The sequence below is a fragment of the Pseudomonas sp. 32A genome (assembly GCF_052682255.1).
The window spans coordinates 858,748-1,318,635 of sequence record NZ_JBQYLY010000001.1 but is presented as its reverse complement, the minus strand read 5'-3'; the positions used below and the strand labels follow the sequence as shown (position 1 = coordinate 1,318,635).

Here is a 459,888-nt window from a genome sequence, read left to right as displayed (position 1 = left end):
GTCGTAAATATTCGCTGCGGCCTGTTGGGCTTTATCATGGGCGTATTGCCGGGCGCGGGTGCAACACTGGCCTCCGCCGTGGCCTACATGACCGAAAAACGCCTGGCCGGTGCCAGCGGTAAATTCGGCCAGGGCGACATGCGCGGCCTGGCAGCGCCGGAAACCGCAATCGGTGCTTCCGCCTGCGGCGCCCTGGTGCCGATGCTCACCCTCGGCGTACCCGGTTCGGGCACCACGGCGGTGATGATCGGCGCGCTGTCGCTGTACAACATCACCCCCGGCCCACTGCTGTTCCAACAGCAACCGGACATCGTCTGGGGCCTGATCGCCTCGTTGTTTATCGCCAACATCATGCTGGTGATCCTCAACATCCCGATGATCCGCATCTTCACCCGCATCCTTGCCGTGCCGAACTGGGCGCTGGTGCCGGTGATCGCCATCATCACCGCAATCGGTGTGTACGCGGTTCACGCCACCACCTTCGACCTGTTCCTGATGGTCGGCATCGGCATCTTCGGCTACATCCTGCGCAAGCTGGATTTCCCGCTGTCGCCGGTGCTGCTGGGCTTTATCCTCGGTGGTTTGATGGAACAGAACCTGCGTCGTGCGCTGTCGATTTCCAACGGTGAACTGCAGATCCTCTGGTCGAGCCCGATCACCTTTGGCGTATGGGTACTGACGGCCTTGATGCTGTTGTTCCCGCTGGTGCGCATCTGGCGCAAGCGTTCCCTGCAGCGCCGTGCCGTGGCCGATGTCTGAGGCCACGTTTAAAAACTGGTGGGCAACACCGCTGGTCGGTCTGCTGGGCGGGTACCTCGCCAGCCAGATCGGCTGGCCACTGCCGTACATGGTCGGCTCGTTGCTGGCGATCATCCTCGTGCGCTGCCTCACACCCTGGCAGCTGGCAGAAATTCCCGGCGGCCGCAAATGCGGCCAATGGGTGGTGGGCATCGGCATCGGCCTGCACTTCACCCCGGTGGTGATGGAACAGGTGATGAGCCACTTCGGCCTGATCTTTTTCGGCGCACTGGTCACCAGCCTCTCGAGCATTGTGGGCGTGTGGTTGATGCGCCGTAGCGGTGAAGACCGCGCCACGGCGTTTTTCTCGAGCATGCCGGGCGGGTCGGGGGAGATGGTCAACCTCGGTGCACGCAATGGCGCGGTGCTCAGCCGCGTTGCCGCAGGCCAGAGTTTGCGGGTGTTGGTGGTGGTGCTGTGTGTGCCGGCGGCGTTCAAGTACTTGCTGGGGGAAGGTGTTCCGCAGTTTCATCCGGCGACCGTCGATTGGGCCTGGCTGGCGGTGCTGTTCCCCGTCGGTGCTTTGGTAGCCTGGGGGTGGCAGCGTTTGCGTCAACCAAACCCTTGGCTGTTCGGGCCGCTGCTGGTCAGTGCCGCCGTCAGTATCACCTGGGACTTGCACATCGGCCTGCCAGACGGTGGCAGCCAGATCGGCCAGTGGCTGATCGGCAGCGGCCTGGGTTGCCACTTCAACCGGCAGTTCTTCCGGCGCGCGCCATTGTTCATGGGGCGTACCTTGATCGGTACCGCATTGACCATGTTGATCGCGACGCTGGCGGCGGTGGGCTTGAGTGCCCTGACGCATCTGGATCTGCGCTCACTGACACTGGGCATGATGCCCGGGGGGATCGCCGAGATGAGCCTGACGGCAGAAACCCTGCAACTGTCGGTGCCATTGGTAACGGCGATGCAGGTGATGCGCCTGTTGTTTGTGTTGTTTCTGGCGGAGCCGTTGTTTCGGCATTGGAACCGGCAACCAGACAAAATCTAACGCCTAAGAGACGTTCAATTGTGGGAGCTGTCGAGCCTAAGCGAGGCTGCGATAGCGGTGGGTCAGGCGGCATTGATGCTGACTGTGCGGCCGTCTTCGCAGCCTCGCTAAAGCTCGACAGCTCCTACATTGGATCTATGTCAAACCGGCGGCAATCGCCACTCGATCGGCGTCTCGCCATTCTGCTCAAGAAACTTGTTAGCGCGGCTGAAATGTCCGCAACCAATAAACCCTCTATACGCCGACAGCGGCGACGGATGCACCGACGTCAGCACCAGGTGCTTGGTGGCGTCGATCAACTTCTGCTTGCCCTGCGCGTGGGCGCCCCAGAGCAAGAACACCAGGTGCGGCTGATGCTCGCTCACCACTTCAATAATCCGATCGGTAAAGAACTGCCAACCCTTGCCCGCATGGGCGTTGGCATTCGCGCGCTCCACGGTCATGGTGGTGTTGATCATCAACACGCCCTGGTCAGCCCAGCTTTGCAGGTAGCCGTGGTTGGGGATGTCGATGTTCAGGTCGCGCTTGAGTTCTTTGTAGATATTGACCAACGACGGCGGCGCTGGCACGCCCGGCTGCACCGAGAAGCACAAGCCGTGGGCCTGGCCCGGGCCGTGGTAGGGGTCCTGGCCGAGGATCACCACCTTGACCTTGTCCAGCGGCGTTGAGTTGAGCGCGTTGAAGATCATCGGGCCCGGCGGGTAGATTTCCTTGCCGGCCGCGTGCTCCTGGCGCAGGAATTCCCGCAGCTGGGCCATGTACGGCTGGTCGAACTCGTCACGCAGGGCGTGTTTCCAGCTGGGTTCGAGTTTGATACGGTCGTCGGAGGTCATGGTTGCATCCAGAAAAAACAATGGTGCGAACCCTAGGAAAGCCCACCCTGCTTGTCAATTGATCTGACGCAGAACCGGCACTTTCCCGCGAAGCGATCATACTGAACCTTCACTTTCTCGATTGAGGTCATGATGAACCTGCACTTCGAAGAGCTGATTGGCACCGGCGGCGCCCGCATTGGCATCGCCAGCCTGGACGCGGAAAAATCCCTCAACGCCCTGTCCTTGCCGATGATCCAGGCCCTGAGCGAACGCCTGGACGCCTGGGCCAAAGACCCGCAAATCGTCTGCGTGCTGCTGCGCGGCAATGGCCCCAAGGCCTTTTGCGCCGGTGGCGAAGTACGTAGCCTGGCCCAGGCCTGCCTCGAGCATCCCGGAGAAGTCCCGGCGCTGGCCGCGCAATTTTTCGCCGCTGAATACCGTCTCGACTACCGCCTGCACACCTACCCGAAACCGCTGATCTGCTGGGGTCACGGCTATGTGCTGGGCGGCGGCATGGGCTTGCTGCAAAGTGCCGCGGTGCGCATCGTCACCCCGAGCAGCCGCCTGGCCATGCCGGAAATAAGCATCGGCCTGTACCCGGACGTGGGCGCCAGTTGGTTCCTGTCCCGCCTGCCCGGCAAGTTGGGTTTGTTCCTCGGCCTGACCGGCGCCCACATGAATGGCCGCGACGCCCTGGACCTGGGCCTGGCCGACCGCTTCCTGCTGGATGAACAACAAGACGAGCTGCTCGAAGGCCTGCTGCAACTGAACTGGCAGGAACAGACCGACATGCAACTCAACAGCCTGCTCAAGGCCCTGGCCCAGGAAGCCATCGGTCAGTTGCCCGAAGCCCAATGGCTGCCGCGCCGGGCGCAGATCGACGAGTGGTTGGATGTAGGCGATGTGCGCTGCGCGTGGCGCGCCTTGAGCCCGTTGCGCGACCACACCGACCCGCTGTTCAGCCGCGCCGGCAAGACCCTGAGCGAAGGCTGCCCGCTGACCGCACACCTGGTATGGGAGCAGATCCAGCGGGCGCGGCACCTGTCCCTGGCCCAGGTGTTCCAGATGGAATACACCTTGAGCCTGAACTGCTGCCGTCACCCGGAATTCAGCGAAGGCGTGCGGGCGCGGTTGATCGACAAGGATCAACGGCCCCACTGGCATTGGCCGGATATCAACTTGATCCCCGAGGCCGTGGTGCAGGCGCACTTCCACAAGGTGTGGGAAGGGCGGCATCCGCTGGCGGACTTGTCGGACTATTGAACGCCCGTCAGCGTTTTGCCGCCTCGAACGTGAAGGCACAATTATCGGGTTGACGGTCTTCGCACTGGAATGTGGGTTGCCCGAAAACATCAGTACCCGGTTGCCAGTGCGTGGTCTCAGCCAGCGACATCGTGCCCTCGCCCCGGGCCGGGCCGAACCTCAAGGCAACCGTGTTACCGCGGACGGTTTTATAGATGCACTTTTCCAGGTAGCCACGTTTGCGCTCACCCGACTCCCGAGGGATAAAAATCGCGCCCACAAAAGTTTCCACAAGGTCTTGGCCGCTCATTGCCTGGCTTACCCAAGTGGACTCTTTATCAGCTCCCTGAAAGTGGCCATCAACGTAGCGCACGGTACTCGGGTAAGGACAGCCCTGCGCCGCCGCCAACGTGCTGAAGCCTGAAAGAATAAAAAAGAACAAGTAAAGCGAGCTGACTCGCATGGTATGGGCTCCGCCAGTCGATGCAGGAAACAACACGCCAGATAGCGTCCGCCCCCAATTAACTACAGTCGTAGCCCATAGAATAGCTGTCAAATATGACAGTACCGACCAACGGTCAGCAAAAACGGCGCCTGAGCGCCGTTTTTCCAATTAATACGATCAGCGATGCCCGCCACGGCCTCCACCCTGGCCACGCCCGCCACCATTACCCCAGCGGCCGTTGCCCCAACCCTGATTGGGGTAAGGCCGGTAACCGGCTCGCGGCCCCGCAGGGTAATAGCGAGGCGCCGGCTGGTAATAACGCGGCGACGGGTAATAACGCTGCGGTGGCGGGTAGTAACCCTGGCGGTAATGATAATAAGGACCGCCTCCGTAGTAATACGCCGGCGCGGGCGCCGTGTAGACCTCGGAACCGTAGTAGGCCTGGCCGCCACCGTAATAAGGCGCGCACGCAGAAAGGGTCAAGCCGAGCAAAGCGATAAGAAGCAGTCGACGATACATGGCGGCCTCCTGGACCGCGGAAGAGCACACCCAGCGACGCTGGGGGGCGGCAAACAGCTTTCACTGCCTGACGAAATATCTGACATCAAAAAGCGAATCTGGTGCGATTTGGTAATAGCTTGATACATGTAAATCCCTTCCCTTACCTCGCCTCGATGACAGCCCTGCCGTGAAAACCAACTCCCTGGATGGATTTTAATCGGCATTGAAACTTCAATAATCCGAATGATGTCATTATGATTCCACGCAATGGCACGGACGCTCTAGTGCGGTCATCCTATCGTCATCAAATCGGATCTCAGCCATGAAACTCTCAACCAAACTGCTGCTTTCGTTCGTACTGTGCGCCTTCATCACGCTGGCAGTGGGGACATTGGGTATCAAGGGGGTCAGCCGGCTGGCAACCGCCCTTGATTTAGCTTTCTCCAACAATCTGGTATCCGTCAGTAATACCAATGCCACCCTGAACGGCCTTGTTGCCCACAACCGGGGTCTGTATCGCTTGCTGGATGCCAGCAATGGCGGTGTTTCCTCACAAGACCTCGACCGGGTTCGCCAGGACATCGCCAATGAGTTAAAGCGCAGCCAAACGGCCTATGCGACTTACCGCGCGACGCCTCTCGAGGACGACGAGCGGGCGGCGGGAGACACCCTGGACCAGGTCTGGCCAAACTACGTGGCCAGCTCCGGGCAAATTATTTCAATGATTGATGCCGGTCACGCCGATCAAGCGCGCGCACTGCTCAACACCAACAACAATGCGCTATTCAGGCAGTCCCGCGACCTGCTCAAAATCATGGTCGATTCCAATAATCGCCAGATCAAGGAAGGCGCAGAAGCGGCGGATGTTTTGCGTAGCGATGCCTTGCAATGGATGATCGGCGGTATCGTCCTGGCATTTATTGTCGCGATCACCATCGGCCTATTGATCACCCGCCTCATCATCCAGCCCCTCGCCCAGGCGGTGCAAAGCGCACAACGTGTCGCACAGGGCAACCTGACGCAGGCCATCATCACAGATCGCAAGGATGAAGCCGGGCAGTTGCTGATGGCGTTATCCGACATGCAGTGGGGCTTGAAAAGTACCTTGCTGGAAATTTCCAACGCCTCTGACCAACTGGCCTCCGCAGCGGAAGAACTGAGCGCGGTGACCGACGAAAGTACTCGCAGCCTGACCCGCCAGAACGACGAAATCCAGCAAGCCGCCACCGCCGTGAACCAGATGACCGCAGCGGTGGACGAGGTAGCGCGTAATGCGGTGTCTACGTCCGAGGCCTCTGGCCAGGCGACTGCTGAAGCGGATGATGGCCGCCTGCAAGTGGACCAGGCCGTGTCCGGGATGAGTTCGATGGTCAGTGAGATCAATGATTCCACCCAGGCCGTGGTTGATCTGGCCGCCCAGGTTCGGGAAATTGCCAAGGTGGTGGATGTGATTCGTGGCATTGCGGACCAAACCAATCTGCTGGCCCTCAATGCGGCGATTGAAGCGGCGCGTGCCGGCGAGCAAGGCCGAGGCTTTGCCGTCGTGGCGGATGAAGTCCGGGCGTTGGCCCATCGCACGCAATCTTCCACCGTCGACATCGAAAACATGATCGGCACCGTGCAGCTAGGGGCGGATGGCGCCGTTACGGCCATGAACAAGAGCCTTACCTGGGCCAACAACACCCAGACAATGGCGCAGAATGCGGGCGAAGCATTGCAGCGCATCACCCACAGCGTGGCGAAGATCAACGAACGCAACCTGGTGATTGCCTCGGCCTCCGAAGAGCAAGCCCAGGTGGCGCGGGAAGTGGATCGCAACCTGCTCAATATCCAGGACCTGTCGACGCAGACCGCTGCCGGCGCCCACCAGACCAACGCCTCGAGTCAGGAGCTGTCGCGATTGGCCACCTCGTTCAATACCCTGGTGGCCAAGTTCCAGCTCTAGAAAAACCGGGTGATCCATCGGGCCCGGGGGTTCGCTTCATTGCAGTGCAACCACGCACCAGCGCAATGCATGAACACCCGGCGCCACGCCTCCATGCCTGTCGGCAGGCCTGTAAATCCGCGCCATCTCTCACTTGGCACGACTCTCGCTTTACCTCTCCCGTGCAAGAGTCATCACAGGTTCGCGGCACCACAATTTGCAATGGCTGACTAGGGTTCCGGCTCGCTAAGGCGAGTGGCTGGTCCGAGAGTTGGCGACCTCCAGTTGAGGTTACACGGCGGGATAAAAGCCCGGGAGACAAGCCACCGTTTACGGTGCCGCGTTGCTCCTGCTCGCCCTTGATCAACTGGAGAAGCATCCATGCCCTCGATACGTTTACCCGCCCTGCTCGCCGCCGCCTTTGCCGCCGTGGTGAGCTTTTCCGCCCAAGCCGCCCCCAAAGACCATTTCAGCGTGTGCTGGACGATTTATGCCGGCTGGATGCCGTGGGAGTACGCCGGCAGCCAAGGCATCCTCGACAAGTGGGCCAGGAAGTACGGCATCAAGATCGACATGGTGCAGCTCAACGACTACGTCGAATCCATCAACCAGTACACCGCCGGCCAGTTCGACGGCTGCACCATGACCAACATGGACGCCCTGACCATCCCCGCCGCCGGTGGCGTGGACAGCACCGCACTGGTGGTCAGCGACTTCTCCAACGGCAACGATGGTGTGGTCATCAAGGGCATCGGTAAGACCGTCGCCGACCTCAAGGGCATGAACGTCAACCTGGTGGAACTCTCGGTGTCCCACTACCTGCTGGCCCGTGCCCTGGAGTCGGCCAACCTCACCGAAAAAGACCTGAAAGTGGTCAACACCTCCGACGCCGATATCGCCGCCGCCTTCAACACCGACCAGGTCAAGGCCGTCACCACCTGGAATCCGATGCTCTCGGAGATCAAGGCCAAGCCCGGCGTCACTGAAGTGTTCGATTCCAGCAAAGTGCCCGGCGAAATCATGGACATGATGGTGGTCAACACCCAGACCCTCAAAGACAACCCCAAGCTGGGCAAGGCGCTGACCGGTGCCTGGTTTGAAGTGGTCGCCTTGATGAACGCGAAAAACGCCGCCAGCACCGACGCCCTGGCACACATGGCCAAGGCTTCCGGCACCGACCTCAAGGGCTTCCAGTCGCAACTGGACACCACCAAGCTGTTCGCCACGCCCCACGAAGCCCTGGCCTTCGCCACCAGCGCGCAGTTACCCGCCACCATGGGCAAGGTCGCCGAGTTCTCGTTTAAACACGGCCTGCTCGGTGAAGGTGCCAAAGACACCAACGCCGTGGGCATGAGCTTCGCCAACGGCGTGACCCGCGGCGACACCGCCAACCTCAAGCTGCATTTCGACCCCAGCTACGTACAGATGGCCGCCGACGGCACGCTGTAAGAGGACCCGGCCATGCGCCTGATCAACCGCCACCCGGAACGCTCCAGTCGCCTGCTGTTGGTGCTGCTGCCCTTCGCTTTGTTGCTGTTCGCCTACTTCGTGGGCTCGGCCGAGCGCCTGGCAGACAACCCCAACGACAAGCTGCTGCCCAGCGCCGCACAAATGGGCGACGCGGTGAAACGCCTGGCCTTCAGTGCCGACGCCCGCACCGGTGAATACGTGCTGTGGCAAGACAGCGCCTCAAGCCTGCGTCGCCTGGCGATAGGGCTTGGTATCAGCGCCCTCGCCGGCCTGTGCCTGGGCATCGCTGCCGGGACCTTGCCGCTGTTTGGCGCACCGTTGTCGCCCTTGCTGACGGTGCTGTCGATGGTGCCGCCGCTGGCGATCCTGCCGATCCTGTTCATCGTGTTCGGGCTGGGGGAATTGTCAAAAGTGATGCTGATCGTGATCGGCATCACTCCGGCCCTGGCGCGGGACCTGGAACAGCGGGCGCGGGAAATTCCCGTCGAGTTACTGGTGAAGGCGCAGACCCTCGGCGCCTCGACCTGGACCCTGATGCTGCGGGTGGTGCTGCCGCAATTGCTGCCGCGCTTGCTGATCTCCCTGCGTTTGATGCTGGGCTCGGCGTGGCTGTTCCTGATCGCGGCCGAAGCCATCGCCTCCACCGACGGTTTGGGCTACCGGATCTTCCTGGTGCGCCGCTACCTGGCGATGGACGTGATCCTGCCCTACGTGGTGTGGATCACCCTCCTCGCCTGGCTGATGGACTGGGGCCTCAAGGCCCTGACCCGGCGCGCGTTCCCCTGGTACGAAGGAGCACGGGCATGAGCTTTATCAGCGTCAACAATGTGTGGCAGCGTTATGGCGATCAGGTGGTGTTGGAGCGCCTGAACCTGCACGTGGCCGAAGGCGAATTCTGCACCTTGGTCGGCACTTCGGGTTGCGGCAAATCGACCTTCCTGCGCCTGTTGCTGGGGCAGGAAAGCGCCAGCCATGGCGAGATCCTGCTGGACGGTAAACCTCTGGCCGCCGAACCCGACGCCAGCCGTGGCGTGGTGTTCCAGCGCTACTCGGTGTTCCCGCATCTGACGGTGCTGAACAACGTTGCGCTGGGCCTTGAATTGCCGCGCTCGCCGTTGCTCGGGCGCCTGTTCGGCAACGCGAAAAAACAGGCGCGGGAACAGGCCGCAGCCCTGCTGCATAAAGTCGGTTTGGGCCATGCCCTGGACAAATACCCGGCACAGCTTTCCGGCGGCATGCAACAGCGGCTGGCCATCGCCCAGGCACTGATCACGAAGCCCCGCGTGCTGCTGCTGGACGAACCCTTCGGCGCTCTCGACCCGGGCATTCGCAAAGACATGCACCTGCTGTTGCTGGAGCTGTGGCGCGAAACCAGGCTGACGGTGTTCATGGTCACCCACGACCTGAGCGAAGGCTTCAGCCTCGGCACCCGCTTGCTGGTATTCGACAAGGTGCGCCTCGACCCGCACGCCCCCGGCGCTTACGGCGCCCGCATCACCTACGACATCCCTTTGAACAGCGAGCGCCGCAAGGCGATCGCCGCCGAACTTGGAGCCACTTCCAAATGACCGACTCGACTCAATTGTTCCCACCCTTCGCCGAGGAAATGCTCCCCGGCGGCGGCCACCGCTCCTTCGTGCTCAAGCGCGGCCAACTGCTGCGCCTCACCGACATTCGCGGCGGCGCCAACGTCAGCCTGACCCTGCTCAATGCCAATGAAAAAACCGAGCGCCTTAACCTGCCCGACAGCCTCAAATGCCAACACACCGCCAAGCTCACCAGTGGCCATTGCCTGTACTCGGACATGGGCCGCGTATTGGCCGCCATCACCGCCGACACCTGCGGCTGGAGTGACAGCATCGGCGGCGTGTTATGCGCCTCCGAGGTCGCGGAAAAATACGGCAAAGGCCGCTATCAAGAGCTGCGCAACGGCTTCTACCGCAACGGCACCGACAACCTGCTGGTGGAGTTGGGCAAGTGGGGCCTGGGGCTGTCCGACCTGCTGATGACCCTCAACCTGTTCAGCAAAATCACCGTGGATGACGCCGGCACGCTGCACTTTGCCGAAGGTCATTCCAAGGCCGGCGACTACATCGAACTCTACGCACCGATGGACACACTGGTGGTGCTCACCGCCCTGCAACACCCCATGGACCCGAACCCCGAATACGCGCCGCAGCCGCTGAAACTCAGCTGGATGAACGCCGACCCAAGCGTCGCCGAACACTGCCGCACCTCGCGCCCGGAAAACGAGCGCGGCTTTATCAACACTGACCGTCTGTTCGCCTGAGGACCTGCCATGTCTATCGCACTCGCCAACCAACCGGACGCAGCCGTGTACCGCGCGACCATCCCCGCGGGCGAACCCTGGCTGATGGAAGTCAAGGCTGGCCAGACCTTGCGCATCCTTGACCTTGAAGGCAACCAGGCGGTCGACACGCTGTTCTACAGCCTGAAAAACCCCAAGGAACGCTACGACGTGCAGCGCACCTTGCGCCGGCAAAACAGCGTGTACCTGAGCACCGGCAGCGTGCTGTATTCCAACCTCGGCCAGCCGATGCTGACCATCGTCGACGACACCTGCGGGCGCCACGACACCCTCGGCGGCGCCTGCGCCCAAGAGAGCAACACCGTGCGCTACGCCTTGGAAAAACGCTACATGCACAGCTGCCGCGACAACTACCTGCGGGCCTGCGCCCACGATGGCCGGCTGGGTAAAAGCGACATTGGGCCGAACATCAATTTCTTCATGAACGTGCCGGTGACCGCCGAGGGCGGGCTGACGTTTGAAGACGGTATTTCCGCCCCCGGCAAATACGTCGACCTGCGGGCCGAGATGGACGTGATCGTACTGATCTCCAACTGCCCGCAACTGAACAACCCGTGCAACGGCTACAACCCCACCCCGGCGGAGTTACTGGTATGGAACTGAAAATGAAGCGGTTGCGTCAGTGGTTATTCGCCCTGTGCCAGGCTCGCGCCGGGCAGTGCCTCAAAAAGCGCTGAAGATCAACTGTGGAAGATGACCTGTGGGAGCTGGCTTGCCTGCGATAGCGGTGGATCAGCCAACATATGGGGTGACTGACACACCGCCGTCGCGGGCAAGCCCGGCTCCCACAGTTGATCTCCATTGGTGTTGAAATTTGCGCTCCGGACGACCGCAGCGCCATCCACATTTGCGGGACGGCCCGCATCCCAGGACAAGGCCGAGCATGCATCGGCCTGCGGGGTTTTGCCATGTTCGAAAAACTGTTGATCGCCAACCGTGGCGCCATCGCCTGCCGCATCCTGCGCACCTTGCGCGAGCTTTCGGTCAAGGGCGTGGCGGTGTATTCCGAAGCCGATGCCGCCAGCCTGCACATCCAGCAAGCCGACGAGGCCTACAGCCTGGGCGAAGGCGCGGCGCCCGGCACCTATCTGTCGGTGGAGAAAATCCTCGCCACGGCCAAGGCCTGTGGTGCCACCGCGATCCATCCCGGCTATGGCTTTCTTTCGGAAAACGCCGCCTTCGCCGAAGCCTGCGAAACAGCGGGCATTGCCTTCGTCGGCCCGACGCCGGAGCAGCTGCGAGTGTTTGGCCTCAAGCACACCGCGCGCGCGTTGGCCAGGCAGCACGACATCCCGTTGCTGGAAGGCACCGAGCTGCTCAACAGCCTAGACGCTGCACTGCTGGCCGGCGAAAGCGTGGGCTATCCGATCATGCTCAAGAGCACGGCGGGCGGCGGCGGTATCGGCATGCGCGTGTGCAACAGCGCCGATGAATTGCGCGACTGTTTCGAGGCAGTCAAACGCCTCGGCCAGAACAACTTCAGCGACGCCGGCGTGTTTATCGAAAAGTACATCCAGCACGCCCGGCACCTGGAAGTGCAGGTGTTTGGTGATGGCCGTGGCGAGGTGATTGCTCTCGGTGTGCGCGATTGTTCGGTGCAGCGGCGCAACCAGAAAGTGCTCGAGGAAACCCCTGCGCCGAACTTGCCCGACGGGATGGCGGATGAGCTGTGCCACGCCGCAATCACCCTGGCCAAGGCCGTGAACTATCGCAGCGCCGGTACCGTGGAATTTATCTTTGATAGCGCCGATGGCCGCTTCTATTTTCTGGAAGTGAACACCCGGTTGCAGGTGGAACATGGCGTCACCGAGCAAGTGTGGGGCGTGGACCTGGTGCGCTGGATGGTGCAATTGGCCGCCGGAGAAATGCCGCCGCTGAGGGAGCTGGACTTGAAGCCCCACGGCCACGCGATTCAGGCGCGCCTGTACGCTGAAGACCCGGGCCGGGATTTTCAGCCGAGCCCGGGGCTTCTGACCTGTGTGGATTTCCCGGTTGCTGAAGGCCTGCGCATCGACACCTGGGTGGAGGCCGGTTGCGAGATCCCGCCCTATTTCGACCCGATGATCGCCAAGCTCATCACCTGGGCGCCGAGCCGCGAACAGGCGCGCCTGGATCTGCATCAGGCGTTGAGCAACAGCCAGCTGTACGGCGTGGAAACCAATCGCGACTACCTGCGCCAGATCCTGCTCGCCGCACCGTTCGCCAATGGCCGGCCGTGGACACGCTGCCTTGAGGATCTGGTCTACCGCGCAGATACGTTTGAGGTACTCAGCGCCGGTACGCAAACCAGTGTTCAGGACTATCCGGGGCGCCTCGGTTACTGGGCTGTGGGCGTGCCGCCGTCGGGGCCGATGGACAGTCGCGCACTGCGTCTGGGTAACCGCCTGCTGGGCAACGCCGAAGGTTCTGCCGCGCTGGAAATCACCATGAGCGGGCCAATGTTGCGCTTCAACTGTGCGGCGGTGGTGGCGGTGACCGGGGCGGACATTGCGCTGCGGTTGAATGATGAAGTGGTGCCAATGAACACTGCGCTGCTGGTGCCGGCGGGTGCGACCTTGAGCCTGGGCACCATCGCCGGGGCCGGTGCGCGCAGCTACCTTTGCCTGCGCGGCGGGCTGCAGGTTCCGGATTATCTGGGCAGCAAAAGTACCTTCACGTTAGGACAGTTTGGTGGGCATGGCGGACGGGCTCTGCGGGCGGGTGACGTGTTGCACGTGCTGCCGTTGGTAGACGTCAGTTGCGGCAACACGTTAGTGCCTGAACCGCTTGCCGAAGTGCGAACCCTGCGGGTGATCTACGGCCCTCACGGCGCGCCGGAATACTTCAAGCCTGAGTACATCGAGACGTTCTTTGCCACCCAATGGGAAGTGCATTTCAACTCCAGCCGTACCGGTGTGAGGTTGATCGGGCCGAAGCCATTATGGGCGCGTACGGATGGGGGTGAGGCGGGATTGCACCCGTCCAACATTCACGACAATCCTTATGCGATCGGAGCGGTGGATTTTACCGGAGACATGCCGGTGATCCTCGGCCCCGACGGCCCGAGCCTGGGTGGGTTTGTGTGCCCGGTGACGGTGATCGAGGCGGACTTGTGGCAGCTGGGCCAGCTCAAGGCGGGTGACAAAATCCGCTTCACTCCCGTCGACATCAAGACCGCCCGCGACCTCGCCTTGAAATGGGATCGTTCCCACGCTCTGCGTGGGAATGCCGCCTGGGACGCTCCGCGTCCCGCTGTCGAAGCAATGACGCAGAGCGTCACAGGATGCATTCCCACGCAGAGCGTGGGAACGATCATGTCGCCTGTTGTTCTGGACATCGGCCAGGCCGACACCCGCCTGGTCGCCCGCCTCGCTGGCGACACCCACCTGCTCCTGGAAATCGGCGCCCCTGAACTCGACTTGGTCCTGCGCTTTCGCGCCCACGCCCTGATGCAAGCCTTCGAAACCCGAGCCCTGCACGGCGTCATCGACCTGACACCCGGCATCCGCTCCCTGCAAATCCACTACCAGCCCGAACAACTGCCCCTCGCCGACCTCCTGGCGTTGATCACCACCGAATGGCACGCCGTCTGTGCCAGCCAAAACCTGCAAGTGCCGTCGCGCATCGTCCACCTGCCACTCTCCTGGGACGATCCGGCCTGCCAACTGGCCATCGAAAAATACATGACCACCGTGCGCAAGGACGCCCCGTGGTGCCCGAGCAACCTGGAGTTCATCCGCCGCATCAACGACCTGACCGACCTCGACGAAGTGCGCCACACCGTGTTCGACGCGAGCTACCTGGTGATGGGCCTGGGCGACGTCTACCTCGGCGCGCCTGTAGCCACGCCGCTGGACCCGCGCCACCGCCTGGTCACCACCAAGTACAACCCGGCACGCACCTGGACCGCCGAAAACTCCGTGGGCATCGGTGGCGCCTACCTGTGCGTGTACGGCATGGAAGGCCCCGGCGGGTATCAGTTCGTCGGGCGTACCTTGCAGATGTGGAACCGCTACCGGGAAGTCGACGCGTTCGATGGCAAACCGTGGTTGCTGCGCTTCTTCGACCAGATCCGCTTTTACCCGGTGAGCGCCGATGAGTTGGTGCAGATACGCCGGGATTTTCCCCTTGGGCGGTTTGAACTGAGTATCGAACACAGCCAGTTGAACCTGACGGACTACCAGGCCTTTCTCGCGCAGGAAGCTGAGAGCATTGGCGCGTTTCGCGGGCAACAACAGCGCGCGTTCAACGCCGAACGCGAACGCTGGATCGCCAGCGGCCAGGCGCATTTCGACAGTGAGGAACTCGCGGCGCCATTGGGCGAAGACACACCGTTGCAGGCCAACGAATACAGCATCGACAGCCACATCGCCGGCAATCTCTGGCAAGTGCAGGTGAGCGCGGGTGAACGCGTGGAAGCGGGTGATGTGCTGGTGATCCTGGAGTCGATGAAAATGGAAATCCCGGTACTCGCGCCGTTCGCTGGCACCGTGCGGGAAATTCCCGTGCAGCCAGGCAGCGGCATTGGCGCCGGGCAACGGGTGGTCGTGCTGGAGCGTGATTTGCAATAACGCCTCGGGGCTGTATCGTGCAAGGCACACCGGGTTTCACCGGGACCTTGTCCGATACAGCCTGAACCGACCGATGACCACGCCAACCCTCTGCCCCGCCTGCGGCGCCCGCAACGATTGCGCCCTGGCCGACCCGCGCACTGCCGACCACGCGTGTTGGTGCTACAGCGTCAGCATCGACCCTGCGGTGCTTGAAGCCTTGCCGCCGGAACTGCGCAACAAGGCCTGCCTGTGCCCGCGCTGCGCCCAGGTGGACGAACAACTGCGCGGCACCGAGCCGACGTAATGCGTGTCGACCGTTTTCTCAGCAACCTGCCCCGATTCAACCGCAAGCAAGTACGCCTGTTGCTGGTGGAGCGGCGGATTACCGTCGATGGCCAATTCGTCAGCGATCCGCATCACCCGGTGAGCGAGTTCAGCCGTGTGCTACTGGATGACGAAGTGCTGCAAGCGGGCAAACCTGCGCGCTACTTCATGCTGCACAAACCCCAGGGCTGCGTCAGCGCCACGTCCGACCCGCAACACCCCACCGTGCTCGACCTGTTGGATGAGCCGGACAAGCACGAGTTGCACATCGCCGGCCGCCTGGATTTCAACACCACCGGCCTGCTGCTGATCACCAACGACGGCCAGTGGTCGCGCCGCCTGACCCAGCCGCAAACCAAGTTGCCCAAGGTCTACTACGTCGAGACCGAGCAGGACATTGGTCCGGAATACGCCGCCACCTTCGCCGCCGGCCTGTACTTCGCGTTTGAAGACCTCACCACGCAGCCGGCCGAATTGGAGCTATTGGGCCCCAGAACGGCGCGCCTGAGCATCATTGAAGGGCGTTATCACCAGGTGAAGCGCATGTTCGGGCACTTCGACAACAAAGTGACCCGCCTGCACCGCGAGCGCATGGGGCCACTGGCATTGGACTCAGCCCTTGCCCCAGGCCAGTACCGGGCGCTTACGGACGCTGAAATCCAACAGGTCTGATGACCGTTCAGCCGATGATGGCAAAAAACCACGCCGTCGACTGGCGAACTGGCATCCCTGATGCTTGAATCAACCCAGCCAGCCGCAAACTGACTGGTGAGTCACCCCTACCTACAAGAAACACTTTGCCCGCCCGCACGCTTGATCTGCGGGCACCTCACGGCAAATTGCCCGCCATAACAACACCCGTCGACCAGCCAGTACCGGATCGACATGGGCCCTCACTTCCAGGCGTATGCCTACCTGTCACAAAGCTCGTGCAGAGTGATCTGCGCGCATTACCCGCTTGCCAGGAGTCTTACGACATGAGGCCAGAAATCGCTGTGCTGGATATACAGGGTCAGTATCGGGTTTACACGGAGTTCTATCGCGCGGACGCAGCTGCCAAGACCATCATTCTGGTCAACGGCTCAATGGCCACCACTGCGTCTTTCGCCCAGACCGTGAAAAGCCTGTACCCGACGTTCAACGTAGTTTTGTACGACCAGCCCTACGCCGGTCGCTCAAAAATCCACAACCGCCACGAGCATATGCTGACGAAAGAAGTCGAGGGCCAGATCCTTCTGGAGCTCATCGACCACTTCACCGCCGAACACGTGCTGTCCTTTTCCTGGGGCGGCGCCGCGACCCTCGTCGCCCTCGCCCACCGCCCGCGGCGTGTGGAAAAGGCCGTGATCAGCTCGTTCTCTCCGGTAATCAACGCCCCGATGCGCGACTACCTGGAGCGCGGCGTCGACTACCTCGGCAACCTCGACCGCGACCGCGTGGGCCACCTGGTCAACAGCACCATCGGCAAACACCTGCCGTCGCTGTTCAAACGCTTCAACTACAAACACGTGAGCAGCCTGGCCGAGCATGAGTATGGGCAGATGCACTTTCACATCAGCCACGTACTCAACAGCGACCGGCTGTGCTACCTCAAGGCGGCGAAGCAGATTGATATACCGGTGTTGTTTTTGAACGGTGAATGGGACGAGTACACCAGCGCCCAGGATGCCAAGCTGTTTGGGCAACATATTGCGAAAAGCAGCTTCGGCACGATTCAAGCGACCGGGCACTTTCTGGATATGGAGCACAAGGCCGCGTGCCGGGATAGCCGGGAGGCGTTGATGGGCTTTTTGAGACCGGAGCAGCAGCCAAGCCGGTTGCGGTACCACGCGTCACAGCCACAGCATGCGTTTGCCGTATGAGCGGTGGGGTTGTGGGTGGGCTGGATTTTCCAGGGGATCCGCCTGCCCACGACCGACCGTTGGCACGTAAAACACAGAATTTTCGAAGAAAAACTTCAAATCCTTGAGCACATCTGGTACAAAGTCAGCCGCTCTGAGCGGGTATAGTTTAGTGGTAGAACGAAAGCTTCCCAAGCTTTAGATGAGGGTTCGATTCCCTCTACCCGCTCCACTCAGATTTTGGTCCTGCGTCAGGCTGGTTTGACGGGGGATGTGTAAAAAAACCGGTCTTTGGTGGCCGGTTTTTTTATGCTCGAAATTTGAGAGGGCTGCCGATCACCGAACAACCTTGAAATAGACAAGCTCCGGATCACCCTCATCCAGATTCTCAATAACGCCACTGCGCAAGAATCCAGCCTTGGACATGAGTTGCTGTGAAGCGACGTTTGAGCGGTTCGTTGAGGTGAAGAGCTTGTCCGTCTTACACGCGGATTCGGCGGCAACAAGCAGCAGAAGCGCGATACCTTTGCGCTGATGTGCAGGAGAGATAACCACCAGTGAAACAAAGCCATTCCCGAAGAAATCGTGGGTAAGTACGAGATAACCGACGACGCTGCCGGACTCTACTGCAACCAGACATTGACGCCTCTCAACGGCCTCGCGAATAAGCTCGCCACGGCTGATATTCGATTTCGCGAAAGCGTCGAGTTCAACCATTGCTCTCACGTCTTCAAATGTTGCCTCTCGGGTCGACGGGGCTGTGCTTGTCTCGCTGTTCCGGGTCATCGGTACTGACTCCCAACACGTCAAAATCGGCTGCCCTTCCCTTGGTATGTGCGGCCTGGAAGGGAAAGCCTTTTATAGAATCAAGAAACCCGATCCACTCGGTCCTGCACGGCTTCTACCAGTAAAAGCCCCAGCTCAATCATTTGCTGAATTGCCAATGCCAAACAGCGATGCTCGTCTGGCAGGTTATCGGCAAATTCGTTGGTCATTGCGCCAGCGCCGGCAATGGTTTCGTAGGCGTTGGCGAGCAATGCATCGGTGCCGATTTCGGGACGTACGCTGAATATTCTTACGGGTGAGTTATACGAGTCAGTACACATCTGTTGATCCTCGGTTAGGACCACCTTCCAGAGCTACTAAACAAAGGGTGGCGGCTATACGCGGGTTAGTAGACCGGTTGATCAACGAAACCGGCGCGCCCAAAGGCGCCCCGCGTACAGCCACCATAAAGACCAGACATTCAAACGTCTGAGAAATGGCACAGCCATACGCCGTTGATCAAATCGGGCTACTAAACCCGACCGCTGATGGGCAGCGGCTGACGAACCTTAAAGAGGTCGCCCAAGGCGTACAACCGGGACGATTCTGATGGTTGTGTAGGCAAAGCCGCAAGATTCATCACTGCTTGCTCGCCCAAATAAGCCCGTAATCTCTGGCAACAAGAAAGCAGCCGCTAGCGTTTGAACTAGCCACCTCACTCAGATCATTCTCCGGAACCTCATCGCACCAACGGGTGAAAAACCAGCCACGAAGAATTGATCATGAACCAAACACTTACGGCATTTGATATGACGACACTGCTGGACACTGACGAAGCCATCAACGAGTACGTTTCTCAGGTTTTGGCTGACGGCGACAATGGGGAATTTTTCAGAGCGGTCAGCTACGTGACCGAGACTCGCAAAAAAGCAGAAACCTTCCATATTTCCAAGTTTGAACCATGAAAGACGCATACGATTTCAGCACCGGCAAACGTGGTGCCATCGCCAGCAAAGTGGGCAAGGAGCAGATAACGATCATGCTGGATGAAGCAGTGATTTAAGCTATCCGCAAACGCGCTGAAAGCTCTGGGACCGGAAATCAAACGGTGATCAACACCCTTCTGCGGCAAGCACTAATTCCTCTGGATGGGCAGTGATTTTTAGTGGCACTCAAGCAAGCCCATCGCAACCTCGCTAAAGCTCGACAACTCCCACATTAGAGCGGCGCACTCCCCAATTTGGAATGCACTCCCTGTGGGAGCCGGGCTTGCCCGCGATGCAGGCGGCGCGGGCTGCCAGGTACACCGCAGCGATCCCATCGCAGCCTCGCCAAGGCTCGACAGCTCCCACAAGGGACTGAATTCACCATCAGAACAGACGGCTATTTCTCGAGCACCACTCCCCGCTGCACCACCCACGCCAACGGCAACGTCAGCAACAACATCCCCGCCAACACCATCACCGCCACCGGCACGCCCATCGAGTCCCCCAGCCCGCCAAACAGCACCGGCGCCAGTGCGCCGCCGCCGATGGTGCCGGTGTAGAAAACCGCAAACGCCTGCTCGCGTTTACCCGCGCCGGCCAGGTCCGGCACCGCGCCGTAAAGCACCGACGACGTGCCATTCAGCGCCAGCCCCAACACCGGCAACATCACCATCAACCCGCTCAACGGCAGGTACACCGCCGCGACGATCAACAGCGCTGTGCTGGTCTCCGTCAGCCACACGGTTTTCATCATGCCGATGCGTGCGCCGAGGTAGCCGCAGAGCAGTTTGCCGAAGGCGCCGCCGATAAACAGCATGGTCAGCGCGAGACCTATGCCCGCAGTGCCGGCGCCTTTAGCTTGCAGAAGAAAGGGCAAAAACGTGAGAAAGCCCATGCGCACGGCACTGTCGAGAGTGCCCGTAACGATCAGCGCACGCAGGCCGCTGACCGAGCCACTTCCTACCAGTGTCTTGGCGGTTTTCCCGGAAGTGGACGCCGCTGCCTGCGCTGGGATCAGCCACCACAGCAACCCCGCCGCCGCCAACCCCAGCAATCCAAGCAGCGTGACGCTCGCGCGCCAACTGATGACGGTCAGCAACAGGCCAATCAACCCGGGAACCAGGGTTTTGCCAATGTCTCCGGAGAAGTTGTATTGAGACAGCGCTTCCTTGACCCCACCACCGTTCTCGTAGGTATCGGTGATCATTGAAGAAGCCAGCGGATGCTGAGTACTCGCCCCCAGCCCGCCCAACAGCAGCGCCAGCAATAACATGCCCAACCCGGTCGCCTGCCCCACCAACAGATAAGCAACACCGGCAAGCGCCGTGCCGCCTACCAGCATTGGCGTGCGTCCCCAGCATTTGGCGGCGCGGCTGGCCATGAGTTGAAACACCGCCATCATCCCGGAGTACGCCCCACGCAGCAGGCCGATCTGGGCGTAGGTCAGGCCGAACTGCGCTTGCCAGATCGGCAGCAGCACGTAGATCACATCGGTCAGGCCATCATGAATGGCGTGGGCGCTGCAGCCTGCGATCAACGAACGGCGGCGGGCGGAAGTCTCGGGCACGGGCAAGGCAACGGCGTCGTTCATGAGGTCTTGCTCAGTTCAGGTTGGAGGGGCTTCCAGCCCGTCAGGGCGATCAGCAGTGACAGCAACTGGAAACCGATGATCAGCGCTACGCATCCCGTCCAGCCCCAGCGCCCCCAGATCAGCGCCGGGACGATGGCGCCGAAGCTGCCTCCGAGGTAATAGCAGGTGAGGTACAGGCCCACGGCGCCGGCCTTGTTGTGGCGGGCGGTGGCGGTGGTGAAGGCGCTGGCGGCGGCCTGGGCGAGGAATACGCCGGTGGAGCTGAGGGCCAGGCCCAGTACGATGCACCACAGGGACGGCAGCAAGGTCAGGCCCGAGCCACAAACGCCAAGCACCGCAGCGGCGGTCAGCAGTTCGGATTGCGGGCGGGATTTGCTCAGGCGCCCGGCAATGGGGATCACCACCAGGGCCAGCAGGAACACCATGTAGATCGTGCCCAGCGCCGCCGGGCCAAGGTCGAACGGGGCTTGGCTGAGGTAAAGGCCCGCGTAGGTAAAGGTCGCCACTTGGGAGAACAGCACGCAAAACCCTACAGCGTAGGCAGCCAGCAGCGGAGTGCCGAGTACATCGCTCCAGGTGGTTGCAGGTCGGGCAACACGGGGAGGATTGTCCGGCAGCAGGAACTGGATAAACCCGCCCACCATCAGGCTCAACACCGCCAACAGCTCAAAGGCTTCACGCCAGCCGACATACTCGGTCATCACCCCGGTGACGAAGCGCCCGGCAAACCCGCCGAGCACGGTGCCGGCCACGTAGAGGCTGGTGACTTCGGTCACGGTGCCGCCGCGCCAGCGATCGCCGATGTAGGCCACGCTGGTGGCAAACACTACCGGAATCAGCATGCCTTCGATAAAACGCCACACCAGCAGTTCGGCGAAACTGCTGGCATAGGCAGTCATCAGCGCCGGCAACGCCAGCAACAGCGCAGCAGCCGAGATCACAGTGCGTTGCTCAAACCGCCCGGTCAGGCGGCTGACAAACGGCGCGGTCAGCGCCACCGCCAAGGTGGTGACGGTAATGCTCCAACCAGCCGCCTTGGCGCTCACTTCAAAGTTGACGGCAAGCGTCTGCAAAATGCTCTGGGTGGCGTAGAGGTTGAGAAACGCCGCGCAGCCACACAGGAACAGGGCAAGACGGGCACAATGCAGGCGCGGTTTCATGAAACCTCTCGTTTTATTATCTGAGGCCTTTATAGAATGACCCGCACACCCGAGACCAATACCGATTTCGGACCGATCAATACCCTGGGGCCAGGATGCTCGACCTACGCAAGCTGCGTTACTTTCTGGCCGTCGCCGAAGAATTGCACTTCGGTCGCGCCGCCATTCGCCTGCACCTGGCCCAGCCACCGTTGACCCGGCAGATTTCCGCGCTGGAGGCTGAATTGGGGTTTCGCCTGTTCGACCGCACCAGTCGCACGGTTTCGCTCACGCCTCAGGGCCGCTCGTTCCTGCCCTACGCACGGGCGGTGCTGGAGCAGGTCGACCTCGCCGAAGTCATCGCCGGCAAACTGGCCGCAGGCGCCGCCGGGCAACTGGCGCTCGGTTACGTGAGTTCCATAGCCCTCTCGGACTTGTTCAGCCAGGCGATTCAGGCCTTCGCCCAACGCTTTCCCGATGTGCAATTGACGCTGGTGGAATGCGCCTCCGGGAGCCTGGGCGCGCAGGTGGCTGATGGGCGCCTGGATATCGGCCTGAGCCGTCTACTGCCCCAGGACGGTCAGACTGAGGTACAAGCCTTGTCGTTGGGTGAGGAGCGGCTGGTGGCGGCGGTGTCCAGCGACAGCCCGTTGGCCAACCAGGCCGAGGTCAGCCTGGCGCAGTTGAGTGGGTATCCGTTGATTCTGTTTCCAGCCGATTATGGCTCCGGGCTTAACCAGTCCATTGAACAGCTATATCGGCATAAGGGTTTGCCATTGCGGGCCGGGCCGTCGGGGCGGCAAATTACCTCGATCATTGCACTGGTGGCGGCGGGCCAAGGTGTGGCGCTGGTGCCGGAATGTACGCAGAGTTTGATGAACAAGGGCGTGACGTATCGGCCGTTGGTGGATTCAGATGCGTACGCGCAACTGCTTGTTCTTACGCGTGCTGATGGGCGGAGTTTAATGGTCACGGCATTTCTGACCGTGATTGATGAATTGTTACAAGCTCGTAAAGATGCCTAATAGCTCCAACCAGTAAGTACCCAGTACATTTCCTACCCCTCAGCGGGAAAAGTCGGCCGTCTCAAATGGTAGGTACGGCGTTGAGAACTCAAAATTGGTGGTTATAGTGAACACCCTTTTGAGGACAACAAACATGCTGTACCCAATCGCAATTTCAACCGGTGACGAGGACCATGCCTGGGGTGTGGAAGTCCCGGACATTCCCGATTGCTTCTCAGCTGGAGATGATCTGGACGACGCCATGGCCATGGCCCGCGAAGCGATCGAAGGCCACTTCGAGATCCTCGCAGAAGACGGTGCGCCCATTCCTACAGCGCAGAAAGTCACCCTCCATGCTGCCAACCCGCAATATGCCGGCTGCACTTGGGCTGTGGTGGATATTGATGTCACCAAGTACCTGGGCAAGGCACAGAAACTCAACATCACGTTGCCCGGCTACCTGCTGAACCGCATTGACGAATACGTCCTGCATCATCCGGAAGAAAAAAGCCGCTCGGGCTTTCTTGCGTCTGCTGCGCTCAAAGTGTTGCAACAAGACCGGTGACGGCACTTCAAGGAACCGTTCAATGCTCCCTCCCGCACAACACACTCCAAAACCCGTACTGCGCAAAGTACTGGGCTGGGTACTGATCGCGCCTCTGCTGCTCTCGTTTCTCAGCCTGCCCTTTCCGCTGGGACTCGTGTTGGTGCTGGCGTCCATCACGGCCTCCGTTTATGGCGCCCGGTTTGCCCAACTGCATGCCAGCCAACGTGTAACCGTATTTGCCGTGATCATCACGCTGCTCAACATCGCTTCATTTTTTGTCATCGGCACGGCATCGGTACTCAAGGCGCTGTACTGGTTCTCGTGGTTTTATTGGTATCCGTATTACGCCGATTGGGTTTACTGGAACTTCTGAGTCGTTCGCGAATTCGACCGCAAGAAACGTAGTTCCACCCTAGGCCGCCCTATCTACAGTGGAGCCATACACCCTCAAGGAGCCCGACCATGTCCTATGAATACAAATACATGCCCTCCCCCGTCGGCCAACTGACCCTCGTGGCCCGTGACGGAAAACTCACCGCCATCCTCTGGGAAAAAGAACGCCCCAACCGTGTTCGCCTGGGTGCCCTGCAAGAGGCCAATAACAGCCCGGTGCTGGAGGAAACCGAGCGGCAGTTGAAGGAGTATTTCGCCGGTACCCGCAACCGTTTCGAGCTGGAACTGGATTTCGCCGGCACCGACTTCCAAAAGAAAGTCTGGCAAGCGCTGCTGACCATCCCGTTCGGGGAAACCCGCAGCTACAGCCAGATCGCCGCGCAGATTGGTAGCCCCAAAGCCGTGCGTGCCGTCGGCGCAGCCAACGGGCGCAATCCGATTTCGATTGTCGCACCGTGCCATCGGGTGATTGGCGCCTCGGGCGGGCTGACCGGGTTCGCCGGCGGACTTGAGGCCAAACAGTATCTGCTGGAGCTTGAGGAACACGCCTGAAGCCCCGCAAAAATTGTATAACCTTGTTCAATCCCTCAATTGTAAAAAGAAATTTCAGCGCACGCCTGCGGTCAGTATTTTCATCACCCACCCTTTAAGGAAAACGGTCATGAAATTCTCCGCCATCTCACAATCCCTGTCCCGCTGGGCAGGCAGCGCCCGCACGTTCTACGCGGCGGTGGCGTTGATCCTCCTGTGGAGTTTGAGCGGGCCTTATTTCCACTACAACGACACGTGGCAGCTGATCATCAACACCTCCACCACCATCATCACCTTCCTGATGGTGTTCCTGATCCAGAACACGCAAAACCGCGACAACGACATTTTGCATATCAAGATCGACGAACTGCTGCGCGCCACCAAAGACGCGCAAAACGCGGTGCTAAGCCTTGATGGCCTTGATCGCAAGCAGCTTGAGAAGTTGCGCAAGGAATACAAGACCATGGGCGACAGCGAAGAAACCATCACCGTTACCACGCTGACGACTGAACGTGCACAGCCCAAGACCGACCTGAATCAGGCGTAAAAAAACGGCGGTTGGAGCTTATCCAACCGCCGTTTTTTATGAACGACTCAACGCAATCAACCGTCGCCCTGGTGCCCTTTACCGTAAGTCGAGGCCAGCGCCCGGGCTTTCTCCAGGCGCTCCTCCAACTTGGGCAGAGTCTCATCCACCAAGGCCTTTATTTCCGGGATGTCCGACTCGGCGCCTTCCTGCTTGAACAAGGCGATCGCGTCTTCATTGGCCTTGATCTGCTGGGCGGTGTAGGCGGCGTCAAACGAATCGCCGTCCTTGAGCTCGGGCATCAGCGATTCGGCCTTGTCGACGATCTTGTCCCGTGGGGCCACCGGCAAATCGAGCTTCTTGGCGATGGCCGCCAGGTGCTGATTGGCCAGGGTGCGCTCATTGATGACTTCGATGGTGTAGTCCTTGATCTCTTGGGACGAAGTCTTGGCGTGTGCCATGCGGCTGGTCTCGATATCGGCCATGCCCTTGGCCGAAGCCTGCTCGATGAAATCGGCAGGCGACTGGGCGAAAGCACTGCTGGCGCCGAGGCCCAGCAGCATCGCGAAACTGGCGGTGCGTAACCGGATAGCCATGCGGCTCATGATGGGTTCCTCCAGGTAATAAACAGGTGCAGGGAAACGACCCCCGCCCTGAATCTGAATTTTCAGGGCGGTAAAGGTTTAGAAAAAACTTGTTAGTGCGACGAACGGTCGTCATGCCCTGCTGCCAAACAGGCCCGGTAACAAACACGGTATTTATCAACCGCGCTCAGACAATACGCCCTGCACCTGCCCATTCAACCACTGCAACGCCGGGTCTCCCCCCCGCCGCGAATGCCATGCCAGCACAAACGCAAACGACGGGATATGAAACGGCGGCGGCACGGCCAATAGCCGTTCGTGATCAATATTGAGCAGCCCGCGAGACGACACGGTAAGCACCAGGTCCGTGCCCTGGATCAACTGCGGCGCGACACCCCAATGAGGCAAGCTGATAGCCACGTGTCGGCGCTCGCGAATCGCCGTCAGCGCCCGTTCGATTTCCGGTGTTCCGCTGCCACGCATTTCCAGTAACACGTGGGGCCGCGCCAGGTAGGTGGGCAGGTCAAGCACGCCGTTGTCAGGCAGACTGTCACGGTCCACCAGGCACACGTAATGCTCTTCAAATAACGGCGTGCTGCGCAGTTCGGCAGGCATGTCGGGAAACACCCCGGCTGCCAGATCAATGTCGCCATTCAGCACGCCATCCAGCATCCCTTCGCGACTGGCCTGGATAATCTGCAAATCAATCCCCGGCGCTTCCCGGCGCAAGGTGCGCACCAGCCCCGGCAAGAATATCGCTGCACTGTAGTCCGACATCGCCACCCGAAAGGTGCGTTTGGCCGAGGTCGGATCAAAGCGATTGGGTGCCAGCAACGCCTGCACCTGGGCCAACGCCTCCGCCAGCGGCATTGCCAGCTCCAGGGCGCGCGCAGTGGGCACCAACGAACTGCCCTGGCGTACCAGCAACGGATCACCGAGCAAATCCCGCAACCGCGCCAAGGCGTGGCTTACCGCCGGCTGGCTCAAGTGCAAACGCTCGGCGGCACGGGTGACGTGCTGCTCGCTCAGCAAGGCGTCGAGGATCACCAGCAGGTTAAGGTCAATGCGTCGAAGATCATTCATCAGCTGCATGTTCTGCATAAGAACTTGGAATTTAAATTTGCGCGACGAATAGCCTAGAGTCCAGCAAAACCTTTGGGAGATTGATCATGACAACGTTGCATTGGGTAGGTTTGTTGCTGTTGGCTGCGTTCGCCGGGGCAGTGGTGCCGTTTCAAAGCGCGATCAACGCCAACCTGGGACGCGGCCTGGGACATCCGTTGTGGGCCACCCTCGCCTCGCTGCTGGTGAGCATTATCGTGCTGCTGCCGGTGATCCTGGCCCTGCGCCTGCCGCTGCCCAGCCTTGGCTTTATCACCAAGGCACCGCTGTGGATGTGGAGCGGCGGTGCGTTCGGCGTGTGCTTTATCTCGCTGGCACTGATCCTGATGCCCAAGCTCGGTGCTTCAGGGTTTATCGCCCTGGCGATGGCCGGGCAGATCATCGCTTCGTTGATGCTGGATCACTTCGGCCTGTTCGGGCTGGTGGAACGCCAACTTACCGCGCCCCGGTTGATCGGGGCGTTGATGTTGATCGGTGGCGTGGCACTGATTCAGTTCAGCGCCACGCCCACCCGATCGCTGGTGACCGCCGGCTGATCAGCGCTTGTCGAGGGTGCGCAGTTTCTGCGGCAAGCCCCACAGCAACAGCGCCGCCGCCAGCAGCGCACACACGCCGATGACATACAGCGCCGGCGTGGTGCTGCCGGTCAGGTCCTTGATCCGGCCGACCATCACCGGGCTGACGATGCCGCCAAACTGGCCCAGGGTGTTGATCACCGCAATTCCGCCCGCCGCGCCCGCCCCGGCACCGGCCAACAGCTTCGGCGGCAAGGTCCAGAAGGTCGGGATCGAAGCGATGATGCCCGCGCCCAGCAAGCTCAAAGCGACGATCAGGAACGTGGTGTGATCGGCAAAGATCCCCGCACAAAAGAACCCCACCGCGCCCAGCGCCACCAGGCCGCTGACAAACTTGCGGCGCTCGCCGGTAGCGTCGGACAAACGCCCGATCACCACCATGCTGATGGCACCGCAGACATAGGGAATCGCCGTCAGCAGGCCGATCATCACCGGGCTCTGGGTGCCGGCGCTGCGGATCAGTTGCGGCGCCCAGAAGTTCAGGCCGTAGGACGCTACCTGGATCAGGAAGTAGATAAAGCCCAGCATCAGGAAACCGGGAATACGCAGTGCCGCGAGCAGCGAGCCACCGCTCTTGTGGGGTTCATGCACGGCAATGCGGCTGGCCAGTAACGTCTTCTCCGCCGAGGTCAACCAGTGGGCATCCTCGATGCGGTCCTTGAGCAACTTGAGCACCAGGAAACCCAGGCCAACGCAAGGCAAACCACCGAGCAAGAACAACCAATGCCAGCCGCGCATTTGCAGCACGCCATCGAGGTGTTCCAGCACCAGCCCGGAGAACGGCGCGCCCACCAGCCCGGCAAACGCCGACGCCAGGAACAGCATCGACGTGATGCGCCCACGGTAGTGCTGCGGGAACCACAACGTCAGGTAATACAACACGCCCGGGGCAAACCCCGCCTCCATCGCACCGATGATGAAACGCAGCACGTAGAACTGCCATTCGGCGGTGACGAACACCATGGCGGCCGTCGCCAGCCCCCACGACATCATGATGCGCGCGATCCAGCGGCGGGCGCCGACCTTGTACAGCATCATGTTGCTCGGCACTTCGAAGATCACATAGCCGACCACAAACAGCCCGGCGCCGAGGCCGTAGGCGGTGTCGCTCAAACTCAGGTCAGTCTGCAGTTGGAACTTGGCGAAGCTGATGTTGATACGGTCAAAAAATGCGAACAGGTAGCAGACCATGATCAGCGGCATCAGGCGCCAGGCGACCTTGCTGACCAGGGCTTTTTCGGCATCGTGCTCAGCGGCCGGGCGCACGCCGGCCTCCAACGTATTAAGGCTCATTGTTTCTCTCCAGCGGACTGCTCGCAGGCGTCCGATTGTTTTTGTTGTCTGGTGGCGGTTTACAAGGTGGCGATGTAGGCCGGTGGCGGATGCAGGTCGCAATTGCGCCCGGCCTTGGCCACCTGGCCCGGCAATTCATGGCCGAGCAAGGCCGGCAATTGCCGCGACATTTTCAGCAAGTGCGGCAGGTCGATGCCGGTGTGAATCCCGACTTCGTCGCATAGGTTGACCAGGTCTTCGGTGCAGATATTGCCCGACGCGCCCGGAGCAAACGGGCAGCCGCCGAGGCCGCCCAACGCCGCATCAAACCGTCGCGCTCCGGCCTCGTACGCGGCCAGCACATTGCACAAACCCAGGCCGCGGGTGTTGTGAAAATGCAGGGTCAGGTCGCTCGCCGGAATACGCTCAAGCACACGCGTGACCAGGCGCTCGACCTGACGCGGGTTGGCCATGCCGGTGGTGTCCGCCAGGCTGATGCCCTGGATGCCCAACTCGCGGTAGGCGTCGACCCATTGCAGCACACGGTCTTCATCAATCTTGCCCTCGAACGGGCAGCCGAAAGTGGTGGCGATGCTGCCGTTGAGGCGCACCGGATAGTCGGCAGCAAAACTCACGATGTCGCCGAACGCCGCCAACGAGGCCTCGCAGCGCATGCGCATATTCGCCAGGTTGTGGGTCTGGCTGGCGGACATCACCAGGTTCAACTCATCGGCCCGGGACTCGACGGCGCGCTGGGCGCCCTTGAGGTTGGGGATCAAGGCCACGTAGATAATCCCTGGATGACGGGTGATGCCCTGGAACACTTGCTCGCCATCGCGCAAGGCGGGAATGGCCTTGGGAGAAACAAACGAACCGGCTTCGATCCGGGAAAAACCCGCCAGGGACAGTTGGTCGATCAACGCGATCTTGTCGACCGTCTCGACCCAGGTCGGCTCGATTTGCAGGCCGTCCCGAGGCGAGACTTCCTGCACGATCAAGGCATCGGAATAGCTTTTCATTGCACCACTCCCGAGGTTTTCAGGCGTTGAATATCGGCCCCGCTCAAGCCCAGGTCGCCGAGGATTGCATCGGTGTGCTGGCCCAGGCTTGGACCCTGCCAGTTCACCGCGCCGGGGGTTTCCGACAGTTTGGGCACGATGCCGGGCATCTTCACCGTGAGGCCGCCGGGCAGGTCGGCGCTGAGCAACATATCGCGGGCCTGGTAGTGCGGGTCGGCGACGATATCGGCCACTGAATAGATACGCCCTGCCGGTACCTCGGCGGCTTCCAGGGCGCTGAGCACCTGGTCGATGGGCAGGCTGCTGGTCCAGTGGGTGATGGCGGCGTCGAGCAGGCCGCTCTTGGCGGCGCGGCCATCGTTGTGGGCAAACTCCGGCGCTTCGGCCAGGTCGGCACGGCCGATGGCGAGCATCAGGCGTTTGTATATCGGGTCGCTGTTGCCGGCGATCACCACATAGGCCCCGTCAGCGGTCAGGTAAGTATTCGAGGGTGCGATGCCGGGCAAGGCGCCGCCGCTGCGTTCGCGTACGTGGCCGAGCATGTCGTATTCCGGTACCAGGCTTTCCATCAGGTTGAACACGCTTTCGGCCAGGGACACGTCGACGATCTGACCGTCGCCCTGGCCGGTTTTGACCCGCAACAGCGACATCAGCGCGCCGATCACGCCGTGCAGCGAGGCCAGGGAATCACCAAGGCTGACGCCGACCCGCGCCGGTGGCGAGTCCGGGTTGCCGGTGGTGTAGCGAATCCCGCCCATGGCCTCGCCGATGGCGCCGAAGCCCGGGCGGTCGCGGTAGGGGCCGGTCTGGCCGTAGCCCGAGATACGCACCAACGTCAGCTTGGGATTGAGGGCGTGCAGCACGTCCCAGCCCAGGCCGAGTTTTTCCAGGCCGCCGGGACGCAGGTTTTCGATCAGCACGTCGGCGTCGCCCAGCAATTGTTTGACCAGGTCCAGGCCTTCTGCCGACTTGAGGTCCAGGGCCAGGGACTTCTTGTTACGCGATTGCAGGTACCACCACAGCGAGGTGCCTTCGTGCAGCTTTCGCCATTTGCGAAGCGGATCGCCCTGCCCCATGGCTTCGATCTTGATCACCTCGGCGCCAAACTCGGCCATCAGCCGGGCGGCGAAGGGCGCGGCAATCAGGGTGCCGATCTCGATCACCTTGATACCGCTCAGGGGAGCCGTCATGGGGTGTACCTCTTGTTCTTGGAATGTGGGCCAAGGCTAGAGGACACGGGCAGTAGAAATCCAACCGTCAGTTGGCAACGAGCGTTCGCGAAATGCGAAGGGTCGGGGATTTTGGGCGCTCTTTAAATCGCTATCGCGGGCAAGCCCGGCTCCCACAGGGGATCGATTTTTCCCCAAACAACTCGGTCAACTGTGGGAGCCGGGCTTGCCCGCGATGAGGCCTGCAGCGTTTCGCTCAGCCCTGCTCCCGCCGCAAGTAATCGAACAACAGCCGGCTGACCGGCGACAGCTGCGCTTCATCACGCACCACCAGGATCAGGCTGCGATCCGACCAGGCATCCGTCAGCGGCACCGCGTGCAAGCCCAGTGCCCGGCCAAACAACTCGTAGGCCTTTTGCGGCAGGATGCCGATGCCCATGTTGGCCTGGACCATCCGGCACATGGCATCAAAGCCCGGCACATGGATCCGCAGGCGCAGCACCTTGCCCGCCTCCCGCGCCGCCGCGTGGGTGCGCATGTTGATCGAACTGGCGGAATGCAGCCCCACGTAGTCGCTGTCCAGCGTCTCGGCGAACGCCAGGGTCTTGCGCGATGCCAACGGGTGATCCGCCGGCATCAGCACCACCAGCTTGTCCCGGCGATAGGTCACACCGGGCAGGCCTTTGGTATCGGTGTCGCTGGAACAAATGCCCAGGTCCGCCACCCCGTCAATCACACCCTGGACCACACCATTACTGGGCCGCTCTTCCAGGTCGGCTTTGACCTGTGGATGCAGCGCGGAAAAGTCGCGCAAATCTTCCGGCAGGAACTGAATGATTGCCGAGAGGTTCGCCAGCATCCGCACATAACCGCGCACGCCGTGGCTGTGTTCGCCCAGTTCCAGGCCCATCTTCTCGACGTTGAACAGCATCTGCCGCGCATGGTGCAGCAAGGTCTCACCCGCCGCCGTGAGCTGCATGCCCTTGGCCTGGCGCACAAACAGGCTCACGCCCAGCACCTGTTCCAGCTCCATCAACCGCTTGCTGGCGGCCGAGACCGCGATGGCTTCACGGGCGGCAGCGCGAGTCAGCGTGCCTTCCTCATGCACCGCCACAAACAACTGCAGCGTGATCAGATCAAGGCGGCGAACCAGGCTTTTGTGCAGCATCTAGGCGCGCTCGGTGGCCAGGCGATTGATCTCGGCCTGCTCCACCACCGGCAGAGGTGCGCCGTGCCGGACGGCCGAGAGCATCGCGCGGCCAACGGTTTCAGTGCTCACCACCCAGGCCGGCCGCACATGGCGCAGCAATGACAACAGCGGGCCGGTGACGGTGTAGAGGGATTGGTAGAGCGGGGTTTTCGAACGCACACCGTGCAACGGCTGGATCACCCCGGGACGGAACAGGTACACCGCCTTGAACGGCAGGCGCAGCAGGGCATTCTCGGTCTTGCCCTTGATTCGCGCCCACATGGTTTTGCCGGTTTCGCTGCTGTCGGTACCGGCGCCGGACACGTAGATGAAAGTCATCTGCGGGTTGAGCCGGGCCAGGGTGCTGGCGGCCACCAGGGTCAGGTCGTAGGTCAAATGGGTGTACTTGACTTCGTCCAAGCCCACCGAGGAAACGCCCAGGCAAAAGAAGCAGGCATCGAAGCCTTGCAGCAGATGCTCCAGGGGCTGGAAATCGAACATATCGGCATGCAGCACCTGATGCAGCTTGCCGTGTTCCTGGACCAGTGCGGTACGGCCGACGGCGACCACTTCCTGCACGTCACCGGCCAGCAGGCACTCGCGCAATACGCCCTGGCCGACCATGCCGGTGGCGCCGAATAATAGAACTCTCATAAGGTTGGTTCCTAAGCGACAAGCGGTTAGCTTCAAGCTGCCAGGTAGAGACAAACACACTAGCAGCTTGTAGCTTGCGGCTTGCAGCTTACTGCTCAACAGGATCTTTTGCCCCTTGAAAAGCACCACCACCCTCGCCATCGCCTGCAGCGCGGCCTTTCTGTCCCAGGTTGGCATCAGCAGCTATTTACCTGCCGTACCGGCGATTGCCCACGCGTTGCCAGCCGCCGAGGATCAGGTGGCACTGGCCCTGGCGGTGTATTTGATCGGCATGGCGTTGCCGATGCTGCTCTGGGGCAGCCTCGGTGAGCGCCTGGGCAGAAAGCCGGTGTTGCTGGCGGCGTTGGCGTTGTATGCACTGGCCAGTGCGGCGATTCCGGCCGCCTACAGCCTCGAATCGTTCCTCGGCCTGCGGCTGGTTCAAGGCCTCGGCGCGGGCGGTGTGTCGGTGATGGCGCGGGTGCTGGTTCGCGACAGTTTCAGCGGTGCGCTGTTGGCTAAAGGGTTGTCGTGGCTGGGCATGACGTTCGTGATCGCCTTGGGCATCGGGCAGTTTGTGGGCTCGCTGTTGCAAGTGGCGTTTGGCTGGGAAGCGATCTTTTATGGGCTGTCGATGGCGGCTGTCGGCTTGATGATTGCGCTGCAACGGGTGGTATTTCCGAGATTGGAAAAAGCCTCTGAACACGTCTCGGCCTGGCGCATCTACGGCACGATCCTGCGCCATCCGGCGTTCCTGCGGCCTGCGTTGGCGGGCGGTTTGGGTTATGGGGTGATCATCGCGTTCAACACCTGCGCACCGTTGATTTTGCAGGGCCATTTTCAGTGGAGCGCCACGCAATATGGCTGGCTCGGCTGGCCGATCAGCGGGGCGTATCTGGCGGGGGCGTTGATGGTCAATCGCCTGGTCGCCCGCACTGGGCGCCTGTCGATGATGAGTTGGGGCGTGGCGTTGGTGATGTGCGGCAGCGCGACGATGTTGCTGGGCAGCCTGTTTGCCAACGGGCTGGCGATCCTGCTGTGGCTGCCGTATTGCCTGGCGGTGTTCGGGCAGTCGATGAGTTATCCCATCAGCCTGTCGCTGGCCAATGATGAATCACCGGTGAGCGGCTCCTACGCCATGGCCTTGAGCGGTTTCATGCATCAGTTGATGGCGGCGGCGATCGGCGGCGTGGCCAGCCTGTTGGCGAGTCAGCAGGCCTGGCCGCTGGCGGTGTTATGCGTGGTGCTGGCGGGCGGCGCACTGCTGTGCGTCGCCCTGTCCAGGGCTGATCAGAACGCGCTGCGGAAGATCTCTTCAATCTGACGCTGATCCGCGCGCCGTGGGTTAGTCAGGCCGCAAGCGTCCTTCAGGGCGTTGGACGCCAGCAGCGGGATGTCCTGCAACTTGGCGCCCAGCTCCCGCAACCCGGCAGGAATTTCCACGTCCTGGGACAGGCTGCGAATCGCCGCGATGGCCGCCTGGGCGCCCTCTTCCACCGACGTCCCTTTGATTTCTGCGCCAAGGGCCCGTGCCACATGGCTCAGGCGTTCGGCGCTGACGCTGGCGTTGAAGCTTTGCACATGGGGCAACAGCACCGCATTGCACACGCCGTGGGGCAAGTCATAGAGCCCGCCCAACTGGTGCGCCATGGCGTGCACAAACCCTAGGGACGCGTTGTTGAAGGCCATGCCGGCAAGGAACTGCGCATACGCCATGTTCTCCCGGGCGGCCATGTCTTGGCCGTCGCGCACCGCAATCCGCAGGTTGGCGCTGATCAGTTCGATGGCCTTGATCGCGCAGGCGTCGGTGATCGGGTTGGCAGCCGTGGACACGTAGGCTTCGATTGCGTGGGTGAGTGCGTCCATGCCGGTGGCGGCGGTCAGGCCCTTGGGCATGCCGACCATCAGCGCGGGGTCGTTGACCGACAGCAGCGGCGTGACGTTGCGGTCGACGATGGCCATTTTCACGTGGCGGGTTTCGTCGGTGATGATGCAGAAGCGGGTCATTTCGCTGGCAGTGCCGGCGGTGGTGTTGATGGCCACCAGCGGCAGTTGCGGTTTGGCCGACTGGTCGACGCCTTCGTAGTCGCCGATGTGCCCGCCGTTGGTCGCACACAGGGCAATGCCCTTGGCGCAGTCATGGGGTGAGCCGCCGCCCAGGGACACCACGAAATCACAGGCACTCTGTTGCAGCAGCGCCAGGCCTTTTTCGACGTTCTCGACGTTCGGGTTGGGCTTGGCGCCGTCGTAGATCACCGAGTCGATGTCCTGCATCGCGAGCTTCTCGGCGATCATGCTGGCGACACCTGCCTTGGCCATCCCGGCGTCAGTGACGATCAGCGCCTTGCGAAAACCGTAGTTGCGAATCGCATTCATGGCTTCGTCGAGGCAGTCGATGCCCATGATGTTGACGGATGGAATGAAGAAGGTGCTGCTCATGGTGGCAAATCCTCGAAAGTCGTTATGCCTACAGCATCGACCTCGATTGCCTGCGGCATCTTGACCAGGATCAACGCCCGCTCGTGATAAAGTCACCGCCCAGCCGATTTTGAGTAGACCCGCCGCAATGAAGGATTCCCAGGATTTTGACGCCCACCTTGAAGACTGGAACGCCTTGCGCAGCAGTACCGCCTTCAGCGGGATCCTGATCGGCAACGGCGCCAGCCGCGCAGTGTGGGAAGACTTTGCCTACGACTCACTGTTCGAAAACGCCCGCACCGTGGAAGAAAAACCCCTGAGCCCGTCGGAACTCAGTGTGTTTGACGCGATGCAGACCCGCAGTTTCGAACAGGTGCTGGGCGCGCTGAAAACCACCAGCCGGGTCAACAAGGCCTTGGCGGTCAGCTCGGCGGCACCGCGTAATCGCTACTACGCGATCAAGGAAGCGCTGATCAACACGATCCACAGCGTGCATATTCCTTGGCGCCTGGTGAAGCCTTCGACGCTGGCGACGATTCATCAGGAGTTGGCGAGTTATCCGACGGTATTCACCAGCAATTACGACCTGCTCAACTACTGGGCGATCCTGCAGGCGCCGGGTATCGACGACCTGTTTCGCAGTGCGGATGCGAGCTTTGACCTGCGTAATACCGCCACCGACAGCACGCGCATTTTGTATTTGCATGGTGGTTTGCACTTGGTGCGTAACCTTGACGGTACGGCGCGTAAATTGCCGACCACTGACAGCACGTTGCTTAGCAGTTTTGCGATCAACAATACGATCAAGACGCTGGATGATGTGCCGTTGTTTGTCAGCGAGGGGAAGGTTGAGGAGAAGTTGAAGACCATTCGCAGTTCTGACTATTTGTCGTTTTGCTATGAGCAGTTGTTGAGTCATGAGGGCGCGCTTTGCATTTTCGGGCATCACCTCGGCGCGCAGGATGTGCATCTGGTGCAGGCGATTCGGCAGGCGAAGATCACGATGTTGGCGATTTCGGTGTTTGGGCGCAGTGCGGGGTTTATTCAGCAGCAGAAGCGGCGTTTTGCGGAGTTGTTTGAGGGGGTGGATGTGGAGTTGCGTTTTTTTGATGCGCGTAGTCATGCGCTGGGGGATTCGGGGTTTTCGGTGCCAGTGGAGCGGTGATGGTAGGTGGGGTGAGGTGTACATATCCGTTGCTGCGGTAACGGCCACTTATGGTTCCGCTCTTACAGCGGGTCACTTTTGGCAAACGCCCCAAAAGTAACCAAAAGGTCTTTGCCCCACCACTCGGTGCCTCGCCTAGGCTCGGCATGCCCGCACTCCGGCACGGCTCCGCGGGCCGCCGCGACGGGCCATCCATGGCCCGGCGCGGCTAAATCGGCTTCCCTGCCGATTTACCCGCTCCACCGTGCCTACTTGCGGCCATCGTGGTTAACGGGGCCCGCAGATCAAGATCAAAAGCAGATCTGCTTTTCTGTGGGAGCGGGCTTGCTCGCGAAAAACCTGAGAGCGCCGCGTTCATCCAGAATGCCCGCGTCATCGTTAACGACCTTCGCGAGCAAGCCCGCTCCCACATTTTTTGGACCGTGCCCGCTTTAGATTTTGATTTGGCTTTTGCTCTTCAACACTCAAGCCGGCCGGGAGGCCGCTGTGCTTTTGCTTTTGATCTTGATTTTGATCTTAGGCGCCCCGTTAAACCACGCTGGCCGAACGCAGGCTTTGGAGCGTGGGTAACCTGGCAGGACGCCAGGTTAGCCGTCCTGGGCCAAGGATGGCCCATGACGGCGGCCCACGGTCCAAAGCCGGAGTGAGGGCACACCGAGCCCAGGCGAGGTGCCGAGTGGTGGGGCAAGAGCCTTTTGGTTACTTTTGGGCTCCTTTCAAAAGTGACCCGCTGTAAGAGCGGAACCAATATCAAAATTCACCCAAAAAACGGATATGCCCCCACCCCCAGCATCACTCGTCCCCGCTATGCACCACCACCAAAAGCTGCGCCTGAACCTCCCCCACCGACCGAATCCGATGGGGCTTCTGCGCATTGAAATGCAACGCATCCCCCCGATTCAACACCACCCGCTCACTCATGAAGTCCACCTCAACCTGGCCCTCATGCACAAACAAAAACTCCTCCCCCAAATGCTCCTTGAAGGTCTTGTCGGTGAACTCCGCCGGCGGGTAAATGATAAACGGCAACAAACTGCGCTCACTGACCTGATGCGCCAGCACCGCATACCCTGGTGACGCATCGGTGCCCGACAACGCCTGCCGTTCGTGACTACGCACCAGGCTGTAACTGTCGAGACTGACGTTGTCTTCACTGAACAGCTCTTCAACCTTCACGTTCAACGCCTTGGCCAACTTCAGCGCCGCAGCAATCGAAGGCGTATTCAGCCCGCGCTCGACTTTCGACAGGTAACTCTTGGTCATCCCGGATTTTTCCGCGAGCGACTCCAAGGTCACGCCAAGTTTTTTTCTCAGTATTTTCAAACGGATAGACATGTGCAGCGGTTAATCCATTAAAGAGGCGATGATGAATGCTTGCCAATGACACTTTGTGTCATATAGTCTCTTTAGTGTCATTTGCGACGAACAAGGACACTGATATGGCCAAGACATTAGCACTCCCGAAAGACCAACTGGTCAAGCAAGCGCTGAGCCAGATGCAAAACACCCTGGCGGATAATACGTGGACCGACCGGCAAAAGCTGGCGTTGACCTGCCGGATCCTGTTCGAAAACGGCCACGACTCCGGCCTCGCCGGGCAGATCACCGCCCGTGGCCCGGCACCTGGCACTTATTACACCCAACAACTCGGCCTGGGTTTCGATGAAATCACCGCAAGCAACCTGCTGCTGGTCAATGAAGACCTGGAGGTGCTGGAAGGCCATGGCATGCCCAACCCGGCCAACCGTTTCCACAGCTGGGTGTACCGCGGTCGCCCTGATGTGAACTGCATCATCCACACTCATCCGACTCATATCGCTGCATTGTCGATGCTTGAAGTGCCGCTGCAGGTATCGCACATGGACCTCTGCCCTTTGTACGAAGACTGCGCGTTCCTAGAAGCCTGGCCCGGCGTGCCGGTGGGCAACGAAGAGGGCGAAATCATCACCGCCGCCCTGGGGGATAAGCGCGCGATTCTGCTTTCTCACCACGGCCAACTGTCCACCGGGGCGAGCATCGAGGAAGCCTGTGTGATCGCACAGTTGATCGAACGTGCCGCCAAGTTGCAGCTGCTGGCGATGGCCGCTGGCACGATCAAGCCGATCCTGCCGGAACTGGGCCGCGAAGCCCATGACTGGATTTCCAAGCCCAAGCGCCATGGCGCCGCGTTCAACTACTACGCTCGGCAGAACCTGCGTCAACACGCCGATTGCCTGAACTGAAACCCTTTTTCGACCGGAGACTTTTCCATGTCCAGCCCTTCTATTCACGGCATTATCGGCTACACCATTACCCCGTTCAGCGCGGACGGCCAGCGCATTGACCTGGACGCCCTGGGGCTTTCAATCGACCGCCTGATCGACAGCGGCGTGCACGCTATCGCCCCGCTGGGCAGCACCGGTGAAGGCGCCTACCTCAGCGATGCAGAGTGGGATGAAGTCGCCGCTTACAGCCTCCAGAAAGTGGGCAAACGCGTGCCGACCATCGTCAGCGTCTCCGACCTGACCACCGCCAAGGCCGTGCGTCGCGCGCAGTTTGCCGAAGCCCACGGTGCCGACGTGGTGATGGTGTTGCCGGCCTCGTATTGGAAACTCAGCGAGGCGGAAATCCTCGCTCACTATGCGGCTATCGGCGACAGCATCGGTGTGCCGATCATGCTCTACAACAACCCGGCCACCAGTGGCACCGACATGTCGGTGGACTTGATCCTGCGCATCGTTAACAGCGTCGACAACGTGACCATGGTCAAGGAAAGCACCGGGGATATTCAGCGCATGCACCAGTTGCATCGGCGCAGCGAGGGCCAAGTGCCGTTCTACAACGGCTGCAATCCGCTGGCACTGGAGGCGTTTGCCGCAGGGGCGAAGGGATGGTGCACGGCGGCACCGAACCTGATTGCGCAGCTCAACCTGGATTTGTATGAAGCCGTGTTGGCCAATGACTTGGAGAAAGCGCGGGAGCTGTTCTATCGGCAGTTGCCGCTGCTGGACTTCATCCTCAAAGGCGGCTTGCCGGCGACGATCAAGGCCGGTTTGCGGCTGACGGGGCTGGAGTCGGGTGACCCACGGTTGCCGGTGTTCCCGTTGGGTGAGGCTGGCCGTGTTCAGCTGCAAGCGCTACTGACCCTGTTGCGCTGAAACGCAATCCAAATGTGGGAGCGGGCTTGCTCGCGAAAGCGGTGGGTCAGGCAATTAATATGTCGACTGATTCACCGCCTTCGCGAGCAAGCCCGCTCCCACATTTGGTCCGCATCCCTGCGTAGAATTTCAATAGAGACAAATGACAATAATTCTCGATATCATTCGCGACTTTTCCACGTCGTGCTTCGTCAAGAAGGATATCCATGTCTCGTCTCAAGCCCGACCCGCTGTCGGCCGATGCCTTTCGCGGGTTTTATGCAGATATCCTGCATTTCCTGCGCAAGCGCACGGACAACGCCAGCGACGCGGCGGACATGACCCAGGATGTCTTCACCCAATGGCTGGACTACCGCGACCGGGCTCAGGTCGAGCAGCCACGGGCGTTTCTGTTCCAGATGGCGCGCAATCTGCTGCGCGATCACTGGCGCAAACAAAAGGTGCGGCACACCGTCCACCAGCAACAGGCCGAACTGGATGCCGAGCCTGTCAGCGACTCGCGAGACGATCCCATGGCCGCCGCGCAACGCCTGCAACGCCTGGAACAGTTGAAAGAAGTCCTCTCTGAACTCTCGCCCAGAAGACGAGAAGCCCTTATGCTGCATCGCTTCGAAGGCCTGAGCCAGGCGCAGATCGCCGAGCGCATGGGCGTCTCGGTCAGCATGGTGGAAAAGCACATCGCTTTTGCCCTGCTGCATTGCAAGCAGCGACTTCAACAAGACCAGGGCAAGGAGCAGCCAGAATGACCCGCCTGAGCGATATCGACACCTGTGACATCGAGGCCAGCGACTCCATCGATGCCCAGGCCGCCAGCTGGTTTGCGCGCAACCGCAATGACACGGGCCGCGCCGACCGCAAGGCGTTTGCCGCCTGGCAATCCGAGCCGGCCCATGCCCGTGCCTATGCCGAATTCGAACAGCTGTGGGCCGACCTGGCCCAGTTGCAGCAACTGAACAAACCCACACCGCTGCCCCTGCGCAAGACACCCGCCTGGCGCCCGGCCCTGGCGGTGGCTGCCGCCCTGGTATGTGCCCTGCTGACGAGCAACCTCGGCGCCCCGCGCGAGCTGTTCCACGCCCAGGTCGCGGCCCATGCCAAAGGGATGCGCACCTTGCATCTGCCCGATGGCAGCACCTTGTACGTCAACGCCAACACGCGCCTGCGGGTGGACTTCAGCAGTCACCAGCGCATCGTGCATCTGGATCAGGGCCAGCTGTATATCGAGGTGGCACCCGATAAGGAACGTCCACTGTACGTGCAGGCCGGCGAAGCCAATGTGCGAGTGGTCGGCACCGGCTTTGATGTGCGGCGCAGCAAGCAACAACTGGTGGTCAGCGTGGCCCACGGGCAAGTGGCGTTCGATCCGGATGCCAGGCTGCCGGCCACCCTGCTCGGCGCCGATCAGCGCGCTACGTTCAGTTATGCCAAGGGCACGCTGCAGCAGCAAACCCTCACTGCCGGCGAGGTCGCCGATTGGCGCGGCGGGCATGTGTCGTTTCGTAATCGCGAGCTGGCCAGCCTGATGGACGAGTTAAGCCTGTACCGGCCACAGGCGCCGTTGCTGGTGGACAGCGCGGTGGCGCAGTTGAAAGTCTCGGGCAATCTGGACGTGAATGATCCGGACGCCCTGCTCAACGCCCTGCCCGCCCTGCTGCCGGTAAAAACCGTGGCCCTGGCCGACGGCAATATCAGGATTGAGCCTCGAAAATAGTCCCTCGATACGCTCATTTGAGAATATTTTGCATTCGCATGTGAGGATTATTTTTCCTGCCGCGTCTTCCTCGGGTCTGCGTTTGATACGCACACCTTTCTGGCCATTTGGCTACTCCGGGGGATTACATGTTTCGCGCGCCTTGCCACGTTCAGCACCTGTTTCTTCGACCCACCGCCATTGCCGCCTGCCTGGCCTTCAGCCTGAGTGCCCAGGCTGAGTCGTTCAAGCTGCAATTGCCGGCCCAGTCCCTGGCTGCGTCCCTGAGCCAGGTGGCGCAGCAGGCGAAAATCCAGCTGCTGTTCGATGAAGCGCTGCTGAAAAACGTCCAGGCGCCGGCCCTCAATGGCGACTTCACACCGGAAGTGGCGATTCGCACCTTGCTCAAGGACGGCGAGTTCGTGTTGCTCAAGGTCGGCAGCACCTACGTGGTACGGCCCGAAGAAGGCAAGACCACCAACAGCAGCGCGATCCAGCTGGAGGCCCTGAGCGTGATCGGCACCGGTAACGAGGTGGACTCCACCACCGTCGGCCGTTCCACCCTGAGCCAGGCCGACATCGACCGCTACCAGTCCAATAACATCCCCAGCCTGCTGCAAACCTTGCCCGGTATCAGCCAGGGCGGCTCCCTGAAGCCCGGCGGCCAGACCATCAACATCCGGGGTTTCGGCGACGCCGAAGACGTGCCGCTGACCGTCGATGGCGCCACCAAAAGCGGCTTTGAGCGCTACCAGCAGGGCACCGTGTTTATCGAGCCCGAGCTGATCAAAAGTATCGAAGTGGAGAAAGGCCCCAACTCGCCCTTCAGCGGCAACGGCGGCTTTGGCGGTACCGTCAACATGACCACCAAGGATGCCCCGGACCTGCTCAAGGACGGCCGCAACAGCGGCGCCATGCTCAAATACGGCTACTCCAGCAACGACCATGAACAGGTCTATAGCAGCGCGGTCTACGGGCGTACCGATGACGGGCGCTTCGACGCCCTGGCCTACCTGACCCAACGCGACGGCGGCGACATGAAGCTGGCCGCCACCCTGCCCAACGACAACAACCAGTACCCGATCAACCCCAAGCGCCTGCCCAACAGCGCCCAGAATGTGGACGGCAAACTGTTCAAGTTCAATGCTCACTTCACCGATGAGCAAAGCCTTGGCCTGTCGTATTCGCGCTCCAACAGCCAGCGCTGGACGCCCTTCTCTGCCGCCAGCTACCCGACGCCGCCGACCCAGGCCAACATCGACCGCTATGGCTACGAAGCCGCGCTGAAACGCTTCCTGGCCAACCGCAATACCGTCGACACCACCTGGTCCGGCAAGTACGAATACCAGCCGATGAATAACCCGCTGGTGGACTTGACCATCAAGTATTCCGAATCCAATACCGATCAGACCGACGAGCGAGACGCCACGGCGTTTTTCCAGTTGGCCACTGGCGGGCGCAAGATGGACACCTCCTACAACGACAAGAACCTCGACGTACGCAACGTCAGCCTGTTTTCCACCGGTGCGTTGCAACACGCCGTGACCACCGGCGTACAGATCCGCAAGCACACCCGGGAAACCGAAATGTGGATGCCCGGCACCACCTACAACACCCCGAAATACAACTACGGGCACTTCCAGCCGGGCTTCATGCCCCACGGCAAGGTCGACACCAACAGCTTCTTTATCCAGGACGCGGTGACGCTGGGCGATGTGACCATTACCCCGTCGATGCGCTATGACCATGTGCGCAACCGCGGCGAAGCCAACGATGCGCCGTACTACAGCAACCCGGACCCGGCCATCGGCCACGACTACAGCGACCGCACCTACACCGGCTGGTCGCCACGCCTCGCGGCCTACTGGACCATCACCCCGAACGTGGCGCTGTTTGCCAACTGGAGCCGTACCTGGCGCGCCCCGGTGATCGACGAGCAGTATGAAGTCCAGGGCCTGGGCAGCCGCACCGCCACCAGCCTCGACCTAGACCCCGAGCGCATCACCTCCATCACCCTGGGTAACGTCACCAGCTTCGGTGACGTGTTCACCCACGGCGACAACCTGCAACTGCGTACCACGCTGTTCCACAACAAAGTCGAAGACGAGATCTTCAAGGCCACGGGCGTGGGCTGCCAGAACCAGGCGGTCAATGGCGGGACGATTTCCAGCGCCTGCCCGCCGGGAGCGATGTCCAACTACCGCAACATCGGCGGCATGACCATCAAGGGCTTTGAGGCCGAGAGTTTCTACGACTCCACCTACGTGTTCGGCTCGGTGTCCTTCGCCTATACCACCGGCAAACACGAAGGCGCGTACACCAACCCATGGGGCCCGGACGTCTGGGCACGGGATATTCCGCCGACCAAATGGGTGATCGTGCTCGGCACCAAGATCCCGAGCCTGGATGCGCAGGTGGGCTGGCAAGGGCAGTTCATCGGCGCCACCAGCCGCCTGCCAAGCGACAAGTATTCCGGCGGCCCGGGCACCAGCATCGGCGACCTGTTCTACGACCAGTACGGCAACAAGCGCTACAACACCCAGGGCCTGTTCGCCAGCTGGAAGCCGCAACAGGCTTACCTCAAGGGCACCGAAGTCAACTTCACCGTGGACAACCTGTTCAACAACAACTTCCGCCCGGCCCTGAGCGGCGACCGCGCCTACACTAAAGGCCGGGATGCCAAGATCAGCGTGACGCGGTTCTTCTGACCCTTCACCAGCATTCGGCTTGGAAACCCGATCAGTGTGGGAGCTGGCTTGCCTGCGATGCGGGCGACTCGGTCAGCCAGTTAAACCGAGGTTATGTCATCGCGGGCAAGCCCGGCTCCCACATTGAACGAGTTGCCACATTCAGATCTTCTGCGCGCCATTTCTTGTATTCACAAGGCTGAGCTCTGGGGCGTGAACCCGCTGCCTGCTCAGATACCGCGTGCAACTCACCCGCAAAAACGAAGCAAAATTCACCACTTCGCCGCGGTAGTCCATCACCTCTTCATACAGCTTGGCGATCAGCTGATTGGTGGTCATGCCATCCACTTCGGCGATTTCGCTGAGGATGTCCCAGAACTGGTTTTCCAGGCGCACGGTGGTCACCACGCCGCAGATGCGCAGGGAGCGCGAGCGGGATTCGTAGAGAATCGGGTCGGCCTTGACGTACAGCTCGCACATGGCGATGACCTCCGCTTTACAGGGTGATTTTGGTGCCCAGCAGCCCGAGGAAGCCCGCCAGCCAGTTTGGGTGCGCCGGCCACGCCGGTGCCGTCACCAGATTGCCTTGAACGTGGCTGTCGGTCACCGGGATATCGATGAACGTACCGCCCGCCAATCGCACTTCCGGCCCGCACGCCGGGTAAGCGCTGCACTCACGGCCTTCCAGAATGCCGGCAGCGGCCAGCAGTTGCGCACCGTGGCACACCGCAGCGATGGGCTTGCCAGCTTTATCGAAGGCCTTGACCAGTTGCAGGACTTTCTCGTTCAGGCGCAGGTACTCGGGCGCACGGCCGCCGGGCACCAGCAACGCGTCGTAGTCGGCGGCGTCGACCTTGGCAAAATCCGCGTTCAGGGCAAACAGGTGCCCGGGCTTTTCGCTGTAGGTCTGGTCGCCTTCGAAGTCGTGGATCGCCGTGCGCACGGTCTGGCCGGCGGACTTGTCCGGGCACACGGCGTGCACGGTATGCCCCACCATCAGCAGCGCCTGGAACGGCACCATCACTTCATAGTCTTCGACGTAATCGCCGACCAGCATCAGGATTTTCTTCGCGGCCATGGGACATTCCTCCGGTTGAACGGTTGGGCAGACAGGAGTAGCCAAGATAGACCTGTGCCGATGAGCCGGGTAATGGCCCGCTACTACATCATTGCGGACCGGCCCTCGGTAGGAGCGAGCTTGCTCGCGAAGCACGTTAACGATAACGCGGGGAGCCAGACAGTCCGCGACGCTCTCAGGTTTTTCGCGAGCAAGCTCGCTCCTACATAAACTGTACGGTCCAATCTGCACCCAGCTGTAAGCGCGCGTTTGCGGGGCTTTGTGGCTAGATGAACGTCCACTTCCGGCCCATTCGATTCTGGTTCCTTCCATGAGCTCCCGCGAAAATACCGGCATGGCCCTCGGCCTGCTCGGCGTCGTCATCTTCAGCCTCACCCTGCCCTTCACCCGTATCGTGGTGCAGGAAATCCACCCGCTGCTCAATGGCCTGGGCCGGGCGTTGTTTGCAGCGGTGCCGGCGGCGGCGCTGTTGCTATGGCGCCGCGAGCGCTGGCCCACCTGGCGCCAGATGCGCGGGCTGACGCTGGTGATTGCCGGGGTAATCCTGGGCTTTCCGGTGCTGTCGGCCTGGGCCATGCAAACCTTGCCCGCGTCCCATGGCGCACTGGTCAACGGTTTGCAGCCGCTGTGCGTGGCGCTGTATGCGGCGTGGTTGTCCCATGAGCGGCCATCGAAGGCGTTCTGGGCCTGCGCGGCGCTGGGCAGTGCGCTGGTGCTGAGTTATGCGTTGATCACCGGAGCCGGCAGCATCCAGGCGGGCGACCTGTTGATGCTCGGGGCGATTGCCGTGGGTGGCCTGGGTTACGCAGAAGGCGGCCGGTTGGCCAAGGAGATGGGCGGCTGGCAGGTAATCTGCTGGGCGCTGGTGCTGTCGACGCCGGTATTGATCGGACCGGTGGCGTACCTGGCGCTGCAACACGAAGGGCCGATTTCCATGCGCACCTGGTGGGCGTTCGGTTATGTGTCGCTGTTTTCGCAGTTCCTGGGGTTCTTTGCGTGGTACGCCGGATTGGCCATGGGTGGCATCGCCCGGGTCAGCCAGATTCAGCTGTTGCAGATCTTTTTCACCATCGCGTTTTCCGCGCTGTTTTTTGGTGAACACATCGAGCCGATTACCTGGCTGTTTGCCTGCGGGGTGATTGTGACGGTGATGTTGGGGCGCAAGACCAGCGTGAAGCCTGCGCCAGCTCCCAAACCCAGCGCAGTCTAATGTGGGAGCGGGCTTGCTCGCGAATGCGGTGGATCAGTTGATACATCAGGTGACTGACACACCGCTTTCGCGAGCAAGCCCGCTCCCACATGTTTGATTTGCGTCGTACTCAGGCGAGGTAACCGTCCGACCGCAGCAGGGTTTCGAGGCAATGTTCGGTGATGTTGTAGAACGCCTTGAGCTCCTGGATTTTCACCAGGAGTTGCGCGTTATCCACCGGTTCGGCGCGCTTCACGGCAAGGATCATTTTGTTCTTGTTGGTGTGTTCCAACGAGATGAACTCAAACACCTTGGTCTCATAGCCGCAGGCTTCGAGGAACAACGCACGCAGGCTGTCGGTGACCATTTCCGCCTGCTGGCCCAGGTGCAGGCCGTATTGCAGCATCGGCTTGAGCAGCGCCGGGCTCTGGATCTGCAGGCGAATCTGCTTATGGCAGCACGGCGAGCACATGATGATCGACGCACCGGAGCGGATGCCGGTGTGAATCGCGTAGTCGGTGGCGATGTCGCAGGCATGCAGGGCGATCATTACGTCCAGTTCGCTGGGCGCGACGCTGCGCACATCCCCGCACTTGAACACCAGCCCCGGGTGGTCCAGGCGGGCGGCGGCGTTGTTGCACAGGGTCACCATGTCTTCGCGCAGTTCCACACCGGTCACTTCACCCTCGGCGTTGAGGGTGTTGCGCAAGTAGTCGTGGATCGCAAACGTCAGGTAGCCCTTGCCCGAACCAAAGTCCGCGACCCGCACCGGCTGGTCCAGCTTCAGCGGGGACGTGGTCAGCGCATGGCTGAACACTTCGATGAACTTGTTGATCTGCTTCCACTTGCGCGACATCGCCGGGATCAGCTCGTGCCTGGCGTTGGTCACGCCAAGGTCGGCAAGAAAGGGCCGGGAGAGGTCCAGAAAGCGATTCTTCTCGCGGTTGTGCTCGGCAGACGGTGCTTCGCGCAATTGTTGCGGCTTGCTTTTGAACAGCGAGCTTTTGTTCTTCTTGCTGTATTCCAGCTGGGCTTCGTCGGTCACCGACAGCAGGTGCGCGTTCTTGAACGAGGCCGGCAACAGCTCGGCAATCGCCGCTACGCCGTCAGCCAGGGAGAAGTTCTTGGTGATATCGCGGGTCTTGTAGCGGTAGACGAAGGACAGGCAAGGCTGATCCTTGACCGTCAGCTGTTTGATGATCAGCTTCTGAAGATCAGGCTCGGTGCCGACGTACTTGGCCAGCACCAGCTTGATAAAGGCGTTTTGCTCAAGGCTCGCGCTCAGCAGTTCGAGGAACTGCGCGTGGTGATTCGGCGCGGGGCTGGCAGGTTTAGCGGTGGCAGACATGAACAAAAACGCCTCGGGCAGGGAATGCCGGGAATTTTACACTACTCCAACACCACCAACCGATTCGGCAGCTCATTGCGCGCGTGGGTCACCGGCACATGCTCCTTGAGCAACACCCCGCAGGCTTCAATGCAGCTGATAAACCCGGCCAACGTCTGGCCTTGCTTCACCTGCTGGGTGAACTGCCTGACGATCGCATCCCAACTGCTGTCATCCAGGCGACTGGAAATGCCCTTGTCCACCAGGATTTCCACATACCGCTCGGCCTCACTGACAAAAATCAGCACCCCGGTACTGCCCAGTGTGTGGTGCAGATGCTGCTCGAGAAACTGCCGCCGTGCCAGGTTGGACGCGCGCCAGTGGCGTACCGAGCGCGGAATCAGCCGCGTGGTGACCCTGGGCAACCGGAACACCAGGCACAGCACGACGAACGTGCCCCACTGCGCCAGCAGCAAGGTGTACATGGTCAGCCAGCCCGACAGGTAGTGAATGATCCCGGGCACCACCAGCGCCACCAGGCTGGCCCACAACAGCGGGATGTAGGCGTAGTCGTCGGCGCGGGCCGCGAGCACGGTCACCAGTTCGGCGTCGGTCTGTTGCTCGACCCGGGCGATCGCCTCGGCGACCTGGCGTTGCTCGTGTTGACTCAGTAATGCCATGGTTGTTGATGCTCTCTCGTTATTGTCATTACCAGCCGCCCGAGGCGCCACCGCCACCGAAACCACCGCCGCCGCCCCTGAAGCCACCGCCACCGCCGCCTCCCCCACCGCCGCGACCGCTGCTGCTGAGAATCGCCAGCAGGATAGCGCCAACGGGCAGGCCCATGCGATTGCACAGCCACAGCACCGCCAGCAACAGGATGAACAGACCAATGGAAATGCCCGGGTTTTGCTTGGCGAAGTTGGCCTCGGACACATGCGCCGGTACCGCCAGCGGATCGCCGCCCACCACCTGCAGCATCGCCGCCACGCCGTCGCTGATGCCCTTGCTGTAGTTGCCCGCCTTGAACGCCGGCGCAATCACCTGGTTGATGATCACCCAGGACTGCGCGTCGGTGAGTACGCCTTCCAGGCCGTAACCCACTTCGATGCGGATCTTGTGCTCATCCCGGGCGACGATCAGCAGTGCGCCGTTGTCCTTGCCCTTCTGGCCGATGCCCCACGCGCGGCCCAGTTGATAACCGAAGTCTTCAATGGGCACGCCTTGCAGGTCCGGCACGGTGACCACCACGATCTGGTCACCGCTGGTCTGCTCCAGCGCCTGCAATTGCTGGGTCAGCTGCTCGCGCACGGCCGGGTCGATCATCTGGGCGTTGTCGACCACCCGTCCGGTCAGGGCCGGAAAGTTAAGGGCGGCCTGGGCGGTCAGGCTAAAGGCCAGCAGCACCGCCGCCAGCAACCAAGCGCGCTTGCCCATCAGAATTTCACTTGCGGCGCTTTATCGGCATCGGCACTGGTGGCCTCGAAGTTGGCGCGGACCGGCAAGTCGCTGTACATCACGCTGTGCCACAGGCGACCCGGGAAGGTACGGATCTCGGTGTTGTAGGCCTGTACCGCCTGGATAAAGTCGCGACGGGCCACGGCGATGCGGTTTTCGGTGCCTTCAAGCTGCGATTGCAGGGCCAGGAAGTTCTGGTTGGCCTTCAGGTCCGGGTAACGCTCGGACACCACCATCAAGCGGCTGAGTGCACCGCTCAAGCCGTCCTGGGCTTGCTGGAACTGCTTGAGTTTTTCCGGGTTGTCGAGGGTGCTGGCGTCCACCTGGATCGAGGTGGCCTTGGCCCGCGCTTCGATCACGGCGGTCAGGGTGTCCTGTTCATGGGCGGCGTAGCCCTTGACCACTTCCACCAGGTTGGGGATCAGGTCGGCGCGCCGCTGGTACTGGTTCTGCACCTGGGCCCAGGCCGCCTTGGCCTGTTCATCCAGGGTCGGGATCTTGTTGATGCCGCAACCGCTCAGCACGGTGCTCACCAGTATCAATGCCACGGCCTTCCAGCCCCAACGGTAACCTTGTGCTGCTTGCATGGTGTTTCTCCTGCCAAACCTATGAAATGTACCGACTGACGCGTTAGCTACGGGCTTAGGGCATAATCCGCCACCACCCACTGGATTGCATCGAGCCAATCAGCTAAAAGATGCCCAGCGCCAATAAGAGTTCAGAAGTGTGCTGCATTTATCTGAACAACACCCGAACAACAATAGACGCTCTCCGGTCCCAAGGCTGCGAGAAAGGATTTTCATGAAGAAGCTGTGTTTGCTGGGCCTTGTTGTCAGTTTGGCCACTCATTCCGTATTTGCCGAAACAAAGCCCGCAGTACTCAAGGACAAAGACGCCTTCGTCAGTGACCTGCTCAAGCAAATGACCCTCGATGAAAAGATCGGCCAGTTGCGCCTGATCAGCATCGGCCCTGAAATGCCCCGCGAGCTGATCCGCAAGGAAATCGCCGCCGGTCGCATCGGTGGTACCTTCAACTCGATCACCCGCCCGGAAAACCGTCCGATGCAGGACGCGGCCATGCGCAGCCGGCTGAAGATCCCGATGTTCTTCGCCTATGACGTGATCCACGGCCACCGCACGATTTTCCCCATCAGCCTGGCCCTGGCCTCCAGCTGGGACATGGACGCCATCGGCCAATCCGGGCGCGTCGCCGCCCAGGAAGCCGCCGCCGACAGCCTCGACATCACCTTTGCACCGATGGTCGACATCTCCCGCGACCCGCGCTGGGGCCGTACGTCCGAAGGTTTTGGCGAAGACACCTACCTGACCTCGCGCATTGCCGAAGTCATGGTCAAGGCCTTCCAGGGCACCAGCCCCGCCAAGGCCGACAGCATCATGGCCAGCGTCAAGCACTTCGCCCTGTATGGCGCGGTGGAAGGCGGTCGCGACTACAACGTGGTCGACATGAGCCCGGTCAAGATGTACCAGGACTACCTGCCGCCCTACCACGCCGCGATCAAGGCCGGTGCCGGTAGCGTGATGGTTGCGCTGAACTCGATCAACGGCGTGCCGGCCACCGCCAACACCTGGCTGATGAACGACCTGTTGCGCAAGGACTGGGGCTTCAAGGGCCTGGCCGTAAGCGACCATGGCGCGATCTTCGAGCTGATCAAGCACGGCGTGGCCAAGGACGGGCGTGAAGCCGCCAAGCTGGCGATCAAGGCCGGCATCGACATGAGCATGAACGACTCGCTCTACGGCAAGGAATTGCCCGGCCTGCTGAAATCCGGCGAGATCGAGCAGAGCGATATCGACAACGCCGTGCGCGAAGTGCTTGGCGCCAAGTACGACATGGGCCTGTTCGCCGACCCGTACCTGCGCATCGGCAAGGCCGAGGATGACCCGGTCGACACCTACGCCGAAAGCCGCCTGCACCGCGCCGACGCACGTGACGTGGCACGCCGCAGCCTGGTGCTGCTGAAAAACCAGAACAACGCCCTGCCGCTGAAAAAGAGCGCGACCATCGCCCTGGTCGGCCCGCTGGCCAAGGCGCCGATCGACATGATGGGCAGCTGGGCCGCTGCCGGTAAACCCGCGCAATCGGTGACCCTGCTGGACGGCATGAATGCCGTGATCGGCGAAAAAGGCAAAGTGATCTATGCCCGTGGCGCCAACATCACCAATGACAAGAAAGTCGTCGACTACCTCAACTTCCTGAACTTCGATGCCCCGGAAGTGGTGGATGACCCGCGCTCGTCCCAGGCGATGATCGACGAAGCGGTCAAGGCAGCCAAAGACGCCGACGTAGTGGTTGCCGCCGTGGGCGAATCCCGTGGCATGTCCCACGAGTCGTCAAGCCGCACCGACCTGAGCATCCCACAGAGCCAGCGCGACCTGATCAAGGCCTTGAAAGCCACCGGCAAACCGCTGGTGCTGGTGTTGATGAACGGCCGTCCGCTGTCGATTGTGGAAGAGAACGAACAGGCTGACGCGATCCTCGAAACCTGGTTCGCCGGTACCGAAGGCGGCAACGCGATTGCTGACGTGCTGTTCGGTGACTACAACCCGTCGGGCAAGCTGCCGATCACCTTCCCGCGTTCGGTGGGGCAGATTCCGACCTACTACAACCACCTGAGCATCGGCCGGCCGTTTACCCCGGGCAAGCCGGGCAACTACACCTCCCAGTACTTCGATGACACCACCGGGCCGCTGTTTCCGTTTGGTTATGGCTTGAGCTACACCCGCTTCAGCCTTTCAGACATGGCGCTGTCGTCCACCACCCTGAACAAGACCGGCAAGCTCGACGCCACCGTGGTGGTGAAAAACACCGGCAAGGTCGATGGCGAAACCGTGGTGCAGCTGTACATCCAGGACGTGGCCGGCTCGATGATCCGCCCGGTCAAGGAATTGAAGAACTTCCAGAAGGTCATGCTCAAGGCTGGCGAAGAGCGCGCGGTGCACTTCACCATCACCGAGGAAGACTTGAAGTTCTACAACACCCAACTGAAGTTCGCGGCTGAGCCGGGCGAGTTCAATGTGCAGATCGGGTTGGATTCCCAGGATGTGAAGCAGCAGAGCTTCGAACTGCTCTAAATACACACCCCTGTAGGAGCGAGCTTGCTCGCGAAGGTGGTTAACGATGACGTTGGCGTTCTGAATGAACGCGGCGTCGTCAAGTTCTTCGCGAGCAAGCTCGCTCCTACAGTGACCTGCGTAGTCCTTAACCTCTTCGGTCCAGCAGGTTAACCACCAACCGATCAATCCACCCCCACACCCGCTGCTTCACCCGCCGCCACAATGGCCGCGACCGCCACGCCTCAAGGCTCACCGCCTGGCTCTGGGCAAAATCCCTCTCGAAACTCCCCGCCACCGCCAACGTCAGTTCCGGGTCCAGCGCCTCCAGATTTGCCTCCAGGTTGAAGCGCAGATTCCAGTGGTCGAAGTTGCACGAGCCAATACTCACCCAATCGTCCACCAACACCATTTTCAGGTGCAGGAAGCACGGCTGGTATTCAAAGATCTGCACCCCGGACTTGAGCAAACGCGGGTAGTAACGGTGCCCGGCATACCGCACCGACGGGTGATCGGTACGCGGCCCGGTCAACAGCAAGCGCACATCCACTCCGCGCCCCGCCGCCCGGCGCAGGGCACGCCGTACACTCCAGGTCGGCAGGAAATACGGGGTGGCCAGCCAGATACGCTGGTGGCCGCTGTTCAGCGCGCGGATCAGTGACTGCAAAATATCCCGATGCTGACGAGCATCCGCATAGGCCACACGCCCCAGCCCCGGTCCTGTCGCCGGCACCTTGGGCAAACGTGGCAGGCCAAAATGCGTGGCCGGTTTCCAGGCTCTACGATCATCGTTCGCCAGCCATTGGCGATCAAACAACGCCTGCCAATCCAGCACCAGCGGGCCACGAATCTGCACCATCACTTCGTGCCAGTCGGCGGCGTCTTCCCCGGGCGTCCAGAATTCATCCGTCACACCGGTGCCGCCGACCACGGCGACGGTCTGGTCGATCAGCAACAGCTTGCGGTGGTCGCGGTAGAGGTTGCGCATCCAGCGGCGCCAGCTCAAGCGGTTGTAGAAACGCAGGTCCACCCCGGCGTCGATCAACCGTCGACGCAGGCCCAGGGTAAACGCCAGGCTGCCATAGTCATCGAACAGGCAACGCACCCGCACGCCACGCTCGGCCGCCCCGACCAAGGCCTGAACCATCGCCTCGGCACACGCCCCCGCCTCCACCAGATACAGCTCCAGCGCAACCTGTTGCTCGGCCTGGGCGATAGCCTCCAACATGCGCGGGAAGAAACTCGGACCGTCGATCATCAACTCGAAACGGTTGGCGCTGCGCCACGGGAACACTGCGCCGCTCATGTCAGCGCGCCGTGAAAATCAGTACCGCGCCCACCGGTACCGACAGGCTGATCTGCGACAACCCGGCGGCCTTGCGCAACGCGGCCACACCCGGCAGCAAATCGAAATCCTCGGCATGCACCACCAACGGTTCCAACGTCACCACTTGAAAGCGTCGGTCATCCAGGCGGGTCGCCAGCAGCTCGGCGCTGTAGGTCTGGGTCTTGCCGTGGAGCGTCACCGACAGCGGCAGGCGCAGCTCGTATTGCGCGCCGGGGGCCAGGTCGTTGATCGGTTGCAGGTTGATTTGCGCGTTGATCACCGCGTCCGGGAAGGTCTTGATCTCGAACAGCTCATTGCGCATGCGCTCGTCGCGCAGCGGAATACCGCTGTTGATCGACTCCAGCTCGACTTCCAACTGCGCCGCGCCTTTGCTGTCGACCTTGCCATGCAGCACCAGAAAGCGCTGCACTTCGGCGATGTCGGTATTTTTGGTGGTGACGAACGACAGGCGCGAGGACTCGTTGTCCAGGTACCAGTCGGCGTGGGCAGGCACGGCGGCAGCGGCCAGCAACAGGAAGGCCAGGGGTTTGAGCAGGGACATAAAGACTCTTGGGGCAAAAAACCTGGGCGAACAGTAACAAAGACCTCCTGTAGGAGCGAGCTTGCTCGCGAAGGTTGCCAACGATGACGCGGGCATTCTGAATGAACGCGGTGCCTGTGAGTTCTTCGCGAGCAAGCTCGCTCCTACGGGGGAACGGTGGTCAGGCCAACGCCTGCTGCACATCGCGAATGGTCGATTCCAGGCTGGCCAGGTGCAGGCTCAGCACCCGCTCCACCGGAGCCTGATCCATCGGCCAATGCAGCGCCATGCTGCCCACCAACCGCCCATTGGCCCGCACCGGCAACGCCACCGCGCGAATCAGGAACGGCAGGCGCACCGGGTATTCCCAGTAGCCTTCGGTGCGCTGGCCAAAGCCCTGGTGCTGGGATTGTTCACATGCCCGGTATTGATCGTCCTCCGCCACCCGCTCACGGCCGGCCAGGCGCTGCACTTCATCCGTCGACAGTTGCGACAGGCACGCCTTGCCCATGGCCGAATGAAACAGGCTGGCGTGCTGGCCGACGATCTGGCAGTTGTTCGGGTAGAGCTTGCGCAGCACCGTGGGGATCGCGCTTTCCATCACTTCCAGGCGCTCGCCGTCGAAGCTCGACAGGTCCACCACCAGCCCGGTGCGCTCGCTGAGGTCCAGCAGCCACGGCGCGGCGCTTTCCACCAGTTGACGCTTGAAACGTTGCTGGGTGTCGCCAAACAGGCGCCGGGCCCGCAGGCGGTAACGGCGGTCGCTGAGGCCACGATAGATCCAGCCCTGTTCCTGCAAGGTCAGCAACATCCGCGAGACCGTGGCCTTGGGCAAGTGAGTCAGGTAGTGCAACTCTTCCAGCCCCAGCGCCTGATGCTCGCCGAGCAATTCGATGATCGCCAGTGCCCGCCCCACTGAGCGTACGGTTCCCGTCTCGGCGTCGCTGCCCATGTGTCGATCTCCTTGATGCCGATGGATGATCTGATTTCACAGCAAGATACAGGCCCGTCGCGACTCAGCCGGTCGTCGAGAGGCAAGCAGGCGGCCGCCGCTGCACCCACTGGGTCAATTGTTCGTGGGCGTATGCCAGTTGCAATACTGCCCTGTCCGCCTGGGCCGGGCCGATGATTTGCAGGCCCATGGGCAAGCCCTGGGGGTTGAAACCCACCGGCACGTTCATGCTCGGCAAACCGGCCAGCGTGGGGCCGATCACCACTTCCATCCAGCGGTGGTAGGTGTCCATCTCACGCCCTGCGACGAGGCGCGGCCAAGGCTGTTGTGCATCGAAAGGGAACACTTGGGCGGTGGGCAGCAACAGGAAATCGTAACGTTCGAACAGCTTGCCGAGGGCGCGGTACCAGTCGCTGCGGCTGACCGACGCCTGGTAAACGTCCGCCGCACTCAGCTGCAATCCGCCCTGCACTTCCCATTGCGCCTCGGGCTTGAGCAGTGAACGTTTTTGCGGGTCAGCGTAGGCCGCGCCGAGGGAGCCCTGGATCAGCCAATGGCGGTGTACCAGCCAGGTCTGCCACAGGCGCTCCAGGGAGAAATCCGGTTGGCAGTGCTCGACTTCGCAACCCAACGCGGCGAAGTCCTTGAGGGCCGATTCGCACAGGCTCATCACGCCATCTTCCATCGGCAGATAACCGTTGTAATCCCCGAGCCAGCCCAGGCGTGCCCCCTTGAAGTCGCGCTGCAACGGCTCACCCAATGCCGCCGGATCCTCCTTGAGCGACAGCGGCACCCGAGGGTCGTACCCCGCCTGCACACTCAGCAACTGCGCCACATCCGCCACGCTGCGCCCCATCGGGCCTTCCGTGGCCAGTTGCTGGACGAACAGCTCCGGCGCCGGCCCGTGAGGCACCCGGCCCTGGGACGGACGCAGGCCAAATACGTTATTGAACGCCGCCGGGTTTCGCAGCGAGCCCATCATGTCGCTGCCATCGGCCACCGGCAGCATGCGCAACGCCAGCGCCACTGCCGCGCCGCCGCTGCTGCCACCGGCCACGAGGCGCGGGTCATAGGCATTGCCGGTGGTGCCGAACACGCTGTTGTAGGTCTGCGAGCCCAGGCCGAATTCCGGTACGTTGGTCTTGCCGATGATGACCGCGCCACTGGCCCGCACCCGCGCCACGCTGATCGCATCTTCTTGAGGAATGTGCTCGGCAAACAGCGGCGAGCCGAGGGTGGTGCGCAGGCCCTGGGTGGCCGCCAGGTCCTTGATCGCCTGGGGCATGCCGTGCATCCAGCCACGGGATTGGCCTTGGTCCAACTCGCGATCACGCTGCGCCGCTTCGGCCAGCACCTCCTCATGGGAGCGCAGCGAGACCAGCGCATTCACCGTCGGGTTGAAGCGCTCGACCTGGGCCAGATACGCCTGCATCACCTCATGGCAAGACACCTGCCGCGCGTGAATCGCCCGTGACAGCTCGATGGCATCCAGTTCAACAATACTCAAGGTTTCACCTCGCTGGAAAACGGCGCCGGTCGTTTCGCCCGTGGCGCCTCATGCATGCAGTAAGTGCCCAGCAGCGTCAGGACGCAAGCGAACAGCACATAAAATGCCGGGGCTACCGGCGTGCCCAGCACCTTGCTGAGCCAGGTGACGATCAACGGCGCGAAGCCCCCGAATACCATCACCGCCACGTTGTAAGCCACAGACACACCCGTGGAGCGTACTTCGATGGGAAACTGCTCGGCCAGGGCCGTCGGTGCCGGGCCGAAAAAGCCGCCGATGGCCGTGCACAACATCACCTGCATCACCAGCAAGCGCTCGATGGATGGCGCCGCCGCGACCCACACATACAGCGGGTACACCATCACGAAAAACGCCAGGGTGAACGCCATCAATACCGGACGCCGACCCAGCCGATCCGACAACAGGCCGGACAGCGGAATCACCACGGTCATCAGCGCCACCGCGAACATCTGCACCATCAGCACCTGGTCCAGCGGCAGGCCGAGGTTCTTGTGGGCGAAGGTCGGCATATTCACCAGCACCACGTAGAACGACACTGTTGCCCCGCAGGCCAGGCCCATCGACACGAGGATGCTGCGGCGGTGATCGCGGATGACGTCCATCAAGCTCGGTGCCGCGCCCTTGGCCTGTTTGCGCGCCTCGATAAATTCCTCGGGATCTTCCATGTGCCGACGGATCCACAAACCCACCGGACCGATCAGCAAACCGAAGATGAACGGCAGACGCCAGCCCCATACTTCAAGGGTGTGCGGCTCGAAGAAGTGCGTGACCAACGCCACCATCGCCGCGCCGCCGAACACTGCCAGGCACTGCCCCACCAACTGCCAGGAACCGTACAACCCCTTGCGATGGGCCGGCGCGCTTTCCACCAGGAACGCCGTGGCACTGGCATATTCGCCGCCGGTGGCAAAGCCCTGAAGCATGCGCGCGACCACGATCAACATCGGCGCGCCCATGCCGATGGCGGCGTAGCTGGGGGCGAAAGCGATCAGGGCGATGGAGATGGTCATCAGCCGGATGATCAGTTGCATCGCAGCCTTGCGGCCTTTGCGGTCCGAATACATGCCCAGCAGAATCCCGCCCACCGGGCGCATGAAGAAGCCGACGCCAAACGTGGCCAGGGCCATCAGCAGCGAGGCGTATTCATCCTCCGACGGGAAAAACTGCCGGGCGATGATGCTGGCGAGAAAGCCGTAAACGATGAAGTCATACCATTCCAGCGCATTACCGATCACCGCCGCCACTACCTGGCGGGTGCGCGAAACGCCCTGCTTTGAAGTCTGCATGAGGAACACTCCATTCAACCTGTTGGGAAAGGGTCCAGCGGCAGAAAAAAGAGGTCGTCAGGCGGGCTTGAGCCAGCTCTCGGCCAGCGCGCCCCAGTAGGCGGCGCCGATCAACAGGATGTCGTCGTTGAAGTCATAGGCGGGGTTGTGGACCATCGGCCGCGAGACGCCGTTGCCGATAAACAGGTAGCTGCCGGGGCAGCGTTGCAGCATCCAGGCGAAGTCTTCGCTGCCCATCAGCTTGTTGGTGTTGCCATCGACAGCATCTTCGCCGAGCAAGGCGACGCCGACCTGGCGAGCGAATTCGGTTTCTTCGGGATGGTTGACCAGCACCGGATAGGCCGGCCGATGTTCGATCTGCGCGGTGCAGCCGAAGCTCGCGGCCTGGGTCAGGATGATCGCCTTGACCCGCTCCAGCATCAGCTCACGCACGTTCGCATCCAGGGCACGCAGGCTCAGACGCAACAGTGCTTGTTGGGGAATCACGTTGGCCGCCTGGCCCGCTTGCAACGCACCGACAGTCACCACGGCGGCTTCCTGGGCATTGATATTGCGCGCCACCACGGTCTGCAACGCCATGACCATACTGGCGGCGGCCACCAGCGGGTCCACCGTCAGGTGCGGCATGGAGCCGTGGCCGCCGACACCTTCGAGGGTCACGGTGAGCAGGTCCTGGGAGGCCATCATCGGCCCGACCCGCAGGCCCAGATGGCCGGCGGGCAAGCCCGGCATGTTGTGCATGCCGAACAGTGCATCGCAGGGAAAACGCTCCAGCAAGCCGTCGGCGAGCATGGCTTCGGCGCCGCCCTGGCCTTCTTCGGCGGGCTGGAAAATCAGGTTCAGGGTACCGTCGAACTGCCGGGTCGCGGCCAGGTAACGGGCGGCGCCCAGCAGCATGGTGGTGTGGCCGTCGTGGCCGCAGGCGTGCATGCAACCGGCGTGTTGGCTGCTGTAGCTGGCACCGGTGTTTTCGATGATCGGCAAGGCGTCCATGTCGGCACGAATCCCCAGCTTGCGCGCGCTGCTGCCATTGCGCAGCACGCCGACCACGCCGGTCTGGCCGATGCCGGTGTGGACTTCATAGCCCCAGCTTCTGAGAGATTGCGCCACGAGGGCGCAAGTGCGGTTTTCTTCAAAGCCCAGTTCGGGGTGGGCGTGAATGTCCTGACGCACGGCGTGCAGGTCGCTGGCGACATCGCTCAGCCAATCCAGGATGTGCTGGTGTGGGCTCATGGTGATTCTCCTCGCAGGCGGGTGTTCCCGTTCTTTTTCGTTGCACACCGCCAGATAACCGCGATGTGCGCAGGAGGACAATCAAAGGTGGTTCCACCCTGTGGAACCTCAGCACGGAACAATAGACCTGCAGCCGGTGAGACCCTTGTGGCGAGGGGGCTTGTCCCCCGTTGGGCTGCGAAGCAGCCCCATCAAAGCGACTCATTTTTTCAGGTAAGACGCGGCGACAGGTTTTGGGGCCGCTGCGCAACCCAACGGGGGACAAGCCCCCTCGCCACAGGAAGCGCGACAGCCTGTAAATCCGCGTATCAGGGCGTGAGGCGGCAGCCCTCGCGTTGGCCCAGCCATTGGGCACTGTGGGTACGGCCCAGGCCGCTGGCGGTCACCCGGTGTTTTTCCGGGTTGTCGGCGAAGGCGCTGGTGGGCACGTATTGCTTCACATAACCCAGGCAATAATCAGCAGGATTGCCTTCCACGTAACGGCAAGAGCAGTACTCCTTGGCGGTGTAGGCGGCGATGATGTCGGGGAAGGCTTGCAGGTTGACCCGCTCGTGCCAGACCCAGCCGAGCAACACGAGCAGCAGCAGGATCAACAGGCTGATGAAAGGATGACGGCGGATCATGGTTGCACCGCCGCAAGGACGCGTTTGAGGAGTTCGTTGTGGCGATAACTACCGTCGCGGTCATCACCGTAGCGCACGATCACCAGGTGTTCATCGGGCACCACGTAGAGGGCCTGGCCCCAATGGCCAAGAGCGGCGAAGGTGTCGGCGGGCGCGTCTGGCCAGGGTTTGGCGGCGCCTTGCACTTCGCGGTTGAGCCACCATTGGCCGCCGGGGACGGCTTCGTCCTGGCCGGGTTTGTAGCGGTCGAAGGGTTGGCGGTTGAACGTGACCCACTCCTTGGGCAGTAACTGGCGATCACCCCAGCGGCCGTCGCGCTGCATCAGCAGGCCGACGCGTGCCAGGTCGCGGGCGGTGAGGTAGGCGTATGAAGAGGCGACGAAGGTTTCGTCGGCGTCGCTTTCCCAGGTGGCGTTGCGGATGCCCAGCGGCTGGAACAGGGCGGTCCATGGGTAGTCGACGTAGGCCTTGTGGCCGAGCATGCCTTTTAGGGTGGCGGATAGCAGGTTGCTGTCACCGCTGGAATAGCGGAATGCCTGACCGGGGGCGCTGAAGGTGGCGGTGTCGGCGGTGAATTCAGCCATGTCGTGGCGGCCGCGGGTGTAGAGCATTGCGACCACCGAGGATTTCAGTGGGGCGAATTCGTAGTCTTCCTGCCAGTCGAGGCCTGAGGCCCAGTGCAGGAGGTCGGCCATGGTCACGCCGGGGTGTTGTTTCATCGGCGGGTAAAAGCGCGCGGCGGGGTCGGTGAGTTTGAAGCGGTTTTCGCCGAAGGCCACGCCGAGCACGGTGGCCATCAGGCTTTTGCTGATGGACCAGGTGAGGTGCGGGGTGTTGGCGGTGGTGGGGGCGGCGTAGCGTTCGTAGATGATCTGGCCGTCGCGGATGATCAGCAAGGCGTCGGTGCGGATGCCTTTGCGGGTGGTGTCGTCGCGGGGTGGGAAGGCGTAGTCATCCAGGGCCTTGGCGGCTGGGCCGGTCAGGGGCAGGCCTTGGGACCAATCCTTCTCCGGCCAGGGTTCGGCGTGGGCTGTCAGGGTGAACAGCAGCGCGGCGTAGAGCAGGCCTTTGAACATGGACTTTGAGACTCAGGACATTCGAGCCCGCGAGGCTAGCCCAGGGGGATGACGGTTTTGTTACGGGGCCCTTGGGGGGAGTACATATCCGTTGTTTAGGTAACGGCCGCCTATGGTTCCGCTCTTACAGCGGCTCACTTTTGAACAGCGCAAAAGTAAGCAAAACGCTCTTGCCCCACCACTCGGCTCCTCGCCTAGGCTCGGAGTGCCCTCACTCCGGCTTTGGACCGTGGGCCGCCGTCATGGGCCATCCCTGGCCCAGGACGGCTAACCTGGCGTCCTGCCAGGTTACCCACGCTCCAAAGCCTGCGTTCGGCCAGCGTGGTTTAACGGGGCGCCTAAGATCAAAATCAAGATCAAAAGCACAGCGGCCTCCCGGCCGGCTTGAGTGTTGAAGAGCAAAATCAAAAGCTAAAGCGGGCACGGTCCAAAAAATGTGGGAGCGGGCTTGCTCGCGAAGGTCGTTAACGATGACGCGGGCATCCTGAATGAACGCGGCGCTCTCAGGTTTTTCGCGAGCAAGCCCGCTCCCACAGAAAAGCAGAGCCACCCCGCCCGTAGCAGCTGTCGAGCACCAGCGAGGCTGCGTGCTTTTGATCTTGATCTGCTTTTGATCTTGATCTGCGGGCCCCGTTAACCACGATGGCCGCAAGTAGGCACGGTGGAGCGGGTAAATCGGCAGGGAAGCCGATTTAGCCGCGCCGGGCCATGGATGGCCCGTCGCGGCGGCCCGCGGAACCGGGCCGGAGTGCGGGCATGCCGAGCCTGGGCGAGGCACCGAGTGGTGGGGCAAAGACCTTTTGGTTACTTTTGGGGCGTTTGCCAAAAGTGACCCGCTGTAAGAGCGGAACCATAAGCGGCCGTTACCTAAATAACGGATATGTACTCACCCCCCCTGCAAACCACCACCAAGCCCCCTGTCATCTAAGCGTCACCGTAACTTCATGGAGATGACACCGGCCCTACATAGCCTGACATGGCACAAACAAGTCGACCGGCCGCAACCATGGCCGGCACTCGGAGACTCGCCATGACTCAGATCGCCCGCATCAGCGACACCGGCAATGAACGCCGCCTGCAAGCCGAACGCCTGATCGGCGCTCAGGCTTTGCAGGAAGCCCAGGCCCTGCGCTTCAACGTGTTCAGCGGCGAATTCCACGCCAAGCTGAAAGGCGCTGAACTGGGCCTGGACATGGATGACTATGATGTTCACTGCAGCCACATCGGCGTGCGGGATTTGAACAGCGGTCGACTCGTCGCCACCACCCGTTTGCTCGACCACCAGGCCGCCAGCACCCTGGGCCGCTTCTACAGTGAAGAGGAATTCAGCCTCCACGGCCTGCTGCACCTCAAAGGCCCGATCCTGGAAATCGGCCGCACCTGCGTCGACCCCGCCTACCGCAACGGCGGCACCATCGCGGTGTTGTGGGGCGAGTTGGCCGAAGTGCTCAACCAGGGCGGCTACAGCTACCTGATGGGCTGCGCGAGCATCCCGATGCACGACGGCGGCATCCAGGCCCACGCGATCATGCAGCGCCTGCGCGAACGCTACCTGTGCAACGAACACCTGCGGGCCGAGCCGAAAAAACCGCTGCCAGCGCTGGACCTGCCATCCAACGTCATCGCCGAAATGCCGCCCCTGCTCAAGGCCTATATGCGCCTGGGCGCGAAGATTTGCGGCGAACCGTGCTGGGACGAAGACTTCCAGGTGGCCGACGTGTTCATCCTGCTCAAGCGCGACGAGCTGTGCCCGCGTTATGCCCGCCACTTCAAGGCGGCCATGTGATGAGCCGCCTTCGGGTGTACGGGCGAATTGCCCGCGTGCTGGTGGTGGTGGCCCTGGGTTTGACCATGGCCAGTGTGTTTGGCGTATTTGAGCGTTTGGGGGTGGCCAACTCGATGGTGCGCCGGCAACGCTGGTCGCGGTTTTTCATGGCGCGGTTGACCAACGCCTTGCCCTTTCGCGTAACCGTTCACGGTGAGTTGCCGCAGCAGTCCATGCTGTGGGTCAGCAACCATGTGTCGTGGACCGACATTCCGCTGCTGGGAATGGTGGCGCCGATGTCGTTCCTGTCCAAGGCCGAGGTACGCACCTGGCCGGTGGCGGGCTGGTTGGCAGCCAAGGCCGGCAGCCTGTTTATCCGTCGTGGTTCAGGTGACAGCCAGTTGATCCGCAAACAGATGACGCGTCACCTGGAACACAAACACCCGCTGTTGATGTTCCCGGAAGGCACCACCACCGATGGCCGCACCCTGCGTACTTTTCATGGGCGGTTACTGGCCAGTGCGATTGATGCCGACGTGTCGTTGCAACCGGTGGCGATTCGTTACCTGCGAGACGGCAAAATCGACCCGCTGGCACCATTCATTGGCGATGATGATTTGCTCTCGCACCTGATGCGGTTGTTTGGCAATGATCAGGGCGATGTGGAAATTCATCTGCTCAAGCCGATTGCCTGCGCCGGGCAGGAACGTGCGGCGCTGGCGTTCCAGGCGCAGCAGGCGGTGCAGAAGGCGTTGTTTGGTGAAGTGGTGCAGCCGGCAGAACCGCGCCGAGCCGGAACCCTGGCCGCGGCCTGAACGCATACCCTGTAGGAGCGAGCTTGCTCGCGAAAAGCTAATAGGCGACACGGGCGACCGGGAGCACTGCGTTATCGTTAACGATCTTCGCGAGCAAGCTCGCTCCTACAGAATGTCTGCAAGATCGGGTAAAACACCCGGAAGTCCTCGCTCAACGGCTCATACAGCGCTCGCAATTCCTGCATGGCATGGCCCAGTTCTTCGGGCCGTGTCAGGCGCCGGCCAATTCCCCGCAGCACCTGCTCCATCACCGCAAATTCCCGATACGAACCCAGCCAGTCATCCGCCGCCATGTACGGCGCAATCTGCGCCAGCCGACCCGGCAGCGCCGGCTCTTCGGCGAGCACCCGGTAAACCCGGGAGGTAAAACGCTCCAGTGGCTGATCGGCGTACAACGCCCAATCCCGCGCCAGGCAGTGGTCGAAAAACACATCGAGGACGATCCCGGCGTAGCGGCGTCGGGTCAGTGTGAAGCGCGACAGCGCCTCCCCTATCAGTGGATGGCTGTCGGTGTAGCGATCAATTGAGCGGTGCAACTGAATCGCCGACTCGATTTGCGGGCTGAACTGGCCTTGCAGGCGACCTTTAACAAAGTCGCCATACAGGCTGCCGAGCAATTGAGCAGGAAGTTGGCCGCCAAGGTGCAGATGTGCGAGATAATTCATGGCGCGCAGTTTAGCACTGCTGCCAACGTATCGTTATAACCCGATATACCGATTTACCCTGGCTTAAGACCAAAATCATATTGGTGTATCGGGATATAACGATTTAAAGTTCGCCTCATCGCGATATAACGTTTTACAAACTTGAGCATCACTGCCATGTCCATCGACCTCGACGAAATAATAAAAGCCCTGGCGCACCCAGTACGGCGAGACATCCTCAACTGGCTGAAAGACCCGAAAGTGCAATTCCCCGAGCAGTTGCACAACCACGAATACGGCATTTGCGCCGGGCAGATCGACCAACGCTGCGGACTGTCCCAGTCCACCGTGTCGGCGCACCTGGCGAACCTGCAACGGGCGGGGCTGATCAGCAGCCAGAAGGCCGGCCAATGGCACTTTTTCAAACGCAATGAGGACGTGATCCAAGCCTTCCTCAAAGCGCTCACCGAAGAACTCAGCGCACCGCTGTAACAAGGACCCACCCATGCCTCTCTCGCTACTCATCCTGGCCTTAAGCGCCTTCGCCATCGGTACCACCGAGTTCGTCATCATGGGCCTATTGCCCGATGTGGCGGCCGACCTCGGTGTATCGATTCCCGGCGCCGGCTGGCTGGTGACCGGTTACGCCCTGGGCGTGGCCATCGGTGCGCCGTTCATGGCACTGGCCACCGCCAAGCTGCCGCGCAAGGCCGCGCTGGTAGCGTTGATGGGCATCTTCATCGTCGGCAACCTGCTCTGCGCCCTGGCCAGCGACTACAACGTGCTGATGTTCGCCCGTGTGGTCACCGCGCTGTGCCACGGCGCCTTCTTTGGTATCGGTTCGGTGGTCGCCGCCAACCTGGTGCCGGCCAACAAGCGTGCTTCGGCCGTGGCGCTGATGTTCACCGGCCTGACCCTGGCCAACGTGCTCGGCGTGCCGCTGGGCACCGCGCTGGGTCAGGAAGCCGGCTGGCGCTCGACGTTCTGGGCCGTGACAGTCATAGGTGTGATTGCGTTGATCGGCCTGATCCGCTTCCTGCCGGCCAAGCGTGACGAGGAAAAACTCGACATGCGCGCCGAACTGAGAGCGCTCAAAGGTGCCGGAATCTGGCTGTCGCTGAGCATGACCGCGTTATTCGCCGCCTCGATGTTCACCCTCTTCACCTACGTCGCGCCGCTGCTGGGGGATGTCACTGGCGTCTCGCCCAAAGGCGTGACCTGGACCCTGCTGCTGATCGGCCTGGGCCTGACCGTCGGCAACATCATCGGCGGCAAGCTGGCCGACAAGCGCCTGGCCGCCACCTTGATCGGTGTGTTCATCAGCATGGCGGTGGTGTCCACGGTACTGACCTGGACCAGCGTCGCCGTAATCCCGACTGAAATCACCCTGTTCCTCTGGGCCACCGCCTCGTTTGCCGCCGTACCGGCGCTGCAAATCAACGTGGTGACCTTCGGTAAAGCGGCGCCGAACCTGGTGTCCACCTTGAACATCGGCGCCTTCAACATCGGCAACGCCCTCGGCGCCTGGGTGGGCGGCAGCGTGATTGCCCACGGTTTCGGCCTGACCAGCGTGCCCCTGGCTGCTGCGGCACTGGCGGTGCTCGCGCTGCTGGTGACCCTGATTACTTTCCGTCAGACCGGCGATGCCGACCTGGCCCCCGCGACTAACTGATCAACTAAAGAGAAGGGTGTTATCCCATGACGACTATTTTCGATCCGATCAAACTGGGCGACCTGGAACTGTCGAACCGTATCATCATGGCGCCGCTGACCCGCTGCCGTGCCGATGCCGGTCGCGTGCCCAATGCGCTGATGGCTGAGTACTACGTACAACGCGCTTCCGCCGGTCTGATCCTCAGCGAAGCCACTTCCGTGACGCCAATGGGCGTGGGGTACCCGGACACCCCGGGCATCTGGTCCAACGACCAGGTGCGCGGCTGGGCCAATGTAACCAAGGCCGTACACGGCGCGGGCGGCAAGATCTTCCTGCAACTGTGGCACGTGGGCCGGATCTCCCACGAGTCGTACCTGGACGGCGAAGCACCGGTTGCCCCAAGCGCCATCGCGGCCAAGGGCCACGTCAGCCTGGTGCGTCCACTGGCCGACTACCCTACCCCGCGCGCCCTGGAAATCGCTGAAATTGCCGATATCGTCGACGCTTACCGCGTAGGTGCCGAGAACGCCAAGGCCGCCGGCTTTGACGGCGTGGAAGTCCACGGTGCGAACGGCTACCTGCTTGACCAGTTCCTGCAAAGCAGCACCAACCAGCGTACCGACAACTACGGTGGCTCCCTGGAAAACCGTGCACGCTTGCTGCTCGAAGTCACTGACGCAGTGATTGAAGTCTGGGGCGCCGGTCGTGTCGGTGTGCACCTGGCACCGCGTGCCGACGCACACGACATGGGCGATGCCAACCTGTCGGAAACCTTCACCTACGTCGCCAAAGAGCTGGGCAAACGTGGCATCGCGTTCATCTGCTCCCGTGAAAAGGAAGCAGGCGACAGCCTCGGCCCACAACTGAAAGCAGCTTTCGGCGGCCCGTACATCGCCAACGAACGCTTCACCAAGGACAGCGCCAACGCCTGGCTCGCCTCGGGCAAGGCGGATGCCGTGGCATTCGGCGTGCCGTTCATCGCCAACCCGGACCTGCCCGCTCGCCTGAAGGCCGATGCGCCGCTGAACGAAGCACACCCAGAGACGTTCTACGCCAAGGGCCCGGTCGGCTACATCGACTATCCAACCCTGGCACTCTGATCTTCTGAAACGAAAAAGCCCCGGCTTGCGAGAGCCGGGGCTTTTTTATGGGCGGCGGGACACATTCCCTGTAGGAGCGAGCTTGCTCGCGAAAAACGCCCAGGTGACGCGTTAATCCAGAATGCCTGCGTTATCGTTGACAATCTTCGCGAGCCAGCTCGCTCCTGCAGATGGCGCGGGTAACATTCCTTCACAGCCTTGCAACAATATTGCTACAAAATACTTAGCAAACTACCTATCAACCACCCGCTAGCCCGTATATAAAGTCACCCCACAAAATCAGGGAAAAGTCTGGTTGACCTCCCCTGGTCTTTATTGTTGACACAACTGGTCGCAATTACGCATTTTGTCTTAATTGCGCAGGCCAGGGCTCAAGCGCAGCATGTCCAACGCGATATCAACCCACCGCTCTGCGTCCTGGGCCAACTGAAAACTGTCGGGTACCAGCAGCCATTGGCCGAGAATTCCGTCGATATAGGCGTGCATGCACACCGCCGCACGTACGGTGTCGAGATTCTCCGGAAGCTGCCCGCGATGGACCGCGTTACGCAGGGTCAGCCCGATGCGCAGGTTGCATTCAAGGCTGGCGGTCTGCCGCTGACGGCGCAGATCACACATTTCATCGGTGAATTCGCACTTATGAAACAAAATCTCATTGATGCGCCGGGTCTTCGGGTCCAGGGCCACTTGATGGAACAGATGAATCAGCAGCTTGCGCATGCAACCCAGCGGATCAACCTCGTCCTCGCTCTCACTGGCCCTGGCCAATTCATCCAGCGGCTCGTGCAGCGTGTCGAGCATCGCCTGCACCAGGTCGGCCTTGTTGCTGAAGTGCCAGTAGATGGCACCGCGCGTCACGCCTGCCAGAGTGGCGATATCCGCCAGTGTGGTACGCGCAACCCCGCGTTCGTAAAAGGCTTGCTCGGCCGCTTCAAGAATCTGGCTGCGCGTTTCCTGAGCTTCCTCTTTGGTACGACGAACCATGGCAGTAAAACCTCAATCAGGAATCCTGGGGTGATAGGTAACGGCAATTCAGGAGCCGGTAACCATCATCTGAATAATTGTGGGACGACGCCTTCATGGGCGTCGAACGTACTAGAATCGAGGCTTTGGGCAGTGCTTTGTCAACATTCCGCGAAGCCTGTCAAGAGTTTACAAACAGCCATGAACGTAAGTATATTGCGTAGCAAGCTACTTATCTACTCAGTGCCTGTTTTTTACCCTTCCACACTTCTTGTGCGCACCCTGCGCGCCTGACCCGAGGATCTTCATGCAACTTAAGCCAGCTGTTACCGCCCTGGTTACTGCCGTCGCCCTGGCATCGCTGCTCAGCGGATGTAAAAAGGAAGAAGCGGCTCCGCCCGCTCAAACCCCTCAGGTCGGCGTGGTCACTATTCAACCTCAAGCCTTTACCCTGACATCCGAGCTGCCAGGCCGCACCACGGCCTATCGCATTGCCGAGGTTCGCCCTCAGGTTAACGGCATCATTCTCAAGCGTCTGTTCAAGGAAGGGGCCGACGTCAAGGAAGGCCAGCAGCTCTATCAGATCGATCCGTCGGTGTATGACGCTTCCCTGAAAAGCGCCCAGGCTAACCTCGCCCAGACCAAGTCGATTGCCGATCGCTACAAGCAACTGGTCGACGAGCAAGCCGTCAGCCGTCAGGAATACGACACTGCGGTGTCCAACCGCATGACTTCTGAAGCCAATCTGCAAACGGCCCAGATCAACGTGCGCTACACCAAGGTCTTTGCCCCGATCTCCGGGCGTATCGGCCGTTCTTCGGTCACCGAAGGCGCGCTGGTCAGCAACGGCCAGGCCGACGCCATGGCCGTGATCCAGCAACTGGACCCGATCTACGTCGACGTCACGCAGTCCTCCGCCGAAATGCTGAAACTGCGTCGCGACCTGGAAAGCGGCCAGCTGGAAAAAGCCGGCGAAAACGCAGCCAAGGTCAAGCTGACCCTGGAAGACGGCAGCGACTACAAGCTGGACGGCAAGCTGGAGTTCTCCGAAGTCTCGGTCGACCAGACCACCGGTTCCGTGACCCTGCGTGCCGTATTCCCGAACCCGGATCACACCCTGCTGCCAGGCATGTTCGTACACGCCCAGCTGCAAGCCGGCGTGAACAGCAAAGCCATCCTGGCTCCGCAACAAGGGGTCACCCGTGACCTCAAGGGTATACCGACGGCGCTGATCGTGAACAAGGACAACAAGGTCGAGCAACGTGTCCTGGTGGCCAACCGCACTTCCGGCGCCTACTGGCTGGTGGAAAAAGGCCTGGACGCTGGCGACCGCGTGATCACCGAAGGCCTGCAATTCATCAAGCCGGGCATCGAAGTCAAGGTCAAGGACGCTGACAACGCTAAACCCGCCGGCACTGCTGCAGCGCCTGCTGCCGATGCTGGTAAAGGGGAGTAATCCATGTCGAAATTTTTTATCGACCGTCCCATTTTCGCCTGGGTAATTGCCCTGGTGATCATGCTGGTCGGGGCACTGTCGATCCTGAAGTTGCCCATCAACCAGTACCCGGCCATTGCGCCAACCGCCATTGATATCCAGGTGACCTACCCGGGTGCGTCCGCACAAACCGTGCAGGACACCGTGGTGCAGGTCATCGAGCAGCAGCTCAACGGTATCGACAACCTGCGCTATGTGGCCTCGGACAGTAACTCCGACGGCAGCATGACCATCACCGCCACCTTCAACCAGGGCACCAACCCGGACATCGCCCAGGTTCAGGTACAGAACAAGCTCAACCTGGCGACCCCGCTGCTGCCACAAGAAGTACAGCAGCAAGGTATCCGGGTTACCAAGTCGGTGAAGAACTTCCTGATGGTGATCGGTCTGGTGTCGGAAGACGGCAGCATGACCAAGGATGACCTTTCCAACTACATCGTTTCCAACATCCAGGACCCGATTTCCCGGACCGCCGGTGTGGGTGACTTCCAGGTGTTCGGTTCCCAGTACGCCATGCGCATCTGGCTCGACCCGGCCAAGCTGAACAATTTCCAGCTGACGCCCGTGGATGTCAGCAACGCCATCTCGGCCCAGAACGTCCAGGTAGCCACCGGCCAATTGGGCGGTCTGCCTGCCCTGCCCGGCACCCAGCTGAACGCCACCATCATCGGCAAGACACGTCTGCAATCGGCTGACGAGTTCGGCAAGATTCTGATGAAGGTCAACACCGACGGCTCGCAGGTTCGCCTGCGCGATGTTGCGCGGATCGAACTGGGCGGCCAGAACTACAGCATCAGTGCGCAGTTCAATGGCAAGCCGGCGTCCGGTATGGCCATCAAGCTCGCCGCCGGTGCAAACGCACTGGATACCGGCAAGGCCATTCGCGCCACCGTGGCGTCCCTGGAACCGTTTTTCCCGCCTGGCATGAAGGCTGTGGTGCCGTATGACACCACGCCGGTAGTGACCGAATCGATCTCCGGTGTCGTTGACACCCTGGTCGAAGCGATCGTGCTGGTGTTCCTGGTGATGTTCCTGTTCCTGCAGAACTTCCGCGCCACCATCATTACCACCATGACGGTACCGGTGGTGTTGCTGGGTACCTTCGGGATCCTCGCGGCGTTCGGTTTCACCATCAACACCCTGACCATGTTCGGCATGATCCTGGCCATCGGCTTGCTGGTGGATGACGCCATCGTCGTCGTGGAAAACGTCGAACGGGTAATGGCCGAGGAGCACCTGTCGCCGAAAGAGGCGACGATCAAATCCATGGGTCAGATCCAGGGCGCCCTGGTAGGTATTGCGCTGGTACTGTCGGCGGTATTGTTGCCGATGGCGTTCTTCGGTGGCTCCACCGGTGTGATCTACCGGCAGTTCTCCATCACCATTGTTTCAGCGATGGCGTTGTCGGTACTGGTTGCCCTGATCTTCACCCCGGCCCTGTGCGCCACCATGCTCAAGCCGATCGACCCCGAGAAGCACGGCCAACCCAAGCGCGGCTTTTTCGGCTGGTTCAACCGCACCTTCGACAGCGGCGTACTGAAGTACGAGCGCGGCGTGGGCGCGATGATCAAGCACAAGATCCCGGCGTTCCTGGTCTATGCGCTGATCCTCGCCGGCATGATCTGGATGTTCACCCGGATTCCAAGCGCGTTCCTGCCCGAGGAAGACCAGGGTGTGATCTTTGCCCAGGTGCAGACGCCGGTCGGTTCTTCGGCGGAACGTACGCAGAAAGTCATCGACGACATGCGTGCCTTCCTGCTCCATGACAAGGAAGGCGAGCCTGGCGAAGGCAAGGCCGTGAAGTCGGTGTTTACCGTCAACGGTTTCAACTTCGCCGGCCGTGGCCAGAGTTCGGGCCTCGCGTTCGTGATGCTCAAGCCGTGGGACGAGCGTGATGCGTCCATGTCGGTATTCGAAGTGGCCAAGCGTGCCCAGGGTTACTTCTTCGGGGCCTTCAAGGACGCCATGGTATTTGCCATCGTGCCACCTTCGGTTCTGGAGTTGGGTAACGCCACCGGCTTCGACGTGTTCCTGCAAGACCAGGGTGGTGTCGGCCACGACAAGCTGATGGCTGCACGGAACCAGTTCCTCGGTGCGGCAGCACAAAGCAAGGTCCTGGCGGGCGTGCGCCCCAACGGCGTGAACGATGAGCCGCAGTACGAGCTGACCGTTGACGACGAGAAAGCCAGTGCCCAGGGCATCAGCCTGGCAGACATCCAGCAAACCCTGGCGATTGCCTTGGGTGGCAGCTACGTCAACGACTTCATCGACCGCGGTCGTGTGAAGAAGGTGTATGTACAAGGTGACGCCGCCAGCCGTATGTCTCCGGAAGACCTGGACAAATGGTACGTGCGCAGCACCTCCGGAAAGATGGTGCCACTGTCGGCCATTTCCTCGGGCAAGTGGATCTTCGGTTCGCCGAAACTCTCGCGCTACAACGGTGTAGCAGCGATGGAAATCCTCGGTACCCCGGCACCTGGCTACAGTACCGGTGATGCGATGGCGGAAGTCGAGCGCATTGCCAAAGACCTGCCGACTGGCGTTGGTTACTCCTGGACCGGTCTGTCGTACGAAGAACGTCTGTCCGGCTCCCAGGCACCTGCGCTGTACGCCTTGTCGCTGCTGGTGGTGTTCTTGTGCCTCGCGGCACTGTACGAAAGCTGGTCGATCCCGATTGCGGTGATTCTGGTTGTACCACTGGGTGTGATCGGTGCGCTGATCGCCACCAGCCTGCGGGGACTGTCCAACGACGTGTTCTTCCAGGTGGGCCTGTTGGTGACGGTGGGCCTGGCGGCGAAAAACGCCATCCTGATCGTGGAGTTCGCCAAGGAGCTTCACGAGCAAGGCAAAGGCATCGTCGAGGCGGCCATCGAGGCCTCCCGTATGCGTCTACGTCCGATCATCATGACGTCCATGGCGTTCATGCTCGGCGTACTGCCACTGGCGATCTCCACGGGCGCAGGTTCAGGCAGCCAGCATGCGATCGGTACCGGCGTAATTGGCGGTATGATCACGGCCACTGTCCTCGCGATCTTCTGGGTGCCACTGTTCTATGCAACCGTGTCCTCCGCTGGCGAGCGTAAAAAGACTGAAACCAAGCAAACTCCTAAAGAGGCTGGCCAATGAGCAAGTCGCTACTTTCCTTAGCCGTCACGGCATTCGTGCTCAGTGGCTGCTCGCTGATCCCGGACTACCAGCGCCCTGAAGCGCCGGTAGCCGCGCAGTTCCCCCAGGGGCCGGCGTATTCGTCGGCCCAGGCGCCGGGCCAGGCCGCTGCCGAGCAAGGCTGGAAGCAGTTTTTCCATGACCCTGCCCTGCAGCAGCTGATCCAGACTGCACTGGTGAATAACCGCGACCTGCGTGTCGCGGCCCTGAACATCGACGCGTATGCCGCGCAGTACCAGATCCAGCGTGCCGACCTGTTCCCGGCAATCTCGGCCACGGGCAGCGGCAGCCGTTCGCGCACCCCGGCCAAGCTGTCGCAGACCGGCGAAGCAGGCATCACCAGCCAATATTCGGCGGGTCTCGGGATCAGCTCTTATGAGCTGGACCTGTTCGGCCGCGTCCGTAGCCTGAGCGAACAAGCGCTGCAACAATACTTCGCCACTGAAGAAGCGCGTCGCTCCACCCAGATCAGCCTGGTGGCCAGCGTGGCCAACGCCTACCTGACCTGGCAGGCCGACAAGGAACTGCTCAAGCTCACCCAGGACACCCTCGGTGCGTTCGAACAGAGCTACAAGCTCACCTCGCGCAGCAACGAAGTCGGCGTGGCGTCGGCCCTGGACTTGAGCCAGGCCCGTACCTCGGTGGAAAACGCCCGGGTTGCACTGGCGCGCTATACCCGCCAGGTGGCTCAGGACGAAAACAGCCTGACCCTGCTGCTGGGCACCGGCCTGCCGGCGAACATCGCCAGCCGGCCATTGTCTGATAACCTGCTGAGCGAAGTACCGGCCGGCCTGCCGTCGGACCTGCTGCAACGTCGTCCCGACATCCTGCAGGCCGAGTACAACCTCAAGGCGGCCAACGCCAACATCGGCGCCGCACGGGCTGCGTTCTTCCCGAGCATCAGCCTGACCGCCAGCGCCGGCACCGCGAGCCCGACCCTGGGCGGCCTGTTCAAGGGCGGTTCGGGTACCTGGTCGTTTGCACCGCAGATCAACATCCCGATCTTCAACGCCGGTAGCCTGCGCGCCAGCCTGGATTACTCGAAAATCCAGAAAGAGATCAACGTCGCCAACTACGAGAAAGCGATCCAGACCGGCTTCCAGGAAGTCTCCGACGGCCTCGCCGCTCGCGAGACCTACAAGCAGCAACTGGACGCCCAACGTGGCTTCGTCGCGGCCAACCAGGATTACTACCGCCTGGCCGAGCGTCGCTACCGCATTGGTGTCGACAGCAACCTGACGTTCCTCGATGCCCAGCGCCAGCTGTTCAGTGCCCAGCAATCGCTGATCACCGACCGCCTGGCGCAGCTCAACAGCGAGGTCAACCTGTACAAGGCCCTCGGTGGTGGCTGGAACGAACAAACCGCGAAGAACGAACCGTTGAAAGAAGAAGCGCCGCCCTTGAAGCTGTTCTGATAGTGGCGCAGTAAACAAAAACCGCTTCCCTCACAGGAAGCGGTTTTTTTACGCCCACACTTTACGTTCGATCATCGCCCACAACCCGCCTTCCCCCACTTTCATCGCCCCCGCATCGCCCCGCACCATGGCCGCCACCTGCATAACCCCAATAACAACAGGTCCAACACCATGAGCACTTTCGCCCCGCGCCGGCTCCTGCTGGCAACCGCTGTCGCCAGCCTTGCCCTCCCCGTTGTCGCTGAAGAACACGGCTTTCTCGAAGACGCCAGCGCCAACCTCAACCTGCGTAATTTCTTCTTCAACCGCAATTACACCAACCCCACCAAAACCCAGGGCGGCGCACAGGAGTGGACGCAAAGTTTCATCCTCGACGCCAAGTCGGGCTTTACCCAAGGCACCGTAGGTTTCGGTGTGGATGTGCTGGGGCTGTACTCATTGAAGCTTGATGGCGGGCGCGGCACCGGTGGCACCCAGCTGTTGCCGCTGGACCACGACGGCCGCCCTGCGGATGAATTCGGGCGTCTGGGCGTGGCGTTCAAGGCGCGGATTTCGAAGACGGAAGTGAAGGTCGGCGAATGGATGCCGGTATTGCCGATCCTGCGTTCGGACGATGGCCGCTCCTTGCCGCAAACCCTGCGCGGCGGGCAAATCACCTCCAAGGAGATCGACGGCCTGACCCTGTACGGCGGCCAGTTCCGCGCCAACAGCCCGCGCGACGACAGCAGCATGACCGACATGTCGATGTTCGGGAAAACCGCGTTCACCTCCGACCGCTTCAACTTCCAGGGCGGCGAATATGCCTTCAATGACAAGCGCACCCAGATCGGCGTGTGGAACGCCCAGCTCAAGGACATCTACAGCCAGCAATACCTGAACCTGATCCACAGCCAGCCCGTAGGCGACTGGACCCTGGGCGCCAACCTCGGGTTCTTCTACGGCAAGGACGACGGCAGCGCCCGCGCCGGCGACCTCGACAACAAGACCTGGTCCGGACTGTTCTCGGCCCGATACGGCGGCAACACCTTCTACGTCGGCCTGCAAAAGCTCACCGGCAACAGCGCGTGGATGCGCGTCAACGGCACCAGCGGCGGCACCCTGGCCAACGACAGCTACAACTCCAGCTACGACAATGCCCAGGAAAAGTCCTGGCAAGTACGCCACGACTACAACTTCGCCGCCCTTGGTGTGCCGGGCCTGACACTGATGAACCGCTATATCAGCGGCAGTAACGTACACAGCGGCACGGTGACTGACGGTAAGGAATGGGGACGGGAAACTGAAGTGGCCTACGTTGTGCAGAGCGGAACATTGAAGAACCTCAATGTGCGCCTGCGCAATTCCAGCATGCGCAGGGATTACAACAACAATGAGTTTGATGAAAACCGGTTGATCGTCAGTTACCCGATAAGCCTGCTGTAAAGCCTCGACAGACTTGCTGTATGGTGCGCGCGTGTCATGGATGACCCGCCCCAGCAGCCAACGTCTTTCGAGTCCTCCATGAAACACTTTGCCATCGTATCGGCCGCATTAGCCTTGGCCCTGAGTCTAAGCGGCTGCATCGGTCCGCCCCTGGCGCTGACACCGCAAACCGAACAACGCCTGCAAACCGAAGCGCCGATCCGTTTTTTGCTGACCTTCGATGACGGCCCCAGCGCCTCGGGCTTCATGAACCCCAGCCGCTCGGTGATGGCGGACCTGGCGAACAACCCGATACAACCGGGAATCAAGGCGGTGTTCTTTCTGCAGACCGAGGCGCCCCGCTCCGGCGGCAACCCGCGAGGCCGCAAGACCATGGAACGCGAACACGCGGCGGGTCATATCCTGGGCTTCCACACCGCGACCCCATGGCACAGCAACCATCGCTCGCAGAATCCCGCTGAGCTGGAACACTACCTCAGCCTGGGCTCGTCGACCCTCGAATCCATCACCGGCCAGCCGCCCACGCTGGTACGCCCGCCGTTCTGGAATTACGACAAGCGCACCTTCGCCGCCTATCAGCAGCACGGCATGCATGTACTGCTGACAGACCTGAGTGCAAACGATGGGGTGATCTGGGTGTTCAATGGCAGCCCCCGCCGACGGGAGAACCTGATACGCCAACTGTCGGTGGTGCGCGAGCGCATTGCCCGAGGCGAATTACCGACGGTGGACGGCGTGATCCCGGTGGTGGTGACCTTCCACGACATCAACCGCTACACCGCCTGGCACTTGAAGGAATACCTGCAAATCCTGATGGACAGCGCGCGCATCAACGGCGTGCCGGTCGCCCAGCAGCCGTTCTATACCGACCGGGCAACCTTGCAGCGTGCCGCCATGGCCCGCACGGTGAAGAGCGCCGACGAAGTGGTGCATCTACCGGGGGTATGGAATTGGGTGTGGGACGCTGACACACACTAAACCACCTACCATGAGGAACTCGGGCTTCGACGCGGCCACCTATGGAAATTAATCAACAGTGAGATAACCGATATGTCATCGATGCCTGTCACACCGCTGCCCAATCCCCCCGTATCCCCGCCGAATACCTTGCCCACTGCATCAACACCTCAACCTCCCATTGTTATCTCGACCAAAGCAACGTGGTATTACGGACCCGACAGGCCTATTGATTTCCTTTATTTCTCTGCACACTCCAAGCTCATCCCGGAGCAGAATCGGTACGACAAAAGTTACAAGGTTTACACCAACACCGACATATTGCGTCACGACCAGAACGTGAAGATTTATCAGGAGATCACCTACGCCAGCAAAGACGGGCAACCTGTAAACGCTGGTGGCAATGAACTCGTAATCGAGACGGGCGATAGCGCCGACAAGGTACTCATCAAAAAAGGTCCGGATCGCAGTCTGATAGCCATCATCAACCGGAAGTCCTATCAACTGAACCTTGTTCCTCAATATGAAAATGAACCTCTTTCCTTGCGCATCAGGACCAAAGGGGGAGACGACCACGTACTGGTCGCCACAGATGTCGAAAATGACATTTGCATCGAGTTGGGTGATGGCAATGATTTGGCCCAGGCCGGAGCAGGTAGAACCCGAATATATGGTGGTGAAGGCAACGACCTGCTCAAGTTAGGGAGCGGCAATGGCATCGCGTTTGGTGGTAACGGGAATGACACGCTGATCGCAGGTTTCGGCAATGGAATTCTCAAAGGCGGAAATGGAAATGATCGTCTGCAAGCAGGCAAAGGCTTGCCCGGTCGCCGCCTGTTCATGGACGGTGGTGACGATCACGACTTTATGATAAGCACCCGTGGTAACAGCAAAAACCCGACGATCATTCACGGTGGCAAAGGTGACAACCTTATAGTCGCGCATGGCCCTGCCACGATTTATACCGGGCGCGATAGAAACATTGTCCGGTCGGATAGCGATGACACTGTGATTTATGCCAAGCCTACGGACGAGGTTCATCGCACGTCAGGGTCGACTCTCGTGCACTCAATACCCGACGAATCGGGCAAAAGCGGCTATATCGTAGAAGGATCACCCGAGTTCAAACAGAACTTAGAGGAGGATATGGAATTGCTGAGAATGTCCCCGCAAGGCAGGGTAATGCTAGGCACTGCGGACACCACGGCGCGGCGAAACGATTCGCCCGTCCATATCGTTGAACATATGGACGACGGCGCGGCTTATCAGTTTAGTAATACGACTGTGCGTGAGCACCTGGCAGCGGGTAAATCGGCAGATACTCTTGTACCAGAGGCCTGGGGCAACATCGCGCATAATCAGCGCGGCGCCGTGGCCACAGGCGCAGAGATACTCTACAACCCCTCCTTCGTACCTGAACAAGCAACGATCCCCGTCAATATCCTCTATCACGAAATGGCCCACGCTTATAATGGCGCAACAGGCACCAAACTCCAGGGGTCTACTGAAGGCGAACCCAACAGCGAGCGCCAAGCCGTAGGTCTGCCAACGAACGCCCAGCCTTTTGATTTTGACAACCACCGGGCAACCCCCCCGACAGCAGCCAATCCAAAGCCCTTTACAGAAAATGCGCTCCTGGAAGAAATGCGTCTTCCGTTACGTACCAAGTACTACGATAAGATCAGACCGGAGACCGATCAGGCCGGATAGCGGGACTCCACGCCCAACTCATCCCACACCGACTCAGCCAAATGAAACGTCGCATTGGCCGCCGGAATTCCGCAGTAGATCGCGCTCTGCATCAGTACTTCCTTGATCTCGGCGCGGGTCACGCCGTTGCTCGCGGCGGCCCGCAGGTGCAGCTTCAGCTCTTCGCTGCGGTTCATGCCGATGAGCATGGCGATGGTGATCAGGCTGCGGGTATGCCGAGGCAGGCCAGGGCGGGTCCAGATATCACCCCAGGCGTGGCGGGTGATCATTTCCTGGAACTCGCTGTTGAATTCGGTCAGGGCGTTGAGGCTGCGGTCGACATGGGCGTCCCCCAGCACTTCACGGCGCACTTGCAAGCCATCGGCATAACGTTGTTTCTCGTCCACAAAAAGCTCCTCATGCAACGTTGACGACAGGCACATAACCTGTGGCGAGGGAGCTTGCTCCCGTTGGGTCGCGCAGCGGCCCCAGTGAGGCCGCTGCGGGGTTTTACAAATAGTTCGGTTGCGGCTGCTTAGGGGCTGCTACGCAGCCCAACGGGAGCAAGCTCCCTCGCCACAGGGTTCAGCGATACTCAGCGGGCTAACAGAAATTCCAGCACACGATCGCTGAACGCCGCGCCGGCTTGTACGTTGGACAGGTGCGCGGCGTAGAACTCGGCGTACTCGGCGCCCTTCACGTGCTCCTGGATAAAGTGCCCACCAGACGGCGGCGTGACCGCGTCTTCGCTGCCGGCAATCACCAGGGTCGGCACCTTGATGGAAGACAGTTGCTCACGGAAATCCGCATCGCGCACGGCCGCGCAGTTTGCGGCATAGCCTTGGGGATTGGTCGTTGCCAACATGTCGGTGATCAGCTTGGCCTGGTCAGGATGAGCCTCGGCAAAGTCGGCAGTGAACCAGCGGGCAATCGACGCGTCACGCAGGGCAACCATCGCTGCCGCACCGTCCCGCAGGACCATTTCGATCCGAGGGTTCCAGATCTCGGGCGTGCCGATTTTCGCTGCTGTGTTGCATACCACCAGCCGGCGCAGGCGCTCACCGGCATTAATCCCCAGCCACTGGCCGATCAGGCCGCCCATGGACAGCCCGCAGAAATGCGCGCGTTCGATTTCCAGCGCATCCAGCAGCGCCAACACGTCACGGCCCAACTGCTCGATGCTGTAGGGACCTTCGGTGACCAGGGATTTGCCGTGGCCTCGGGTGTCGAAACGCAGCACCCGGAAGTACTTCGTGAACGCTTCGACCTGGATGTCCCACATGTGCAGGTCGGTGCCCAGGGAGTTGGACAGCACCAACACCGGTGCGTCTTCGGGGCCATCGAGTTGGTAGTTCAGTTCGCCATCGGCGAGTTGTACAAATCCCACAGCAGCCTCCTCAGGCAGTCAAAGCAAAATGTTCGGCCACGGCCCGGGTGACCCAGGTGTGTGCCTGGCCCAGGTAGTGCGCCGGGTCCAGCAGGCGGTCGAGTTCGGCTGCCGAAAGTTCGGCGGTCACTTGCGGTTCGTCACCCAGCACCGCCCGCAGGTGGCGCCCATCGGCGACGGCGCGCTTGCAGCATTGTTCCAGTAGATGGTGCGCGGTTTCGCGGCCCAGGCGTTGAGCAAGGACGATGCTGACGGCTTCGGCCAATACCAGGCCTTGGGTCAGGTCCAGATTCCGGGACATGCGCCCGGGGTCGACTTCCAGGCCTTCGCTCACCAGCAGCGCCTGATGCAACGCACCGGACACCAGCCGGCAAATTTCCGGCAAGGTTTCCCACTCGGCATGCCACAGGCCCAGGCTGCGTTCGTGCTCCTGGGGCATGGCGCTGAACATTGTCGCTACCAGGCCGGGCACGCGGGTGGCGGCGCTGATCAGCACGGCAGCGCCCACCGGGTTGCGCTTGTGGGGCATGGTCGAAGAGCCACCTTTGCCGGGGGCCGAGGGTTCGAACACTTCTGCCGCTTCGGTCTGCATCAGCAGGCTGATGTCGCGGCCCAGTTTGCCGAGGCTGCCGGCGATCAAGCCAAGCACCGAAGCAAGCTCCACCAGCCGGTCGCGCTGGGTGTGCCAGGGTTGTTCCGGCAGGCCCAGTTGCAACTCGGCCGCCAAGGCTTGCGCCACCGGCATCGCCTGTTCGCCAAGGGCTGCCAGGGTTCCGGAAGCCCCGCCAAATTGCAGCACCAGCAAACGCGGCTTGAGCTCACTCAGGCGCTGCCGACTGCGGGTGACGGCGCCGAGCCAGCCGGCGATTTTCATGCCCAGGGTGACCGGCGTTGCATGCTGCAGCCAGGTCCGGCCAGCCAGAGGAGTTGTCCCATAGCGCTGAGCCTGGGCGGCAAGAATGTCACCCAACCGCGCCAGATCGTGTTCGATCAACTCGACAGCGCTGCGCAGTTGCAGCACCAGGCCGGTGTCCATCACATCCTGGCTGGTAGCGCCCAGATGCACATAACGTTCGGCGCCGGCATCTTCGCTGGCGATCAACTTGCCGAGGGCCTTGACCAACGGAATCGCCGAATTGCCCGCCGTAGCAATCGCCTCGCCGAGGGCATCCACGTCGTAGAGAGAAGCCAGGCAGGCCTGGGCAATGGGCGCGACGGCCGCCTGCGGGATCAACCCGACCTGAGCCTCGGCCCGGGCCAGTGCCGCTTCGAAATCCAGCATGCCCTGCAAGCGCCCTTGGTCGCAGAACACTTCGGCCATGCTGTTGGCGGTGAAGTAGGCGTCGAACAGTTGGTTGCTCGTGCGCATCGTCATAAAACATCCCTAGGTGGCGCATACCCGACAATGGGCATGCGCCAAACGGTTACAGATCGTGGTGCAAGTACGCCGCCTGTTTGGGCAGGCGCAAGCTGAACAGGAACGCCACCGCCATCATCGCCGTGACGTACCAGTAGAAGGTGTTCTCCATGCCCATGGACTTGAGACCCAAGGCCACGTATTCCGCCGAGCCGCCGAAGATCGCGTTCGCCACCGCATACGCCAGGCCCACGCCCAATGCACGCACTTGTGGCGGGAACATCTCGGCTTTCACCAGGCCGCTGATAGAGGTGTAGAAGCTCACGATGGCCAGGGCCAGGGTGATCAACACAAAGGCCAGGAACGGACTGCTGACGGTTTTCAGGGTCAGCAGGATCGGCACGGTGCACAGCGTGCCCAGCGCGCCAAACCACAGCATTGAGTTACGGCGGCCAATCTTGTCCGCCAGCATGCCGAACACCGGCTGCATGCACATGTAGAAGAACAGCGCGCCGGTCATGATGTAGCTGGCGGTCTTGGCGTGCATCCCGGCGGTGTTCACCAGGTACTTCTGCATGTAGGTGGTGAACGTGTAGAAAATCAGCGAGCCGCCGGCGGTGTAACCGAGCACGGTGATAAACGCAGCCTTGTGATCGCGGAACAGCGCGGCAATGCTGCCGGCGTCCTTGTCTTCACGCGTTTCCTTGCTGGTGGTTTCTTTCAAGGTACGACGCAGCAACAGCGAGATCACCGCCGCAATGGCGCCGATCACGAACGGAATGCGCCAGCCCCAGGCACGCAGTTCTTCTTCAGTGAGGATCTGTTGCAGGATCACCACCACCAACACCGCCAGCAGTTGCCCGCCGATCAGGGTCACGTACTGGAACGAGGCGAAGAACCCGCGCTGGCCCTTGAGCGCCACTTCACTCATGTAGGTAGCGGTGGTGCCGTATTCGCCGCCGACCGACAGGCCCTGGAACAACCGGGCCACCAGCAGCAAGGCCGGGGCCCAGGCGCCGATGTCTTTGTAAGTGGGCAAAAAGGCGATGACCAGGGAGCCGGCGCACATCATCAGCACCGAGATCATCATCGAATTCTTGCGACCGTGTTTATCCGCGACCCGGCCGAACAGCCAGCCGCCGATGGGGCGCATCAGGAAGCCGGCGGCGAACACGCCAGCGGTGTTGAGCAGTTGCACGGTGGGGTCGTCCGACGGGAAAAACGCCGGGGCGAAATAGATGGCGCAGAAGGCATAGACGTAGAAGTCGAACCATTCGACGAGGTTGCCGGAAGAGGCACCGACAATCGCAAAAATCCTTTTGCTGCGTTCTTCTCCGGTGTAGTGGCTGGTTTTTGTTGTCATGTTTTTTCACTCAGTGGGAACGGTTATAGCCTAGACATACTTTGCAACAACCATGTTCCGCAAGCAGACTTTTGGATATTTGTTGCCTGTGCCGGCCTCATCGCGGGCAAACCCGGCTCCCACATTTGGAATGCATTCCCCTGTGGGAGCTGGCTTGCCTGCGATAGGTCCCCAGCCAACTCAATAATCGAAGAACACCGTCTCTTCGTCTGTCCCCTGCAAAATCACATTCCACTGATACACACCCGCCGCATCCGCCTTGGCGATCAACGTGCGCCGGCGCTCCTGCGGCACACACGCCAGCAGCGCGTCATCGCCATTCGCCGCCTCACCGTCAAAGTAAATCCGCGTCAACAGGTGCTTCACCAACCCACGGGCAAACACCAACACCACCAAATGCGGCGCCTGGGTCGTGCCCTTCAACCCCGGCACACTGCCCGGCTTGATGGTGGTAAAGCGAAAACGCCCTTCGGCATCCACCGGCACCCGGCCAAAGCCTTCGAAGTTCGGGTCGACAGGCTTGTCCTGCTCATCCTCAGGATGGTCGTACTTGCCGGCCGCATTGGCCTGCCAGACTTCCAGCATGGCGTCGTTGACCACATCGCCGTTGCCATCCACCACCTGCCCGGTGATCGCCACGCGCTCGCCGAGGGTTGCGGCAACGGTGAGGTCTTCACGGTTCAGCCAGGTCAGGCCGATGTGGTAATACGGCCCAACGGTGTGGGAAGTAGTCGCGTTGAGGCTCATCTTATTTCTCCATCGGCGTGGCGTCGCGGCCGCGCAGGACGATGTCCCAGCGGTAGCCGAGGGCATAGTGCGGAATGGTTTTTTCCAGGTCGAAACTGGCGATCAGGCGTTCCTTGGCGGACGTGTCCGGGACGCAGTTGTAGATCGGGTCGTACGCCAGCAGCGGGTCGCCGGGGAAATACATCTGCGTCACCAACCGCGTCAGCACACTCGGGCCGAACAGCGAGAAGTGGATGTGCGCCGGGCGCCACGCATTGTGGTGGTTGCCCCACGGGTAGGCGCCGGGCTTGATGGTCTGGAACTGGTACCAGCCGTCGGCGTCGGTGACGGTGCGCCCGGTGCCGGTGAAGTTCGGGTCCAGCGGCGCGTCGTGCAGGTCGCGCTTGTGGTTGTAGCGGCCGGCGGCGTTGGCCTGCCAGATTTCCACGAGGATGCCGGGCACGGGCAAGCCGTTTTCATCCAGCACGCGCCCGTGAATGATGATGCGTTCGCCCTGGGGCTCGCCTTCATGCTGGGCGGTCAGGTCGTTGTCCTTCTCGTTAATCCGCTCGGCGCCGATGGTCGGGCCGGTGATTTCCGACAGGGAATGGGGCAGGAACACCAACGGCTTGGACGGCGAACGCAGGTTCGTCGACTGGTAGGCCGGGTGCAGGTAATCAGGCTGAGTACCCGCTTGCGGGCGCCGGTATCCGGGCTTGTCACTCATGGAGCAATCCTCTTTCTTCTTGTGGGTCTCAAACGCGTTCGATCGCCAGGGCCAGGCCTTGGCCAACACCAACACACATGGTCGCCAGGCCTTTGCTGCCACCGGTTTTTTCCAACTGATGCAGAGCCGTCAGTACCAAACGCGCGCCGCTCATGCCCAGCGGATGGCCAAGGGCAATGGCGCCACCGTTCGGGTTGACCTGCGGTGCGTCGTCGGCAATCCCCAATTCGCGCAGTACGGCCAAGCCCTGGCTGGCGAAGGCTTCGTTGAGTTCGATCACATCAAAATCGGTGACTGCCAAGCCCAGGCGTTCTACCAGTTTGCGCACCGCCGGCACCGGGCCGATGCCCATGACCCGCGGCGCGACACCGGCACTGGCCATGCCCAGCACACGAGCGCGAGCGGTCAGGCCATGTTTTTTGACGGCTTCAGCGGAGGCCAGGATCAGTGCTGCGGCGCCGTCGTTCACACCCGAGGCGTTGCCCGCGGTAACGGTCTTGTCCGGGCCGTTGACCGGCTTGAGTTTGGTCAGGGCTTCCAGGCTGGTATCGGCCCGTGGATGCTCGTCGTGCTCGACCAGGGTTTCGCCTTTTTTGTGAGCGACACGCACCGGCACGATTTCTTCAGCAAAAAAGCCGGCAGCCTGTGCAACAGCAGTACGTTGCTGGCTGCGCAGGGCGAAGGCGTCCTGATCGGCGCGGGAGACTTTATAGTCGTCGGCCACGTTGTCGGCGGTTTGCGGCATAGGGTCCACGCCGTATTGGGCCTTCATCAACGGGTTGATAAAACGCCAGCCGATGGTGGTGTCTTCCAGCTTCATGTTGCGCGAGAACGCCGCATCGGCCTTGCCCATCACAAACGGTGCGCGGGACATCGACTCAACGCCACCGGCAATCGCCAGCTCCATTTCGCCGCTGGCGATGGCGCGGAAAGCCGTGCCGATCGCGTCCATGCCCGAGGCACACAGGCGGTTCAGGGTGACGCCGGGAATGCTTTCCGGCAGGCCGGCCAGCAGCGCTGCCATGCGGGCCACGTTGCGGTTGTCTTCGCCGGCCTGGTTGGCGCAGCCGAGGAACACTTCGTCCACCGCGTTCCAGTCCACCGATGGGTTGCGTTCCATCAGCGCCTTGATCGGCAGTGCCGCCAGGTCATCGGCGCGTACAGTGGACAAGCCACCGCCAAAACGGCCGATGGGGGTACGAATGGCGTCACAGATAAATACGTCGCGCATCAGGCTTCTCCGGGGGCTTGGCCGTGGGCCGCAGCAGTGCGTGCCTCAAGGTCGCGCAGGGCGGTCAGTTCAATCTCGGTGGGTTCGGCGCTGGTGGTCACCTGGTCGGCAAAACGAATCGCCCAACCGGTAGCGGCCACCACTTGCTCACGGGTCACGCCGGGGTGCAGGGCGGTGACGACAAACTCGTGGGTGCCCTCCTCCGGCTCCATGATGCACAGGTCGGTAATGATGCCTACCGGACCGGCGCCTGGCAGACCCAGGCGTTTACGCGAGTCGCCACCTTCGCCGTGGCCGACCGAGGTGATGAAGTCCAGCTTGTCGACAAACGAACGCGCCGACTGCTTGAGGATGATCAGCACGCTCTTGGCAGAACCGGCGATCTCCGGCGCGCCACCGGCACCCGGCAGGCGCACTTTGGGCTGGTGATAGTCACCGACCACGGTGGTGTTGATATTGCCGAAACGGTCGACCTGGGCCGCTCCGAGGAAGCCGACGTCAATGCGCCCGCCCTGCAGCCAGTAGCGAAAAATCTCACCGGTCGGCACCACGGTGTCAGCGGTTTCCGCCAGCTCGCCGTCGCCAATGGACAGCGGCAGCACGGATGGCTTGGCGCCAATCGGGCCGGACTCATAGATCAGCACCACATCCGGCGACGACGTCAGGCGCGCCAGGTTGGCGGCCTTGGAAGGCAGGCCGATGCCAACGAAGCACACCGAACCATTTTTCAGGCGGCGCGCGGCGGCGACGGTCATCATTTCATTGGTGGAGTAAGCCATTATTTGGCCTCCTGCGCGGTGGCCAGCTTGGCCTGGAATTCACTGAAGTTGGCGGTGCCGTGGATGTATTCGTTGATCCACGCAGTAAACGTCTCACGGTCCCGGGCAATCGGGTCCCACGCCTGGTAGAAGCGGTTGTCACGCTCGGTGTAACCGTGGGCGTAGGACGGGTGCGCGCCGCCTGGCACATGGCACACGGCGGTCAGGGCCCAGGTCGGCAGGACGCAGGCGTTCATCGGTGCGTTGAGGTCATCGACGATTTCTTCGACGGTGACGATGCAGCGCTTGGCCGCCAGGGCCGCTTCTTTCTGCACCCCGAGGATGCCCCAGAGCAGCACGTTGCCCTTGCGGTCAGCCTTTTGTGCGTGGATCACGGTGATGTCCGGGCGTACCGATGGCACGGCGGCCAGCACTTCTCCGGTGAAGGGGCACGTCACGGTCTTGATCAGCGGGTTGACCTTGGGCAGGTCGGAACCGGCGTAGGCCCGCAGCACCGCGAATGGCAGGCCGGAGGCACCGGCGACGTAGGCATTGGCCAGGTCGGCATGGCTGTGTTCTTCGATCTCCAGCGGTTGCGGCCATTGCTTTTCAACCGCGTCCCGCAGGCGATGCAGGGAGCCCACGCCCGGGTTGCCGCCCCAGGAAAAAATCAGCTTGCGTGCACAGCCGGCACCGATCAACTGGTCGTAGATCAGGTCGGGCGTCATGCGCACCAGCGTCAGGTCTTTCTTGCCCTGACGAATGATTTCATGACCCGCCGCCGTAGGGATCAGGTGAGTAAAGCCTTCGAGTGCAACGGTGTCGCCGTCATTCACGAACTGCTTGACCGCATCAGCCAGCGAAAGGATTTCAGCCATGGGGTTGGGCTCCCGGTATCGATCGAAAAAGGCGCTGGAGGCAGCGCCGAAGTGCTTGAAGATTAAGCCGGGGGTTGAGGCCAAACAATCCGATAATCGACTGAGTGTTCGATTATCGAACGGATTGTTTGCAAGCTATCTTTCCCTGTAGGAACGAGCTTGCTCGCGAAAAACTTGAAGACACCGCGTTCATTCAGAATGCCAACGTCATCGTTCAAGACCTTCGCGAGCAAGCTCGCTCCTACAAAAAATCGCTTCAGGTGGCGTCCGCGTGGCTGACCATGCCCTTGATCACCACCGCGGTGGTGGCCAATGCCGCTGGTATCACCAGGGCCGTCAGCACCTGTTCGAAGTTCCAGCCCAGGCCCAGCAAGGTCGCGCCCATCCATGCGCCGAGGATCGCGCCAAAACGGCCGATGCCGAGCATCCACGACACACCGGTGGCACGGCCCTGGGTCGGGTAGAAGCGTGCGGCCAGCGACGGCATCGCCGATTGCGCACCGTTGACGCACATGCCGGCGATCAGCACCAGGGTCGCCAGCAGCGTGATATTGCCCAGGCTCTGCCCCACCGCGTAGGCAAACACCCCGGCCAGCAGATAGAAGGTGCCGATGACCTTGTGGGGATTGAACCGGTCCATCGCCCAGCCCACGCCGACCGCACTCAATACGCCGCCAAACTGGAACAACGCACCGATAAATGCTGCCTGTTCCATGCTGGCGCCGCTGTCGCGCATCAGCGTCGGCAGCCAACTGGTCAGCAGGTAAACAATCACCAGGCCCATGAAGTAGGTCAGCCATAACAGTAAGGTGCCGGCGCTGTAGGTGCCGGAGAAGATCACCGCGAACACGTTGCGCGCCTTGACGGTTTTTTGCTCGGGTACGCTGAAGCTTGAGGCTTGGGCGACGATGCTGGGCTCGATGGGCGCGAGGGTCTTGCGCACCTTGTCGGTGCCGCGATTGCGCACCACCAGGTAACGCGCCGACTCCGGCAGCCAGAACAGCAACACCACCGCGAGGATCAACGGCAAGATGCCGCCGATCATCAGCAGGCTGTGCCAGCCAAAGGCCGGGATCAACTTGGCCGAGATAAACCCGCCACCGGCCATGCCCAGGTTGAAGCCGCAGAACATGCTGGTCACCAGCAGCGACTTATGGCGCTCCGGGGTGTATTCGGAGAGCAGCGTCGTGGCGTTCGGCATGCCGGCGCCCAGGCCCAGGCCGGTGAGGAAACGCAGAATCAACAGTTGATCGACGTTACTACTGTAGGCCGAGGCCAGGCTGAAGGCACCAAACACCAACACCGCTCCCACCAGCACCACCTTGCGTCCGAAGCGGTCGGCGAGCGGGCCGGAGCCAAGGGCGCCAAAGACCATGCCGATCAACGCGGCGCTCATCACCGGGCCGAGGCTGGCGCGGTCGATGCCCCAGTCCTGGGACAGCGCCGGGGCGATAAAGCCCATGGCGGCCGTGTCGAGGCCGTCGAGGAAGACGATGAGAAAACACAGGATCACCACTCGCCACTGATACCGCGACAGCGGCTGGGCGTTGATGAAGGACTGAACGTCCAGGCAAGTACCGACAGCAGGTGAAGGCTGATTCATTATTTTTATTTCCACACCGATGGGCGGGCGAACGACCTTGAGTCGTCATTATTATTGGGGCGGCGCCCTGAAGCGCTGCCGCACATTAATAAGCCTTGGGAAACACCGTCAATTCCTCCAACCGGGATCTGTGCGGTCACCGAACAGCTTACGCAAACAGCTGGGCACTCAGCTCCTGGCTGGCGCTGAGCATGCTCGGCAGGAAACGCTGCTCCAGTTCACTGCGGCTGACCCGCCCGGCATGGGTGCTGACGTTCAGCGCGGCGAGTACCTGGCCCGAGGCGTCGTATACCGGCACGGCGATGGAACGCAGGCCCTGTTCCAGTTCCTGGTCGACAATGCACCAGCCTTGTTGCCGCACTTCCTGCAGGCATTCGAGCAAGGCTTGCGGGGTGGTGAGGGTGCGGCTGGTCTTGGTTTGCAGGTCGGCGTGGTCGAGGTAGTCCTGCAGCGAGGCGTCATCTAGCGCCGCCAGCAGGATACGGCCCATGGAGGTGCAGTAGGCCGGGAGACGGCCGCCCACGGAAAGGTCGACGGAAATCAGGCGTTGGGTGGTAGCGGAGCGGGCAATGTAGAGGATGTCATCGCCTTCCAGGGTCGCCATGTTGCAGGCTTCGTGGAGTTGCTCGCTCATGCGGTCCAGGTAGGGCTGGGCGGAAACGGCAAGGGGCGTGGACGACAGATAGGCGTGTCCGAGGGTCAGCACCTTGGGCAGCAGCGAATAGGTACGCCCGTCGGTGGTGGCGTAGCCAAGTTTGATCAGCGTATGCAGGCAACGGCGCACGGCGGCGCGGGGAATTTCCGTGCGGTGGCTGATCTGGGCGATGGTCAGGTGACGCTTACGCTCCTGGAACGCCTGCACCACGGCCAGGCCACGGGCCAGAGAGGTCATGAAGTCCGGATCACCGGTAAACGCCTGGATGCGCTTGGCCGGTGATGCAACGATCGGCGGCGCCACTGATGCGAAGGAGTTGCGCAATTGATCGTTCATCTGGGGTCCTTTCTCTTATTTTTAACCGCTGCGGGGGTGAGCGCTATTACAAGCCGCCGCGTAATCGATACACAAGGCAAGGCGGGCAAGATTGGGCGATTATCGGACGGTCATTCGATTATCGCAATTAGTCACCTCACGCCGGCGGTCGGCCCAGGTTGGTCCACCTCTGATCGACTTTCAGAATCGTCTGATGTACGAGAGAACTTAAGGTTTATTTACCGCCTGTAGAACACGGCAAAAATTTATGACGTCAATAGTTGAGCAATTACCTCACGTGCTTGAGTAACAAAACCCTCACACAAAGTTGACGATTTTTAACTTGATGGTGATAGTGTTACTCAAACACATGGCTATAATGCATCCTGTGCGAGGCCGGCCCCGTTTCAAATCGCCGATCCGAGCTTGACCGGGCAACGCACCGCCTTTGCGCAGGCCTCGCCGCAAGTACCTGACACTCCTGCAAGATGCTGCCAATTACTTGCGATTGTAAAAAGAAACTGTTGCTACGACAGCTGTTCTTCTTCCGGTGCCGTGGCCGCATGCAATAAGGAAGTGATTGATCCTTCCCTGCATCGCGCTTCACTGGAATTAAACTCAACTCAATAAGGTAACAATGTGACGAAAGACGAACTGCGCGCGGAACTTGAGCGCCAGGAACAACGTTACAAGGATGTTTACGGCGGGGAAGTCACCACCTACGCCGCCCAACCAGAACCTGAACGCAAGCCATGGCGTAAACGAGCCAGTCTGCTCGACCAGGCCTTTGCCCAGGAAATCCAAAAGATTGAACAGGACCTCAAAGCCGGAGAGCCATAAGCGAGTCGGGTTGAGCATCCACGGTGCCATCTCTCTGCCAGCACCGCACTGGCAGGGAGAAGCTCTCTCATGGCGTCTTACCGAAATTTCATACAATTGTTTCAGAAGTTCCCTTCTGGCGGTTTAACCCGCGTATTTTCGCTATCTTCTTTATAAATCAAACACTTGCCAAAGCCCCGAAAACGCCGGGATGCGCCCCTCCCCCTCATTTTTTTTCGTTGAAGAATGTTACCGATGAGCAGCTAGTGCATTGATTACCGATGTTTTCTGGCATAATCGCGCCCCCTTACGACCGGGTCAGAAAACCTTCATGATCGATTTATTCAGCGGACTGGATGCTTGGGTTCTAGTGAGCCTGTTGCTCGCCCTGGCCTTTGTCCTCGCCTTCGAGTTCATCAATGGCTTTCATGACACCGCTAACGCGGTTGCCACAGTCATCTATACCAAAGCCATGCCTCCGCATCTGGCCGTGTTCTTCTCCGGGGTGTTCAACTTCCTCGGCGTGTTGCTCGGCGGTGTCGGTGTTGCATATGCCATCGTGCACTTGCTGCCGGTGGAGCTGCTGATCAATGTGAACACCGGCCACGGTCTGGCCATGGTCTTCTCATTATTGGCCGCGGCGATCACCTGGAACCTCGGCACCTGGTATTTCGGGATCCCGGCGTCCAGCTCCCACACCCTGATCGGCTCGATCCTCGGTGTCGGCCTGGCCAACGCCCTGATCAACGACATTCCGCTGGCTGACGGCGTGAACTGGCAGAAAGCGATCGATATCGGCGCCTCGCTGGTGTTTTCGCCGATGGCCGGCTTCGTGGTGGCAGCCCTGGTGCTGCTCGGCCTGAAGTGGTGGCGCCCGCTGTCGAAGATGCACAAGACACCGGACCAGCGCCGCAAGCTCGACGACAAGAAGCACCCGCCGTTCTGGAACCGCCTGGTACTGGTGATTTCGGCAATGGCCGTGAGCTTCGTGCACGGTTCCAACGATGGTCAGAAAGGTATTGGCCTGATCATGCTGGTGTTGATTGGTATCGTCCCGGCACAGTTCGTACTGGACCTGGGCAGCACCACTTACCAGATCGAGCGTACCCGCGACGCCACGCTGCACCTGAATCAGTTCTACCAGCGTAATCACGAAACCCTCGGTGAGTTCCTCGCTCTGGGCAAGAGTGTGAAAGATGATTTGCCGGGCAAGTTCCAGTGCAATCCGCAGCAGACTGAACCGACCATCAACGCCCTGCTGGATACATTGAAGGGTGTCTCTGACTACCATTCGTTGACTGCCGAGCACCGGATTGAAGTGCGTCGTTATCTGTTGTGCCTGGATGACACTGCGAAGAAGGTAGGCAAGTTGCCTGGCCTGGAAGCGCGTGAGAAGTCGGACCTGGACAAGTTGCGCAAGGATCTGACGGCCACTACCGAATATGCACCGTTCTGGGTGATCCTGGCCGTGGCGCTGGCCTTGGGCCTGGGCACCATGGTGGGCTGGAAGCGTGTGGTGTTGACCATTGGTGAGAAGATCGGCAAGCAAGGGATGACGTATGCCCAGGGCATGTCGGCGCAGATCACCACGGCCAGTATGATTGGTCTGGCTAACATCTTTAGCCTGCCGGTTTCCACGACCCATGTGTTGTCTTCGGGTGTGGCCGGGACCATGGTGGCTAACAAGAGTGGGCTGCAAGGCGGCACCGTTAAGACCATTTTGATGGCTTGGGTGTTGACGCTGCCGGCGACTGTGGGCCTTTCGGCTGGGCTGTTCTGGTTGGCTTCCAAGGCTTTGGGTAGCTGACAGGTCTTTGGCGTGTGAAGAAGGTGCGACCTGTGAGGGTTGCGCCTTTTTTTATGGCTGGGGTTTGGGTGTATATCCGTTATTTGGGTGATGGCCACTTATGGTTCCGCTCTTACAGCGGCTCACTTTTGAACAGCGCAAAAGTAAGCAAAACGCTCTTGCCCCACCACTCGGCTCCTCGCCTAGGCTCGGAGTGCCCTCACTCCGGCTTTGGACCGTGGGCCGCCGCGATGGGCCATCCTTGGCCCAGCGCGGCTAACCTGGCGTCCTGCCAGGTTACCCACGCTCCAAAGCCTGCGTTCGGCCAGCGTGGTTTAACGGGGCGCCTAAGATCAAGATCAAAAGCAAGAGCACAGCGGCCTCCCGGCCGGCTTGAGTGTTAAAAGCAAAATCAAAAGCTAAAGCGGGCACGGTCCAAAAAATGTGGGAGCGGGCTTGCTCGCGAAGGTCGTTAACGATGAGGCGGGCATTCTGAATGAACGCGGCGACCTCAGGTTTTTCGCGAGCAAGCCCGCTCCCACAGAAAAGCAGATTTGTTTTCGCTCTGGATCTTGCCTTTGCTTTTAACACTCAAGCCGGCCGGGAGGCCGCTGTGCTCTTGCTTTTGATCTTGATCTGACTGCCCCACTCAGCCCGAGGCCGAACGCAGGTATTGCGGAGCGGGTAAACCGGCAGGACGCCGGTTTAGCCGCGCCGGGCCATGGATGGCCCGTCGCGGCGGCCCGCGGAGCAATGCCGGAGTGAGGGAACGCCGAGCCCCAGCGAGGCGCCGACAGGCGGGGCAGAGCCCTTTGCTTACTTTGGGGCTTTTCCAAAGTGAGTCGCTGTAAGAGCGAAACCATAAGTGGCCGTTACCTAAATAACGGATATACACCCACACCCCACCACTAAATCCAAAACAAAAAAAAGGCGACCGAAGTCGCCCAAAATGCCTTGCGTGCTCATGTATCCCGAAAAGACCTAAGGCCTCTTACGCTTATTAGCGTCTTTCCAGATAAAAATTCCAAACCCTACAAAGAACATCACCATGAGGCCAACCGTCAGCACTCCGGCAAATACCACATTATCGAAAAACATGACCGGCCTCCTGCACTTGCCCTGTTGCGATAGGGCTAAGTTAACCAAGAAGACGAAAGAAGAAATTGACGAGGATCAATGTCGCCCGCGACGGGGCGTAAAGAAGGGAAATAACTGACCTGCATCAACTGATGCAGGCTATATCAACGCTTTTTCGGTTTGTTTTTCGGCTTTTTCTTAGGCTTACCCAACGGCATCGCCTGCTCAAACGCCTGGCGCACTTCATTCAGTCGCTTGTCATTCAGGTCATGAACACGTTTGGCCCGCTCGGCATTCAGGTCTATCAGTTTGTCATCGTCACTCATGGCTTGGCTTACGTAATGGCTTGGATGCCCCAATAATGCGTCCTGCGCCAATCCCGCGTAAACAAAATCGATGTCATCCCGCGCATTTGCCCGCAAAATCCCCCCACCCCAACCCTCACACAGAGCGCTCGACGTGGCACTGCACAAGGACCTTCCCCCACTCCTGGCCCTGCGCGCCTTTGAAGCCGTGGCCCGGCATCTGAGTTTTATCAAGGCCGCCGCCGAACTGTCGGTGACCCAAAGCGCCCTCAGCCATCAAGTGCAGAAGCTCGAACACCATCTGGGCAAGCCTCTATTTGTCCGACGCACCCGCGCCATCGATCTGACCGAAGACGGCCAACACTACTACGACCAAATCCGCCCCGCCCTCGACGTCATCGCCGCCGCTACCCGCCAGCAACAAACACCACCCGCCACCAGCGTGCTGCGCGTCGGCCTGCTCGCCTCGTTCGCTACCTTGTGGCTGGCGCCGCGCCTGGCCGGGTTTCTCAGCCGCTACCCGCACATCCAGGTGGAGTTGGTGCCCGCAATTCAACTGGCAGATGTCGCCGCCGCCGAAGTCGACCTGGCGATTCGCTACGGCAAGGGTGACTGGGCCGACGTGCAAGCCACGCGCCTGATGAGCGAAACCCTGTCACCGGTGTGCAGCCCAGCATTCAAGGCCAGCCAACTGGAGAACGGCCCGCTGTTGATGGCCACCTCGCACCGCCCTTTCGAGTGGACCGACTGGTCCCGGCATTACCAGGTGGATGTGGAGCATTACCCCAAGGCACTGTTGCACGACTACAACATCGTGGTCGAAGCCGCCGTCGCCGGCCAGGGCATCGCCATGGGCCGCCACCGCCTGATCGAGCGCAAGTTGAAGGACGGCTCATTGGTGGAAGCCTTCGACCAGCCGCCCTACCAGAGCGAGATCGGTTACTGGCTGATCACCCCGCAAGGCGATACCAGCCAAGCGGCCACCTGTTTCATTGAATGGCTGCGGGAAATCTGTGCTGACGCATAAGTTATTTAGATACGTCGAGTGAGATCTATCCGTTTGTCTGCCAAAACCACGCCGCCCATCCTGATGACTCTTCCCAAGAGGATTCAACATGAGCCACTCCATCTCGCAACGCGTGCAAGCCCTCGGCCTGAGCCTGCCCAATCCCAGCCAGCCGATCGCCAACTACGTCAATTTCGTGATCAGCCAGAACCAGCTATTCATCTCCGGCCAAATCCCGCTGCTGGACGGCAAACCGTCCTACATCGGTCGGCTCGGCGAGTCCATCAGCGAAGACGAAGGCGCTAAAGCCGCCGAACTCGCTGCGCTGGGCCTGCTCGCACAATTGAGCGATGCCCTGGGCGATGACCTGTCGCGGCTGGTGCGCATCATCCGCTTGGGCGTGTTTATCGCCAGCAGCGGCGACTTCCAGCGCCAGGGCGCAGTGGCCAATGGCGCCTCGAACCTGCTGGTCAACGCCCTTGGCGACAAAGGCCGCCATGTCCGTACTGCCGTGGGCGTCGCCAGTTTGCCGGGCGGCGTGGCAGTGGAGGTTGATGCCATTTTCGAGCTGCAGCCGTGACCGCGCTATCCCTGACCGAGGTCCGGGAGCTGCGGGACGAAACGCCGGGCTGCCAGTCCGGCATCGTCCACTTCAACCACGCCGGGGCCTCCTTGCCGAGCCAGGGGACGCTCGACGCAATCATTGACCAGTTGCAACGCGAAGCCCGTGACGGCCCGATGGAAGCTGGCGAGCACGGTTCGCTGCTGGCAGAAAAAGCCCGTCGCGCCGCCGCGCAATTGCTCAACGCCCCCGTGTCATCAATTGCCTTCGCCAGCAGCGGCTCGACCGCCTGGAGCATGGCGTTCCAGGCGCTGGGGCCGTGGAAACCGGGCGACCGCATTCTGGTGGGCCGCCACGAGTGGGGCGGCAACCTGGCCAGCATGCAGACAGCCGTGCAGGCGGGTGCGCACATAGAGGTGATTCCTTGCGATGAAACCGGCGCAGTGTCCGTCGCCGGCCTGGAAGCCATGCTCGACGCCCGGGTGCGGTTGATCGACCTGACCTGGCTCCCCGCCAACAGCGGCTTGATCAACCCTGCCGAAGCCATCGGCGCGTTGGCCAAGCGTCATGGCATCGCCTACTTCATCGACGCCGGGCAAGCCATCGGCCAGGTGCCGGTGGATGTGCAAGCGCTGCACTGCGATGTGCTCAAGGGCGCCGGGCGCAAGCATCTGCGGGGCCCGCGCGGGACCGCCCTGCTTTATGTGCGACCGGATTTTCTCGAGCATTTGAACCCGGCCCAGCGCGATGTATTTTCTGCGCCCTGGAGCCCAGCAGGTTTCGACTTGCGCAACGACGCCCGGCGCTTTGAAACCAGCGAAGTGTCATTCGCGTTGCTGGCAGGCCTGGGCAATGCGTTGCTGGAGCTCAATCGACTGGGCGTTGAGCGGATTCACCGGACGGTCCAGCTTCTAAGCGACACGATCCGCGAAGAACTACGCGGGATCAAGGGGATTACCCTGCATGATTTGGGCATTTCCGGAAACCAGTCAGGCCTGATCGCCTTCAACCTGGCCGGCTGGGACGCTTTTGAGCTGAAGCGGCGCCTGGGGCTCAAGCGAATCAACATCGGTGCCAACGGCGTACCCTACACCCCGCTGGACATGCAAGCCCGCGAGCTGGACAGCGTGGCGCGAATCTCCGTGAGCTACCTCAACACGGCGCACGATATTGGGCAACTGATCGCCGCCCTGCACGAACTGCGGGATTAAACCTCGACGTCCACCCACAAGCCTTGGCGTGGCGCATCCTCAATCAGCGGCACCACCGGCACGGTGTTGTCGGCGTTGAGTTCGTCACCGGGAACAGCCAGGTGCTCCTGCGGATCCTCATCGGCTTCGCGGCGGCGCTTTTGCTGTTCCTGCTGGCGGCGCTGTTCCTCGCGCAGCAACAGTGCCGCTTCCTCGGGGTCGCGCTTTTGCAGGTCGATGGTGCTTTCGTTGGAGCCTGGCTGAACCGGCACCACGGGCGGGATATCCGGTTTCTGGCGCACCGGATCAAGCTGCGACGTGACCGGCACAACACTCAAGGGCAGCATGGGTGGCAGCATATTAATAGTCTCCTGTTCAGCAGACTGTCGGCTGCGTGGGTGACGACTTGAGCGTCAAGGCGCCAACTTGTGAACCAATCGTCATCTATCCGACGAACATACAGCCCTTTTTCTTGCCGCTTGTAGCTTAAAGCTTGAAGCTGCACCTATTCCTTTTGGTCTGGAAGCCGTGTTCCGTTAGAATAGTCGGCTTTTTCACGGCGGGAGTCAGGCAGCATGGCGCAGCAGTATCAACCGGGGCAACGCTGGATTAGTGACAGCGAAGCAGAGCTGGGGTTAGGCACCGTTCTGGCACAGGACGGCCGCTTGTTAACCGTGCTCTATCCGGCCACTGGCGATACCCGCCAGTATGCGCTACGGAATGCGCCCCTCACTCGCGTGAGGTTTTCGCCGGGTGACACCATCACCCATTTCGAAGGCTGGAAAATGACCGTGCAAGAAGTCGACGATGTCGACGGCCTGCTGGTCTACCACGGCCTCAATGGGCAGAACGAGCAGGTCACCCTGCCGGAAACCCAACTCTCGAACTTCATCCAGTTCCGTCTGGCCAGCGACCGTCTGTTCGCCGGCCAGATCGACCCGCTGCCCTGGTTTTCCCTGCGCTACCACACGCTGGAACACACCAGCCGCCAGTTGCAGTCCTCGCTCTGGGGCCTGGGCGGTGTGCGTGCACAACCGATCGCGCACCAACTGCACATCGCCCGTGAAGTCGCCGACCGTATCGCGCCACGGGTTCTGCTGGCAGACGAAGTGGGCCTGGGCAAGACCATCGAAGCTGGCCTGGTGATCCATCGCCAGTTGCTGTCCGGTCGCGCCAACCGCGTGCTGATCCTGGTGCCGGAAAACCTCCAGCACCAGTGGCTGGTGGAAATGCGCCGCCGCTTCAACCTGCAGGTTGCGTTGTTCGACGAAGAGCGCTTTATCGAAAGCGATGCCACCAACCCGTTCGAGGACACCCAGCTCGCGCTGGTGGCCCTGGAATGGCTGGTGGACGACGAGAAGGCCCAGGACGCGCTGTTTGCCGCCGGCTGGGATTTGCTGGTGGTCGACGAAGCTCACCACCTGGTGTGGCACGAAGAAAAAGCCAGCCCCGAGTACTCGCTGGTGGAGCAACTGGCCGAAGTCATCCCGGGTGTATTGCTGCTCACCGCAACCCCTGAACAGCTGGGCCAGGACAGCCACTTCGCGCGCCTGCGTCTGCTGGACCCGAACCGTTTCCACGACCTGCACGCCTTCCGTGCCGAGAGCGAAAACTATCGCCCGGTGGCCGAAGCCGTTCAGGAATTGCTGGACAAGGGCCGCCTCTCGCCCGCCGCCCACAAGACCATCCAGGGTTTCCTCGGCAATGAAGGCGAAGCGCTGCTGACCGCCGTCAACGATGGCGACGCCGAAGCCAGCGCCCGCTTGGTACGCGAACTGCTCGACCGCCACGGCACCGGCCGCGTGCTGTTCCGCAATACCCGCGCCGCGGTGCAGGGCTTCCCGGAGCGCAAGCTGCACGCCTACCCGCTGCCGTGCCCGGACGAATACCTCGAACTGCCTTTGGGCGAACATGCCGAGCTGTACCCGGAAGTCAGCTTCCAGTCCCAGCCGGATGTGGATGAAGAACAACGCTGGTGGCGTTTCGACCCGCGCGTCGAGTGGCTGATCGATCAGCTGAAAATGCTCAAGCGCACCAAAGTCCTGGTGATCTGCGCCCACGCCGAAACTGCCATGGACCTGGAAGACGCCCTGCGCGTGCGCTCCGGCATCCCGGCCACGGTGTTCCACGAGGGCATGAATATCCTCGAGCGCGACCGCGCCGCTGCTTACTTTGCGGATGAAGAGTTCGGCGCCCAAGTGCTGATCTGCTCGGAAATCGGCAGTGAAGGCCGCAACTTCCAGTTCTCCCACCACCTGGTGCTGTTCGACCTGCCGTCCCACCCGGACCTGCTGGAACAGCGGATCGGCCGTCTGGACCGGATCGGCCAGAAGCATGTGATCGAACTGCATGTGCCGTACCTGGAAACCAGCCCGCAAGAGCGCCTGTTCCAGTGGTACCACGAAGCGCTGAACGCGTTCCTCAACACCTGCCCGACCGGCAACGCCTTGCAGCACCAGTTCGGCCCGCGCCTGCTGCCGCTGCTGGAAAACGCCGACGACGGCGAGTGGCAAGCACTGATCGACGAAGCCCGTGCCGAGCGCGAGCGCCTCGAAGCCGAACTGCACACCGGCCGCGACCGTTTGCTGGAGCTCAACTCCGGCGGTGCCGGTGAAGGTGATGCGCTGGTGGAAGCCATCCTCGAGCAAGACGACCAGTTCACCCTGCCGATCTACATGGAAACCCTGTTCGACGCCTTCGGCATCGACAGCGAAGACCATTCGGAAAACGCGCTGATCCTCAAGCCCAGCGAAAAAATGCTCGACGCCAGCTTCCCCCTGGGCGACGACGAAGGCGTGACCATCACCTACGACCGCAACCAGGCGCTGTCCCGCGAAGACATGCAGTTCATCACCTGGGAACACCCGATGGTGCAAGGCGGCATGGACCTGGTGCTGTCCGGTTCCATGGGCAACACCGCCGTGGCGCTGATCAAGAACAAGGCGCTCAAGCCGGGCACCGTGTTGCTGGAACTGCTCTACGTCAGCGAAGTGGTTGCTCCGCGTTCGCTGCAATTGGGCCGTTACCTGCCGCCGGCTGCACTGCGTTGCCTGCTGGATGCCAACGGCAATGACCTGTCGGGCCGCGTCTCGTTCCTGACCTTGAACGACCAGCTGGAAAGCGTGCCCCGGGCCAGCGCCAACAAGTTCGTCCAGGCCCAGCGCGACCAGCTGACGCCACGGATCAACGCCGGCGAAGAGAAGATTGCCCCGCGTCACGCCGAGCGCGTGGCCGAGGCTCAACGTCGCCTGGCGGCGGACACCGACGAAGAACTGGCGCGCCTGACCGCGTTGCAAGCGGTCAACCCGACCGTGCGTGACAGCGAACTGGTTGCCCTGCGCCAACAGCGCGAGCAAGGCCTGGCCATGCTCGACAAGGCGGCGCTGCGACTGGAAGCGATTCGGGTGTTGGTCGCGGGTTGATTACCGCCCTGCCCTGCTGAACAAAAAGGCCCGCGCAATGCGGGCCTTTTTTATGGGTATCGGTAACCTCCGTGGCGAGGGGGCTTGTCCCCCGTTGGGCTGCGTAGCGGCCCCAAAAGAGCGGGAGCGCTGCGCACTCCAACGGGGGACAAGCCCCCTCACCACAGGGATCATGTATTCAGGCAGTAACCGCCGTAGCCGGCACCTCCACCACCCCCAACCCATCCTTCATCCGCTTGGCATCGCGCACAAAACTGCGGGACGCCTGGAACAGAAACAGCATGGTCAGAAACAGCGCCACCGGAATCAGGTACATGGCATCGTGCAAGCCTATGGCTTTATAAGCCTCGGTCATCTGCTCCGCCCCCGCCGCATACATCGCCGAATGGGCAAAATGATCCGACAACCCGCCCACCACAATCGGCCCCATGCCACCCCCCAGCAAATACAAGCCGGCGAAGAACAACGCCATCGCCGTCGCCCGCAGGCGCGGCTCAACCACGTCCTGGATCGCCGTATAAACACAGGTATAGAAGTTGTAGGCAAACAACCAGCCGACACTGAACAACGCCACAAACACACCGATCTCGATCCGCCCGGCGTGCAACGCCCAAGCAGTGGTGACGGTCGAGATGATCAAGCTGCACGCCGCGAACAGCAGCCGGCCATTCGCGATGCGTTGATGGATTTTGTCGGCAACCCAGCCGCCCAGGGTCAGGCCCACCAGGCCGGTAATCCCGACGATAACACCGGTGGCGACTGCCGCATCCTGCAACGGCAGCAGGAAATAGCGCTGCAGCATCGGCACCAGGAACGAGTTGCAGGCGTAGGTCGCGAAGTTGAAGCACAAGCCTGCCAGCACCAGCCAGAGGAACGTTGGCACCGCCAGCACGCGGCGAATCGGGCGGTCGACTTTCTCTTGGGAGACTTGCACGGTTTCCGCAGCGCCGCGTTTGGGTTCCTTGATGTAGAACATGAACACCGCAAGGATCAGCCCCGGCACCGCCGCAATAAAGAACGGCGCGCGCCAGCTGTCGAACGCCTTGACCATCGCGCCGATGGTAAAGAAAGCCAGCAACAGGCCCAAAGGCAGACCCAGCATAAAGATACCCATGGCCCGCGCCCGGCGGTGGGCCGGAAACAGGTCGCCAATCAACGAGTTCGCCGCCGGTGCATAACTGGCCTCGCCGATGCCGATGCCCATGCGCACCAGCAAGAACGTCCAGAAACTGCCCACCAGACCGTTGACCGCCGTCAGGCCGCTCCACGCCGCCAGGCCCCAGCCCATGAGTTTACTCCGCGAGCCCGTATCGGCCATGCGCCCGAGGGGCAAGCCGGCAATCGCATAAACAATGGTGAACGCAGTGCCGATGATGCCGAGCTGGAAGTCGCTGAGGTGCCACTCCATGCGGATCGGCTCGATGATGATCGCGGGGATGGTGCGGTCAAAAAAATTGAACAGGTTGGCCAGGAACAACAGGAACAGAATGCGCCAGGCATTCGCCGCTTGGGTCGAGTTCTGCATGGGTCCGTCTCTTTTATTGTTATGTGAGCCGCGATGCCAGACGCATCCTGAGCCCGGAACCTGCAATCTAGTCAGCCCCGTGATGATTGTCTGTAATGATTCGTAAGTCTGATGTCACTCCATCGGGCGACCCGCATTGTCATCCCTACTCATTTAGTTCTAGTTGTTTATGAACTGATCGCCAAATAATTAGAAGCAATTTGCCATCAGCCCTTGCAACCCGCTCAGGCTCTCTATACTCAAAGCATTGTCAGACAAAGACTCTGTGACGGGACATGCTATGGAATGGCTTGGTTTGCATTTTTTTACCGACCTTCCGGACAGCGGGCACTTATTACTCAATTGCAGTCATAACCCCTTTCTGGTGCTACTGGCTTACGTGGTGGTCTGTGCGGCGGGCTTCGGTACCCTGGACATGGCCGAACGTGTCGGCCATGTCGACAACCCCAAGGCTCAACGGCACTGGCGCTGGGTAGGCGCGGGCTGCCTGGCTGGCGGAATCTGGTCGACCCACTTCATCAGCATGCTGGCCTTCCAGGCACCTATCGCGATTCACTACGAATTGGTCATGACGTTCGCCTCGCTGCTGATCGCCCTGATTGCTTCGCTGTTCGCCATGCAAACCCTCAGTCATCCAAAGCTGCGTCTTCACCAATATGTGCTGGCGTCGGTATGGATGGGGCTGGGTATTGCACTGATGCACTACGTCGGCATGTCGGCCATGCAATCCGAAGCAGGCGTGTACTTTCAGACCGGATTGTTTCTGGCCTCAGTGGTGATCGCCATCGGCGCCAGCCTGGCGGCGTTGCTGCTGTCGCTGTACCTGCGCAACGGCACCGGCATGTTCCATCAATTGCTCAAGTACGCCGCCAGCCTGGTGCTCGGCGCCGGGATTATCAGCATGCACTTCACCGGCATGGCAGCCATGCAACTGCTGTTGCCCGAGGGCGTGGTGCCGTCGGCGTTGCCGGTGGACAACAACCCGATCCAACTGGGCCTGCTGGTCGCCGTCATCGCCCTGCTGGTGATCGGCAGCAGCATCAGCGCCGCCCTGGCAGACAAAAAACTGCAACACAAGGAAACCGACCTGCGCCGGGTCAACGCACTGCTCACCGAGCTCGACCAGGCCCGCGCCTCCCTGCAACAAGTGGCGCACTACGATGCCTTGACCAGCCTGCTCAACCGCCGTGGCTTCAACCAGATCTTCGCCGAGAAGCTCGCGGAAAAAACCGCCACCGACGGCATGCTGGCGGTGATCTTCCTGGATATCGACCACTTCAAGCGCATCAACGACAGCCTCGGCCATGACGCCGGTGACGAACTGCTGACCGTACTGGCCAGCCATATCAAAAGCTCGGTGCGCAGCCATGACGACGTGGTCGCGCGGTTTGGCGGTGATGAGTTCTGCATCCTGATCAGCATCCACCATCGCGATGAAGCGCGGCACATGGCCCAGCGCATCATGCAGAAAATGAAAGACCCCATCGAGTTGGCCGGCCGGCGCATGGTGATGACCACCAGCATCGGCATCAGCCTGTTCCCTGAAGACGGCAAAACCAGCGAAGAGCTGCTGAAAACTGCCGATCTGGCGTTGTATCAGTCCAAGGATGCCGGGCGTAACAGCCTGAACTTCTTCAGCTCCAACCTGAAAACCCGGGCCTTCCTGGAACTGCAACTGGAAGAAGAACTGCGCGCCGCGCTGCGCGGCAAAAACGAGCTGGTGCTGTTTTACCAACCGATTCTTGACCTGAAAAAAGGCCGGATCACACGCCTCGAAGCCCTGGTGCGTTGGCAACATCCCCAGCACGGCCTGCTGACCCCGGACCGGTTCATTGGCATTGCGGAAAACAACGGGCTGATTGCCGAACTGGATCACTGGGTGCTGCGCCAGGCCTGTCACGACCTGAGCCTGCTGTCGGAGCAGGGTCATACGGAATTGATCATGGCGGTCAATTGTTCGGCCTTGAACCTGACCCGTGACGAACTGGCTGATGAAATCGAAAACGCCCTGCGCTTCGGCGGGATCGCCGCCAATCGCCTGGAACTGGAAGTGACCGAAAACGCCCTGATGGGCAATATCAGCAGCACCCTGGCACTGCTGCGGCAAATCCGCGCCTTGGGCGTGTCGCTGTCCATCGACGACTTCGGCACCGGCTATTCGTCCCTCGCCTACCTCAAGCGCCTGCCGCTGAATACCTTGAAAATCGACCGCTCGTTTATTCAGGATATTCCCAAATCCGCCACCGACATCGATATCGTCCAGGCCATTATCGGCATGGCCCACACCCTGCATCTGCAAGTGGTGACCGAAGGCGTGGAAACCCTGCAACAATTGGAAGTGGTGCAAAAACACGGCTGTGATTTCGTTCAGGGTTACTTGCTCAGCGCTGCGGTACCGATGAGTGACATCAGCGCCGTGATCAAAGGCCTCGATCAGCACAACATGTTTAGCCTGCTGGGGCTTACAGGCAGTGAGCCCGCGCCCAAAGATCCGCCTTCGGGGCGTACGGGTCCCGCCTCCATCGTCAGGCCAATTCGCTGACGCCGAAAATTTGGCAAATCGCCATCACTTCACTAAAGAATCCCGACGAACGGCCGATTCATCAGAGTCCGGCCAGGATTTCCCCTTAAAACCCTAGGGTTAAACCCTCCCGCCCAGGACCAGGACGCACTGTAAAGTCGCGATCTCTCATCCCGTGATGGCTATTTGGCACTCTTTCAGCCATCCGTCCAGGCACATGGCGCACAATGACTTCTAAAAATAACTCTGCCACTGCGGTATCCGACGTGTTGCTGACAGCCCCTGCGGAAAAACCCTCAGGCTCAAAGTCATTGAGCAGCGCCCGCCCACTGGCCACCCAGCAGTACCTGTACTTCACCGAAACCAACACCGACCGCATCCTCGACAACCTCGACGGCCTGCGCGACATGGTGTTCCCCCGCGCTCCGCACCTGGAAGTCGACGGCGAACTGCGCAACGAGCAGGAATTCCCCTCGGTGTGCCTGATCGGCCTGGGCCGCTGCGGCTCAAACATTGCCCTGGATGTGGCAGAGCTGGTGTACAACGCTCGCAAGTTCTACCTCAACGAATTCAGCAACGAAGACAAATCCACCGACAAAGGCTACCGCCCCGCCCAGTGGATTCGCAACAACCTGCGCCTGGGATCGAACAAAGGCACCAAGCCGGTGTTCCTGGTCGAGCCGCTGGTGATGCTGGGCGACCTGGACAAGGACATCGCCGGGCGCATCCGTTTCTCGCGCAAGGGAGAGAAAAGCGGTTTCCTGCGGGACTACAGCAAGATGAAAATCATGGACCTCTCGGAAGTCCATGCCGGTGGCGCCGGTAACGCGCCGATCCTTGGCCAGTACCTGGCCAAAATCATCCTCAACAAAGACACCCAGCGTTTTTCCAGCCCCGACTGGAAGATGATCCACTCGTACCTGATCGACTCCTGCGGCATCAAGGCCAACCAGTCCCGCCTGTACTTCTCGATCTTCAGCGCCGGCGGCGGTACGGGCTCGGGCATGGCCTCGGAATTCGGCCTGGCCCAGCAGCACTCGTACATGAACAAGACGTTCGACACCAAGCCGGCCGACGAGCATGACAGCAAGAGCGGCCACGCCTTCGTATTCGAGCCGATCTTCACCAGCGGCATTTGTGTGCTGCCGAACATCTCCGATCACCGCAGCGAAATGTCCGAAGCGCTGCACATCAACGCCGGACGGCTGCTGTGCAAATACCTCTCGGAAGAATGGGATTTCTCGTACAACTTCGACAATGAAGACAGCAGCGAGGCCAGCGTGAAAGGCCGCATCCGGCCGTGGAACGCGATGATGCTGATCTCCAACGACATCATGCGGTATGCCGAAGAAAGCGATGACGGCAATATCCAGAACATTGATGTCAATGCCATGGAAAAGCACGCCAACCAGTACATCTCCCAGCAGATCTTCAATATTCTGACGGCCCAGGCGGTTACGACTGACTACGACCAGAACTACTTCCGTCGGGCCGGGATCGACATTGGCGAAACCATTCGCCTGGATGCCAACGACCTGTTCATGAGCCTGGCCGGCCCGGTGGCGATTGCCTACGCCGAATCGGTGGTGCCGGAAACGCCGGCGCCTTCGAGCGACAAGTTCAAGGTGTTCGAAAAAGAGCCGCAGCGGCTGAATATCGACGACCTGTTTTTCCGCTCCATTGACCTGCCACATTTCAACAAGGTGACCCAGGCGATCGAAGGCATCAGCCTGTTGCCGATTGAGTCCAAGCGCTACAAAGCCTCCTTGGAGCAGTACAAGAATTCCGGGTATGACGCGGCGGCGTTGCATGACTTGCACTTCTTCAAGAACTGCTCATCGGTGGTGTCGATTGTGTCGTTGCCCAAGGATTACAAGCTGTCCTATATGGACCTGAATCGGCTCAAGACCCACCTCAACAGTCTGTTTCCCAACACGACGCTCAAGCGGTATGCGCTGGTGATCGGGGCGTCGGCCAACTTGTCGCTCACGACCTTGATCGCTAAAAGCCCGTGCCTGTCGGATGATTTTTTGACGTTGATCGTGGCGTTTATCAAGCGCTGCTTTGCGAGGAATCCGTATCGGTTTGATGACACGCTGGATAACTCGATTCTGGATTTCATCATCCATGAGGATTTTGATGAAGACCGGATTGATGAACTGCTCAATGAGTTTGAGAACCCGGCGAAGATTCTGGATACCAACTGGTATGCCATCAAGCCGATGTATGAGAAGAAGTATCGTGAATTGATCAACGACAAGGACAAGTTTGTGTCGATCAACGATATTCGGCTGTCGCGGGATTGTGTGAAGAAGGCGATCAAGTACCTGCGTGAGATTTATCGTCACCGGATTGGGAAGACCAAGGTTATTTCGCTGAATAACCATACTGGGAAGACGGCGTAGGGTTTGTTGTTGCTGAGGTGGGGTGTATATCCGTTATTTTTGTAACGGCTACTTATGGTTCCGCTCTTACAGCGGCTCACTTTTGAAGAGCGCAAAAGTAAGCAAAACGCTCTTGCCCCACCACTCGGCACCTCGCTTAGGCTCGGTGTGCCCTCACTCCGGCTTTGGACCGTGGGCCGCCGTCATGGGCCATCCCTGGCCCAGGACGGCTAACCTGGCGTCCTGCCAGGTTACCCACGCTCCAAAGCCTGCGTTCGGCCAGCGTGGTTTAAGGGGGCGCCTAAGATCAAGATCAAAAGCAGATCAAAAGCACAGCGGCCTCCCGGCCGGCTTGAGTGTTAAAAGCAAAATCAAAAGCTAAAGCGGGCACGGTCAAAAATGTGGGAGCGGGCTTGCTCGCGAAGGTCGTTAACGATGACGCGGGCATCCTGACTCAACGCGGCGCTCTCAGGTTTTTCGCGAGCAAGCCCGCTCCCACAGAAAAGCAGAGCCACCCCGCCCGTAGCAGCTGTCGAGCGCCAGCGAGGCTGCGTGCTTTTGATCTTGATCTGCGGGCCCCATTAACCACGATGGCCGCAAGTAGGCACGGTGGAGCGGGTAAATCGGCAGGGAAGCCGATTTAGCCGCGCCGGGCCATGGATGGCCCGTCGCGGCGGCCCGCGGAACCGGGCCGGAGTGCGGGCATGCCGAGCCTAAGCGAGGCACCGAGTGGTGGGGCAAAGACCTTTTGGTTACTTTTGGGGCGTTTGCCAAAAGTGACCCGCTGTAAGAGCGGAACCATAAGTGGCCGTTACCTAAATAACGGATATGTACTCAAAACTCACACCCAGAAACAATTCCCCCCACACTCCGCCGCTACCAAAACTGTTCCCATGACGCGCACGTAACCCCCGCCTGTGACCTTTCTCTACGGCAACATGCCATCACCGCGAATGCAGTTACCCGCCTACACACTTAAACCCAGAAAAATCACGCACCATTTTCGCGCAGTCATTTCCTACGCTGCCCTTTCCTGGATCAGAATCCACGGCGAAACCACCACCGCCCACAAACTCGGATCCCGCTCAACCAGGTCCAATGCCCGCGTCGCAGACACCTCGCCAAGACTCCCCGCAGCCAGCCAGGCAGCGACTTTCTCACGGTTGTCCTCCGCCATGCCCTCGGCGGCCTCGATCAAATCCAGCCCGGCATCGACCCACAATAGGGCACCCTTGGCAAAGAACGGCTCAAGCTCCTTCCAGGAAATTTCCGCGGTTTCACCAAGCAGCTTGGCATAGAGGGTGCTAGGTTCTTGCGTCATGGGAGTTCACCTGAAGAAAAAATCGGCGCAATCATACCGTCGAGCACCAGGCAGAAAAACCCAGTTGCAAATGAGGCACCGAACGAAAGTGTCAGGAAAGCCAAGGATTGCCCGCAACTCTGGCATCACCCCGCCGCAATTCTGTCTTTTTCTTTCATTTAAGCGACATACCCGGGTTTTGCCCCCAGCAGCCAGCTTTTCAAGCGATCAACCGGCGCTCTACACTGTACCGGTACAGTTGCCAGGCCGCTGCCGGGGGATATCCGAGATATCTGATCCGGTTCTGCAGCTCACAAGGCCGCTAGAACTATAAAAAATACAACAGTAAGAGTGGAGCACTATGAATAAGGCTACTAAGCAGATTTCCAAACTGTTTGCCGCTATGGTCCTGGCCGGGGTTGCCAGCCATTCGTTCGCAGCTGACACCATCAAGATCGGTATTGCCGGCCCTAAAACCGGCCCTGTGACCCAATACGGCGACATGCAGTTCATGGGTGCCAAGCAGGCCATCGCCGACATCAACGCCAAGGGCGGCGTAGATGGCAAAATGCTCGAAGCCAAGGAATACGACGACGCTTGCGATCCAAAACAAGCCGTGGCCGTAGCCAACAAAGTGGTCAACGACGGCGTCAAGTTCGTGGTCGGTCACCTTTGCTCCAGCTCCACTCAGCCAGCATCCGACATCTACGAAGACGAAGGCGTGATCATGATCACCCCGGCTGCCACCAGCCCGGAAATCACGTCCCGTGGCTACAAGCTGGTCTTCCGTACCATCGGCCTGGACAGCGCCCAGGGCCCAGCCGCCGGTAACTACATCGCCGACCACGTGAAGCCGAAAGTCGTAGCCGTTATCCACGACAAGCAGCAGTACGGTGAAGGCATCGCCACCGCCGTTAAACAAACCCTCGAGAAGAAAGGCGTGAAAGTTGCCCTCTTCGAAGGCATCAACGCTGGCGACAAAGACTTCGGCTCGCTGATCCAGAAGCTCAAGCAAGCCAACGTCGACTTCGTCTACTACGGCGGCTACCACCCTGAGCTGGGCCTGATCCTGCGCCAAGCCAAGGAAAAAGGCGTGAACGCCAAGTTCATGGGCCCTGAAGGCGTCGGCAACGACTCCATCTCGCAAATCGCCCAGGGCGCTTCCGAAGGCCTGCTGGTCACCCTGCCGAAGTCGTTCGACACCGATCCTGCCAACAAGGCAATCGTTGAAGAGTTCACCAAGAACAAGCAGGACCCAACCGGTCCGTTCGTGTTCCCGGCCTACTCGGCAGTTGAAGTGATCGCCGGCGGTATCGCTGCCGCGAAGAGCGAAGACACCGCCAAGGTGGCAGCGGCCATCCACGCCGGTACCTTCAAGACCCCGACCGGCGACCTGAGCTTCGACGCCAAGGGCGACCTGAAGGACTTCAAGTTCGTGGTCTACGAATGGCACTTCGGCAAACCAAAAACCGAAGTTTCCCCTCAGTAAGCCAGGCGTTACTGGTCAACAAGCCCACTGTGCAAGCAGTGGGCTTTGTTTTACGAGGTTTATGGGCCTGACACCCGCGATCCGGGAGTGGGTTCACCTGAAAATCTTAAAACCGTCACCAGCGGTTCGCTGGCAAACGCTTTGTGCAACCTGATCACAGAACAGGGCACCGAGCCGGAAATTGACTCCACCAGTGAAATGCGTATCGGGTTTTTAGGAGCGCTGTAATGCCTGAGATCTATCATTTTTTCCAAACGCTGGTTAACGGCATGACCGTTGGCAGCACCTATGCCTTGATAGCCATTGGCTACACAATGGTTTACGGCATCATTGGAATGATTAACTTCGCCCATGGCGAGGTGTACATGATTGGTTCCTACGTGGCCTTCATCGCCCTTGCCGGGCTGGCCATGCTGGGTATCCACTCCCTGCCGCTGTTGATGACCGCTGCGTTCCTGGCGTCCATCGTCGTAACCAGTGCCTATGGCTACAGTATCGAACGCGTTGCGTACCGCCCCTTGCGTGGCAGCAACCGCTTGATCCCGCTGATCTCTGCGATCGGCATGTCGATTTTCCTGCAGAACACCGTATTGCTGTCCCAGGATTCCAAGGACAAATCCATTCCCAACCTGATCCCGGGGAGCTTCTCCTTCGGCCCAGGTGGCGCACAAGAAGTGCTGATTTCCTACATGCAGGTCCTGGTCTTCGTCGTCACCCTGGTGGCAATGCTCGGCCTGACCCTGTTCATCTCCCGCTCCCGTCTGGGGCGCGCCTGCCGGGCCTGCGCCGAAGACATCAAGATGGCCAACCTGTTGGGCATCAACACCAACAACATCATCGCCCTGACCTTCGTCATCGGTGCCGCACTGGCGGCTATCGCCGCTGTATTGCTGAGCATGCAGTATGGCGTGATCAACCCCAACGCCGGTTTCCTGGTGGGCCTCAAGGCCTTCACCGCAGCGGTATTGGGCGGCATCGGCAGCATTCCGGGTGCGATGCTCGGCGGGCTGGTGCTGGGGGTGGCTGAAGCCTTTGGCGCCGATGTGTTCGGTGACCAGTACAAGGACGTGGTGGCATTCGGTCTATTGGTTCTGGTGCTGTTGTTCCGGCCGACCGGCATTCTGGGCCGTCCGGAGGTTGAGAAAGTATGAGCAGATATCTTAAATCGGCGTTTTTCAGCGCCTTGCTGGTGTGGGCCGTGGCCTTTCCGGTACTCGGGCTCAAGCTGAGCATTGTCGGGATCAACCTCGAAGTGCATGGCACCGGCCCCGTGACATTGACCATCATTGCCCTGTGCTCGGTGCTGATGTTCCTGCGCGTGCTGTTCACACAGCAGGTCGGGGCACTCCTCAAGTCCAACCGTGGGCCGTTGGTTTCGCCCAAGGTCAGCCAGTTCCTGACCCTGCCGCGCACCCAGCGCTACATCATCATCGGCCTGATCGTGGCCGCGTTGATCTGGCCGTTCTTCGGTTCCCGTGGCGCGGTGGACATCGCGACACTGATCCTGATCTACGTGTTGCTGGGCCTGGGCCTGAACATTGTGGTGGGTCTGGCCGGCTTGCTCGACCTGGGCTATGTGGGCTTCTACGCGGTGGGTGCCTACACCTACGCGCTGCTCTCGCATTACCTGGGCTGGGGCTTCTGGATCTGCCTGCCACTGGCCGGCATGGCGGCGGCCACATTTGGCTTCCTGCTGGGCTTCCCGGTACTGCGCTTGCGCGGTGACTATCTGGCGATCGTGACCCTGGGCTTCGGTGAAATCATCCGTCTGTTCCTGCGTAACCTCACCGATATCACCGGCGGGCCCAATGGCATCAGCAGCATTCCCAAGCCAACGTTCTTCGGGCTGACGTTCGACCGCACCGCGGCCGAAGGCATGCAGACTTTCCACGAGTACTTCGGGATCGACTACAACCCGGTCAGCAAAGTGGTGTTTCTGTACCTGGTGGCCCTGCTGCTGGCACTGGCGGCGCTGTTCGTGATCAACCGCCTGCTGCGCATGCCGATCGGCCGTGCGTGGGAAGCGCTGCGCGAAGATGAAATCGCCTGCCGTGCACTAGGCATGAACCCGACCGTCATCAAGCTTTCGGCATTCACCCTCGGGGCAACCTTCGCTGGTTTTGCTGGCAGCTTCTTCGCCGCTCGCCAAGGTTTGGTAACCCCGGAGTCGTTCACCTTCATCGAGTCGGCGATCATCCTCGCCATCGTGGTACTGGGTGGCATGGGCTCGCAGCTGGGCGTGATCCTCGCGGCGATCGTGATGATCCTGCTGCCGGAAATGATGCGTGAATTCAGCGAATACCGCATGTTGATGTTCGGCGCCATGATGGTGCTGATGATGATCTGGCGTCCTCAAGGCCTGCTGCCCATGCAACGTCCACACATGGAGCTGCGCAAATGAGCCGCGAGATCCTGAAAGTCGAAAATTTGAGCATGCGCTTCGGCGGTTTGCTCGCGGTCAACGGCGTGGCCCTGACCGTACAAGAGAAGCAGGTTGTGGCTCTGATCGGCCCCAACGGCGCCGGCAAGACTACGGTGTTCAACTGCCTGACCGGCTTCTACAAGCCAAGCGGCGGCAGCATCCTGCTGGATGGCCAGCCGATCCAGGGCCTGGCCGGTCACGAGATTGCCCGCAAGGGCGTGGTGCGGACCTTCCAGAACGTGCGGTTGTTCAAGGACATGACAGCGGTCGAGAACCTGTTGATCGCCCAGCATCGTCACCTGAACACCAACTTCTTTGCGGGCCTGTTCAAGACCCCGTCGTTCCGCAAGAGCGAACGCGAGGCCATGGAATACGCCGCGTACTGGCTGGACAAGGTCAACCTCACCGAGTTTGCCAACCGCCCTGCCGGTACCCTGGCCTACGGTCAGCAACGTCGCCTGGAAATCGCCCGCTGCATGATGACCCGTCCGCGGATCCTGATGCTCGACGAACCGGCCGCCGGCCTGAACCCCAAGGAAACCGAAGACCTCAAGGCGCTGATCAGCGTGCTGCGTGAAGAAAACAACGCCACCGTGCTGCTGATTGAACACGACATGAAACTGGTCATGAGCATCTCCGACCATATCGTGGTAATCAACCAGGGCACGCCACTGGCCGACGGTACGCCGGAGCAGATCCGCGACAACCCGGCCGTGATCAAAGCCTATTTGGGGGAAGCGTAAAATGCTGCAATTCGAAAACGTTTCCACTTTCTATGGCAAGATCCAGGCGCTGCACAACGTCAACGTCGAAGTGCGCCAGGGCGAGATCGTCACCCTGATCGGGGCCAACGGTGCCGGTAAATCCACGCTGCTGATGACCTTGTGCGGTTCGCCCCAGGCCCACAGCGGCAGCATCCGCTACATGGGTGAGGAACTGGTGGGCCAGGCCTCCTCCGAGATCATGCGCAAGAGCATTGCCGTGGTTCCGGAAGGTCGCCGGGTATTTGCCCGCCTGACCGTGGAAGAGAACCTCGCCATGGGCGGGTTCTTCACCGACAAGGGCGATTACCAGGAGCAAATGGACAAGGTGCTGCACCTGTTCCCTCGGCTCAAGGAACGCTTCAGCCAGCGCGGCGGCACCATGTCCGGCGGCGAACAGCAAATGCTCGCCATCGGCCGCGCGCTGATGAGCAAGCCCAAGTTGTTGCTCCTGGATGAACCGTCCCTGGGGTTGGCACCGATCATCATCCAGCAGATCTTCGACATCATCGAACAGCTGCGCAAGGACGGTGTGACGGTGTTCCTCGTGGAGCAGAACGCCAACCAGGCACTGAAGATCGCCGACCGCGCCTATGTGCTGGAAAACGGCCGGGTGGTGATGCAGGGCAGCGGCGAACAACTGCTGACCGATCCGAAAGTGCGTGAGGCTTATCTGGGCGGTTGATGCCCAGTTGGCTAATGTATGAGCGGGCTTTTGTGGGAGCGGGCTTGCTCGCGAAGGCGGTGGATCAGCCAACTTATTGGGTGACTGACCCACTGCCTTCGCGAGCAAGCCCGCTCCCACATTTGTTTTGTGTGAACCACAGACTTTGGCGAAACCTGAAATTATTTTCCCCAGGTTTGTAACGAATCCCTTCCCCTTATCTCTAGTGGTGTAAGCAGGCAACTACGCTTGCCAACCCAACCCACTGCTGGAGATACACCATGACTACCAAAACCCGTTCGCTGTCCGCTGCCACCCTCGTCCTGGCCCTGGGTTCGGCCCTGAGTCTGTCCGCCCTGAGCTCCACCGCCCACGCTGCTGACGACATGCAGAAATGCTTCGGTGTGGCCGAAGCCGGCAAGAACGATTGCGCAGCAGGCGCCGGCACTTCCTGCGCCGGCACCTCGACGGTCAAGGATCAGGCCAACGCCTGGAAACTGGTCCCGGCCGGTACCTGCCTGAAAACCCCAAGCACCACCTCGCCAACCGGCTTCGGCCAGGAAGCCGCCTTCACCGCCAAGTCCTGAATCCCTGTGCAGCCTGAGTACTGACGATGACGCTCTCACTCACTCCCACCATCTCCCAGGCTCAGGCGCCCGGCCTCCCCCATCGGGCCGGGCTGGGGCTCAAGAACGAGCACTTCAGCGAAGTGCTCGAGACTGCCCCCGACATCGGTTTTTTTGAAGTCCACGCCGAAAACTACATGGTGGCCGGCGGGCCTTTCCATCACTACCTGGGCTTGATCCGCGAACAGTACCCGCTGTCGCTGCACGGTGTAGGCCTGTCCATTGGCGGCGAAGGTCCGCTGAACGACGAGCACCTTGAGCGCTTGGCTACGCTGATCGAGCGCTATCAACCCCACTCCTTTTCCGAACACCTGGCCTGGTCCAGCCACGGCCCGGTGTTTCTCAATGATCTGCTGCCACTGGCGTATGACGATGAAACCCTGAAGCGGGTGTGCGAACACATCGACCAGGTGCAAACCCGCCTGCAGCGGCCAATGTTGCTGGAGAACCCGTCGACCTACCTGCAGTTCCAGTGCTCCACCCTGGAAGAGACCGACTTCATCAGCGAAGCGATCCGCCGCACCGGCTGCGGGCTGCTGCTGGACGTGAATAATGTGTATGTGTCGTGCATCAATCATCAGCAAGACCCGCTGAAGTACATCGAGGCCTTGCCATTACACGCCGTGGGCGAGATTCATCTGGCAGGGTTTGCCGAAGACACCGACAGCCTCGGTGATCGTTTGCTGATTGATGATCACGGCGCGCCGATCGACAACGCGGTGTGGCAGCTCTACCAACACGTGCTCACCCGCACCGGGCCGGTCGCCACGCTGATTGAACGCGACAACCAGGTGCCGGCGTTCAGCGTGCTGCATGCTGAAGCACGCCAGGCCGACCGGTTTTTGCTGGAGGCGCGTACATGAGCCGCCAGGATGTATTTGCCAGCGCCCTGCTGTCGCCCGACGAAAGCTGCCCGCAAGGTGTGTTCAGCCGTAACGGTGCCGATCCAGCCAGTCGTTTTGCGGTGTACCGCAACAATGTCCACAGCTCACTGATCAACGCCCTGGCCACCGGCTACCCGGTCACTCTGCAACTGGTGGGCGATGAGTTTTTTCGGGCGATGGCCGGTGTGTATGTCCAGGATTTTCCACCGACCAGTCCACTGATCAATGAGTACGGCGGCGACCTGGCTGACTTTATCCAGGGCTTCGCCCCCGCCGCCAGCGTGCCCTACCTGGCTGACGTGGCGCGGCTGGAGCGGTTGCGGGTCAGGGCCTACCACGCGGCAGACGCACTGCAACCGGATCAGCAGGAAATCATCGCCGTCCTGCAACAACAGTCGGACGTGGGCGAACTGCGCCTGCAACTGCATCCATCCCTGGCCACCCTGAGCTCGGCCTACGCCGTGGTGGCGTTATGGGCTGCGCACCAGACAGGCGAATCCCTCACCACCCTCGACCCCTTCCACGCCCAAAGCGCGCTGGTGCTGCGCAACGGCCTGCACGTGCAGGTATTTCATATCGACAGCGGCACAGCGGCGTTTATCAACAGCCTGAACAACGGTTGGCCGCTGGAAATGGCCTTGGCCTACGCCCTCGATGCGGCCACCGAATTTGATCTGCACCACTGCCTGGCCCTGCTGGTCAGCCACGGCGCCATCACCCACTTGCACACAGAACCCAAGGTATCGCCATGAACACCGCCGCTCCCGGGCTGATCCAACGGATCATCCAGCTCTTCGAGAAAATCCCCTACAGCCTGATCGCCTTCGTCGCACGCTTCTCTATCGCGGCGGTGTTCTGGAAATCCGGACAGACCAAGGTCGAAGGCTTCGCCGTGGACCTGATCGGCGGCACGTTCCAACTGGGCTGGCCGCACTTGGCGCCGTCCACCCTGCCGCTGTTTCGCAGCGAATACCACGTGCCGCTGCTGTCAGCGGAAGTGGCGGCGCATATGGCCGCGTTCGCCGAGCATTTTTTCCCGGTGCTGATCCTGGTGGGGTTTGCCACGCGGTTCTCGGCGTTGGCGTTGCTGGGCATGACCCTGACCATCCAGCTGTTCGTCTACCCGGACGCCTACCCGACCCACGGCACCTGGATCGCACTGTTGTTGCTGTTGATGGCCAAGGGGCCGGGCGGCTTCTCCATTGATCACCTGATTGCGCGGCGCTTGCGCTAAAGGCGATCCAGGGCCTCGCCGCTGCGCTTGAACCAGCCCACCAGATAATCCGCCAGTACCTGGGTGCGGCGCGGCAGGCCGCCCTGATACGGATGGACCAGGTACATCGGCATGCTGCGGGTCTGATAATCCCGCAGGAGCCAGTGCAGGCGCCCGTCAGCCAATTCCGTGTGCAACACGTAGGACGGCAAACGCGCGATGCCTGCGCCCACCAGCGCCGCCTTCTTCAGCAAGTTGTAATGGTTGGAAGCAAAGGTCCCGGATACGCGAACCCGCAGCAGCTCATGTTGCTGGTGATACAGCCACTCTTCACGGCCGCTGTAGTGGCTGTTCAGCAAGCAGTTGTGGCCCACCAGTTCCGCCGGTGTCAACGGCTCGCCGTGCTGTTCCAGATAAGCCGGGCTGGCGCAGGTCATCTCGTGCCAGGCCAGCAACGGCTTGGCCACCAGTCGCTCGTCGTTGGCGACTTCGGAGCGTACCGCCAGGTCAAAACCGTCCCGCGCCAGGTCTCGATACTGGTTGTTGAGCTCCAGTTCGATCTGCACCTGCGGGTACTCCCGGGAAAACTCCAACAGCAAACCATCGAAGAAGGTTTCGCCCAGGGAAACCGGAACCGTCATACGCACCGGGCCGACCAGGTCGTCGTTGAGCCTGGCCAGTGCCTGACGCGCCCGCTCCACTTGCACCACCAACGCCTGGGCCTGCGGCAACAGCGCCGCCCCCGCCGCCGTCAGGCTCAAACGGCGTGTGGTGCGATGCAACAACACCACCGAAAACTGCGCTTCCAGCTGGCTGATGCGCTTGGACAGTTGCCCCTTGCTGCAGCCCAACTGCTGGGCCGCCAAGGTAAAGCTACCCGCTTCGATCAACACCGCAAACGCCGCCAGGTCATCCATTTCGCTCATGGATTGTTTCCATTTGAAAACCAAAGGTTGCCTATTAGTGCGCTTATCCGCGCAAAAAATCACTCTAGACTGAAACCTCACCTACATATCTGGAGGAAGGCACGATGAAAATCCTGTTGATTGGCGCAAGCGGCACCGTGGGTTCGGCGGTCAAGGCAGAACTGTCCCAACGGCATGAAGTGATCAGCATCGGTCGCAAGAGTGGCGACTTCCAGGTCGACATCAGCGACAGCGCCTCGATCCGCAAATTGTTCGAACAGACTGGCAAGTTCGACGCACTGATCTGCGCCGCCGGCAGCGTCAACTTCGTGCCCCTGGGCGATATGAGCGCCACCGACTTTGACCTGGGCCTGCAAGACAAGCTGATGGGCCAGGTGAACCTGCTGTTGATTGGCCGCGAGTTCGCCAATGACGGCGCGTCGTTCACCTTCACCAGCGGCATTCTCAACCGCGATCCGATTCGCACCGGTGCTTCGGCGGCCCTGGTCAACGGCGCGCTGGATGCATTCGTGAAAGCTGCGGCGATCGAACTGCCCCGCGGCCTGCGCATCAACTCGGTCAGCCCGACCGTGCTGCTGGAAGCCATGGGCAGCTACGCGCCGTACTTCCGTGGCTACAAACCGGCTCCAGGTGCGGACGTGGCGCTGGCCTACGCGAAAAGCGTGGAAGGCTTGCAGACGGGGCAGACATTTATCGTCGGCTGAAACACCCCACCCGGCAGTACCCGACCAGCTTGTTGTGGCGAGGGGGCTTGTCCCCCGTTGGGCTGCGCAGCAGCCCCCGTAAAATCACTGCGTTCCTCAAGGAAGAACAAGGTTTGCAGATTTTAGGGCCGCTACGCAGCCCAACGGGGGACAAGCCCCCTCGCCACAGTCAATTCAACCTGTGTCCCGGGCTTGTGATGCATCGCCAGGCTGCGTAACGTGGCGGCACTTATCAGGAGACCCGATAATGCGTGCCGCCCGTACCCTAGCTCTGTTTGCCCTGTTGCCCCTGTTCGCCGCCTGCCAGATGTTCGAGAACGAGCCGGCCAAACCCTCTCTCGCCGGGCTGACCCGCATGCAGGGCGAACTGACCGCAGAGGGTGACAAACTGCTGTTCAAGCCCTGCAACGACAAACGCAACTACGTGGTCAACGACACCGGCGGCACCAGCATCCTGCAGGAAGCCGCCTCCCTGGCCGGCCAGCAAGGCGCGCTGTTTGCCGACTTGCGCGGCAAGTTCTCCGGCGTTGCCAGCGGCACCCAGGGCACCGTGGACCTGCAACAGGTGTACCGTGTCGAGCGCTCGACCTCGGCCTGCGATGACCCGGATTTCAAGCGCATGATCCTGCGGGCCAACGGCCACAAACCGGCCTGGGCGATGAACGTTACCGCCAAGGGCATGGTGCTGGAGCGTGAAGGCCAGCCACCCTTGGCCGTGCCGTATGTGGAAGAACAATCGGGCGACGGACGGTTCAACCTGATGACCGAAGCCAACAACCAGCACATCGAACTCTGGGTGGCCCCGCAACGCTGTGTCGACAGCGTCAGCGGCAGCCTGCAGCACATGTCCGCCGAGCTTCGAGTCAACGGCCAGGTGCAGCGCGGTTGCGCATCGTTCGGCGGCTCGCGGGACGACTGATTGCCCCCTGCGCTGTTTTAACATGACGGAAAACCGCTGTTGGGGCTTATAATCGCCGGTTTGCAAAACAGCCGGCCTCTTTGCCCGCCGCCTACCGGATTCCTGTCATGTTACGAATCACCGAACTCAAGCTGCCCATCGACCATCCCGAAGAAGACCTGCGGCCTGCCATTGTGCAGCGCCTGGGCATCGCCAGTGATGACCTGCTCGATTTCACCCTGTTCAAACGCAGCTACGACGCCCGCAAGAAATCGTCGGAGCTGTGCTTCATCTACACCATCGACCTGGAAGTCAAAGGCGAGGCGGCCCTGCTGCTCAAGTTCGCCGACGACCGCAACGTCAACCCAGCACCGGACATCAGCTACAAGGTCGTCGGCCATGCGCCGGAAGGCCTGACCGAGCGGCCGATCGTCGTCGGTTTTGGCCCGTGCGGGATCTTCGCCGGGCTGTTGCTGGCGCAGATGGGCTTCAAGCCGATCATCCTCGAACGCGGCCGCGAAGTACGCCAGCGCACCAAGGACACCTGGGGCCTGTGGCGTAAAAACGTGCTGAACCCCGAATCCAACGTGCAGTTTGGTGAAGGCGGCGCCGGGACTTTCTCCGACGGCAAGCTCTACAGCCAGATCAAGGACCCGAAATTCCACGGTCGCAAGGTGCTGCACGAGTTCGTCAAAGCCGGTGCGCCAGACGAAATCCTCTACGTCAGCAAGCCGCACATCGGTACCTTCCGCCTGACCGGCGTGGTGGAAAACATGCGCCAGCAGATCATCGCCCTGGGCGGTGAAGTGCGCTTCGAGCAACGGGTGACCGACGTGCTGATCGAAGACGGCCAGTTGAATGGCGTGGTGGTGGATGGCGGCGAACAGATCCTGTCGAAACACGTGATCCTGGCCCTCGGCCACAGCGCCCGTGACACCTTCCGCATGCTGCATGGCCGTGGCGTGTACATGGAAGCCAAGCCGTTCTCGGTGGGTTTCCGTATCGAACACCCGCAATCGCTGATCGACGCCGCGCGCCTGGGCAAGTACGCCGGGCACCCGAAACTCGGCGCTGCCGATTACAAGCTGGTGCACCACGCGAAGAACGGTCGTTCCGTGTACAGCTTCTGCATGTGCCCGGGCGGCACCGTGGTCGCGGCGACATCCGAGCCGAACCGCGTAGTGACCAACGGCATGAGCCAATACTCGCGCAACGAGCGCAACGCCAACTCCGGGATCGTGGTGGGCATCACCCCGGAAGTGGATTACCCGGGCGGCCCGCTGGCCGGGATCGAGTTGCAGGAGCGTCTTGAATCCCACGCGTTCATCCTCGGCGGCAGCAACTACGAGGCGCCGGCGCAACTGGTGGGTGATTTCATCGCGGGCAAGCCGTCCACCGCCATCGGTACGGTGGAGCCGTCCTACAAACCCGGTGTAGCCTGGGGTGACCTGGCCCTGGCGCTGCCGGACTTTGCCATCGAAGCCATCCGCGAAGCGCTGCCGGCGTTCGAGAAGCAGATCAAGGGTTATTCGTTGCATGACGCCGTGCTGACCGGGATCGAGACCCGCACTTCATCGCCGCTGCGGATTACCCGTAACGAGTCGATGCAGAGCCTGAACGTAAAAGGCCTGTTCCCGGCGGGCGAAGGTGCCGGTTATGCCGGTGGTATTTTGTCGGCAGGTGTCGACGGAATTCGGATTGCCGAAGCGTTGGCGCGGGATATGTTGGGTATCGAGGCTTAACCACTGCCCTGAAAACGCAGCAGATCAAATGTGGGAGCGGGCTTGCTCGCTCCCACAATGGTTATGCGGTGTTTCAGATATTGGCGCGCAACACGCTTTCTGGCAGCGCCTCTCCCCGCTCGACACTCGCCGCAACGGCCGCAATCAAACCCTCAAGCTCATACCCCTGCCCTGCCAGCCAGGCCTGATCGTAATAGGTCGTGGCATAGCGCTCACCACCGTCACACAAGATAGCCACGATCGAGCCCGACTCTCCCGCTGCTTTCATCTGCTGCGCCGCGATCAACGCGCCGATCAGGTTGGTGCCGCTGGATCCGCCCACTCGCCGCCCCAAGCGCTGCGCCAGGTAGTGCATGGCCGCCAGGGACAGCGCGTCCGGCACCTTGACCATCGCATCAATCACCTTGGGCAAGAACGACGCCTCAACCCGTGGCCGACCAATGCCCTCGATACGCGAGCCACACTCCAAACGCAGGCTCGCATCGCCGCTCAGGTAGTAATCGAAAAACACCGAACGCTCCGCATCCGCGCACAACACCCGGGTGCAGTGCTGGCGATAACGCACATAACGCCCCAACGTCGCCGTGGTGCCACCCGTACCGGGGCTGGAAATCAACCAGCTCGGCTCCGGGTAACGCTCAAAGCGCAGTTGCTGGAAGATCGATTCGGCAATGTTGTTGTTCGCCCGCCAGTCGGTGGCGCGTTCGGCGTAGGTGAACTGGTCCATGAAGTGACCGCCGCTTTCCTGCGCCAGTCGCTCGGACTCGGCGTAGATCTGCGTCGGATCCTGTACCAAATGGCTTTGGCCACCGTAGAACGCGATCTGCGCAATCTTTTCCTGGGAGGTAGTGGCCGGCATCACCGCAATAAACCGCAAACCCAACAGCCGGGCGAAGTACGCCTCGGAAATCGCCGTGGAGCCGCTCGATGCCTCGATCACCGGAGCGCCAGGTTTGAGCCAGCCATTGCACAACGCATAGAGAAACAACGAACGCGCCAACCGGTGTTTCAGGCTGCCGGTGGGATGGCTGGACTCATCCTTGAAATACAACTCGATGCCCGGCAAACCCGGCAACGGCAAGGGGATCAGGTGGGTGTCGGCGCTGCGTTGAAAGTCCGCTTCAATAATACGAATGGCTTCGCGGGCCCATTGGCGGTTGTCGCTCATGATCGGTTTCTCTAAGGATTTCAGACTTGATCTTAGGATGTTTCCTACACTCCACACAGATACAGTCATGACTCAATTGGACACACACTTTTCGGAGTTTGACGCTCGAGTGATGAGACCGATCCCTTATAACAAATAAGAATATAACTTTTGTTTTAACAACTAACGGTACGGGTTAGGGTACCCACCTACTGAACTTTGATGGGAGAGCATCCCTTGCCTCTGCGTAGCACTTTCACCCGTTTCTTCCAGCTGGAAGCCGCCAGCGGTCTGATCCTGATCGCCGCTGCGGCTTTGGCGCTGATCATCAACAACTCACCGCTGTCGCACCTTTACTCGAGTTTTCTCGACGTCCCGGTCGTCGCGCAAATTGGCGTGCTGAAAATCGCCAAGCCGGCGCTGCTGTGGATCAATGACGGCCTGATGGCCCTGTTCTTCCTGCTGATCGGCCTTGAAGTAAAACGCGAGTTGCTCGACGGGCAACTGTCCAAACCTTCGCAAGTGGTACTGCCCGGCGCAGCAGCCATCGGCGGCATGGTCGTGCCGGCGCTGATCTACTGGGCGCTGAACAAGGACAACCCCGCCGCCCTCGGTGGCTGGGCTATCCCTATGGCCACCGACATTGCCTTCGCCCTGGGCGTATTGGCCTTGCTGGGCAAGCGCGTGCCGGTGTCGCTGAAGTTGTTCCTGATGACCCTGGCCATCATCGACGACCTTGGCGCAATCATTGTCATCGCCATCTTCTACTCCACCGACCTGTCCGGGGCCTCATTGGCCGGCGCAGCGGCGTGCCTGATCGCCTTGATTGCGATGAACCGGCTCGGTGTCGTGAAGCTGGGCCCCTACATGATTGTCGGGCTGATCCTGTGGGTCTGCGTGCTCAAGAGTGGCGTGCATGCGACCCTGGCGGGCGTGACATTGGCATTCTGCATCCCGCTGCGCACCAAAAACGCCGAACCTTCGCCGCTGCTGACCCTGGAGCACGCACTGCATCCCTGGGTGGCCTACGCGATCCTGCCGCTGTTTGCCTTTGCCAACGCAGGGGTTTCACTGACCGGCGTCAACCTGGAAAGCTTCACCCACCACGTGCCAATGGGCATCGCCGCCGGCCTGCTGCTGGGCAAGACCGTTGGCGTGCTGGGTTTCACCTGGGTCATGGTAAAAACCGGCCTCGCCGCACTGCCCGCCGGCGCCAACTGGGGCCAGGTCCTGGGCGTGGCGATCCTGTGCGGCATCGGCTTCACCATGAGCCTGTTTGTCGGCTCCCTGGCGTTTGTGCCGGGCAGCAGTGAATACGCAGGGATGGACCGGATGGGCATCCTGACCGGATCGATATTGGCGGCGCTGATCGGGTATGCAGTGACGGCGATGGCCAGTCGCAAGCAGGCACTCGTTCAAACCTGACCGTTACGAGCAATCGCTCTCCCAACAAAAAACCCCAACCGGTCACCCGGTTGGGGTTTTTCTTTTCCTGCAACCTTACCCTTAGCGAGTAACGCGGCTGGTTCCGTTCACGGTCATGATGCGAACGCGGTCGCCGATGCGGAAGATTTCGTTCTCTTCAACCGCCTGGACGTAGGCGCGCATGCTGCCATCATCTTCGCGGACGGTGATTTCAACACCCTGGGTGCGGGTCAGGCCTTCTTCGGTGGCCGAGCCCAGCAGGCCGCCGGCGACTGCGCCGATAACGGCGGTCACGATGCTGCCACGGCCGCCGCCGATGGCGCTGCCGCCAACGCCGCCGATGACTGCACCTGCAGCGCCGCCGATTGGGGTCTTGGTGCCTTCGATTTTCACCGGACGCAGGGATTCAATGGTGCCCATGCGAACAGTCTGTACACGACGGGCTTCGTCACGGGAGTACGAGTCGCCGGTCAGACTCGAGGCGCAGCCACCCAGCAGCAGCGACAGGGTGGTAAAGCAGGCAACTAGTAAAACGGACTTACGCATAGCATCAACTCCAAAGGACAGGTATCCATTAAACCGCTGTGGCTTGCCGCCTGTCACGGCATGCCGGGCAGAAAATTGTTTTCATTCAGCCTTAGTACAGAGAACCTGTACCGAAAAACTCGACGAACGGTAGCAATCCCACCTCCCTCGGGATCTTGATAGACGCTTTCATCATTGTAGCCAACGGCGGCATAACGCGGCGCAGCGCTACCCGTCCAAGGCCTCTGACTAGAGACTTCGGCGTGCAGCGCTGCATTCAGGCGAGGTGACGAAAGGTGGGCTCAGGGCGCCAGCCGCTCACGGGTCCAGTCGGCACCCTGCAGGCGGTAGTTCAGACGGTCGTGCAAACGACTCGCGCGGCCTTGCCAGAACTCGATGCGCTCCGGCAGCAGGCGATAACCACCCCAGTGTTCGGGGCAGTCAGGCTGGGTATCGCTGAAGCGATGTTCGGTGGCCTTGAGCAGGTCCTGCAACTCTTCGCGGTCCCTGATTACCCGGCTTTGCGGTGAAGCCCAGGCTCCCAGGCGGCTGCCCAGGGGGCGGACCTGGAAGTAAGCGTCCGACTCCTCGGGAGTGACCTTCACCACCCGACCTTCGATGCGCACCTGGCGCTCCAGGGTCGGCCAGAAGAAGGTCATCGCAGCAAACGGCCGCGCCGCGAGCTGTTCGCCCTTGGCGCTCTGATAATTGGTGAAGAAGGTAAAGCCCTGTGCGTCCAGGCCCTTTAGCAGCAGGATCCGGCAGTGCGGGCGACCCTCCTGGTCGACCGTTGCCAGGGTCATGGCATTGGCCTCCACCGGTGGCTGCTCGGTTTTCACCGCGTCCGCAAACCACTGGTGGAACAAGCCAAACGGTTCGTCCGGGGCCTGGGCCTCGCTCAAACCGTCCCGTGTGTAGTCACGGCGCATATCGGCCAGTGCCTGGGTCATGCGGTTTTATCCTTCTTGCTCAAATAATCAGTTTTTTGCCTGGTCGTTCGTAGCGGCTGGAGCGGCGGCCTTGGCCGGTGCTGGCTTTTTAGCAGCTGGCTTGGCTGGGGCCTTTTTCGCCGCTGGCTTGGCGGCGGCTTTCTTGGCGACGGTTTTTTTCGCCGGAGCGGCCGCTTTTTTGACTGGAGCAGCGGCTGGAGCAGGAACGTCCTGCACCGCAACCATTTCAGCCTTCGGCGGGTTGGCCGAGTTGTACTTGCTCAGCAAGGCCAGCATGGTGGTGCGCTGGGTGAACATGATTTCCATGCGACGGTTCAAGGCACGGCCCTGAGTGCTGTCGTTGGCGGCACGCGGCATCAGGTCGCCCATGCCACGCAGCATCAGGCGGTCCTGCTTCAGGCCGCTGAGGCTGAAGATCGAGGCGATGGACTGCGCGCGCTCTTTGGTCAAAGCCTGGCTTACCGGCTCGGCACCCGAGGTGTCGACGTGGCCCAGGACCAGTACCGCGGTCTTCGGATCGCCTTCAACAGCTTTGGCAACGCGGGTGAACGGCCCCAGGGTTACCGGCAGCAGCATCGTAGGGCGTTTCGGGTTGTAGGAGCCGTCAACCGGGGCAATCACGACCAACACGTTGTCGCGACGTTCCAGTTGCAGGTTGCTGTCCTTGATCGCGAGGCGCAGGCGCGGCTCGTAGTCGTCCAGCCAGGCCTGGGTGATTTTTGGATCAGGCATTGGAATGTTGGCAACGTCGACCTTGGCCAATGGCTTTGGCTTGCTTTCGAACGGCCACCACCATTTGGTGTCGGTATCTGTCTTGGCAACGGCAGGTGCGGCAGCCGGTGCGCCGGATGCAGGCGTTGCAGCCTTGAGGTCGGCTTTCAGGTCAGCCTTGGCATCGTCGGCTTTCGACGAGAACGGCCACCAGCTGGAGCCGGTATCCGCCTTGGCAACCGGTGCAGGCGCTTCAGCAGCAGGTGCAACCGGCGCAGGCGCCTTGGCAGCAACGGCCGGCTTGGCATCCGGCTTGGTGTCGGTTTGGCTCACTGCGTCCTTGGTAGCAGCCTTATCAGAGCCAAATGACCACCAATGCCCACCTTCGGCATCATTTTGTGGGGTTTGTGCACAGCCAGTAATAGTGAGGCATAGCGCCAGTGCCAAGGACTTGTTCGATAACATGAGATATCCACAAAATGAGAAAAAACCAGGGGCCTGAATGACCCGTTAAACAGACGCTTCTGGAACATTAAAGTTACAACATTTCGCCTAGCGTCTTTTTGTATGTGCCTTTGTAACAAAAAAACGCAAGACAGCAAGCTATTTACAGACAACCGGCCAATATTCTTACCAACTTTTGCGCCCGCGGGTCCATAAGTACATAAGGCCCCAATGTATTGGTCACAAAACCAAAGGCTACATCATGTTCCGGGTCGGCAAACCCTACCGAGCCACCTGCCCCCGGATGCCCAAAGGCCCGTGGGCCAAGGCCGAACGTAGCGTTCGGCACTTGCGGTTGATCCAACATGCAACCCAGCCCAAACCGGGTTTGTGTCAATAAGGTTTTATCCGGGCCGATACTGTGTTCACGGGTCAACTCTTCAAGCATGTCGGCTTCCAGCAAACTACCGTCGAGCAGCCCACTATAAAAACCCGCCAGACTTCGTGCATTACCGTGACCATTTGCCGCTGGCTGCTGCATGCGCCGCCATTCGGGTTTATTAGTGCTGGTCAGAATAGACGGCGGATTGGTAAATGCACGGGTAGTCATCGCCATCGGCTCGCGCATCGTTACTTGAAGTAAACGCTGTGCCGCCTCATCGCCTACATTGCCCTTGCCTCGAGCTATATGGGCAACTCGATGGAATTCTTCGTCTGCCAGGCCTACATGAAAGTCCAGGCCCAATGGCCGCGCAACCCGGGCCACGATGGACTCGCCGGGCCCACGACCGTCAGCGCGGCGGAGCAGTTCGCCCACCAGCCAGCCGTAGGTAATCGCCGCGTAGCCATGGCCTTCCCCGAGCTTCCACCACGGTGCTTCGGCCGCGAGTGCGTCGACCATCATTTGCCAGTCGTACAGCGCTTCGGCGGGCAGGGTTTCACGCAGGGCCGGTAGCCCGGCCTGGTGGCAGAGCAGATGGCGCAGGGTGATGGCTTCTTTGCCGGCTGCAGCGAATTCCGGCCAGTATTTGGCGACCGGCGCATCCAGCTGCAGCTTGCCTTCGGCCACCAGTTGCAGCGCCGTAACGGCCGTAAAGGTCTTGGTGCAGGAGAACAGGTTGGCGATGGTGTCGCTGTGCCAGGCCTCGGCACCGTCCTTGTCGGCGGTACCGGCCCACAGGTCGACGACGGTTTCGCCGCCAATCTGGATGCACAGCGCTGCGCCACGCGCCTGAGGGTCGTCGAACAGCGCGGCGAAGGCTTCACGCACCGCTTCGAATTGAAGCTCGTAATGACCCTGAATCTGCACCTAAGCCCCCTCGGAAAAGTACTACAAAAAGTGGCCGACATTGTTCCAGTCATTGAGTGATTTGTGAACCCGCACTCATCGATCTGGCGCCATCAATGGCCTTTGCCCGAATGCCCGCCGGAATGTTCTGCTCCCGGCCCTGCGGCATTGCCGTCATGCCCCGGTTTACCGCCTTCTGCGGTGTGAACCGCGGGAGCCGCCTTGGCCTTCTCGGCCTCTTTGCCCAGTTGGTCGACCGCCGCCAGATTACTTTTCCGCACGCTGTCGACAAAGCCCTGGAATGGCACATCGGTGATGCCTACCAGGCCGAAGTGGCCGTTCTCACCGTCCAGCAATCGACCGGTGACCGGCTGATCCAGATACTGGAACCAGTGCACACCCACAATCGACGGCTCGGCCATGGCCTGCTTGAGGAAGTTGGCGTAGGCAGTCCCGCGATCCTCTTCCCGGGCCAACTGCGTTACGCCACCCCAGAACGGGCCGCGGTCCGCCGAGCCGAAGTTGAACTCGGTGATCAGCACCGGCTTGTCCAAAGCCCGCAGGGCCGCAAAGTCATAACCGTCCTGGGGCTTGAGGGTGTACATGTTAAAACTCAGCACATCGCAATACTGGGCGCAGGACGCCACCGATTCCGGGGTGCTGACCGCATAACGGCCACCCAGCAACAGTTGGTTCGGCGCGTGCCATTTCAGCGCATCGGAGATGGTCTTGAAGTAGGCATCGGCGAAGGTCTTCTGGAAGTACTTGAAGTCCGCTTCGATTTCCGGGTGCTCGGGGTTTGGCATGGGCGGCACGAAGCCCGGGTCTTCCATCAACTCCCAGGCGGGCAATTCGATGCCCCAGGCCTTGGACAGACCGTCCTGGTTGCGGTACTTGTCGCGCAACTGCTTGAGGAACGCGCGCTTGGCCGGCACGTCGGTGGTCATGCGCAGCGTGCCGTAGGCCAGGGCGTAGCGGGATTTAGCATCATCACCGGGACCGGCCCAGGCCAGTTCGTTGTCGGCAAAGAAGCCGATCAACCACGGGTCATCGCGGTGGTCACGGGCGGCAATCGCCACCGCGCGCTCGGTGGCCATGGCGAAACGCGGGTCGAACGGGTCGGGCATACCGCCCCACCAATCGGTACCGGTGCTGATGCTCGCGTAATCGCCGACGATCGACAGTGGCAAGGTGTAAGGCACGCGGTCGGCGGTGGCCAATTGCGGCGCGCTCCAGTTGCCGACGGTGTTGAAACCCCAGGCTTTAAGACGGTCGAGGGTGTGGCTGACCCAGCGTTTCTGGTCGAAGCCTTCAGGCTGGCAAGGTGCAGGCGGCACACAAGGTTGGCCATAGGTACGTTGCAGGTTGGCGCCATAGAAGTCGTACCAGCGGCCAACATTAAAGCTGCGCCCCTGATCAGCGCCATTGCCGCTGCGGCTGTCGCTGCTTCCATAGTACTTGTCGAAAGGCTCGCCGGCCTTGGGCAGCGCGGCGAACATCCATTCGCGGCCCGCAACGTAGGTCTGGCTGTTGTCCGGCGCTACGGTGTTGACGCCCAGGGAGTAGAACGGATGGCCTTCCGGTGTCACCAGGTACCAGCGCCCGTCGCGCTTCTCGGTGCGGAAGAAGCCGCTGGCGTCAAAGGCCGGGCCCTTGTTCCAGCCGCCGTACTTGTCCAGGGACGCCTTGTCGCGCTCGGCCAGCCAGCCCTTGAGCTGTTGCTGCTCCTTGACCGCTGCGGCCCGCAACTGATCGTCACTGCTGACTTTCTCCGGCCACTTGGCGCGGGTGGACTGCCCATAGGCATCCACCAGATCGCTGTAGGTGGCCTTGAGCACCGGCGCGATGTCCTGCACGCCAAAGCGCTCCAGCAGGATGCTTTGGGCGACATTGGGCTTGATCATCGACAGGGTCACCGACACGATCTGGCTGCGGTCGATCTCCCCTTCGCTGCTGGCCAGCAACACGCGCTGGCCATCGACGGTAATCGGCATCGGCGGGCCGGCCTTCATGCCCTGGCTCCGCGGGGAGTTGGCTTGCAACGGAATCAACAGCGTTTGCGCCGGGCCGGCTGGCAGGTCGATACGGCTGAACAGGGTCCTGCCATCATTGCTCTGCACCTTGACGTACAGGGTCAGCGCCCAGTCCATCGCGCTTTGGATACGCAGGCTCATCGCACCGGATTGCGACCAGTCCCAGGCACCGGTCTGCGGGCTGAGCACCAGGCTCGGTTCGGCCGCCGGGTTGAAGGTAATACGGCGCAGCACTTCGCCTTCAGGGGTTTGTTCGGCGTTGTATTGCGGCAGGCTGGCGTCCTGGGTCGCCACCTTGACCACATCGGCGGGCCGTACAAAGTTGAACAGGGTTTGTTGCCCGGCAGGCGCAGCCAGCAATGGCGCGGCGAACAACAAGGCAAAAACAGCGGGCAGCGTGCGAATCATGTGAACAAGGTTCTCCCAAACGGCCGGTGACTGGCCTGATGACGTGAAGCAATGGTGAGATAGACCACGAAGTGGGCGAATTCGCCCACGGGGTCTTAAGAAATTTCCCGCCGAAACGGCGGCAAAGCATTCAGGATAGCTTTCCCGTAGCGCTGGGTAACCAGACGCCGGTCAAGCAAGGTGATGGTGCCGCGGTCTTCTTCGGTACGCAGCAGACGCCCGCACGCCTGGACCAGCTTCAAGGAGGCGTCCGGCACCGAGATTTCCATGAACGGATTTCCGCCCCGGGCCTCGATCCATTCGGCCAGCGCGGCCTCCACCGGATCATCCGGCACCGAGAACGGGATCTTGGCGATCACCACGTGTTCGCAGTAAGCGCCGGGCAAATCCACACCCTCAGCGAAACTCGCCAGGCCGAACAGGACGCTGGAATCGCCGCCATCCACCCGCGCCTTGTGCTTGTTCAGGGTTTCCTGTTTCGACAGATTGCCCTGGATAAATACCTGCTTGCGCCAGTCACGGTCGAGGCCGTCGAACACGTCCTGCATCTGTTTGCGGGACGAGAACAGCACCAGCGTGCCCCGGGAACCCTCGACCAACGACGGCAGGTCACGAATGATCGCCGCCGTGTGGGCCGGTGCATCCCGTGGGTCGGCCTTGAGGTCCGGCACCCGCAGCACACCGGCGTCGGCGTGATGGAACGGGCTTGGGACCACGGCGGTAACCGCCTTTTTCGGTAAGCCGGCGCGCATGCGGAAGCGGTCGAAGGTGCCCAGGGCCGTCAGCGTGGCCGAGGTGACCAGTGCACCGTAGGCCACATTCCACAAGTTGCGTCGGAGCATTTCCGCCGCCAGGATCGGGCTGGCGTTGACCTCGATATCAAACAACGCACCGCTTTCCGACAAGGTCAGCCAACGGGCCATGGGCGGGTTGTCTTCCGGGTCTTCGACGGTAAAGGCGGTCCACAACTCCCAGTTGCCCTGGGAGCGGGACAGCAGGCTGCCAAACAGCGGGTACCATTCTTCAGCCTGGTTGCTGGCGATGCCGATGTTGACCTCGCCGTCCATGCCTTCCTTGAGCAGATCGGTGAGGCGGGTGAACAAGTCGGTCAGGCGTGAAAAGCCCTTCTTCAGCTCGACGCCCATTTCCCGCATGTGCTCGGGGATCAGCCCGCCAACGAAACGATGGCGCGGCCGTTCGCGGCCTTCCACGTCTTCGCCAGGCTTAAAGTCTGCCACCTGCTCACAGGCGCTGAACATGAATTGCTGCTGGGTCTTGATCTCCCGCGCCAGCTCCGGAACCTGCTCGATCAATTTGCCCAGGTCGCCGGGCAGCGGGTGCTGGGCGAGCAACTTGGTGAGGTTCTTGGCGGTGGTTTCCAGCCAGTCGGCGGTGGAGCGCAGGCGCGTGTAGTGGGCGAAGTGGCCGATGGCCTTGTCGGGCAGGTGATGGCCTTCGTCGAACACGTAGAGCGTGTCACGCGGGTCGGGCAATACAGCGCCGCCGCCCAGGGCCAGGTCGGCGAGGACCATGTCATGGTTGGTGACAATAACGTCGACCTTGCCCATGCCTTCCCGGGCCTTGTAGAAGGCGCACTGGCCGAAGTTGGGGCAATGACGGTTGGTGCACTGGCTGTGGTCGGTGGTCAGGCGCGCCCAGTCGGCGTCTTCCAGGGCATTGGGCCAGCTGTCGCGGTCGCCGTCCCATTTATTGCCGGCTAGTTTCTCGATCATGCTGGTAAACAGCTTCTGACTGACCTCATCGACTTCGATCTTGAAGCCTTCTTCTTCGAACAGCGAGGCAGTAGCGGTTTGCGCGTGGCCTTCCTGCAACAGCACGTCGAGCTTGGACAGGCACATATAGCGCCCACGGCCCTTGGCCAGGGCGAAGGTAAAGTTCAGGCCACTGTTGCGCATGAGGTCGGGCAGGTCTTTGTAGACAATCTGCTCTTGCAGCGCGACGGTAGCGGTGGCAATCACCAGGCGCTTGCCGGCGGCCTTGGCGGTGGGGATCGCCGCCAGGCTGTAGGCCACGGTTTTACCGGTACCGGTGCCGGCCTCGACGGCCACCACGGCGGGGTCGCCACTGCGCCGGCCTTCGTCGTCGGTGTCGATATCCCCGAGGACCTTGGCGACTTCGGCGATCATCAGGCGCTGGCCGTACCGCGGTTTCAAGCTCTTGGCTTCGAGAAAACGCGAGTAGGCGCCCTGGATCGTGGTTTTGAGTTCAGTGCTGATCATGGATAGTCGGGCGCAAAAAACGCTGGATAAATTTTCAGTGGTTCGGATCGGCCGCTATCATACCCCGCTAATTAATCCCGCGCAGAACGGAGTACCCCAATGACCGTCTTTAGCTTCGCTTACACCCTGCATGTACTGGCCGCCCTGATCTGGGTCGGCGGTATGTTTTTCGCCTGGATGATCCTGCGCCCCGCCGCCATGGCCGCGCTGGACGGGCCTGCCCGGCTGAAACTCTGGGTAAATGTGTTTCAACGTTTTTTCGTGTGGGTGTGGGTCGCGGTGCTGGTCTTGCCGATCAGCGGTGTCGGCCTGCTGCAACTGCGCTTCAGCGGGTTTGAGACCGCGCCGCGTTATGTGCAGGTCATGATGGGATTGTATGTGGTGATGACCGCGCTGTTTATTCGGATTCAGGCACTGAAGTTGCCGGAGCTGCGCACGGCGGTGGCGGCTGAGGATTGGCCGGCCGGGGCGGCGGCGTTGGGGCAGATTCGTAAATTGGTGGGGATTAACTTGATTGTGGGGTTGGTGCTGGTGGCGATTGCTTCGGCACGGCCGATGTTCTGAGGTGTCCCATATCCTGTAGGGAGGGGCTTGCTGTGGCGAGGGAGCTTGCTCCCGCTGGAGTGCGAAGCGCTCCCGCTTTTTTTGGGGCCGCTACGCAGCCCAGCGGGAGCAAGCTCCCTCGCCACAGGTAAAGCGTTAAAGCCTCTGGATGGTCACAGCACCCGCAGGCCCCGCTGGCCCCGGCTGCCCTTCCAACCCGGCCCGGCCCTTCTCGCCGCCGTCCGCGCGGTACACCAGGCAACCCTTGGACTGCCCGCCTTTACCCGGTTTGCCCGCTGTGCCCGCCAAACCGCCGGCACCGCCGTCCACCCAGACTTTGATCTTCTCGCCCGGAAAGTCCTGCGGCAATTCCACACGAACCTGCGCGCCCGCCGCGCCCGGCAGACCGTCGCCGCCGTTATCGCCATTGGCACCGCGACCGGCCGAGCCCCAGGTGCAGCCCGGGTCTTCGCCATTGGCACCGTCCAGCCCGGCATACCCTTGGGCACCTGCACCACCGCGGGCATCCACCGACAGTTCATCAGCCGTCAGCGAGTTAATCCGCAAGACCAAGTCACGCCCCGCCTTGGCCGGACGTTCATGGGTACCGGGAGCACCGCGCGAGGTGATCTGGCTGCCGTGTTCCAGCTGCGCCTGGCGCACCTGCAATTGCAGGGCGGTGCTGCCGGGAACGATGGCGATGCGAGCGTCGCGGCCCAGGTGCAATTCGTCCACCGTCACCTGGGTGATATTGGCGGGAATCAGCAAGGTGCCGTAATCCGCTACATCCAGGCGCTCCAACTGCAAAACGCCGCTGCTGTTGGGCAGGCGCATCAACGAGTTGGTCTCGACGCTGACGCTCTGGGCCAGGGCAATGGGGCTGACCAGCAGGGCCAACAGAAAAACCTTACGCATGATTGGCCTCCTTGTTTACATCATTAGTCGGTGTCGGCGTCGAAAAGCTCTGCACATGGAACATACCCACCAGCAGGATCTGCAAGCGGTCACGCCAGGGATGGGCACGGGTTTTCACACTGCCGTTGAATAACAGCAGTTCCAGAATATGGGTCAACAACAATAAGCTGCCGGCCAAATTGACTAACAGGTGGAACGGATTGATCAGCGGTGTGAACAGATTGACCACCACCACGACCCAGAACAGCAACGTCAAAAACTTCCCAAGCCCCCAAAACACCTTCATCCCGCACGCCCCCTTGCACATTATTCTTTGGGCGCACAGTAACGACTTCTACAGGCGTTGTGCCAGTGAAGGATTAAAAAATTGATGAAGGGGCCCCTGGGGATTCCACAGGGGCCTTGAGGCGGGGTCAGCGGTTGATCTGAATTTCCACGCGGCGGTTCAGCGCGCGGCCATCAGCGGTTTTGTTATCCGCCACCGGATGGCTTTCGCCGGCGCCGGTCACCGAGACAAAGCTGCTGCGCGGTATTCCGGAACTGACCAGATAGTCGGTTACCGAATGAGCACGTCGTTCAGAGAGTTTCTGGTTGTAGGCGTCTTTACCGACGCTGTCGGTATGCCCGCTGACGCGCAGTTGTGCACTCGGGGCCTCTTTTTTCAGGCGGGTAGCAATCACGTCGAGTTTGGTTTTGTCGGCCGCCGTCAGCCTGGCGGAGTCGAACTCGAAGTGCACGTCACGAATCACGATGGTTTCTTCCTTGACCACCACCACTTCCTCTTGAACCACCGCTACCGGCACCGGAGGGCAGCCATTGGCGTCGACCTGCACGCCTTTTGGCGTGCCAGGGCACTTGTCGCGGCTGTCCGGCACGCCGTCGCCGTCTTCATCACCATCGCCATGCACCCAGCAATAGGCGCCGGCCATGCCGCCGATCAACAACGCGCCGTAGCCTGCATAGGAAGAGCTTTGGGTTGCACCAATAGCAGCGCCGGTCACGCCGCCGACCGCGGCGCAGGTGGGCCAGTCGGTTTTTTGCAAGCCTGCGCAACCTGTCAATACTCCGGTTAGCAGAACCAAGGGTAGAGCTGTCCGCATGATGCTCATCTGACTTTCTCCTGAGGGGATCGGCGGGGGCCGACGGGTGGAGTAAAGACGGCTCTTTTCATCTGCGCCAGCGTGTCACACCCCAGTATTCATTGGGCCGGGCCGTTTATTCTCGCCGCCCGCTCTAGGCCCGCACGCTCAGGCAGGCTAGTCTCTACGGTCCTGATGTGAGGATCTTCGATGACTGCCGGTATTTCTTCCCGTACACCCCAGCAAGCGCTCGCTGCGCTGCTGGATCTTCACGCGCCCAAACGCCTGCTGTTATTGGGCGCCAGCCAGTTCCCGGCGCTGGACGCCTTTAAGGAAGCACACCCGGATACCGTGGTGTCCCTCGCCGAGCCCGGCCCCTTGCCCGCCGAGCTTGCGGCCCAGCGTTTTGACCTGGCGCTGGTGGTCGATTGCCTGGAACACCTGTCAAAACCTGCGGGCCTGACCTTGCTGGGGGGCATTCGCAACCTCAATGCCAGCCGCATTGCGGTGCTGGTGGACCTGGCCGCCTGCCACTGGAAAGACACCGACTTCTTCTCCCTGGCCCTGCAAGCCAGCGAACGCTTCCAGCGCGACGGTCAGGTTTTGACGCTGTTTACCTATGATCTGCTTGACTATAAACAGGTGCCGGATTGGCTGAACGCCCGCTTCTGGGCCAACCCGCAAAACTTTGGAAAGTATTGGTGGTAACCCAATGAGTACATCCATTTGCCCCTGCGGCAGTGGCAACCTGCTGGATGCCTGCTGCGGTCATTATCACGCCGGCCACCCGGCCCCCTGCGCCGAAGCGCTGATGCGTTCGCGCTACAGCGCCTACGTGTTGGGACTGGTGGACTACCTGGTGGCAACCACCGTGCCTGCGCAGCAAGCCGGGCTGGACACGGCCGCCATCGGCGCCTGGAGCGCCCAAAGCACCTGGCTGGGCCTTTCAGTGGAAAGCTCCGAGGTGTTCGGCGGCCAGCCGGAACATGCCTTCGTGACCTTTACCGCCCGCTGGCATGACAGCACTGGCGAACACAGCCACCGGGAGCGTTCCTCTTTCGTACAGAACAATGAGCACTGGTACTTTATCGACCCGACGGTAGACGTAAAGCCTGGGCGCAATGACGCCTGCTTGTGCGGCAGCGGGCAGAAATTCAAGAAGTGCTGCGCCAGCTACCTCTGACATTCATTGATACCCGGCAGGCTCTTGCTTGCTATGCTGACTCTTCACACGGAGTAACGGCATGGTTTCTCAGGCACGGATATTCAGGACTTACAGCCTTCTGCTGGCATTGATGCTAGGGCTTTCCGGCTGCGCATCGTGGTTCGCCGACGACGCGCCCGCCCCCGAGGTGCGGCTGGTCAAGGTCGACCCCGTGCGGGTCAAGTTGCTGGAGCAGAAGTTCAAGCTGTATTTCCGTGTGGATAACCGCGATGACAACGACCTGACCGTGCGCGGCCTGATTTACAAGGTCAGCCTCGGCACGATGGTGCTGACCGAAGGCGAGTCCAACGAGTGGCTGACCGTGCCCCCCCATAGCCACGCTTTTTTCCGGGTATCGGTGCGCACCAACCTGTGGCCGCAGATCCGCGATGTGGTCGACATGCTGAAAAATCCGCGCGATCCCGTGCCCTATCGCCTTGAAGGCGAGTTGAAAACCGGTTTATTTATCGGGAACGACGTGCAGGTGTTGCGCAATGGCGAGATAATCCCCGGCGATTTTATTCCGGAGCGACATCGATGACTCAGCAACCCCATGTCCATGGTCCTGACTGCAACCACGATCACGATCACCATGATCACGACCACGGCCATGTCCACGGCCCGAACTGCGGCCACGCTCACCAGGAGCCGGTGCGCAACGCCTTGAAGGATGTAGGTCGTAACGACCCTTGCCCATGCGGCAGCGAGAAGAAATTCAAGAAGTGCCACGGGGCGTGAGTTAAGAAACCCGATTCTCGAAACACTGCACATCCAACTGTGGGAGCGGGCTTGCTCGCGAAAGCGCAGTGTCAGTCAACCTCTGTGTTACTGATACACCGCTTTCGCGAGCAAGCCCGCTCCCACATTCAGCCTGCATTTCAAGGCCAGGATTTGCGCTGAAACTGCAACACCACCTCCAATCCCCCACCTTCCCGATTGCTCAAGCTCAACCGCCCGTCATGGGCACTGGCAATCGTATGCGCGATGCTCAGCCCCAGACCGTACCCGCCGGTTTCCACGTTACGTGAGCCTTCCACCCGGTAAAACGGCTCCATCACCTGTTCCAGTTGCTCCTGGGGGATCCCCGGCCCACGGTCGCTGATGACAATCTTCAAGCTATCTGCCTTGTCTTCAACCCGGACCACGACTTCGCGGCCATAACGCACTGCGTTCTCCAGCAGGTTTTGCACACAACGCTTAAGGCTTCGGGCATATCCAGGCAGCGGCTGTTTGGCCCGCCCTTCTATCGTGACCGTCTCACCCACATCCTGCAGATCGGCCTGCAAGCTTTGCAGCAAGGCGTTGATGTCGATGTTCTGGCGCTTTTCGTTGATTTCGCCGCTGCTGACAAAATCCAGGGTGCTGGAAACCATGTGTTCCATTTCTTCCAGGTCGCTGCGAAAACGCTCCTTGGTGCGGTTGTCGTCGAGCATTTCCGTACGCAACCGCAGGCGTGTGATGGGTGAACGCAGGTCGTGGGAAATCGCCGCAAGGAAGCGCGTACGTTCGGCGATATTCGCGATCAGCCGCTGTTGCATAGCGTTGAACGCCTGGGCGGCGCGGCGTACTTCGGTGGGGCCGTCGAGGGCCAACGGTGGCTGTTGGATGTCCCGGCCCAACGCCTCGGCAGCCTTGGCCAGGGCATTGAGCGGGCGAATGGCCAGGCGCACCGCCACCAGGGCAATAATCACCAGCACCAACACCCGCAGCAGATAAATGCGCATCACGTAGTCAAACAGCAGGTCCATCGGCGAGGTGCTGGTCCAGCCCTGCTCCTCGGTGGCCTGCACCTGCAGCCACCGCCCGTCCGGCAAACGCAGGTCAATCAGGAATTGCCCCACCACCGGCTTGGAGCTGAGCAGAGTCGACAACCCGGCATGCTGGCCTTCGGCATCCAGCAACTTGAGACTCAGTAGATGCAGGTTCTGCGTGGAGCCGGTTTTCTCCGACAGCACTTTATTCAGCAAGCGCTCGGTGGCCTGGTCGCTGTCGCTGATGCGGCTTGGCACCTCACTGGCCTGGTCACTCAGGGTCAGGCGAAAGCCCGGCGTATCGAGCAGCTTGATCAGCTCATCAGCCTGCGCCGGATCGCTGTGTACCAACCGCACGACATCCGCCAGCCGCGTGGCGATCAGCCGACTGGGGATTTCCAGGACCTGGCCGTGGCGCATGTCGTACCAGATGCTGCTGGTCAGGGCCTGGGCCGCGAGCATGCCGCTGACCAGGATCAGCACCAGCCGGCCAAACAGCGAACGCGGCAGCAGTTTCACGATTGCAGCGCCACGTCGTCTGCGGTGAGCATATAGCCCTCGTTGCGCACGGTCTTGATCAACCCGGCCGGCAATTGCGAACGCAGGCGGCTGACACACACATCAATCGAGCGGTCGAACGGCGTGCTGTCTTTGTCGAACACATGGTTGAGCAAAAAGTCGCGGCTCAGCGGCCGGTTGGGATGCTGCAACAACAGGCGCAGCACCCGGTAATCGGAGTTGCCAAGGCTGACCACCACGCCTTCCGGCGAGAGCAATTGCCGCGCCCGGGTGTCCAGTTGCCAGCCGGCAAAGCTGATGCTCGGCGCTTCATCCAGCCGCGCCCGGTCCGGAAAACTCTGCACCCGGCGCAGCACCACCTTGATCCGCACCAGCAGCTCCCGAGGGTCGAACGGCTTGGGCAGGTAATCGTCGGCGCCGATTTCCAGGCCGACGATCCGGTCAATCAGCGAGCCCTTGGCGGTGAGCATGATCACCGGCGTGTTGGAGCTCACCCGCAGCTCGCGGCACAGGCTCAGGCCGTCTTCGCCCGGCAGCATCAGGTCGAGAACGATCAGGTCGATGACATTCAGCGCGAGGCGGCGGCGCATTTCCTTGCCGTCGCCGGCAGTGGACACCTGGAAGCCGGCATCACTCAGGTAATCACACAACAACTGGCGGATTTGCGGGTCGTCATCAACGATCAGCAGATGGTCTTGCTTGGCCATGGGGCAACTCGTCCGAAACTCAAAAGGCAGGAGATAGCCGAAACGTCAGCCAGAAGTACACGCAAATGTAATGGAATGTTGTGAGAAGCGGTAATCGCGCATCCCCATTACAAAGCCACGGCGTGGCGGCCGGTATCGGTCTTTAGACTACCGAATCTAAATGAGATTAATTGTAATTTAGCCCAGGTCACTCCGAATGCCATTGCCTACTTCTCGCGCTTTGTCGCTGCCCTCTACCCTTGCGCCGATGTTCGGCCTGCTTGCCGCCGGCAGCATGACGCCTACTGCCTGGGCCGATACGCCGGTGACGGCGTCCAATGATTCGGTGCTGAGCCTGCCGGAAATCAAGATCGATGGCGAAGCCACCTCAGCCTTCAAGGTCGACCGGGTGACCTCGGCAAAAATCAGCCAGCCGCTGCTGGACGCCCCGCAAAGCGTAACCATCGTCCCGCAGCAAGTGCTCAAGGAGCAAAACGCGCAGACCTTGCAGGAAGTGTTGCGCAACGTGCCGGGCATCACGTTCATGTCCGGCGAAGGCAACCTGGGCTGGGGCGACCTGTTTTCGATTCGCGGGTTTTCCTCGGAGCAGAGCCTGACCGTCGACGGTGTGCGCGATGCCGGCCAATCAACCCGCACCGACACCTTCAACCTGCAACAGGCAGAAGTGTTCAAGGGCACCGGCTCGATCGAATCCGGCGTTTCCGCGGTAGGCGGCAGCGTCAACCTGGTGAGCAAAGAAGCGCACCTGGGGGATGCCAACAAACTCTCGGCCGGCATCGGCACCGACAGCTACCGCCGCCTTACCGGCGACTTCAACAAACAACTGAATGACACCACCGCCCTGCGCATCAACCTGATGAAACACTACAACCAGGTGGCCGAGCGCGACGACGTGGACTACGACCGCTGGGGCATCGCGACCTCCCTCGGCTTCGGCCTGGGCACCGACACGCGCCTGTTCATCGACACCTTCTATCAAAAGGACGACAACACCCCGGACGGCGGCGTGCCGATCCAGCGCGGCACCGATGGCGACCGTATGCCTGGCGTTAAACGCTCCAACTGGTACGGCGACTCACATCTGTACACCCAGCAGACCAAAACCACCTCGCTGACCGCGCGCTTCGAACACGACTTCGACTGGAACGAAGCGACCCTGAAAAACCAGACCAAGTGGGAGCGCACCGACAACTTCGCCGTGCTCTCGCCCGCACGTTTCTTTGCTGCCAACGCCAATGGCCAGAAAACCTGCACCGGCACGCGCTGTGCGACCTTGGGCTACACCGGCGCAGGACCGATCAGCCAGGTGCCCGGCAGCACGGTAAATGCCTACCCGGGATACGCCAACAGCGCTGACACCGCCTACGGCATTCTGCGGGGCAGCGACTTCGGTTTGTCCAAGCGCTACACCATCCTCGACAACCAGACCGACTTCAGCTTCAAGTTCAATACCGGCGGCCTGGAGCACGCAGTTGTCAGTGGGCTTGAGTTCTATCACGAGACCTACGGCGGCCTGAAACGCAATGCTGAAGTGCCGGCGGGCGATCTGTTCTTCGACATGAATGACCCCAACCACAGCTTCGCCAGCACCACCACGGTCAAGGGCGAGGGCGACCCGCGCTCGGTCATTGACAACGCCGGTATTTACCTCGGTGACACCCTCACCCTGAACGACCAGTGGCAAGTCCTCGGTTCGCTGCGCTATGACCATTGGCAAGCCGAAACCAGCCAGCGCGGCCAAGCCACCATCAGCAGCACCGACGGCGCAGTGAGCGGACGCGTCGGCGCGGTGTACAAGCCGTTGCCCAATGGCAGCATCTACGTTTCCTACAGCGAAGCGGCACAACCGTCGGCCTTGGGTGCGTCGACCAACAACCAGATCTACGGTGCAGCCAGCACCAGCAACTACACACCGGCCAAGTCGAAAACCTACGAAATCGGCACCAAGTGGGACATTGCCCACGACCTGCTGAACATCACCGCCGCGATCTTCCGCACCGAACTGGACAACTCCTGGGAATACCAGGACGGCGAAACCGCTCCGGTACGCGCCCTCCCCGCCAAACGCGTAGACGGCGTAGAACTGGGCCTGCAAGGCAATATCAGCCCGCGCTGGACGGTGTACAGCGGGTTCTCGGCGCTCAAAAGCACCCAGACCAAAGGCGCCAACAAAGGTGAGGAAGCCAAGAACGTTCCCGACCTGACCGCCAACCTGTGGACCACCTACGCCGTCACCGACGACCTGAGCCTGAGCTACGGCGCGCAATACGTAGGACGCCGCCGCTACAGCGACAACAAATACGTCGGCGGCCTGAACAACAACAGCAGCTACGCCACCGGCCCGTCCGGCGTCTACGCGATCTACACCCGCGACCACGAGAAGGCCCCCGGCTACTGGCTCAACAACGTGGCCGCGCAGTACAAGGTGAGCAAGCAGACCACGGTCAACCTCAACCTCAACAACATGTTCAACAAGTTCTACTACAGCCAGATTGGCGCGTCCCTGGACGGCTTCCAGCTCTACGGCATCCCGGGAGCCGGGCGCACGCTCACCGCCAGTGTCGACTATGAGTTTTAAGCCGTGCTGATCGAAATTCCGGCCCTGCTGAATGCCGAAGAAGTCGAGGTGGCCGTCGCCACCTTGCTCGATCAACCGTGGGTCGATGGCAAGGTCACCGCCGGGCAGCGCTCGGCCCAGGCGAAAAACAACCGGCAGCTGTCGGAAGACGACCCGGCAGCCATTCGCCTGGGTGAGCAGATTCTGTCGCGGCTGTCGGACAACGCGCTGTTCATGTCTGCCGCCCTGCCGAAGAAAATCTACCCGCCGCTGTTCAACCGCTACAGCGGCGGCGAGGCCTTCGACTGGCATATCGACAATGCGATTCGCGGCCTCAGGGGCGTGCGCGAACGAGTGCGCACCGACATCTCCGCCACCTTGTTCCTGGCCGATCCGGCCAGCTACGACGGCGGCGAACTGGTGATCCGCGACACCTTCGGTGAACAAGCGGTGAAGCTGCCCGCCGGGCACTTGCTGATTTATCCCGGCAGCAGCCTGCACAAGATCAACCCGGTCACCCGCGGCGAGCGCATCGCCAGTTTCTTCTGGATCGAAAGCCTGGTGCGCGAAGACAGCCAGCGCCAGCTGCTGCTGGACATGGACGTGGCGATTCAACGCCTCACCGCGCAACACGCCGACGACCACGCGCTGCTGCAACTGAGCGGCGCCTATCACAACCTTTTGCGGCGCTGGAGCAATGTCTGATGCGCCGCCTTCACCTGGAGTTCTCGCCATGCTGAAACCCCGCAACTTCCTCAAGCTGGGCGCGCTGTTTGTCGTGCTGATCCTTGGCCACGCCGAAACCGCCGCCGCCCATGAAGTCACCGACGTACTGGGCCGCAAGGTCGAGGTGCCGGACCACGTGCAGCGCGTGGTGCTCGGCGAAGGCCGGCTGATTTCGGCGTTTGCTCTGCTGGACAAGGACGCACCGTTCCAGCGGATTGTCGGCTGGCAGAATGATTTGAAGTTGCTGGACGCCCACACCTACAACGCCTATGTGGCGAAATTTCCGACGGTGAAAGACATCCCGCTGATTGGTCAGGCGTCTGAGCAAAGCGTCAGCGCCGAGGAAATCCTCTCGCTGAAACCGGACCTCGCCGTGTTCAGCATTTCCGGCCACGGTCCGACCGAACACAGCCCGGTGGCGGACGTGTTGGCCAAGGCGGGCATCCCGGTGTTGTTCGTCGACTTCCGTATCAACCCGGTGCAAGGCACTCACGCCAGCATGACCGCCCTGGGCCAGGCCCTCGGCCGGGAAACCCAGGCCAAGGGGTTTCTCGACTTTTATGACCAGCACATCAAGGTGATCACCGACGCCGTCGCCACCTTGCCGGCCGGCCCGCGCCCGAGCGTGTTTCTGGAATTGCTGGCCGGCGCCTGGCAGGCACCGGGCCACACCACCGGCAAGAGCGGCATGGGTGAAGTGATCAAGCTGGTGGGCGGCCGTAACATCGCCGCCGACGTGGTGCCGGGGGCGCTGGGGGACATCAGTGTTGAGTACGCGCTGAAGGCTGACCCGGATGTGTATGTGGCCACCGGCAATCACAAGCCCGGGTTGATTCTGGGTGCTGGCGTGAGCGAAGAAGACGCGCGCGGCGCGTTTGACGCGGTGCTGGCCCGCCCGGAGTTTGTGAACCTTCGGGCGATTCGTGAGGGCAATTCCCACGGCTTGTGGCATGACTTCTACAACTCACCGTACAACCTGCTGGCGATTGAGGCGCTGGCCAAGTGGGTGCATCCGGAATTATTCGCCAAGCTGGATCCCAAGGCGACCATGGAAGCGATGAACCAGCAGTTCCTCGGCATGCCATTGCAGGGTGCCTATTGGATTGATGGCAAGCCCAAGTAACTAAGGCTCACAACCCATTCCCTGCCTGAACACGGTTCCTGTGAGAGCTGGCTTGCCTGCGATAGCGGTGGTGGATTCACCATCGCCATCGCAGGCAAGCCAGCTCCCACACTGACCGAGTACCGACAGGGATTTTCGTCGTTTTCAAGGCTGCGAACCCAATGACCACTCAAACCCTCGACCTCGCCACCGCCAGCCAAGGCTATCGCCGCCTGCTGGCCCGCCGCTTCTGGCTGCTGGGCCTGCTGGGTGGCGCGCTGATGTGCGCGATCCTTGTGGACCTGGCCAGCGGCTCCTCGGGCATGGGCCTTGGCGCCCTGCTCGATGGTTTGTTGCACCCGGCTCACTTGAGCGCCACCGACCAGGTGATTATCTGGAACGTGCGCCTGCCCTACGCCTTGATGGCGGTATTGGTCGGTTGCGCGCTGTCGCTGGCGGGTGCCGAGATGCAGGCGATCCTCAACAATCCGCTGGCCAGTCCGTTCACCCTGGGGGTTTCCTCGGCGGCGGCGTTGGGCGCGTCCTTGGTGATTGTGTTTCCAGTGACAACGCTGTGGGTGTCGGCCAATACGGCGATTTCCATCTCGGCGTTTGTGTTTGCCGCCGCCTCGGTCTTTTTGCTGCAAGCCATGTCACGCCTGCGGGGCGCCGGGGTGGAAAGCCTGGTGCTGTTCGGGATTGCCCTGGTGTTCAGTTGCAATGCGGTGGTCGCCCTGTTGCAACTGGTCGCCACCGAGGACGTGCTGCAACAACTGGTGTTCTGGACCCTGGGCAGCGTGACCCGGGCCAACTGGGACAACCTCGGCATCCTCGCGTTGGTGGTTGCTGTGGTCATGCCCTTCTCCTTCGCTGCTGCCCCGCGCCTGACCTTGCTGCGCATGGGCGAAGACCGCGCGCAGAGCTTTGGTGTGGACGTGAAAAGCCTGCGGTTTTTCTCGTTGCTGCGCATCAGCCTGCTGTCGGCCACCGCCGTGGCCTTTGTGGGAACCATCGGATTTATCGGCCTGGTGGGTCCGCATATCGCACGGATCCTGGTGGGTGAAGACCAGCGCTTCCTGCTGCCGGCCAGCGCGCTTGTCGGTGCTTTGCTGCTGTCGCTGTCGTCCATCGCCAGCAAGCTGATCATGCCCGGCGTGATCGTGCCGGTGGGCATCGTCACCGCACTGGTGGGCGTGCCGATTTTCGTGTTGCTGGTGTTCAAGCGCGGGAGGCAGTTATGAGTACGGGATTATCGATTCAGAATGCCCACGTCAGTTATGGACGACGCCAGATTGTGCATGACCTGAGCTTGCCAACCCTGGCCCACGGCAGTTTGACCGCATTGATCGGACCGAACGGTGCGGGCAAGTCGACGTTGCTGCGGGCGGTGGCCGGGCTGGAAAAGATGCAGGGCGTTGTCAGATTGGGTGACCTGGACCTGACGAAAATGTCCGTCGGCGAGCGTGCCCGGCGCGTGACCTACATGCCGCAAAACCTGCCACCTGGGTTGAGCCTGAGCGTGATGGAAAGCGTAATCGCGGCGTTGCGGGTGGCGAATGTCGATGGCATCCCGCTTTCAAGCGACGCATGCATGCGCGAGGCCTTTGATGCGCTGCAAAGGATTGGCATCGCTCACTTGGCGGATCAGCTATTGAGCACGTTATCCGGCGGTCAGCGGCAACTGGTCAGCCTGGCACAACTGATTGCGCGCCGGCCACAGGTGATGCTGCTGGATGAGCCCACCAGTGCGCTGGATTTGAACTACCAGTTAAAAGTCATGGATTGCGTGCGCGGCCTGGTCCGTGAACACAACCTGATCGCCGTGGTGGTGCTGCACGACATCAACCTCGCCGCGCGTTATGCCGACCATATCGCGGTGCTGCGACAAGGCCGGTTGCATGCCTGTGGCCCAGCGGACGAAGTGCTGGATGCGGCGCTGTTTGCCGAAGTCTATGGCGTGCAGGTCCGTATCGAACGGTGTTCGCACCAGACGTTGCAGGTGTTGGTGGACGGCGCCGTAGCCTGACCCCCCTACGGGAGGAGGGTTTCTGAAGAGATGACGGTGGCGTACTCGCCGTGGAGGTTGCCCAACGACATGGCATGCACTGCCTCCGCCGCGTGCATCTGCCCAAAAAAGTCCGGCTTGTCGAAGGTGTAGCAGGCATCTTCGATCACCCACGTCTCAAAGCCCAGGTTGCCGGCGCTGCGGGCCGTGGCCTCCACCGAGTTATGGGTGGCCACGCCCACCAGCACCACTTGCCGAATCCCCGCCTCACGCAAGCTCGCTTCCAGCCCCGTCCCACAAAACGCATCCGGCACCCGCTTCTGAACCAGTTGCTCACCCGCCTGCGGAATAAAGGCGTCCTGAAACTCCACCCCCGACTGCTCCGGCCAGAACACCGACTCCGGCGAGTGGGACAAATGCTGCACATGAATCACCGGCCAACCTTCGTGTCTCCAATGCCCCAGCAACGCCAGCATGCGCGCCTCGGCGTGCGGATTATTGCGCCGCCCCAGCTTGGGATGATGAATGCCTTTTTGCTGATCAATCAAAACCAACGCTGCGCCCGCACGAATTTCCATATCGATAGACCCAAATGTTTCATTGAATTTTCGTCACCCTAACATCACCTTTACCTACAGACATTCGCTCAAGCATCACCACCCTTGGAGAGCTTCATGATCGACCTGTATTACTGGACCACCCCCAACGGTCACAAAGTGTCGTTGTTCCTGGAAGAAGCCGGTCTGCCTTACGAGGTGCACCCGATCAACATTGGTCAGGGCGAGCAGTTCAAGCCTGACTTCCTGAAAATCGCCCCCAATAACCGCATTCCGGCCATCGTCGATCAGAACCCGACCGACGGCGGCGCGCCGATTTCCCTATTCGAATCCGGCGCAATCCTGCTGTACCTCGCGGAAAAAACCGGCAAGTTCATTCCCCAGGACCTGCGCGGTCGTCAGGAAGCCTTGCAGTGGTTGTTCTGGCAGATGGGCGGCCTGGGCCCGATGGCCGGGCAGAATCACCACTTCAGCCAGTTCGCCCCGGAGAAGATTCCCTACGCGATCAAACGCTATGTGGACGAGACCGCCCGTCTGTATGGCGTGCTGGACCGGCGCCTGGCCGACCGCACCTTCGTGGCCGGCGATGAGTACAGCATTGCCGACATGGCGATCTACCCATGGATCGTTTCCCACAAGTGGCAGAGCCAGAAGCTGGAAGACTTCCCACATGTAGAACGCTGGTTCAACCACATCAAGCAACGCCCGGCGACGGTGCGTGCCTATGAGCTGGTACAGAAGGTCAATCCGCCAAAATCCTGAAGGTCAACGGGATCAAAAATGTGGGAGCGGGCTTGCTCGCGAATGCGGTGGATCAGCCACAACTCTTTTAGCTGATACACCGCATTCGCGAGCAAGCCCGCTCCCACACTGATTTGTGCCCGACTAAAAACCTTACGCAAATCCTGAAATAAGCATCGCCTCCCGCTTGCGTCGTTTCGCCGCGCTCACTAACGTAGCGCCTTTACTGACGCTACCCCCGCAGGAGCTTTGCCATGGCCTCGCCAGCCCTCTCACATTTTCTTCCCCGGTTCGGCGTTGCCGCGGCCATTGCCAGTGCCTTGGGCCTGGCCGGTTGCCAGTTACAAAGCACCCAAGACACCCTGCCTCCGGTTTCCGGCGTGCAGCCCATCAAGGGCCTGGCGCAGAACGTTTCCGTGCGCCGCAACAGCCAGGGCATCCCGCTGATTGAAAGCAGCACCTTCCACGATGCGCTGTTCACCCTGGGCTACGTGCACGCCAGCGACCGCATCACCCAGATGGTCACCCTGCGCCTGCTGGCCCAGGGCCGCCTGGCGGAAATGTCCGGGCCGGAAGTGCTGGATGTCGACCGACTCATGCGGGCGGTCAATCTGCGCAAGAGCGCCGGCGAGCTGTACAACGCCTCGTCGCCGCGCCTCAAGCGCTTCTTTGAAGTGTATGCACGCGGGGTCAACGCCTACCTGTTCCGCTACCGCGACAAGCTGCCGCCAGACCTGGCCCAGACCGGCTACAAGCCTGAATACTGGAAGCCGGAAGATTCGGCGCTGCTGTTCTGCCTGCTGAATTTCAGCGAGTCGACCAACCTGCAGGAAGAGTTGTCCTCATTGGTGCTGGCGCAGAAAGTCGGCGCCGACAAACTCGCCTGGCTGACCCCAAGCTACCCGGATGAGCCGTTGCCGGTGGCCGAGTCCGACAAGCTCAAGGGCATCAACCTGAGCCAGATCCCGGGCCTCGCTGCGTTGACCAGCCTCAGCGAACACCTCGGCACCTTGAACACCTTGGGCACTTCCAGCTCCAGCAACTGGGCGATCGGCCCACAGCGCAGCCGCAGCAACAAAAGCCTGCTGGCCAATGACCTGTCGACCTCGATGCAGGCGCCGTCGCTGTGGAACTACGTGCAGATCCGTTCGCCGAAATACCAGGCCGCCGGCGTTTCGATCGCTGGCCTGCCAACCCTGCTTTCCGGCTTCAACGGCAAGGTGGCGTGGAGCATGAGCCAGGTCTCGGGCGACACTCAGGATGTGTTCCTGGAGAAGGTCAAGCGCCAGGGCAATGCGCTGTACTACGAAAACAACGGCAAATGGCTGCCCGCCATCGTGCGCAACGAAACCTACTTCGCCAAGGGCCAGCGGCCGATTCGCGAAGCGGTGTACGAAACCCGCCACGGGCCACTGCTCAACAGTGCCCAGTCGCTGACCAGCGGCTACGGCCTGGCGTTGCAGACCGCCGACTTCAAGGACGACAAGAGCCTGGACGCGTTCTTCGACCTGTCCCGTGCGCAAACCGCCGGTAAAGCGTCTGATGCCACCCGGGAAATTCGCGCAATTGCCTTGAACATGGTCTTCGCCGATGCCAGCAGCATCGGTTGGCAAGTGACCGGGCGCTTCCCGAACCGCCGTGAAGGCGAAGGCCTGGTGCCGTCGCCGGGCTGGGACGGGCGTTTCGACTGGGATGGCTACGCCGACGCGATGCTGCACCCTTACGATCAGGACCCGGCCCAGGGCTGGATCGGCACCGCCAACCAGCGCACCATTCCCCGTGGCTACGGCATGCAGTTGTCCAACTCGTGGGCCGCGCCGGAACGTGCCGAACGTATCGCGCAACTGGCCGGCAGCGGCAAGCATGACAGCCGCAGCATGATTGCCATGCAGTACGACCAGACCACTACATTTGCCGCTAAGCTCAAGAGCATGTTCCAGGCGCCAGGCATGGCTCAGCCGCTGAAACAGGCGATCGACGCATTGCCGGCGGCAGACCAGGCCAAGGCGCGGGAAGCCCTGGGGCGCTTGATGGCCTTCGATGGCAGGCTGGCCTCCACCTCCGCCGACGCGGCGATTTATGAATTGTTCCTGCAGGAAAGCGCCAAGCAGATTTTCCTCGACGAACTCGGTCCGGAAAACAGCGTTACCTGGAAAGCCTTTATCGGCAACGCCAACCTGTCGTACTCAGCGGTGGCCGACCACCTGCTGGGGCGCGAAGACAGCCCGTTCTGGAATGACGCCCGCACCGGGCAGAAAACCGACAAGCCGGCGATCCTCGCCCGCAGCCTGGCCGCCGCGATCACCGCCGGCGATAGCGCACTGGGCGCCGATCACAAGGCCTGGCAGTGGGGCAAACTGCACAGCTACACCTGGAAGAACACCAACGGCCAGAACATTCGCGGCCCACTGGCAGCGGGCGGCGATCACAACACGCTGAACAGCGCACCGTATAGCTGGGGCCAGAGTTTCGACACGACCCAGGTGCCGGCGCTGCGGATGATTGTCGACTTCGGCCAGGTGGAACCCATGATGGGCCAAAGCGGCATCGGCCAATCCGGCAACCCGGCCAGCCCGAACTATGCCAATGGCATCGATCCGTGGCTGAAGGCGCAATACCTGAGCTTCCCAATGCAGCCGCAGAACTTTGACGGGGTGTATGGGAAGACGCGGTTGACGTTGGTGCCGGGCAAGTAACCCGGTTTCCCTGACTCAACCGGATCAAAATGTGGGAGCTGGCTTGCTGTGGTGAGCGGGCTTGCCCCGCGTTGGGCTGCGAAGCAGCCCCATCAATCTGTGGTGAACCCGACGGGGGACAAGCCCCCTCACCACAGCAAGCCAGCTCCCACAGTTGATCGCATCCATTTCCGATAGAACTTCTCCACCCGCCCCCGCCTCATAATTAACAAGCCCACTTCCCCGGCACGCCCATGGACCTTGTTATCGCCCGGCCCGAAGGCCTCTACTGCCCCGCCGGGGATTTCTACATCGACCCCTGGCGCCCGGTGGAACGCTCCGTCATTACCCATGCCCACGGCGACCACGCCCGCACCGGTAACCAACACTATCTGGCCGCCGCTCCCGGCGAAGGCATCCTGCGTTCGCGCCTGGGCCAGGACATCAACCTGCAAACCCTGGCCTATGGCGAAACCCTGCGCCACCACGGCGTCAACTTGAGTTTCCATCCCGCCGGCCATGTCCTCGGTTCAGCCCAGGTGCGCCTGGAATACCAAGGTGAAGTCTGGGTCGCCTCCGGCGACTACAAAGTCGAGCCCGACGGCACCTGCGCACCGTTTGAACCGGTGCGCTGCCATACCTTTATCACCGAATCGACCTTCGGCCTGCCGATCTACCGCTGGCAGCCCCAGGCGCAGATTTTTGCCGGGATCAACGACTGGTGGCAGGCCAATATCGCGGCCGGCAAGGCCAGCGTGTTGTTCTGTTATTCCTTCGGCAAGGCCCAGCGGATTCTCCACGGCATTGACGCCAGCATCGGCCCGATCCTCAGCCATGGCGCGGTCGAACCCCTAAACCGGGTTTACCGCGAAGCTGGCATCTATATCCCCGAAACCCTCTACGCCGGTGACTTCAAAAAGACCGACCCGTTGCTGCGCCAAGCCCTGATCATCGCCCCGCCCTCGGCCGGCGGCAGCACCTGGATACGCCGCTTCGGCGACTACAGCGACGCCTTCGCCAGCGGCTGGATGCGCCTGCGCGGCACTCGGCGGCGGCGCGGGGTGGATCGCGGCTTTGTGCTCTCGGACCATGCCGATTGGCCCGGGCTGTTATGGGCCATCGAGCAAAGCGGCGCTGAACGAGTGATGGTCACCCACGGTTCCGTGGGCGTATTGGTCCGACACCTGCGGGAAAAGGGCCTCGACGCGCAAGGGTTCACCACCGAATACGGCGATGACGAAGAGGAAGTCACGTCATGAAGGCCTTCGCGGAGCTGTACGCCAATCTCGACGCAACCACTTCCAGCAATGCCAAACTCGCGGCCTTGCAGGCTTACTTCCTACAGGCGCCCGCGGAAGATGCTGCATGGGCGGTGTACTTTTTATCCGGTGGCCGCCCGCGACAACTGGTGCCCACCCGGTTGCTGCGGGACATGGCCACAGAAGCCGCCGGCATTGAGCCGTGGTTGTTCGAAGAAAGTTATCAATCAGTAGGCGACCTGGCGGAAACCATTTCCCTGCTGTTACCGGAATCGCCCCACACCTCGGACGACGGTTTGGCGGTGTGGCTGGAAGAAAAACTCCTGCCCCTGCGTGGCCTGCCACCAGAAGAATTGGCCGAGCGCCTGCCCGCCCTGTGGGCACAACTCGATCAACCCAGCCTGATGCTGTGCATCAAGCTGATCACCGGCAGTTTCCGGGTGGGCGTGTCGAAGTTGCTCGTCACCCGCGCCCTCGCCGCCATGGCCGGGCTCGACAGCAAACGCGTGGCCCAGCGCCTGGTGGGCTACACCGACCTGTCCAACCGTCCGACCGCCGAAGGCTATTTGAAACTGATCGCCGCCGAATCGTCCGACGAGCATGCGCAACGTGGCGGGCAGCCTTATCCGTTTTTTCTCGCCCATGGCCTGGCCCATCCGGTGGAGCAATTCGAGGCCCTGCTCGGCTCTCCCGCTGACTGGCAAGTGGAATGGAAGTGGGACGGTATTCGTGCGCAGCTGGTCAAGCGCGAAGGCCGCTTGTGGATCTGGTCCCGGGGCGAGGAACTGGTCACCGACCGTTTTCCAGAACTTCATGAACTGGAAAACAGCCTGCCGGATGGCACGGTGATCGACGGCGAAATCGTGGTGTGGAAGGGCGCGGTGCAACCCTTCGCCCTGCTGCAACAGCGCATCGGACGCAAAACCCTGAGCAAGAAAATCCTCGAAGACGCCCCCGTCGCAGTGCTGGCGTATGACCTGCTGGAATACCAGGGCGACGACTGGCGCAACCACACCCAGGCCGAGCGTCGGGCACAACTGGAACAGGTGATCAGCGACTGCGACCAGCCCACGTTGCGGGCGTCGCCGTTGCTGACCGGCGACAGCTGGCAGGCCTTGGCGGAGCAACGTGAAGCCTCCCGCAGCCTGGGTGTTGAAGGCATGATGCTCAAGGGCCGGGATGGGCTCTACGGGGTGGGCCGCACCAAGGACATGGGCGTGTGGTGGAAGTGGAAAGTCGACCCGTTCAGTGTCGATGCCGTGCTGATCTATGCCCAGCGCGGCCATGGCCGGCGCGCCAGCCTGTACAGCGACTACACCTTCGCCGTGTGGGACGGCCCGCCCGGCAGCGAACGCACGCTGGTGCCGTTCGCCAAGGCGTATTCGGGGCTGACCGATGAAGAAATGCGCAAGGTCGACGCCATCGTGCGCAAGACCACCGTGGAGAAATTCGGCCCGGTCAGCAGCGTCACGCCGAGCATGGTGTTTGAACTGGGTTTTGAAGGGATTGCACTGTCCAAGCGCCACAAGAGCGGAATTGCCGTGCGTTTCCCGAGGATGTTGCGCTGGCGCCAGGACAAGTCCGTCGATGACGCCGACAGCCTGGCGACCTTGCAGGATTTACTCGCCTGACACGAACACCACAGATCAATGTGGGAGCGGGCTTGCTCGCGAATGCGGTGTGTCAGTCAATACATCTGGTGACTGACACACCGCATTCGCGAGCAAGCCCGCTCCCACATTTGAAAACCTCACACGCCTCAAAATAATGCATAGATTTATCGATGCCCATTTTCGGGCATTTCCTACCCACACAACGCCTTAATCTCACCTTTTAAAACGACCATTCGGGACTATGGTGCAGAAATTGCTACTTGAGTCCGGTCTGACACCGTTCAGTAACAGTCCTAACCGCGCCACAAGCGCTTATCTTGGTTTCCAGGGATTACATAATGAAAAAAGCATTGCTGACCCTTTCTGCACTGGCTCTGTGCATGGCCGCCGGTTCCGCGCTGGCCAAGGAATACAAGGAATTGCGTTTTGGTGTCGATCCGTCCTACGCACCGTTTGAGTCAAAAGCCGCTGATGGCAGCCTGGTGGGCTTCGATATCGACCTGGGCAATGCCATCTGTGCCGAGCTGAAGGTCAAGTGCAAGTGGGTCGAAAGTGATTTCGACGGCATGATTCCAGGCCTCAACGCCAACAAGTTTGATGGCGTGATTTCCTCGATGACCGTGACCGAAGCCCGTGAAAAGGCGATCGACTTCTCCAACGAGCTGTTCTCCGGCCCGACTTCCCTGGTGTTCAAAAAGGGCGCGAACTACTCCACGCCTGAGTCCCTCAAGGGCAAAAGCGTTGGCTACGAGCAAGGCACCATCCAGGAAGCCTACGCCAAGGCCGTACTGGACAAGGCCGGTGTAACCACCAAGGCCTACGCCAACCAGGACCAGGTGTACGCCGACCTGACATCCGGCCGCCTGGACGCTTCCGTACAGGACATGCTGCAAGCCGAACTGGGCTTTTTGAAGTCGCCAGCCGGCGCTGGTTATGAAGTCAGCAAGGCCATCGACGATCCACTGCTGCCGTCCAAAACTGCGGTCGGTATCAAAAAAGGTAACAAAGACCTCAAGGCCTTGTTGGATAAAGGTATCAAAGCGTTACACGATGATGGCACCTACGCCACCATCCAGAAGAAACACTTTGGCGATCTGAACCTGTACAGCGGCAAATAATGCCTGGGGCGCCCTTCCTCTGGAGGGGCGCTTTTTTATCGCCATAGGTCCTGATTTATGTTCGAAGATCTTTTGCAAACCCTGGGGCTCAGTGCCTTCAGCTTGAAGGGTTTCGGCCCGCTGTTGCTGCAAGGCACCTGGATGACCGTCAAGTTGTCGGTGTTTTCCCTGGCCGTCAGCGTGTTGCTGGGCTTGCTCGGCGCCACAGCCAAACTCTCCAGCCTGCCGTTCCTGCGGATTCCCGCACAGATCTACACCACCTTGATCCGCGGCGTGCCCGACCTGGTGCTGATGCTGCTGATTTTCTACAGCCTGCAAATCTGGCTGACCGGCTTTACCGACTTTATGGAATGGGACTACATCGAGATCGACCCATTCAGCGCCGGGGTCATCACCCTGGGCTTTATCTACGGTGCGTATTTCACCGAGACCTTTCGCGGCGCGATCCTCGCCGTGCCCCGTGGCCAGTTGGAGGCCGCCACGGCCTACGGGCTCACGCGTGGTCAGCGGTTTCGCTTCGTGACCTTCCCGCAGATGATGCGCTTCGCCCTGCCGGGCATCGGCAATAACTGGATGGTGATGCTCAAGGCCACGGCCCTGGTGTCGATCATCGGCCTGGCGGACCTGGTCAAGGCCGCTCAGGATGCCGGCAAGAGCACCTATCAACTGTTCTACTTCCTGGTGATCGCTGCGTTTATCTACCTGTTGATCACCAGCGCGTCCAACTTCGTCCTGCGCTACCTGGAACGGCGCTACTCCGCAGGCTCCCGGGAGGCAGTGCGATGATCGAACTTATCCAACAATACTGGCGCCCCTTCCTTTATAGCGACGGCCAGCACATCACCGGCCTGGCCATGACCATGTGGCTGCTCAGTGCTTCGATCTTCATCGGCTTCCTGGTGTCGATCCCGCTGTCCATCGCCCGGGTGTCGCGCAACCGCTGGGTACGCTGGCCCGTGCAGTTCTACACCTACCTGTTTCGCGGCACGCCGCTGTATATCCAATTGCTGATTTGCTACACCGGGATCTACAGCATCGCGGCGGTTCGTGCGCAGCCGGTACTGGACGCGTTCTTTCGCGATGCGATGAACTGCACCATCCTCGCCTTCGCCCTCAACACCTGCGCCTACACCACGGAGATTTTTGCCGGGGCGATCCGCAGCATGGCCCACGGCGAAGTCGAAGCGGCAAAAGCCTACGGCCTGAGCGGCTGGAAGCTGTATGCCTACGTGATCATGCCGTCGGCCCTGCGCCGCTCGCTGCCGTACTACAGTAATGAAGTGATCCTGATGCTGCACTCGACGACGGTGGCGTTCACCGCGACGATCCCGGATATCCTGAAAGTCGCCCGGGACGCCAACTCGGCCACCTACATGACCTTTCAATCATTCGGTATCGCTGCGCTGATCTACCTGACCGTGACCTTTGCCCTGGTCGGTCTGTTTCGTCTGGCGGAGCGTCGCTGGCTGGCCTTTCTCGGCCCCAGCCACTAAGGAGCCTTCATGCGTCATCAGATTCATCCACTCGTGGCGCCGGTGCCGGGCACGGCGCGGCAGATCCACAGCTTCCACTTCGGGCCGGAGCAGGCTGAAGGCAAGGTCTACATCCAGTCGTCGCTGCACGCTGACGAATTGCCGGGCATGCTGGTGGCCTGGCACCTCAAGTCGCGCTTGGCACAACTGGACGCGGCCGGCCGCCTGCGCAGCGAGATCGTGCTGGTGCCCATCGCCAACCCCACCGGCCTGGAACAGGTGTTGATGGACATCCCCCTGGGCCGCTATGAGCTGGAAAGCGGGCAGAATTTCAATCGCCTGTTTGTCGACCTGAGCGACGACGTCGGCAATCAGGTCGAAGAACTGCTGGGGGATGATCCACAGCACAACGTCGAACTGATTCGCGACGCGCTCACCCTGGCCCTGGCGGCGCAGACACCCGCCACGCAGCTGGAATCCCAGCGCCTGGTGCTGCAACGCCTGGCGTGCGATGCCGACATGGTGCTGGACCTGCACTGCGACTTCGAAGCCGTGGCGCACCTGTACACCACCCCCGAAGCGTGGCCCCGGGTGGAGCCGTTGGCGCGCTATATCGGTTCGGAGGCCAGCCTGTTGGCGACCGATTCCGGTGGGCAGTCGTTCGATGAGTGTTTCACGCTGGTGTGGTGGCAATTGCAGCAACGCTTTGGCGAGCGCTTCCCGATTCCGATGGGCAGCTTTTCCGTCACCGTCGAATTGCGCGGCCAGGGCGACGTCAACCACGGCCTGGCCAGCCTCGACTGCCAGGCGATCATCGATTACCTGATTCACTTCGGCGCAATCAGCGGCGACCCTGCACCGTTGCCGGACTTGCCCTACCCCGCCACACCGCTGGCGGGCGTCGAACCAGTGGCCACACCGGTGGGTGGCTTGCTGGTATTCAGTGTGCTACCCGGCGAATACCTGGAAGCCGGGCAACTGATTGCCGAAATCATCGACCCTATTTCAGACCGCGTAACGCCGGTGCATTGCCGCAATGCCGGCCTGCTTTACGCCCGTTCGCTGCGGCGCATGGCCACTGCCGGGATGGTCATTGCCCATGTCGCCGGCACTGAAGCCTATCGCAGTGGCTATCTACTTTCGCCTTGAGGATGCACGCCCCATGTACAAATTGACCGTTGAAGGCCTGCATAAAAGCTATGGCGACAATGAGGTGCTCAAAGGAGTCTCGCTCAAGGCCAAGACCGGTGATGTGATCAGTTTGATCGGTGCCAGTGGCTCGGGCAAAAGCACCTTTTTGCGTTGCATCAATTTTCTCGAACAGCCGAATGATGGTGCGATGACGCTGGATGGGCAGCAGATTCGGATGGTCAGCGACCGCCATGGGATGCGCGTGGCGGATGATGCGGAGTTGCAGCGCCTGCGTACGCGGTTGGCGATGGTGTTTCAGCATTTCAACTTGTGGAGCCATATGAGTGTGCTGGAGAACATCACCATGGCGCCGCGCCGGGTGTTGGGTTGCAGCAAGAAAGACGCTGAGGACCGGGCTCGCCGGTATCTGGACAAGGTTGGGTTGCCGGCGCGGGTGGCGGATCAGTATCCGGCGTTTTTGTCGGGGGGCCAGCAGCAACGGGTAGCGATTGCCCGGGCGTTGGCGATGGAGCCGGAGGTGATGTTGTTTGACGAGCCGACTTCGGCGCTGGATCCGGAGTTGGTGGGTGAGGTGTTGAAGGTGATCCAGGGGTTGGCTGAGGAAGGCCGGACGATGATCATGGTGACCCATGAGATGAGCTTTGCCCGCAAGGTGTCGAGCCAGGTGCTGTTTTTGCACAAGGGGTTGGTGGAGGAACAGGGTGCGCCGGAGGAGGTGCTGGGTAATCCGAAGAGCGAACGGTTGCAGCAGTTTTTGAGTGGGAATTTGAAGTAGCCGGCAGGGGTGGCGTGTATATCCGTTATTTGGGTGATGGCTGGTATTGGTTCCGCTCTTACAGCGGCTCACTTTTGAAGAGCGTGTACGGACCGGACACATGGTGGACACATGTGCGGGGACATGGTTGACACATTATGGTCCGTAATCAGGCTTATTCACGTCTATGGTCCGCAAAAAGTGATGGCAGAAGTAGACGTCAAATAGCCCCTCACTTTTGGGCGTATCGCGATGTGCTGCCCAGCCAGGCCTTTGGCGATACTGAAATAACGTTTCTGAAAGCGGAATCGACTGTCATAAACCTTGGCCAATAGGTCGTCCGGTCCGTATTCAAACTCTGGCAGTTGCTGCGGATAAGCCCAGGGGCTGGCCCGATACCGGTCCATCGGCACCTTGTAGTCCAATGCTTGATGGGGGCGTTGCAGGTTATAAACCTCGCGCCATCGATCAAACGCTGTTTGAGCCTCCTTGATCGTGGAAAACTGGCGCCCATCAAGCACTTCGGCCTTGAGTGATCGATGGAAACGCTCAATCTTTCCATTGGTTTGCGGATGGTAAGGGCGGCTGAAACTGATCCGAATTCCTAAGCGAATCAACCAGATACTCAACTCAGTAATTTCTCCAGGGTTGCGGGGAGAGCCCCATGGCGGGCCGTTATCAACGTTGATGCGAGCCGGTAATCCGAAACGCTGGAATACCTCGATCATCTTCTCCTTCACCGTAACCCCACGCTCGTTATCACACGCTTGAATAGCCAAATTGAATCGCGAGTGATCGTCCAGCAACGTCAGGGGGTGGCATCGGCCTTGTTGCGTCGGGAAATGCCCTTTGAAGTCCATCTGCCAAAGATCGTTAGGCGCATCGTGCTCAAACCTCAGCTTCGCCAATTGTTCCTTCTGCGCAGGCTTAATCATCCCGTGCCGATGCAGGACATTGGTGACGGTGCTGGGAGCAATCTGCTTTTTCAAAATGCTGCTGATCGTGCGCCCACCCCATGCGGGATGGTCTTGCCTGAGCGCTATGACCGCCGTTTCTAGAGCAGGGTCGGTCAGCTTGGGGCTGGTGATAGGTTTGCGGGACATCTCTTGCAGCCCCGACCGGCCTTGGGCCTCGTAGCGTTTGAGCCACTTATACGCCGTTTGGGGGCTGATCCCGAATCGTCGACACAGCTCTCGTTTATTGCTGCCGGGTTGCCGGGCTAAGGCAACGAACTCTTCTTTCAGGCTCATGGCGTCTCTCGTGTCCCAGGGCATGATGGATTTCCGGCGAAGTTGGCTCGCCGAAAAGTGTCCACCATGTCCCCGTACATCCGTCAACCATGTGTCCGGTCCGTACAAAGAGCGCAAAAGTAAGCAAAACGCTCTTGCCCCACCACTCGGCACCTCGCCTAGGCTCGGTGTGCCCTCACTCCGGCTTTGGACCGTGGGCCGCCGTCATGGGCCATCCTTGGCCCAGGACGGCTAACCTGGCGTCCTGCCAGGTTACCCACGCTCCAAAGCCTGCGTTCGGCCAGCGTGGTTTAACGGGGCGCCTAAGATCAAGATCAAAAGCAGATCAAGAGCACAGCGGCCTACCGGCCGGCTTGAGTGTTAAAAGCAAAATCAAAAGCTAAAGCGGGCACGGTCCAAAAAATGTGGGAGCGGGCTTGCTCGCGAAGGTCGTTAACGATGACGCGGGCATTCTGGATGAACGCGGCGCTCTCAGGTTTTTCGCGAGCAAGCCCGCTCCCACAGAAAAGCAGATTTGTTTTCGCTCTGGTTTTTGCTTTTGCTCTTCAACACTCAAGCCGGCCGGGAGGCCGCTGTGCTCTTGCTTTTGATTTTGATCTGCAGGCCCCGTTAACCACGATGGCCGCAAGTAGGCACGGTGGAGCGGGTAAATCGGCAGGGAAGCCGATTTAGCCGCGCCGGGCCATGGATGGCCCGTCGCGGCGGCCCGCGGAATCGAGCCGGAGTGCGGGCATGCCGAGCCTAGGCGAGGCACCGAGTGGTGGGGCAAAGACCTTTTGGTTACTTTTGGGGCGTCTGCCAAAAGTGACCCGCTGTAAGAGCGGAACCATAAGCAGCCGTTACCTAAATAACGGATATACACCCGAAAACCCAGCAATCGCAGTTAAACCTTTCCCCCACCCCACAGGTCTCTGAATTACACCCCCAGAGCCCCAAGCATGGCCAAATCCCGCAATTTCGCCAAAGACTGGTTCACCGCCAAAAACTGGAAACCGTTCGCCTTCCAAAAAGACGTATGGAACGCCGTCAAGGAAGCCCAATCAGGACTGCTCCACGCCAGCACCGGCGCCGGCAAAACCTACGCCTTGTGGTTCGCCGCCCTCAACCGCTTCGCCATCACCGAAACCACCCCCCGCAAACGCAAAGCCCCCGCCGAACCGCTGACAGTCCTGTGGATCACCCCAATGCGCGCCCTGGCCGCAGACACCGCCCGCGCCCTTGAAGCCCCGCTGGAATCCCTGAACATCCCCTGGACCGTCGGCCTGCGCACCGGCGACACCAGCAGCAGCGAACGCGCCCGCCAAAGCCGCCGCCTGCCCACCACCCTGATCACCACCCCGGAAAGCCTCACGCTGATGCTGGCCCGCGCCGACAGCCAGACCAGCCTGTCGCACCTGCGGATGGTAGTCGTGGACGAATGGCACGAACTGATCGGCAACAAACGCGGCGTGCAACTGCAACTGGCCCTCGCCCGCCTGCGGCAATGGCACCCGGAGCTGATCGTGTGGGGCATTTCCGCAACCCTGGGTAATCAGGCCCACGCACTGGAGGTGTTGATCCCACAAGGCGGCGGGATCAACGTGCAGGGTCAGACGACCAAGAAATTGCGGGTGGACACCCTGTTGCCACCGGTTATCGAGCGTTTCCCATGGGCCGGCCATATCGGCCTGAAAATGCTCCCGCAGGTGGTAGCCGAGGTCGATGCCAGCAGCAGTTGCCTGGTGTTCACCAACACACGAGCACAATCGGAAATCTGGTATCAGGCCCTGCTCGACGCTCGCCCCGACTGGGCCGGAGTGATTGCCCTGCACCACGGCTCGCTGTCCCGGGAAACCCGGGATTGGGTAGAACGGGCTTTGAAGGAAGGGCAACTGAAGGCCGTGGTGTGTACGTCGAGCCTCGACCTGGGGGTGGATTTCCTGCCGGTGGAACGGGTACTGCAGATTGGCTCGGCCAAGGGCGTGGCGCGCCTGATGCAGCGCGCCGGGCGTTCCGGCCATGCGCCAGGCAGGCCGTCGCGGGTCACGCTGGTGCCGACCCACAGCCTGGAGCTGGTGGAAGCCGCCGCCGCGCAGGACGCTATCGCTGAACGGCGTATCGAAGCCCGGCAGTCGCCCCACAAGCCTTTGGATGTGCTGGTGCAGCATCTGGTGAGCATGGCGCTGGGCGGCGGTTTTGTGCCGGATGAGCTGCTGGCGGAGGTGCGTACCGCATGGGCCTATCGTGACCTGAGCGACGCAGATTGGGCCTGGGCCCTGGGTTTCGTGCGTCATGGTGGGCTGTCGCTGACGGCCTACCCGGATTACCGACGGGTCGAGCCGGACGAACACGGCATCTGGCGCGTCCCCGACGCACGACTGGCGCGGCGCCATCGCATGAGCGTGGGCACCATCGTCAGCGACGCCAGCATCCAGCTGAAATTCTGGAGCAAAGGCGGCGGTGGCAAGACCCTGGGCAGTGTCGAGGAAGGTTTTATTGCACGGCTGAAGCCGGGAGATGGTTTCCTGTTCGCCGGGCGCTTGCTGGAGTTGGTGCGAGTAGAAAACATGACCGCGTACGTGCGGCGCAGTACCGCGAAAAAGGCTGCCGTACCGCGCTGGAACGGCGGGCGCATGCCGCTTTCCAACGAGCTGGCCCAAGCGGTGGTCGAGCGCTTTGATGCCGCCGCCCACGGTCAATTCCTCGGCCCGGAGATGCAGGCGGTGCAACCGCTGCTGGACACCCAACTCCGCTGGTCCGGGCTGCCGACCCGCGAGCATTTGCTGGCCGAGGCCCTCAAGTCCCGGGAAGGCTGGCATCTGTTCCTGTATCCGTTCGCCGGGCGCCAGGTGCACCTGGGGCTGGCGAGCCTGCTGGCCTGGCGGGTCAGTCGGCAGCAGGCGGTGACATTCTCGATTGCGGTGAATGACTACGGCCTGGAGTTGCTGAGCGCGACCGAGGTGGATTGGCCTGAGTTATTAAGCGGGGAGCTACTGAGTGAGGGTCATCTGCTGGATGACGTGGTAGCGAGCCTGAACGCCGGTGAGCTGGCCCTGCGGCGCTTTCGCGAGATCGCGCGGATCGCCGGGCTGGTGTTTGCCGGCTACCCCGGTGCCCCAAAAAGTACGCGCCAGGTTCAGGCTTCCAGCGGCTTGTTTTTTGAAGTGTTCAAGCAATATGACCCGCAGAACCTGCTGCTGACCCAGGCCGGGGAAGAAGTGCTGCGGGAAGAGTTGGATATTCGTCGGCTGGAAGAGACATTGCGGCACTTGTCGGCGTTGAAACTGGACCTGCATCGAATCAAACGGCCTACACCACTGGCCTTTCCGCTGCTGGTGGAACGCTTTCGGGAAAGCCTGAGCTCGGAAAAACTTTCGGAGCGGATTGCGCGGATGGTCAAGGATCTGGAAAAAGTCGCCGATAACGGGAAGCCCTGATGCCCGCTCATTACCCGATACATCTGGCAGAGGAAGAGCTGTGGTTGCTGGCCGACAAGGCCGTGTACTGGCCGGCCAAGCGCAGTCTGCTGATCGCCGACGCGCATTTTGGCAAGGCGTCGGCCTATCGCAGCCTGGGCCAGCCAGTGCCCCAGGGCACGACGACAGACAACCTGCAGCGCCTGGACCGACTGTTGGCGGCTTTCCCCGGCGCGCAGGTGATTTTTCTCGGCGACTTTCTCCACGGGCCCGGCTCTCACGCCAGCGGCACCCTGAACGCCCTTAGAGCGTGGCGTGAGCGTCATACAGGCGTGGCGCTCACGCTGATTCGCGGCAACCACGACAAACGCGCTGGCGACCCGCCAGGTGATCTGAACATTGAAGTGGTGACCGAACCCCTGCTGATGGGGCCGTTTGCGTTGCAGCACGAGCCCGACGCCCATGCCAGCCATCATGTGCTGGCCGGGCACGTGCACCCGGTGTATCGCCTGCGGGGCAAGGGCCGGCAAAGCTTGCGCCTGCCGTGCTTCCTGCTCGGCAACCAAGTCAGCCTGTTGCCGGCGTTTGGCGCATTTACCGGAGGTTATTCAGTGACCCAGGAAGAAGGCAGCCGGATCTTCGTGATCGGAGACCATGAAGTATGGCCAGTGCGCTGAGCAACTGACCATTGGCGACACGTGCAGGAAATCAAGCCACGGGGGCGGGAGGCGGTTCGTCAGGGAGCGTGGGTTCACCAGGCTCTTCAGGCTGGTTGGGCCAGGGATCATCGGGGCCGGGCTGGCCCGGAATGCCGCCTGCGGCGGGATCGGCCATCAAGGACCAGGCCATCACACCAATCTGATTGGGTTCAAGCCGGGCGAGTTCGGCGCTGATTCGCGGATCGAGCTTCATAGGGACTCCTCAAGCGTGGCCCGGCGCGTTGTGCACGCGTCGGGGCAGTACACTCAATAGAGTGCATGCCCGCTGACAAATTCCCTTAGCCTGTAAGACGATTCGATCAAGTGCGTGGGAGAGTAACGCCGCGCTGGCCCTGATACTTGCCGCCACGGTCCTTATAGGACACTTCGCACTCTTCATCGGATTCGAAGAACAGCATCTGTGCGACACCTTCGTTAGCGTAGATTTTTGCCGGCAACGTGGTGGTGTTGGAGAACTCCAGGGTGACGTGCCCTTCCCATTCCGGTTCCAGTGGCGTCACGTTGACGATGATGCCGCAGCGCGCGTAAGTGCTTTTGCCCAGGCAGATAGTCAATACGTTGCGCGGGATACGGAAGAATTCGACGGTGCGCGCCAGAGCGAAGGAGTTTGGCGGGATGATGCAGACGTCGCTCTTGACGTCGACGAAGCTTTTTTCGTCGAAGTTTTTCGGATCGACGGTTGCCGAGTTGATGTTGGTGAACACCTTGAACTCATCGGCGCAGCGTACATCGTAGCCGTAGCTGGAAACCCCGAACGAAATCAGCCGCTCAGCGCCTTCGCCGCGCATCTGGCGCTCCACGAAGGGCTCGATCATGCCGTGCTCTTGCGCCATGCGGCGAATCCACTTGTCCGATTTGATGCTCATGGCGGGTGTCCTGAATAGCGAGGTGAAAAAATTCTGTTGGGCATCTTACCGGGGCCGGCCCCGTGGTTCAAAGGGCCGGCTGTTTTTCTTGGTGCCGCGCCGCCCTGCTGGGCGGGACGCACCTTCAATTGCGGGGTATTGGTGCGGTATCCGGCTGCCGCCAGTCACGAAAATAGAGAAACCTTCGGAAATACCATTGGCACGTTCCGGAAAAAGGGTTAAGGTGGCGCCACTGTGCTGCTTGTGTCACTGAGAATCTCTACACGATATGTTGAATTTCGATCCAACCATCTCCAAGAATTTTTCCTGCTCTTTGCACTCAGTCTCGGCCAGGGCTTTTCCTGAGTCGCAGTTAACTTTGTCCAAGGAGATACACCATGTCTAATCGCCAAACTGGTACCGTTAAGTGGTTCAACGATGAAAAAGGCTTCGGCTTCATCACTCCACAATCCGGTGACGACCTGTTCGTTCACTTCAAAGCTATCCAATCCGACGGCTTCAAAAGCCTGAAAGAAGGCCAACAGGTTTCTTTCATCGCTACCCGCGGTCAGAAAGGCATGCAAGCTGAAGAAGTTCAAGTTATCTAACTTGTACTGATTTAGTCGAAAAGCCCCGCCCTTAAAAGCGGGGCTTTTTTGTGCCCGCTCGTTCCTACGCTCTGCGTGGGAATGCCTCTTGTGACGCTCTGCGTCACGCTTTGGGACGCGGAGCGTCCTGGGCTGCGTTCCCACGCAGAGCGTGGGAACGAGCAATTACACGATGTAATTCCATGCACAAAAAAATGTGGGAGCGGGCTTGCTCGCGAAAGCAGTGAATCAGGCGCCAGATAGGCTGACTGAAACACCGTATTCGCGAGCAAGCCCGCTCCCACATTTCGTCCTGCGTCGTTTATTGAAACAACGACTCACTCGACAAGCCATTCTTCTCGAGGATCTCGCGCAAGCGCTTGAGACCCTCTACCTGGATCTGCCGCACCCGCTCACGGGTCAAGCCGATCTCCAGGCCAACATCCTCCAGGGTGCTGCTTTCGTGGCCGCGCAGCCCGAAGCGGCGAATCACCACCTCACGCTGTTTGTCCGTCAACTCCGAAAGCCACTGGTCGATGCTTTGCGACAGATCGTCGTCCTGCAGCAACTCACAAGGGTCCGTAGGACGATCATCAGTCAGGGTGTCCAGCAGGGTTTTATCCGAATCCGGACCCAGCGAGACATCGACTGAAGACACCCGCTCATTGAGACCGAGCATGCGCTTGACCTCTCCCACCGGTTTTTCCAGCAGGTTGGCGATTTCTTCAGGCGAAGGTTCATGATCGAGTTTTTGTGTCAGCTCACGCGCCGCCCGCAGGTAGACGTTGAGCTCTTTGACCACATGGATCGGCAACCGGATCGTGCGGGTCTGATTCATGATCGCCCGTTCGATGGTCTGACGAATCCACCAGGTGGCGTAGGTTGAAAAGCGAAAACCCCGCTCAGGATCAAACTTTTCCACCGCCCGGATCAAGCCGAGATTGCCTTCCTCGATCAAGTCCAACAGGGACAGCCCACGATTGACATAGCGTCGGGCGATTTTCACCACCAGCCGCAGGTTGCTTTCAATCATGCGCTTGCGCCCAGCCGGATCGCCTTTTTGCGACAAGCGCGCAAAAAAGACTTCTTCTTCGGGAGTGAGCAGAGGGGAAAAGCCGATTTCATTGAGGTACAACTGGGTCGCGTCGAGCGCCCGTGTGTAGTCAATGTACTTGTGTTGCTTTAACGCGGTGGAGTTCTTGGATTTGGTGCGAACTGAAGGTACAGCAGGTCCCTCATTCGACATCGATTCCGTAGCAATGCCGGTCTCCATAAGGAGAACCTCATCGTCGATGTCAAACTCCGGCGCTTCTTTACTGAGAGCCATTGTTATAGTCCTTTGGTGAGTTCGACCTCAAGCTCAAGCGACGCCTTTATCCTTGGCAACGCTGGAGCCTGTTCCTTCTACGTGAGGGAACAGGCTGTGCAACACATCAACGACGGGGAAGGAATTGCAGCGGATCAACAGGTTTCCCTTGGCGGCGAATCTCAAAGTGCAGTTTCACCCGGTCTGTACCAGTTGACCCCATTTCGGCAATTGTCTGTCCGACCTTGACCTGCTGCCCCTCCCGAACCAACAGCCTGCGGTTGTGACCGTAAGCACTGACGTAGGTATCGCTGTGTTTGATGATGACCAGCTCGCCGTAGCCCCGTAAACCACTCCCGGCGTACACCACTGTCCCATCAGACGCAGCTAAAACAGGCTGTCCCAAATCTCCGGCGATATCAATGCCTTTATTCAAACTACCGTTTGAAGAGAATTTTCCAATAAGGATGCCATTTGAGGGCCATCCCCAGCCGGTCGGTGCGGGCCCTGCTGGCGGCATCGGCGCAGGTGCGGGTTTGCTCGCAACGCCAGGCGCGGCGGTGCCTGCAGGCCGGGTGATGATTGTGGTTTTGCTCGACGACGACGGCGAAGAAGCCGTGTTTGTGACGACGGCGGTCGGTGTTGAACCGGTACGGCCATCGAAACGAATGGTCTGACCTGGATGTATCGTATAGGGCACAGGAATGTTGTTACGGGCGGCCAGCGCCTTGTAATCCCAACCATAACGGAAGGCAATCGAGAACATCGTATCGCCCTTGCGAACGACATATTGCCCGGTGGTAACCGTAGGCTTTTGCGGCACCGCATTATTGCGGTCGACCACCCGGGCACCGCCGGATGGCGAGCTTGAGCAAGCCGCCAGCAAGGAACTCAAGACAAGGCCAATCACCAGTCGCTGAAAGCTTGTTTGACTCATACGCTGTGCAATGACCGTGAGACTCACCCGCCGCTCCCTTTGTGGTGGCTGACTATGAACGCCTGTATCAGGCTTGAAATATGACGCAAGTATAACTGGCCGTTGGTTTTTTACTGGAAACACGATTCTAAAGAAATTTTCATCATGTTTAATTCCCACGGCGGATCACGTTGACTCAATAGACCCCGCTGTAAGACACATACCCGGCAATAGAATTCAGTACGCAGGAATAATTGATCAGGCCAGCGGACCGTTAAGCAGCGGGACAAAACGCACCGCCCCGAGCACATGCCGGGAAAAGCCTTCTTCCTCGCGAATGATCAACATCAATTGTTGCACTTCGCCGGAGCCCACCGGGATGACCAGGCGCCCGCCGGGAGCCAGTTGATCGAGCAACGCCTGGGGCACGTCGGTCGCAACGGCGGTGACGATAATGCCGTTGTACGGCGCCAGCGCCGGCCAGCCTTCCCAACCGTCGCCCCAACGAAACACCACGTTGCGCAGGTTCAACTCCACCAGGCGTTCCTTGGCCCGGTCTTGCAACACCTTGATGCGCTCGACCGAAAACACCCGCTCAACCAGCTGCGACAACACGGCCGTCTGGTAGCCGGAGCCGGTGCCTATTTCCAGCACCTTGTCCAGCGGACCCGCCGCCAACAGCAGCTCACTCATCCGCGCCACCATATAAGGCTGGGAGATGGTCTGGTTGTGGCCGATGGGCAGCGCGGTGTCTTCATAGGCGCGGTGCGCCAGGGCTTCATCGACAAACAGATGCCGCGGGGTACGCCGAATGACTTCCAGCACCTGGGCGTTGGACAGCCCTTCTTCATACAGGCGCTGGATCAATCGCTCGCGGGTGCGCTGGGAAGTCATCCCGATGCCCCGTCGCAGCAGGTCGTCTTGTTCGCGCGCCATCAGAGCACTCCCTCCAGCCAGCCATCGAGACTACTGAAGGCATCACTGAAGGTGCGATCAAGTTGCAACGGAGTAATCGAAATATAACCTTGCATCACCGCATGAAAGTCCGTGCCTTCGCCGCCGTCTTCGGCATCTCCGGCAGCGGCAATCCAGTAACCTTCCTTGCCACGCGGGTCCACCACCTTCAGCGGTGACGCGGCGCGGGAGCGATGGCCCAGGCGGGTCAGCTTGAAGCCACGAATATGCTCAAGAGGCAGGTTCGGGAAGTTGACGTTAAGCACTGTACGCGGCGGCAAATCCAGGCGGTGATGGGCCTCCACCAGCTTGCGAGCAAAGTAGGCCGCCGTCTCCAGGTTGTCCAACTGACGCGACGCCAGCGAAAACGCGAACGAGGTCCGGCCCAGGAAACGCCCTTCGAGGGCCGCCGCCACCGTACCGGAATACAGCACGTCGTCACCGAGGTTGGCGCCCAGGTTAATCCCGGAAACCACCAGGTCCGGCTCGCGGTCCAGCAGGCTGTTGATCGCCAGGTGCACGCAATCGGTCGGCGTGCCATTCACGCTGATAAAGCCGTTGGGCAACGTCTGTATGTGCAACGGACGGTCGAGCGTCAGCGAGCTGCTGGCGCCGCTTTTGTCCTGGTCCGGGGCAACCACCACGCACTCGGCGTAATCCGCCAGCGCAGCATGAAGCGCGGCAAGGCCGGGTGCGGTGACCCCGTCGTCGTTAGATATCAGAATACGCATGGGCTGTCCGTCTGCCCCACCGGCACCAGATCTACAAGCTCGCGCACCAAGACAGTGGCGAAGCATCCAGCCGGCAGGACGAATTCCAATTGCAGAATGTCAGGTTCGGGATAATGCCACGTCAACCCGCCAATGGGCAGCCGAAGAATGCGACGTTCCTGGCTCATGCCGGCATTCACCAGCCAATCCCGCAGGTCGGGCTCACCCTCGGCGATCGCCTGTTCCAGCGCGAAGGTCGCCCCCGACGCCGGCGAATCACCTTCGCCCCACTGTGGGCCGGTGGGATGCAGGTCAAGGATCGCCAAACGCGGGTCACTGCATTCAGCCTCACCTGCCGGAAAAAAACTGCGACTGTCGGTAAACGCCAGCAAGTCGCCGACCTGGGCGCGCTGCCAGGAACCGTCAGCGACCCGCGCCGCCAGCACTTTATTGAACAGGAAGCTGCGGGCCGTGGAGAGCAGGCGCGAGCGCACGTTGCGTTGCTCCGGCAAGGCCTTGCGCGCGGCCCAGTCGCGGGCATCGACGACGTTGCCGCCGTTATGACCGAACCGCTGGGCGCCGAAATAGTTGGGAATGCCTTGCTTGGCGATCAGTTGCAGGCGCGCGTCGATAGCCGCGGCATCACCGGCAAACTGGGTCAGGCGCAAGGTAAAGCCATTGGCCGAATGCGCACCGCGCTGAAGCTTGCGCTTGTGACGGGCGATCTTGAGGATCTTCAGGGTCTCGTTTTCCGCCCCGCTCAGGTCCGGATCAGCCTTGCCCGGCAACTGCACGCTGAACCACTGCCGGGTCAGCGCCTGGCGGTCCTTGAGCCCGGCATAGCTGACGGTGCGCAACGGCACGCCCGCCGCCTTGGCAATCCGCCGCGCCGCTTCTTCGGTATTCAGGCCACGCTTTTCCACCCACAACCACAGGTGTTCACCCTCGCCGGTCAGCGGGATATCCAGCACTTCATCCACCTGGAAATCTTCAGCGGTGGCTTTCAGAACAGCGCTGCCCAGGGCCTCGCCATAGGCACGCGGGCCCAGCAGTTGCAGATCATTCATGCGCGCAGCAACAAGGCAACGGAGTGCACGGCAATGCCCTCTTCGCGACCGGTAAACCCGAGCTTTTCGGTGGTGGTGGCTTTTACGTTCACTTGATCCAACTCAACTTGAAGATCCGCGGCAATCAGCGCGCGCATCGATTCGATATGCGGGGCCATCTTGGGCGCCTGGGCGACGATGGTGTTGTCGACGTTGCCGACCTTCCAGCCCTTGGCATGGATCAAGCCGACCACATGACGCAACAGCACGCGGCTGTCCGCGCCCTTGAAGGTAGGGTCGGTGTCCGGAAAGTGCTTGCCGATGTCGCCCAACGCGGCGGCGCCAAGCAAGGCATCGCTCAAGGCATGCAGCACAACGTCGCCGTCGGAATGAGCCAGCAACCCATGGTGGTGTGCGATTCGCACGCCGCCCAGGGTGATGAAATCGCCTTCGGCGAAACGGTGCACATCATAGCCGTGGCCAATACGCATAAAAAAACGCCCCGATTTAATTCAGGGCGTGATTCTACCTACTTTTGCCTCACATTAACCGAGCAAAGCACTCGCGTGATGGCGTAAATGGTCTTCGATGAAGCTGGCGATAAAGAAGTAGCTGTGGTCATAGCCCGGTTGCAGACGCAGCTCCAATGGATGGTTGGCCGCCCTGGCCGCCTGCTGCAAGGCTTCAGGCTTGAGCTGCACCGCAAGAAAGTCATCGCGATCGCCCTGGTCCACCAGCAGCGGCAGCTTTTCCGAGGCTTCGCTGATCAACACGCAGGCATCCCATTCGCGCCACTTCGAACGCTCTTCCCCAAGGTAGCGGGAGAACGCCTTCTGGCCCCACGGGCAATCCATCGGATTGTTGATCGGCGAGAACGCCGACACCGACTGATAACGCCCCGGGTTGCGCAAGGCACACACCAGTGCGCCGTGACCGCCCATGGAATGGCCGCTGATCCCGCGCTTGGCCGACGCCGGGAAATGCGCTTCGACCAATGCCGGCAATTCCTGCACCACGTAGTCATGCATCCGATAGTGCTGGGCCCAGGGCTCCTGCGTAGCGTTCAGGTAGAAGCCGGCGCCCAGGCCAAAGTCCCAGGCGTTGTCCGGATCACCCGGCACACCGGGGCCGCGCGGGCTGGTGTCCGGCGCAACAATGATCAACCCCAGCTCGGCCGCCATGCGCTGGGCGCCGGCCTTCTGCATAAAGTTCTCATCGGTGCAGGTCAGCCCCGACAGCCAGTACAACACCGGCAATTTGCCGCCCTGCTCCGCTTGCGGCGGCAGGTACACGGCGAAGGTCATGTCGCAACCCAGCACGTCGGAATGATGCTTGTAGCGTTTATGCCAGCCGCCGAAGCTTTTCTGGCACGACAGGTTTTCCAGACTCATGACCGACCTCAGAAGTGAATGACGGTGCGGATGCTCTTGCCTTCATGCATCAGGTCAAACGCCTTATTGATATCTTCCAGGCCCATGGTGTGGGTGATGAAGGTATCCAGCGGGATTTCGCCGGTCTGAGCCATTTCCACGTAGCTTGGCAATTCGCTGCGACCCCGCACCCCACCAAACGCCGAACCGCGCCAGACGCGGCCGGTGACCAGCTGGAACGGACGGGTAGCAATTTCCTGGCCGGCACCGGCCACGCCGATGATTACCGACTCGCCCCAACCTTTGTGGCAGCACTCAAGGGCCGCACGCATCAGTTGGACATTGCCGATGCACTCGAAGGAAAAGTCGACGCCGCCATCGGTCAAATCGACGATCACGTCCTGGATCGGGCGGTCGTAGTCTTTCGGGTTGATGCAGTCGGTCGCGCCCAGTTGCTTGGCGATTTCAAACTTGGCCGGGTTGATGTCGACGGCAATGATACGACCGGCCTTGGCTTTCACCGCACCGATCACCGCCGACAGGCCAATACCGCCCAGGCCGAAGATGGCCACGGTGTCGCCCGGCTTGACCTTGGCGGTGTTGATCACTGCACCGATACCGGTGGTGACGCCACAGCCCAGCAGGCAGACTTTTTCCAGCGGCGCTTCTTTAGGAATCTTCGCTACGGAGATTTCCGGCAGCACGGTGTATTCGGAGAAAGTCGAAGTACCCATGTAGTGGAAAATCGGCTGGCCCTTGTAGGAAAAGCGCGAGGTGCCATCCGGCATCAGGCCTTTGCCCTGGGTGGCGCGAATCGCCTGGCACAGGTTGGTCTTGCCCGACAGGCAGAATTTGCACTTGCCGCATTCCGGGGTGTACAGCGGGATCACGTGGTCGCCTACCGCCACCGAGGTCACGCCTTCGCCAATGGCTTCCACCACGGCGCCACCTTCGTGGCCGAGGATCGACGGAAAGATACCTTCCGGGTCCGCGCCCGACAGGGTGTAGGCATCGGTATGGCACACACCGGACGCCACCACCCGCAGCAGCACCTCGCCCGCCTTGGGCATGGCCACATCCACTTCAACGATCTCGAGGGGTTTCTTGGCTTCGAAGGCTACGGCCGCGCGGGACTTGATCATCCGGTTTCTCCATCGGGTTAAAAACGTAAGGCCGGCAGTGTAAAACATGAGCATCTGATTAATAATCCAGACAAAAGCAAAACATTATTGCCATACAGGGATAATCAGCATGCTGGAAAACCGCTGGGAAGGCATCGACGAGTTCGTCGCCGTGGCCGAATGCAGCCAATTCACCGCCGCCGCGGAGCGCCTGGGTGTGTCGTCGTCCCACATCAGCCGCCAGGTAGCGCGACTGGAAGAGCGGCTGCAAACACGCTTGCTGTATCGCAGCACCCGCAAGGTGACGCTGACCGAAGCCGGCCAGACCTTCCTGCAACATTGCCAGCGCTTGCAGGACGGTCGCGAAGAGGCCTTGCGCGCCGTAGGCGACCTGGCCAGCGAGCCTAAAGGGATGTTGCGCATGACCTGCGCAGTGGCTTACGGCGAGCGCTTTATCGTGCCGCTGGTGACGCGGTTCATGGCGCTTTATCCGCAATTGCGGGTGGACGTGGAATTGACCAATCGCCAACTGGACCTGGTGCACGAAGGCCTGGACCTGGCGATTCGCCTCGGTCGCCTGGCGGATTCGCGGATGGTTGCCAGCCGCCTCGCGCCGCGGCGTATGTATTTGTGCGCGTCACCGTCCTACCTGGCCAGGTACGGCCGGCCACATAGCTTGTCGGAATTAAGTCGGCATAACTGCCTGATCGGCAGCTCGGATATTTGGCAACTGGCCCAGGATGGGCGCGAATTTTCCCAGCGAGTTCAGGGAAACTGGCGCTGCAACAGTGGGCAAGCAGTGCTGGATGCCGCGCTGCAAGGCGTCGGCCTTTGCCAATTGCCGGACTATTACGTGCTGGAGCATTTGCACAGCGGCGCACTGGTATCGTTACTCGAAACCCATCAACCGCCCAACACCGCAGTCTGGGCGCTGTACCCGCAACAACGCCACCTTTCGCCCAAAGTGCGAAAGCTGGTGGACTTTCTCAAGGAGGGTCTGGGTAACCATCCCGTCTACCTGCGATAGACAGCTACCGCCCGTGCAGCGCCTGGATGCCGGTAAATAGCCGCTTTCACTGAGTAAACCGGCACGCCCATGACAACCAACGGCCCGCAACTTCAGCGTATCAATCACTTCGTTCGCAAGGTCCTGGCGGATTTCCCCGTACCTTCGCAGATCGCCGCCCAATTGATCCGCGAGCACGTACAACCTCTCAGCCAGGTAGAGTTCGACCCGGACACCACCCTCCTGACCACCCTCGAATACAACACCGACAACCCCAACACGGCCTTCACCGCCGTGGTGGTCCAGTCGATGTCGCTGACCGAAGCCATGGTCTGCAATGCGCCCCTGCCCCCTGGCGGCATGGTCAATACCACCGGTTTTTCCACCACGGCGCCTTATTTCAATATTGTCAGCGAGCTGCCGCGCCTGATGGATAACCGGATTCCGACAATGTTCAACGAAGAGTTCATCGTCGCCGGCTGGATCCCGCCCAGGCGCTATGAAGCGCTTTATCTGAAAAGCCAGCCCCAGGTTTACAACCCGAGCACACAACTGGAGATTTCACCTGAAGCCTTCAGGCGGATCGTTCACTCAAGCGATTTCGAACAGGTCTACGACGAGGCGATCACGCAGTTCTGGAATAGCCATCGGGAAAATTACAACACGCTGATGCGCGTCGCATTCACCAAAGCCTATCTGGAACAGTTTCAGGAATTCACCCTGACCGTAGCAGAGAGACACCTGGCAGCACGGGCGGCGGGGATCGGCATCAACAAGGACCACGGCAACCTGACTCTGGAGGACTTCCAGGCGCCCTACCGGGCCGATCCAAACCTGTCCCTGCGGTTATTGCGTATCCACAACAGCGAAGCCACCGACATCCTGAGCATCACCGATACCCGAAGCCAGGTGACCCTGCTCTATATACCGGGCAACTCCTCACCCTTCCATGGCTTCAACAGCCCGGCAGACATGCGCAAATGGCTGGTGGAAACGGCAAAGGATGCAACGCAACGCAAGGCGCTGACCAACCACTTCGACGAGGACGTCGTCGACTCCGGCCTGATCTACAGCGGCGTGGAAGAAGCCTTGGTGGGCATGGTGGTGTTTCCAAAGGCGGCAACCTCCCCGGGCTTTTTCAACAGCCTGCTCGTCAATGGCTATTGGGATCCCGAACAGTACATCAATAACCCGATGTACCCGGCGCTGGGCAGTAATCCGTTTGAGTTTATCGCCCGGCAGATCAGGATGCGTCTCGCGAAGATGGCGGCGCGAAGCATTACTTCGCCCCTTGATACGTTCAAGACCGACACCCTGGATGCCCTGGAAAAAGCCTGCATCCTGGCGATTCCCGTGGCACTGGCCATGGGCAATGCGTTACTGGCGGAATTTTGCTTCTTGACCTACGGCGCGACCGAAATGGTGGTAGGTACCGACGACCTGCTGCGCGGCAAACCCCAAGGGAAGGCGCGCATTGTATTTGGCGCGCTTAACGCGCTGCCAGTGGTCGCCCATGGTGTTGCAAAGGGCCTCAAGGGCCTCGAAAACCTGCGCCCCACCCTGGGCCCGGCAGTCCGCCAGGATGCGGGCCGAATCAGCGTCACCGCCATCAACGAAACTTCCGGTGCGGGCAGCACTGAGACCCGCACCCTGAGCCCACGGATAAACCCCAACGGGATGCAGACCCTCCGGATTCACGGCGACCTGTACCTGACTTTCAAGACGCCCAATGAATCCGGCTTCTTCGAACTGTTCGTGATGGCCCCCAACGCGCCGAACTCCCTGCAATCCACCGGCCTGTATGCCATCCAGAGCGCCGATCTGAAATGGCGCACGGCCGGGCTGGCTGGCGGAGGCGCATTTCGCAATGCCTGGCAACGGGTCTACACACTGTTCGGCGGCCCGGAACACTCGACGTTCTACAGTGCCTACGAGATGCCACCACTTGCTCGCGAGACCGTTTCGGAGATGCTCACCGATACCAGTTCGTTTTCGGAAAACCTTGAACCCACGGGTAGTGGCGCCCAGCCAATCAAAGACACCCGCAAGTTGTTTTTCGAGAAAAGAACCAAACTGTCTGAAGACGCCACGGTGTTCTTTGCCAACCTGCCGTTTTCACCGATGCGGCCCGTGCTTCCGCGGTTCAGCCTGAATGAATCGCAGCCGAGCATCATCCAAAAACTGCTGCACGCCAGCGACGGCCTGGTGATCGGCGAAAGCCACGGAGCGCTGTCGAGCAAGGCGTTTCTGATCGACAACATGCAGCTGCTGGCCAGCCAAGGCGTCAAACGCATCTATTTCGAGCACCTGCTGACGGACGTACACATGCCGTTGCTCAAGGCGTTCTACCGTACCCGAAGCGCGGTGATGCCCGAGGAACTCAAGGGCTTCCTCAACAACATCTACCCGCCTTTGCGCGACCAGCACTACTCGTTCGTCAACATCGTCACCAAAGCTCGTGACGCCGGGATCAAAATCCAGCCCATCGACTGCACCGTCAGCTATATGCTCCGAGACCTGCCGGACACCGCCGACAACGTGCGCCAACGCATGATGAACTACTACGCCACCGAAGTGATTCAATGGACACAGACCACCAAGGCGCGCCCCGGCAAATGGGTTGCACTGGTGGGTGACAGCCATACCAATACCTACAACGGCATTCCTGGAATCGCCGAACTCACCGGTAGCATTGGCCTGCGGATCGAAGATGCAGCGGCTGGCGGACACCTGGGCATCGAAGTGGACACCGGACGCACTGCCAGCCTGGGCATTGGCAAGGGTGAGGGAACGGTCAAGGCCCATCTGGTCCTGCGGGTGGACAACGCCACTTTGCAGCGCCCAGCGCAACCGGTGCCTGGCCCCTCCCAGCCCGCGGCCAAAACGCCACAGACGCAGCTGACCAAACCCGGCCAATTCATGTTGACCTCAGCCACCGCTACGACTCCCGCGCACGTTCACTACCGTTCACGCCGAGGCGACGTACGCCATTTCAGGATCGATCAGCAGGGCAGCCGGTACGCCATCAGCGCACCCGGTTGGGCCGTGGACGGTAAACCGTTCGACAGCATTCAGGCGCTGGTGGATGAGTTCAAGGCCCCGGCCGGGCTTGAACAAGTGACGGGGTGACCGTCAGGAAGACTGGAAAGCCCGGCGCTGGCGCAGCCATTCAAGGTCTTCCGGGCGGGTGACCTTGAGGTTGTCGCTGCGGCCTTCGATCAGGCGCGGAGCATGCCCGGCCCACTCCATGGCCGAGGCTTCGTCGGTGATGACCACGTCCGAGACCAGGCTGTCGGCCAACGCCCGGTGCAGCGCGCCAAGGCGGAACATTTGCGGGGTGTAAGCCTGCCAGATCGGCGTGCGATCGACGGTTTCCAGTACGCGCCCATGCTTGTCGGCACGCTTGAGGGTGTCCCGTGCCGGCACGGCCAGCAGCCCGCCCACGATGTCGTCGGCCAGTTCAAAGAGCAACTTGTCCAGGTCATCGCGGCTGAGGTTCGGCCGGGCGGCATCATGGACCAGGATCCAATCGTCATCGCTGGCGCCCTGGCTGTGCAGGTACAGCAAGGCATTGAGCACCGAGCCCGAGCGTTCTTCGCCACCGTCCACCCGCGCAATGCGTGGGTCGGTGGCGCAAGCCAGGTTCGGCCAATAAGGGTCATCGACCGCAAGACTGACCACCAGCCCCTTGAGGCCCGGATGATCGAGGAAACAGCCAAGGCTGTGTTCGAGAATAGTGCGCCCGCCCAATTGCAAGTATTGCTTGGGACGGTCCGCGGCCATACGGGCACCCACGCCCGCGGCAGGAATCACGGCCCAGAAGGCCGGTGACGAAAGGCTCATTGGGCCAACTGGTAGAGGGTCTCGCCCTCCTTGACCATGCCCAACTCATGGCGAGCCCGCTCTTCAACGGTCTCCATGCCTTTTTTCAATTCAAGCACTTCGGCATCGAGCACGCGATTGCGCTCCAGCAACACCTCGTTTTCGGCGTGCTGTGCGGCAATTTGCTGGGTCAGTTCGGTGACCTGCGCCAAGCTGCCATTCCCCACCCATAGGCGGTACTGCAGGCCAGCCAGCAGCAAGAGCAAGACGAGGAACAACCAATTGGGACTGCGCATCGAATATCGGGTATCCAGTGAAAAAAGACAGCCATGCAAAACTTTTGAAGCAACTGATAGCACGAAGCCTGGAATAACCAGGCTTGTGCTTGATAGCCAAGAGATTAGCGCCGAAATTCACGCTGTCGTGATTTTTCCGACGTAATCCGCTGACCTTTTACCATTTAACAATCAGCCGCGAAACTCGCTGCGACCGTTGTACTTGGCTTTGCCGCCCAGTTGCTCTTCGATACGCAGCAATTGGTTGTACTTGGAAACGCGATCGGAACGGCACAGGGAACCGGTCTTGATCTGCCCAGCCGAAGTGCCCACGGCCAGGTCGGCAATGGTCGAATCTTCGGTTTCGCCGGAGCGGTGGGAGATCACGGCAGTGTAGCCCGCAGCCTTGGCCATCTGGATGGCTTCCAGGGTTTCGGTCAGGGTGCCGATCTGGTTGAACTTGATCAGGATCGAGTTGGCGATCTTCTTGTCGATGCCTTCTTTCAGGATCTTGGTGTTGGTCACGAACAGGTCGTCGCCCACCAGCTGGATCTTCTCGCCAATCTTGTCGGTCAGCACTTTCCAGCCAGCCCAGTCGGACTCGTCCAGGCCGTCTTCGATCGAGATGATCGGGTAGCGCTCGGTCAGGCCCTTGAGGTAATCAGCAAAACCTTCCGAGGTGAATACGTGGCCTTCACCGGACAGGTTGTACTTGCCGTCTTCGTAGAATTCGCTGGCCGCGCAGTCCAGGGCCAGGGTCACGTCAGTGCCCAGCTTGTAGCCAGCGTTGGCCACAGCTTCGGAGATCACTTTCAGTGCATCTTCGTTGGACGCCAGGTTCGGCGCGAAGCCACCTTCGTCACCCACGGCAGTGCTCAGGCCACGGGCCTTCAGTACAGCCTTGAGGTGGTGAAAAATCTCGGTGCCCATGCGCAGGCCTTCGGAGAAGGTCTTGGCGCCAACCGGCTGCACCATGAATTCCTGGATGTCGACGTTGTTATCAGCGTGCTCGCCACCGTTGATGATGTTCATCATCGGAACCGGCATCGAGTAAACACCCGGGGTACCGTTCAGGTTGGCGATGTGGGCGTACAGCGGCAGGTCCTGGTCCTGCGCAGCAGCCTTGGCGGCAGCCAGGGACACGGCGAGGATGGCGTTGGCGCCGAGGCTGCCTTTGTTTTCAGTACCGTCGAGCTTGATCATCGCGTGATCGAGGGCTTTCTGGTCCAGCGGATCCTTGCCCAGCAGCAGGTCGCGGATCGGGCCATTGATGTTGGCGACTGCCTTGAGTACGCCCTTGCCCAGGTAACGGCTCTTGTCGCCATCACGCAGTTCCAGTGCTTCGCGGGAACCTGTGGAAGCACCGGATGGCGCGCAGGCGCTGCCGATGATGCCGTTATCGAGAAGCACGTCGGCTTCGACGGTAGGGTTGCCACGGGAGTCGAGAACTTCACGACCTTTGATGTCGACGATTTTTGCCATTGTTGTAAACACTCCAAAGTTGACGAAAACGACGCAGCTGAAGGAAATCTTTTGACCGACCGCAAGGGTGGAACAACGGGCAGGCTTGCAGGCGACAAGGCTCAGGCCCGTGGGCCTGAGCGTAAAGCGAGGGAAAGTCTACCGGAGAAATGGCGCTTACGCGGTCTCTACCGTCGGAAAACTCTTGACCAGGTCGTCCAACTGCTTCAACTGGGCCAGGAATGGCTCCAGCTTGTCCAGGCGCAGGGCGCATGGGCCGTCGCACTTGGCGTTGTCCGGGTCCGGGTGGGCTTCCAGGAACAGGCCTGCCAGGGACTGGCTGATGCCGGCCTTGGCCAGGTCCAGTACCTGGGCACGGCGCCCGCCAGCGGAATCGGCGCGACCACCGGGCATTTGCAGCGCGTGGGTCACGTCGAAGAACACTGGGTATTCGAACTGTTTCATGATGCCGAAACCGAGCATGTCCACCACGAGGTTGTTGTAGCCGAAGCTCGAACCGCGCTCGCAGAGGATCAACTGGTCGTTACCCGCTTCCACGCACTTGTTCAGGATGTGTTTCATTTCCTGGGGTGCGAGGAACTGGGCTTTCTTGATATTGATCACAGCGCCGGTCTTGGCCATGGCGACCACGAGGTCGGTCTGGCGCGACAGGAAGGCCGGCAACTGGATGATGTCGCACACCTCGGCGACCACGGCAGCCTGCTCAGGCTCGTGGACGTCGGTGATGATCGGCACGCCGAAGGCTTGCTTGATGTCCTGGAAGATCCGCATGCCTTCTTCAAGGCCCGGGCCGCGATAGGAGGTCACGGACGAACGGTTGGCCTTGTCGAAGCTGGCCTTGAACACATAAGGGATACCGAGTTTCTCGGTCACCTTCACGTACTCTTCACAGACCTGCATCGCCATGTCGCGGCTTTCCAGCACGTTCATGCCGCCGAACAGCACCATGGGCTTGTCGTTGGCAATCTCGATGTCGCCTACGCGAATGATCTTCTGGGCCATCAGGTTTACGCCTTCTTCTGATGTTGCGTCAGTGCTGCTTTAACGAAGCCGCTGAACAACGGGTGGCCGTCGCGCGGGGTCGATGTGAACTCCGGGTGGAACTGGCAAGCCACGAACCATGGGTGATCCGGTGCTTCAACCACTTCAACCAGTGCGCCATCACCGGAACGACCGGAGATCTTCAGGCCGGCTTCCATGATTTTCGGCAGCAGGTTGTTGTTCACTTCGTAGCGGTGACGGTGACGCTCGACGATCACGTCCTTGCCGTAGCAATCGTGAACCAGCGAACCCGGCTCCAGCAGGCAATCCTGCGCGCCGAGGCGCATGGTGCCGCCCAGGTCGGACGCTTCGGTACGGGTTTCGACGGCGCCGGTGGCATCTTCCCACTCGGTGATCAGGCCCACGACCGGGTGGCCGCTGGTGCGATCGAACTCGGTGGAGTTGGCGTCTTTCCAGCCCATGACGTTACGGGCGAACTCGATGACCGCCACTTGCATGCCCAGGCAGATACCCAGGTACGGCACCTTGTTCTCACGAGCGTACTGGACGGCAGTGATCTTGCCTTCCACGCCACGCAGACCGAAACCGCCCGGAACCAGGATGGCGTCAACGCCTTCCAGCAGCGCAGTGCCCTGGTTCTCGATGTCTTCGGAGTCGATGTAGCGCAGGTTGACCTTGGTACGGTTGCTGATGCCCGCGTGGCTCATCGCTTCGATCAGCGACTTGTAGGCGTCCAGCAGCTCCATGTACTTGCCGACCATGGCGATGGTGACTTCATGCTCAGGGTTGAGCTTGGCGTCGACCACGGCTTCCCACTCGGACAGATCGGCGCCGCCACACTGCAGGCCGAAACGCTCGACGACAAAATCATCCAGGCCCTGGGAATGCAGGATGCCCGGGATCTTGTAGATGGTGTCGGCGTCTTCCAGGGCGATCACCGCACGTTCTTCAACGTTGGTGAACTGGGCGATCTTGCGACGGGACGCGATGTCGATCGCGTGGTCGGAGCGGCACACCAGCACGTCCGGCTGCAGGCCGATGGAACGCAGTTCCTTGACCGAGTGCTGGGTAGGCTTGGTTTTGGTTTCGCCGGCGGTGGCGATGTACGGCACCAGTGTCAGGTGCATCAGCATCGCGCGCTTGGCGCCGACTTCGAAACGCAACTGGCGAATGGCTTCGAGGAACGGTTGGGACTCGATGTCACCTACGGTGCCACCGATCTCGACCATCGCCACGTCGGCATCGCCTGCACCCTTGATGATGCGGCGCTTGATTTCGTCGGTGATGTGCGGGATCACCTGGATGGTTGCACCCAGGTAGTCACCACGGCGCTCCTTGCGCAGCACGTGCTCGTAGACACGGCCGGTGGTGAAGTTGTTGTTCTGGGTCATGGTCGTGCGGATGAACCGCTCGTAGTGGCCCAGGTCCAGGTCGGTCTCGGCGCCGTCGTGAGTGACGAACACTTCACCGTGCTGGAACGGGCTCATGGTGCCCGGGTCAACGTTGATGTACGGGTCCAGCTTGAGCATGGTGACCTTAAGTCCCCGCGCCTCCAGGATGGCCGCCAATGAAGCGGAGGCAATGCCTTTCCCCAATGAAGAAACAACACCGCCCGTGACGAATATGTAGCGCGTCATGAAAAACCCTAGAAGTCTGCGTTAAAGCGGTCCGAGCCGCCGGGGAAAGCGAAGGAAGGCCGAAGCCCCCGATCACCTGCATTAATCACAGTGCACCTTTCAAAAAAACCGCCGCGTTGTGACAGACCAGCAATGAAATACCGGTACGTTGATCGCTACACATTTTTTGGAATCGCCCAGCAAAGACTGCTTGGTAATCGGCAACTGCTGCGATTCAGGCGAATCCACAGAAGTTGTATCAAGAAGGGAGCGTAGTCTACCGGAAAGGCTCTATCAGCTCAAACCTTGATCGCAGGTTGGTGGCGCCCAATGTAATTGCCAGCCGGTACCGCCACCCGCCGCAAGTCCCGGCAGGTTGGCCACAGCCAGCAATTGTTGGCCCTGATACAGCAGCGGCAATCTGCCACGGATGAAGCCTGGCACCGCACTTTCATTAAGCAACCGCTTCAGGTCGCGCCGGCCCCGGCCTGGCAATTCCATGATTTCGCCGCCTTGACGATAACGGATGCTCAGGGGGCCTTCGGGTGCGCTGCCGCTGAGGCGAAGGTGGCCGTTACCGGGTAACTGTAGTGGGTTTTGCGGCTGTGGCCAGCTCACCGATGCGTCAGAAAATTCCGACCAACTGGCGGGTAACCACCAGATATGCCCACCGCAACGGTGCAATTCACCGTCGGCCAGGCGCCACAGCGGCTGTGCATCGTGTCTGGCGTCGCGCAAGGTCGCCCAGCCGGCCCAGTGCTCGCTGTCGGGCAAGCGCGTCAGCGGTGTCAGCCAGTGCCTAAGTGCGTTGCGCTGGCGGGCCTCGGAGAGCGCGGCAAGCGGTTCAAGGGTCAGCGAAGGCAATGCCAGCCAGGGAAACACCGGGTGCTGGCTGGCGGCCAGCAGGTCCATCTGCGCCAGTTCGTCGAGCAAGCCCTGGGCTTCGCTCAAATGTTCGGCGCTGCGGGCCATGGTGCTGACGGCTTGGGGCCAACGTTCGGTCAGGCGCGGGAAAACATGGTGGCGCAGGTAATTGCGGGAGAAACGCGGATCGGCGTTGGACGGGTCTTCGATCCAGTCCAATTGATGCTCGCGGGCGTAGGCTTCCAGGTCGGCGCGGGATACATCCAGCAAGGGCCGCACCAGGTAGCCGGTCGCCAGTGGGCGCTGTGCAGACATCGCCGCCAGCCCACGCACGCCAGCGCCACGCAACAAGCGAAACAGCAAGGTTTCGGCCTGGTCGTCGCGGTGCTGGCCCGTGATCAGCAACTCCCCTGCCTCGATGACCTCGGCAAACGCCTGATACCGCGCTTCACGTGCCGCGCGCTCCAGGCTTGCGCCAGGTTGCACCTGCACGCGGATCACTTGCAGGGGAACGCCCAGGGCGTCACACACGGCCTGGCAATGGGCCGGCCACGCGTCAGCCGCAGCCTGCAGCCCATGATGAACATGAAGCGCACTGAGTGGCGGAAGCTTTTCGGTTTTGGCCAGCGTGGCCAGGAGGTGCAGCAGGACGGTGGAGTCGAGACCGCCGGAGAAGGCGATATGCCAGGCCGGGGCGTTGCGCCAGAGGGCGAGGATTTGCAGGAGCTTGGCGGTCAAGTTGGGCTTCATAGCAAAGTACGCCATCAAACTGGAATGCGGTAACCAGCATACACAAGGCAAATGTGGGAGCGGGCTTGCTCGCGAATGCAGTGTGTCAGTCGCCAACTATATTGACTGAATCACCGCCTTCGCGAGCAAGCCCGCTCCCACATAAGCCCGCTCCCGCATTTGGTAACGCGTCGGCTTAGAGACCGTAGCTCATCAGGCGCTCGTAACGACGGGCCAGCAGCGCCTCGTTGTCGAACTTCTTGAGCATCGCCAGTTGCGAGCTGAGTTCAGCACGAATGGTCGCGGCAGCGGCAGCCGGGTCACGGTGGGCGCCGCCCAATGGCTCGGCGATCACTTTGTCCACGATACCCAGGCCTTTCAGGCGATCAGCAGTGATGCCCATGGCTTCAGCGGCATCCGGCGCTTTCTCGGCGGTTTTCCACAGGATCGAGGCGCAACCTTCCGGCGAGATCACCGCGTAGGTCGAATATTGCAGCATGTTCAGTTGGTCGCAGACGCCAATGGCCAATGCACCGCCGGAACCGCCTTCGCCGATCACGGTAGCGATGATCGGAGTCTTCAGGCGAGCCATCACCCGCAGGTTCCAGGCAATCGCTTCGCTCTGGTTGCGCTCTTCAGCGTCGATACCCGGGTAGGCGCCCGGGGTGTCGATGAAGGTCAGGATCGGCATCTTGAAACGCTCGGCCATTTCCATCAGGCGGCAAGCCTTGCGGTAGCCTTCCGGGCGCGGCATGCCGAAGTTGCGACGGACTTTCTCGCGCACTTCACGGCCTTTCTGGTGACCGATCACCATCACTGGCTGGTCGTCCAGGCGAGCGATACCGCCCACGATGGCGGCGTCGTCGGAGAAGTGACGGTCGCCGTGCAGTTCATCGAACTCGGTGAAGATGTGCTCGATGTAGTCCAGGGTGTACGGACGGCGCGGGTGGCGGGCCAGGCGCGCGATCTGCCAGCTGGTCAGCTTGCCGAAGATGTCTTCGGTAAGCGTGCTGCTCTTGTCTTGCAGGCGAGCGATTTCATCGCCGATATTCAGCGAATTGTCATTGCCGACCAGGCGCAGCTCTTCGATCTTGGCTTGCAGGTCAGCGATCGGCTGTTCGAAATCAAGAAAATTCGGGTTCATAAGCGTCCGTCTTGGGTCGACGGCCAAGGGGTGCCTGGCCAGCCGGTTGTCTATTCGCGCCCTACCTTAAGGGAGAGGCGCGGTTAGGTCGAGATTAAATGTTCGGTCGAGATCAGGCGTTCTTTGTATGGCCTGACCGTCAACGGTATTGGAGGAAGACGTTGTCACGCCCGAACTGGTCACGCAATGCTTGAATCAAGCCATCCGCGGGATCAATTCGCCACGTCTCACCAAACTGCAACATCGCCTTGGCATCGTCGCGGGTGTACTCCATGGTCACCGGGCAGGCGCCACGGTGGCGTTTAAGCAAGTCACCCAACCAGCGTAGCTGATCACCTTTGAGCGCATCGGTCTTGACCTTCAAGCGCAGGCTTTCGGCCAGGTTGGTGCGAGCATCTTCCATGCTCATCACGCGTTTGATCCGCAGGCGCAGGCCACCGGAGAAGTCGTCGTTGCTGACCTCCCCTTCCACCACCACCATCGCGTCGGTCTGCAACAGCGACTGGGCGGAGTGGAATGCATCGGCAAACAGCGACGCTTCGATCCGGCCCGAGCGGTCGTCGAGGGTGATGAAGCCCATCTTGTCGCCCTTTTTATTCTTCATCACCCGCAGCGCGATGATCATGCCCGCGACGGTCTGGGTGTCCCGCGCCGGCTTCAGGTCGATGATGCGCTGGCGGGCGAAACGCCGGATTTCACCTTCGTATTCATCAATCGGGTGACCGGTGAGGTACAGGCCCAGGGTGTCCTTCTCGCCCTTGAGGCGCTCCTTGAGTGTCAGGTCCTTGGCCTTGCGATGGTTGGCGTAGACGTCGGCGTCTTCTTCGACGAACAGCCCGCCAAACAGGTCGGCGTGGCCGCTGTCGTGGGTGCGCGCGGTCTGTTCGGCGGCCTTGATCGCTTCTTCCATGGCGGTCAGCAATACCGCGCGGTTGCGGTCGATATTGGCCTGGTACGCCTTCGGCTCATCATGGAAATACGGACCCAGACGATCCAGGGCGCCGCTGCGGATCAAGCCATCCAGGGTACGTTTGTTGATGCGCTTGAGGTCAACCCGGGCGCAGAAGTCGAACAGGTCCTTGAACGGCCCGTCCTGACGCGCTTCGGTAATCGCCTCCACCGGACCTTCGCCCACGCCCTTGATCGCGCCGAGGCCATAAATGATGCGGCCTTCGTCGTTTACCGTGAACTTGAACTCGGAGGTGTTCACGTCCGGCGCGTCGAGGCGCAGCTTCATGGTCCGCACTTCTTCGATCAAGGTCACGACCTTGTCGGTGTTGTGCATATCCGCAGACAGTACCGCGGCCATGAACGGCGCCGGGTAGTGAGCCTTCAGCCACGCCGTCTGGTACGACACCAGGCCGTAGGCGGCGGAGTGGGATTTGTTGAAGCCGTAACCGGCGAACTTCTCTACCAGGTCGAAGATGTTACCGGCCAGGTCGGCGTCGATATTGTTGGTGGCGCAACCCTCAATGAAGCCACCGCGCTGCTTGGCCATCTCCTCGGGCTTTTTCTTACCCATGGCTCGACGCAGCATGTCCGCGCCGCCGAGGGTATAGCCGGCCATGACCTGGGCAATCTGCATCACCTGTTCTTGATACAGAATGATGCCGTAGGTCGGTGCCAGTACCGGCTTGAGGCCTTCGTACTGGTAGTCGGAGTGCGGGTAAGCCAGCTCGGCACGCCCGTGCTTACGGTTGATGAAGTCATCCACCATGCCCGATTGCAGCGGGCCCGGACGGAACAGGGCCACCAGTGCGATCAAGTCTTCCAGGCAGTCGGGCTTGAGCTTTTTGATCAGCTCTTTCATGCCGCGGGATTCAAGCTGGAACACGGCTGTGGTTTCAGCCTTTTGCAGCAGGCTGTAGGTCGGTTTGTCGTCCAGCGGGATAAACGCGATATCCAGCGGTGGCTCGTTGACCTTGGCGCGGTCGCGATTGATGGTCTTGAGCGCCCAGTCGATGATCGTCAGGGTCCGCAGGCCGAGGAAGTCGAACTTCACCAGGCCGGCCGCCTCCACGTCATCCTTGTCGAACTGGGTTACCAGGCCGTCGCCTTCTTCATCGCAATAGATCGGCGAAAAGTCAGTCAGCTTGGTGGGCGCGATAACCACACCACCGGCGTGTTTACCGACGTTACGCACCACGCCTTCGAGCTTGCGCGCCATGTCCCAGATTTCAGCCGCTTCTTCATCGACCTTGATGAAGTCCCGCAGGATTTCTTCCTGCTCGTAGGCTTTTTCCAGGGTCATGCCGACTTCGAACGGAATCATCTTCGACAGGCGGTCTGCCAGGCCGTAGGACTTGCCCTGCACCCGGGCCACGTCGCGGATTACCGCTTTCGCCGCCATGGAACCGAAGGTGATGATCTGGCTTACAGCGTTACGGCCGTATTTCTCGGCCACGTATTCGATAACCCGGTCGCGACCATCCATGCAGAAGTCGACGTCGAAGTCGGGCATCGATACCCGTTCCGGGTTAAGGAAACGTTCGAACAGCAGGTCATATTCCAGCGGGTCAAGGTCAGTGATCTTCTGTACATAGGCCACCAGCGACCCGGCACCCGATCCACGGCCTGGGCCCACCGGCACGCCGTTGCTTTTGGCCCACTGGATAAAGTCCATTACGATCAGGAAGTAACCGGGGAACCCCATCTGGATAATGATATCCAGCTCGAAATTCAGCCGGTCGACGTAGACCTGGCGCTTGGCTTCATAATCTTCAGTGGTGTCCTTGGGCAGCAGGACGCTCAGGCGTTCCTCCAAACCGTCGAACGAGACCTTGCGGAAATACTCGTCGATGGTCATGCCATCGGGAATCGGGAAGTTGGGCAGGAAGTGCTTGCCCAGCTTCACTTCAATATTGCAGCGCTTGGCAATTTCGACGGAGTTTTCCAGGGCCTCGGGCAGGTCACTGAACAGCTCGGCCATTTCATCGGCGCTTTTGAGGTACTGCTCTTCGCTGTAGTTTTTCGAGCGGCGCGGATCGTCCAGCGCCCGGCCTTCGCCGATGCATACGCGGGTTTCGTGGGCCTCGAAGTCTTCCTTCTTGATAAAGCGTACATCGTTGGTCGCGACCAGCGGCGCGCCAAGCTTTTCAGCCAGGGCTACGGCGGCGTGCAACTGCTCTTCATCGTTGGGGCGGTTGGTGCGCTGGATTTCCAGGTAGAAACGGTTGGGGAACACCTCCATCCACTCGCGGGCCAGCACTTCTGCCTCGTGGGGATTGCCGCCCAACAGCGCAATACCGATCTCACCCTCTTTGGCCGCCGAGAGCATGATCAGCCCTTCGCTGGCCTCGGCCACCCATTCGCGCTCGATGATGATCGAGCCGTTGCGCTGGCCATCGATGAAGCCACGGGAAATCAGTTCGGTGAGATTGCGATAACCCACGCCGTTCATCGCCAACAGGCTGATGCGGCTCAATGGGTTATCCGGGTCTTTGTTCGACAGCCAGAGGTCGGCGCCGCAGATCGGCTTGATGCCGGCGCCCATGGCGGCCTTGTAGAACTTGACCAGGGAGCACATGTTGTTCTGGTCGGTCACCGCCACGGCAGGCATGTTCATGCCCACCAGGGTTTTGACCAAGGGTTTGATCCGTACCAGGCCGTCGACCAGGGAGTATTCAGTGTGCAGGCGCAGGTGAACGAATGAAGCCGGCATAGTGATCCTGTACAAAACGTGAAAACAACAAGGCCCGGATTGTACCGGGCCTTGGCAAAAACATCAGCCTTGCTGCTAAACCTCGATCAGGCTTTCCCGAGCCTCGAAAGCCTGGCGAACCGGGGCAAACAAGCGGCGGTGGATCGGGGTCGGGCCCAGGCGAGCCAAAGCTTCCAGATGAACGGGCGTCGGGTAACCCTTATGGCCACCAATCCCGTAGCCGGGATAGATCAATTCGAAAGCCGCCATTTCACGGTCACGGCTGACCTTGGCCAGGATCGATGCAGCGGCAATCGCCGGCACCTTGCTATCACCCTTGACCACCGCTTCAGCCGGCATCGTCAGCTTCGGGCAGCGGTTGCCGTCGATCATCGCCATTTTGGGCGTGATGTGCAGGCCTTCAATAGCGCGCTGCATAGCCAGCATGGTGGCGTGCAGAATGTTCAGTTCGTCGATTTCTTCGACCTCAGCCCGGGCGATGTGCCAGCTGAGGGCTTTCTCACAGATCTCGTCATAGAGCTTTTCACGACGGGCCTCGGTGAGTTTCTTCGAATCGTTCAGGCCGAGGATCGGGCGGTTCGGGTCGAGAATCACTGCGGCGGTGACGACTGCGCCGCACAGCGGGCCGCGACCGACTTCGTCAACACCGGCAACCAGATCAAGGGCATCGGCGACCAGGCTGAAATCCAGGCCCATTTGCGTCTTCATAGGGTTTCCTGTTTATGGCCGATCAAGGTCAGCACAGCGTCCGCCGCCTGGTTCGACGCATCACGACGCAAGGTGCGGTGGATTTCGTCGAAACCACGGGTCTGCTCTTCGCCGCCATCGATCAACGGAAGCATGGTTTGCGCCAGCGCCTCAGGCGTCGCATCGTCCTGCAACAACTCGGGCACCAACAGACGCTGGGCCAGCAAATTGGGCAGGGAGATGTAGGGGCTTTTGACCATACGCTTGAGAATCCAGTAGGTCAGCGGCGCCAAGCGATAGGCCACGACCATCGGCCGTTTGTAGAGCAAGGCTTCCAGGGTCGCAGTGCCGGAGGCGATCAGCACCGCATCGCACGCAGCCAGTGCCAGGTGCGAGCCCCCGTCGAGCAGGGTCAACGGCAAGTTGCGCCCTGCCAGCAATTCTTCAATTTGTGCACGGCGCTGAGGACTGGCGCATGGCAATACGAAGCGCACACCCGGCTTCAGCGCCTGCAGACGCTCGGCAGCATCAAAAAACAGCGCGCCGAGACGACCGACTTCGCCACCACGGCTACCCGGCATCAACGCCACCAGCGGACCTTCGGCCAAGCCCAGTTCGGCACGCGCCGCAGCACGGTCGGCCTGAAGCGGAATGGTGTCGGCCAGGGTGTGGCCGACAAACCGCACCGGCACGCCCTTCTCTTCGTAGAACCGGGCCTCGAAGGGCAGCAGGGTCAGCATCAGGTCGCAGCCTTCGCGAATCTTCAGCACGCGCTTTTGCCGCCACGCCCACACGGACGGGCTGACGTAATGCACGGTCTTGATCCCGGCCTGACGCAACTTGAGTTCGATATTGAGGGTGAAGTCCGGAGCGTCGATTCCGATAAAGACGTCGGGCTTTTCTTCGATCAGGGTCTGGATCAGCTTTTTGCGGCGAGCCAGCAGCTCACGTAACCGACCCAACACTTCCACCAGCCCCATGACCGACAAGCGCTCCATGGGAAAGTAGGACGTGAGGCCTTCAGCCTGCATCAGCGGACCGCCGACACCGATGAATTCAACCGCAGGATGCTGGAGCTTGAGGGCCCGCATCAGGCCTGCACCGAGAATATCGCCGGAAGCTTCTCCGGCCACCAACGCTATACGCAGCTTGGCCATGATCAGCGGGTGATGCCGCGAGTCGACGACTGGATCGAGTCACGGAATATCGCGACTTCCGGAAACAATGCGGCTGGCTCCGTCAGTTCGATCAACGCCTGGTCAACCGTCAACCCCTGGCGGTAAACCACCTTGTAGGCGCGGCGCAGGGCGTGGATGGCGTCTTCGCTGAAACCTCGACGGCGCATGCCTTCGAAGTTCATGCTGCGGGCTTCGGCCGGGTTGCCGAACACCGTGACGAATGCTGGAACATCCTTGCCGATGGCGGTACCCATGCCGGAAAAGCTGTGGGCGCCGATATGGCAATACTGATGCACCAGGGTGAAGCCGGACAGGATCGCCCAATCGTCAACGTGCACGTGGCCAGCCAACGCGGTGTTATTAACCAGGATGCAGTGGTTGCCGATGACGCTGTCATGGCCGATGTGCGCGTAGGCCATCACCAGGTTGTGATCACCCAGGGTGGTCTCTGCGCGGTCCTGCACGGTACCGCGGTGAATGGTCACGCCTTCACGGATGATGTTGTGATCACCGATTACCAGACGCGTTTCTTCACCCTTGTACTTCATGTCCGGAGTGTCTTCGCCTATCGATGAAAACTGATAGATGCGGTTGTGTTTGCCAATCCGCGTCGGGCCTTTGAGGATTACATGCGGCCCGATGACTGTCCCCTCGCCGATTTCCACACCTGCGCCGACGATCGACCAAGGGCCGACCTCAACGTCGGCGGCCAGTACGGCCGTCGGATCGATGATTGCGCGAGGGTCAATCAAACTCATAGTTTGCGTTCCGCACAGATGATTTCAGCCGAGCACACCGGCTTGCCGTCGACCGACGCCTGGCATTCGAACTTCCAGATCTGGCGCTTGCAGCTGATGAACTTGGCTTCCAGGATCAACTGGTCACCCGGGGTCACCGGGTTGCGGAAGCGCAGTTTGTCGGAGCCCACGAAATAGTAGAGCGTGCCATCGGCAGGCTTCAGGTCGAGCATTTTGAAACCAAGGATACCGGCAGCCTGGGCCATCGCTTCGATGATCAAAACGCCTGGCATGATGGGATGCGCAGGGAAGTGACCGTTGAAGAACGGTTCGTTGATGCTGACATTCTTGTAGGCACGAATGCGCTTTTCCTCAACATTGAGGTCCGTTACTCGGTCCACCAGCAGGAACGGGTAACGGTGAGGCAGGTATTCGCGAATCTCGTTGATGTCCATCATTTCGGGGGGAAGCCTGTAATAAAGATTGGGAGCGTGCGGACTAAGGCACGCCCCTCTAGCAAATCAAGGAGGCAGTCTAGCGGCTGTGCACACTTGATATGGAAATGGTATCAGCCATCTGATGAAGCATTACCGCCAGGGGTCACGTCCCCAACACGCTTTTCCAGATGTTTCAGGCGCCGAGCGATATCGTCGAGCTGCCTCAGACGTGCCGCGCTCTTGCGCCATTCGGCCGCAGGCTGCATGGCCGTACCGGACGAATAGGACCCAGGTTCGGTAATCGAATGGGTCACCATGGTCATGCCGGTGATGAATACGTTGTCGCACACTTCAATATGGCCCACCAGGCCAACACCGCCGGCGAGCATGCAATGCTTGCCAATCTTGGTGCTGCCGGAAATCCCCACGCACGCCGCCATGGCGGTGTGATCGCCAATCTGTACGTTGTGAGCGATCTGAATCTGGTTATCCAGCTTCACGCCGTTACCAATGACGGTATCGGCCAAGGCCCCACGGTCAACAGCGGTGTTGACGCCAATTTCAACGTCATTGCCGATCAACACACCGCCCACTTGGGCAATCTTGTGCCAAATACCCTTCGAGTTAGCGAAGCCGAAGCCCTCGCCACCGATCACGGCACCTGACTGAATCACCACACGTTCACCAATACGCACGTCGTGGTACAGGGTCACACGCGGAGCCAGCCAGCCACCGGCACCAATCTCGCTACGGGCGCCGATAAAGCACTGGGCGCCTATCGTTACACCCGCGCCGATACGGGCGCCGCTTTCGATCACCACAAAAGCACCGATGCTCGCGGCAGGGTCAACCTGCGCGTCATCCGCGATAACCGCAGAAGGATGGATACCTGCGGCAGCCTTGGGTTTCGGATCGAACAGGTGCGATGCCTGGGCATACGCAAGGTACGGGTCGGCAACAACCAGCGCATCCCCGGTAAACCCTTCGGCGTCAGCGGCCTTCAGCAGCACGGCTGCGGCGCGGCTTTCGCCCAGGTATTTACGGTATTGGGGGTTTGCGAGGAAGCTCAACTGAGCTGGGCCAGCCTCCTGCAAGGTGGCTAGCCCAGTAATGTCCTTCTCCGGAGAGCCACGTAAGGTGGCCCCCAGGAACTCGGCCAATTGGCCGAGCTTGATAGTCGCAGTCATGGCTTACTTCAGCTGATTCATGCGCTCGATCACCTGGCGGGTGATGTCGTACTGAGGTTTAACGTCGATGACTGCACCGCGTTCGAATACCAGGTCAAAGGCACCTTTCTTGATGACTTCTTCCACAGCGCTGTCGAGTTTCGGCTTGAGTTGCTTGAGCATTTCGCGGTCGGCAACAGCCTTGGCCTCGTTCAGCTCCTTGGACTGGAACTGGTAGTCACGGGCCTTTTGCTTGAATTCAAGCTCCAGACGCTCGCGCTCGCCTTGCTGCATCTTGTCGCCACCGGCCACCAGACGATCCTGGATGCCCTTGGCGCTGCTTTCCAGCGTCTTGAGCTTGGTCAGTTGAGGACCGAATTTCTTCTCGGCATCCACGGCGTACTTCTTGGCCGCATCGGATTCCAGCAGAGCCATCTGATAGTTCAGAACAGCAATCTTCATTTCGGCAAAGGCCGGGGTCGCTACCAGGACAGTCGCCAGGAGAACCAATTGAGTCAACTTACGCACGATGCACTCCTACAAATCCGTTGTCGTTATCTTGGGTCAGACGCTTAGAACGTCTGGCCGAGGGAGAATTGGAAAATCTGGGTTTCAGCGTTATCCGGTTTCTTGATCGGCATGGCCAGAGCAAAGCTCAATGGGCCCAGCGCCGTCACCCAGGTCACGCCCACACCGACAGAGCTTGCCAGGTTGCTCAGACTTACGTCGTTGCACTGCGTGTTGGACTTCGAGCCATTCGGGTTGGTGACCTGTTCGCACTTGGAGTCGAACACGTTACCCACATCCCAGAAGACCGAAGTACGCAGGGAGCGTTGATCTTTAACGAATGGCAGCGGGAACAGAATCTCAGCACCACCCTGGATCAGCACGTTACCACCGAATGGCAGCGGGTCGTTGTCCGAGTCAGCCACAGTCCCCTGGTTACCGGTCACACCCACGCCACGGCTTGGGGTACCACGAGGACCCAAGGTGCTGTCCTTGAAACCACGTACCGAGTTGAAACCACCCGCATAGTAGTTCTCATAGAACGGCAAGCCGCTGGTCGAACCATAACCATCGCCATAACCCAATTCGGTGTGCAGGCGCATGGTGTAGTTTTCGCTCAATGGCTGGAACAACTGGCCACGATAGTCGAGTTTGAAGAACGACAGGTCGCTGCCCGGCGTGGTTGCTTCCAGAGTCAGGCTCTGGGAATGGCCACGGGTCGCCAGCACACCTTTGTTCAGGGTCGATTCCGACCATCCGGCCGAAGCCTTGAAGTTCAGGAACTGGTCGCCTTCTTTACGCACGAAGTTGAAGATTTCGTCCACGGTGTACACACCGGTCTTGATCTTGTCCTGTTGCGCGGTCAGGCCGAAGGTCAGACGCGAGGTCTCACTGATCGGGTAACCAATGTTGGCGCCAACACCCAGGCTGTCGATTGCATAGCTTGCAACGTCAACGTCGAGGTCTTTGTAGTCGGTTGTGCGGTAGAAGGCGTTGTAGCCCAGGCTCACACCGTCAGCAGTCCAGTAGGGGTCGACATAACCGAAGTTATAGCGGCTCTGGTATTCGCTGCGGGTCAGGCCGATGGAAACCTTGTTACCGGTACCGAGGAAGTTGTTCTGGGTGATCGAACCACCGAGGATCAGACCGGCACTCTGGGCGAAACCGACGCTGGCGGTAATCGAACCGGAGGCTTGTTCTTCTACGGCGTAGTTCACGTCAACCTGGTCATCCACACCCGGTACAGCCGGGGTTTCAACGTTGACTTCCTTAAAGAAGCCCAGGCGCTCAAGGCGAACCTTGGACTGGTCGATCAGGTAAGTCGACGCCCAGCCACCTTCCATCTGACGCATTTCGCGACGCAGCACTTCGTCAGCCGACTTGGTGTTGCCACGGAAGTTGATGCGGTTCACATAGGCACGCTTGCCCGGATCTACGACGAAGGTGATGTCTACGGTATGGTCTTCGTCGTGCGGGGTCGGTACGCCGTTGACGTTGGCGAAGGTATAGCCTTCGTTACCCAGACGACGGGTGATCAGTTCGGACGTGGTGGTCATCAGCTTGCGCGAGAACACCTGGTCTTTCTGCACCAGCAACAGGGACTTGACCTGGTCTTCAGGCACTTTCAAGTCACCGCTGAGCTTGACGTCACGAACCTTGTACTTCTCGCCTTCGTTGACGTTGACCGTGATATAGACGTGCTTCTTGTCCGGGGTGATGGACACCTGGGTCGAAGCGATATCCATGTTGATATAGCCACGGTCCAGGTAGTAGGAACGCAGGCGCTCCAGGTCACCGGACAGTTTTTCGCGAGCATACTTGTCATCGTTCTTGAAGAACGACAGCCAGTTGGTGGTCTTGAGTTCGAACAGGTCGACCAGGTCGTCATCGGAGAACTTGGTGTTACCCACCACGTTGATGTGCTGGATCGCCGCCACGGTGCCTTCGTTGATGTTGACCTTCAGGCCGACGCGGTTACGCGGCTGCGGTACCACTTCGGTCTCGACGGTTGCCGAGTAACGGCCCTGGGCAACGTACTGGCGTTGCAGCTCGTTACGCACACCTTCGAGGGTGGCACGCTGGAAGATCTCGCCTTCGGCAAGGCCCGATTGTTTGAGGCCTTTCATCAAGTCTTCAGTGGAGATCGCCTTGTTGCCTTCGATCTCGATACTGGCGACAGAAGGCCGCTCGACGACGGTGATGACGAGGACGTTACCTTCGCGACCCAGTTGGATATCTTGAAAGAACCCGGTTTTGAACAGCGCACGAGTGGATTCCACCAGGCGACGATCATCAGCCTGTTCCCCGACGTTCAACGGCAAGGCACCAAAGACGCTACCCGCGGAAACCCGCTGGAGGCCGTTGACGCGAATATCGGAGATGGTGAAGGACTCGGCGTGAACTTCGGCGATCATCAATACGGTGAGAACCGCAGTTAGCAGCAGACGTTTCATGAAGTCCTTTCTTATTCCAACTGGCAATAAACAAACTGCCGCAAAATGCGGCAGATTCGCAATTCAGCGAAGCGTTACAGTCGTCCCAGATCGTTGACCAGAGCTAACAACATCACCCCGACCACCAAACTGATACCGATCTGTATCCCCCAACCCTGCACCCGATCCGACAAGGGGCGACCACGCGCCCACTCGACCAGATAAAACAACAGATGCCCCCCATCCAATACTGGAATGGGCAACAAATTCAGAACCCCAAGGCTAATACTCAGATAAGCCAGGAAATTCAGGAAATCTACAACGCCCGACTGGGCAGAAGCGCCCGCCACTTTAGCAATGGTTATCGGTCCACTCAAGTTTTTTACCGAGAGCTCGCCGAACAACATTTTCTTGAGGGAATCGAGGGTCAGCACACTCATGGTCCAGGTGCGTCTCGCACCCTCGCCAATTGCCGCCAACGGCCCGAAACTGACCTCTCGCACCATCGAAGGTGGCCACTCGACACCTTTCACACCGGCACCCAGGTAACCCCCGGCCGCCTTGGCTTCCCCGCGAACCGCCAGGGTTACAGGGACGTCGATTTGAGCACCATCGCGCTCAACTTTCAGCACAATTTTGGTATCAGGCCGAACACGCACCAGATCCACCACTTGCTGCCAGTCACCCAGCACCTGGCCATCAAGGGCCAACAGGCGATCGCCGGTTTTCAGACCTGCGGCCTGGGCCGGCCCTTTCGGATCCAGCTCTGCCAGCACCGGCGGCAGGGCCGGACGCCACGGACGGATGCCCAGGGACTTGATCGGATCAGGCTCATCGGAGCCCTTCAGCCAGTGGTCCAGGGCCAGCTCGCGCGGGGTTTCGGCGGTGGAATCCTGATCGCGCACCACCAGCTTCACGATGCCGCTTTCACCCAGGCGACGCACCAACTGCAGATTGACCGCGCCCCAACCGGTGGTTGGCTCGCCATCAACTGAAACAATTTCCTGCCCGGCGATCAGGCCCGCCTTGGCCGCCATGCTGTCCGCTTCAACCGCACCAATGACCGGCCGCACCTGCTGGCTGCCCAGCATCGCCAGGACCCAGAAAAACACCATCGCCAACAGGAAGTTGGCGATCGGCCCTGCTGCAACGATGGCAATGCGCTGACGAACGGTCTTGCGATTGAAGGATTGGTCCAACTGATCAGCCGGCACCTCACCTTCGCGCTCATCCAGCATCTTGACGTAGCCGCCCAACGGGATCGCCGCAATCACAAACTCGGTGCCACGACGGTCGTGCCAGCGCAACAACGGCATGCCGAAGCCAACGGAGAAGCGCAGCACCTTGACGCCGCAACGACGCGCGACCCAAAAATGGCCAAATTCGTGGAAGGTGACCAGCACACCCAGAGCAACCAGGGTGCCGACAATCATGTAGAGCGCACTCATCTAATTTCTCCGCATTTCAATCCAGTGCCTGAAGGCTCAAACACGCCTAAAGACTAGCGCGCATTGCGGTTCAACCACTGCTCGGTCAAGGCCCGGGCCTTTACATCCGCTTCGAACACCGCACCCAGATCATTCACGGGGACGACGGGTTCAAGGTTTAAAACGTCTTCGATCATACTCGCGATCTGCGGAAAGCGGATGCGCCGGTCCAGAAACGCCGCCACCGCCACTTCATTGGCCGCATTCAACATCGCCGGGGCGCTGTTACCCGCCTCGGCAGCTTGCCGCGCAAGACGCAGGCAAGGGAAGCGTTGCTCGTCGGGCGCTTCGAAGTCCAGACGGGCAATGGCAAACAGATCCAACGGCGCAACACCCGAATCAATCCGTTCCGGCCACGCCAGGGCATTGGCGATCGGTGTACGCATGTCCGGATTGCCCAACTGAGCCAATACCGAGCCATCCACGTAGTCCACCAGGGAATGAATCACACTTTGCGGGTGGATCACCACCTCGACCTGATCCGGCCGGGCATCGAACAGCCAGCAGGCCTCGATCAGCTCCAGCCCCTTGTTCATCATGCTCGCTGAATCCACCGAGATCTTGCGCCCCATGGACCAGTTCGGATGCGCACACGCCTGATCAGGAGAAACATGCTCCAGATCGGCCAGCGGCGTCTGTCGGAACGGACCGCCGGAAGCTGTCAGCAGAATCCGGCGCACACCCACCTGGCTCAACCCACGGGCAAAATCACCGGGCATGCACTGGAAAATCGCGTTGTGCTCGCTGTCCAGCGGCAACAGCACGGCGCCGCTCTTGCGCACCGCCTGCATAAAGAGCGCACCGGACATCACCAGGGCTTCTTTATTGGCCAGCAGAATCTTCTTGCCTGCATCAACGGCTGCCAGGGTCGGACGCAAGCCGGCAGCACCGACAATGGCCGCGACGACGGTGTCGACATCAGGGTCAGCCGAAACCTGGCACAACCCCTCCTCCCCCACCAATACCTGAGTCGCCAGGCCCGCAGCGCGCAGGTCATCCTGCAAACCCTGTGCGGCTGCCGCTTCAGGTACGACGGCGTATTGCGGCGCGTGGCGCACACACAGCGCCAGCAGTTCGCTCAGGCGACTGAAGCCGGTCAATGCAAAGACTTGGTATCGATCGGGATGGCGGGCAATCACATCCAGGGTGCTTAGCCCCACCGAGCCGGTGGCGCCCAGCACGGTTACCTGCTGCAGGCGGCTCACGAGGCAGCCATCCACAGCAGTACGGCAAAAATCGGGATCGCGGCCGTCAGGCTGTCGATGCGGTCCAGAACGCCACCGTGACCCGGCAGCAGGTTACTGCTGTCCTTGATCCCGGCCTGACGCTTGAACATGCTTTCAGTCAGGTCACCGACCACCGAGATGAACACGACCACGGCCGCACCCACCAGGGACAGCAGCATTTCCTTGACGGTCCAGCCACGCACCACACCGACCACCAGGGTAATCACCAGGGTCAACGCCAGGCCGCCATACACGCCTTCCCAGCTTTTACCCGGGCTGACAGCCGGCGCCAGCTTGCGCTTGCCGAAGGCACGACCAGAGAAGTAGGCACCAATATCAGCACCCCACACCAGCACCATCACCGCCATGATCAGCCAGTTACCCAACTGCATCTGCTTGATGTAGACCAGCCCCTGCCAGGCGGGCAGCAAAATCAACAGACCGATCACCAGCTTGCAGGCAACACTGGACCAGTGCCCGCTGGTGCCCGGGTACGTCAGCACCAGATAGGTCGCCAACGCCCACCACAACACCGCGGCCCCCAGCACCCAGGGTGCCAGGTCCGGCAGGATGTACATCAGGAACATCAACAGCGCCAAGACAGCGGCGTACACCACACGAGGCAACTGTGCGGCGAAACCCGCCAGGCGTGCCCATTCCCAGGCACCCAGCGTCACGACCAGGCCAATGAACAGTGCGAAGTTTGCACCTTCAAGCAGGAAAAACCCGCACAGGGCAATAGGCAGCAGGATCAGCGCCGTGATGATTCGTTGTTTAAGCATTAAACCCGGGCTCCAGCTTCGATCTGCTCGCTCGTTTTACCGAAGCGACGCTGACGGGAAGCGAAATCGGCCAGCGCATTGCGCATGGCATCGTGTTTGAAGTCCGGCCAGAACAGGTCGGAGAAGTACAGTTCGGTATAGGCCAACTGCCACAACAGGAAGTTGCTGATGCGATGGTCGCCACCGGTACGAATACACAGGTCGGGCAATGGCAGGTCGCCGGTCACCAGACAGGTTTGTAACAGCTCGGGCGTGATGTCTTCCGGGCGCAGATGGCCGGCCTGCACTTCCCGCGCCAGGCGCTGCGCTGCCTGGGCAATATCCCACTGGCCGCCGTAGTTGGCTGCGATCTGCAGCACAAAACGGTTGCTGCCGGCAGTGATCGCCTCAGCTTCGCGCATGGCCGCTTGCAGCTCCGGATGGAACCGCGAACGGTCGCCGATGATGCGCAGGCTGATGTTGTTCTCGTTCAGGCGCTTGGCCTCACGACGCAATGCCTTGAAGAACAGGTCCATCAAGGCACTGACTTCCTCGGCCGGGCGCTGCCAGTTTTCACTGGAGAACGCGAACAAGGTCAATACTTCGACCTTGGCCTCGGCACACACCTCGATCACGGCACGCACCGCATCGACACCGGCTTTATGCCCGGCAACGCCCGGCATAAAGCGCTTCTTCGCCCAGCGATTATTCCCGTCCATGATGATCGCGACATGGCGCGGCACCACGGAGGGCACAGTCTGCTTGGTCTTTTCCATGAAGGCGTCCTGACCCCTTATACGGCCATCAGGTCCTTTTCTTTATCTTCCGTGGCCTTGGTGATCTGGGCCTCGGCGTCTTTAGTCAGCTTGTCGATATCGGCGACGGCACGGCGCTCTTCGTCTTCACTGATTTCCTTGTCCTTGACCAGCTTCTTCAGGTCACCCAAGGCATCACGACGAATGTTGCGTACGGCAACACGCGCATCTTCAGCGGCGCTGCGCGCCTGCTTGGTGAAGCCCTTGCGGGTTTCTTCGGTCAGGGCTGGCATGGAGATCAGCAGCAATTCGCCCAGGTTGGTCGGATTGAGGTTCAGGCCGGCGCTCTGGATGGCTTTGTCGACGGCGCCGAGCATGTTGCGCTCAAAGGCTACGACTTGCAGGGTGCGCGAATCTTTGACAGTGATGTTGGCCACTTGAGTGATCGAGGTATCAGCGCCGTAATACGGCACCATCACGCTGCCCAGAATGCTTGGGTGAGCCTTGCCGGTACGAATCTGACCAAATGCATGGTTCAGAGAGTCCAGGGATTTCTGCATGCGCTCTTGAGCGTCTTTTTTGATTTCGTTGATCATTGTTCGATTTCCTCGATCAGAGTCCCTTCCGCGCCGCCGTGTACGATGTTCAGCAGGGCGCCGGGCTTGTTCATGTTAAATACGCGCAGCGGCATCTTGTGGTCGCGGCACAAGCAGATTGCCGTCAGGTCCATCACGCCCAGCTTGCGATCCAGCACTTCATCATAAGTCAGATGATCGAACTTCTCGGCATGCGGGTCTTTGAATGGGTCTGCCGTGTAAACACCGTCAACCTTGGTGGCCTTGAGCACCACGTCCGCGTTGATCTCGATACCACGCAGGCAAGCTGCCGAATCGGTGGTAAAGAACGGGTTGCCGGTACCGGCAGCAAAAATCACTACCTCTTTGGCATCCAGGTGACGCATGGCTTTGCGACGATCATAGTGATCCGTTACGCCCACCATGGAAATAGCCGACATGACGATCGCGGTGATGTTGGCGCGCTCAAGGGCGTCACGCATCGCCAGGGCGTTCATCACAGTGGCCAGCATGCCCATGTGGTCGCCCGTCACCCGATCCATGCCGGCAGCGCTCAGTGCCGCACCACGGAACAGGTTGCCGCCGCCGATCACCAGACCGACCTGAACACCGATACCGACCAGTTGGCCGACTTCCAGCGCCATGCGATCGAGTACTTTGGGATCGATCCCAAACTCTTCCGAGCCCATCAGGGCCTCGCCGCTAAGCTTGAGTAGAATGCGTTTATAGCGAGCCTGATGACCACTGCCCTGCTGAGCCATTGCGAATCTCTCCTGCGGCGTATTTTTTGAAAATTCTTGGCAAGCCGTTTACGGCCTGCGTTCACTCTAGCTTGACGCTGTCACAGCGCCATCGGAACACGGCTTTGTAAGCCAGTTCCAAAGGGAAACCAATAAAAATCGATCACCCCATTTGAAAAGAGGCTGCGCGCGTAAGCGGGCAGCCTCTTTTGGGCGACAGTTAAAAACTGTCTTACTTCTTGGTGGCAGCCAGCTGGGCAGCAACTTCTTCAGCGAAGTTGTCGACCGGCTTCTCGATGCCGTCGCCTACTTTGTAGTAGGTGAAGGAAACGATTTCAGCACCGGCTTTCTTGGCCAGTTCGCCAACCTTGATTTCAGGGTTCTTGACGAACGCCTGCTCAACCAGGGAAGCCTCAGCCAGGAACTTGCTGATACGGCCTTTGACCATGTTTTCAACGATGTTTTCAGGCTTGCCTTTGATTTTTTCTTCGTTCAGCTGCAGGAACACGGCTTTCTCGCGTTCGATGGCTTCAGCAGAAACTTCAGATGGCAGCAGGAATTCAGGGTTGCTGGCCGCTACGTGCATAGCGATGTCTTTGGCCAGTTCAACGTTGCCGCCTTTCAGCGCAACCACAACACCGATTTTGTTGCCGTGCAGGTAAGCACCCACAACATCGCCTTCAACGCGGGTCAGGCGACGAATGTTAACGTTCTCGCCTACTTTACCCACCAGAACCAGACGATCAGCTTCTTGAGCTTCGATCAGCGGAGCGGCATCGGTCAGTTTGTCAGCGAACGCTTTTTCAACGCTGGCAGCGACGAAGTTTTTGAAGTCGTCTTGCAGGGCCAGGAAGTCGGTCTGCGAGTTAACTTCCAGGATAACGGCGGATTTGCCGTCTTCCTTGATTGCGATAGCGCCTTCAGCAGCTACGTTGCCTGCTTTCTTGGCAGCCTTGATGGCGCCCGAAGCACGCATGTCATCAATGGCTTTTTCGATGTCGCCGCCGGCCTTGGTCAAGGCCTTTTTGCAATCCATCATGCCTTCGCCGGTACGCTCACGCAGTTCTTTAACCAACGCTGCAGTAATCTCTGCCATTTTCAAAATCCTCTTGGATAGGTTTTCAACCATTCCACCCGATTGAACGGGCGATCAATTCTTCCCGAATCACCCTTGTAGGCCGCTGCACGTTACAGATGTTGTAGCTGCGCTGCCGACAAATGGTTTTCGAGGTGGCAAAAAGGGGGCCAAGCCCCCTTTTTGCTTACTGAGTCAACGCCAAGGCGTCAGTTACTCAGCTGCTGCTACCGGAGCTTCTTCAACGAACTGCTCGGTGCCGCCAGCAACGTGGTTGCGGCCACGGATTACAGCGTCAGCCATCGAACCCATGTACAGCTGGATAGCGCGGATTGCGTCATCGTTGCCTGGGATGATGTAGTCAACGCCTTCCGGGCTGCTGTTGGTATCGACTACGCCGATAACCGGGATGCCCAGCTTGTTGGCTTCGGTGATCGCGATGCGCTCGTGATCAACGTCGATAACGAACAGTGCGTCAGGCAGACCGCCCATGTCCTTGATACCACCCAGGGAACGATCGAGCTTTTCCAGGTCGCGAGTGCGCATCAGCGCCTCTTTCTTGGTCAGCTTGGCGAAAGTACCGTCTTCGGCTTGCACTTCAAGGTCACGCAGACGCTTGATGGAAGCACGGATGGTTTTGAAGTTGGTCAGCATGCCGCCCAACCAGCGGTGATCGACGTACGGCGAACCGCAACGTGCTGCTTCTTCAGCAACGATCTTGCCAGCGGAACGCTTGGTGCCGACGAACAGAATCTTGTTTTTGCCCTGGGCCAGGCGCTCTACGAAAGTCAGAGCTTCGTTGAACATTGGCAGGGTTTTTTCAAGGTTGATGATGTGGATCTTGTTACGCGCGCCGAAAATGTACTTACCCATTTTCGGGTTCCAGTAACGGGTCTGGTGACCGAAGTGCACACCGGCCTTCAGCATATCGCGCATGTTGACTTGGGACATGATAGTTCCTTAATAAGTCGGGTTTGGCCTCCACGTATCCCAATGACCAACCAGCGGCATTCGCCTCCGGCACCCAGGTCATCGTGTCGACACGTGTGTGGATTTAAGCTTTGCGGGGTATCCCCGGAAAGCGGCGCATTTTATACCACAGAGCTTGCAAAAACGAAACCCGCAATCACATTTGCCGTCAGTCGCTTTTGCCTAAGCCTTTGAATAGAGCCAGAATGCCCCCATCCTTATAGACAGAAGCGATCGCCAGACGCTCATGGTTTCACCCCTGCGTCTGCTAGAATCGCGTTTTTTGGGCTTGTGCGAATTCTGCAACCTTTTGTCGCACACCCGTAAACCGTATTGATTTCAGCGCCTCGCGCTAGAGAGAGCCTGTATGACCGTCACCCTCAAAACCGCCGAAGACATCGCTGGCATGCGTGTTGCCGGCAAACTGGCTGCCGACGTGTTGGAAATGATTGCCGAACACGTCAAGCCCGGCGTCACCACCGAAGCGCTGGACCGCATTTGCCACGACTATATTGTCAACGTGCAAAAGGCCATCCCTGCGCCGCTGAACTACAAGGGTTTCCCCAAGTCGATCTGCACTTCGATCAACCACGTGGTATGCCACGGGATTCCCGGCGACAAGCCGTTGAAAGACGGTGACACCCTGAACATCGACGTCACCGTGATCAAAGACGGCTACCACGGCGACACCAGCCGCATGTTCCACGTCGGCAACGTGCCGGTCTGGGCCGAGCGCCTGTCGCAAGTCACCCAGGAATGCATGTACAAGGCCATCGAGATCGTCAAGCCTGGCTGCCGCCTGGGCGACATCGGTGAAGTCATCCAGAAGCACGCTGAAAAGAACGGCTTCTCGGTGGTGCGCGAATTCTGCGGCCATGGCATCGGCAAGGTATTCCACGAAGAGCCGCAGATCCTGCATTACGGCCGCGCCGGCACCGGCATGGAGCTGAAGGCAGGCATGACCTTCACTATCGAGCCGATGATCAACCAGGGCAAGGCCGACACCAAGGTACTGGGCGACGGCTGGACCGCCATCACCAAGGACCGCAAGCTCTCGGCGCAATGGGAACACACCCTGCTGGTCACCGACACCGGCTACGAGATCTTCACCCTGCGTGCCGACGACACGATTCCTCGCGTTTCGGCGTAATGTTTGCACCGGTTTTCTAATAGCAACGCTGTGCCCCATAGATAGAAAGGAAAACCGATCGATGCCCCAGGTGGATCCCGAACTCTTCGACCGTGGCCAGTTCCAGGCGGAACTGGCGCTGAAGGCCAGCCCCATCGCCGCCTTCAAGAAAGCCATTCGTCAGGCCCGCGAGGTGCTCGACGGGCGCTTCCGCACGGGCCGGGACATCCGCCGCCTGATCGAGGACCGCGCCTGGTTCGTCGACAACATCCTGCAGAAAGCCTGGGAACAGTTCAGCTGGAGTGAAGACGCCGATATCGCCCTGGTGGCGGTCGGCGGCTACGGCCGTGGTGAACTGCACCCCTACTCTGATATCGACCTGCTGATTTTGCTCGACAGCGCCGATCACGAGATCTTTCGCGACTCCATCGAGCGTTTTCTGACGTTGTTGTGGGACATCGGCCTGGAAGTCGGCCAAAGCGTGCGCTCGGTGGACGAGTGCGCCCAGGAAGCCCGCGCCGACCTGACGGTGATCACCAACCTGATGGAAAGCCGCACCATCGCCGGCCCCGAGCGCCTGCGCCAGCGCATGCTGGAAGTCACCAGCACCGCGCACATGTGGCCGAGCAAGGACTTCTTCCTGGCCAAGCGTGCCGAACAGAAAGCCCGGCACCACAAATACAACGACACCGAATACAACCTGGAACCCAACGTCAAAGGCTCCCCCGGTGGACTGCGGGATATCCAGACGATTTTGTGGGTCGCCCGTCGCCAGTACGGCACCCTGAACCTGCGCGCCCTGGCCGGGGAAGGCTTTCTGGTAGAGAGCGAAAACGCCCTGCTGGCCTCTTCCCAGGAATTCCTGTGGAAAGTGCGCTACGCGTTGCACATGCTGGCCGGCCGCTCCGAAGACCGCCTGCTGTTCGATCACCAGCGCTCCATCGCCACCCTGCTGGGGTTTGAAGGCGAAGACGCGAAGACCAGCATCGAAAGCTTCATGCAGCAGTACTACCGGGTGGTAATGAGCATTGCCCAGCTCAGCGACCTGATCATCCAGCACTTCGAAGAAGTGATTCTGGCCCCGGAAGACGAAGCACCGCCGCAGCCGATCAACTCGCGCTTCCAGCTCCACGATGGCTACATCGAGGCTCGCAACGACAACGTGTTCAAACGCACGCCGTTCGCCATGCTGGAAATCTTTGTGCTGATGGCCCAACAGCCGGAAATCAAAGGCGTACGCGCCGACACCATTCGCTTGCTGCGGGAAAACCGTCACCTGATCGACGACGACTTCCGTCACGACATTCGCAACACCAGCCTGTTTATCGAGCTGTTCAAGTGCAAGATCGGCATCCACCGCAACCTGCGGCGCATGAACCGCTACGGGATCCTCGGGCGTTACCTGCCGGAGTTCGGCTTTATTGTCGGGCAGATGCAGCACGACCTGTTCCACATCTATACGGTGGACGCCCACACCCTGAACCTGATCAAGCACCTGCGTAAGTTGCAGTACACCCAGGTGTCAGAGAAATTCCCGCTGGCCAGCAAGCTCATGGCGCGGCTGCCCAAGCCTGAGCTGATCTACCTTGCCGGCCTGTACCACGACATCGGCAAGGGCCGGCACGGTGATCACTCGGAAATTGGTGCGGTGGACGCCGAAGCGTTCTGCCAGCGCCACCAGTTGCCGCTGTGGGACAGCCGCCTGATCGTGTGGCTGGTGCAAAACCACCTGGTGATGTCCACCACCGCCCAGCGCAAGGACTTGTCCGACCCGCAGGTGATCCATGATTTCGCCCAGGCCGTCGGCGACGAAACCCGTCTCGACTACCTCTACGTGCTCACCGTCTCCGACATCAACGCCACTAACCCGACGCTGTGGAATTCCTGGCGCGCCAGCCTGTTGCGCCAACTCTACACAGAGACCAAGCGCGCGCTGCGTCGCGGCCTGGAGAACCCGGTGGACCGCGAAGAGCAGATCCGCCGCACCCAAAGCGCGGCCCTGGATATTCTGGTGCGTGGCGGCAACGACCCGGACGACGTCGAGCAACTCTGGTCGCAACTGGGGGACGACTACTTCCTGCGCCACACCGCTGGCGACGTGGCCTGGCACAGCGACGCGATTCTGCAGCAGCCGGCCGATGGCGGGCCACTGGTGCTGATCAAGGAAACCACCCAGCGCGAGTTCGAGGGTGGCACGCAGATCTTCATCTACGCACCCGACCAGCACGACTTCTTCGCCGTGACCGTGGCCGCGATGGACCAGCTCAACCTGAACATTCACGACGCCCGGGTCATCACCTCCAGCAGCCAGTTCACCCTCGACACCTACATCGTACTCGACACGGAAGGCGAGTCCATCGGCGACAACCCGGAGCGGGTGAAAAAGATCCGCAAAGGCCTCACCGACGCGCTGCGCAACCCTGACGACTACCCGACCATCATCCAGCGCCGGGTACCGCGCCAGCTCAAGCACTTTGCGTTTGCCCCCGAGGTGACCATCCACAATGACGCCCAACGCCCGGTGACGGTGCTGGAACTCAGCGCGCCGGACCGCCCGGGCCTGCTGGCGCGGATCGGCACGATCTTCCTGGAGTTCGACCTGTCGTTGCAGAACGCCAAGATTGCGACCTTGGGCGAACGGGTGGAAGACGTGTTCTTTATCACCGATGCCGACAACCAGCCGCTTTCCGACCCTGAACTGTGCCGACGCTTGCAGGAAGCCATCGTCCAGCAGTTGAGTGTCAACCAGGAAACCGGCGTCGAGATGTCACGCTTGAGCATCTGACCGACCGCCATTTTCAGCTTCCAATGAATTGAACGAGATTTATCGATGAACAATGCCCTGAACCAGTTGCAGCCCTACCCGTTCGAGAAATTGCGCGTCCTGCTGGGCAGCGTCACGCCGAACCCGGACAAGCATCCGATCGCCCTCTCCATCGGCGAGCCGAAGCATAAATCTCCGCAGTTCGTCGCCGACGCGCTGGCCAACAACCTGGACCAGATGGCGGTGTACCCCACCACCCTGGGCATTCCCGCCCTGCGCGAAGCCATTGGCGCCTGGTGCGAACGTCGTTTCAGCGTGCCCAAGGGCTGGCTGGACCCGGCGCGCAATATCCTGCCGGTGAACGGCACCCGTGAAGCGCTGTTCGCCTTCACCCAGACCGTGGTCAACCGTGGCGACGACGCGCTGGTGGTCAGCCCGAACCCGTTCTATCAAATCTACGAAGGCGCGGCGTTCCTCGCCGGGGCCAAGCCGCACTACCTGCCGTGCCTGGATGAAAACGGCTTCAACCCGGATTTCGACGCCGTGTCGCCGGACATCTGGAAACGCTGCCAGATCCTGTTCCTGTGCTCGCCAGGCAACCCGACCGGCGCACTGATTCCCGTCGACACCCTGAAAAAGCTGATTGCCCTGGCCGACGAATACGACTTCGTAATCGCCGCCGACGAGTGCTACAGCGAGTTGTACTTTGACGAACAAACCCCGCCGCCGGGCCTGCTCAGCGCCTGCGTCGAACTGGGTCGCCAGGACTTCAAGCGCTGCGTGGTGTTCCACAGCCTGTCCAAACGCTCCAACCTGCCGGGCCTGCGTTCGGGCTTTGTGGCCGGCGACGCCGAAATCCTCAAGGGATTCCTGCTGTACCGCACCTACCACGGTTGCGCGATGCCGGTGCAAACCCAACTGGCGAGCATCGCCGCCTGGCAGGACGAAGCCCACGTGCAGGCCAACCGTGACCTGTACCGGGAGAAATTCGATGCCGTGCTGGCGATCCTCAAGCCGGTGCTGGACGTGCAAAACCCGGACGGCGGCTTCTACCTGTGGCCGAACGTGAAGGGCGACGATGCGGCGTTCTGCCGGGACTTGTTCGTGGAAGAACACGTGACCGTGGTACCGGGCTCGTACCTGTCGCGGGAAGTGGACGGGGTCAACCCGGGCGCCGGGCGTGTGCGCCTGGCACTGGTTGCGCCGCTGGCGGAGTGTGTGGAAGCGGCGACGCGGATTCGCGACTTTATTACCCGCAATAAATAACTGCGCTGAATGTGGCGAGGGAGCTTGCTCCCGCTGGAGTGCGCAGCGCTCCCGCTTTTTTGGGGCCGCTACGCAGCCCAGCGGGAGCAAGCTCCCTCGCCACAAGTAAGCACCGCGGTGTTATTTGATATGACCCAGATTCGCCTCGCTCATATCCAGATCCGCCAACACCTCCCGTAACACGTCATCAGCAATCTGGTGTTGACGGCTCAGGCTATACAGCTCCAGACGCTGCGCCCGCAGGGCCTTGAGCCGCAACTTGCGCTCCAGTTGGTCCATCTGAAACGCCAGCGCCTGGGCTTCGGCCGAATCATTGAACACCTCCAATTGATGACGATACTCCGACATCAACCGCGCCTTGAGCTCGGTGGCCAAAGCTGCCTGGGCGGCATCCAGAGGTGCAGCTTCAGCGGGGTCTTCGGTTTCGAGTGCATGGATAGCTGCCACGGCGGTCTTCTTCCAGGCCTCGCGCACTTCACTGTGGCGTTTCTCATCCGGGCTCTTCTCGATGCCGCGTAACAGCAGCGGCAAAGCGATGCAGGCCGCGACGAGCGAGAGCAGGATCACACCGGCGGCGATGAAGATCAGCAGGTCGCGCTCGGGAAAATCCTGCCCCGGCGCAAGCAGTAACGGTACCGACATCACACCCGCGAGGGTCACGGCACCGCGTACGCCACCGACGGTCAGCAGCCAGCAGGACCGCGCGGTGGGCACCAGCGTCAGCTCACTTTTCCCACGAATCCGGCGCAATAAACCCGACAGGCGCCAGATGCTCTGCACCCAGATAAACCGCAACACCACCAGCACCAGGAAAATCGCGATCACGTCCAGGCAGCGATACAGCAAGGTCGGCCACAGCGTCGGCTCGTGACTGACCACCGCCTTGATGATGTCCGGCAATTGCAGGCCCAACAGCAGGAAGATTAAACCGTTAAACGCAAACTCCAGCAGCGACCAGACACTGCGGTTGAGCAACCGGGTGCTGGTCTGGCGCGGCAGCAGGTCGAGCCAGCTTTGCATCATCCCCGCGGCCACTGCCGACAAGATGCCCGAAGCGCCAAGGCGTTCGGCCAGCACGTAGGCAGCAAACGGCAGCAACAACATGAACACCACGTGCGTCGCCGGGTCGTCCCAGCCCCGGGCGATCATCCAGGCACGCAGGCGGCCGACCAGCCAGCTCAAGGCCACACCGACCGCCAGGCCACCCACGGCCACCAGCACAAAGGTGAGGCTCGCATCCGCCAGCGAGAACACTCCGGTCAGCGCCGCCGCCAGGGCGAATTTGAAGGTCACAAGGCCCGAGGCATCATTCATCAACGCCTCGCCCTGGAGCATGTGCATCAGTGGCGTCGGCAAGCGGTTCTGGGAAATGGCTGACACCGCCACGGCATCCGTCGGCGACAACACCGCCGCCAGGGCGAAGGCCACCGGCAGTGGAATACTCGGCAACAACCAATGAATGAAATACCCGGCACCGACCACGGTGAACAGCACCAGGCCCACCGCCAGCGTCAGGATCGGCCCGCGCAGGCGCCACAGTTCTCGCTTGGGCATACGCCAGCCATCGGAGAACAGCAGTGGCGGCAGAAACAGGAAAAGAAACAACTCGGGATCGAGGGCTACGTGCAGGCCCAAGGTCGGCCACGCCAGCAAGGCACCGGCGGCGATCTGCACCAGTGGCAACGGCAGTGGGATGATGCGCCCGACAAGGCGCGAAACGCTGACCAGCATCAGCAGGATAAGTACGGTGTAGGCGGTTTGCATAACGCGGGATTCCCAGACAATCAACTTGCAACAACACACATCAGGCAACAACTCGCCGTTGAAGTGCCATATTAGCCGCCTATGCTGCGCGATGGCCTTTGCACAAAAGTCGCACGCGAGCAAAACGTAATGTTGACGAGCGGCGCCGAAAGCCGCTGGCCATGGCATAATCCTTGACCTTTCATTTCGTCAGCCCAAAGGGGGGCAATTCCTTGACCAATTCAAGCAAAACGTTGCACCTTTTCGGCATCAAAGCCTGCGACACCATGAAAAAGGCGCGCACCTGGCTCGATGAACACGCTATCCAGTATGAGTTCCATGACTACAAAACGGCCGGTATCGACCGCGAACACTTGACCCAATGGTGCAATGAGCACGGTTGGCAGGTGGTTTTGAACCGTGCGGGCACCACCTTTCGCAAACTCGAAGACGAACGCAAAGCCGATCTCGACCAAGCGAAAGCCATTGAATTGATGCTCGCGCAACCCTCGATGATCAAGCGCCCCGTGCTTGATCTCGGTGACAAAACCCTGATTGGCTTCAAGCCAGATAGTTATTCGGCGGCCCTCAAGTAGGCCAGCCCACTCCATTTTTGTAGAGGTAACAGCATGTCCAATTCCCTGTTCAGCCTGGGCTTCGGCGTCGGCACTCAGAACCGCCAAGGTGCTTGGCTGGAAGTGTTTTACGCACAACCGTTGCTCAATCCATCGGCTGACATCATTGCTGCCATCGCGCCGATCCTCGGTTACACCGAAGGCAACCAGGCGATCACCTTCACCGTCACCCAGGCCCTGCAACTGGCTGACGCACTCAAAGGCGTCGACGCCGCCCAAGCCGCCCTGTTGAGCCGTCTGGCTGAAAGCCACACGCCGCTGGTCGCCACCCTGCTGGCCGAAGACGCCGCGCTGACTTCCACCCCTGAGGCCTACCTCAAGCTGCACCTGCTGTCCCATCGCCTGGTCAAACCACATGGCCTGAACCTGGCCGGTGTGTTCCCGCAGTTGCCGAACGTGGCCTGGACCAGCCAGGGCGCGATCGACATCGCCGAGCTGGCCGAGCGTCAACTGGAAGCACGCCTGCGTGGCGAGCTGCTGGAAGTGTTCTCGGTGGACAAGTTCCCGAAAATGACCGACTACGTGGTGCCGAGCGGCGTGCGTATCGCTGATGCCGCGCGCATCCGCCTGGGCGCCTACGTGGGCGAAGGCACTACCGTGATGCACGAAGGTTTCGTCAACTTCAACGCCGGTACCGAAGGCCCGGGCATGATCGAAGGCCGTGTGTCGGCTGGCGTATTCGTCGGCAAGGGTTCGGACCTGGGCGGCGGTTGCTCCACCATGGGCACCCTGTCGGGCGGCGGCAACATCGTGATCAAGGTCGGCGAAGGCTGCCTGATCGGCGCCAACGCCGGTATCGGTATCCCGTTGGGCGACCGCAACACCGTGGAGTCGGGCCTGTACGTTACCGCCGGCACCAAGGTGGCACTGCTGGATGAAGCAAACCAGCTGGTCAAAGTGGTCAAGGCCCGTGAGCTGGCCGGCCAACCGGACCTGCTGTTCCGCCGCAACTCCGAGACCGGTGCCGTGGAGTGCAAAACCCACAAATCGGCCATCGAACTGAACGCAGCGCTGCACGCTCACAACTAAGCAGCGACTCGATGCCACTGACGGCCCACACCTGACCGGTGCGGGCCGTTTATACGAGCCTTGATCACCATGCTTGTGCCCTCTCCCTGGCGCGCCGATTTTCCGGCCATCGCCACCCTGCAACGGCAAGACCAGACCTATCTGGACAACGCCGCCACCACGCAAAAACCTCAAGCCTTGTTGGACGCCATCAGCCATTACTACGCCAATGGCGCAGCCAATGTGCACCGTGCCCAGCATTTGCCGGGCGCCCATGCGACCCAGGCGTTCGAGGACAGTCGCAACAAGGTGGCGCAGTGGCTGAACGTCGGTGACAACGGGCAAATCATCTTCACCCACGGCGCGACGTCAGCGCTGAACCTCCTGGCTTATGGCCTTGAGCACCTATTCAACCCGGGCGACGAGATTGTCATCAGCGCCCTGGAACACCACGCCAACCTGCTGCCGTGGCAGCAACTGGCCAAGCGTCGCGAGTTGTCGTTGGTGGTACTGCCGCTTAACGATGACGGCTTGATAGACCTGCAAGCCGCCGCCGAACTGATCGGCCCGCGCACCCGCCTGCTGGCGGTGAGCCAACTGTCCAATGTGCTTGGCGCCTGGCAGCCGTTGCCGCAATTGCTGGCGCTGGCCAAGGCCTACGATGCACTGACGGTGGTCGATGGCGCCCAGGGCATCGTCCATGGTCGCCACGACATGCAGGCCCTGGGCTGCGACTTCTACGTGTTTTCCAGCCACAAGCTCTACGGGCCGGATGGTGTTGGCGTGCTTTACGGTCGCACCGAAGCCCTGCATCACCTGCGCCATTGGCAGTTTGGCGGCGAGATGGTGCAACTGGCTGACTATCAAAGCGCCAGCTTCCGCCCCGCGCCCCTTGGTTTCGAAGCCGGAACACCACCGATCGCCAGCGTGATCGGCCTGGGCGCAACCCTGGATTACCTGAGTTCCCTGGATCAACACGCGGTGACGGCCCACGAAGCCGCCTTGCACGACTACCTGTTGCGCGGCCTGCAAGCCCGCAACGGCGTGCGCCTGCTGGGTTCGCCGCAAGTAGCCCTGGCCAGTTTTGTGGTGGAAGGCGTGCACAACGCCGACCTTGCCCACTTGCTGACTGAACAAGGGATTGCCGTACGCGCTGGCCATCATTGTGCGATGCCATTGCTCAAGCAGATGGGGTTGCCGGGGGCGATTCGGGTGTCGCTGGCGCTGTACAACGACTCCGATGACCTGGAGCGCTTTTTTGAAGCGCTGGATCAAGCCCTGGATATGTTGCGATGAATTTGCCGCCGCAGGCTGTTATCGCGCTGGAGACGTTTCAGACCGTCGGCAGTTGGGAACAACGGGCCCGCCTGCTGATGCAATGGGGCGAGCGTCTTCCCGCCTTGCCGGATGAAGACAAGGTGGACGCCAACCTGGTGCAGGGCTGTGAAAGCCTGGTGTGGCTGGTGGGGCGCTTGCAGGATGACCACTGGCAGTTTGCCGCCAGCAGCGATGCGCGACTGATACGCGGGCTGGTGGCGCTGTTGCTGGCACGGGTTAACGGTTTGTCTGCCGCTGAGTTGCAGGCGGTCGACTTGCCCGACTGGTTTGAACAACTGGGCCTGTCGCGGCAGTTATCGCCGTCCCGCAGCAATGGGTTGAATGCGGTGCTGCAGCGCATGCGGCAGCTGAGCTCAAACACATAACCACTGTGGGAGCTGGCTTGCCTGCGATGGCGGTCTGTCAGTGACTACAACGATGACTGATACACCGCCATCGCAGGCAAGCCAGCTCCCACATTTTTGATTTGTGTAAGGTGCCGGAATTAAGGGGCCTTGACTCGATCCGAAGGCCGGCGCACCCCGGCGACTATCTTGTCCACCGCCTTGGTCGCCGCCACCATGCCGAAAGTCGCGGTGACCATCATCACCGCGCCAAACCCACCGGCGCAGTCCAGTTTCACGCCGTCCCCGACAAAACTCTTCTGCAAACAGATGCTGCCGTCCGGCTTCGGATAACGCAGTTGTTCGGTGGAAAACACGCAGGGCACGCTGTAATGGCGGGTCACGGTGCGCGAGAAGCCATAGTCGCGGCGCAGGGTGGAGCGTACTTTCGACGCCAGCGGGTCATTGAACGTGCGGTTCAAATCACACACCTGAATCAGCGTCGGATCAATCTGCCCACCCGCGCCGCCAGTGGTGATGATCTGGATCTTGCGCCGCTTGCACCAGGCGATCAGCGCGGCCTTGGCGTTCACACTGTCGATGCAGTCGATCACGCAATCAATGTTCGGAGTGATGTACTCGGCCATGGTCTCGCGGGTGACGAAATCCGCCACCGCGTGCACGGTGCAGTCAGGGTTGATGCCCTTCAGGCGCTCAGCCATGACCTCGACCTTGGCCTTGCCCACCGTGCTGTCCAGCGCATGCAACTGACGGTTGCTGTTGCTGACGCACACATCATCCAGGTCAAACAGCGAAATCTCGCCCACCCCACACCGGGCGATGGCTTCCGCCGCCCACGAGCCCACCCCGCCCACACCGACGATGGCCACGTGGGCCGCCTTCAAGCGTTCCAGGCCTTCAATGCCATACAGGCGGGCGACGCCGGCAAACCGTGGATCTTCTGTACTCATGACCATTACCCCAAAAACCGGCGCGCATTATAGGGCTACGCAGCGACAAGTTTTAAGCTACAAGCTACAAGTAAGAGAACTTACGACGAGTTGCACTGCCCAATGTCCGGTTTTTCTCGGCTTGCTGTACGGTCAGTGAAAGGCCGGTGTAGGATGCGCGCCGTTCGGCGCAGGCCGACACCTCTTTTCGTTCCACACCCTTTGGAACCCGAAATAGCCATGTCATCGCGTAAATTTGGACTCAACCTGGTGGTAGTGCTGGCAATCGCCGCGCTGTTCACCGGCTTCTGGGCGCTGATCAACCGCCCGGTCACTGCCCCTAACTGGCCTGAACAGATCTCCGGTTTTTCCTACTCGCCGTTCCAGCAAGGCCAGTTCCCACAGAAAGACCAGTATCCGACTGACGATCAAATGCGTCAGGACCTTGCGATCATGAGCAAGCTGACGGACAACATCCGTACCTACTCGGTCGACGGCACCCTGGGGGATATCCCCAAGCTGGCGGAAGAGTTCGGCCTGCGGGTGACCCTGGGTATCTGGATCAGTCCGGACCTCGAGCGCAACGAGCGCGAGATCCAGCGTGCCATCGAAATCGCCAACAACTCCCGCAGCGTCGTGCGGGTGGTGGTGGGTAACGAAGCCCTGTTCCGTGAAGAAATCACCCCGGAAGCGCTGATCGTGCTGCTGGACCGGGTGCGCGCCGCCGTGAAAGTACCGGTGACGACTTCCGAGCAATGGCACATCTGGGAAAAGAACCCGCAACTGGCCAAGCACGTCGACCTGATCGCCGCGCACATCCTGCCGTTCTGGGAATTTATTCCGATGGACAAGGCCGGCCAGTACGTACTCGACCGCGCCCGGGACCTGAAGAAATTGTTCCCGAAAAAGCCGCTGTTGCTGTCGGAGGTTGGCTGGCCGAGTAACGGCCGCATGCGGGGTGGCAATGAAACGTCCCCGGCCGACCAGGCAATTTACCTGCGCACACTGGTGAACAAGCTCAATCGCCAGGGCTACAACTACTTCGTGATCGAGGCGTTCGACCAGCCGTGGAAAGTCAGCGATGAAGGCTCGGCGGGCGCCTACTGGGGTGTGTTCAACGCCGCGCGCCAGCAGAAATTCAACTTTGAAGGGCCGGTGGTAGCGATCCCGCAATGGCGGGTGCTGGCCATCGGTTCGGTGGTGCTTGCGCTGCTGTCCCTGACGCTGCTGATGATCGACGGCTCGGCCCTGCGCCAGCGAGGCCGGACCTTCCTGACCTTCATCGCGTTCCTGTGCGGTTCGGTGCTGGTGTGGATCGGTTACGACTACAGCCAGCAATACAGCACCTGGTTCAGCGTTACCGTGGGCGTCCTCCTCGCCCTCGGCGCCTTGGGCGTATTCATTGTGCTGCTGACCGAGGCCCATGAACTGGCGGAAGCAGTCTGGACCCACAAACGCCGGCGTGAATTCCTGCCGGTTGAAGGGGATTCGGACTACCGCCCGAAAGTCTCGATCCACGTGCCGTGCTACAACGAGCCGCCGGAGATGGTCAAACAGACCCTCGACGCCCTGGCCGCCCTCGACTATCCGGACTACGAAGTCCTGATCATCGACAACAACACCAAGGACCCGGCCGTGTGGGAGCCGGTGCGCGACTACTGCGAAACCCTGGGCCCGCGCTTCAAGTTCTTTCACGTCTCGCCCCTGGCCGGTTTCAAGGGCGGCGCGCTGAACTACCTGATCCCGCATACCGCCAAGGATGCCGAAGTGATCGCGGTGATCGACTCCGATTACTGCGTGTCGCCCAACTGGCTCAAGCACATGGTGCCGCACTTCGCCGACCCGAAAATCGCCGTGGTGCAGTCGCCACAGGATTATCGCGACCAGAACGAAAGCACCTTCAAGAAGCTCTGCTACGCGGAATACAAAGGCTTCTTCCACATCGGCATGGTCACCCGTAACGACCGTGACGCGATCATCCAGCACGGCACCATGACCATGACCCGTCGCTCGGTGCTTGAAGAGCTGGGCTGGGCCGACTGGTGCATCTGTGAAGATGCCGAGTTGGGCCTGCGGGTATTCGAGAAAGGCCTGTCGGCGGCGTACTACCACGACAGCTACGGCAAAGGCCTGATGCCCGATACGTTTATCGACTTCAAGAAACAGCGTTTCCGCTGGGCCTACGGGGCGATTCAGATCATCAAGCGTCACACCGCGAGCCTGTTGCGCGGCAAGGACACCGAGCTGACCCGCGGCCAGCGCTACCACTTCCTCGCGGGCTGGTTGCCGTGGGTGGCCGACGGCATGAACATCTTCTTCACCGTGGGCGCCCTGCTGTGGTCGGCGGCGATGATTATCGTGCCGACGCGGGTTGACCCGCCGCTGCTGATCTTCGCGATTCCGCCATTGGCGCTGTTCGTGTTCAAGGTCGGCAAGATCATCTTCCTCTACCGCCGTGCGGTGGGTGTGAACCTGAAAGATGCGTTCTGCGCAGCGTTGGCCGGGTTGGCGTTGTCCCACACCATCGCCAAGGCAGTGCTGTACGGCTTCTTCACCACCAGCATTCCGTTCTTTCGTACACCGAAGAACGCCGATAACCACGGTTTCTGGGTGGCGATTTCCGAAGCCCGGGAAGAGATGTTCATCATGCTGCTGTTGTGGGGCGCGGCACTGGGGATTTACCTGGTGCAGGGCCTGCCGAGCAACGACATACGCTTCTGGGTGGTGATGTTGCTGGTGCAGTCGCTGCCGTATGTGGCGGCGCTGATCATGGCGTTCCTGTCTTCGCTGCCGAAACCGGCACCGAAGCAAGAGCCTGTGGCCGCTGCTTAAAATCCTGCGCAATGCACTAAACGGCGGCCTCTGGCCGCCGTTTTGCTATAAGATAACGGCCCTTTTGCCTTGCACATGACTGTAGGAGCGAGTTCGCTCGCGAAGCACTTGAGATCGACGCGTGCATCCAGACAGGGCGCGTTATCGTTAACGACCTTCGCGAGCAAGCTCGCTCCTACAATTAGAACGTCGCCGCCTCGATTTCTGGAGTTTTTACATGACGGCCCACGCCGACCTTTCGCCGACCCTCCAACTCGCTATCGACCTGATCCGTCGCCCGTCGGTGACGCCGATCGACGCCGATTGCCAGAAGCTGATGATGCAGCGCCTGGGCGACGCCGGTTTTGCGCTTGAGCCGATGCGCATCGAGGATGTGGATAACTTCTGGGCCACCCACGGCAAACACGAAGGCCCGGTATTGTGCTTCGCCGGCCACACCGACGTGGTGCCCACCGGTCCGGTCAAGGCCTGGCAGAACGACCCGTTCGATGCGCTGATCGACGAAAACGGCATGCTCTGCGGCCGTGGCGCGGCCGACATGAAAGGCAGCCTGGCCGCGATGCTGGTCGCCTCCGAGCGTTTCGTCACTGACTACCCGGACCACAAGGGTTCGGTGGCTTTCCTGATCACCAGTGACGAAGAAGGCCCGGCGCACCACGGCACCAAGGCCGTGATCGAACGCCTGGCGGCCCGCAAGGAGCGCCTGGACTGGTGCATCGTCGGCGAACCGTCGAGCACCACCCTGGTGGGCGACGTGGTCAAGAATGGTCGTCGTGGCTCCCTCGGCGCCACCCTGACCGTGCGCGGCGTGCAAGGCCACGTAGCGTACCCGCACCTGGCGAAGAACCCGATCCACCTGGCCGCCCCGGCCCTGGCCGAACTGGCCGCCGAGCATTGGGACGACGGCAACAGCTTCTTCCCGCCCACCAGCTTCCAGATTTCCAACCTCAATTCCGGCACCGGCGCCACCAACGTGATCCCGGGTGACCTGACGGCGGTGTTCAACTTCCGCTTCTCCACCGAGTCCACCGTTGAAGTCCTGCAGCAGCGGGTCGCGGCGATTCTCGACAAGCATGGCCTGGACTGGCATGTGGAGTGGGCGCTGTCGGGCCTGCCGTTCCTCACCGAACCGGGCGCGTTGCTCGATGCCGTCTCCGCCAGCATCAAGGCCGTCACCGGCCGCGAGACCAAGGCGTCCACCAGCGGCGGCACTTCCGACGGGCGCTTCATTGCGACCCTAGGCACTCAGGTAGTGGAGCTGGGCCCGGTCAACGCGACCATCCATCAGGTCAACGAGCGCATCCTCGCCAGCGACCTCGATGTGCTGACCGAAATCTACTACCAGACCCTGATCAAGTTGCTCGCCTGATGCTCGCTTGCCCCATTTGCAGCGCACCGCTACACGAGGTGGACAACGGCGTGGCCTGCCCGGTCGGGCACCGTTTCGACCGCGCGCGCCAGGGTTACCTGAACCTGTTGCCGGTGCAGCACAAGAACAGCCGCGACCCGGGCGACAACCTGGCAATGGTGGAAGCGCGCCGCGACTTCCTCAATGCCGGGCACTACGCCCCGGTGGCCAGGCGCCTGGCCGAACTGGCTGCGGAACGCAAACCCCAGCGCTGGCTGGATATCGGCTGTGGCGAGGGTTACTACACCGCGCAAATCGCCGACACCCTGCTGCGCGCTGATGGTTATGCCCTGGATATCTCCAAGGAAGCGGTCAAGCGCGCCTGCAAGCGCAACCCCACGGTGACCTGGTTGATCGCCAGCATGGCCCGGGTGCCGTTGGCCGATGCCAGCTGCCAGTTCCTTGCCAGTGTCTTCAGTCCGCTGGACTGGCTGGAGGCCAAGCGCCTGCTCAGCCCGGGCGGTGGTTTGATGAAAGTCGGCCCCACCAGCGGCCACCTGATGGAACTGCGTGAGCGTTTGTACGACGAAGTGCGCGAGTACACCGACGACAAGCACCTGGCGCTGGTACCGGCAGGTATGAGCCTGCAGCACAGTGAAACCCTGGAGTTCAAGCTCAGCCTGGCCGATCCCAACGACCGCGCCAATCTGCTGGCGATGACACCCCACGGCTGGCGCGCCAGTGCCGAGCGCCGCGCCCAAGTGATCGAGGCGGCTGAACCGCTGCTGGTCACTGTGTCGATGCGCTACGACTATTTCGTGCTTCAATAACCCATTATTTGCGGGCCTCTCGGGGCCTGCGCTGAATCCGCGAATGGATTTTCAGAATCCCGCAATGAGGAACATCCATGCGCCAACCCGATATCGAGATTTACCTCAAGGACGCCGACGTCGACCACAAGGCCATCGCCGCCTGGCTCGGCGCTGCCCTGGGCCCGTGCACCGATTGGGTCCAGCGTGGCCAGACCTACAAGTGCACAGCCGGCAGCGTGCCGGTCACCTGGCTACCGAAAGCCGTAGGCAAATGGAACAGCCTGTACCTGGAAAGCGACCAGACCCCGTGGGAAGACGACATCGCCTGCGCCCGTGCGGCCTTTACCGCGCTGAACGTCGAAGTGCGTTGCGCACCGGGCAGCTGGGTTGAGGAAGAAGGTGAAGAAAGCGCGGATACCTGGATTCGTATCAGCGAAGACGGTGAAGAGCAGATCACCTGGAAAACAACCTGAGGGATCGTTCCCACGCTCTGCGTGGGAATGCAGCCTGTGACGCTCCGCGTCACGATTAAAAGCAGACGCCGAGCGTCCAAAGAAGCATTCCCACGCAGAGCGTGGGAACGATCACGCCAAGGTTACAGGCCCACCACATCCTCAGCCTGCAAGCCCTTCTCGCCCGTCACCACGGCGTACTCCACCTGCTGGCCTTCAGACAACGAACGGTGCCCTTCACCGCGAATGGCGCGGTAGTGCACAAACACATCCTTGCCATCTTCCCGCTGTATAAAGCCGTAACCCTTGGCGTCATTGAACCACTTCACATTGCCGGTTTCGCGCGTTGCCATCTGTTTTGCTCCCACATGCTTTTTATAAGTACGTTTATTGTTGAGTCGTCGCAGTTGAACTGCCGAGTATAAGACAGGCTCAAAAAGCTTCAACTCAAGATTACTTCGCCGCTTTTTTGCCGATTTTCGGCTAATACTGCACACTAGCGCACCGAGCAACCGCTCGGTTTTTCCCACTCAAAGCAGAAGCCGTATGACCCGCTCTCCCTTTCGCCGTCTGGTATTTGGCACCTTGCGCCGGCTGTTGTACCTCTGGGTTCGCTCAGAGACGATCAACCAGTCGTCCCTTACCCTGAACCTCGACCGCAGTCGTCCGGTGTTTTACGTCCTGCAATCCCCGTCCCTCACCGAGTTGGCGGTGGTTGATACCGAATGTACCAAGGCCGGCCTGCCGCGCCCGGTGCTGCCGGTATCAGTCGGCCCGTTGATGGAACCGGCGGCCTTCTTCTACCTGACGCCCGACCCCGACTGGCTCGGCCGCCAGGACAAGCGTGGCGCACCGCCCACCCTCACCCGCCTGGTGGACGTACTCACCGAACACGCCGAAGAGAATGCACAGATCATTCCAGTCAGCGTGTTCTGGGGCCAGTCGCCCGACAGCGAGTCCAGCCCGTGGAAACTGCTGTTCGCCGACAGCTGGGCCGTCACCGGCCGCCTGCGCCGGCTGCTGAGCATCCTGATCCTGGGTCGCAAGACCCGGGTGCAATTCTCCGCGCCCATCAACCTGCGTGAATTGATCGAGCACAATAAAGGCCACGAACGCACCGTGCGCATGGCCCAACGCATCCTGCGGGTGCACTTTCGCAACCTGAAAACCGCCGTGATCGGCCCCGACCTGTCCCACCGGCGCAACCTGGTGAAGGGCTTGGTCAACATGCCGCTGGTGCGCCAGGCGATCCTCGACGAGGCCGAACGCGAGAAAATCACCCCCGAAAAAGCCAAGGCCCAGGCCCTGCGCTACGGCAACGAAATCGCCTCGGACTACACCTACACCGCCATCCGCTTCCTGGAAGTGGTGCTGAGCTGGTTCTGGAACAAAATCTACGACGGCATCAAGGTCAACAACATCGAGGGCGTGCAAAAGGTCGCCCAGGGCTACGAGGTGATCTATGTGCCGTGCCATCGCAGCCATATCGATTACCTCTTGCTGTCGTACCTGCTGTTCAAGAATGGCCTGACACCGCCGCACATCGCCGCCGGGATCAACCTGAACATGCCGGTGATCGGCAGCCTGTTGCGCCGTGGCGGGGCGTTTTTCATGCGCCGCACCTTCAAGGGCAACCCGCTGTACACCTCGGTGTTCAACGAATACCTGCACACCTTGTTCACCAAGGGTTTCCCGGTGGAGTACTTCGTCGAAGGCGGACGTTCGCGCACCGGGCGCATGCTGCAACCGAAGACCGGGATGCTGGCGATCACCCTGCGCAGTTTCCTGCGCTCCTCGCGCATGCCCATCGTGTTTGTGCCGGTGTACATCGGCTATGAGCGAGTGCTGGAAGGCCGGACTTACCTCGGCGAGCTGCGCGGCGCGAGCAAGAAGAAAGAGTCGATTTTCGATATTTTCAAAGTGGTCGGCGCCCTCAAGCAGCGCTTTGGCCAGGTCGCGGTGAACTTCGGCGAACCGATCAAGCTGGCGGAATTCCTCGACAACGAGCAGCCCGACTGGCGCGCCCAGGAACTGGGTCCGAACTACAAGCCGGCCTGGCTCAATGAAACCACCAACCGCCTCGGCGAACGGGTGGCGCAACACCTGAACGAAGCGGCGGCGATCAACCCGGTGAACCTGGTGGCATTGGCGCTGCTGTCCACCACCCGCCTGGCCCTGGACGAACAAGCCATGGCGCGCCAGCTGGATCTGTACCTGGCGCTGCTGCGCAAGGTGCCCTACTCGCCCCACACCACCTTGCCCGAGGGGGATGGCCTGGCGCTGATCAAGCATGTAAAGGACATGAAACTGCTGTCGGAGCAGAGCGATGCCCTGGGCAAAATCCTTTATCTGGACGAGCAAAATGCCGTCCTGATGACCTACTACCGCAACAACGTGCTGCACATTTTCGCCCTGCCGGCGCTGCTGGCGAGTTTCTTCCAGAGCAGCTCGCGCATGAGCCGCGAACAAATCCTGCGCTACACCCGCGCGCTCTACCCATACCTGCAATCGGAGTTGTTTATCCGCTGGACCCTGGACGAGCTGGACGCGGTGGTCGACCAGTGGCTGGAAGCCTTCGTCGAACAAGGCCTGCTGCGCTTCGAGAACGAGGTGTACCTGCGCCCGGCCCCGAGTTCGCGACACTTTGTACTGCTGACGCTGCTGTCCAAGAGCATCGCCCAGACCCTGCAACGTTTCTACATGGCCATCTCGCTGCTGCTCAACAGCGGCCAGAACAGCATCAGTGCCGAAGAGCTGGAAGACCTGTGCACGGTCATGGCCCAGCGCCTGTCGATCCTCCATGGCCTGAATGCCCCAGAGTTCTTCGACAAGAGCCTTTTCCGACATTTCATCCAGACGTTGTTGGAACAGGATGTGCTGCGCCGCGACGAGGCCGGCAAGCTGAGCTATCACCCGCTGCTGGGCGAGCTGGCCGAGGGCGCGGCCAAGCGCGTATTGCCGGCAGATATTCGCCTGTCAATTCGCCAGGTGGCCCTGCATCGCAGCGAAGACGCGGCAGACAAGCCCGTCGCACCCGAAGAAACACACTAGAGTGACCGAGGCGCCAGGGTGTTTCTGGCGCCGCTGACAAGGAGCTGTACCATGAAAAAAATCATCCTCCTGGGCCTCACCGCCCTGCTGGGAGCCTGCCAGACCATGAGCCCCGCCCCCAAAGCCAGCCTCGACGGCGAAGTGTTCTACCTGCAACGCATCGCCCTGCCGCCCGCCGCCACCTTGAGTGTGACCCTGCAAGACGTGTCCTTGATGGACGCCCCGGCCGTGACCCTGGCCGAGCAGAAAGGCCCGGTGAAGGGCCAGGTGCCGCTGCCCTTCCACCTGAGCTATGACCCCGCCCAGGTCAAGCCCGGCCACAGTTACTCGGTCAGCGCTCGCATCGAACTGGATGGCAAGCTACTGTTTATCACCACCGAACGGCACTCTGTGCAGTTGAATGGCCAGGATCCACAACCGCTGCGCGTACGCGTGGATGCGGTTGCACACTGATTAAAAATTCGAACATAAGGAAGCGTCCATGCTCCGTAACTCCCTTCGCCTAACGGCCCTGTGCGCCGGCCTGCTGCTCGGTGCCAACGCCATGGCCTTGTCTCTCGGCAGCCTGTCCCAGGGCGACGCCGCCGGCGGCCTCAAGGATGCACTGACCCAAGGCGCGCAGATTGCCGTGAAACAACTGGGCGTGCCCGGCGGTTTCAGCAACAACCCCGAAGTGAAGATCGGCCTGCCGGGCAAGTTGGGCAAAGTCGCCGACAAACTGAAAATGTTCGGCATGGGTGACCAGGTCAACCAACTGGAAGCCAGCATGAACAAGGCGGCTGAGTCTGCCGTGACCCAGGCTCAGCCGATCCTGGTAAATGCGGTGAAAAACATGAGCGTGACCGACGCCAAGGGCATCCTCACCGGCGGCCAGGACTCGGCCACCCAGTACCTGAACAAAAGCAGCCGTGACGAGATTCGGGCCAAGTTCCTGCCGATCGTCAAGGCGGCCACCGACAAGGTTGGCGTTGCCCAGCAGTACAACGCCCTGGCGGGCAAGGCGGCGACCTTTGGCGCGATTGATGCCAAGAGTGCCAACGTCGAAAGCTACGTGACCGAACAGGCGCTGGACGGGCTGTTCAAGATGATTGCGCAGCAGGAAGAGACCATTCGCAAGAACCCGGCAGCCGCGGCTACCAGCTTGGCAAAGAAGGTGTTTGGCAGCTTGTGAGCCAACAGGATCGCCCCTCTGCCCGGGGCGATCCCTTTCTCTGTTGCTATGCGCTGCGAACGAGGGATAACGACCCCATCGCAACCAGCCCGAAGTTGATTTTTCCTGCGTGGTAGTCAGAACTCGTTGAACAGGGTTTCGGCGGGCATGCGGGCTCTGGCGGCCTTGTCTCGCACGGCTTTGGCTTCGAGCACTCGGGCTGTGGCGGTTTAGGAGGGCGGGCAATCATTCGTATGATGGAACAAATACACATAGGGCAATCCTTCAATCCATTTAGACGTCTTCACTTACCAGCTCCAGCGACCGCCAGAACCGGCAGCTCAAAATACCTGCAATCAGGTAGTCCCTAAGTGGAAGGAACGTCCGAAAACGTTCCGTGCCCTGCCTTGGAATATGAACGCTGCCCGCCTTACACCACGTCCTTCTTGATCCTGAACCAGGCCGCGTACAAGGCCGGCAGGAACAACAGCGTCAACGCCGTCGCCACAATCAAACCGCCCATGATCGCCACGGCCATCGGCCCGAAGAACACACTGCGGGACAGCGGGATCATCGCCAGTACGGCCGCCAGCGCGGTCAGCACAATCGGCCGGAAGCGTCGTACCGTCGCCTCGATAATTGCCTGCCAGGGTGCCAGGCCCGCCTTGATGTCCTGTTCGATCTGGTCCACCAGGATCACCGAGTTGCGCATGATCATCCCCGACAACGCGATGGTCCCCAGCATCGCCACGAACCCAAAGGGTTGGCGGAACACCAGCAGGAACAGTGTCACCCCGATCAAGCCCAACGGAGCGGTGAGAAACACCATCGCCGTGCGCGAGAAGCTGCGCAGTTGCAGCATCAGCAAGGTCAACACCACCACGATAAACAGCGGCACACCGGCCTTGACCGAGTTCTGCCCACGGGCGGAATCCTCGACCGTGCCGCCGACTTCCAACAGGTATCCATCCGGCAGTTCAGCGCGCACGCCTTCCAGCGTCGGCAGGATCTGCTGGACCAGGGTCGCCGGTTGTTCCTTGCCGTAGATATCCGCGCGGATGGTCACCGTCGGCAGGCGGTTGCGGTGCCAGATGATGCCTTCTTCAAAGCCGTATTCCAGGGTCGCGATCTGCGACAGCGCAACGCTCTTGCCGTTGTCGGTCGGCACCGCCAGGCTTGGCAGCAGCGACAGTTCAGTACGTTCGTGAACAGTGCCGCGCAGCAGGATTTCGATCAACTCGTTGTCCTCGCGGAACTGGCTGACGCTGGAACCGGTGAGGGAACTCTGGAGGAATTTCGACAGGTTGGCAGTGCTCACACCGAGGGCGCGGGCGCGGTCCTGGTCGACGTTGAGGTAGACGATCTTGCTCGGTTCTTCCCAGTCCAGGTGCACGTTGACCACGTGGGTATTTTCGCGAACCTTGGCCGCCACTTTCCGCGCCAGGGCCCGAACTTCTTCGATGTGCTCGCCCGTCACCCGGAACTGCACGGGGTAGCCAACGGGAGGGCCGTTTTCAAGGCGCGTGACCCGCGAGCGCAGGTCCGGGAATTGTTCGTTGAGGGTCTCGATCAGCCAGGTGCGCAGGCTTTCGCGCTCCTCGATGGTTTTGGCCAATACCACAAACTGGGCGAAGCTGGCGGCCGGCAGTTGCTGGTCCAGCGGCAGGTAGAAACGTGGCGAACCTGTACCGACATAGGCCACGTAATTTTCAATACCCGCATGTTCCTTGAGCAACGCTTCAAGGCGTTTGACCTGGTCCGCCGTGTTGCTCAAGGACGCACCTTCCGCCAGTTTCAGGTCGACCATCAGTTCCAGTCGCCCGGAAGCCGGGAAGAACTGTTGAGGCACAAAGCGAAACAGCGCCACCGAACCGATAAACAACAGCAAGGTCAGGACGATCACCGTCTTGCGGCGACGCACGCACCATTCCACCAGGCGCCTTACGCGCTGATAGAACGGCGTGCCGTAGGGATCCGGCCCGTCGGTACCATGCTTGGCCGCATGAATCTTCGCCAGGTCCGGCAGGAGTTTTTCCCCCAGGTACGGCACGAACACCACCGCTGCGACCCACGAGGCCAGCAGTGCGATGGTCACCACCTGGAAGATCGAACGGGTGTATTCACCGGTGCTCGATTGCGCCGTGGCAATCGGCAGGAAACCCGCCGCTGTAATCAGCGTGCCCGTCAGCATCGGGAAGGCGGTGCTGGTCCAGGCGAAACTCGCAGCCTTGAGCCGGTCGTACCCCTGTTCCATTTTGATCGCCATCATTTCCACGGCGATGATCGCGTCGTCCACCAGCAAGCCCAGCGCTAGCACCAGTGCGCCGAGGGAAATTTTGTGCAGGCCGATGCCAAGGTAATACATGGTGGCAAAGGTCATGGCCAACACCAGCGGAATCGCCAGGGCGACCACCATGCCGGTGCGCACACCCAGGGAGAAGAAGCTCACCAACAACACAATCGCCAGGGCCTCCGCCAGTACCTGGACGAATTCGCCGACACTGGTTTTTACCGCTGCCGGCTGGTCCGACACCTTGCGCAGTTCCATGCCCGCAGGAAGGTTCTTCTGCAGGCGTGCGAATTCGCTTTCCAGGGCCTTGCCCAGTACCAGGATGTCGCCACCGTCGCGCATGGCCACGGCCAGGCCGATGGCATCGGCGCCCATATAACGCATGCGCGGTGCCGGTGGGTCGTTGAAGCCGCGATGAATCTCGGCCACGTCGCCGATGCGGAACGTGCGATCACCGACCCGGATCGGGAAGTCGCGAATCTCTTTAACGGTCTTGAAGTTGCCGGAAACCCTTAGCTGCACACGCTCGCTCGGGGTTTCAAAGAAGCCGGCGGTCGACACTGCGTTCTGCTCTTGCAGCGCCTGTTGAACGGCAGCCAGCGGCAAGCCGAGGGTGGCGAGCTTGAGGTTGGACAGCTCGATCCAGATCTTCTCGTCCTGCAAACCCAGCAGTTCGACCTTGCCGACATCCGGCACCCGTTGCAGCTGAATCTGGATACGGTCGGCGTAGTCCTTGAGCACGGCATAGTCGAAGCCGTCGCCGGTCAGGGCGTAGATATTGCCGAAAGTGGTGCCGAATTCATCGTTGAAAAACGGGCCCTGGATATCCGGCGGCAAGGTCTGGCGAATATCGCTGATCTTCTTGCGCACCTGGTACCAGAGGTCCGGGATCTGCGCGGAATGCATCGAGTCCCGGGCCATGAAGGTGACCTGGGATTCACCGGGGCGTGAGAAGGAAACAATGCGCTCGTAGTCGCCAGTCTCCATCAGTTTCTTTTCAATACGCTCGGTGACCTGGCGTGACACTTCCTGGGCGGTCGCCCCCGGCCAATTGGTCTTGATCACCATGGCCTTGAAGGTAAACGGCGGGTCTTCGCTTTGTCCCAGCTTGGTGTAGGACAAGGTGCCGACCACTGCCAGCAGGATCATCAGGAACAGTACGATCTGGCGATTACGCAACGCCCATTCGGAAAGATTGAAACCCATCGGGGACTACTCCTTGGCCGCCAGACTTACCACTCGGTTGGCGCGATCCACCGGGCGCACTTGCTGGCCCTCATGGAGTACATGCACGCCGGCGGCGATCACCCAGTCGGTAGGGTTCAAGCCTTCCAGCACCGGCACGGTCTTCTCGCCAAAGGCACCGATGCGCACCGGTGTACGCTTGAGGGTGTTGTCGGGCTGTACCACCCAGACGTAGGACGCCCCGTTCTCCGCGCTGAGGGCAGACAGCGGCACCGCCAAAGGAATCACGCCGTCGGCCTGTATGAATACGCGAGCGCTCTGCCCCAGTTCAGCAGGCACCTTGCCGCCGGTAAACGCGACACGGGCAGCGAAGGTTCGCGACTTTGGGTCGGCGGCGGGCGACAGTTCGCGGATACGACCGTTGAAGCGCTGGTCGGGCTGGCTCCATAACTCCACGGACACCGGCTGGCCAATCTTGAAGCGCCCGAAGCTTTGCTCCGGCAGGCTGATCAGCACCTCACGCTCGCCATCGGTGGCCAGGGTAAACACGGTCTGGCCGGCAGACACCACCTGGCCGACTTCCACCGCACGCTTGGCGACCACACCATCCTGGGGCGCCCGTAGCACGGCGTAACCCGCCTGGTTATTGGCCACGTCGAATTCGGCCTTGATCTGCTTGAGACGGGCTTCACCGGAGCGGTAGAGATTTTCGGAATTGTCGTACTGGGAACGGCTGACCATCTGACGGTCCATCAGGGTCTTGTAGCGGTCACGCTCGGCGCGCACCAGGCTCAGGTTGGCCTCGGCGGCGGCAACCTGGGCGCGTGTGGCTTCGAGTTGCAGGCGTACGTCCTGGGGATCGAGCTCTGCGAGGGGCTGGTTGGCCTTGACGCGCTCACCCTCCTCCACCAGTCGTCGGCTGACTTTGCCGCCGATGCGAAAGGCCAGGTCGGGTTCATAACGGGCGCGCACCTCGCCCGGGTAGCTGTCGGAAGCCTGCGCCGAAGGCTCTGGCTGAACCACCATGGCCGGGCGAATGGTGGTTTGCGCGGCTTCTTCATGGCCACAGGCAGCCAACAGGAGTAACAAGCTGGCAGGCAACGCGAGTGGCAGGAAATAGCTGCGCATGCTGAAGGACCTTTCGCTAATGGTGCTAGGAATAATTATACTGGCCAGTATGTTATTAATACCAAACTCACCAGTCCAGTAATAAAGTGAAAATGTCCGACAATCCTGTAAACACCAATAGCCCTGGGCGTCCCAAGGACATGGCAAAACGCCAGGCGATCCTCAATGCGGCGAAAATCCTGTTTTTGAGTAATGGGTATGCCAGTACCAGCATGGATGCGGTGGCGGTGGAGGCCGGGGTGTCGAAGCTGACGGTGTACAGCCATTTCACCGACAAGGAGACGCTGTTCTCGGCGGCGGTGGTCGCCAAGTGCGAAGAGCAGTTACCGGTGATGTATTTCGAGCTGCCCGAAGGTATGCCGGTGGAGAAGGTGCTGCTTAATATCGCGCGCGGGTTTCATGTGCTGATCAACAGCGAGGAGTCGGTGAATTTGCATCGGTTGATGATGACTTCCGGGAGTCAGGATCCGAAGTTGTCGCAGATCTTTTTCGAAGCTGGGCCGATGCGTATGTTGCAGGGGATGGAGCGGCTGCTTTGTAAGATCGACCAGAGTGGCGCATTGCGTATTGCCAAGCCGTTCACCGCGGCGGAGCATTTTTTCTGTTTGCTCAAGGGGACGGCGAATTTTTGTTTGTTGTATGGGTGCGGGGGGCAACTGAGCGCAGAGGCGGCCGAGGAGCATGTGCAGGAGGTTGTGGGGTTGTTTATGCGGGCTTATCGGGCTTTTTGAACTGAGTACATATCCGTTATTTAGGTAACGGCCACTTAGGGTTCCGCTCTTACAGCGGCTCACTTTTGAACAGCGCAAAAGTAAGCAAAACGCTCTTGCCCCACCACTCGGTACCTCGCTTAGGCTCGGTGTGCTCACTCCGGCTTTGGACCGTGGGCCGCCGTCATGGGCCATCCATGGCCCAGGACGGCTAACCCGGCGTCCTGCCGGGTTACCCACGCTCCAAAGCCTGCGTTCAGCCAGCGTGGTTTAACGGGGCGCCTAAGATCAAGATCAAGATCAAAAGCAAGAGCACAGCGGCCTCCCGGCCGGCTTGAGTGTTGAAGAGCCAAATCAAAAGCTAAAGCGGGCACGGTCCAAAAAATGTGGGAGCGGGCTTGCTCGCGAAGGTCGTTAACGATGACGCTGGCATTCTGGATGAACGCGGCGCTCTCAGGTTTTTCGCGAGCAAGCCCGCTCCCACAGAAAAGCAGAGCCACCCCGACCGTAGCAGCTGTCGAGCGCCAGCGAGGCTGCGTGCCTTTGATCTTGATCTGCTTTTGATCTTGATCTGCGGGCCCCGTCAACCACGATGGCCGCAAGTAGGCACGGTGGAGCGGGTAAATCGGCAGGGATGCCGATTTAGCCGCGCCGGGCCATGGATGGCCCGTCGCGGCGGCCCGCGGAACCGGGCCGGAGTGCGGGCATGCCGAGCCTAAGCGAGGCACCGAGTGGTGGGGCAAAGACCTTTTGGTTACTTTTGGGGCGTTTGCCAAAAGTGACCCGCTGTAAGAGCGGAACCCTAAGCGGCCGTTACCTAAATAACGGATATGTACCCAGCCCTCAGGACTTCAACGCCTTCTTCGGATAAATATCATACCGACTGGACTTCCCATCCAACGCATGACTCGGCTTCACCCCCTCAATGCAAGGCGCCTTACGCGGCCGCTTAACCACCACCCGATGGCTGGCCAAAGCCAACGCCGCCGCCAACAACGCCGGCGCATCCGGATCATCCCCCACCAAGGGCCGAAATAACCGCATCTCCTTCTTCACCAACGCAGTCTTCTCCCGATGAGGAAACATCGGATCCAGATAAATCACCTGAGGCGGCTCCCCCTCCCAACTGCGCATTACCTCAATGGAATTGCCCTTGAGCAACCTCATCCGCGCCACAATCGGCGCCACCTCAAAATCCTCGGCCCCGCGCGCCAGACCATCCTCCAGCAACGCCCCAATCAACGGCTGACGCTCAACCAGGCTCATCTCGCACCCCAAACTGGCCAGTACGAAAGCATCCTTACCCAACCCCGCCGTAGCGTCCAACACCCGCGGCCGCACGCCCTGCGCCACGCCCACCGCCTTGGCAATCATCTGCCCGCTGCCACCACCGTACAAACGCCGGTGCGCCGCACCACCCTCCACAAAATCCACCCGCACCGGCCCAGGCGCGTCAGGCCCCAGTTGTTGCATCTGCAGCCCCTGCTCCCCCACCTGCAAGGCAAAGTCCGCCTCATCCAGCTGCAAAGGCAACCCAAGCTGCTCGGCCCAGTACTGGGCGCGGGCCTGAAAACCTTCGGCCAAGGCCTCGACCCGAATGCGGCTGGCCGCTGGTTGTTCGCTCATCGATGACTACGCTCAAAAATATTAAGGATCGGCGAAAAGCGGCCGATAAAAAAAAGGATCAGGCATTTTGCCAGAGCTGAGCGACGATCGAGAGAAATGTCAGACATTCCTTCGCTATTTACCGGTGTACTGCCGACCCACAACCACTTCGGCCTGCGCAATACCCAAGCGCTGGCCGGGGTCAGTCATGTGTGGCAGGACTTCTTCGCCCAGGCATTGGCCGAACAGCTCGGCGACACGCCCGGCGCGCGTGCCAAGTCCGTGGCAATCCCGGTAGATCCATCGGTTGAACCCAGTGAAGGCAGTGACCTGCTGTCGCAGATCGTCACCCAACGCGCGTGTGACGTGAAAGACACCGAGATCGCCCCGCCCGAGCCGCTGTTCCTGCCCATCGCCGAATTCGAACTGGAATTGCTGCCACCTGCCCCGCCTCCGTATCCGGCGGAAGAAGTGGTCGCCCAGCAAAAGCAGCAGAACTTCGAAAACGGTTGGGTGCGCCCTATCGTGCTGACCGCCGGCCAACCGCTGCCCGTGCCTGGCCCGGCGCCTCAGCCACGCCCACTGCATTTGCCGATTGCCGAATTCGAACTGGACCTGCTGCCACCGCCACCGCCGCCATTCCCGGCAGAAGAGCTGGTTGAGCAACAGAAAGCCCTGGACTTCGACAGCCGCTGGGCTCGCCCGCTGATTATCCACAACCTGCGCCTGGCAGCCTGAGGCTCAGCGACACACCCACCAACGCCCCATGTCGAGATGAAAGTGGTTTCGGTGGGCGGCGTTGTAATCCGGGCTCAACACCACGTTGAAATCCTTGCAGGCACCGTCGCGTGCCTGCCGCAGGAAACGCGCACTTTCGCCGTCACCCGGCCAATCCTTGAGCACGCTGATGGTGCGCCCGTCCGCCAGGCGAAACCCGGCGATGTCCAGGGCGTTGGCCGACGCGTGTTGGCTGAGTCGCCCATCGGCACGGTTGTAGATGTTGCGACAGGCAAAGCTGCCGAGATGATCGACCCGTGTCACCGCCTGGCCAAACACCGCCTGGGCCGCCGGTTGCAGGCTGTGGCGCTCGAACAGGGCGAACGCCACGGCCAGCGGACAACTGGCGAGAAAGCTGCTGCTCAGTCCGACCTCCGCCCCCTGGACGCGCAAGGTATTGCGCAGCGGGCAGGCGGCATCGGCAGGGCTGTCTGCCTGATGGGTGACCCGCAGCCCGGAAGTTTTCAGCACCTGTTCACACAGTGCAGGGTCATCCTGCAGGCGCCCAAGCTTGAATCGGGTCAACAGGTTCGGGCTTGCGCGCACGTCCAGCGGTGCCCACGGGTTCCAATCATCGGGCAGCGGCACCCAGCCTCGCCACACGCCGACAAACAGACCGCCCGCCAACACGAGCAACACTCCCAGCACGTTGAAGAAACGCACGGTCCCTCAACCCTTGAACAGTTGATTGGCCTGGCTGAACGGCATCGAGCGTTCGGTAAAGGTAAACGTCCCCAGTTCATGAACCTCCCGGGCTGCCCTGAAGAACTCCCCATAAGCCGCCAGGGCCATGGCCGAGCCGACGCTGATGCGTTTGACGCCCAGCTCGCTCAACTGCGCCACGCTGAGTTTCAGAGCGCCCGACATCAAGATATTCACCGGTTTGGGCGCGACCGCCTTCACCACGGCCAACACTTCCTCGGCACTGCGCAGGGCCGGCGCATACAGCACATCGGCACCGGCTTCGGCGTAGGCCTGGAGGCGGCGGATCGTGTCGGGCAAGTCCAGCCGGCCATGCAGCAGGTTTTCCGCGCGGGCGGTCAGGGTGAAGGGAAATGGCAAGCTGCGGGCTGCGGCGACCGCGGCTTCCACGCGCTCGACGGACAGGTCAAAGGGATAGATCGGGTCGACGGCAATCCCGGTGGCGTCTTCGATGGAGCCACCGACAATGCCGGTAGCTGCGGCGCGCAGGATGGTCTCGGCGCAACCCTGGGGCGTATCGCTGAACCCGTTTTCCAGGTCGGCGGCGACGGGCAGCGAGGAGGCCTGGACGATCATCCCGGCGTTGCCCAAGGTGTCTTCCAGGGACAACGCCCCTTCGGCATCCGGGCGGCCGAGGCTGAAGGCGAAGCCGGCGCTGGTGGTGGCCAGGGCTTCGAAACCCAGGCTGGCGAGCATTTTTGCGGAACCGGCATCCCACGGATTGGGCATCACGAAGGCACGGTCACGCTCATGCAGGGCCTTGAAGGTTTCGGCGCGAAGGGTTTGGGCATCCATGACTGACTCCTGTCGGGAAAAGGAGCCTTAGAGTAACCCCAGTTGCTCCGCTTCGGGTTCTCGATGAATCTGCGGCAAGGCCGGCAAGCCTGGCAAACGCACCATCAGCTTTTCGTGAAAGCGCAAAGCCAGTTGGGCGGCCAGGCGATTGTCTGAGGTGTGGAGAAAGACATAGGGCGTGCGACCCTCTTCGATCCAGCCGGCGACCTTTTCAATCCAGGGCACCAGGAACGGGTCATTGGCTTCCAACTCCGGATGGCCAATAAAGCGCACTTGCGGAAATTGCGTCAGCGCCGCCGGGCGAGGCGGCACCTTGGGTTTTTTCGATTGGGCATGCAGCACGGCGGCCGAGGTGGACGTGCAACTGAACAGCGCACGCGGGTCCAAGCAGATGCGCTCGACGCCGCGGTCGCGCAGCAAGCGGTTGAGACTGCGCTCGGCGTCGCCCTTGGCGAAAAACTCCAAGTGACGCACTTCCACCGCCAACGGTCGCTCCACGCCGTCAATGAAACCCGCCAGTTCGCTCAGGCGCTGCGGGGTAAAGCTGGCCGGCAGTTGCAGCCACAACGGCGAAATTCGCTCGCCCAGCGGGCTCATCAAGCCAAGAAAACTTTCCGCCGCCGGTAACTGCTCAATCAGGTTGCCGCTGTGGCTGATGTCACCCGGAAACTTGGCGGTGAAGCGAAAATGTTCGGGCATGATTTCAGCCCAGCGCTGCACGGTGGCGACGGAAGGACGGGCATAGAACGTGGTGTTGCCCTCAACGGCGTTGAAGACGTGGGAATACAGGGCGAGGTAATCGCTGGAACGGGCGTCGGCGGGATACAGGTAGTCGCGCCAGGCGTTTTCACTCCAGGACGGACAACCAAGGTAATAAGGCAACAGCATCAGATATGGATATCGAGGCCCAGCACTTCCATATCCCATTCGACAAAGCCGGCGGTGGTCAGGTAGCTGGCCAGGGCATTGGCGACGTTTTTGCTCATGGAGCGCGGGAAGACCATGTCTTGCTGGCGGGCAGGAACACCGCTGGTGCGTGCACCGCTGGACGCTTGGGAGCGCGTTGAAACAGCGGAGGTATCGGACTGGATTTCAACAAAGTCGGGCGAGTCTTCGACGGAGTCGTCTACCGTCACGTTCGCCTTGCGAGGCTTACGCTTGAGGGGGTAGGACTGTGATGAAAAGCCGTCTATGCGCATACATGCGAACTCGGTATCGGTGATGGCATTTTAGTGGCGCTTTCCATGGCGCGCAAATGCTCTGGTGATAACTAGAACACATAATTGGTAAAAGGTTTAAAAACGCGGGCAAATTCTGACGATTGGCGATTTTTGCCTGAATTTGCCCGCATTTTTGACGTCAAATAATGCCGCGCTCAGCCTTGGTCTGCGCCACTTTATCCCGCAGGTACACAGGGGCTGCCTGGTCCGCCGGAATCGCCTCGCCCCGCTCCCAGGCAAAGCGTGCCAGGGCCAGCAGGTCTTCAGCATGGGGCAACATTGCGGCATCCTGGCCGGCAAGCGTCACGCCAATGCGCTCGCCATAGCCCCAGCCAGTGCCCGCCCCGAACCAGTCGCCGCTGACATCATCCGGCAAGGCCGCCGTTTCCGGCGACAGCACAGCTTCAGCCCCCACCAGGCGCATTTCGCCAGCGGTTTCGCGGTAGCAGCCCCAATACACTTCATCCATGCGCGCATCGATGGCCGCCGCAACCTGGCTGGCGCCGTGCTCGCGAAACGCCCGCTGCGCCAGCACCGCCAGGTTGGACACTGGCAATACCGGACGCTCCAGCGCAAACGCCAGGCCCTGGACCACACCAATAGCGATGCGCACACCGGTGAACGCACCCGGGCCACGCCCGAATGCGATGGCGTCCACCGCCGACAAGGTGGTGCCCGCGTCCAGCAACAGCTGCTTGATCATCGGCAACAGCTTCTGCGCGTGCAGGCGCGGGATCACCTCGTAGTGGCTTGTGACCTTGCCATCGTGCAGCAGGGCAACGGAGCAAGCTTCAGTCGCGGTGTCCAGGGCCAGCAAGGTGCTCATCGGTGTATGCATCCACGTTGAAAAAAAGTGCGTCAGTATAAACAACAACGGCCCGCAAGCGGGCCGTTGTCAATCAAGCGGATGAACGATCAGCTCAGCGCTTGCAGTACTTTGCCAGTGATGGCTTCAACCGAACCCACACCTTCGATGTGGCTGTACTTCGGTTTGCCCTGGGCGGCCGAGAGTTTCTGGTAGAAGTCCACCAGCGGCTTGGTCTGGGAATGGTAAACCGACAGGCGATGGCGCACGGTTTCTTCGGTATCGTCTTTACGCTGCACCAGTTCTTCGCCGGTGACATCATCCTTGCCAGCCACTTTCGGCGGGTTGTAGACGATGTGGTAGACGCGGCCCGAGGCTTCGTGAACACGACGACCGGCAATACGCTGCACGATCTCTTCGTCTTCAACGGCGATTTCCACCACGTTGTCCAGCTCGACACCGGCCTTCACCAAGGCTTCAGCCTGGGGAATGGTGCGCGGAAAACCGTCGAACAGGAAACCGTTCTTGCAGTCGTCCTGGCTGATGCGTTCCTTGACCAGGTTGATGATCAAGTCATCGGAGACCAGGCCGCCGCTGTCCATCACGCTCTTGGCGATCAGGCCCAGCTCGGTGCCAGCCTTGACGGCCGCGCGCAGCATGTCGCCGGTGGAGATTTGTGGAATGCCGAATTTTTCAGTGATGAACTTTGCCTGAGTACCTTTACCGGCCCCGGGAGCTCCCAGCAGAATGACGCGCATCGATGTGCTCCTCAATTTTTTATAAAGATGACGCTCGGATTCGCCGCATGGGGCCAATCTCGGAAATTTTGGGTCCCGGCCGCACAAACGGCCAAAGGCTGATCAAGATACACAGCAGGCCCAAACCACACAAGCCGCCGAAAGTAGGAGAAACCCGCGCCGCGCTGGCTTTATAGGCAGGTACAACCCTGACAGCAAAACGCCGGTCGCCTTTTTGACGGCGACCGGCGCGATGTCTCTGCAAGCTATTGAGAACACGCCATAAATGTCAGCCGGTGTTGCGCAAACCAGCGGCAATACCGGCCACAGACACCAGCAGCGCCTGTTCCAGAGGGCTGTCCTGTGCCGCTTCCTGTTGCCGTGATCGGGCCAGTAATTCGGCCTGCAGCAGGTGCAACGGGTCCAGGTAGGTGTTGCGCAGGCGGATGAACTCCAGGGTATCGGGGCTGTGGGCCAGCAGTTGAGACTGGCCAGTCAGGCCAAGCACCACGCTGCACGCCTGCGACAATAGGTCGCGTAAGTGCGCACCCAATGGCAGCAGATCGGGCTGCACCAGACGCTCGTCATACAGGCGGGCGATGTCGGCGTCGGCCTTGGCCAGCACCATTTCCAGCATATCGATGCGCGTACGGAAGAATGGCCACTGCTCGCGCATCTGCCCCAGCAACTCGCCTTCACCGCGCTCCAGAGCCTTGCTCAACGCCGCTTCCCAGCCGAGCCAGGCCGGCAGCATCAGGCGTGTCTGAGTCCAGCCGAAGATCCACGGGATCGCCCGCAGGCTTTCGATACCGCCGGCCCGGCGCTTGGCCGGGCGACTGCCCAACGGCAAGCGGCCCAACTCCTGCTCCGGCGTGGACTGGCGGAAATACTCGACAAATTGCGGATTTTCCCGCACCACGGCGCGGTAAGCGCTGACACCGTCGGCGGCCAATTCGTCCATCAAGTGGCGCCACGCCGGTTCCGGTGGTGGCGGTGGCAGCAAGGTTGCCTCCAGCACCGCTGCCAGGTACAGGTTGAGGTTTTGCTCGGCGATGTCCGGCAGGCCGAACTTGAAGCGGATCATCTCGCCTTGTTCGGTAGTGCGGAAACGCCCCGCGACCGAACCCGGTGGCTGCGACAGAATCGCCGCGTGAGCCGGGCCGCCGCCACGGCCAACGGTGCCGCCGCGACCGTGGAACAGCAACAGTTCGACTTGTTGTTCGCGGCAGATTTCCACCAACTGTTCCTGGGCCCGGTATTGCGCCCAGGCGGCGGCGGTAGTGCCCGCGTCCTTGGCCGAATCCGAGTAGCCGATCATGACTTCCTGCGGGCCTTGCAGACGGGCGCGATAACCCGGCAACAGCAGCAGTTTTTCGATCACCGGGCCTGCGTTGTCCAGGTCAGCCAGGGTCTCGAACAACGGCACTACCCGCATCGGTCGTTGTACGCCGGACTCCTTGAGCAGCAGTTGCACAGCCAACACATCCGACGCGGCGCCGGCCATGGAGATGACGTAGGAACCCAGGGACGCAGCAGGTGCGGCGGCGATTTCCTTGCAGGTGTTCAGCACTTCGGCGGTGTCTGCCGAGGGTTTGAAGTAACCCGGCAACAAGGGGCGACGGTTGGCCAGTTCCTTCATCAGGAAACTGATGCGCGCCTCTTCGTCCCAATCCTCGTAACGGCCAAGGCCCAGGTAATCGGTGATTTCGGTCATGGCCGCGCAGTGGCGGGTGGAGTCCTGCCGTACGTCGAGGCGTACCAGGAACAGGCCAAACGTCACCGCCCGACGCAGGCAATCCAGCAGCGGGCCGTCGGCAATCACGCCCATGCCGCAGCTATGCAGCGACTCGTAGCACAGTTGCAAAGGCTCGAGCAGGTCGCGGTTGTTTTGCAGCACATCGGCGGACGCCGGCGTGGCGCTGGTCAACGAGGTGTGGGCCCATTGGCGTGTGGCGCGCAGCCGCTCACGCAATTGCTTGAGCAACGCCCGGTAAGGTTCGACGCTGTCACCCACCTTGGCCTGCAATGCCGGGCTGGCTTGTTGCATCGACAGCTCGGAGGCCAGGTGATCGATATCGCGCAAGTACAGGTCAGCGGCCATCCAGCGCGCGAGCAGCAACACTTCGCGGGTGACCGGGGCGGTGACGTTGGGGTTGCCGTCGCGGTCGCCGCCCATCCAGGAAGCGAAGCGAATCGGAGCGGCTTCCAGAGGCAGGCGCAAACCGGTAGCCGCATGCAGGGCATGATCAGCCTTGCGCAAATAATTCGGGATGGCGTGCCACAGCGAATGCTCGATCACCGCAAAGCCCCACTTGGCTTCGTCTACAGGCGTGGGTCGGGTGCGGCGGATTTCTTCGGTGTGCCAGGCTTCGGCGATCAGGCGTTGCAGGCGATTGCGGATCTGCTCGCGCTCGGCGGTGGTGAGGTCGCGGTGATCCTGCAGGGCCAGTTGTGCGGCGATGGCGTCGTATTTCTGGATCAGGGTGCGGCGGGCGACTTCGGTGGGGTGAGCGGTGAGCACCAGTTCGATTTCCAACCGACCCAACTGGCGCGCCAGGGATTCGCTGCTGTGCCCTTCACTCTGCAAGCGCGCCAGCAGTTCCGGCAGCACCCGCGACTCAAACGGCGCAGGCGTTGATTCATCGCGACGGTGGATCAACTGGTACTGCTCGGCGATGTTGGCCAGGTTGAGAAACTGGTTGAAGGCCCGCGCCACCGGCAGCAGCTCATCTTCTTTCAGTTGATTGAGGCTGGCACTCAGCTCTTCGCCGGCCACCTGCTCCGAGGCCGCGCCACGGCGGTCGGCCTTGGCGCCTTTGCGGATCTGCTCGATCTTGTCGAGGAATTCATCGCCGTACTGCTCTCGAATCGTGTTGCCCAACAGCTCACCCAGCAGGTGAACATCCTCACGCAAACGTGCATCGATATCGCTCATCAGCCAATCTCCAGCAGAAAATCCGGGACGCTTTGATCCTCAAGAGTGCCGCCCACGGCGACGTCTTACAAGGAACTTTAAACCTTGTGAGTTGCAGCTAGTCTCAACAGTAAGCCGCAGCGTTATCCGCGCTGGCCGGCTGGTCACTCATCATCGCCCGCGTACCGTGGGCTCCATTGAGGTTGCCATGAAAATCCGAGAACTGGCCCAGCATTGGGAAGAAAACGCCAAGGGTCGCCTGACCAAAACCGAATACGCCATCCATCTGGACGTGGAAGCCGCTGCCAGGCTGGCGGCGATCTCCGAGATGTACCCCAAACGCCATACCGAGGAACTGCTCGGCGAGTTGATCGGCGCCGCCCTCGAAGAGCTGGAAGCGAGCTTTCCCTATATCAAGGGCAAGCAGGTGATTGCCACCGATGAGGAAGGCGATCCGCTGTACGAAGACGTCGGCCCAACCCCACGGTTTCTCACGCTGTCACGGCGTTATCTGCACGATCTGTCAGCTCAGTCCGACAAGCAGAAACACTAGTAAACCTCCGCTTCAAAACCCTTGACCCCCCGTATTCAGGGCCTTCCGCAGGCCCTGGATACCGCTGTGCAGTGCAAAAGTTCCAACTTTTAAACGCTGACCGTTCAGTCAGATATTTTTTTAGGCAAATCGCCATCTTCGCTGAACTATTCAAAAAAGCCTCCGGTCACAGCCAGTAAGCCATCACTTGGAACAGCCGTTTGAATAGGCGTCCTGAGCTAACCGCCGGGCCCCGCAGACACTGCAAGCCGGAGATGGATTTGATGTTTTTCAGGAGTTACCTAATGGAGTTGAAGACGATGAAGACCAGCACTGCCAAAACCTCGTTTAACCACCTGCGCGGGCTTAAATTGGCCGCGCTGGCAATCGGCACCAGCTTCGTACTGGCTGGCTGCGCCGGCAACCCGCCGACCGAGCAATACGCTGTTACCCAATCTGCGGTGAACAGCGCTGTCAGCGCCGGCGGTACCGAGTTCGCAGCCGTGGAGATGAAGTCTGCCCAGGACAAACTGAAGCAAGCTGAAATCGCCATGCACGACAAGAACTACGACGAGGCCCGTCGCCTGGCCGAACAAGCCGAGTGGGACGCCCGCGTAGCAGAGCGTAAAGCCCAGGCTGCAAAGGCCGAACAGGCTGTGAAGGATTCCCAGAAAGCTGTTCAGGAGCTGCGTCAGGAAGGCATGCGTCCGGCTGTTATCAAGCCGCAGCAATAAGCCGCTACCTCTGATTGCTTTGCACCCGAAACCGAATTGAAAGGACGACACGACTATGCGTAAACAATTGATGATCCCTGCCCTGCTGGCGATGAGCGTTGCTCTGGCGGCGTGCTCCACCCCGCCGAACGCGAACCTGGAAAACGCTCGGACCAACTTCTCGGCCCTGCAAGCCAACCCGCAGGCTACTAAAGTAGCGGCGCTGGAAACCAAAGACGCCAGCGAGTGGCTGGACAAGGCTGACAAGGCCTACCGCGACAAGGAAGACCAGAAGAAGGTCGACCAACTGGCCTACCTGACCAACCAGCGCGTTGAAGTGGCCAAGGACACCATCGTCCTGCGTGAGTCCGAAGCCAAGCTGAAAAACGCCGGCGACGAACGTGCCCGCGCCCTGCTGGAAGCCCGTGACGCGCAGATCAAGCAACTGCAAGACAGCTTGAACGCCAAGCAGACTGATCGCGGTACGCTGGTGACCTTCGGTGACGTACTGTTCGCTACCAACAAGTCGGACCTGAAGTCGAGCGGCCTGGTGAACATCACCAAGCTGGCGCAGTTCCTGCGTGATAACCCGGACCGTAAAGTGATTGTCGAAGGCTACACCGACAGCACCGGTTCCGACTCGTACAACCAGAGCCTGTCCGAGCGCCGCGCCGCTTCCGTACAGCGCGCACTGGCTCAGCAAGGCGTGGATATCTCGCGCATCGTGACCCAGGGTTATGGCAAGGAATACCCGGTTGCCGATAACGGCAGCGTTTCGGGCCGTGCCATGAACCGCCGCGTTGAAGTGACCATCTCCAACGACAACCAGCCGGTCAAGCCACGTTCTTCGATGGCCAACTGATCGTCTGATGCTACATAAAGAACCCCGCCAATTGGCGGGGTTCTTTGCTTTTGGGCACAAACGGATCAGACCAATATCCTCACCATCTGCACACACTCAACCAAATTTAATCTGTCCGGCGTTGCTAGCCTGTTGGCCTTGGCCTTGACCACCCGGGCCTTGACCGCTTTGTTGTTCAGCTTGCATCAGCAACTTCTTGAGTACCTCCAACAGATCGTCCCCCCCTATCCCCTTGGAGACACCGGCGCCTTGGCCGGCTTCAGCCTTGGGAGCACCGGAATCTTCGATACCCTTGCTGCCAAAATTGCCAAAGCTTTGCGGCGAAGATGAATCATTAACTTGCATATAGATAACTCCACATTAGGTAACCGAATCAGCGACGCTGATCGGTCCGAAATCTGTGGTAATCAATCCAGAATAGTTCCAGCGACTCTACGGCGACCGGCCTTACTGCTCCAGTTGCGGCGTTTCCTGCCCCATGCAGCGCACTGCCTGTTTCTTGCTGTTCACCAATACGCCGGTCAGGCCTTTCTGCTCGGTGTCAAACAGCACCAGCACACCGTCGACACATTGCGCCACTTGCGCAGCCGGGGTCAGGGAGATTTTGTAGTCCTCGCCCGGCACGGTCTTGAGCATGGTGAAGTCGCTGAGCAGCAATGCATCCTCAGGCTTGGCGAAGTGCAAATAGCCGTAGTACCACAGGCAGCCGACGGTGCCGATGATGGTGCCGATGCCGGTGAGGATCAGGGGGATCATGTTGCGTTCTTCGCTCATTGCGGGCTCTCTGCGTTGGAATTCGGGGCCGTCGGGTAATTGGGGATTTCCCCCAGGCGGCGCAGCCCGTTGAAGTGCTGTGGGTCGTCGAGGTAGCGCAGCATCACGGTTTGCCAGGTCTTGTCGGCAAAGGTCTGCACGTGACCACCCCGGGTCAGTTGCAGCACCCTCGGTGGCGGCGCAGCTTGATACAGGCGGATGCCGTTGGACAGCGGCACGATCGGATCATCGAGGCTGTGGAACAACAACTTCGGCACCCCGGTCAGCCGCGGCATGGCGTTGATCGCACTGTCGGCATCCGGCACCAGCCACGACAACGGTACCTGGAACGGCCATGTTAGCCAGGAGGTGCTGAGGGCGAATTGTCCTACGTCACGATAACTGGCCGGCACACCGTCCAGCACCAGTGCCTTGAGTTGCGGCTGACGTTCGGGATGCGCCGCCAGATAGTGCACCACCAGCGCACCGCCCAGGCTTTGGCCCAGCACGATCAACGGTTGGCCCTGAGTTTCGGGGGCATTGTCGATCCACTTGAAGGCGGCGTCGATGTCCTGGTAAACCGCCGGCAGCGAAGCTTCACCTTCGGACAGGCCGTAACCGCGATAGTCCACCAGCAACACTTGATAGCCCTGATCCGGCAGCCACCAACTGCCACCGAGGTGCCAGGCGAGGTTGCCGCCGTTACCGTGCAGGTGCAGCACCGTGCCCTTGAGCGGCACACCGGCCTTGGCCGGCAGCCACCAGGCGTGCAGCTTGAGGCCATCGGCAGTGGTTAATGTGACGTCACGGTATTGCAGGTGCGCCTTTTCCGGGGTGAACGGCAAGCCGCGCTCCGGATAGAACAATAAGGAGCTGCAGCCGTTCAGGGTCAGTAGCAGGCAAAGAATGCCGAGGATTCTCATCCGTTGAAGCCTCGTGAGTGGGTTTGAAACGATCCTAAGACCTATGGAGATCAAAGGTGGGAGCGGGCTTGCTCGCGAATGCGGTGGTTCAGTAAACACATCTGTTGCTGATACACCGCATTCGCGAGCAAGCCCGCTCCCACCTTTTGACTGAGTTCCTTCAGAGATATCGTTAAAGGATATTGGAGTAATCCGCCTCGATCCGGTCCAGGCTCAAATGGTTGAGGAAGTTGGAGAAACACATCCACGCCGCCAACGCATTCATGTCACGGAACTGATCCGGCAGGTATTTGGGTGGTACCACCAGGCCTTCATCCACCAGTTGGCGCAGGGTACGCATGTCTTCCAGGGTGGTCTTGCCGCAGAACAGCAGCGGCACTTGCTCCAGTTTGCCTTTGCGCACGGCCAACTGAATGTAGTTGTAAACCATGATAAAGCCCTTCAAGTAAGACAAGTCCTTGGTAAACGGCAGACCCGTAGGCGTCGACCCACGGAAAACCCGGCTGGCGTTGCCGTAGCTTTCCGCCATTTCAAAGCCCTGCTCGCGGAAGAATTCGAACACCTGCAGGAAATCGGCACCCTGCTCCACCATATGGATGGCGCGGGTACGGTTGGTCAGCTTGCGCAGGCGGCTGGGGTAGGAGGCGAAGGTGATGATTTCCATCAGGATCGCCAGGCCTTCCTGGGTCACCGTCGACGAGGGCGGGCCCTTGGACAGAAAGGTGCAGATCGGCTGGTTCTGGCCATTGAGGGTGGTGCCCACATGCACCAGGCCTTCATGGACCTCCAGGGCACGCACGTCGCGGTCGTTGAACATCGCGTCGGCGCGGATCTTGATGTAGTCGGCACCTGCCGCTGCGTCCGCCACGATGCCGTCAGACTCGAACACCCGAATGGTTTCCTCGGCCTCGCCGAATACCTTGTTCAGGCGGCTTTGCAGCAGGCCGACGGCGTCTTTGGCGGTCAGGGTCTTGGCTTCGTCCTTGAGGTCGCCGCGGCCATCGATGTTGTTCAGATAGTCGGACATCATCAGGCCGAGGTCCGCCAGGGTCGGGTCACCGGCGTGGAACGCATCGGAGGCGGCGCCATACAGCTCCTGGGAAATCAGGCCGAAATCCTCGGTGCCGCGGGCTTCGAGCATGCGCACCACCATGCGGTATTCCTTGCACATGCGCCGCATGATCTGCCCGACCGGGTTGAACTGGCCCAGCTGGCGGGTGATGTCACGCTCGATGTTCTGGAACTCCAGCTTCACCGCGCTGGAATCGAACGACAGTGGCCGATTCAGGTAGTAATCGCGGTCCACCGCCGGCATTTCCTTGCCCTTGGCCTTGAGAAATCCCTGGCGAATATTCTCGTCCCACTTCACGGCGTCGAGGACGCGAATCGGTGTTTGCGCCAGCACAATGCGATCGGACAAGGTGCGTATCGTCTGCTGGTAATCGTCCACCCGGTACTTCCTCTTTAAACGTTATTTGCTCGCGCGCTGGTAGCGCACGGCTTCGACGAACACGTCGGCATTGGCCGGGTCATCCAGGTAGGCAAACACCTGGGCCATGGGGCTGTTGATCAATACACCGTCGCCTTCGACGGTTTCGACAGTGCTGCCGCCAAGGACTTTCTGGCCGACAGCCTGGTGGATCTGGTCCAGGTCGAGGTTGTAGACCACCAACTCGTGTTCATCGTTGAGCTCGAAGCCTGCCAGGATGAAATGCCCGCCAAACTTGGCCGGCAACGGCGCCGACAAATACCAGCGGCTGCCATGACGGGAAACCGTGAACAGGTATTCATCCCGCTGGCCCGGCTTGGCTTTAGGGTAGCTCACGGCTTTGTAGCGATGTTTGCCCACACGGCTGATTTGCAGGTTGAGGGGCTCGCCCCAGGCATTTTTGCTGGCCCATCTGCCAAGCAGACCATCAGGCGCCGCCTCGCTGGCCGGCAACGGGTCCTTGAACGTCACCAGGCAACCGCTGAGCAACAGGAACGACAAGGCGATCACAACGACACGCCAGGCTTTCATTGGACACTCCCCAGTGTCAGACCGAAGCCAACACCAAATGCATGTAACGCTTGAGGATCTCAAGCATTTCGTCGCTGGTCAGAGGCTCTGCACCGCCCAGCAGGCCCTGATATTCCATCCGACCGATAATCGCCGTCAACACTTTGGCATCCTGTTGCGGTTCGCGCGAACCCAATACCTGGAAAAACTGGCAAGTGCCCTGCAACAGGATTTGCTGGTGGGAGCGCACCAACTCGGCCAGGCGCGGGTTCAGCAGCGCCTCCTGCCGAAACGCCTGCTCGGCCATCAAGTGCTCGCGGCGGTTGAGCAATTGGCGCTGTACGTAATCGGCGGTCAGGCGCGCGATGTCGTCGGCCAGTTGCGAGCGTGACTGCGGGCTGCCGTCGCCGTAAGCGACCATCTCTCGCAGCAGCCCTTCGTTACGCACCCACAACTTGCCCATGAACGCCGCGCTGCGCTCCACATATTGGGCGAAGGTGTCGGTGAGCAGGTCGTCGATGTCCTTGAAGTAATAGGTAGTGGCCGATAATGGCACGCCGGCCTCTGCCGCCACCGCACGATGACGCACGGCGCGCACGCCTTCACGCACCACGATGCGCATCGCCGCATCGAGAATGTCCTGCCGGCGTTGCTCACTGCCCCGGCGACTGGCCTTGCGGCCCTGGTACTGAACACTTTCAGCCACGGCAGCGGCAATGCCGGCGGCACCCTTTTGAGCCATTACGCGGTTCACGACGGATCTTCCTTTCAGGGTGACGCGGAGCGTCACGGGCTGCGTACCCCCGCAGAGCGTGGGGACGATCATCTGGCGCTGTTAGCTTGACGCTTAAATACGCCACATAAAAAAGCCGCCTTATAAAAGGCGGCTTCGGATTTCGCTACGGTTACGCTTGTGGCCGCATGTGCGGGAACAAGATCACGTCACGGATCGACGGCGAGTTGGTCAACAACATCACCAACCGGTCGATGCCGATCCCTTCACCGGCCGTTGGCGGCATGCCGTATTCCAGGGCGCGAACGAAGTCGGCGTCGTAGTGCATCGCCTCGTCGTCGCCAGCGTCCTTGTCGGCCACCTGGGCCATGAAGCGCTCGGCCTGGTCTTCTGCGTCGTTCAGCTCGGAGTAGGCGTTGGCGATTTCACGGCCGCCGATGAACAGCTCGAAACGGTCGGTGACGTTCGGGTTGTCATCGTTGCGACGGGCCAGCGGCGACACTTCGAACGGGTACTGGGTAATGAAGTGCGGCTGTTCCAGCTTGTGCTCGACCAGCTCTTCGAAAATCATCACCTGCAATTTGCCCAGGCCTTCGAAGCCCAGCACCTTGGCGCCGGCTTTCTTGGCGATGGCGCGGGCCTTGTCGATGTCGGTCAGGTCGTCAGCGGTCAGCTCAGGGTTGTACTTGAGGATCGAATCGAACACCGACAGGCGCACGAACGGCTCGCCGAAGTGGAATACCTTGTCGCCGTACGGCACGTCGGTGGAACCCAGGACCAACTGCGCCAGTTCGCGGAACAGTTCTTCGGTCAGGTCCATGTTGTCTTCGTAGTCGGCGTAAGCCTGGTAGAACTCCAACATGGTGAATTCAGGGTTGTGACGGGTCGAAACGCCTTCGTTACGGAAGTTGCGGTTGATCTCGAACACCTTCTCGAAGCCGCCGACCACCAGGCGCTTGAGGTACAGCTCGGGCGCGATACGCAGGAACATTTCCAGGTCCAGCGCATTGTGGTGGGTTTCGAAAGGCTTGGCTGCAGCACCACCGGGGATGGTTTGCAGCATCGGCGTTTCCACTTCCAGGAAGTCACGCTTCATCAGGAAGCTGCGGATGTGGGCGATCACTTGCGAGCGCACGCGGAACGTCTGGCGCACTTCTTCGTTGACGATCAGGTCAACGTAGCGCTGGCGGTAGCGTTGTTCGGTGTCGGTCAGGCCGTGGTGCTTGTCCGGCAGCGGGCGCAGCGACTTGGTCAGCAGGCGCACGCTGGTCATTTCCACGTACAGGTCGCCCTTGCCCGAACGGGCCAGGGTGCCTTCGGCGGCAATGATGTCGCCCATGTCCCAGGTTTTCACCGAGGCCAGGGTTTCTTCAGACAGGGTTTTACGGTTGACGTAGACCTGAATGCGACCGGTCATGTCCTGGATCACCATGAACGAGCCACGGTTGAGCATGATGCGACCTGCCACCTTGACCGGGATCGCAGCCTCTGCCAGCTCTTCCTTGGTCTTGTCCGCGTACTGTTTCTGCAAGGCATCGCAGTAGTTTTCGCGGCGGAAGTCGTTGGGGAAGGCATTGCCCTTGGCGCGCTCGGCAGCAAGCTTTTCCTTGCGCAGGGCGATCAGGGAGTTTTCTTCCTGTTGCAGGGCTTGCGGGTCGAGTTGTTGGTCGCTCATGTCTTTTGAAATTCCATCACAGGTTCGTTGCCCCCGGCCTGCGGCCGGGGATCGCCGGCAAGCCGGCTCCTACAGAGTCTTTACAGGCCAGATTTCAGGCTGGCTTCCAGGTATTCGTCGATATCGCCGTCGAGCACCTTGTCGCAGTCGCTGCGTTCGATGTTGGTCCGCAGATCCTTGATCCGCGAAGCATCGAGCACATACGAACGGATCTGGTGACCCCAGCCGATATCCGACTTGGTGTCTTCCAGCGCCTGGGACGCGGCGTTACGCTTCTGCATTTCCTGCTCGTACAACTTGGCCCGCAGCATTTTCATGGCGGTGTCCTTGTTCGCGTGCTGGGAACGTTCGTTCTGGCAACTGACCACGGTGTTGGTCGGTACGTGGGTAATCCGTACGGCCGAGTCGGTGGTGTTTACGTGCTGACCACCGGCACCGGAGGAACGGTAGGTGTCGATGCGCAGGTCTGCCGGGTTGATCTCGATTTCCACCTTGTCGTCGATCTCTGGCGAGACGAAAACGGCGGAAAACGAGGTGTGGCGACGGTTGCCGGAGTCGAACGGACTCTTGCGCACCAGACGGTGCACGCCGATCTCGGTCCGCAGCCAGCCAAAGGCGTATTCGCCCTTGATGTGCACGGTCGCGCCCTTGATACCAGCGACTTCACCGGCCGACAGCTCCATGATGGTAGCGTCGAAACCGCGCTTGTCAGCCCAGCGCAGGTACATGCGCAACAGGATGTTGGCCCAGTCCTGGGCTTCGGTGCCGCCGGAACCGGCCTGGATGTCCAGGTAGGCGTTGTTCGGGTCCATTTCGTGGCTGAACATGCGGCGGAATTCGAGCTTGGCGAGGTTTTCCTCGAGACGGGCCAGCTCGGCGACGACATCGCCCGCTGCGCCTTCGTCGTCTTCTTCGACGGCCATGTCCAGCAGGTCGCGGCAATCGGCCAGGCCGGTGTTCAATTCGTCGAGGGTTTCAACGATCTGCGCCAGCGCAGCGCGCTCGCGGCCCAGTTCCTGGGCGTATTCAGGTTTGTTCCAGACAGCAGGATCTTCAAGCTCGCGATTGACTTCGGTCAGACGCTCATGCTTTTGATCGTAGTCAAAGATACCCCCGAATAGTTTCGGAGCGCTCGGACAGGTCCTTGATGGTGTTAAGGATCGGGTTGATTTCCATGGCGGGCAGCACTCGTTGGCGAACTTTTGAAAGCCGACGAGTATAACGACAAACGGGCGGGAACGGCAGCCCGCTTGGCCGATTGTGCTATGTGACATTTGCCTGGAGCTGCGAGCGCCCACCTGTGGCGAGGGGGCTTGTCCCCCGTTGGGCTGCGAAGCGGCCCCCATACAGGCTATGGAGTTCTAACTGAGAGAGTACGGTGTTCTTAAATGGGGCTGCTTCGCAGCCCAACGGGGGACAAGCCCCCTCGCCACAACAGCCCCTCAAGTACAAAGTGAGTAGCAGGAATTACTCGATCCCCACCTGATTACGCCCATTGTGCTTGGCCAGGTACAAGCCTTTGTCCGCCGCCGAGATCAACTGCCGGCAATCGGTGCCCTGCAACGGGGTCATGGTCGCCAGACCAATACTGATGGTCAGGCTCGAGCCGTCCGCCGGGGCAATGTGCGGGATTTTCAGGCCCGCCACCGCCTGGCGCAGTTTCTCGGCCACCAGCCGCGCACCGCCCGGCGAGGTGTTCGGCAGCACCAGGGCAAACTCTTCACCGCCGTAACGCGCCGGCAAATCCGAAGGACGGCTGCTGGCATCACGAATGGTCGCAGCCACCTTGCGCAAGGCCTCGTCGCCCTCCAGGTGGCCGAAGCTGTCGTTGTAGGTCTTGAAGAAGTCTACGTCGATCATCAGCAGCGACAGTTGGGTCTGGTCACGCATGGCACGGCGCCACTCCAGCTCCAGGTATTCGTCGAAGTGCCGGCGATTGGACAGGCCGGTCAGGCCATCGGAGTTCATCAGCCGTTGCAGCACCAGGTTGGTGTCCAGCAACTGTTGTTGGCTGACCCGCAGCGCCCGGTAGGCCGCGTCCCGCTGCAACAAGGTCATGTAGGAGCGCGAGTGGTAACGGATGCGCGCCACCAGCTCGATGTTATCCGGCAGCTTGACCAGGTAATCGTTGGCCCCGGCGGCAAACGCCGCGCTCTTGATCAGCGGGTCTTCCTTGGTGGAAAGCACGATGATCGGGATGTTCTGCGTCGCCGGGTGATTACGGTATTCACGCACCAGGGTCAGGCCGTCGAGCCCCGGCATCACCAGGTCCTGCAGGATCACCGTCGGCTTGATACGGATCGCCTGGGCAATGGCCTGGTGCGGGTCGGCGCAGAAATGGAAGTCGATGTTGTCTTCATGGGCCAGGCCCCGGCGTACGGCTTCGCCGATCATGGCCTGGTCGTCGACGAGCAACACCATGGCGGCATTTTCGTCGGTCTTGAAGTCGTCGAGCTGTAAATCATTCATTTACGGTCACCTGAATTACTACCTGCAGGCCAGGACAGCGTGTGATATCGGTCATTTTGCGAATACTTCCAGCAATCGTGGCGCAATTCTGTCCAATGGGCGAATTTCAACAGCCGCGTCGATCGCCGCTGCCGCTTTGGGCATGCCGTAAACAGCACAGCTTTGCTGGTCCTGCGCGATGGTCAGGTAGCCTTGCTGACGCATCAGTTTAAGTCCCTGGGCGCCATCACGCCCCATCCCCGTCAGCAGCACGCCGACGGCATCGCCATTCCAGTGGCTGGCGACGCTCTCGAAAAACACGTCGATGGACGGCCGATAAATCTCGTTCACCGGCTCTGCGGTATAGGCCAGCGTGCCGTTCTTCAGCAGCCGAATATGATGGTTGGTGCCCGCCAGTAACACGACGCCACTTTGGGGCGGCTCGCCTTCCCGGGCCAGGCGTACCGGCAGGCCAGAGGCGCTGCTCAGCCATTCGGCCATGCCGGCGGCGAACACCTGGTCCACATGCTGCACCAGCACAATGGCCGGCGAAAAGTCCCGGGGCAAGCCCTTGAGCAGGGATTCCAGGGCAGCCGGGCCACCGGCGGACGAACCAATGGCCACCAGGCTCTGGCGTTTGCCCATGGTGCGCTGGGGCGCAGGTTCGGCCCGCACGCGGCTGCCACGCTGGCCGATCAGCCAGCCGATGTTGAGGATCTTGCGCAACAGCGGCGCCGCGGCGTCCTTCGGGTTACCCACACCCAGCGCTGGGGTGTCGACCACATCCAGGGCGCCATGACCCATGGCTTCAAACACACGGCTGACGTTGGCCTGACGGTCGACAGTGACGATAAGAATCGCACAAGGGCTCTCGGCCATGATCTGCCGGGTGGCTTCCACGCCGTCCATCACCGGCATGATCAGGTCCATCAGAATCAGGTCCGGCGTCAGCTCGGCGCAGCGCTGCACCGCCTCCAGGCCATTGTTGGCGACCCACACCACTTCATGGGCCGGCTCAAGACTCAGCGCCCGGCGCAAGGCTTCCACAGCTATGGGCATGTCATTGACGATCGCAATCCTCATGCCCGGGCTCCTCCAATCAGCTCCACCACCGCGTCCAACAACGCGTCGTCATGGAAGCTGGCCTTGGCTAGATAATAGTCGGCGCCGGCGTCCAGTCCACGGCGGCGGTCTTCTTCCCGATCTTTGTAGGAAACAACCATCACCGGCAGGGATTGCAGGCGAGTATCACGGCGCAAGAGTGTGACCAATTCAATACCGTCCATGCGAGGCATATCAATGTCAGTGATCAACAGGTCGAAGTCTTCGGAGCGCAGCGCGTTCCAGCCATCCATGCCATCGACCGCCACGGCTACTTCGTAACCGCGATTAAGTAACAGTTTGCGTTGCAGCTCGCGCACGGTCAGTGAGTCATCCACCACCAGAATACGCTTGCGCGCTGCTTCCTGGGTTTGCTGGGTACGCCGGGCGATACGCTCCAGACGACCGGTATTGAGCAGCTTGTCCACTGAACGCAGCATGTCTTCAACGTCGACGATCAACACCACCGAGCCGTCATCGAGCAGGGCACCGGCGGAGATGTCCTGGACCTTGCCCAACCGGGCATCCAGGGGCAGCACCACCAGCGTGCGCTCGCCGATAAACCGCTCCACGGCAATCCCGTAGACGGCATCGCGCTCGCGGATCACCACGACCTTGAGGGTTTCCTGATTGCCCTGCCCGGGCGGGCGCTGCAGCAACTGGCTGGCGGCGACCAGGCCGACATGCCGGCCTTCGTGCCAGAAATGCTGGCGACCTTCCAGTTGCACGATGTCGTCGGGGGCCAGGTCACACATGCGTTCGATGTGGGCCAGCGGGAAGGCGTAGGCCTCTTCGCCGACTTCCACCACCAGGCTGCGCACCACCGACAGGGTCAACGGCACTTCAAGATGGAAGCGACTGCCCTGCCCCGCCGTTTGCTCCAGCACCACCGCGCCGCGCAACTGGCGAACCATATGCTGCACCGCATCCAGACCGACCCCGCGCCCGGAAACCTCGGTGACTTTGTCCCGCAGGCTGAACCCCGGCAGGAACAGGAACGTCAGCAGTTCCTCTTCGCTCAGGCGCAGGGCGGTTTCCAGCGGCGACAAATGCCGGTCGACGATGGTGCCCCGCAGGCGCTCCAGGTCGACGCCGTTGCCGTCGTCACTCAGTTCCAGCACCAGCAGGCCAGCCTGGTGGGACGCTCGCAGGCGGATCAAGCCTTCGGCGGGTTTGCCGGCCAACAAGCGTTGCTCGGGCATTTCGATGCCGTGGTCGACGGCATTGCGTAATAGGTGAGTCAGCGGCGCTTCAAGCTTTTCCAGCACGTCGCGGTCGACCTGGGTCTTCTCGCCTTCGATTTCCAGGCGCACCTGTTTGCCGAGGCTGCGGCCGAGGTCACGCACCATGCGCACCTGCCCGGCCAACACGTCGGCAAACGGTCGCATGCGGCATGCCAGCGCGGTGTCGTACAAGACTTGGGCGCGCTGCCCGGCCTGCCAGCCGAACTCATCGATTTCGGCGGTTTTTTCCGCGAGCAACGCCTGGGCCTCGCTCAACAGGCGGCGGGTGTCGGCCAGGGCTTCCTGGGCTTCCAGGCTCAGGTCGACGGTCTTGAGGTGGCCGTCGAGGTTATCCAGAGCCCGGGCACTGTTGCTCTGGATGCGCTTGAGGCGTTGCAAACTGGCCAGGTAAGGCTTGAGCCGCTGGGTTTCCACCAGGGATTTGCTGGACAGGTCCAACAGGCTGTTCAAGCGTTCGGCGGTGACCCGCAGCACCCGCTCGCCGCCTTCGGTCATGCGCTTGTTCTGGCGAGGCAGCTCGGCACTGACGGGCGGCGCGGGTTCGGGCTCCGGCGGCAGGGTCAGCAGCGCTTCCATCGACAATTCAGGTTCCGGCGCGGGTGCTGGCGGTGGCGCAACGGGCGGCGCGACTTTTTGCGACGGGTCGAGCAAACGCTCCATCAGCGCCACGTAGGACTCGATGTCCGACGCGCCCACGGTGTTGCCCGGCGTGGCGATGCGCATCAGCAAATCGGTGCCTTGCAGCAGCGCGTCGATATGTTCCGGCAGCAGGTACAGCCGGCTTTCCTGGGCGCTGACCAGGCAATCTTCCATCACGTGGGCGACGCTGACACCGGCGTCCACCCCGACAATCCGCGCCGCGCCCTTCAGGGAATGGGCGGCGCGCATGCAGGCTTCGAGCTGGTCGGCCTGAGTCGGGTTGCGCTCCAGGGCCAGCAGACCGGCGCTGAGCACCTGGGTCTGGGCGTCGGCTTCCAGGCTGAACAGTTCCAGCAGCGAGGCGTCGCGCATCTGGTCGGGGGTCATGTGAGACTCCGGGTCACGGCAGACAACAATTGCGCCTCGTCCAGCCAGCGCAGGCTGCGGCCTTTCCACTGCAACACGCCTTGGGTATAGCGGGCGCTGGCCTGGGTGCCCGAGGCAGACGCCGCGTTCAAGGTGCGTTCATCAATGGCATGGATGCCGTCCACTTCGTCCACCGGCACCACCACCGGGCCGTCCTGCGCCGCGATGATCAGCATGCGCGGCATGATTCGCCCGCCACTGGGGCCGCTGCTGGTGCCGTCCAGCCCCAGTAACTCCACCAGGGACAGGCACGCCACCAGCGCGCCGCGCACATTGGCCACGCCCAGCAAGGCTCGCGAACGCTGGTGCGGCAAGGAATGGATCGGTTGCAGCGGCGCCACTTCCACCAGACAGCGGGTGGCGATGCCCAGCCATTCTTCACCGAGGCGGAACATCAACAGCGAACGGGTGACCACATCGCCTTCGACTTCCGGCGCCGCTATGTGACGATGATCGTCCTGCTGCAAGGCGTAGCGGTCGAGCAGGCGCGTGGCGGCGGCGGAATACACCGAGCAGTTGCGACAGTGGATGTGTTCGGCCAGCAACGGGCAAGACTTGTCGCCGTGAATGCCGATACGGTTCCAGCAGTCGTCGATGGCTTGGGTGTCGGCCAGGGCCAGGTTCAGCGCGGTATCCAGGGTCATTGTTTACGCTCACTGCGGGCGGCACGGGCCTGCAAACGGCGGGCGCCGGCGACATCACCCTGGGATTCGAGCAACGCCGCCAGGTGCATCAAAGCCTGCGGGTGCTGGGGTTCCAGGTACAAGGCTTTTCGATAATAACCCTGGGCTTCCAGGGCGCTGCCGGCCACATCGCTGAGCAGGCCCAGCCAATAAAACACCTGGGCTGCTGGCGGGTGCGTTTGCAGATAACGCTCGCAGGCGGCACGGGCCTCAAGGCTTTTGCCTTCATTGGCCAGGGTTGCGATCTGGCTGAGCAGGTCGGCAGCGTCCGACTGCGCGGGCGGCGGTTTGATCGGAACGACGGGTTGCGCGCTGATCGTGCTGAACGGCCGGGGCTTGGTCGGGATAGGCGCGGCACTGCGCTGGGGGATCGGCGCAGGCATCGGCACAAATACCGGTTCCGGCGCAGGTTCAGCGTGGCGACTGAAGGCAAACGACTGCGGCACACCCATCGAGCGCATGCCCAGGCGCCCCAGCAGGCTGCCTTCGGCAGGCCCGATAAACAGCACGCCGTCGACGTGGGTCAGGCCCTTGAGCACTTCAAACACCTGCTTCTGGGTGGGCTGATCGAAGTAGATCAGCAGGTTGCGGCAGAACACAAAATCGTAGCTGGGCTCATTGGCCAGCAACGTGGGGTCCAGCAGGTTGCCCACTTGCAGGCGCACTTGCTCACGTACCCGGTCGGCAATTCGATAGCCGTCGGTTTGCTCGGTGAAGTGGCGATCGCGGAACTCGATGTCCTGGCCGCGAAACGAATTCTTGCCGTACACCCCACGGCGGGCGCGCTCCACCGACAGCGGGCTGACGTCCATGCCCTGCACCTTGAACTGATGCGGTGCCAGACCGACGTCGAGCAAGGCCATGGCAATCGAATAGGGTTCTTCGCCGGTGGAACATGGCAGGCTGAGGATCCGCAGGGCGCGCATGTGTTTGATTTCGGCCAGGCGTGCGACCGCCAGCCGGCCCAAAGTGGCGAACGACTCGGGGTAACGGAAAAACCACGTCTCGGGCACGATCACCGCTTCGATCAGCGCCTGCTGTTCGTCGGTGGAGGCCAGCAACTGCTGCCAGTATTGATCTGCGGTCTGCGCATTCAGTGACTGGCTGCGTTGGCGCACGGCACGCTCGATGATCGCTTCGCCCACCGAGGCCACATCGAGGCCGATGCGTTCTTTCAGGAAGTCGAAGAAGCGTTGATCACTGCTCATCAGCCCTCCTCGCCGGCGGCAAACAGCAGCGCCTGCACATCGGCCGTCAGCAGGTCGGCCACGCCAATCCACTGCATCAAGCCATGCTCGTCTTCGCGCACCGGCCCCAGGTACGGTGCTTCGCGGTTGTCGAGCCCGTAGGGCTGGAACTCTGCCGGATCACAGCGCAAGGTGTCGGTGGCTTGTTCGAGGATCAGCCCCAGCCAGCGCGCCGGAGCCAGTGCATCCGGCTGATAGTTGACCAGTACCAGGCGCGTGCTGGTGCGCGCCTGGGCCGGCGTGCCGAAGGTCAGGGCACTGAGGTCGATCACCGGCACCATCGCCCCGCGATGGGCAAAGATCCCGGCGACCCACACAGGCGCATGGGCAATCGGCTTGAGCGGCAGGCGCGGCAGTACCTCGGCCACTTCCGTGGCCTTGAGGGCATAGCGTTCATTGCCGATGTGAAACACCAGGAACAGTGCTTTCTTCACTGCCGCAACGGCACCGCGTTTAGCCGCGAAGTCGCTCATCAGACTTTGAAACGCGACACGCCGCTGCGCAGGCCGACCGCGACCTGGCTCAGCTCGTCGATGGCAAAGCTGGCCTGGCGCAACGACTCTACGGTCTGGCTGCTGGCATCGCCCAACTGCACCAGCGCATGGTTGATCTGTTCCGCGCCGGTGGCCTGGGCCTGCATGCCTTCGTTGACCATCAACACCCGCGGCGCCAGGGCCTGCACCTGATGGATGATCTGCGACAACTGCTCGCCCACTTGCTGCACCTCGAACATGCCACGGCGCACTTCTTCAGAGAACTTGTCCATACCCATCACCCCGGCCGACACCGCCGACTGGATCTCGCGCACCATCTGCTCGATGTCATAAGTGGCGACGGCGGTCTGATCGGCCAGGCGCCGTACTTCGGTGGCCACCACGGCAAACCCGCGACCGTATTCACCGGCCTTCTCGGCCTCGATGGCGGCATTGAGGGACAGCAGGTTGGTCTGGTCGGCAACCTTGACGATGGTCACCACCACCTGGTTGATGTTGCCGGCCTTCTCATTGAGGATCGCCAGCTTGGCGTTCACCAGATCGGCCGCGCCCATCACCGAGTGCATGGTTTCTTCCATGCGTGCCAGGCCTTGCTGGCCGGAACCGGCGGCTACCGAGGCCTGGTCGGCAGCGGTGGAGACTTCGGTCATGGTGCGGACCAGGTCCTTGGACGTGGCGGCGATTTCCCGGGAAGTAGCGCCGATTTCTGTAGTGGTCGCAGCGGTTTCCGTGGCGGTGGCCTGTTGTTGCTTAGAGGTGGCGGCAATCTCGGTGACCGAGGTGGTGACCTGGACCGAAGAGCGTTGGGCCTGGGATACCAGGGCAGTGAGCTCGGTCATCATGTCGTTGAAGCCGGTTTCCACCGCGCCGAATTCGTCCTTGCGTTCCAGGTTCAGGCGTTTGCTCAGGTCGCCGGTGCGCATGACTTCGAGGATGTCGACGATGCGTTTCATCGGCGCCATGATCGCGCGCATCAGCAGCAGGCCACAGAGACCGGCGGCGAGGATCGCGAGGATCAGGGAGACGCCCATGCTGATTTTTGCAGCGGACACCGCGTCGTCGATGGCGTTGGTGGCGCGGTCGGCGACGTTTTTGTTTTCGGTAATGATGTCGTTGAGCTTCTTGCGGCCTGCGGTCCAGGTCGGGGTCAGCTCTTCGTCGAACACTTTGCGGGCGGCGGCGACGTCATTGCGTTGCAGATTGTCGGTTACGGTGGCCAATGCCTTGTTGTAGGCCTGGTGCAGGGCTTCGAATTTATCGAACTCGGCCTGATCGTCAGCGCCGTTGATGGTTGCCTTGTAATTGGCCATCTGCGTGATGATGCGCGCTTCGAAGGACTTGTAGTCGGCCTTGTCGGCTTCGGTGAGTGTCTTGTCTTTGCGCAGGCCGATGATGTCGAGGGTGTCGAGGTAGCTGTCGACCCAGGCGCTGCGGATCATGGAGCTGAGGTAGACCCCGGGGACTGCGTCGTCGCGGACTGACTCTTCGCCAGCTTCGATCTTCAACAGGCGTGAATACGAGACCACTACCATCAGCAACATGATCGCGATGATGACCGCAAAGCTTGCCAATATCCGTTGGCGCAAGGTCCAGTTCTTCACAGTAATTCCTCGAGGGCCATTCAAATGGAGGGGAGTATAGCTGAGCGGGTGCCATCATTAATCAACGGGTTGTGGGATCTGGGTCACGCTCGGGGGGAAAGTTTTCTTGGGGGGGGGGGGGGGGGGGGGGGGGGGCATATCCGTTGCTGCGGTAACGGCCACCTATGGTTCCGCTCTTACAGCGGCTCACTTTTGAAGAGCGCAAAAGTAAGCAAAACGCTCTTGCCCCACCACTCGGCTCCTCGCCTAGGCTCGGAGTGCCCTCACTCCGGCTTTGGACCGTGGGCCGCCGTCATGGGCCATCCTTGGCCCAGGACGGCTAACCTGGCGTCCTGCCAGGTTACCCACGCTCCAAAGCCTGCGTTCGGCCAGCGTGGTTTAACGGGGCGCCTAAGATCAAAATCAAGATCAAAAGCACAGCGGCCTCCCGGCCGGCTTGAGTGTTGAAGAGCAAAATCAAAATCTAAAGCGGGCACGGTCCAAAAAATGTGGGAGCGGGCTTGCTCGCGAAGGTCGTTAACGATGACGCGGGCATTCTGGATGAACGCGGCGCTCTCAGGTTTTTCGCGAGCAAGCCCGCTCCCACAGAAAAGCAGATCTGTTTTCGCTCTGGATCTTGCCTTTGCTTTTAACACTCAAGCCGGCCGGGAGGCCGCTGTGCTTTTGCTTTTGATTTTGATCTGACTGCCCCAATAAGCCCGAGGCCGAACGCAGGTATTGCGGAGCGGGTAAACCGGCAGGACGCCGGTTTAGCCGCGCCGGGCCATGGATGGCCCGTCGCGGCGGCCCGCGGAGCAATGCCGGAGTGAGGGAACACCGAGCCTAGGCGAGGTGCCGACAGGCGGGGCAGAGCGTTTTGGTTACTTTGCCGCTTTTGCAAAGTGACTCGCTGTAAGAGCGAAACCATAAGTGGCCGTTACCGAAGAAACGGATATGTACACAATCAAACCACCACAGCCTGACGCACCTGCTTCTCCAGTTCAGCCTTCAACCCAGGCTCCAACTTAAGCTGCCGCGCCAACTCATCGAGATACGACTTCTCCATGAAGTTCTCCTCATCCACCAACATCACACTGGCGATATACATCTCGGCAGCCAACTCCGGAGTGCTGGCAGCCCGAGCCACATCTGCCGGATCCAGCGGCTTGTTCAGCTCAGCATGCAGCCACTGCTGCAACTCACGATCGTTATCCAGCTTCAAAAACTCCCCTTCGATCAACGCCCGCTCCCGCTCATCCACATGCCCGTCAGCCTTGGCCGCGGCCACCAGCGCCTTCAAAATCCCCTGGCTATGCTGCTCGACCTGGGCCGGCGGCAGGCGATCAATGGTCTGCGGCTCCCCCTGAGGCGCATTGGCCTGCTGCGCCTGCCAGTTGCCATACGCCTTGTAGGCAATCACCCCCAACGCCGCCAACCCACCGTAGGTCAGCGCCTTACCGCCAAACTTGCGGGCTTTCTTGTTACCCAGCAACAACCCCATGGCACCGGCCGCGAGGGCCCCACCACCGGCACCGCCGAGCAAGCTACCCAACCCGCCGCTGCCCAGCAGGCCGCCAAGGGCACCTTTGTCATCTGACTTGCGCTGCCCGCCAGCCTTGTTCTGCAACATGTCCTGCCCGGATTTGAGCAGTTGATCGAGCAATCCACGGGTATTCATTCACAGCCTCCAGAAACTAGGGTTCACAGGACCAATAGGCCCCCAGCGTAAAACTAAGTGCCAAAAACCCCCGATCTAGAGTGCTTCCAGATGTAACGCGCTTACCCCTCAATTAAAACGATATACACTCGAACAAATCCTGCGCCAGGCGCACATGATCCTTGCCACCTTCGACAACGCCAAGCGCAGCCTGCAAGTGGGCTAATCCCTGTGAATGATCGTTCCCACGCTCTGCGTGGGAATGCCTCTCGTGACGCTCCGCGCCACAACGCTTCGCAGAAACGTCTTGTTTCACATGCAACGCCATCAACCCGCCATCAATCATTTTTCCTTCCGCACCGAACCGCTTAAGCTATTTGGCATCTGTTTAATGTCCGTTGCGTTTGGCCGAAGGCATGTCCGAACCGTTTTCCTTGATCCAGCACGTGCCAGGAACGGCGCGGGATTGTTCACGACAGGTTGTATTTATGCACCGCAGGAATTTGCTCAAAGCGTCCATGGCCATTGCGGCTTACACCGGTCTGTCGGCCAGTGGCCTGCTGGCCGCCCAAGCCTGGGCGGGCAATCGCGCCGCTGATGGCGAGGCTCAGGCCTTCGATTTCGAGGCGCTGAAGATTCAGGCCAAGCAACTGGCCGGCAATCGCTACCAGGACACCAAACAGGTATTGCCGCCGACCCTGGCGACCATGACCCCGCAGAATTTCAATGCCATCGGCTACGACGGCAAGCATTCGCTGTGGAAAGAATTGAACGGCCAGCTGGACGTGCAGTTCTTCCACGTCGGCATGGGCTTCAAGACGCCGGTGCGCATGTACAGCGTCGACCCGAAAACCCGTCAGGCCCGCGAGGTGCACTTCCGCCCTTCGCTGTTCAACTATGAAAAAACCACGGTAGACACCAAGCAACTGACCGGCGACCTGGGTTTCTCCGGCTTCAAGCTGTTCAAGGCCCCGGAGCTGGACCGCCATGACGTGCTGTCCTTCCTCGGCGCCAGCTACTTCCGCGCGGTGGATTCCACCGGCCAGTACGGCCTTTCCGCACGCGGCCTGGCCATCGATACCTACGCGAAGAAGCGCGAGGAATTCCCGGACTTCACCAAGTTCTGGTTCGAAACCCCGGACAAGGACAGCACCCGCTTCGTGGTCTACGCCCTGCTGGATTCGCCAAGCGCTACCGGTGCCTACCGCTTCGATATCGACTGCCAGGCCAACCAGGTGGTGATGGGCATCGACGCCCACATCAACGCGCGCACCGCCATCGAACAACTGGGCATCGCGCCGATGACCAGCATGTTCAGCTGCGGCACGGTTGAGCGGCGGATGTGCGACACCATCCACCCGCAAATCCACGACTCGGATCGCCTGGCCATGTGGCGCGGCAATGGCGAGTGGATCTGCCGCCCGCTGAACAACCCGGCCACCCTGCAATTCAACGCGTTTGCCGACAAAGACCCGAAAGGCTTCGGCCTGGTGCAGACCGACCATGAGTTCGCCAGCTACCAGGACACCGTGGACTGGTACAGCAAGCGCCCAAGCCTGTGGGTAGAACCTACAACCTCGTGGGGCGAAGGCTCTATCGACCTGCTGGAAATTCCTACAACCGGCGAAACCCTGGACAACATCGTGGCCTTCTGGACCCCGAAGAAACCCGTGGCAGCCGGTGAATCCCTGAACTATGGCTACAAGCTCTACTGGAGCGCCCTGCCGCCGGTCAGCACATCACTGGCGAAGGTCAATGCCACCCGTTCGGGCATGGGCGGTTTCACCGAAGGTTGGGCACCGGGCGAGCATTACCCTGAAGTCTGGGCGCGGCGCTTTGCGGTGGACTTCAACGGCGGCGGGCTGGATCGTTTGCCAGAAGGCACCGGGATCGAGCCGGTGGTGACGTGCTCCCATGGCGAGGTCAAAGACTTCAGCGTATTGGTGCTGGATGCCATCAAGGGTTATCGAATCCTGTTTGACTGGTACCCGACCAGCGACAGTGTCGAGCCGGTTGAACTGCGGCTGTTCATCCGCACCCAGGACCGTACCTTGAGCGAAACCTGGCTGTACCAGTACTTCCCGCCCGCGCCAGACAAGCGCAAGTACACCTGATACCGAATGTTCCCACGCTTGCGTGGGAACATCCCTTCGGCGCTTTCAAAACCGCGAAATACTCTTCATCGCCCCGATCAAGTACCGCATCGCCACCTGATCACTCTCGGTCAGGGCGCGGTACTGTTCCAGCAATTCCGCCTCGTCCGAACTCAACCGCCGGCTACGCAACGACATCCGTCGGGCCAGAAAGGACGACACAACACCCGCAACACCATAAGACTTGGCCATGGACTGTCTCCTCGTATCAATCAACTGCTCCTGGTTGCCCATAACCTTGTCCCGCAACCGCAATGCCTGCGGGTACCAACGGACTGACTTCCTGGGCCAGAAATCAGACTTACTGTAAGCGTAGAAACTATCTTGCCGGGCGTGGGACTTTTTTAGAGTAATCACTTAAAAAAGTACTTATAGGGCAATGACCTACAGCGTTATCCCACGTCACTCCCCGACGGCTCATAGCGAATAATGTTGAAGCCTTCCTCCAGACGGGGCGCTTCGAAATAGCCGGTGATCAGGTCGAACTGGGCGTCACTGGTTTCGAACGCGTGGGTGCCCGCAGCGTTGCGCGCACGCAAGCGCGCCTTGCAGACCTCGTCCGGCACGTCCAGGTAATGCAATTGGTGATCGGCGCCCGCGCCCTCGAACAAAGACCGCATCCAGCGACGGCTGGCCAGGGTGTTGGCGGGAAAATCCAGCACCACTGAGATGCCAGCCTTGAGCAGTGAGATGATATGGGCCGTCAACGCATCGCGCAGGTGGCCGGTGCAGCGCACGTAGTCGCCCAGGGCCTGGATCTGTCCGGGATAAAGGCATGCCAGCCACTCATCCTCGCTGATCAATACCGTCTGGGGAGCCTGCGACAACTGCTGGGTCAGGGTCGATTTGCCGGATGCGATTTTGCCGCAGATCAGGTGCAACATGGGTTCCTCCGGTGTTGAAGCCAATAAAAAACCCGCCGGTTCAAGGGCGGGCTTTTATGTTTACCAGGATTGCTGTGCAGATCAATCCCGCAAATCCGACTCATGAATCGGCTGGTCGCGATGGGTTGCCCGCTGATACTGCGCCGGCCAAGTTGCCTTGCGCCCACCCAGGTCATCGTCGGCATGCAGTGGCCAGTACGGGTCACGCAACAGCTCGCGGGCGAGGAAGATGATATCCGCCTGGCACGTGCGCAGGATATGTTCGGCCTGGGCGGGCTCGGTAATCATGCCCACGGTGCCGGTGGCAATCCCCGACTCTTTGCGCACACGCTCGGCGAAGCGGGTCTGGTAACCGGGGCCGGTAGGAATTTCCGCATTGGCCGCCGTACCGCCGGAGGAGACGTCAATCAGGTCGACACCCAGGTCTTTCAGACGGCGCGCCAGTTCGACGGTTTCATCCGGGTTCCAGCCGTCTTCGACCCAATCGGTGGCTGAAACCCGCACGAACAGTGGCAGCTCTTGCGGCCAGGCTTCACGCACCGCCGTGGTCACTTGCAGCACCAGGCGGATGCGGTTTTCGAACGAGCCGCCGTACTGGTCCTGACGCTGGTTGCTCAGGGGCGAAAGAAACTGATGCAGCAGGTAGCCATGGGCTGCGTGGATTTCCGCCACTTTGAAACCGGCGGTCAACGCACGCTTGGCGGCAGCAACAAAGTCGGCGATCACTTGTTGGATCTGCCCTTCGTCCAGTTGCTTGGGTGAAGTGTGCTGCGGATCGAAGGCAATCGGTGATGGGCCCACCGGCACCCAACCGCCGTCTTCCGGTTTGACGCTGCCGTGCTTGCCGATCCATGGCCGGTGCGTGCTGGCCTTGCGCCCGGCGTGGGCCAGTTGAATGCCGGCCACCGCGCCCTGGGCGTTAATGAAGCGCGTGATGCGTTGCAGGGGTTCGATCTGTTCGTCGTTCCACAGGCCCAGGTCCTGGGCGGTGATGCGGCCATCGGCGGTCACAGCGGTGGCCTCGGTAAAGATCAGCCCGGCGCCGCCGACGGCACGGCTGCCGAGGTGCACCAGGTGCCAGTCATTGGCCAGGCCATCGACGCTGGAATACTGGCACATCGGTGATACGGCGATGCGGTTGAGCAGGGTCAGTTGGCGCAGGGTATAGGGTTCAAGCAGCAGACTCATGGGGCACCTCTTTTATGCAGTGGGCAGGCTCCAGGGTTCTGTTTGAAAGGTCGACGAAAAACCCGTCCCCGGCGGGCTGAAATAAGACAAGGTCACAAGACCGATCACACAGTGCTTAGAGACTAGTCGACAACAGAGGATTGCACAGGGTTCAGCGTGGCTCGATATGCGCGATCATCAGTTGCACGGTTTCCTGGCCACGGAACTCGTTCACGTCGAGCTTGTAGGCCAGTTCCACCCAGCGAATGGTCGGGTTGGGCCAGATCTCGCGGTCGATGCCGAAGGCGATGCCATCGAGCTTCACCGAACCGCATTCGCTCTTGAGCACCACTTTCAGATGGCGCTCACCGACGACCCGCTGCTCCACCAACTGGAACACCCCGTGAAACAACGGCTCGGGGAAATGCTGGCCCCACGGCCCGGCATTTCGCAGGGCGCGGGCCAGTTCCAGGTGAAACTCTTCAACCGCCAGGGTGCCGTCGGACAGCAGCCGGCCCGTCAGGTCTTCTTCACGCAGTTGGCGGCGCACTTCGGCGTCAAAGGCTTCGGCGAACAGGGGGAAGTTGGCCTCGGGCAAAGTCAGCCCCGCCGCCATGGCGTGGCCGCCGTACTTGGCGATCAGCGTTGGGTGCTGGCTGGCCACCACGGCCAGCGCGTCACGGATATGAAAGCCCGGCACGGAACGCCCGGAGCCCTTGAGCAGGCCATCCCCGGCATCGGCAAAGGCGATGGTCGGGCGGAAGTAGCGCTCTTTCATCCGCGAGGCGAGGATGCCGATCACGCCCTGGTGCCACTCCGGGTCGAACAGGCACAAGCCATACGGCATCGATTCCACCGGCAAGTCCTTGAGCTGCGCCAGGGCCTCACGCTGCATGCCTTGCTCGATGGATTTGCGGTCCTGGTTCATGCCGTCCAGCTGCGCGGCCATTTCCCGGGCGGCGGCGAAATCCGAGGTGAGCAGGCATTCGATGCCCAGGCTCATGTCATCCAGGCGACCGGCGGCGTTCAGGCGCGGGCCGAGGATAAACCCGAGGTCGGTGGAGGTGATGCGCGCGTGATCGCGCTTGGCCACTTCGAGGATCGCCTTGATCCCCGGGCGAGCGCGACCGGCACGAATGCGTTCCAGGCCTTGATAGACCAGGATGCGGTTGTTGGCGTCCAGCGGGACCACGTCGGCCACGCTGCCCAGGGCCACCAGGTCCAGCAGTTCGCCGATGTTCGGCTGCGGCTTGTTCTCGTACCAGCCAAGGCTGCGCAAACGCGCGCGCAGGGCCATCAGCACGTAGAAGATCACGCCTACACCGGCCAACGCCTTGCTGGGAAATTCACAGCCCGGCTGGTTCGGGTTGACGATCGCATCCGCCGCCGGCAGTTCATCGCCGGGCAAGTGGTGGTCGGTGACCAGTACCTTGAGCCCCGCCGCTTTCGCCGCCGCCACGCCTTCGACGCTGGAGATGCCGTTGTCCACGGTGATCAGCAGCTGTGGCTCGCGCTGCAAGGCCACGGCGACGATTTCCGGGGTCAGGCCGTAGCCGTACTCAAAACGGTTGGGCACCAGGTAATCGACATGGGCGGCACCCAACAAGCGCAGGCCCAGGGTGCCCACGGTGCTGGCGGTGGCGCCGTCGGCGTCGAAGTCACCCACGATCAGGATCCGCTGGCGCTGTTCCAGGGCCGTCACCAGCAGGTCCACGGCGGCATCGATGCCCTTGAGCTGCTGATACGGAATCAGCCGCGCCAGGCTTTTATCCAGCTCGGCTTCCGATTGCACCCCGCGTGCGGCGTAGAGACGGGTCAACAACGGTGGCAATTCACCGAGGAATGGCAGGACGGCAGGCAACGGGCGAGGATCAATACGCATGGGGTGACGGAAGCTTCTCTTTAATGTTGAAAATTAGCGGTGATCCCTTGTAGGAGCTGTCGAGCCCCAGCGAGGCTGCGACAGGATCACCTCGGTGTACCTGTCAGACCGCAGCGCCTGCATCGCGGCCTCGCTGAAGCTCGACAGCTCCCACATTCGACCTGTCGACGTTTCAGCCGCGCTCGCCAGCCAGCCATTCCAGCTGGACTTCGTGCTGGCCACGATCATCGGTCACGAAGATCGTGCCTTCGCTGATCATCACGTCCCACTTGATCACCCGGGGCATGTCCTTGGCCAGCACTTCCAGGATTTCCTGGGGTACGGCGGCGATGCTCACGTTTTTCAGGGTTTTCGCCACCGGCACCACTTTGCCTTCCCAGACGCGCAAGCTGCCATAGGCCAGCAAGGTGGTGCGTTCGGTACGACGGGAACACCAGGTCAGACGGTCCGCATCCGGCTGGCCGACTTCGATCCAGTGCAGGACGCGATCATCCAGACTTTTTTCCCACAACGCTGGCTCGTCTACATCTGACAGGCCACGACCAAAAGACAACTGTTCGTTGTAGAAAAGGGCGTAGGCCAGCAAACGCACGGTCATGCGCTCTTCGGTTTCCGAAGGGTGGCGGGCGATGGTCTGCTTGACGCTCTCGTACACCGAACGATCAAGGTCGGTGAGGTTGAGTTCAAACTTGTAGGTCGTGGACGGCTGGGCCATGAACGGACTTCTAGAGACAGGGAAAGGCGGCAAGTCTAACCGATGGTGAGCTGATTCAACGAATCCTGCGCTGCATCATCCTTATCACTGCGCGACTCGCCTATGTTAAAAGGCTCACATCCCAGCCCTGCCCGAAAGGTTCCTCATGTCGTTTACCGCCAAACCACTTGCCGGCCTGAAAGTCATCGAACTTGGCACCTTGATCGCCGGCCCGTTCGCGTCCCGCATCTGTGCCGAGTTCGGCGCCGAGGTGATCAAGGTCGAATCCCCGGATGGCGGCGACCCGCTGCGCAAGTGGCGCAAGCTGTATGAAGGTACATCGCTGTGGTGGTTTGTGCAGGCGCGCAACAAGAAATCCCTGACCCTGAACCTGAAACACCCGGACGGCCTGGCGATCCTCAAGCAACTGTTGGCGGACGCCGACATTTTGATCGAGAACTTTCGCCCTGGCGTGCTGGAAAAACTCGGCCTGAGCTGGGAAACCCTGCACGCCCTGAACCCGAAACTGGTGATGGTGCGCCTCTCGGGCTTTGGCCAGACCGGGCCGATGAAGGACCAGCCAGGGTTTGGCGCGGTGGGCGAGTCGATGGGCGGTCTGCGTTACATCACCGGTTTCGAGGACCGCCCGCCGGTGCGCACCGGGATTTCCATCGGCGACTCAATTGCGGCCTTGTGGGCGGTGATTGGGGCATTGATGGCCCTGCGTCATCGTGAAGTGAACGGTGGGCTCGGCCAGGTCGTGGATGTGGCGCTGTATGAAGCAATCTTCGCGATGATGGAAAGCATGATCCCGGAGTTCGACGTATTTGGCTTTATCCGCGAGCGTACCGGCAACATCATGCCCGGCATCACGCCGTCCTCGATCCACACCAGCCAGGATGGCAAGCATGTGCAGATCGGCGCCAATGGCGATGCGATCTTCAAGCGGTTTATGTCGGCCATTGGTCGGGACGACCTGGCCAATGACCCGGCCCTGGCCAGCAACGATGGCCGCGACAGTCGGCGCGATGAGTTGTATGGGGTGATTGATCGCTGGGTCAACTCGCTGCCGCTGGAGCAAGTGGTGGAGCAACTGAACAAGGCCGAAGTGCCCGCCAGTCGTATCTACAGCGCTGAGGACATGCTGGGAGACCCGCAGTTTCTCGCCCGCGAAATGTTCCTCAAGGCCCAGCTTCCAGGCGGCAAGGACTTCAAGATGCCCGGTATCGTGCCCAAACTTTCAGACACGCCGGGTAGTTGTGAGTGGGTCGGACCACAGTTGGGTGAACACAACGCAATGGTGCTCAATGAGTTGGGCTACGACGCAGCCGCCATTACCCGCCTGCGTGAGAATGGCGCGATCTGATGGCGCCGCGCTTCATCATTCGTCTATGCCTCCTGGGTTCACTCCTCGGGGCTTGGCCGCTGTCGAGCCAGGCTCAGGAGACCTTGACCTGGCTGCTGCGTGACCTGCCGCCCGTGACCATTTTCGACGGCCCGCAAAAGGGCCAGGGAGCCCTCGACCAATTGCTGCCGATGCTCGCCGAGCATATGCCGGAGTATCGACACAGGACGCTTCACGTGAACCGCGCCCGCGGCATGCAAATGCTCCGCGACCCGGGCACGCTGACGTGTGACCCGTCGCTGCTGCGGACAGCAGAACGCGCAAAAACCGTTGTATTTTCCGCCCAGGCCTTTGCGACGGTGAGCAATGGGGTGACCATCCGCCAAAGTCAGCGGGCAGCGCTGGCGCCATTTGTGGTGGATGGAATGTTTGACCTGGAGGCGTTTTTGAATGCACGGGATGCGCGCCTTGGCATTATCGCCGAACGCAGTTACGGCGCCCTTATCGATGAAGCGCTCAAGCACGCCAGTGATCACAAGCTGGCACCGCACTACGGCAATGACGCCCTCGGCAGTCTGCTGCAAATGCAGCGAAAGGAGCGGCTGGAGGCGGTGTTGGGTTACTGGGCAGAAGTTCGCTATCAGGCGCTGCAACAGGGCATCGATCCCCAGGAGCTGATCTTTTATCCCATCAAGGGCACCCCGCCCTATCAACTGACCCATATCGGCTGCACGGATACAGCAGCAGGGCGCGAGGCTATCGAGCGCATCGATCAGGTACTGCGCGAGATCCCGCAGGAGCAACTGCGGCAGTCCTACGCCTCTTGGCTCGACCCGGTCATGCGTGAGCAATACCTGCAAGACAAGCCGACGTTTTTCCAGGATGCCCCGAGGCACTGACAAATCGCGGGCAAAAAGAAACCCCGAGCAGTGGGGAGACAACTCGGGGTTAATAAGGGCCTACAAAGACCAGTAACAACGAGCCACAAGCACCGGAGCACAATGCTTGGTCTCGCTGTTACAAAGTCTGACTCGCCTTACCGCAGGAAGGTTCCCAACAAAAATAAATCTTCATGCGCAGGCGTTCGGCCGAGTCAGGGCCGCGTTGCGCAGAGCCGCCATGACCGAGGGTTCCAGGCGTCCTTCGGCAATCATCAGGTCGCGGTGCAAACAGTCCACCACATCCACCAACGCACGCTTGTCGGTCAATTGCGCCTGGTCGACTTCACGTTCGACCACGATGGCACCGGCCGGATTCTTTACGGTTACCAGGCATTCGCCCTGCACACCCGAGGTGGTCAGCGTGACCTGATAAGGGCTCAGTGCTTCACCGAGCAATAGGCTGATACTTTCCATCTCGATCACCACTCAATAGTTCGGGAACAATCGTGTAAACGGGAGCTGCATCTATCCTAAGTGACTATTTGTGTCGTAGGAAAGTTCGCTTTTTCGTCTTTCAAGGGTTGGCGGGGGATGACGTGTCCAGCATGCGCTTGCAACATGACAAGCAAAAAACGGCAGCACATAACTGCTTACTCAATGAGTTGCCGTTTTGGCGCTGATGCCGAGGGTGAATTCTATACTCGGTCAGTACGGGTCACGCTGCCACACAGGCCTATCAAAAGCCCCCATTTCGAAGGATGACGACCATGCTGGAACACAACAAAGAGCAGGCTGTACTAGAGAAAATTCACGCTGACATATCACGAATTTATGCCGAGCAACGCAAGCTCAACGCAGAATCCCACAAGATAACCCGAGAGAATTTCTGGTATCCCGTTGGTATCGCCATCGGCTTCTTCACGGCTGTCGGAACCGTAATGGCAGTGGCGCAAAAACTACTCGCATAAACGATCGCTCCGGCCGGGCCTGCCAGAAACGAAAAACGCCGCTGACCCAAGGACGGGAATGCGGCGTTTTTTTACCCCTTTGTAAAACCGCACCTTCAGAGCCTCTCCTGCGTTAACAGGCTAGAATCCCCAAATTACCCCGGGAGCCTGTATTGAAAGAAGCGTCTGATAAGCCATTGCGCATCGTCCTCGCCGACGACCATCCGATTTTCCTCATCGGTCTGCGTGCGGTCCTGGAACGTGACGAACGGCTGACCATCGTCGGTGAAGCCAATTCCCCCCAAGCCCTTGCCGAGCTACTGCAACACTGCACCTGCGACGTACTGGTCACCGACTTCATGATGCCCGCCGAGCCCCAGGCCGATGGCTTGCGCCTGATCGAGCAACTGCGCCGGCATCACCCGACCCTGCCCATCGTGGTGGTGACCATGCTGAACAACGCTGGCCTGTTCCACGCCATCCTGGAGCTGGGCGTCATGGGCCTGCTGAGCAAGGCCAGTCTCGCAGACGAATTGCCTGAGGCGATCCGTCAGGTGCGCCAGCAGCGACGTTATGTGGCCCAGACCATCAGTCAGTCACTGAACCTGGCAGGCGTCGAGCGCGTGCACTCCCAGGATCAACTGTCACCCCGTGAACTGGAAGTCATCCGCCTGCTGGCCGGCGGCTTGACGGTAGGCGAGATCGCCGCGAATCTTCATCGCAGCAAGCAGACCGTCAGCGCGCAAAAAGTCAGCGCCATGCGCAAGCTGGGCCTGAGCAACGACGCCGCGCTGTTTATCTATGTGCAGGAACACGGGCTGGCCTAGCCTGAAACGCGATCCACTGTTTCAGCGCCTCGACATCCATGGGCCGGGCGATAAAGCAGCCCTGCAACCACGCAGCCCCCAGCTCACTCACCGCGTGATAATCGGCGGCACTTTCAACCCCGGTCACCACCACCCCCACACCCAGTCGGCCCGCCATGCTCATGGCACCGGCAACCACTGCTGCCTTGCGATCGTCCTTGGCCATGCCGCTGGCAAACGCCGGCGGGATCTTCAATTCGCTGAAGGGCAATTCCAGCAAGCGTTGCAGGCTGGTGCCACCCACGCCGAAATCGCCAATGGACAGCTTGCACCCCATCATCCGCAAACGCAGCAAGCCGGTGACGTGGGCGCTGTCGGTGTTCAAGCGCGAGGTTTCAACCAGTTCCAGGGTCAGGCCATGAGCGGGCACGCCGTGAAGTTGCAGCAAGCCTTGCAGCACCTGGGGAAAGTGCGCGCGCTCCAGCATTCGCCCCGGGATATTCACCGCCACCGGCAGCGCTTGGCCGGTCTCGCGCATGACGTGTGCCGCCAGGCCCAGCGCTTGCTCCAACACGTGCCAGGTAAACGCCTCTTCCATTCCGGCAAACTCCAGCACCGGCAGAAACTCGTCAGGCAGCAACAGCTCACCTTCAGGCAGCTGCCAACGCGCCAGCGCTTCAACACCTTGCAACGCACCCGCCTGGCTGACGATGGGCTGATACCAGACCGTGCCACAGCGTGCGATAACCGCCTGGCTCAGATCGGCTGAAGGTGGCAACACCTCGATGTCGCTCAAACCCAGCAACTGGCGCACCTGCTCCCAGGACATCGCCGCCGGCCCGGGCCGCAGGCGTTCCTGGCACGCCGTCAGGACTTGCCCGATCAACTTTGCCGATGCGGGCTTGGGCAAGCAGCCGAGCACGTTGAGCCCCAACTGCCGCGCCATGTTCGCCACGCCCTCCAACACCTCGGGCTCGGCGTTGCTCAACAAGATCAACACCTGAGCCTGGCGACGTTCAGCCAGTTCACGGATCAGCTCCAGGCCATCGCCCTGTTCCAGGTACAGATCGCAAATCGCAATGTCTACCGCGCCCTTGCTCTCCAGTGACTGCCGAGCGGCGTCAACCGTTTCGGCAGTGCGTACATTGAATACGCCGTTGGCATTGAGCATCTGATGCAGGGCCATCAGTTGGAACGGGTTATCTTCGAGGATCAGGACTTTGAGGGAACGCATGAAAACTTTACCGGGGAGAAGCGAGGGCGCACAGACTAGTCAAAACCCCGCACCTTCCCCATAGGACATGTCTTATTCGGACTGATCCAGACAGGCATCAAGCTCGCACCGGAACTCGATCAATGCTTCGCGCAGCGCTAACCAATGCCTTTCAAACTCAGTGTTGCGCTGCTCCCGAATACAACCTTCCAGCGCCACGCAGGCCTTGGCCAGCGACAACGCGTCTACCAGGCAGCATATGCCCTTCAGACGGTGCAACGAGGCGACCAGCCGGGCCTGATCGTGGTCCGCCATGGCGGCGGTCATCACGCTTTGTTCCTGCTCAAGACTCCTCGCCAGCTCCTGCAACATCTGCTGCAAAACCGGTCCGTCGGCCTGGGTCATGGTGCGCAGGGTCTCGATACTGAAAGAACGCGAAGGCGCCACCCGGGCGAGCACGCGCGTCCAGTGTTCAAGGGTCACGGGCTTGACCAGCAGTTCATCCATTCCCGCCTCCCGGCAGCGCTGCTGTTCGTCATCCTGGGCATTTGCCGTGCACCCCACCAGCGCCAGGCGTGGCCGTTGCTCCTGGGCTTCAAGCCGGCGGATGGCCTCGCTCAAGGCGTAGCCGGACATGCCCGGCATGTTGCAGTCGGTGACCAACAGATCAAACACCTCGTTGCGCCAATGCTGCAAGGCAGCCTCGGCGGAGTCGACGGCCACCACCTGATGGCCAAGGAACTGTAACTGCTGAACCAGTACCAGACGGTTGGCCGGCAGGTCATCCACCACCAGCACCGACAGGCTGCGGCCGGCGACGGGCGGCGACACCGCAGGTGCCGCCGGCACGTCGTCGCTGCTGACCCGGTCCAGGTACAGCTCGATGCACACCACCGTGCCCTGCCCCACCACACTGCTCAAGGTGATGCTGCCGCCCATCAACTCCACCAATTGCTGGCAGATGCTCAAGCCCAGCCCCGTACCACCGTGCTCCGCAGCCGTCAGCGCGCTGACCTGGATAAACGGCTTGAACACCCGCGCCTGCTGCTCGATGCTGATACCCAGGCCGCTGTCCTCCACGCAGATATGCAAGTATTCAGCTCCCGCCTGGTCGAGCTTGCGCGCGACACTGACCCGAACCTCGCCGTGCTGGGTGAATTTAATCGCATTGCCCAACAGGTTATGGATCACCTGGCGCAGGCGCAGCGGGTCGAACCAGTAGTACCCTTGCGCTGCGGGATCGAAGGAAAGAGTCAAGTGCAGGCCCTTTTTCTGCGCCATGGCTTCAAACAGCCGCTGTATGCCCTCAAAGAATGCTTTCAAGTCAGTGGTCTGCGGCGCCAGTTGCAGATGACCGGCTTCAATCTTCGCCAAGTCCAGGCTGTCCCCCATCAAGGCAATCAATTCCCGCGCCGAGCGATGGGCTACCCGCAGCGCTTCAGACACCGGTTTGCCTTCGGCCAGGGCACGCTCCTGCTCCAATTCAAGCAGACCGATAATGGCAGTCATCGGTGTACGAATCTCATGGCTCAGGGTCGAGAGAAAGGCACTTTTCGCGTAGTTCGCTTCGTCAGCAGCCTGGCGCGCATCCATCAGTTGGTGCTCCAGGATCTTGCGCTCGTTGATGTCGATCCAGCCACCGAGCAACCCTTGCAATTGGCCCTTGGCGTCAAAGAACGGCACCGTCCACTGATAGACATGAAACGCCCCGCCGTTGAACTCCAGTTGCCGGTCGACGAACAGCGACTGCTGGGTCGCCAACTGCTCCATATGGCCGGCATGCAGGCGCGCGGCCGTTGCGTCAGGCATCAATCCGCTTTCCATCAGCGTCAGGCCCTGGATCTGCTCACGCCGGGTGTTCAACTGTTGCTCATAGCGGGTGTTGCAGGTCACCAGGCGCCCTTCCAGATCACGCACAAATACCGGGTTGGGCATGCCATCCAGCAACGCGCGCTTGAATGCCAACTGGTCGTTGAGCCGCTGCTCGGCTTGAAGGCGTTGGCGAATCTGGCGCTTGAGCCGGCTGTTCCAGACCAGGGACACCAGCACAAACAGCAACGCCATGGCGACCGTCCAATACGCCCACGGTGGCACCCGTTGCCAGGCGGGCACCGGGACCGGCACGGTACCCAGCCAACGCAAACGCAGGGCGCTCAATTCCGCTACCGGCAGGGCTTCCAAGGCCTTGTTCAAAATGCTCAGCAGCTCGGGTTGATCCTTGCGCACCGAGAGACTATTGGCCGACCACTTGCCCTCGACACTGCGACCGATGCGCAATTCATCGGCCGGGTAACTCTGCACTTCCACTTCACTCTGGATAGTCGCCGCCGCGCGGCCCTGCGTTACCAGCTCACGGGCCTGTGCGTAGTTATCCACCGAGTGCAGCTTGATCTCGGGGTGCTCGCGACGAATGTACCCCTCCAGGACATGGCGCGCCGGCAGCGCCAGGACCTTGCCTGACAGCTCGCTCAAACTGGCCACTGGCGGCGCATCCGCGCGCTGGATAAACACCCATCCGGAACCCCCGAAACCATGGCTGAAATTCAGGAATGCCTTGCGCTCCTGATTCTCGGCCAGGGTGGTGTTCATGTCCGCCCTGCCCGTTTCCAGCAACGCCAGGGTTTGCGCCGTGGAAGTCACATCCTCCATGACGAACTGCAGGCCGGTCATGCGTGAAATGCGGTTGAGCAAGTCCACATTCAGCCCTACCCATTGGCCGTCCTTGTCCTTGAATACGTAAGGCGAGAGTTGCTGGGACGCCACCACCACATGGGGATGCTGGAGCACCCAGGCCCGCTCCCGAGCCGACAACGCGATGCGCTCGGCGGCCATGCCGACGCCCAGGCCGGTGGTCCAGCGCGCGAGGATTTCCCGACGCACTGAGTCATCGATACTCGCCAGCGCCTGGTCCATCATCGCTCCCAGCAACGGGTCGGCCTCCCGTGTGGCAAAGGCAAAACCAATGGGCGCCAGGCGGCTTTCTACCTTGATCTGCAAGCCCAGGTAGGGCCGCAAAGACTTGTAGGCGCGCACAATCACTTCGTTGCCGATAAACGCATCGGCATCGCCTTGTTTCAGCGCTTCGAGGCCGCTGTAGAGGTTCGGTGCCAGCATGATGTGGCTGCCGGGATACGCTTGATGGACGTTCTTGACGTTGGCGTAGCCGTCCAGCAACACCAGCTTCTTGTCATTGAGGTCTTCGTTCTGGGTGGTGTCGTCCCGGCGCACAACCACCACCGAACGGTCCGGCATGTAATCGTCGTTAAAGCGCAGCCCCGGTACGTCACGCTCATAACCGTTGGCGCTGGTGAGAATATCGATGGTGCCGTTACGCAAGGCTTCCACCGCCTGCGCCCGTTCGGCGAAGCCCAGCACTTGCATCGGTGCATTCAGGCGCGCGCCGATCAGGCTCAGGTAATCGGCGCTGATGCCCTGGTAGCGATTGCGGTCGCGGGTGATATCAATCGGCTGATAGTCATCAATCGAGATGCCCACCCTCAACGGCCGATGCGCCGCCAGCCATTGCTGCTCGCTGGCCGTCAGGGGCATGGGCTCCAGGGCAATGAACGCCGGCACCAGCTTGAACGGCAGGCTGACAGCCGCAAGGCTTGCCGAACCCTGCAAAAGCAACAGCACACCTGCCAGCCACACACACGCGCGGGTCGATAAATACACCAGTTGGGTTTCCTTAATTATTCTTGTTGGTCGCCGCGCAAGTATGGCTCGCCAGAATGAAAAAGCCCGTCACGAGGACGGGCTTGAGCTACCACGTAAAGCCGTTGGCTCAGAGTGGCTTGCCGCGATTGCCATGCTGGCTGACAAACGCCTGCACCGCTTTCAGGTCATTGGCCAACACCGTGCAACGCTCTTCGCGTTCAAACAGGTCGGTAAGGTGCGGCGGCAATTCCAGCGCTTTGCCAACACCGGCCTTCTCTACCGCTTCCGGAAATTTGACCGGGTGCGCGGTGCCGAGAATCACCATCGGGATGTCCAGGCTGCGGCGGCATTCCCGCGCGGCCTTGACGCCAATGGCGGTGTGCGGGTCCAGCAGCTCGCCGGTCTGGGCGTAGACTTCGGCAATGGTCTCGCAGGTTTGTGCATCGTCCACGGCCAGGGAATCGAACAGCTTGCGGGTTTCGGTCCAGCGCTCTTGCTCGACGCTGAAGCCGCCACCTTGCTTGAAGCTGTCCATCAGGCCAGCCAGGGCAGCGCCGTTGCGACCGTGCATGTCGAACAGCAGGCGTTCGAAGTTCGACGACACCATGATGTCCATCGACGGCGACAGCGTGGCGTGCAGGGTTTCCTTGACGTACTGGTTGCCGCTCATGAAGCGGTGCAGGATGTCGTTGCGGTTGGTGGCGACGATCAACTGGTTGATCGGCAGGCCCATGTTGCGGGCAAGGTAACCGGCGAAGATGTCGCCGAAGTTGCCGGTGGGCACCGAGAACGACACCGAACGCGCCGGGCCGCCCAACTGCAGGGACGCATGGAAGTAGTAGACGATCTGGGCCATGATCCGCGCCCAGTTGATCGAGTTCACCGCCACCAGGCGCGTGCCCTTGAGGAAGCTCTGGTCGGCGAAGCTGGCCTTGACCATTTCCTGGCAGTCATCGAAGTTGCCTTCGATGGCGATGTTGTGGATGTTCTCGCCGAAGATCGTGGTCATCTGCCGACGCTGCACTTCCGACACGCGGTTGTGCGGGTGCAGGATGAAGATGTCGACGTTTTCGCAGTGCTTGCAACCTTCGATCGCCGCCGAGCCGGTATCACCGGAAGTGGCGCCGATGATCACCACGCGCTCGCCGCGTTTTTCCAACACGTAGTCCAACAGGCGACCCAGCAGTTGCAGGGCGAAATCCTTGAACGCCAGGGTCGGGCCGTGGAACAGCTCCAGGACCCATTCGTTGCCGTTCAGTTGACGCAACGGGGCGATGGCGCTGTGGGAAAACACGCCGTAGGTTTCTTCCAGGATCTTCTTGAAATCCGCATCCGGGATGCTGCCGGTGACGAACGGGCGCATGACCCGGAACGCCAGCTCGTGGTACGGCAGGCCGGCCCAGGACGCGATTTCTTCCTGGGTGAAGCGTGGCAGATTTTCCGGCACATACAGGCCGCCGTCAGTGGCCAGACCGGCCAGCAAAACGTCTTCGAAATTCAGGGCCGGTGCCTGGCCGCGGGTGCTGATATAACGCATGACTGGCTCCTCTAGAGCGTGCTTGAACAAGGGCCGCCGAACGTGTGGGGCCCTTGCCGCAAAACGATTAGTTCAGGTGTTCGACGCGAATCCGCACCACCGGCCCAACCACACCCTGCAACGCTTCGAGCGCGGCGATGGCATCGTTGATGTGCTGTTCCAGCACGCGGTGGGTCAGCAGGATCATGGGCACCAGGCCGTCTTGTTCTTCGACTTCCTTCTGCATGATCGATTCAATATTGATGCCACGCTCCGACAGGATGCTCGCAACCTGAGCGAGCACGCCCGGATGATCCTTGGCCTGGATGCGCAGGTAGTAGGCACTTTCGCAGGCCTCGATCGGCAGGATCGGGTGGGCCGACAGCGAGTCCGGCTGGAAGGCCAGGTGCGGTACACGGTTTTCCGGGTCGCTGGTCATGGCGCGAACCACATCCACCAGGTCGGCGATCACCGACGAAGCGGTCGGCTCCATGCCGGCGCCGGCGCCGTAGAACAGGGTCGAACCGGCAGCATCACCGTTGACCATCACGGCGTTCATCACGCCATTGACGTTGGCGATCAGGCGGTCGGCCGGGATCAGCGTCGGGTGCACACGCAGCTCGATACCGGCCGGGGTGCTGCGCGCCACACCGAGGTGCTTGATGCGGTAGCCCAGGGCTTCGGCGTAGTTCACGTCGGCGGTGGTCAGCTTGGTGATGCCTTCGGTGTAGGCCTTGTCGAACTGCAGCGGGATACCAAAGGCGATGGACGCCAGGATCGTCAGCTTGTGGGCAGCGTCGATGCCTTCGACGTCGAAGGTCGGATCGGCTTCGGCGTAACCCAGGGCCTGGGCTTCGGCCAGCACGTCTTCGAAGGTACGGCCTTTCTCGCGCATTTCGGTGAGGATGAAGTTACCGGTGCCGTTGATGATGCCGGCCACCCAGTTGATGCGGTTGGCAGACAGGCCTTCACGGATCGCCTTGATCACCGGGATACCACCGGCCACTGCGGCTTCGAACGCCACGATCACGCCCTTCTCGCGGGCCTTGGCGAAGATTTCATTACCGTGCACGGCGATCAGCGCCTTGTTGGCAGTAACCACGTGCTTGCCGTTTTCGATGGCCTTGAGCACCAGTTCGCGGGCCACGGTGTAGCCGCCCACCAACTCGATGACGATATCGATTTCAGGGTTGGTGGCGACTTCGAAGACATCGTTGGTAATCGCAATACCGGTCGTTTGGAACTGAGGCTTTGGCGTACGCGTGGCAATTTGCGCCACTTCAATCTCACGCCCTGCACGGCGGGAAATTTCTTCAGCGTTACGCTGAAGTACGTTGAAGGTGCCGCCACCGACGGTCCCTAACCCACAGATGCCTACTTTGACCGGTTTCACTGAAGAACTCCCCATGAAACGGCCGACTCAAGGTCGGCCGTGAAAACAGCCGCACAACTGCGGCTCTCTATTAATGACCCGCCGAACTGTCGGCGAGTCATGATCGTCAAGGCTCGACGATTTTGCTTACTTTGCGTTGAGTGCCAGTTTGGCAACTTGCGGCGCCGGCTGGTAGCCCGGAATCACCTGACCGTCAGCCAAAACGATGGCCGGCGTGCCGCTCACACCAATCGACTGGCCGAGGGCGAACTGCTTGGAAACCGGGTTGGCGCACTTGGCGGCCTTGATTTCCTTGCCATCGACCATCTTGTCCATGGCGGCTTTCTTGTCGGCCGAACACCAGACGGCTTGCAACTGCTCGTCACCCGGCGAACCCAGGCCCTGGCGCGGGAACGCCACGTAGCGCACTTCAACGCCGAGCTTGTTCAGCTCAGGCACTTCGGCGTGCAGCTTGTGGCAGTACGGGCAGGTGGTGTCGGTAAAGACAGTGATGTGAGTCTTGGTTTCGCCAATGGCCGGGTAAACCACGGTTTCAGCCACGGGAATGCCGTTGATCAGCTTGGACACACCCAGGCGTTCGGCTTTCTCGGTGAGGTTCACCGGCTTGCCGTCTTTCAACTGGAACAGATAGCCCTGGACGATGTACTGGCCATCGGCGCTGGCGTACAGCACGCGGCTGCCCTTGAGCTTGACTTCATACAGGCCGGCCATCGGGCTGGCGCTGATGCTTTCAATCGGGGTATCGAGCTGGAGGGCTTCCAGGCTCTTGCGGATTGTCTTTTCTGCGGCGTCATCGGCGACGGCAAAGGTGGAGACCAACGCAATGGCTGCGATGGCGAAAATCTGGGTCAAGCGCATGGGAACTCCTGAAGGCAGATGCAGGGACGGGAGCAGGAACACCGATCTTCAAACACGGGTTTGGGCCGTCCCCTTTGCGAACCGGCAAAGCCTACCACAGTTGGGCCGCAGGGCAGCCAGTCGCGGGGAAATTGGGCTTTTTCCGAGGTGATTTTCATCCGCGGGGATGGTGCTTGGCGTGCATCTCCTGCAAACGCGCCCGGGCCACGTGGGTGTAGATCTGGGTGGTGGATAAGTCGCTGTGGCCCAGGAGCATTTGAACCACGCGCAAATCCGCGCCGTGGTTGAGCAAATGCGTGGCGAAGGCGTGACGCAGGGTGTGGGGCGACAGCGACTTGCCGATCCCCGCGACCTTGGCCTGGTGCTTGATGCGATGCCAGAAGGTCTGGCGGGTCATCTGCTCACCGCGCAGGCTGGGGAACAGCACATCGCTGGGCCGACCGTTGAGCAACTCGCTGCGGGCATCGCGCATGTAGCGCTCGACCCACACAATCGCCTCTTCGCCCATGGGCACCAGGCGCTCCTTGCTGCCCTTGCCCATCACGCGCAATACGCCCTGGCGCAGATTGACCTGTTCCAGGGTCAGGCTGATCAGCTCGGTGACACGCAAGCCGCAGGCATACAGCACTTCCAGCATCGCGCGGTCACGCTGGCCGATGGCTTCGCTCAGGTCGGGGGCTGCGAGCAGGGCTTCGACGTCGGCTTCCGACAGAGATTTGGGCAGTGGCCGGCCCAACTGTGGCATGTCGATTTGCAGGGTTGGGTCGACAGCGATCAGCTTTTCCCGCAGCAGGTAGCGATAAAAGCCACGTACGCCGGAAAGAAAACGCGCGGTAGAACGAGGTTTGTAGTTTTGCTCGAGGCGCCAGGACAAATGGTCAAGGATCAGCTCGCGACCGGCGTTAAGCAGTTCGAGGTTTTTCTCCTGCAGCCAGCCATTGAACAACGCCAGGTCACTGCGGTAAGCCTGGCGGGTGTTGTCTGACAGTCCTTTTTCCAGCCATAGGGCATCGAGGAAGCGGTCGATCTGGGGATGGTCAATGGCGGGCATGAGGGCTCAGGCTGGGAAAGTGGCGGTGTCGGGTAGATCCTATCGCAGCACAGGCATCTACACATCAATGAAGGCGGGCAAATAATCTGTGGCGAGGGAGCTTGCTCCCGCTGGGGCGCGAAGCGGCCCTGATTGACCATTGAGGTCCAACAGAGAGACTTCTATTGCAGGATCTAGGGCCGCTGCGCAGCCCAGCGGGAGCAAGCTCCCTCGCCACAAAAGCGACTCGACTCAGGATCAGTCCGCAAACCCTGGCAGCACGGGCACCGGTCGTTTGTCAGTATCAATGGCGACAAAACTGAACACACCCTGGATGGCCTTTTCTCGTCCGTCAGCACTCATGCTTTCGACAAATACTTCCACCTGGACCTTGAGGCTGGTGTTACCCACCTTGATCACGCGACCGATCAGTTCAACGATGGAGCCCGCCGGTATCGCGTGATTGAAGTCGATACGGTCGGTGGAGACCGTCACAAGCGGCAAGCGGCAGAAACGCGTCGCCGTAATGAACGACACTTCGTCCATCCATGCCAGTGCGGTACCGCCGAACAGCGTGTTGTGGTGGTTGGTAGTCGGTGGGAAAACGGCTTTGGTCACATGGGTAACGGAAAGGTCAGTACGACGCTGAATTTCTTCGAGGCGGGTAGTCATGAATAGATACCGGGGAAATAGACAAATTGCAGGCAACAAAAAAGCAGCCCGTAGGCTGCTTTTTTCTGCATCGGGAAGCTGGACTTAAGCCAGTTTTTCCTTGATGCGAGCTGCTTTACCGGACAGGTCACGCAGGTAGTACAGCTTGGCTTTACGTACGTCACCGCGACGTTTAACGGCCATGCTGTCGATTTGCGGGCTGTAGGTCTGGAAAGTACGCTCTACGCCAACACCGTTGGAGATTTTACGAACAGTGAAAGCACTGTTCACACCACGGTTACGCTTGGCAATTACCACGCCTTCGAACGCTTGCAGACGCGAACGGTCGCCTTCCTTCACTTTCACCTGAACGACAATGGTGTCGCCCGGGGCAAAGGTAGGGATCTCTTTGGTCATCTGCTCTGCTTCGAGTGCAAGGATGATTTTGTTAGTCATGCTGTGCTCCTAAGGTAAGTCGTCGGACCTACCATCGATACGTTGTTAACTATCGTCCCGCCCGAGGATGTATTCCTCGAGCAGCTTCTTCTCTTCTCCAGAAAGCGAGCGGCTTTCCAGAAGATCGGCGCGTCGTTCATAGGTCCGCCCGAGGGACTGCTGTAAACGCCAACGCCGGATGTGTGCGTGATTGCCACTTAGCAATACGTCGGGAACACGCTGATCCGCATACACCTCCGGTCGGGTGTAGTGCGGGCAATCCAGCAAACCATCCGTGAAGGAATCTTCCTCCGCGGAGTCCGCATGCCCTAAAGCTCCAGGCAGCAGTCGTGTAACCGCATCTATCAGGACCATCGCCGGCAGCTCGCCGCCAGACAGGACATAGTCCCCAATCGACCACTCTTCATCGACATGAGCTTCAATAAACCGCTCGTCAATGCCTTCATAGCGACCGGCAATCAGGATTAATGCTTCCAGATTCGCCAACTCGCGTACCGCCGACTGATTCAGCTGACGGCCTTGAGGGGACAGGTAAATTACCTTCGCCTTCTCCCCGGCGGCTGCCTTGGCCTGAACCAACGCATCTTCCAGGGGCTTGATCTTCATCACCATGCCCGGGCCACCGCCAAATGGGCGGTCGTCCACAGTGTGATGTCGATCCGTCGTGTAGTCTCGCGGGTTCCAACAGGTGAGCTGCAAGAGCCCCTGTTTCACCGCCCGACTGGTGATGCCGTACTCGCTGATGGCGGAAAACATCTCGGGAAACAAACTGATCACTTCAACGCGCAGGTTAGCCACGTTAGAAGTCCGCGTCCCATTCCACCTTCATCTCGCCCGCTGCGAGGTCGACGGCCAACACGCATTGCTCTGTATAGGGCAACAGGCGTTCACGATCATCCAGGCTGCCAGCGCAAGGCTTGACCACCATTACATCATTGGCGCCGGTTTCCAGAAGATGATCGATTTTCCCGAGCAATTGCCCGAGTTGATCAATAACCTTCAGACCTTCCAGCTGGTACCAGTAGTACTCGCCGTCGGTCAATTCAGGGAACAGGTTGCGCGGCACGCAGATCTCATAACCGGCCAGAAGACGAGCTTCTTCACGATCATCAAGACCCTTGAGCTTTGCGACCAGGAACTTGTCGTTCCCGCGTCCACTGACCAGCTCTACCTGTTTCACACTACCTTCGCGCTTGAGCGTCCAGGTCTTGTACTGCAACAGGTTTTCAGTCGGATCAGTAAAGGAATACACCTTCACTTCGCCGCGAACGCCATGAACAGAATAAATCTTGCCGATAACGATCAAATCATCAGCAACCGCTGGCGTCGCGTTCATATTGCTCAGGCCGCAGCCTTAGATGCATCCTTCAACAACTGAGCAACGCGCTCAGAAGGTTGTGCACCAACGCTCAGCCAGTAGGCTACGCGCTCTTGGTTCACGGACAGACGGACTTCTTGACCACGAGCGATCGGGTTGAAGAAGCCTACTTGTTCCTTGTGAGAGCCGTCACGTGGGTTGCGGCTGTCAGTTACGGTCAAGTGGTAAAACGGGCGCTTTTTGGAGCCGCCAAGGGCAAGACGGATTGTTAGCATGTGAACATCGTTCCTGTAGTCGGTGCTGCAAATCTAAATGCACAGCGGGCATAGGTGCCCGAAAGGCCGCATATTCTAAGGAATATCCGGACTTTTGCAAATGTCTTTTTCTGGCGCCTATCAGCGTGCCATTCAGATCTGCTATAGAGCCGTCGGTTAAAACGGCAAGTCAGCTCCCGCCAATGGCGGGTTTGCTGGAGATCCCACATCCCTGTGGGTCGGAGCAGAAGCGAACTTCTGCTCGAATTCTTTACATTTTCGGCATGCCGCCGCCGGGCAACATACCGCCCATGCCGCGCATCATCTTGGCCATTCCGCCTTTTGCGGAGAATTTCTTCATCATCTTCTGCATCTGCTTGTGTTGCTTGATCAAGCGACCGATGTCCTGCACCTGGGTGCCGGAACCCATGGCGATCCGACGTTTGCGCGAACCGCTGATCAGCTCAGGGTCGCGGCGCTCGGCCGGGGTCATGGAATTGATGATGGCTTCCATCTGCTTGAATTGCTTCTCTGCCGCGCCCTGGGCATTGCCCATTTGCGCCAGGTTCACGCCGCCGATGTTCGGCAGCTTGTCCATCAGGCCGCCGAGGCCGCCCATGTTCTTCATCTGTTGCAGCTGGTCGCGGAAGTCTTCGAGGTCGAAGCCTTTGCCCTTCTTCAGCTTTTTAGCCAGCTTGTCGGCTTTGTCCTTGTCGAGGGTCGCTTCCGCTTGCTCGATCAGGCTGAGCACATCGCCCATGCCGAGGATACGCGAGGCGATCCGCTCAGGGTGGAACGGCTCGAGCGCTTCGCTCTTCTCGCCCATACCGATGAACTTGATCGGCTTGCCGGTAATCGCACGCACCGACAAGGCGGCACCGCCACGGGCGTCGCCGTCGACTTTGGTCAGGATCACACCGGTCAGCGGCAGCGCATCACCAAAGGCCTTGGCGGTGTTGGCCGCATCCTGGCCGGTCATGGCGTCGACCACGAACAGGGTCTCTACCGGGTTGATCGCGGCATGCAGCGCCTTGATCTCGCCCATCATCTCTTCATCGATGTGCAGGCGACCGGCGGTATCGACGATGACCACGTCGATGAATTTCAGCTTGGCTTCTTTAATAGCCGCCTGGGCAATATCGACCGGCTTCTGGCTCAGGTCGGACGGGAAGAAGGTCACACCCACTTCGCCCGCAAGCATTTCCAGCTGTTTGATCGCGGCCGGACGGTAAACGTCCGCAGACACCACCATCACCGACTTCTTCTTGCGCTCTTTAAGGAAGCGCGCCAGTTTGCCGGCCGTGGTGGTTTTACCCGCACCTTGCAGGCCGGCCATCAGCACAACGGCTGGCGGCACGGCACTGAGGTTCAAATCTTCGTTGGCCGCGCCCATCAGGCTTTCGAGTTCAGCCTGGACGATCTTCACAAACGCCTGGCCCGGGGTCAGGCTGCGGGACACTTCGGTGCCGACCGCGCGCTCTTTGACCGAGTTGACGAAGTCCTTCACCACCGGCAAGGCGACGTCGGCTTCCAGCAACGCCATGCGTACTTCACGCAGGGTGTCTTTAATATTGTCCTCGGTCAGCTTGGCCTTGCCGGTGACATGGCGCAGCGTCTGCGAGAGACGGTCAGTCAGATTTTCAAACATGCGCGATCCTTTCAGGCCCTATTCATCGAAATGCATTGTTAGACCGAGGTAATGGCGGCCCAGGCTGTAGTAAATCGCTATTAAAAACAGCGCTCGGCGAGCCTGCGGCGTGGGCAGGTCGCGGATTATAGCGAAGACTGCCGCCATGCACACCCGCTGTCTGGCCTGAGAGTCTTTCGTGTTACGCAGGTGTATGCCAAACTCAGCGCCTTTCGGGCCTGCTTAACAGGATTTATGCTCCCTTTGTCACCCAGTTTGCTACCCAGCCTCGCCGCCGCCATCTTGTATGCCGCTGCGACCCTCTATCAGGGCACTCGTCTGGCCCAAGGCGCCAAGGCCGACAAACGCCTGTTGGTAGGCCTTGGCGTGATCGCCCTGCTGGCCCACGCAGCCAGCCTGTTCACGCATTTGATGACGCCGGTCGGCCTGGGCCTGGATTTTTTCAGCGCCGCCAGTCTGATTGCCGCCGCAGTGATCGCACTGACACTGATGGCCTGCTACCGGATCCCGGTGGAGAACCTGCTGGTGCTGCTGTTCCCGCTCGGGATGCTGACGGTGCTGCTGGCGCAATTCACGCCGACCGGTACCGTGCAGGTCATTGATGAAGAGCCGGGCATCCTCGCCCACATCCTGCTGTCTATCCTCGCCTACGGCATGTTCACCATTGCGGTGTTCCAGGCCCTGCTGCTGCTGTTGCAAGACCACCAGCTCAAGCACAAGCACCCGTCCGGGCTGATCAAGAACTTCCCGCCGCTGCAAACCATGGAAAGCCTGCTGTTCGGCTTCCTCTGGGCCGGCTGGACGCTGCTGTCGCTGTCGCTGATCTCCGGCTGGCTGTTCGTCGAGAACCTGTTCGCCCAGCACCTGGTGCACAAGACCCTGCTGGCGTGCCTGGCCTGGGTGGTGTTCAGCGTGCTGCTGTGGGGCCGCAACCGCCTCGGCTGGCGCGGGCACAAGGCGATCCGCTGGACCCTGGCCGGTTTCTGCCTGCTGATGCTGGCCTATTTCGGCAGCAAGCTGGTTCGCGAATACATCCTGCATATCTGACGGGCAGCCGACATGGACAACTTGCCCTTAGGGCCGATGCTTGCCGTAGTAGCCTTGCTGGTTTTATGGTCGGCGCTGTTTACCGCCATCGAAGCCGCCCAGCAACATTTGCTGGCCCTGCGCCCTGGCACCCGCCAGGGGGACAAAGCCGCCGCCCGCCTGAATTTCCCGCGCAACAGCCTGATCCTCTGCAACACCCTGTGCCGCGCCGTGGTGGTGATTCTCTGCACCCTGCTGGCGATCTACGCCTGGGCGGAAAACGGCCCGTGGCTCGGCTGGGTGATCTCCAGCGCGGTCCTGCTGGTGCTGGCCGACTACCTGCCGCGCGCCCTGGCCACTCGCCACCCGCAAACCATCCTCGGCTTTGGCAACACCCTGCTGAGCGTGCCGCTGAAAATCCTTTCCCCGCTGGCCTGGCTGCTCAACGGAATCAGCCTGTTGCTGCTGCGCCCGTTCACCCGCAAGCCGGGTGTGGTCAAGAAAAGCGACGAGCCTCAGCCGGATCAGGACGACGAGCCGGAAGCCGAAATCCCCAACACCCGCGCACCGGGCATGCCAGGCATCCATGCCTTGGACAACATCACCGTGAATGACATCCTGGTGCCCCGCAGCGAAGTGGACGGCATCAACCTGGATGACTCGGTAGAGGAAATCATCGAGCAACTGCGGGTTTCCACGCGTACCCGGCTGCCGGTGTTCCACAGCGACATCAACCAGGTCGAAGCGGTGCTCAACACCCGGCAGATCCGCCACCTGCTGCCGGACGCCAGCCTGACCAAGGAAGCGCTGCTGGAGGCCTGTCACGAGCCCTACTTCGTCCCGGAAAGCACACCGCTGCAACTGCAATTGCTGAACTTCCACAAGCAACAGCGCCGCCTGGGCATGGTGGTGGATGAATACGGCGAAGTGCTGGGCATTGTGACCCTGGAAGACATTCTTGAAGAAATCGTCGGTGAGTTCGAAAACGAGCAGCATCTCGACAACCCGCACATCCAGCCCCAACTGGATGGCCGCTACGTGATCGACGGCGCCGCCTCGATTCGCGACCTGAACAAAACCCTCGGCTGGCACCTGCCCAGCGACGGCCCCAAGACCCTCAACGGCCTGGTGACCGAAGCGCTGGAGACCATCCCGGATTGCGCCGTGTGCCTGAAAATCGGCCGCTATCGCCTGGAAATCCTCGAGACCGAGGACAACCGCGTCGCCAAGGTGCTGATCTGGCACACCAGCACAGTGCCGGTCGCCGCTTAAGCCCCTTGTTGGATCCACAAACCCCTTCCTATAATCGGGCGGCTTACCCAAGCCCCGCCCGACCGCGTGCTACCCGCACTGAGCGCGTCCAGGCATCGTTTTACCGTGTCTGACCGGTGTTTGCTCCCATCCCGAGCCGCCCCGCGCACAACCCTGATCCATGGGTGTTCGACCAATAATAATCCGCGTCCAAACGCGCAATGACCGTCAGGGATAACTCAATGAGCACCACCTATAACGAGACGGCGACCGCCGCCCCGACCAACTCGACGGCCCGGGTCGCCACCGCGAGCATCATCGGCACCGCCATCGAGTTCTACGACTTCTATATCTACGCAACTGCCGCCGCGCTGGTGATCGGCCCGGTGTTCTTCCCGCAAACCTCCGGCACGGCGCAGATGCTCGCCTCGTTCCTGACCTTCGGTATCGCGTTTATCGCGCGGCCGATGGGTTCGGCGCTGTTCGGCCACTTTGGTGACCGGATTGGCCGTAAATCGACGTTGGTGGCGTCCCTGCTGCTGATGGGCGTGTGCACCACGCTGATTGGCTTGCTGCCCGGTTATGACAGCATCGGTGCCTGGGCACCGATCCTGCTCTGCGTGCTGCGCTTTGGCCAAGGCCTCGGGCTTGGCGGCGAATGGGGCGGCGCGGCGTTGCTGGCCACCGAGAACGCACCGAAGGGCAAACGCGCCTGGTTCGGCATGTTCCCGCAACTGGGGCCATCAATCGGATTTCTGGCAGCCAACGGACTGTTCCTGATCCTGGCCATGAACCTGAGCGACGAGCAGTTCCGCAGCTGGGGTTGGCGCATTCCGTTCATCCTCAGCGCAGCGCTGGTGATGGTGGGCCTGTATGCGCGGCTCAAACTGCACGAAACGCCGGTGTTCGCGAACGCCGTAGCCAAGGAAGCTCCGGTAAAAGTGCCGCTGGTGGAACTGTTCAGCCAGCATTGGCTGCCGGTACTGCTGGGCGCGGCGTCGATGGTGGTGTGTTATGCGCTGTTCTATATCACCACGGCGTTTTCCCTGAGCTACGGCGTGTCCACGCTGGGCTATAGCCGTGAAACCTTCCTCGGGCTGCTGTGCTTCGCCGTGCTGTTCATGGGCGCGGCGACGCCGCTGGCCGCGTGGGCAAGCGACCGTTACGGGCGTAAGCCGGTGCTGATTGTAGGGGCGATTCTGACCATCCTCTCCGGCTTCACCATGGAACCGTTGCTGACCCACGGTTCAACCTGGGCAGTGGCATTGTTCCTGGCGCTGGAGCTGTTCCTGATGGGCGTGACGTTCGCCCCGATGGGCGCGATGTTGCCGGAACTGTTTCCGACCCGCGTGCGTTATACCGGTGCTTCGGCGGCGTATAACCTGGGTGGGATCGTAGGCGCGTCGGCGGCACCGTTCTTCGCGACCAAGCTGGTGGCGATGGGTGGTTTGAGTTATGTCGGCGGGTATGTGTCGGCGGCAGCGGTGATCAGCTTGATTGCTGTGCTGTGCCTGAAAGAGACGCGCAATAACGATTTGAACAAGGTCGCCTGATAATGATCATTCCCACGCTCTGCGTGGGAATGCATCCGGTGACGCTCTGCGTCACGCCCTTAAGAGCGGACGCGGAGCGTCCAGCGCGGCATTCCCACGCGGAGCGTGGGAACGATCAGCGGGGGGGTTACAGCTCTACAACAACCGCTTTCGAAGCACGGGTCGCTTTAGCCCGGGCAGCCTCAATCGACTCATCCCGCGCCAACGCCACGCCCATACGACGCTGACCGTTCACTTCCGGCTTGCCGAACAGACGCAGCGCGGTATCCGGCTCGCTCAACGCAGCCCCCAGGTTGGCAAACGCCGTCTGGGTCGACTTGCCTTCCACCAGAATCACCGCCGAAGCCGAAGGCCCGAACTGACGGATCAACGGGATCGGCAGGCCGAGAATTGCCCGCGCATGCAGGGCGAACTGCGAAAGATCCTGGGAAATCAGGGTTACCAGACCAGTGTCATGGGGCCGCGGCGATACTTCGCTGAACCACACCTGATCGCCCTTGATGAACAGCTCGACACCAAACAGGCCACGACCACCCAGGGCCTCGGTCACTGCCTTGGCAACGCGCTCGGACTCTGCCAGCGCAATCGGGCTCATGGCCTGTGGCTGCCAGGATTCCTGGTAGTCGCCCTTCTCCTGGCGGTGACCGACAGGCGCGCAGAAGGTGGTGCCGCCGATGTGGCGCACGGTCAGCAGGGTGATTTCGTAGTCGAAGTCGATAAAGCCTTCGATGATCACCCGGCCCTTGCCGGCACGCCCGCCTTCCTGGGCGTAATCCCAGGCTTTCTGCACGTCATCGGCACTGCGCAACAGGCTCTGGCCCTTGCCCGACGAACTCATCACCGGTTTTACCACGCACGGGAAGCCCAGGTCGGTGACGGCCTTGCTGTAGTCCTCGAAGGTGTCAGCGAAGTGGTACGGCGAGGTCGGCAGGTCCAGCTCTTCAGCGGCCAGGCGACGGATGCCCTCGCGGTTCATGGTCAGCAAGGTCGCGCGGGCGGTCGGGATCACGTTGAAGCCTTCGGCTTCCAGCTCAACCAGGGTCGCGGTGGCGATCGCTTCGATTTCCGGCACGATGAAGTGCGGCTTTTCGGCTTCGATCACGGCACGCAGGGCGGCGCCATCGAGCATGTTGATCACATGGCTACGGTGGGCAACCTGCATGGCCGGTGCGTTGGCGTAGCGATCCACGGCAATCACTTCAACGCCCAGGCGTTGCAGTTCGATTACCACTTCCTTGCCCAGCTCACCGCAGCCACACAGCATTACGCGGGTCGCGGTTGGCGACAATGGAGTTCCGATTCGGGTCATCTCAGGTCCTCAGGGGAGCGGATCATGTGGAGAAAGGCCGGCATTTTACATGAACTGTAAGGATTGGCTTCAGTTGGCGACGCGCTGCCGGCGCAAACGCCAGGCCATGGCCAGCCACACCACGGTAACGCCGGCGAATTTCGAGACCAGTGCAGTGCCGGCCACGGCAGGCGTGAGTGCGCCGATCAGGCCGAAAAAGATAAAGGTGTCGAGGGGAATACTCAGCGCCGAACTTATCCACAGGCGATCGTGGAGTGGGCGCTTGGTGATGCTGAACACCAGCCAGTCAATGCATTCGGACACCGCGAACGCCGTGGCGCTGGCCAGGGCGATGGACGGATCGGAGGTGATATAGGACAGCACCAGCGCCGCCAGCATGGCAATGATCGCGCCATGGCCGAAGCGAGTTTGCACCATGTCCCGCAGGACAAATACCAAGCCGCCCCAGGCAGACCAGATGACATCCAGGTGCGGGGCTGTGGAAAAGGCGAAGTTGATCAGCACGACGCTGCTGATGTAGGCAATCAGGAAGAACATGGGGCGAGGGACCTGTGAACAAGGGGCACAGGGTACTTCACAACCCATCAATGTGGCGAGGGAGCTTGCTCCCGCTGGGGCGCTTGCTCCCGCTGGGGCGCGAAGCGGCCCTGAAATGGGCGATAGCGGTGTATCTGAAGTAATCCTGTCGTCTGATTTGGGGCTGCTTCGCAGCCCAGCGGGAGCAAGCTCCCTCGCCACAGTTGTGTGCAGCCTTCTAGCGATCAGGCGCCGGACTTCCCCGGAATCATCCACACCAGCCCGCTCGCCTTCGCCCGCTCATGGCACAACCCCAGCACCAACCGGCGCTCGGCGTTGTCCATGCGACTCCAGCGGGTAATCTCTTCCACCGTGCGCTGGCATCCCGTGCAGATATCATCGTCATCCAGCGCGCAAATGCTCACGCAAGGCGACGCTACCGGCCGTTCAGATACGGTCATTCTTCCTGCTCAACCAGGTCACGGGCATAACGCTGAGCGTTATGCACATAGTGCGCAGCGCTGGCTTCAAGCATCTTCTTCTGCACGTCGGTCAGTTCCCGTACCACTTTGCCCGGCGAGCCCATCACCAGCGAACCATCGGGAATTTCCTTGCCCTCACCGATCAGCGAATTAGCGCCGATGATGCAGTGCTTGCCGATCTTCGCCCCGTTAAGAATCACCGCATTGATGCCAATCAGGCTGTAATCGTCGACGGTGCAGCCATGCAACATGGCGTTATGGCCGATGGTCACGCCGGTGCCGAGGGTCAGCGGGTAACCCATGTCGGTGTGCATCACGCTGCCGTCCTGCACGTTGCTGTTCTTGCCGATCAGGATCAGCTCGTTGTCGCCGCGCAACACCGCGTTGAACCAGACGTTGGCGCCCTCCTCCAGCTTGACCTTGCCCACCAGCGTGGCATTGGGGGCCACCCAGCTGTTGGGATGGGTTTCGACGCGGGCGTCGCCCAGGCGGTATTTCATAGGTGGATCCTCACGGCAGGAACGATGGCCATCTGGCTCTTAGGTATTGATGAAGCTTTTCGGCGGTCGATGCAGGCTGATGTCGGCATCGTCATAGAGCAGATTGATCAGCTCGACAATCATGATCGCCGTCAGGCCCCAGATCTTGTATTCGCCAAACCGATAACTGGGCACATACCAACTGCGGCCCTGGTAATCGATACGGTGAGTGTGTTCGCGGGGATCCTGGCGAAAAAACTCCAGGGGCACGCTGAACACAGCGGCGATCTCGGCGTCATTGGCCAGGTATTCAACGTAATCGGGGATAACGCCTACATAAGGCGTGACACGGATACCGTGCAGGGAAATCAGCGGGCTCAGCGGACCAATCACTTCAACCAACCCCGGCGGCAGGCCGATTTCTTCTTCGGCCTCGCGCAGCGCGGTGAATATCAGGTCGGGATCTTCAGGGTCGCGGCGCCCGCCAGGGAACGCCACTTCACCGCCATGGGTGGATAACCCGCTGGCGCGCAAGGTCAGGATCAGCTCGGGTTCGTCACTGCGGGTGATCGGCACCAGTACCGCCGCTTCCGGGAACCGACCGTCGGTCTCCAGCGTGCGTGGCGTATGATTGCTTACCCGGCGAAGTAGCTCGTCCAGCATGAGTCATCTCGGTCTGTTGGCTACCTTGCATCATGCACCAAACCGTGCGCACGCCCAACCCCAAAACCCTCGCCATGTCGCTAAACGACAACTTGCAGCCCATACCCGGTCACGCCAAGATAGGCGCACTCTCCAGGAACCCCAGCATGAACTTCTGCAGCCAGTGCGGTAAACCGGTCACCCAGCGCATTCCCGAAGGCGACGCACGCCTGCGTTATGTCTGCGATCACTGTCAGACCATTCACTATCAGAACCCTAATATCGTCGCCGGCACGCTGCCGGTGTGGGGCGAGCAGGTGCTGCTGTGCCGCCGCGCCATCGAGCCGCGCCTGGGTTTCTGGACCTTGCCTGCAGGGTTTATGGAGAACGGCGAGACCGTCGAACAGGCCGCCATGCGCGAAACCCTGGAAGAAGCCTGCGCCCGGGTGCGCAACCTGAGCATCTATACCTTGATCGACGTGCCGCACATCAGCCAGGTGCACATTTTCTACCGCGCCGAACTGATCGACCTGGATTTTGCCGCAGGCCCCGAAAGCCTTGAAGTGCGCTTATTCGATGAAGCCGACATCCCTTGGTCCGAGCTGGCTTTCCGCACGGTCGGGCGTACCTTAGAATGCTTTTTTGCTGACCGCCGGCAACAGTCGTATCCGGTGCGCAGCGAGTCCGTGCCGCCGCTGACCCAGTTGGCCAAATAACAATCCAGGCGGCACGTAGTCTTTTCAGGGGATACCGTTTTAATGCGTTGGTTGCTTGCTCTGATCTGCCTGTCGTTTGCCACGCTGTCGCCAGCCTCCACCCAAGTGATCCTGGGGGGCAAGCCCGTCGAAAAAGTCCTGGTGCTCAAGTCCGCCCATCAGTTGCAACTGATCAACGACGGCAAGCCCCTCAAGACCTATCGCATCTCCCTGGGTAAAAACCCCAAGGGCACCAAGCTGATGGAAGGCGACCGCCGAACCCCGGAAGGTTTCTACTGGATCGACTGGCGCAAGACCAGCGACCGCTTCAACCTGGCCATGCATATCTCCTACCCCAACATCAGCGACTCCGCCCGCGCCCGCCGCGAAGGGGTCAAGCCCGGCAGCATGATCATGATCCACGGCACCCCCGACGCCGAGGACTACCCCGAAGAGCTGTTCCACACCCTGGACTGGACCGACGGCTGCATCGGCATGCGCAATGTCGACATGCGCGAAGTCTGGAACCTGGTGAAAGACGGCACGATGATCGAGATTCGTCCGTAATTTCCTGCCGCTCGTAAAATAATTCGAAAAAAAATCCCGCCCCACGCGGCGCTTGCCGGTGAATACCAGTTCACCCCGGCAAGCTGCGCGCTTCTGCCCGACACAAAGACCTCTCTAATACCACTTGAACTGGCGCACTATTAAGGCGCCCGTAAACGCTCGCCTGCACCGTTTTCGCTGCATTGACATGGTATTTAAGTGGTATTAGCTTGCGATCACTACCGGGCGACAACACTCCAATAACCGCATCGGAAACCGACACGATGAACCCCATCCTGGCCCTGCGCCCCGACGATAAACAATCGACGCCGCTGTACCTGCAACTGGCCCGTAACCTTGAAGCCGCGATTCATGCTGGCCAATGGAAATCCGAGCAGGCATTGCCGTCGGAACGTGCCCTCAGCGAGCAATTGAGCATTTCCCGGGTGACCGCCCGTAAAGCGCTGGAAGTACTCTTCGAACAAGGCCTGATCCGTCGCAGCCAAGGCTCCGGAACCTTCATCACCCCACGCCTGGAACAGCCGCTGTCGCGCCTCTCGGGCTTCAGCGAAATGCTCCGGCTCAAGGGCTTTGTACCGACGTCCCAGTGGCTGGAGCGCGACATCACCCCGCCGACCCATGAAGAGCTGATCCGCCTGGGCCTGTCGCCGAGCGACAAGGTCGCGCGCCTCAAGCGTTTGCGTAAGGCCGACGACACGGTGATGGCGATTGAAATGACCGCCATGCCCGCCTCCGTCCTCCCCCACCCGCAGGCCATCGGCAACTCGCTGTACGAATACCTGGAAAGCATCGGCAAGCCTATCGTGCGCGCCCTGCAACACATCCAGGCGATCAACGCCTCGGACGAGTTTGCAGCCCTGGTGGGCATCGCCCCCGGCACCGCCATGCTGCTGATGACCCGGGTGGGCTACACCGCCGACAACACCCCGATTGAAATCACCGACACCTATTGCCGCAACGACTACTACGACTTCGTCGCAGAACTGCGCCGCCACGACTATTCCGCTGAACTGCGAATTTAGAGAACTGCCCATGTCCGAAGACAACATTCTTACGCCCAACGGCTGGATTCGCGGCCGCCTGGTGCACCAGCACGGCAAGGTCACTGCTGTTGAAGGCAGCCCGTGTGACCCGGCTGACAACGACCTGCCGTATTTGCTGCCAGGTTTTATCGACCTGCATGTGCACGGCGGTGGCGGCAAAGACATCATGGAAGGCACCGACGCCTTCCACACCATCACTCGCACCCACGTGCGGTTTGGCACCACCTCGCTGCTGGCCACCACCATGACCGCACCGGTGGACGAAATCACCCGTGTGCTCGGCGAGATCGGCACCTATTGCGAAACCCGCCCAACCGGCACCGCCCGTGTGCTCGGCGTGCACCTGGAAGGCCCCTACATCAATCCGGGAAAACTCGGCGCACAACCGAACTTCGCCCACACCGCCTTGATGGCCGAAGTCGAAGAATACCTGCGCCTGGCGCCAATCCGGGTGATCACCATTGCCCCGGAAATCGCCGGCCATGACGGCCTGATCCGCGCCCTCAGCGAACGCGGCGTGCGCATGCAGATCGGCCACACCCTGGGCAGCTACGAAGAAGGCGTCGCCGCCCTCGCCGCCGGCGCCACCAGCTTTACCCATTTGTACAACGCCATGAGCCCGCTGCATCACCGCGAGCCCGGCATCGTCGGCGCAGCCCTGGCCCACGCCAAATACGCCGAGCTGATTCCCGACCTGCTGCACGTGCACCCCGGCGCCATGCGCGTGGCCCTGCGTTCGATCCCGTGCCTGTACTGCGTCACCGATTCCACCGCCGCCGCCGGCATGCCCGACGGTGAATACAAGCTGGGCAGCCACACCGTGACCAAGTGTCTGGGCGGCGTACGCCTGGCCGATGGAACGCTGGCCGGCAGCACCCTGACCATGGACCAGGCGCTGCGCAACCTGGTGAAGATCGGCCTGCCCATCAGTGAAGCCTCACAACGCCTGTCGCAATTTCCTGCGGACTACCTGGGCCTCGAAGAACGCGGTCGCCTGCAACCCGGCAGCTTCGCCGACTGCGTGCGCCTGAACCGCTCCCTGCACCTCACCGACGTAATGGTCGAAGGAGAAACCATTGACTTCAAAAATGCTTGAAGAGGCCCTGGCCTCCTGCGAGGCCGTCGAGGCTCAACTGCAACGCCTGGACCCATTGCTGGAGGAAGTCGCCGGCCGCCTGCGTCGCCAGCCGCCGCAAGTGGCAATGACCATTGCTCGCGGCAGCTCGGACCATGCCGCCAGTTACTTCGCCTACCTGACCATGCAACACCTGGGGATTCCGGTGGCGTCGTTGCCGATGTCGGTGGTGACCATGCTGCAATCGCCGCTCAAGGTCAGCGGGCAAGTGGCGTTCGGTTTCTCCCAGTCGGGGCAAAGCCCGGACCTGGTCAACAGCCTGCGCCTGCTGCGCAAGCGCGGCGCCTTGAGCATCTCGATGGTCAACGCCGAAGACTCACCGCTGGAAGCCGCCTGCGAATTCCACGTGCCGCTGTGCGCCGGCCCGGAACGCAGCGTCGCGGCCACCAAAAGCTTTATCGCCACCCTGAGCGCCAGCGCCCAATTGATCGGCCACTGGAATCAGGAAGACGAGTTACTTCAAGCCTGTAAGGCATTGCCCGAAGGCTTGCGTGAAGCCGCCAAGCAAGACTGGAGCGTGGCCATCGAAGCCCTGCGCGGCTGCCAGCAACTGATGGTGATCGGCCGTGGCGCCGGTTTTGCCATTGCCCAGGAAGCCGCGCTCAAACTCAAGGAAACCTCGGCGATCCAGGCCGAAGCGTTCAGCAGTGCCGAAGTACGCCATGGCCCGATGGCCCTGATCGATGACAACTACCCGCTGCTGGTTTTCGCGCCCCGTGGTGCCGAACAAGCCGGCCTGCTGAGTCTCGCCGCCGACATGCGCCAGCGTGGTGCCCGCGTGTTGCTGGCCGCTCCCGATGACATCGCCGAACGCGACCTGACCCTGAGCCGCGCCGAACACCCGGCCCTGGACCCGATCCTGGCGATCCAGAGTTTCTACGTGATGGCTGCCGGTTTGGCAGAGGCCCGGGGCATGGACCCGGACCAACCGCGTCACTTGAGCAAAGTGACCCGCACCCACTGAGTTGATTGCAGCGATTTCCTGATGAGTACCGTGCCCATGTCCCACAATAATAAAGACCTTACCCTCAGCGCTCCCCTCAGTGGGCCGGTGCTGACCCTGGGCAACGTTCCCGACGAAGTGTTCGCCAGTGGCGCCATGGGCGACGGCATTGCCATCGACCCGCTCAACGATTGCCTGCATGCGCCGTGCGACGGCGTGATCATCCACGTCGCCCGCACCGGGCATGCGCTGACCATTCGCGCCGATAACGGCGCTGAATTGCTGATGCACGTGGGCATCGACACGGTGGAATTGAACGGCGAGGGGTTTGCGCTGCTGGTCAAGCAAGGGGCGCGGGTCAGCAAGGGCCAGGCGCTGGTGCAGTTTGACCTGGACCTGATTGCGCGCCAGTGCAAAAGCCTGGTCAGCTTGATCATCCTGACCAATAGCGAGTTGTTTGAGCTACGGCCGATCACCTTGAAAACAGTGAAGGTCGGCGAGCCGCTGCTGCATGTGGTTGCGCGGTTGGCCGGTGCGGCGAAAGTGATTGATGAGTCTGTCGCCGAAGCCAGCGCGACCATTCGCATCACCCATCGTGGCGGCCTGCACGCGCGCCCCGCCGCCTTGATCCGCAAGACTGCACAGGCATTCAGCAGCCAGTCGCAGCTGCACTTCGCCGGCAAGTCGGCTTCGTGCGACAGCTTGATCGGCTTGATGGGGCTGGGGATTGGTGAGCAGGACGAGGTGCAGGTCACTTGTCGCGGCAAGGATTGTGAAGCGGCGCTGCAAGCACTGATTGCCGCGTTGTCGGTGGCCGTCAGCGAAGAACATCACGCCCCGGTGGCCGCCGCCCCGCGACGCGCAAATACCGAGGCCGGGGTGCTGCAAGGCGTCTGCGCCGCGCCGGGTTTGGTATGCGGCCCCTTGTTCCGCCTGAACGGAATCGAGCTGCCGGCGGACCCGGGCAACAACGTTCCGGATGAACAATTGCAGCACCTGGACAGCGCCCTGGAACAGGTGCGCAGCGAAATCCGCCACACCCTGGACCAGGCGCGCCAGCGCAAGGATGTGGAAGAAGAAGAGATCTTCGCCGCCCACCTGGCCCTGCTGGAAGACCCTACGTTGCTGGAGGCCGCCACCGCCGCCATCGAACAGGGCAGCGCCGCCACTCACGCCTGGCGCGATGCGATCCAGGCCCAATGTGCGGTGCTGCTGGCACTGGGTAAACCGTTGTTCGCCGAGCGCGCCAACGACCTGCGGGACTTGCAACAACGCGTGCTGCGGGCGCTGTTGGGCGAGGCCTGGCACTTCGAATTGCCGGCAGGCGCGATCGTCTCGGCCCATGAATTGACCCCGTCGGACCTGCTGCAACTGAGCAAGCAAAACGCCGCCGGCATCTGCATGGCCGAAGGCGGTGCGACTTCTCATGTGGCGATTCTGGCACGGGGCAAAGGCCTGCCGTGTGTGGTTGCTTTGGGCGAGCAAGTGCTGGAAGTGCCACAGGGCCAGCGCGTGGTGCTGGATGCCGCCAACGGTCGCCTGGAACTGACGCCGGATGATGCACGCCACGCCCAGGTTCATCAGTTGCGCGATGCACAGAAACTGCGGCGCCAACAGCAGCACGCGGAGGCTCAAGGCTCCGCCAGCACTCAGGATGGCGTGCGCATTGAAGTGGCCGCGAATGTCGCCTCCAGCGCCGAAGCCCAGTTGGCCTTCGAGAATGGCGCCGATGGCGTCGGCCTGCTGCGCACAGAATTTCTGTTCGTCGACCGCCGCACTGCGCCCGACGAGCAAGAGCAGCGCCAGGCCTACCAAGCCGTGCTGGATGCCATGGGCGACAAATCCGTAATCATCCGCACCATCGACGTCGGCGGCGACAAGCAACTCGACTACCTGCCGCTGCCGTTCGAGACCAACCCGGTGCTGGGCTTGCGCGGCATTCGCATGGCGCAAGTGCGTCCGGAAGTGCTGGATCAGCAACTGCGTGCGCTGCTGCAAGTCTCGCCACTGGAACGCTGCCGGATCCTGCTGCCGATGGTCAGCGAAGTCGACGAACTGCTGCACATCCGCCAGCGCCTCGATGAACTGTGCGCCGAGCTGGAACTGACCCAACGCCCGGAGCTGGGCGTGATGATCGAAGTCCCCGCCGCCGCGCTGATGGCTGAGCAACTGGCCGAGCATGCGGACTTTTTGTCCATCGGCACCAATGACCTGTCCCAGTACACCCTGGCCATGGACCGCGACCACGCCGGCCTCGCCGCCCGAGTCGACGCGATGCACCCGGCGCTGCTGCGGCTGATCGCCCAAACCTGCATCGGCGCCGCCAGGCATGGCCGATGGGTGGGTGTGTGCGGGGCGCTGGCGTCCGACCCGCTGGCCACGCCGGTGCTGATCGGCCTGGGCATCAGCGAGCTGTCTGTCAGCCCGCCGCAAATCGGAGAAATCAAGGACCGTGTCCGTCACCTGGACGCCGCCCAATGCCGGCAACTGAGCCAAAGCCTGCTTAACCTGAGCAGCGCCAAAGCCGTTCGCCAAGCCTGTCAACACCACTGGCCGCTGAGCTGAAAACAACAAGAATAGGGAGACACGCCGTGTATCAACATTTTATCGAAGGGCTGCAACGCCTGGGCCGTGCACTGATGCTGCCGATCGCGATTCTGCCGATTGCCGGCCTCCTGCTGCGACTGGGCGACACCGACTTGCTGAACATCGCGGTGATGCACGACGCCGGGCAGGCGATCTTCGCCAACCTGGCGCTGATCTTCGCCATCGGGATTGCCGTGGGTTTTGCCCGCGACAACAACGGCACGGCGGGCCTGGCGGGTGCCATTGGGTACCTGGTGATGGTCTCCACCCTCAAGGTGATGGACGCCAGCATCAACATGGGCATGCTTGCGGGGATCGCCAGCGGCTTGATGGCCGGTGCGCTGTATAACCGCTTCAAGGACATCAAGCTGCCGGAGTACCTGGCGTTCTTTGGTGGGCGACGGTTTGTGCCGATCGTTACCGGGTTCTCAGCGGTGGCGCTGGGGGTAATCTTTGGTTTGATCTGGCCACCGATCCAGCATGGCATCAACAGCTTCGGCGTGCTGCTGATGGAAAGCGGCAGCTTTGGCGCGTTCGTGTTTGGCGTATTCAACCGCCTGCTGATCGTCACCGGCTTGCACCATATCCTCAACAACATGGCCTGGTTTGTGTTCGGCAGCTTCACGGATCCGGTGACCGGCGCGGTAGTGACCGGCGACCTGACCCGCTACTTTGCCGGCGACCCGAAAGGCGGCCAGTTCATGACCGGCATGTTCCCGGTGATGTTGTTCGGCCTCCCGGCGGCGTGCCTGGCGATGTACCGCAATGCCCTGCCGGAGCGGCGCAAGATCATGGGCGGGATTTTCCTGTCGATGGCGCTGACCTCGTTCCTGACCGGGGTGACCGAGCCGATTGAGTTCGCGTTCATGTTCCTCGCGCCATTCCTGTACCTGCTGCATGCGTTGCTGACCGGCTTGTCGATGGCGGTCACCAACATGCTCAACATTCACCTGGGCTTTACCTTCTCCGGCGGGTTTATCGACATGGTGCTGGGTTGGGGTAAATCCACCAACGGCTGGCTGGTGTTCCCGGTTGGGCTAGCGTATGCGGTGATCTACTACAGCGTGTTCAACTACTGCATCCGTCGCTTCAATTTGAAGACGCCGGGGCGCGAGGATATTCAGGTCGCCCAGGCCGAGGCCATGACCGATAACCAGCGGGCCGGCGCTTACATTCGCGCGCTGGGTGGTGCGGAGAATCTGCTGAGTGTGGGTGCTTGCACGACGCGTCTGCGGCTGGACATGGTGGATCGCAACAAGGCGGTAGATGCCGAGCTGAAAGCACTGGGGGCCATGGCGGTGGTTCGACCGGGTAATGGCGGGAGTTTGCAGGTAGTGGTCGGGCCGATGGCGGACAGCATCGCCGATGAGATTCGCTTGGCGATGCCTTCGTATGTTGCGGCGCCTGCGGTGGTGGTAGCGCCTGTTGAGAAGAGCACACCGGTGAATGTGCATGAGGCCGAGAAATGGCTGAGTGCGCTGGGCGGTCGGGCCAATGTATTGCAACTGGATGCGGTGGCGATGACGCGGCTGCGGGTGGAGTTGGGGGATGGTTCGGTGTTGTCGGAAGCCCAACTGACTGCGCTGGGTTGCCAGGGGGTTAGCCAGCTTGAGAGTGGGGTTTGGCACTTGCTGATTGGTGACAAGGCTTCGGGGTTGGGTGAGGCGTTGGAGCGGTTGGTCAGTGGCCGTGAGGTTGGGGTAAAAGCCTGAATCTTTACTGAGCATCAGGGCCTCTTCGCGAGCAAGCCCGCTCCCACATTTTGATCGGTGCCCGTCAAGGCAACGCGGTCAAATGTGGGAGCGGGCTTGCTCGCGAATGGCCCTCACAGGCGCCGAATTACTCAGGCTCAGGCACCTCATACAAGTCCAGCATCCGATCCACCATCATTTGAATCCCCTCCAGCATCCGACAAATCCCCAGCGCCACATCACGGTGAGAACCGTCGACTTCAAACGCCAGATGAACCGTCAGCGCCTGCACTGAGGCAAGGTCCTGAGAGGCGTTGGCCAGCAGGGTTTCGCTATCCAGATTAGCACGCAGGGTGAATAGCCCGTCGGGAGGCAATTCGGGATCGGCGCTAGGTTTCAAATAATGATTGATTGCCCGGTGGGCGGCGGCGTGAAGCGAGGCTGAATCGAGTGGTGGATTTGGACTGTCTTTGATCATGGTAAAGCTCCTTCAAGATAGGAGCTGCCAGCATCACTTGCAGATGATGGGTGGCAGCTGTGCGCGGGTCTGCAAGACCGAGGAAGGAGCTTCCCGGCAGACCCAAAGGTCTCCCCCGCACAGCCACCATTAAAACGATGGCCATGAAAAGCGCCACGATTATAGCGGCGCTTATGAGCTCCAAACATAATTTCGGCGGGCTTGCAGTCCCGGTCACTGAATTGGCAGCGACTGGCGAAGGTTAGAGAGGCAAGTTCCGAGGGACAACCTGAAAGGCTTGTCAGAAAAATCCGAGTCGCTCCGACAAGCCAGCTCTCACATTTGATCGCCACCAGACATGGCAACGCGGTCCAATGTGGGAGCCGGGCTTGCCCGCGATGAGGCCCTGACAGGCAACAAAAAACCCGCTGACCAAACTGGCCCAGCGGGTTTCTCGTTTTCACAACCAGCGAATCAAAAATCCGCCAACTGCCACACCTCATACGCCGGTGTCTCATACGGATGGCTCAGTTTCAACGCAGCCACCACAGCCACGATCAACTCATCCGCCACCACCAGCTCAACCTTCCATTCTTCAACCACTTCAACTTGCCCCACCTGCCCGATAAACGGCTGGCTGCCGTCCATCGCGCGGAATTGGCCCTGGCCCAGGACCTGCCAGGCGCAGCTGTCGTAGTGGCCGATACGCCCGCCACCCGCTGCGAATACGGCGGTTTTCACCGTCTCCACATGGCTGTCAGGCACAAAGAAGCTGAGCTTGTACACCGTCTTAGTTCACCCAGACGCGAGCGTTACGGAACATGCGCATCCACGCGCCATCTTCGTTCCACTCTTCCGGGCGCCACGAGTTCTGCACGGCGCGGAACACACGCTCCGGGTGCGGCATCATGATGGTGACGCGACCGTCGCGGCTGGTCAGCCCGGTGATCCCGCGCGGCGAGCCGTTCGGGTTGGCCGGGTAGCCTTCGGTGACCTTGCCGTGGTTGTCGACGAAACGCAGGGCCACGGTACCGGACAGGTCGGCTTCCAGCAGTGCTTCTTCGCTGGCGAACTCGGCATGGCCTTCACCGTGAGCGATGGCGATTGGCATGCGCGAACCGGCCATGCCCTGCAGGAAGATCGAGTTGGATTCCTGCACCTGAACCATCGCAACACGGGCTTCGAACTGCTCGGAACGGTTACGCACGAAGTGCGGCCAGAACTCGCTGCCCGGGATCAGTTCGCTGAGGTTGGACATCATCTGGCAACCGTTGCACACACCCAGGGTGAAGCTGTCGTTACGCTCGAAGAAACCCTGGAACGCGTCGCGGGCACGGCTGTTGAACAGGGCCGATTTGGCCCAGCCTTCACCGGCACCCAGTACGTCGCCGTAGGAGAAACCGCCGCAGGCCACGAGGCCTTTGAATTCGTTGAGGTCGACGCGACCGGCGAGGATGTCGCTCATGTGCACGTCGATCGCATTGAAGCCGGCACGGTCGAACGCCGCCGCCATTTCCACCTGGCCGTTGACGCCCTGCTCACGCAGTACGGCCACTTGTGGGCGGATGCCTTTCTTGATGTAAGGCGCGGCGATGTCCTGGTTGACGTCGAAGCTGAGCTTGGTGCTCAGGCCCGGGTTGTCTTCTTCCAGGATCACGTCGAATTCCTGCTCGGCGCAGTCGGCGTTGTCACGCAGGCGCTGGATCTGGTAGCTGGTCTCGGCCCACTGGCGTTGCAGCAAGCGGCGCTGGCCTTCAAACACGGTTTCGCCGTTGAAGACGATGTTGATTTCACCGTTGTTGATCGGCTGGCCAACCACGGCCACGCAGTCACCCAGGCCAGCGGCGCTGAACTGTGCGAGTACGTCTGGCGTTGCGTCCTGGCGAACCTGGATCACGGCGCCCAGCTCTTCGTTGAACAGGATTGCTGCGATGTCGGCGGAAGTTTCTGCCAGGCCATCGAGGTTCAGGTTCAGGCCGCAGTGACCGGCAAAGGCCATTTCCACGGCGCTGGTCAGCAAACCACCGTCGGAACGGTCGTGGTAAGCCAACAGGTGACCGTCGGCGTTCAAGCCCTGGATCACCGCGAAGAAGGCTTTCAGGTCTTCGGCGTCGTCGACGTCCGGGGCCTGTTTGCCGAGCTTGCCGTGCACCTGGGCGAGGATCGAGGCGCCCATGCGGTTCTGGCCACGACCAAGGTCGATCAGGATCAGGTCGGTGGTGCCCTTGTCCATGCGCAGTTGCGGGGTCAGGGTCTGGCGGATGTCGGTGACGGGCGCAAAACCGGTGACGATCAGCGACAGCGGCGAGGTGACGCTCTTGTCCACGCCTTCATCGTTCCAGCGGGTCGCCATGGACATGGAGTCCTTGCCCACCGGAATGGTGATACCCAGCTCAGGGCACAGCTCCATGCCGACCGCTTTCACGGTGTCGTACAGACGCGCATCTTCACCCGGGTGACCGGCAGCGGACATCCAGTTGGCCGACAGCTTGATGTCGGAGATCTTGGCGATACGCGACGCTGCGATGTTGGTCAGGGTTTCGCCGATGGCCATTCGGCCCGACGCCGGAGCGTCCAGCAGCGCCAGCGGAGTGCGCTCGCCCATGGCCATCGCTTCACCGGTGTAGACGTCGAAGCTGGTGGCGGTGACGGCAACGTCAGCCACCGGAACCTGCCACGGGCCGACCATCTGATCACGGGCAACCAGACCGGTAATGGTGCGGTCGCCGATGGTGATCAGGAAGCTTTTGCTGGCAACGGCCGGGTGGTGCAGAACGCGCTCCACGCAGTCGGCGATGGCCAGGGTCGACGGATCGAAATCGTCGCCCAGTTCGTTTTCACGCACGGCCGAACGGTGCATGCGCGGGGCTTTACCCAGCAGCACTTCCAGCGGCATGTCCACCGGGCTGTTGCCGAAGTGGCTGTCGGTGACCGTCAGTTGCGGCTCGGCAGTGGCTTCGCCGACCACGGCAAACGGGCAGCGCTCGCGTTCGCAGATTGCCTGGAAGCGTTCGAAGTCGGCAGGGCCGACGGCCAGGACGTAACGCTCCTGGGATTCGTTGCTCCAGATTTCGTGCGGGGCCATGCCCGGCTCGTCGTTTGGAATGTTGCGCAGTTCGAAACGGCCGCCACGGTCGCCATCGTTGACCAGTTCCGGGAAGGCATTGGACAAACCGCCGGCGCCGACATCGTGGATGAAGCTGATGGGGTTCTTGTCACCCAACTGCCAGCAACGGTCGATGACTTCCTGGCAACGGCGTTCCATCTCAGGGTTTTCACGCTGAACGGAAGCGAAGTCCAGGTCGGCCGAGCTGGTGCCGGTGGCCATGGAGGAAGCGGCGCCGCCGCCCAGGCCGATCAGCATCGCCGGGCCGCCGAGGACGATCAGCTTGGAGCCGACCAGAATCTCGCCTTTCTGTACGTGCTCGGCGCGGATGTTGCCCATGCCGCCGGCCAACATGATCGGCTTGTGGTAACCGCGCACTTCATCGCCACGGGGGGTGGTGATGGACTGTTCGAAAGTACGGAAGTAGCCGGTCAGGGCCGGACGCCCGAATTCGTTGTTGAACGCAGCGCCGCCCAGCGGGCCTTCGATCATGATGTCCAGCGCGGTAACGATGCGCTCAGGCTTGCCGTACGGCACTTCCCACGGCTGTTCGAAGCCCGGAATCTGCAGGTTGGACACGGTGAAGCCGGTGAGGCCAGCCTTTGGCTTGGCGCCACGACCGGTTGCACCTTCGTCGCGAATCTCGCCGCCGGAACCGGTGGCTGCGCCCGGGAACGGGGCAATCGCGGTCGGGTGGTTGTGGGTCTCGACTTTCATCAGGATGTGCACCGGCTCCTGCACCGCGCCGTACTGGCGGGTCTCAGGGTCCGGGAAGAAACGGCCGGCGACGGAGCCGACGATGACCGAGGCGTTGTCTTTATAAGCCGACAGAACGCCTTCGCTGTGCATCACGTAGGTGTTCTTGATCATGCCGAACAGGCTTTTTTCCTGACTCTGGCCGTCGATGTCCCAACTGGCGTTGAAGATCTTGTGACGGCAGTGCTCGGAGTTCGCCTGGGCGAACATCATCAGTTCGATGTCGTGGGGGTTGCGCTTCAGGCCGATGAAGGCGTTGACCAGGTAGTCAATTTCGTCTTCGGCCAGGGCCAGGCCCAGTTCGGTGTTGGCGGTTTCCAGGGCGGCGCGACCGCCACCGAGCACGTCAATCGCGGTCAGCGGCTTGGGTTCGGCGTGGCTGAACAGACCGGCGGCCTGTTCCAGCTGGCCCACGATGATCTGGGTCATGCGGTCGTGCAGGCTGCTGGCGATCAGCTCGGCCTCGGCCTCGCTGAACTGGCCGGCTACATAGAAGGCGATCCCGCGTTCCAGGCGCTGGATTTTTTCCTGGCCGCAGTTGCGGGCGATGTCGCTGGCCTTGCTCGACCAGGGCGAGATGGTGCCGAACCGTGGCAGAACCAGGAACAAGCGGCCCGCAGGCTCTTGAACTGGAACGCTGGGACCGTACTTCAGAAGGCGCGCCAGCACTTGCTGTTCGTCGGCGGTCAAAACGCCGGTAACGTCGGCGAAGTGAGCAAATTCAGCATACAAGCCACTGACAGAAGGTACCTTCTGGCTCAGTTGCTCAAGGAGTTTGCTGTGGCGAAAGGCAGAAAGGGCAGGAGCGCCGCGCAGGATCAACATCTTCGGGACAGCCTCGGGAAGGGGGTGTGCTTTGAGGCCGTGCATTCTAGCGTAAACCGTCGCCAACGGCACCCGAAACGGCACCTATGGCCGCTGCCGGACGTCAGTTGGCATAAATCGCACGATATCAGAGGGCCATCCCCGCTATTCAGGGCAGTTATTTTAACCGTCACAATCGGCTGCCAAGCCCCGTTTCTGCGGCCTGCAGCCACGCTTTACGGGTGCTAGCAGACAAGTGCCCCGCTGTCGAGATATGGCGCCGAGGGTCCTTTGCGTATACTGCGCAGATGTTCTCCCCTACTGCTTTACGCCCGCGATGCGCCAAATGGCTCTTCGTCACCGGACTCTTCCTGCTGCTCAGTGCGTGTGTGGATAAACCCAACACGCTCGAGCGAATCAAGGAGGATGGCGTATTGCGGGTGGTCACCCGAAACAGCCCGGCCACTTATTTCCAGGACCGTAACGGCGAAACCGGTTTCGAATACGAACTGGTGAAGCGTTTTGCCGACGAGCTGGGGGTAAAGCTGGAGATCGAGACCGCTGACAACCTGGATGACCTGTTCTCACAGATCGGCAAACCCAACGGCCCGGTACTGGCCGCCGCCGGTCTGGTCAGCAGTGAGCCGCGCCGCCAGCAAGTGCGTTTCTCCCATCCGTATCTGGAAGTCACCCCGCAGATCATCTACCGCAACGGCCAGTCCCGCCCGACCACGGCGGCAGACCTGGTGGGCAAGAAAATCATGGTGCTCAAGGGCAGCACCCACGCCGAGCAACTGGCGCAGCTGAAAAAGCAATTTCCCGGGATTGAATACGAAGAATCCGACGCCGTTGAGGTGGTCGACCTGTTGCGTATGGTGGACGAAGGGCAAATTGACCTGACCCTCGTGGACTCCAACGAAGTGGCGATGAACCAGGTGTACTTCCCCAACGTGCGGGTGGCCTTTGACCTCGGTGATGCCAGCCATCAGGCCTGGGCGGTCGCCTCCGGCGAAGACAACAGCCTGCTCAACGAGGTGAACAGCTACCTCGACAAGGTCGAAAAGAACGGCACCCTGCAGCGTCTGAAAGATCGCTATTACGGGCACGTGGATGTACTCGGCTACATGGGCGCCTACACCTTTGCCCAACATTTGCAGCAGCGCCTGCCCAAGTACGAAAAACACTTCCGCGCCTACGCCAAGGAAGAAAAGGTCGACTGGCGACTGCTGGCGGCCATCGGCTACCAGGAATCACTCTGGCAGCCGGCGGTGACCTCCAAGACCGGCGTGCGCGGCCTGATGATGCTGACCCAGAACACCGCACAGGCCATGGGCGTGTCCAACCGCCTGGACGCCAAGCAGAGCATCATGGGCGGCGCCAAGTACCTGGCCAAGATCAAGGATGAACTGGACGACAAGATTGCCGAGCCGGACCGCACCTGGTTTGCCCTGGCGGCGTACAACGTCGGCACCGGTCACCTGGATGACGCGCGCAAGCTGGCCGAAAAGGAAGGCCTCAACCCGAACAAGTGGTTGGACGTGAAGAAGATGCTGCCACGCCTGTCGCAGAAGCAGTGGTACAGCAAGACCCGTTATGGCTATGCCCGTGGCGGTGAGCCGGTGCATTTTGTGGCGAACATCCGACGTTACTACGACATTTTGACGTGGGTGACGCAGCCGCAGCTGGAAGGCAATCAGGTGGTGGAAGGCAGCCTGCATGTGCCGGGTGTGGACAAGACCAAGCCGACCGACGAAACCCCGCAGTTGTAACCGGCAGAACATCTCACTGTAGGAGCGAGCTTGCTCGCGAAAAACGCAAGGGCACCCCGGTCAACCCGGCTCCCGCGTTATCGTTGAAGATCTTCGCGAGCAAGCTCGCTCCTACAAATTCTCAAGCGGTGTTCAGGCCGGTGATCAGGTGCACTACCCCGCCCGCCAATACCATCACGCCCGGCACACCTGCCACCTTCAACGCCTGCGCATCCAACCGTCCCGCATCCTTCAACTGCACCCGCACCCGGGTCAGTGCTACTCGCTGCTGCGACGTGAGATTCTCCGCCCCACCCAGCGCATTCAGCACCGCCGGCGCCAAGGCTGTTTCGCCCACTGGCGCAACTACCGCCTGTGGCGTTTCAAGAATCAAATCCGGGGTCAGGGCCTTCCAGAACGCCCGCTGAAATTTCTCGAACATATCAGTGCTCCACAACCAATGAGGTTTCAACGGTAGCCGCGTGGTACAGGCGCAACGCCTCGCGTACCTGCGCCGCTTCTTCCAGGCCGAGCACCTGCCGAGCGATGGATTGGCAGTCCGCCAGGTCCAGCTCGCGCACGGTGGCCTTGATGGTCGGGATCAACGGCACGCTGACCGACAACTCATCCACACCCAACCCGATCAGCACCGGCACCGCCAGCGCTTCAGACGCCAGCGCCCCGCACACGCCGACCCACTTGCCATGGGCATGGGCCGCCTTGACGGTGCTGGCGATCAGGCGCAGCACCGCCGGGTGAAAGCTGTCAGCCTGGCTGGCGAGCCGCGGGTGATCGCGGTCCATGGCCAGGGTGTATTGGGTCAGGTCGTTGGTGCCGATGGAGAAGAAATCCACCTCCGGCGCAAACAGATCAGCCATCAACGCCGCCGACGGGACTTCGATCATGATTCCCAGCTTCGGCAATTCCGTCAGCCCCAGGGCCAGTGCTTCCTCTTCAAGAATCTTCCGCGCCAGGCGCAATTCCGAAAGCAGGCTGACCATCGGCAACATGATGTGCAGCCGGGCGAAACCGGCACTGGCGAGGATCGCGCGGAATTGTTCGCGCAACAGTTCCGGGCGCTCCAGGCACAGGCGAATCCCGCGCAGGCCGAGGAATGGGTTGGTCTCGCTGTCCATCGGCACATAGGCCAGCGGCTTGTCGCCACCGACGTCCAGGGTACGCACCACCAGATTGCGCTCCGGACCCAATGCACGGGCGATGGCGCTGTAGGTGCCCGCCTGTTCTTCAGGGCTCGGCGCGCGGTTACGGTCTAGGTAGAGGAACTCGGAACGCAGCAAACCGACACCTTCGCCCCCCAGCGTCAGCGCCTGCTCCACCTCCTGCAATGACGCGACGTTGGCCGTCACTTCGACGTGATGACCGTCGCGGGTAGTGGCGGGCAGTGAAGCCTGCTCCACTTCCCGCTGGCGGCGCAGCACTTGCTGTTGGCGGGTGACGTGCAGTTGCTCGATCTCGGCCAGGTCCGGGTTCAGGTGCAGCTCGCCTTTGTCGGCATCCAGCAGCACTTGTTTACCGTTGACCAACTCCAGCACCTGCGCCGGCACGCCGCAGATGGCCGGCAAGCCAAGGGCGCGAGCAAGGATGGCGACGTGGCTGGTAGCGCCGCCGCCCACGGTGACGAAGCCCAATACCTTGCGGGTGTCGAGGCTGGCAGTTTGTGACGGGGTGAGTTGCTCGGCAATCAGGATCGCCTGCTCCGGCAAATCCCAGGCGCTGTCCTGAACGCCGAGAATCAGTTTCAGCACTCGCTGGCCAACGTCTGCCAGGTCGGCAGCGCGCTCGGCGAGCAACGCATTGCCCAGGCCCTGAAAAAGCATGGCGGTGGCTTCGGTGGCGCTGTTCCAGGCGAAGGCCGCGCTTTTGCCCTGGTCCAGCAGGTCGCGGGTCTGTTCCAGCAGGGCCGGGTCGTCGAGCAATTCCTGGTGCGCGCGGAAGATCTCGGACTGGGCGCTGCCAACGACCTTTTCCTGCAAGGCTTGCAGGGCCAGATTCGCGTCACTCAGGGCCTGCGTCAGGACGGCACGCTCCAGCGCTTCACCCGTACCGGCTTCGACGATGGTCAGCGCCGGCTCTTTAACCTGCACGACTTGGCCAAACGCCGAACCCGACGAGGCGCACACACCGCGCAACAAGGTCGCCGATGAATCAGGCGCCACGGGCGAAGCGGCAGGTTGATGAGCCGCGACGGCTTCCCCGCAACCTTCGGCCAGCAAGGTCACCAGCGCCTGGATCGCCGCTTCGGCGTCCTCGCCTGCCGCGCTGACTTGCACGGTGTCACCCTGCGCCGTCTGCAACGCCATGATCCGCACCAGCGACTTGGCGTTGGCGCTCTCGGTTTGCTTGTGCAGGTAAATACTCGCCTTGAAACCTTTGGCCGCCTGCGCCAGCACCGCCGCCGGGCGCGCATGCAGGCCGTTGGCGTTGGGCAAGGTCAGTGGCTTGGAGAACAGGGCGTCACCCTCCTCGTCTTTTACCTCGTCGGCAACGGCTTGCGGCGTCACTCGCAGCAGCGGTTGCCCCACATCGATCAAACCCTGCTCGGGCGTCAGCAGTTTGAAGGGCTCACCACTCACCACCAGCATCAGGGTCAGCAAACTACGGGCATTGAGCGCCACGTAGTCGGCATCGAATTCGATCAGCGGTTGCCCGGCTTCCACCCGCTGGCCTTCCTCGACCAATCGGGTGAACCCCTTGCCCGCAAGATTCACGGTGTCCAGGCCGATATGCATCAGCACCTGGACGCCGTTGTCGTCGGTGACACTCACCGCATGACCACTGTCCTGGATATTGCTGATCACCCCGGCCAGTGGCGCGCAGAGGGTCTGCGAGGTCGGATCGATGCACAGGCCATCGCCGATCAGGCGACTGGAGAACACCGGATCCGGCACCTGGTCCAGGGCGAGCAGCACCCCGGACAACGGCGCCAGCAATTCCAGGGATTGAGTTGTGGTCATGACTTCACCTGCTGTCTTGTTCTGTAAAAATCCCTGTAGGAGCGAGCTTGCTCGCGAAGGTCGTCAACGATAACGCGTGCCTTCTGGGTAGACGCGTTGCCCTTGAGTTTTTCGCGAGCAAGCTCGCTCCTACAGATAAGTGATTACTTCCACCAATATTCGACTTGCACACCAAAATTCGAACCATGCCGCGCCGTGCCGTAGCTGCCGGTGTCGGACAACGCGGACCCTGCCGCCAGTTCATTCGCCGCACGCTTGGCCGCTTCGTTCCAGGTCGCGTAGGTGTAGTACAACCGCACTTCCGGCCGCGCCCAGAAATCCGGGCCTTTGGGCGACCAGGTCGGGGCGAAGGTAAATTTGCTCAGCTTGCGCGTGCCACCGGTGGCTTCGACCTGATCATGACCGAGTTCGGTGACCAGTTTGAACTGTTCGGAAATCGCATAGGCCGGGCGCACACCCAGCGACATCCAGGTCTGATCCTGGCTGCCCGGGCGAATATCCTTCTGGTAAACGGCCTCGATCTGCCCGCCAAAGCGCGGGGTCACTTGCCAGTCGAAGAACTCCACCGCGCGGTAGCTCTTGCTGCTTTTATCGAGGAACGTATCGCCGGTGTAGCCGAGGCCGGTGCCGGGGCCTTCGCCGTACTGCAGGGCAAACTTGTTGCGCCCGCCGAGGAAGGGTTTCTGCACATGCTGGGCGGTAATGGCCCAGCCACTGTTGGTATCACGACCACCGGCTTTTTCGATGTAACTCAAGCCCAGTTCCAGCTCACCGCCGGGGTTGGTCTTGAAGCCGGCCACGTTGAAGTCGTGACGGGTCGCATATTCCTTCTGGTACAGGTTGTCCTTGCGGGACAGTGCATAGCTGTACTTCAGGTCGCCGATTTTCACGTCCTCGATACCGCCGCCCGTGGCGCTCTGGTTCCAGTAGTAGAAGTCGGAGATATGGATGTCATTTCGTTTGTAGTAGCGCCGGCCGGCCCACAGCGAACCGCCGTTGAGGCTGGGGATGTTCGACCACTGCGCATACATCTGCGGCATGCGTGCCGAGCCGTTGTCTTCGCCCTGGAACTTCAGCGCCCGGTCGTACTTGTTGTACAGCGAGGCCATGGCATCGACGCTGAACACCGAGCCGTCGTCGAGGGTCAGCAGGTCCTGGCGCAATTCGAGTTCGGCGTACTGCTCGCACTCGTTGCCCAGGCGGTATTTGGATTGTGCACCCGGCAACTGGAAGCACTGCTGCTTGCCACTGCCGGTTGAATTTCCTGCGCCGCTACGCAAGTAGCCGGCAAATTCCAACGCCTGAGCTGCCATCGGCAAGGTCAGGCAGGATGCAACGAGGCCCAGCTTTATTGTTGTTTTCATGAAGCACTCCGATATTTTTATTATGTTTTTTTGAAGCCCCCTGCGCTCCCACGCAGAGTTTTAACGCGCCACATCCCGTAGCAGCTGTCGAGCACCAGCGAGGCTGCGTTGGCCGCACCGCCGCAATCACGCCAGGCGCAGACATCGAGTCGCGCCTGACGCAGCCTCGCTGGCGCTCGACAGCGGCTACGGCCTGGATTTGGCGTCTCAGTCCTTGAGGTGCAGCACAAACGATTCATACGGGCGTAGCGAGACCTGGCTCGAACGCTGTGGGCAGTCGTCGTAGTTGCTGATCAGCAGACGTTGCTCACTCGCCGCCGTCAGCAGGCCATCGGGCAATTCGATCTGGCACGGTGTGCCGTAGAAATTGTTCAGCACCAGCAGGCGCTCGCCGTGGCCTTCGCGCAGGTACGCCCAGACCTGGGTGTGCTGGGGCAGCAGTTGGCGATAAACGCCTTCCTGAATCAACGGCTCGTGCCGACGCAGTTCGATCAGCGCGCGGTAGTGATGCAGTACCGACTGCGGGTCATCCAGCTGGCTTTGCACGTTGATCTGCGCGGCGTTGGCCGGGATGCCGATCCACGGTTCGCCACGGCTGAAGCCGGCGTTTTGCTCGGCATTCCATTGCATCGGCGTGCGGCCGTTGTCGCGGGATTTCTGCATGATCGCCGCCATGCTCGACGCTTCGGACTCCCCCGCCTCGCGCTTGAGCCGGTAGATGTTCAGGGTCTCGACATCCCGGTATTGGTCGATGGTGTCGAAGCCCGGATTGGTCATCCCCAGCTCTTCGCCCTGGTACACAAAAGGCGTGCCCTGGAGGAAGTGCAGCGCAGTCGCGAGCATCTTCGCCGAGACCACCCGATGTTCGCCGTCATCACCAAAACGCGAGACCACCCGCGGCTGGTCGTGGTTACACCAGAACAGCGCATTCCAGCCGCCACCGGCCTGCATGCCGAGCTGCCAGTCAGAGAGAATCTGCTTGAGTTGCAGGAAGTCGAAGTCGGCCGCGACCCACTTTTGCAGGTTCGGATAATCGACTTTCAGGTGGTGAAAGTTGAAGGTCATCGACAGTTCTTTCGACTGCGGACTCGAATAACGAATGCAGTGCTCAAGGCTGGTGGACGACATCTCGCCGACGTTGATCAGGTCATGCCCTTCGAACACTTCGCGATGCATTTGCTGCAGGTATTCGTGCACGTTCGGGCCGTCGGTGTAAAAGCGTCGGCCGTCGCTGTTATCTTCCGGGAAATCCGCCGGTTTGGAGATCAGGTTGATCACGTCCAGGCGGAAACCGCCCACGCCCTTGTCGCGCCAGAAGCGCATCAGCTTGAACACTTCGGCGCGCACCTTGGGGTTGTCCCAATTCAGGTCGGCCTGGGTGTGGTCGAACAGGTGCAGGAAGTACTGGCCGGTTTGCGCCTCGTATTCCCAGGCCGAGCCGCCGAACTTGGATTCCCAGTTGTTCGGCTGGTCGCGCCAGATGTAGAAGTCGCGGTACGGGTTGTCGAGACTGCTGCGGGCCTGCTGGAACCACTCGTGTTCGATGGAGGTGTGGTTGACCACGATGTCGAGCATCAGCGTGATCCCGCGCTTGGCGGCTTCGCTGATCAGCAGGTCGCAATCGGCCATGGTCCCGTAGCTCGGGTCGATGGCGTAGTAGTCGCTGATGTCGTAGCCGTTGTCGCGTTGCGGCGAGCGCAGGAACGGGGTGATCCACAGGCAATCGACGCCCAGCCACTTCAGGTAATCGAGCTTGTCCACGATGCCAAGCAGGTCACCGGTGGCGTTACCCGCGTGGCTATGAAAGCTTTTTGGGTAGATCTGGTAGATCACCGAGTGTTGCCAGTTTTGCATGGTGGGTTCCTTCAATTTGAAATGCGATCAACTGTGGGAGCTGGCTTGCCTGCGATAGTGGTAGGTCAGGCGACCCTGTATCCAGGCCGAACAATCTTCATGCTCAACGCACAGGTCAGGACAAACGGCACGACAATCGCGACGACCATGCCGATGACAAAACTTGGGATGTATTGCGGGATGATCGAGATGAACCCGGGCAAGCCACCCACGCCAATGGCCGAGGCCTGGACCTTGTTCAATGACAGGAAAATACTGCCCAGCGCCGAGCCGGTCAGCGCGGCGTAGAACGGAAACTTGAAGCGCAGGTTGACCCCGAACATCGCCGGCTCCGTGATGCCGAAGTAGGCGGAAATCGCCGAGGTGGAGGCCATGCTTTTGTCCCGCGCATTGCGGCTCATGTAGAACACGCCGAGCGCCGCGCTGCCCTGGGCCAGGTTGGACATGACGATCATCGGCCAGATAAACGTGCCGCCCTGGGTGGAGATCAGTTGCAGGTCCACGGCGAGGAACATGTGGTGCATGCCGGTGATCACCAGCGGTGCGTACAGCAGGCCGAAAATGGCGCCGCCGACCATGGGCGCCAGGTCAAACAGAGTGACCACGCCTTCGGTGATCAGGATGCCAAGGTGACGGGTCACCGGGCCGATGATCGCCAGCGCCAGCACGCCAGTGACGACGATGGTGGTGATCGGCACCACCAACAATTGAATGGCATTCGGCACCCGTGCCCGCAGCCATTTTTCAATCACGCTCATCACGTAGGCGGCCAGCAGGATCGGCAGGATCTGGCCCTGGTAACCAACCTTCTCGATCTTGAACCAACCGAAAATATCGAAGTACGGCAGGCTCTGGCCATCGAGGCCGGCGACCGCCTTGCCGTAGTTCCAGGCGTTGAGCAAATCGGGGTGCACCAGCATCAGGCCGAGGACGATGCCGAGGATTTCACTGCCACCAAAGCGCTTGGCCGCCGACCAGCCCACCAGCGCCGGCAGGAACACGAACGAGGTGTTGGCCATCAGGTTGATCAGGCTCCACAGGCCATCCAGGTTCGGATAGGCGTCGAGCAAGGTCTTGTCCGCGATGAACATGCCCTTGGCGCCCATCAGGTTGTTCACCCCCATGAGCAAACCGGCAATGATCAGCGCCGGCAAAATCGGCATGAACACGTCGGAGAACACCCGCACCAGGCGCTGCATCGGGTTTATTTTGTCGGCGCTTTTCTGTTTCACGTCCGCGATGGTCGACGCGGCGAGGCCGGTTTGCTCACGCAGGGCGGCGTAGACCTTTTCCACTTCGCCAGGGCCGATCACGATCTGGAACAGGCCGCCGGTGAAGAACGAACCCTTGACCAGGTCGACCTGGTTCAACTCGCCGCTGTTGACCAGGCTCGGGTCTTTGAGGGCCAGGCGCAGGCGGGTGACGCAGTGGGCAGCTTGCTCAAGGTTGTCGCTGCCACCGAGGTTCTTGAGAATCTCGCGGGCAATATTCGGATAGTCGTGGCTCATGATGGGTATCCACTTTGGTTTTTTTTATTGGGCGGTCATAGGCAGCACGCCGAGGCCAAAAGTACTCGTCTGTACGAGTTAAAGCAATAACTCGTATGTACGAGTTTGAAAATGATTAATTTTCTGTTTTTTGAGTCAGAAAATTCCGAGTTCTACAATGGGTTGCATGGACAAACCCCACCGCTGCCACTAAGGTTCCTGCCTTGAACGCCAACGCGGCACAGAGCCCTCCCCCATGAGTAAATACAACCAGATCTATACCGATCTGCTTGCCAGCATCACCACCGAACGCCTGCAACGCGGCACGCGCCTGCCCTCCGAAACCGAACTGATGGACGCCTACCAGGCCAGCCGTGGCACGGTGCGCCGGGCGATCGAGCAATTGCAGGAGCGTGGGTTCGCGCAAAAAATCCATGGCAAGGGCACGTTCGTACTGTCGCCCAACCCCATCGAATTCCAGCTCGGTGGCATCGTCAGCTTTCGCGAGACCCATGCCGCCCTCGGTGATGACGTCAGCACCGAAGTGGTGGAGTTCAGCCAATTCCCCCTGGAAGGGCCGCTGATGCAACACATCGAAGCCGAAGCCGGCAGCCTGATAACCCGGGTCAAACGGGTGCGGCGGATCGATGGCAAACGGGTGATTCTCGACATCAACCACTTCGTCGCCGACCTGATACCGGGGCTGGATCGGGAGATTGCCGAGCAGTCGATCTATGCGTTTATCGAGCAGACGCTGCAGCTGCAGATCAGCTATGCCCAGCGCACCATCGAAGCGCTGCCGCGGGGGAAGGACGACCAGACACACCTGGACCTCGAAGGTCAGAGCCATGTGATCGTGGTGAGCAACCAGACGTTTTTGCAGGATGGACGGCAGTTCGAGTACACCGAGTCGCGGCATACGCTGGATAAGTTTTACTTTTCGGATATTGCGCGGCGGTGAGGGAACAAAGAATTGGGTGACTCATTGATTGTCCCGTCGCCGCACCACCCGATTATTCAAGCATCCCCATCCATCATATTTGCACCAACAAATGCAGTGCGAGCGCAAACGGTCAGATTGCTTGGTCCAAAGCCTTTCAAAAGTTTTTTGATGGCTCAGACTTGGATATAAATAAAGCAACAGAAAATCTTGTGGCTGTTCCTGGGCATAGAGGACCACATCCGCAGAGTTATCATCAGTACGTATATGGTAGCCTAGATGACGCTACACGTGGACTAATCCCAAATACACCACAGTATAAAGACGCAGTGTTTAATACCTTGATAAAATCAAGGCTGAAGCAGTAACACCCGGCAGCGCCGTCAACAAGTGGCTCACGAGTGACTGACATGAAATACTACTTATTGCGAGAAGATACAAACATTAACAATAGATGGTACTTAGGCAGCATCAAACACTGCAACAACTGGTTCTTTACAGACCCACCGGTAGAATATATGGAACCTAGCACTTATGAAATTGAAATGCAAAGTGATGGCGTTGCTCTAGACTTCTCCCTGGCTGGATACGCCTCCGTTCCTATCATCAGTCATAAAGCAAAAAAATCACTTATCGGTATTTCCGATTTTGATGAACCCTTCAGGCACGTCGTACTTGAGCCTGCGAAAGTCGCAGGCCACCAAGATGAATTTTATGTAATGATTGTGGAAACACAAATCGACTGTGTAGATGAGACACGCTCTATATTTGAAAAATACAAATCAGATGATTCAGTCCGCCCAGACAGGGCAGGTGAGTATAGAGTTTTCTTGAACCTTGTTATTGACCCAGCAAAGGTTAATGGGGAAAATATTTTTCGAATCAAAAAACACCTAGGCGCTCTAATCGTCAGCGAAAAAGTCAAGCTTAGAATGGAGCAAACTGGTGTGACAGGCGCTATCTTTGAAAGTGTAGACGGGGAGAATACTGTCGTTTGCTAGATGGCAATTTATTTCCGCCTATAACAGTCAGCTCGCAAAAGACCATCGGCGAATTTGCCTGGCAGGTCGGCAGCATTGCGACTGAAGGCGACGGCGGTGCAAAGAGTGGCGTGACCAGGAAGTGGATCAAAGGATAACGGTAGATGGCCGAGCCGCTTGAAAGCGTTGGATGAGGCAGTGTCTTCGGCCATCGCCAATGGTTCAGGGCAGGCGAAGATGAATGTCAGACTGGAGTTACTAAGAGGGCGTGGAAATTGAGAGACGAATTTTTTCAATCATTGATCGATAATCTAGGCGAACCAAACTCGCGTCGAGAAGTGCCCAAGTCAAGTATCGACAAGTATCGCTCGATATTACCCAAGGCCCTGCTTGGTTATTGGCAGAATGAAGGTTGGTGCTCTTATGCTGATGGGCTGTTCTGGATTGTAGATCCGGAGCCATACAAGGCGACGCTCGATATGTGGCTGCAGGGCAGTGGCTTGGCAGAAGTCGACAACTATAATGTGATCGCCAGGGATGCATTTGGTTCGTTGTATGCATGGGGTGAGCGTTACCAGCGCAAAATTACAATATCAAGTCTAGCGGGCGGTATTGTTGCGCTGAAGAACCAATTGAGTAAGCCCAACCCGGTCCCGGATAGAACGCTGGGTATATTCCTTGGTTCTACCACTCGAGAAAGTCTCGACTTCGAGGACAATCTAGGCAAGCCGCTGTTCCAGCGCGCACTGGCAAAGCTTGGGCCAGTTGGCGCAGATGAGATGTACGCATTCGAGCCTGCCCTTTGCATTGGAGGAAAGGCTGACCTGGAGCATATGAAAAAGGTGGATATCCATGTTCACCTGATGATTCTTGATCAATTACGACGTTGAATAAGATTCAATAAAAATAACTATTCCGTTCGCAACAGGATTAATTGTGGAATTAACCAGTACTCATCATGGGTCTAAAGGAAAATGGTGCATGATGGGCGGTTGGCTTGGGACGGTGTACTCAGCAGAGGAATAGCTAAATGATTCGCGCACCATTAGAGTAGATAAGCTACTGGTCTGAGTGGATTGAGTACAACGACGATTACATAAAAAAGAATCTGTAGCCGCTGATAACAACTCAGATGACCAGGCTTACGCCACCCAATTCCAATTTACACTTGCTCAGAAATACTGGCACCAAATCCTGCGCAAATACTCTTCCGGATACCCAATTACTGACTTGGCGCATTATTTCCCCGGCCTGTTAGAAGCGCGGGAAGAAGCTGAGCGTCTCGGGGCAGCAGTGTGGACTGCAGAGCAGCAATTTACCTGGCACTACTGGCGCTTCAATTACGACCACTACATCATTTGCTTCTGGCTGGTCGGCTTGGCACTCGCCCTCGAAATTCCAAACGAGCAATGGCATCGCTTGCAGGCCTTGATCGGCAATGATGGCGAAGATGTACTGCTTGATCGGATCATTGTCAGCCGCAGCCCAGACCGCTAGATAGGAACCGTGCTTCTCTACCCCAAGCCGTATGGTCGTTTGTTGAAGGCCGTGGATGCCCCTGCAGACTCTCAGGCACGGCTGCTCAAAGCCTTTGTTGAACACTGGTACCAGGCGCCAAATCCGCATCAGACCCGCAGGCGGTCAGCTATCGGCATCCTTATTGGTATACCTATGGCGACCAAAACTTTGAAGGCGGGGCTTATTTTGGCCGTTGGTGTGTAGAAGCCTTGGCCGCAGTAGAAGCCTTCGGAGTTGATGACTCGCCATGTCTAACTCAAGAGCATCATCGCCGATGCCGGCGATGGGGGGAATAAGGTGCTTTGCACCCGTCATTCCTCCCGCCCTCACGTGTTTACGACTTGAAGCGCCCCACCAGCCCGTTCAGCTCACTCGACAGACGCGAAAGCCGGCCCGAGTCTTCCTGCGCAGAACTGGCAAGGCTCTCGACCAGTCGCGCTTCGTCGTAGATCTGTTGGATATGCCGGTTGATTTCTTCGGCGACGCTGTGCTGCTCTTCGGCTGCGGCGGATATCTGCAGGTTCTGATCCCTGATTTCATTCACCGACAGCTGGATGCCTTCAAAGCTTTCACGTGCGTTTTCAATAGCGGGCACGCTGGCGCGTGACTACAAATGATTGTTACTGCAAGGATGGCGCTCACTCGGAGAACCAGTGACTGCCGCGCGGCCCGGCGTCAACAGGATCAGCGCTACCCTGAAAAGGCCCCATGCATGAACTGCTTTAGCGGTGAGCACACACCCACTGCCATAATTGAACCTCGCTGAACCGCCAAGTGGTTGCCACTGATGCCATCCTGACCGAGGCTGCCAAAAGTCACTGACCTGCGGGGATATTCAACGAACGAGGAAAGAGGTCTTTGCGCGGAATTTCAGGGGCCACCCACATAATGCGACTCTTTAATAAGCAACAATAAGCCCTTATCGCGGGCATGAAAAAACCGGCAAAAGCCGGTTTTTTTCATGCCTCGCTGTGGGTTCACTCCCACTCAATCGTCGCCGGCGGCTTGCTCGACACGTCATACGTAACGCGCGAAATACCTTCGATCTCATTGATGATACGACCGCTGACCGTCTCCAGCAGTTCGTACGGCAGGTGTGCCCAACGGGCGGTCATGAAGTCGATGGTTTCCACCGCACGCAGGGCCACAACCCAGGCGTAACGGCGGCCATCGCCGACCACGCCAACCGATTTCACCGGCTGGAACACTACGAACGCCTGGCTGACCTTGTGATACCAGTCGGCCTTGCGCAGTTCTTCGATGAAGATGTGGTCGGCGCGGCGCAGCAGGTCGGCGTATTCCTTCTTCACTTCACCGAGGATCCGCACGCCCAGGCCCGGGCCCGGGAAGGGGTGGCGGTAGACCATGTCGTACGGCAGGCCCAGTTCCAGGCCCAGACGGCGGACTTCGTCCTTGAACAGTTCGCGCAGTGGTTCGACCAGCTTGAGGTTCATTTCCTCAGGCAGGCCGCCCACGTTGTGGTGGGACTTGATCACGTGGGCCTTGCCGCTCTTGGCGCCAGCCGACTCGATCACGTCCGGGTAGATGGTGCCCTGGGCGAGGTACTTGATGTTGTCCAGTTTGTTGGACTGGGCATCGAATACGTCGATGAAGGTGCGGCCGATGATCTTGCGCTTCTTCTCCGGGTCGGACTCGCCGGCCAGGTTGTTCAGGAACTGATCTTCAGCGTTGGCGCGGATCACCTTGACGCCCATGTTCTCGGCGAACATGGCCATCACTTGCTCGCCTTCGTGCAGGCGCAGCAGGCCGTTGTCGACGAAGACGCAGGTCAGTTGGTCGCCGATGGCCTTGTGCAGCAGAGCCGCAACCACGGAGGAATCCACACCGCCGGACAGGCCCAGCAGGACGTTGTCGGTGCCAACCTGGGCACGGACGTTGGCGATGGCGTCTTCAGCGATCTTCGACGGGGTCCACAGGGCTTCGCACTGGCAGATGTCGAGGATGAAGCGCGACAGGATGCGACCGCCTTGCTTGGTGTGGGTCACTTCCGGGTGGAACTGCACGCCGTAGTAGCCGCGCTCGTCGTTGAACATGCCGGCAATCGGGCAGCTCGGGGTGCTGGCCAGGATGTGGAAGTCTTCCGGCATCTTGGTGACCTTGTCACCGTGGCTCATCCATACGTCGAGGCCGAACAGGCCGTCGGCGTCGATATGGTCTTCGATGCCGTCCAGCAGGCGGCTCTTGCCGACCACGTCGACACGGGCGTAACCGAATTCACGCAGCTCGGAACCTTCAACCTTGCCGCCCAGTTGCTCGGCCATGGTCTGCATGCCGTAGCAGATACCGAAGACCGGCACGCCCAGGTCAAACACCGCCTGCGGGCAACGCGGGCTGTTGGCTTCGTGTACGGACTCGGGGCCGCCGGCGAGAATGACGCCTTTTGGAGCGAATTCGCGAATCGCTTCGTCGTCCATGTCGAACGGATGCAGTTCGCAGTACACGCCGATTTCACGCACGCGGCGGGCGATCAGCTGGGTGTACTGGGAACCGAAGTCGAGGATCAGGATGCGGTGGGCGTGAATGTCGAGGGCCATGAGATCAGTCTCGTCTAATGAATCAGAAACAACTCGGGGCTGAATAAGACAGCCCCGGTTACTTAACTATTTGCTGGAAGCATCAACCTACGCGGTAGTTTGGCGCTTCCTTGGTGATCTGTACGTCGTGGACGTGGGACTCGGCCATGCCGGCACCGGTGATCCGCACGAACTCAGGCTTGGTGCGCATTTCTTCGATGTCGGCGCTGCCGGTGTAGCCCATCGAGGAACGCAGGCCGCCCATCAGTTGATGGATGATGGCGCTCAGGGTGCCCTTGTACGGAACACGCCCTTCAATGCCTTCCGGTACCAGCTTCTCGGCGCCCGCAGAGGAGTCCTGGAAGTAGCGGTCGGAAGAGCCTTGAGCCTGGGACATGGCGCCCAGGGAACCCATGCCACGGTAAGCCTTGTACGAACGACCCTGGAACAGTTCGATCTCGCCCGGCGCTTCTTCAGTACCGGCAAACATCGAGCCCATCATTACGCAGGAAGCACCGGCGACGATGGCCTTGGACAGGTCACCGGAGAAACGGATGCCGCCGTCGGCGATCAACGGTACGCCAGTGCCTTCAAGGGCCGCGGCGACGTTGGCGATGGCGCTGATTTGCGGCACGCCTACACCTGCCACGATACGGGTGGTGCAGATCGAGCCAGGGCCGATACCGACCTTGACCGCATCAGCACCGGCTTCGGCCAGGGCCTTGGCTGCAGCGCCGGTGGCAATGTTGCCGCCGATCACTTGCACGTCAGGGAAGTTCTGCTTGACCCAGCGAACGCGGTCGATCACGCCTTTGGAGTGGCCGTGGGCAGTGTCGACCACTACCACGTCAACACCGGCAGCCACCAGGGCCGCTACACGGTCACCGGTGTCTTTGCCGGTACCGACCGCAGCGCCTACGCGCAGACGACCTTGATCGTCCTTGCTGGCCAGCGGGTAAGCCTTGGCTTTTTCGATGTCGTTGACGGTCATCATGCCCTTGAGGGCGAATTTGTCGTCGACGATCAGTACGCGTTCAATGCGGTGCTTGTGCAGCAGTTCGCGCACATCGTTCTTGTCGGCGCCTTCCTTGACAGTAACGAGGCGCTCTTTAGGCGTCATTACTTCGCGGACGGTGACTTCAAGACGGTTCTCGAAACGCACGTCACGGGAAGTGACGATGCCGACCAGGTCGCCATCGTGCAGTACCGGAACGCCGGAGATGTTGTGCAGGCGGGTCAGGTCGAACAGGTCACGAACGGTGGCATCGGCCTCGATGGTGATCGGGTCCTTGACCACACCGGCTTCGTAACGCTTGACCTTGCGAACTTCGGCAGCTTGCTGCTCGATGGTCATGTTCTTGTGGATGATGCCGATGCCGCCTTCCTGAGCCATGGCGATTGCCAAACGGGCTTCAGTGACGGTGTCCATGGCAGCGGAAACCAGAGGAATATTCAGCTCGATGCCACGGGTTAGGCGGGTCTTGAGACTGACTTCGTTAGGAAGCACCTCGGAATAACCGGGCACTAGGAGAATGTCGTCGAATGTCAGAGCTTCTTGGCTGATACGCAGCATCGCGGGGGCTCCCGAGCGGGAAAATGGAAGCGCGCCATTATAGTCAGACACCCCCTCGGGTTCAATGTAAAACTCTGACAAACTTGGTAATACTGATAGATGGATGATTTTTGCAGCACTGATCGTTCCCACGCTCTGCGTGGGAACGCCGCTTTGGACGCTCCGCGTCCTGGCCAGGGCGACGCGGAGCGTCACGGGAAGCGTTCCCACGCGGGAGCGTGGGAACGATCACATCGGGTCAAAGCTCGACTTTGACCCAACTCATCTTCTGGTCCAGCCAGTCGGCAAATTCGTCGATAAAACTCTGCTTGAACCCCGCCTCCGCCCAGTTATTGAAGATGAATCCCAGGTTGGAAAAGCCGCACTCCTGCAGGAACAGGAAGCCATTGATGTCGTCTTCATGCCCACACAGCGGGCAGGTGAAGTTATCGGTGTGGCCGGGCATCCAGTCTTCCAGGCTTTCGAACAGGGCTTCGCCGACTTCCTTGAGGCATTCCGGGCAGCCGGCTTCTTCGAGAAAGCCCTTGGCCGGGGTGTAGATGCAGCGCTTGTAGATGATCTCCAGGCCGTTGATCGGCTCATTGAACGGCAGCGCGTCGGGGTACAGCACCACCGCGCGGGCACCGTCGGCCAGGGCGTAGCCCATGCGGTTGCCGGTGCGCCCGCAGGTGGTGAGTTCTTCCTTGACGATGTTCTTGCGCACCAGCCAGCGCACAATCGCCCGGGCACGGGGTTCGTGGACAGGCAAGGTGGAGATCTTGGGGACAAGGATGCTTTGGGAGTTCATGGTGCCTGGGTGTCCTGCGGTGTGGCTTCTAACGCCTTCGCGAGCAAGCCCGCTCCCACATTCGACCGCACTCCTACAGGATAAATGCAGTCGAATGTGGGAGCGGGCTTGCTCGCGAAGAGGCCCTGAAGCCCGGCAGCTTAATCCCTGACACCCACAGGTCAAGTACTCAAATAACGAGCGATCAGTGCAATGCCGCTGGCCAGCACCAGCCAGGTGACCAACCGCACGAACGCCTCGCGGGACATGCGCAGGGTCAGCCGCCGCCCCGCCCACAGCCCGAGCGCCATGGCCGGCAACAGGCACACCGCCAACATCAACAGGGGTAGCTCGGCATACACGCCCGCGATCAGAAACAGGCTCAGGCGCACCACCGTGCTGCAACTGATCAACGCGCTCTGGGTCGCCCGCGCGCCGTCCTTGGGCAAGCGGCTGTTGAGGTAGATCGCATACAAAAAACCGCCGCTGCCGAACAACGCCCCGAACAACCCGCCCACAACGCCCATGGGAATCGCCCAACCGGCCGCCAGTTGCGTGGGCTTGGCCTTCACCGCCAGGCTGTAGATCGCATAGGCGCTGATAAACAGCCCCATCAGCAGCAGCAATAAATCGGAGTGCAGGTTAAGCAGGAAGATCACCCCGAGGATGCAGCCAATCGCCATGCACGGCAGCAGCCTCAATAACTCGGGTTTCACCACATCCCGCCGCGATTGCAGGAGGTTGCCAAAGGCCGCGACAAAATCCAGCAGCACCAGCAACGGGATGATCTTCGACAGCGGCATGAACAGAATCAGGATCGGCCCCGCCACCAGCGCAGTACCAAAACCGGCGATGCCGAACACGATATAGGCCAAAGCAATCGCCACCCCGATCACCAGCCAGTCAACACCGCCAAACGACCAATGACTCAACAGTTCGACCGGGCTCATGAGGTATTCCTTATTGGAGATGGCCATCACTTTAGCCATTGGCGAGGGTTGCGACTAATATCTTCAAAGCTCGTTACCCATCTCGAAAAGGCATGACTTTTGATTTCCACCCGACAGTTGCGTTATTTCGTCGAAATCGCCGAGAGCGGCAGCTTCAGCACGGCGGCCGAGCGGCTGTTTGTGGCGCAATCGGCGCTGAGCCGACAGATCAAAGAGCTGGAAAACCTGCTGCAAACGCCTTTGTTCGAACGCACTGCGCGCCAACCACGGCTAACGGCTGCGGGCGAGGCGTTTTACCCACGGGCGCGCAACCTGCTGGGCGAACTGCTCAAGGCCAGTGAAATGGCAACGCAAGTGGGCAATGGCCAACTCGGCACGCTGCGGATGAGCCATTCGAGCACCGTGCCGATGAGTGGCCGCCTGCTGCGCGGCATCGGTGCCTGGCTGGAGCAATGCCCCGGCGTGTCGATGGACATCGCCAAACTGTCCTCCGAAGCCCAACTGGAAGAAATCGCCGACGGTCGGCTGGAGGTCGGGCTGTTGCGCTTACCGGTGCTGCGCCAGCGCGAAGGCGTGCGCATCGTGCCTTTATATAGCGAGCGGCTGTTGCTCGCCGTGCCGCCGAATCACCGGTTGGCCGGGCACACATCCGGTATCGATTTGGCGCAACTGAAGAACGAAGCGTTTATTTCGATCCCTCACCCCCAGCGCGGAGGGCTGAGTTACCTGTCAGCCGAGTTGTGCATGCGTGCAGGATTTTTCCCCAAGGCCGCCCGGGTGATGTCGCGCAAGACCACGCAGTTGCAGCTGATCCAGGCCGGATTCGGGATCGCCCTGCTGCCGGAGTCGATGCGGGACATTGCGCCGGCCAACGTTCATTTTCTGCCCTTGGCCGATCCCGATTGCCAAAGCACCGTCGCCCTCGCCTGCCAGCAAACGCCGAGCGCGCTGGTGGAGCAGTTCTGTCAAACCCTGCACGAATGCCTATAAACTGCCGCCCATGATTAAAGATCCCTTTGCCCGTCTGGGCCTGGACCGCGAAGTCCTGACTGTCAGCCAGCTCAACGGCCGTGCGCGGGTGTTGCTGGAAGACGTGTTCACCAATATCTGGGTCGAAGGCGAGATCTCCAACCTCGCCCGCCCGGCCTCCGGCCACGTGTACTTCACCCTCAAGGACAGCGGCGCCCAGGTGCGTTGCGCGCTGTTCCGGCAGAACGCCGCACGGGTGCGCCAGGCGTTGAAAGACGGCCTGGCGGTGAAGGTACGGGGCAAGGTCTCGCTGTTTGAAGGCCGTGGCGACTATCAGTTGATTCTCGACACGGTGGAGCCCGCCGGTGACGGCGCATTGCGCCTGGCCTTCGACGCACTGAAGGAAAAACTCAGCGCCGAAGGTTTGTTCAGTGCCGAGCGCAAGGTGCCACTGCCCGCCCACCCACGGCGCATCGGGATTATCAGCTCGCCCACTGGCGCGGTGATTCGCGACATCATCAGTGTGTTCCGCCGCCGGGCACCCAACGTGGAACTGACGTTGATCCCGACGGCCGTGCAAGGTCGTGAAGCGGTCGCGCAAATCGTCCGTGCACTGAAACTGGCCGATGCGCGAGGCTTCGACGCGCTGATCCTGGCCCGTGGCGGCGGCTCGCTGGAAGACCTCTGGTGCTTCAACGAAGAAGCCGTGGCCCGCGCGGTGGACGCCTGCGTGACCCCCATCGTCAGCGCCGTTGGCCATGAGACCGATGTGTCGATCAGCGACTTCGTCGCCGACGTACGAGCGCCTACCCCTTCCGCCGCTGCCGAGCTGTTGGCGCCGGATTCCAGCCACCTGACTCGCCAGGTAGAGAATCTGCACCGCCGCCTGGTGATGCTGATGCGCAACCGCCTGACCCATGACCGCCTGCGCCTGGAAGGCATGGCCCGTCGCCTGCGTCACCCGGGCGAACGCCTGCGCCAGCAAGCCCAACGCCTCGACGACCTGGACATGCGACTGCGCCGCGCCTTTGAGCGCAACCTGAATACCCGTCGTGAACGGCTGATACGCCTGGAAACCCGCCTCGCCGGCCAACACCCAGGCCGCCAACTGGCCCTGTTGCGCCAACGCCTGGACAGCCTCGCCGAACGCCTGCCCCGCGCCATGCGCGAAGGCCTCAAGGCCCGTCGCCTGCAACTGCAAAGCCAGGTGCAGACGCTGCACGTGGTCAGCCCGCTGGCTACTCTCGGACGCGGCTACAGCATCCTGCTCGACGAACGCGGCCAGGCGATTCGCAATGCCGCGCAAACCCACACCGGCCAGCGTCTCACCGCGCGCCTCGGTGAAGGCCAATTGCAAGTGCGGGTGGAAGACAACCACCTGACACCCGTCACCCTCTCGTTACTGGATTGATTGATGCCACGCTTCTTAAGTTTGTTGATGCTGCTGTGCCTGACCTTCAATGCCCACGCCGACAGCTACATCACCCGGCTGCTGAACAAGCCGGTGCCCGGTGGCGTCGCGGTGGTCGACCTCGGCACCTCGGCGACTGCACCCAAAGCCACCTACCTGAACCGGCCGGTGCTGGTGGTGAAGGAACAGAACAACTGGCTGGCGATTGTCGGTATCCCGCTGACGGTCAAACCCGGCACCCAGCGCATCACCAGCGGCAGCCAGAACCTGCCGTTTGTGGTGGGGTTCAAGAAATACCCCGAACAGCACATCACCCTGAAGAACAAAAGCCAGGTGAACCCGGACCCGGCGCAACTCAAGCGCATCGAAGGCGAGCTGGCGGTCCAGCTCAAGGCCTACCGCAGCTTCAGCCCGAACACGCCAAGCAACCTGCTGCTGGACAAGCCGGTGAACGGGCCGCTGTCGAGCAAGTTCGGCGTGCGACGTTTCTTCAATGGCGAGGAGCGTAATCCGCATTCCGGCCTCGACTTTGCCGTGGGCGCCGGCACGCCGATCAAGACCCCGGCGGCGGGCAAGGTGATTCTCACCGGTAACTACTTCTTCAACGGCAACACCGTGTTTGTGGACCATGGCCAGGGCTTTATCAGCATGTTCTGCCATATGTCGAAGATTGATGTGAGCGTGGGCCAGCAACTGGCCCGTGGTGCGGTGGTGGGCAAGGTCGGTTCCACCGGCCGGGCGACCGGGCCGCATATGCATTGGAACATCAGCCTGAACGACGCACGGGTGGACCCGGCGATCTTTATCGGCGCGTTTCAGCCCTGACGTTCGATTGCGCACCCGGCAACGGGTGCGCAAACAAAACAACCATGAGCACAACTCTCAACCATAAAATCTCGTTTTCCGCACCAATAGCAGAACTTCTCTCAATTTTTTCCGACTGCTTGCCATCTTTCACCCCGGCGGTTAGGGTTGGACCTATGAAAACCTCTCACACCCTCATTCAGCTCCGCCAGCACCGCAGCCTGTGCCTAGTCAGCGCACGACTGCCAGGCTGAATCGATCTGCCTCGTCTTCTGCTTTTCCCCCAATAACAGTTTTACGGCAGGCCGCCTTTTTTCGGCCCTTAAACAAAGGATTTCCCGATGAGCATGCTCAAAGACCCGTCTTCGAAATACCGCGCGTTCCCGACTATCGATATCCCGGACCGCACCTGGCCGTCGAAGACCATCACCGCCGCGCCGATCTGGTGCAGTTCCGACTTGCGCGACGGTAACCAGTCGCTGATCGAACCGATGGACGCGGTGAAAAAGCTGCGCTTCTGGAAGACCTTGGTCGCCGTCGGTGTAAAGGAAATCGAAGCCTCCTTCCCTGCTGCATCGCAAACCGATTTCGACTTCGTGCGCACCCTGATCGAAGACAACCACATCCCCGAGGACACCACCATCCAGGTGCTGACCCAGGGCCGTGAAGACTTGATCGCACGCACCTTCGAATCCCTGCGCGGGGCGAAGAAAGCCATCGTTCACTTGTACAACGCCACGTCGCCGTCGTTCCGCCGCATCGTGTTCAACCAGGACAAGGACGGCATCAAGGCCATCGCGGTCAACGCGGCCAAGCTGTTCGTCAAATACGCCGCCCAGCAGCCGGAAACCCAGTGGACCTTCGAATACTCGCCAGAGACCTTCAGCGCCACTGAGCTGGAGTTCGCCAAGGAAGTCTGTGACGCGGTGATCGAGGTCTGGAACCCGACGCCTGAGCACAAGGTGATCCTCAACCTGCCGGCCACCGTTGAATGCGCCACCCCGAACATCTATGCCGACCAGATCGAGTGGTTCGGTCGCCATATCAACCGTCGTGACAGCGTGATCATCAGCCTGCACACCCACAACGACCGTGGCACCGGCGTGGCGGCTACCGAGTTGGGCCTGATGGCCGGCGCCGACCGTGTCGAAGGCTGCCTGTTCGGCAACGGCGAGCGTACCGGTAACGTCGACCTGGTGACCGTGGCGTTGAACATGTACACCCAGGGCCTCGACCCTCAGTTGGACTTCTCCGACATCGACGGCATCCGCAAAGTCGTCGAAGAGTGCAACCAGATCCCGGTGCACCCGCGTCACCCGTACGTCGGCGACCTGGTTCACACCGCGTTCTCCGGCTCCCACCAGGACGCAATCCGCAAGGGCTTTACCCAGCAGAAAGACGATGCCCTGTGGGAAGTGCCGTACTTGCCGATCGACCCGGCGGACATTGGCCGCAGCTACGAGGCAGTGATTCGTGTCAACAGCCAGTCGGGCAAAGGCGGCATCGCCTACCTGCTGGAGCAGGAATACGGCATCAGCTTGCCGCGCCGCATGCAGATCGAGTTCAGCCAGGTGGTACAGGCCGAAACCGACCGTGTGGGCCTGGAGATGACCGCCTCGCAGATCTACAGCTTGTTGCAGCGTGAATACCTGCAAGCCAACATTCCTTACGCGCTGGTCAGCCATCGCTTGCAGGAAGAGAACGGCAACAGCTCGGTGGAAGTTGAAGTCTCCGGCAAAGGCCAGGGCGAAACCAATCTGCGCTGGCATGGCAAAGGCAACGGCGCCCTGGAAGCGCTGGTGGCCGGGCTGCCGATTGGTGTGGAGATCATGGATTACAACGAGCACGCGATTGGTGCCGGCACTAATGCCAAGGCCGCTGCTTACATTGAGCTGCGGGTGAACGGTGAACGTCCGGTGCACGGCGTGGGCATTGATGAGAACATCACCACGGCGAGCTTCAAGGCAGTGTTCAGCGCGCTGAACCGTTCGTTGAGCCAGCTGGAAGCGAAAGCGGCGTAAACACTAACCGCTGAAATGCAAAAGGCCCCGGGATGAGAATCCAGGGGCCTTTTTTATGATCGTTCCCACGCTCCGCGTGGGAATGCAGCTCGGACGCTCCGCGTCCCGAAGCGTGACGCGGAGCGTCACAAGAGGCATTCCCACGCAGAGCGTGGGAACGAGTTATAAAATCCTTCAGGTGAACTCAAAGCTGTCCGCATCCAGGTTCGCCGGGAAGCGTGTGCGGTACTCCGCCAATTCCGCTGCATCCAGGCACACCTGGAACACGCCGTCCGCCTCCCCTGCGCTCAGCAGGCTTTCGCCCTGGAAGTCCACGACCTGGCTGTCGCCGGTGTAGGCAAATCCCTTGCCGTCCGTGCCCACCCGATTCACCGCCGCCACATAGCACAGGTTTTCGATGGCCCGTGCCGGCAACAAGCGGTTCCAGTGCTGGCGCCGTGCGCCCGGCCAGTTGGCGGTGTACAGCAGCAGGTCCGTGTCCTGGGCGTCACGGCTCCATACCGGGAAGCGCAGGTCGTAGCAGATCAACGGACGAATCCGCCAGCCCTTGAGTTCGAACTGCACCTGGCGTTCGCCCGGGGTGTAGTGGTCGTGCTCACCGGCCATGCGGAACAGGTGACGCTTGTCGTAGTGCAGCACCTCGCCATCCGGGCGCGCCCAGAGCAGGCGATTGCGGTGGCTGCCGTCGGCGGCCTGGATGATCACGCTGCCGGTGATCACCGCGTTGTACTTCTTCGCCTGGACCTGCAGCCATTGATGAGTGGGCCCGTTTTCGGGCTCGGCGAGGGCTTCCGATTCCATGGAGAAACCGGTGGTGAACATCTCCGGTAGCACGATCAGGTCGGCGCCCTCAGCCTGGTCCAGCAGCAGTTCGAAATGCTCCAGGTTGGCCTGGCGGTCGTGCCAGGCCAGGGTGGTTTGCACCAGGGCAATGTTCAAGTTGGGCAGTGCACTCAGATCACGCATAGTTTCTCGGCTGCTTGGCGCAGCGTCTCCTCGCGTTTGGCAAAGCACAGTCGCACCAGGCGCTGGCCTTGCGGTGGGTTCTGGTAGAACACCGAGACCGGGATAGTCGCCACGCCATGTTCGCGGGTCATCCACAGCGACATGGCGACGTCATCCAGGTCCGGGCGAATCTGTGAGTAATCCACCAGTTGGAAGTAAGTACCGGCCACCCGGGTAAAGCTGAAACGCGACGGTTCCAGCAGGTCGCAGAACAGGTCACGCTTGGCTTGATAGAAAGCCGGCAATTCCTCAACGTGCTCCGGGTGTTCGGCCATGAAGTCTGCCAAAGCGTACTGCAATGGGGTCACGCCGCAAAAGTTGACATATTGATGCACCTTGCGCAGCTCGGCGCTGAGGGCCGGAGGCGCAACCACGTAGCCGGTTTTCCAGCCGGTGACGTGGTAGGTCTTGCCGAAGGAGCTGACCACGAAGGCGCGCGGGTACAGCTCTTCGTGGGCCAGCACGCTGACATGAGGCACTCCGTCGAAGACCAGATGCTCGTAGACCTCGTCGCTGACCAGGTAGATGTCGCGGTCGCGGATCAACTCGGCCAACTGGTCCAGCTCGGCACGGCTGATCAGGGCACCCGTAGGGTTGTGCGGGCTGTTGAGGATGATCATGCGGGTGCGCGGGGACAGCGCCGCCTTGATCTGTTCGAAGTCGAGGGAGAAGTCATCCAGGCCCAACTGCACATGTATGCAGCGACCACCCGCCAGCTCAACCGAGGGCTCATAGCTGTCGTAGGCCGGATCGAACACGATCACCTCATCACCGCTGCGGATCACCGCCTGGATCGCGCAGAAGATCGCCTCAGTGGCGCCAGGGGTGATGGTCACCTCGCTGTCGGCATTCACCGTAGCGCCATAGCTGCGGGCGATCTTGGCCGCCACTTGCTGACGCAGTACCGGCAGCCCGGTCATGGGCGCGTATTGGTTATGGCCAAGGGCAATGTGCTTGCCCACCGCGTCGAGCAAACCCTGAGGCCCATTGAAGTCGGGAAAGCCCTGGGACAGGTTGAGCGCACCGGTTTCGGCGGCGAGTTGCGACATGGTGGTGAAGATGGTGGTGCCGACATTCGGCAGCTTGCTGGTGATCATCGGTGCGCCCCTTGCGGTAAGCCCCAAGTTTTAAGCTGCATGCCGCGAAGGGTCAACCGCCAGGCACAAAAAAGGGCTCTTAAAGAGCCCTTTTTCAACCGATCAGGATCAGCGCTTGTCGCGGCGCTTTTTGTCGGCTTTCTTGTGGTGCGTCATCATCCGGCGCTTTTTGTTGACCTGGCGGTCGGTGAGGCTGTTCTTGTTACCTTCGTACGGGTTCTCGCCACCCTTGAACTCGATACGGATCGGCGTACCGACCAGTTTCAAGACACGGCGATAGGTGTTTTCCAGGTAACGCACGTAGGACTTCGGCACCTTTTCCAGCTGGTTACCGTGAATCACGATAATCGGCGGGTTGGCACCACCCAAGTGCGCGTAACGCAGCTTGATCCGACGGTTGTTGACCATCGGCGGCGCGTGCTCGCTGACCGCATCTTCCAGAATCTGGGTCAGGCGGTTGGTCGGCCAGCGGGTAACCGCAGACTTGAACGAGTTCTGCACCGAAGCGTAGAGGTTGCCCACGCCGGTACCGTGCAGTGCCGAGATAAAGTGGATATCGGCGAACTCGACGAAGAACAGGCGACGCTGCAGCTCGATCTTGACGAAATCGCGCTCGCTCGGCGTCATGCCGTCCCACTTGTTGATCGCGATCACCAGGGCGCGACCAGCTTCCAGGGCAAAGCCCAGCAAGTTCAGGTCGTGGTCTACCACGCCTTCGCGGGCGTCCATGACGAAGATCACCACGTTGGCGTCTTTGATCGCCTGCAGGGTTTTCACCACGGAGAACTTTTCAACTTCCTCGTGGATCTTGCCGCGCTTGCGCACACCGGCGGTGTCGATCAGCGTGTACTTCTCGTCGTTACGTTCGAACGGGATGTAGATGCTGTCGCGGGTGGTGCCCGGCTCGTCATAGACGATTACCCGGTCTTCACCGAGCATGCGGTTGACCAGCGTCGACTTGCCGACGTTTGGACGGCCGATGATCGCGATCTTGATACCGTCTTTTTCGCTTGGGCCAGGAATGCGCTTGGCTTCCTCGCCTTCGGCAACGATCTCTTCTTCGCCTTCGACTTCATCCACATCATCACGCGGGAAGTCGCGCAGGGCGATTTCCAGCATCTGGGTGATGCCACGACCGTGGGCACCGGCGATCGGGATCGCGTCGCCCAGGCCCATCGGGCTGAATTCGGCACGGGCCATTTCCGGATCGATGTTGTCGATTTTGTTGGCTACCACGTAGGAACGCTTGTTGCGCTTGCGCAGGTGCTCGCCAATCATCTGGTCGGCAGCGGTGTAGCCCGCGCGGGCGTCCACCAGGAACAACACGACATCAGCTTCTTCAATGGCCAGCAGCGACTGCTCGGCCATCTTTTCGTCCATGCCATGCTCGTCACCGGAGATACCACCGGTGTCGACAATAATGTAGGAGCGCCCTTGCCACTTTGCCTCACCGTATTGGCGATCACGGGTCAGACCGGACAAGTCGCCGACGATGGCGTCGCGAGTCCTGGTCAGGCGGTTGAACAAGGTGGACTTGCCGACGTTCGGTCGGCCCACCAGGGCGATTACGGGAACCATGCGGCTCTCCACTTCGTTATTTCAGAAAATACAAAAGCCGCTGCAAGGCAGCGGCTGGTGCTCGGGGCAGCATATTCAAATGCCGCATGCCCCGCCGAAGCGGGGCCGCCTGGGTGTTACCCCAAGCATAGTCAAACCATTACTTGATGGTCAGCGCTTCCAGTTTGCCGCTGTTGCCATACACGTAAAGCATGTTACCCACTACCAGCGGACGGGCACGCAGGCCGTCACTGTCGATACGTTCGCGACCGACGAAGCGACCGTCCACCTGGCTCAGCAGGTGCAGGTAGCCTTCAAAGTCGCCTACCGCTACGTAGCTGGAAAACACTTCCGGTGCCGACAACTGACGGCGAGCCAGGGAGTCGTTGCTCCACAATGCAGTGGTGGAACGCTCGTCGACACTTTCAACGGTGCCAGACGCCAGGCTTACGTAGACGCTGCCAAACCCTTGGGCGACACCGGCGTAGCTGGAAGCATCACGCTGCCAGTTGATCCGGCCGCTTTGCACGTCCAGCGCCGCGACGCGGCCCTGGTAAGTGGCGACGTAGAGGGTATCACCCGACAGCAGCAAGCCACCGTCGATGTCCACTACGCGATCCAGTTCCGAACGACCCTGAGGAATAGCAACCCGGGTTTCCCAGGCCGGCACGCCGTTCTGGGTGTCCAGGGCGACCACTTTACCGGTCGACAGGCCTGCCAGTGCGAGGTTGCTGGTCACAACCGGACCGCTGGTACCGCGTAAGGTCAGGACCGCCGGCGTGCTGTCGTACAACCAGCGCTGGTTACCGGTGGCGGCGTCGAGGCCGATCACACGGTCATCCTGGGTTTGCACTACAACGATGTCACCGTTGGTAGCCGGTGGCGAGAGCACTTCACTGGTCACGCGAGCGCGCCATTTCTCTTCACCGGTGCTCTCGTCCAGCGCCACCACATCGCCTTTCAGCGTGCCGAGCAGCACCATGCCGGAACCCACGCCTACGGCGCCGGACACAGGCAGTTCGAGATCTTTCTTCCATTTGACGTCGCCGTTCATGCGGTCCATGGAGACCACAACGCCGGTGGAGTCAGCAGCGAAAATGGTGTCGCCGTCGATAGCCGGAACCATCAGGTTGTAGAGATCGCCCTGACCGTCACCAATGGAGCGGCTCCACTGCTTTTGCAGGACCACTTCTTCCTTGAAGCTGGTCAGCTCGGCCGGAGGCAGTTCTTTTTTGCTGTTGCTGCTGCAACCCGCGGCCAAAACGGCCAGAGCCAGCAATGCTGCATGTTTCCAACGGATCACGTCACGCATCCCCTTTGGCCAAGTCGTCGAGCTTGATTTGTAAGCCACCGACCGCCGCTTCATCAGACAGCGCCGCCTTGGCTTTTTGGTACGCAGCATTGGCTTCGTCGGTACGACCCAATTGGACCAGGAGGTCGCCCTTGAGCTCTTCACGAGTGGCCAGGAATGCCTTGTCAGCATCGCCGTCGAGCAATTTCAGTGCATCGTCGGCCTTGTTCTGTGCCGCGAGTACCTGAGCCAGACGCTGACGTGCGATTTCACCCAGTGTCGGGTTGGCCGGCTTGTCGGTGATGGCTTTCAGCTCGGAGGCTGCGTCATCCAGCTTGCCATTGTCGACCGCAACTTTTGCGACGAACAGGCTGCCGTATTGCGCGTAGGTGCTACCGCCGAACTCGCTCTTCAGCTTGCCGGCCAGGTCTGCAACCTGGGCAAGGTCAGGCTTGCCGTTGGGCGTCAGCGTGGTTTCCAGCAATTGCTGATAGATAATCGAGGCGCCTTGCGACTGGTTAGCCTGATACTTGTGCCAGGCTTGCCAGCCGAACACCACTACTAAAGCCAGCAGGCCGCCAGTGACCAGGGGCTTGCCGTTGCGCTGCCACCAGTCTTTGAACTCGGCCAGCTGGTCATCATCAGTACTCGACACCCCAATACTCCTTAATCGCTAAATCGGCTGTTTGACAGCTTCAACCCTGCACGATGCAGGTGGCCAGGTGCGCTGCAAGCGCATCAAAGGCAATGCTTTGTTGTTCACCCTGACCACGCAGGGGTTTGAAACTTACCACTTGCTGGGCCAATTCATCATCACCCAGGATCAGTGCATACAACGCACCGCTCTTGTCGGCTTTCTTGAACTGGCTTTTGAAGCTGCCGGCACCAGCATTGACTTGCAGGCGCAGGTTCGGCAGTTGATCGCGCAGCTTCTCGCTCAGGGCCAGGGCAGCCAGTTCGGCCGCCTCGCCAAAGGCACAGAAGTACACGTCCACCTGACGGGAAATTTCTTCGGGGACCTGCTCCAGGGTTTCCAGCAGCAGGATCAGCCGTTCGATGCCCATGGCGAAGCCAACACCGGTGGTCGGCTTGCCGCCCATCTGCTCGACCAGGCCGTCGTAACGGCCACCGGCACACACGGTGCCCTGGGCGCCGAGCTTGTCAGTCACCCACTCGAACACGGTCTTGCTGTAGTAATCAAGGCCACGCACCAGTTTCGGGTTGATGACGTATGGAATACCGGCTGCATCCAGACGAGCCTTGAGGCCCTCGAAGTGGATGCGGGACTCGTCGTCCAGGTAGTCGGCCATTTTCGGCGCGTCCACAAGTACGGCCTGGGTCTCGGCGTTCTTGGTGTCCAGTACCCGCAGCGGGTTGGTTTTCAGGCGGCGCTGGCTGTCTTCGTCCAGCTTGTCCAGGTGGGCCGACAGGAATTCCACCAGGGCTTCGCGGTAGCGGCCCCGGGATTCGCTGGTGCCCAGGCTGTTGAGTTCAAGCTTGACCGCATCGCGGATGCCCAGCATGCCCCACAGGCGCCAAGTCAGCACGATCAGCTCGGCGTCGATGTCCGGACCGTCGAGGTTGAACACCTCCAGGCCGATCTGGTGGAACTGGCGGTAACGGCCTTTCTGCGGACGCTCGTGGCGGAACATCGGACCGATGTACCAGAGCTTCTGCGGCTGACCGCCGCCGGTGAGGCCATGCTCGAGCACCGCACGCACGCACGCGGCAGTGCCTTCCGGACGCAGGGTCAGGGAGTCGCCGTTGCGGTCTTCGAAGGTGTACATCTCTTTTTCGACGATGTCGGTCACTTCACCGATGGAGCGCTTGAACAGCTCGGTGAACTCGACGATCGGCATGCGGATCTGCTTGTAACCGTAGTTATCCAGCAGGCGCGCGACAGTGCCCTCGAAGTAGCGCCACAGGGGCGTCTGCTCAGGCAGGATGTCGTTCATGCCACGAATGGCTTGCAGAGACTTGCTCACATCTAATCCTTAAATTCGTTCTTAGCCGCGCGCGATCAGCGCTGCGTCAGCCGCAACCTTTTCGGCCGCTTTCTGGCGGATCAGCCGTTCCAGCTCATCCACCAGATTGTCATTCGTCAGTTTCTGCGACGGCTTGCCGTCGATGTAAATCAGGTTTGGCGTACCGCCGGTCAGGCCCACATGGGCTTCTTTGGCCTCACCCGGCCCGTTGACCACACAACCAATCACCGCAACATCCAGCGGCACCAGCAGGTCTTCGAGGCGTACTTCCAGTTCGTTCATGGTTTTCACCACGTCGAAGTTCTGCCGCGAGCAGCTCGGGCAGGCAATGAAGTTGATGCCACGGGAACGCAAATGCAGGGATTTGAGAATGTCGTAACCGACTTTCACTTCCTCTACCGGGTCTGCCGCGAGGGAGATGCGAATAGTATCGCCAATCCCGTCGGCCAGCAGCATACCGAGACCCACCGCAGATTTCACTGTGCCTGAGCGTAAACCACCGGCTTCGGTGATACCCAGGTGCAATGGCTGGACGATTTCCTTGGCCAGCAGGCGGTACGCTTCTACCGCCATGAACACGTCGGAAGCCTTTACGCTGACCTTGAAGTCCTGAAAATTCAGGCGCTCAAGGTGTTCAACGTGGCGCAACGCGGACTCGACCAGGGCGGCCGGAGTCGGCTCGCCGTATTTCTTTTGCAGGTCTTTTTCCAGGGAACCGGCGTTGACGCCGATGCGGATTGGAATCCCGCGATCACGGGCGGCATCCACCACGGCACGAACCCGGTCTTCACGACCGATGTTGCCCGGGTTGATCCGCAGGCAATCGACGCCCAGCTCGGCCACGCGCAACGCGATCTTATAGTCGAAGTGAATATCGGCGACCAGCGGCACCTTGACCAGTTGCTTGATGCGGCCAAAGGCTTCGGCAGCGTCCATGTCCGGTACGGAAACCCGCACGATGTCGACGCCCGCCGCTTCCAGGCGGTTGATCTGGGCAACAGTGGCCGCCACATCATTGGTGTCGCTGTTGGTCATGCTTTGTACCGCGATGGGGGCATCGCCGCCCACCGGCACCGAGCCGACCCAGATCTTGCGCGATACGCGACGTTTGATTGGAGATTCGCCGTGCATGACTTTATTGTCCCAACTTCAGGCGAGCAGTCTCGCCACTGGTGAACGGCGCCACGTCCACAGGCTGGCCGTTGTAGGCCACTTGCGCGCCACGGGCAAAGCCCAGACGCAGCGTCAAAGGAGGCTTGCCGCCCTGGTCAAGTGTATCTCCCTTACGCTTCAGACCACTGAACAGCACTTTGCCGTTGCCATCGGAGACTTGCGTCCAGCAGTCAGCGACGTAGGTAATTTGTACTCGGCCATCACCAGCGATAAGCGCTGGGGTGGTTGGCGCGGAAATCGCCGGGGCGGCTGGAGCGGCTGGAGCCGGAGCCTGCGCCGGGGCAGCTGGCGTATGAGCCGGCGCAACCGGCGTCGCGGCGACCACTGGAGCGGGAGCGACAGGCGTCGTGGCAGGTGCAGTACCCGCTTCCGGAGCAGGCTGCTCGGCGCTTGGCTCTGCCTCAGGCGCCGCCTGGCCCTGGGCCACGGCTTGGTCTTCCGGCTCGTCCAATGGATGAATCTGAGTGGTGCCGTCGGCGCTTTCGACTTCGACGTGCTCCATGGCGTTGCTGGACAGGTCCTTGCCGCGCTGGGAGGTCTGGTCCTGCCACCATACAAAACCACCGCCGATCACGGCGATCAGCAGCAACAGACTGACAATTCGCAAAATCGTGTGGGAAACACGCACAGGTTCTTCAATGCGGCCCAGCCCATGAACATTACTGCCCTGGGAATCGGTACCGGTGATCTGGTCGAATTGCTGAACCAATGCGGCCTGGTCGATACCGAGCAACTTGGCGTAGGCGCGGATATAGCCGCGGGCAAAGGTATGCCCTGGCAGCTTGTCGAACGCGCCAGCTTCAAGGTTGCCCAATGAAGTCGTGGTCAAATTGAGCTTGAGGGCCACTTCTGCCAGCGACCAACCATTGCTTTCGCGGGCCTGACGCAAGGTCTCGCCTGGGTTTCCACGATTAGCTGCTACAACTTCCGGGTGCGCCTTCATCATTGCTCCGACAGGTATTGCTGATATTCCGGCGTACCGGGATAGAGTCGTTCGAGTTGCTGGCCAAAACGTGCGGCCTTGTCGCGTTCTTCATGAACCGTCGCCAGGCGCACACCGAGCAATAGACTACGTGCATTTTGCCCGCTCAGCAGGCTAAAACGCTCGTAATAGTCACGTGCCGGCACATAATGCCTGTCTTCGAAGGACAACTCAGCCATTTCGAGCAAGGCTCGTGGCTGGCGCTGGTTCAGGTGCAGGGCTTTTTCCAGTTGCTGGCGGGCGGTGTCGCGCTGGCCGAGAAGCATTGAGGTCACCCCAAGGTTCTCGAAAACCCGCGAACGCTCAGGATAAAGGGTATCGGCCGCAGCCTGCTGGAAATATTCGGACGCCTGGTCGTAACGCTTCTGCGCAAACAAAAAACTGCCGTAATTATTCAGCAGTCTTGGGTCGCCAGGACGTATGGCCAGGGCCTTGTGGAAATATTGATCGGCCAATTCAGGCTCGGCCTGGGCCTGGAACACCAAGGCCAACGCCGCATTGGCGTCGGCGTCGCGGCCATCCAGCTCGAGGGCCTTCTTCAGGGGCACCTTGGCCCGCTCGGCCATTCCTTGCTGCAAGTACCCCAAGCCCAACTGCACGTAGGCAGCACGCGCCTCGTCACGGCCCTTGCCGGTTTGCAACGGGCTGTCATGGCCCGATGAAACACAGCCAGCCGCGAGGCTGGCAACAAGCAAAAGCAGCGCAAGGCGCAAGGGCATAGAGATCCTCTCTCAGGTTCGAGTCGCGGCGCTTTGCGGCATATCGTCGGCGGCACTCAGTTCACGCACGGCGATATAACGTTCGCTGCGACGGGTGCGATCCAGCACCTGTCCTACCAATTGGCCACATGCCGCATCGATGTCTTCGCCGCGAGTAGTGCGTACGGTGACATTGAAGCCTGCATGGTGCAGTTGATCCTGGAAACGGCGGATAGCGTTGTTGCTCGGCCGCTCGTAGCCAGAATGGGGAAACGGGTTAAACGGAATCAGGTTGATCTTGCACGGTACATTCTTGAGCAATTCGATCATCTCGACCGCGTGCTCGACCTTGTCGTTGATGTCCTTGAGCATGGTGTACTCAATGGTCAACACACGTTTCTCACCCAAGGTCGCCATATAACGCTGGCAAGATTCGAGCAGCATCTTAAGCGGATACTTCTTGTTGATCGGCACCAATTGGTTACGCAATGCGTCATTCGGTGCGTGCAGCGACAACGCCAGGGAGACGTCGATGTGCTTGGCCAGCTCATCGATCATCGGTACCACGCCGGAGGTCGACAGGGTCACACGGCGCTTGGAAATGCCGTAGCCCAGGTCGTCCATCATCAAATGCATGGCCGCAACAACGTTGTCGAAGTTCAGCAGCGGCTCGCCCATGCCCATCATCACCACGTTGGTGATGGCACGGTCGGCGGTCGCCGGGATGCTGCCGAACGATTTATTGGCAATCCACACCTGGCCGATGACTTCGGCGGCGGTGAGGTTGCTGTTGAAACCTTGCTTGCCGGTGGAGCAGAAACTGCAGTCCAGGGCACAGCCTGCCTGGGACGAAACGCACAGAGTGCCGCGCTTGCCCTGGGGGATGTACACGGTCTCGACGCAGCTGCCGGACGCCACGCGCACCACCCACTTACGGGTGCCGTCGGTGGAAATGTCCTCGCTGACCACTTCGGGGCCGCGAACTTCGGCAATGGCCTTGAGCTTGTCGCGCAGGGCCTTGCTGACGTTCGTCATGGCGTCGAAATCATCGACGCCAAGATGGTGAATCCACTTCATTACCTGAGCGGCACGAAAACGCTTCTCCCCGATTGAGTCGAAGAATTTTTCCATTTCCTGTTGAGTCAGACCCAGCAGGTTGGTTTTTGCAGTCAATGTAGTCATGGATTCACCTTCGCTCTATTAAGCCAATGCTTAGCGAGCGGTTACTTCAGTAGCAGCGAAAAAGTACGAGATTTCGGGGCAGCAGCGGCTTCGGAGTCCGAACCGTGAACGGCGTTGGCGTCGATCGATTCAGCGAAGTCAGCACGGATGGTGCCGGCAGCAGCTTCTTTAGGGTTGGTAGCACCCATCAGCTCACGGTTCAGAGCGATAGCGTTTTCGCCTTCCAGAACCTGAACAACAACAGGACCGGAGATCATGAAGGCAACCAGGTCGCCGAAGAAACCACGAGCGCTGTGCTCAGCGTAGAAGCCTTCAGCTTCAGCTTTGGACAGTTGCTTGAGTTTCGAAGCTACAACCTTCAGGCCAGCTTTTTCGAAACGAGTGGTGATCTCGCCGATGACGTTTTTTGCAACAGCGTCAGGCTTGATGATGGAGAAAGTACGTTGAACAGCCATGGTGTAACTCCAGAAACGGTAATTTGCGAAAAATTAAACCCGCGAATTATACGCGGGTTCTTGGGTATTGCCTAACTGCGTAAAAAGGCGATTCAGTCTGCTTCTTCGATCCACAGGCCTTGTATCGCCTCAAGAACCTTTTCGCCACCCCGATCCGGGACGTCGTCAAATTCCGGCAGCTGCATCACCAGGTTGCGCAACTTGACGAAGTTCACCGACAGAGGATCGACATCCGGGTGAGCTTCAGCAAGTTGTATAGCGATTTCTTGTACATCAACCCATTTCAGGCTCATGACATTTCCTTGAATCAATGCGGCGCTTCGGCGGCATGGTTGAGCGAATACTTCGGAATTTCGACGGTAAGGTCTTCTGTTCCCACTTTTGCCTGACAGCTCAAGCGCGACGTCGGCTCAAGGCCCCACGCCCTATCAAGATAGTCCTCTTCCAGGTCGTCAGCCTCTTCAAGACTGTCGAAACCTTCACGGATCACACAGTGACAGGTGGTACAGGCATTGACGCCACCGCAGGCGCTTTCGATCTCGATGTGGTTATCGTGAGCGACTTCGAGAATGGACTTGCCGGTCTCAGCCTCCACAACCATACCGTCCGGGCAATGCTCGGCGTGTGGCAGAAAAATGATCTGCGGCATCAGTTAATCCTCAAGTTCATTCAAGTTGCGGCCCGCCAGGGCGGCTTTTACCGTCTGGTCCATGCGACGGGCGGCAAAGGCATCGGTCACTTGCGACAGGCGCTTGGTCTGTTGCTCGATGGCGTAACCATCGGTGCCTTTCATCAATTCAGCCAGTTCCTGCATTTGCAGGTCGATAACCATGCGCTCTTCGGCATCCAGCAGACGCTCGCCGTCAGCTTCAAGGGCGCCCTGCACCGCTTCGAGCAGGCGCTGGGCGTCGACTTGCTGCTCACGCAGCACGCGGGCGACCTTGTCGTCACCGGCGTACTGGAACGAATCCTTGAGCATCTTGGCGATTTCGCCATCGGTCAGGCCGTAGGACGGCTTGACCTGGATGCTGGCTTCAACGCCGGAGGCCAGTTCGCGAGCGGCAACACTCAGCAAGCCGTCGGCGTCGACCTGGAAGGTCACGCGAATCTTCGCCGCACCGGCCACCATCGCCGGAATGCCGCGCAATTCAAAGCGCGCCAGGGAACGGCAGTCGCTGATCAGCTCACGCTCGCCTTGAAGCACATGAATCATCATGGCCGTCTGGCCATCTTTGTACGTGGTGAAGTCCTGGGCGCGGGCAACGGGGATGGTGGTGTTGCGTGGAATCACCTTCTCCATCAGGCCGCCCATGGTTTCCAGCCCCAGGGACAACGGAATAACGTCGAGCAGAAGCAGTTCGCCACCATCACGCTTGTTACCGGCAAGGGTGTCGGCCTGGATCGCAGCACCAATGGCCACCACTTGATCCGGGTCGATTTCAGTCAGCGGCTGGCGGCCAAAGGCTTCGGCAACGGCTTCGCGGACACGTGGCACGCGGGTCGAACCACCCACCATCACCACCGCGGCGACGTCTTCCAGCTCGATACCGGAGTCGCGCACCGCGCGACGGCAGGCCTTCAAGCTGCGGGCGACCATCGGTTCGATCAGCGAATCGAAGGCTTCGCGAGTCAGTTGGGCCGACCAGCTACCGTAGGAAACTTCAACCGATGCAGCGTCAGTCAGTGCTTCTTTGGCGGCACAGGCGGTTTGCAGCAGGTTACGTTGCGCGCCCGGATCCAGGTCAGCAGACAAGCCTGCACTGGTGATGATCCAGCCAGCAATGGCGTGGTCGAAGTCATCGCCGCCCAGGGCCGTATCGCCACCGGTAGCCAGCACCTCGAATACGCCGCCGGTCAGGCGCAGAATCGAAATATCAAAGGTGCCGCCGCCCAGGTCGTAAATAGCCACCAGGCCTTCGGCGTGCTGATCCAGGCCATAAGCCACAGCCGCCGCGGTCGGCTCGTTGAGCAGGCGCAGCACGTTCAGGCCGGCCAGTTTCGCCGCATCCTTGGTGGCTTGGCGCTGAGCGTCATCGAAATACGCAGGAACAGTAATTACCGCACCCACCAGTTCGCCGCCCAAGGTGGTTTCCGCACGCTGACGTAGCACCTTGAGGATATCGGCCGACACTTCCACCGGGCTTTTCGGGCCCTGGATGGTGTCGATGAACGGCATATGGGATTCGCCACCGACAAAGCGGTACGGCAGCTGGTCGCCCAGTTGCTTGACGTCGGACAGACCACGACCCATCAAGCGCTTGACCGACAGCACGGTGTTCAGGGGATCGGTAGACGCCGCCAGCTTGGCCGACTCGCCCACTTCAGTGCGGTCAGCGTGATAGCGCACGGCAGACGGCAGGATGAGCTGGCCATCCGCGTCAGGCAGCGGCTCGGAAAGACCGCTGCGCAATGCAGCGACCAGCGAATTGGTAGTGCCCAAGTCAATCCCGACCGCCAGACGACGCTGGTGCGGTTGAGGACTTTGACCGGGTTCGGCGATCTGCAGTAGGGCCATGGTAATCAGGACTTATCTGTATATCAGGCGTGCAACCTGGGCGGCACTGGGTTAATCGTCGAGGCGCTCTTCTAACTGGCGCACTTCGTAGGTGAGCTTGTCGAGGAACTGCATGCGCCGCATCAGGCGTTCGGCCTGCTCACGTTGCGCTGCATCATCCCAACAGGCTGCGAAGCTTTCGTTGAGTTCATCCTGGGCCGCTTTCAGACGGCGCTTGAACACTGCGACTCCGGCCAGATCAGCCTCGTCCTGCAGTTCTTCAAGCTCCTCGCGCCATTGCATCTGCTGCATCAGGAAATCAGGGTCCTGGACCGTGACTTCAAGCGGCAGCTCGCGACCGCCCATGGCGAGCAGGTAGCGCGCGCGTTTGGGAGGGTTCTTGAGCGTCTGATAGGCCTCGTTGAGGCTGGCTGATTGCTCCAGCGCCAAGCGTTGCTCACGCTCGGAAGCGTCAGCAAAACGGTCCGGATGCACCCCACGCGCCAGTTCACGGTAGCGCGTGGCAAGCTGTTCAAGGTCCAGTCGAAAACTCGGCTGCAGCTCGAACAAAGCGAAATGACAAGGAGTACCCACGATCAGCCTCAGATGTTGAAGCTTTCGCCGCAGCCACATTCACCGCGTACGTTGGGGTTGTTGAACTTGAAGCCTTCGTTCAACCCTTCCTTGACGAAATCGAGTTCGGTGCCGTCCAGGTAAGTCAGGCTTTTCGGGTCGATAATCACTTTTTCACCGTGACTCTCGAACACCTGATCTTCCTCGACCACCTCGTCGACAAACTCCAGCACGTAGGCAAGGCCGGAACAGCCCGTGGTGCGAACACCCAGACGAATCCCCTCACCTTTACCGCGCCCATTCAGGGAGCGGCGAATGTGCTGCGCAGCCGCTTCTGTCATGCTGATAGCCATCGTGACTCCTTACTCGTCGCCAAATTGCTTAGATCAAGCCTTTCTTCTGCTTGTAGTCGCGAACAGCCGCCTTGATGGCGTCTTCTGCGAGTACCGAGCAGTGGATTTTCACTGGCGGCAACGCCAGTTCTTCGGCCAGCTGAGTGTTGCTGATAGTCACAGCCTCATCCAGCGTCTTGCCTTTCATCCATTCGGTCGCCAGGGAGCTGGAGGCGATGGCCGAACCGCAACCGTATGTCTTGAACTTGGCGTCTTCGATAACGCCAGCTTCGTTGACCTTGATCTGCAGACGCATAACGTCGCCGCACGCCGGAGCGCCGACCATGCCGGTGCCGACATCAGGGTCTTCCGCGTTCATCTTGCCGACGTTGCGCGGGTTTTCGTAGTGGTCGATGACCTTTTCGCTGTAAGCCATGGTACTGAATCCTCACTCATCAGGGCCGCTCTGGAACCCTGTAAACACGCCTGCGTTTTCCGCCACGTCTTTACAGAGCCTTTTGGGTGGCGGCTTCTATAGTTAGTGTGCCGCCCACTCGATCTTGGAAATATCGACACCGTCTTTGTACATATCCCACAGAGGCGACAAGGTACGCAGCTTGGTGACGGCCTCGCAGACTTTCTGCGCGGCGTAGTCGACTTCTTCTTCGGTGGTGAAACGGCCGAACGTAAAGCGGATCGAGCTGTGAGCCAGTTCGTCGTTGCGGCCCAGGGCGCGCAGGACGTAAGACGGCTCAAGGGAAGCCGAGGTGCAGGCCGAACCGGACGAAACCGCCAGGTCCTTGAGCGCCATGATCAGCGACTCGCCTTCGACGTAGTTGAAGCTCAAATTCAGGTTGTGCGGTACACGGGCGGTCATGCTGCCGTTGATGTACAGCTCTTCAAGGTGCTCGACCTGCTTGTAGAAGCGATCGCTCAGGGCCTTGATGCGCACGTTTTCAGCAGCCATGTCTTCCTTGGCCACACGGAACGCTTCGCCGATGCCGACGATCTGGTGGGTCGCCAAGGTGCCGGAACGCATGCCGCGCTCGTGACCGCCGCCGTGCATGGTGGCTTCGATACGCACGCGAGGCTTGCGGCTCACGTACAGCGCACCAATGCCTTTAGGGCCATAGGTCTTGTGGGCAGAGAACGACATCAGGTCGACTTTCAGTTTCGACAGGTCGATATCGACCTTGCCGGTGGACTGAGCAGCGTCGACATGCAGCAACACGCCCTTGGAGCGGGTCAGCTCGCCGATGGCGGCGATGTCGTTGATGGTGCCGATTTCGTTGTTCACGTGGATCACGGAAACCAGGATGGTGTCTTCACGCATCGCCGCTTCGATCATCGCAGGGGTCACGATACCGTCGGTGGTGGGCTCGAGGTAAGTGACCTCGAAACCTTCACGCTCCAGTTGGCGCATGGTGTCGAGGACAGCCTTGTGCTCAATCTTGGTGGTGATCAGGTGTTTGCCTTTGGTCGCGTAGAAATGCGCCGCACCCTTGATTGCCAGGTTATCGGACTCGGTGGCACCGGAGGTCCAGACGATTTCACGTGGGTCGGCATTCACCAGGTCAGCGACCTGGCGACGAGCGTTTTCCACTGCTTCTTCGGCTTTCCAGCCGAAAACGTGGGAACGGGACGCCGGGTTACCGAAGTTTCCGTCAACCAGCAGGCATTCGCTCATCTTTTGCGCGACACGCGGATCAACCGGGGTGGTCGCTGAGTAATCAAGGTAAATCGGCAATTTCATGGACTTTCTCCTAAATCAGGCTGGCTGGCGTGCCGTTAGCTCTTCGGCTGTCACTCGACGGCGGACGCTTCAATCTTGTCCAGACGCGGCGCCTTGGTGTTGCAACGGCGCTGGTCCTGACGCTGGGCTACTTCTTGCACCTCACGGCGAGTCACAAGATCAGCCAAGCTGATACCACTCAAAAACTCATGGATCTGCAGGCTCAGGTCACACCACAAGTGGTGCGTAAGGCAGGTGTCGCCTGCGTGGCAATCACCCAGGCCCTGGCATTTGGTGGCATCGACGGATTCGTTCACCGCGTCGATCACCTGGGCTACCTGGATGCCCTGCATGTCGCGGGACAGTTGATAGCCGCCGCCTGGACCACGAACGCTGGAAACCAGATTGCTGCGGCGCAACTTGGCGAACAACTGCTCGAGGTAAGACAGGGAAATGCCTTGGCGCTCGGAGATATCGGCCAGGGACACCGGCCCATTTTGCGCGTGCAAGGCCAGGTCAAGCATGGCGGTCACCGCGTATCGGCCTTTTGTAGTCAGTCTCATGGACAAGTACCAAGGTGTTTCAGAATGGGAGCAAGTATGCGATTCCCGAGTATTTAAGTCAACTATAAGACCTAGTACTTTAGTCAGGATTACCCGTAAAAAGGGCGCGCGAATCATAGCAGGGCGGGACGGGATGGACCAGCGGGAACAGGGCCAAGCCGGGAATGCGGGACCAATGGAGGTCAAAATGTGGGAGCGGGCTTGCTCGCGAATGCGGTGGATCAGTCAATATATTCGGCGACTGACACGCAGCTTTCGCGAGCAAGCCCGCTCCCACATGGGTTTTGCAGTGATTGCGAGACTTCAGCCCGCCTTGGTGGTGGCACCTTCGTCCTTGATCTCGGCAAAGTCTTCGGTGCGCAGCTCAGGCAAGTCCTTCGCGCAGTAGTTGCTGCCGAGGTCTTTCAAGGCGCCACACATGCCGTCCAGCTTGCCATCCACCGCTTGCAGGTGATCCAGCAACTGGCCGATGGCACGCGCCACCGGGTCGGGCATGTCTTCGCTGACGCCATAGGCATCGAAACCGATTTTCTCGGCCATGGCCTTGCGCTTGGCTTCCTGTTCATCACCGACTTCCGGCTTGACGATGATCCGCCCCGGAATGCCGACAACCGTTGCACCAGGCGGTACGGCCTTGGTCACCACGGCATTGGAGCCGACCTTGGCGCCCGCACCCACGGTAAACGGGCCGAGCACTTTGGCACCCGCCCCCACTACAACGCCATCTTCCAGCGTCGGGTGGCGCTTGCCTTTGTTCCAGGTGGTACCGCCCAGGGTCACGCCCTGATACAGGGTTACGTCATCACCAATCTCGGCGGTCTCGCCAATGACGATACCCATGCCGTGGTCGATAAAGAAACGACGACCGACTTTGGCGCCCGGATGAATCTCGATCCCGGTCAACCAGCGACCAAAGTTGGAGACCAGCCGTGCCAGCCACTTCCAACCCATATGCCACAAGGCGCCGGACAGGCGGTGGATCCAGATCGCGTGCATGCCCGGGTAGCACGTCAGCACTTCAAAGGCGTTGCGCGCCGCCGGGTCACGGTGGAAAACACTCTGGATATCTTCTCGCAAACGCTCGAACATTTTTAATCCTTCCGCTTAAGAAGCTCGCCACGGGCCGCTTTCTGGGTTTCCGTGAGGATGCCACGCAATATATTCATTTCCGCCCGGCTGACCGAGCTGCGTCCGTACAACCGACGCAGGCGCGCCATCAAGTGCCGTGGTTTTTCCGGATCGAGGAATTCGATGGCCACCAGGGTTTGCTCCAGGTGCTCATAGAACCGCTCCAGCTCGTCCATGGTGGCCAACTCGCCACTCTTGGTCGATGCAACCTCGTCCTTCTCTACCTTGCTTGGCTGGCCTTCAGCGGCCAGCCAGGCCATGCGCACTTCATAACTCAACACCTGCACCGCTGCCCCGAGGTTCAGCGAACTGAACTCAGGGTCTGATGGGATGTGCACGTGATAATGACATCGCTGCAGCTCTTCATTGGTCAGGCCGGAGTCTTCACGGCCAAAGACCAAGGCGATTTCAGCGCCGCCGGCGGCCTCTTCCACGACTTTGGTCCCGCATTCGCGAGGATCCAGCAGCGGCCAGGGGATGCGACGGTCGCGAGCGCTCGTGCCGAGCACCAGGTTGCAGCCGACCAGGGCGTCTTCCAGCGTGGCGACGACCTGGGCTTTTTCGAGGATGTCATTGGCGCCGGACGCGCGAGCATCGGCCTCGTGGTGCGGGAACACACGCGGCTCCACCAGCACCAGGCGCGTCAGCCCCATGTTCTTCATGGCGCGCGCCACGCCGCCGATATTGCCGGGATGACTGGTATTGACGAGGACGACACGGATGTTTTGCAGCAAGGGAGGCGCTCTCGGACACGGGAAAGGGGAGCAAATCTTACAGAACAGCCTAAGGTTATGCCATGAAAGGTAACGTCGTCCTTCACCTGAAGAAAGTTTCTGCTAGAATGCTCGGCTTTCTTTAACAACCTTAGGTGACACATCCATGCAGCCCATGCTGAATATCGCGCTGCGCGCCGCCCGCAGCGCCAGTGAATTGATCTTCCGCTCCATCGAGCGCCTGGATACCATCAAGGTCGACGAAAAAGACGCCAAGGATTACGTATCCGAGGTGGATCGTGCCGCCGAGCAGAAAATCATCGACGCGCTGCGCAAGGCCTACCCTACCCACGGCATCCTCGGTGAAGAAACCGGCTTGCATAAAGGTAGCGGCGAAGGCGAAGACTACCTGTGGATCATCGACCCACTGGATGGCACCACCAACTTCCTGCGCGGCATCCCGCACTTTGCCGTGAGCATCGCCTGCAAATACCGCGGCCGCCTGGAGCACGCTGTTGTTCTGGACCCGGTTCGCCAGGAAGAATTCACCGCCAGCCGTGGCCGTGGCGCCCAACTGAACGGTCGTCGCCTGCGTGTCAGCGGTCGCACCAGCCTGGACGGCGCCCTGCTGGGTACCGGCTTCCCGTTCCGCGATGACCAGATGGACAACCTGGAAAACTACCTGGGCATGTTCCGCGCCCTGGTTGGCCAGACCGCCGGCATCCGTCGCGCCGGTGCAGCCAGCCTGGACCTGGCTTATGTCGCTGCCGGTCGTTTTGATGCGTTCTGGGAGTCAGGCCTGTCCGAATGGGACATGGCTGCAGGCGCACTGCTGATTCAAGAAGCGGGCGGCCTGGTGAGCGACTTCACCGGCGGTCACGACTTCCTGGAGAAGGGCCACGTGGTTGCCGGCAACACCAAATGCTTCAAGGCAGTACTGACGGCGATCCAGCCGCACCTGCCGGCCTCGCTGAAGCGCTAAGCGAGCGAGCACAAAAAAGCACCCCTCGGGGTAATGCCAGTCAGTTAAGCCTTCTCGCTTGACCTTTGGCCGCAAGAAATCAAAATCCGATGCCGTACTGGCATCGGATTTTTTTATGCGTCTCGCTCGAGCACTGGAACTGACCCACAACATCGCCTCTACCCCCAACGCCATCGAGGGATTGGATGCCTTGCTCGATCCTTCCTTGGTCGAACAGGCGCTTGAACAGGCCGGTGTGGCGACCCTGCGCAAGCGGCGCTTGCCGCTGGAAATGATGCTGTGGTGCGTGATTTCCATGGCGTTCTTCCGGCGTATGTCGGCATGGGATGTGGTTAGTCGCATGAACATCATGCTGCCGGGCCAGCGTCCGCTGGTGGCGCCCAGCGCCGTAGTCCAGGCCCGTCAGAGATTGGGCAGCGAAGCGGTAAGGCAGGTCTTCGATCTGACTCAGAAAAATTGGCATGAGGCGGCCGATCACCCAACGTGGGCGGGTTTGCGTTTGTTGGGCGTCGACGGCGTCGTCTGGCGAACACCCGATACTGCCGAAAACCGCGCGCGTTACGATTCCGCCAGCAATCAGCATGGTGATACGGGCTTTCCTCAGGTGCGTATGGTTTGCCAAATGGAATTGACCAGTCACTTGCTGATCGGCAGTGCTTTTGATGGCTATCGCAGCAACGAAATGAAACTGGCGGAAAAGCTGATTGAAACCACGCCCGATCACTCGCTGACGCTGTTTGATCGCGGTTTTTATTCTTTGGGTTTACTGCATCAGTGGCAGCAGGCGGGCACCGAGCGACATTGGCTGATGCCGCTGCGCAAAGGTGCGCAGTACGAAGTCATTCAGCGTCTGGGGCGTCAAGATGCGGTGGTTTCGCTGAGCACCTCGCCGCAGGCGCGCAAGCAATGGCCGGGACTGCCGGAGCGCCTGACTGCACGGCTGCTGAGCAAAACCGTAAAGGGCAAGATGTGTCAGATCCTGACCTCGATGAGCGATCCGCTGCGCTTCCCGCCCGACGAAATCGTCGATCTGTACAGCCAGCGATGGGAGATCGAACTAGGGTTTCGAGAGATGAAACAGACGCTGCTCAACAGCAGTTATACGCTGCGCAGCAAGACGCCAGAGATGATCGAACAAGAGTTGTGGGGCGTATTGTTAGGCTACAACTTGTTGCGTTATCAGATGGTGGAAATGAGTCGCCACTGTCCTGGCATTTATCCGAGCGAAATGAGCTTCACCGCTTGCACTTGGGCGATTCTGGGGTTTATCAACAGCGTCTGCGCCGACCGTTCCGGGAACATCCCCAAGTATTTGGCCGAGCTTCATGCTTCAGCGCCGCACTATGTGCTGCCGCATCGACGTGAGGAGCGCGTATATCCTCGGGCGATTCGGCTGAAATCACCGAAGTATCCGATCAGAAATAAAAATGCCAGTCAGCTTAACTGACTGGCATTAACCCCTCGGGGTGCTTTTTTTATATCTGAAATTACTGCTGCGGCTGGTTCTGACCGATAACCAGGCGCCCTTCCTTGTCGACCGGGATCTGATTGCCTGGATCACGATCCATGCGCACGGAGCCTTCCTTGCCGTCCAGGGTGTAACGCACGTCGTACCCGACAACCTTGTCGCTGATGTCGTTAACGGTGTTACAACGGGTTTGCGTAGTGGTGTAGGTATCGCGGTTCTGCATGCCTTCCTGAACCTTGTTACCGGCATAACCGCCACCGACCGCACCGGCCACCGTGGCCAGCTTCTTGCCATTACCGCCACCGACCTGATTACCCAACAGGCCGCCCGCCAGCGCACCGACCACCGTACCGACGATCTGATGCTGATCCTGCACAGGCTTCTGCCGGGTTACGGCAACGTCCTTGCAGACTTCACGCGGGGTTTTAATCTGGGTTTTCACCGGCTGCACTGCCAGCACTTGCGCATACTCAGGGCCGCTTTTTACCAGGCTGTAGGTGGCAACAGCACCCCCGGCAGTCACACCGACAGCACCCAATACCGCACCAACCAGTAACGACTTGTTCACGTGAACCTCCTGACCATCACAAACGGACCGAACGATCCGCGCTATACCCAGCCTTGGAGCAAAAAAAAAGGCGCGAGTTCAATACTCGCGCCTTTTTTGTAACAGCAGATCAACAATCACCCATCAAGGGCGGTCGTCGACCTCCTTGCCGGTGCTGGCAGGAGGGATCAGGTCTTCGCTGTTGAGGTTCAGCCAGATCAGTACCACGTTGGCGATGTAGATCGACGAGTAGGTACCCGCCAGTACGCCGATGAACAGCGACAGCGAGAAGCCCCACAGGTTGTCACCACCGAACACCATCAGTGCGGCAATTGCCAGCAAGGTGGAGATCGAGGTTGCCATGGTGCGCAGCAGGGTCTGAGTGGTGGAGATGTTGATGTTCTCGATCAACGTCGCCTTGCGCAGCACCCGGAAGTTCTCACGCACCCGGTCGAATACCACGATGGTGTCGTTGAGGGAGTAACCAATGATCGCCAGCACCGCCGCCAATACAGTCAGGTCGAAGGTGATCTGGAAGTAGGCCAGGATACCCACGGTCACGATCACGTCGTGGATCAGCGACACAATGGCGCCGACACCGAACTTCCACTGAAAGCGGAAAGCCAGGTAGATCATGATGCCGACCAGCGCCATCAGCATGCCGAGGCCGCCCTGGTCGCGCAGCTCTTCACCCACTTGCGGGCCCACGAACTCGACGCGCTTGACCGAGGCAGGGTTATCGCCACCGACCTTCTGCAAGGCCTCGGCGACCTGGTGACCCAGTTGCGGGTCTTCGCCCGGCATACGCACCAGCAGGTCAGTGGTTGCACCAAAGCTCTGCACGATGGCTTCGTGATAGCCGGCCTTGACCAGCTCGTTGCGCACCAGGCTAACGTCGGCCGGCTTCTCGTAGGTCAGCTCGATGAGCGTACCGCCGGTGAAGTCCAGACCGTAGTTCAGGCCCTTATGGAACCAGCTGAACAACGCCAGAACGGTAAGGAGCATGGTGAAGCCGAACGCAACGTTGCGAACGCCCATGAAGTTGATTGTACGTAACATGGCAGCCCCTTAAATCCACAACTTCTTGAAGTCACGTCCGCCAAAGATCAGGTTGACCATTGCGCGGGTCACCATGATGGCCGTGAACATCGAGGTAAAGATACCGAGGGACATGGTCACCGCAAAACCTTTGACCGGGCCGGTGCCCATGGCAAAGAGAATCCCGCCGACCAACAGAGTAGTCAGGTTGGAGTCGAGAATCGCGGTAAATGCCCGGCCGAAGCCTTCGTTGATTGCCCGTTGTACGGTCATGCCCGCAGCAATCTCTTCACGAATCCGCGAGAAGATCAGTACGTTGGCGTCTACCGCCATACCCATGGTGAGTACGATACCGGCGATACCTGGCAGGGTCAGCGTTGCACCCAACAGCGACATCAGGGCCAGCAGCATCACCATGTTGCCCGCCAGTGCGACGGTAGCGATGATGCCGAAGAAGCGGTAGATGGCGATGATGAACAGGGATACGAACAGCATGCCCCACAGTGCAGCGTCGATACCCTTGGTGATGTTGTCAGCACCCAGGCTCGGGCCGATGGTACGTTCTTCAGCGAAGTACATCGGGGCCGCCAGGCCACCGGCACGCAGCAGCAGCGCCAGCTCGGACGACTCACCCTGGCCGTTCAGGCCCGTGATGCGGAATTGAGCACCCAGCGGCGACTGGATGGTCGCCAGGCTGATGATCTTCTTCTCTTCTTTAAAGGTTTGTACTGGTACGTCTTTCTCGACGCCGTCGACCACTTGCTTGGTGTAGGTGGTAACAGGGCGCTGCTCGATGAAGATCACCGCCATGCTGCGACCGACGTTGCTGCGGGTTGCGCGGCTCATCAGTTCGCCGCCGTGGCCATCCAGACGGATGTTCACTTCAGGCGTACCGTGTTCGCCGAAACCGGCCTTGGCGTCGGTAACCTGGTCACCAGTGATGATCAAGCCACGCTCGATCAGTGCAGGGGGACGATTGCCTTCACGGAACTCGAACTCTTCAGCAGTCGCGCGGGTAGCACCCGGCTCAGCCGCCAGGCGGAACTCCAGGTTGGCTGTCTTGCCCAGGATACGCTTGGCTTCAGCAGTGTCCTGAACGCCCGGCAATTCAACCACGATGCGGTTGGCACCCTGGCGCTGAACGATCGGCTCGGCCACACCCAGCTCGTTGACGCGGTTACGTACCGTGGTCAAGTTCTGCTTGATGGAGTATTCACGGATTTCCGCCAGCTTGGCCGGGGTCATCGCCAGACGCAGTACCGCCTGACCATTGAGGTCGGCCGGAACAATGTCGAAATCGTTGAAGTTCTTGCGGATCAGTGCACGGGCCTGTTCGCGGGTTGCTTCGTCAGCAAAGCCCAGCTGGATGGCGCCGTTGAGCTGCGGCAGGCTGCGATAACGCAGACGCTCTTTACGCAGCAGGCTCTTCACATCGCCTTCGTAGACTTTCAGGCGAGCGTCGAGGGCCTTGTCCATGTCCACTTCCAGCAGGAAGTGCACACCACCGGACAAGTCCAGACCCAGCTTCATCGGGTGTGCGCCAATCGCGCGCAGCCATTTTGGCGTGGTCTGTGCCAGGTTCAGTGCGACGACGTAGTCATCACCCATGATCTTGCGCACAACGTCTTTGGCCGGCAATTGGTCTTCTTGCTTGGTCAGGCGCAACAAACCGCCCTTGCCGTCAGCTGCCAAGGTTGCCGCTTTAACCTGGATGCCCGCGTCGGTGAGCGCTTTGCTCGTGCGGTCCAGATCAGCCTGATTGACCTGCAACGCAGTGCTGGCACCCGTGATCTGGATCGCCGGGTCATCAGGATAGAGATTGGGAGCGGAATAAATAAAACCGATCGCCAGCACCGCCAGGATCAGTACGTATTTCCACAGAGGGTATTTGTTCAGCATCACGCCGCCCGCTTATAACGCGGGGCGCCTTGCGCGCCCCGTCGATTGGTAAAGGTTGTTACTTAGATCGCTTTGAGCGTGCCTTTTGGCAGCGTGGCGGCGATGGCGCCCTTCTGGAACTTCATTTCTACGGTGTCGGAGACTTCCAGAACCACGAAAGCGTCGGACACTTTAGTGATCTTGCCGGCGATGCCGCCAGTGGTCACGACTTCGTCGCCTTTCTGCAAGCTGCCCAGCAGGTTCTTCTGCTCTTTGGCGCGCTTGGCCTGTGGACGCCAGATCATCAGGTAGAAGATGACCAGAAAGCCGACCAGGAAAATCCACTCAAAACCACCGCCCATAGGACCGGCAGCGGCCGGTGCAGCGGCATCAGCCATGGCATTAGAGATAAAAAAGCTCATTTAGCACTCCAGTTGCAAATAGTGAATCTTAGGGTCGGAAAACTCAGTCCAAGGGCGGCACAGGCAGCCCGCGCTTGGCATAGAAGGCATCGACGAAGGCGGCCAATGTACCCTGTTGAATAGCCTCGCGCAAACCAGCCATCAGGACTTGGTAGTGACGCAAATTGTGGATGGTATTCAACATGCTACCCAGCATTTCCCCACACTTGTCCAGATGGTGCAGATAAGCGCGCGAGAAGTTCTGGCAGGTGTAGCAGTCACAGGTAGGATCCAGCGGCGATTCATCATGGCGATGGAACGCGTTACGGATCTTCAGCACGCCTGTATCGATGAACAGATGCCCATTGCGGGCATTACGGGTTGGCATCACGCAATCGAACATGTCCACACCGCGGCGCACACCCTCTACGAGATCTTCTGGTTTGCCAACGCCCATAAGGTAACGAGGTTTGTCAGCCGGCATCAGGCCCGGCAGGTAGTCCAGCACCTTGATCATCTCGTGCTTGGGCTCGCCCACCGACAGACCGCCGATGGCCAAGCCGTCGAAACCGATCTTGTCCAGGCCTTCCAGCGAGCGCTTGCGCAAGCTTTCATGCATACCGCCCTGCACGATACCGAACAGTGCAGCAGTGTTATCGCCATGGGCATTTTTCGAGCGCTGAGCCCAACGCAGCGACAGCTCCATCGAGATCCGCGCGACGTCTTCATCGGCCGGGTACGGCGTGCACTCGTCGAAAATCATCACGATGTCGGAGCCCAGGTCTCGCTGGACCTGCATCGACTCTTCCGGGCCCATGAACACTTTGGCGCCGTCCACCGGGGAGGCGAAGGTCACGCCCTCCTCCTTGATCTTGCGCATCGCGCCCAGGCTGAACACCTGGAAGCCACCCGAGTCAGTGAGGATCGGGCCTTGCCACTTCATGAAGTCATGCAGGTCGCCATGCTTCTTGATCACTTCGGTGCCCGGGCGCAGCCACAAGTGGAAGGTGTTGCCGAGGATGATCTCGGCGCCGGTGGCGACGATGTCACGCGGCAGCATGCCTTTTACCGTGCCGTAGGTACCGACCGGCATAAAGGCCGGGGTCTCGACGGTACCGCGAGGGAAAGTCAAACGGCCGCGGCGAGCTTTACCATCCGTGGCCAGCAATTCAAACGACATACGACTCATGATTGTTCCTCTGGGCCGCGCGGCGCCGGATTACGGGTGATAAACATCGCATCACCGTAGCTGAAAAAACGGTATCCGTTATCGATGGCGGCTTGATAAGCGGCCATGGTTTCGGGATAACCGGCAAATGCCGACACCAGCATCAACAGCGTGGATTCCGGCAAATGGAAATTGGTCACCAGGGCATCGACCACATGAAACGGCCGGCCCGGGTAGATAAAGATATCGGTGTCGCCACTGAACGGTTTGAGCACGCCATCGCGCGCCGCACTCTCCAGCGACCGCACGCTGGTGGTACCGACCGCCACCACACGCCCGCCGCGCGCCTTGCACGCGTCAACCGCATCCACGACTTCCTGGCTGACTTCCAGCCACTCGCTGTGCATATGGTGGTCTTCGATGTTATCCACACGCACCGGCTGAAACGTGCCGGCCCCCACGTGCAGGGTCACAAAGGCCGACTCGATGCCCTTGGCGGCAATCGCTTCCAGCAGCGGCTGGTCGAAATGCAGCCCCGCCGTCGGTGCAGCCACGGCACCCAGGCGCTGGGAGTACACCGTCTGATAACGCTCGCGGTCCGAGTCTTCGTCGGGGCGGTCTATATAAGGAGGCAGCGGCATGTGGCCGACACGCTCCAGCAGCGGCAACACTTCCTCGGCAAAACCCAGCTCGAACAACGCATCGTGACGGGCCAGCATTTCTGCTTCGCCACCGCCATCGATAAGGATCTTCGAACCCGGTTTCGGCGACTTGCTGGAGCGCACATGGGCCAGCACGCGATGGCTGTCCAGCACCCGCTCCACCAGAATTTCCAGCTTGCCGCCGGACGCTTTCTGGCCAAACAGCCGTGCCGGAATCACCCGGGTATTGTTGAAAACCATCAAGTCGCCCGGGCGTAAATGCTCAAGCAAATCAGTGAATTGACGGTGTGCGAGGACACCGCTGACCCCGTCCAGGGTCAGCAGTCGACTGGCGCGACGCTCGGCCAAAGGGTGGCGAGCGATCAGCGAATCAGGGAGCTCAAAAGTAAAGTCAGCAACGCGCATGATGGGGTTCGTCTAGCAGGGCCGGGAAGTCTAGCGGAAATAGTGAAAATTGACCATGAAACGTGATTGACCAACGGTCATCTCATCTCTATACTTCGCCGCCATTGAGCCCTGATGGCGGAATTGGTAGACGCGGCGGATTCAAAATCCGTTTTCGAAAGGAGTGGGAGTTCGAGTCTCCCTCGGGGCACCATCTTAAAAAAAGACCTTGAAATTCAAGGTCTTTTTTTTCGCCTGCAGGAAAGTGATGATGGACGGGCGAACGCGAGAGAAGAGGAACCTTGACCATGGAACTGACGCTGGAAGCTGTTGCGCTTTTTGCGCTCAAGCTGGTGCATGAGACCGAAGGCGCGAGCCCGATTCTGCGGGACGACCTGGTCATGGACGGCTATGAGCGGGAAGTGTTTGGCTTGCTGGTGCGCAAGGGCGATATCAAGGCCATCCAGCAAAAAATCGACGAGTGCCTGGCATTGGCACTCGAATCTCTGGGCGGTGCAAACACCGTGATGGGCCGCGAGCTGCAACGGCTCGCGGTGGATGTGCGCCAAGCGACGACACTCGAAGCACTCAATGCTCCGCTCAACGCACTCAAGGATTACCTGAAAGCCATCCTGTAACGCGCGAGTCAGCGTCGCCCTTCGACCGCCATGCGCACGGCCAGGCCCATCAGCACCGAACCCATCACCCAACGCTGCACGGTTTGCCAGACGGGTTTGCGGATGAAAAACCCCGCAATCGAGCCCGCCATAACGGCGATCAGCGCGTTGACGCTCACGCTGATCATGATCTGCGTAAAGCCCAATACCAGGGATTGCGAGAGCACACTGGCGTGGCCGTCAGGGTCAATAAACTGGGGCAGCAACGACAAATACATGACCGCCACTTTGGGGTTCAGCAGGTTGGTGACAAAGCCCATCATGAACAGCTTGCGCGGGCTATCCTTGGGCAAGTCCCGAACCTGGAACGGCGACCGGCCGCCTGGTTTGACCGCCTGCCAGGCCAAGTACACCAAGTACAACGCCCCGCCGAGTCGCAGCGCGTCGTAAGCATAGGGAACCGCCATCACCAATGCCGTGATGCCCAATGCCGCGCAGAACATATAAACGACAAACCCCAACGCAACGCCGCCCAGGGAAATCAGCCCGGCCATTCGGCCCTGGCAGATCGACCGCGAAATGAGGTAAATCATGTTCGGGCCGGGCGTCAGCACCATGCCGAGCGAAATCAGGCCGTAGGCGAGCAGACTGGACATCTCGGGCATGGTGTAACTCCTTGGCGACGTAAAACTTTGTAATGACCGGCGGGTTGTTGGCGCCATGGTAGGGCGATAAAAGGAAGGCCGTTAGATACAGATCCGCGAGCAAAACGTCATACACCGGCGCGTGTGTTTACCGCACCGCTCACCCAAGGAAAGGCACATGATCGACTTCAACAACAAAGGCTTCTTCAAACTCAAACAAAACGACGAATACGCCGAACGCGTTTCGTCCCTGCTGCTGGATGATGAGCAGGTCATCGATTCCTACAAGGCTATGCGCGATGGGGTGGTGTTCACCACCAAGCGCATCATCGCGGTGAACGTGCAAGGGATTACCGGCAGCAAGAAGGACTTCACTTCACTGCCGTACAAAAACATCGTCGCGTATTCAGTGGAAACGTCCGGGACGTTTGATCTGGACTCGGAGCTGGAGATTTACTTTTCGGCGGTGGGGAAAGTGAAGTTTGAGTTTACGGGGAAGACGTCGATTGTTGAGATATCGAGGGTGATTTCAAGGCATGTGCTCTGAGCTGATACCCTGCTCAGGATTACCTGAAAAAACCATTGAAGGAGCCAGCCTTGCCCGTGATTGGACGTAAACCATCACGCCTGCTCAGGGGCAAACCACTGGACCTCATAACAGTTTGCAGATCACGTCCAGCTCATCGAAAACAAAGCGCGTATTAGCCCTGCAATAGACATCATAGTGCTCGGTCATCTGCCTTCCGCTCTGCGACTGGTTGAAGTAAGCGTCTACCATCTCCTGAGGCCGGTGCATCCGTGGCTTGCTCAACACTCGCTCTTCGGTAATGTGTTGATCTTTCCGAACCTGCACCCGCCCATCACGGAGAATATTCCGAAGCAGATTCCACTCATAAAAGAAAATACCATCCAGCTCATAAAAGTTCAGGAAGGGGATATTGTGCAACAACACGAAGTGACTATTACCCGCATGAGCACCGGCCAAGCCATGCTGGCTCAGTTTCTGGCGAATACTCTCGTCGGAAATAGTGTCCCTGAGCACGGCCAACTGCCTGACGAATCCGGTACGAAAATTAGCATTTAGAAATAGCTGGCACTGTTCCGAAAGATAGGTTGGAATTTCCGACAATTGATATTTAACCTGAATAAAGTAATAAATATCATCCTCCACGTCCCGAACTATCAAATCAATGTCATATCCCTTGATTTTCGCATTATTGCCCGGTTTGAATTCCCCAAACACTTCCAGGCGCGGATCGTTGAGTTTTTTAATGTAATTTAAAACGTAGTCTTTTTCGAAGCCGGCTCCGAGCAGCTGGCCAAAGTCCGCCTCTTTCCCATTGACGGTAGCGGTACCTAGCAAGTACCTGACGAATTTTCTCAACCCATACTTAAAGTTCAGCGCTCCCCGCACATAAACGCCGCCCTTGTATTCTATGAAACTGCTGGCGGAGTCCAACGTTGGTGCGCGTCCGGCCAAGGCACTGTTGATCATATCCACCGTGGCAGGACTGACAATGGTCCTCAGGTAAGCTTCGTCGGTTGTACGTTCGCCCGACATCACACGCAGCTCCAGGTGAACGGCAAAATCGACTATTTCTCGCAAGTAATGATACTTGGGATGCCGTGTCATGGCGGCGGACAAGTACTCCGAATGTATAGACAGGCATTTATCGAGGGTCTGATCCACCAGAAGCCCACGCAAATCCGGATTCAAACGGCCATGTTTCTGTAACAGTTCCGCCATGTCATACAATGTGCGTGTGTCACTGATTTTAGAATTAGCCTCAGTAACTTCTGCCAACCAATACCCCTTGATCCGTCGCTGTAGTTTCGCGGTAGGTACAATGTGGAGAGTGCTCCCAACCAACCTGGCGGTCAGAAGTCCATGCCCCATGAGAAAATAGATTTCACTGAGGTAATAACACAACCACAAGTTAGCATTCTTCAGGATGGACAAGTTATGTACGGCTCGCAGCTGCAGATTTTCGGCAATCCTATTGCACGTATATTCAAGCGCCGCCCATGTGTAGGCTTTACTAAAATCAGCAGACGTACCACTTCCCGGCGCTGATGACGCACCATGATCTGCAGACGCCACCTCAATCCTGAAATAGCTGCCCAGTTGATCTGTGAACCGGTGCACCGTATTAGAGTTGAGCGGTGTGTTGTCTTCGAAGAGATACTGCGGCAGCGATTGTCGAGCCTGTTCCAGGTTTGCCCTAAGTTTCTCCCAGAGTATTGCCTGAACCTGCTCGGGACAAATCAGCCGACGCAGTGCGGGTATTTTGTAAAGCATTCGACTGCGCCAGGTGAGAAGTTTGCCAGCTGGCGGGAGGGCAGTCGTATTCGCCATAGGGTTATGCAAAAAGGCGAGTAGTTGCGGGTCTACATCTTCATAAATCATCAACTGGCGTCCTGTCCAATTTCCACTGAGGGCAGGCACTCGCCTTATCCCTATCGTTTATGGCGCACGACCGTAGCATATCGACACACCGGTTTTTCGACGCTGGCACACGAACTGGAAGCTTCCTACACCTGATTAGGAGGTGAGCCCCCGTTCAGAAAGTGAGTTTTCCCACGCACACCGTCGAACAACGGGAATTTCAGGTTCGCCTCCGCTCTCATAGGCTCGCTTCCTTGCACAGGGAAGTGAGCAGCCATGACAGAACGTCGTTCCACCTCGATGAGTGAAACCAATCTCAACATTACAAACAAAAGAAGGTCATAGCTCATGCGTCGTCTTGCACTTTCAGACAAAAAACTCCGCAACATCCCCAGGCGCCTGCGCGCAATCAGCCGATGGGCAGACAGTTTCGAAGACTGGTTTTTAGAAGACTTCCCGGTGAGGCGAGGATTTGAAAATTTCAAAATCCCCGTCATAGAAACCTTGGTCGAAGGCAAGCAAACCACCCCGGCGATCCAGGCACACTGCGCCCAACAATTGATCTACGCCGCCGCTCACCTGATTCAGGCCCGACCCGATGACACCCCCGAATGCTGGGTCGTAGCAGCCATTCTGGTGCCCGACATGTTCTCCAGCGAAGTCTGCGTCTACATCGACAAAAGCCGCTATCTCGGCGCCACCCTGCCTTTCGACTACGACTACTTTCGCCAAACCCGGATAACGGGCAGAAGCCTTGCGAATGAATGGGGCTTGACCGTCCCACTTGGGCTTCACGAGGTGGGTTTTCACTTCACGCACGAAAATGAGGACGGAGAACAGTTTGAGTCAGAGCATTGGTATTTCGGCGAGGTCAGTTCATCGGATGAAGATCCGGGCGGCGATCGCTGGAAGTACAAGACTTTCAAAGCATTCCAGGCAGAGCATCCGCATTTACTCAGCACGACAAAATAGTCTTGCCGTAACAGCTGTGCTTCTAACAACGGCCTGTTTCAAACCGAGCTGTCGGTAAAACTCAACCGCGCACACACCCCACCCACCTCCCGGTTATACAACTCCAACCGCCCCCCGATTTTCCCCACGATCATCTGTACAATCGCCAGCCCCAATCCGGCCCCATTCGCATTCCCGCGACTATAAAACCGCTCAAACAACCGCCCGATCTCTCCTTCATCAATCCCCGGCCCTGCATCCTCCACACACAACTGCACCACTCCCGAATCCGAACCCCGTACCACCACCCGCACCTCACTCCCCGCCGGCGAGAAATTCAGTGCATTGGTCACCAGATTCTGCAGCGCAATCGCCAACGCCACCGGATCGGTTTCAATCCAGCATTCCTCATCCCCTTCCAGCACCAGTTCAACGCCCTTCTCCATTGCCAGGGGCGTCAATTCCGCAAGCTCTTCGCGTACCAATTCCGTCAGAGGCACGCGAGTGCGAACGGTGTTGTTCAGCTGTGGCTCAATCCGCGCCATGGTCAGCAGTTGGCTGCCAATGCGCGTCGCCCGGTCCACGCCATTGACCAGAAAGTCTAGCGCCTCTCGCCGCTCTTCCTCGGTACCCGCGCTCTGGGCGTTCTGCGCATGAATGCGCAATATCGCCAACGGCGTGCGCAACTCATGGGCCGCATCCGCAATAAACCGTCGCTCGCGCTCCAGCAGCTCGTCCACCTGCACCAGCAGGCGGTTCAGCGCGGTTTGCATGGGTTCCAGGTCCGCCGGCAACGGTTTAAGTTGCAGCGGCCGCAATGTCTCGCTATCCCGCCCGCGAATTGCCTGGGCCATGGCGCGCAGGGGTTTGAGGCCCCAGCCGATGGTCAGCCAGATCAACACCGCCAGCAGCGGTACGCCAATCAGGATCGGCCAGAGGGTGTGGCGAATAATGCGCTGGATCACGTCCTGGCGAATGTCATCGCGTTCGCCCACCCAGATCAGCAGGCCTTGTTGCATGTCGGCGAGCATGAACGCGCACCAGTCGTTGCCGTTTTCCATCAGGTCGTGCGGCCCGAGGGTGGTGGGCGGTGCGTTAAGGATCGGGGCGTCGGTGGAGCGCACCAGCAGTTGGCCGTCGGTGCGCCATACCTGGAAGGTCAGGCGGGTTTCATAAGGGTGCGCGGCGCCGTCTTCGCCGACGCGGCTCATGGCCTGATCGAAGGCCTGGTAGAGGCGTTCCCAATCGGCATCACCAGGGTCGCGCTGGCGCAGTACGCCTTGCAGCAAGCGGGCACTCTGGGCGAGTTGGGCGTCGTAGACTTCTTCGATTTCGTGGTGGCTGTCCCGCAGGACGAGCCAACTGATCAGGCCATCGCCCAGCAGGATCAGCACCAGCACCGGGATGAGGATGCGCGCGCGGACCGAGTTCATGGCTTGAGTTCCACCACGTAGCCAACGCCGCGCACGGTGCGGATCAGTTCGGTGGAGAGTTTTTTGCGCAGGTTGTGGATAAGGACTTCGAGGGTGTTGCTTTCGACGCGGTCCTGCCAGCCGTACAGGGCGCGGGACAGGCGTTCGCGGGTGACGACTTTGCCGGGGCGCACCATCAGTTGATGCAGCAGTTGGTATTCCATTGGCGTGACCACAACGTCCTCGCCTTGATAGCTGACCTGTTGGGTCGCCGGGTCAAGGCTGACGCCCGCATGCTCCAGCAACGGCTGCGCCCGGCCCTGGCTGCGGCGCAACAGGGCGCGGACGCGGGCCTTGAACTCTTCGACGTCGAAGGGTTTGACCAGGTAGTCGTCGGCGCCGGCATCCAGGCCGGCAATGCGTTCGGCGGTGTCGTCACGGGCGGTGAGGATCATCACCGGCAGGTCATATTGCTCGGCGCGCAAGGTCTGCAAGAGGGTCAGGCCGTCGAGGCGTGGCAGGCCGAGGTCAAGCAGCAGCAAGTCGAAGCTTTCGGTGCGCAGCGCGTGCAGGGCACTGACGCCGTCTTGCAGCCAGTCCAGGGTGTAGCCTTCGGCGCCAAGGGCCACGCGGATACCTTGGGCCAGGGCCCGATCATCTTCTACCAGCAGCAGGCGCATGAGAGATTCTCTGTAGAGACCGGCGGCATCATGCAGGGTTCTGCCGACGTCTATTCCCGGAAAGATGTTACGGGCCGTTGCCAACTAAGCTTTCGCTAAGGTTGGTTTTGCACAGTGAAACCTCCTATGCCTGTTGAGAGTGTTTCTGTGCGCAACAAGCCTTTTTCCTACAAATTTTTCATACGCGCGCCTTTAACGATCTGCAGTCTGCTCCTGGTGTTTCTAGCTGCCTGGATCAGTCACCCGCCCCACGTGCTGGCGCCGTTTGCCCAAGCTGGCAAGGATACGTACCCCGCAGCGGCCGCCCCACAATACAGCAGCCGCTTCGTCTCCTCGCAGCTCAATGACTTTGTGCACTCATCCTCGGTCACTGCCCTGCCCGGCGGCGACCTGATGGCCGTATGGTTTGCCGGCTCCCGCGAAGGCGCTGCCGATGTGCAGGTGCGTACCGCGCGCTTTGACGCGAAAAGCGCCGAATGGGGCCCGGAGCAAGTACTCGCCACCCGGGAAAGCACCCGCGACGGCACTCACCGTTACATCCGCAAGCTGGGCAACCCGGTGATCGCCCTGGCGCCGGACAATCGCCTGTGGATGTTCTACGTCTCGGTATCGGTGGGCGGCTGGGCCACCAGCGCGATCAATGTAATGGTCTCGGACGACCTCGGCACGCACTGGTCTGCACCTCGGCAATTGGTCACTTCGCCGTTTTTCAACATCAGCACGTTGGTGCGCGCCGCACCGGTATTTCATGCCGACGGCTCCATCGGGCTGCCGGTGTACCACGAGTTCATGGGCAAATTCGCCGAGTACCTGTACTTGAGCCCCGACGGGGCGGTGATCGACAAATTCCGGATCAGCCGAGGGAAGAATTCGCTGCAACCGACCATCGTCCCGCAGGACGGCCAGCGCGCCATCGCCATGTTGCGTTACGCCGGCGAGACTCATCACAAGGTCCTCGCCAGCCGCACCGAAGACGCGGGCCAAACCTGGAGCGAGCCCTATCCACTGGAGCCGTCCAACCCCAATTCCTCGTTGGCAGCCGTCAGCACTGAAGGCGACGGCTTGCTGGTGGCCCTCAACGACCTGCGGGACGGTCGCTTCAAGCTCAGCCTGTACGGCACCGATGCCAAGCTCAACCAGTGGCGCACCGTGGTGGAACTGGACCAATCCCCCGACCCCTTGGGCCAACCGTTCTCCCCCGAAGCCTATAAGGAAATTATCGGTGAAGGCTTCCGCGCCTCCAGCGGTGCCCTGCGCCTGCCGCTGGAGCAACGCTTCCTCAGCAGCCTGGATTACCGGGTGTGCAAACCCCGTGGCTGCGATTTCGAATACGAATACCCGTATTTCAGCCGCAGCCCGGACGGCATGTACCACCTGGTTTACTCGTGGAATAACACCTTTATCAAACACGTCAGCTTCAACGAAGCCTGGCTGTCGGAGCGCCTGTGATGTATTCCATATGGCAAGCGCATTTGAGTTTTGTGCTGTTGGGTTTTGTCCTGCTCAGCCTGCTGCGCGTAACGGCGCCCTGGCGCCCATGGCTGCTGCCGATGTTGGTGGTGGTGAGTTTTATCCCGGCCAACGAACTGCCGCTGGCGGCGTACGTGCGCAGCTTCACCGATGACCTGGCCATCAGCACCCTGGTGTTGTTGGCGTGGGTCAGCCTGTGCCGTTTGGGCGTGGTGCAGCCGCTCCAGCGCCCGCAGAAGGTCCAGGTGTTGCTGCTGTTTGGCGCACTCAGCCTGGCGCTGTACCCCGCGACGATGGGCCTGACCTACTTCGATCCGTACCGCTGGGGCTTCAATCCCCGGCCGATGATTGTGCTGATCGGCTTGGCAGCGCTGTTGATGCTCTGGCTGCGTAATACCTTGGCTGTGTGGATGCTCGCGGCGGGCACTTTGGCGTTTGCGCTGCGGCTCAAGGCCTCGGAAAACTACTGGGACTATCTGATCGACCCACTGCTGACGGGCTATTGCCTGGCGGCCGGGTTGTGGATGCTGGCGCTGGCTGCCTGGCGCCCTCTTTTAAAACTGCACAGAGGTCAATGATGGGATGGTTGTACTCGCGCCGCCTGCGCTACGGCGTGGGCGCGATCGGTTTGGTATTTGCGTTGCTGGCGGCACTGCGGCTGGTGTTTGTATTGGGATTTTCCGGGGTCGACCTCAGGGAACCTGCACTGCTGGAAACCTTCGGGATAGGCCTGCGTTTCGACCTGCGCCTGGCGGTGCTGATCCTGCTGCCCCTGGCCCTGCTCGCCTGGCTGCCACGCTGGAACCTGCTGACCGTCCCCGCCCTGCGCTGGTTGGCGCGGGGTTATCTGCTGCTGGCATTGGGCATCGTCGGGCTGGTGTACATCATCGACTTCGGCCACTACGCCTACCTCGGCGTGCGCATCAATGCCACGGTGCTGCGTTATCTGGAAGACGCGCAGATTTCCCAGCAGATGGTGTGGGAAACCTACCCGGTGCTGTGGATAACCTTGAGCTGGCTTACCGCAGTCGGCCTGTGGACCTACGCCCTGGTTCGTCTTGAACGCATCACCCTGGATGGCGAACGCAAACCCATCGGCAAGCTGACCATTGCATCCGTGGCCACCGTTGGCGTGATCGCGATCTTGCTGGCCCTGCTCGGCCGCGTCGCCAACCTCAATCTCGAAAACCCGGTGCCCCTGCGCTGGAGCGATGCGTTCTTTTCCGGCAACAACCAGATCGCTGCCGTAGGCCTTAATCCGGTGCTGTTTTTATACGACACCCTCAAGGTCGGCCAGTCGCAATTCGATGAGGCGCGGGTGCGCGAGCACTACCCGGAAGTTGCGAATTATCTGGGGGTCAGCCAACCCGATCCCGAGCAATTGAGCTTCGCCCGCGAACAAGCCGTGCAGCCTTATCGGCTCAAGGGCGAGCGCCCGCCGAACGTGATTTTCGTGATGCTCGAATCCCTCGGCACCAGCGCTGTGGGCGCCTACGGTAACCCGCTGAACCCCACGCCGAACCTCGACAAACTGGCGAAGGAAAGCTGGTTCTTCAAACACTTCTACGTGCCCGTCACCGGCACCGCCAAAACCGTGTGGGCGAGCATCACCGGCGTACCCGACGTTACCCGCCAGGAGACGGCCACCCGCAACCCGCTGATCACCCGGCAACACACCTTGATCAATGCGTTCGAGAATTATCAGAAGCTCTACATGATCGGCGGCAATGCCGGCTGGGCGAATATCAACGCGCTGATCCGCCAAAGCATCGACGGCGTGAAGCTCTATGACGAAAGCCACTGGCGCTCGCGACGGGTGGATGTGTGGGGCGTTTCCGACCTCGACCTGTTCAAGGAAGGCGACGAACTGCTGCGCGCCATCCCCAAGGACCAACCGTTCTTCGCCTACCTGCAAACCTCCGGCAACCACCGCCCGTTCACCATCCCCAAGAACAACGACGGCTTCGTGGTGCATGACCTGACCGTGGAACAAGTCCAGGCCGCGGGCAGTCGCAGCGTCGAGCAATACAACGCTGTACGCCTGCTGGACTTCAACATTGGTCGCCTTATGGAAATCGCCAAGGCCGGGGGTTATTACGACAACACCATCTTCGTGTTCTTCGGTGACCACAACACCCGCATCAGCCAGATCCCGCACATGGCGCCGGCGTTCGAGCAGCTTGGTCTGGAAAGCAACAACGTGCCGATGATGATCCACGCACCCGGCCTGCAACCCCGGGTGATCGAAGAAGCCGTCGGCCTCGCAGACCTGCTGCCGACCGTCGCCGGCATGGCGGGCATTGCGTTTCGCAATGGCGCCATGGGCCGGGATATCCAGCAGCCTGCGCCGGAAGGCGAGCGGGTGGTGCCGCTGGTATTGCGCGAGGGCACCTTCCCGCTGATCGGTGGCGTGACCAAGGACTTCCTGCTGCAAATGGAACACGACGGCAGCTCGCCCACCCTGCATGACCTGGCGTCGCAAACGCCAAGGGACGATGTGGCCCAGGAATACCCGGAAGAGTTTCAGCGCTTGCAGGGACTGACTCGCGGGCTGCATGAGAGTGCACGGTTGATGTTGTTCCGCAACGTTCGCTGAAGGCACCTGCCCGGGATCAACCCCGTATATCGGCAGGAAAAAATTGCGGCAACGTGCAGTCATTCTCGCCCGCGATGCATAAGCTGCTGTCGGGGTCCATGTAGTCCTTGTAGGAGCCTTGGCCGATAAATGCGGCACTGTCGCCATGGCAGTTGGGGCCGTCCGCGCCTTCGTCTGCGCAATACGCAGGCTTACCATCGAACTGGAAAATGATGACCTGATCCGTACCTGGGTTACCGGCGACGGTGTTACTCGCAAACTGACGAACAGGTGCGGATGGGGTCACGGCGGCCGGTGCGTTGCGAGCCTTCTCGCGAGCATCGATTTCAGCAACCATTACGTCGAAACGGCTATTCATGCGCTGCACTGATTCACGAGCGGCTTTACCCGACTTCTCGAACAGCGCCCAAAGATGAAGCTCGTCATTCGGACCATCGTTCATCGTGAGTGTGTGGTTGCCGTCGGTGATCTGCAGTGCGAGCAAACCGTTGACCTGTGCGGTGCTGCGCAAGAACCGCTTCGGAATGACCGTGAACACCAGCTTGAGTTGCCGACCGTTGCCCACATCGGCCGAAGCTTCAACCAACTTCAGCCCGGTTGCCTGTTCAGCACGCGTGGCTTCTGGCGTTTGCAGGTACTCGAACTTGACGCTGGAAAGGCTCTTGTTGTCTTCGAGCGCGTCTTCAAGTTCCATCGACATATCGATACCGGTGCGGGCCAACAGGTTGTGCACACGCTCGGGATCCTGCCCGCGAATACCGGTGAAGGGAATGATTTCGTCAGGGGTCAGTTCTTCAACGGCATTGATGGCGTTGTTGGAGAACACGTAAAACGGCAGGTAGAACACCATCGAAACAATGGTGAGGGTGAGCCAGATTCGGAAAAGCGTTCGCATAGTCATCCTTGAGGGTTGAGCGAGAAGAGATATCCGCAAACAACAAAGAAGTCATTATGCCATCATTGGGCATTACAGGGTTGCCAACCATTCCAGCCCTGTCTTTCATTGATTTCATGGAATAAATGCAATGAACCTCCAAACTGATGTTTTCAACGCCCTTACCGACTGCGCCCTTGTCGACAACGAGCCCGTGGCAGTCATGTCGCCTTACATCACCGGGAAAACGCTGCGCAGCTTTTTAAAGAATAGAGGGCCAGCAAAAATTTATACCCTGTTTCACCCGGAGCTGTTTGCAAGCAACAGCTCCGACCTGAAAACCCTCAAAGGCCTTTTGACAGACCAGCATGAGATCTATCAGGTCGCCCAACTGCACGCGAAGGTAATCGTGGTGGGCAACAGAATGGCGACGCTGGGCAGCCAAAACTTCACGACAAACGGCCAGAGAAACAAAGAGCTGAGTATTTCCACCGAGCAACGAACCAAGATAACCGCCATCAAGAAGCAAATAGACCAATGGCAGGTCGGCGCAACGCCTGTGACAAAAGAGCGAATCAAGGCGATGGAAGCCGCGGTGGTAAGCCTGAAGGCAAAATACCAGGACTATAAAAAAGCCTGCGCTGACGTCGCCGATGCTTTTGAAAAGACCGACAACGCGCAGTCTGCCAAAGACGACATCAGCAGTGTCATCGTCAAGTCCATCGCAAAACTTCGCAGTTCGGCGCCCCTTTCGGCCCAAGTTAAAGTCGTTAACTTCAACGATGAAGGTAAAGCAAAACTGTCGCTCTATCCGCCAAAGGACCAGAGTTTCCTGGAGTGGAAAATCGATTCAGAACCCTACTCGCTCGAACCCAAGCAACGCTATTTTTGCGTGCTCGACAGCCAGAAACTTGGGTGGGCAAGGATCAATAAAACACGGATTACTTTCGTCGCCGATAACGTGGTACTGGACTTCGAAGAGTTCCCGCTACGCCCGGACTGGAAGATCCATGTGTCGGCCAAACCCAAGGCACGCCAGCACAAAAATGGTCAATCCAACTTGATGCTGAACATCTACGACTCAAAAGGCAGAGGGCTTTGTTGCGTCTTTATGAGGTTTGACTTCGATTCCGCGCACTCCTTTGCACCTGTGGCGTTTACAGGCGATAACCGCGGCGCTCAAAAGGCTACAGCCAAGGAGCAAGCACAAAGCAAAGCCTGGATACGCAAACACCAGGACCAGTTCGACAAAGAAATCATCAACGTAATTACAACGCCGTTCACCTTTGAAAAGGCGTACACCGGCAAACGCGGGGAGTTTTTCGGCAAGCCACAATCCGTCAACACCGTAGAACTGAAGCTCTATCACGACCAGCCATTCCTGGCAGTGAGCGCCGTGGGGAAAAGGCAGAAATCCTGATTAATTTCGCAGGCTGGGGACGATCACCGTTATCGGGGTGCATCCCGTCAATCCAGTAACGCTGCACCTTTGAGCAACGCGTAGAGCCCTTCCGGCACCAATGGCGACTGCGCAGTAAAGCTTGAGCTGTCCTTCCAACTCACCTTGAACGCAAAACCGTTGCTTTCGGCACCATCGAGGTACGGTTGCTCGTACAGGCTCTGGTCCTCAAATTGGCCATCATAGACCTGGACGATCTCGTGCCCGGGGTTGCCGTCATAAGTGAAGATGCTTTCAAGCGTACCGAGCAGGCGCAGGCTGTGAATAGGCTGCGCCAGTTCTTCCTGCACCTCTCGTACGATCGCCTCGGCGCTGTGTTCACCGAATTCGATGCCGCCACCGATGGGACGAAATACCGTCTGCTGTTTCACCGCATCCTGGAATTCGTGAACCAGAATTCGGCCGTTGCGGTGGAAGATGCAGAGCGCGAGCGCCCGGATACGCGGTGCGACCATGGGTGAAATCCTTGTCTTGGGATCGGTGTTTATTGCGCCTGAAATGTCGCAAGGTACGCCAGCAAGTTGTCGATCTTCTCCTGGTCGCTGATCCCCCAGAAAATCATCCGGGTGCCGCTCACCACCTTTTTCGGCGCCTCGATATAGGCGGCCAGCTTGTCCCGCGTCCAGACCACGCCTGAATTTTTCATCGCATCTGAATACTGGTAATCCGTGGTGGTGCCAGCCGGACGGCCAATGATGCCGTTGAGCTGCGGCCCGAAACCGCCCCGGGCGTTTTCACCGACGCTATGGCAACCGCCGCAAGTCTTGCTGAACAGCTTTCCACCGGCTTCGGCATCGCCTTCTGCGACGGCCTGGAGACTGAAGACCCCACCGATGAAGGCAATAGCCAGTAAAGCGGCGTATTTCATGAGTGGCTCCCCACAGGTCGTTCGCCCAACCGCTGCACCAGATAGCCATCCGGATCTTGCACGATGAATTGCCGTTGGCCCGCTTCCACCTCGCCCGCCCGATACCAGGCGTCTTCGACCTCGCGGAACAGCGGCCAGCCGATGGCAGCCAGACGCTGCAAGACAGGCGCCACGGCAGGCACATCGATTTGCAAATTGATGCCTCGTCCCAGAGGTTTTTCCAGCGGTGCGGTCAACCACTGGCCGGCATCCGGTTCGTATTGCTCCAGCATGATTTGCGCGCCTTGCAGGTCGAGGTAGGCAAAGCCTTCTTCGGAGCGCTGATAGGCAATGTCGAATCCCAACTGGGTGACCCAGAAGTCGAGGCTCGCCGTGAGACCTGTGACGATGAGCTCGGGAACAAGGGGGTTGCGGATGAACATAAGGATCCTTGGGGGCTTGGTCGGCGTTGTAGAGATTAACATCTGGAAACAGCCACTCAATTGATATGGAGCGCCTTGCCCTGCCGCAGACAACCAAATGACCACCCATCGTATAAAACACATCCAATCGAACCTAATCTACGACGCCCCACTCCACCTTACTTAACCCGGATGGTGGAGTAAGGATCATGGCTCAGCCATCGATATTGGTGCTGGAAGACGACGAAATCATTCGCTCGTTGATGGTGGATGTACTGGAGGATTTCGGTGCGGTGGTGACCTCGTTCCCCTCCGCAGACGAAGGAATGATTTTTCTTGAACGGGCCAGCGATCCGGTAGACTTGATTGTCAGCGATATCCAGATGCCCGGCCTGCTCAATGGCTACGATTTGAGCAAGGTAGTCGCCCATCGCTGGCCGACGCTGCCAGTGGTACTGACCTCGGGCAACACCGCAATGGCCTCGCAGTTGGGTGGTACCGTGCGATTCTTGCCCAAGCCGTGGACCACCCAGCGCCTGCTCGATTGCGTGCAGTCGGCTCTGGTGCAGGCCTCGCCCATGCATTGATAGCATCGCGACATCAGCCACCCGAACTTCGAGGCAGTTCCTGCGGTCAGTTATCAGGCAACCTTATATGGCCAGCAGGCCCCCAGTTCGAGTTTACTGAATGTATTCACAGGCCCATGACGTTGGTGCGCCACCTGTACTTGAAGCCCTGCGCTCGGGTACCGCGTTACTGCACGTCGCCCTGGAAAAGCGCTTGCCGTTTTTCTCTGCGCAGCTGGATCACGACGGCTACCGACGCCTGCTCCAGGCCTACCACGGGTTCTACAAACCCCTGGAAGCAACGCTGAACGACAGCGGTTTGATCCCTGTGGGATTTGATCAGGTGCTGCGTGTGAAGACGCCGACCTTGTTGAGGGACCTCCACGCCCTGGGGCTCGACGACCAAGCCATCGCTGCACTCCCCCTTTGCTCTTCGCTGCCGCCCCTGGACACACCCGCCGCCTGCCTGGGCGCGCTGTACGTGATAGAAGGCGCCACGCTGGGCGGTCAGATCCTGCGCCGGGAAATGGACCAACGCCTGGGACTGGGTGCCGACAATGGCGGCGCGTTTCTCAATGTGTATGGCGCTGAAACCGGCCGGCGCTGGAAAGACTTTCTCGATTACCTGAACCATGTGCCCCTCGACGCGCACGCTAAACTGCGCGCCGTAAACGCGGCCCGTTCGACATTCAGCTGCTTTGAGCAATGGCTCGACAGCCAGGAGGTACTGCTATGAAACCCGATGATTTTGAAGAGCTGCTTGCCAACTGTGCCGACGAGCCCATCCGCTTCCCCGGTGCTATCCAGCCTCACGGCGCGCTGCTGACCTTGTCCGAGCCTGAGCTGCATATCGTGCAGGTCAGCGCTAACGTGGCCGAGCTGTTCAACCACTCTCCGGAATCCCTGCTGGGCCAACCGTTGCACAGGTTAATCGGCGCAGAACATGCCGAAGCCGTCCGGGCCATGGTCACGCAAAACAGCTTTTTCGACGCCGCACCGCTGCACATGACCCTCAACGGCGCCGAGTTCGAAGGGCTGCTGCACCGCCATCAGGATGTGCTGGTGCTGGAGTTCGAACAACGGCTCAAGGATTTCCAGCCGCGTGCAGTCAATGGCCGAACCAGCAACCTGGGCAAGATGCTGCAACGCCTGCAGTCGGCGAAAACCCTGCAAGCCTTGTATGAAATCAGCGTCAACGAAATCCAGGCCATGACCGGCTATGACCGCGTGCTGATCTATCGCTTCGAAGAGGAAGGCCACGGCCAGGTGATCGCTGAAGCGTCCGCCCCGTCGATGGAATTGTTCAACGGCCTGTTCTTCCCGGCGTCCGACATCCCCGAACAAGCCCGGGAGCTGTACCGCACCAACTGGCTGCGAATCATCCCCAATGCCGACTATGAGGCAGTGCCGCTGGTGCCCAGGTTGCGCCCGGACACCGGCCAGCCCCTGGACCTGAGCTTCGCCACGCTGCGTAGCGTGTCGCCGATTCACTGCCAGTACATGAAAAACATGGGGGTGTTGTCGTCCATGAGCATTTCCCTGATGGCCGGCGACAAACTCTGGGGCCTGATCAGTTGCGGCAACCGCCAGCCGCTGCTGGTGCCCAATGACTTGCGCACCGCGTGCCAGACCATCGGCCAGGTGCTGTCGTTGCAGATCAGTGCCATGGAGGCCCTGGACATCAGCCGCCAGCGCGAAGAAAAGGTCGAGGCCCTGGCCTTGCTCAGCCAGGCCATGCAGGCCTCACCCGCGAATGTCTTCGATGGCCTCGCACAGCGTCCGCAATTGCTGATGGACCTGACCCTCGCTGGCGGTGTGGCGATCATTGAAGACAAACAACTGCACTGCTACGGCAACTGCCCGGAACCTGCGCAAATCCGCGCCCTGCACAAGTGGCTGCAAGAAACGGGTCAGCCGGTATTTGCCAGCCATAACCTGTCCGCGGTGTACCCACCGGCAGCTGAATATCAGCACGTCGCCAGTGGTGTGCTGGCCATGAGTTTGCCCAAGCCGGTAGACAATGGCGTGTTGTGGTTTCGCCCCGAGGTGAAGGAAAACATCAACTGGAGCGGCGACCCGAACAAACCGCTGGACCTGGAAAGCACCGAAGCGGGCCTGCACCTTCGCCCCCGCACCTCGTTTGAAATCTGGAAGGTGGAGATGGCCGGCATTTCCACCAAATGGAGCCACGGCGACCGCTTCGCCGCCAACGACCTGCGCCGCTCGGCCCTGGAAAACGACCTGGCCCGCCAGGTACTGCGCGAACAACAAGCGGTGCGCGCCCGGGATGAACTGGTGGCGGTGGTCTCACACGACCTGCGCAACCCGATGACCGTTATCTCGATGCTCTGCGGCATGATGCAAAAAGCCTTCAGTTCCGAAGGGCCACACACTTCGCGACGGATTTCCTCGGCCATCGACACCATGCAACAAGCCGCCGCGCGCATGAATGTGTTGCTTGAGGATTTGCTCGATACCTCGAAGATCGAAGCCGGGCGCTACACCGTCAAGCCGGTGGCCCTGGACGTGAGCCAGATGTTCGAGGAGGCCTATGCACTGCTGGCGCCCCTGGCGATGGAAAAGGGCATCGATTTGTCCTTCAACGCCGAGCCCGGGCTGCAAATCAATGCCGACCCGGAGCGGCTGTTCCAGGTGCTGTCGAACCTGATCGGCAACGCCATCAAGTTCACCCCGCGCCAGGGCAATATCGGCATCAGTGCGTTGAGCAATGGCAAAGAGATTGTGTTTTCGGTGCGTGACTCCGGCGAAGGGATCGCCCCGGATCAGTTGCCGCATGTGTTTGATCGCTACTGGACTCAAACCGAAAACAATCCCACCGGCAGCGGCCTGGGGCTGTACATCACCCAAGGCATCGTGCAGGCCCACGGCGGGCGGATCGAGGCTGAAAGTGAGTTGGGCCGGGGCAGCGAGTTTCGGTTTACGGTGCCCAAGCCGGCTTGAAACGGCGCCTCATTGAGACGGCGAAGCAAATGGAAACCCAAAGGCCCGGAACGCTGGACCGGGCCAGGGCCACTGATCAGGACGCACTCAAAGGGAGGTGAATGCGCACACTTCACCTCCATTCTAATGAGAGCCAACATCTATGTCCTTTCCAATCATTGGCAGCGCTTTCCATATCCAATCCTTCAATCAACCCACTCAGTCGCCTCAAGCCACTCAACCCGTCCAACCTGTTCAGCCGGCCCCCAAACCAAACGATGAGCCCTCGCGTGGCAGCTCCAACCAGCAAAGTTTGCAGTCGAACAGCGGTAATCTGACTGATCTGGGAAAAGGCTATTTGCCGTGACGGTTTAAGCCTTCCTAAACCGGCAACACCACCACGGCGGCCAACCCGCCACACGGGCGATTTTCCAACGTCAGCGTTCCACCGTGTTCCAGGACAATCGCCCGTGCCGTGGAAAGTCCCAAACCGACCCCACCGGTACTTTTATTGCGTGAGCCCTCCAGCCGAAAGAACGGCAGGAACACTTGCTCATGCCGCTCCTGGGGGATGCCCGGGCCACGGTCCAGTACCCGAACCGTCACCACGCCCGGACTCTGTTGCAGTTCGATTTCCGGCGCCAGCCCATAGTGGATCGCATTGTCCATCAGGTTGGTCATCACTCGCTTGAGCCCCAACGGGCGACCGAAATACACCAGCCGTGGCGGGCCATTGAAGGTGATGTCGATGGACTGGTCGCGGTAGTCGTCAATCAGCGTTTGCAGCAACTCAGCGAGGTCCAGTTGGGTGGCCTGTTCCAGACGCGCATCGTCACGAAAGAACTCCAGAGCGGTGTTGATCATCGCCTGCATCTCGTCGACATCCCGGAACAGGCGGTGCTGCTGGTCGGCATCCTCGATAAATTCACCCCGCAGGCGCAGGCGGGTCAGCGGCGCACGCAGGTCATGGGAAATCGCGGCGAGCATCTGGGTGCGGTCCTGGATGAAGTGCTGCAACTGCGCCTGCATGCCGTTGAACGCGAGGATCGCCTGGCGAATTTCGTGGGGGCCGACCGGCTCAACGGGCGGCGCACGAAAGTCGGCGCCGAAACGGCGTACGCCCTGGGTGAAATGCTGTAACGGCCGGGCCAGGCGCCGGGTGGCAATCAGCGTAACCAACGCGGTGGAAATCAGCACCAGCATCAGCACCACCAGGCTGCGCGGGCCTTCCGCCAGGCCCCAACTGCGGGACGGCGCGCTGAATACCAGCCACGACTGGTCAACCAACTGCACCAGCAGCACATAGTGCCCGCCGGGGCCCGGCCAATCAGATGGCTCATAGACCTCCATTCGCCGTTCCGGCCCCTTGAGCAGCTGTTTAAACAGCTGATCGGAATGAAAAACCGGGTCTTCCAGAATCGGCACATCAATACCTGCGCGAGTGGCCGACCAACTCACGTTGAAACTGTCGTCACCCACCGCCTGCGTCAGTGGTGGGCGCTGGGTAGGCTCCGCGGCTTCGATCATCCGTACGATCACCGCGACCTTTTCCAACAGGCCCGTTTCACTCAACGGCGGCCTGGCCCAGACGCCTGCCAGTTGCACGAACAACGCGTTGAAGGCCAGCGCAGTGAGCATCGCAATCAGGATGGTCAGGGCAATCCAGCGGGCCACGGTGTCCCGGGGTTTGAAGCGGCTCATGGGCGGGTCACCGCGACGGTGAACTGGTAACCACCGTTACGCACGGTACGAATCATCGCCGGGCGCTTGGTGTCGAACTCCAGCTTGCGTCGCAGGCGGCTGACCTGCACGTCGATGCTGCGGTCGAACGCGTCGTGGCTATGGCCCCGCGCCAGGTTCAGCAATTGCTCGCGGGTCAATACGCGCTGAGGGTGTTCGACGAACACCAGCAGCAGGTCGAACTCCCCGGACGACAACGGGATCATCACCTGGTCCGGCGAACGCAACTCCCGGCGCGTCAGGTCCAGTTGCCAACCGGCGAAGCGAATCAACGGGCGCGACACATCCCCCAACGTCGGCCGGCTCTCACCCGCCCGACGCAGCACGGCGCGCACCCGGGCGAGTAGCTCACGGGCGTCGAAAGGTTTGCTCAAGTAGTCATCGGCGCCCATTTCCAGGCCCACCACGCGATCACTCAACTCGCCCATGGCGGTCAGCATGATCACCGGCGTCGCGTATTGCTGGCGCAGGCGTTGACATAGCAACAGGCCGTTATCCCCCGGCAGCATCAGGTCGAGGATGATCAGGTCGGCAGGCAGGCGCTCCATGGCCGCCCACAGGTCGGGGCCGTTGGCGGCGGTCTCGACCGTGTAGCCATGTTGCAGAAAAAATTTCTTCAGCAGGGCGAGGACCTCAAGGTCATCGTCCACGATTAAAAGATGGCTCACCGATGGGCATCACTTGGTCTTGTGGATGCGCCATCTAAAACCATTCGAGGCGGCTCGTCATATATTTCAATCGTGCAATAAAGCGTCAACGGCGCAATAAAGCAGACATCTTTGCGCAAGCCTCGAATGCCAGCATCGGCCTCCTTTTTCCGGAGACTGGACTTATGCGCTCGTTGACGTACCCCCAGCACCTGGCTCGCCAGGCCGTGCTGTGGCTGACCGTGTCTTACCTGACGGGCTGCGCAAGCCCGGCCGACGTGGCGAGTACCACACGCTGCGCACAGCTTTCCTACCCGGTGTATGACCCTGCCGAGCCGGTCAACCGGGGCGTCTTCGCCTTCAACCGCGCGGTGGACGACTATGCCCTGGCGCCTGTAGCCCGCGGCTACCGATACCTGCCGGATTTTTTCCAGCAGGGTGTGCATAACTTCGCCAGCAACTTCAGCGAACCCAAGGTATTCATCAACGACCTGCTGCAAGGCAACGCTCGGCGCTCGGTCAACACGCTGGGACGCTTTGCGGTGAACACCACCGTGGGCATCGTCGGGTTGATTGATGTTTCGGACCCGCTGGGCATCCCTCGTCACACCGCCGACTTCGGCCAGACCTTTGGCGTGTGGGGGATTGGCAACGGCCCCATCGTGGAACTGCCTTTGCTGGGCACCGGCAACAGCCGCGATGCGGCGGGCAAGGTCTTGAACTTCCTGGTGGCGCCGCTGGGCGACAGCGATACCGTACAAACCCTGGACACCATCAGCCTGGTAGGCGGCACGGTGGATACGCGCGCGTCGCTGCTGCCGCTGACCGACAGCCTGCAAAAACTACCGGACTACTACAGCGCCTTGCGTAATGTGGTGGCCGAACACCGCGCGGCCTTTGTGCAGGAAGGCAAGCAGGGGGCGACGTCGCCTCGGGCCGATGATTGCGCCAAGGGGGCCGGCGATGATTTCTGATTCAGGTTCACTGGTCCTGAAACAGCAGGTCCGCAAACGCGGGGACAAGGCTCTGCTCTGTCGGGAAACGCGCCTGCATCTCTCTGGCGACCAGAATCAGCTGATCCTCAGTCGCTATGTCGAACACTACAGCCCGCAGGGTGTGCGATGGGTCGAGCGCCAACACAGCGTGGCACTGGCTGATGTGATGCACTGGCTGATTACCTTGGGAGAAACATCCATCACGACCCATGCCCCTATAAGAAGGAGCACCTGACAACGTCATAATTTGACGCGAGACGTTTATAGCGAGGCAACCGGGGGATGGGTAATTTCTCGCTCTCCTTGATAGCGCGGGTTATCAAGGCAGACCTCCTCTCCTTAAAAGGAACATCGCCATGATCAATGCTATGAACAGCTCCTTTGCACAATTGCACACCCCCTCGGCCCCCACTGAACAACCTGCGCCGGTACGAAACAAGCGAAGCCTTGAACCGTTCGCCGAAGCGAGGGATACGGTTGACTACAACGGCGCCTCGGCCAGCGACCGGGGTCGTAAAAATTCCGGCGGCCTGGACAACCTCGGCGGCGGCCGCCTGCCCTGACGCTCCAAACGGAGGGCAGCAGCGTTGCCCTCTCGGTGGGTGTCATGCCTTGACAAAACACTGACATCCATTGCGTTACCCTTTGCCCCCAACCTGTAATGAGCCGTGGCCTTCATGCTACAACCCGCCCACCTTCCTGCCGTACTCGCCGGCCCGCTGCTGCGACGCCTGGAACCCCAGCGCCTGGTGATGTGGCTGGTGGGAAGTCGTGCCCTGGCATTGACCCTGAGGCTGCAAGTCGCCCAAGGCGAGACGCTGGATATCGAACTGGACGCCAGCCGCTGCCAGGTCGTGCCCGTCGGGCGCCAGGCCTTTATCCACCTGATCGACGTGCCGCTGGACAACGCCCTGCCCCAGGATGTGAGCATCGGCTATGACCTGCTGGTAAACGGTGCCGGCATCGCCGAATGGGCGCCGCACCTGCTGTATCCGGGCGCCCAAGGCCCGAACTTCGTCCTGCACAGCCGCATCCATCAGTTGGTACACGGCTCATGCCGCAAGCCTCACCACCGCGCCGATGAAGGTTTGCTGTGTGTCGACCGACTGCTGGCCGAGTCGACCACTGTCGAAGAACGCCCGGCCTTGTTGATGATGAGCGGCGACCAGGTCTATGCCGATGATGTCGCGGGGCCGATGCTGAGGGCCATTCATGCGTTGATTGCCCGTCTCGGCCTGTTCGACGAACACCTCGACGGTGCCGTCGTCGACAACAGCGCAGCACTCTATGAGCATGCCGCCAGCTACTACCATCGAGCCGATCTGTTGCCCGCCCTGGAGAGCAACGAGACCTTGCGCGAACGTTTTTTTGGCGGTGTGAAGAAGCCGATTTTCACCAGCAGCAGCGCCGATAACCACCTGGTGACCTTCGCCGAGGTCATGGCAATGTACTTGCTGGCCTGGTCGCCCGTGCCGTGGGGCCTGATCAACCCGCAAGCACCTCAACTGCGCGCCGAAGGGCACGTACGCTACGCCCACGAGCAAGTGCAGATCGACAAGTTTCAGGACGGCCTGGGCGGCGTATCCAGGGTATTGGCCCACCTTTCGTGCCTGATGATCTTCGACGACCACGACATCACCGACGACTGGAACCTCAGCGCCCAATGGGAAGAAACCGCCTACGGCCACCCGTTCTCCAAGCGCATCATCGGCAACGCGCTGTTGGCTTACCTGCTATGCCAGGGCTGGGGCAATAACCCGGATGCGTTTGACACGGTGCTGGGCAAAACCCAGGCCCTGACCGCCCAGACCCATGGCAACTACCTGGATGCGGTCGCTCAGGATGAGCTGATAGACGAACTGCTGAAGTTCCAGCAATGGCATTACGTGCTGCCCACCACGCCCGCGCTGGTAGTACTCGATACCCGCACCCGGCGCTGGCGCAGTGAGTTCAACCTCAAGCAACCGTCGGGCCTGCTGGACTGGGAAGCTTTAAGCGAACTGCAACAGGAACTGCTGGATCACCCTTCGGCGATCATCGTTTCACCCGCGCCCATCTTTGGCGTCAAGCTGATCGAGACCGTGCAGAAGGCCTTCAGTTGGTGCGGCTACCCGCTGCTGGTGGACGCGGAAAACTGGATGGCCCATCGCGGTGCGGCGCAGGTGATCCTCAACATCTTTCGCCATTCCCGCACCCCAGGCAACTACGTGATCCTGTCCGGAGACGTGCACTACTCGTTCGTCTACGAAATCCTGATCCGCCACCGCAATGCCGGCCCGAAGATCTGGCAGATCACCAGCAGCGGCATCAAGAACGAATTCCCACCGCGACTGCTGGAATGGTTCGACCGCCTCAATCGCTGGCTCTACTCGCCTCGCTCACCGCTGAACTGGCTGACCCGACGCAGGCCCATGCAGGTTGAACCGCATATTCCGGAACACGCCGAGGCGGGTGAACGGTTGTGGAACTCTGCCGGGATCGGGCAGGTGTTTTTTAACCAGCAAGGGCAGCCTGAGGCGATCTATCAGCACAATGCCAATGGGTCGCCGAGAACGAGGATGGTGGCGCCCAATCAAAGGCAGACGCCCAGCAAATAGTGGCTCTAGGCCATATCCCCAGCTAGACCAAAGCACCCCTTCTAAGCGCCAAAGCGCCGTTGTACAGTACCGCCAGCCAAGGAGTATCGGCGTCAATAGTAACTGGCCATGAGAGCCAGCCCACGCAAGGAGTGCGAAATGGACGATACATCCGGCCAAGAACCATCAAGGAGCGACTTTACCGACCTCAACGCCGACATGCTGCATGCCATCATGGAGCTGGTCAGCGACGGGATCTGGGACTGGAACGCCAACACCGGTTTCGTCTACCGCAACCCCGGCTGGTACGAAATGCTCGGGTACGCCCATCACTCTCTGGAAAACAGCGTATTCACCTGGGAAAACGTGATTCATCCGGATGACTATCCTCAGGTGATGGTGCTGTTCGATAACTACATCAACCGTCGCACCACTCACTATCAAGCCGAATACCGCTGCCGCAAGAAAGACGGCTCCTACCTGTGGATTGAAGACCGTGGCTACGTGATCGCACGTAACGAAGACGGCTCGGTGGCGCGCATGGTCGGTGCCCACCGCAGCATTCAGGCACGCAAACAGTCCATCGAACAGCTGGAACGACGCAATCAATCCCTGGAAGCCCTGGTGGCCGAACGCACCCGCGAGCTGTCACGGGTCAATCAACAACTGCAGTTGCAACTGGATGAGAATCGCTCCCTGGCCGAACGCGACGCGTTGACCCGCGTGGCCAATCGTTACCGGCTGGAGCGGGTCCTGCTGGAAGAATGCGATCGTGCCCAACGGTTTCGCCTGCCGCTGTCGCTGATTGCCATGGACGTTGATGACTTCAAGCCAATCAACGACCAACACGGCCATGCCGTCGGTGATGAAACCCTGGTGCATGTGGTGCAATGCCTGGAAGCCTGCTTGCGCCACGGCGACTTGCTGGCCCGCTGGGGCGGTGATGAGTTCATGGTGATCGTGCCCAAAAGCACGTTGGAAACCGCGCGGGAATTGGCCGAACAGATGCGTTGTGCGCTCAAAAAGTTGCCCGCCGTAGGCAACTTCAAGGTGACGCTGAGCCTGGGTGTGGTGGAGCGGCGCAACGATGAAACACCCGCGAGCCTGATGGCCAGGGCCGATCAGGCGTTGTATCGCTCCAAGGCGGCGGGCAAGGACACCGTGTCTGAGTAAAACCTTCAGCGAACCGGCGGCGCGTACTGGATGCCGCCATTGCTCCATAGCGCATTCAGGCCACGCTTGATCTTCAGCACACTGCCCTGACCGATGTTGCGCTCGAATACTTCGCTGTAGTTGCCCACTTGCTTGACGATCTGTACCACCCAGTCCTTGCGCAGTTTCAGGTCCTTGCCGTAGTCACCGTCTGCGCCCAGCAGACGGGCGACGTCCGGATTCTTGGTGGACTTGGCCTGCTCTTCGACGTTCTGCGAGGTGATGCCCATTTCCTCGGCATTGAGCATGGCGAACAACGTCCACTTGACGATGCTGAACCACTCGTCGTCACCCTTGCGCACCAGCGGGCCCAGCGGTTCCTTGGAAATGACTTCCGGCAACACCACGAATTCATCCGGGTGAGCCATCTTGATTCGCTGGGCGTACAGGCCCGACTGGTCGGTGGTCAGCACGTCGCAGCGGCCGGCTTCGAGACCCTTGGCGCTTTCGTCGGCGGTGTCGAAGGTGATCGGCGTGTACTTCAGGCCGTTGGAGCGGAAGTAGTCCGAGACGTTCAGCTCGGTGGTGGTACCGGCCTGGATGCAGATGGTCGCGCCGTCCAGGTCTCTGGCGCTCTTCACACCGAGCTTGGTGTTCACCAGAAAGCCGATGCCGTCGTAATAGGTCACGCCGGTGAACACCATGCCCATGCCCGCATCACGGGAACTGGTCCAGGTGGTGTTGCGGGAAATCAGGTCGATCTCGCCGGACTGCAACGCGGTGAAGCGCTCCTTGGCGGTCAACTGGCTGAACTTCACTTTCGACGCGTCACCAAACAGCGCGGCGGCGACGGCGTGGCACACATCCACATCGATGCCGGTCATCTTGCCGTTGGCGTCCGGCACGCCAAAACCCGGCAACCCATCGCTGACCCCACACTGGATAAAGCCCTTTTTCTGGATCGCATCCAGGGTCGCCCCCGCATGCGCGCTGCCGGCCAAGCCCAATACTGCGGCGGCGGTGAATGCCGCCAACGTGGATTTGATGTTCTTCATGCAAGGCGCTCCCTGTCGGTCGTTATTATTCGGCGCCACAAACCCGCGCCGTTTATAGTGTTGCCGGTCAGTATCAACGGCTTTACACCTTGGCCACAAACGACGTTTAGGCAAAGGCTCCTTCCGATTTGGAATGAACTTGGCTATTTGAAAGGATCTGCGATCCCGTGATTTCGAAACGCTTGACCCCTTCGATGACTGCCCTGCAATGCTTCGAAGCCGCCGCCCGGCACTTGAGCTTCACCCGCGCCGCCGAAGAGCTGCACCTGACCCAGAGTGCGGTGAGCAAGCAAGTGGCGCAGCTGGAGGAGATGCTCTGTCACCCGCTGTTCCAGCGGGTGCGCCAGCGTTTGTACCTGTCGCCGGCAGGCTCGCTGTACCTGGAGGAAGTACGCAAGATCCTCAACCAGGTGGATATTTCCAGCCGCTACATCCTGACCTATGGCGGCGAAACCGAAGTGCTGCGCATTGCCACACAGCCGACCTTCGGTGACCGCTGGCTGGTGCCCAAGCTCAAGGATTTTGCCGCGCGCCACCCCACTATCCACCTGGACGTGCGCAACGAACTGGAGCCGTTCGACGTGTTGCAGGCCAAGGCGGATATCGCGTTTTTCTTCGGCCAGGGATCGTGGCCGGGAGCGACCTGCATCGAGTTGTTTCGCGAAGCCGTGGTGCCGGTCTGCGCCCCCGGGTTTGTCGCCGCTGGCAGCGACGCCTCATCCCGTCACACGTTGCTGCAATGCACCTCGCGTCCGGAAGCCTGGCACGAGTGGTTTCTGGAACAAGGCCTGCACTCGCAAAACAGCTACCACGGGCCGCGCTTCGACACGTTCTACATGTGCATTCGCGCGGCGCAATCGGGGTATGGCGTGGCCTTGGTGCCGCAGTATCTGGTGGCCGAGGAATTGGCGAGCGGCAGCCTGATGATACCCTGGGATTACACGATGCCCAGCGCCGGCGCGCACTTTATCGCCCATGCCGAACATGCCGGGGAGATTCCAAAAGTGCAGGCTTTTTTGAGCTGGATGGTGGAGTACCTCACAGCACATCCCGACTTTTAATAATGACCCGGCGACTTTATTTCGTTTGCGGGGCAAGGCGGCTCGCGGCTTAGATAAAAGGACGCCTCCCATTCTTGAGTCCCGGATCCATGAGCCGCGAAACCATCAGCCAGTCGATTTCCATCGTCCACCCCATCAGCCTCAGCCATGGCAAGAACGCCGAAGTCTGGGACACCACGGGCAAGCGCTACATCGACTTTGTCGGCGGCATCGGCGTGCTCAACCTGGGCCATTGCCATCCGCGCGTGGTTGAGGCGATCCGCGAGCAGGCGACCAAACTCACCCATTACGCCTTCAACGCCGCGCCTCACGCGCCCTACATCGAACTGATGGACCGTCTCACCGCGTTCATTCCGGTGGGCTACCCGGTCAGTGGCATGCTCACCAACAGTGGCGCGGAAGCGGCGGAAAACGCCTTGAAAATCGTCCGCGGCGCGACCGGTCGCACCGCGGTCATTGCCTTTGACGGGGCGTTTCACGGACGCACCCTGGCCACCTTGAACCTCAATGGCAAGGTCGCGCCGTACAAACAAAAAGTCGGCGTACTGCCGGGGCCGGTGTTCCACCTGCCATTCCCCAGTTGCGACAACGGCGTGACCTGCGGCGAAGCGCTGAAGGCAATGGACCGCCTGTTCAGCGTGGAAATCGACGTCAACGACGTGGCCTGTTTCATCATCGAACCGGTGCAGGGCGAAGGGGGTTTCCTGACCCTGGACATAGAATTCGCCCAGGCCCTGCGCCGCTTTTGCGACGAGAAAAATATCCTGCTGATTGCCGATGAAATTCAGTCCGGCTTCGGCCGTACCGGCCAGCGCTTCGCGTTCTCACGCCTGGGCATCGAGCCTGACCTGATTCTGCTGGGCAAAAGCATCGCCGGCGGTGTGCCGCTCGGCGCAGTAGTCGGTCGCAAAACCTTGCTCGACAACCTGCCCAAAGGCGGCCTGGGCGGCACCTATTCCGGTAACCCGATTGCTTGCGCGGCGGCGTTGGCGACCCTGGATGAAATGACTGATGAACACCTGAAAAGTTGGGGCACGCAGCAGGAAGAAGCCATCGTCAGCCGCTATGAATCATGGCGTTCGAAAAAGCTCTCGCCGTACCTCGGCCGCTTGACCGGCGTTGGCGCCATGCGCGGCATCGAACTGGCCAACGCCGACGGCAGCCCGGCACCACAACAGCTGACCCAACTGCTGGCCCTGGCCCGCGAGGCGGGTTTGCTGCTGATGCCCAGCGGCAAATCACGGCACATCATCCGGCTGCTGGCGCCGTTGACGATCGAGGCGGCGGTGCTGGAGGAAGGGCTGGATATTCTTGAGGGATGTTTGGTGAAGTTGGCTTAAAAACCAAAAAGCCCGGCAGGGAGCCGGGCTTCGAATGGAAAGCGTCAGTGGACAAGTCGGGCGACGCCAAATGCGATGGCAGACAAGGCTCCAGCCGTTCCGACAAACCATTTCAACAGCCGGGTTTCCAACGATTGCATATCCGTTCTGAAATGGGCGATTGAAAGATCCAGTCTAGAGGTCGCTTCAAGCAGGTCGATTTTGGTCTGCATCAGATCGGACTTGGTAGTCATGTGCTCTTGCATGCCATCCAGCTTCGTCTCGACGCGCTCCAGCCTTGCCTCAACTTGCGAAATACGCTTTTCCAAATCGTTTTCTCCTCCGTTGCCCCCACCGCCTGCGCCGCCTTTGCGGTCGCGGCCTGATGACGAACCTTGACGGTACTCCTGGCGAAGATAGCTCACATTATCCTTGGGGTCATTCGCCATTTCCGACCTCCTTCTTCTGGGTCAAAGCATTCATTCCATCAGCTACACCCTCCATGCAGTCGATAAACTCATTCAGCTTCGCCCATGCTTCATCTGCTGCCTGCTTTACATCAGCGTTTTCACTACGTCTGAGCACGCCGGCCAGGCTGATGATGCCGGAGCCGAGTCTCGCAATTGCACTGTGATACTGACCGAGAATAATGACTAATTCCCCGGCCGTTACGGCATTTGTCTCACCCACCTTGTCGTCGCCGTCCATGTCGCCCCTCCATCCATTTTGGTGACGCAGAAAACCACGCCTTCAAACGCAAACCAATGAACGGTTTGATACCAAATCCGACAACCCAACCCACTATTACCAAATCCGAAAGAATCCATCTTCCGTTTAGCCCTTTCTCTCCCCTCGCCAGCGCTTTATCCTTGTCAGTAACAAAGTGAAACGTTTCATCATTCCATCAGACCATCGACCGCCCGTGTTCAACGCCTTTGTGCGAACGCGCCAGGCCGCTGTTGGCGTTTCAAAACCATAAATATTAAGACTCCATTTTGCCTATGCCTGCTTTCCCAAACCTGCGCCTGTGCGCTGCGCTGTTACCGTTCGGCCTGTTCAACTGTGCCCAGGCCGCACCTGCCTTTGACGCTGAATCACCGTGGATGCTGGGGGATTTCGGCGGCACTCGGACAGCGCTGTCTCAACAAGGCTACGACTTCAAGCTCGACTACACCGGCGAGATGGGCAGTAACCTGCATGGCGGTTCCGACCACGACCGTACCGCGCGCTACAGCGATCAGTTCGGCCTGGGTACGCACCTGGATCTGCAGAAGATCCTCGGCTGGCACGACGCCGAGTTCCAGTTGACGGTGACCGAGCGCAGCGGCAACAACATCACCAACGACCGCGTCAATGATCCGCGTGTGGGCGGGTTCACCTCGTCCCAGGAAGTCTGGGGCCGTGGCCAGACCTGGCGCCTGACGCAGATGTGGTATCAGCAGAAGTTCTTCGACCAGAAACTCGACATCAAGGCCGGGCGTTTTGGCGAAGGCGAAGACTTCAACAGCTTCCCCTGCGACTTCCAGAACCTCGCGTTCTGCGGCTCGCAGGTCGGCAACTGGGTGGGCAGCATCTGGTACAACTGGCCGGTGAGCCAGTGGGCGCTGCGGGTCAAGTATCACCTGACGCCCGAGCTGTACGCCCAGGTCGGCGCGTATGAACAGAACCCGTCCAACCTGGATCGCGGCAATGGCTTCAAGCTCAGTGGCAGCGGCACACAAGGCGCCCTGCTCCCGGTGGAACTGGTGTGGACGCCCACGCTCAACGGCCTGCCCGGCGAATACCGCGCCGGTTACTACTACAGCAGCGCCAAGGCCAGCGACGTCTATAAAGACCGCAACGACCAGCCGGCAGCCCTCAGCGGCGAAGCCTATCGCAGCGCCTCCAGCAAACATGGGGTGTGGCTGGGTGTGCAACAGCAAGTCACCAGCCTGGCCAGCGACCATTCGCGAGGCTTGAGCGTGTTCGCCAACGGCACGATGCACGACAAGAAAACCAACGCTGTGGATAACTACGTGCAGGCCGGCGTGGTCTACAAGGGCCCGTTTTACGCCCGCGCCAAGGACGATATCGGCTTTGCCGTGGCCCGGGTGCACGTCAACCCGGCCTATCGCAAGAATGCCGAGGCGACCAACCAGGCCCGCGCCGTCTTCGACTTCGATGACCCGACCTATATGCCGATTCAACACACCGAATACAGCGCCGAACTCTATTACGGCATCCACGTCACCCACTGGCTGACCGTACGCCCGAACCTGCAATACATCCGTCACCCCGGAGCCGTGGCCCAGGTGGATGACGCGCTGATCGGCGGGATCAAGCTGCAAAGCTCGTTCTGATTCTGAATAAAGCTAATTTGCCCTGAACCAAGCCTGCGCCGGAACGTCATCTACAGTGAACTGTGCGCAATCAATTGAAAACGTAACGGAGAACCACACTATGAGCACTGATGGTGCTTCAAGTCCAAGTCGCCTGCTGCCCAGGCTACTGGGGATCTTGCTGCTGATAATGGGCCTGGCCTTGTTGGCCGGGGGGATCAAGCTGAGCATGCTCGGCGGGTCGCTGTATTACCTGCTGGCCGGTCTCGGCATCACCGTCACCGGCCTGTTGCTACTCGCAACACGCCGCGCGGCGCTGGGCTTGTACGCACTGGTGCTGTTTGCCAGCACCGTCTGGGCGCTGTGGGAAGTCGGCCTGGACTGGTGGCAGCTGGTGCCGCGCCTGGCCCTGCTGTTCGCCCTCGGCATCGTCATGCTGCTCCCGTGGTTCCGCCGTCCGTTGCTGCGTGGCCAAGCCGCGCCGCTGGGCACGGGCGCCCTGAGCGTCGCCGTCGTGCTGGCGGGTGCTGCTGCCTTGGCCAGCCAATTCACCGACCCGGGTGCCATGGTCAAAAAAGGCCAACTGGACCGCGATGCGGTGCCAGGCATGGCCAGCGCCGCGCCAGCCCAGGCGGATGGTGACTGGAACTCCTATGGCCGTTCGGCCTTCGGCGACCGTTACTCGCCACTCGCGCAGATCACCCCGGAAAACGCCCACAAGCTGGTGCCTGCCTGGACGTTCCGTACTGGCGACATCCCTGGCCCAGGCGATCCCGGTGAAACCACTGCGGAAAATACCCCGCTGAAAGTCAACGGCATGCTCTACGTGTGTACACCACACAGCCAGGTCATTGCCCTGGACCCGGACACCGGCAAGGAAATCTGGCGTTTCGACCCGAAGATCAGCAGCGAAGGTGCTGCCAACTTCAAGGGTTGGGCGCACATGACCTGCCGTGGCGTGTCGTATCACGATGACGCTGTCTACGCTTCCGAGCAAAGCCCGACTGGCAGCGCCAGCCCGGCCGCCGCGCCGAATGCCTGCCCGAAACGCATCTTCGTACCTACCGCCGACACCCGTCTGATCGCCCTGAACGCCGACACCGGCAAGATGTGCGAAGACTTCGGTGACAAAGGCCAGGTCGATCTGCGTGCCAACATCGGCACCTTCGCCCCGGGCGGTTACTACTCCACCTCGCCACCGGCCGTTACCAAGAACCTGGTAGTGATCGGCGGTCACGTGACCGACAACGTCTCCACCGACGAGCCAAGCGGCGTGATCCGCGCGTTCGACGTGCACACCGGCAAGCTGGTGTGGAACTGGGACAGCGGCAACCCGGACGACACCACCCCGTTGGCCGAGGGCAAGACCTACACCCGCAACTCGCCAAACATGTGGTCGATGTTCGCGGTGGATGAAAAACTCGGCATGCTCTACCTGCCGATGGGTAACCAGATGCCCGACCAGTACGGCGGCGACCGGACTCCGGACTCCGAGAAGTACAGCGCCGGCCTGACTGCCCTGGACATCGACAGCGGCCATGTGAAGTGGACCTTCCAGTTCACTCACCATGACCTGTGGGACATGGACGTGGGCGGCCAGCCTTCGCTGATCGACATCAAGACCGCTGACGGCGTGAAGCAAGCGGTAATGGCGTCGACCAAGCAAGGCAGCATCTACACCCTGGACCGCACCAACGGTCAGCCCGTGGTGCCGATCAATGAAATCCCTGTACCGCAAGGCGCAGTGGCCGGCGATCACACCGCACCGACCCAACCGAAATCCGACCTGAACTTCATGCCACCGCCCCTCAAGGAGCGTGACATGTGGGGCGTGACGCCGTTCGACCAGATGCTGTGCCGGATTGATTTCAAATCCATGCGCTACGACGGTCCGTTCACCCCGCCATCGCTGCAAGGCTCGATCGTTTACCCGGGTAACTTTGGCGTGTTCGACTGGGGTGGCATTTCCGTCGACCCGGTTCGCCAGATTGCTTTCGTGAACCCGAGCTACATGGCGTTCAAATCGAAACTGATCCCGGCCGCCGACATCGCCAAGCAAGGCCCACGGGTCAGCGAAACCGAAGGCGTGCAGCCGAACAAAGGCGCACCGTACGGCGTGATCCTCGAAGCCATGCTGTCGCCACTGGGCCTGCCGTGCCAGGCGCCGGCGTGGGGTTATGTGGCCGCGGTCGACCTGACCAACCACCAGACCATCTGGATGCACAAGAACGGCACCGTGCGTGACAGCTCGCCGGTTCCGATTCCACTGACCATGGGCGTGCCAAGCCTGGGCGGGACTTTCACCACCGCCGGTGGCGTGTCCTTCCTCAGCGGTACCCTTGACCAGTACCTGCGTGCCTATGACGTGAAAAACGGCAAGCAACTGTGGGAAGGCCGCCTGCCAGCAGGCGCGCAAACCACACCGATGACGTACACCGGCAAGGACGGCAAGCAGTACGTGCTGGTCATGGCCGGCGGTCATGGTTCCCTGGGCACCAAGCAGGGCGACTATGTGATGGCGTTCAAACTGCCGGATTAAGTAACACCGGCAGCAAGACAAAGGCGGCTACCTCAGGGGTAGCCGCCTTTTTTTGTGCAGTCACACCGGCATGCGTTCGCGGCGCATCCACATTTCGAAAGCCATGGCGTTCAAGGGCCGACTGATCAAATAGCCTTGGGCCGTGTCGCACTTCCAGAGCTTGAGCAGCTTGAGGCTGGGCTCGAACTCCACCCCTTCAGCCACCACCTTGAGTCCCAGGTTGTGGCTCATTTCGATGGTCGAACGCACGATCACGCCGTCGCCGGAGGTGCTGTCGAGATTGCGCACGAACGACTGGTCGATCTTCAGCTCCTGCACCGGCAGGCGTTGCAGTTGCGCCAGGGATGAATAGCCGGTGCCGAAGTCGTCCACCGACAGGCTGATGCCACAACCGCGCAGTTGCTCCAGCACACTGAGGGCCTGCACCGGGTTGTGCATGATCGCGCTTTCGGTGATTTCGAAAATCAGTTGCCGGGCCGATACGCCGTAGTGCGCCAACAACTCGGTCACCCGCAGGGCCAGGCTGTCATCGGCCAGGTCATCCACCGAGATGTTCACCGACAACTGCACCTGCAACCCGCGCACCTCCCACTCGGCCAATTGCCGAATGGCTTCTTCGATCACCCAGTGGGTAAGGTTGCCCATGCTGCCGGTGCGCTCGGCCAAGGGAATGAACTCGGCGGGCGATACCAGCCCGAGGGTCGGATGCTGCCAGCGCAACAGCGCTTCGGCCTGGCTCACATGCCCATGGTGCAGGTCGAGCTTGGGCTGATAACACAGGTACAACTCGCCCTCCGTCGGCGCCCGGCGCAGGTCACGGATCAGGCTGATCTGGCGTTGGTGGGCGAGGTCGCGGTCCTGTTGGTAGATCTGCAAATAACCGGGGAACGCTGCCGCATCGTGACGGGCGATGGCGGCGCGGCTGATCAGCTCTTCAACCTGCTGGCCGTCGGCCGGGTAAGCGGCGATGCCGATGCTCACTTCATGGCGCAGTTCATCACCGCCAATGCGCTGGGGCTCGGTCAGCAGCCCATACAGGCGGTCAGCCAGGGCCACGACGCGGTCAATCTCGGTGTTTTCCAGCAGCAGCAAAAACTCGCTGCCGGTGATGCGCGCAGCGGTGTCACTGGCCGAGAGGCTCGACAGCAAACAGCGGCTGGCCTCGCGGAGCATTTCTTCCACGCCTTCCGGGCCATAGCCTTCGTTGATCACGCGGTAGTTCTCGATGCCCAGGTACAGCAACACCACGGGCCGACCAGCGCTGATGGCACTGCCCAGGCGCTCCATGGCCAGCGCCCGGTTGGGCAGGCCGGTGAGCGGATCGTGCAGCGCGTTGTGGGCCAGTTGCCGCTCGCGCACGGCGATCCCGGTTTGCATGGCGTTGAAGGCCTGGGCCAGCAGGCCGAACTCATCATGGCTGCGCACCCGCACCGGCGTCCGATAGTCACCGGCGCCGATCCGCTCGGCCGCCTGCACCAGCGCATTGAGGGGACGCGAAACTCTCCGCGCCAAAAACAATGCGCCCGCCAACGACACCAGCAGCACCACCAGGGCGATCACGAGAAATTGCCGGTCCAGCGGCGCGAAAGATTCAAGGGCGTGGTCCAGCGGGCTTTGCAGCAGCACCCGCACCTCACCGCCCTCTGCCGTGTTGCCCAAAGGCAGCACCTGGCTGAGATAACGCTGGCCGTGAAACAGGTTCAGTTGCGCCACGGGATTGATATACGGAGCCTGCAAGTCGCTGGCAATTGATGCCTGGAATGCCTCGGGCTGAGTGCTGAACAATTCGCCAGGCTGGCCGTGCTGCACACTGAGGAACGACACTTCCAGGTTGCTCATGGAGCGCAATTCACTGGCAAAGATTTCGTCCATGGGCAGGCCCATGACAACAAGGGCATTCGGTGTGGGGTCGACGACTTCCTGCTGTACCAGCAGAAAAGGCCGGCCATCCAGGGCCACGATCAACATTTGCAGGCCGCTGCGCCGGGCCTGGCGCAAGGCGTTGTTGTAAGGAAAGGCCTGGCCGGGGGTCAACGCCTGCAACGTGCTGACCATCACCTTGCCGTCGAGACCCAGCACAAACACTTCACTGGACGTCAGACCGGTGCCATGTCGGCGCAGGGCAGCAAGAATCTCGGCGGGCTCGCCCTCGGCGACAGACTGGCGGAAAGGCAGGTCTGCCGTGAGCCAGTTCAAGCCGTATTGCAGACGCCGGCCACGCAGGTCGAGCAAGCGTTCGAACACCTGGCTGCCGGTTTCCAGTTGTACCTGGGCCTGGTTTTCCACGGCGCGGTTAGTCGCGGTCTTCACGGCGAAATACACCGCCGCCACGACCACCAGTAACAGCAGCGCCAGCACCCCGGCGATCCGGGTTTGAAACGTATGGCGCCACCTCATCTGGTTGCCCTCTGGCAGCGCCTGTCCCCTCCAGCCGAAATGTCCCTTCGTCATACGCGTCCCTCGCGACAGCTGAACCGGCGTCAAATAAACGTCCTTTTTAACAGGACATTCGAACTATCCAGACTAGCTGCGCAAAGGAAGAAGTGCATCCAATAAATACGGGAACTTCGGTGTCATTAAATTGGCGACAAGCCTCTGCCTCAGCTACGCGCCCGCATGAAATCACCCCAGCGCCGCACCAGGTAGTTGTGCTCGTCCATCACCGAGTTCCACACCGCGATATGCCCCATGCGCTGCTCATAGGAGCCGCCGTCGCGCACTTCGCCCACGTCAATCAGCGGCAAGCCATCGCTGCCCAGCAGCTCTTCCCGTGCGGGCAGGCCGGCGTACCAGTAGTCCCACTCGGCGCTGCTCAGGTGATCACGGCTGCGGGCCGGGTTGCCGATGTAATACCCCTGGCGCGCCATCACCGCACCTGGCCAGCCGGACAGCCACCAGTTGAGGTAGGCATAGGCCGCGTCCAGCACCGGGCCCTTGGCATGGCGCGACAGCGACAACCCGCCGAACCAGGCGCGATATCCTTCACGGGGCACCGCCAAGCGGTATTTGACCCCGGCCCGGTGCAGGCGCATCAGGGTCGGTGACCACAGGCTCTGAATGTCGATGCTCGGGCTGAGCATCAGTTGCGCCGCCTCTTCGTCATCCGACCAGAACGCCGCGAAGTGCCCTTCCTTCTGCTTGCGCACCAGAATATCCGCCAGCACATCGATCTCTTCGATGCTCATGTTGCCGATGTCCTTGAAGCTCGCGAGTCCCGCGCCTTGCACCGCCAGTGCAGCATCGAGGGCGCCGATGGCGGCGTCACTTTGCAGCGCGGTACGTGCGCCCCAGGCCGGGTCGAGCAGCCAGCCCCAGCTCTCGTTGGCGCGGTTGAACCCTTCGGGCAAGCGTTCGGGGCGGTAGGCGAAACTGTCGGCGTTGTGGGTCAGGGGCAACATACTGATGCGTTCGGTCACGGTGCTGCCGAGGCTGCCATCGTGCTGCACGAAGAGGCGCTCGCTGGGCACACTGCCACTGCCCAGACGGTCGTTGGCGGACAAACGTCCGCGCTTGGGCAGGTCGTTGATCTCGTGCCACAGCGCAATGCGCCGGGTGTCGATCGGCTGGATCGCCCGGGCCGGCCACACGAAATCGACGTTGTGAAACCACTGGTCGTAGAGGTCGTAGCTGTCCGGTTGCATCACCGCGATGCGCTGGGCCTGCTCCACATCGTGCACTTGGTACACCAGACGAATACCCAGCTCTTTTTCCGCTCGTACACGCAGGCATTCAAGCAAGGTCACCGAGGTACCGAGGACGCGAAGCGTGATCATGCGGCGAACCTTCTGGAGAACACTTCAAAGGAACGACGCAGCAACGCCGGGTCGAGACCGCGCAGGATAAACACCAGGCGTGATTGCCGATCGGTCCCCGGCCAGGCAGGCAGGTGAACCGGGGCATGCAGGCAATGCTGCACGCCATGAATGACGATGGGAGCGTTACTGGCGTTCACGTTGAGCAGTCCTTTGACGCGAAGAATACGTTCGCCGTGGCATCTTAACAGCATCGATAACCAGACCCCGAAGCCGACCCAATCCAACGGCTGATCAAAGGTCAGGCAGCAGACTTGTGCGGCGCCGTGGTTGGCGGCGGTGGTTTGATGGAGTTGCCAGCGGCTGACTTCGGCAGCGGGTTCGGCGCTGCGCAGGCCTTCGCCAAGCAGCAGTTGTTCACCGCTGTCGATATCGCAGGTATTGAGGATCGGCGTACCGGCGTTCAGTGCCTGCAAGTGCAAGCGCAACGGGTCACAGTCTTCGACGAGGTCGGTCTTGCTCAACAGCAGGCGATCGGCGGCGGCCACTTGCGCCAGCCATTCCGGGTGCAGGCGCTCTTGCAGGGCAGCGTGGCTGGCGTCCACCAGCGTCACCACCAGGCCGATATGAAAGCGCCCGCGCAGTTGCACGTCGTTGTTCAGCGTGGCGAGGATTGGCGCCGGATCGGCCAGGCCGGTGGTTTCCAGGATCACCCGTTTGAAGGCTGGAATCTCGCCGCGCTCACGGCGCTGCAACAGGCCGAGCAAAGCGTCTTTCAACTCGCCACGAATCGAACAGCAGACACAGCCGCTGGGCAGCAACACCGTGTCCGGCGCGACTTCTTCCACCAGCAGATGGTCGATGCCGACGTCGCCGAATTCATTGATCAGCAACGCCGTGTCGCCGAGGCTTTCGCCTTGCAGCAAGCGCTTGAGCAAGGTGGTCTTGCCGCTGCCGAGGAAGCCGGTGATGACGTTCAGGGCGATGCTCATAGTTCTACCTCGTTGCTGGCCCCTGTAGGAGCGAGCTTGCTCGCGAAAAACCTGAGAACGCCGCGTTCAACCAGAGAGTGCGCGTTATCGTTGACGTTTTTCGCGAGCAAGCTCGCTCCTACAGAAGGCCCTGTTCCAAATGGTCGAGTAATTTGGGGTCAAGAGGATCCAGCGGCCGACCGAGCATGGTCTCTGCCGCCCGCCACAGCTGATCCAGGCCGCTGGCCAGTTCCTGTTTACCGGTGGCGCCCAGCAGCAGATAGGACGCGCCCTGGAAGTCTTCAACTTTTAGCCGGAACACCGCCAGCACCTGGTTGATCGCCGCGATGCGGCGCAGGCGTTCGCGTCGACGGGGCAGCTCATCGCCCAAGGGATCGCTCCAATGCAGGTCTTCGCCCAGCAGGCCGCAAAGTCCGCACATGCTTAGTGCCCGCTCATGGCATGACATCGCCGGAGTTCGGGCCAAGGGTCTGGCCGACGAACAGGTTGCCGCCCGGCTCGCTGGCCAGCAGCACGGCGGTAGGCGCGACTTCATCCGCCTGGCCGAAACGGCCCAGCGGCAGCTCGGCGGCCTTGGCGCGTTTCCAGGTGTCGCTGATGCCGCCTACCAACGGCGTCTCAATCGGCCCGGGCGCAATGGCGTTGACCAGCACGTTGTCCTTGGCCACTTCCAGCGCGAGGGATTTGGTGAAGCCGATCACGCCAGCCTTCGCCGCTGCATAGTGAGTCAACTCGGCGCCGCCCTTGATCCCCAGTTGCGAGGCAACGTTGATGATCCGCCCCCAGCGCTGGCCAATCATATGGGGCAAGGCGCGCTGGCTGGCGACGAAAACGCTGGTGAGGTCGACCCGCAGCATGTCGTTCCACATGTCCATGGTCAGGTCGACGCACCGGGCCTGGGTCAGCATGCCGGCGTTGTTGACCAGGATATCGATACCACCGTAGTGGGTGACGCAAGCATCGACGCTGGCCTGGGCGCCGCCGACGGTGCCGACATCCGCCACGCACTCGAGGACTTCGGCGCCGAGGTTACGGCAAGTGATGGCGGTTTCGGCGAGGGCGGCGGCGTCGCGGTCGGCCAGCAACAGGCGCGCGCCTTCGACGGCGTAGGCACGGGCGATGGCGGCGCCGATGCCGCTGCCGGCACCGGTGATCACGGCACGGCGGTTAGAAAGTTGGGGCATTGTTATTCCTCTACGGGTCGAGTGTTACCTGTGGGAGCTGGCTTGCCTGCGATGGCATCACCTCGATTTATCTGAAGGACCGAGTTGTATGCATCGCAGGCAAGCCAGCTCCCACATTTGAATTGCATCAGACTTGAAACCGCATCAATCCGGCCAGCGCACGGTCAGGCCACCATCAATCACGATGCTCTGCCCGGTCAGGTAGCTCGATTCCTCACTGGTCAAAAACCGCACCAGAGACGCCACTTCATCCGCCCGCCCTACCCGGCCCAGCGGAATCGCCCGCGCCGCTTTCGCCAGCCCTTCCGGCCCCAAGGAGTTCTTCGCGTCCAGCGACTGGGGCGTCTCGATCAACCCCGGAATCACCGCGTTGCAACGAATCCCCAACGGCGCCAATTCCACCGCCAGCGAGCGACACAACCCCGGCACGCCGGCCTTGGCGGCCGCATAGTGCGCATGCTCCTGCCAGCCATACACGCCACCGGCAATCGACGAAATCGCCACCAGCGCGCCGCCTTCATGCATATGCCGGGTCGCCGCGCGGAAGGTGCGCATCACCCCCGTCAGGTCGACGTTGAGCATCTCGTTCCACAGTTCGTCAGTCATCTCCAGCAGTGGCGCACGGCGCAAAAGCCCTGCGTTGGCCACCGCGTAATCGAGGCGACCGAAGTGCTGGACCGCCTGCGCAGCCAGGTTATCCACCGACGCGGTATCGCCCACGTCCAGCGGCAACATCAGGCATTCACCGCCGGCCTCTTCCACCAGCGCAACCGTGTGATGCGGGTCATGGGGATCGGCCGGGTAATACCCGCCCACCACCGCCACGCCGCTGCGGGCATATGCCACCGCGAGGGCCTGGCCGATGCCGCTGGCGGCACCGGTAATCAATGCAACTTTACGACTCATCAACTGACTCCTTACTGGACGGTTTCCGGACGCACATGGCGCGCGGCAAACATCAACGCACCGGACAGGAAGCACGGCAGCGCGCCGAACCACAGCGCAGCGGTCTGCCAGTCACTGCCGGCCGACAACACTTGGGTCGCGCCAAACCCGGCGACCACGGCACCAATCGGCCCCATGGCATGGATGATCGCGCCACCGGTGGCACGGATGCTGGTGGGGAAACTTTCACTGATGAAAAACAGCGCCGCCGAGTACGGCCCGATCAGGAAGAACAGGCCCAGGCTGTAGAGCCCGACCACCATCGCCATGTTGCTCGGGCCAAACAGCATCCCGGCAAACGACAGCCCGCCGAGCATCCAGCCCAAGCCGATGACGTTGCGACGACCGATCTTGTCGCCCATCCAGCCGTGGCTGAGGTAGCCGCAGTAACCCACCAGGTTCGACAGCACGAGGATGATCAGCGAGTTCTCGAACGAGATGTGGTGCACGCTGACGATCACCGACGTACCCAACACGCTGAACACCTGAATCGCGGCCCAGTTGAGCAACAGCGCCGCACCAATCACCAAGGTTGCGCGGCGAGCCGGGCCACGGAAGGCGGCCTTGAGGCCAGCCTTGCTGTGTTCGTCGTAGTCCACGCCGTAGGTCACGGCGACGTTTTGTGCTTCTTTCACCGAGCCGCTTTTGCGCAGCTCACTGATGCGTTGGTGAATCTGGAACTGCGGGCTCTCCTTGAGCTTGCGCGCCATGACCGCAATCACAATCGCCGGGATCGCCGCAAACACGAAGCAACCCTGCCAGCCAATCACCGGCAGCAGCAGCGCGGTCAAACCTGCCGCGATCAACGCGCCCACCGGCCAGCCGCCTTGGACCAGGCTGTAGATAAAGCCGCGACGCTTGGCCAATTTCGGATCATCCGAGGCAGCGTACAGTTCGCTCAGGTAAGTGGCGTTGACGGTTTCCTCGGCATACCCCAGGCCGCCCAGCGAACGGATCAGGATCAGCGACGACTTGCCCCACGCGCCGCCAATGGCGGTGAGTGCCGAGCAGATCGCCGAACCGGCCACGGTGAAAATAATCCCTTTGCGCCGGCCCAGCTTGTCCACGATCGGACCGATGGCCAGCGCGACCACGGCGGTGCCTACCGCCACCCAGGTCGCTATCTGCGCTTGCTCCACTTCCCCCCAATTAAAGTGCCGCCCGATTTCCGGCAGCAAGGTGCCGAAAAGAATGAAGTCATACACCGCAAACACCCAGGCGAAAAACGCGATCCAGGTGGCGAAACGCACTTCCTTGGGCGTCAGTTGCCGGGGTTTCCAGCCAGTCAGATCAAGCTTGTTGTAGATAGACATGAATCGCGCCTCGGGAGGTTGGCCAGGGTTTAGGTACGGGTGTCAGGTACGCGGTTGGCCCGACTGTAGGAGCGAGCTTGCTCGCGAAAAACCTGAGAACGCCCCGTTTTAACCAGACGGGCCGCGTTGTCGTTGACGGTTTTCGAGAGCAAGCTCGCTCCTGCAACAGTTGGGCAGTTCAGGTACGCGGTTGGCGGCGGATAAAGTCATCGGCGATTTCGTCGAAGGTGACGAAGCGCACGCCGGCATGGCTCTGGATATGTTCGATCAGCCGCTCAAGCATCAGCAGCACTTGCGGGCGGCCGGAAACGTCGGGGTGGATGGTCATGGTGAACACCGCGTGTTCGTGCTCGCGGTAAACCCAGTCGAACTGGTCGCGCCACATTTCTTCGAGGTGACGCGGGTTGACGAAGCCGTGGCTGTTGGGGGCTTTCTTGATGAACATCATTGGCGGCAGGTCGTCGAGGTACCAGTTGGCCGGGATCTCCACCAGGTCGGTTTCTTCGCCGCGTACCAGGGGTTTCATCCAGGTGTCGGGGTGTTGGCTGTAGTCGATCTTGGTCCAGGTGTCGCCCTTGCGCACGTAGTACGGGTGGAAGTCGTTGTGCATCAGGCTGTGGTCGTACTTGATGCCTTTTTTCAGCAGCAGTTCGTTGGTGACCTTGCTGAACTCCCACCACGGCGCGACGTAGCCGGTGGGGCGTTTGCCGGTGACCTGGGTGATCAGTTCGATGGACTTGTCGAGGACGATTTCTTCCTGCTCGGCCGTCATCGCAATCGGGTTTTCGTGGCTGTAACCGTGCACGCCGATTTCGTGGCCGGCGTCGGCCACCGCTTTCATCTGCTCGGGGAAGGTTTCCATCGAGTGGCCGGGGATAAACCAGGTGGTGCGCAGGCCGTAGCGCTCGAACAATTTAAGCAGGCGTGGCGCACCGATTTCACCGGCGAAGAGGCCACGGGAAATGTCGTCCGGGGAGTCTTCGCCGCCATAGGAACCGAGCCAGCCGGCGACCGCGTCGACGTCGACGCCAAATGCACAGAGGATGTCTTTAGCCATGATTGTGTCTCCTTAAAAAATGAGTGCGGTTTCAACTGACAGCGCGGCCCGAAGCAGGCGCGCGTCTTCGCCGCTGGGGGCGCTGAGCAGCAGACCGGTGGGCAGGCCCAGGGCATCGCGGCCGCTGGGCAGGCTGACGCCGGGCATGTCCAGCAGGCTGCCGGGCATGGTCAGGCGCAAGGTGGCGAGGTTGGTGCTGACGAACAGTTCAAAATCAGATTCCAACGGCGCCAGGGCCGGGGCCACATGGGCCACGGTGGGGGTGATGAGGATCGCGCCGTCGAGTTCGTCGACAAGCTGCTGTTGCAGACGACGACGGGCGTCGTACAGCGCCAGCAGTTGGCTGGCTGGCAGCGTGCGGGCCGCTTCAAGGCGACGGCGTACGCGGGGGTCGAGTTGCTCGGCGTCAGGGCTGTCGAGCAGCGCTTCGTGGAGGGCGAAGGCTTCGAAAGCGCCAAGCCAGCCTTGGTGCTGGATCAGATCCAAGGTGGCCTGGAAGGTCTTCGAGGGGCGCACGTCAATCAGCGCGCCGTCTGCCTTCAATCGGTCCACACAACGTTGCAGGTTGTCGCGCACCGCAGGTTCAACCCGTGCGTCTTCCAGCACACTTTGCTCGACCCGGAACCGCTGGCCATTGAGGCTGCGGGCCTGGCGTGGCGGGCGCTGCTCGCGACCATTGAGCAGGTCGTCGATGGCCAGCGCATCGCGCACGCTGCGGGTCAGCGGGCCGAGGCTGTCGAGGGTGTGAGCCAGCGGAAAAACGCCGTCGCGGCTGTAGCGCCGGCAGCTGCTGCGGTACCCCACCACGCCATTCAGCGCAGCGGGAATACGGATGGAGCCGGCAGTGTCGGTGCCCATGGCGATCGGTACGATGCCGGCCGCCACGGCGACGGCTGAACCGGACGATGAGCCGCCGGGAATACGCGGTTGATCAACGCTGCTCGGGTTGTGCGGCGTGCCGAAATGCGGGTTCAGGCCCAGGCCGGAATACGCCAGCTCGCTGAGGTTGGTTTTGCCCACGCTGACCATGCCGGCGCGGCACAACAGGCCAACGCTCGGCGCGTCCAGCAAGGCGGCCGGTGCGTGGCTGCGATAGGCCGCGCCCGCCGTGGTAATGCTGCCGGCCACATCAAACAGATCTTTCCAGGCCAGGGGCACGCCGTCGAACACGCTCAACGGCTGCCCGGCACGCCAACGGGCAGCGGACGCTTCGGCCTCACGGCGGGCACGCTCGGCGGTCAGGGAGATGAATACGCTGGGGACTTTGCCCGCGTGAGCAAGTGCCTGTTCGAGGGCCTGCACCGGGTCGCTGCGACCGCTGGCAAAATCCTCGGCCAGTGAAGTGGCGTCTGACATGGGAATGACCTTTTAAAAACGTACATATTAATAAAATGTACATTTTACAAAGGCAGCTTTCGTGCCAGTCTTGTGGACACCGCGTTGGTCATGTCGGGCGACTTGAAGCAGACACACGGCCTAGATGGGTTTAAGACATCAAAAGAAATACAGGCTGGCGTTTAACGATCGCCCACAATGAAATAATGTATCTTTTATTAATAAGTACATTTTGGTGCAGAAAAGTAACAACCCTCCTCTGAAGGCCCCAAAAAAGTGCCACCGACGTGGCGCAGAGTGACAGGCGCAACTATGAGAGAATCCCCGGCCACCGACCCGTTTGCTCCAGAGAACCCGATGAAAGCAGTGTCAGCCTCGGCTTCCCGTTACGCGATGATTCACCAGGTTTTGCGCGACGCCATCACCCACGGCACCGCCCGCCATGGCCTGGTGTTGCTGGAAGCGCCGCTGGCCGAGCTGTTCGGCACCAGCCGGGTGCCGGTGCGCAAAGCCCTGAACCTGTTGCATGACGAAGGGTTAATCTGCCGCTTCGATGGCCGGGGTTACCTGATCAACCCCGACGGCCTGGACATGGAGCCGCTGCGCCTGCCCCTGAGCCATGCGCACCTGGGCCTCAACGGTGAAGATGAATTGGTGGACACCCGGCCACTGGGGGAGCGGATCGTCGAGGAAATCGGCGCAGCGCTCTCGACCTGCATCGCCTTCGGGCATTACCGCCTCGATGAACAAGCCGCCGCCGAGCACTACAACGTCAGCCGTGCGGTGGTGCGTGAAGCGCTGATGCGCCTGCGAGACCGTGGCCTGGTGGAAAAGGAACCCTATTCCCAATGGCTGGCTGGGCCACTGACCGCCCGGGAAGTCACCGAAGACTACGAACTGCGCGCCTGCCTGGAGCCGGAAGCCCTGCGCCAAAGCGCGCCGAACCTCGACCGCGACCTGCTGCAAGCCATGTTGCAGCGGGTGCTTGATGCGCAAGAGAGCGCCCACTGCAGCCTGGAGGACATCGAGCAGATCGAGGAAGACCTGCACCAGCACTGCCTGGCGGGCCTGCAAAACCGCAAGATCGCCGCGCTGATCCGCCAGGGCCAGAGCCCGATGATCATCAGCCGGATTTTCTACCGCTTGCTGGGGATTGGTGCCGATCCGGCGATGCTGGCCGAGCACCGGTTGATCCTGGAGCTGTTGCTGCATGGCGCCTTCGACGCCGCCGCACTGAACCTGCGCGAGCACCTGCAACGGGCCCGGCAGCGGATGTTGCAGCGTTTGAAGGTGCTGTCGGTGCTGCCCGAACAACCTCTACCGGCCTACTTGCACAAACTCAGTTGACGAAATGCAATCGAAAATGTGGGAGCGGGCTTGCTCGCGAATGCGCTCTGTCAGTCAATGCATCTGTGACTGATGCGCCGCATTCGCGAGCAAGCCCGCTCCCACAGTTGTTCAGCGGCGCTTTTGAAAATATTGTGCAATATGTTGCTATCTCACCCCACCCATTGAAACCACGGCCGACCTGCCCCATCTAACCTGCATACTTCCTTATGCAGGTGCCCCATGAGCGACCAGCAAGAATTCCCGGACATCGACCTCAACGACTACGCCGACCCGGAAAACGCTGAACACACTTCCGCCAACACTGGCCTGGCCCTGCCAGGGCAAAACCTGCCCGACAAGGTCTACATCATCCCGATCCACAATCGGCCGTTCTTCCCGGCGCAAGTGTTGCCGGTGATCGTCAATGAAGAGCCGTGGGCCGAAACCCTGGAGCTGGTGAGCAAATCCGACCACCACTCCCTGGCCCTGTTCTTCATGGAAACCCCACCCGAAGATCCGCGTCACTTCGACACCTCCAGCCTGCCGCTGTACGGCACCCTGGTGAAGGTGCATCACGCCAGTCGCGAAAACGGCAAGCTGCAATTCGTCGCCCAGGGCCTGACCCGCGTGCGGATCAAGACCTGGCTCAAGCACCACCGCCCACCGTACCTGGTGGAAGTCGAATACCCGCACCAGCCGACCCAGCCGACCGATGAGGTCAAGGCCTACGGCATGGCGCTGATCAATGCGATCAAGGAACTGCTGCCACTCAACCCGCTGTACAGCGAAGAGCTGAAGAACTACCTCAACCGCTTCAGCCCCAACGATCCGTCGCCCCTGACCGACTTCGCCGCCGCCCTCACCTCGGCCACCGGCAATGAGCTGCAGCAAGTGCTGGACTGCGTGCCCATGCTCAAGCGCATGGAAAAAGTCTTGCCGATGCTGCGCAAGGAAGTCGAAGTCGCGCGCCTGCAAAAAGAAATCTCCGCCGAAGTGAACCGCAAGATCGGCGAGCACCAGCGCGAGTTCTTCCTCAAGGAACAACTCAAGGTCATCCAGCAGGAACTGGGGCTGACCAAGGACGATCGCAGCGCCGATGTCGAGCAGTTCGAACAACGCCTGGTGGACAAGGTGCTGCCGGCCCAGGCGCAGAAACGCATCAGCGAAGAAATGAACAAGCTGTCGATCCTCGAAACCGGTTCGCCGGAGTACGCGGTCACCCGCAACTACCTGGACTGGGCCACCTCGGTGCCATGGGGCGTGTATGGCGAGGACAAACTCGACCTGAAACACGCCCGCAAAGTGCTCGACAAGCACCACGCCGGCCTGGACGACATCAAGAGTCGCATCCTCGAATTCCTTGCGGTGGGCGCCTATAAAGGCGAAGTCGCCGGTTCCATCGTGTTGCTGGTGGGCCCGCCGGGTGTGGGCAAGACCAGTGTCGGCAAATCGATTGCCGAATCCTTGGGCCGCCCGTTCTACCGCTTCAGCGTCGGCGGCATGCGCGACGAGGCCGAGATCAAGGGCCATCGCCGCACCTACATCGGCGCGATGCCGGGCAAGCTGGTGCAAGCCCTCAAAGATGTGGAAGTGATGAACCCGGTGATCATGCTCGACGAGATCGACAAGATGGGCCAGAGCTACCAGGGCGACCCTGCCTCGGCGCTGCTCGAAACCCTCGACCCGGAACAGAACGTCGAATTCCTCGACCACTACCTGGACCTGCGCCTGGACCTGTCCAAAGTGCTGTTCGTGTGCACCGCCAACACCCTGGACTCGATCCCCGGCCCCTTGCTGGACCGCATGGAAGTGATTCGTCTGTCGGGCTACATCACCGAAGAAAAGGTCGCGATTGCCAAGCGTCACCTGTGGCCCAAGCAGCTGGAAAAAGCCGGTGTGTCGAAAAACAGCCTGTCCATCAGCGACGGCGCCCTGCGCGCCCTGATCGATGGCTACGCTCGCGAAGCCGGGGTGCGCCAGCTGGAGAAGCAGCTGGGCAAACTGGTGCGCAAGGCAGTGGTCAAGCTGCTGGATGAGCCGGACTCTGTGATCAAGATCGGCAACAAGGACCTGGAAACCTCTCTTGGGATGCCGGTGTTCCGTAACGAGCAAGTGCTGTCGGGCACCGGTGTGATCACCGGCCTGGCCTGGACCAGCATGGGCGGCGCGACCCTGCCGATCGAGGCGACGCGCATTCACACACTGAACCGTGGCTTCAAACTCACCGGGCAACTGGGTGACGTGATGAAGGAATCGGCCGAGATTGCCTACAGCTACATCAGCTCCAACCTGAAGTCGTTTGGCGGTGACCCGAAATTCTTCGACGAAGCCTTCGTGCACCTGCACGTGCCGGAAGGTGCCACGCCAAAAGATGGCCCCAGCGCGGGTGTGACCATGGCCAGCGCGTTGCTGTCGCTGGCACGTAACCAGCCGCCGAAAAAAGGCGTGGCGATGACCGGTGAGCTGACATTGACCGGGCATGTGCTGCCGATTGGCGGGGTACGCGAGAAGGTGATTGCGGCGCGGCGCCAGAAGATTCACGAACTGATCTTGCCGGAGCCTAACCGGGGGAGCTTTGAGGAACTGCCGGAGTACCTGAAGGAAGGGATGACGGTGCACTTTGCCAAGCGCTTTGCGGATGTGGCGAAGGTGCTGTTCTGATAGTTATGTAGTGCAGGGACTGACGCCATCGCGGGCAAGCCCGGCTCCCACAGGGATCGGTGTTGTTAATGACAACGCGGTCAAATGTGGGAGCGGGCTTGCCCGCGATGGGGCCCGTCCTATCAACACAACTTCCTCGCTTGTCACACCTTGTCTCATCTTCGGTTATGCTCGCCCTTCGTCGCCAAACAACGGAGCCCCCATGACCGCTGCCCGCCTGCTTCTCCCCCTGAGCCTTTGCCTGCTCGCCGCCTGCGCCAGTGCGCCGAAGCAAAACGTCACCGTGGAAAAACAGAGCGCCTGCCCACTGCAGCTCAAGACCGGGCAGAACCTGATCCTGACCCTGCCCAGCAATCCCACCACCGGTTACCGCTGGGCCATCCAGGATTCCGCCGGCGGCGTGCTGCGCAGCCTGAGCCCCGAGGTCTACAGCAACACCGACGACACCGGCGTGGTCGGCAGTGGCGGTCAATCCACTTGGCGCTTCCAGGCCTTCAACGCCGGCCAGGGCCGTTTGCGCCTCACCTCACAACAACCCTGGGAGCCGGAAGCAGAACCGGCCGAAACCTTCGACTGCGCCATTACGGTGAACTGATATGCCATGGATGATCCTTGCGTTGATGGGGGCGGTAACCTTTATCTACGGCCTGAGCACCCACGCAGCCCTGCTCTGCCTGTTGGTCAAGCCATTGCCGGTACTGGCGCTGCTGGGCTGGCTGCATGATGCGCCGCCTACCGACTATCGACGCTGGATCAGCCTGGGGCTGATTTTTTCCCTGGTGGGCGATGTACTGCTGGCCTGGCCCGGCGACTTGTTCATCTTCGGCCTGGGGGCATTTTTGTTCGCGCACCTGGCGTACCTGAAAGCCTACTTGAGCGACTGCCGCCGCCAGGCCATTTTGCCGCTGGTGTTGGCGCTGGTGGTGGGTGCGATCTTGCTGAGCATCCTGATTTCCCATGGCCTGGGCCCATTGCTGGTGCCGGTGGTGGTTTATGCACTGGTGATCAGCGCGATGCTGTGGCGAGCGCTGGCACGATTGGGTAGCGATGTACCCAAGCGCTCAGCGTACCTGGCGGCAGCGGGCGCAGTATCGTTTGTATTTTCCGACACGCTGATTGGCATCAATCGGTTTGTAGTTTCGTTTGAAGCGGCGCCGTATTTGCTGATCGTCAGTTATTGGCTGGGGCAGTGGGGGATTACAGCTTCTGCGTTTTCCCAGCACACTCGTCAAGCCTGAATACTTGGTCGGAGAGATCAAAGCGCGGGCTTGTTAAAAACTCCCGTTTTATCGCCAACGCATCTAACGAACTGTCATTTTTGACAGTTGTCGCCCCCTAAGATCCTATTTATTTTATGTTCAGCCCCCACCAGAGAAGCTGATCATGAATAAGCCCACCGTTGAAAAAATAACCCCAATAACGACCTCTGCCTCCGGCGTGATGACCGGGAAAGTGACTTATGACTTTTTACCCGACACTTTTAGCGCTATCGACAACGGGATCTCCATCGGAATAAATTCGATACAACATAACCCGCCAGGTCCGATCTTTAACTTCTTTCTTCAGGTTCCAAGCGATATAGAAAACGGAGAACATCACTATCCTGGGGAACAGGCTATCGAATATATCCAGCTATATTCAGAGCTTTTACAACAAAACTACGAAGTGACAAGCGCAGTGCTGCAGATTGATTTCGACCGTATTAATCAACATTTCAAAGGTGCGGTCACACTCGAGGGTTATGACTCGCAAAACTTTGACTCCAAAGTACACTTCGAATGCACCTATGACATTTACCCTCCGCAAAAATAACCAACTGGTTTGCCCGCCATTACATGAGCGTGCGACGCAAGCCAGCCGGAAATCCGACTCAACCCGGTAAAACCTTGTTTCACCCGGTGACGTGTGGGCTAAAATACCGGCCTTTCCCCCCTCGCCGGAACAGCCGTGAGCAAAGAACCCGATCGCCTATTCGCCCAGCCCCTGCCCCAGGTGCCGGACTTCGCCTTCAACGAAGACGTGGTGCGGGTTTTCCCGGACATGATCAAGCGTTCGGTGCCCGGTTACCCGACCATCGTCGAGAACCTTGGCGTACTCGCGGCGCAGTTTGCCCAGCCCAATAGCGTGCTCTACGACCTCGGTTCATCCCTCGGCGCGGTGACCCAGGCCCTGCGCCGTCACGTGCGCACCGACGGTTGCCGGGTGATCGCGGTGGATAACTCGGCGGCGATGGTTGAGCGTTGCCGCGAATACCTCAACGGCCAGGACTCGATGTTCCAGGAGTTGCTGCCGGTGGAGGTGATCGAGGGCGATATCCTCGCGCTGCAATTCCAGCCGGCTTCGGTGGTGGCGCTGAACTTCACCCTGCAATTTATCGCCCCCGAACAACGCCAGGCGTTGCTCTCGCGCATTCGCCAATCGCTGCTGCCGGGCGGCGCGCTGATCCTTTCGGAAAAGCTGCGCTTCAATGATCCTGAAGAACACACGCTGCTCACCGATTTGCACATCGCCTTCAAGCGCGCCAACGGCTACAGCGAACTGGAAATCGCCCAGAAGCGCAGCGCCATCGAAAACGTCATGAAGCCCGACAGCCTCGAAGAACACCGAGAACGCCTGCTGGCGGCCGGGTTCTCGAAAGTCGTGCCGTGGTTCCAGTGTCTTAACTTTGCCTCGTTGATTGCCTTGCCATGATTGATCTGTCTCCCCTCGCCCGCCATCTGGTCGGCACTCCCCTGGCCGTTTGGGCCCAGGGCCTGCAAGCGCAACTCGATGCGAAGATGGAAAAAGGTCATGGCGACCTGGAGCGCTGGCAGAGCGCGCTGGATGCACTGCCTAAGATCATGCCCAGCGACATCGACCTGCTCAATGGCCTGGTGCTCGACACCGACTGCGACGACGACACCCGTGCGCAAATGCGCACTGCACTGATGGGACTGTGTCCGTGGCGCAAGGGCCCGTTTGATCTGTTCGGCGTGCACGTGGACACCGAATGGCGCTCTGACTGGAAGTGGTCGCGGGTCGCGCCGCACCTGGATCTCAAGGGCAAGCGCATCCTCGATGTGGGTTGCGGCAACGGCTACTACATGTGGCGCATGCTCGGCGCCGGCGCGGACAGCGTAATTGGCGTCGATCCGAACTGGCTGTTCTTCTGCCAGTTCCAGGCGGTGCAGCGCTACTTGCCTGAGCCAAAGGCCTGGCACCTGCCGTTCCCGTTTGAAGACCTTCCGTCGAATATGGAGGGCTTCGATACCGTATTTTCCATGGGCGTGTTTTACCACCGCCGTTCGCCGATCGAGCATTTACTGGCGCTGAAGGATTGCCTGGTCAAGGGCGGTGAGTTGGTGCTGGAGACGCTGGTGGTTGAAGGCGATCAGCAGCAGGTGCTGGTGCCGGAAGACCGTTACGCGCAGATGCGCAACGTGTGGTTCCTGCCGTCGGTACCGGCGCTGATGCTGTGGCTGCGCCGCGCGGGCTTCACTGATGTGCGCTGTGTGGACGTGAGCGTGACCACGGTCGAGGAACAGCGCGGCACGGAGTGGATGAAGTATCAGTCCCTCAGCGACTTCCTGGACCCGGAGGATCACAGCAAGACCATCGAAGGGCTGCCGGCGCCGATGCGGGCGGTGATTGTCGCCCGCAAGTAACCCTCCCCGTAGCAGCTGTCGAGCCCCAGCGAGGCTGCGTCGGCGGCCCCTGTTAGTGCGCGGTGCTCCCGACGCAGCCTCGCTTGGGCTCGACAGCTGCTACGGGAATATGGCGATCAAACTGTGGGTTTGGCTCTTCGCGCCTTGAAGAACTCGCTCAACACCGTCCCGCACTCCTCGGCCAACACCCCGCCTTCATACAGCACCCGATGATTGAGAAAGCCCAGGGTAAAAAACTGCCCCTGGCTTTGCACAATCCCGGCTTTCGGCTCCAGCGCGCCGTACACCACCCGGGCAATCCGTGAATGCACGATCAGCCCGGCGCACATACTGCACGGCTCCAGCGTGACGTAGAGCGTGCTGCCCGGCAGCCGATAATTGCTGACGGCCTGGGCGGCAGCCCGGATCGCGACCATCTCGGCATGCGCACTGGGGTCGTTGCCGCTGATGGGGCAGTTGAAGCCACGCCCGATGATTTCTCCGTCCTGTACCAGCACCGCGCCCACCGGCACTTCCCCCAGCGCGGCGCCCTGGGCCGCCAGGGTCAGCGCTTCACGCATGAAGTCCTGGTCGCGGCTGCGGTCGATAATCGCCGTGGGGCGAAACTGGCGCATCACGCCACCTCGATGGCGGCCATCAGGCCGGTTTCCATGTGGTCGATCACATGGCAGTGGAACATCCAGACACCCGGGTTATCCGCCACCAGCGCCACCCGGGCACGTTCGTTCTTGCCCAGCAGGTAGGTGTCGGTGAAGTACGGAATTACCTTGTGGCGGTTCGAGGCGATGACCTTGAAACTCATGCCGTGCAGGTGGATCGGGTGTTGGTACTGGGTCATGTTCTTCAATTCGAAAATGTAGCTCTTGCCCTTTTCCAGCTTGGCAATCGGGCGGTCGGCGCAGGTCTTGTCAGTGATGTCCCAGGCTTGGCCGTTGATCTGCCATAGGCTCGGCGGCTTGCCATTGTCCACGTTCACCGAGACCGACCCCACCCATTCGAAATTGAAGTTGAGTTTCTCGGCATTGGCCAGGTCTGGCTCGGCAATCGGGTTGGCGGGCAACGCAGGCGGCCATTCGGTCGCCGTGTCGGTGCTGGCCACCGAGCGGAAGGTGCCCAGGCGTACTGGGCCGTTGCGGATCGACAGTTCTTCACCGGCCGCCGGCGCCTTGATCGCCAGGCAGATGCGCATGCCAGGGCCGAGCCAGTATTCCTTGCCCAGCGGGCGTGGTTCGATGGGGTTGCCGTCCAGGGCATAGATCTGCGCTTCAACGTCGGGGATGTTGATGCGATACGTCAGGGTGTTATCGAGGTTGAGCAGGCGCACGCGGGTAATCTGCCCGGCCGGCAGATCGATCACCGCCTGAGAAACACCGTTGATGGTCGACAGGCGCCCGGCGGTGCCGCCACGGGCCGCTTCACGCGGGATGCTGAAGGCCACAAAGGCGCCCTCTTCGTCCACGTGCCAGCTTTTCAGGCTCAGGGTGCGTTCGTGCTTGAAACCGGTGGGTTCGCGCTCTTCGATGATCAGCGGGCCCACCAGGCCACGGCCCAGTTCTTCGCTGCTGTTCACGTGGGGGTGATACCAATAGCTGCCGGCATCGGGCACGCGGAATTTGTAGTCGAAGTATTCGCCCGGCAGTACCGGCAGTTGCGAGACGTACGGCACGCCGTCCATTTCCAGCGGCAGGCGAATGCCATGCCAGTGGATGGTGGTGGCGACCGGCAGGTGGTTGATAAAGCGCACCCGCAGCCATTCACCCTGGCGCACCCGCAGCTCGGTCCCCGGTGCCGAAGGGCCGAACGCCCAGGCTTCGGTCTTGTGTCCCGGTACCAGCTCCACATCCAGCGGCGCGGCGATCAACTCGTAATCGTGCCCCGCCTCAGCCTCGGCGACCTTGCCCAGCCAATAGCGGTAAGCACCACCGGCACCGACGCCCACTACCGCGAGACCGGCAAGACCACCCAGGATTTGTCGACGGGAAAACGATTGGGACACAACAACCTCACGTATCTGCCGCGGGTCCTAGACCCGCAAAGGGCAGATACCATACACCGGCATCACCTAAACAGTAAGGGTTCGCATTGCCACATGTGGGAGCGGGCTTGTGTGGGAGCGGGCTTGCTCGCGAAAGCGGTGGGTCTGTTACTCATGCATCGGCTGACACGCCGCCTTCGCGAGCAAGCCCGCTCCCACATTGGATCTTCGGTGCTCTTTTAATGTTTGGCGGCGGCCAGAATCAAGGCTTTCATCTCGGCGACGGCGCCTTTGAAGCCGACGAACAGCGCATGCGCCACCAGCGCATGGCCGATGTTCAGCTCGTTGATACCCTTGATCGCAGCCACGGCTTCGACGTTGTGGTAATGCAGACCGTGGCCGGCGTTGACGATCAGGCCTTCACCCAGGCCGCAGTTGACGCCGTCGATGATGCGCTGCAATTCGTCGGCAACTTCAGTCGGCGTAGTGGCATCGGCGTAGCGGCCGGTGTGCAGTTCGATGGCCGGGGCGCCGACGCGGCGCGAAGCTTCGATCTGGCGCTCGTCGGCGTCGATGAACAGCGAGACTTCGCTGCCGATCTTCGACAGGCGCTCTACCGCAGCCTTGATCCGCGCTTCCTGGCCAGCCACATCGAGGCCGCCTTCGGTGGTCAGTTCCTGGCGGGTTTCCGGCACCAGGCAGATATGCGCCGGGCGGATGCGCTCGGCGAACGCCATCATTTCTTCGGTGACGCCCATTTCGAAGTTCATGCGGGTTTGCAGCACGTCCTTGAGCAGCAGCACGTCGCGCTCCTGGATGTGGCGGCGGTCTTCGCGCAGGTGCACGGTGATGCCGTCGGCGCCCGCTTCTTCGGCGTCCAGCGCGGCCTTGACCGGGTCGGGGTAACGGGTGCCCCGAGCCTGGCGCAGGGTGGCTACGTGGTCGATGTTCACGCCGAGAAGAATGCGATTGCTGGTGGTCACGAAAAGCGCTCCTGAAGAGGGAAGGAATCGCTGCACAGCATACACGGGGATGTCAGGGCTTTCGAAACAACTCGCGGCTGACCAGTGGCCGACCGCCCAAATGCACGGCCAGGGCCTGGCGCATCAGGCGCTTGGCGGCAGACAAGGCGCCGGGGGCGGTCCAGTCGGCTTCGCTCATGGCCAGCAACTCAGTGCCCTGGAACAGGCCGGGTTGCAGCAGGTAGACCCGCTCCAGGCCTGCGTCCACTTGCAGGCGGTACATGCCGTCGGCGGCGATGGGGTCGCCGTGCAGGTCGTTGCTCAGTTCGAAGCCGTAGCCCAAGTCATCCAGCAGGCGCCATTCGAATGCGCGCAGCAGCGGTTCCAGGGGACGGCCTTCGGCAAGGGCGAGCAAGGTGGCGGCGTAGTGATCGAAGACGCCGGGGTGTGGGTCTTCGGCGGGGAGCAGGCGGATCAGCAATTCGTTGAGGTAGAGGCCACTGAACAGCGCCTCACCGTTAAGCCAGTTGGAGGCGCCGGCGGCTTCCATGCGGCCGACGTTCTTCAGCTCGCCACGTCCACGAAACTCCACTTCCAGGGCCACGAAGGGCCGCGCCAGGGTGCCGGCTTTGCCACGGGCGCTGCGCAAGACCGCGCGCAGCCGGCCTTGAGGCGTGAGGAAGTCCACCAAGGCGCTGGTCTCGCGGTAGGCGCGGCTGTGCAAGACGTAGGCGGGTTGGCCGGTGTGTGGGGTTTGGGACATTGGGTTCTCGCTGCGGGAACACGGTCTGGAAAACAACGACTATCCAATGTGGGAGCGGGCTTGCTCGCGAATGCGGGGTGTCAGTCAACACATCTGGTGACTGATCCACTGCATTCGCGAGCAAGCCCGCTCCCACATTTGTCCTGCGGTGTTCCGGAGACCTGTTACAGGTCGCCGTAACCCAACGAACGCAACGCACGCTCATCATCGGACCAACCACCCTTAACCTTCACCCACAGGTTGAGCATGATCTTGGAATCAAACAGCAACTCCATGTCCTTGCGCGCTTCGGTGCCGATGCGCTTGATGCGCTCGCCCTTGTCGCCAATGATGATTTTCTTCTGGCCGTCACGTTCAACGAGGATCAACGCGTGGATATGCAGGGTCTTGCCCTGCTGCTTGAACTCTTCGATTTCGACGGTGATCTGGTACGGCAGCTCGGCGCCCATCTGGCGCATGATTTTCTCGCGTACCAGTTCGGCGGCGAGGAAACGGCTGCTGCGGTCGGTGATCTGGTCTTCCGGGAAGAAGTGCTCGTTCTCCGGCAGGTAACCGGCGATCACACGCTCCAAAGCTTCGAGGTTGTGCCCGTGCTGGGCCGAGATCGGCATGATCTGGGCGTTCGGCAGTTGTTCCTGCAGCCAGCTCAGGTGCGGCATCAGTTCGGCCTTGTCTTCGATGCGGTCGGTCTTGTTCAACGCGACGATCAACGGGCCGGTGACGTACTGCACGCGCTCCAGAACCATCTGGTCTTCGTCGGTCCACTTCGTGCGGTCGACCACAAAGATCACCACGTCGACGTCTTTCAACGCTGCCGAAGCGGTTTTGTTCATGTAGCGGTTCAGGGCCTTTTCGCCGCCTTTGTGCATGCCCGGGGTATCAACGTAGACTGCCTGTACGGCGCCTTCGGTCTTGATGCCCAACATGTTGTGGCGGGTGGTCTGAGGCTTGCGCGAGGTGATCGCCAGCTTCTGTCCCAGGATGTGGTTCAGCAACGTGGACTTGCCCACGTTCGGACGGCCGACGATGGCAACATAGCCACAGCGAGTTGCGGTTGAATCAGTCATGGCCATTCTCCACGCCCAGGGCAATCAGTGCTGCAGCGGCCGCTACCTGTTCGGCAATACGACGGCTCACACCCTGACCTCGGCTTTTTTCATTCAGTAAAGTGATTTCACATTCGACGAAGAACACTCGGCAATGCGGTTCACCCTGGATATCCACCACTTCGTAACGCGGCAGGTCGCAACCACGGGACTGCAGGAATTCCTGCAGGCGGGTCTTCGGATCTTTGTTGGTGTCTACCAGCGTCAGGCTTTCGATCTCGGTCGACAGCCAGGCGACAACACGCTCCTTGGCTGCTTCCATGCCCGCATCGAGGTAGATCGCGCCAATCAGTGCTTCCAGGGCGTCGGCCAGGATCGACTCACGACGGAAACCGCCGCTCTTCAGCTCGCCGGAGCCCAGGCGCAGGTAATCGCCCAGGTCGAAACCACGGGCCAGTACGGCCAGGGTCTCGCCTTTCACCAGGCGCGCACGCAAGCGCGACAACTGACCTTCGCGGGCCAGCGGGAAGCGATTGAACAAGGCTTCGCCGGCGACGAAATTGAGGATGGCATCACCGAGGAATTCCAGGCGCTCGTTGTTACGCCCGGCAAAACTGCGGTGTGTGAGGGCAAGGATCATCAATTCCTGATCCTTGAAGGTGTAACCGAGCTGACGCTCGAGACGGCTTAGAGAAACGCTCACGGTTTACCCACATTCAGTTCGAGGCACCGGTGGCCTGCGACGATTAACGCTGTGTTCAAATTCAAATCCTGGTGGTTGCTGCATGGGGCCAGACTTTGTCCAAGCCCCAGAAAAGCATTCGGCGCTGTGTTCACAGCGCCGCATGGATTACTTGATCAGCCCGACCCGCGAGAAGTTCGGCAGGTGGCTGAGCTTGGGTTCCGGCCAACTCATCCAGACCGCGAAGGCCTTGCCGACGATATTCTGGTCGGGGACCATGCCCAGCAGGTCCTTGGGAATATTGGGATCATCCCAGTAGCGGCTGTCATTGGAGTTGTCGCGGTTGTCGCCCATCATGAAGTAATGCCCGGCAGGCACTGTCCATTGGTTGTCAGGCGGCGAACGGTAGCGGCTCATTTCCTTGCGGATTTCGTGCTCTACCGCTCCGAGTTTCTCCTGGTACAACTCGGCGCTGCCCAGAGTGTTCGGCTCGGAACCGATCAGTTTTTCTGCCACCGACTCGCCATTGACGAACAGGCGCTTGTCGCTGGTGTAGCGAATCACGTCACCCGGCAGGCCCACTACACGCTTGATGTAGTTGACGTTCGGGTCGCTTGGGTAGCGGAACACCATCACATCGCCGCGCTGCGGGTCACCGATTTCGATGACTTTCTTGTCGATCACCGGCAAGCGGATCCCGTAGGAAAACTTGTTCACCAGGATGAAGTCGCCCACGTCCAGGGTAGGTTTCATCGATCCCGAAGGGATCTGAAACGGTTCCACCAGGAACGAACGCAGCACCAGCACGATGAACAACACCGGGAAGAACGACTTGCCGTATTCAACCAGCATTGGCTCTTTGTTCAGCTTCTCGACCACCGCCACATCGGGCTGGCTGACGCTGCCCTGATAGGACGCGATGGCAGCCCGGCGACGCGGGGCGAAGAAAATCAGATCGAGCAATGCCAGGAGACCGCAAACGGCGACGGCAATGACCAGCAACAGCGGGAAATTTAGTGACATAGGACCTAACTATCCAACCTGAGCACCGCAAGGAAGGCTTCTTGTGGAATTTCCACGTTGCCCACTTGCTTCATGCGTTTTTTACCGGCCTTTTGCTTCTCGAGCAGCTTGCGCTTACGGCTGACGTCGCCGCCATAGCATTTGGCCAGTACGTTCTTTCTGAGTGCCTTGACGGAAGTCCGTGCAATGATCTGCCCGCCGATGGCGGCCTGGATCGCGACGTCGAACATCTGGCGCGGAATCAGTTCTTTCATCTTTTCGGTCAACTGGCGACCTTTGTAGTGCGCGTTGTCCTTGTGCACGATCAGCGCCAGGGCATCGACCTTGTCGCCGTTGATCAGCACATCCAGCTTCACCAGATTAGCTGATTGGTAACGATCAAAATGGTAATCCAGCGAAGCATAGCCGCGGCTGGTGGATTTGAGACGGTCGAAGAAGTCCAGGACCACTTCGTTCATCGGCAAATCGTAGGTCACTTGCACCTGGGTACCGAGGAACAGCATGTCGTGCTGTACGCCACGCTTTTCGATACACAGGGTAATGACGTTGCCCAGGTGTTCTTGCGGCACAAGAATATTGGCCCGCACGATCGGTTCGCGCATGTCTTCGATGGAAGACAGATCCGGAAGCTTGGACGGGTTGTCGACGTAAATCGTTTCACCGGTTTTCAGCGCCAGTTCAAAAATAACCGTCGGCGCGGTGGTGATCAGGTCCAGGTCGTATTCGCGCTCGAGGCGCTCCTGGATGATTTCCATGTGCAGCATGCCCAGGAACCCGCAGCGGAAGCCGAACCCGAGGGCGTCGGAGCTTTCCGGGGTGTACTGCAACGACGAGTCGTTGAGGGTCAGCTTCTGCAGGGCTTCGCGGAAGTCCTCGAAGTCATCGGAACTGACCGGGAACAGGCCGGCGTAAACCTGCGGCTGGATGCGTTTGAAGCCCGGCAGCACATCGACGTCAGGGGTGGAGCTCAAGGTCAGGGTGTCACCTACCGGTGCACCGTGGATGTCCTTGATACCGGCGATGATAAAGCCCACTTCACCGGCTTTCAGATCAGTGGTCGCGGTGTGCTTCGGGTTGAATACACCGACGCTGTCCACCAGGTGGATCTTGCCGGTGGACTTGACCAGGATCTTGTCGCCCTTCTTCACACGGCCGTGGCGCACGCGTACCAGGGAAACAACGCCCAGGTAGTTGTCGAACCAGGAGTCGATGATCAACGCTTGCAGCGGATCTTCGTAGTTGCCGGTAGGCGCGGGAATGGTCTTGACCAGGCGCTCGAGCACTTCGTCGACGCCCAGGCCGGTCTTGGCGCTGCACTCGACGGCGTCGGTGGCGTCAATGCCGATGATCTTCTCGATCTCTTCCTTGACGCGGTCCGGATCGGCCTGTGGCAGGTCGATCTTGTTCAGCACCGGCATCACTTCCAGGCCTTGCTCGATGGCGGTGTAGCAGTTGGCTACGGACTGGGCTTCAACGCCCTGGCCCGCGTCCACTACCAGCAACGCACCTTCACAGGCCGCCAGGGAACGGCTGACTTCATAGGTGAAGTCGACGTGGCCCGGGGTGTCAATGAAGTTGAGCTGGTACTTGATACCGTCTTTGGCGGTGTAATACAGAGTAACGCTGTGGGCCTTGATGGTGATCCCGCGCTCGCGCTCGAGGTCCATGGAGTCCAGCACCTGGGCTTCCATTTCACGCTCGGCAAGGCCGCCGCACATCTGGATAAATCGATCGGCCAGCGTCGACTTGCCATGGTCAATGTGGGCGATGATGGAGAAATTGCGGATATGACTCAAATCACTCACGGATCAACACTCAAAAAGGCTGCAGGCAGACTGCCCGCTGAAAAATAGCCGGGAATTGTACCTGATGCGCAGACCTGACGTCATCCATGGTGACCAAGAACAAAAATGCCCCGATCGTTCGAACGGGGCATTTTTTGTTCATAAGCGCGGGTTCAACCGGCCCGACGCAACAGCCAGAAGCCGGCCACGGCGCAAATAGCCGTGGGCACCAGCACCGCAAACAACGGCGAGAAGCCGAATACCAGGCTGGACGGCCCCAGCAGGTCCTGGGCGATACGGAAGGTAAAGCCCACCAGCACGCCGGTAAACACGCGCTGGCCGAGGGTTACGGAACGCAACGGGCCAAAGATGAACGAAATCGCCATCAGCACCAGGGCAGCGGTCACCACCGGCTGCAACACCTTGACCCAAAACGCCAGCCAGTAACGGCCATTGTTCAAGCCCTGGTCCTTGAGGTAGTGGATATAACCCCACAGGCCGGAGATAGGCAGGCTTTCAGGAATCATCACCACGGTATTCAGCAATTCGGGCTTGAGGGAAATATCCCACTGCTCCGTCGGAACGTTGATCACTTCAGTGCTCGACGCCGCGCCCTTGCCGATATCACGGAAATAGGTGGTGGTCACCTCGCTCAGCTGCCACTTTTCGTCGGCGTACTGCGCACGTTTGGCGAAGCTGGACGACAACAGGTGACGTTCTTTATCGAAGTGATAGCGGGTGACACCGATCAACAGGCCGCCGGGTTGCACGGCGTTGATGTGGATAAATTCCTCACCCTGGCGGTGCCACAGGCCATGTTTGGCGCTCTGGGCATCACCCGAACCCTGGGCCAGGGCACGATTGGCCTGGGCTGTGGATTCGGCCGGGGGCGCCACGTATTCACCGATCAGCACGCTGACCGCCATCAGCAACAACATGGGCTTCATGACCGCCCACACGATGCGGCCGATGGAAACGCCCGCCGCACGCATGATGGTCAATTCGCTGTTGCTGGCCAGGCTGCCCAGGCCAATCAGGCAGCCGATCAGCGCAGCCATCGGCATCATGTCGTAGAGACGACGTGGCGCTGTCAGCGCCACGTAGCTCAGAACGTTGGTTACGGTGTAGGTATCGCTGACGTTGCCGACTTCATCAATGAAGGCGAACAACGAGGCCAGGCCCAGAATAATGCCCAATACCGCAAGGATTGCGACCAGGACGCTGCTACCAATGTAGCGGTCGAGCTTAACCACGAGCCATCTCCTTCACGCTGCGACGACTCCGCATCTTCAACCGCATCGGTTCCCAATAAAGCAGGCCCAGGCCAATCGCCAGGAAGATCCCGTGGACCCACCACAACCCAAGAGCCGGCGGCAGCTTGCCCTTCTCCAGAGAGCCGCGGGCGGAAATCAGGATGGTCAGGTAAGCCATATAAAGCAGGATGGCCGGCAACAGCTTGAGGAAGCGGCCCTGGCGCGGGTTGACCCGGGACAGCGGTACCGCCATCAAGGTCACGATAAACACCAGCAACGGCAGGGAAATCCGCCATTGCAGTTCAGCAATCGAGCGCAATTCCTTGCTGCCGATCAGGTCTGGCGTCGGGATCGCGTCGCGGTCGGTCACTTCGTCGCTGACATCCGGACGAGCCAGCATTACACCGTAAGTGTCGTACTTGATTGCCCGGTAATCCGCCTGCCCGGGGCTGCCGTCATAGCGATAGCCGTTCTCCAGGATCAGATAGCGACTGCCGTCCGGACGCACTTCCTGGCGCCCGCTGTCGGCCACCAATATGGAAATACCACGGTCTTTCTGGTTCTGGCCGAGGTTCTTCTGAGAGATGAACACACCGCCCAGGTTGGCACGGTCATCCGACAGTTGTTCGGTGTAGGTCACCCGGGTGCCGTCGTTGAGCGCTTGAAAGCGGCCCGGCTCCAGGGTATCGAATTCGGTCATGGCGTCCTGTTTGTTGAGCACCAGCTGGAACTGCAAGGCACCCTGGGGCGCCAGGCTCAGGCTCAACCAGGCCACGACCAGGGCAATACCGGTGGCCGGGACCATGGTCATGGCCAGCAGACGCTGCTGGCTCATGCCGGTGGCCGACAGCACGGTCATTTCGCTTTCAAGGTACAAGCGGCCGTAGGCCAGCAAGATCCCGAGAAACAGGCCCAATGGCAGAATCAGCTGCAGGAAGCCCGGCAGGCGAAAGCCCATGATCAGGAACAGCGAACCCGGATCCAGGGCACCCGAGGCAGCCTGGGCGAGGTATTTGACGAAGCGACCACTCATGATGATGACCAGCAATACCGCACTTACGGCACTCAGGGTCAACAGGACTTCGCGGGACAGATAACGGAAGACGATCAAACCAGACACTCCAGGGTTGTCAGGCTAAGGCGGCCAAACAAGCAAGCATATCGAGACGACCCATTGCTGCAGGCCGGCTAAAAAGATGGCGCATTATCCTGTGATTGACCGCACCTGTCACGGAGCTTGCTCATACGCGTGCACAAAGCTGCCCACAAGGGTTGTCAGGCTCGGGCGGCGAGGTTCAAACTGCGGCCTTTGTCGCGGGCGGCCTACAGGCTGCCAAGCTTACAAGCCGGAGTACAGACTCCTGGCTCACTGACCTTTATAAGGGACCCGAAAATGGAACTGGTTGTAAAAAGCGTTAGCCCCGAAACGTTGAAAACCGCCACCCTCGTGGTCGCTGTCGGCGAAGGGCGCAAGCTGGGCGTTGCCGCCAAGCAACTGGACGAACTGAGCGGCGGCGCCATCAGCGCGGTCCTCAAGCGCGGCGACCTGGCCGGTAAAGTGGGCCAGAGCCTGCTGCTGCAAAGCCTGCCTAACCTTAAAGCCGACCGCGTATTGCTGGTGGGCGTGGGCAAGGACGCCGAACTGGGCGACCGTCCGTTCCGCAAGATCATCGCCGGCATCCTCAACACCCTCAAGGGCCTGGGCGGCACCGATGCAGCCCTGGCGCTGGACGAAATCGTGGTCAAGGGCCGCGACAGCTACGGCAAGACCCGTCTGCTGGCCGAAAACCTGCTGGATGGCGGCTACGTCTTCGACCAGTTCAAGAGCACCAAGGCCGAACCCCGCGCCCTGAAAAAAGTCACCTTGCTGACCATCAAGGCCGCCCAGGCTGAAGTCGAACGCGCCGTGACCCACGCCCAGGCCATCGCCGGCGGCATGGCTTTCACCCGTGATTTGGGCAACCTGCCACCGAATATCTGCCACCCAACCTACCTGGGCGAGCAAGCCAAGGCGCTGGGCAAGGAATTCAAGGGCCTAAAAGTCGAAGTCCTGGACGAGAAGAAGATCAAGGAACTGGGCATGGGCTCGTTCTATGCCGTGGGCCAGGGCAGCGACCAGCCGCCACGCCTGATCGTGATGCAATACAACGGCGGCAAGAAGTCCGAGAAGCCATTTGCCCTGGTCGGCAAAGGCATCACCTTCGACACCGGCGGCATCAGCCTCAAGCCGGGCCTGGGCATGGATGAGATGAAGTACGACATGGGCGGCGCCGCCAGCGTGTTCGGCACCCTGCGTGCCGTGCTGGAACTGAAGCTGCCGATCAACCTGGTGTGCATCCTGGCCTGCGCCGAGAACATGCCGAGCGGCGGCGCGACCCGTCCGGGCGACATCGTCACCACCCTCAGCGGCCAGACCGTGGAAATCCTCAACACCGACGCCGAAGGCCGCCTGGTGCTGTGCGACGCCCTGACCTACGCCGAGCGCTTCAAGCCGCAAGCCGTGATCGACATCGCAACCCTGACCGGTGCCTGCGTGGTTGCCCTGGGCGCCCACACATCGGGCCTGCTGGGCAACAACGACGAACTGATCGGCCAACTGCTCAGCGCCGGCCAGGCTGCAGACGACCGCGCCTGGCAACTGCCGCTGTTCGATGAGTACCAGGAACAGCTGGACAGCCCGTTCGCCGACATCGCCAACATTGGTGGCCCGAAAGCCGGCACTATCACCGCTGCGTGCTTCCTGTCGCGCTTTGCCAAGAACTTCAACTGGGCGCACCTGGACATCGCCGGCACTGCCTGGACCAGCGGCGGCAAGGACAAGGGCGCCACTGGCCGTCCGGTTCCATTGCTGACCCAGTACCTGCTGGACCGCGCCAAAGCCTGAAACTGACGACCCCGGGGCGGCAATTCCAACGCCGCCCCGACCGTAGCAGCTGCCGAGCCCCGGCGAGGCTGCGTCAGCGGAGTATCTGACACACCGCAACGCAGCCTCGCTCAGGCTCGACAGCTGCTACGGGGTTTTCGTGGTGGTCGATCAGACAGTATTTACACATGCGGCGCGGCTATCAGGACCCCCAATGACCCAAGTCGACTTCTATATATTGCCCAGCGCCGATCCTTCCGCGCGCCTGGACTTTGCCTGCAAGCTCACCGAAAAAGCCTGGCGCATGGGCCATCGCATCTACCTGCATTGCAGCGATGCCGCCCAGCGTGACGACCTCGACGCCCGCCTGTGGCGCTTCAAGGGCGAAAGCTTCGTGCCCCACGGCCCCGCCGAATCAGAGCCGGAAGGCCTGGTGGTGCTGGGTTTGGGCGACAGCTGTGGCGATCACACAGACCTGCTGGTCAACCTCGACCTGAAAGTACCGGCCTTCGCCAAAGGTTTTGCCCGAGTGGCGGAAGTGGTGGTGGAAGACCCGGCTATTCGTCAGGCCGCGCGGGAGAGTTTCCGTTTCTACCGCGAACAGGGCTATTCTCTGCAAGATCACCGGCTACAACGACTTTGAGCACACAATGGACACTCCAAACCCGCTAAAAGACTCTGATCACCTGCTGGATGACCTTGAGTCGATCCGCAAGCTGCTCGGTGATGATGACCTGCAACCGCCGCTGCTGACCGATTCGGTCAATGGTGACGTACAAATTCCTTTGCTGTTCGATATGGTCGGTGGCAAACCTGTCGCGCCGGAACCTGTCGAAACGCCTGCAGGGCAAGCCGCGCCCGCGCCGGAAGTTGCCGTGCCTGCCGCAGAGAAAGCGCCCGACGCCCTGTTGCTGCACCTGGACAACGAACTGCGCGCCGCTGCGCAACTGATCATGCAAGACGTGATCGACGATTTTGCTCCGCATATCGAAACCGAGATCAAGCGCCGACTGGATGCGCGCATGGAGCGGTTGTTGAGCCAGTACCAGAACTAAGGCTGACACATATTCCTTGTGGGAGCGGGCTTGCTCGCGAAGGGCGTGAACGATAACGCGTACATCCTGAATGAACGCGCCGCCCTCAGGTTTTTCGCGAGCAAGCTCGCTCCTACCCCTCTCCACTATCCCCCGTTATACTTGTCGGCTTTCCTGAATTAATGCCAACTAGGGTCCCGCCGCGCATGGATAAGACCTACCAGCCGCACGCTATTGAAACTTCCTGGTACCAGACCTGGGAGTCCGAGAATTATTTCGCTCCGCAAGGCGCGGGCGATGCCTACACCATCATGATTCCGCCACCGAACGTCACTGGCAGCCTGCACATGGGCCATGGCTTCAACAATGCGATCATGGATGCGCTGATTCGTTTCCGCCGCATGCAGGGTCGCAACACCCTGTGGCAGCCAGGTACCGACCACGCCGGTATCGCCACCCAGATGCTGGTGGAACGCCAACTGGAAGCCACCGGCCAGAACCGTCACGACCTGGGCCGCGAGAAATTCCTGGATAAAATCTGGGAATGGAAGGATCAGTCCGGCGGCAACATCAGCCGTCAGATCCGTCGCCTGGGCTCGTCCGTCGACTGGAGCCGCGAGCGCTTCACCATGGACGACGGCCTGTCGGAAGCCGTAAAGGAAGCCTTCGTCCGCCTGCATGAAGACGGCCTGATCTACCGCGGCAAGCGCCTGGTCAACTGGGACACCAAGCTGCACACGGCGATTTCCGACCTTGAAGTGGAAAACCACGACGAGAAAGGTTTCCTGTGGAACCTCAAGTACCCACTGGCTGACGGCGCCAAGACCGCCGAAGGCAACGACTACCTGATCGTCGCCACCACCCGTCCGGAAACCATGCTTGGCGACGCCGCTGTCGCGGTTAACCCGAACGACGAGCGCTATCAGGCGTTGATCGGCAAGTTCGTTGAGCTGCCGCTGGTTGGCCGTCGCATCCCGATCATCGCGGACGACTACTGCGACCCTGAATTCGGCACCGGCTGCGTGAAAATCACCCCGGCCCACGATTTCAACGACTACGAAGTCGGCAAGCGCCACAACCTGCCGCTGCTGAACATCTTCGACAAGAACGCCGCTGTGCTGCCGGCCTGCCAGGTGTTTAATCTCGACGGCACGCTGAACGAGAGCATCGACGGCAAGATCCCGGCTGAATACGCCGGCCTCGACCGTTTTGAAGCGCGCAAGCAGATCGTTGCGGCCTTCGACGCCGCCGGCCTGCTGGTGAGCGTTGACGACCACGCCCTGAAAGTGCCGAAAGGCGACCGTTCCGGCACCATCATCGAGCCTTGGCTGACCGACCAGTGGTACGTGTCCACCAAGCCTTTGGCTGAGCCGGCGATAGCTGCCGTGGAAGACGGCCGCATCGCGTTCGTACCTAAACAGTACGAAAACATGTACTTCTCGTGGATGCGTGACATCCAGGATTGGTGCATCAGCCGCCAGCTGTGGTGGGGCCACCGGATTCCGGCCTGGTACGACGAGTCGGGCAAGGTCTACGTGGGTCGCGACGAAGCCGAAGTACGTGCCAAGCACAACCTCGGCCCGGACATGGCACTGCAACAGGACAACGACGTACTGGACACCTGGTTCAGCTCGGGCCTGTGGACGTTCTCCACCCTCGGCTGGCCGCAACAGACCGAATTCCTGAAGAAATTCCACTCCACCGACGTGCTGGTCACCGGCTTCGACATCATTTTCTTCTGGGTTGCCCGGATGATCATGCTCACCATGCACTTGGTGAAAAACGAAGACGGCACCCCGCAGGTACCGTTCAAGACCGTGTACGTGCACGGCCTGGTGCGTGATGGCCAGGGCCAGAAGATGTCCAAGTCCAAGGGCAACGTCCTGGACCCGCTGGACATCATCGACGGCATCGACCTGGAAACCCTGGTGCAGAAACGCACCTCGGGCCTGATGCAGCCGAAACTGGCGAAGAAGATCGAGAAGCAGACGCGCGACGAGTTCGCTGACGGCATCGCCAGCTACGGCACCGACGCCCTGCGCTTCACCTTCTGCTCGCTGGCGTCCACCGGTCGCGACATCAAGTTCGACATGGGCCGCGTCGAAGGCTACCGCAACTTCTGCAACAAGATCTGGAACGCCGCGCGCTACGTGCTGGATAAAGGAGAAGACTGCGGCCAGAACGGCGAGGCCATCGAGCTGTCCCTGGCGGATCGCTGGATCATCTCCCAGTTGCAGCGCACCGAAGCCGAAGTGACCCGTCAACTCGACCAGTTCCGCTTCGACCTGGCGGCACAGGCTTTGTACGAGTTCATCTGGAACCAGTATTGCGACTGGTACCTGGAACTGTCCAAGCCCGTGCTGTGGGACGAGAACTCGCCGATCGAACGTCAGCGCGGCACCCGTCACACCCTGGTGCGCGTGCTGGAAGTGGCGTTGCGCCTGGCGCATCCGTTCATGCCGTTCATCACCGAAGAAATCTGGCAGCGCATCGCGCCGCTGGCGGGCAAAGACGGCAAGACCATCATGCTGCAACCTTGGCCGGTGGCCAACGAAGCCCGCATCGATGAGGCGGCCGAAAGCGACATCGAATGGCTCAAGACCCTGATGATGGGCACGCGCAACATCCGCGCCGAGATGAACATCGGTCCGGGCAAGCCATTGGCCGTGTTCGTGAAAAACGCCAGCGCCGAAGATCAGCGTCGCCTCACCGAGAACGATGCGCTGCTCAAGAAGCTGGCGAAGCTGGAGTCGATCACCGTATTGGCCGCTGGCGCCGAAGCACCGCTGTCCGCCACCGCACTGGTTGGCGATATGGAAGTGCTGGTGCCGATGGCCGGCCTGATCGACAAAGGTGCCGAACTGGCGCGCCTGGACAAGGAAATCCTGCGCCTGCAAGGCGAAGTGCAGCGGGTGGGCGGCAAGCTGTCCAACGCGGCGTTCGTCGACAAGGCTCCGGCTGAAGTGATCGAGAAAGAACGCGCCAAACTGGCTGAGGCTGAACAGGCTTTGGGCAAGCTGGCGGAGCAACATGCGCGGATTTCCAGCCTGTAAGGGGCAGCCCGTGTGAAAAAAGAGACCTTCGGGTCTCTTTTTTTATGGGCGGCCACTGATCATTCCCACGCTCTGCGTGGGGATGCATCCCGTGACGCTCTGCGTTGCAGACTTGAGTCTTGCGCGAACCTGGGGACGCAGAGCGTCCAATGCGGCATTCCCACGCAGAGCGTGGGAACGATCACCGGGCCTCGCCCGGAATGTGTGACAATACCCGCCACTTTTGAAACAAACGCAGAATCGACGCAGCCCATGACCGCCCCCAGCACACCCAAAGCACCGCGCAAGAAGCCTAAATCCACCACGCCGGCCAAGCCCGTCGTTCCGCGCAAAGAGGCCACCTTGCACCCGCGTAACCGCCACCAGGGCCGTTACGACTTCCAGGCGCTGATCAAGACCACGCCGGAACTGGCGCAATTCGTGATCATCAACCCGTACGGCAAGGAAAGCATCGACTTCGCCAGCCCCGACGCGGTACGGGTGTTCAACCGGGCGTTGCTCAAGGCGTTCTACGGCATCAATCACTGGGACATCCCGGCTGATTACCTGTGCCCACCGGTCCCGGGCCGTGCCGACTACGTGCACTTCCTCGCCGACCTGCTGGCCAGCGTCAACGAAGGCGTGATCCCCCGTGGCGCGCCGGTGAAGGTGCTGGATATCGGCATGGGCGCCAACTGCGTCTATCCGTTGATCGGCTACAGCGAGTACCGCTGGAATTTCCTCGGTTCTGAAGTCGACCCGACGGCCGTGGCTGCCGCCAAGGCGATCGTGCAGTCCAACGGGCTGAACAAGGCCATCCAGCTGCGCCAGCAAACCAATCCCAAGCAGATCCTGCTGGGGCTGCTGGAGCCGGGCGAGCGGTTTGACCTGACCCTGTGCAACCCGCCCTTCCACGCCTCCATGGATGAAGCGACCAAGGGCAGCGAACGTAAATGGCGTGCACTGGGCAAGGCTGATCCGAAACGCAAGTTGCCGGTACTGAACTTCGGTGGCCAGTCGGCGGAATTGTGGTGTGAAGGCGGTGAAGCGCGGTTTGTGACGCAGTTGATCGCTGAAAGCGCGCATTTCCAACATAAAGTACTGTGGTTCAGCACCCTGGTGTCGAAAGCGTCAAACCTGCCGGCCATTCAGACTGCGCTGAAAAAGGCCGGTGTGCTGGAGAGCCAGGTGGTGGAGATGTCCCAGGGCCAGAAGCAGAGCCGCTTCGTCGCCTGGACTTTCCAGACCCCGAGCGAGCAACAGGTGTGGCGCCAGCGCTGGGCGCGCAAGGACTAAAACCTGTAGGAGCGAGCTTGCTCGCGAAAAACCAACAGGCGCCGCGGGGTATCAGATGCCCCGCGTTATCGTTGACGACCTTCGCGAGCAAGCTCGCTCCTACCGTTAAAAACAAAACGGCGAGCAACAAAAAACCGTGCCCGGATCGCTCCGGAGCACGGTTTTTTTGCTGCGTCTTACTTGTTAACAGCGTCGGTCAGGCTTTTTGCCACAACCAGCTTGATAACTTTCTTGGCAGCGATTTCGATGGCAGCGCCAGTCGAAGGGTTACGGCCAGTACGGGCAGGACGCTCGGTCACTTTCAGTTTGCCAACGCCTGGCAGAGTGATTTCGCCGCCGTTTTCCAGCTGATCAGCAACGATCTGGCTCAGTTGTTCAATCACTGCACGCACTTGAACTTTGGTGGCGCCAGTGGATTCAGCCAGATCAGCGATCAGTTGGTCTTTAGTAATAGCCATTGTGGTGTTCCTTCCCTATCAAATTCATTTGGATTGCAGAGTGCAGTGTCAGCCATCGAGCCCTGCCATCAAGGCCTGGCACCCTAGGGCTATAACCACGGAGATCGGGGTTATAGATACCTGAAACCGGGTTTGGTTCGACCTGACAAATGCTGAATGCACGCTTAACGCCCAGACTGCGCGTAAGACGGGGCAAAACTAGCACAGAGACGGGGAAATATCCGCCTCAACATACCCATTTGGTCAGCTTTATCGCTCTAAACCGTGAAAAAAAGGCATATGGCCCGTCGGATGGCGCTCAAAACGCCCTCCGAACAGCGCCATCCCCAGCGGGTGCGGTACACTGGCGACTTTTTCCGGGAGCCCGACCACTCCCCTTCAACCAGCCGAGAAGCCCATGCCGATCCGTCATTGCATCGTCCACCTGATCGACAAAAAACCCGACGGCACCCCTGCAGTTCTCCACGCCCGCGACTCCGAGCTTGCCGAGTCGGCCGCGATCGAGAACATGCTTGCCGACCTCAACGAGAGCTACAACGCCAAACAAGGCAAGGCCTGGGGCTTTTTCCATGCCGAGTCCGGCGCGCACCCGTTCAGCGGCTGGTTGAAGGAGTATTTCGACGGTGGCAAGGATTTCACCGCCTTCAGCCGTATTGCCGTAGAACACCTGCAGAAGCTGATGGAGGAGTCCAACCTCTCCACCGGCGGCCACGTGCTGTTTGCCCACTATCAACAGGGCATGACCGATTACCTGGCGATCGCCCTGCTGCACCACAGTGAAGGCGTGGCAGTGACCGACCAGCTGGACGTGACGCCGTCACGCCACCTCGACCTTGGCCAACTGCACCTCGCCGCGCGGATCAACGTGTCCGAGTGGCAGAACAACAAGCAGTCCAAGCAGTACATCTCCTTTATCAAGGGCAAGAACGGCAAGAAGGTCTCGGAGTACTTCCGCGACTTTATCGGCTGCCAGGAAGGCGTCGACGGCCCGGGCGAAACCCGCACCCTGCTCAAGGCCTTCAGCGACTTCGTTGAAAGCGAAGACTTGCCGGACGAGTCCGCCCGCGAGAAAACCAAGACCCTGGTGGACTACGCCAGCAGCCAGGCCAAGCTCGGCGAGCCAATGGGCCTGGAAGAGCTGTCCGGGTTGATCGATGAAGATCGGCCAAAAGCCTTCTACGATCACATCCGCAACAAGGACTACGGCCTGTCGCCGGAAATCCCGGCGGATAAACGCACCCTGAACCAGTTCCGCCGTTTCACCGGCCGCGCCGAAGGCTTGTCCATCAGCTTTGAAGCGCACCTGCTGGGCGACAAGATCGAATACGACGAAGCCGCCGGCACCTTGATCATCAAGGGCCTGCCGACCCAGTTGACCGACCAGCTCAAGCGTCGCAACTGATGCTGGGCGGGGTTCTGAAGAAAGTCCTGCTGGTGTTGCTGGTGGTGGTGGTTTTCCAGAACTGGGGCAAGATCGAGCGGCTGTTCAACCCCTCCCAGGTGGTGCCGGAGCAGACACGCGCGGCGGCGCGCGTGGTGCTGTATTCCACCGAGTGGTGTGGCTACTGCAAACAGATCCGGCGCTTTCTGGATTCCAAGGGGATTCCCTACCAGGCGTTTGATATCGAGAAGGACGCCCAGGCGCGCAAGGCGTACGAGGCATTGGGCGGCGGCGGGATTCCATTTGTGGACGTGAACGGCACGCTGATTCGCGACTACAACCCGGAAGCGATCATGGCCGCGCTGAAGTAACTCACTCTGTAAAACACCGCCGATCAAATGTGGGAGCGGGCTTGCTCGCGAATGCGCTGGTTCAGTCAACACATCTGGCGACTGACCCACCGCATTCGCGAGCAAGCCCGCTCCCACATTGAGTTTGCGTACGCCTTAGAAATTGGCTTCCAGGGAAACCATCGCCGTGCGCTCTTCACCCACGTTGTAATACGCCGAGCTGGCCGCCAGGCCATTTACCGGCGCCGAGTTGAACGACACGGTGCGCGCCGAGCTCAAGTATTCCTTATCAAACACGTTGAGCATCGAGAAGCGCAGCGCGGCCGACTTGAAGACCTTCTTGTCCACCGGCAAGTAGATACCGGCGTTGAGGTCAAACACGGTGCGCCCGGAGATTTTCTCGTTGTTGGTCAAATCGCCGTAGAACGCCCCGACATACTTGCCGGCAATGTTGCCGTAGTAGCGCTTGTCGTCGTAACCAAACACCAGGTTGAGCATGTTTTCCGGCACGTTGGCCAACTGGTTGCCCTTGGTCGGCAACAACACGTTCTTGCTGACAAAGTCGTCCTGCTGCTCGGACTTGGTATAGGTGTACGACGCGTAGTAGTTGAAGTTGTATGGCAGCAGGCCGCTCCACTCCAGCTCCAGGCCTTTGTTGGTCACGTCACCGACGTTGGCCATCACGTAGTCACCGTTCAAGTCGGTGGTCGACAGCTGGCGATCCTTGAAGGTGATGTAGAACAGGGTCGCGCTCAAGGCCATTTTTTCTTCGGTGTAGCGCCAGCCCAGCTCCTGGTTCCAGCTCAGCTCGGGGTTGAGGTTGAGGGAGTCACCCTTGTTGTACAGCACGTAGTTCTGCGGGGTGCGCATGTTGCGGGTGACGTTGTAGAACGCCTGGTTGCTCTCGTCGACCTGGTACTTGGCGCTGAAGTTCGGCAGGAACTGATGGTAGCGGGCGTTACGCTTTTCCGGCTTGTCGTACAGGCTGCCCAGGTTGTCGCCGTCACGCTCGACGTACTGGTACGCCAGCCCGCCGACAAAACTCAGGTCTGGGGTGGCTTGCCAGCTGTCCTGCACCCATAGTTTCTGGGCCGGGGTCACGGTGTACTGGTGACGGCCCTGGACGGTCTTGCCGTTCTTGTCGACCACCTGGCCGCCGCTGTTGTAATCACCCCAGATGTCGTCCGGTGCACCTTCGCTGTTGATCCCGATATACGGCTGGGTCTGGCGCTGGCGAGCGCGCTCGTACCAGTAACCGTAATCCAGGCTGTGCTCCTCGTTGATGTCCCATTTCATTTTGACCGTGACGCCAGGGCGCCAGGTTTCGGTCCACGACGGCCGGTAGTAGTTGGCCGACTGGAGGTTACCCAGGTCGTAGTTACCGGCCTTGTCGGACTTCGGCCCCAGGTTGGTCGCGGTCTGGCCGCTGAAACTGCCGCCGTTGCCCCAGTAGTAGTAAGGCGCAACTGTCAGGGCCAGGTCATCACGCAGGCGCCAGCGCTGGGTGAAGGTGGTCATGACACTTTCGAAAGGGTTGCGGTTGAGCTTGTAGGAAGACGACAGCAAGCCGTTTTTGTAGACCGGGGTTTCCGAGTAATCCAGGCGCCGCCCCTGTTGTTGGAACTGGGCCTTGCTCAGGGTGTTGTAGTTGTAGTTTTCCTGCTTGTTGTACTTCATGGTGAAGTTGCTGGAGTTGCCGTTGTCGTCTTCGAACAGCGTGCTCCACTCCACCTTGTCACCGCGCACAGTGCCCTTGCCGCGCCACTTGTCGCCTTCGGTGTGAGAGGCCGAGACCCAGCTCTTGAAGCCGCCCAGGTCGCCGGTGTTGAGCCGTGCGAAGGACTTTGTCAGGTTATTCGAGCCGATGGATTGTTTGACGAACAAGCCTGGCTCTTTGGTCGGACGGATTGTGACCATGCCGATATTGCCGCCGCTGGAACCAATATGTGGGCCGTCCGCTTCGGAGGAGCCCTGGGTGACAAACACTTCGCCGACGTTTTCCGGATCGCCCAACTGGTTGGCGTACACGCCATAGCTGCCGGAGTCGTTGATCGGCACGCCGTCCATGGAAACCCCGACCTGGTCGGAGTTCATGCCGCGCATGGTGAAACTGGTGCCACTCATGCCGCTGGCGTCATCGTTCGAAACGTTGATGCCCGGCGTGTACTTGAGCTTGTCGATGGCGTTGGCCGTCGGGGACATTTCGTCCATGGCTTCCTTGGTCACGGTGGACCGGGCCTTGGCGCTTTCTTCCTGAATCATGTGGCCGGTGCCCAGGGTACGTTCGCCGGCAACGTGCACCGAACCGACATCCTGGGAGTCGTCTGCCAGAACCAGCGGCGCAAAGCCGCCCAGGCCCGATGCTAAAAGCAGGGCATAGAGTTTGTTGTAGGTCACGAGTAGATCCCTTACATGCATCCATCTGTTGTTATGGGGGAGGTATTGGCGATTTGGGCTGGGTGAACAGCGCCGCCAATCTTCCTGACCACCTGCTCAGGAATCCGAGGATCATCCGTGCATCACGTAACGGTTTGGTTACAGGTTTTGGCGATTGCGATGAAGGTTAAATGAAAGGCCCCCAGACGCCGATGTGCCAAGGCATTGGGGCATTCAAGGGAGATGGGTGCAAGTAATGACAGCGCTACGCCATTGCAGCGTAGCGCTCTGTATCTAGCGCAGTACGATCATTCGACCGAGCAGAGCGTGTTGTTCGAACCCCAAAACCGCCTGCAGCGCATTGAGCACCGCCTGGGGATCCTTGCTCGGGAAACTGCCACTGACACGCCGAGCGGCAAGGTCGTCATTGAGCAGGAGAATACGACCGGGATAGTAGCGGCCGAGGTCTTGCACCACTTCTGCCAGGGGCGTCTTGTAGTAGTTGAGCCAACCGTCGCGCCAGGCCAGGCGCGACTCGCTGTCGACTGTGTGCAGCTCATCGGCGACACCATCGGCGTAGGCCACTTGTTGGCCGGCCGCCAGAATCTGTTGCTGAGCATACTTCGACGGCGTTACCCCAACCCGGCCGGACAACACCGTCACCTGCGCACCTGTCGGTTGCAGGCGCACCTCGAACTGCGTGCCAAGCACCCGTGCTTCGCCGCTGCCGGCCTCGACCACAAAGGATTCGCCAGTGTGGGTCACACTGAAAAAACCGGCGCCACGGCGTAGCTGGATATGGCGCTCGCCATGCTTGAAATCCACTGCGATCGCACTGTCGGCGTCCAGGGTGACCTGGCTTTGATCGGCCAGGGTCACGGTCTTCACCTCACCCGGCGCGGTGACGTAATCCGCGCCGAAGTCATCGACCCAGCGTGACGGCTGCCAGCCGGCGCCCATCGAGATCATCACCAGCAGGCAGGCGGCCATGGCCAGGGCGCCAGACCAGCGCCGCACGCTGGAGCGTTTCGAGGTATTCATCGCGTTCAAGTAACCCTGCAGCGCCAGGGCATCCTCATCCGCCAACGTTGTGGCCGGTACTTCACTCAATTCCCACAGCACCTGGGCCTGGGCATAGGCCTCGACATGCGCCGGGTCGGCCCGCAGCCAATGGCTGAACGTGGCCTGGTCGCCACTGCTGGGCTGGTCGTGCAACAAGCTCAGCCAGGCCAATGCGGCCTGTTCCTGGTCGGGCGTCGGGGTGACGCGGGCAGTGGCGTTCACGGGGCTTTCCTTGGCGATGGTTCACGAAGGCTGGCCTTGCAGGCTTCGAGGGCGCGCATCATATGTTTTTCCACGGCACTTTGGGACAGGCCCATGGCTTTGGCAATTTCCGCGTACTTGCGGCCATGGATGCGGTTGAGCAGAAAAATCTGCCGGGTACGTTCCGGCAAGCTGCGCAAAGCCGCTTCGACATGCCGCAGATCGTTGCCCGCCTCCAGCGCGGCCTGGGGCTCGGAGCCCTGGTTGTCCTGTTGTTCCGGCAGCCAGCCTTCACTGCTGCGCACCCGGGCGCCTTCGCTGCGCAGGTGATCGATGGCGATATTGCCGGCGCAGCGCAGCAGGTAGGTGCTGAGTTCCTCGACCTGCACCAATGGCCGGCGCCAGAAGCGCAGGAACAAATCCTGCACCAGGTCCGCCGCCGTCGCACGGCACCCTACCCGGCGACTGACCAGCGCTTCCATCTGCGAGCGCTGGGACAGGAACACCTGCAGGAAATGCGCACGGCCGCCTGCCGCGTCTGCGTGCTGCTCTTGATGTTCGGGAGGCGTGGAAATCATCAACGGTGGACTCAAAGGGTCGCGAAGGCCGCAACCGGGCTGGCCAGCAGGCCGACGCCCGCCAGGATCAAGGCCAGCCTTGGCCGATACGGCAGCAGCAACACCAGCAGCAACCCACTGAGCATCAGCACCGCGCACCACTCCACCAGGCCCTGGCTCCAACCGGTCGCGCGCACCGCTGGCCAGATCGACACGACCAACAGCAGCCAGCCGCCAACGCGCAAACCCAGGCGCCGACGGGGTGAGGGTTTACTGCGCAGCAGTTCGCCATGGTGCCGGTCCATGGACAGGCACAACGCGGTAAACCCTGCGTAACACAGCAGCAGCGCCAGGAGCATTCAGTTCACCTCGCCCTTGAAGGTCAACGGCCGGGCGCGTTCGGCCTTGGGTTGAGGGACGCGGCGGTGCTGCATTTTCCACGCAGCCCAGGCGAGGAACACGCCGCTGCCCAGGCACGTCAGGTCGAAGCCGGCCATGGCCCAATCGCCGTTGGCCAGGGACACACCCAAATGCTGGGACGTGGTCAGCGCGTTGAGCACCGGTACGCCAATAAACAGCAGCGCGCCCACGCTCAATTGCTCAACCCAGCCGCGGCGCCCCTGGCGGACAATCGCATGCACAACGCTCAAGCCCCAGGCAATAAAGAAGGCTTGGACTTCCCAGTCCGAGCGCCCGGCAAAGCTGGCCGGTAACAGGCGGTTGGCCCAGAAGAAGGCGGCGATGGCGATCATCAAGCCGGACATGCTGGCGATGTTCAGCACTTCCACCAGCCGCAGTTCAAAGGGCATCACACCGGTTTTGGTGTGCTTGAGCTGACGCTTGCCCAGCCACATCACCAGCCCGGTGCCGATCATCGCGGTGCCCGCCAGGCCGCAGATGAAATACAGCCAGCGCAATACCGGGCCGGCGAAGTGGCCCATGTGCAAACCGTAGAAGCTGCCACCAATTGCCGCCGGCAGCGACTGCTCACCGCTGACCCGCAGCAGCTCCCCGGTGGTGCCGTTGAATGAGACGGTGCTGCCAAAGTCGTGCACCACTCGATCCGACCCGGCGCGGAATACATTGACCGAGGCGTTTACATCGCTTGGATTATTCACCACCAGCCGTCCGACATGCCCACCGGCCCATTGCTCGCGCGCCTGCTGGTACATCGGCCCCAGCGGCAACAGCTTCCCGGGTTGGCCAAGGGCTGGCGCGTTGTCGGTGGCCGGGAACACATCATTGAAGAACGCACGGGTGTCATTGCCGTACGAGGCGAGGATGCTCGCCGGCATCACCATGCTCATGAAAATCACCAGGCTGCTGTAGGTGATCATCAGGTGGAACGGCAACACCAGCACGCCCACGGCGTTGTGCCCGTCAAGCCAGGAGCGCTGGCCCTTGCGCGGGCGGAAGGTGAAGAAGTCCTTGAAGATTTTCTTGTGGGTGATGATCCCGGTGATCAGCGCCACGAACATCACCATCGCGGCGATGGTCGACAGCCAGCGCCCCCACGGATAGGGCATTTGCAGCTGGAAGTGGAAGCGATAGAAGAATTCGCCGCCCATGCTTTCCCGGGCGTGGACCGGCTGGCCGCTGACGGGATCGAGGAGTTTCTCGACGAAATTGCCGCGCTTGCCCGGGTCAACCTTGTCTTGCCACATCACCGACAGGCCGGGTTCACGGGGGCTCGGCACGTTGATAAACCAGCGCGCGGCGTTGGGTGCCTGTTGCTGCAGATAGGCTTGGGCGACGGCCAGGCTACGGGCGTCGTCGACGGGGTGTGCCTGCACTTCGGGCTGCATCCAGTGGGTAATTTCGTCCTTGAAATAGGACAAGGTGCCCGTCAGGAAAATCGCAAACAGCAGCCAGCCAAAGATCAGCCCAGCCCAGGTGTGCAACCAGGCCATGGCCTGGCGGAAGCCCTCTTTCATGTGCGTGTCATCCAGTACGTCAACCCGGCAAATGTGGCCAGCATCGCACTGGGCAGCAACACGCCAAACCAGGCGCGCCAGGCGGTACGGCAGGCGAAACACCAGATCACCGCCAACAGATAGAACACAAACGAACTCAGCATGCCGCTGATCACCGCATCGGCGCGACTGGTGGGCAGCCACAAGGTCATGCACACGCTGGCCAGGGACGCCAGCAAGTAACCGCCGACCACAGCCGCCAGCACCCGCGAAGTCACGGCAAGACGGTAGGAAACGGGAAGTGAGGTTTTGCGTTTCATGCACAGGGCGCCAGGTTCGTCAGCACGCAATATTAATGATAAAGGTTCTCATAAGCAAAAGAGAACGCATCACTGGTAATTGCCGAACCCGCCTACGCGCCCTACAATGCGAACAATTCTTGTTCTCTAAAGCATGCCCATGCTTGCGGAGTGTGCGCGTTGCAGCCGTCCAACACCGTCGAAGTGCTGTACCACGACCATCACCACTGGCTCACCGGCTGGTTGCGTCGCAAGCTCGGCTGCCCGGAAAGCGCCGCCGACCTGGCCCAGGACACCTTCGTTCGCGTGCTCACCGCACGGGAAACCCCAGCGCTGATCGAACCCCGCGCCTTTCTTACCACCATCGCCAAGCGTGTGCTGTTCAACCATTACCGCCGCCAGGACCTGGAGCGCGCCTACCTCGACGCCCTGGCGCAGATGCCCGAACACGTGGCGCCGTCGGAAGAAGAGCGGGCGATCATCCTGCAAACCCTGATGGAGCTGGACCAGTTGCTGGATGGCTTGGCGCCCCTGGTTAAACGCGCGTTCCTGCTGGCCCAGCTCGACGGCCTGACCTACGCGCAAATCGGCGCGGAACTGGGGATCTCCATCGCCACGGTCAAGCGTCACCTGCATAAAGCGGCGATGCGCTGCTACTTCGCCCTATGAGTTTCTCAACGCAAGTCGCCGAACAAGCGGTGCACTGGCTGATGGAAATGCAGCAGGGGCCGCTCAACCCGCGCAAAAAGGCGGCCTGGCAACACTGGCTGGACGCCCACAGCGAACATCAGCGGGCCTGGGAGCACATCCAGCGAGTGAACCAGCGGCTGCGCGGGATGCCATCACCGTTGGCCCACGCCGCCTTGAATGCACCGAAATCCAACAGTCGCCGTCAGGCGCTGAAGTTGTTGCTGATACTCGGCGCCGGGTCGGCAGCGGCCTGGGGTTTGCGCCAGCAACATATCCTGCCGCCGTTGAGTGCCGACTACCGCAGCCCCATCGGCCAGCGGCGCACGTTCCAGCTGACAGATGGCAGCCAGCTGCAGCTCAACACCGGCAGTGCCGTGGATGTGCATTTTGAGGGTCAACAACGCTTGATCCGCCTGCTCGAAGGCGAAATCCAGCTGACCGCCAACACCGGCAACAGCCCGCTGCGGATCGTCACCGCCCAGGGCTTGCTCAGCGCCCAGGCGGCACGGCTCAACGTACGGCAGTTCAATGATCACACGCAGTTGGCGGTGTTTGACGGGCACGTTGACGTGATGCCCAACACCTATAGCGGTTTGCCGCTGACCGTCGAAAAAGCCCATCAGGTCAATTTCACCCGCAAAGGCTGGGACACCGCACGCCCCACCGATGCCGGCAGCGGTGCCTGGGCCGACGGCATGCTGGTGGCGGCCCACATGCGCCTGGCAGATTTCCTCGCCGAGCTGAGCCGTTATCGCCGTGGTCAGCTCAATTGCGACCCGCAAGTGGCCAATCTGCTGATTTCCGGCAGCTACCCGCTGGACGACAGCGAGCGGATCCTGGACCTGCTGCAAGTCAGCCTGCCGGTGAAGGTTCGGCGGTTTACCCGCTACTGGGTGACCGTCGAAGCCCGCGCCTGAATTATTTTCAAAAACCGTGAGCCGTTTTCCGCACCTCGCGTGACAGAGAAGGAAAGCCACCTTGACCCTTCCTTCTCAGGACCGCACTTCATGCCCCAGCAACCGACTCGCCTGACGCCCCTCGCCCGCACCCTGCGCCACTTGTTGCTGGGGGCCAGCCTCAGTTTCAGCGCCGTGCCCTACGTGATGGCGGCCGATGCCAAACCCTATCGCATCGCCCCTACATCACTTGAAGCGGCGTTGAACCAGTTTGGCCGTGAAGCCGGCGTGCTGATTTCGTTTGGCTCGGACGTGACCGCCGGCGTGCAAAGCCACGGCCTGTCGGGCAACTACACCGCTGAAGAAGGCTTGAATGCGTTGCTCAAAGGCACCGGCCTGCAAGCCCGTGCCGAGGGCAACAACGCCTTCAGCCTGCAACCGGCGAATGCTCCGGCCACCCTCGAATTGGGCACCTCCAACGTGGTCGGCGACTGGCTGGGGGACGCGGCGCAAACCAACGTCTTCGAGCACCCGGGCGCCCGGGACGTGATCCGCCGCGAAGAATTCGAACGCCAGGGCGCCACCCAGGCTCGCGATGTGCTCAACCGCATTCCCGGGGTCAACGCTCCGGAAAACAACGGCACCGGCAGCCACGACATGGCGCTGAACTTCGGCATTCGCGGGCTCAACCCACGCCTGGCCTCGCGCTCCACGGTCTTGATGGACGGCATCCCGGTGCCGTTCGCGCCGTATGGCCAGCCGCAGTTGTCGTTCGCGCCCATCAGCATGGGCAACATGGACGCGGTCGACGTAGTACGTGGCGGCGGCGCCGTGCGTTATGGCCCGCAGAACGTCGGCGGTATCGTCAACTTCGTCACCCGCGCGATTCCCGACGCGCCGACGGTGAAAGGCGGCCTGCAGACCGAAACCAGCCCGTCCTCCAGCCATGATGGCTTCAAGACTACCGGCAACCTGCTGGCAGGCGGCACCGCAGATAACGGCCTGGGCGGCGCCATCCTGTACTCCGGCACCCGGGGCGGTGACTGGCGCGAAAACAGCGACACCCGCATCGACGACCTGATCCTCAAGGGCAAATACCAGCTGGACGACGCCAACAGCTTCAACGCCATGGCGCAGTACTACGAAGGCAAGGCCGATATGCCCGGTGGTTTGAGCACCGCGGCCTACAAGGCCGACCCGTATCAATCCACCCGCCCCTACGACCAGTTCTGGGGTCGCCGCACGATGTTCAACGCCGGTTACCGCTACCAGGAAGATCGCAGGGAATTCACCGTCAACAGCTTCTTCACCACCACGCTGCGCAGCGGTTACCTGGACCAGGGCAACTTCCTCTCCCTGTCGCCCCGCGAGTACTGGGTGCGCGGCCTGGAAACCCGCTTCGCCCAAGGCTTCGACCTCGGCCCCACCAGCCACGAAGTCGGCGTAGGCTATCGCTACATCAACGAAGCCGGCCACGAAATGCGCTACCGCACGCCAATTACCGCCAATCAGCAACTGCCCACCACCGACAGCCGCAACGACCGCGACACCCGGGGCAGCACCGAAGCCAATGCGTTCTTCGTCGATGACCGGATTGATATCGGCAAATGGACCATCACCCCGGGCATCCGCTACGAGATGATCGAGTCCCAGCAGACCAACAACCTCAGCAACGTCAAATACAAGGGTGACTACAACACCGCCCTGCCGGCGTTGAACGTGCTCTACCACCTGACGGACGACTGGAACCTCTACGCCAACACCGAAGGTTCGTTCGGCAGCGTGCAGTACAGCCAGATGCCCAACCGCGTGACCAGCGGCGAAGTGAAACCGGAAAAAGCCCGCACCTGGGAACTCGGTACCCGTTACGACAATGGCACCCTGCGGGCCGAAATCGGCGCGTTCCTGATCAACTTCGACAACCAGTACGACAGCAACCAGACCAACGACACGGTGATTGCCCGTGGCGAAACCCGTCACCAGGGCATCGAGTCCAGCATCAACTATGCCCTCGACGGCTTGAGCCCGGCGCTCGCCGGTTTTGATGTGTACGCCACGTACGCCTACGTCGACGCCACCATCCGTGAAGATGGCCCGAACAAAGGCAACCGCGTGCCCTTCTCCTCCAAGCACAAAGGCACCCTGGGTGTGGGTTACACCGAAGGTCGCTGGAAGTTGAATGTGGACAGCAGCTACCAGAGCAGCCAGTTCGCCGACAACGCCAACACTGAAGCAGAAAGTGCTGATGGCAGCACCGGACGCATCCCTGGCTACATGCTGTTCAGCAGCCGCGCGGCGTACGACTTTGGCCCGCAACTGTCGGATTTGAACGTGGCGGTCGGTGTGAAAAACATCTTCAACAAGCAGTACTACACCCGCTCGTTTGACGATAACAACAAGGGCAAATACGTCGGCGAGCCGCGCACGCTGTATGTGCAGACGTCCATCGCGTTCTGATCAGCTACCCGCCAGGCACGAAGGTGTGCCGGCCACCAACGCGTCGATGGCGCACCGGGTCTTGGCCGGCATGTGCGTCGCCGTGGGCCAGATGACATGGATCGGCATCGGCTGCTCGCGGTGGCCCGGCAGTACCGCCTGCAGTTGCCCACGCAGTACGTAGTGGGCGATCAGCCAACTGGGCAACCAGGCCAGACCGACCCCGGCGATGGCGGCATCGGCCACGGCCTGCAGGTCGTCCAGGATCAATGGCGAGGCCACCCGCTCCCGGTTCGAGGGATTGCTGCGATAGGCAATGCCTCGATGCCCGGCCAGGTCCGCGATGGATTCGATTCGACCGGTTCGCTGCAGGTACGCGGGCGACGCCGCCAGGGCAATCGCCTGTTCGCCGAGGCGACGTGCACTCAAGCGATCGGTGTCGGGCAATGCGCCAATGCGCACCGCCAGGTCGAAGCCTTCCTGGGCCAGGTCGATCAATCGGTCTGAGAAGGAAATCTCGATTTCCAGTTGCGGAAAATGGTCCATCAGCCCCCACAACGCCGGCGCCGCATAGTGGTGGCCGAACGCCAAAGGCAAGCTGGCCCTTAACCGTCCACGAGGCTGCTGGCGGCCACTTTCCAGCACGGATTCGGCGGCTTCCAACTCCGCCAGCGCGCGCAGGCAATGCTCGTAATAGGCCTGCCCGTCCTCGGTCAAACGCTGGCGCCGGGTAGAGCGTTGCAACAACGACGTCCCCAGCCGCGCTTCCAGACGCGCCAAGCCTTTGCCCACCGCCGAGCGCGTGAGGTTCAACCGTTCGGCGGCCTCCGTCAGATTGCCGCTTTCGACGATCTGCAAAAACAGTTCAACACCATCAAAACGCGGAGTGGCCATGGTCGTTTGTCGCCCTAAATTCCCTTATTGCAGGAAGAAGTATCGCTAATAAAGAATCATATTCCCGTGAAAATGACATCTTCCCCCATCGAAAGGAAGAGGCCATGTCATCCGACGCCGTTGTATCCGCCATCCACCCGCCGCGTACCGCCAGAGACGGCCTGGCGCTCACCGCCGTGTGTCTGGTGGCGCTGATGTTCGGACTGGAGATTTCCAGCGTGCCGGTCATCCTGCCCACCCTCGAACAGCAACTGGGCACCGGCTTCCAGGACGCCCAATGGATCATGAATGCCTACACCCTGGCCTGCACCAGCGTGCTGATGGCGGCGGGCACACTGGCCGATCGCTTTGGCCGGCGGCGCATGCTGGTGCTGTGCCTGTGGGTATTCGGGCTGGCGTCGCTGGCCTGTGGGCTGGCCAATGATGCGTCTACGCTGATCGCCGCGCGTTTCGTCCAGGGCGTGGGTGGCGGGGCGATGATGATCTGCCAGTTCGCGATCCTGTCGCACCAGTTCCGCGAACCGGCGGCCCGGGCGCGAGCCTTTGCGGTGTGGGGCGTGATCGCGGGTGTGGGCCTGGGCTTCGGGCCGATGGTGGGGGCGTTGATCCTGGCGGTCGCGGATTGGCGCTGGGTGTTTTTGGTGCATGTGCCGCTGACCTTGTTCACCTTGGTGTTGCTGCGCATCAGCGTGCAGGAGTCCCGCGACCCGGCGGCCCATCGCCTCGACATCGCCGGCATGGCCACCCTGACCCTGGCGGTGTTCGCCCTGGTTTACTTCATCACCCAGGGCACCGAGAGCGGCTTTGCCACCCCGGCGATGCTCGGTTGGGCCGGGTTATCAGTGGCCAGCCTGCTGTTGTTCGTGGTTGTCGAGCGGCGCAGCCCACATCCGATGTTCGATTTCTCGGTGTTTCGCATCCCGCGCTTCAACGGCGCGCTGATGGGCTCGATCGGCATGAACTTCAGCTTCTGGCCCTTCATGATCTACCTGCCGCTGTATTTCCAGGCCGGCCTGGGCTACGACACGATGCTCACCGGGCTCGCCCTGCTCGCCTACACCCTGCCCACGCTGGTGGTGCCGCCGCTGGCCGAACGCCTGGCCCTGCGCTACGGCGCCGAACGCATCATTCCGTTGGGCCTGAGCCTGATGGGCGTGGGTTTTGTCGCCATGGGCGCGCTCAACCATAGCGACCAGCCCAGCGTGGTATCGATCCTGATTGCCTGTGGGATTGCCGGCAGCGGCTTGGCGTTTACCAACTCGCCCACCACCAACACCACCACCGGCTCAGTCTCATCCGACCGCGCGGGGATGGCCTCGGGCATCGACTTCAGCGCACGGCTGATTACCCTGGCACTCAATATCGCGCTGATGGGGTTGGTGTTGATACTCGGGATCGCTCACTACCTGGCGGGCGTATTGCCCGACACGGCGCAGTTGGCCAACCTCAGTCAGGACATCGCCGCCGGCAAGCTGGAGGTGTTGCCGCAGGGCTCGTTGATTGCCCAGGCCGCGCTACGCAACGGTGCCGGTTGGGCCATGTTGTACGCAGGCTTGGGCGCGTGCGCACTCTCGGCCTTGAGCGCCTGTTTTTTCCGGCGCAGCCCGTGCTGAGGCTTTAAACGAAAAACGGGCCTGCATCTGCAGGCCCGTTTTCAGTGGGGTTGAAAAAAGTATCAGCTATCAGCCGTTAAGCGCAGCCTGTTCGTTTTCCAGGAATTCCTCTTCAAGCTCGGCCTCGTCGGCCTTGGTAGTGGGCAGGCTTTGACCCGCGGCGCGTGGTTTGCCGCGCAGTTTGCCGTACAGATGCTCCAGGGCATGCTCCAGCTTGGTAGCTGCGCCATCGATCGCCTGTTCCAGCGTATCGGCTTTATGGAGGACCGAAATCGGTTGATGGCCTTTTGGCCGTGCTTCCAGTCGGCAACTCAGATCGTGTGGACCGGGCTTGTCACCGTTCTCGTCCCGCAGGTAAACCTCGACGCGGGTCAGATCTTCTTCATAACGTTCGAGCGTGCTCTCAATGGTGGTACGTACCCACTCCTCCAGTCGGATGCTGCTTTCAATATGGTTATCGCTATTGACTTGGATTTGCATAGTTTTCCCTTATTTCAGCTAGCTCGCCGAAGGCCATTCCTGCTTCACCGGATGGGTGAAAACCATGACCTCCTGATTACACAATTGAGCAGACGGAGGAACATTTCAAGCCCTTTGCAAAGATAAATCCCACATTACAAATTAACCCTGACTACAACCAAAAACGCTGTTAGGGTGGGGAGTTGGTTACATCTTCTTACCGCCGACTTCCTTACAATTGCCCCTCTCCCAAGGGGTGCAATCCGCGAAAAATCCCCGCTTCCTCTACCAGCCAGTCATGCACCGCCCGCACACCCGGATGGCTCAGCGCCCCTGGTGCGTACAGCAGCACGTAACGTTTGTGATTGGGTACGGCGAGGCCGAACGGCACGATCAAGGTGCCGCGTTCCAGTTCGTCATTGAGCAAGGTTCGCCGGGCAATCGCCACGCCCATGCCGGCAATCGCCGCCTCGATGGTCAGGTGGTTGCGGTTGAAGGTATGCCCACGCCGTACGTCGGCGGCGTCATAGCCGATGGCGTTCAGGTAGAACTCCCACTCCGCGTACTCATAACTCCCACGCCAGGCGGTGATGTCGTGCAGCAGCGGGAAATGCACCAGGTCGGCGGGGCCATGCAGCGGCGGTCGCCCGCGCAACAGGCTCGGAGCGCACACCGGGAAGATCTGCTCATCCAGCAGGGCTGTGGATAACAATCCAGGGTAACTGCCGTCGTTAAGGTCAATGGCCAGGTCGAAGTCGCCCTCGTGCAAGGCGATGCTGCTGTCTTCGGCGACCATGCGCAATTGGATGTCCGGGAAGCGCTGCTGCAAACGTGGCAGGCGCGGCGTGAGCCATTTGCCGAGAAACGACGGAATCGAACGCAGGCGCAAGGTGCCGCTGATCATCCCGGCATCCAGGCGCTGCAACTCGGCATCAATGCTGCCATAAGCCTCGCCCACGGTAATCGCCAACCGCTGGCCTTCTGCGCTCAGCTCAACCCCGCGCGCCCGTCGATGGAAGAGCCGGAAGCCCAAACGCTCCTCCAACTGGCGAATTTGCTGGCTGACAGCGCCCGGGGTGATGTGCAGTTCTTCCGCGCAACGGGTGAACGACAAATGCCGTGCCGCACAGGAAAAAACGTGCAACCAGACGTAGGTCTGGCCATGAAGCGGGCGAGCCATAGGGTTTAGTCCTGCTAAAGGGTGTCTTAGGATAATTCGTTGGTCACTGCCGATCCAGAGGCTCAGTATCGCGCCAATTCCGCTTGTCCTACAAAACATGGCAGCGATTCCTACTCCATTGCTTGTAAGGGTTTAGCATGGCTATCAGTGTTTTCGATCTATTCAAGGTAGGCATTGGTCCTTCCAGCTCCCATACCGTGGGCCCGATGCGGGCGGCGGCGACCTTCGTCCAGGCGCTGACTGACCAGCAATTGCTCGACGAAACCCGTCGCGTAGAAGTGCGCTTGTACGGCTCGCTGTCCGCCACCGGCGTCGGCCACGCCACCGACCGCGCCTGCGTGATGGGCCTGATGGGCGAATGGCCAGACAGCATCGACCCCACCAGCATTGGGCCTCGCATCCAGCAATTGCGCGAGTCCGGCCAATTGCTGCTCGGCGGCAGCACATCGATTGCCTTCAACTGGCAACACGACCTCCTGCTGCTGGACGAAAGCCTGCCCTACCACCCCAACGCCATGTCCCTGCACGCCTACGGCGAAAACGGCCTGTTGAGCGAGCAAACGTACTACTCGGTGGGCGGCGGTTTCATCATCGAAGCGGCGGAAGCCGAATCCGGCATCGCGCCGACCAGCGAAGTGCAATTGCCTTACGACTTCTCCAGCGCCGTCGAACTGCTGGCCTTGTGCAACAAGCACGGCCTGCGGGTTTCCGAACTGATGATGGCCAACGAACGGGCCTGGCGCAGTGACGCCGAGATCCGCAGCGGCCTGCTGCATATCTGGTCGGTGATGCGCGAATGCGTCGAACAAGGCCTGCGCCACGAGGGCATCTTGCCCGGCGGTCTGGATGTGCCACGGCGCGCGGCGAAATTGCACCGCAGCCTGTTGGAAATCGGTAAACCCAATGTCATCACGTCGACCTTGTCGGCGATGGAATGGGTCAACCTGTTCGCCCTCGCCGTCAACGAAGAAAACGCTGCCGGTGGACGCATGGTCACCGCGCCAACCAATGGCGCAGCGGGAATCATCCCGGCGGTGCTGCACTACTACATGAAGTTCAACCCGGACGCGTCCGACGATGACGTGGTGAATTTCTTCCTGGCTGCCGCCGCCGTCGGCATCCTCTGCAAGAAAAACGCCTCGATCTCCGGCGCCGAAGTCGGCTGCCAGGGCGAAGTGGGTTCCGCCTGCGCCATGGCCGCCGCAGGTTTGGCCGACATACTCGGTGCGTCTCCGGAACAACTGGAAAACGCCGCCGAAATCGGCCTGGAACACAACCTCGGCCTGACCTGCGACCCGGTGGGCGGCCTGGTGCAGGTGCCGTGCATCGAGCGCAATGCCATCGCCGCGGTCAAGGCGATCAACGCCACGCAAATGGCCCTGCGCGGCGACGGCAAACACTTCATCTCCCTGGACCGGGTGATCCGCACCATGCGCGACACCGGCGCCGACATGCACGACAAATACAAAGAAACTTCACGGGGCGGCCTGGCGGTCAGCTGGGTGGAGTGCTGATCGGAGCACTCCTGCCGCCCCAACGTGAGCCCGCGCAAAAATAATAACGAGGCAATAACGATGACCGATGTACGTACACCTGCTGCCGAAAATCCCGCTGTAGACCTGACGCCGACCACCGTTACACAAGGCTGGAACAAACACGACACCACTTGGATGCTCGGCCTCTACGGCACCGCCATCGGTGCTGGCACCTTGTTCCTGCCGATCAACGCCGGCGTGGGCGGCTTCTGGCCGTTGATCGTGCTGGCGCTGCTGGCCTTCCCGATGACTTTCTTCGCCCACCGTGGGCTGACGCGCTTTGTGTTGTCGGGCAAATCCGGCGACATCACCGACGTGGTGGAAGAACACTTCGGCATCGGCGCCGGCAAGCTGATCACCCTGCTCTACTTCTTTGCGATCTTCCCGATTTTGCTGGTGTACAGCGTGGCGCTGACCAACACCCTGACCAGCTTTATGGAACACCAACTGCACATGGCGCCGCCGCCCCGGGCGATCCTGTCGCTGGTGCTGATCCTCGGCCTGATGGCCATCGTGCGTTGCGGCCAGGGCGTGATCGTCAAGGCCATGAGCGTGCTGGTGTACCCGTTCGTCGCCGCCCTGCTGCTGTTGGCGGTGAGCCTGATCCCCAACTGGAACGGCGCGTTCTTCGCCTCCGCCAGCGAAGGCATGCCCCTGCCGGCGTTCTTCAAGACCTTGTGGCTGGCAATCCCGGTGATGGTGTTTTCCTTCAACCACTCGCCGATCATCTCCGCCTTCGCCGTCGACCAGAAACGCGTGTACGGCCCGCAGGCCGAGCGCAAAAGCAGCGGCATCCTGGCCATGGCCCACAGCATGATGGTGCTGACGGTGATGTTCTTCTGCTTCAGTTGCGTGCTGGCCCTGTCGCCGGCTGACCTGGCCGCCGCGAAGGCGCAGAACATCTCGATCCTGTCGTACCTGGCCAACCACTTCCAGACCCCGGTGATCGCCTACGCCGCGCCGTTGATCGCGCTGGTGGCAATCACCAAATCCTTCCTGGGCCACTACATCGGCGCGAGCGAAGGTTTCCAGGGCCTGATCGTCAAATCCCTGCGCGGGCGTAACCGCAGCATGTCGGCCAAGTGGCTGGAGCGCTGCACCGCGCTGTTTATGGTCCTGACCTGCTGGGCCGTCGCCACCTTCAACCCGAGCATCCTCGGCATGATCGAGACCATGGGCGGGCCGATCATCGCTTGCCTGTTGTTCCTGATGCCGATGTACGCCATCCGCCGGGTGCCATCCTTGCGCCAGTACTCGGGCCAGGCGTCCAACGTGTTTGTGGTGTTGGTCGGCTTGATTGCGCTGTCTGCGATCGTTTTTTCCGTGATGCCCTGAAACGGATCACCGCGCGCAAAAACACCGCCAACCCAATGTGGGAGCGGGCTTGCTCGCGAAAGCGGTCCTTCAGCCGAGTATTCATTGGCTGACACACCGCATTCGCGAGCAAGCCCGCTCCCACAAGGGTCATTCGATGGCAGGCAGATTGCTGTACGGCACGCCCTTTGCTGTACAGCTACTGAGGAAAACGGACCTTGTGAAAGCCTCAGCGAGCGAATGGCCGGCGGTCAGGAAACGCGAACTAATCCCGACACCGGTCGTCAATGACTGCATGTTCTTATCAGGCGGTAACGCACCATGGACAACCCTTTTCAGATCATCACCGACACCTTCTCCCCGAAATACCGGGTCAATTTAAGCATCCAGCGGCTGGACGGCAGCATCATGCTGACCCTGTCCGATGAAGACGGCGTCGTGGCCAAACGCATGATCAGCGCCGAACAACGCAACGACCCACAGCGCCTGAAACGGCTGGTGCAGAGTGTGCAATTCGGGATTGCGATCGAACAGGGGCATAGCGCGATCGAGATATTGGCGGTGATGACCGATGGGGACAGTCACAAAGTGTTGCAGCGGCCGCCCGTCACCAGGCCGCCGCTGAACGTCGGGTTCTAAACCTCGCCTTTCTCTGTTTCAAGGCTCGCTTCGCCCTTGCGGCGCGGGCCTTCGACCTTCACCGACGGAAACGCCGACGACGCATACCGCACCACCAGAATCGCGAACGCCAACAGCAGAATCCCACCGCACAGGTAGATGATGCCGAGGTCGGGCGGGTTGTGGTGTGAGACGTTGGAGATCAGCAAGCGGGTCAGCGCAGTGATCGCCACGTAGATCAGGAAGCGCACGGGCATGAAAATTAACTGAACACGATACAAGGCCTATCGCCATCACATTGTGCTCGTGTTAATTTCAATCATGCTCAGAAGGCCGTATTCCCTTTAATAATTTCATGGGTAATGATCGAACAGAAGGACAATCTCAATAGCACCAAATCAATCTTATCACCAAGATAAAATAAAAACTTATAAAATGTTAAGGGACCAATATGACTAAAGACACAAAGTACGAGTTAATTCTTCCAAAATCAGACAACACACTTAGCGATATAAAGTCAAACTCTCAAAGCATTCTCCTAATTGGAGCAAACGGATCAGGTAAAACTCGCCTAGGTGCTTGGTTTGAAATGAAATCCCCCCAACTCAAATCAATACATCGAATTTCAGCTCAAAAATCCCTCGCAATGCCAGACTCCATTACCCCTGTCTCTATAGAGCGTGCAGAAAAAGACTTATTATTCGGACATGCTGACAGCCCCGAGGGACAGGGACAAATTTATAGAGAGGGAAGTAGATGGGGTGGGAAGCCCGCGATATCAATGTTGAATGACTTCCAAAAGCTTATGGTTTACTTGTTTTCAAACGAAACAGAGGAAAATGCGAAATTTAAAATTCTGCAAAAAAACAATAACCAGAGAATTGAGCCTCCCCTTACAAAGCTGGACTTAATAAAAGAAGTTTGGGAAAAAATATTACCGCACAGAGAGCTTATAATAGGCGGACTTAGAATTCAAACAAGAATAAGAAACTCTCCTGAAAAAATCTATAACTCATCAGAAATGAGTGACGGCGAAAGGGTAATTTTTTATTTGATAGGCCAATGCCTAGCTGCCCCTAAAGACGGCATCATTGTGATAGACGAACCTGAATTACACCTACACAAATCAGTACAGATACCTCTATGGGTTGAAATTGAAAGACTAAGGCAGGACTGCTTATTCATCTACTTAACACATGATGTAGATTTCGCAGCAGCGAAGGAAAATTCAAAACGGATCTGGATAAAATCATTCGACGGCCAACATTGGGACTGGGAAGAACTGGTCGAAAATGACCTTCCAGGTGGTCTCCTATTGGAGGTTCTAGGTAGCAGAAAACCCGTTGTATTTGTTGAAGGCGATAATGGAAGTCATGATATTTCATTATACCGAGCAATTTTACCCTCCTTCTTGGTGATACCTCGAGGAAGTTGCACACAAGTAATACAGTCAGTAAAAGCATTCAAATCAAATGTACAACTTCACAACCTCTCAGTATTTGGAGTTATCGATAGAGACAGAAGAGTCCAAGCTGAAATCTCCGCTCTAGAAAAAGACTCAATCTATGTACTAGATGTAGCCGAAGTCGAGAACCTATTTTGCACAAAAGAAGTACTGAACATTGTAAGCTCTCGACTCTCCAGAGACCCCGCAGCAGATTTCAAAAAAATTTCAACCTCTGTATTTAAAAAACTAAAGACCGAACTAGATACGCAAATATCTTTACGCGTAGCTGGGGAAATAAAATTCAAACTAAATTTCTTCAATGAAAAAGCAAAAGGTGAAAAACAGTTAACTCTTGCCCTTAAGGAACTACACGAAAGCATTGATATCAGTTCATTGTATCAGGAGACATCCCAAGCATTTAACGACTTAATAAGCAAAAGCGACTATAAAAAATTACTCATGTTCTACAATAGAAAGACCCTCTCAGCACAAATCAGCACAGAATTAGACCTGGCAAATGGCGGACTTCCAGAACTAGTTGTCAGATTAGCACAAACAGACTTAAACCACGAAATTACAAATGCACTAATAAACTATTTTGGAAACTTTAAAAAAATCGCACTAACACCGCCATAACAACCCATTTAAGAGCATCGCGAGTCAGGTTGGGACTGGCCAACTACGCCAGTCCAAATTATCCATAGATCGCTACAACTTAATATATTGATATATTACAGAACCCCCAAACCAAACATTAACCCCATTATGCCCCCAAATAAATTTCCCATTCAATAAACCTTTAAAACTTTAAGTATTCCTATACGCAGCAGCGCCCACTGAAGACAACATTTTAAAGTTCGCCTTTCTCCGTTTCCAGGCTCGCTTCGTCTTTACGTGGCGGGGCCTGGACCTTCACCGACGGAAACGCCGACGATGCATACCGCACCACTAGAATCGCGAACGCCAACAGCAGAATCCCACCGCACAGGTAGATGATGCCGAGGTCGGGCGGGTTGTGGTGTGAGACGTTGGAGATCAGCAAGCGGGTCAGCGCAGTGATCGCCACGTAGATCAGGAAGCGCACCGGCATGTGGTTGGTCTTGAAGTAAATCCCGACCATCGCCCCCAGTTCCAGGTAAATGAACAGCAGCAAGATGTCATCGATCTTGATGTGCCCCGTTTCCAGCATCCCCAGAAACTCCATCACCGCTGCATAGGCGGTCACCGCACCAATGGCGAACAGCGCCAGGTAGTGGAAGGTCTCGACGAACAGATTTCCCAAGGACTCGGCCAGTTGGTGCACGGTCTTGCGCAGGTTTTCAGCCCAGTTGATTTTCACGATGATGCTTCCTTAGGTCGGCTCGACCGGATAATGCGGGTTGGACGTGACGGTTTCTCTGCATGCAGAAAAAAGGCCAGGGAACAGGAAGTGAGATGGTGGCGGGGTGATATGAGGCACTTATCTTGCTGCTTGATGATCGTTCCCACGCTCTGCGTGGGAATGCCGCCCCGGACGCTCCGCGTCCCATGCCCAATGGTTTCGAGTAGAGATGACGCGGAGCGTCACGGTATGCATTCCCACGCAGAGCGTGAGAACGATCCGTGGTGGTAGGGTGACATTAGGCACTTATCTTGCAGCTCGATGATCGTTCCCACGCTCTGCGTGGGAATGCCGCCCCGGACGCTCTGCGTCCCATGCCCCATGGTTTCGGGTAGAGGTGACGCGGAGCGTCACGGTATGCATTCCCACGCAGAGCGTGGGAACAATCCAGGTGACCGGGTGATTTAGGTCAGGTCGGGGCGACTTGATCCAACGCTTGATCGACCAATAACCCACTCATTTCGAGCAGTTGGTGGATCGCCAGAAGCAAACTTCGCTGCGGGCCCTCAAGCTCAAAAGCCAGGCTGCTGGCCATTTCACGGGCACTGTTCAAGGTTTCGCAGGCATTGGCGAGTAACGTTTCCGTGTCGGCATTGGGCGTAACGCTGAAAAGAATCGAGGAGGGTTCGGGAGGTGGTTCAGGTGTTTCAGGGCGCAGATAGTGATCAATGGCGCGGTTGGCTGCGGCTTGAAGACGGGTGTCAGTGTGTGAATCGTAAGGGGGACTCGGGGTAAGCTTTTTCATGGCACAGACTCTTTCGTATTAAGGGCCGTCCCCATCTGCCGCCAAGCAGATTAGGTGACGGATTGCACAAGGTTGGCGGACCGGTACGAAAGAAGAAAACCGGCACCCCGAAGGGTCCATGCGCAACCCGTCATGACACAGGAATACAAACGCCAGGAAGCGTCTGCAATCTTGTTGGGACGTTGTTACGCCTTTCGTTACCGAGCCGCCAAGCCCGTTCGCTGCATTTGCAGCGCCCGAGGAAGGTAAGCGAACGGACGAAACCGGCGCAACCCCGGCAAGTTGTCAGAAATTTCTCTTGCTGCAAACCCCCGGATTCCAACTACATTGAAAAGCCACTACCCAAAGCCCATGGATTGGCTTATGCTTTTAGCTGTATATAAATACAGTAGTCGCGAGAACGCTTGGCGACACCCGAACCAAGGGCAACTCCCTTCAATACTGCACCGATGACGAGGCCGAAAAATGGCTGTTGAAACCCTGTATCGCAGTACCCGTGACCTGGAGACTACATTCGTGGATCGCAAACTTGCCGACGCACACGACCAGATGCTTGAACTGGCAGAGTCCCTGATGGAAGTGCTGTTGAAAAACGTCGAAGGCTTGAGCGAGAAGCAGGCTGAAGATGCCGGTATTTTCATGGCCAAGAACCGCGCGGCGTTTGCGGCGGCGTTCAAGAACAATGCGAGTGCATTGGCGGAGATTGGGCAGCCAGCGGCTGAGTGATGCATTGCCGGTAGTGGCGAAAGGGCTTGCTGTGGCCAAGGGCGCTTGCTTGTAGCGAGGGAACTTGTTGTGGCTAGGGAGCTTGTTGTGGCGAGGGAGCTTGCTCCCTCGCCACAACAAGCTCCCTAGCCACAGGTTATGCGTTGATGCCCTTTACCTGTGTCATACCTGCCACAAGGTCTTCCCGAAGAACGTCAACGTCCGGTCCCACGCCAGTTGCGACCAAGCGGCATCGTATTGCGTATCCGCAATACGCCCATCGCCAATCGCTGTCTCGTTGGCAAACGCATGACGCGCCAGGTAGCGATGGAACGTCGCGTCCACACCGGCTGCGTGCAGTTTCGACTCCAGCTCCGCCACGGTGTCAATGTTGAAGAAGGCATCCTGTGTGCCCCAGTGCCCAATCAGCGGCGCCTTGATCTTCGAAGCATCCAGATACTCCAGCGGCGGGAAGCCGTACCACACCACGCCCGCAGCCACTTCCGGAATCGCGTTCAACGCCAGCAACGTCAACGCCCCACCCATGCAATAACCGGTCACGCCGACTTTTTTCGAATCTGCCTGCAAGTACTGCACGGCGCCCTTGATGTCCTGGGAAACCGCGTCACCAAAATCCAGGCCATCCATCAAGTGATGGGCTTCTTCCTCTTCTACCGTGGATGCACCGCGATAAAGGTCCGGTACCAGTGCCCGGTAGCCGCACTCGGCCAAGCGATTCGCCACGCCCTTGATCTGGTCGTTGAGGCCCCACCATTCCTGGATCACCACAATTGCTGGAGAACCTTCGAGTACCGCCGGGCTGGCCAGGTAGCCGTTGACGTCAGCGCCATCCGGGCGTTTGAAGGTGATCATGCGCCCGCTGGAGCGCCCTGCTGTTTGTTTGGACATGCCAACCTCTGTCTCGGGATTTGAGAAACCTAGCGTTCAACCACAATAGTAAAGTGCACGGCTACGTGGGTGTAACCATCTATTTCCCACGCTGGGCGAATGACAGTTACACGTCGACGGTTAAGCAGCGATTATCTTCAGCGGTACAGCAAGCGCTCCGCCAGCTCATCCGCCACCCGCGCGGGTGACCGTTTTTCAGCCTGGGCATGGGCGAAGATTTCGGTCAGGCGGGTGCCGATGTTCGACAAGTGCGCGGTGATGGTTTCCAGCTCCGCGCCGCCGTGCTTGAGGGCCACGTAGATCAGCCCACCGGAGTTGATCACGTAGTCCGGCGCGTAAAGAATCCCACGGCCTTCCAGTTGATCGGCCACTTGCAGGTTGGTCAGTTGCGCACTGGCGGAGCCGGCTACCGCTGCGCATCGCAACTGAGCGACCGTGTAGCGGTTGAACACCGCGCCCACACCGCAGGGCGCAAGGATATCGCATGGGGTGCTGAGCAAGGCTTCATTGGCAATCGGGTGCGCACCCAGTTGCTCCATGGCCAGTTGCACCTTGCCGTGGTCGATGTCGCTCACCAGCAATTCAGCCCCGGCGGCGTGCAGCTGCTCGGCCAGCGCATAACCGACGTTGCCCAGGCCCTGGATCGCCACGCGCAGACCTTCCAGGTTATCGCTGCCCAGGCGAGCCATCGCGGTGGTGCGGATGCCGGCGAACACCCCCATCGCCGCGTGGGGCGACGGATCGCCGGCCGCCGTGGTGCTGGTGACATAGCGGGTCTGCTGGGCGATGCAATCCATGTCGGCCACCGAGGTGCCGCTGTCGATGGCGGTGATGTAGCGACCATCAAGTTGCTCGATGCAGCGACCAAAGGCTTCAAACAGCGCGGCGCGGCTTTCCACGTGGGCGGGTCGGATGATCACCGCGTTGCCGCCACCCACCGGCAAACCGGCCAGCGCGGCCTTGTAGCTCATGCCCTGGGCCAGGCGCGCGGCATCCTCCACGGCACTTTCATCGTCGGGGTAAGAGAGATAGCGGCAACCTCCAAGGGCGGGGCCCAGGCGGCTGTTATGGATGGCAATGACCGCCTTCAACCCGGTGGCCGGGTCAACGCTCAGGTGCAGCGATTCAAGGCGGGTGCTGTGCATGAGCGCAAACATCGTCGAGCTCCCGAATCACTTCTGGTAGGCGCCAAGTATAGGACTGCCTGCGAAACCCTGCCCGAGCACGCAGGAATAAGGCCACCGGTTTTAAAGGGTTTGCGACATAAACAGGTAGGACGCTTCTCAAGGCACTGGACGAAAGTTCACAGCAAGGCTAAAACGAGGCATCCGCCGGAGAACCCAATGAAGCCCCGCGACGCTTTTTTTGCCTGCCTGGAACGATCACCGCCCGCGCTGTTTGAAGCCGCGCTGTGGATGGCGGCCGAACACGACCCCGCGGTAGACCCCGTGGCCATCCTGCAGGACTTCAAGGTGTTGCAGCAGTTGGTCAGCCTCAGCATGCCGGTGCTGCCGGCAGATGAACTCGGGCAACCTTTGCTGCGGCGCATGAATGACCTGGGGTTCGCCCAGGATGACCACACCCCGCTGCGCCCCGCCGCCGCGCTGCTGGACAAGGTGTTGAAGCGTAAACGCGGGCAGCCGCTGGCCCTCGGGCTGATTGCCCTGGAGCTGGCGAGGCGCCTGGACATTCCGCTGGTCGGCGTCAACTTTCCGGGGCACTTCCTGTTGCGGGTGCCGGGTGCCGATCACCTGCTCGACCCGTGCGGCGGCCGCCGGCTGTACCCCAACGATTGCCGCGACCTGCTGACCCGCCAGTACGGGCCCAATCTCAAGTTGCAGGCCGACCACCTGCATACCGCCGAGCCGCGATCGATCCTGCAACGGCTGTCGCGTAATCTGCGCCAGTTGCACCTGTCCAACGACGACCACCTGGCCGCTCTGGTGGACGCCGAACGCGTGCTGGAGCTGGGCAATGCCAGCGCCGCCGATTACCTGGCCCGAGCCAGTTTGTATCAGCGCCTGGATTGCCCGAATGCCGAGCGTTTTGACCTGGAACACGCGTTGATGCTCAGCGAAGACCCGATCCAGCGTCTACGCCTGACCGAACGGCTGGGCCATTTGCCGCCGAACTCTGTGGTGCATTGACTGGCGAGCGCACCTGGATAATCAACAACGCCGCCATCACCGCCGGAATCGCGCAGAAGAAGAAAATCTGCTGCACCGGTATGTGCATCGCCAGCAGCAGGCTGCCGAACAGCGGCCCCAGGATCGACCCGAACCGCCCGACACCCAGCGCCCAGCCGGTACCGGTGGCCCGCACGTGAGCCGGGTAGAAGTTACTGGCGAACGCGTTCAGGGTCAGTTGACCGCCGATGATGCAGAAGCCCGCCGCAAACACGCAGGCCACCAGATAGCGCGGATTGTCGTGATTCAGCCCCAGCAGGATGGTGCACACCGCAGCCGCTGCCAGCACGCCGGACAGTAGGCGCACTTTGCTTTTGAGCCGGTCGGCAAACCAGGCCATGCCGATGGCGCCCAAGGTCCCGGCGAACAGGAACATCGAGGTCACCAGATTGGCTTCGTTCAGGCCCAAGCCGCTTTCCAGCAACAGCGAAGGCAGCCAGCTGATCATGAAATACAGCAGGATCAGGCTGACAAAAAACGTCGCCCACAGCAGTAATGTCGGGCGCGCGTAGCCATGGCGGAACAGCTCCACCACCGTCAGTTTGCTGCCTTGCGCCTGGCGGTTTTCTGCTTCGTTGGCCGCCGGCGGTTGCCAGCCTGGCAGCATCCGCGCGGTGACTTTTTGCAGGCGCGCATAGGGCGGTGCATCACGCAGCAGGCGTGGCAGCGATTCAGGCAGCATCCAGGCGAGAAACGGGAACAACAGCAACGGCGTCACACCACCGGCGAGGAACACCGCCTGCCAGCCGAAACTGTCGATAAACCCGGCCGCGACAAAACCACCGGCCGCACCACCGAAAGAGAAGCCACAGGCCGCCAGCGTCACCATCAAGGTTCGCAAGCGTGGTGGCGAATACTCCGACATCAAGGCCATGGCGCTGGGCATCGCACCGCCCATGCCGATGCCGCAGATAAAGCGCGCGGCCATGAGGGTATTCAGGGAATTGGCGAACACCATCAGCACCGTGAGGCTGGCGTAGATCAACACACAGCACAGCAGGATGCGCCGCACCCCGAAGCGATCCGCCAGCGGCGTGACGGCCAGGGAGCCCAGCGTCAGCCCCAGCAGGTTGGCGCTGAACACCGGGCCGAACGCGGCTTTTTCCAGGCCCCAGTCCTTGGCCAGCGCCGGGACCACGTAGCCCAGGACCTGGGCGTCGTAGCCGTCGGTGACCAGCAACAGTGCCAGCAACAGGAGAATCAACCACTGATAGCGCGACACCGGACGGGCGTCGAGTGCCGCACGAAAGCTGGCAATCTGATTGTGCATCGCAAGGGACCTGTATTGTTTTTATAGTGGTGTAGATCGTTGTAGATCGTTCCCACGCTCCGCGTGGGAATGAATCAGGTGACGCTCCGCGTCACGGACGCAGAGCGTCCAGGGCGGCATTCCCACGCAGAGCGTGGGAACGATCAGACTGGAGGGGTATCCGGTTGGTTGGCGGGATGAGCCGCCATGAACGCCGGATGCTGCGCCGCCAACCCCGCCACTCGCTGAATGCGCGGGTACGCCGCCAGCGACACCTTGAACCGCTCCGCCGCGTACAACTGTGGAATCAAGAACGTATCCGCCATCCCCGGCTGCTCACCAAAGCAGTAACCCTGATCGCCGATCAACTGCTCAACCGCCGCCAAGCCCTGGCTGATCCAGTGCCCGATCCACTCCAACACTTGCGCCTCATCGTGCCCCCACTGTTTGAGCAGATTCTGGGTACTGGAGTTGTGCAGCGGATGAATGTCGCAACCGATGATCGACGCCACCGCGCGCTCATGGGCACGGGTTGCCAGATCCCTGGAGAGCAACGGCACCTGTGGATAACGTTCCTCCAGGTACTCGATGATCGCCGGCGACTGAATCAACACATCACCATCATCCGTGCGCAAGGCCGGTACACGACCTTGCGGGTTGATCGCCAGGTACTCCGGCTGATGGTTGGCGCCGCCCTTGGGCACCAGCAGGTTGACCGGCACGGCGGTGAAGTCCAGGCACTTGAGGGCCAACGCGATCCGCACCCGGTAGGACGAAGTGGAGCGGTAGTAGGTATAGAGTTCCATGGCCCTGCCCTCTCAGCGCGCCGCGACCACGGTACCCCGGCATTCGCCGAAGCCGATGGAGGCAAACCCGTCGCGGCTGCAGCGAGCACGCAGGATGATTTCGTCGCCGTCTTCGAGGAATTTACGCACTTCGCCGGAGGCCAATTCGATCGTTTTTTTACCGCCCTCGGTGATTTCCAGCAGGCTACCGAACTGACCGGCTTCCGGCCCCGACAAGGTGCCCGAACCGAACAGGTCACCGGCCTGCAACTGGCAGCCGTTGACGCTGTGGTGCGCAACCATCTGCGCGACGGTCCAGTACATGTGCTGGGTGTTGCTCAAGGTCAAGCGATGGGCCGGCAGGTTCTGCTCACGCATCGAGGCGGTGGTCAGCAGCACTTCCAGTTCGATATCAAAACCACCGGCCGCCTGGTCGCGCTTGTCCAGCAGGTACGGCAGGGGTTGCGGGTCGCCTTGAGGGCGCGCCGGTTGTGCCTTGCGGAAGGGTTCGAGGGCTTCAGCCGTCACCACCCATGGCGAAATGCTGGTGATAAAACTCTTCGACAGAAACGGGCCCAGCGGCTGGTATTCCCAGGCCTGGATATCCCGCGCCGACCAGTCGTTGAGCAGGCAGAAACCGGCGATATGATCAGCGGCGTCACCAATGGCAATCGAGTCGCCCATGGCATTGCCCTGGCCGATCCAGATGCCCAGCTCCAGCTCGTAGTCCAGGCGTGCGCAAGGGCCGAAGGTCGGCTCGGTTTGACCGGCTGGCAGCGTCTGGCCTTTAGGGCGGCGCACGTCGGTGCCCGATGGGCGAATGGTCGACGCACGGCCGTGATAACCGATCGGCACGTACTTGTAGTTGGGCAGCAGCGGGTTGTCCGGGCGGAACAATTTGCCGACGTTTTGCGCGTGCTCGATGCCCACGTAGAAGTCGGTGTAATCATTGATTTTGGCCGGCAGGTGCATCTGGCAATCGGCAGCCGGGTGCAGCGCAGCTTGCAGTTTGCCTTGCAGGTCGCTGCCTTCCGCCAGCAGTTCCAGCAGACGTTCACGCAAGGCCACACGAGGGCCACGACCGAGTTCGAAAAACGCGTTCAGTTGACCGCCAGCGGTGGCTTCAACCGCGCGACGGGCCTCGCCGTCAAAAAATTCCAACGCGGCATGCAGGTCAAAAATGTGCTCGCCAATCGCCACGCCACTGCGCGGTGCAGCGCCGTTAACGCTGAACACACCCAACGGCAGGTTTTGCAGCGGGAAATCCCGGTGACCGTTGGCGGAAGCCACCCAACTGCGGGTGAGATTAGGCTGAGTCATGGGTTATCTCCGATTCGGGTTGAAGGTTGCAGGGAGCGAGGCCCAGCAAGCGTCGTAAGAAGGTTGCAGCTGTGAGCATTCCAGCGCGAATTGTGTAGGGCGCAGCACCTGGCTGGTCTCGAACATGAAGGCCATGGTGTTATCAATCTTGTGGGGCTCAAGCGTCGCGTTGATGGCCTTGGTGCAGGTTTCGCCATCCGGGCCATGGGCGCTCATGCAGCTGTGCAACGACGCGCCGCCGGGCACGAAGCCTTCGGCCTTGGCATCGTAGGCGCCCTGGATCAGGCCCATGTATTCGTTCATCAGGTTGCGGTGGAACCACGGTGGCCGGAAGGTGTTTTCGGCAACCATCCAGCGGGGCGGGAAGATCACGAAGTCGAGGTTGGCCAGGCCGTGCACGCTGGTGGGCGAGGTCAATACGGTAAAGATCGACGGGTCCGGGTGATCGAAACTCACGGTGCCGATGGTGTTGAAACGGCGCAGGTCGTATTTGTACGGCACGTTGTTGCCGTGCCACGCCACCACGTTCAGCGGCGAATGGTCCAGCTGGCAGCCCCAGAGTTCACCGAGGAATTTCTGCACCAGCGTGGTGGGTTGCTTGAGGTCTTCGTAATGGGCGACGGGGGTGAGGAAATCCCGTGGGTTGGCCAGGCCATTGCTACCGATCGGCCCGAGGTCCGGCAGGCGCAGTGGCGCGCCGTGGTTTTCAGCGACGTAGCCGCGGGCTTGTGCATCCAGCAGCTCGACGCGGAATTTCAGGCCGCGGGGCAGCACGACAATTTCCAGCGGCTCTACGTCCAGCACACCCAGTTCGGTGGCAATGCGCAGGCGGCCCTGCTCAGGAACGATCAACAGTTCGCCGTCGGCGTTGAAGAACACGCGGTCCATGGAGCGATTGGCGCGGTAGTTGTAGATGCTGATGCCTGAGGGCTTTTCCGACCCCGAGTTGGCGACCATGCCTACAAGCCCGTCGATGAAATCTGTCGGCTCAGCGGGAATATCCAGCGGGTTCCAGCGCAGGCGATTAGGCGTCACCGCTCCAAGCGGGCCACCGGCCAATTGCCGTTCCAGCTTGACGAACGCCGGGTGATTGGCCGACGGCTGGATGCGGTACAACCAGGTGCGCCGGGCTTCGCTGCGGGCCATGGTGAAGGCAGTGCCGGAAAAGAGTTCGGTGTACAGACCGTAGGGCGCTTTTTGCGGGGCGTTCTGGCCGACCGGCAGTGCGCCGGGCAAGGCTTCGCTGGCAAATTCATTGCCGAAGCCTGATTGGTATTCGAGGGTCATGGATCATCCTCTGAGCAGAAGTTGTTTTTATCGTAATCCAGTTACGCATAACGTAATTTGATACCTGTTGACCGTCAAGCTATAAAGACGCCCATTCGTCTTTCGGATTCATGCCTTCCATGGAAAAGCCGCCCGCCTCTCGCGACACCGGTAAACAGAAAGTCCGCTCGGCTGAAGTGGGCACCGACATCCTCAAGGCCCTGGCCGAACTGTCGCCGGCCACCTCGTTGTCGCGCCTGGCCGAGCACGTGCAAATGCCGGCGAGCAAGGTCCACCGCTACTTGCAGGCGCTGATCGCTTCAGGTTTTGCCGAACAGAACACCGCCACCAACCATTACGGCCTGGGCCGCGAAGCCTTGCGCGTGGGCCTTGCCGCGCTGGGCAGCATGGACGTGCTGAAAGTCGCCGCCCTGCCCCTGGCGGAACTGCGGGACGAGTTGAATGAAACCTGCTTCCTGGCCGTTTGGGGCAACCAGGGCGCGACCGTGGTGCACATCGAGCCGGCGGTGCGCGCGGTAACGGTGGTGACGCAATTGGGCTCGGTGTTGCCGCTGCTCAGTTCATCCACAGGGCTGGTGTTCAGCGCCTTCCTGCCGTCGCGGGAAACCGTGGACTTGCGCGAGCGAGAGATTCAGGCGGGTATCGCCCATGCGTTGGCGGATGACCAGGCCTACGCCACCACCTGCGAGCAGATCCGCCAGCGCGGCCTGCACTTTGTGCACGGTTTGCTGATGCCGGGTGTGGACGCGTTGTCGGCGCCGGTGTTCAACGCGGTCGGGCAGGTGGCGGCGGTATTGACCGTGGTGGGGCCGACTTCGCTGTTCCATGCCGACGAAGACGGCCCGGCGGCGAAGCGTTTGTTGGCGGCGACCCAGGCGGTGAGTTGGCGGATGGGTTATCAGCCGTAACTCAAACTGCCAGGCACACAACAGAACCAAATGGGGGAGCGGGCTTGCTCGCGAATGCGGTGTATCAGTCACTGAGGCTTTAACTGACAGACCGCATTCGCGAGCAAGCCCGCTCCCACATTTGATCTTCATTGTTTGAGAAATAGCGCTTGGCTTCAGGCCATCAATCCCAAGGTTTTGGCCTTGGCCACCGCCTGGGTACGCCGCTCCACCCCCAACTTGCTATGAATCCTCCGCGCATGGGTTTTCACCGTGTGCAGCGAGATAAACAACCGCCCGGCAATTTCCAGATTGGAATTGCCCTGGGCAATCAATTGCAGCACCTCAAGCTCGCGCTGGCTCAGAGGGTTTTCCCCCGCCGTCGCCAGACACTCTTGCGGCTCCAGCCCCAACGCACTCAACAACCCAGGCTGCCTGAGGCGCAACTCGCGAATCGCCTGTTGCACCTGGCAACGCCCCGCCAGCTCCAACCCGGCCTCCAGTGAGCGCACGGCCAACGGTCGATCGCCGACTTGCCAGGCCACCTCTCCCAACACCAACTGCAATTCCGCTTCCAGGCACAGCATGCCGCGCTGACGGGAAGTCTCCAGTAACGCACTCAAGCGGACGACAGGCTCTTCGGCGCGGCGTAATTTCACTTCCGCCAGCACCTGCAAATACTCAAGGCGCGGGATCAACTCCAGGGTGGCCGGCGGCGCCTGTTTGGCCTTTGGCCCGCGGTAGTGCCGCAGCACGCGGGTCACTGCTTCCAGGGTCAGTTCTGCGCGGCCCTGTTGCAGCCAGAAATGCCCACTGAGCAACAGCAGCACAGCGCGGTACACGGTGTCGGGCACCTGGCGTTGCTGCATCAGGCGCTCGGCGTCCCGCAACTGGATAAACGCCTCGGCGTAATCGCCTTTGTTGGCGGCCAATAAAGCCAGACCGAGGTAGCCATAGAGCACGCGTTTGTCCTGGCTGTGCAGGCACATGCCCAGGCCGGATTCGAAGCATTCGGCCGCCACGGCGTCGTGCCCCTGGCGCAAGGCCAGATGCCCACGCCGCAAGGAAATCCGCCCCATCAACGGCCCGGCTTTAAGCCGCTGTTGCACCAGCATGCGCTGCACGTTTTCCAGCAGGCTCTGGGCCCGATACGGCGCGCCGCGCTGCTCCAGCAACTGCGCATGATCGAGTTCCAGCAACGCCTCCAGCAGCAATGAGCCGTGGGAACGCGCCAGGCAAAGTGCTTCACGGTTCAACGACTGGGCGACGTCCAACTCGCCACGCAGCAAGGCTTGCTGGGTCAGGCCCGACAGGCACATCAAGCGCGACGTCCAGGCGCTCTCGGGCAAGTCTTGCAGGGCTTCCAGAAAATGTTCCCGAGCGCGTGCGGCTTCGCCTCCCAGGTGTAACAACCAACCCCATTGCGCCTGCCAGCGGGCCAGCAGATAGCGCTGCGAATGCGCAGTCGGTTGCGGGGTGAAACGCGCCAGTTGATCGATGCACAACGCCGCCTGATCGAAGCGCCCGGCAAACAGCAACGCCGCCGTGACCAAGCCCACCAGCTGCGCCGACCCCAGCATCAATTCATCGCCATGCTGCTCATGCAGGCGCAACAAAAGCACCGCATTTTGCTGGCGGAACAGGTCTTCAAAACTGAAGTGCTGCAACAGGCTCACGGCCACTTCGTACTCTTCGGCCAGCAGCGCCTGCTCAAACGCGGCCTGCCAGTCCTCGGCGGCGGTAAACCATTGGCAGGCGCGACGGTGCCAGGAGCGCTTGGCCGGCCAGGGTTCGTCGCGCATGAGCTGCGCCAACGGCGGGAAGATTTGCAGCCAGTCGGTGGTGTCTTCCCAGGGTTCGATAAAGGCGCCCAACGTCTGCAAGTCACGCAGATAATCACCGAAGCCGAACAGATGATCACACAGGCTCGGGTTGAAACGTGGCAGGTGCGCAAGCACGCGCCAGGCTTCGGCCAACTCCGGGGCCAGGCCGCTGAACAGCTCGTGCTGCAGGTAATCGAGCAAGGTTTTTTCGGGGTGCCCGTCGCTCTCAAGCAACGCGATGCGCACGCCGGCGCACCAGCCGGCGCTGAACTTAAGCACCTTGTCGAAGCAGGGCCCGGCCAAGTGCTGGATCTCGGAGTGATCAAACGCCAGCTCGGCTGCGTTGCACTCCCACAATTCATCGTCGAGCAACAGCCGTGGCCAGTTGCACGCCGGCCGCCGCCGTGCGCCAATCCACCAGGTTAAAACGGGACTGCTGGCCGCCAGAATGCGATCGAGCAACGCATCCAGTTCAGGCGCCGGCACCCGGCAGAAGTCATCGAGAAACAGCCAGGCCGGCGCCTGCCAGCGGTTGAGGGCCAGCAGCAGCGAGGCTTCATCGACACAATCCAGGCCGAGGCTTTGGGCCAGACGCTGACACAAATCCAGAACGGCGCCATTCAGCGGCAACCAATACACCTGGCAATCCGCAGGTGCCTGTAATGCGCATTCGGCAAGCAGCGCGCTCTTGCCGCTGCCGGCCGGGGCGCAGAGCAACTTCACCCGCGCCGAGGCGTTGAGCAACGGCCCGGACAAGCGCGGGCGCAGCAGATGATGGGGAGACAAGCGTGGCATGAATCCAGGACGATCCAGACAACGGGTCATGGCGGTCATTACTGCGTCCCTGTTTTTTATTATTAGGCGGCGTGCGCCCTACCCTAGTCCTGTGGCTGGCGGTTGTTGAGGAGTATTCAGCAGGCTGATTGCCGGGCATAAAAAAGCCGGGAGCCTAAAGGCAACCCGGCATGAGATTCAGCGTTGAAATGCTTTCCAGTGTGGGAGCTGGCTTGCCTGCGATAGCGGTGTTTCAGGTTAGGTATCTGTTACTGATACACCGCTATCGCAGGCAAGCCAGCTCCCACAGTTTGACCTTATTTCAATCAGGTTTCAGCGCACGCCTTCAGAGCGCAATGCCGCCGGCGTGTAGTCCGCCGCCTTGGCCGCAAAGCCGAACACGAAGCTGCTCTTCTCTTCGTTCTTCATCCCCAGGGCGATGTAGCGCCCGGCGATGATGTCGTACAGGGTTTCGACGGTGTAGGCCGGCACCTGGTGGTCGTAGTAGAACTGCGCGTGGCCTTCTGCGACCCGCCACAGCTGGCCACGGCCGTCGTAGTGATCCACCAATGCCACTTGCCAGCTGTCTTCGTCGATGTACATGTGACGCTTGGCGTAGATGTGCCGCTCGCTCGGCTTGACGGTACCCACCACCTCCCAGACCCGGTGCAGCTCGTAACGGGTCAAATCCTGGTTGATGTGGCCGGCCTTGATGATGTCGTCGTACTTGAGGGTCGGCGAGTCGAGCTTGTAGCTGTTGTAGGGGATGTACATCTCCTTCTTGCCCACCAACTTCCAGTCGTAGCGGTCCGGGGCGCCGGAGAACATGTCGAAGTTATCCGAGGTACGCAGGCCGTCGGCCGCGGTGCCCGGCCCATCGTAGGCCACCTGCGGTGCACGGCGCACCCGGCGCTGGCCGGCGTTGTAGACCCAGGCCAGCCGCGGTTCCTTCACCTGGTCAAGGGTTTCATGCACCAGCAGCACGTTGCCGGCCAAGCGCGCCGGGGCAGTCACCGATTGCTTGAAGAAGGTCAGCACGTTGGCGCCCTTGACCGGATCCATGTCCGGGATCAGCTGCGGCACGGCCACTTCTTCTTCGAAGCGGATCGGCGTGTAGCTGCCGTTGGTCTGCGGCGTGGCCTGGGTAATGATGCGGCGCAGGTTGCCGCCGTGGTAACGGGTGATGTGGTTCCACAGCACCTCAACGCCGTTCTTCGGAATCGGGAACGCGTAGTAGCGGTTGCCGGTGAAGTTCTCCAGGCCATTGCCGTCGTTGATCGCATGCACATTGAGCGCGCTGCGCTTGATCGACTCGTAGATCTCCGGCGGCAGGTTGACCGTGCGGTGGGTCGGGTACACCGGGATCTTGTAGGTTTGCGGGTAGCGCTTGAACATCGCCACCTGGCCTTCGGACAGTTTGTCCTTGTACTTGTCGACCGTGGCGGCGGTGATCACGAACAGCGGTTTTTCACTGGCGAACGGGTCGGCAAGGAAGCCTTTACTGTCCACCGCCCCGGCGTTTTTCGGGATACCACCGGTCCATGCCGGGATCGAGCCGTCAGCGTTACCGGCCTTTTCGGCACCCACCGGGGTCAGGCTGGTGCCAAGTTTGGCCGCTTCTTCCGGCGACACCGCGGCCATTACGTTGGCCGCCAACAGGCTCAGTGCCAACATGCCGCATTGCAGAATCATCTTGCGCATAGTCTTTTGTCCTTCTTTAAGCCAAATCAGAAGTTCACGCCAAAGCTGAGGGCGATGAAGTCGCGGTCGGTGAGGGTGTTGTAGTCACCGCCAAAAAAGTCGGTGTAGCTCAGGCTCGCGGTGTAGGTGTTGCGGTAGTCCGCGTCCACGCCGACGCTGATGGCCTTGGCGCCTTCGTTGAACAGGCCGTTGGGGCCGTAGCCGCTGACGTCCTGGGACCACGACACGTTGGGCTTGAGGTTGACCCCGGCGAACACGTTGTTGTAATCGAGGATGGCCCGGGCGCGATAACCCCAGGAGTTGGCCGTGACAAAACCGTCGGTGTCGCCGCCGAAGCCGTATTGGCCGTAGACCGAGTCACGGCCGTAACGCAGCTTGGATTTCGCCTCCAGCCCGCCCACATGCACGAAGGCCGCTTCGCCCACCAGGGTCAGGCGTTCGGCGCCCAGTACCTGGTCGAAGAATTGGGTCATGGTGCTCTGGATCTGGGTGATTTCCTTGCGGCGATAGCCGGCGTTGTCGGCACCGAAGGAACTGGCGATCGGTGACGCGGCGTTACCGGCAATCGGGTTGACCAGGGCCAGCGTCAGGTCGGTGGTGTTGAGTTGTACGGGGGCATTCGGGCGGTAGCTGATTTCGCCGGTCCAGGCCGTGCCGGTGGGCAAGGTGGTCGAGAAGCTGGCGCCGAACAGGCGAATGTTTTCCGGATAGTCGAGGTAATACTGGCCGCGACCGAGCATCGTGCTTTGCGCCAGCCCAGACCCGGAACCCGGGGCAATCCCGTTGGCGGCATTGACGATACGGCCAATGGTAGCCAGGTTGGTGTTGGCGGTGATGGTACCGACGGTGGGTGTGCGACTGTGGTAGTTCATAAAGTACAGGCCGTACTCCGTGTCATCCCCCAGCCAGCGCAGCGCCATCCCGAACTGGCCGCCATCGCGCGCCTCGCGGTCTTTTGCACGCTGCACCACCACGCCTTCGTTCGTGACCTGGAAGCCCTGGCCAAACGCCGCCGCCACTGGTTGCAACGGCGCAATCGCCGGGCTGCCGACGGTGTAGTTGCCGTTGCAGCCATGGGCCACCACGTCGTTGCCGAAGAAGGTGCCGCAGTTGTCCACCACGGTGTTTTCCCAGTTCAACTGGTAGAAACCTTCCACACTCAGTTGGTTGGTGAGGCTTTGGGAAGCAAACACCATGTTGACCGGAATCAGCCCTTCCTTGATCTCGGCGCCGGGCCGGCGGAACGCGGAAACGTCGATGGGGTTAATGCTGTTGATGGAGTTGCCGATGAACGTACTTTCACCCCAACTGACCACCTGCTTGCCGACGCGCACGTTGCCCGGCAAATCGCCGATGGAATAGTTGTGATAGACAAACGCGTCGAGTAATTCGTAGCCGGAAGAGCGTGCGCCCTCGTCGCGGTGGTTATTGCTGATCTGCTTGAATTCGCGGTCTTCGTCCTGCAGTTCGAAGTCGTACCAGTACTTGCCGCGCACGAACACGCCGCTGTCGCCGTACTTGAGCTCCAGGTCGTGGATGCCCTTGAAGATCTTGGAGAAGGTCTCGCCCTTCTTGAAGTTCAGGCGACCGTCATCGCCGGTGGAAGCCTGGCCGGTGCCGCCGTTGGGAACGCCCACCAGCTTTTTGTCGGCGTCGCGCATGCCCCAGCTGGCACCGACCGACAGCGAGGAATCGAATTGCCCTTCGATCTCGCCGATGTTGAACGAAACAGCCTGCGCCTGGGCACAGCAACCCAAAGCAACCGCAGCGGCCAGCGCCTGTGGCCTGAAGATGGCGCGCATTGTTGTTCTTGTCATGCGTCTTCCCCGGTGGTGTGACAGAAGGCCCCACCCTACTGCCCGCGATCAGGAGCGATAAGCGCACCAAGGAGGTATTCGTGTTGTCGCTCGAAAGGATGAAAAGGCGCTCTGGCCGGGGTATTGGCGAGGGTATGGACGAGATGGATGGAGGATTATCAGGAGGATGGATGAGGCCTTATTGCCACTGTTGCCGGTTTTGTAACAGTCCTTGTCTCGAATCGCTATTTTTCATTCTGTAACAAAAGCCTATTCTTGCTTGGCTTTCAGGGCAAACCGCCCGCTTCCAGGACCTGGAAGAACAGCACGATTTTATGGATTGATCACTATTTTCAATCTGTTACCGGTGTTCACTGACGTTGATTTATT

The 459,888-nt window shown here is 60.5% G+C and carries 412 protein-coding genes, 2 tRNA genes, 8 pseudogenes and 1 riboswitch (1 of these 423 only partly in view); of the genes and pseudogenes, 180 read left to right on the top strand and 242 right to left on the bottom strand.

The features are described from left to right. A protein-coding gene (locus ACUN0G_RS05980; RefSeq protein ID WP_445572898.1) for a tripartite tricarboxylate transporter permease crosses the window boundary here: on the top strand, positions 1–759 show its 3' portion. Its footprint begins 756 nt before the window's first position; only the last 759 of its 1,515 coding nucleotides appear in the window; the start codon falls outside the window, past its left edge; its stop codon occupies positions 757–759. Beyond that, the gene (locus ACUN0G_RS05975; RefSeq protein WP_258344137.1) at positions 752–1,789 is read left to right on the top strand and encodes an AbrB family transcriptional regulator; all 1,038 of its coding nucleotides are present in this window, start codon (positions 752–754) and stop codon (positions 1,787–1,789) included. Before ACUN0G_RS05980 ends, ACUN0G_RS05975 begins: the two co-directional genes overlap by 8 nt. 140 nt (positions 1,790–1,929) lie before the next feature. On the opposite strand, the gene ung is transcribed toward ACUN0G_RS05975, so the two are convergent. After that, positions 1,930–2,622: a uracil-DNA glycosylase gene (gene ung / locus ACUN0G_RS05970; protein WP_017479266.1), complete on the bottom strand. Its 693-nt coding sequence runs from the start codon at positions 2,620–2,622 to the stop codon at positions 1,930–1,932. Between the two features lie 132 nt (positions 2,623–2,754). Here ung and ACUN0G_RS05965 point away from each other — a divergent pair, with 132 nt between their 5' ends. Further along, the gene (locus ACUN0G_RS05965; protein ID WP_445575523.1) at positions 2,755–3,867 is read left to right on the top strand and encodes an enoyl-CoA hydratase/isomerase family protein; all 1,113 of its coding nucleotides are present in this window, start codon (positions 2,755–2,757) and stop codon (positions 3,865–3,867) included. A 7-nt stretch (positions 3,868–3,874) separates the two neighbouring features. Here ACUN0G_RS05965 and ACUN0G_RS05960 read toward each other — a convergent pair whose 3' ends face one another. Together ACUN0G_RS05960 and ACUN0G_RS05955 are read right to left on the bottom strand one after the other, a co-directional pair. Beyond that, positions 3,875–4,309, bottom strand: a complete 435-nt coding sequence (locus tag ACUN0G_RS05960) for a DUF3757 domain-containing protein (RefSeq protein ID WP_445572897.1) — start codon at positions 4,307–4,309, stop codon at positions 3,875–3,877. Between the two features lie 159 nt (positions 4,310–4,468). Then, entirely contained in the window at positions 4,469–4,810 is a 342-nt protein-coding gene (locus ACUN0G_RS05955; protein WP_445572896.1) for a hypothetical protein, read from the bottom strand. 304 nt (positions 4,811–5,114) lie between these two features. Here ACUN0G_RS05955 and ACUN0G_RS05950 point away from each other — a divergent pair, with 304 nt between their 5' ends. From ACUN0G_RS05950 to ACUN0G_RS05900, 11 genes are all read left to right on the top strand, one after another. After that, positions 5,115–6,737, top strand: coding sequence for a methyl-accepting chemotaxis protein (locus ACUN0G_RS05950; protein WP_445572895.1), 1,623 nt, complete (start codon positions 5,115–5,117; stop codon positions 6,735–6,737). A gap of 198 nt (positions 6,738–6,935) precedes the next feature. After that, positions 6,936–7,036, top strand: a riboswitch (guanidine-I (ykkC/yxkD leader). A 61-nt stretch (positions 7,037–7,097) separates the two neighbouring features. Next, positions 7,098–8,165, top strand: a complete 1,068-nt coding sequence (locus ACUN0G_RS05945; RefSeq protein ID WP_445572894.1) for a putative urea ABC transporter substrate-binding protein — start codon at positions 7,098–7,100, stop codon at positions 8,163–8,165. Positions 8,166–8,177: 12 nt separating this feature from the next. After that, positions 8,178–8,993, top strand: coding sequence for an ABC transporter permease (locus ACUN0G_RS05940; protein ID WP_017479272.1), 816 nt, complete (start codon positions 8,178–8,180; stop codon positions 8,991–8,993). Next, positions 8,990–9,754 carry an ABC transporter ATP-binding protein gene (locus ACUN0G_RS05935; protein ID WP_445572893.1) on the top strand — a complete coding sequence of 255 codons (765 nt, stop codon included), beginning with the start codon at positions 8,990–8,992 and terminating at the stop codon, positions 9,752–9,754. The genes ACUN0G_RS05940 and ACUN0G_RS05935 overlap by 4 nt, the downstream gene beginning before the upstream one ends. Further along, a complete protein-coding gene (locus ACUN0G_RS05930) occupies positions 9,751–10,476 on the top strand; it encodes an urea amidolyase associated protein UAAP1 (protein WP_219272237.1) in 726 nt (241 codons plus the stop codon). The genes ACUN0G_RS05935 and ACUN0G_RS05930 overlap by 4 nt, the downstream gene beginning before the upstream one ends. 9 nt (positions 10,477–10,485) lie before the next feature. Beyond that, positions 10,486–11,118 carry an urea amidolyase associated protein UAAP2 gene (locus ACUN0G_RS05925; protein ID WP_421524678.1) on the top strand — a complete coding sequence of 211 codons (633 nt, stop codon included), beginning with the start codon at positions 10,486–10,488 and terminating at the stop codon, positions 11,116–11,118. Between the two features lie 305 nt (positions 11,119–11,423). Further along, positions 11,424–15,065 carry an urea carboxylase gene (uca, locus tag ACUN0G_RS05920; RefSeq protein ID WP_445572892.1) on the top strand — a complete coding sequence of 1,214 codons (3,642 nt, stop codon included), beginning with the start codon at positions 11,424–11,426 and terminating at the stop codon, positions 15,063–15,065. 73 nt (positions 15,066–15,138) lie between these two features. After that, entirely contained in the window at positions 15,139–15,351 is a 213-nt protein-coding gene (locus ACUN0G_RS05915) for a cysteine-rich CWC family protein (RefSeq protein ID WP_445572891.1), read from the top strand. After that, positions 15,351–16,043 carry a pseudouridine synthase gene (locus ACUN0G_RS05910; RefSeq protein WP_445572890.1) on the top strand — a complete coding sequence of 231 codons (693 nt, stop codon included), beginning with the start codon at positions 15,351–15,353 and terminating at the stop codon, positions 16,041–16,043. Before ACUN0G_RS05915 ends, ACUN0G_RS05910 begins: the two co-directional genes overlap by 1 nt. A gap of 305 nt (positions 16,044–16,348) precedes the next feature. After that, on the top strand, positions 16,349–17,233 hold the full coding sequence (locus tag ACUN0G_RS05905; RefSeq protein WP_093200795.1) for an alpha/beta fold hydrolase: 885 nt from the start codon (positions 16,349–16,351) through the stop codon (positions 17,231–17,233). A gap of 137 nt (positions 17,234–17,370) precedes the next feature. Then, positions 17,371–17,444: transfer RNA gene (locus ACUN0G_RS05900), tRNA-Gly, on the top strand. Positions 17,445–17,548: 104 nt separating this feature from the next. Here ACUN0G_RS05900 and ACUN0G_RS05895 read toward each other — a convergent pair. Together ACUN0G_RS05895 and ACUN0G_RS05890 are read right to left on the bottom strand one after the other, a co-directional pair. After that, complete coding sequence (locus ACUN0G_RS05895; RefSeq protein ID WP_445572889.1) at positions 17,549–17,998, bottom strand: GNAT family N-acetyltransferase; 450 nt, start codon at positions 17,996–17,998, stop codon at positions 17,549–17,551. Between the two features lie 80 nt (positions 17,999–18,078). Next, on the bottom strand, positions 18,079–18,318 hold the full coding sequence (locus ACUN0G_RS05890) for a DUF6124 family protein (RefSeq protein WP_063032677.1): 240 nt from the start codon (positions 18,316–18,318) through the stop codon (positions 18,079–18,081). A gap of 441 nt (positions 18,319–18,759) precedes the next feature. Here ACUN0G_RS05890 and ACUN0G_RS05885 point away from each other — a divergent pair. After that, positions 18,760–18,900: pseudogene (locus tag ACUN0G_RS05885) on the top strand (addiction module antidote protein); the annotation flags it as partial. Positions 18,901–18,938: 38 nt separating this feature from the next. After that, positions 18,939–19,127, top strand: a pseudogene (locus ACUN0G_RS05880) (BrnA antitoxin family protein); the annotation flags it as partial. Positions 19,128–19,360: 233 nt separating this feature from the next. On the opposite strand, the gene ACUN0G_RS05875 reads toward ACUN0G_RS05880, so the two are convergent. Together ACUN0G_RS05875 and ACUN0G_RS05870 are read right to left on the bottom strand one after the other, a co-directional pair. Continuing rightward, positions 19,361–20,554, bottom strand: coding sequence for an MFS transporter (locus ACUN0G_RS05875; RefSeq protein ID WP_445572888.1), 1,194 nt, complete (start codon positions 20,552–20,554; stop codon positions 19,361–19,363). Continuing rightward, positions 20,551–21,714, bottom strand: a complete 1,164-nt coding sequence (locus ACUN0G_RS05870; protein WP_445572887.1) for an MFS transporter — start codon at positions 21,712–21,714, stop codon at positions 20,551–20,553. Before ACUN0G_RS05870 ends, ACUN0G_RS05875 begins: the two co-directional genes overlap by 4 nt. A gap of 95 nt (positions 21,715–21,809) precedes the next feature. Here ACUN0G_RS05870 and ACUN0G_RS05865 point away from each other — a divergent pair, with 95 nt between their 5' ends. From ACUN0G_RS05865 to ACUN0G_RS05845, 5 genes are all read left to right on the top strand, one after another. Next, positions 21,810–22,718, top strand: a complete 909-nt coding sequence (locus ACUN0G_RS05865) for a LysR family transcriptional regulator (RefSeq protein WP_445572886.1) — start codon at positions 21,810–21,812, stop codon at positions 22,716–22,718. Between the two features lie 133 nt (positions 22,719–22,851). After that, on the top strand, positions 22,852–23,262 hold the full coding sequence (locus ACUN0G_RS05860) for a type II toxin-antitoxin system HicB family antitoxin (RefSeq protein WP_445572885.1): 411 nt from the start codon (positions 22,852–22,854) through the stop codon (positions 23,260–23,262). A gap of 22 nt (positions 23,263–23,284) precedes the next feature. Then, positions 23,285–23,617 carry a hypothetical protein gene (locus ACUN0G_RS05855; protein WP_421553036.1) on the top strand — a complete coding sequence of 111 codons (333 nt, stop codon included), beginning with the start codon at positions 23,285–23,287 and terminating at the stop codon, positions 23,615–23,617. A gap of 89 nt (positions 23,618–23,706) precedes the next feature. Beyond that, the gene (locus ACUN0G_RS05850; RefSeq protein WP_258344117.1) at positions 23,707–24,189 is read left to right on the top strand and encodes a methylated-DNA--[protein]-cysteine S-methyltransferase; all 483 of its coding nucleotides are present in this window, start codon (positions 23,707–23,709) and stop codon (positions 24,187–24,189) included. A 109-nt stretch (positions 24,190–24,298) separates the two neighbouring features. Beyond that, complete coding sequence (locus ACUN0G_RS05845) at positions 24,299–24,715, top strand: low affinity iron permease family protein (RefSeq protein ID WP_258344116.1); 417 nt, start codon at positions 24,299–24,301, stop codon at positions 24,713–24,715. A 56-nt stretch (positions 24,716–24,771) separates the two neighbouring features. Here the strand turns inward: ACUN0G_RS05845 and ACUN0G_RS05840 are convergent, their stop codons facing one another. Further along, a complete protein-coding gene (locus ACUN0G_RS05840; RefSeq protein ID WP_258344115.1) occupies positions 24,772–25,299 on the bottom strand; it encodes a DUF4142 domain-containing protein in 528 nt (175 codons plus the stop codon). A gap of 156 nt (positions 25,300–25,455) precedes the next feature. Further along, on the bottom strand, positions 25,456–26,370 hold the full coding sequence (locus tag ACUN0G_RS05835) for a LysR family transcriptional regulator (RefSeq protein WP_421524690.1): 915 nt from the start codon (positions 26,368–26,370) through the stop codon (positions 25,456–25,458). A 77-nt stretch (positions 26,371–26,447) separates the two neighbouring features. Between ACUN0G_RS05835 and ACUN0G_RS05830 the strand changes: the two genes are divergently transcribed. Continuing rightward, on the top strand, positions 26,448–26,936 hold the full coding sequence (locus ACUN0G_RS05830; RefSeq protein WP_445572884.1) for a DMT family transporter: 489 nt from the start codon (positions 26,448–26,450) through the stop codon (positions 26,934–26,936). Here the strand turns inward: ACUN0G_RS05830 and ACUN0G_RS05825 are convergent, their stop codons facing one another. The 5 genes from ACUN0G_RS05825 to ACUN0G_RS05805 all read right to left on the bottom strand — a co-directional run bounded on the left by ACUN0G_RS05825 (position 26,937) and on the right by ACUN0G_RS05805 (position 32,278). Further along, complete coding sequence (locus ACUN0G_RS05825; RefSeq protein WP_177008903.1) at positions 26,937–28,268, bottom strand: MFS transporter; 1,332 nt, start codon at positions 28,266–28,268, stop codon at positions 26,937–26,939. A gap of 59 nt (positions 28,269–28,327) precedes the next feature. Beyond that, entirely contained in the window at positions 28,328–29,266 is a 939-nt protein-coding gene (locus tag ACUN0G_RS05820) for a hydroxymethylglutaryl-CoA lyase (protein ID WP_445572883.1), read from the bottom strand. Next, positions 29,263–30,456: a CaiB/BaiF CoA transferase family protein gene (locus tag ACUN0G_RS05815; protein ID WP_201141194.1), complete on the bottom strand. Its 1,194-nt coding sequence runs from the start codon at positions 30,454–30,456 to the stop codon at positions 29,263–29,265. Before ACUN0G_RS05815 ends, ACUN0G_RS05820 begins: the two co-directional genes overlap by 4 nt. Before the next feature lie 235 nt (positions 30,457–30,691). Then, on the bottom strand, positions 30,692–31,603 hold the full coding sequence (locus ACUN0G_RS05810) for a LysR substrate-binding domain-containing protein (RefSeq protein ID WP_093200838.1): 912 nt from the start codon (positions 31,601–31,603) through the stop codon (positions 30,692–30,694). Then, entirely contained in the window at positions 31,604–32,278 is a 675-nt protein-coding gene (locus ACUN0G_RS05805) for an NAD-dependent epimerase/dehydratase family protein (RefSeq protein WP_445572882.1), read from the bottom strand. Between the two features lie 115 nt (positions 32,279–32,393). Between ACUN0G_RS05805 and ACUN0G_RS05800 the strand changes: the two genes are divergently transcribed. After that, complete coding sequence (locus tag ACUN0G_RS05800; protein ID WP_445572881.1) at positions 32,394–33,581, top strand: MFS transporter; 1,188 nt, start codon at positions 32,394–32,396, stop codon at positions 33,579–33,581. Here the strand turns inward: ACUN0G_RS05800 and yiaY are convergent. Further along, complete coding sequence (gene yiaY, locus ACUN0G_RS05795; RefSeq protein ID WP_258344103.1) at positions 33,548–34,696, bottom strand: L-threonine dehydrogenase; 1,149 nt, start codon at positions 34,694–34,696, stop codon at positions 33,548–33,550. The genes ACUN0G_RS05800 and yiaY overlap by 34 nt on opposite strands. Before the next feature lie 127 nt (positions 34,697–34,823). Between yiaY and ACUN0G_RS05790 the strand changes: the two genes are divergently transcribed. After that, the gene (locus ACUN0G_RS05790) at positions 34,824–35,840 is read left to right on the top strand and encodes a DUF4917 family protein (RefSeq protein WP_258344102.1); all 1,017 of its coding nucleotides are present in this window, start codon (positions 34,824–34,826) and stop codon (positions 35,838–35,840) included. Positions 35,841–36,632: 792 nt separating this feature from the next. On the opposite strand, the gene ACUN0G_RS05785 is transcribed toward ACUN0G_RS05790, so the two are convergent. After that, a complete protein-coding gene (locus ACUN0G_RS05785; RefSeq protein ID WP_445572880.1) occupies positions 36,633–37,175 on the bottom strand; it encodes a helix-turn-helix domain-containing protein in 543 nt (180 codons plus the stop codon). 104 nt (positions 37,176–37,279) lie between these two features. Here ACUN0G_RS05785 and ACUN0G_RS05780 point away from each other — a divergent pair, with 104 nt between their 5' ends. The 5 genes from ACUN0G_RS05780 to ACUN0G_RS05760 all read left to right on the top strand — a co-directional run bounded on the left by ACUN0G_RS05780 (position 37,280) and on the right by ACUN0G_RS05760 (position 43,375). Beyond that, positions 37,280–38,062 (top strand): aldolase, encoded by a 783-nt coding sequence (locus tag ACUN0G_RS05780; RefSeq protein ID WP_258344099.1) that lies wholly within the window; start codon positions 37,280–37,282, stop codon positions 38,060–38,062. A gap of 27 nt (positions 38,063–38,089) precedes the next feature. Continuing rightward, positions 38,090–38,977, top strand: coding sequence for a dihydrodipicolinate synthase family protein (locus ACUN0G_RS05775; protein WP_258344098.1), 888 nt, complete (start codon positions 38,090–38,092; stop codon positions 38,975–38,977). 206 nt (positions 38,978–39,183) lie between these two features. Further along, on the top strand, positions 39,184–39,723 hold the full coding sequence (locus ACUN0G_RS05770) for an RNA polymerase sigma factor (RefSeq protein ID WP_258344097.1): 540 nt from the start codon (positions 39,184–39,186) through the stop codon (positions 39,721–39,723). Next, positions 39,720–40,688: a FecR family protein gene (locus ACUN0G_RS05765; RefSeq protein ID WP_445572879.1), complete on the top strand. Its 969-nt coding sequence runs from the start codon at positions 39,720–39,722 to the stop codon at positions 40,686–40,688. The genes ACUN0G_RS05770 and ACUN0G_RS05765 overlap by 4 nt, the downstream gene beginning before the upstream one ends. Positions 40,689–40,816: 128 nt before the next feature. Next, the gene (locus tag ACUN0G_RS05760; protein ID WP_445572878.1) at positions 40,817–43,375 is read left to right on the top strand and encodes a TonB-dependent hemoglobin/transferrin/lactoferrin family receptor; all 2,559 of its coding nucleotides are present in this window, start codon (positions 40,817–40,819) and stop codon (positions 43,373–43,375) included. 141 nt (positions 43,376–43,516) lie between these two features. Here the strand turns inward: ACUN0G_RS05760 and ACUN0G_RS05755 are convergent, their stop codons facing one another. Together ACUN0G_RS05755 and ACUN0G_RS05750 are read right to left on the bottom strand one after the other, a co-directional pair. After that, complete coding sequence (locus ACUN0G_RS05755; protein WP_177055203.1) at positions 43,517–43,834, bottom strand: ribbon-helix-helix domain-containing protein; 318 nt, start codon at positions 43,832–43,834, stop codon at positions 43,517–43,519. 16 nt (positions 43,835–43,850) lie between these two features. Next, positions 43,851–44,432, bottom strand: a complete 582-nt coding sequence (locus ACUN0G_RS05750; protein WP_445572877.1) for a DJ-1/PfpI family protein — start codon at positions 44,430–44,432, stop codon at positions 43,851–43,853. 310 nt (positions 44,433–44,742) lie between these two features. Between ACUN0G_RS05750 and ACUN0G_RS05745 the strand changes: the two are divergent. Continuing rightward, positions 44,743–45,739, top strand: a pseudogene (locus ACUN0G_RS05745) (DMT family transporter). A 12-nt stretch (positions 45,740–45,751) separates the two neighbouring features. Here ACUN0G_RS05745 and ACUN0G_RS05740 read toward each other — a convergent pair. Genes ACUN0G_RS05740 through ACUN0G_RS05725 form a run of 4 tightly spaced genes read right to left on the bottom strand, consistent with a single transcriptional unit; the run spans position 45,752 to position 48,993 of the window. Further along, positions 45,752–46,969, bottom strand: a complete 1,218-nt coding sequence (locus ACUN0G_RS05740; RefSeq protein ID WP_445572876.1) for a class I SAM-dependent methyltransferase — start codon at positions 46,967–46,969, stop codon at positions 45,752–45,754. Positions 46,970–47,010: 41 nt separating this feature from the next. After that, the gene (locus ACUN0G_RS05735; RefSeq protein ID WP_445572875.1) at positions 47,011–47,628 is read right to left on the bottom strand and encodes a TPM domain-containing protein; all 618 of its coding nucleotides are present in this window, start codon (positions 47,626–47,628) and stop codon (positions 47,011–47,013) included. Between the two features lie 28 nt (positions 47,629–47,656). After that, positions 47,657–48,385, bottom strand: a complete 729-nt coding sequence (locus ACUN0G_RS05730; RefSeq protein ID WP_076015989.1) for a TPM domain-containing protein — start codon at positions 48,383–48,385, stop codon at positions 47,657–47,659. Then, on the bottom strand, positions 48,385–48,993 hold the full coding sequence (locus ACUN0G_RS05725; protein ID WP_003209150.1) for a LemA family protein: 609 nt from the start codon (positions 48,991–48,993) through the stop codon (positions 48,385–48,387). The genes ACUN0G_RS05730 and ACUN0G_RS05725 overlap by 1 nt, the downstream gene beginning before the upstream one ends. A gap of 214 nt (positions 48,994–49,207) precedes the next feature. Here ACUN0G_RS05725 and bglX point away from each other — a divergent pair, with 214 nt between their 5' ends. Then, the gene (gene bglX, locus ACUN0G_RS05720; RefSeq protein ID WP_445572874.1) at positions 49,208–51,499 is read left to right on the top strand and encodes a beta-glucosidase BglX; all 2,292 of its coding nucleotides are present in this window, start codon (positions 49,208–49,210) and stop codon (positions 51,497–51,499) included. Positions 51,500–51,626: 127 nt separating this feature from the next. Here the strand turns inward: bglX and ACUN0G_RS05715 are convergent, their stop codons facing one another. The 8 genes from ACUN0G_RS05715 to ACUN0G_RS05680 form a co-directional block, all read right to left on the bottom strand. After that, positions 51,627–52,784, bottom strand: coding sequence for a phospholipase D-like domain-containing protein (locus tag ACUN0G_RS05715; RefSeq protein WP_421525886.1), 1,158 nt, complete (start codon positions 52,782–52,784; stop codon positions 51,627–51,629). Position 52,785: 1 nt separating this feature from the next. Further along, a complete protein-coding gene (locus ACUN0G_RS05710; RefSeq protein ID WP_258344086.1) occupies positions 52,786–53,367 on the bottom strand; it encodes a YceI family protein in 582 nt (193 codons plus the stop codon). A 160-nt stretch (positions 53,368–53,527) separates the two neighbouring features. Beyond that, positions 53,528–54,298: a helix-turn-helix domain-containing protein gene (locus tag ACUN0G_RS05705; RefSeq protein WP_445572873.1), complete on the bottom strand. Its 771-nt coding sequence runs from the start codon at positions 54,296–54,298 to the stop codon at positions 53,528–53,530. A gap of 64 nt (positions 54,299–54,362) precedes the next feature. Continuing rightward, entirely contained in the window at positions 54,363–55,805 is a 1,443-nt protein-coding gene (locus ACUN0G_RS05700; protein ID WP_445572872.1) for an amidase, read from the bottom strand. Next, the gene (locus ACUN0G_RS05695; protein ID WP_167662788.1) at positions 55,802–57,112 is read right to left on the bottom strand and encodes a citrate-proton symporter; all 1,311 of its coding nucleotides are present in this window, start codon (positions 57,110–57,112) and stop codon (positions 55,802–55,804) included. The genes ACUN0G_RS05700 and ACUN0G_RS05695 overlap by 4 nt, the downstream gene beginning before the upstream one ends. A 57-nt stretch (positions 57,113–57,169) precedes the next feature. Beyond that, entirely contained in the window at positions 57,170–58,345 is a 1,176-nt protein-coding gene (locus tag ACUN0G_RS05690; RefSeq protein ID WP_445572871.1) for a M20 aminoacylase family protein, read from the bottom strand. A 308-nt stretch (positions 58,346–58,653) separates the two neighbouring features. After that, on the bottom strand, positions 58,654–58,968 hold the full coding sequence (locus tag ACUN0G_RS05685) for an amidase (protein ID WP_258344081.1): 315 nt from the start codon (positions 58,966–58,968) through the stop codon (positions 58,654–58,656). After that, positions 58,965–60,044, bottom strand: coding sequence for a serine hydrolase domain-containing protein (locus ACUN0G_RS05680; protein WP_445572870.1), 1,080 nt, complete (start codon positions 60,042–60,044; stop codon positions 58,965–58,967). The genes ACUN0G_RS05685 and ACUN0G_RS05680 overlap by 4 nt, the downstream gene beginning before the upstream one ends. Before the next feature lie 1,030 nt (positions 60,045–61,074). Between ACUN0G_RS05680 and olsB the strand changes: the two genes are divergently transcribed. Both olsB and ACUN0G_RS05670 read left to right on the top strand, forming a co-directional pair. Then, on the top strand, positions 61,075–61,830 hold the full coding sequence (gene olsB, locus ACUN0G_RS05675) for an L-ornithine N(alpha)-acyltransferase (RefSeq protein WP_093200919.1): 756 nt from the start codon (positions 61,075–61,077) through the stop codon (positions 61,828–61,830). Next, positions 61,830–62,624 carry a lysophospholipid acyltransferase family protein gene (locus ACUN0G_RS05670; RefSeq protein WP_258344079.1) on the top strand — a complete coding sequence of 265 codons (795 nt, stop codon included), beginning with the start codon at positions 61,830–61,832 and terminating at the stop codon, positions 62,622–62,624. Before olsB ends, ACUN0G_RS05670 begins: the two co-directional genes overlap by 1 nt. A gap of 77 nt (positions 62,625–62,701) precedes the next feature. On the opposite strand, the gene ACUN0G_RS05665 is transcribed toward ACUN0G_RS05670, so the two are convergent. Next, positions 62,702–63,289 carry an acyl carrier protein phosphodiesterase gene (locus ACUN0G_RS05665; RefSeq protein ID WP_258344078.1) on the bottom strand — a complete coding sequence of 196 codons (588 nt, stop codon included), beginning with the start codon at positions 63,287–63,289 and terminating at the stop codon, positions 62,702–62,704. 156 nt (positions 63,290–63,445) lie between these two features. Here ACUN0G_RS05665 and ACUN0G_RS05660 point away from each other — a divergent pair, with 156 nt between their 5' ends. From ACUN0G_RS05660 to ACUN0G_RS05650, 3 genes are read left to right on the top strand one after another with little or no spacing between them, the layout of a single operon-like run. Further along, a complete protein-coding gene (locus ACUN0G_RS05660; RefSeq protein ID WP_003219793.1) occupies positions 63,446–63,760 on the top strand; it encodes an ArsR/SmtB family transcription factor in 315 nt (104 codons plus the stop codon). Between the two features lie 13 nt (positions 63,761–63,773). Beyond that, the gene (locus ACUN0G_RS05655) at positions 63,774–64,940 is read left to right on the top strand and encodes an MFS transporter (RefSeq protein ID WP_063032752.1); all 1,167 of its coding nucleotides are present in this window, start codon (positions 63,774–63,776) and stop codon (positions 64,938–64,940) included. 26 nt (positions 64,941–64,966) lie between these two features. Beyond that, a complete protein-coding gene (locus ACUN0G_RS05650) occupies positions 64,967–66,022 on the top strand; it encodes an alkene reductase (protein WP_017479327.1) in 1,056 nt (351 codons plus the stop codon). Positions 66,023–66,373: 351 nt separating this feature from the next. Here ACUN0G_RS05650 and ACUN0G_RS05645 read toward each other — a convergent pair whose 3' ends face one another. Next, the gene (locus tag ACUN0G_RS05645) at positions 66,374–67,006 is read right to left on the bottom strand and encodes a TetR family transcriptional regulator (protein ID WP_063032772.1); all 633 of its coding nucleotides are present in this window, start codon (positions 67,004–67,006) and stop codon (positions 66,374–66,376) included. A gap of 286 nt (positions 67,007–67,292) precedes the next feature. Here ACUN0G_RS05645 and ACUN0G_RS05640 point away from each other — a divergent pair, with 286 nt between their 5' ends. The 6 genes from ACUN0G_RS05640 (at position 67,293) to ACUN0G_RS05615 (ending at position 77,149) form a co-directional block, all read left to right on the top strand. Further along, positions 67,293–68,441, top strand: coding sequence for an efflux RND transporter periplasmic adaptor subunit (locus ACUN0G_RS05640; protein WP_258344074.1), 1,149 nt, complete (start codon positions 67,293–67,295; stop codon positions 68,439–68,441). Positions 68,442–68,444: 3 nt separating this feature from the next. Then, positions 68,445–71,606: an efflux RND transporter permease subunit gene (locus ACUN0G_RS05635; protein WP_258344073.1), complete on the top strand. Its 3,162-nt coding sequence runs from the start codon at positions 68,445–68,447 to the stop codon at positions 71,604–71,606. Next, positions 71,603–73,060, top strand: a complete 1,458-nt coding sequence (gene adeC, locus ACUN0G_RS05630; RefSeq protein WP_445572869.1) for an AdeC/AdeK/OprM family multidrug efflux complex outer membrane factor — start codon at positions 71,603–71,605, stop codon at positions 73,058–73,060. The genes ACUN0G_RS05635 and adeC overlap by 4 nt, the downstream gene beginning before the upstream one ends. Before the next feature lie 171 nt (positions 73,061–73,231). Continuing rightward, the gene (locus ACUN0G_RS05625; RefSeq protein ID WP_258344069.1) at positions 73,232–74,482 is read left to right on the top strand and encodes an OprD family porin; all 1,251 of its coding nucleotides are present in this window, start codon (positions 73,232–73,234) and stop codon (positions 74,480–74,482) included. Between the two features lie 78 nt (positions 74,483–74,560). Next, positions 74,561–75,460, top strand: a complete 900-nt coding sequence (locus ACUN0G_RS05620) for a polysaccharide deacetylase family protein (RefSeq protein WP_445572868.1) — start codon at positions 74,561–74,563, stop codon at positions 75,458–75,460. A 72-nt stretch (positions 75,461–75,532) separates the two neighbouring features. Beyond that, entirely contained in the window at positions 75,533–77,149 is a 1,617-nt protein-coding gene (locus tag ACUN0G_RS05615) for a M91 family zinc metallopeptidase (RefSeq protein WP_445572867.1), read from the top strand. On the opposite strand, the gene pcaC is transcribed toward ACUN0G_RS05615, so the two are convergent. The 11 genes from pcaC to pcaR form a co-directional block, all read right to left on the bottom strand. Then, entirely contained in the window at positions 77,137–77,535 is a 399-nt protein-coding gene (gene pcaC, locus ACUN0G_RS05610) for a 4-carboxymuconolactone decarboxylase (protein WP_258344065.1), read from the bottom strand. The genes ACUN0G_RS05615 and pcaC overlap by 13 nt on opposite strands. Positions 77,536–77,723: 188 nt before the next feature. Continuing rightward, positions 77,724–78,515 (bottom strand): 3-oxoadipate enol-lactonase, encoded by a 792-nt coding sequence (gene pcaD, locus ACUN0G_RS05605; RefSeq protein ID WP_445572866.1) that lies wholly within the window; start codon positions 78,513–78,515, stop codon positions 77,724–77,726. Between the two features lie 10 nt (positions 78,516–78,525). After that, a complete protein-coding gene (locus ACUN0G_RS05600; RefSeq protein WP_445572865.1) occupies positions 78,526–79,890 on the bottom strand; it encodes a 3-carboxy-cis,cis-muconate cycloisomerase in 1,365 nt (454 codons plus the stop codon). A 49-nt stretch (positions 79,891–79,939) separates the two neighbouring features. Then, positions 79,940–81,235, bottom strand: a complete 1,296-nt coding sequence (locus tag ACUN0G_RS05595) for an MFS family transporter (protein ID WP_421525799.1) — start codon at positions 81,233–81,235, stop codon at positions 79,940–79,942. A 180-nt stretch (positions 81,236–81,415) separates the two neighbouring features. Next, complete coding sequence (pcaG, locus tag ACUN0G_RS05590; protein WP_003219820.1) at positions 81,416–81,982, bottom strand: protocatechuate 3,4-dioxygenase subunit alpha; 567 nt, start codon at positions 81,980–81,982, stop codon at positions 81,416–81,418. 1 nt (position 81,983) lies between these two features. Then, on the bottom strand, positions 81,984–82,688 hold the full coding sequence (pcaH, locus tag ACUN0G_RS05585) for a protocatechuate 3,4-dioxygenase subunit beta (RefSeq protein ID WP_017479340.1): 705 nt from the start codon (positions 82,686–82,688) through the stop codon (positions 81,984–81,986). A 28-nt stretch (positions 82,689–82,716) separates the two neighbouring features. Continuing rightward, the gene (gene pcaF, locus ACUN0G_RS05580) at positions 82,717–83,922 is read right to left on the bottom strand and encodes a 3-oxoadipyl-CoA thiolase (protein ID WP_445575522.1); all 1,206 of its coding nucleotides are present in this window, start codon (positions 83,920–83,922) and stop codon (positions 82,717–82,719) included. After that, positions 83,919–84,701 (bottom strand): CoA-transferase subunit beta, encoded by a 783-nt coding sequence (locus ACUN0G_RS05575; protein ID WP_258348754.1) that lies wholly within the window; start codon positions 84,699–84,701, stop codon positions 83,919–83,921. Before ACUN0G_RS05575 ends, pcaF begins: the two co-directional genes overlap by 4 nt. After that, positions 84,698–85,555: a CoA transferase subunit A gene (locus tag ACUN0G_RS05570; RefSeq protein ID WP_003219830.1), complete on the bottom strand. Its 858-nt coding sequence runs from the start codon at positions 85,553–85,555 to the stop codon at positions 84,698–84,700. Before ACUN0G_RS05570 ends, ACUN0G_RS05575 begins: the two co-directional genes overlap by 4 nt. Before the next feature lie 256 nt (positions 85,556–85,811). Then, complete coding sequence (locus ACUN0G_RS05565) at positions 85,812–87,158, bottom strand: MFS transporter (protein ID WP_017479343.1); 1,347 nt, start codon at positions 87,156–87,158, stop codon at positions 85,812–85,814. A gap of 148 nt (positions 87,159–87,306) precedes the next feature. Next, positions 87,307–88,149 (bottom strand): pca regulon transcriptional regulator PcaR, encoded by an 843-nt coding sequence (gene pcaR, locus ACUN0G_RS05560; protein WP_003219833.1) that lies wholly within the window; start codon positions 88,147–88,149, stop codon positions 87,307–87,309. 618 nt (positions 88,150–88,767) lie between these two features. Here pcaR and ACUN0G_RS05555 point away from each other — a divergent pair. After that, positions 88,768–88,968, top strand: a complete 201-nt coding sequence (locus ACUN0G_RS05555; protein ID WP_201121955.1) for a hypothetical protein — start codon at positions 88,768–88,770, stop codon at positions 88,966–88,968. Between the two features lie 310 nt (positions 88,969–89,278). Further along, on the top strand, positions 89,279–90,754 hold the full coding sequence (locus ACUN0G_RS05550; RefSeq protein ID WP_063032797.1) for an inorganic phosphate transporter: 1,476 nt from the start codon (positions 89,279–89,281) through the stop codon (positions 90,752–90,754). A 960-nt stretch (positions 90,755–91,714) separates the two neighbouring features. On the opposite strand, the gene ccoM is transcribed toward ACUN0G_RS05550, so the two are convergent. Then, complete coding sequence (gene ccoM / locus ACUN0G_RS05545) at positions 91,715–91,831, bottom strand: cytochrome c oxidase subunit CcoM (RefSeq protein ID WP_003210916.1); 117 nt, start codon at positions 91,829–91,831, stop codon at positions 91,715–91,717. Between the two features lie 143 nt (positions 91,832–91,974). Beyond that, positions 91,975–92,232 carry a hypothetical protein gene (locus ACUN0G_RS05540; protein ID WP_275713562.1) on the bottom strand — a complete coding sequence of 86 codons (258 nt, stop codon included), beginning with the start codon at positions 92,230–92,232 and terminating at the stop codon, positions 91,975–91,977. A 37-nt stretch (positions 92,233–92,269) separates the two neighbouring features. Between ACUN0G_RS05540 and ACUN0G_RS05535 the strand changes: the two genes are divergently transcribed. The 3 genes from ACUN0G_RS05535 (at position 92,270) to ACUN0G_RS05525 (ending at position 94,894) form a co-directional block, all read left to right on the top strand. Continuing rightward, on the top strand, positions 92,270–93,142 hold the full coding sequence (locus ACUN0G_RS05535; RefSeq protein ID WP_445572864.1) for a LysR substrate-binding domain-containing protein: 873 nt from the start codon (positions 92,270–92,272) through the stop codon (positions 93,140–93,142). Between the two features lie 88 nt (positions 93,143–93,230). Then, positions 93,231–93,701, top strand: a complete 471-nt coding sequence (locus ACUN0G_RS05530) for a RidA family protein (RefSeq protein WP_445572863.1) — start codon at positions 93,231–93,233, stop codon at positions 93,699–93,701. Continuing rightward, entirely contained in the window at positions 93,698–94,894 is a 1,197-nt protein-coding gene (locus ACUN0G_RS05525) for an aminotransferase class V-fold PLP-dependent enzyme (RefSeq protein WP_445572862.1), read from the top strand. Before ACUN0G_RS05530 ends, ACUN0G_RS05525 begins: the two co-directional genes overlap by 4 nt. Here the strand turns inward: ACUN0G_RS05525 and ACUN0G_RS05520 are convergent. Continuing rightward, positions 94,891–95,232 (bottom strand): aspartate-semialdehyde dehydrogenase, encoded by a 342-nt coding sequence (locus ACUN0G_RS05520; RefSeq protein WP_076016549.1) that lies wholly within the window; start codon positions 95,230–95,232, stop codon positions 94,891–94,893. The two genes, ACUN0G_RS05525 and ACUN0G_RS05520, sit on opposite strands and share 4 nt — an antisense overlap. A gap of 216 nt (positions 95,233–95,448) precedes the next feature. Here ACUN0G_RS05520 and rapA point away from each other — a divergent pair, with 216 nt between their 5' ends. Next, positions 95,449–98,295, top strand: a complete 2,847-nt coding sequence (rapA, locus tag ACUN0G_RS05515) for an RNA polymerase-associated protein RapA (RefSeq protein ID WP_421526086.1) — start codon at positions 95,449–95,451, stop codon at positions 98,293–98,295. 178 nt (positions 98,296–98,473) lie between these two features. Here rapA and ACUN0G_RS05510 read toward each other — a convergent pair whose 3' ends face one another. Further along, entirely contained in the window at positions 98,474–99,820 is a 1,347-nt protein-coding gene (locus ACUN0G_RS05510) for a spinster family MFS transporter (RefSeq protein WP_445572861.1), read from the bottom strand. 280 nt (positions 99,821–100,100) lie between these two features. Between ACUN0G_RS05510 and ACUN0G_RS05505 the strand changes: the two genes are divergently transcribed. Together ACUN0G_RS05505 and ACUN0G_RS05500 are read left to right on the top strand one after the other, a co-directional pair. Beyond that, positions 100,101–102,362, top strand: coding sequence for a putative bifunctional diguanylate cyclase/phosphodiesterase (locus ACUN0G_RS05505; protein ID WP_258344052.1), 2,262 nt, complete (start codon positions 100,101–100,103; stop codon positions 102,360–102,362). A gap of 206 nt (positions 102,363–102,568) precedes the next feature. Beyond that, positions 102,569–104,746 carry a hypothetical protein gene (locus ACUN0G_RS05500; RefSeq protein WP_076016545.1) on the top strand — a complete coding sequence of 726 codons (2,178 nt, stop codon included), beginning with the start codon at positions 102,569–102,571 and terminating at the stop codon, positions 104,744–104,746. Positions 104,747–105,743: 997 nt separating this feature from the next. On the opposite strand, the gene ACUN0G_RS05495 is transcribed toward ACUN0G_RS05500, so the two are convergent. Further along, positions 105,744–106,046, bottom strand: a complete 303-nt coding sequence (locus ACUN0G_RS05495) for a DUF2288 domain-containing protein (RefSeq protein WP_017479356.1) — start codon at positions 106,044–106,046, stop codon at positions 105,744–105,746. Between the two features lie 340 nt (positions 106,047–106,386). Between ACUN0G_RS05495 and ACUN0G_RS05490 the strand changes: the two genes are divergently transcribed. The 10 genes from ACUN0G_RS05490 (at position 106,387) to ACUN0G_RS05445 (ending at position 114,105) form a co-directional block, all read left to right on the top strand. Next, positions 106,387–107,514 (top strand): branched-chain amino acid ABC transporter substrate-binding protein, encoded by a 1,128-nt coding sequence (locus tag ACUN0G_RS05490; RefSeq protein ID WP_003211654.1) that lies wholly within the window; start codon positions 106,387–106,389, stop codon positions 107,512–107,514. 45 nt (positions 107,515–107,559) lie between these two features. Beyond that, entirely contained in the window at positions 107,560–107,742 is a 183-nt protein-coding gene (locus ACUN0G_RS05485; RefSeq protein ID WP_143503643.1) for a hypothetical protein, read from the top strand. After that, on the top strand, positions 107,742–108,665 hold the full coding sequence (gene livH / locus ACUN0G_RS05480) for a high-affinity branched-chain amino acid ABC transporter permease LivH (protein WP_017137212.1): 924 nt from the start codon (positions 107,742–107,744) through the stop codon (positions 108,663–108,665). The genes ACUN0G_RS05485 and livH overlap by 1 nt, the downstream gene beginning before the upstream one ends. After that, complete coding sequence (locus tag ACUN0G_RS05475) at positions 108,662–109,915, top strand: high-affinity branched-chain amino acid ABC transporter permease LivM (RefSeq protein WP_003211661.1); 1,254 nt, start codon at positions 108,662–108,664, stop codon at positions 109,913–109,915. The genes livH and ACUN0G_RS05475 overlap by 4 nt, the downstream gene beginning before the upstream one ends. Continuing rightward, positions 109,912–110,679, top strand: a complete 768-nt coding sequence (livG, locus tag ACUN0G_RS05470) for a high-affinity branched-chain amino acid ABC transporter ATP-binding protein LivG (RefSeq protein ID WP_076016604.1) — start codon at positions 109,912–109,914, stop codon at positions 110,677–110,679. Before ACUN0G_RS05475 ends, livG begins: the two co-directional genes overlap by 4 nt. Before the next feature lies 1 nt (position 110,680). Beyond that, on the top strand, positions 110,681–111,382 hold the full coding sequence (locus ACUN0G_RS05465; RefSeq protein WP_017479361.1) for an ABC transporter ATP-binding protein: 702 nt from the start codon (positions 110,681–110,683) through the stop codon (positions 111,380–111,382). Positions 111,383–111,642: 260 nt separating this feature from the next. Continuing rightward, positions 111,643–111,948: a BufA1 family periplasmic bufferin-type metallophore gene (locus tag ACUN0G_RS05460; RefSeq protein ID WP_445572860.1), complete on the top strand. Its 306-nt coding sequence runs from the start codon at positions 111,643–111,645 to the stop codon at positions 111,946–111,948. A 26-nt stretch (positions 111,949–111,974) separates the two neighbouring features. Continuing rightward, positions 111,975–112,850 (top strand): MNIO family bufferin maturase, encoded by an 876-nt coding sequence (bufB, locus tag ACUN0G_RS05455; RefSeq protein ID WP_445572859.1) that lies wholly within the window; start codon positions 111,975–111,977, stop codon positions 112,848–112,850. Then, positions 112,847–113,623: an HvfC/BufC N-terminal domain-containing protein gene (locus ACUN0G_RS05450; RefSeq protein ID WP_445572858.1), complete on the top strand. Its 777-nt coding sequence runs from the start codon at positions 112,847–112,849 to the stop codon at positions 113,621–113,623. The genes bufB and ACUN0G_RS05450 overlap by 4 nt, the downstream gene beginning before the upstream one ends. Next, positions 113,620–114,105, top strand: a complete 486-nt coding sequence (locus tag ACUN0G_RS05445; RefSeq protein WP_445572857.1) for a DoxX family protein — start codon at positions 113,620–113,622, stop codon at positions 114,103–114,105. Before ACUN0G_RS05450 ends, ACUN0G_RS05445 begins: the two co-directional genes overlap by 4 nt. Here the strand turns inward: ACUN0G_RS05445 and ACUN0G_RS05440 are convergent. Further along, complete coding sequence (locus tag ACUN0G_RS05440; RefSeq protein ID WP_445572856.1) at positions 114,102–115,010, bottom strand: LysR family transcriptional regulator; 909 nt, start codon at positions 115,008–115,010, stop codon at positions 114,102–114,104. The genes ACUN0G_RS05445 and ACUN0G_RS05440 overlap by 4 nt on opposite strands. An 89-nt stretch (positions 115,011–115,099) precedes the next feature. Between ACUN0G_RS05440 and ACUN0G_RS05435 the strand changes: the two genes are divergently transcribed. The 3 genes from ACUN0G_RS05435 to ACUN0G_RS05425 all read left to right on the top strand — a co-directional run bounded on the left by ACUN0G_RS05435 (position 115,100) and on the right by ACUN0G_RS05425 (position 118,354). Continuing rightward, positions 115,100–115,714, top strand: a complete 615-nt coding sequence (locus tag ACUN0G_RS05435; RefSeq protein WP_445575521.1) for a short chain dehydrogenase — start codon at positions 115,100–115,102, stop codon at positions 115,712–115,714. A 247-nt stretch (positions 115,715–115,961) separates the two neighbouring features. Then, positions 115,962–116,633 (top strand): COG3650 family protein, encoded by a 672-nt coding sequence (locus ACUN0G_RS05430; protein ID WP_445572855.1) that lies wholly within the window; start codon positions 115,962–115,964, stop codon positions 116,631–116,633. Between the two features lie 107 nt (positions 116,634–116,740). Then, positions 116,741–118,354, top strand: coding sequence for an NAD(P)/FAD-dependent oxidoreductase (locus tag ACUN0G_RS05425; protein WP_017479369.1), 1,614 nt, complete (start codon positions 116,741–116,743; stop codon positions 118,352–118,354). Between the two features lie 73 nt (positions 118,355–118,427). On the opposite strand, the gene ACUN0G_RS05420 is transcribed toward ACUN0G_RS05425, so the two are convergent. Beyond that, positions 118,428–119,525: a PLP-dependent cysteine synthase family protein gene (locus ACUN0G_RS05420; protein ID WP_445575520.1), complete on the bottom strand. Its 1,098-nt coding sequence runs from the start codon at positions 119,523–119,525 to the stop codon at positions 118,428–118,430. Positions 119,526–119,738: 213 nt separating this feature from the next. Between ACUN0G_RS05420 and nhaA the strand changes: the two genes are divergently transcribed. After that, positions 119,739–120,926 carry a Na+/H+ antiporter NhaA gene (nhaA, locus tag ACUN0G_RS05415; protein ID WP_445572854.1) on the top strand — a complete coding sequence of 396 codons (1,188 nt, stop codon included), beginning with the start codon at positions 119,739–119,741 and terminating at the stop codon, positions 120,924–120,926. 81 nt (positions 120,927–121,007) lie between these two features. Here the strand turns inward: nhaA and ACUN0G_RS05410 are convergent, their stop codons facing one another. From ACUN0G_RS05410 to dinG, 6 genes are all read right to left on the bottom strand, one after another. Then, positions 121,008–121,472 carry an outer membrane lipoprotein gene (locus ACUN0G_RS05410; protein WP_056857494.1) on the bottom strand — a complete coding sequence of 155 codons (465 nt, stop codon included), beginning with the start codon at positions 121,470–121,472 and terminating at the stop codon, positions 121,008–121,010. 281 nt (positions 121,473–121,753) lie between these two features. Beyond that, positions 121,754–122,401 (bottom strand): pyridoxamine 5'-phosphate oxidase, encoded by a 648-nt coding sequence (gene pdxH / locus ACUN0G_RS05405; RefSeq protein WP_445572853.1) that lies wholly within the window; start codon positions 122,399–122,401, stop codon positions 121,754–121,756. 27 nt (positions 122,402–122,428) lie between these two features. Next, complete coding sequence (locus ACUN0G_RS05400; RefSeq protein WP_445572852.1) at positions 122,429–123,577, bottom strand: OmpA family protein; 1,149 nt, start codon at positions 123,575–123,577, stop codon at positions 122,429–122,431. Between the two features lie 142 nt (positions 123,578–123,719). Continuing rightward, positions 123,720–124,865 (bottom strand): serine hydrolase domain-containing protein, encoded by a 1,146-nt coding sequence (locus ACUN0G_RS05395; protein WP_421525479.1) that lies wholly within the window; start codon positions 124,863–124,865, stop codon positions 123,720–123,722. 92 nt (positions 124,866–124,957) lie between these two features. Continuing rightward, positions 124,958–127,285, bottom strand: coding sequence for a beta-galactosidase (locus tag ACUN0G_RS05390; protein ID WP_421525480.1), 2,328 nt, complete (start codon positions 127,283–127,285; stop codon positions 124,958–124,960). Between the two features lie 95 nt (positions 127,286–127,380). Further along, positions 127,381–129,525: an ATP-dependent DNA helicase DinG gene (dinG, locus tag ACUN0G_RS05385; protein WP_008432096.1), complete on the bottom strand. Its 2,145-nt coding sequence runs from the start codon at positions 129,523–129,525 to the stop codon at positions 127,381–127,383. Positions 129,526–129,624: 99 nt separating this feature from the next. On the opposite strand from dinG, the gene ACUN0G_RS05380 reads away from it, so the two are divergent. Next, positions 129,625–130,089, top strand: a complete 465-nt coding sequence (locus ACUN0G_RS05380) for a CopD family protein (protein ID WP_219406626.1) — start codon at positions 129,625–129,627, stop codon at positions 130,087–130,089. 135 nt (positions 130,090–130,224) lie between these two features. On the opposite strand, the gene ACUN0G_RS05375 is transcribed toward ACUN0G_RS05380, so the two are convergent. From ACUN0G_RS05375 to ACUN0G_RS05365, 3 genes are all read right to left on the bottom strand, one after another. Continuing rightward, positions 130,225–130,983 (bottom strand): collagen-like protein, encoded by a 759-nt coding sequence (locus ACUN0G_RS05375; RefSeq protein WP_258344039.1) that lies wholly within the window; start codon positions 130,981–130,983, stop codon positions 130,225–130,227. Further along, on the bottom strand, positions 130,976–131,269 hold the full coding sequence (locus tag ACUN0G_RS05370) for a DUF1145 domain-containing protein (RefSeq protein WP_258344038.1): 294 nt from the start codon (positions 131,267–131,269) through the stop codon (positions 130,976–130,978). The genes ACUN0G_RS05375 and ACUN0G_RS05370 overlap by 8 nt, the downstream gene beginning before the upstream one ends. Positions 131,270–131,396: 127 nt before the next feature. Next, positions 131,397–132,092: an OmpA family protein gene (locus tag ACUN0G_RS05365; protein WP_445572851.1), complete on the bottom strand. Its 696-nt coding sequence runs from the start codon at positions 132,090–132,092 to the stop codon at positions 131,397–131,399. Positions 132,093–132,272: 180 nt separating this feature from the next. On the opposite strand from ACUN0G_RS05365, the gene ACUN0G_RS05360 reads away from it, so the two are divergent. The 4 genes from ACUN0G_RS05360 to ACUN0G_RS05345 all read left to right on the top strand — a co-directional run bounded on the left by ACUN0G_RS05360 (position 132,273) and on the right by ACUN0G_RS05345 (position 134,004). Further along, positions 132,273–132,770: a DUF6231 family protein gene (locus ACUN0G_RS05360; RefSeq protein WP_421525482.1), complete on the top strand. Its 498-nt coding sequence runs from the start codon at positions 132,273–132,275 to the stop codon at positions 132,768–132,770. Positions 132,771–132,774: 4 nt separating this feature from the next. Further along, the gene (locus tag ACUN0G_RS05355) at positions 132,775–133,245 is read left to right on the top strand and encodes a YchJ family protein (RefSeq protein WP_258344035.1); all 471 of its coding nucleotides are present in this window, start codon (positions 132,775–132,777) and stop codon (positions 133,243–133,245) included. Between the two features lie 61 nt (positions 133,246–133,306). Beyond that, on the top strand, positions 133,307–133,807 hold the full coding sequence (locus tag ACUN0G_RS05350; protein ID WP_258344034.1) for an LEA type 2 family protein: 501 nt from the start codon (positions 133,307–133,309) through the stop codon (positions 133,805–133,807). After that, positions 133,804–134,004, top strand: coding sequence for an SEC-C metal-binding domain-containing protein (locus ACUN0G_RS05345; protein ID WP_003189235.1), 201 nt, complete (start codon positions 133,804–133,806; stop codon positions 134,002–134,004). Before ACUN0G_RS05350 ends, ACUN0G_RS05345 begins: the two co-directional genes overlap by 4 nt. A 140-nt stretch (positions 134,005–134,144) precedes the next feature. Here ACUN0G_RS05345 and ACUN0G_RS05340 read toward each other — a convergent pair whose 3' ends face one another. Together ACUN0G_RS05340 and ACUN0G_RS05335 are read right to left on the bottom strand one after the other, a co-directional pair. Next, positions 134,145–135,536, bottom strand: a complete 1,392-nt coding sequence (locus ACUN0G_RS05340) for an ATP-binding protein (protein ID WP_445572850.1) — start codon at positions 135,534–135,536, stop codon at positions 134,145–134,147. Next, on the bottom strand, positions 135,533–136,243 hold the full coding sequence (locus ACUN0G_RS05335) for a response regulator (RefSeq protein WP_445572849.1): 711 nt from the start codon (positions 136,241–136,243) through the stop codon (positions 135,533–135,535). Before ACUN0G_RS05335 ends, ACUN0G_RS05340 begins: the two co-directional genes overlap by 4 nt. A gap of 196 nt (positions 136,244–136,439) precedes the next feature. Here ACUN0G_RS05335 and ACUN0G_RS05330 point away from each other — a divergent pair, with 196 nt between their 5' ends. The 5 genes from ACUN0G_RS05330 (at position 136,440) to ACUN0G_RS05310 (ending at position 142,654) form a co-directional block, all read left to right on the top strand. Then, a complete protein-coding gene (locus ACUN0G_RS05330) occupies positions 136,440–138,821 on the top strand; it encodes a TonB-dependent receptor (RefSeq protein ID WP_445572848.1) in 2,382 nt (793 codons plus the stop codon). 3 nt (positions 138,822–138,824) lie between these two features. Next, entirely contained in the window at positions 138,825–139,505 is a 681-nt protein-coding gene (locus ACUN0G_RS05325) for a Fe2+-dependent dioxygenase (protein WP_445572847.1), read from the top strand. Between the two features lie 28 nt (positions 139,506–139,533). Beyond that, complete coding sequence (locus ACUN0G_RS05320; protein ID WP_421553421.1) at positions 139,534–140,649, top strand: ABC transporter substrate-binding protein; 1,116 nt, start codon at positions 139,534–139,536, stop codon at positions 140,647–140,649. Positions 140,650–140,810: 161 nt separating this feature from the next. Further along, positions 140,811–141,869: a FecCD family ABC transporter permease gene (locus ACUN0G_RS05315; protein ID WP_445572846.1), complete on the top strand. Its 1,059-nt coding sequence runs from the start codon at positions 140,811–140,813 to the stop codon at positions 141,867–141,869. Continuing rightward, positions 141,866–142,654, top strand: coding sequence for an ABC transporter ATP-binding protein (locus ACUN0G_RS05310; protein WP_258344026.1), 789 nt, complete (start codon positions 141,866–141,868; stop codon positions 142,652–142,654). The genes ACUN0G_RS05315 and ACUN0G_RS05310 overlap by 4 nt, the downstream gene beginning before the upstream one ends. Before the next feature lie 5 nt (positions 142,655–142,659). Here the strand turns inward: ACUN0G_RS05310 and ACUN0G_RS05305 are convergent, their stop codons facing one another. Then, the gene (locus tag ACUN0G_RS05305; protein ID WP_445572845.1) at positions 142,660–143,211 is read right to left on the bottom strand and encodes a cysteine hydrolase family protein; all 552 of its coding nucleotides are present in this window, start codon (positions 143,209–143,211) and stop codon (positions 142,660–142,662) included. A gap of 96 nt (positions 143,212–143,307) precedes the next feature. Between ACUN0G_RS05305 and ACUN0G_RS05300 the strand changes: the two genes are divergently transcribed. The 9 genes from ACUN0G_RS05300 (at position 143,308) to ACUN0G_RS05260 (ending at position 153,995) form a co-directional block, all read left to right on the top strand. Next, complete coding sequence (locus tag ACUN0G_RS05300) at positions 143,308–143,952, top strand: glutathione binding-like protein (protein ID WP_017479389.1); 645 nt, start codon at positions 143,308–143,310, stop codon at positions 143,950–143,952. Between the two features lie 233 nt (positions 143,953–144,185). Further along, positions 144,186–146,627 (top strand): penicillin acylase family protein, encoded by a 2,442-nt coding sequence (locus ACUN0G_RS05295; RefSeq protein ID WP_445572844.1) that lies wholly within the window; start codon positions 144,186–144,188, stop codon positions 146,625–146,627. A gap of 233 nt (positions 146,628–146,860) precedes the next feature. Then, entirely contained in the window at positions 146,861–147,865 is a 1,005-nt protein-coding gene (locus ACUN0G_RS05290) for a ligase-associated DNA damage response exonuclease (RefSeq protein ID WP_445572843.1), read from the top strand. Continuing rightward, positions 147,862–149,496: an ATP-dependent DNA ligase gene (locus ACUN0G_RS05285; RefSeq protein WP_445572842.1), complete on the top strand. Its 1,635-nt coding sequence runs from the start codon at positions 147,862–147,864 to the stop codon at positions 149,494–149,496. Before ACUN0G_RS05290 ends, ACUN0G_RS05285 begins: the two co-directional genes overlap by 4 nt. Positions 149,497–149,816: 320 nt before the next feature. Continuing rightward, positions 149,817–150,596 carry a transporter substrate-binding domain-containing protein gene (locus ACUN0G_RS05280; protein WP_445572841.1) on the top strand — a complete coding sequence of 260 codons (780 nt, stop codon included), beginning with the start codon at positions 149,817–149,819 and terminating at the stop codon, positions 150,594–150,596. A 57-nt stretch (positions 150,597–150,653) separates the two neighbouring features. Continuing rightward, entirely contained in the window at positions 150,654–151,382 is a 729-nt protein-coding gene (locus tag ACUN0G_RS05275; protein WP_258344019.1) for an ABC transporter permease, read from the top strand. After that, the gene (locus ACUN0G_RS05270; RefSeq protein WP_003209532.1) at positions 151,379–152,089 is read left to right on the top strand and encodes an ABC transporter permease; all 711 of its coding nucleotides are present in this window, start codon (positions 151,379–151,381) and stop codon (positions 152,087–152,089) included. Before ACUN0G_RS05275 ends, ACUN0G_RS05270 begins: the two co-directional genes overlap by 4 nt. A gap of 9 nt (positions 152,090–152,098) precedes the next feature. Next, a complete protein-coding gene (locus ACUN0G_RS05265) occupies positions 152,099–153,217 on the top strand; it encodes a succinylglutamate desuccinylase/aspartoacylase family protein (RefSeq protein WP_445572840.1) in 1,119 nt (372 codons plus the stop codon). A gap of 13 nt (positions 153,218–153,230) precedes the next feature. Further along, positions 153,231–153,995: an ABC transporter ATP-binding protein gene (locus ACUN0G_RS05260; RefSeq protein ID WP_258344017.1), complete on the top strand. Its 765-nt coding sequence runs from the start codon at positions 153,231–153,233 to the stop codon at positions 153,993–153,995. Between the two features lie 135 nt (positions 153,996–154,130). Here the strand turns inward: ACUN0G_RS05260 and ACUN0G_RS05255 are convergent. After that, positions 154,131–155,248, bottom strand: a pseudogene (locus tag ACUN0G_RS05255) (IS481 family transposase). Between the two features lie 914 nt (positions 155,249–156,162). On the opposite strand from ACUN0G_RS05255, the gene ACUN0G_RS05250 reads away from it, so the two are divergent. After that, positions 156,163–158,640, top strand: coding sequence for a ligase-associated DNA damage response DEXH box helicase (locus tag ACUN0G_RS05250; RefSeq protein ID WP_445572839.1), 2,478 nt, complete (start codon positions 156,163–156,165; stop codon positions 158,638–158,640). Further along, a complete protein-coding gene (gene pdeM, locus ACUN0G_RS05245) occupies positions 158,640–159,296 on the top strand; it encodes a ligase-associated DNA damage response endonuclease PdeM (protein WP_445572838.1) in 657 nt (218 codons plus the stop codon). The genes ACUN0G_RS05250 and pdeM overlap by 1 nt, the downstream gene beginning before the upstream one ends. Positions 159,297–159,327: 31 nt before the next feature. Here the strand turns inward: pdeM and ACUN0G_RS05240 are convergent, their stop codons facing one another. Together ACUN0G_RS05240 and dcd are read right to left on the bottom strand one after the other, a co-directional pair. Continuing rightward, the gene (locus tag ACUN0G_RS05240) at positions 159,328–159,531 is read right to left on the bottom strand and encodes a hypothetical protein (RefSeq protein ID WP_003219272.1); all 204 of its coding nucleotides are present in this window, start codon (positions 159,529–159,531) and stop codon (positions 159,328–159,330) included. Between the two features lie 106 nt (positions 159,532–159,637). After that, positions 159,638–160,204: a dCTP deaminase gene (gene dcd, locus ACUN0G_RS05235; protein ID WP_003219273.1), complete on the bottom strand. Its 567-nt coding sequence runs from the start codon at positions 160,202–160,204 to the stop codon at positions 159,638–159,640. 377 nt (positions 160,205–160,581) lie between these two features. On the opposite strand from dcd, the gene ACUN0G_RS05230 reads away from it, so the two are divergent. After that, complete coding sequence (locus ACUN0G_RS05230) at positions 160,582–160,791, top strand: cold-shock protein (RefSeq protein ID WP_002554837.1); 210 nt, start codon at positions 160,582–160,584, stop codon at positions 160,789–160,791. A gap of 301 nt (positions 160,792–161,092) precedes the next feature. On the opposite strand, the gene rpoS is transcribed toward ACUN0G_RS05230, so the two are convergent. The 8 genes from rpoS to ACUN0G_RS05190 all read right to left on the bottom strand — a co-directional run bounded on the left by rpoS (position 161,093) and on the right by ACUN0G_RS05190 (position 168,214). Beyond that, positions 161,093–162,097 carry an RNA polymerase sigma factor RpoS gene (rpoS, locus tag ACUN0G_RS05225; protein ID WP_063032880.1) on the bottom strand — a complete coding sequence of 335 codons (1,005 nt, stop codon included), beginning with the start codon at positions 162,095–162,097 and terminating at the stop codon, positions 161,093–161,095. A 106-nt stretch (positions 162,098–162,203) separates the two neighbouring features. Continuing rightward, a complete protein-coding gene (locus tag ACUN0G_RS05220; protein WP_258348745.1) occupies positions 162,204–163,040 on the bottom strand; it encodes a peptidoglycan DD-metalloendopeptidase family protein in 837 nt (278 codons plus the stop codon). Positions 163,041–163,250: 210 nt separating this feature from the next. After that, complete coding sequence (locus ACUN0G_RS05215; RefSeq protein ID WP_010176736.1) at positions 163,251–163,886, bottom strand: protein-L-isoaspartate(D-aspartate) O-methyltransferase; 636 nt, start codon at positions 163,884–163,886, stop codon at positions 163,251–163,253. Positions 163,887–163,927: 41 nt separating this feature from the next. Continuing rightward, on the bottom strand, positions 163,928–164,677 hold the full coding sequence (surE, locus tag ACUN0G_RS05210) for a 5'/3'-nucleotidase SurE (RefSeq protein ID WP_421525196.1): 750 nt from the start codon (positions 164,675–164,677) through the stop codon (positions 163,928–163,930). Next, positions 164,665–165,723 (bottom strand): tRNA pseudouridine(13) synthase TruD, encoded by a 1,059-nt coding sequence (gene truD / locus ACUN0G_RS05205; RefSeq protein ID WP_258344012.1) that lies wholly within the window; start codon positions 165,721–165,723, stop codon positions 164,665–164,667. Before truD ends, surE begins: the two co-directional genes overlap by 13 nt. Beyond that, on the bottom strand, positions 165,720–166,193 hold the full coding sequence (gene ispF, locus ACUN0G_RS05200) for a 2-C-methyl-D-erythritol 2,4-cyclodiphosphate synthase (RefSeq protein ID WP_010176739.1): 474 nt from the start codon (positions 166,191–166,193) through the stop codon (positions 165,720–165,722). Before ispF ends, truD begins: the two co-directional genes overlap by 4 nt. Before the next feature lie 54 nt (positions 166,194–166,247). Then, positions 166,248–167,093, bottom strand: coding sequence for an S-formylglutathione hydrolase (fghA, locus tag ACUN0G_RS05195; protein WP_017479401.1), 846 nt, complete (start codon positions 167,091–167,093; stop codon positions 166,248–166,250). A gap of 8 nt (positions 167,094–167,101) precedes the next feature. Continuing rightward, entirely contained in the window at positions 167,102–168,214 is a 1,113-nt protein-coding gene (locus tag ACUN0G_RS05190; RefSeq protein WP_076015815.1) for an S-(hydroxymethyl)glutathione dehydrogenase/class III alcohol dehydrogenase, read from the bottom strand. A 109-nt stretch (positions 168,215–168,323) separates the two neighbouring features. Here ACUN0G_RS05190 and ACUN0G_RS05185 point away from each other — a divergent pair, with 109 nt between their 5' ends. Then, positions 168,324–169,220, top strand: coding sequence for a LysR substrate-binding domain-containing protein (locus ACUN0G_RS05185; RefSeq protein WP_421525198.1), 897 nt, complete (start codon positions 168,324–168,326; stop codon positions 169,218–169,220). Between the two features lie 69 nt (positions 169,221–169,289). Then, the gene (locus ACUN0G_RS05180) at positions 169,290–172,328 is read left to right on the top strand and encodes a dermonecrotic toxin domain-containing protein (RefSeq protein WP_445572837.1); all 3,039 of its coding nucleotides are present in this window, start codon (positions 169,290–169,292) and stop codon (positions 172,326–172,328) included. A 3-nt stretch (positions 172,329–172,331) separates the two neighbouring features. Here ACUN0G_RS05180 and ispD read toward each other — a convergent pair whose 3' ends face one another. From ispD to rpsB, 23 genes are all read right to left on the bottom strand, one after another. Next, positions 172,332–173,042, bottom strand: coding sequence for a 2-C-methyl-D-erythritol 4-phosphate cytidylyltransferase (gene ispD, locus ACUN0G_RS05175; RefSeq protein ID WP_421553260.1), 711 nt, complete (start codon positions 173,040–173,042; stop codon positions 172,332–172,334). Then, positions 173,039–173,317: a cell division protein FtsB gene (gene ftsB / locus ACUN0G_RS05170; RefSeq protein ID WP_003219292.1), complete on the bottom strand. Its 279-nt coding sequence runs from the start codon at positions 173,315–173,317 to the stop codon at positions 173,039–173,041. The genes ispD and ftsB overlap by 4 nt, the downstream gene beginning before the upstream one ends. Before the next feature lie 171 nt (positions 173,318–173,488). Further along, positions 173,489–174,778 (bottom strand): phosphopyruvate hydratase, encoded by a 1,290-nt coding sequence (eno, locus tag ACUN0G_RS05165; protein WP_003219294.1) that lies wholly within the window; start codon positions 174,776–174,778, stop codon positions 173,489–173,491. Positions 174,779–174,934: 156 nt separating this feature from the next. Beyond that, positions 174,935–175,780 carry a 3-deoxy-8-phosphooctulonate synthase gene (gene kdsA / locus ACUN0G_RS05160; RefSeq protein ID WP_003219295.1) on the bottom strand — a complete coding sequence of 282 codons (846 nt, stop codon included), beginning with the start codon at positions 175,778–175,780 and terminating at the stop codon, positions 174,935–174,937. Positions 175,781–175,785: 5 nt separating this feature from the next. After that, a complete protein-coding gene (locus ACUN0G_RS05155) occupies positions 175,786–177,417 on the bottom strand; it encodes a CTP synthase (protein ID WP_003219298.1) in 1,632 nt (543 codons plus the stop codon). Positions 177,418–177,690: 273 nt separating this feature from the next. Continuing rightward, complete coding sequence (gene tilS, locus ACUN0G_RS05150) at positions 177,691–179,010, bottom strand: tRNA lysidine(34) synthetase TilS (RefSeq protein ID WP_445572836.1); 1,320 nt, start codon at positions 179,008–179,010, stop codon at positions 177,691–177,693. Positions 179,011–179,185: 175 nt separating this feature from the next. Further along, positions 179,186–180,133, bottom strand: coding sequence for an acetyl-CoA carboxylase carboxyltransferase subunit alpha (locus ACUN0G_RS05145; protein ID WP_010176746.1), 948 nt, complete (start codon positions 180,131–180,133; stop codon positions 179,186–179,188). Positions 180,134–180,272: 139 nt separating this feature from the next. After that, positions 180,273–183,794 (bottom strand): DNA polymerase III subunit alpha, encoded by a 3,522-nt coding sequence (gene dnaE / locus ACUN0G_RS05140; RefSeq protein ID WP_063032894.1) that lies wholly within the window; start codon positions 183,792–183,794, stop codon positions 180,273–180,275. Between the two features lie 75 nt (positions 183,795–183,869). After that, positions 183,870–184,502: a ribonuclease HII gene (gene rnhB / locus ACUN0G_RS05135; RefSeq protein ID WP_445572835.1), complete on the bottom strand. Its 633-nt coding sequence runs from the start codon at positions 184,500–184,502 to the stop codon at positions 183,870–183,872. Continuing rightward, the gene (gene lpxB / locus ACUN0G_RS05130) at positions 184,499–185,638 is read right to left on the bottom strand and encodes a lipid-A-disaccharide synthase (RefSeq protein WP_445572834.1); all 1,140 of its coding nucleotides are present in this window, start codon (positions 185,636–185,638) and stop codon (positions 184,499–184,501) included. Before lpxB ends, rnhB begins: the two co-directional genes overlap by 4 nt. A 2-nt stretch (positions 185,639–185,640) precedes the next feature. Then, on the bottom strand, positions 185,641–186,417 hold the full coding sequence (gene lpxA / locus ACUN0G_RS05125) for an acyl-ACP--UDP-N-acetylglucosamine O-acyltransferase (RefSeq protein ID WP_003219308.1): 777 nt from the start codon (positions 186,415–186,417) through the stop codon (positions 185,641–185,643). Beyond that, positions 186,414–186,854, bottom strand: coding sequence for a 3-hydroxyacyl-ACP dehydratase FabZ (fabZ, locus tag ACUN0G_RS05120; protein WP_003219309.1), 441 nt, complete (start codon positions 186,852–186,854; stop codon positions 186,414–186,416). The genes lpxA and fabZ overlap by 4 nt, the downstream gene beginning before the upstream one ends. A gap of 110 nt (positions 186,855–186,964) precedes the next feature. Next, positions 186,965–188,020 (bottom strand): UDP-3-O-(3-hydroxymyristoyl)glucosamine N-acyltransferase, encoded by a 1,056-nt coding sequence (lpxD, locus tag ACUN0G_RS05115; protein ID WP_258343998.1) that lies wholly within the window; start codon positions 188,018–188,020, stop codon positions 186,965–186,967. Positions 188,021–188,023: 3 nt separating this feature from the next. Further along, positions 188,024–188,527, bottom strand: coding sequence for an OmpH family outer membrane protein (locus tag ACUN0G_RS05110; protein WP_003219314.1), 504 nt, complete (start codon positions 188,525–188,527; stop codon positions 188,024–188,026). Positions 188,528–188,571: 44 nt separating this feature from the next. Beyond that, positions 188,572–190,959, bottom strand: coding sequence for an outer membrane protein assembly factor BamA (gene bamA / locus ACUN0G_RS05105; protein ID WP_445572833.1), 2,388 nt, complete (start codon positions 190,957–190,959; stop codon positions 188,572–188,574). Positions 190,960–191,033: 74 nt separating this feature from the next. After that, on the bottom strand, positions 191,034–192,386 hold the full coding sequence (rseP, locus tag ACUN0G_RS05100) for a sigma E protease regulator RseP (RefSeq protein WP_258343996.1): 1,353 nt from the start codon (positions 192,384–192,386) through the stop codon (positions 191,034–191,036). 53 nt (positions 192,387–192,439) lie between these two features. Beyond that, complete coding sequence (gene ispC, locus ACUN0G_RS05095) at positions 192,440–193,630, bottom strand: 1-deoxy-D-xylulose-5-phosphate reductoisomerase (protein ID WP_421525204.1); 1,191 nt, start codon at positions 193,628–193,630, stop codon at positions 192,440–192,442. After that, on the bottom strand, positions 193,627–194,433 hold the full coding sequence (locus ACUN0G_RS05090) for a phosphatidate cytidylyltransferase (RefSeq protein ID WP_258343994.1): 807 nt from the start codon (positions 194,431–194,433) through the stop codon (positions 193,627–193,629). Before ACUN0G_RS05090 ends, ispC begins: the two co-directional genes overlap by 4 nt. Next, positions 194,433–195,188 (bottom strand): polyprenyl diphosphate synthase, encoded by a 756-nt coding sequence (uppS, locus tag ACUN0G_RS05085; protein WP_003219323.1) that lies wholly within the window; start codon positions 195,186–195,188, stop codon positions 194,433–194,435. The genes ACUN0G_RS05090 and uppS overlap by 1 nt, the downstream gene beginning before the upstream one ends. Before the next feature lie 17 nt (positions 195,189–195,205). Beyond that, positions 195,206–195,763 (bottom strand): ribosome recycling factor, encoded by a 558-nt coding sequence (gene frr, locus ACUN0G_RS05080; protein WP_010176756.1) that lies wholly within the window; start codon positions 195,761–195,763, stop codon positions 195,206–195,208. Beyond that, complete coding sequence (gene pyrH / locus ACUN0G_RS05075; RefSeq protein WP_003219327.1) at positions 195,760–196,503, bottom strand: UMP kinase; 744 nt, start codon at positions 196,501–196,503, stop codon at positions 195,760–195,762. The genes frr and pyrH overlap by 4 nt, the downstream gene beginning before the upstream one ends. A 211-nt stretch (positions 196,504–196,714) precedes the next feature. Next, on the bottom strand, positions 196,715–197,578 hold the full coding sequence (gene tsf, locus ACUN0G_RS05070; RefSeq protein WP_008432237.1) for a translation elongation factor Ts: 864 nt from the start codon (positions 197,576–197,578) through the stop codon (positions 196,715–196,717). Between the two features lie 192 nt (positions 197,579–197,770). Further along, on the bottom strand, positions 197,771–198,508 hold the full coding sequence (rpsB, locus tag ACUN0G_RS05065) for a 30S ribosomal protein S2 (RefSeq protein ID WP_003219330.1): 738 nt from the start codon (positions 198,506–198,508) through the stop codon (positions 197,771–197,773). Positions 198,509–198,893: 385 nt separating this feature from the next. Between rpsB and map the strand changes: the two genes are divergently transcribed. The 3 genes from map to dapC all read left to right on the top strand — a co-directional run bounded on the left by map (position 198,894) and on the right by dapC (position 203,685). Continuing rightward, positions 198,894–199,676, top strand: coding sequence for a type I methionyl aminopeptidase (map, locus tag ACUN0G_RS05060; RefSeq protein ID WP_258343993.1), 783 nt, complete (start codon positions 198,894–198,896; stop codon positions 199,674–199,676). A 61-nt stretch (positions 199,677–199,737) separates the two neighbouring features. Continuing rightward, entirely contained in the window at positions 199,738–202,440 is a 2,703-nt protein-coding gene (locus ACUN0G_RS05055) for a [protein-PII] uridylyltransferase (RefSeq protein WP_258343991.1), read from the top strand. Between the two features lie 45 nt (positions 202,441–202,485). Continuing rightward, positions 202,486–203,685, top strand: coding sequence for a succinyldiaminopimelate transaminase (dapC, locus tag ACUN0G_RS05050; protein ID WP_445572832.1), 1,200 nt, complete (start codon positions 202,486–202,488; stop codon positions 203,683–203,685). Between the two features lie 120 nt (positions 203,686–203,805). Here dapC and ACUN0G_RS05045 read toward each other — a convergent pair whose 3' ends face one another. Beyond that, complete coding sequence (locus ACUN0G_RS05045; RefSeq protein ID WP_445572831.1) at positions 203,806–205,449, bottom strand: Na+/H+ antiporter; 1,644 nt, start codon at positions 205,447–205,449, stop codon at positions 203,806–203,808. A 266-nt stretch (positions 205,450–205,715) separates the two neighbouring features. Between ACUN0G_RS05045 and ACUN0G_RS05040 the strand changes: the two genes are divergently transcribed. From ACUN0G_RS05040 to ACUN0G_RS05025, 4 genes are all read left to right on the top strand, one after another. Then, complete coding sequence (locus ACUN0G_RS05040; protein ID WP_023659122.1) at positions 205,716–206,024, top strand: arsenate reductase; 309 nt, start codon at positions 205,716–205,718, stop codon at positions 206,022–206,024. A gap of 33 nt (positions 206,025–206,057) precedes the next feature. Beyond that, positions 206,058–207,092, top strand: coding sequence for a 2,3,4,5-tetrahydropyridine-2,6-dicarboxylate N-succinyltransferase (gene dapD / locus ACUN0G_RS05035; RefSeq protein WP_421525206.1), 1,035 nt, complete (start codon positions 206,058–206,060; stop codon positions 207,090–207,092). A 69-nt stretch (positions 207,093–207,161) separates the two neighbouring features. After that, complete coding sequence (locus ACUN0G_RS05030; protein ID WP_445572830.1) at positions 207,162–208,367, top strand: aminotransferase class V-fold PLP-dependent enzyme; 1,206 nt, start codon at positions 207,162–207,164, stop codon at positions 208,365–208,367. After that, on the top strand, positions 208,364–208,774 hold the full coding sequence (locus ACUN0G_RS05025) for a SufE family protein (RefSeq protein ID WP_445572829.1): 411 nt from the start codon (positions 208,364–208,366) through the stop codon (positions 208,772–208,774). The genes ACUN0G_RS05030 and ACUN0G_RS05025 overlap by 4 nt, the downstream gene beginning before the upstream one ends. A gap of 119 nt (positions 208,775–208,893) precedes the next feature. On the opposite strand, the gene tcdA is transcribed toward ACUN0G_RS05025, so the two are convergent. Next, positions 208,894–209,703, bottom strand: coding sequence for a tRNA cyclic N6-threonylcarbamoyladenosine(37) synthase TcdA (gene tcdA / locus ACUN0G_RS05020; protein WP_177048605.1), 810 nt, complete (start codon positions 209,701–209,703; stop codon positions 208,894–208,896). A gap of 219 nt (positions 209,704–209,922) precedes the next feature. On the opposite strand from tcdA, the gene ACUN0G_RS05015 reads away from it, so the two are divergent. The 4 genes from ACUN0G_RS05015 (at position 209,923) to ACUN0G_RS05000 (ending at position 215,147) form a co-directional block, all read left to right on the top strand. Next, positions 209,923–212,514, top strand: coding sequence for a glycosyltransferase (locus ACUN0G_RS05015; protein ID WP_445572828.1), 2,592 nt, complete (start codon positions 209,923–209,925; stop codon positions 212,512–212,514). A 217-nt stretch (positions 212,515–212,731) separates the two neighbouring features. After that, positions 212,732–213,883, top strand: a complete 1,152-nt coding sequence (gene dapE, locus ACUN0G_RS05010; protein ID WP_445572827.1) for a succinyl-diaminopimelate desuccinylase — start codon at positions 212,732–212,734, stop codon at positions 213,881–213,883. Next, the gene (locus ACUN0G_RS05005) at positions 213,883–214,692 is read left to right on the top strand and encodes a putative RNA methyltransferase (RefSeq protein WP_445572826.1); all 810 of its coding nucleotides are present in this window, start codon (positions 213,883–213,885) and stop codon (positions 214,690–214,692) included. Before dapE ends, ACUN0G_RS05005 begins: the two co-directional genes overlap by 1 nt. Positions 214,693–214,769: 77 nt before the next feature. Next, positions 214,770–215,147, top strand: coding sequence for a hypothetical protein (locus ACUN0G_RS05000; RefSeq protein ID WP_445572825.1), 378 nt, complete (start codon positions 214,770–214,772; stop codon positions 215,145–215,147). A gap of 122 nt (positions 215,148–215,269) precedes the next feature. On the opposite strand, the gene ACUN0G_RS04995 is transcribed toward ACUN0G_RS05000, so the two are convergent. Then, complete coding sequence (locus tag ACUN0G_RS04995) at positions 215,270–215,479, bottom strand: cold-shock protein (RefSeq protein ID WP_017479430.1); 210 nt, start codon at positions 215,477–215,479, stop codon at positions 215,270–215,272. A gap of 193 nt (positions 215,480–215,672) precedes the next feature. Between ACUN0G_RS04995 and plsB the strand changes: the two genes are divergently transcribed. The 3 genes from plsB to ACUN0G_RS04980 are packed head-to-tail and all read left to right on the top strand — an operon-like array spanning position 215,673 to position 219,348. Then, positions 215,673–218,177, top strand: a complete 2,505-nt coding sequence (plsB, locus tag ACUN0G_RS04990; RefSeq protein WP_445572824.1) for a glycerol-3-phosphate 1-O-acyltransferase PlsB — start codon at positions 215,673–215,675, stop codon at positions 218,175–218,177. Positions 218,178–218,228: 51 nt separating this feature from the next. Continuing rightward, positions 218,229–218,630 carry a YbaY family lipoprotein gene (locus tag ACUN0G_RS04985; protein ID WP_017479432.1) on the top strand — a complete coding sequence of 134 codons (402 nt, stop codon included), beginning with the start codon at positions 218,229–218,231 and terminating at the stop codon, positions 218,628–218,630. 28 nt (positions 218,631–218,658) lie between these two features. Beyond that, on the top strand, positions 218,659–219,348 hold the full coding sequence (locus ACUN0G_RS04980; protein ID WP_093201165.1) for a DUF4197 domain-containing protein: 690 nt from the start codon (positions 218,659–218,661) through the stop codon (positions 219,346–219,348). 409 nt (positions 219,349–219,757) lie between these two features. Here ACUN0G_RS04980 and ACUN0G_RS04975 read toward each other — a convergent pair whose 3' ends face one another. Both ACUN0G_RS04975 and ACUN0G_RS04970 read right to left on the bottom strand, forming a co-directional pair. After that, the gene (locus ACUN0G_RS04975; protein WP_445572823.1) at positions 219,758–222,823 is read right to left on the bottom strand and encodes an efflux RND transporter permease subunit; all 3,066 of its coding nucleotides are present in this window, start codon (positions 222,821–222,823) and stop codon (positions 219,758–219,760) included. A gap of 6 nt (positions 222,824–222,829) precedes the next feature. Then, positions 222,830–223,930 (bottom strand): efflux RND transporter periplasmic adaptor subunit, encoded by a 1,101-nt coding sequence (locus ACUN0G_RS04970; RefSeq protein WP_421525213.1) that lies wholly within the window; start codon positions 223,928–223,930, stop codon positions 222,830–222,832. A gap of 92 nt (positions 223,931–224,022) precedes the next feature. On the opposite strand from ACUN0G_RS04970, the gene ACUN0G_RS04965 reads away from it, so the two are divergent. Beyond that, entirely contained in the window at positions 224,023–224,661 is a 639-nt protein-coding gene (locus tag ACUN0G_RS04965) for a TetR/AcrR family transcriptional regulator (protein ID WP_445572822.1), read from the top strand. A gap of 822 nt (positions 224,662–225,483) precedes the next feature. On the opposite strand, the gene ACUN0G_RS04960 is transcribed toward ACUN0G_RS04965, so the two are convergent. Then, complete coding sequence (locus ACUN0G_RS04960; RefSeq protein WP_445572821.1) at positions 225,484–226,266, bottom strand: class I SAM-dependent methyltransferase; 783 nt, start codon at positions 226,264–226,266, stop codon at positions 225,484–225,486. A 96-nt stretch (positions 226,267–226,362) separates the two neighbouring features. On the opposite strand from ACUN0G_RS04960, the gene ACUN0G_RS04955 reads away from it, so the two are divergent. Beyond that, complete coding sequence (locus ACUN0G_RS04955; protein WP_445572820.1) at positions 226,363–226,983, top strand: energy transducer TonB; 621 nt, start codon at positions 226,363–226,365, stop codon at positions 226,981–226,983. Between the two features lie 3 nt (positions 226,984–226,986). On the opposite strand, the gene ACUN0G_RS04950 is transcribed toward ACUN0G_RS04955, so the two are convergent. From ACUN0G_RS04950 to ppc, 7 genes are all read right to left on the bottom strand, one after another. Continuing rightward, positions 226,987–227,685 carry an extensin-like domain-containing protein gene (locus ACUN0G_RS04950; protein WP_445572819.1) on the bottom strand — a complete coding sequence of 233 codons (699 nt, stop codon included), beginning with the start codon at positions 227,683–227,685 and terminating at the stop codon, positions 226,987–226,989. Positions 227,686–227,691: 6 nt separating this feature from the next. Further along, positions 227,692–228,519: an isocitrate lyase/PEP mutase family protein gene (locus tag ACUN0G_RS04945; RefSeq protein WP_445572818.1), complete on the bottom strand. Its 828-nt coding sequence runs from the start codon at positions 228,517–228,519 to the stop codon at positions 227,692–227,694. 27 nt (positions 228,520–228,546) lie between these two features. Further along, positions 228,547–229,407, bottom strand: coding sequence for a DUF72 domain-containing protein (locus ACUN0G_RS04940; RefSeq protein WP_445572817.1), 861 nt, complete (start codon positions 229,405–229,407; stop codon positions 228,547–228,549). Continuing rightward, complete coding sequence (locus tag ACUN0G_RS04935; protein ID WP_076017475.1) at positions 229,407–229,718, bottom strand: hypothetical protein; 312 nt, start codon at positions 229,716–229,718, stop codon at positions 229,407–229,409. The genes ACUN0G_RS04940 and ACUN0G_RS04935 overlap by 1 nt, the downstream gene beginning before the upstream one ends. Before the next feature lie 160 nt (positions 229,719–229,878). Next, entirely contained in the window at positions 229,879–230,565 is a 687-nt protein-coding gene (gene tsaB, locus ACUN0G_RS04930; RefSeq protein ID WP_445572816.1) for a tRNA (adenosine(37)-N6)-threonylcarbamoyltransferase complex dimerization subunit type 1 TsaB, read from the bottom strand. Between the two features lie 89 nt (positions 230,566–230,654). After that, positions 230,655–231,302 (bottom strand): adenylate kinase, encoded by a 648-nt coding sequence (gene adk / locus ACUN0G_RS04925; RefSeq protein ID WP_421525333.1) that lies wholly within the window; start codon positions 231,300–231,302, stop codon positions 230,655–230,657. Between the two features lie 268 nt (positions 231,303–231,570). After that, complete coding sequence (gene ppc, locus ACUN0G_RS04920; protein WP_445572815.1) at positions 231,571–234,216, bottom strand: phosphoenolpyruvate carboxylase; 2,646 nt, start codon at positions 234,214–234,216, stop codon at positions 231,571–231,573. Between the two features lie 187 nt (positions 234,217–234,403). Between ppc and ACUN0G_RS04915 the strand changes: the two genes are divergently transcribed. The 3 genes from ACUN0G_RS04915 to ACUN0G_RS04905 all read left to right on the top strand — a co-directional run bounded on the left by ACUN0G_RS04915 (position 234,404) and on the right by ACUN0G_RS04905 (position 236,302). Beyond that, entirely contained in the window at positions 234,404–234,748 is a 345-nt protein-coding gene (locus ACUN0G_RS04915) for a hypothetical protein (RefSeq protein WP_010176787.1), read from the top strand. A gap of 284 nt (positions 234,749–235,032) precedes the next feature. Further along, positions 235,033–235,461, top strand: coding sequence for a DUF4398 domain-containing protein (locus ACUN0G_RS04910; RefSeq protein WP_010176788.1), 429 nt, complete (start codon positions 235,033–235,035; stop codon positions 235,459–235,461). Between the two features lie 55 nt (positions 235,462–235,516). Further along, positions 235,517–236,302, top strand: a complete 786-nt coding sequence (locus tag ACUN0G_RS04905) for an OmpA family protein (protein ID WP_258343965.1) — start codon at positions 235,517–235,519, stop codon at positions 236,300–236,302. A gap of 96 nt (positions 236,303–236,398) precedes the next feature. On the opposite strand, the gene ACUN0G_RS04900 is transcribed toward ACUN0G_RS04905, so the two are convergent. The 16 genes from ACUN0G_RS04900 to ACUN0G_RS04825 form a co-directional block, all read right to left on the bottom strand. Further along, positions 236,399–236,647 carry a hypothetical protein gene (locus ACUN0G_RS04900; protein WP_445572814.1) on the bottom strand — a complete coding sequence of 83 codons (249 nt, stop codon included), beginning with the start codon at positions 236,645–236,647 and terminating at the stop codon, positions 236,399–236,401. Between the two features lie 102 nt (positions 236,648–236,749). Next, positions 236,750–237,076: a hypothetical protein gene (locus tag ACUN0G_RS04895; protein ID WP_003219233.1), complete on the bottom strand. Its 327-nt coding sequence runs from the start codon at positions 237,074–237,076 to the stop codon at positions 236,750–236,752. Further along, positions 237,073–237,978, bottom strand: a complete 906-nt coding sequence (locus ACUN0G_RS04890; RefSeq protein WP_445572813.1) for an alpha/beta hydrolase — start codon at positions 237,976–237,978, stop codon at positions 237,073–237,075. Before ACUN0G_RS04890 ends, ACUN0G_RS04895 begins: the two co-directional genes overlap by 4 nt. A 172-nt stretch (positions 237,979–238,150) precedes the next feature. Continuing rightward, positions 238,151–239,428, bottom strand: coding sequence for a flavohemoglobin expression-modulating QEGLA motif protein (locus tag ACUN0G_RS04885; protein WP_076017484.1), 1,278 nt, complete (start codon positions 239,426–239,428; stop codon positions 238,151–238,153). A gap of 21 nt (positions 239,429–239,449) precedes the next feature. Then, on the bottom strand, positions 239,450–239,998 hold the full coding sequence (locus ACUN0G_RS04880; RefSeq protein WP_421525329.1) for a hypothetical protein: 549 nt from the start codon (positions 239,996–239,998) through the stop codon (positions 239,450–239,452). 16 nt (positions 239,999–240,014) lie between these two features. Next, positions 240,015–240,731, bottom strand: a complete 717-nt coding sequence (locus ACUN0G_RS04875) for a TetR/AcrR family transcriptional regulator (protein WP_177047402.1) — start codon at positions 240,729–240,731, stop codon at positions 240,015–240,017. 151 nt (positions 240,732–240,882) lie between these two features. Further along, on the bottom strand, positions 240,883–242,385 hold the full coding sequence (gene lysS, locus ACUN0G_RS04870; protein ID WP_421553676.1) for a lysine--tRNA ligase: 1,503 nt from the start codon (positions 242,383–242,385) through the stop codon (positions 240,883–240,885). A gap of 80 nt (positions 242,386–242,465) precedes the next feature. Then, a protein-coding gene (gene prfB / locus ACUN0G_RS04865) for a peptide chain release factor 2 (protein WP_258343958.1) occupies positions 242,466–243,561 on the bottom strand; the annotation gives its coding sequence in 2 pieces (ribosomal slippage) (positions 242,466–243,488 and positions 243,490–243,561; 1,095 coding nt in all). 291 nt (positions 243,562–243,852) lie between these two features. Further along, positions 243,853–244,854 (bottom strand): diguanylate cyclase domain-containing protein, encoded by a 1,002-nt coding sequence (locus ACUN0G_RS04860; protein ID WP_258343956.1) that lies wholly within the window; start codon positions 244,852–244,854, stop codon positions 243,853–243,855. 51 nt (positions 244,855–244,905) lie between these two features. Next, entirely contained in the window at positions 244,906–245,916 is a 1,011-nt protein-coding gene (locus ACUN0G_RS04855) for a chemotaxis response regulator protein-glutamate methylesterase (protein ID WP_445572812.1), read from the bottom strand. Next, positions 245,913–248,204, bottom strand: a complete 2,292-nt coding sequence (locus tag ACUN0G_RS04850) for a hybrid sensor histidine kinase/response regulator (RefSeq protein ID WP_445572811.1) — start codon at positions 248,202–248,204, stop codon at positions 245,913–245,915. Before ACUN0G_RS04850 ends, ACUN0G_RS04855 begins: the two co-directional genes overlap by 4 nt. After that, positions 248,201–248,887, bottom strand: a complete 687-nt coding sequence (locus tag ACUN0G_RS04845) for a chemotaxis protein CheW (protein ID WP_445572810.1) — start codon at positions 248,885–248,887, stop codon at positions 248,201–248,203. The genes ACUN0G_RS04850 and ACUN0G_RS04845 overlap by 4 nt, the downstream gene beginning before the upstream one ends. Further along, positions 248,884–250,134, bottom strand: coding sequence for a CheR family methyltransferase (locus tag ACUN0G_RS04840; RefSeq protein WP_445572809.1), 1,251 nt, complete (start codon positions 250,132–250,134; stop codon positions 248,884–248,886). The genes ACUN0G_RS04845 and ACUN0G_RS04840 overlap by 4 nt, the downstream gene beginning before the upstream one ends. Beyond that, positions 250,134–250,646: a chemotaxis protein CheW gene (locus ACUN0G_RS04835; RefSeq protein WP_445572808.1), complete on the bottom strand. Its 513-nt coding sequence runs from the start codon at positions 250,644–250,646 to the stop codon at positions 250,134–250,136. Before ACUN0G_RS04835 ends, ACUN0G_RS04840 begins: the two co-directional genes overlap by 1 nt. Continuing rightward, on the bottom strand, positions 250,646–252,268 hold the full coding sequence (locus ACUN0G_RS04830) for a methyl-accepting chemotaxis protein (protein WP_258343948.1): 1,623 nt from the start codon (positions 252,266–252,268) through the stop codon (positions 250,646–250,648). The genes ACUN0G_RS04835 and ACUN0G_RS04830 overlap by 1 nt, the downstream gene beginning before the upstream one ends. A gap of 943 nt (positions 252,269–253,211) precedes the next feature. Further along, complete coding sequence (locus ACUN0G_RS04825) at positions 253,212–253,925, bottom strand: tellurite resistance TerB family protein (RefSeq protein ID WP_445572807.1); 714 nt, start codon at positions 253,923–253,925, stop codon at positions 253,212–253,214. Between the two features lie 467 nt (positions 253,926–254,392). Between ACUN0G_RS04825 and ACUN0G_RS04820 the strand changes: the two genes are divergently transcribed. After that, positions 254,393–256,018 carry a glucan biosynthesis protein D gene (locus tag ACUN0G_RS04820; protein WP_445572806.1) on the top strand — a complete coding sequence of 542 codons (1,626 nt, stop codon included), beginning with the start codon at positions 254,393–254,395 and terminating at the stop codon, positions 256,016–256,018. Positions 256,019–256,063: 45 nt separating this feature from the next. Here ACUN0G_RS04820 and ACUN0G_RS04815 read toward each other — a convergent pair whose 3' ends face one another. The 5 genes from ACUN0G_RS04815 to ACUN0G_RS04795 form a co-directional block, all read right to left on the bottom strand. Next, positions 256,064–256,249 carry a hypothetical protein gene (locus ACUN0G_RS04815; protein ID WP_258343944.1) on the bottom strand — a complete coding sequence of 62 codons (186 nt, stop codon included), beginning with the start codon at positions 256,247–256,249 and terminating at the stop codon, positions 256,064–256,066. Between the two features lie 200 nt (positions 256,250–256,449). Continuing rightward, positions 256,450–256,941: an AAA family ATPase gene (locus ACUN0G_RS04810; protein ID WP_445572805.1), complete on the bottom strand. Its 492-nt coding sequence runs from the start codon at positions 256,939–256,941 to the stop codon at positions 256,450–256,452. An 81-nt stretch (positions 256,942–257,022) separates the two neighbouring features. Continuing rightward, a complete protein-coding gene (locus ACUN0G_RS04805) occupies positions 257,023–258,129 on the bottom strand; it encodes an NADH:flavin oxidoreductase/NADH oxidase (protein WP_003209564.1) in 1,107 nt (368 codons plus the stop codon). 151 nt (positions 258,130–258,280) lie between these two features. Further along, positions 258,281–259,990: a single-stranded-DNA-specific exonuclease RecJ gene (gene recJ / locus ACUN0G_RS04800; RefSeq protein ID WP_076017504.1), complete on the bottom strand. Its 1,710-nt coding sequence runs from the start codon at positions 259,988–259,990 to the stop codon at positions 258,281–258,283. 172 nt (positions 259,991–260,162) lie between these two features. Then, positions 260,163–260,705: a YaeQ family protein gene (locus ACUN0G_RS04795; RefSeq protein WP_258343938.1), complete on the bottom strand. Its 543-nt coding sequence runs from the start codon at positions 260,703–260,705 to the stop codon at positions 260,163–260,165. A 145-nt stretch (positions 260,706–260,850) separates the two neighbouring features. On the opposite strand from ACUN0G_RS04795, the gene ACUN0G_RS04790 reads away from it, so the two are divergent. Together ACUN0G_RS04790 and ACUN0G_RS04785 are read left to right on the top strand one after the other, a co-directional pair. Beyond that, positions 260,851–262,050, top strand: coding sequence for a CaiB/BaiF CoA transferase family protein (locus tag ACUN0G_RS04790; protein ID WP_219273919.1), 1,200 nt, complete (start codon positions 260,851–260,853; stop codon positions 262,048–262,050). Next, entirely contained in the window at positions 262,050–262,928 is an 879-nt protein-coding gene (locus ACUN0G_RS04785; RefSeq protein WP_445572804.1) for a TIGR02285 family protein, read from the top strand. The genes ACUN0G_RS04790 and ACUN0G_RS04785 overlap by 1 nt, the downstream gene beginning before the upstream one ends. 171 nt (positions 262,929–263,099) lie before the next feature. On the opposite strand, the gene ACUN0G_RS04780 is transcribed toward ACUN0G_RS04785, so the two are convergent. Continuing rightward, on the bottom strand, positions 263,100–263,384 hold the full coding sequence (locus tag ACUN0G_RS04780; RefSeq protein ID WP_017478706.1) for a DUF3509 domain-containing protein: 285 nt from the start codon (positions 263,382–263,384) through the stop codon (positions 263,100–263,102). 293 nt (positions 263,385–263,677) lie between these two features. Here ACUN0G_RS04780 and ACUN0G_RS04775 point away from each other — a divergent pair, with 293 nt between their 5' ends. Together ACUN0G_RS04775 and ACUN0G_RS04770 are read left to right on the top strand one after the other, a co-directional pair. Then, entirely contained in the window at positions 263,678–263,878 is a 201-nt protein-coding gene (locus ACUN0G_RS04775) for a hypothetical protein (RefSeq protein ID WP_421523567.1), read from the top strand. Between the two features lie 152 nt (positions 263,879–264,030). Continuing rightward, a complete protein-coding gene (locus ACUN0G_RS04770) occupies positions 264,031–264,684 on the top strand; it encodes a response regulator (RefSeq protein ID WP_445572803.1) in 654 nt (217 codons plus the stop codon). Here the strand turns inward: ACUN0G_RS04770 and ACUN0G_RS04765 are convergent. The 12 genes from ACUN0G_RS04765 to ffh form a co-directional block, all read right to left on the bottom strand. Then, positions 264,653–265,897 (bottom strand): EAL domain-containing response regulator, encoded by a 1,245-nt coding sequence (locus tag ACUN0G_RS04765; RefSeq protein WP_445572802.1) that lies wholly within the window; start codon positions 265,895–265,897, stop codon positions 264,653–264,655. The two genes, ACUN0G_RS04770 and ACUN0G_RS04765, sit on opposite strands and share 32 nt — an antisense overlap. 72 nt (positions 265,898–265,969) lie before the next feature. After that, a complete protein-coding gene (locus tag ACUN0G_RS04760) occupies positions 265,970–269,551 on the bottom strand; it encodes a transporter substrate-binding domain-containing protein (RefSeq protein WP_445572801.1) in 3,582 nt (1,193 codons plus the stop codon). A gap of 109 nt (positions 269,552–269,660) precedes the next feature. Next, on the bottom strand, positions 269,661–271,070 hold the full coding sequence (thrC, locus tag ACUN0G_RS04755) for a threonine synthase (RefSeq protein ID WP_226476555.1): 1,410 nt from the start codon (positions 271,068–271,070) through the stop codon (positions 269,661–269,663). Positions 271,071–271,137: 67 nt separating this feature from the next. Next, complete coding sequence (locus tag ACUN0G_RS04750; protein ID WP_017478702.1) at positions 271,138–272,442, bottom strand: homoserine dehydrogenase; 1,305 nt, start codon at positions 272,440–272,442, stop codon at positions 271,138–271,140. 126 nt (positions 272,443–272,568) lie between these two features. After that, entirely contained in the window at positions 272,569–273,300 is a 732-nt protein-coding gene (gene dsbC, locus ACUN0G_RS04745; RefSeq protein ID WP_063032964.1) for a bifunctional protein-disulfide isomerase/oxidoreductase DsbC, read from the bottom strand. Between the two features lie 154 nt (positions 273,301–273,454). After that, on the bottom strand, positions 273,455–274,351 hold the full coding sequence (gene xerD, locus ACUN0G_RS04740) for a site-specific tyrosine recombinase XerD (protein ID WP_218263901.1): 897 nt from the start codon (positions 274,349–274,351) through the stop codon (positions 273,455–273,457). A gap of 237 nt (positions 274,352–274,588) precedes the next feature. Beyond that, the gene (locus tag ACUN0G_RS04735) at positions 274,589–275,002 is read right to left on the bottom strand and encodes an acyl-CoA thioesterase (RefSeq protein WP_063032965.1); all 414 of its coding nucleotides are present in this window, start codon (positions 275,000–275,002) and stop codon (positions 274,589–274,591) included. An 84-nt stretch (positions 275,003–275,086) separates the two neighbouring features. Then, entirely contained in the window at positions 275,087–275,437 is a 351-nt protein-coding gene (rplS, locus tag ACUN0G_RS04730) for a 50S ribosomal protein L19 (RefSeq protein WP_003175895.1), read from the bottom strand. A 45-nt stretch (positions 275,438–275,482) separates the two neighbouring features. After that, positions 275,483–276,193, bottom strand: a complete 711-nt coding sequence (gene trmD, locus ACUN0G_RS04725) for a tRNA (guanosine(37)-N1)-methyltransferase TrmD (RefSeq protein ID WP_231988895.1) — start codon at positions 276,191–276,193, stop codon at positions 275,483–275,485. A gap of 43 nt (positions 276,194–276,236) precedes the next feature. Next, on the bottom strand, positions 276,237–276,773 hold the full coding sequence (gene rimM / locus ACUN0G_RS04720) for a ribosome maturation factor RimM (protein ID WP_010565276.1): 537 nt from the start codon (positions 276,771–276,773) through the stop codon (positions 276,237–276,239). A gap of 5 nt (positions 276,774–276,778) precedes the next feature. Next, a complete protein-coding gene (gene rpsP / locus ACUN0G_RS04715; protein WP_003209587.1) occupies positions 276,779–277,030 on the bottom strand; it encodes a 30S ribosomal protein S16 in 252 nt (83 codons plus the stop codon). Between the two features lie 250 nt (positions 277,031–277,280). After that, on the bottom strand, positions 277,281–278,657 hold the full coding sequence (gene ffh / locus ACUN0G_RS04710) for a signal recognition particle protein (protein ID WP_003209589.1): 1,377 nt from the start codon (positions 278,655–278,657) through the stop codon (positions 277,281–277,283). Positions 278,658–278,891: 234 nt separating this feature from the next. Here ffh and ACUN0G_RS04705 point away from each other — a divergent pair, with 234 nt between their 5' ends. From ACUN0G_RS04705 to ACUN0G_RS04695, 3 genes are all read left to right on the top strand, one after another. After that, positions 278,892–279,704 (top strand): cytochrome C assembly family protein, encoded by an 813-nt coding sequence (locus ACUN0G_RS04705; RefSeq protein WP_076017511.1) that lies wholly within the window; start codon positions 278,892–278,894, stop codon positions 279,702–279,704. A 12-nt stretch (positions 279,705–279,716) separates the two neighbouring features. Then, on the top strand, positions 279,717–280,955 hold the full coding sequence (locus ACUN0G_RS04700; RefSeq protein WP_258343925.1) for a transporter associated domain-containing protein: 1,239 nt from the start codon (positions 279,717–279,719) through the stop codon (positions 280,953–280,955). A 221-nt stretch (positions 280,956–281,176) separates the two neighbouring features. Beyond that, entirely contained in the window at positions 281,177–282,487 is a 1,311-nt protein-coding gene (locus tag ACUN0G_RS04695; RefSeq protein ID WP_445572800.1) for an MFS transporter, read from the top strand. A gap of 127 nt (positions 282,488–282,614) precedes the next feature. Here ACUN0G_RS04695 and purT read toward each other — a convergent pair whose 3' ends face one another. From purT to ACUN0G_RS04670, 5 genes are all read right to left on the bottom strand, one after another. After that, the gene (purT, locus tag ACUN0G_RS04690) at positions 282,615–283,796 is read right to left on the bottom strand and encodes a formate-dependent phosphoribosylglycinamide formyltransferase (RefSeq protein ID WP_026078133.1); all 1,182 of its coding nucleotides are present in this window, start codon (positions 283,794–283,796) and stop codon (positions 282,615–282,617) included. Positions 283,797–283,865: 69 nt separating this feature from the next. Further along, positions 283,866–284,333 (bottom strand): hypothetical protein, encoded by a 468-nt coding sequence (locus ACUN0G_RS04685; RefSeq protein ID WP_003209599.1) that lies wholly within the window; start codon positions 284,331–284,333, stop codon positions 283,866–283,868. Positions 284,334–284,557: 224 nt separating this feature from the next. Next, positions 284,558–284,773 (bottom strand): DUF1289 domain-containing protein, encoded by a 216-nt coding sequence (locus ACUN0G_RS04680; RefSeq protein WP_445572799.1) that lies wholly within the window; start codon positions 284,771–284,773, stop codon positions 284,558–284,560. After that, positions 284,770–285,294, bottom strand: coding sequence for a gamma carbonic anhydrase family protein (locus ACUN0G_RS04675; RefSeq protein ID WP_008438249.1), 525 nt, complete (start codon positions 285,292–285,294; stop codon positions 284,770–284,772). Before ACUN0G_RS04675 ends, ACUN0G_RS04680 begins: the two co-directional genes overlap by 4 nt. Positions 285,295–285,333: 39 nt before the next feature. After that, positions 285,334–285,936, bottom strand: a complete 603-nt coding sequence (locus tag ACUN0G_RS04670) for a CoA pyrophosphatase (RefSeq protein ID WP_076017515.1) — start codon at positions 285,934–285,936, stop codon at positions 285,334–285,336. A gap of 146 nt (positions 285,937–286,082) precedes the next feature. On the opposite strand from ACUN0G_RS04670, the gene ACUN0G_RS04665 reads away from it, so the two are divergent. From ACUN0G_RS04665 to nagE, 7 genes are all read left to right on the top strand, one after another. After that, positions 286,083–286,631, top strand: coding sequence for an NUDIX hydrolase (locus ACUN0G_RS04665; protein WP_258343921.1), 549 nt, complete (start codon positions 286,083–286,085; stop codon positions 286,629–286,631). 42 nt (positions 286,632–286,673) lie between these two features. Continuing rightward, entirely contained in the window at positions 286,674–287,177 is a 504-nt protein-coding gene (locus tag ACUN0G_RS04660; protein WP_421551877.1) for a L,D-transpeptidase family protein, read from the top strand. 263 nt (positions 287,178–287,440) lie between these two features. Continuing rightward, positions 287,441–288,199: a GntR family transcriptional regulator gene (locus ACUN0G_RS04655; RefSeq protein WP_003209609.1), complete on the top strand. Its 759-nt coding sequence runs from the start codon at positions 287,441–287,443 to the stop codon at positions 288,197–288,199. 10 nt (positions 288,200–288,209) lie between these two features. Continuing rightward, positions 288,210–289,316, top strand: coding sequence for an N-acetylglucosamine-6-phosphate deacetylase (gene nagA / locus ACUN0G_RS04650; protein ID WP_445572798.1), 1,107 nt, complete (start codon positions 288,210–288,212; stop codon positions 289,314–289,316). Continuing rightward, positions 289,297–290,319 (top strand): SIS domain-containing protein, encoded by a 1,023-nt coding sequence (locus ACUN0G_RS04645; protein ID WP_093201296.1) that lies wholly within the window; start codon positions 289,297–289,299, stop codon positions 290,317–290,319. Before nagA ends, ACUN0G_RS04645 begins: the two co-directional genes overlap by 20 nt. A gap of 36 nt (positions 290,320–290,355) precedes the next feature. Continuing rightward, the gene (ptsP, locus tag ACUN0G_RS04640; protein ID WP_445572797.1) at positions 290,356–292,863 is read left to right on the top strand and encodes a phosphoenolpyruvate--protein phosphotransferase; all 2,508 of its coding nucleotides are present in this window, start codon (positions 290,356–290,358) and stop codon (positions 292,861–292,863) included. Between the two features lie 74 nt (positions 292,864–292,937). Next, the gene (gene nagE / locus ACUN0G_RS04635) at positions 292,938–294,596 is read left to right on the top strand and encodes an N-acetylglucosamine-specific PTS transporter subunit IIBC (RefSeq protein WP_445575519.1); all 1,659 of its coding nucleotides are present in this window, start codon (positions 292,938–292,940) and stop codon (positions 294,594–294,596) included. 127 nt (positions 294,597–294,723) lie between these two features. Here nagE and ACUN0G_RS04630 read toward each other — a convergent pair whose 3' ends face one another. The 3 genes from ACUN0G_RS04630 to purL all read right to left on the bottom strand — a co-directional run bounded on the left by ACUN0G_RS04630 (position 294,724) and on the right by purL (position 299,719). Then, positions 294,724–295,053 carry a DUF6124 family protein gene (locus ACUN0G_RS04630; RefSeq protein ID WP_445572796.1) on the bottom strand — a complete coding sequence of 110 codons (330 nt, stop codon included), beginning with the start codon at positions 295,051–295,053 and terminating at the stop codon, positions 294,724–294,726. A 453-nt stretch (positions 295,054–295,506) separates the two neighbouring features. Continuing rightward, positions 295,507–295,818: an NGG1p interacting factor NIF3 gene (locus tag ACUN0G_RS04625; protein WP_093201315.1), complete on the bottom strand. Its 312-nt coding sequence runs from the start codon at positions 295,816–295,818 to the stop codon at positions 295,507–295,509. Between the two features lie 4 nt (positions 295,819–295,822). Continuing rightward, the gene (purL, locus tag ACUN0G_RS04620) at positions 295,823–299,719 is read right to left on the bottom strand and encodes a phosphoribosylformylglycinamidine synthase (protein ID WP_445572795.1); all 3,897 of its coding nucleotides are present in this window, start codon (positions 299,717–299,719) and stop codon (positions 295,823–295,825) included. A 287-nt stretch (positions 299,720–300,006) separates the two neighbouring features. Here purL and mltF point away from each other — a divergent pair, with 287 nt between their 5' ends. After that, entirely contained in the window at positions 300,007–301,467 is a 1,461-nt protein-coding gene (gene mltF, locus ACUN0G_RS04615; RefSeq protein ID WP_421523557.1) for a membrane-bound lytic murein transglycosylase MltF, read from the top strand. 121 nt (positions 301,468–301,588) lie between these two features. Here the strand turns inward: mltF and ACUN0G_RS04610 are convergent, their stop codons facing one another. The 5 genes from ACUN0G_RS04610 to treP form a co-directional block, all read right to left on the bottom strand. Beyond that, a complete protein-coding gene (locus ACUN0G_RS04610; RefSeq protein WP_445572794.1) occupies positions 301,589–301,888 on the bottom strand; it encodes a PTS transporter subunit EIIB in 300 nt (99 codons plus the stop codon). Between the two features lies 1 nt (position 301,889). Then, a complete protein-coding gene (gene ptsP, locus ACUN0G_RS04605) occupies positions 301,890–304,421 on the bottom strand; it encodes a phosphoenolpyruvate--protein phosphotransferase (protein WP_445572793.1) in 2,532 nt (843 codons plus the stop codon). A 143-nt stretch (positions 304,422–304,564) separates the two neighbouring features. Continuing rightward, a complete protein-coding gene (locus tag ACUN0G_RS04600) occupies positions 304,565–305,785 on the bottom strand; it encodes a maltoporin (RefSeq protein WP_445572792.1) in 1,221 nt (406 codons plus the stop codon). A 207-nt stretch (positions 305,786–305,992) separates the two neighbouring features. Beyond that, the gene (gene treC, locus ACUN0G_RS04595) at positions 305,993–307,639 is read right to left on the bottom strand and encodes an alpha,alpha-phosphotrehalase (RefSeq protein ID WP_445572791.1); all 1,647 of its coding nucleotides are present in this window, start codon (positions 307,637–307,639) and stop codon (positions 305,993–305,995) included. 65 nt (positions 307,640–307,704) lie between these two features. Continuing rightward, entirely contained in the window at positions 307,705–309,147 is a 1,443-nt protein-coding gene (gene treP / locus ACUN0G_RS04590; RefSeq protein WP_445572790.1) for a PTS system trehalose-specific EIIBC component, read from the bottom strand. A gap of 235 nt (positions 309,148–309,382) precedes the next feature. On the opposite strand from treP, the gene treR reads away from it, so the two are divergent. The 6 genes and pseudogenes from treR (at position 309,383) to ACUN0G_RS04560 (ending at position 312,860) form a co-directional block, all read left to right on the top strand. Continuing rightward, on the top strand, positions 309,383–310,087 hold the full coding sequence (treR, locus tag ACUN0G_RS04585) for a trehalose operon repressor (protein ID WP_003209636.1): 705 nt from the start codon (positions 309,383–309,385) through the stop codon (positions 310,085–310,087). Between the two features lie 23 nt (positions 310,088–310,110). After that, a complete protein-coding gene (locus ACUN0G_RS04580) occupies positions 310,111–310,434 on the top strand; it encodes an AHH domain-containing protein (protein WP_445575518.1) in 324 nt (107 codons plus the stop codon). A gap of 42 nt (positions 310,435–310,476) precedes the next feature. After that, on the top strand, positions 310,477–311,067 hold the full coding sequence (locus ACUN0G_RS04575; protein WP_445572789.1) for an imm11 family protein: 591 nt from the start codon (positions 310,477–310,479) through the stop codon (positions 311,065–311,067). Positions 311,068–311,321: 254 nt separating this feature from the next. Then, positions 311,322–311,936, top strand: a complete 615-nt coding sequence (locus ACUN0G_RS04570; protein WP_445572788.1) for a GAD-like domain-containing protein — start codon at positions 311,322–311,324, stop codon at positions 311,934–311,936. A 292-nt stretch (positions 311,937–312,228) separates the two neighbouring features. Continuing rightward, positions 312,229–312,543, top strand: a pseudogene (locus ACUN0G_RS04565) (PoNe immunity protein domain-containing protein); the annotation flags it as partial. A gap of 104 nt (positions 312,544–312,647) precedes the next feature. Continuing rightward, entirely contained in the window at positions 312,648–312,860 is a 213-nt protein-coding gene (locus ACUN0G_RS04560; RefSeq protein WP_445575517.1) for a PoNe immunity protein domain-containing protein, read from the top strand. Positions 312,861–312,898: 38 nt separating this feature from the next. Here the strand turns inward: ACUN0G_RS04560 and ACUN0G_RS04555 are convergent. From ACUN0G_RS04555 to ACUN0G_RS04535, 5 genes and pseudogenes are all read right to left on the bottom strand, one after another. Further along, positions 312,899–313,171, bottom strand: a pseudogene (locus ACUN0G_RS04555) (methyl-accepting chemotaxis protein); the annotation flags it as partial. Between the two features lie 370 nt (positions 313,172–313,541). Next, on the bottom strand, positions 313,542–315,119 hold the full coding sequence (gene guaA, locus ACUN0G_RS04550) for a glutamine-hydrolyzing GMP synthase (RefSeq protein WP_017134673.1): 1,578 nt from the start codon (positions 315,117–315,119) through the stop codon (positions 313,542–313,544). 82 nt (positions 315,120–315,201) lie between these two features. Further along, positions 315,202–316,671 (bottom strand): IMP dehydrogenase, encoded by a 1,470-nt coding sequence (gene guaB / locus ACUN0G_RS04545; protein ID WP_003209646.1) that lies wholly within the window; start codon positions 316,669–316,671, stop codon positions 315,202–315,204. A gap of 238 nt (positions 316,672–316,909) precedes the next feature. After that, positions 316,910–317,458: a sugar ABC transporter ATPase gene (locus ACUN0G_RS04540; protein ID WP_258343897.1), complete on the bottom strand. Its 549-nt coding sequence runs from the start codon at positions 317,456–317,458 to the stop codon at positions 316,910–316,912. 161 nt (positions 317,459–317,619) lie between these two features. Beyond that, complete coding sequence (locus ACUN0G_RS04535) at positions 317,620–318,387, bottom strand: sulfite exporter TauE/SafE family protein (protein ID WP_445572787.1); 768 nt, start codon at positions 318,385–318,387, stop codon at positions 317,620–317,622. Between the two features lie 99 nt (positions 318,388–318,486). Between ACUN0G_RS04535 and ACUN0G_RS04530 the strand changes: the two genes are divergently transcribed. From ACUN0G_RS04530 to leuA, 4 genes are all read left to right on the top strand, one after another. Next, positions 318,487–319,377, top strand: a complete 891-nt coding sequence (locus ACUN0G_RS04530) for a LysR family transcriptional regulator (protein WP_445572786.1) — start codon at positions 318,487–318,489, stop codon at positions 319,375–319,377. A 10-nt stretch (positions 319,378–319,387) separates the two neighbouring features. Next, a complete protein-coding gene (xseA, locus tag ACUN0G_RS04525; protein ID WP_017478671.1) occupies positions 319,388–320,767 on the top strand; it encodes an exodeoxyribonuclease VII large subunit in 1,380 nt (459 codons plus the stop codon). 3 nt (positions 320,768–320,770) lie between these two features. Beyond that, positions 320,771–321,592 carry a peptidoglycan DD-metalloendopeptidase family protein gene (locus ACUN0G_RS04520; protein ID WP_017478670.1) on the top strand — a complete coding sequence of 274 codons (822 nt, stop codon included), beginning with the start codon at positions 320,771–320,773 and terminating at the stop codon, positions 321,590–321,592. 320 nt (positions 321,593–321,912) lie between these two features. Then, positions 321,913–323,592 carry a 2-isopropylmalate synthase gene (leuA, locus tag ACUN0G_RS04515; RefSeq protein ID WP_063032988.1) on the top strand — a complete coding sequence of 560 codons (1,680 nt, stop codon included), beginning with the start codon at positions 321,913–321,915 and terminating at the stop codon, positions 323,590–323,592. 174 nt (positions 323,593–323,766) lie between these two features. On the opposite strand, the gene ACUN0G_RS04510 is transcribed toward leuA, so the two are convergent. The 21 genes and pseudogenes from ACUN0G_RS04510 to trmJ form a co-directional block, all read right to left on the bottom strand. Beyond that, positions 323,767–324,558 carry an amidohydrolase gene (locus ACUN0G_RS04510; RefSeq protein WP_445572785.1) on the bottom strand — a complete coding sequence of 264 codons (792 nt, stop codon included), beginning with the start codon at positions 324,556–324,558 and terminating at the stop codon, positions 323,767–323,769. Beyond that, positions 324,546–325,694 (bottom strand): pyridoxal phosphate-dependent aminotransferase, encoded by a 1,149-nt coding sequence (locus ACUN0G_RS04505; protein ID WP_445572784.1) that lies wholly within the window; start codon positions 325,692–325,694, stop codon positions 324,546–324,548. Before ACUN0G_RS04505 ends, ACUN0G_RS04510 begins: the two co-directional genes overlap by 13 nt. A 108-nt stretch (positions 325,695–325,802) precedes the next feature. Further along, positions 325,803–327,272 (bottom strand): ribosome biogenesis GTPase Der, encoded by a 1,470-nt coding sequence (gene der, locus ACUN0G_RS04500; protein WP_088423691.1) that lies wholly within the window; start codon positions 327,270–327,272, stop codon positions 325,803–325,805. Positions 327,273–327,411: 139 nt separating this feature from the next. Continuing rightward, positions 327,412–328,563 carry an outer membrane protein assembly factor BamB gene (gene bamB / locus ACUN0G_RS04495; protein WP_063032991.1) on the bottom strand — a complete coding sequence of 384 codons (1,152 nt, stop codon included), beginning with the start codon at positions 328,561–328,563 and terminating at the stop codon, positions 327,412–327,414. Further along, on the bottom strand, positions 328,556–329,197 hold the full coding sequence (locus tag ACUN0G_RS04490) for a YfgM family protein (RefSeq protein ID WP_010176862.1): 642 nt from the start codon (positions 329,195–329,197) through the stop codon (positions 328,556–328,558). The genes bamB and ACUN0G_RS04490 overlap by 8 nt, the downstream gene beginning before the upstream one ends. Before the next feature lie 40 nt (positions 329,198–329,237). Next, positions 329,238–330,527, bottom strand: coding sequence for a histidine--tRNA ligase (gene hisS / locus ACUN0G_RS04485; protein ID WP_003209664.1), 1,290 nt, complete (start codon positions 330,525–330,527; stop codon positions 329,238–329,240). 21 nt (positions 330,528–330,548) lie between these two features. Next, positions 330,549–331,658 (bottom strand): flavodoxin-dependent (E)-4-hydroxy-3-methylbut-2-enyl-diphosphate synthase, encoded by a 1,110-nt coding sequence (gene ispG / locus ACUN0G_RS04480; protein WP_017478664.1) that lies wholly within the window; start codon positions 331,656–331,658, stop codon positions 330,549–330,551. A 4-nt stretch (positions 331,659–331,662) separates the two neighbouring features. Continuing rightward, the gene (locus tag ACUN0G_RS04475; protein ID WP_445572783.1) at positions 331,663–332,646 is read right to left on the bottom strand and encodes a RodZ domain-containing protein; all 984 of its coding nucleotides are present in this window, start codon (positions 332,644–332,646) and stop codon (positions 331,663–331,665) included. After that, on the bottom strand, positions 332,643–333,401 hold the full coding sequence (gene pilW, locus ACUN0G_RS04470; RefSeq protein WP_445572782.1) for a type IV pilus biogenesis/stability protein PilW: 759 nt from the start codon (positions 333,399–333,401) through the stop codon (positions 332,643–332,645). Before pilW ends, ACUN0G_RS04475 begins: the two co-directional genes overlap by 4 nt. 12 nt (positions 333,402–333,413) lie before the next feature. Continuing rightward, entirely contained in the window at positions 333,414–334,562 is a 1,149-nt protein-coding gene (rlmN, locus tag ACUN0G_RS04465) for a 23S rRNA (adenine(2503)-C(2))-methyltransferase RlmN (RefSeq protein ID WP_003209670.1), read from the bottom strand. Positions 334,563–334,592: 30 nt separating this feature from the next. After that, a pseudogene (ndk, locus tag ACUN0G_RS04460) lies at positions 334,593–335,017 on the bottom strand (nucleoside-diphosphate kinase). 92 nt (positions 335,018–335,109) lie between these two features. After that, on the bottom strand, positions 335,110–335,310 hold the full coding sequence (gene iscX, locus ACUN0G_RS04455; RefSeq protein ID WP_421523545.1) for a Fe-S cluster assembly protein IscX: 201 nt from the start codon (positions 335,308–335,310) through the stop codon (positions 335,110–335,112). Between the two features lie 14 nt (positions 335,311–335,324). After that, positions 335,325–335,666, bottom strand: coding sequence for an ISC system 2Fe-2S type ferredoxin (gene fdx, locus ACUN0G_RS04450; RefSeq protein ID WP_322143381.1), 342 nt, complete (start codon positions 335,664–335,666; stop codon positions 335,325–335,327). 3 nt (positions 335,667–335,669) lie between these two features. After that, positions 335,670–337,532: a Fe-S protein assembly chaperone HscA gene (gene hscA, locus ACUN0G_RS04445; protein ID WP_258343883.1), complete on the bottom strand. Its 1,863-nt coding sequence runs from the start codon at positions 337,530–337,532 to the stop codon at positions 335,670–335,672. A gap of 51 nt (positions 337,533–337,583) precedes the next feature. Continuing rightward, on the bottom strand, positions 337,584–338,105 hold the full coding sequence (gene hscB, locus ACUN0G_RS04440; RefSeq protein WP_421523574.1) for a co-chaperone HscB: 522 nt from the start codon (positions 338,103–338,105) through the stop codon (positions 337,584–337,586). An 8-nt stretch (positions 338,106–338,113) separates the two neighbouring features. Further along, on the bottom strand, positions 338,114–338,437 hold the full coding sequence (gene iscA / locus ACUN0G_RS04435; protein ID WP_003209680.1) for an iron-sulfur cluster assembly protein IscA: 324 nt from the start codon (positions 338,435–338,437) through the stop codon (positions 338,114–338,116). 28 nt (positions 338,438–338,465) lie between these two features. Continuing rightward, complete coding sequence (gene iscU / locus ACUN0G_RS04430; protein WP_003209682.1) at positions 338,466–338,852, bottom strand: Fe-S cluster assembly scaffold IscU; 387 nt, start codon at positions 338,850–338,852, stop codon at positions 338,466–338,468. Positions 338,853–338,954: 102 nt separating this feature from the next. Continuing rightward, positions 338,955–340,169: an IscS subfamily cysteine desulfurase gene (locus ACUN0G_RS04425; RefSeq protein WP_008438290.1), complete on the bottom strand. Its 1,215-nt coding sequence runs from the start codon at positions 340,167–340,169 to the stop codon at positions 338,955–338,957. 50 nt (positions 340,170–340,219) lie between these two features. Next, positions 340,220–340,711, bottom strand: a complete 492-nt coding sequence (gene iscR, locus ACUN0G_RS04420) for a Fe-S cluster assembly transcriptional regulator IscR (protein WP_003210305.1) — start codon at positions 340,709–340,711, stop codon at positions 340,220–340,222. A gap of 303 nt (positions 340,712–341,014) precedes the next feature. Next, positions 341,015–341,800 (bottom strand): serine O-acetyltransferase, encoded by a 786-nt coding sequence (gene cysE / locus ACUN0G_RS04415; protein WP_445572781.1) that lies wholly within the window; start codon positions 341,798–341,800, stop codon positions 341,015–341,017. 2 nt (positions 341,801–341,802) lie between these two features. Then, positions 341,803–342,573, bottom strand: a complete 771-nt coding sequence (trmJ, locus tag ACUN0G_RS04410; RefSeq protein WP_003210307.1) for a tRNA (cytosine(32)/uridine(32)-2'-O)-methyltransferase TrmJ — start codon at positions 342,571–342,573, stop codon at positions 341,803–341,805. A 145-nt stretch (positions 342,574–342,718) separates the two neighbouring features. Between trmJ and suhB the strand changes: the two genes are divergently transcribed. Beyond that, positions 342,719–343,534: a type III secretion system regulator SuhB gene (suhB, locus tag ACUN0G_RS04405; protein ID WP_003175971.1), complete on the top strand. Its 816-nt coding sequence runs from the start codon at positions 342,719–342,721 to the stop codon at positions 343,532–343,534. Positions 343,535–343,649: 115 nt separating this feature from the next. Then, positions 343,650–344,981, top strand: coding sequence for an IS4 family transposase (locus ACUN0G_RS04400; RefSeq protein WP_445575516.1), 1,332 nt, complete (start codon positions 343,650–343,652; stop codon positions 344,979–344,981). A 40-nt stretch (positions 344,982–345,021) separates the two neighbouring features. On the opposite strand, the gene ACUN0G_RS04395 is transcribed toward ACUN0G_RS04400, so the two are convergent. From ACUN0G_RS04395 to queA, 6 genes are all read right to left on the bottom strand, one after another. Beyond that, the gene (locus ACUN0G_RS04395) at positions 345,022–345,570 is read right to left on the bottom strand and encodes a glycine zipper 2TM domain-containing protein (RefSeq protein ID WP_003210309.1); all 549 of its coding nucleotides are present in this window, start codon (positions 345,568–345,570) and stop codon (positions 345,022–345,024) included. Positions 345,571–345,693: 123 nt separating this feature from the next. Further along, positions 345,694–346,608 carry a protein translocase subunit SecF gene (gene secF, locus ACUN0G_RS04390; protein WP_003210311.1) on the bottom strand — a complete coding sequence of 305 codons (915 nt, stop codon included), beginning with the start codon at positions 346,606–346,608 and terminating at the stop codon, positions 345,694–345,696. A 9-nt stretch (positions 346,609–346,617) separates the two neighbouring features. After that, positions 346,618–348,486, bottom strand: a complete 1,869-nt coding sequence (secD, locus tag ACUN0G_RS04385; protein WP_258343878.1) for a protein translocase subunit SecD — start codon at positions 348,484–348,486, stop codon at positions 346,618–346,620. 62 nt (positions 348,487–348,548) lie between these two features. Further along, a complete protein-coding gene (gene yajC / locus ACUN0G_RS04380) occupies positions 348,549–348,887 on the bottom strand; it encodes a preprotein translocase subunit YajC (protein ID WP_003175975.1) in 339 nt (112 codons plus the stop codon). Between the two features lie 43 nt (positions 348,888–348,930). Beyond that, entirely contained in the window at positions 348,931–350,046 is a 1,116-nt protein-coding gene (gene tgt / locus ACUN0G_RS04375; protein ID WP_003210314.1) for a tRNA guanosine(34) transglycosylase Tgt, read from the bottom strand. A 5-nt stretch (positions 350,047–350,051) separates the two neighbouring features. Continuing rightward, the gene (queA, locus tag ACUN0G_RS04370) at positions 350,052–351,101 is read right to left on the bottom strand and encodes a tRNA preQ1(34) S-adenosylmethionine ribosyltransferase-isomerase QueA (protein ID WP_445572780.1); all 1,050 of its coding nucleotides are present in this window, start codon (positions 351,099–351,101) and stop codon (positions 350,052–350,054) included. Positions 351,102–351,209: 108 nt separating this feature from the next. Here queA and ACUN0G_RS04365 point away from each other — a divergent pair. Beyond that, positions 351,210–351,294 (top strand) — tRNA-Leu (locus tag ACUN0G_RS04365). 94 nt (positions 351,295–351,388) lie between these two features. Then, a complete protein-coding gene (locus tag ACUN0G_RS04360) occupies positions 351,389–351,718 on the top strand; it encodes a hypothetical protein (RefSeq protein ID WP_445572779.1) in 330 nt (109 codons plus the stop codon). 8 nt (positions 351,719–351,726) lie between these two features. On the opposite strand, the gene ACUN0G_RS04355 is transcribed toward ACUN0G_RS04360, so the two are convergent. After that, a complete protein-coding gene (locus ACUN0G_RS04355) occupies positions 351,727–352,362 on the bottom strand; it encodes a LysE family translocator (protein ID WP_445572778.1) in 636 nt (211 codons plus the stop codon). Between the two features lie 157 nt (positions 352,363–352,519). Here ACUN0G_RS04355 and ACUN0G_RS04350 point away from each other — a divergent pair, with 157 nt between their 5' ends. Then, a complete protein-coding gene (locus ACUN0G_RS04350; protein ID WP_093201401.1) occupies positions 352,520–352,888 on the top strand; it encodes a PH domain-containing protein in 369 nt (122 codons plus the stop codon). A 105-nt stretch (positions 352,889–352,993) separates the two neighbouring features. On the opposite strand, the gene ACUN0G_RS04345 is transcribed toward ACUN0G_RS04350, so the two are convergent. Beyond that, positions 352,994–354,748 carry a hypothetical protein gene (locus tag ACUN0G_RS04345; protein WP_445572777.1) on the bottom strand — a complete coding sequence of 585 codons (1,755 nt, stop codon included), beginning with the start codon at positions 354,746–354,748 and terminating at the stop codon, positions 352,994–352,996. Positions 354,749–355,075: 327 nt separating this feature from the next. Between ACUN0G_RS04345 and ACUN0G_RS04340 the strand changes: the two genes are divergently transcribed. Next, positions 355,076–355,699: a DUF3916 domain-containing protein gene (locus tag ACUN0G_RS04340; protein WP_445572776.1), complete on the top strand. Its 624-nt coding sequence runs from the start codon at positions 355,076–355,078 to the stop codon at positions 355,697–355,699. A gap of 38 nt (positions 355,700–355,737) precedes the next feature. Here the strand turns inward: ACUN0G_RS04340 and ACUN0G_RS04335 are convergent, their stop codons facing one another. Both ACUN0G_RS04335 and ACUN0G_RS04330 read right to left on the bottom strand, forming a co-directional pair. Next, positions 355,738–357,111: an ATP-binding protein gene (locus ACUN0G_RS04335; protein WP_445572775.1), complete on the bottom strand. Its 1,374-nt coding sequence runs from the start codon at positions 357,109–357,111 to the stop codon at positions 355,738–355,740. Further along, entirely contained in the window at positions 357,108–357,770 is a 663-nt protein-coding gene (locus tag ACUN0G_RS04330) for a response regulator (protein ID WP_445572774.1), read from the bottom strand. The genes ACUN0G_RS04335 and ACUN0G_RS04330 overlap by 4 nt, the downstream gene beginning before the upstream one ends. 180 nt (positions 357,771–357,950) lie before the next feature. Here ACUN0G_RS04330 and ACUN0G_RS04325 point away from each other — a divergent pair, with 180 nt between their 5' ends. The 3 genes from ACUN0G_RS04325 to ACUN0G_RS04315 are packed head-to-tail and all read left to right on the top strand — an operon-like array spanning position 357,951 to position 361,836. Continuing rightward, positions 357,951–359,219 (top strand): sialidase family protein, encoded by a 1,269-nt coding sequence (locus ACUN0G_RS04325; RefSeq protein ID WP_445575515.1) that lies wholly within the window; start codon positions 357,951–357,953, stop codon positions 359,217–359,219. Further along, entirely contained in the window at positions 359,219–359,818 is a 600-nt protein-coding gene (locus ACUN0G_RS04320) for a hypothetical protein (protein ID WP_445572773.1), read from the top strand. Before ACUN0G_RS04325 ends, ACUN0G_RS04320 begins: the two co-directional genes overlap by 1 nt. Further along, the gene (locus ACUN0G_RS04315; protein ID WP_445572772.1) at positions 359,818–361,836 is read left to right on the top strand and encodes an LTA synthase family protein; all 2,019 of its coding nucleotides are present in this window, start codon (positions 359,818–359,820) and stop codon (positions 361,834–361,836) included. The genes ACUN0G_RS04320 and ACUN0G_RS04315 overlap by 1 nt, the downstream gene beginning before the upstream one ends. Before the next feature lie 16 nt (positions 361,837–361,852). Here the strand turns inward: ACUN0G_RS04315 and ACUN0G_RS04310 are convergent, their stop codons facing one another. Then, a complete protein-coding gene (locus ACUN0G_RS04310) occupies positions 361,853–362,731 on the bottom strand; it encodes a hypothetical protein (protein ID WP_445572771.1) in 879 nt (292 codons plus the stop codon). A 130-nt stretch (positions 362,732–362,861) separates the two neighbouring features. Between ACUN0G_RS04310 and ACUN0G_RS04305 the strand changes: the two genes are divergently transcribed. After that, complete coding sequence (locus tag ACUN0G_RS04305; RefSeq protein ID WP_445572770.1) at positions 362,862–364,130, top strand: phospholipase D-like domain-containing protein; 1,269 nt, start codon at positions 362,862–362,864, stop codon at positions 364,128–364,130. A gap of 47 nt (positions 364,131–364,177) precedes the next feature. Here the strand turns inward: ACUN0G_RS04305 and ACUN0G_RS04300 are convergent, their stop codons facing one another. The 3 genes from ACUN0G_RS04300 to ACUN0G_RS04290 are packed head-to-tail and all read right to left on the bottom strand — an operon-like array spanning position 364,178 to position 365,459. Continuing rightward, positions 364,178–364,624 (bottom strand): NUDIX hydrolase, encoded by a 447-nt coding sequence (locus ACUN0G_RS04300; protein WP_063033019.1) that lies wholly within the window; start codon positions 364,622–364,624, stop codon positions 364,178–364,180. A gap of 29 nt (positions 364,625–364,653) precedes the next feature. After that, positions 364,654–365,037 (bottom strand): c-type cytochrome, encoded by a 384-nt coding sequence (locus ACUN0G_RS04295; protein WP_421523527.1) that lies wholly within the window; start codon positions 365,035–365,037, stop codon positions 364,654–364,656. Next, positions 365,034–365,459: a bleomycin resistance protein gene (locus ACUN0G_RS04290; RefSeq protein WP_445572769.1), complete on the bottom strand. Its 426-nt coding sequence runs from the start codon at positions 365,457–365,459 to the stop codon at positions 365,034–365,036. Before ACUN0G_RS04290 ends, ACUN0G_RS04295 begins: the two co-directional genes overlap by 4 nt. Positions 365,460–365,647: 188 nt before the next feature. Here ACUN0G_RS04290 and ACUN0G_RS04285 point away from each other — a divergent pair, with 188 nt between their 5' ends. From ACUN0G_RS04285 to ACUN0G_RS04275, 3 genes are all read left to right on the top strand, one after another. Continuing rightward, a complete protein-coding gene (locus ACUN0G_RS04285) occupies positions 365,648–366,025 on the top strand; it encodes a response regulator (protein WP_445572768.1) in 378 nt (125 codons plus the stop codon). Positions 366,026–366,125: 100 nt separating this feature from the next. Continuing rightward, the gene (locus ACUN0G_RS04280) at positions 366,126–366,740 is read left to right on the top strand and encodes a biliverdin-producing heme oxygenase (protein ID WP_421523524.1); all 615 of its coding nucleotides are present in this window, start codon (positions 366,126–366,128) and stop codon (positions 366,738–366,740) included. After that, positions 366,737–368,965: an ATP-binding protein gene (locus tag ACUN0G_RS04275; RefSeq protein ID WP_445572767.1), complete on the top strand. Its 2,229-nt coding sequence runs from the start codon at positions 366,737–366,739 to the stop codon at positions 368,963–368,965. Before ACUN0G_RS04280 ends, ACUN0G_RS04275 begins: the two co-directional genes overlap by 4 nt. 360 nt (positions 368,966–369,325) lie before the next feature. Here ACUN0G_RS04275 and ACUN0G_RS04270 read toward each other — a convergent pair whose 3' ends face one another. Beyond that, positions 369,326–370,645 (bottom strand): HAMP domain-containing sensor histidine kinase, encoded by a 1,320-nt coding sequence (locus ACUN0G_RS04270; RefSeq protein ID WP_445572766.1) that lies wholly within the window; start codon positions 370,643–370,645, stop codon positions 369,326–369,328. Next, entirely contained in the window at positions 370,642–371,352 is a 711-nt protein-coding gene (locus tag ACUN0G_RS04265) for a response regulator (protein ID WP_421523521.1), read from the bottom strand. The genes ACUN0G_RS04270 and ACUN0G_RS04265 overlap by 4 nt, the downstream gene beginning before the upstream one ends. 164 nt (positions 371,353–371,516) lie before the next feature. On the opposite strand from ACUN0G_RS04265, the gene ACUN0G_RS04260 reads away from it, so the two are divergent. From ACUN0G_RS04260 to ACUN0G_RS04240, 5 genes are all read left to right on the top strand, one after another. Then, entirely contained in the window at positions 371,517–372,305 is a 789-nt protein-coding gene (locus tag ACUN0G_RS04260; RefSeq protein ID WP_445572765.1) for an MlaA family lipoprotein, read from the top strand. Next, positions 372,295–372,561, top strand: coding sequence for a hypothetical protein (locus ACUN0G_RS04255; protein WP_445572764.1), 267 nt, complete (start codon positions 372,295–372,297; stop codon positions 372,559–372,561). The genes ACUN0G_RS04260 and ACUN0G_RS04255 overlap by 11 nt, the downstream gene beginning before the upstream one ends. Before the next feature lie 121 nt (positions 372,562–372,682). After that, a complete protein-coding gene (locus ACUN0G_RS04250) occupies positions 372,683–372,889 on the top strand; it encodes a hypothetical protein (protein ID WP_445572763.1) in 207 nt (68 codons plus the stop codon). A gap of 114 nt (positions 372,890–373,003) precedes the next feature. Next, the gene (locus tag ACUN0G_RS04245) at positions 373,004–374,923 is read left to right on the top strand and encodes an alkaline phosphatase D family protein (RefSeq protein ID WP_445572762.1); all 1,920 of its coding nucleotides are present in this window, start codon (positions 373,004–373,006) and stop codon (positions 374,921–374,923) included. A gap of 138 nt (positions 374,924–375,061) precedes the next feature. Further along, the gene (locus tag ACUN0G_RS04240) at positions 375,062–376,075 is read left to right on the top strand and encodes a diguanylate cyclase (RefSeq protein ID WP_445572761.1); all 1,014 of its coding nucleotides are present in this window, start codon (positions 375,062–375,064) and stop codon (positions 376,073–376,075) included. A 5-nt stretch (positions 376,076–376,080) separates the two neighbouring features. Here ACUN0G_RS04240 and ACUN0G_RS04235 read toward each other — a convergent pair whose 3' ends face one another. Then, a complete protein-coding gene (locus tag ACUN0G_RS04235) occupies positions 376,081–377,109 on the bottom strand; it encodes an amino acid ABC transporter substrate-binding protein (RefSeq protein WP_445572760.1) in 1,029 nt (342 codons plus the stop codon). Positions 377,110–377,303: 194 nt separating this feature from the next. Here ACUN0G_RS04235 and ACUN0G_RS04230 point away from each other — a divergent pair, with 194 nt between their 5' ends. Continuing rightward, entirely contained in the window at positions 377,304–378,170 is an 867-nt protein-coding gene (locus ACUN0G_RS04230) for a LysR substrate-binding domain-containing protein (protein ID WP_445572759.1), read from the top strand. An 89-nt stretch (positions 378,171–378,259) separates the two neighbouring features. Next, a complete protein-coding gene (locus tag ACUN0G_RS04225) occupies positions 378,260–379,510 on the top strand; it encodes a 2-aminoadipate transaminase (protein WP_445572758.1) in 1,251 nt (416 codons plus the stop codon). A gap of 44 nt (positions 379,511–379,554) precedes the next feature. Here ACUN0G_RS04225 and ACUN0G_RS04220 read toward each other — a convergent pair whose 3' ends face one another. Both ACUN0G_RS04220 and ACUN0G_RS04215 read right to left on the bottom strand, forming a co-directional pair. Beyond that, entirely contained in the window at positions 379,555–379,938 is a 384-nt protein-coding gene (locus ACUN0G_RS04220; protein ID WP_445572757.1) for a hypothetical protein, read from the bottom strand. Continuing rightward, positions 379,928–380,197 (bottom strand): hypothetical protein, encoded by a 270-nt coding sequence (locus tag ACUN0G_RS04215; RefSeq protein WP_445572756.1) that lies wholly within the window; start codon positions 380,195–380,197, stop codon positions 379,928–379,930. Before ACUN0G_RS04215 ends, ACUN0G_RS04220 begins: the two co-directional genes overlap by 11 nt. Before the next feature lie 293 nt (positions 380,198–380,490). On the opposite strand from ACUN0G_RS04215, the gene ACUN0G_RS04210 reads away from it, so the two are divergent. Together ACUN0G_RS04210 and ACUN0G_RS04205 are read left to right on the top strand one after the other, a co-directional pair. Continuing rightward, positions 380,491–381,828, top strand: a complete 1,338-nt coding sequence (locus ACUN0G_RS04210; RefSeq protein ID WP_445572755.1) for a carbohydrate porin — start codon at positions 380,491–380,493, stop codon at positions 381,826–381,828. A 100-nt stretch (positions 381,829–381,928) separates the two neighbouring features. Further along, positions 381,929–384,346 carry a glucose/quinate/shikimate family membrane-bound PQQ-dependent dehydrogenase gene (locus ACUN0G_RS04205; protein ID WP_258343827.1) on the top strand — a complete coding sequence of 806 codons (2,418 nt, stop codon included), beginning with the start codon at positions 381,929–381,931 and terminating at the stop codon, positions 384,344–384,346. Between the two features lie 60 nt (positions 384,347–384,406). Here ACUN0G_RS04205 and ACUN0G_RS04200 read toward each other — a convergent pair whose 3' ends face one another. From ACUN0G_RS04200 to ACUN0G_RS04160, 9 genes are all read right to left on the bottom strand, one after another. Then, entirely contained in the window at positions 384,407–386,743 is a 2,337-nt protein-coding gene (locus ACUN0G_RS04200) for a putative bifunctional diguanylate cyclase/phosphodiesterase (protein WP_445572754.1), read from the bottom strand. A gap of 203 nt (positions 386,744–386,946) precedes the next feature. Next, complete coding sequence (locus ACUN0G_RS04195; protein ID WP_219273888.1) at positions 386,947–388,119, bottom strand: ABC transporter substrate-binding protein; 1,173 nt, start codon at positions 388,117–388,119, stop codon at positions 386,947–386,949. Next, complete coding sequence (locus ACUN0G_RS04190) at positions 388,116–389,090, bottom strand: CobW family GTP-binding protein (protein WP_445572753.1); 975 nt, start codon at positions 389,088–389,090, stop codon at positions 388,116–388,118. The genes ACUN0G_RS04195 and ACUN0G_RS04190 overlap by 4 nt, the downstream gene beginning before the upstream one ends. Positions 389,091–389,208: 118 nt before the next feature. Then, a complete protein-coding gene (locus tag ACUN0G_RS04185) occupies positions 389,209–389,511 on the bottom strand; it encodes a hypothetical protein (protein WP_076017591.1) in 303 nt (100 codons plus the stop codon). A 13-nt stretch (positions 389,512–389,524) separates the two neighbouring features. Beyond that, positions 389,525–390,274 (bottom strand): SDR family NAD(P)-dependent oxidoreductase, encoded by a 750-nt coding sequence (locus ACUN0G_RS04180; protein WP_445572752.1) that lies wholly within the window; start codon positions 390,272–390,274, stop codon positions 389,525–389,527. A gap of 144 nt (positions 390,275–390,418) precedes the next feature. Beyond that, positions 390,419–391,180: an SDR family NAD(P)-dependent oxidoreductase gene (locus ACUN0G_RS04175; RefSeq protein WP_421523507.1), complete on the bottom strand. Its 762-nt coding sequence runs from the start codon at positions 391,178–391,180 to the stop codon at positions 390,419–390,421. 11 nt (positions 391,181–391,191) lie between these two features. Further along, entirely contained in the window at positions 391,192–392,532 is a 1,341-nt protein-coding gene (locus ACUN0G_RS04170) for an MFS transporter (RefSeq protein ID WP_017476084.1), read from the bottom strand. A gap of 178 nt (positions 392,533–392,710) precedes the next feature. Next, positions 392,711–393,589, bottom strand: a complete 879-nt coding sequence (locus tag ACUN0G_RS04165) for a polysaccharide deacetylase family protein (protein WP_003210406.1) — start codon at positions 393,587–393,589, stop codon at positions 392,711–392,713. Between the two features lie 12 nt (positions 393,590–393,601). Next, entirely contained in the window at positions 393,602–394,945 is a 1,344-nt protein-coding gene (locus ACUN0G_RS04160) for an amidase (RefSeq protein WP_445572751.1), read from the bottom strand. A 336-nt stretch (positions 394,946–395,281) separates the two neighbouring features. Between ACUN0G_RS04160 and ACUN0G_RS04155 the strand changes: the two genes are divergently transcribed. The 7 genes from ACUN0G_RS04155 (at position 395,282) to cmoB (ending at position 402,558) form a co-directional block, all read left to right on the top strand. Then, positions 395,282–396,271 carry a GntR family transcriptional regulator gene (locus tag ACUN0G_RS04155; protein WP_421523573.1) on the top strand — a complete coding sequence of 330 codons (990 nt, stop codon included), beginning with the start codon at positions 395,282–395,284 and terminating at the stop codon, positions 396,269–396,271. A 222-nt stretch (positions 396,272–396,493) separates the two neighbouring features. Then, on the top strand, positions 396,494–398,914 hold the full coding sequence (lon, locus tag ACUN0G_RS04150) for an endopeptidase La (protein WP_258343822.1): 2,421 nt from the start codon (positions 396,494–396,496) through the stop codon (positions 398,912–398,914). 202 nt (positions 398,915–399,116) lie between these two features. After that, complete coding sequence (locus ACUN0G_RS04145) at positions 399,117–399,509, top strand: protease inhibitor I42 family protein (protein WP_003210413.1); 393 nt, start codon at positions 399,117–399,119, stop codon at positions 399,507–399,509. A gap of 1 nt (position 399,510) precedes the next feature. Next, positions 399,511–400,152: a lysoplasmalogenase gene (locus ACUN0G_RS04140; protein ID WP_445572750.1), complete on the top strand. Its 642-nt coding sequence runs from the start codon at positions 399,511–399,513 to the stop codon at positions 400,150–400,152. A 145-nt stretch (positions 400,153–400,297) separates the two neighbouring features. After that, positions 400,298–400,726, top strand: a complete 429-nt coding sequence (locus tag ACUN0G_RS04135; RefSeq protein ID WP_445572749.1) for a hypothetical protein — start codon at positions 400,298–400,300, stop codon at positions 400,724–400,726. Between the two features lie 135 nt (positions 400,727–400,861). Beyond that, the gene (gene cmoA / locus ACUN0G_RS04130) at positions 400,862–401,605 is read left to right on the top strand and encodes a carboxy-S-adenosyl-L-methionine synthase CmoA (protein ID WP_258343820.1); all 744 of its coding nucleotides are present in this window, start codon (positions 400,862–400,864) and stop codon (positions 401,603–401,605) included. Then, positions 401,602–402,558, top strand: a complete 957-nt coding sequence (gene cmoB / locus ACUN0G_RS04125) for a tRNA 5-methoxyuridine(34)/uridine 5-oxyacetic acid(34) synthase CmoB (RefSeq protein ID WP_445572748.1) — start codon at positions 401,602–401,604, stop codon at positions 402,556–402,558. Before cmoA ends, cmoB begins: the two co-directional genes overlap by 4 nt. A 116-nt stretch (positions 402,559–402,674) precedes the next feature. On the opposite strand, the gene tadA is transcribed toward cmoB, so the two are convergent. From tadA to lptF, 10 genes are all read right to left on the bottom strand, one after another. Then, positions 402,675–403,172 (bottom strand): tRNA adenosine(34) deaminase TadA, encoded by a 498-nt coding sequence (tadA, locus tag ACUN0G_RS04120; RefSeq protein ID WP_445572747.1) that lies wholly within the window; start codon positions 403,170–403,172, stop codon positions 402,675–402,677. Beyond that, the gene (locus ACUN0G_RS04115; RefSeq protein ID WP_445572746.1) at positions 403,172–404,554 is read right to left on the bottom strand and encodes a multicopper oxidase family protein; all 1,383 of its coding nucleotides are present in this window, start codon (positions 404,552–404,554) and stop codon (positions 403,172–403,174) included. Before ACUN0G_RS04115 ends, tadA begins: the two co-directional genes overlap by 1 nt. Before the next feature lie 218 nt (positions 404,555–404,772). Beyond that, entirely contained in the window at positions 404,773–405,516 is a 744-nt protein-coding gene (pdxJ, locus tag ACUN0G_RS04110) for a pyridoxine 5'-phosphate synthase (RefSeq protein WP_003210427.1), read from the bottom strand. A gap of 52 nt (positions 405,517–405,568) precedes the next feature. Continuing rightward, positions 405,569–406,258 (bottom strand): DNA repair protein RecO, encoded by a 690-nt coding sequence (gene recO, locus ACUN0G_RS04105; RefSeq protein ID WP_445572745.1) that lies wholly within the window; start codon positions 406,256–406,258, stop codon positions 405,569–405,571. Positions 406,259–406,422: 164 nt separating this feature from the next. Next, positions 406,423–407,325, bottom strand: coding sequence for a GTPase Era (gene era / locus ACUN0G_RS04100; protein ID WP_003210432.1), 903 nt, complete (start codon positions 407,323–407,325; stop codon positions 406,423–406,425). Then, the gene (rnc, locus tag ACUN0G_RS04095; RefSeq protein ID WP_003210434.1) at positions 407,318–408,007 is read right to left on the bottom strand and encodes a ribonuclease III; all 690 of its coding nucleotides are present in this window, start codon (positions 408,005–408,007) and stop codon (positions 407,318–407,320) included. Before rnc ends, era begins: the two co-directional genes overlap by 8 nt. Positions 408,008–408,154: 147 nt before the next feature. Then, entirely contained in the window at positions 408,155–409,009 is an 855-nt protein-coding gene (gene lepB, locus ACUN0G_RS04090; protein WP_226476637.1) for a signal peptidase I, read from the bottom strand. A gap of 5 nt (positions 409,010–409,014) precedes the next feature. Next, a complete protein-coding gene (gene lepA / locus ACUN0G_RS04085) occupies positions 409,015–410,814 on the bottom strand; it encodes a translation elongation factor 4 (protein ID WP_003210439.1) in 1,800 nt (599 codons plus the stop codon). Between the two features lie 152 nt (positions 410,815–410,966). Continuing rightward, positions 410,967–412,046 (bottom strand): LPS export ABC transporter permease LptG, encoded by a 1,080-nt coding sequence (gene lptG / locus ACUN0G_RS04080; RefSeq protein ID WP_421523501.1) that lies wholly within the window; start codon positions 412,044–412,046, stop codon positions 410,967–410,969. Next, positions 412,039–413,157 (bottom strand): LPS export ABC transporter permease LptF, encoded by a 1,119-nt coding sequence (gene lptF, locus ACUN0G_RS04075; RefSeq protein WP_445572744.1) that lies wholly within the window; start codon positions 413,155–413,157, stop codon positions 412,039–412,041. The genes lptG and lptF overlap by 8 nt, the downstream gene beginning before the upstream one ends. Positions 413,158–413,439: 282 nt before the next feature. Between lptF and ACUN0G_RS04070 the strand changes: the two genes are divergently transcribed. From ACUN0G_RS04070 to rlmF, 5 genes are all read left to right on the top strand, one after another. After that, positions 413,440–414,930: a leucyl aminopeptidase gene (locus ACUN0G_RS04070; RefSeq protein WP_445572743.1), complete on the top strand. Its 1,491-nt coding sequence runs from the start codon at positions 413,440–413,442 to the stop codon at positions 414,928–414,930. Positions 414,931–415,123: 193 nt separating this feature from the next. Then, entirely contained in the window at positions 415,124–415,552 is a 429-nt protein-coding gene (locus ACUN0G_RS04065; RefSeq protein ID WP_102605183.1) for a DNA polymerase III subunit chi, read from the top strand. Positions 415,553–415,559: 7 nt separating this feature from the next. Further along, positions 415,560–415,964 (top strand): DNA polymerase III subunit chi, encoded by a 405-nt coding sequence (locus ACUN0G_RS04060; RefSeq protein ID WP_445572742.1) that lies wholly within the window; start codon positions 415,560–415,562, stop codon positions 415,962–415,964. Positions 415,965–416,149: 185 nt separating this feature from the next. Continuing rightward, positions 416,150–418,996, top strand: coding sequence for a valine--tRNA ligase (locus ACUN0G_RS04055; protein ID WP_445572741.1), 2,847 nt, complete (start codon positions 416,150–416,152; stop codon positions 418,994–418,996). Between the two features lie 252 nt (positions 418,997–419,248). After that, positions 419,249–420,271 carry a 23S rRNA (adenine(1618)-N(6))-methyltransferase RlmF gene (gene rlmF, locus ACUN0G_RS04050; protein WP_063033059.1) on the top strand — a complete coding sequence of 341 codons (1,023 nt, stop codon included), beginning with the start codon at positions 419,249–419,251 and terminating at the stop codon, positions 420,269–420,271. A 176-nt stretch (positions 420,272–420,447) separates the two neighbouring features. Here rlmF and ACUN0G_RS04045 read toward each other — a convergent pair whose 3' ends face one another. After that, entirely contained in the window at positions 420,448–420,729 is a 282-nt protein-coding gene (locus ACUN0G_RS04045) for an HU family DNA-binding protein (RefSeq protein ID WP_017476062.1), read from the bottom strand. 397 nt (positions 420,730–421,126) lie between these two features. Between ACUN0G_RS04045 and yejK the strand changes: the two genes are divergently transcribed. Further along, the gene (gene yejK, locus ACUN0G_RS04040) at positions 421,127–422,131 is read left to right on the top strand and encodes a nucleoid-associated protein YejK (RefSeq protein ID WP_003212745.1); all 1,005 of its coding nucleotides are present in this window, start codon (positions 421,127–421,129) and stop codon (positions 422,129–422,131) included. After that, positions 422,131–422,481 carry a glutaredoxin family protein gene (locus ACUN0G_RS04035; RefSeq protein WP_003212747.1) on the top strand — a complete coding sequence of 117 codons (351 nt, stop codon included), beginning with the start codon at positions 422,131–422,133 and terminating at the stop codon, positions 422,479–422,481. The genes yejK and ACUN0G_RS04035 overlap by 1 nt, the downstream gene beginning before the upstream one ends. A gap of 135 nt (positions 422,482–422,616) precedes the next feature. Here ACUN0G_RS04035 and ACUN0G_RS04030 read toward each other — a convergent pair whose 3' ends face one another. The 6 genes from ACUN0G_RS04030 to ACUN0G_RS04005 form a co-directional block, all read right to left on the bottom strand. Then, a complete protein-coding gene (locus ACUN0G_RS04030) occupies positions 422,617–424,857 on the bottom strand; it encodes a TonB-dependent receptor (protein ID WP_445572740.1) in 2,241 nt (746 codons plus the stop codon). A gap of 273 nt (positions 424,858–425,130) precedes the next feature. Further along, positions 425,131–426,120, bottom strand: coding sequence for a FecR family protein (locus tag ACUN0G_RS04025; protein ID WP_445572739.1), 990 nt, complete (start codon positions 426,118–426,120; stop codon positions 425,131–425,133). Next, positions 426,117–426,680, bottom strand: coding sequence for an RNA polymerase sigma factor (locus ACUN0G_RS04020; RefSeq protein ID WP_375378886.1), 564 nt, complete (start codon positions 426,678–426,680; stop codon positions 426,117–426,119). Before ACUN0G_RS04020 ends, ACUN0G_RS04025 begins: the two co-directional genes overlap by 4 nt. Positions 426,681–426,688: 8 nt before the next feature. After that, a complete protein-coding gene (locus ACUN0G_RS04015; RefSeq protein ID WP_258343807.1) occupies positions 426,689–427,015 on the bottom strand; it encodes a DUF3325 domain-containing protein in 327 nt (108 codons plus the stop codon). Further along, complete coding sequence (locus ACUN0G_RS04010) at positions 427,016–428,590, bottom strand: PepSY-associated TM helix domain-containing protein (protein ID WP_421551928.1); 1,575 nt, start codon at positions 428,588–428,590, stop codon at positions 427,016–427,018. Next, positions 428,587–428,889 (bottom strand): DUF3649 domain-containing protein, encoded by a 303-nt coding sequence (locus ACUN0G_RS04005; protein WP_076017620.1) that lies wholly within the window; start codon positions 428,887–428,889, stop codon positions 428,587–428,589. The genes ACUN0G_RS04010 and ACUN0G_RS04005 overlap by 4 nt, the downstream gene beginning before the upstream one ends. Before the next feature lie 159 nt (positions 428,890–429,048). On the opposite strand from ACUN0G_RS04005, the gene ACUN0G_RS04000 reads away from it, so the two are divergent. The 3 genes from ACUN0G_RS04000 to fecA all read left to right on the top strand — a co-directional run bounded on the left by ACUN0G_RS04000 (position 429,049) and on the right by fecA (position 432,911). Further along, positions 429,049–429,537 carry a sigma-70 family RNA polymerase sigma factor gene (locus ACUN0G_RS04000; protein WP_134325775.1) on the top strand — a complete coding sequence of 163 codons (489 nt, stop codon included), beginning with the start codon at positions 429,049–429,051 and terminating at the stop codon, positions 429,535–429,537. Then, complete coding sequence (locus ACUN0G_RS03995) at positions 429,534–430,475, top strand: FecR domain-containing protein (RefSeq protein ID WP_445572738.1); 942 nt, start codon at positions 429,534–429,536, stop codon at positions 430,473–430,475. Before ACUN0G_RS04000 ends, ACUN0G_RS03995 begins: the two co-directional genes overlap by 4 nt. A 90-nt stretch (positions 430,476–430,565) precedes the next feature. Continuing rightward, positions 430,566–432,911, top strand: a complete 2,346-nt coding sequence (gene fecA / locus ACUN0G_RS03990) for a TonB-dependent Fe(3+) dicitrate receptor FecA (protein ID WP_063033068.1) — start codon at positions 430,566–430,568, stop codon at positions 432,909–432,911. Here fecA and ACUN0G_RS03985 read toward each other — a convergent pair whose 3' ends face one another. Continuing rightward, a complete protein-coding gene (locus ACUN0G_RS03985; protein WP_445572737.1) occupies positions 432,912–433,784 on the bottom strand; it encodes a LysR family transcriptional regulator in 873 nt (290 codons plus the stop codon). Between the two features lie 104 nt (positions 433,785–433,888). Here ACUN0G_RS03985 and ACUN0G_RS03980 point away from each other — a divergent pair, with 104 nt between their 5' ends. Continuing rightward, positions 433,889–435,397, top strand: coding sequence for an MFS transporter (locus ACUN0G_RS03980; protein WP_445572736.1), 1,509 nt, complete (start codon positions 433,889–433,891; stop codon positions 435,395–435,397). A gap of 69 nt (positions 435,398–435,466) precedes the next feature. Here ACUN0G_RS03980 and ACUN0G_RS03975 read toward each other — a convergent pair whose 3' ends face one another. Both ACUN0G_RS03975 and ACUN0G_RS03970 read right to left on the bottom strand, forming a co-directional pair. After that, the gene (locus ACUN0G_RS03975; protein WP_017476049.1) at positions 435,467–435,877 is read right to left on the bottom strand and encodes an HPF/RaiA family ribosome-associated protein; all 411 of its coding nucleotides are present in this window, start codon (positions 435,875–435,877) and stop codon (positions 435,467–435,469) included. A 211-nt stretch (positions 435,878–436,088) separates the two neighbouring features. Continuing rightward, the gene (locus tag ACUN0G_RS03970) at positions 436,089–437,036 is read right to left on the bottom strand and encodes a LysR substrate-binding domain-containing protein (RefSeq protein WP_010176953.1); all 948 of its coding nucleotides are present in this window, start codon (positions 437,034–437,036) and stop codon (positions 436,089–436,091) included. A 137-nt stretch (positions 437,037–437,173) separates the two neighbouring features. On the opposite strand from ACUN0G_RS03970, the gene ACUN0G_RS03965 reads away from it, so the two are divergent. The 3 genes from ACUN0G_RS03965 (at position 437,174) to ACUN0G_RS03955 (ending at position 440,524) form a co-directional block, all read left to right on the top strand. Next, positions 437,174–438,550 carry an L-serine ammonia-lyase gene (locus ACUN0G_RS03965; RefSeq protein WP_445572735.1) on the top strand — a complete coding sequence of 459 codons (1,377 nt, stop codon included), beginning with the start codon at positions 437,174–437,176 and terminating at the stop codon, positions 438,548–438,550. A gap of 60 nt (positions 438,551–438,610) precedes the next feature. Beyond that, on the top strand, positions 438,611–439,906 hold the full coding sequence (locus ACUN0G_RS03960) for a serine/threonine transporter (RefSeq protein WP_076017626.1): 1,296 nt from the start codon (positions 438,611–438,613) through the stop codon (positions 439,904–439,906). 300 nt (positions 439,907–440,206) lie between these two features. Beyond that, positions 440,207–440,524, top strand: coding sequence for a DUF3509 domain-containing protein (locus tag ACUN0G_RS03955; RefSeq protein WP_445572734.1), 318 nt, complete (start codon positions 440,207–440,209; stop codon positions 440,522–440,524). Here ACUN0G_RS03955 and ACUN0G_RS03950 read toward each other — a convergent pair. Next, positions 440,521–440,760: pseudogene (locus ACUN0G_RS03950) on the bottom strand (phosphate-starvation-inducible PsiE family protein); the annotation flags it as partial. The gene ACUN0G_RS03955 and the pseudogene ACUN0G_RS03950 overlap by 4 nt on opposite strands. Before the next feature lie 194 nt (positions 440,761–440,954). Here ACUN0G_RS03950 and ACUN0G_RS03945 point away from each other — a divergent pair. Then, positions 440,955–442,586, top strand: coding sequence for a DUF4435 domain-containing protein (locus ACUN0G_RS03945; RefSeq protein WP_445572733.1), 1,632 nt, complete (start codon positions 440,955–440,957; stop codon positions 442,584–442,586). A gap of 214 nt (positions 442,587–442,800) precedes the next feature. On the opposite strand, the gene ACUN0G_RS03940 is transcribed toward ACUN0G_RS03945, so the two are convergent. Together ACUN0G_RS03940 and ACUN0G_RS03935 are read right to left on the bottom strand one after the other, a co-directional pair. Then, positions 442,801–443,289 (bottom strand): phosphate-starvation-inducible protein PsiE, encoded by a 489-nt coding sequence (locus ACUN0G_RS03940; RefSeq protein ID WP_219273871.1) that lies wholly within the window; start codon positions 443,287–443,289, stop codon positions 442,801–442,803. Between the two features lie 451 nt (positions 443,290–443,740). Beyond that, on the bottom strand, positions 443,741–444,076 hold the full coding sequence (locus tag ACUN0G_RS03935) for a DUF6124 family protein (RefSeq protein WP_445572732.1): 336 nt from the start codon (positions 444,074–444,076) through the stop codon (positions 443,741–443,743). Between the two features lie 465 nt (positions 444,077–444,541). Here ACUN0G_RS03935 and ACUN0G_RS03930 point away from each other — a divergent pair, with 465 nt between their 5' ends. Next, positions 444,542–444,802, top strand: a complete 261-nt coding sequence (locus ACUN0G_RS03930; RefSeq protein ID WP_003212789.1) for a YebG family protein — start codon at positions 444,542–444,544, stop codon at positions 444,800–444,802. Positions 444,803–444,964: 162 nt separating this feature from the next. On the opposite strand, the gene ACUN0G_RS03925 is transcribed toward ACUN0G_RS03930, so the two are convergent. Then, a complete protein-coding gene (locus ACUN0G_RS03925) occupies positions 444,965–445,690 on the bottom strand; it encodes a dienelactone hydrolase family protein (protein WP_445572731.1) in 726 nt (241 codons plus the stop codon). 137 nt (positions 445,691–445,827) lie between these two features. Then, on the bottom strand, positions 445,828–446,847 hold the full coding sequence (locus ACUN0G_RS03920; RefSeq protein ID WP_076017715.1) for a Leu/Phe/Val dehydrogenase: 1,020 nt from the start codon (positions 446,845–446,847) through the stop codon (positions 445,828–445,830). 186 nt (positions 446,848–447,033) lie between these two features. Between ACUN0G_RS03920 and ACUN0G_RS03915 the strand changes: the two genes are divergently transcribed. Further along, positions 447,034–447,837 carry a SirB1 family protein gene (locus ACUN0G_RS03915; RefSeq protein ID WP_258343781.1) on the top strand — a complete coding sequence of 268 codons (804 nt, stop codon included), beginning with the start codon at positions 447,034–447,036 and terminating at the stop codon, positions 447,835–447,837. On the opposite strand, the gene ACUN0G_RS03910 is transcribed toward ACUN0G_RS03915, so the two are convergent. From ACUN0G_RS03910 to hmgA, 4 genes are all read right to left on the bottom strand, one after another. Beyond that, positions 447,761–449,146: an MFS transporter gene (locus ACUN0G_RS03910; protein WP_445572730.1), complete on the bottom strand. Its 1,386-nt coding sequence runs from the start codon at positions 449,144–449,146 to the stop codon at positions 447,761–447,763. The two genes, ACUN0G_RS03915 and ACUN0G_RS03910, sit on opposite strands and share 77 nt — an antisense overlap. Before the next feature lie 143 nt (positions 449,147–449,289). Beyond that, on the bottom strand, positions 449,290–449,931 hold the full coding sequence (gene maiA / locus ACUN0G_RS03905) for a maleylacetoacetate isomerase (RefSeq protein ID WP_445572729.1): 642 nt from the start codon (positions 449,929–449,931) through the stop codon (positions 449,290–449,292). 12 nt (positions 449,932–449,943) lie between these two features. Further along, complete coding sequence (fahA, locus tag ACUN0G_RS03900) at positions 449,944–451,230, bottom strand: fumarylacetoacetase (RefSeq protein ID WP_445572728.1); 1,287 nt, start codon at positions 451,228–451,230, stop codon at positions 449,944–449,946. Between the two features lie 3 nt (positions 451,231–451,233). Continuing rightward, positions 451,234–452,517, bottom strand: coding sequence for a homogentisate 1,2-dioxygenase (hmgA, locus tag ACUN0G_RS03895; protein WP_177070808.1), 1,284 nt, complete (start codon positions 452,515–452,517; stop codon positions 451,234–451,236). 119 nt (positions 452,518–452,636) lie between these two features. Between hmgA and ACUN0G_RS03890 the strand changes: the two genes are divergently transcribed. Continuing rightward, positions 452,637–453,425, top strand: a complete 789-nt coding sequence (locus ACUN0G_RS03890; protein WP_445572727.1) for an IclR family transcriptional regulator — start codon at positions 452,637–452,639, stop codon at positions 453,423–453,425. A gap of 155 nt (positions 453,426–453,580) precedes the next feature. Here the strand turns inward: ACUN0G_RS03890 and ACUN0G_RS03885 are convergent, their stop codons facing one another. The 3 genes from ACUN0G_RS03885 to ACUN0G_RS03875 form a co-directional block, all read right to left on the bottom strand. Further along, the gene (locus ACUN0G_RS03885; protein WP_445572726.1) at positions 453,581–456,061 is read right to left on the bottom strand and encodes a LuxR C-terminal-related transcriptional regulator; all 2,481 of its coding nucleotides are present in this window, start codon (positions 456,059–456,061) and stop codon (positions 453,581–453,583) included. Positions 456,062–456,334: 273 nt separating this feature from the next. Beyond that, on the bottom strand, positions 456,335–457,702 hold the full coding sequence (locus ACUN0G_RS03880; protein ID WP_445572725.1) for a DUF1329 domain-containing protein: 1,368 nt from the start codon (positions 457,700–457,702) through the stop codon (positions 456,335–456,337). A gap of 26 nt (positions 457,703–457,728) precedes the next feature. Continuing rightward, positions 457,729–459,519, bottom strand: coding sequence for a DUF1302 domain-containing protein (locus ACUN0G_RS03875; protein WP_445572724.1), 1,791 nt, complete (start codon positions 459,517–459,519; stop codon positions 457,729–457,731). Between the last annotated feature and the right edge of the window lie 369 nt (positions 459,520–459,888).

Excerpts from the sequence above, each read along its gene's own strand:
- ACUN0G_RS05975 (WP_258344137.1), top strand. The coding sequence starts at position 752 with ATGTCTGAGGCCACGTTTAAAAACTGGTGGGCAACACCGCTGGTCGGT.
- ung (WP_017479266.1), bottom strand. The coding sequence starts at position 2,622 with ATGACCTCCGACGACCGTATCAAACTCGAACCCAGCTGGAAACACGCC.
- ACUN0G_RS05965 (WP_445575523.1), top strand. The coding sequence starts at position 2,755 with ATGAACCTGCACTTCGAAGAGCTGATTGGCACCGGCGGCGCCCGCATT.
- ACUN0G_RS05960 (WP_445572897.1), bottom strand. The coding sequence starts at position 4,309 with ATGCGAGTCAGCTCGCTTTACTTGTTCTTTTTTATTCTTTCAGGCTTC.
- ACUN0G_RS05955 (WP_445572896.1), bottom strand. The coding sequence starts at position 4,810 with ATGTATCGTCGACTGCTTCTTATCGCTTTGCTCGGCTTGACCCTTTCT.
- ACUN0G_RS05950 (WP_445572895.1), top strand. The coding sequence starts at position 5,115 with ATGAAACTCTCAACCAAACTGCTGCTTTCGTTCGTACTGTGCGCCTTC.
- ACUN0G_RS05945 (WP_445572894.1), top strand. The coding sequence starts at position 7,098 with ATGCCCTCGATACGTTTACCCGCCCTGCTCGCCGCCGCCTTTGCCGCC.
- ACUN0G_RS05940 (WP_017479272.1), top strand. The coding sequence starts at position 8,178 with ATGCGCCTGATCAACCGCCACCCGGAACGCTCCAGTCGCCTGCTGTTG.
- ACUN0G_RS05935 (WP_445572893.1), top strand. The coding sequence starts at position 8,990 with ATGAGCTTTATCAGCGTCAACAATGTGTGGCAGCGTTATGGCGATCAG.
- ACUN0G_RS05930 (WP_219272237.1), top strand. The coding sequence starts at position 9,751 with ATGACCGACTCGACTCAATTGTTCCCACCCTTCGCCGAGGAAATGCTC.
- ACUN0G_RS05925 (WP_421524678.1), top strand. The coding sequence starts at position 10,486 with ATGTCTATCGCACTCGCCAACCAACCGGACGCAGCCGTGTACCGCGCG.
- uca (WP_445572892.1), top strand. The coding sequence starts at position 11,424 with ATGTTCGAAAAACTGTTGATCGCCAACCGTGGCGCCATCGCCTGCCGC.
- ACUN0G_RS05915 (WP_445572891.1), top strand. The coding sequence starts at position 15,139 with ATGACCACGCCAACCCTCTGCCCCGCCTGCGGCGCCCGCAACGATTGC.
- ACUN0G_RS05910 (WP_445572890.1), top strand. The coding sequence starts at position 15,351 with ATGCGTGTCGACCGTTTTCTCAGCAACCTGCCCCGATTCAACCGCAAG.
- ACUN0G_RS05905 (WP_093200795.1), top strand. The coding sequence starts at position 16,349 with ATGAGGCCAGAAATCGCTGTGCTGGATATACAGGGTCAGTATCGGGTT.
- ACUN0G_RS05895 (WP_445572889.1), bottom strand. The coding sequence starts at position 17,998 with ATGACCCGGAACAGCGAGACAAGCACAGCCCCGTCGACCCGAGAGGCA.
- ACUN0G_RS05890 (WP_063032677.1), bottom strand. The coding sequence starts at position 18,318 with ATGTGTACTGACTCGTATAACTCACCCGTAAGAATATTCAGCGTACGT.
- ACUN0G_RS05875 (WP_445572888.1), bottom strand. The coding sequence starts at position 20,554 with ATGAACGACGCCGTTGCCTTGCCCGTGCCCGAGACTTCCGCCCGCCGC.
- ACUN0G_RS05870 (WP_445572887.1), bottom strand. The coding sequence starts at position 21,714 with ATGAAACCGCGCCTGCATTGTGCCCGTCTTGCCCTGTTCCTGTGTGGC.
- ACUN0G_RS05865 (WP_445572886.1), top strand. The coding sequence starts at position 21,810 with ATGCTCGACCTACGCAAGCTGCGTTACTTTCTGGCCGTCGCCGAAGAA.
- ACUN0G_RS05860 (WP_445572885.1), top strand. The coding sequence starts at position 22,852 with ATGCTGTACCCAATCGCAATTTCAACCGGTGACGAGGACCATGCCTGG.
- ACUN0G_RS05855 (WP_421553036.1), top strand. The coding sequence starts at position 23,285 with ATGCTCCCTCCCGCACAACACACTCCAAAACCCGTACTGCGCAAAGTA.
- ACUN0G_RS05850 (WP_258344117.1), top strand. The coding sequence starts at position 23,707 with ATGTCCTATGAATACAAATACATGCCCTCCCCCGTCGGCCAACTGACC.
- ACUN0G_RS05845 (WP_258344116.1), top strand. The coding sequence starts at position 24,299 with ATGAAATTCTCCGCCATCTCACAATCCCTGTCCCGCTGGGCAGGCAGC.
- ACUN0G_RS05840 (WP_258344115.1), bottom strand. The coding sequence starts at position 25,299 with ATGAGCCGCATGGCTATCCGGTTACGCACCGCCAGTTTCGCGATGCTG.
- ACUN0G_RS05835 (WP_421524690.1), bottom strand. The coding sequence starts at position 26,370 with ATGCAGCTGATGAATGATCTTCGACGCATTGACCTTAACCTGCTGGTG.
- ACUN0G_RS05830 (WP_445572884.1), top strand. The coding sequence starts at position 26,448 with ATGACAACGTTGCATTGGGTAGGTTTGTTGCTGTTGGCTGCGTTCGCC.
- ACUN0G_RS05825 (WP_177008903.1), bottom strand. The coding sequence starts at position 28,268 with ATGAGCCTTAATACGTTGGAGGCCGGCGTGCGCCCGGCCGCTGAGCAC.
- ACUN0G_RS05820 (WP_445572883.1), bottom strand. The coding sequence starts at position 29,266 with ATGAAAAGCTATTCCGATGCCTTGATCGTGCAGGAAGTCTCGCCTCGG.
- ACUN0G_RS05815 (WP_201141194.1), bottom strand. The coding sequence starts at position 30,456 with ATGACGGCTCCCCTGAGCGGTATCAAGGTGATCGAGATCGGCACCCTG.
- ACUN0G_RS05810 (WP_093200838.1), bottom strand. The coding sequence starts at position 31,603 with ATGCTGCACAAAAGCCTGGTTCGCCGCCTTGATCTGATCACGCTGCAG.
- ACUN0G_RS05805 (WP_445572882.1), bottom strand. The coding sequence starts at position 32,278 with ATGAGAGTTCTATTATTCGGCGCCACCGGCATGGTCGGCCAGGGCGTA.
- yiaY (WP_258344103.1), bottom strand. The coding sequence starts at position 34,696 with ATGAGCAGCACCTTCTTCATTCCATCCGTCAACATCATGGGCATCGAC.
- ACUN0G_RS05790 (WP_258344102.1), top strand. The coding sequence starts at position 34,824 with ATGAAGGATTCCCAGGATTTTGACGCCCACCTTGAAGACTGGAACGCC.
- ACUN0G_RS05785 (WP_445572880.1), bottom strand. The coding sequence starts at position 37,175 with ATGTCTATCCGTTTGAAAATACTGAGAAAAAAACTTGGCGTGACCTTG.
- ACUN0G_RS05780 (WP_258344099.1), top strand. The coding sequence starts at position 37,280 with ATGGCCAAGACATTAGCACTCCCGAAAGACCAACTGGTCAAGCAAGCG.
- ACUN0G_RS05775 (WP_258344098.1), top strand. The coding sequence starts at position 38,090 with ATGTCCAGCCCTTCTATTCACGGCATTATCGGCTACACCATTACCCCG.
- ACUN0G_RS05770 (WP_258344097.1), top strand. The coding sequence starts at position 39,184 with ATGTCTCGTCTCAAGCCCGACCCGCTGTCGGCCGATGCCTTTCGCGGG.
- ACUN0G_RS05765 (WP_445572879.1), top strand. The coding sequence starts at position 39,720 with ATGACCCGCCTGAGCGATATCGACACCTGTGACATCGAGGCCAGCGAC.
- ACUN0G_RS05760 (WP_445572878.1), top strand. The coding sequence starts at position 40,817 with ATGTTTCGCGCGCCTTGCCACGTTCAGCACCTGTTTCTTCGACCCACC.
- ACUN0G_RS05755 (WP_177055203.1), bottom strand. The coding sequence starts at position 43,834 with ATGTGCGAGCTGTACGTCAAGGCCGACCCGATTCTCTACGAATCCCGC.
- ACUN0G_RS05750 (WP_445572877.1), bottom strand. The coding sequence starts at position 44,432 with ATGGCCGCGAAGAAAATCCTGATGCTGGTCGGCGATTACGTCGAAGAC.
- ACUN0G_RS05740 (WP_445572876.1), bottom strand. The coding sequence starts at position 46,969 with ATGTCTGCCACCGCTAAACCTGCCAGCCCCGCGCCGAATCACCACGCG.
- ACUN0G_RS05735 (WP_445572875.1), bottom strand. The coding sequence starts at position 47,628 with ATGGCATTACTGAGTCAACACGAGCAACGCCAGGTCGCCGAGGCGATC.
- ACUN0G_RS05730 (WP_076015989.1), bottom strand. The coding sequence starts at position 48,385 with ATGGGCAAGCGCGCTTGGTTGCTGGCGGCGGTGCTGCTGGCCTTTAGC.
- ACUN0G_RS05725 (WP_003209150.1), bottom strand. The coding sequence starts at position 48,993 with ATGCAAGCAGCACAAGGTTACCGTTGGGGCTGGAAGGCCGTGGCATTG.
- bglX (WP_445572874.1), top strand. The coding sequence starts at position 49,208 with ATGAAGAAGCTGTGTTTGCTGGGCCTTGTTGTCAGTTTGGCCACTCAT.
- ACUN0G_RS05715 (WP_421525886.1), bottom strand. The coding sequence starts at position 52,784 with ATGAGCGGCGCAGTGTTCCCGTGGCGCAGCGCCAACCGTTTCGAGTTG.
- ACUN0G_RS05710 (WP_258344086.1), bottom strand. The coding sequence starts at position 53,367 with ATGTCCCTGCTCAAACCCCTGGCCTTCCTGTTGCTGGCCGCTGCCGCC.
- ACUN0G_RS05705 (WP_445572873.1), bottom strand. The coding sequence starts at position 54,298 with ATGGGCAGCGACGCCGAGACGGGAACCGTACGCTCAGTGGGGCGGGCA.
- ACUN0G_RS05695 (WP_167662788.1), bottom strand. The coding sequence starts at position 57,112 with ATGCAGACTTCAAAGCAGGGCGTTTCGCGCACCCGCCAGGTAGTGGCG.
- ACUN0G_RS05690 (WP_445572871.1), bottom strand. The coding sequence starts at position 58,345 with ATGAGCCCACACCAGCACATCCTGGATTGGCTGAGCGATGTCGCCAGC.
- ACUN0G_RS05685 (WP_258344081.1), bottom strand. The coding sequence starts at position 58,968 with ATGATCCGCCGTCATCCTTTCATCAGCCTGTTGATCCTGCTGCTGCTC.
- ACUN0G_RS05680 (WP_445572870.1), bottom strand. The coding sequence starts at position 60,044 with ATGTTCAAAGGCCTGCTCTACGCCGCGCTGCTGTTCACCCTGACAGCC.
- olsB (WP_093200919.1), top strand. The coding sequence starts at position 61,075 with ATGACTCAGATCGCCCGCATCAGCGACACCGGCAATGAACGCCGCCTG.
- ACUN0G_RS05670 (WP_258344079.1), top strand. The coding sequence starts at position 61,830 with ATGAGCCGCCTTCGGGTGTACGGGCGAATTGCCCGCGTGCTGGTGGTG.
- ACUN0G_RS05665 (WP_258344078.1), bottom strand. The coding sequence starts at position 63,289 with ATGAATTATCTCGCACATCTGCACCTTGGCGGCCAACTTCCTGCTCAA.
- ACUN0G_RS05660 (WP_003219793.1), top strand. The coding sequence starts at position 63,446 with ATGTCCATCGACCTCGACGAAATAATAAAAGCCCTGGCGCACCCAGTA.
- ACUN0G_RS05655 (WP_063032752.1), top strand. The coding sequence starts at position 63,774 with ATGCCTCTCTCGCTACTCATCCTGGCCTTAAGCGCCTTCGCCATCGGT.
- ACUN0G_RS05650 (WP_017479327.1), top strand. The coding sequence starts at position 64,967 with ATGACGACTATTTTCGATCCGATCAAACTGGGCGACCTGGAACTGTCG.
- ACUN0G_RS05645 (WP_063032772.1), bottom strand. The coding sequence starts at position 67,006 with ATGGTTCGTCGTACCAAAGAGGAAGCTCAGGAAACGCGCAGCCAGATT.
- ACUN0G_RS05640 (WP_258344074.1), top strand. The coding sequence starts at position 67,293 with ATGCAACTTAAGCCAGCTGTTACCGCCCTGGTTACTGCCGTCGCCCTG.
- ACUN0G_RS05635 (WP_258344073.1), top strand. The coding sequence starts at position 68,445 with ATGTCGAAATTTTTTATCGACCGTCCCATTTTCGCCTGGGTAATTGCC.
- adeC (WP_445572869.1), top strand. The coding sequence starts at position 71,603 with ATGAGCAAGTCGCTACTTTCCTTAGCCGTCACGGCATTCGTGCTCAGT.
- ACUN0G_RS05625 (WP_258344069.1), top strand. The coding sequence starts at position 73,232 with ATGAGCACTTTCGCCCCGCGCCGGCTCCTGCTGGCAACCGCTGTCGCC.
- ACUN0G_RS05620 (WP_445572868.1), top strand. The coding sequence starts at position 74,561 with ATGAAACACTTTGCCATCGTATCGGCCGCATTAGCCTTGGCCCTGAGT.
- ACUN0G_RS05615 (WP_445572867.1), top strand. The coding sequence starts at position 75,533 with ATGTCATCGATGCCTGTCACACCGCTGCCCAATCCCCCCGTATCCCCG.
- ACUN0G_RS05600 (WP_445572865.1), bottom strand. The coding sequence starts at position 79,890 with ATGACGATGCGCACGAGCAACCAACTGTTCGACGCCTACTTCACCGCC.
- ACUN0G_RS05595 (WP_421525799.1), bottom strand. The coding sequence starts at position 81,235 with ATGACAACAAAAACCAGCCACTACACCGGAGAAGAACGCAGCAAAAGG.
- pcaG (WP_003219820.1), bottom strand. The coding sequence starts at position 81,982 with ATGAGCCTCAACGCGACTACTTCCCACACCGTTGGGCCGTATTACCAC.
- pcaH (WP_017479340.1), bottom strand. The coding sequence starts at position 82,688 with ATGAGTGACAAGCCCGGATACCGGCGCCCGCAAGCGGGTACTCAGCCT.
- ACUN0G_RS05570 (WP_003219830.1), bottom strand. The coding sequence starts at position 85,555 with ATGGCTGAAATCCTTTCGCTGGCTGATGCGGTCAAGCAGTTCGTGAAT.
- ACUN0G_RS05565 (WP_017479343.1), bottom strand. The coding sequence starts at position 87,158 with ATGAATCAGCCTTCACCTGCTGTCGGTACTTGCCTGGACGTTCAGTCC.
- pcaR (WP_003219833.1), bottom strand. The coding sequence starts at position 88,149 with ATGAACGATCAATTGCGCAACTCCTTCGCATCAGTGGCGCCGCCGATC.
- ACUN0G_RS05550 (WP_063032797.1), top strand. The coding sequence starts at position 89,279 with ATGATCGATTTATTCAGCGGACTGGATGCTTGGGTTCTAGTGAGCCTG.
- ccoM (WP_003210916.1), bottom strand. The coding sequence starts at position 91,831 with ATGTTTTTCGATAATGTGGTATTTGCCGGAGTGCTGACGGTTGGCCTC.
- ACUN0G_RS05530 (WP_445572863.1), top strand. The coding sequence starts at position 93,231 with ATGAGCCACTCCATCTCGCAACGCGTGCAAGCCCTCGGCCTGAGCCTG.
- ACUN0G_RS05520 (WP_076016549.1), bottom strand. The coding sequence starts at position 95,232 with ATGCTGCCACCCATGCTGCCCTTGAGTGTTGTGCCGGTCACGTCGCAG.
- rapA (WP_421526086.1), top strand. The coding sequence starts at position 95,449 with ATGGCGCAGCAGTATCAACCGGGGCAACGCTGGATTAGTGACAGCGAA.
- ACUN0G_RS05510 (WP_445572861.1), bottom strand. The coding sequence starts at position 99,820 with ATGCAGAACTCGACCCAAGCGGCGAATGCCTGGCGCATTCTGTTCCTG.
- ACUN0G_RS05505 (WP_258344052.1), top strand. The coding sequence starts at position 100,101 with ATGGAATGGCTTGGTTTGCATTTTTTTACCGACCTTCCGGACAGCGGG.
- ACUN0G_RS05500 (WP_076016545.1), top strand. The coding sequence starts at position 102,569 with ATGACTTCTAAAAATAACTCTGCCACTGCGGTATCCGACGTGTTGCTG.
- ACUN0G_RS05495 (WP_017479356.1), bottom strand. The coding sequence starts at position 106,046 with ATGACGCAAGAACCTAGCACCCTCTATGCCAAGCTGCTTGGTGAAACC.
- ACUN0G_RS05490 (WP_003211654.1), top strand. The coding sequence starts at position 106,387 with ATGAATAAGGCTACTAAGCAGATTTCCAAACTGTTTGCCGCTATGGTC.
- livH (WP_017137212.1), top strand. The coding sequence starts at position 107,742 with ATGCCTGAGATCTATCATTTTTTCCAAACGCTGGTTAACGGCATGACC.
- ACUN0G_RS05475 (WP_003211661.1), top strand. The coding sequence starts at position 108,662 with ATGAGCAGATATCTTAAATCGGCGTTTTTCAGCGCCTTGCTGGTGTGG.
- livG (WP_076016604.1), top strand. The coding sequence starts at position 109,912 with ATGAGCCGCGAGATCCTGAAAGTCGAAAATTTGAGCATGCGCTTCGGC.
- ACUN0G_RS05465 (WP_017479361.1), top strand. The coding sequence starts at position 110,681 with ATGCTGCAATTCGAAAACGTTTCCACTTTCTATGGCAAGATCCAGGCG.
- ACUN0G_RS05460 (WP_445572860.1), top strand. The coding sequence starts at position 111,643 with ATGACTACCAAAACCCGTTCGCTGTCCGCTGCCACCCTCGTCCTGGCC.
- bufB (WP_445572859.1), top strand. The coding sequence starts at position 111,975 with ATGACGCTCTCACTCACTCCCACCATCTCCCAGGCTCAGGCGCCCGGC.
- ACUN0G_RS05450 (WP_445572858.1), top strand. The coding sequence starts at position 112,847 with ATGAGCCGCCAGGATGTATTTGCCAGCGCCCTGCTGTCGCCCGACGAA.
- ACUN0G_RS05445 (WP_445572857.1), top strand. The coding sequence starts at position 113,620 with ATGAACACCGCCGCTCCCGGGCTGATCCAACGGATCATCCAGCTCTTC.
- ACUN0G_RS05440 (WP_445572856.1), bottom strand. The coding sequence starts at position 115,010 with ATGAGCGAAATGGATGACCTGGCGGCGTTTGCGGTGTTGATCGAAGCG.
- ACUN0G_RS05430 (WP_445572855.1), top strand. The coding sequence starts at position 115,962 with ATGCGTGCCGCCCGTACCCTAGCTCTGTTTGCCCTGTTGCCCCTGTTC.
- ACUN0G_RS05425 (WP_017479369.1), top strand. The coding sequence starts at position 116,741 with ATGTTACGAATCACCGAACTCAAGCTGCCCATCGACCATCCCGAAGAA.
- ACUN0G_RS05410 (WP_056857494.1), bottom strand. The coding sequence starts at position 121,472 with ATGCGTAAGTCCGTTTTACTAGTTGCCTGCTTTACCACCCTGTCGCTG.
- pdxH (WP_445572853.1), bottom strand. The coding sequence starts at position 122,401 with ATGACCCAGGCACTGGCCGATATGCGCCGTGACTACACACGGGACGGT.
- ACUN0G_RS05400 (WP_445572852.1), bottom strand. The coding sequence starts at position 123,577 with ATGTTATCGAACAAGTCCTTGGCACTGGCGCTATGCCTCACTATTACT.
- ACUN0G_RS05390 (WP_421525480.1), bottom strand. The coding sequence starts at position 127,285 with ATGATTCGCACGCTGCCCGCTGTTTTTGCCTTGTTGTTCGCCGCGCCA.
- dinG (WP_008432096.1), bottom strand. The coding sequence starts at position 129,525 with ATGATCAGCACTGAACTCAAAACCACGATCCAGGGCGCCTACTCGCGT.
- ACUN0G_RS05380 (WP_219406626.1), top strand. The coding sequence starts at position 129,625 with ATGACCGTCTTTAGCTTCGCTTACACCCTGCATGTACTGGCCGCCCTG.
- ACUN0G_RS05375 (WP_258344039.1), bottom strand. The coding sequence starts at position 130,983 with ATGCGTAAGGTTTTTCTGTTGGCCCTGCTGGTCAGCCCCATTGCCCTG.
- ACUN0G_RS05370 (WP_258344038.1), bottom strand. The coding sequence starts at position 131,269 with ATGAAGGTGTTTTGGGGGCTTGGGAAGTTTTTGACGTTGCTGTTCTGG.
- ACUN0G_RS05365 (WP_445572851.1), bottom strand. The coding sequence starts at position 132,092 with ATGAGCATCATGCGGACAGCTCTACCCTTGGTTCTGCTAACCGGAGTA.
- ACUN0G_RS05360 (WP_421525482.1), top strand. The coding sequence starts at position 132,273 with ATGACTGCCGGTATTTCTTCCCGTACACCCCAGCAAGCGCTCGCTGCG.
- ACUN0G_RS05355 (WP_258344035.1), top strand. The coding sequence starts at position 132,775 with ATGAGTACATCCATTTGCCCCTGCGGCAGTGGCAACCTGCTGGATGCC.
- ACUN0G_RS05350 (WP_258344034.1), top strand. The coding sequence starts at position 133,307 with ATGGTTTCTCAGGCACGGATATTCAGGACTTACAGCCTTCTGCTGGCA.
- ACUN0G_RS05345 (WP_003189235.1), top strand. The coding sequence starts at position 133,804 with ATGACTCAGCAACCCCATGTCCATGGTCCTGACTGCAACCACGATCAC.
- ACUN0G_RS05335 (WP_445572849.1), bottom strand. The coding sequence starts at position 136,243 with ATGGCCAAGCAAGACCATCTGCTGATCGTTGATGACGACCCGCAAATC.
- ACUN0G_RS05330 (WP_445572848.1), top strand. The coding sequence starts at position 136,440 with ATGCCATTGCCTACTTCTCGCGCTTTGTCGCTGCCCTCTACCCTTGCG.
- ACUN0G_RS05320 (WP_421553421.1), top strand. The coding sequence starts at position 139,534 with ATGCTGAAACCCCGCAACTTCCTCAAGCTGGGCGCGCTGTTTGTCGTG.
- ACUN0G_RS05315 (WP_445572846.1), top strand. The coding sequence starts at position 140,811 with ATGACCACTCAAACCCTCGACCTCGCCACCGCCAGCCAAGGCTATCGC.
- ACUN0G_RS05310 (WP_258344026.1), top strand. The coding sequence starts at position 141,866 with ATGAGTACGGGATTATCGATTCAGAATGCCCACGTCAGTTATGGACGA.
- ACUN0G_RS05305 (WP_445572845.1), bottom strand. The coding sequence starts at position 143,211 with ATGGAAATTCGTGCGGGCGCAGCGTTGGTTTTGATTGATCAGCAAAAA.
- ACUN0G_RS05300 (WP_017479389.1), top strand. The coding sequence starts at position 143,308 with ATGATCGACCTGTATTACTGGACCACCCCCAACGGTCACAAAGTGTCG.
- ACUN0G_RS05295 (WP_445572844.1), top strand. The coding sequence starts at position 144,186 with ATGGCCTCGCCAGCCCTCTCACATTTTCTTCCCCGGTTCGGCGTTGCC.
- ACUN0G_RS05290 (WP_445572843.1), top strand. The coding sequence starts at position 146,861 with ATGGACCTTGTTATCGCCCGGCCCGAAGGCCTCTACTGCCCCGCCGGG.
- ACUN0G_RS05285 (WP_445572842.1), top strand. The coding sequence starts at position 147,862 with ATGAAGGCCTTCGCGGAGCTGTACGCCAATCTCGACGCAACCACTTCC.
- ACUN0G_RS05280 (WP_445572841.1), top strand. The coding sequence starts at position 149,817 with ATGAAAAAAGCATTGCTGACCCTTTCTGCACTGGCTCTGTGCATGGCC.
- ACUN0G_RS05275 (WP_258344019.1), top strand. The coding sequence starts at position 150,654 with ATGTTCGAAGATCTTTTGCAAACCCTGGGGCTCAGTGCCTTCAGCTTG.
- ACUN0G_RS05270 (WP_003209532.1), top strand. The coding sequence starts at position 151,379 with ATGATCGAACTTATCCAACAATACTGGCGCCCCTTCCTTTATAGCGAC.
- ACUN0G_RS05265 (WP_445572840.1), top strand. The coding sequence starts at position 152,099 with ATGCGTCATCAGATTCATCCACTCGTGGCGCCGGTGCCGGGCACGGCG.
- ACUN0G_RS05260 (WP_258344017.1), top strand. The coding sequence starts at position 153,231 with ATGTACAAATTGACCGTTGAAGGCCTGCATAAAAGCTATGGCGACAAT.
- ACUN0G_RS05250 (WP_445572839.1), top strand. The coding sequence starts at position 156,163 with ATGGCCAAATCCCGCAATTTCGCCAAAGACTGGTTCACCGCCAAAAAC.
- pdeM (WP_445572838.1), top strand. The coding sequence starts at position 158,640 with ATGCCCGCTCATTACCCGATACATCTGGCAGAGGAAGAGCTGTGGTTG.
- ACUN0G_RS05240 (WP_003219272.1), bottom strand. The coding sequence starts at position 159,531 with ATGAAGCTCGATCCGCGAATCAGCGCCGAACTCGCCCGGCTTGAACCC.
- dcd (WP_003219273.1), bottom strand. The coding sequence starts at position 160,204 with ATGAGCATCAAATCGGACAAGTGGATTCGCCGCATGGCGCAAGAGCAC.
- ACUN0G_RS05230 (WP_002554837.1), top strand. The coding sequence starts at position 160,582 with ATGTCTAATCGCCAAACTGGTACCGTTAAGTGGTTCAACGATGAAAAA.
- rpoS (WP_063032880.1), bottom strand. The coding sequence starts at position 162,097 with ATGGCTCTCAGTAAAGAAGCGCCGGAGTTTGACATCGACGATGAGGTT.
- ACUN0G_RS05215 (WP_010176736.1), bottom strand. The coding sequence starts at position 163,886 with ATGACTTCCCAGCGCACCCGCGAGCGATTGATCCAGCGCCTGTATGAA.
- surE (WP_421525196.1), bottom strand. The coding sequence starts at position 164,677 with ATGCGTATTCTGATATCTAACGACGACGGGGTCACCGCACCCGGCCTT.
- truD (WP_258344012.1), bottom strand. The coding sequence starts at position 165,723 with ATGAATGATCTGCAACTGCTGGGCCCGCGTGCCTATGGCGAGGCCCTG.
- ispF (WP_010176739.1), bottom strand. The coding sequence starts at position 166,193 with ATGCGTATTGGCCACGGCTATGATGTGCACCGTTTCGCCGAAGGCGAT.
- fghA (WP_017479401.1), bottom strand. The coding sequence starts at position 167,093 with ATGAGTCTGGAAAACCTGTCGTGCCAGAAAAGCTTCGGCGGCTGGCAT.
- ACUN0G_RS05190 (WP_076015815.1), bottom strand. The coding sequence starts at position 168,214 with ATGATCAAGTCCCGCGCGGCCGTAGCCTTCGAAGCCAAGAAACCCCTC.
- ACUN0G_RS05185 (WP_421525198.1), top strand. The coding sequence starts at position 168,324 with ATGCTGGAAAACCGCTGGGAAGGCATCGACGAGTTCGTCGCCGTGGCC.
- ACUN0G_RS05180 (WP_445572837.1), top strand. The coding sequence starts at position 169,290 with ATGACAACCAACGGCCCGCAACTTCAGCGTATCAATCACTTCGTTCGC.
- ispD (WP_421553260.1), bottom strand. The coding sequence starts at position 173,042 with ATGAGCCTTTCGTCACCGGCCTTCTGGGCCGTGATTCCTGCCGCGGGC.
- ftsB (WP_003219292.1), bottom strand. The coding sequence starts at position 173,317 with ATGCGCAGTCCCAATTGGTTGTTCCTCGTCTTGCTCTTGCTGCTGGCT.
- eno (WP_003219294.1), bottom strand. The coding sequence starts at position 174,778 with ATGGCAAAAATCGTCGACATCAAAGGTCGTGAAGTTCTCGACTCCCGT.
- kdsA (WP_003219295.1), bottom strand. The coding sequence starts at position 175,780 with ATGGCCCAGAAGATCATTCGCGTAGGCGACATCGAGATTGCCAACGAC.
- ACUN0G_RS05155 (WP_003219298.1), bottom strand. The coding sequence starts at position 177,417 with ATGACGCGCTACATATTCGTCACGGGCGGTGTTGTTTCTTCATTGGGG.
- tilS (WP_445572836.1), bottom strand. The coding sequence starts at position 179,010 with ATGAAGCCCAACTTGACCGCCAAGCTCCTGCAAATCCTCGCCCTCTGG.
- ACUN0G_RS05145 (WP_010176746.1), bottom strand. The coding sequence starts at position 180,133 with ATGAACCCGAATTTTCTTGATTTCGAACAGCCGATCGCTGACCTGCAA.
- dnaE (WP_063032894.1), bottom strand. The coding sequence starts at position 183,794 with ATGCCGGCTTCATTCGTTCACCTGCGCCTGCACACTGAATACTCCCTG.
- rnhB (WP_445572835.1), bottom strand. The coding sequence starts at position 184,502 with ATGAAGACGCAAATGGGCCTGGATTTCAGCCTGGTCGCCGATGCCCTT.
- lpxB (WP_445572834.1), bottom strand. The coding sequence starts at position 185,638 with ATGGCCAAGCTGCGTATAGCGTTGGTGGCCGGAGAAGCTTCCGGCGAT.
- lpxA (WP_003219308.1), bottom strand. The coding sequence starts at position 186,417 with ATGAGTTTGATTGACCCTCGCGCAATCATCGATCCGACGGCCGTACTG.
- fabZ (WP_003219309.1), bottom strand. The coding sequence starts at position 186,854 with ATGATGGACATCAACGAGATTCGCGAATACCTGCCTCACCGTTACCCG.
- lpxD (WP_258343998.1), bottom strand. The coding sequence starts at position 188,020 with ATGACTGCGACTATCAAGCTCGGCCAATTGGCCGAGTTCCTGGGGGCC.
- bamA (WP_445572833.1), bottom strand. The coding sequence starts at position 190,959 with ATGAAACGTCTGCTGCTAACTGCGGTTCTCACCGTATTGATGATCGCC.
- rseP (WP_258343996.1), bottom strand. The coding sequence starts at position 192,386 with ATGAGTGCGCTCTACATGATTGTCGGCACCCTGGTTGCTCTGGGTGTG.
- ACUN0G_RS05090 (WP_258343994.1), bottom strand. The coding sequence starts at position 194,433 with ATGCTTAAACAACGAATCATCACGGCGCTGATCCTGCTGCCTATTGCC.
- uppS (WP_003219323.1), bottom strand. The coding sequence starts at position 195,188 with ATGGAAAAGACCAAGCAGACTGTGCCCTCCGTGGTGCCGCGCCATGTC.
- frr (WP_010176756.1), bottom strand. The coding sequence starts at position 195,763 with ATGATCAACGAAATCAAAAAAGACGCTCAAGAGCGCATGCAGAAATCC.
- pyrH (WP_003219327.1), bottom strand. The coding sequence starts at position 196,503 with ATGGCTCAGCAGGGCAGTGGTCATCAGGCTCGCTATAAACGCATTCTA.
- tsf (WP_008432237.1), bottom strand. The coding sequence starts at position 197,578 with ATGGCAGAGATTACTGCAGCGTTGGTTAAAGAACTGCGTGAGCGTACC.
- rpsB (WP_003219330.1), bottom strand. The coding sequence starts at position 198,508 with ATGTCCCAAGTCAACATGCGCGATATGCTGAAGGCCGGTGTGCACTTC.
- map (WP_258343993.1), top strand. The coding sequence starts at position 198,894 with ATGACCGTCACCCTCAAAACCGCCGAAGACATCGCTGGCATGCGTGTT.
- ACUN0G_RS05055 (WP_258343991.1), top strand. The coding sequence starts at position 199,738 with ATGCCCCAGGTGGATCCCGAACTCTTCGACCGTGGCCAGTTCCAGGCG.
- dapC (WP_445572832.1), top strand. The coding sequence starts at position 202,486 with ATGAACAATGCCCTGAACCAGTTGCAGCCCTACCCGTTCGAGAAATTG.
- ACUN0G_RS05045 (WP_445572831.1), bottom strand. The coding sequence starts at position 205,449 with ATGCAAACCGCCTACACCGTACTTATCCTGCTGATGCTGGTCAGCGTT.
- ACUN0G_RS05040 (WP_023659122.1), top strand. The coding sequence starts at position 205,716 with ATGAAAAAGGCGCGCACCTGGCTCGATGAACACGCTATCCAGTATGAG.
- dapD (WP_421525206.1), top strand. The coding sequence starts at position 206,058 with ATGTCCAATTCCCTGTTCAGCCTGGGCTTCGGCGTCGGCACTCAGAAC.
- ACUN0G_RS05030 (WP_445572830.1), top strand. The coding sequence starts at position 207,162 with ATGCTTGTGCCCTCTCCCTGGCGCGCCGATTTTCCGGCCATCGCCACC.
- ACUN0G_RS05025 (WP_445572829.1), top strand. The coding sequence starts at position 208,364 with ATGAATTTGCCGCCGCAGGCTGTTATCGCGCTGGAGACGTTTCAGACC.
- tcdA (WP_177048605.1), bottom strand. The coding sequence starts at position 209,703 with ATGAGTACAGAAGATCCACGGTTTGCCGGCGTCGCCCGCCTGTATGGC.
- ACUN0G_RS05015 (WP_445572828.1), top strand. The coding sequence starts at position 209,923 with ATGTCATCGCGTAAATTTGGACTCAACCTGGTGGTAGTGCTGGCAATC.
- dapE (WP_445572827.1), top strand. The coding sequence starts at position 212,732 with ATGACGGCCCACGCCGACCTTTCGCCGACCCTCCAACTCGCTATCGAC.
- ACUN0G_RS05005 (WP_445572826.1), top strand. The coding sequence starts at position 213,883 with ATGCTCGCTTGCCCCATTTGCAGCGCACCGCTACACGAGGTGGACAAC.
- ACUN0G_RS05000 (WP_445572825.1), top strand. The coding sequence starts at position 214,770 with ATGCGCCAACCCGATATCGAGATTTACCTCAAGGACGCCGACGTCGAC.
- ACUN0G_RS04995 (WP_017479430.1), bottom strand. The coding sequence starts at position 215,479 with ATGGCAACGCGCGAAACCGGCAATGTGAAGTGGTTCAATGACGCCAAG.
- plsB (WP_445572824.1), top strand. The coding sequence starts at position 215,673 with ATGACCCGCTCTCCCTTTCGCCGTCTGGTATTTGGCACCTTGCGCCGG.
- ACUN0G_RS04985 (WP_017479432.1), top strand. The coding sequence starts at position 218,229 with ATGAAAAAAATCATCCTCCTGGGCCTCACCGCCCTGCTGGGAGCCTGC.
- ACUN0G_RS04980 (WP_093201165.1), top strand. The coding sequence starts at position 218,659 with ATGCTCCGTAACTCCCTTCGCCTAACGGCCCTGTGCGCCGGCCTGCTG.
- ACUN0G_RS04975 (WP_445572823.1), bottom strand. The coding sequence starts at position 222,823 with ATGGGTTTCAATCTTTCCGAATGGGCGTTGCGTAATCGCCAGATCGTA.
- ACUN0G_RS04970 (WP_421525213.1), bottom strand. The coding sequence starts at position 223,930 with ATGCGCAGCTATTTCCTGCCACTCGCGTTGCCTGCCAGCTTGTTACTC.
- ACUN0G_RS04965 (WP_445572822.1), top strand. The coding sequence starts at position 224,023 with ATGTCCGACAATCCTGTAAACACCAATAGCCCTGGGCGTCCCAAGGAC.
- ACUN0G_RS04960 (WP_445572821.1), bottom strand. The coding sequence starts at position 226,266 with ATGAGCGAACAACCAGCGGCCAGCCGCATTCGGGTCGAGGCCTTGGCC.
- ACUN0G_RS04955 (WP_445572820.1), top strand. The coding sequence starts at position 226,363 with ATGTCAGACATTCCTTCGCTATTTACCGGTGTACTGCCGACCCACAAC.
- ACUN0G_RS04945 (WP_445572818.1), bottom strand. The coding sequence starts at position 228,519 with ATGGATGCCCAAACCCTTCGCGCCGAAACCTTCAAGGCCCTGCATGAG.
- ACUN0G_RS04940 (WP_445572817.1), bottom strand. The coding sequence starts at position 229,407 with ATGCTGTTGCCTTATTACCTTGGTTGTCCGTCCTGGAGTGAAAACGCC.
- ACUN0G_RS04935 (WP_076017475.1), bottom strand. The coding sequence starts at position 229,718 with ATGCGCATAGACGGCTTTTCATCACAGTCCTACCCCCTCAAGCGTAAG.
- tsaB (WP_445572816.1), bottom strand. The coding sequence starts at position 230,565 with ATGAGCACCTTGCTGGCCCTGGACACCGCGACTGAAGCTTGCTCCGTT.
- adk (WP_421525333.1), bottom strand. The coding sequence starts at position 231,302 with ATGCGCGTCATTCTGCTGGGAGCTCCCGGGGCCGGTAAAGGTACTCAG.
- ppc (WP_445572815.1), bottom strand. The coding sequence starts at position 234,216 with ATGAGCGATATCGATGCACGTTTGCGTGAGGATGTTCACCTGCTGGGT.
- ACUN0G_RS04915 (WP_010176787.1), top strand. The coding sequence starts at position 234,404 with ATGAAAATCCGAGAACTGGCCCAGCATTGGGAAGAAAACGCCAAGGGT.
- ACUN0G_RS04910 (WP_010176788.1), top strand. The coding sequence starts at position 235,033 with ATGGAGTTGAAGACGATGAAGACCAGCACTGCCAAAACCTCGTTTAAC.
- ACUN0G_RS04905 (WP_258343965.1), top strand. The coding sequence starts at position 235,517 with ATGCGTAAACAATTGATGATCCCTGCCCTGCTGGCGATGAGCGTTGCT.
- ACUN0G_RS04900 (WP_445572814.1), bottom strand. The coding sequence starts at position 236,647 with ATGCAAGTTAATGATTCATCTTCGCCGCAAAGCTTTGGCAATTTTGGC.
- ACUN0G_RS04895 (WP_003219233.1), bottom strand. The coding sequence starts at position 237,076 with ATGAGCGAAGAACGCAACATGATCCCCCTGATCCTCACCGGCATCGGC.
- ACUN0G_RS04890 (WP_445572813.1), bottom strand. The coding sequence starts at position 237,978 with ATGAGAATCCTCGGCATTCTTTGCCTGCTACTGACCCTGAACGGCTGC.
- ACUN0G_RS04880 (WP_421525329.1), bottom strand. The coding sequence starts at position 239,998 with ATGAAAGCCTGGCGTGTCGTTGTGATCGCCTTGTCGTTCCTGTTGCTC.
- lysS (WP_421553676.1), bottom strand. The coding sequence starts at position 242,385 with ATGAGCGACCAACAACTCGACCCGCAAGCCCTGCAACAGGAAGAAAAC.
- ACUN0G_RS04860 (WP_258343956.1), bottom strand. The coding sequence starts at position 244,854 with ATGAATGATTTACAGCTCGACGACTTCAAGACCGACGAAAATGCCGCC.
- ACUN0G_RS04855 (WP_445572812.1), bottom strand. The coding sequence starts at position 245,916 with ATGAGGATTGCGATCGTCAATGACATGCCCATAGCTGTGGAAGCCTTG.
- ACUN0G_RS04850 (WP_445572811.1), bottom strand. The coding sequence starts at position 248,204 with ATGACCCCCGACCAGATGCGCGACGCCTCGCTGCTGGAACTGTTCAGC.
- ACUN0G_RS04845 (WP_445572810.1), bottom strand. The coding sequence starts at position 248,887 with ATGACCCTGGATACCGCGCTGAACCTGGCCCTGGCCGACACCCAAGCC.
- ACUN0G_RS04840 (WP_445572809.1), bottom strand. The coding sequence starts at position 250,134 with ATGAGCAGTGATCAACGCTTCTTCGACTTCCTGAAAGAACGCATCGGC.
- ACUN0G_RS04835 (WP_445572808.1), bottom strand. The coding sequence starts at position 250,646 with ATGAGCGACTTCGCGGCTAAACGCGGTGCCGTTGCGGCAGTGAAGAAA.
- ACUN0G_RS04825 (WP_445572807.1), bottom strand. The coding sequence starts at position 253,925 with ATGAATACCCGTGGATTGCTCGATCAACTGCTCAAATCCGGGCAGGAC.
- ACUN0G_RS04820 (WP_445572806.1), top strand. The coding sequence starts at position 254,393 with ATGCACCGCAGGAATTTGCTCAAAGCGTCCATGGCCATTGCGGCTTAC.
- ACUN0G_RS04815 (WP_258343944.1), bottom strand. The coding sequence starts at position 256,249 with ATGGCCAAGTCTTATGGTGTTGCGGGTGTTGTGTCGTCCTTTCTGGCC.
- ACUN0G_RS04810 (WP_445572805.1), bottom strand. The coding sequence starts at position 256,941 with ATGTTGCACCTGATCTGCGGCAAAATCGCATCCGGCAAATCGACCCTG.
- ACUN0G_RS04805 (WP_003209564.1), bottom strand. The coding sequence starts at position 258,129 with ATGAGTCTGCTGCTTGAACCCTATACCCTGCGCCAACTGACCCTGCTC.
- recJ (WP_076017504.1), bottom strand. The coding sequence starts at position 259,990 with ATGCGTATTGATCCTCGCCCGTTGCCTGCCGTCCTGCCATTCCTCGGT.
- ACUN0G_RS04795 (WP_258343938.1), bottom strand. The coding sequence starts at position 260,705 with ATGGCCCAGCCGTCCACGACCTACAAGTTTGAACTCAACCTCACCGAC.
- ACUN0G_RS04790 (WP_219273919.1), top strand. The coding sequence starts at position 260,851 with ATGTCGTTTACCGCCAAACCACTTGCCGGCCTGAAAGTCATCGAACTT.
- ACUN0G_RS04785 (WP_445572804.1), top strand. The coding sequence starts at position 262,050 with ATGGCGCCGCGCTTCATCATTCGTCTATGCCTCCTGGGTTCACTCCTC.
- ACUN0G_RS04780 (WP_017478706.1), bottom strand. The coding sequence starts at position 263,384 with ATGGAAAGTATCAGCCTATTGCTCGGTGAAGCACTGAGCCCTTATCAG.
- ACUN0G_RS04775 (WP_421523567.1), top strand. The coding sequence starts at position 263,678 with ATGCTGGAACACAACAAAGAGCAGGCTGTACTAGAGAAAATTCACGCT.
- ACUN0G_RS04765 (WP_445572802.1), bottom strand. The coding sequence starts at position 265,897 with ATGCGTTCCCTCAAAGTCCTGATCCTCGAAGATAACCCGTTCCAACTG.
- thrC (WP_226476555.1), bottom strand. The coding sequence starts at position 271,070 with ATGCGTTATATCAGCACCCGCGGCCAGGCACCGGCCCTGAATTTCGAA.
- dsbC (WP_063032964.1), bottom strand. The coding sequence starts at position 273,300 with ATGCGCTTGACCCAGATTTTCGCCATCGCAGCCATTGCGTTGGTCTCC.
- xerD (WP_218263901.1), bottom strand. The coding sequence starts at position 274,351 with ATGCCCGCCATTGACCATCCCCAGATCGACCGCTTCCTCGATGCCCTA.
- ACUN0G_RS04735 (WP_063032965.1), bottom strand. The coding sequence starts at position 275,002 with ATGACTACCCGCCTCGAAGAAATTCAGCGTCGTACTGACCTTTCCGTT.
- rplS (WP_003175895.1), bottom strand. The coding sequence starts at position 275,437 with ATGACTAACAAAATCATCCTTGCACTCGAAGCAGAGCAGATGACCAAA.
- trmD (WP_231988895.1), bottom strand. The coding sequence starts at position 276,193 with ATGTTTTCCGCCATCAGCGAGTACGGCATCACCAGTCGGGCGGTGAAA.
- rimM (WP_010565276.1), bottom strand. The coding sequence starts at position 276,773 with ATGAACGCGACGCCAGCGGTTGCTGATGATTTGATCGTTATCGGCAAG.
- rpsP (WP_003209587.1), bottom strand. The coding sequence starts at position 277,030 with ATGCTAACAATCCGTCTTGCCCTTGGCGGCTCCAAAAAGCGCCCGTTT.
- ffh (WP_003209589.1), bottom strand. The coding sequence starts at position 278,657 with ATGTTTGAAAATCTGACTGACCGTCTCTCGCAGACGCTGCGCCATGTC.
- ACUN0G_RS04705 (WP_076017511.1), top strand. The coding sequence starts at position 278,892 with ATGCTCCCTTTGTCACCCAGTTTGCTACCCAGCCTCGCCGCCGCCATC.
- ACUN0G_RS04700 (WP_258343925.1), top strand. The coding sequence starts at position 279,717 with ATGGACAACTTGCCCTTAGGGCCGATGCTTGCCGTAGTAGCCTTGCTG.
- ACUN0G_RS04695 (WP_445572800.1), top strand. The coding sequence starts at position 281,177 with ATGAGCACCACCTATAACGAGACGGCGACCGCCGCCCCGACCAACTCG.
- purT (WP_026078133.1), bottom strand. The coding sequence starts at position 283,796 with ATGACCCGAATCGGAACTCCATTGTCGCCAACCGCGACCCGCGTAATG.
- ACUN0G_RS04685 (WP_003209599.1), bottom strand. The coding sequence starts at position 284,333 with ATGTTCTTCCTGATTGCCTACATCAGCAGCGTCGTGCTGATCAACTTC.
- ACUN0G_RS04680 (WP_445572799.1), bottom strand. The coding sequence starts at position 284,773 with ATGACCGTATCTGAACGGCCGGTAGCGTCGCCTTGCGTGAGCATTTGC.
- ACUN0G_RS04675 (WP_008438249.1), bottom strand. The coding sequence starts at position 285,294 with ATGAAATACCGCCTGGGCGACGCCCGCGTCGAAACCCATCCCAACAGC.
- ACUN0G_RS04670 (WP_076017515.1), bottom strand. The coding sequence starts at position 285,936 with ATGCTGGACGAGCTACTTCGCCGGGTAAGCAATCATACGCCACGCACG.
- ACUN0G_RS04665 (WP_258343921.1), top strand. The coding sequence starts at position 286,083 with ATGAACTTCTGCAGCCAGTGCGGTAAACCGGTCACCCAGCGCATTCCC.
- ACUN0G_RS04660 (WP_421551877.1), top strand. The coding sequence starts at position 286,674 with ATGCGTTGGTTGCTTGCTCTGATCTGCCTGTCGTTTGCCACGCTGTCG.
- ACUN0G_RS04655 (WP_003209609.1), top strand. The coding sequence starts at position 287,441 with ATGAACCCCATCCTGGCCCTGCGCCCCGACGATAAACAATCGACGCCG.
- nagA (WP_445572798.1), top strand. The coding sequence starts at position 288,210 with ATGTCCGAAGACAACATTCTTACGCCCAACGGCTGGATTCGCGGCCGC.
- ptsP (WP_445572797.1), top strand. The coding sequence starts at position 290,356 with ATGTCCCACAATAATAAAGACCTTACCCTCAGCGCTCCCCTCAGTGGG.
- nagE (WP_445575519.1), top strand. The coding sequence starts at position 292,938 with ATGCTGCCGATCGCGATTCTGCCGATTGCCGGCCTCCTGCTGCGACTG.
- ACUN0G_RS04630 (WP_445572796.1), bottom strand. The coding sequence starts at position 295,053 with ATGATCAAAGACAGTCCAAATCCACCACTCGATTCAGCCTCGCTTCAC.
- purL (WP_445572795.1), bottom strand. The coding sequence starts at position 299,719 with ATGTTGATCCTGCGCGGCGCTCCTGCCCTTTCTGCCTTTCGCCACAGC.
- mltF (WP_421523557.1), top strand. The coding sequence starts at position 300,007 with ATGTTCTCCCCTACTGCTTTACGCCCGCGATGCGCCAAATGGCTCTTC.
- ACUN0G_RS04610 (WP_445572794.1), bottom strand. The coding sequence starts at position 301,888 with ATGTTCGAGAAATTTCAGCGGGCGTTCTGGAAGGCCCTGACCCCGGAT.
- ptsP (WP_445572793.1), bottom strand. The coding sequence starts at position 304,421 with ATGACCACAACTCAATCCCTGGAATTGCTGGCGCCGTTGTCCGGGGTG.
- ACUN0G_RS04600 (WP_445572792.1), bottom strand. The coding sequence starts at position 305,785 with ATGAAAACAACAATAAAGCTGGGCCTCGTTGCATCCTGCCTGACCTTG.
- treC (WP_445572791.1), bottom strand. The coding sequence starts at position 307,639 with ATGCAAAACTGGCAACACTCGGTGATCTACCAGATCTACCCAAAAAGC.
- treP (WP_445572790.1), bottom strand. The coding sequence starts at position 309,147 with ATGAGCCACGACTATCCGAATATTGCCCGCGAGATTCTCAAGAACCTC.
- treR (WP_003209636.1), top strand. The coding sequence starts at position 309,383 with ATGAGTAAATACAACCAGATCTATACCGATCTGCTTGCCAGCATCACC.
- ACUN0G_RS04575 (WP_445572789.1), top strand. The coding sequence starts at position 310,477 with ATGAAATACTACTTATTGCGAGAAGATACAAACATTAACAATAGATGG.
- guaA (WP_017134673.1), bottom strand. The coding sequence starts at position 315,119 with ATGGCCCTCGACATTCACGCCCACCGCATCCTGATCCTCGACTTCGGT.
- guaB (WP_003209646.1), bottom strand. The coding sequence starts at position 316,671 with ATGCTGCGTATCAGCCAAGAAGCTCTGACATTCGACGACATTCTCCTA.
- ACUN0G_RS04540 (WP_258343897.1), bottom strand. The coding sequence starts at position 317,458 with ATGAACTCCCAAAGCATCCTTGTCCCCAAGATCTCCACCTTGCCTGTC.
- ACUN0G_RS04535 (WP_445572787.1), bottom strand. The coding sequence starts at position 318,387 with ATGAGCCCGGTCGAACTGTTGAGTCATTGGTCGTTTGGCGGTGTTGAC.
- xseA (WP_017478671.1), top strand. The coding sequence starts at position 319,388 with ATGATTAAAGATCCCTTTGCCCGTCTGGGCCTGGACCGCGAAGTCCTG.
- ACUN0G_RS04520 (WP_017478670.1), top strand. The coding sequence starts at position 320,771 with ATGCCACGCTTCTTAAGTTTGTTGATGCTGCTGTGCCTGACCTTCAAT.
- leuA (WP_063032988.1), top strand. The coding sequence starts at position 321,913 with ATGAGCATGCTCAAAGACCCGTCTTCGAAATACCGCGCGTTCCCGACT.
- ACUN0G_RS04510 (WP_445572785.1), bottom strand. The coding sequence starts at position 324,558 with ATGCGTGATCTGAGTGCACTGCCCAACTTGAACATTGCCCTGGTGCAA.
- ACUN0G_RS04505 (WP_445572784.1), bottom strand. The coding sequence starts at position 325,694 with ATGATCACCAGCAAGCTGCCGAATGTCGGCACCACCATCTTCACCACC.
- der (WP_088423691.1), bottom strand. The coding sequence starts at position 327,272 with ATGGTTCCCGTAATCGCCCTGGTGGGCCGACCGAACGTCGGCAAGTCC.
- bamB (WP_063032991.1), bottom strand. The coding sequence starts at position 328,563 with ATGCGTGACGTGATCCGTTGGAAACATGCAGCATTGCTGGCTCTGGCC.
- ispG (WP_017478664.1), bottom strand. The coding sequence starts at position 331,658 with ATGCACGGCGAATCTCCAATCAAACGTCGCGTATCGCGCAAGATCTGG.
- ACUN0G_RS04475 (WP_445572783.1), bottom strand. The coding sequence starts at position 332,646 with ATGATGAAGGCGCACCCGGAAGTTGTAGCAGCTAATCGTGGAAACCCA.
- pilW (WP_445572782.1), bottom strand. The coding sequence starts at position 333,401 with ATGCCCTTGCGCCTTGCGCTGCTTTTGCTTGTTGCCAGCCTCGCGGCT.
- rlmN (WP_003209670.1), bottom strand. The coding sequence starts at position 334,562 with ATGACTACATTGACTGCAAAAACCAACCTGCTGGGTCTGACTCAACAG.
- iscX (WP_421523545.1), bottom strand. The coding sequence starts at position 335,310 with ATGAGCCTGAAATGGGTTGATGTACAAGAAATCGCTATACAACTTGCT.
- fdx (WP_322143381.1), bottom strand. The coding sequence starts at position 335,666 with ATGCCGCAGATCATTTTTCTGCCACACGCCGAGCATTGCCCGGACGGT.
- hscA (WP_258343883.1), bottom strand. The coding sequence starts at position 337,532 with ATGGCCCTACTGCAGATCGCCGAACCCGGTCAAAGTCCTCAACCGCAC.
- iscA (WP_003209680.1), bottom strand. The coding sequence starts at position 338,437 with ATGGCTATCAGCATGACAGAAGCGGCTGCGCAGCACATTCGCCGCTCC.
- iscU (WP_003209682.1), bottom strand. The coding sequence starts at position 338,852 with ATGGCTTACAGCGAAAAGGTCATCGACCACTACGAAAACCCGCGCAAC.
- ACUN0G_RS04425 (WP_008438290.1), bottom strand. The coding sequence starts at position 340,169 with ATGAAATTGCCGATTTACCTTGATTACTCAGCGACCACCCCGGTTGAT.
- iscR (WP_003210305.1), bottom strand. The coding sequence starts at position 340,711 with ATGAGACTGACTACAAAAGGCCGATACGCGGTGACCGCCATGCTTGAC.
- cysE (WP_445572781.1), bottom strand. The coding sequence starts at position 341,800 with ATGTTCGAGCGTTTGCGAGAAGATATCCAGAGTGTTTTCCACCGTGAC.
- suhB (WP_003175971.1), top strand. The coding sequence starts at position 342,719 with ATGCAGCCCATGCTGAATATCGCGCTGCGCGCCGCCCGCAGCGCCAGT.
- ACUN0G_RS04400 (WP_445575516.1), top strand. The coding sequence starts at position 343,650 with ATGCGTCTCGCTCGAGCACTGGAACTGACCCACAACATCGCCTCTACC.
- secF (WP_003210311.1), bottom strand. The coding sequence starts at position 346,608 with ATGTTACGTACAATCAACTTCATGGGCGTTCGCAACGTTGCGTTCGGC.
- secD (WP_258343878.1), bottom strand. The coding sequence starts at position 348,486 with ATGCTGAACAAATACCCTCTGTGGAAATACGTACTGATCCTGGCGGTG.
- yajC (WP_003175975.1), bottom strand. The coding sequence starts at position 348,887 with ATGAGCTTTTTTATCTCTAATGCCATGGCTGATGCCGCTGCACCGGCC.
- tgt (WP_003210314.1), bottom strand. The coding sequence starts at position 350,046 with ATGTCGTTTGAATTGCTGGCCACGGATGGTAAAGCTCGCCGCGGCCGT.
- queA (WP_445572780.1), bottom strand. The coding sequence starts at position 351,101 with ATGCGCGTTGCTGACTTTACTTTTGAGCTCCCTGATTCGCTGATCGCT.
- ACUN0G_RS04360 (WP_445572779.1), top strand. The coding sequence starts at position 351,389 with ATGGAACTGACGCTGGAAGCTGTTGCGCTTTTTGCGCTCAAGCTGGTG.
- ACUN0G_RS04355 (WP_445572778.1), bottom strand. The coding sequence starts at position 352,362 with ATGCCCGAGATGTCCAGTCTGCTCGCCTACGGCCTGATTTCGCTCGGC.
- ACUN0G_RS04350 (WP_093201401.1), top strand. The coding sequence starts at position 352,520 with ATGATCGACTTCAACAACAAAGGCTTCTTCAAACTCAAACAAAACGAC.
- ACUN0G_RS04345 (WP_445572777.1), bottom strand. The coding sequence starts at position 354,748 with ATGATTTATGAAGATGTAGACCCGCAACTACTCGCCTTTTTGCATAAC.
- ACUN0G_RS04340 (WP_445572776.1), top strand. The coding sequence starts at position 355,076 with ATGCGTCGTCTTGCACTTTCAGACAAAAAACTCCGCAACATCCCCAGG.
- ACUN0G_RS04335 (WP_445572775.1), bottom strand. The coding sequence starts at position 357,111 with ATGAACTCGGTCCGCGCGCGCATCCTCATCCCGGTGCTGGTGCTGATC.
- ACUN0G_RS04330 (WP_445572774.1), bottom strand. The coding sequence starts at position 357,770 with ATGCGCCTGCTGCTGGTAGAAGATGATCGGGCCCTGGCCCAAGGTATC.
- ACUN0G_RS04320 (WP_445572773.1), top strand. The coding sequence starts at position 359,219 with ATGTATTCCATATGGCAAGCGCATTTGAGTTTTGTGCTGTTGGGTTTT.
- ACUN0G_RS04315 (WP_445572772.1), top strand. The coding sequence starts at position 359,818 with ATGGGATGGTTGTACTCGCGCCGCCTGCGCTACGGCGTGGGCGCGATC.
- ACUN0G_RS04310 (WP_445572771.1), bottom strand. The coding sequence starts at position 362,731 with ATGCGAACGCTTTTCCGAATCTGGCTCACCCTCACCATTGTTTCGATG.
- ACUN0G_RS04305 (WP_445572770.1), top strand. The coding sequence starts at position 362,862 with ATGAACCTCCAAACTGATGTTTTCAACGCCCTTACCGACTGCGCCCTT.
- ACUN0G_RS04300 (WP_063033019.1), bottom strand. The coding sequence starts at position 364,624 with ATGGTCGCACCGCGTATCCGGGCGCTCGCGCTCTGCATCTTCCACCGC.
- ACUN0G_RS04295 (WP_421523527.1), bottom strand. The coding sequence starts at position 365,037 with ATGAAATACGCCGCTTTACTGGCTATTGCCTTCATCGGTGGGGTCTTC.
- ACUN0G_RS04290 (WP_445572769.1), bottom strand. The coding sequence starts at position 365,459 with ATGTTCATCCGCAACCCCCTTGTTCCCGAGCTCATCGTCACAGGTCTC.
- ACUN0G_RS04285 (WP_445572768.1), top strand. The coding sequence starts at position 365,648 with ATGGCTCAGCCATCGATATTGGTGCTGGAAGACGACGAAATCATTCGC.
- ACUN0G_RS04280 (WP_421523524.1), top strand. The coding sequence starts at position 366,126 with ATGTATTCACAGGCCCATGACGTTGGTGCGCCACCTGTACTTGAAGCC.
- ACUN0G_RS04275 (WP_445572767.1), top strand. The coding sequence starts at position 366,737 with ATGAAACCCGATGATTTTGAAGAGCTGCTTGCCAACTGTGCCGACGAG.
- ACUN0G_RS04270 (WP_445572766.1), bottom strand. The coding sequence starts at position 370,645 with ATGAGCCGCTTCAAACCCCGGGACACCGTGGCCCGCTGGATTGCCCTG.
- ACUN0G_RS04260 (WP_445572765.1), top strand. The coding sequence starts at position 371,517 with ATGCGCTCGTTGACGTACCCCCAGCACCTGGCTCGCCAGGCCGTGCTG.
- ACUN0G_RS04255 (WP_445572764.1), top strand. The coding sequence starts at position 372,295 with ATGATTTCTGATTCAGGTTCACTGGTCCTGAAACAGCAGGTCCGCAAA.
- ACUN0G_RS04250 (WP_445572763.1), top strand. The coding sequence starts at position 372,683 with ATGATCAATGCTATGAACAGCTCCTTTGCACAATTGCACACCCCCTCG.
- ACUN0G_RS04245 (WP_445572762.1), top strand. The coding sequence starts at position 373,004 with ATGCTACAACCCGCCCACCTTCCTGCCGTACTCGCCGGCCCGCTGCTG.
- ACUN0G_RS04240 (WP_445572761.1), top strand. The coding sequence starts at position 375,062 with ATGGACGATACATCCGGCCAAGAACCATCAAGGAGCGACTTTACCGAC.
- ACUN0G_RS04235 (WP_445572760.1), bottom strand. The coding sequence starts at position 377,109 with ATGAAGAACATCAAATCCACGTTGGCGGCATTCACCGCCGCCGCAGTA.
- ACUN0G_RS04230 (WP_445572759.1), top strand. The coding sequence starts at position 377,304 with ATGACTGCCCTGCAATGCTTCGAAGCCGCCGCCCGGCACTTGAGCTTC.
- ACUN0G_RS04225 (WP_445572758.1), top strand. The coding sequence starts at position 378,260 with ATGAGCCGCGAAACCATCAGCCAGTCGATTTCCATCGTCCACCCCATC.
- ACUN0G_RS04220 (WP_445572757.1), bottom strand. The coding sequence starts at position 379,938 with ATGGCGAATGACCCCAAGGATAATGTGAGCTATCTTCGCCAGGAGTAC.
- ACUN0G_RS04215 (WP_445572756.1), bottom strand. The coding sequence starts at position 380,197 with ATGGACGGCGACGACAAGGTGGGTGAGACAAATGCCGTAACGGCCGGG.
- ACUN0G_RS04210 (WP_445572755.1), top strand. The coding sequence starts at position 380,491 with ATGCCTGCTTTCCCAAACCTGCGCCTGTGCGCTGCGCTGTTACCGTTC.
- ACUN0G_RS04205 (WP_258343827.1), top strand. The coding sequence starts at position 381,929 with ATGAGCACTGATGGTGCTTCAAGTCCAAGTCGCCTGCTGCCCAGGCTA.
- ACUN0G_RS04200 (WP_445572754.1), bottom strand. The coding sequence starts at position 386,743 with ATGAGGTGGCGCCATACGTTTCAAACCCGGATCGCCGGGGTGCTGGCG.
- ACUN0G_RS04195 (WP_219273888.1), bottom strand. The coding sequence starts at position 388,119 with ATGATCACGCTTCGCGTCCTCGGTACCTCGGTGACCTTGCTTGAATGC.
- ACUN0G_RS04190 (WP_445572753.1), bottom strand. The coding sequence starts at position 389,090 with ATGAGCATCGCCCTGAACGTCATCACCGGCTTCCTCGGCAGCGGCAAG.
- ACUN0G_RS04185 (WP_076017591.1), bottom strand. The coding sequence starts at position 389,511 with ATGTGCGGACTTTGCGGCCTGCTGGGCGAAGACCTGCATTGGAGCGAT.
- ACUN0G_RS04180 (WP_445572752.1), bottom strand. The coding sequence starts at position 390,274 with ATGCCCCAACTTTCTAACCGCCGTGCCGTGATCACCGGTGCCGGCAGC.
- ACUN0G_RS04175 (WP_421523507.1), bottom strand. The coding sequence starts at position 391,180 with ATGAGTCGTAAAGTTGCATTGATTACCGGTGCCGCCAGCGGCATCGGC.
- ACUN0G_RS04170 (WP_017476084.1), bottom strand. The coding sequence starts at position 392,532 with ATGTCTATCTACAACAAGCTTGATCTGACTGGCTGGAAACCCCGGCAA.
- ACUN0G_RS04165 (WP_003210406.1), bottom strand. The coding sequence starts at position 393,589 with ATGGCTAAAGACATCCTCTGTGCATTTGGCGTCGACGTCGACGCGGTC.
- ACUN0G_RS04160 (WP_445572751.1), bottom strand. The coding sequence starts at position 394,945 with ATGTCAGACGCCACTTCACTGGCCGAGGATTTTGCCAGCGGTCGCAGC.
- ACUN0G_RS04155 (WP_421523573.1), top strand. The coding sequence starts at position 395,282 with ATGAAAGCAGTGTCAGCCTCGGCTTCCCGTTACGCGATGATTCACCAG.
- lon (WP_258343822.1), top strand. The coding sequence starts at position 396,494 with ATGAGCGACCAGCAAGAATTCCCGGACATCGACCTCAACGACTACGCC.
- ACUN0G_RS04145 (WP_003210413.1), top strand. The coding sequence starts at position 399,117 with ATGACCGCTGCCCGCCTGCTTCTCCCCCTGAGCCTTTGCCTGCTCGCC.
- ACUN0G_RS04140 (WP_445572750.1), top strand. The coding sequence starts at position 399,511 with ATGCCATGGATGATCCTTGCGTTGATGGGGGCGGTAACCTTTATCTAC.
- ACUN0G_RS04135 (WP_445572749.1), top strand. The coding sequence starts at position 400,298 with ATGAATAAGCCCACCGTTGAAAAAATAACCCCAATAACGACCTCTGCC.
- cmoB (WP_445572748.1), top strand. The coding sequence starts at position 401,602 with ATGATTGATCTGTCTCCCCTCGCCCGCCATCTGGTCGGCACTCCCCTG.
- tadA (WP_445572747.1), bottom strand. The coding sequence starts at position 403,172 with ATGCGCCAGTTTCGCCCCACGGCGATTATCGACCGCAGCCGCGACCAG.
- recO (WP_445572745.1), bottom strand. The coding sequence starts at position 406,258 with ATGTCCCAAACCCCACACACCGGCCAACCCGCCTACGTCTTGCACAGC.
- era (WP_003210432.1), bottom strand. The coding sequence starts at position 407,325 with ATGACTGATTCAACCGCAACTCGCTGTGGCTATGTTGCCATCGTCGGC.
- lepB (WP_226476637.1), bottom strand. The coding sequence starts at position 409,009 with ATGTCACTAAATTTCCCGCTGTTGCTGGTCATTGCCGTCGCCGTTTGC.
- ACUN0G_RS04070 (WP_445572743.1), top strand. The coding sequence starts at position 413,440 with ATGGAACTGGTTGTAAAAAGCGTTAGCCCCGAAACGTTGAAAACCGCC.
- ACUN0G_RS04065 (WP_102605183.1), top strand. The coding sequence starts at position 415,124 with ATGACCCAAGTCGACTTCTATATATTGCCCAGCGCCGATCCTTCCGCG.
- ACUN0G_RS04060 (WP_445572742.1), top strand. The coding sequence starts at position 415,560 with ATGGACACTCCAAACCCGCTAAAAGACTCTGATCACCTGCTGGATGAC.
- ACUN0G_RS04055 (WP_445572741.1), top strand. The coding sequence starts at position 416,150 with ATGGATAAGACCTACCAGCCGCACGCTATTGAAACTTCCTGGTACCAG.
- rlmF (WP_063033059.1), top strand. The coding sequence starts at position 419,249 with ATGACCGCCCCCAGCACACCCAAAGCACCGCGCAAGAAGCCTAAATCC.
- ACUN0G_RS04045 (WP_017476062.1), bottom strand. The coding sequence starts at position 420,729 with ATGGCTATTACTAAAGACCAACTGATCGCTGATCTGGCTGAATCCACT.
- yejK (WP_003212745.1), top strand. The coding sequence starts at position 421,127 with ATGCCGATCCGTCATTGCATCGTCCACCTGATCGACAAAAAACCCGAC.
- ACUN0G_RS04035 (WP_003212747.1), top strand. The coding sequence starts at position 422,131 with ATGCTGGGCGGGGTTCTGAAGAAAGTCCTGCTGGTGTTGCTGGTGGTG.
- ACUN0G_RS04015 (WP_258343807.1), bottom strand. The coding sequence starts at position 427,015 with ATGCTCCTGGCGCTGCTGCTGTGTTACGCAGGGTTTACCGCGTTGTGC.
- ACUN0G_RS04010 (WP_421551928.1), bottom strand. The coding sequence starts at position 428,590 with ATGAAAGAGGGCTTCCGCCAGGCCATGGCCTGGTTGCACACCTGGGCT.
- ACUN0G_RS04005 (WP_076017620.1), bottom strand. The coding sequence starts at position 428,889 with ATGAAACGCAAAACCTCACTTCCCGTTTCCTACCGTCTTGCCGTGACT.
- ACUN0G_RS03995 (WP_445572738.1), top strand. The coding sequence starts at position 429,534 with ATGAGTTTCTCAACGCAAGTCGCCGAACAAGCGGTGCACTGGCTGATG.
- fecA (WP_063033068.1), top strand. The coding sequence starts at position 430,566 with ATGCCCCAGCAACCGACTCGCCTGACGCCCCTCGCCCGCACCCTGCGC.
- ACUN0G_RS03985 (WP_445572737.1), bottom strand. The coding sequence starts at position 433,784 with ATGGCCACTCCGCGTTTTGATGGTGTTGAACTGTTTTTGCAGATCGTC.
- ACUN0G_RS03980 (WP_445572736.1), top strand. The coding sequence starts at position 433,889 with ATGTCATCCGACGCCGTTGTATCCGCCATCCACCCGCCGCGTACCGCC.
- ACUN0G_RS03975 (WP_017476049.1), bottom strand. The coding sequence starts at position 435,877 with ATGCAAATCCAAGTCAATAGCGATAACCATATTGAAAGCAGCATCCGA.
- ACUN0G_RS03970 (WP_010176953.1), bottom strand. The coding sequence starts at position 437,036 with ATGGCTCGCCCGCTTCATGGCCAGACCTACGTCTGGTTGCACGTTTTT.
- ACUN0G_RS03965 (WP_445572735.1), top strand. The coding sequence starts at position 437,174 with ATGGCTATCAGTGTTTTCGATCTATTCAAGGTAGGCATTGGTCCTTCC.
- ACUN0G_RS03960 (WP_076017626.1), top strand. The coding sequence starts at position 438,611 with ATGACCGATGTACGTACACCTGCTGCCGAAAATCCCGCTGTAGACCTG.
- ACUN0G_RS03955 (WP_445572734.1), top strand. The coding sequence starts at position 440,207 with ATGGACAACCCTTTTCAGATCATCACCGACACCTTCTCCCCGAAATAC.
- ACUN0G_RS03945 (WP_445572733.1), top strand. The coding sequence starts at position 440,955 with ATGACTAAAGACACAAAGTACGAGTTAATTCTTCCAAAATCAGACAAC.
- ACUN0G_RS03935 (WP_445572732.1), bottom strand. The coding sequence starts at position 444,076 with ATGAAAAAGCTTACCCCGAGTCCCCCTTACGATTCACACACTGACACC.
- ACUN0G_RS03930 (WP_003212789.1), top strand. The coding sequence starts at position 444,542 with ATGGCTGTTGAAACCCTGTATCGCAGTACCCGTGACCTGGAGACTACA.
- ACUN0G_RS03925 (WP_445572731.1), bottom strand. The coding sequence starts at position 445,690 with ATGTCCAAACAAACAGCAGGGCGCTCCAGCGGGCGCATGATCACCTTC.
- ACUN0G_RS03920 (WP_076017715.1), bottom strand. The coding sequence starts at position 446,847 with ATGTTTGCGCTCATGCACAGCACCCGCCTTGAATCGCTGCACCTGAGC.
- ACUN0G_RS03915 (WP_258343781.1), top strand. The coding sequence starts at position 447,034 with ATGAAGCCCCGCGACGCTTTTTTTGCCTGCCTGGAACGATCACCGCCC.
- ACUN0G_RS03910 (WP_445572730.1), bottom strand. The coding sequence starts at position 449,146 with ATGCACAATCAGATTGCCAGCTTTCGTGCGGCACTCGACGCCCGTCCG.
- maiA (WP_445572729.1), bottom strand. The coding sequence starts at position 449,931 with ATGGAACTCTATACCTACTACCGCTCCACTTCGTCCTACCGGGTGCGG.
- fahA (WP_445572728.1), bottom strand. The coding sequence starts at position 451,230 with ATGACTCAGCCTAATCTCACCCGCAGTTGGGTGGCTTCCGCCAACGGT.
- hmgA (WP_177070808.1), bottom strand. The coding sequence starts at position 452,517 with ATGACCCTCGAATACCAATCAGGCTTCGGCAATGAATTTGCCAGCGAA.
- ACUN0G_RS03890 (WP_445572727.1), top strand. The coding sequence starts at position 452,637 with ATGGAAAAGCCGCCCGCCTCTCGCGACACCGGTAAACAGAAAGTCCGC.
- ACUN0G_RS03885 (WP_445572726.1), bottom strand. The coding sequence starts at position 456,061 with ATGACCGCCATGACCCGTTGTCTGGATCGTCCTGGATTCATGCCACGC.
- ACUN0G_RS03880 (WP_445572725.1), bottom strand. The coding sequence starts at position 457,702 with ATGCGCAAGATGATTCTGCAATGCGGCATGTTGGCACTGAGCCTGTTG.
- ACUN0G_RS03875 (WP_445572724.1), bottom strand. The coding sequence starts at position 459,519 with ATGACAAGAACAACAATGCGCGCCATCTTCAGGCCACAGGCGCTGGCC.